This is a genomic window from Actinoallomurus sp. CA-142502 (assembly GCF_050936355.1).
Classification (GTDB): Bacteria; Actinomycetota; Actinomycetes; order Streptosporangiales; family Streptosporangiaceae; genus Actinoallomurus; species Actinoallomurus iriomotensis.
Genome location: NZ_JBNJMY010000001.1, coordinates 8184313 through 8638543, shown reverse-complemented (window position 1 = coordinate 8638543; position 454231 = coordinate 8184313). Strand labels below are relative to the sequence as shown.

The 454231-nt window shown below is 71.3% G+C and carries 419 protein-coding genes, 2 tRNA genes, 1 other RNA gene and 4 pseudogenes (2 of these 426 running past the window's edge); 230 read left to right on the top strand and 196 right to left on the bottom strand.

Annotated elements, in window-relative coordinates:
* Positions 1 to 795: the 5' portion of an ROK family transcriptional regulator gene (locus ACQEV1_RS40335; RefSeq protein WP_433401750.1), read on the bottom strand. 354 nt of this gene lie to the left of the window's left edge; only the first 795 of its 1149 coding nucleotides appear in the window; it begins with the start codon at positions 793 to 795; the stop codon falls past the left edge of the window.
* Between the two features lie 268 nt (positions 796 to 1063).
* On the opposite strand from ACQEV1_RS40335, the gene ACQEV1_RS40330 reads away from it, so the two are divergent.
* Genes ACQEV1_RS40330 through ACQEV1_RS40320 form a run of 3 tightly spaced genes read left to right on the top strand, consistent with a single transcriptional unit; the run spans position 1064 to position 2740 of the window.
* On the top strand, positions 1064 to 1840 hold the full coding sequence (locus ACQEV1_RS40330; RefSeq protein ID WP_433401748.1) for a hypothetical protein: 777 nt from the start codon (positions 1064 to 1066) through the stop codon (positions 1838 to 1840).
* Positions 1841 to 1850: 10 nt separating this feature from the next.
* A complete protein-coding gene (locus tag ACQEV1_RS40325) occupies positions 1851 to 2180 on the top strand; it encodes a hypothetical protein (protein WP_285627684.1) in 330 nt (109 codons plus the stop codon).
* Between the two features lie 47 nt (positions 2181 to 2227).
* Positions 2228 to 2740, top strand: a complete 513-nt coding sequence (locus ACQEV1_RS40320) for a hypothetical protein (RefSeq protein ID WP_433401746.1) — start codon at positions 2228 to 2230, stop codon at positions 2738 to 2740.
* Positions 2741 to 2841: 101 nt separating this feature from the next.
* On the opposite strand, the gene ACQEV1_RS40315 is transcribed toward ACQEV1_RS40320, so the two are convergent.
* Positions 2842 to 3879 carry a M48 family metallopeptidase gene (locus ACQEV1_RS40315; protein WP_433401744.1) on the bottom strand — a complete coding sequence of 346 codons (1038 nt, stop codon included), beginning with the start codon at positions 3877 to 3879 and terminating at the stop codon, positions 2842 to 2844.
* A gap of 77 nt (positions 3880 to 3956) precedes the next feature.
* Between ACQEV1_RS40315 and ACQEV1_RS40310 the strand changes: the two genes are divergently transcribed.
* The 3 genes from ACQEV1_RS40310 to ACQEV1_RS40300 all read left to right on the top strand — a co-directional run bounded on the left by ACQEV1_RS40310 (position 3957) and on the right by ACQEV1_RS40300 (position 7024).
* Complete coding sequence (locus ACQEV1_RS40310; protein WP_433401742.1) at positions 3957 to 5225, top strand: phenylacetate--CoA ligase family protein; 1269 nt, start codon at positions 3957 to 3959, stop codon at positions 5223 to 5225.
* A 115-nt stretch (positions 5226 to 5340) separates the two neighbouring features.
* Entirely contained in the window at positions 5341 to 6207 is an 867-nt protein-coding gene (locus tag ACQEV1_RS40305; RefSeq protein WP_433401740.1) for a hypothetical protein, read from the top strand.
* A 10-nt stretch (positions 6208 to 6217) separates the two neighbouring features.
* On the top strand, positions 6218 to 7024 hold the full coding sequence (locus tag ACQEV1_RS40300; protein WP_433401738.1) for a hypothetical protein: 807 nt from the start codon (positions 6218 to 6220) through the stop codon (positions 7022 to 7024).
* Positions 7025 to 7089: 65 nt separating this feature from the next.
* On the opposite strand, the gene ACQEV1_RS40295 is transcribed toward ACQEV1_RS40300, so the two are convergent.
* Positions 7090 to 8325, bottom strand: a complete 1236-nt coding sequence (locus ACQEV1_RS40295) for an RNA-guided endonuclease InsQ/TnpB family protein (RefSeq protein WP_433401736.1) — start codon at positions 8323 to 8325, stop codon at positions 7090 to 7092.
* Positions 8326 to 8486: 161 nt separating this feature from the next.
* Here ACQEV1_RS40295 and nadD point away from each other — a divergent pair, with 161 nt between their 5' ends.
* The 4 genes from nadD (at position 8487) to ACQEV1_RS40275 (ending at position 10333) form a co-directional block, all read left to right on the top strand.
* Positions 8487 to 9077 carry a nicotinate-nucleotide adenylyltransferase gene (gene nadD / locus ACQEV1_RS40290; protein ID WP_285627701.1) on the top strand — a complete coding sequence of 197 codons (591 nt, stop codon included), beginning with the start codon at positions 8487 to 8489 and terminating at the stop codon, positions 9075 to 9077.
* Positions 9078 to 9113: 36 nt separating this feature from the next.
* The gene (gene rsfS, locus ACQEV1_RS40285; protein ID WP_285580510.1) at positions 9114 to 9521 is read left to right on the top strand and encodes a ribosome silencing factor; all 408 of its coding nucleotides are present in this window, start codon (positions 9114 to 9116) and stop codon (positions 9519 to 9521) included.
* 34 nt (positions 9522 to 9555) lie between these two features.
* Positions 9556 to 10191 (top strand): histidine phosphatase family protein, encoded by a 636-nt coding sequence (locus ACQEV1_RS40280; protein ID WP_433401733.1) that lies wholly within the window; start codon positions 9556 to 9558, stop codon positions 10189 to 10191.
* A gap of 69 nt (positions 10192 to 10260) precedes the next feature.
* Positions 10261 to 10333, top strand: a tRNA-Ala gene (locus ACQEV1_RS40275).
* A 230-nt stretch (positions 10334 to 10563) separates the two neighbouring features.
* On the opposite strand, the gene ACQEV1_RS40270 is transcribed toward ACQEV1_RS40275, so the two are convergent.
* Both ACQEV1_RS40270 and ACQEV1_RS40265 read right to left on the bottom strand, forming a co-directional pair.
* The gene (locus ACQEV1_RS40270) at positions 10564 to 11097 is read right to left on the bottom strand and encodes a hypothetical protein (protein WP_433401731.1); all 534 of its coding nucleotides are present in this window, start codon (positions 11095 to 11097) and stop codon (positions 10564 to 10566) included.
* A 170-nt stretch (positions 11098 to 11267) separates the two neighbouring features.
* Complete coding sequence (locus tag ACQEV1_RS40265) at positions 11268 to 12089, bottom strand: patatin-like phospholipase family protein (protein WP_433401729.1); 822 nt, start codon at positions 12087 to 12089, stop codon at positions 11268 to 11270.
* A gap of 127 nt (positions 12090 to 12216) precedes the next feature.
* On the opposite strand from ACQEV1_RS40265, the gene ACQEV1_RS40260 reads away from it, so the two are divergent.
* Entirely contained in the window at positions 12217 to 12747 is a 531-nt protein-coding gene (locus ACQEV1_RS40260) for an rRNA adenine N-6-methyltransferase family protein (protein WP_433401727.1), read from the top strand.
* On the opposite strand, the gene ACQEV1_RS40255 is transcribed toward ACQEV1_RS40260, so the two are convergent.
* Positions 12744 to 13793, bottom strand: coding sequence for a LacI family DNA-binding transcriptional regulator (locus ACQEV1_RS40255; protein ID WP_285627714.1), 1050 nt, complete (start codon positions 13791 to 13793; stop codon positions 12744 to 12746). The genes ACQEV1_RS40260 and ACQEV1_RS40255 overlap by 4 nt on opposite strands.
* A gap of 192 nt (positions 13794 to 13985) precedes the next feature.
* Here ACQEV1_RS40255 and ACQEV1_RS40250 point away from each other — a divergent pair, with 192 nt between their 5' ends.
* Genes ACQEV1_RS40250 through galT form a run of 6 tightly spaced genes read left to right on the top strand, consistent with a single transcriptional unit; the run spans position 13986 to position 22147 of the window.
* Positions 13986 to 15257, top strand: coding sequence for an ABC transporter substrate-binding protein (locus ACQEV1_RS40250; RefSeq protein ID WP_285627717.1), 1272 nt, complete (start codon positions 13986 to 13988; stop codon positions 15255 to 15257).
* Between the two features lie 7 nt (positions 15258 to 15264).
* Positions 15265 to 16173, top strand: a complete 909-nt coding sequence (locus tag ACQEV1_RS40245) for a carbohydrate ABC transporter permease (RefSeq protein ID WP_285627720.1) — start codon at positions 15265 to 15267, stop codon at positions 16171 to 16173.
* Positions 16173 to 16982, top strand: a complete 810-nt coding sequence (locus ACQEV1_RS40240; protein WP_285580495.1) for a carbohydrate ABC transporter permease — start codon at positions 16173 to 16175, stop codon at positions 16980 to 16982. The genes ACQEV1_RS40245 and ACQEV1_RS40240 overlap by 1 nt, the downstream gene beginning before the upstream one ends.
* Entirely contained in the window at positions 16979 to 18463 is a 1485-nt protein-coding gene (locus tag ACQEV1_RS40235; protein ID WP_433401723.1) for an alpha-N-arabinofuranosidase, read from the top strand. Before ACQEV1_RS40240 ends, ACQEV1_RS40235 begins: the two co-directional genes overlap by 4 nt.
* Before the next feature lie 19 nt (positions 18464 to 18482).
* Positions 18483 to 21149, top strand: a complete 2667-nt coding sequence (locus ACQEV1_RS40230; RefSeq protein WP_433401721.1) for a glycoside hydrolase family 2 TIM barrel-domain containing protein — start codon at positions 18483 to 18485, stop codon at positions 21147 to 21149.
* Entirely contained in the window at positions 21146 to 22147 is a 1002-nt protein-coding gene (gene galT, locus ACQEV1_RS40225) for a galactose-1-phosphate uridylyltransferase (RefSeq protein ID WP_285627727.1), read from the top strand. Before ACQEV1_RS40230 ends, galT begins: the two co-directional genes overlap by 4 nt.
* On the opposite strand, the gene ACQEV1_RS40220 is transcribed toward galT, so the two are convergent.
* Both ACQEV1_RS40220 and ACQEV1_RS40215 read right to left on the bottom strand, forming a co-directional pair.
* Complete coding sequence (locus ACQEV1_RS40220) at positions 22144 to 22509, bottom strand: hypothetical protein (protein WP_285627730.1); 366 nt, start codon at positions 22507 to 22509, stop codon at positions 22144 to 22146. The genes galT and ACQEV1_RS40220 overlap by 4 nt on opposite strands.
* Before the next feature lie 205 nt (positions 22510 to 22714).
* Positions 22715 to 23599, bottom strand: a complete 885-nt coding sequence (locus tag ACQEV1_RS40215; protein WP_433401718.1) for an oxidoreductase — start codon at positions 23597 to 23599, stop codon at positions 22715 to 22717.
* 93 nt (positions 23600 to 23692) lie between these two features.
* Between ACQEV1_RS40215 and ACQEV1_RS40210 the strand changes: the two genes are divergently transcribed.
* Positions 23693 to 24355: a DNA-binding response regulator gene (locus ACQEV1_RS40210; protein WP_285627735.1), complete on the top strand. Its 663-nt coding sequence runs from the start codon at positions 23693 to 23695 to the stop codon at positions 24353 to 24355.
* A gap of 26 nt (positions 24356 to 24381) precedes the next feature.
* On the opposite strand, the gene ACQEV1_RS40205 is transcribed toward ACQEV1_RS40210, so the two are convergent.
* Positions 24382 to 25425 (bottom strand): glycosyl hydrolase, encoded by a 1044-nt coding sequence (locus ACQEV1_RS40205; RefSeq protein WP_433401716.1) that lies wholly within the window; start codon positions 25423 to 25425, stop codon positions 24382 to 24384.
* 508 nt (positions 25426 to 25933) lie between these two features.
* Positions 25934 to 27766, bottom strand: coding sequence for a DNA helicase RecQ (gene recQ / locus ACQEV1_RS40200; RefSeq protein ID WP_433401714.1), 1833 nt, complete (start codon positions 27764 to 27766; stop codon positions 25934 to 25936).
* A gap of 92 nt (positions 27767 to 27858) precedes the next feature.
* Here recQ and ACQEV1_RS40195 point away from each other — a divergent pair, with 92 nt between their 5' ends.
* From ACQEV1_RS40195 to ACQEV1_RS40185, 3 genes are all read left to right on the top strand, one after another.
* The gene (locus ACQEV1_RS40195; RefSeq protein ID WP_433401712.1) at positions 27859 to 29049 is read left to right on the top strand and encodes an RNA-guided endonuclease InsQ/TnpB family protein; all 1191 of its coding nucleotides are present in this window, start codon (positions 27859 to 27861) and stop codon (positions 29047 to 29049) included.
* A gap of 261 nt (positions 29050 to 29310) precedes the next feature.
* Complete coding sequence (locus ACQEV1_RS40190) at positions 29311 to 30114, top strand: mechanosensitive ion channel domain-containing protein (RefSeq protein WP_285627742.1); 804 nt, start codon at positions 29311 to 29313, stop codon at positions 30112 to 30114.
* Positions 30115 to 30396: 282 nt separating this feature from the next.
* Positions 30397 to 31374, top strand: a complete 978-nt coding sequence (locus ACQEV1_RS40185) for a helix-turn-helix transcriptional regulator (protein WP_433401710.1) — start codon at positions 30397 to 30399, stop codon at positions 31372 to 31374.
* On the opposite strand, the gene ACQEV1_RS40180 is transcribed toward ACQEV1_RS40185, so the two are convergent.
* Positions 31375 to 32643, bottom strand: coding sequence for an amidohydrolase family protein (locus ACQEV1_RS40180; RefSeq protein ID WP_433401708.1), 1269 nt, complete (start codon positions 32641 to 32643; stop codon positions 31375 to 31377). It lies immediately after the preceding gene.
* A gap of 62 nt (positions 32644 to 32705) precedes the next feature.
* Here ACQEV1_RS40180 and ACQEV1_RS40175 point away from each other — a divergent pair, with 62 nt between their 5' ends.
* The 3 genes from ACQEV1_RS40175 to ACQEV1_RS40165 are packed head-to-tail and all read left to right on the top strand — an operon-like array spanning position 32706 to position 34190.
* Positions 32706 to 33221, top strand: coding sequence for a MarR family winged helix-turn-helix transcriptional regulator (locus ACQEV1_RS40175; protein ID WP_285627748.1), 516 nt, complete (start codon positions 32706 to 32708; stop codon positions 33219 to 33221).
* A 46-nt stretch (positions 33222 to 33267) separates the two neighbouring features.
* Positions 33268 to 33501: a sigma factor-like helix-turn-helix DNA-binding protein gene (locus tag ACQEV1_RS40170; protein WP_285627750.1), complete on the top strand. Its 234-nt coding sequence runs from the start codon at positions 33268 to 33270 to the stop codon at positions 33499 to 33501.
* The gene (locus tag ACQEV1_RS40165; protein WP_285627753.1) at positions 33498 to 34190 is read left to right on the top strand and encodes an anti-sigma factor family protein; all 693 of its coding nucleotides are present in this window, start codon (positions 33498 to 33500) and stop codon (positions 34188 to 34190) included. Before ACQEV1_RS40170 ends, ACQEV1_RS40165 begins: the two co-directional genes overlap by 4 nt.
* 198 nt (positions 34191 to 34388) lie before the next feature.
* On the opposite strand, the gene ACQEV1_RS40160 is transcribed toward ACQEV1_RS40165, so the two are convergent.
* Positions 34389 to 34796 (bottom strand): Dabb family protein, encoded by a 408-nt coding sequence (locus ACQEV1_RS40160; protein ID WP_433401705.1) that lies wholly within the window; start codon positions 34794 to 34796, stop codon positions 34389 to 34391.
* Between the two features lie 134 nt (positions 34797 to 34930).
* Here ACQEV1_RS40160 and ACQEV1_RS40155 point away from each other — a divergent pair, with 134 nt between their 5' ends.
* Entirely contained in the window at positions 34931 to 35590 is a 660-nt protein-coding gene (locus tag ACQEV1_RS40155; protein WP_433401703.1) for a TetR/AcrR family transcriptional regulator, read from the top strand.
* Positions 35591 to 35613: 23 nt separating this feature from the next.
* On the opposite strand, the gene ACQEV1_RS40150 is transcribed toward ACQEV1_RS40155, so the two are convergent.
* The 16 genes from ACQEV1_RS40150 to ACQEV1_RS40075 all read right to left on the bottom strand — a co-directional run bounded on the left by ACQEV1_RS40150 (position 35614) and on the right by ACQEV1_RS40075 (position 50454).
* Positions 35614 to 36252, bottom strand: a complete 639-nt coding sequence (locus ACQEV1_RS40150; RefSeq protein WP_433401701.1) for an HAD family hydrolase — start codon at positions 36250 to 36252, stop codon at positions 35614 to 35616.
* Positions 36253 to 36327: 75 nt separating this feature from the next.
* Positions 36328 to 37695: an MFS transporter gene (locus tag ACQEV1_RS40145; RefSeq protein WP_433401699.1), complete on the bottom strand. Its 1368-nt coding sequence runs from the start codon at positions 37693 to 37695 to the stop codon at positions 36328 to 36330.
* A gap of 76 nt (positions 37696 to 37771) precedes the next feature.
* Positions 37772 to 38488, bottom strand: a complete 717-nt coding sequence (locus ACQEV1_RS40140) for a dienelactone hydrolase family protein (protein WP_285627767.1) — start codon at positions 38486 to 38488, stop codon at positions 37772 to 37774.
* Positions 38485 to 40098 carry a thiamine pyrophosphate-binding protein gene (locus ACQEV1_RS40135; RefSeq protein WP_433401697.1) on the bottom strand — a complete coding sequence of 538 codons (1614 nt, stop codon included), beginning with the start codon at positions 40096 to 40098 and terminating at the stop codon, positions 38485 to 38487. The genes ACQEV1_RS40140 and ACQEV1_RS40135 overlap by 4 nt, the downstream gene beginning before the upstream one ends.
* A complete protein-coding gene (locus ACQEV1_RS40130; protein WP_285627773.1) occupies positions 40091 to 40873 on the bottom strand; it encodes an SDR family oxidoreductase in 783 nt (260 codons plus the stop codon). Before ACQEV1_RS40130 ends, ACQEV1_RS40135 begins: the two co-directional genes overlap by 8 nt.
* Before the next feature lie 14 nt (positions 40874 to 40887).
* Positions 40888 to 41625, bottom strand: a complete 738-nt coding sequence (locus ACQEV1_RS40125) for an SDR family oxidoreductase (RefSeq protein WP_285627776.1) — start codon at positions 41623 to 41625, stop codon at positions 40888 to 40890.
* Entirely contained in the window at positions 41622 to 42380 is a 759-nt protein-coding gene (locus ACQEV1_RS40120; protein ID WP_433401694.1) for an alpha/beta fold hydrolase, read from the bottom strand. Before ACQEV1_RS40120 ends, ACQEV1_RS40125 begins: the two co-directional genes overlap by 4 nt.
* Positions 42377 to 43081 (bottom strand): aspartate dehydrogenase domain-containing protein, encoded by a 705-nt coding sequence (locus ACQEV1_RS40115; protein ID WP_285627779.1) that lies wholly within the window; start codon positions 43079 to 43081, stop codon positions 42377 to 42379. Before ACQEV1_RS40115 ends, ACQEV1_RS40120 begins: the two co-directional genes overlap by 4 nt.
* Positions 43078 to 43998: a VOC family protein gene (locus ACQEV1_RS40110; RefSeq protein ID WP_433401692.1), complete on the bottom strand. Its 921-nt coding sequence runs from the start codon at positions 43996 to 43998 to the stop codon at positions 43078 to 43080. Before ACQEV1_RS40110 ends, ACQEV1_RS40115 begins: the two co-directional genes overlap by 4 nt.
* Positions 43995 to 45050, bottom strand: coding sequence for a Rieske 2Fe-2S domain-containing protein (locus ACQEV1_RS40105; protein WP_285627786.1), 1056 nt, complete (start codon positions 45048 to 45050; stop codon positions 43995 to 43997). The genes ACQEV1_RS40110 and ACQEV1_RS40105 overlap by 4 nt, the downstream gene beginning before the upstream one ends.
* Positions 45047 to 45268: a recombinase-like helix-turn-helix domain-containing protein gene (locus tag ACQEV1_RS40100; protein WP_285580440.1), complete on the bottom strand. Its 222-nt coding sequence runs from the start codon at positions 45266 to 45268 to the stop codon at positions 45047 to 45049. The genes ACQEV1_RS40105 and ACQEV1_RS40100 overlap by 4 nt, the downstream gene beginning before the upstream one ends.
* Positions 45269 to 45279: 11 nt before the next feature.
* Positions 45280 to 46209, bottom strand: coding sequence for a PDR/VanB family oxidoreductase (locus tag ACQEV1_RS40095; RefSeq protein WP_285580437.1), 930 nt, complete (start codon positions 46207 to 46209; stop codon positions 45280 to 45282).
* 1 nt (position 46210) lies between these two features.
* Positions 46211 to 46732 carry a cupin domain-containing protein gene (locus ACQEV1_RS40090; RefSeq protein WP_285627791.1) on the bottom strand — a complete coding sequence of 174 codons (522 nt, stop codon included), beginning with the start codon at positions 46730 to 46732 and terminating at the stop codon, positions 46211 to 46213.
* A 139-nt stretch (positions 46733 to 46871) separates the two neighbouring features.
* The gene (locus tag ACQEV1_RS40085; protein ID WP_433401689.1) at positions 46872 to 49154 is read right to left on the bottom strand and encodes a xanthine dehydrogenase family protein molybdopterin-binding subunit; all 2283 of its coding nucleotides are present in this window, start codon (positions 49152 to 49154) and stop codon (positions 46872 to 46874) included.
* On the bottom strand, positions 49151 to 49636 hold the full coding sequence (locus ACQEV1_RS40080; RefSeq protein ID WP_433401687.1) for a (2Fe-2S)-binding protein: 486 nt from the start codon (positions 49634 to 49636) through the stop codon (positions 49151 to 49153). Before ACQEV1_RS40080 ends, ACQEV1_RS40085 begins: the two co-directional genes overlap by 4 nt.
* Positions 49633 to 50454, bottom strand: a complete 822-nt coding sequence (locus ACQEV1_RS40075; protein WP_285627799.1) for an FAD binding domain-containing protein — start codon at positions 50452 to 50454, stop codon at positions 49633 to 49635. Before ACQEV1_RS40075 ends, ACQEV1_RS40080 begins: the two co-directional genes overlap by 4 nt.
* A gap of 236 nt (positions 50455 to 50690) precedes the next feature.
* Here ACQEV1_RS40075 and ACQEV1_RS40070 point away from each other — a divergent pair, with 236 nt between their 5' ends.
* Positions 50691 to 51242, top strand: coding sequence for a MarR family winged helix-turn-helix transcriptional regulator (locus ACQEV1_RS40070; RefSeq protein ID WP_285627805.1), 552 nt, complete (start codon positions 50691 to 50693; stop codon positions 51240 to 51242).
* Between the two features lie 13 nt (positions 51243 to 51255).
* Here ACQEV1_RS40070 and ACQEV1_RS40065 read toward each other — a convergent pair whose 3' ends face one another.
* Both ACQEV1_RS40065 and ACQEV1_RS40060 read right to left on the bottom strand, forming a co-directional pair.
* On the bottom strand, positions 51256 to 52731 hold the full coding sequence (locus ACQEV1_RS40065) for an aldehyde dehydrogenase (RefSeq protein WP_433401684.1): 1476 nt from the start codon (positions 52729 to 52731) through the stop codon (positions 51256 to 51258).
* Positions 52732 to 52840: 109 nt separating this feature from the next.
* A complete protein-coding gene (locus tag ACQEV1_RS40060; RefSeq protein WP_285627811.1) occupies positions 52841 to 53401 on the bottom strand; it encodes a MarR family winged helix-turn-helix transcriptional regulator in 561 nt (186 codons plus the stop codon).
* 175 nt (positions 53402 to 53576) lie between these two features.
* Between ACQEV1_RS40060 and ACQEV1_RS40055 the strand changes: the two genes are divergently transcribed.
* The 14 genes from ACQEV1_RS40055 to ACQEV1_RS39990 all read left to right on the top strand — a co-directional run bounded on the left by ACQEV1_RS40055 (position 53577) and on the right by ACQEV1_RS39990 (position 67249).
* Complete coding sequence (locus ACQEV1_RS40055; RefSeq protein ID WP_433401682.1) at positions 53577 to 54644, top strand: ABC transporter substrate-binding protein; 1068 nt, start codon at positions 53577 to 53579, stop codon at positions 54642 to 54644.
* Between the two features lie 2 nt (positions 54645 to 54646).
* Complete coding sequence (locus ACQEV1_RS40050) at positions 54647 to 55429, top strand: ABC transporter ATP-binding protein (protein ID WP_285580421.1); 783 nt, start codon at positions 54647 to 54649, stop codon at positions 55427 to 55429.
* The gene (locus ACQEV1_RS40045; protein ID WP_285627818.1) at positions 55426 to 56280 is read left to right on the top strand and encodes an ABC transporter permease; all 855 of its coding nucleotides are present in this window, start codon (positions 55426 to 55428) and stop codon (positions 56278 to 56280) included. Before ACQEV1_RS40050 ends, ACQEV1_RS40045 begins: the two co-directional genes overlap by 4 nt.
* A gap of 38 nt (positions 56281 to 56318) precedes the next feature.
* Positions 56319 to 57467 carry an alcohol dehydrogenase catalytic domain-containing protein gene (locus ACQEV1_RS40040; RefSeq protein ID WP_285627820.1) on the top strand — a complete coding sequence of 383 codons (1149 nt, stop codon included), beginning with the start codon at positions 56319 to 56321 and terminating at the stop codon, positions 57465 to 57467.
* Positions 57468 to 57542: 75 nt separating this feature from the next.
* Positions 57543 to 58112, top strand: a complete 570-nt coding sequence (locus ACQEV1_RS40035; protein WP_285627822.1) for an ArsR/SmtB family transcription factor — start codon at positions 57543 to 57545, stop codon at positions 58110 to 58112.
* Positions 58113 to 58162: 50 nt separating this feature from the next.
* Positions 58163 to 58924 carry an ABC transporter ATP-binding protein gene (locus ACQEV1_RS40030; RefSeq protein ID WP_285580413.1) on the top strand — a complete coding sequence of 254 codons (762 nt, stop codon included), beginning with the start codon at positions 58163 to 58165 and terminating at the stop codon, positions 58922 to 58924.
* Positions 58924 to 61359: an FtsX-like permease family protein gene (locus ACQEV1_RS40025; RefSeq protein WP_433401678.1), complete on the top strand. Its 2436-nt coding sequence runs from the start codon at positions 58924 to 58926 to the stop codon at positions 61357 to 61359. Before ACQEV1_RS40030 ends, ACQEV1_RS40025 begins: the two co-directional genes overlap by 1 nt.
* 150 nt (positions 61360 to 61509) lie before the next feature.
* A complete protein-coding gene (locus ACQEV1_RS40020; RefSeq protein WP_433401676.1) occupies positions 61510 to 61773 on the top strand; it encodes a UBP-type zinc finger domain-containing protein in 264 nt (87 codons plus the stop codon).
* Between the two features lie 198 nt (positions 61774 to 61971).
* Complete coding sequence (locus ACQEV1_RS40015) at positions 61972 to 62487, top strand: VanZ family protein (RefSeq protein ID WP_433401674.1); 516 nt, start codon at positions 61972 to 61974, stop codon at positions 62485 to 62487.
* Between the two features lie 182 nt (positions 62488 to 62669).
* On the top strand, positions 62670 to 63524 hold the full coding sequence (locus tag ACQEV1_RS40010; protein WP_433401672.1) for an STAS domain-containing protein: 855 nt from the start codon (positions 62670 to 62672) through the stop codon (positions 63522 to 63524).
* On the top strand, positions 63521 to 63895 hold the full coding sequence (locus ACQEV1_RS40005; RefSeq protein WP_433401670.1) for an STAS domain-containing protein: 375 nt from the start codon (positions 63521 to 63523) through the stop codon (positions 63893 to 63895). The genes ACQEV1_RS40010 and ACQEV1_RS40005 overlap by 4 nt, the downstream gene beginning before the upstream one ends.
* Entirely contained in the window at positions 63892 to 64320 is a 429-nt protein-coding gene (locus tag ACQEV1_RS40000; protein WP_285627841.1) for an ATP-binding protein, read from the top strand. The genes ACQEV1_RS40005 and ACQEV1_RS40000 overlap by 4 nt, the downstream gene beginning before the upstream one ends.
* Before the next feature lie 191 nt (positions 64321 to 64511).
* A complete protein-coding gene (locus ACQEV1_RS39995; protein ID WP_433401668.1) occupies positions 64512 to 65558 on the top strand; it encodes a SpoIIE family protein phosphatase in 1047 nt (348 codons plus the stop codon).
* Complete coding sequence (locus tag ACQEV1_RS39990) at positions 65555 to 67249, top strand: PP2C family protein-serine/threonine phosphatase (RefSeq protein ID WP_433401666.1); 1695 nt, start codon at positions 65555 to 65557, stop codon at positions 67247 to 67249. The genes ACQEV1_RS39995 and ACQEV1_RS39990 overlap by 4 nt, the downstream gene beginning before the upstream one ends.
* An 11-nt stretch (positions 67250 to 67260) precedes the next feature.
* Here ACQEV1_RS39990 and ACQEV1_RS39985 read toward each other — a convergent pair whose 3' ends face one another.
* Positions 67261 to 67749, bottom strand: a complete 489-nt coding sequence (locus ACQEV1_RS39985) for a MarR family winged helix-turn-helix transcriptional regulator (RefSeq protein ID WP_285627848.1) — start codon at positions 67747 to 67749, stop codon at positions 67261 to 67263.
* A gap of 89 nt (positions 67750 to 67838) precedes the next feature.
* Here ACQEV1_RS39985 and ACQEV1_RS39980 point away from each other — a divergent pair, with 89 nt between their 5' ends.
* On the top strand, positions 67839 to 69026 hold the full coding sequence (locus ACQEV1_RS39980) for a PP2C family protein-serine/threonine phosphatase (RefSeq protein ID WP_433401663.1): 1188 nt from the start codon (positions 67839 to 67841) through the stop codon (positions 69024 to 69026).
* A gap of 3 nt (positions 69027 to 69029) precedes the next feature.
* On the opposite strand, the gene glpK (ACQEV1_RS39975) is transcribed toward ACQEV1_RS39980, so the two are convergent.
* Together glpK (ACQEV1_RS39975) and ACQEV1_RS39970 are read right to left on the bottom strand one after the other, a co-directional pair.
* Complete coding sequence (gene glpK, locus ACQEV1_RS39975) at positions 69030 to 70538, bottom strand: glycerol kinase GlpK (protein ID WP_285580402.1); 1509 nt, start codon at positions 70536 to 70538, stop codon at positions 69030 to 69032.
* Positions 70539 to 70560: 22 nt separating this feature from the next.
* Positions 70561 to 71325: an IclR family transcriptional regulator gene (locus ACQEV1_RS39970; RefSeq protein ID WP_285580401.1), complete on the bottom strand. Its 765-nt coding sequence runs from the start codon at positions 71323 to 71325 to the stop codon at positions 70561 to 70563.
* A gap of 298 nt (positions 71326 to 71623) precedes the next feature.
* On the opposite strand from ACQEV1_RS39970, the gene ACQEV1_RS39965 reads away from it, so the two are divergent.
* The 3 genes from ACQEV1_RS39965 (at position 71624) to ACQEV1_RS39955 (ending at position 75786) form a co-directional block, all read left to right on the top strand.
* Positions 71624 to 72448 carry an MIP/aquaporin family protein gene (locus ACQEV1_RS39965; protein ID WP_285580400.1) on the top strand — a complete coding sequence of 275 codons (825 nt, stop codon included), beginning with the start codon at positions 71624 to 71626 and terminating at the stop codon, positions 72446 to 72448.
* A 29-nt stretch (positions 72449 to 72477) separates the two neighbouring features.
* Positions 72478 to 73995: a glycerol kinase GlpK gene (glpK, locus tag ACQEV1_RS39960; protein ID WP_285627853.1), complete on the top strand. Its 1518-nt coding sequence runs from the start codon at positions 72478 to 72480 to the stop codon at positions 73993 to 73995.
* An 84-nt stretch (positions 73996 to 74079) separates the two neighbouring features.
* Positions 74080 to 75786, top strand: a complete 1707-nt coding sequence (locus ACQEV1_RS39955; RefSeq protein WP_285627856.1) for a glycerol-3-phosphate dehydrogenase/oxidase — start codon at positions 74080 to 74082, stop codon at positions 75784 to 75786.
* A 185-nt stretch (positions 75787 to 75971) separates the two neighbouring features.
* Here the strand turns inward: ACQEV1_RS39955 and ACQEV1_RS39950 are convergent, their stop codons facing one another.
* Positions 75972 to 76181, bottom strand: coding sequence for a hypothetical protein (locus ACQEV1_RS39950; RefSeq protein WP_285580397.1), 210 nt, complete (start codon positions 76179 to 76181; stop codon positions 75972 to 75974).
* 451 nt (positions 76182 to 76632) lie between these two features.
* Between ACQEV1_RS39950 and ACQEV1_RS39945 the strand changes: the two genes are divergently transcribed.
* Positions 76633 to 77499 (top strand): universal stress protein, encoded by an 867-nt coding sequence (locus ACQEV1_RS39945; RefSeq protein ID WP_433401659.1) that lies wholly within the window; start codon positions 76633 to 76635, stop codon positions 77497 to 77499.
* A 114-nt stretch (positions 77500 to 77613) separates the two neighbouring features.
* Positions 77614 to 78585 carry an Acg family FMN-binding oxidoreductase gene (locus ACQEV1_RS39940; RefSeq protein ID WP_285627862.1) on the top strand — a complete coding sequence of 324 codons (972 nt, stop codon included), beginning with the start codon at positions 77614 to 77616 and terminating at the stop codon, positions 78583 to 78585.
* Here ACQEV1_RS39940 and ACQEV1_RS39935 read toward each other — a convergent pair whose 3' ends face one another.
* Positions 78586 to 79242: a response regulator gene (locus ACQEV1_RS39935; protein WP_285580394.1), complete on the bottom strand. Its 657-nt coding sequence runs from the start codon at positions 79240 to 79242 to the stop codon at positions 78586 to 78588.
* A 161-nt stretch (positions 79243 to 79403) separates the two neighbouring features.
* The gene (locus ACQEV1_RS39930; protein WP_433401656.1) at positions 79404 to 79991 is read right to left on the bottom strand and encodes an Rv1733c family protein; all 588 of its coding nucleotides are present in this window, start codon (positions 79989 to 79991) and stop codon (positions 79404 to 79406) included.
* 157 nt (positions 79992 to 80148) lie between these two features.
* Between ACQEV1_RS39930 and ACQEV1_RS39925 the strand changes: the two genes are divergently transcribed.
* Positions 80149 to 81111: a universal stress protein gene (locus ACQEV1_RS39925; RefSeq protein ID WP_433401654.1), complete on the top strand. Its 963-nt coding sequence runs from the start codon at positions 80149 to 80151 to the stop codon at positions 81109 to 81111.
* 129 nt (positions 81112 to 81240) lie between these two features.
* Positions 81241 to 81951: a PIG-L family deacetylase gene (locus ACQEV1_RS39920; protein ID WP_285627871.1), complete on the top strand. Its 711-nt coding sequence runs from the start codon at positions 81241 to 81243 to the stop codon at positions 81949 to 81951.
* Between the two features lie 19 nt (positions 81952 to 81970).
* Here the strand turns inward: ACQEV1_RS39920 and ACQEV1_RS39915 are convergent, their stop codons facing one another.
* The 4 genes from ACQEV1_RS39915 to ACQEV1_RS39900 all read right to left on the bottom strand — a co-directional run bounded on the left by ACQEV1_RS39915 (position 81971) and on the right by ACQEV1_RS39900 (position 85576).
* Positions 81971 to 82717 (bottom strand): HAD family hydrolase, encoded by a 747-nt coding sequence (locus tag ACQEV1_RS39915; protein ID WP_285627874.1) that lies wholly within the window; start codon positions 82715 to 82717, stop codon positions 81971 to 81973.
* A gap of 95 nt (positions 82718 to 82812) precedes the next feature.
* On the bottom strand, positions 82813 to 83028 hold the full coding sequence (locus ACQEV1_RS39910) for a V-type ATP synthase subunit F (protein ID WP_285627877.1): 216 nt from the start codon (positions 83026 to 83028) through the stop codon (positions 82813 to 82815).
* Positions 83029 to 83678: 650 nt separating this feature from the next.
* Complete coding sequence (locus ACQEV1_RS39905) at positions 83679 to 83825, bottom strand: hypothetical protein (protein WP_433401651.1); 147 nt, start codon at positions 83823 to 83825, stop codon at positions 83679 to 83681.
* Between the two features lie 155 nt (positions 83826 to 83980).
* Positions 83981 to 85576, bottom strand: a complete 1596-nt coding sequence (locus ACQEV1_RS39900) for an MFS transporter (RefSeq protein ID WP_433401649.1) — start codon at positions 85574 to 85576, stop codon at positions 83981 to 83983.
* A gap of 96 nt (positions 85577 to 85672) precedes the next feature.
* Here ACQEV1_RS39900 and ACQEV1_RS39895 point away from each other — a divergent pair, with 96 nt between their 5' ends.
* From ACQEV1_RS39895 to ACQEV1_RS39880, 4 genes are all read left to right on the top strand, one after another.
* Positions 85673 to 86296: a TetR/AcrR family transcriptional regulator gene (locus ACQEV1_RS39895; RefSeq protein WP_433401647.1), complete on the top strand. Its 624-nt coding sequence runs from the start codon at positions 85673 to 85675 to the stop codon at positions 86294 to 86296.
* 74 nt (positions 86297 to 86370) lie between these two features.
* Complete coding sequence (locus ACQEV1_RS39890) at positions 86371 to 87165, top strand: GAF domain-containing protein (RefSeq protein WP_285580377.1); 795 nt, start codon at positions 86371 to 86373, stop codon at positions 87163 to 87165.
* Between the two features lie 59 nt (positions 87166 to 87224).
* Positions 87225 to 87389: a hypothetical protein gene (locus ACQEV1_RS39885; RefSeq protein ID WP_285627884.1), complete on the top strand. Its 165-nt coding sequence runs from the start codon at positions 87225 to 87227 to the stop codon at positions 87387 to 87389.
* A gap of 88 nt (positions 87390 to 87477) precedes the next feature.
* The gene (locus ACQEV1_RS39880; RefSeq protein ID WP_433401644.1) at positions 87478 to 88944 is read left to right on the top strand and encodes an FAD-dependent monooxygenase; all 1467 of its coding nucleotides are present in this window, start codon (positions 87478 to 87480) and stop codon (positions 88942 to 88944) included.
* A gap of 4 nt (positions 88945 to 88948) precedes the next feature.
* On the opposite strand, the gene ACQEV1_RS39875 is transcribed toward ACQEV1_RS39880, so the two are convergent.
* On the bottom strand, positions 88949 to 89131 hold the full coding sequence (locus ACQEV1_RS39875) for a hypothetical protein (protein ID WP_285627888.1): 183 nt from the start codon (positions 89129 to 89131) through the stop codon (positions 88949 to 88951).
* Between the two features lie 100 nt (positions 89132 to 89231).
* On the opposite strand from ACQEV1_RS39875, the gene ACQEV1_RS39870 reads away from it, so the two are divergent.
* Both ACQEV1_RS39870 and ACQEV1_RS39865 read left to right on the top strand, forming a co-directional pair.
* Complete coding sequence (locus tag ACQEV1_RS39870) at positions 89232 to 90164, top strand: phosphotransferase (protein WP_433401642.1); 933 nt, start codon at positions 89232 to 89234, stop codon at positions 90162 to 90164.
* 58 nt (positions 90165 to 90222) lie between these two features.
* Entirely contained in the window at positions 90223 to 90924 is a 702-nt protein-coding gene (locus tag ACQEV1_RS39865; protein ID WP_433401640.1) for a TetR/AcrR family transcriptional regulator, read from the top strand.
* 75 nt (positions 90925 to 90999) lie between these two features.
* On the opposite strand, the gene ACQEV1_RS39860 is transcribed toward ACQEV1_RS39865, so the two are convergent.
* From ACQEV1_RS39860 to ACQEV1_RS39840, 5 genes are all read right to left on the bottom strand, one after another.
* Positions 91000 to 92970, bottom strand: a complete 1971-nt coding sequence (locus ACQEV1_RS39860; RefSeq protein ID WP_285627895.1) for a S53 family peptidase — start codon at positions 92968 to 92970, stop codon at positions 91000 to 91002.
* A 302-nt stretch (positions 92971 to 93272) separates the two neighbouring features.
* The gene (locus tag ACQEV1_RS39855; RefSeq protein ID WP_433401637.1) at positions 93273 to 94106 is read right to left on the bottom strand and encodes an SDR family NAD(P)-dependent oxidoreductase; all 834 of its coding nucleotides are present in this window, start codon (positions 94104 to 94106) and stop codon (positions 93273 to 93275) included.
* Positions 94103 to 95110: an AurF N-oxygenase family protein gene (locus tag ACQEV1_RS39850; protein WP_285627899.1), complete on the bottom strand. Its 1008-nt coding sequence runs from the start codon at positions 95108 to 95110 to the stop codon at positions 94103 to 94105. Before ACQEV1_RS39850 ends, ACQEV1_RS39855 begins: the two co-directional genes overlap by 4 nt.
* A gap of 2 nt (positions 95111 to 95112) precedes the next feature.
* Positions 95113 to 95763, bottom strand: coding sequence for a TetR/AcrR family transcriptional regulator (locus ACQEV1_RS39845; RefSeq protein WP_285627901.1), 651 nt, complete (start codon positions 95761 to 95763; stop codon positions 95113 to 95115).
* A 101-nt stretch (positions 95764 to 95864) separates the two neighbouring features.
* Positions 95865 to 96599, bottom strand: a complete 735-nt coding sequence (locus tag ACQEV1_RS39840; protein WP_433401634.1) for a dienelactone hydrolase family protein — start codon at positions 96597 to 96599, stop codon at positions 95865 to 95867.
* A 413-nt stretch (positions 96600 to 97012) separates the two neighbouring features.
* On the opposite strand from ACQEV1_RS39840, the gene ACQEV1_RS39835 reads away from it, so the two are divergent.
* The 4 genes from ACQEV1_RS39835 (at position 97013) to ACQEV1_RS39820 (ending at position 99963) form a co-directional block, all read left to right on the top strand.
* A complete protein-coding gene (locus tag ACQEV1_RS39835) occupies positions 97013 to 97828 on the top strand; it encodes a helix-turn-helix domain-containing protein (protein ID WP_285627905.1) in 816 nt (271 codons plus the stop codon).
* Complete coding sequence (locus ACQEV1_RS39830) at positions 97825 to 98001, top strand: DUF397 domain-containing protein (RefSeq protein ID WP_433401632.1); 177 nt, start codon at positions 97825 to 97827, stop codon at positions 97999 to 98001. The genes ACQEV1_RS39835 and ACQEV1_RS39830 overlap by 4 nt, the downstream gene beginning before the upstream one ends.
* A complete protein-coding gene (locus tag ACQEV1_RS39825) occupies positions 97994 to 98647 on the top strand; it encodes a 4a-hydroxytetrahydrobiopterin dehydratase (protein ID WP_433401630.1) in 654 nt (217 codons plus the stop codon). Before ACQEV1_RS39830 ends, ACQEV1_RS39825 begins: the two co-directional genes overlap by 8 nt.
* Before the next feature lie 104 nt (positions 98648 to 98751).
* Entirely contained in the window at positions 98752 to 99963 is a 1212-nt protein-coding gene (locus ACQEV1_RS39820) for a pyridoxal phosphate-dependent aminotransferase (RefSeq protein WP_285627911.1), read from the top strand.
* Between the two features lie 10 nt (positions 99964 to 99973).
* On the opposite strand, the gene ACQEV1_RS39815 is transcribed toward ACQEV1_RS39820, so the two are convergent.
* The 3 genes from ACQEV1_RS39815 to ACQEV1_RS39805 all read right to left on the bottom strand — a co-directional run bounded on the left by ACQEV1_RS39815 (position 99974) and on the right by ACQEV1_RS39805 (position 105299).
* On the bottom strand, positions 99974 to 103609 hold the full coding sequence (locus tag ACQEV1_RS39815; protein WP_433401627.1) for a DUF6531 domain-containing protein: 3636 nt from the start codon (positions 103607 to 103609) through the stop codon (positions 99974 to 99976).
* A 186-nt stretch (positions 103610 to 103795) separates the two neighbouring features.
* On the bottom strand, positions 103796 to 104839 hold the full coding sequence (locus ACQEV1_RS39810; protein ID WP_433401625.1) for a S66 family peptidase: 1044 nt from the start codon (positions 104837 to 104839) through the stop codon (positions 103796 to 103798).
* A gap of 73 nt (positions 104840 to 104912) precedes the next feature.
* Positions 104913 to 105299 carry a nuclear transport factor 2 family protein gene (locus ACQEV1_RS39805; RefSeq protein ID WP_433401623.1) on the bottom strand — a complete coding sequence of 129 codons (387 nt, stop codon included), beginning with the start codon at positions 105297 to 105299 and terminating at the stop codon, positions 104913 to 104915.
* 108 nt (positions 105300 to 105407) lie between these two features.
* Between ACQEV1_RS39805 and ACQEV1_RS39800 the strand changes: the two genes are divergently transcribed.
* Together ACQEV1_RS39800 and ACQEV1_RS39795 are read left to right on the top strand one after the other, a co-directional pair.
* Entirely contained in the window at positions 105408 to 105974 is a 567-nt protein-coding gene (locus tag ACQEV1_RS39800) for a TetR/AcrR family transcriptional regulator (RefSeq protein ID WP_433401621.1), read from the top strand.
* 296 nt (positions 105975 to 106270) lie between these two features.
* Complete coding sequence (locus ACQEV1_RS39795; protein WP_433401619.1) at positions 106271 to 106786, top strand: hypothetical protein; 516 nt, start codon at positions 106271 to 106273, stop codon at positions 106784 to 106786.
* A gap of 467 nt (positions 106787 to 107253) precedes the next feature.
* Here the strand turns inward: ACQEV1_RS39795 and ACQEV1_RS39790 are convergent, their stop codons facing one another.
* Positions 107254 to 108240, bottom strand: a complete 987-nt coding sequence (locus ACQEV1_RS39790; RefSeq protein WP_285627925.1) for a DUF4192 domain-containing protein — start codon at positions 108238 to 108240, stop codon at positions 107254 to 107256.
* A 223-nt stretch (positions 108241 to 108463) separates the two neighbouring features.
* Between ACQEV1_RS39790 and ACQEV1_RS39785 the strand changes: the two genes are divergently transcribed.
* Positions 108464 to 110161: an AMP-binding protein gene (locus ACQEV1_RS39785; protein ID WP_285627927.1), complete on the top strand. Its 1698-nt coding sequence runs from the start codon at positions 108464 to 108466 to the stop codon at positions 110159 to 110161.
* 31 nt (positions 110162 to 110192) lie between these two features.
* On the opposite strand, the gene ACQEV1_RS39780 is transcribed toward ACQEV1_RS39785, so the two are convergent.
* Positions 110193 to 110933: an SDR family NAD(P)-dependent oxidoreductase gene (locus ACQEV1_RS39780; RefSeq protein WP_433401616.1), complete on the bottom strand. Its 741-nt coding sequence runs from the start codon at positions 110931 to 110933 to the stop codon at positions 110193 to 110195.
* 70 nt (positions 110934 to 111003) lie between these two features.
* Between ACQEV1_RS39780 and ACQEV1_RS39775 the strand changes: the two genes are divergently transcribed.
* Positions 111004 to 111873 carry a LysR family transcriptional regulator gene (locus ACQEV1_RS39775; protein ID WP_433401614.1) on the top strand — a complete coding sequence of 290 codons (870 nt, stop codon included), beginning with the start codon at positions 111004 to 111006 and terminating at the stop codon, positions 111871 to 111873.
* Positions 111874 to 111909: 36 nt separating this feature from the next.
* On the opposite strand, the gene ACQEV1_RS39770 is transcribed toward ACQEV1_RS39775, so the two are convergent.
* Both ACQEV1_RS39770 and ACQEV1_RS39765 read right to left on the bottom strand, forming a co-directional pair.
* A complete protein-coding gene (locus ACQEV1_RS39770) occupies positions 111910 to 113979 on the bottom strand; it encodes an ATP-dependent DNA helicase (RefSeq protein ID WP_433401612.1) in 2070 nt (689 codons plus the stop codon).
* 69 nt (positions 113980 to 114048) lie between these two features.
* On the bottom strand, positions 114049 to 114396 hold the full coding sequence (locus ACQEV1_RS39765) for a hypothetical protein (protein ID WP_433401611.1): 348 nt from the start codon (positions 114394 to 114396) through the stop codon (positions 114049 to 114051).
* A gap of 190 nt (positions 114397 to 114586) precedes the next feature.
* On the opposite strand from ACQEV1_RS39765, the gene ACQEV1_RS39760 reads away from it, so the two are divergent.
* The gene (locus tag ACQEV1_RS39760) at positions 114587 to 115435 is read left to right on the top strand and encodes a polysaccharide deacetylase family protein (RefSeq protein WP_433401609.1); all 849 of its coding nucleotides are present in this window, start codon (positions 114587 to 114589) and stop codon (positions 115433 to 115435) included.
* Here ACQEV1_RS39760 and ACQEV1_RS39755 read toward each other — a convergent pair.
* Complete coding sequence (locus tag ACQEV1_RS39755) at positions 115410 to 119144, bottom strand: RHS repeat-associated core domain-containing protein (protein ID WP_433401607.1); 3735 nt, start codon at positions 119142 to 119144, stop codon at positions 115410 to 115412. The genes ACQEV1_RS39760 and ACQEV1_RS39755 overlap by 26 nt on opposite strands.
* Positions 119145 to 119356: 212 nt before the next feature.
* On the opposite strand from ACQEV1_RS39755, the gene ACQEV1_RS39750 reads away from it, so the two are divergent.
* Positions 119357 to 119812 (top strand): MarR family winged helix-turn-helix transcriptional regulator, encoded by a 456-nt coding sequence (locus tag ACQEV1_RS39750; RefSeq protein WP_433401605.1) that lies wholly within the window; start codon positions 119357 to 119359, stop codon positions 119810 to 119812.
* A gap of 68 nt (positions 119813 to 119880) precedes the next feature.
* Here the strand turns inward: ACQEV1_RS39750 and ACQEV1_RS39745 are convergent, their stop codons facing one another.
* Positions 119881 to 120390 (bottom strand): DinB family protein, encoded by a 510-nt coding sequence (locus tag ACQEV1_RS39745; RefSeq protein ID WP_285627940.1) that lies wholly within the window; start codon positions 120388 to 120390, stop codon positions 119881 to 119883.
* Positions 120391 to 120488: 98 nt separating this feature from the next.
* Here ACQEV1_RS39745 and ACQEV1_RS39740 point away from each other — a divergent pair, with 98 nt between their 5' ends.
* Positions 120489 to 121010 carry a DUF1707 domain-containing protein gene (locus ACQEV1_RS39740; protein ID WP_433401603.1) on the top strand — a complete coding sequence of 174 codons (522 nt, stop codon included), beginning with the start codon at positions 120489 to 120491 and terminating at the stop codon, positions 121008 to 121010.
* On the opposite strand, the gene ACQEV1_RS39735 is transcribed toward ACQEV1_RS39740, so the two are convergent.
* Positions 120980 to 121573: a pyridoxamine 5'-phosphate oxidase family protein gene (locus tag ACQEV1_RS39735; RefSeq protein WP_433401601.1), complete on the bottom strand. Its 594-nt coding sequence runs from the start codon at positions 121571 to 121573 to the stop codon at positions 120980 to 120982. The genes ACQEV1_RS39740 and ACQEV1_RS39735 overlap by 31 nt on opposite strands.
* A gap of 85 nt (positions 121574 to 121658) precedes the next feature.
* On the opposite strand from ACQEV1_RS39735, the gene ACQEV1_RS39730 reads away from it, so the two are divergent.
* The 4 genes from ACQEV1_RS39730 (at position 121659) to ACQEV1_RS39715 (ending at position 126598) form a co-directional block, all read left to right on the top strand.
* Positions 121659 to 123023, top strand: coding sequence for an FAD-binding oxidoreductase (locus ACQEV1_RS39730; protein WP_285627946.1), 1365 nt, complete (start codon positions 121659 to 121661; stop codon positions 123021 to 123023).
* Between the two features lie 2 nt (positions 123024 to 123025).
* Positions 123026 to 124309, top strand: coding sequence for a class I SAM-dependent methyltransferase (locus ACQEV1_RS39725; protein ID WP_285627949.1), 1284 nt, complete (start codon positions 123026 to 123028; stop codon positions 124307 to 124309).
* Positions 124310 to 124384: 75 nt separating this feature from the next.
* Positions 124385 to 125251 carry an alpha/beta fold hydrolase gene (locus tag ACQEV1_RS39720; RefSeq protein WP_433401598.1) on the top strand — a complete coding sequence of 289 codons (867 nt, stop codon included), beginning with the start codon at positions 124385 to 124387 and terminating at the stop codon, positions 125249 to 125251.
* 93 nt (positions 125252 to 125344) lie between these two features.
* Positions 125345 to 126598: a cytochrome P450 gene (locus tag ACQEV1_RS39715; protein ID WP_433401596.1), complete on the top strand. Its 1254-nt coding sequence runs from the start codon at positions 125345 to 125347 to the stop codon at positions 126596 to 126598.
* Between the two features lie 4 nt (positions 126599 to 126602).
* On the opposite strand, the gene ACQEV1_RS39710 is transcribed toward ACQEV1_RS39715, so the two are convergent.
* From ACQEV1_RS39710 to ACQEV1_RS39700, 3 genes are read right to left on the bottom strand one after another with little or no spacing between them, the layout of a single operon-like run.
* Positions 126603 to 127328 (bottom strand): hypothetical protein, encoded by a 726-nt coding sequence (locus ACQEV1_RS39710; protein WP_285627957.1) that lies wholly within the window; start codon positions 127326 to 127328, stop codon positions 126603 to 126605.
* 19 nt (positions 127329 to 127347) lie between these two features.
* On the bottom strand, positions 127348 to 128889 hold the full coding sequence (locus ACQEV1_RS39705; RefSeq protein ID WP_433401594.1) for a long-chain-fatty-acid--CoA ligase: 1542 nt from the start codon (positions 128887 to 128889) through the stop codon (positions 127348 to 127350).
* A gap of 58 nt (positions 128890 to 128947) precedes the next feature.
* Complete coding sequence (locus ACQEV1_RS39700; protein ID WP_285627962.1) at positions 128948 to 129538, bottom strand: lytic polysaccharide monooxygenase auxiliary activity family 9 protein; 591 nt, start codon at positions 129536 to 129538, stop codon at positions 128948 to 128950.
* Positions 129539 to 129847: 309 nt separating this feature from the next.
* Between ACQEV1_RS39700 and leuS the strand changes: the two genes are divergently transcribed.
* Positions 129848 to 132313, top strand: coding sequence for a leucine--tRNA ligase (leuS, locus tag ACQEV1_RS39695; RefSeq protein WP_433401591.1), 2466 nt, complete (start codon positions 129848 to 129850; stop codon positions 132311 to 132313).
* A gap of 104 nt (positions 132314 to 132417) precedes the next feature.
* Here the strand turns inward: leuS and lexA are convergent, their stop codons facing one another.
* Entirely contained in the window at positions 132418 to 133116 is a 699-nt protein-coding gene (gene lexA, locus ACQEV1_RS39690) for a transcriptional repressor LexA (RefSeq protein ID WP_285580305.1), read from the bottom strand.
* Positions 133117 to 133314: 198 nt separating this feature from the next.
* On the opposite strand from lexA, the gene ACQEV1_RS39685 reads away from it, so the two are divergent.
* From ACQEV1_RS39685 to ACQEV1_RS39660, 6 genes are all read left to right on the top strand, one after another.
* Complete coding sequence (locus ACQEV1_RS39685; protein WP_285627967.1) at positions 133315 to 133698, top strand: LysM peptidoglycan-binding domain-containing protein; 384 nt, start codon at positions 133315 to 133317, stop codon at positions 133696 to 133698.
* Between the two features lie 237 nt (positions 133699 to 133935).
* Entirely contained in the window at positions 133936 to 134391 is a 456-nt protein-coding gene (nrdR, locus tag ACQEV1_RS39680) for a transcriptional regulator NrdR (protein ID WP_285627969.1), read from the top strand.
* A 73-nt stretch (positions 134392 to 134464) separates the two neighbouring features.
* The gene (locus ACQEV1_RS39675) at positions 134465 to 137284 is read left to right on the top strand and encodes a vitamin B12-dependent ribonucleotide reductase (RefSeq protein WP_285627972.1); all 2820 of its coding nucleotides are present in this window, start codon (positions 134465 to 134467) and stop codon (positions 137282 to 137284) included.
* Positions 137285 to 137431: 147 nt separating this feature from the next.
* Positions 137432 to 138238, top strand: a complete 807-nt coding sequence (locus ACQEV1_RS39670; RefSeq protein ID WP_285627973.1) for an alpha/beta fold hydrolase — start codon at positions 137432 to 137434, stop codon at positions 138236 to 138238.
* A 24-nt stretch (positions 138239 to 138262) separates the two neighbouring features.
* Positions 138263 to 139078 (top strand): MerR family transcriptional regulator, encoded by an 816-nt coding sequence (locus tag ACQEV1_RS39665; RefSeq protein WP_285627975.1) that lies wholly within the window; start codon positions 138263 to 138265, stop codon positions 139076 to 139078.
* Between the two features lie 188 nt (positions 139079 to 139266).
* Entirely contained in the window at positions 139267 to 140253 is a 987-nt protein-coding gene (locus ACQEV1_RS39660) for a hypothetical protein (protein WP_433401587.1), read from the top strand.
* Between the two features lie 83 nt (positions 140254 to 140336).
* Here ACQEV1_RS39660 and ACQEV1_RS39655 read toward each other — a convergent pair whose 3' ends face one another.
* The 3 genes from ACQEV1_RS39655 to ACQEV1_RS39645 are packed head-to-tail and all read right to left on the bottom strand — an operon-like array spanning position 140337 to position 141808.
* Entirely contained in the window at positions 140337 to 140957 is a 621-nt protein-coding gene (locus ACQEV1_RS39655; RefSeq protein ID WP_285627979.1) for a dihydrofolate reductase family protein, read from the bottom strand.
* Positions 140957 to 141463 (bottom strand): SRPBCC family protein, encoded by a 507-nt coding sequence (locus tag ACQEV1_RS39650; protein ID WP_433401585.1) that lies wholly within the window; start codon positions 141461 to 141463, stop codon positions 140957 to 140959. The genes ACQEV1_RS39655 and ACQEV1_RS39650 overlap by 1 nt, the downstream gene beginning before the upstream one ends.
* A 3-nt stretch (positions 141464 to 141466) precedes the next feature.
* On the bottom strand, positions 141467 to 141808 hold the full coding sequence (locus tag ACQEV1_RS39645) for an ArsR/SmtB family transcription factor (protein WP_285580287.1): 342 nt from the start codon (positions 141806 to 141808) through the stop codon (positions 141467 to 141469).
* Positions 141809 to 142017: 209 nt separating this feature from the next.
* Between ACQEV1_RS39645 and ACQEV1_RS39640 the strand changes: the two genes are divergently transcribed.
* The 4 genes from ACQEV1_RS39640 to ACQEV1_RS39625 all read left to right on the top strand — a co-directional run bounded on the left by ACQEV1_RS39640 (position 142018) and on the right by ACQEV1_RS39625 (position 145871).
* Positions 142018 to 142737 (top strand): TetR/AcrR family transcriptional regulator, encoded by a 720-nt coding sequence (locus ACQEV1_RS39640; RefSeq protein ID WP_433401583.1) that lies wholly within the window; start codon positions 142018 to 142020, stop codon positions 142735 to 142737.
* A gap of 127 nt (positions 142738 to 142864) precedes the next feature.
* A complete protein-coding gene (locus ACQEV1_RS39635) occupies positions 142865 to 144307 on the top strand; it encodes a glycosyltransferase family 39 protein (protein ID WP_433401582.1) in 1443 nt (480 codons plus the stop codon).
* Between the two features lie 54 nt (positions 144308 to 144361).
* The gene (locus tag ACQEV1_RS39630; protein WP_433401580.1) at positions 144362 to 144883 is read left to right on the top strand and encodes a hypothetical protein; all 522 of its coding nucleotides are present in this window, start codon (positions 144362 to 144364) and stop codon (positions 144881 to 144883) included.
* A gap of 67 nt (positions 144884 to 144950) precedes the next feature.
* The gene (locus ACQEV1_RS39625; RefSeq protein WP_433401578.1) at positions 144951 to 145871 is read left to right on the top strand and encodes a MerR family transcriptional regulator; all 921 of its coding nucleotides are present in this window, start codon (positions 144951 to 144953) and stop codon (positions 145869 to 145871) included.
* A 2-nt stretch (positions 145872 to 145873) separates the two neighbouring features.
* Here the strand turns inward: ACQEV1_RS39625 and ACQEV1_RS39620 are convergent, their stop codons facing one another.
* Complete coding sequence (locus ACQEV1_RS39620) at positions 145874 to 146923, bottom strand: saccharopine dehydrogenase family protein (RefSeq protein WP_433401576.1); 1050 nt, start codon at positions 146921 to 146923, stop codon at positions 145874 to 145876.
* Between the two features lie 127 nt (positions 146924 to 147050).
* Between ACQEV1_RS39620 and ACQEV1_RS39615 the strand changes: the two genes are divergently transcribed.
* Positions 147051 to 147962 (top strand): AraC family transcriptional regulator, encoded by a 912-nt coding sequence (locus ACQEV1_RS39615; protein ID WP_285627994.1) that lies wholly within the window; start codon positions 147051 to 147053, stop codon positions 147960 to 147962.
* A 62-nt stretch (positions 147963 to 148024) separates the two neighbouring features.
* Positions 148025 to 148702 carry a VOC family protein gene (locus tag ACQEV1_RS39610; RefSeq protein WP_433401573.1) on the top strand — a complete coding sequence of 226 codons (678 nt, stop codon included), beginning with the start codon at positions 148025 to 148027 and terminating at the stop codon, positions 148700 to 148702.
* 239 nt (positions 148703 to 148941) lie between these two features.
* Here ACQEV1_RS39610 and ACQEV1_RS39605 read toward each other — a convergent pair whose 3' ends face one another.
* On the bottom strand, positions 148942 to 149277 hold the full coding sequence (locus tag ACQEV1_RS39605) for a cupin domain-containing protein (protein ID WP_433401571.1): 336 nt from the start codon (positions 149275 to 149277) through the stop codon (positions 148942 to 148944).
* 72 nt (positions 149278 to 149349) lie between these two features.
* Here ACQEV1_RS39605 and ACQEV1_RS39600 point away from each other — a divergent pair, with 72 nt between their 5' ends.
* Positions 149350 to 150285, top strand: coding sequence for a GlxA family transcriptional regulator (locus ACQEV1_RS39600; protein ID WP_433401569.1), 936 nt, complete (start codon positions 149350 to 149352; stop codon positions 150283 to 150285).
* Between the two features lie 66 nt (positions 150286 to 150351).
* On the opposite strand, the gene ACQEV1_RS39595 is transcribed toward ACQEV1_RS39600, so the two are convergent.
* The 3 genes from ACQEV1_RS39595 to ACQEV1_RS39585 are packed head-to-tail and all read right to left on the bottom strand — an operon-like array spanning position 150352 to position 155363.
* Complete coding sequence (locus ACQEV1_RS39595) at positions 150352 to 153108, bottom strand: alkaline phosphatase family protein (RefSeq protein WP_433401567.1); 2757 nt, start codon at positions 153106 to 153108, stop codon at positions 150352 to 150354.
* 3 nt (positions 153109 to 153111) lie between these two features.
* Positions 153112 to 154464 (bottom strand): hypothetical protein, encoded by a 1353-nt coding sequence (locus tag ACQEV1_RS39590; RefSeq protein WP_433401565.1) that lies wholly within the window; start codon positions 154462 to 154464, stop codon positions 153112 to 153114.
* Positions 154461 to 155363 carry an ABC transporter ATP-binding protein gene (locus tag ACQEV1_RS39585; protein ID WP_433401563.1) on the bottom strand — a complete coding sequence of 301 codons (903 nt, stop codon included), beginning with the start codon at positions 155361 to 155363 and terminating at the stop codon, positions 154461 to 154463. Before ACQEV1_RS39585 ends, ACQEV1_RS39590 begins: the two co-directional genes overlap by 4 nt.
* Before the next feature lie 289 nt (positions 155364 to 155652).
* Here ACQEV1_RS39585 and fusA point away from each other — a divergent pair, with 289 nt between their 5' ends.
* Complete coding sequence (gene fusA, locus ACQEV1_RS39580) at positions 155653 to 157746, top strand: elongation factor G (RefSeq protein ID WP_433401561.1); 2094 nt, start codon at positions 155653 to 155655, stop codon at positions 157744 to 157746.
* 136 nt (positions 157747 to 157882) lie between these two features.
* Here fusA and ACQEV1_RS39575 read toward each other — a convergent pair whose 3' ends face one another.
* Together ACQEV1_RS39575 and ACQEV1_RS39570 are read right to left on the bottom strand one after the other, a co-directional pair.
* Entirely contained in the window at positions 157883 to 159370 is a 1488-nt protein-coding gene (locus ACQEV1_RS39575) for an MFS transporter (protein ID WP_433401559.1), read from the bottom strand.
* 500 nt (positions 159371 to 159870) lie between these two features.
* Positions 159871 to 160473: a dihydrofolate reductase family protein gene (locus tag ACQEV1_RS39570; protein WP_433401557.1), complete on the bottom strand. Its 603-nt coding sequence runs from the start codon at positions 160471 to 160473 to the stop codon at positions 159871 to 159873.
* Between the two features lie 128 nt (positions 160474 to 160601).
* Between ACQEV1_RS39570 and ACQEV1_RS39565 the strand changes: the two genes are divergently transcribed.
* Positions 160602 to 163457: a helix-turn-helix transcriptional regulator gene (locus ACQEV1_RS39565; protein ID WP_433401556.1), complete on the top strand. Its 2856-nt coding sequence runs from the start codon at positions 160602 to 160604 to the stop codon at positions 163455 to 163457.
* A 62-nt stretch (positions 163458 to 163519) separates the two neighbouring features.
* Here ACQEV1_RS39565 and ACQEV1_RS39560 read toward each other — a convergent pair whose 3' ends face one another.
* Positions 163520 to 165016, bottom strand: coding sequence for a cryptochrome/photolyase family protein (locus tag ACQEV1_RS39560; protein ID WP_433401554.1), 1497 nt, complete (start codon positions 165014 to 165016; stop codon positions 163520 to 163522).
* A gap of 56 nt (positions 165017 to 165072) precedes the next feature.
* On the bottom strand, positions 165073 to 165462 hold the full coding sequence (locus ACQEV1_RS39555) for a winged helix-turn-helix transcriptional regulator (protein ID WP_285628025.1): 390 nt from the start codon (positions 165460 to 165462) through the stop codon (positions 165073 to 165075).
* A 137-nt stretch (positions 165463 to 165599) separates the two neighbouring features.
* On the opposite strand from ACQEV1_RS39555, the gene ACQEV1_RS39550 reads away from it, so the two are divergent.
* Entirely contained in the window at positions 165600 to 166169 is a 570-nt protein-coding gene (locus ACQEV1_RS39550; protein ID WP_285628028.1) for a YceI family protein, read from the top strand.
* Positions 166170 to 166243: 74 nt separating this feature from the next.
* The gene (locus tag ACQEV1_RS39545; RefSeq protein WP_433401551.1) at positions 166244 to 167059 is read left to right on the top strand and encodes an isocitrate lyase/PEP mutase family protein; all 816 of its coding nucleotides are present in this window, start codon (positions 166244 to 166246) and stop codon (positions 167057 to 167059) included.
* Between the two features lie 52 nt (positions 167060 to 167111).
* Here the strand turns inward: ACQEV1_RS39545 and ACQEV1_RS39540 are convergent, their stop codons facing one another.
* Positions 167112 to 168566 carry an MFS transporter gene (locus ACQEV1_RS39540; protein WP_433401548.1) on the bottom strand — a complete coding sequence of 485 codons (1455 nt, stop codon included), beginning with the start codon at positions 168564 to 168566 and terminating at the stop codon, positions 167112 to 167114.
* Positions 168567 to 168645: 79 nt separating this feature from the next.
* On the bottom strand, positions 168646 to 169134 hold the full coding sequence (locus ACQEV1_RS39535; protein WP_433401546.1) for a MarR family winged helix-turn-helix transcriptional regulator: 489 nt from the start codon (positions 169132 to 169134) through the stop codon (positions 168646 to 168648).
* A 131-nt stretch (positions 169135 to 169265) separates the two neighbouring features.
* Between ACQEV1_RS39535 and ACQEV1_RS39530 the strand changes: the two genes are divergently transcribed.
* On the top strand, positions 169266 to 170315 hold the full coding sequence (locus tag ACQEV1_RS39530; RefSeq protein ID WP_433401544.1) for a lipoate--protein ligase family protein: 1050 nt from the start codon (positions 169266 to 169268) through the stop codon (positions 170313 to 170315).
* An 82-nt stretch (positions 170316 to 170397) separates the two neighbouring features.
* Positions 170398 to 172035 (top strand): glucose-6-phosphate isomerase, encoded by a 1638-nt coding sequence (gene pgi / locus ACQEV1_RS39525; protein ID WP_285628040.1) that lies wholly within the window; start codon positions 170398 to 170400, stop codon positions 172033 to 172035.
* 150 nt (positions 172036 to 172185) lie between these two features.
* On the opposite strand, the gene ACQEV1_RS39520 is transcribed toward pgi, so the two are convergent.
* Positions 172186 to 173025, bottom strand: a complete 840-nt coding sequence (locus ACQEV1_RS39520; RefSeq protein ID WP_433401542.1) for a DoxX family membrane protein — start codon at positions 173023 to 173025, stop codon at positions 172186 to 172188.
* A 437-nt stretch (positions 173026 to 173462) separates the two neighbouring features.
* Between ACQEV1_RS39520 and ACQEV1_RS39515 the strand changes: the two genes are divergently transcribed.
* Entirely contained in the window at positions 173463 to 174170 is a 708-nt protein-coding gene (locus ACQEV1_RS39515) for a ribonuclease HII (protein ID WP_433406063.1), read from the top strand.
* Here the strand turns inward: ACQEV1_RS39515 and ACQEV1_RS39510 are convergent.
* From ACQEV1_RS39510 to ACQEV1_RS39495, 4 genes are read right to left on the bottom strand one after another with little or no spacing between them, the layout of a single operon-like run.
* Positions 174092 to 174526 (bottom strand): hypothetical protein, encoded by a 435-nt coding sequence (locus ACQEV1_RS39510; RefSeq protein ID WP_433401540.1) that lies wholly within the window; start codon positions 174524 to 174526, stop codon positions 174092 to 174094. The two genes, ACQEV1_RS39515 and ACQEV1_RS39510, sit on opposite strands and share 79 nt — an antisense overlap.
* Complete coding sequence (locus ACQEV1_RS39505; RefSeq protein ID WP_433401538.1) at positions 174523 to 174693, bottom strand: hypothetical protein; 171 nt, start codon at positions 174691 to 174693, stop codon at positions 174523 to 174525. The genes ACQEV1_RS39510 and ACQEV1_RS39505 overlap by 4 nt, the downstream gene beginning before the upstream one ends.
* 23 nt (positions 174694 to 174716) lie before the next feature.
* Positions 174717 to 175322 carry a response regulator gene (locus tag ACQEV1_RS39500; RefSeq protein ID WP_433401536.1) on the bottom strand — a complete coding sequence of 202 codons (606 nt, stop codon included), beginning with the start codon at positions 175320 to 175322 and terminating at the stop codon, positions 174717 to 174719.
* Complete coding sequence (locus ACQEV1_RS39495; protein WP_433401534.1) at positions 175319 to 176488, bottom strand: sensor histidine kinase; 1170 nt, start codon at positions 176486 to 176488, stop codon at positions 175319 to 175321. The genes ACQEV1_RS39500 and ACQEV1_RS39495 overlap by 4 nt, the downstream gene beginning before the upstream one ends.
* A 36-nt stretch (positions 176489 to 176524) precedes the next feature.
* Between ACQEV1_RS39495 and ACQEV1_RS39490 the strand changes: the two genes are divergently transcribed.
* The 3 genes from ACQEV1_RS39490 (at position 176525) to ACQEV1_RS39480 (ending at position 180549) form a co-directional block, all read left to right on the top strand.
* On the top strand, positions 176525 to 177313 hold the full coding sequence (locus ACQEV1_RS39490; protein WP_433401532.1) for a sugar isomerase domain-containing protein: 789 nt from the start codon (positions 176525 to 176527) through the stop codon (positions 177311 to 177313).
* A 38-nt stretch (positions 177314 to 177351) separates the two neighbouring features.
* The gene (locus ACQEV1_RS39485) at positions 177352 to 177984 is read left to right on the top strand and encodes an endonuclease (protein ID WP_433401530.1); all 633 of its coding nucleotides are present in this window, start codon (positions 177352 to 177354) and stop codon (positions 177982 to 177984) included.
* 231 nt (positions 177985 to 178215) lie between these two features.
* Complete coding sequence (locus tag ACQEV1_RS39480) at positions 178216 to 180549, top strand: AAA family ATPase (protein WP_433401528.1); 2334 nt, start codon at positions 178216 to 178218, stop codon at positions 180547 to 180549.
* Positions 180550 to 180554: 5 nt separating this feature from the next.
* On the opposite strand, the gene ACQEV1_RS39475 is transcribed toward ACQEV1_RS39480, so the two are convergent.
* Together ACQEV1_RS39475 and ACQEV1_RS39470 are read right to left on the bottom strand one after the other, a co-directional pair.
* Entirely contained in the window at positions 180555 to 181394 is an 840-nt protein-coding gene (locus ACQEV1_RS39475; protein WP_433401526.1) for an NAD(P)H-binding protein, read from the bottom strand.
* A gap of 9 nt (positions 181395 to 181403) precedes the next feature.
* The gene (locus ACQEV1_RS39470; RefSeq protein ID WP_433401524.1) at positions 181404 to 182030 is read right to left on the bottom strand and encodes a TetR/AcrR family transcriptional regulator; all 627 of its coding nucleotides are present in this window, start codon (positions 182028 to 182030) and stop codon (positions 181404 to 181406) included.
* 180 nt (positions 182031 to 182210) lie between these two features.
* On the opposite strand from ACQEV1_RS39470, the gene ACQEV1_RS39465 reads away from it, so the two are divergent.
* A complete protein-coding gene (locus ACQEV1_RS39465) occupies positions 182211 to 182822 on the top strand; it encodes a hypothetical protein (RefSeq protein WP_433401522.1) in 612 nt (203 codons plus the stop codon).
* Positions 182823 to 182909: 87 nt separating this feature from the next.
* On the opposite strand, the gene ACQEV1_RS39460 is transcribed toward ACQEV1_RS39465, so the two are convergent.
* From ACQEV1_RS39460 to ACQEV1_RS39450, 3 genes are all read right to left on the bottom strand, one after another.
* On the bottom strand, positions 182910 to 183869 hold the full coding sequence (locus tag ACQEV1_RS39460) for an ArsR/SmtB family transcription factor (protein WP_433401520.1): 960 nt from the start codon (positions 183867 to 183869) through the stop codon (positions 182910 to 182912).
* Entirely contained in the window at positions 183866 to 184735 is an 870-nt protein-coding gene (locus tag ACQEV1_RS39455; RefSeq protein WP_285628075.1) for an ADP-ribosylglycohydrolase family protein, read from the bottom strand. The genes ACQEV1_RS39460 and ACQEV1_RS39455 overlap by 4 nt, the downstream gene beginning before the upstream one ends.
* A 207-nt stretch (positions 184736 to 184942) precedes the next feature.
* Positions 184943 to 185356 (bottom strand): ester cyclase, encoded by a 414-nt coding sequence (locus ACQEV1_RS39450; RefSeq protein WP_285628078.1) that lies wholly within the window; start codon positions 185354 to 185356, stop codon positions 184943 to 184945.
* Between the two features lie 102 nt (positions 185357 to 185458).
* On the opposite strand from ACQEV1_RS39450, the gene ACQEV1_RS39445 reads away from it, so the two are divergent.
* On the top strand, positions 185459 to 186040 hold the full coding sequence (locus ACQEV1_RS39445; RefSeq protein WP_433401517.1) for a TetR/AcrR family transcriptional regulator: 582 nt from the start codon (positions 185459 to 185461) through the stop codon (positions 186038 to 186040).
* 12 nt (positions 186041 to 186052) lie between these two features.
* Here the strand turns inward: ACQEV1_RS39445 and ACQEV1_RS39440 are convergent, their stop codons facing one another.
* Both ACQEV1_RS39440 and ACQEV1_RS39435 read right to left on the bottom strand, forming a co-directional pair.
* Positions 186053 to 186553, bottom strand: coding sequence for an HAD domain-containing protein (locus tag ACQEV1_RS39440; RefSeq protein ID WP_433401515.1), 501 nt, complete (start codon positions 186551 to 186553; stop codon positions 186053 to 186055).
* A 14-nt stretch (positions 186554 to 186567) separates the two neighbouring features.
* Positions 186568 to 187530 (bottom strand): NAD(P)H-dependent flavin oxidoreductase, encoded by a 963-nt coding sequence (locus tag ACQEV1_RS39435; protein WP_433401513.1) that lies wholly within the window; start codon positions 187528 to 187530, stop codon positions 186568 to 186570.
* A 106-nt stretch (positions 187531 to 187636) separates the two neighbouring features.
* Here ACQEV1_RS39435 and ACQEV1_RS39430 point away from each other — a divergent pair, with 106 nt between their 5' ends.
* Positions 187637 to 188488 (top strand): DMT family transporter, encoded by an 852-nt coding sequence (locus tag ACQEV1_RS39430; RefSeq protein ID WP_285628089.1) that lies wholly within the window; start codon positions 187637 to 187639, stop codon positions 188486 to 188488.
* A gap of 45 nt (positions 188489 to 188533) precedes the next feature.
* The gene (locus ACQEV1_RS39425; RefSeq protein WP_285628092.1) at positions 188534 to 189151 is read left to right on the top strand and encodes an antibiotic biosynthesis monooxygenase; all 618 of its coding nucleotides are present in this window, start codon (positions 188534 to 188536) and stop codon (positions 189149 to 189151) included.
* Positions 189152 to 189302: 151 nt separating this feature from the next.
* On the opposite strand, the gene ACQEV1_RS39420 is transcribed toward ACQEV1_RS39425, so the two are convergent.
* Entirely contained in the window at positions 189303 to 190526 is a 1224-nt protein-coding gene (locus ACQEV1_RS39420; RefSeq protein ID WP_433401510.1) for a glycosyltransferase, read from the bottom strand.
* A 440-nt stretch (positions 190527 to 190966) separates the two neighbouring features.
* Between ACQEV1_RS39420 and ACQEV1_RS39415 the strand changes: the two genes are divergently transcribed.
* Positions 190967 to 191230, top strand: coding sequence for a BON domain-containing protein (locus ACQEV1_RS39415; protein ID WP_433401508.1), 264 nt, complete (start codon positions 190967 to 190969; stop codon positions 191228 to 191230).
* A 281-nt stretch (positions 191231 to 191511) separates the two neighbouring features.
* Here the strand turns inward: ACQEV1_RS39415 and ACQEV1_RS39410 are convergent, their stop codons facing one another.
* From ACQEV1_RS39410 to ACQEV1_RS39370, 9 genes are all read right to left on the bottom strand, one after another.
* Entirely contained in the window at positions 191512 to 192345 is an 834-nt protein-coding gene (locus tag ACQEV1_RS39410; protein WP_433401506.1) for a biotin-dependent carboxyltransferase family protein, read from the bottom strand.
* Positions 192342 to 192941 (bottom strand): 5-oxoprolinase subunit PxpB, encoded by a 600-nt coding sequence (pxpB, locus tag ACQEV1_RS39405; protein ID WP_433401505.1) that lies wholly within the window; start codon positions 192939 to 192941, stop codon positions 192342 to 192344. The genes ACQEV1_RS39410 and pxpB overlap by 4 nt, the downstream gene beginning before the upstream one ends.
* On the bottom strand, positions 192938 to 193681 hold the full coding sequence (locus tag ACQEV1_RS39400) for a LamB/YcsF family protein (RefSeq protein ID WP_433401503.1): 744 nt from the start codon (positions 193679 to 193681) through the stop codon (positions 192938 to 192940). The genes pxpB and ACQEV1_RS39400 overlap by 4 nt, the downstream gene beginning before the upstream one ends.
* Positions 193678 to 194472 carry a putative hydro-lyase gene (locus tag ACQEV1_RS39395; protein WP_433401501.1) on the bottom strand — a complete coding sequence of 265 codons (795 nt, stop codon included), beginning with the start codon at positions 194470 to 194472 and terminating at the stop codon, positions 193678 to 193680. The genes ACQEV1_RS39400 and ACQEV1_RS39395 overlap by 4 nt, the downstream gene beginning before the upstream one ends.
* A 65-nt stretch (positions 194473 to 194537) precedes the next feature.
* Complete coding sequence (locus tag ACQEV1_RS39390; protein ID WP_285628111.1) at positions 194538 to 195314, bottom strand: thioesterase family protein; 777 nt, start codon at positions 195312 to 195314, stop codon at positions 194538 to 194540.
* 99 nt (positions 195315 to 195413) lie between these two features.
* Entirely contained in the window at positions 195414 to 196904 is a 1491-nt protein-coding gene (locus ACQEV1_RS39385) for a hypothetical protein (protein WP_285628112.1), read from the bottom strand.
* A 182-nt stretch (positions 196905 to 197086) separates the two neighbouring features.
* Entirely contained in the window at positions 197087 to 197338 is a 252-nt protein-coding gene (locus ACQEV1_RS39380; RefSeq protein ID WP_285628115.1) for a hypothetical protein, read from the bottom strand.
* 75 nt (positions 197339 to 197413) lie between these two features.
* The gene (locus tag ACQEV1_RS39375; RefSeq protein WP_433401498.1) at positions 197414 to 198049 is read right to left on the bottom strand and encodes a cytochrome b/b6 domain-containing protein; all 636 of its coding nucleotides are present in this window, start codon (positions 198047 to 198049) and stop codon (positions 197414 to 197416) included.
* Between the two features lie 65 nt (positions 198050 to 198114).
* The gene (locus ACQEV1_RS39370; protein WP_433401496.1) at positions 198115 to 198813 is read right to left on the bottom strand and encodes a molybdopterin-dependent oxidoreductase; all 699 of its coding nucleotides are present in this window, start codon (positions 198811 to 198813) and stop codon (positions 198115 to 198117) included.
* A 191-nt stretch (positions 198814 to 199004) separates the two neighbouring features.
* Between ACQEV1_RS39370 and ACQEV1_RS39365 the strand changes: the two genes are divergently transcribed.
* From ACQEV1_RS39365 to ACQEV1_RS39350, 4 genes are all read left to right on the top strand, one after another.
* On the top strand, positions 199005 to 200093 hold the full coding sequence (locus ACQEV1_RS39365) for an MFS transporter (protein ID WP_433406061.1): 1089 nt from the start codon (positions 199005 to 199007) through the stop codon (positions 200091 to 200093).
* Positions 200094 to 200196: 103 nt separating this feature from the next.
* Positions 200197 to 200763, top strand: a complete 567-nt coding sequence (locus ACQEV1_RS39360) for an HhH-GPD-type base excision DNA repair protein (protein ID WP_285580176.1) — start codon at positions 200197 to 200199, stop codon at positions 200761 to 200763.
* Between the two features lie 758 nt (positions 200764 to 201521).
* Positions 201522 to 203579 (top strand): SpoIIE family protein phosphatase, encoded by a 2058-nt coding sequence (locus tag ACQEV1_RS39355; RefSeq protein ID WP_285580174.1) that lies wholly within the window; start codon positions 201522 to 201524, stop codon positions 203577 to 203579.
* A 189-nt stretch (positions 203580 to 203768) separates the two neighbouring features.
* Entirely contained in the window at positions 203769 to 205400 is a 1632-nt protein-coding gene (locus tag ACQEV1_RS39350; protein WP_433401493.1) for an RNA polymerase sigma factor, read from the top strand.
* 53 nt (positions 205401 to 205453) lie between these two features.
* Here the strand turns inward: ACQEV1_RS39350 and ACQEV1_RS39345 are convergent, their stop codons facing one another.
* The 4 genes from ACQEV1_RS39345 to ACQEV1_RS39330 all read right to left on the bottom strand — a co-directional run bounded on the left by ACQEV1_RS39345 (position 205454) and on the right by ACQEV1_RS39330 (position 208610).
* Entirely contained in the window at positions 205454 to 206176 is a 723-nt protein-coding gene (locus ACQEV1_RS39345; protein ID WP_433401491.1) for a YaaA family protein, read from the bottom strand.
* A gap of 103 nt (positions 206177 to 206279) precedes the next feature.
* Positions 206280 to 206513: a DUF7455 domain-containing protein gene (locus ACQEV1_RS39340; RefSeq protein WP_285580169.1), complete on the bottom strand. Its 234-nt coding sequence runs from the start codon at positions 206511 to 206513 to the stop codon at positions 206280 to 206282.
* A gap of 133 nt (positions 206514 to 206646) precedes the next feature.
* Positions 206647 to 207711 carry an ABC transporter permease gene (locus ACQEV1_RS39335; protein ID WP_285628131.1) on the bottom strand — a complete coding sequence of 355 codons (1065 nt, stop codon included), beginning with the start codon at positions 207709 to 207711 and terminating at the stop codon, positions 206647 to 206649.
* The gene (locus ACQEV1_RS39330) at positions 207708 to 208610 is read right to left on the bottom strand and encodes an ABC transporter ATP-binding protein (RefSeq protein ID WP_285628134.1); all 903 of its coding nucleotides are present in this window, start codon (positions 208608 to 208610) and stop codon (positions 207708 to 207710) included. The genes ACQEV1_RS39335 and ACQEV1_RS39330 overlap by 4 nt, the downstream gene beginning before the upstream one ends.
* A 168-nt stretch (positions 208611 to 208778) precedes the next feature.
* On the opposite strand from ACQEV1_RS39330, the gene ACQEV1_RS39325 reads away from it, so the two are divergent.
* The 5 genes from ACQEV1_RS39325 to ACQEV1_RS39305 all read left to right on the top strand — a co-directional run bounded on the left by ACQEV1_RS39325 (position 208779) and on the right by ACQEV1_RS39305 (position 214291).
* Positions 208779 to 210872, top strand: coding sequence for a DNA gyrase/topoisomerase IV subunit B (locus tag ACQEV1_RS39325; RefSeq protein ID WP_285628137.1), 2094 nt, complete (start codon positions 208779 to 208781; stop codon positions 210870 to 210872).
* A gap of 115 nt (positions 210873 to 210987) precedes the next feature.
* Positions 210988 to 211464, top strand: a complete 477-nt coding sequence (locus ACQEV1_RS39320; protein ID WP_433401488.1) for a hypothetical protein — start codon at positions 210988 to 210990, stop codon at positions 211462 to 211464.
* Positions 211464 to 212621 (top strand): histidine kinase, encoded by a 1158-nt coding sequence (locus ACQEV1_RS39315; protein ID WP_285628141.1) that lies wholly within the window; start codon positions 211464 to 211466, stop codon positions 212619 to 212621. The genes ACQEV1_RS39320 and ACQEV1_RS39315 overlap by 1 nt, the downstream gene beginning before the upstream one ends.
* Positions 212618 to 213274 (top strand): response regulator transcription factor, encoded by a 657-nt coding sequence (locus ACQEV1_RS39310; RefSeq protein WP_285580163.1) that lies wholly within the window; start codon positions 212618 to 212620, stop codon positions 213272 to 213274. Before ACQEV1_RS39315 ends, ACQEV1_RS39310 begins: the two co-directional genes overlap by 4 nt.
* Positions 213275 to 213934: 660 nt before the next feature.
* Positions 213935 to 214291 (top strand): hypothetical protein, encoded by a 357-nt coding sequence (locus ACQEV1_RS39305; RefSeq protein ID WP_285580161.1) that lies wholly within the window; start codon positions 213935 to 213937, stop codon positions 214289 to 214291.
* 73 nt (positions 214292 to 214364) lie between these two features.
* Here ACQEV1_RS39305 and ACQEV1_RS39300 read toward each other — a convergent pair whose 3' ends face one another.
* Positions 214365 to 216869 (bottom strand): DNA gyrase/topoisomerase IV subunit A, encoded by a 2505-nt coding sequence (locus tag ACQEV1_RS39300; protein WP_433401485.1) that lies wholly within the window; start codon positions 216867 to 216869, stop codon positions 214365 to 214367.
* Positions 216870 to 216981: 112 nt separating this feature from the next.
* Here ACQEV1_RS39300 and ACQEV1_RS39295 point away from each other — a divergent pair, with 112 nt between their 5' ends.
* Entirely contained in the window at positions 216982 to 218112 is a 1131-nt protein-coding gene (locus tag ACQEV1_RS39295) for a lactate 2-monooxygenase (RefSeq protein ID WP_285628147.1), read from the top strand.
* On the opposite strand, the gene ACQEV1_RS39290 is transcribed toward ACQEV1_RS39295, so the two are convergent.
* On the bottom strand, positions 218105 to 219529 hold the full coding sequence (locus ACQEV1_RS39290) for a DHA2 family efflux MFS transporter permease subunit (protein WP_433401483.1): 1425 nt from the start codon (positions 219527 to 219529) through the stop codon (positions 218105 to 218107). The genes ACQEV1_RS39295 and ACQEV1_RS39290 overlap by 8 nt on opposite strands.
* 112 nt (positions 219530 to 219641) lie before the next feature.
* On the opposite strand from ACQEV1_RS39290, the gene ACQEV1_RS39285 reads away from it, so the two are divergent.
* The 4 genes from ACQEV1_RS39285 to ACQEV1_RS39270 all read left to right on the top strand — a co-directional run bounded on the left by ACQEV1_RS39285 (position 219642) and on the right by ACQEV1_RS39270 (position 223866).
* Positions 219642 to 220217, top strand: coding sequence for a TetR/AcrR family transcriptional regulator (locus ACQEV1_RS39285; RefSeq protein WP_433401481.1), 576 nt, complete (start codon positions 219642 to 219644; stop codon positions 220215 to 220217).
* 36 nt (positions 220218 to 220253) lie between these two features.
* A complete protein-coding gene (locus tag ACQEV1_RS39280; protein ID WP_433401479.1) occupies positions 220254 to 220583 on the top strand; it encodes an ArsR/SmtB family transcription factor in 330 nt (109 codons plus the stop codon).
* A 42-nt stretch (positions 220584 to 220625) separates the two neighbouring features.
* Positions 220626 to 222713: a RecQ family ATP-dependent DNA helicase gene (locus ACQEV1_RS39275; protein ID WP_433401477.1), complete on the top strand. Its 2088-nt coding sequence runs from the start codon at positions 220626 to 220628 to the stop codon at positions 222711 to 222713.
* Positions 222714 to 222792: 79 nt separating this feature from the next.
* Complete coding sequence (locus ACQEV1_RS39270) at positions 222793 to 223866, top strand: GvpL/GvpF family gas vesicle protein (protein WP_433401475.1); 1074 nt, start codon at positions 222793 to 222795, stop codon at positions 223864 to 223866.
* 7 nt (positions 223867 to 223873) lie between these two features.
* Here ACQEV1_RS39270 and ACQEV1_RS39265 read toward each other — a convergent pair whose 3' ends face one another.
* Positions 223874 to 224767, bottom strand: a complete 894-nt coding sequence (locus ACQEV1_RS39265) for a carbohydrate kinase family protein (protein WP_285580153.1) — start codon at positions 224765 to 224767, stop codon at positions 223874 to 223876.
* A gap of 140 nt (positions 224768 to 224907) precedes the next feature.
* Between ACQEV1_RS39265 and ACQEV1_RS39260 the strand changes: the two genes are divergently transcribed.
* The 4 genes from ACQEV1_RS39260 to ACQEV1_RS39245 all read left to right on the top strand — a co-directional run bounded on the left by ACQEV1_RS39260 (position 224908) and on the right by ACQEV1_RS39245 (position 230134).
* Positions 224908 to 227292 carry a GNAT family N-acetyltransferase gene (locus ACQEV1_RS39260; protein WP_285628161.1) on the top strand — a complete coding sequence of 795 codons (2385 nt, stop codon included), beginning with the start codon at positions 224908 to 224910 and terminating at the stop codon, positions 227290 to 227292.
* 270 nt (positions 227293 to 227562) lie between these two features.
* Entirely contained in the window at positions 227563 to 228153 is a 591-nt protein-coding gene (locus tag ACQEV1_RS39255) for a DUF5998 family protein (protein ID WP_285580151.1), read from the top strand.
* Entirely contained in the window at positions 228150 to 229262 is a 1113-nt protein-coding gene (locus ACQEV1_RS39250; protein WP_433401472.1) for an alkaline phosphatase family protein, read from the top strand. The genes ACQEV1_RS39255 and ACQEV1_RS39250 overlap by 4 nt, the downstream gene beginning before the upstream one ends.
* Before the next feature lie 50 nt (positions 229263 to 229312).
* Complete coding sequence (locus tag ACQEV1_RS39245; protein WP_285628167.1) at positions 229313 to 230134, top strand: sulfurtransferase; 822 nt, start codon at positions 229313 to 229315, stop codon at positions 230132 to 230134.
* Between the two features lie 13 nt (positions 230135 to 230147).
* On the opposite strand, the gene ACQEV1_RS39240 is transcribed toward ACQEV1_RS39245, so the two are convergent.
* From ACQEV1_RS39240 to ACQEV1_RS39225, 4 genes are read right to left on the bottom strand one after another with little or no spacing between them, the layout of a single operon-like run.
* Entirely contained in the window at positions 230148 to 230519 is a 372-nt protein-coding gene (locus ACQEV1_RS39240) for a DUF2203 domain-containing protein (RefSeq protein ID WP_285580148.1), read from the bottom strand.
* Positions 230520 to 230566: 47 nt separating this feature from the next.
* On the bottom strand, positions 230567 to 233062 hold the full coding sequence (locus ACQEV1_RS39235) for a CHAT domain-containing protein (RefSeq protein WP_433401469.1): 2496 nt from the start codon (positions 233060 to 233062) through the stop codon (positions 230567 to 230569).
* Positions 233055 to 233480 carry a hypothetical protein gene (locus tag ACQEV1_RS39230; protein WP_285628173.1) on the bottom strand — a complete coding sequence of 142 codons (426 nt, stop codon included), beginning with the start codon at positions 233478 to 233480 and terminating at the stop codon, positions 233055 to 233057. The genes ACQEV1_RS39235 and ACQEV1_RS39230 overlap by 8 nt, the downstream gene beginning before the upstream one ends.
* Complete coding sequence (locus ACQEV1_RS39225) at positions 233477 to 234001, bottom strand: RNA polymerase sigma factor (protein WP_285580145.1); 525 nt, start codon at positions 233999 to 234001, stop codon at positions 233477 to 233479. Before ACQEV1_RS39225 ends, ACQEV1_RS39230 begins: the two co-directional genes overlap by 4 nt.
* A gap of 261 nt (positions 234002 to 234262) precedes the next feature.
* Between ACQEV1_RS39225 and ACQEV1_RS39220 the strand changes: the two genes are divergently transcribed.
* Positions 234263 to 234856: a hypothetical protein gene (locus ACQEV1_RS39220; RefSeq protein WP_433401466.1), complete on the top strand. Its 594-nt coding sequence runs from the start codon at positions 234263 to 234265 to the stop codon at positions 234854 to 234856.
* A 60-nt stretch (positions 234857 to 234916) separates the two neighbouring features.
* Here the strand turns inward: ACQEV1_RS39220 and ACQEV1_RS39215 are convergent, their stop codons facing one another.
* Positions 234917 to 236098: a S8/S53 family peptidase gene (locus ACQEV1_RS39215; protein WP_433401463.1), complete on the bottom strand. Its 1182-nt coding sequence runs from the start codon at positions 236096 to 236098 to the stop codon at positions 234917 to 234919.
* Between the two features lie 111 nt (positions 236099 to 236209).
* Here ACQEV1_RS39215 and lnt point away from each other — a divergent pair, with 111 nt between their 5' ends.
* From lnt to ACQEV1_RS39200, 3 genes are all read left to right on the top strand, one after another.
* A complete protein-coding gene (gene lnt / locus ACQEV1_RS39210) occupies positions 236210 to 237751 on the top strand; it encodes an apolipoprotein N-acyltransferase (RefSeq protein ID WP_433401460.1) in 1542 nt (513 codons plus the stop codon).
* Positions 237752 to 237894: 143 nt separating this feature from the next.
* A complete protein-coding gene (locus ACQEV1_RS39205) occupies positions 237895 to 238389 on the top strand; it encodes a DUF3145 domain-containing protein (RefSeq protein WP_285628184.1) in 495 nt (164 codons plus the stop codon).
* Between the two features lie 213 nt (positions 238390 to 238602).
* Entirely contained in the window at positions 238603 to 239385 is a 783-nt protein-coding gene (locus ACQEV1_RS39200; protein ID WP_433401456.1) for an SDR family NAD(P)-dependent oxidoreductase, read from the top strand.
* Positions 239386 to 239470: 85 nt separating this feature from the next.
* On the opposite strand, the gene ACQEV1_RS39195 is transcribed toward ACQEV1_RS39200, so the two are convergent.
* The 9 genes from ACQEV1_RS39195 to ACQEV1_RS39155 all read right to left on the bottom strand — a co-directional run bounded on the left by ACQEV1_RS39195 (position 239471) and on the right by ACQEV1_RS39155 (position 249516).
* A complete protein-coding gene (locus ACQEV1_RS39195; protein WP_285580137.1) occupies positions 239471 to 240919 on the bottom strand; it encodes an acyl-CoA carboxylase subunit beta in 1449 nt (482 codons plus the stop codon).
* Complete coding sequence (fabF, locus tag ACQEV1_RS39190; RefSeq protein ID WP_433401452.1) at positions 240916 to 242178, bottom strand: beta-ketoacyl-ACP synthase II; 1263 nt, start codon at positions 242176 to 242178, stop codon at positions 240916 to 240918. The genes ACQEV1_RS39195 and fabF overlap by 4 nt, the downstream gene beginning before the upstream one ends.
* A gap of 44 nt (positions 242179 to 242222) precedes the next feature.
* The gene (locus tag ACQEV1_RS39185; protein ID WP_285580133.1) at positions 242223 to 242477 is read right to left on the bottom strand and encodes an acyl carrier protein; all 255 of its coding nucleotides are present in this window, start codon (positions 242475 to 242477) and stop codon (positions 242223 to 242225) included.
* A 57-nt stretch (positions 242478 to 242534) separates the two neighbouring features.
* On the bottom strand, positions 242535 to 243500 hold the full coding sequence (locus tag ACQEV1_RS39180; RefSeq protein ID WP_285580131.1) for a beta-ketoacyl-ACP synthase III: 966 nt from the start codon (positions 243498 to 243500) through the stop codon (positions 242535 to 242537).
* On the bottom strand, positions 243497 to 244426 hold the full coding sequence (locus tag ACQEV1_RS39175) for an ACP S-malonyltransferase (RefSeq protein ID WP_285580129.1): 930 nt from the start codon (positions 244424 to 244426) through the stop codon (positions 243497 to 243499). The genes ACQEV1_RS39180 and ACQEV1_RS39175 overlap by 4 nt, the downstream gene beginning before the upstream one ends.
* Before the next feature lie 80 nt (positions 244427 to 244506).
* Positions 244507 to 245628: a PucR family transcriptional regulator gene (locus ACQEV1_RS39170; protein WP_285580529.1), complete on the bottom strand. Its 1122-nt coding sequence runs from the start codon at positions 245626 to 245628 to the stop codon at positions 244507 to 244509.
* 198 nt (positions 245629 to 245826) lie between these two features.
* Complete coding sequence (locus ACQEV1_RS39165) at positions 245827 to 246750, bottom strand: alpha/beta hydrolase (RefSeq protein ID WP_285628193.1); 924 nt, start codon at positions 246748 to 246750, stop codon at positions 245827 to 245829.
* A gap of 925 nt (positions 246751 to 247675) precedes the next feature.
* Positions 247676 to 248332: a response regulator gene (locus tag ACQEV1_RS39160; protein ID WP_285628195.1), complete on the bottom strand. Its 657-nt coding sequence runs from the start codon at positions 248330 to 248332 to the stop codon at positions 247676 to 247678.
* The gene (locus ACQEV1_RS39155; protein ID WP_433401443.1) at positions 248329 to 249516 is read right to left on the bottom strand and encodes a sensor histidine kinase; all 1188 of its coding nucleotides are present in this window, start codon (positions 249514 to 249516) and stop codon (positions 248329 to 248331) included. The genes ACQEV1_RS39160 and ACQEV1_RS39155 overlap by 4 nt, the downstream gene beginning before the upstream one ends.
* 97 nt (positions 249517 to 249613) lie before the next feature.
* On the opposite strand from ACQEV1_RS39155, the gene ACQEV1_RS39150 reads away from it, so the two are divergent.
* From ACQEV1_RS39150 to ACQEV1_RS39130, 5 genes are all read left to right on the top strand, one after another.
* Positions 249614 to 250636 (top strand): PHP domain-containing protein, encoded by a 1023-nt coding sequence (locus tag ACQEV1_RS39150; RefSeq protein ID WP_433401440.1) that lies wholly within the window; start codon positions 249614 to 249616, stop codon positions 250634 to 250636.
* 254 nt (positions 250637 to 250890) lie between these two features.
* The gene (locus ACQEV1_RS39145; RefSeq protein WP_433401437.1) at positions 250891 to 251505 is read left to right on the top strand and encodes an amino acid-binding protein; all 615 of its coding nucleotides are present in this window, start codon (positions 250891 to 250893) and stop codon (positions 251503 to 251505) included.
* A 13-nt stretch (positions 251506 to 251518) separates the two neighbouring features.
* Positions 251519 to 252508: a cation diffusion facilitator family transporter gene (locus tag ACQEV1_RS39140; protein ID WP_285628207.1), complete on the top strand. Its 990-nt coding sequence runs from the start codon at positions 251519 to 251521 to the stop codon at positions 252506 to 252508.
* 45 nt (positions 252509 to 252553) lie between these two features.
* On the top strand, positions 252554 to 253258 hold the full coding sequence (locus tag ACQEV1_RS39135) for a helix-turn-helix transcriptional regulator (protein ID WP_433401433.1): 705 nt from the start codon (positions 252554 to 252556) through the stop codon (positions 253256 to 253258).
* A 101-nt stretch (positions 253259 to 253359) separates the two neighbouring features.
* The gene (locus ACQEV1_RS39130; protein ID WP_285628212.1) at positions 253360 to 253725 is read left to right on the top strand and encodes a VOC family protein; all 366 of its coding nucleotides are present in this window, start codon (positions 253360 to 253362) and stop codon (positions 253723 to 253725) included.
* 39 nt (positions 253726 to 253764) lie between these two features.
* Here the strand turns inward: ACQEV1_RS39130 and ACQEV1_RS39125 are convergent, their stop codons facing one another.
* Positions 253765 to 254712, bottom strand: a complete 948-nt coding sequence (locus ACQEV1_RS39125; RefSeq protein WP_433401429.1) for a DUF1259 domain-containing protein — start codon at positions 254710 to 254712, stop codon at positions 253765 to 253767.
* A gap of 96 nt (positions 254713 to 254808) precedes the next feature.
* Positions 254809 to 255177 (bottom strand): ArsR/SmtB family transcription factor, encoded by a 369-nt coding sequence (locus ACQEV1_RS39120; RefSeq protein ID WP_285580527.1) that lies wholly within the window; start codon positions 255175 to 255177, stop codon positions 254809 to 254811.
* Between the two features lie 173 nt (positions 255178 to 255350).
* On the opposite strand from ACQEV1_RS39120, the gene ACQEV1_RS39115 reads away from it, so the two are divergent.
* Both ACQEV1_RS39115 and ACQEV1_RS39110 read left to right on the top strand, forming a co-directional pair.
* Positions 255351 to 256523 carry an MFS transporter gene (locus ACQEV1_RS39115; protein ID WP_433401426.1) on the top strand — a complete coding sequence of 391 codons (1173 nt, stop codon included), beginning with the start codon at positions 255351 to 255353 and terminating at the stop codon, positions 256521 to 256523.
* Between the two features lie 82 nt (positions 256524 to 256605).
* The gene (locus ACQEV1_RS39110; RefSeq protein WP_433401423.1) at positions 256606 to 258069 is read left to right on the top strand and encodes a serine/threonine-protein kinase; all 1464 of its coding nucleotides are present in this window, start codon (positions 256606 to 256608) and stop codon (positions 258067 to 258069) included.
* Here the strand turns inward: ACQEV1_RS39110 and ACQEV1_RS39105 are convergent.
* Together ACQEV1_RS39105 and ACQEV1_RS39100 are read right to left on the bottom strand one after the other, a co-directional pair.
* Entirely contained in the window at positions 257990 to 259006 is a 1017-nt protein-coding gene (locus tag ACQEV1_RS39105; RefSeq protein WP_433401420.1) for a DMT family transporter, read from the bottom strand. The genes ACQEV1_RS39110 and ACQEV1_RS39105 overlap by 80 nt on opposite strands.
* A 109-nt stretch (positions 259007 to 259115) precedes the next feature.
* Positions 259116 to 259607, bottom strand: a complete 492-nt coding sequence (locus tag ACQEV1_RS39100; protein ID WP_285580106.1) for an Lrp/AsnC family transcriptional regulator — start codon at positions 259605 to 259607, stop codon at positions 259116 to 259118.
* 186 nt (positions 259608 to 259793) lie between these two features.
* Here ACQEV1_RS39100 and ACQEV1_RS39095 point away from each other — a divergent pair, with 186 nt between their 5' ends.
* Positions 259794 to 260237 carry a TetR-like C-terminal domain-containing protein gene (locus ACQEV1_RS39095; RefSeq protein WP_433401417.1) on the top strand — a complete coding sequence of 148 codons (444 nt, stop codon included), beginning with the start codon at positions 259794 to 259796 and terminating at the stop codon, positions 260235 to 260237.
* Positions 260238 to 260347: 110 nt separating this feature from the next.
* Entirely contained in the window at positions 260348 to 260959 is a 612-nt protein-coding gene (locus ACQEV1_RS39090; RefSeq protein WP_433401414.1) for a hypothetical protein, read from the top strand.
* Positions 260960 to 261036: 77 nt separating this feature from the next.
* Here ACQEV1_RS39090 and ACQEV1_RS39085 read toward each other — a convergent pair whose 3' ends face one another.
* The 3 genes from ACQEV1_RS39085 to ACQEV1_RS39075 form a co-directional block, all read right to left on the bottom strand.
* Entirely contained in the window at positions 261037 to 261627 is a 591-nt protein-coding gene (locus tag ACQEV1_RS39085; RefSeq protein WP_433401411.1) for a hypothetical protein, read from the bottom strand.
* 923 nt (positions 261628 to 262550) lie between these two features.
* Positions 262551 to 264026 (bottom strand): hypothetical protein, encoded by a 1476-nt coding sequence (locus ACQEV1_RS39080; RefSeq protein WP_433401408.1) that lies wholly within the window; start codon positions 264024 to 264026, stop codon positions 262551 to 262553.
* 64 nt (positions 264027 to 264090) lie between these two features.
* A complete protein-coding gene (locus ACQEV1_RS39075; protein ID WP_433401406.1) occupies positions 264091 to 265140 on the bottom strand; it encodes an aldo/keto reductase in 1050 nt (349 codons plus the stop codon).
* Between the two features lie 117 nt (positions 265141 to 265257).
* Between ACQEV1_RS39075 and ACQEV1_RS39070 the strand changes: the two genes are divergently transcribed.
* Positions 265258 to 265809 carry a TetR/AcrR family transcriptional regulator gene (locus ACQEV1_RS39070; protein ID WP_433401404.1) on the top strand — a complete coding sequence of 184 codons (552 nt, stop codon included), beginning with the start codon at positions 265258 to 265260 and terminating at the stop codon, positions 265807 to 265809.
* A 252-nt stretch (positions 265810 to 266061) separates the two neighbouring features.
* Here ACQEV1_RS39070 and ACQEV1_RS39065 read toward each other — a convergent pair whose 3' ends face one another.
* Positions 266062 to 266805 (bottom strand): SCO6745 family protein, encoded by a 744-nt coding sequence (locus ACQEV1_RS39065; RefSeq protein ID WP_433401401.1) that lies wholly within the window; start codon positions 266803 to 266805, stop codon positions 266062 to 266064.
* A gap of 146 nt (positions 266806 to 266951) precedes the next feature.
* Positions 266952 to 267194, bottom strand: coding sequence for a hypothetical protein (locus ACQEV1_RS39060; RefSeq protein ID WP_285580030.1), 243 nt, complete (start codon positions 267192 to 267194; stop codon positions 266952 to 266954).
* Positions 267195 to 268176: 982 nt separating this feature from the next.
* Here ACQEV1_RS39060 and ACQEV1_RS39055 point away from each other — a divergent pair.
* Positions 268177 to 268620, top strand: a complete 444-nt coding sequence (locus ACQEV1_RS39055; RefSeq protein WP_433406058.1) for an RNA polymerase sigma factor — start codon at positions 268177 to 268179, stop codon at positions 268618 to 268620.
* A 349-nt stretch (positions 268621 to 268969) separates the two neighbouring features.
* Here the strand turns inward: ACQEV1_RS39055 and ACQEV1_RS39050 are convergent, their stop codons facing one another.
* Together ACQEV1_RS39050 and ACQEV1_RS39045 are read right to left on the bottom strand one after the other, a co-directional pair.
* Positions 268970 to 269944 (bottom strand): L-threonylcarbamoyladenylate synthase, encoded by a 975-nt coding sequence (locus tag ACQEV1_RS39050; protein WP_433401397.1) that lies wholly within the window; start codon positions 269942 to 269944, stop codon positions 268970 to 268972.
* Positions 269945 to 270084: 140 nt separating this feature from the next.
* The gene (locus tag ACQEV1_RS39045) at positions 270085 to 271683 is read right to left on the bottom strand and encodes an FAD-binding oxidoreductase (RefSeq protein ID WP_433401394.1); all 1599 of its coding nucleotides are present in this window, start codon (positions 271681 to 271683) and stop codon (positions 270085 to 270087) included.
* Between the two features lie 482 nt (positions 271684 to 272165).
* On the opposite strand from ACQEV1_RS39045, the gene ACQEV1_RS39040 reads away from it, so the two are divergent.
* On the top strand, positions 272166 to 272588 hold the full coding sequence (locus tag ACQEV1_RS39040) for a hypothetical protein (protein ID WP_285628269.1): 423 nt from the start codon (positions 272166 to 272168) through the stop codon (positions 272586 to 272588).
* Positions 272589 to 273231: 643 nt separating this feature from the next.
* Here the strand turns inward: ACQEV1_RS39040 and ACQEV1_RS39035 are convergent.
* The gene (locus ACQEV1_RS39035) at positions 273232 to 274179 is read right to left on the bottom strand and encodes an alpha/beta hydrolase (protein WP_433401391.1); all 948 of its coding nucleotides are present in this window, start codon (positions 274177 to 274179) and stop codon (positions 273232 to 273234) included.
* 96 nt (positions 274180 to 274275) lie between these two features.
* Between ACQEV1_RS39035 and ACQEV1_RS39030 the strand changes: the two genes are divergently transcribed.
* Positions 274276 to 274479, top strand: a complete 204-nt coding sequence (locus ACQEV1_RS39030) for an SDR family NAD(P)-dependent oxidoreductase (RefSeq protein ID WP_285628275.1) — start codon at positions 274276 to 274278, stop codon at positions 274477 to 274479.
* Between the two features lie 21 nt (positions 274480 to 274500).
* On the opposite strand, the gene ACQEV1_RS39025 is transcribed toward ACQEV1_RS39030, so the two are convergent.
* From ACQEV1_RS39025 to ACQEV1_RS38995, 7 genes are read right to left on the bottom strand one after another with little or no spacing between them, the layout of a single operon-like run.
* A complete protein-coding gene (locus ACQEV1_RS39025; protein WP_285628278.1) occupies positions 274501 to 274947 on the bottom strand; it encodes a PaaI family thioesterase in 447 nt (148 codons plus the stop codon).
* Positions 274944 to 275429 (bottom strand): MaoC/PaaZ C-terminal domain-containing protein, encoded by a 486-nt coding sequence (locus tag ACQEV1_RS39020; RefSeq protein WP_285628281.1) that lies wholly within the window; start codon positions 275427 to 275429, stop codon positions 274944 to 274946. Before ACQEV1_RS39020 ends, ACQEV1_RS39025 begins: the two co-directional genes overlap by 4 nt.
* Positions 275426 to 277147 carry an AMP-binding protein gene (locus ACQEV1_RS39015; protein WP_433401386.1) on the bottom strand — a complete coding sequence of 574 codons (1722 nt, stop codon included), beginning with the start codon at positions 277145 to 277147 and terminating at the stop codon, positions 275426 to 275428. Before ACQEV1_RS39015 ends, ACQEV1_RS39020 begins: the two co-directional genes overlap by 4 nt.
* The gene (locus tag ACQEV1_RS39010; protein WP_433401383.1) at positions 277144 to 278103 is read right to left on the bottom strand and encodes a 3-hydroxyacyl-CoA dehydrogenase NAD-binding domain-containing protein; all 960 of its coding nucleotides are present in this window, start codon (positions 278101 to 278103) and stop codon (positions 277144 to 277146) included. The genes ACQEV1_RS39015 and ACQEV1_RS39010 overlap by 4 nt, the downstream gene beginning before the upstream one ends.
* Positions 278104 to 278138: 35 nt before the next feature.
* Entirely contained in the window at positions 278139 to 279623 is a 1485-nt protein-coding gene (locus tag ACQEV1_RS39005; protein WP_433401380.1) for an aldehyde dehydrogenase family protein, read from the bottom strand.
* Positions 279620 to 280519 carry an alpha/beta fold hydrolase gene (locus ACQEV1_RS39000; RefSeq protein ID WP_433401377.1) on the bottom strand — a complete coding sequence of 300 codons (900 nt, stop codon included), beginning with the start codon at positions 280517 to 280519 and terminating at the stop codon, positions 279620 to 279622. The genes ACQEV1_RS39005 and ACQEV1_RS39000 overlap by 4 nt, the downstream gene beginning before the upstream one ends.
* Complete coding sequence (locus ACQEV1_RS38995) at positions 280516 to 281460, bottom strand: 3-carboxyethylcatechol 2,3-dioxygenase (RefSeq protein ID WP_433401374.1); 945 nt, start codon at positions 281458 to 281460, stop codon at positions 280516 to 280518. Before ACQEV1_RS38995 ends, ACQEV1_RS39000 begins: the two co-directional genes overlap by 4 nt.
* 97 nt (positions 281461 to 281557) lie before the next feature.
* Here ACQEV1_RS38995 and ACQEV1_RS38990 point away from each other — a divergent pair, with 97 nt between their 5' ends.
* The 6 genes and pseudogenes from ACQEV1_RS38990 to ACQEV1_RS38965 form a co-directional block, all read left to right on the top strand.
* Complete coding sequence (locus ACQEV1_RS38990) at positions 281558 to 282499, top strand: LysR family transcriptional regulator (protein WP_285628298.1); 942 nt, start codon at positions 281558 to 281560, stop codon at positions 282497 to 282499.
* 70 nt (positions 282500 to 282569) lie between these two features.
* Positions 282570 to 283925 (top strand): MFS transporter, encoded by a 1356-nt coding sequence (locus ACQEV1_RS38985; RefSeq protein ID WP_433401370.1) that lies wholly within the window; start codon positions 282570 to 282572, stop codon positions 283923 to 283925.
* Positions 283922 to 284788, top strand: coding sequence for an amidohydrolase family protein (locus ACQEV1_RS38980; protein WP_433401367.1), 867 nt, complete (start codon positions 283922 to 283924; stop codon positions 284786 to 284788). Before ACQEV1_RS38985 ends, ACQEV1_RS38980 begins: the two co-directional genes overlap by 4 nt.
* Positions 284788 to 286437 (top strand): FAD-dependent monooxygenase, encoded by a 1650-nt coding sequence (locus tag ACQEV1_RS38975; RefSeq protein ID WP_433401364.1) that lies wholly within the window; start codon positions 284788 to 284790, stop codon positions 286435 to 286437. Before ACQEV1_RS38980 ends, ACQEV1_RS38975 begins: the two co-directional genes overlap by 1 nt.
* A gap of 44 nt (positions 286438 to 286481) precedes the next feature.
* Positions 286482 to 286754, top strand: coding sequence for a hypothetical protein (locus ACQEV1_RS38970; RefSeq protein WP_433401361.1), 273 nt, complete (start codon positions 286482 to 286484; stop codon positions 286752 to 286754).
* Between the two features lie 654 nt (positions 286755 to 287408).
* Positions 287409 to 287666, top strand: a pseudogene (locus tag ACQEV1_RS38965) (VOC family protein); the annotation flags it as partial.
* Between the two features lie 214 nt (positions 287667 to 287880).
* Here the strand turns inward: ACQEV1_RS38965 and ACQEV1_RS38960 are convergent.
* Complete coding sequence (locus tag ACQEV1_RS38960) at positions 287881 to 288282, bottom strand: VOC family protein (RefSeq protein ID WP_433401358.1); 402 nt, start codon at positions 288280 to 288282, stop codon at positions 287881 to 287883.
* A 118-nt stretch (positions 288283 to 288400) separates the two neighbouring features.
* Entirely contained in the window at positions 288401 to 290575 is a 2175-nt protein-coding gene (locus ACQEV1_RS38955) for an MMPL family transporter (protein WP_433401355.1), read from the bottom strand.
* A gap of 507 nt (positions 290576 to 291082) precedes the next feature.
* Here ACQEV1_RS38955 and ACQEV1_RS38950 point away from each other — a divergent pair.
* From ACQEV1_RS38950 to ACQEV1_RS38940, 3 genes are all read left to right on the top strand, one after another.
* Positions 291083 to 291223 (top strand): hypothetical protein, encoded by a 141-nt coding sequence (locus ACQEV1_RS38950; protein ID WP_433401352.1) that lies wholly within the window; start codon positions 291083 to 291085, stop codon positions 291221 to 291223.
* A 160-nt stretch (positions 291224 to 291383) separates the two neighbouring features.
* Positions 291384 to 292592, top strand: a complete 1209-nt coding sequence (locus ACQEV1_RS38945) for a sensor histidine kinase (protein ID WP_285628322.1) — start codon at positions 291384 to 291386, stop codon at positions 292590 to 292592.
* 99 nt (positions 292593 to 292691) lie between these two features.
* Positions 292692 to 293384 carry a response regulator gene (locus tag ACQEV1_RS38940; protein WP_433401348.1) on the top strand — a complete coding sequence of 231 codons (693 nt, stop codon included), beginning with the start codon at positions 292692 to 292694 and terminating at the stop codon, positions 293382 to 293384.
* Between the two features lie 140 nt (positions 293385 to 293524).
* Here ACQEV1_RS38940 and ACQEV1_RS38935 read toward each other — a convergent pair whose 3' ends face one another.
* Positions 293525 to 294532, bottom strand: a complete 1008-nt coding sequence (locus ACQEV1_RS38935) for a hypothetical protein (RefSeq protein WP_433401345.1) — start codon at positions 294530 to 294532, stop codon at positions 293525 to 293527.
* 407 nt (positions 294533 to 294939) lie between these two features.
* On the opposite strand from ACQEV1_RS38935, the gene ACQEV1_RS38930 reads away from it, so the two are divergent.
* Positions 294940 to 296556, top strand: coding sequence for a flavin monoamine oxidase family protein (locus tag ACQEV1_RS38930; RefSeq protein ID WP_433401342.1), 1617 nt, complete (start codon positions 294940 to 294942; stop codon positions 296554 to 296556).
* 170 nt (positions 296557 to 296726) lie between these two features.
* On the opposite strand, the gene ACQEV1_RS38925 is transcribed toward ACQEV1_RS38930, so the two are convergent.
* From ACQEV1_RS38925 to ACQEV1_RS38910, 4 genes and pseudogenes are all read right to left on the bottom strand, one after another.
* Entirely contained in the window at positions 296727 to 297395 is a 669-nt protein-coding gene (locus ACQEV1_RS38925; RefSeq protein ID WP_433401339.1) for a response regulator, read from the bottom strand.
* On the bottom strand, positions 297392 to 298633 hold the full coding sequence (locus tag ACQEV1_RS38920) for a sensor histidine kinase (protein WP_433401336.1): 1242 nt from the start codon (positions 298631 to 298633) through the stop codon (positions 297392 to 297394). The genes ACQEV1_RS38925 and ACQEV1_RS38920 overlap by 4 nt, the downstream gene beginning before the upstream one ends.
* On the bottom strand, positions 298623 to 299234 hold the full coding sequence (locus ACQEV1_RS38915) for a hypothetical protein (RefSeq protein WP_433401333.1): 612 nt from the start codon (positions 299232 to 299234) through the stop codon (positions 298623 to 298625). The genes ACQEV1_RS38920 and ACQEV1_RS38915 overlap by 11 nt, the downstream gene beginning before the upstream one ends.
* 157 nt (positions 299235 to 299391) lie before the next feature.
* Positions 299392 to 299931 (bottom strand): annotated as a pseudogene (locus ACQEV1_RS38910) (ABC transporter ATP-binding protein); the annotation flags it as partial.
* A gap of 279 nt (positions 299932 to 300210) precedes the next feature.
* Between ACQEV1_RS38910 and ACQEV1_RS38905 the strand changes: the two are divergent.
* From ACQEV1_RS38905 to ACQEV1_RS38865, 9 genes and pseudogenes are all read left to right on the top strand, one after another.
* Positions 300211 to 301464: an alpha/beta hydrolase family protein gene (locus ACQEV1_RS38905; protein ID WP_433401330.1), complete on the top strand. Its 1254-nt coding sequence runs from the start codon at positions 300211 to 300213 to the stop codon at positions 301462 to 301464.
* A gap of 154 nt (positions 301465 to 301618) precedes the next feature.
* Positions 301619 to 302380 carry a hypothetical protein gene (locus tag ACQEV1_RS38900; protein WP_433401327.1) on the top strand — a complete coding sequence of 254 codons (762 nt, stop codon included), beginning with the start codon at positions 301619 to 301621 and terminating at the stop codon, positions 302378 to 302380.
* 61 nt (positions 302381 to 302441) lie between these two features.
* Positions 302442 to 302666: a hypothetical protein gene (locus tag ACQEV1_RS38895; RefSeq protein WP_433401324.1), complete on the top strand. Its 225-nt coding sequence runs from the start codon at positions 302442 to 302444 to the stop codon at positions 302664 to 302666.
* Between the two features lie 47 nt (positions 302667 to 302713).
* Positions 302714 to 303229, top strand: coding sequence for a uridine kinase family protein (locus tag ACQEV1_RS38890; protein ID WP_433401321.1), 516 nt, complete (start codon positions 302714 to 302716; stop codon positions 303227 to 303229).
* A 362-nt stretch (positions 303230 to 303591) separates the two neighbouring features.
* Positions 303592 to 304755: a sensor histidine kinase gene (locus tag ACQEV1_RS38885; RefSeq protein ID WP_433401318.1), complete on the top strand. Its 1164-nt coding sequence runs from the start codon at positions 303592 to 303594 to the stop codon at positions 304753 to 304755.
* Between the two features lie 2 nt (positions 304756 to 304757).
* Positions 304758 to 305444, top strand: coding sequence for a response regulator (locus ACQEV1_RS38880; RefSeq protein WP_433406056.1), 687 nt, complete (start codon positions 304758 to 304760; stop codon positions 305442 to 305444).
* Positions 305445 to 305570: 126 nt separating this feature from the next.
* Entirely contained in the window at positions 305571 to 306494 is a 924-nt protein-coding gene (locus ACQEV1_RS38875; RefSeq protein WP_433401315.1) for a lysostaphin resistance A-like protein, read from the top strand.
* 528 nt (positions 306495 to 307022) lie between these two features.
* Positions 307023 to 307259 (top strand): annotated as a pseudogene (locus ACQEV1_RS38870) (alpha/beta fold hydrolase); the annotation flags it as partial.
* 283 nt (positions 307260 to 307542) lie between these two features.
* Positions 307543 to 307698: pseudogene (locus ACQEV1_RS38865) on the top strand (alpha/beta hydrolase); the annotation flags it as partial.
* A 101-nt stretch (positions 307699 to 307799) separates the two neighbouring features.
* Here ACQEV1_RS38865 and ACQEV1_RS38860 read toward each other — a convergent pair.
* The 5 genes from ACQEV1_RS38860 to ACQEV1_RS38840 all read right to left on the bottom strand — a co-directional run bounded on the left by ACQEV1_RS38860 (position 307800) and on the right by ACQEV1_RS38840 (position 313018).
* Positions 307800 to 308783: a PaaX family transcriptional regulator gene (locus tag ACQEV1_RS38860; RefSeq protein ID WP_433401312.1), complete on the bottom strand. Its 984-nt coding sequence runs from the start codon at positions 308781 to 308783 to the stop codon at positions 307800 to 307802.
* Positions 308780 to 310084, bottom strand: coding sequence for a CaiB/BaiF CoA transferase family protein (locus ACQEV1_RS38855; protein ID WP_433401309.1), 1305 nt, complete (start codon positions 310082 to 310084; stop codon positions 308780 to 308782). Before ACQEV1_RS38855 ends, ACQEV1_RS38860 begins: the two co-directional genes overlap by 4 nt.
* Positions 310085 to 311386: a 2-hydroxyacyl-CoA dehydratase gene (locus ACQEV1_RS38850; RefSeq protein WP_433401306.1), complete on the bottom strand. Its 1302-nt coding sequence runs from the start codon at positions 311384 to 311386 to the stop codon at positions 310085 to 310087.
* Positions 311383 to 312525: a 2-hydroxyacyl-CoA dehydratase gene (locus ACQEV1_RS38845; protein ID WP_433401303.1), complete on the bottom strand. Its 1143-nt coding sequence runs from the start codon at positions 312523 to 312525 to the stop codon at positions 311383 to 311385. Before ACQEV1_RS38845 ends, ACQEV1_RS38850 begins: the two co-directional genes overlap by 4 nt.
* A gap of 307 nt (positions 312526 to 312832) precedes the next feature.
* Complete coding sequence (locus ACQEV1_RS38840) at positions 312833 to 313018, bottom strand: hypothetical protein (RefSeq protein WP_285628396.1); 186 nt, start codon at positions 313016 to 313018, stop codon at positions 312833 to 312835.
* Between ACQEV1_RS38840 and ACQEV1_RS38835 the strand changes: the two genes are divergently transcribed.
* The 11 genes from ACQEV1_RS38835 to ACQEV1_RS38785 all read left to right on the top strand — a co-directional run bounded on the left by ACQEV1_RS38835 (position 313008) and on the right by ACQEV1_RS38785 (position 324524).
* Complete coding sequence (locus tag ACQEV1_RS38835) at positions 313008 to 314447, top strand: ABC transporter substrate-binding protein (RefSeq protein WP_433401300.1); 1440 nt, start codon at positions 313008 to 313010, stop codon at positions 314445 to 314447. The two genes, ACQEV1_RS38840 and ACQEV1_RS38835, sit on opposite strands and share 11 nt — an antisense overlap.
* A gap of 40 nt (positions 314448 to 314487) precedes the next feature.
* Complete coding sequence (locus ACQEV1_RS38830; RefSeq protein ID WP_285584373.1) at positions 314488 to 315429, top strand: ABC transporter permease; 942 nt, start codon at positions 314488 to 314490, stop codon at positions 315427 to 315429.
* Positions 315426 to 317354 (top strand): dipeptide/oligopeptide/nickel ABC transporter permease/ATP-binding protein, encoded by a 1929-nt coding sequence (locus ACQEV1_RS38825; protein WP_433401297.1) that lies wholly within the window; start codon positions 315426 to 315428, stop codon positions 317352 to 317354. The genes ACQEV1_RS38830 and ACQEV1_RS38825 overlap by 4 nt, the downstream gene beginning before the upstream one ends.
* Positions 317351 to 318391, top strand: coding sequence for an oligopeptide/dipeptide ABC transporter ATP-binding protein (locus ACQEV1_RS38820; protein ID WP_433401294.1), 1041 nt, complete (start codon positions 317351 to 317353; stop codon positions 318389 to 318391). Before ACQEV1_RS38825 ends, ACQEV1_RS38820 begins: the two co-directional genes overlap by 4 nt.
* Positions 318388 to 319830, top strand: a complete 1443-nt coding sequence (locus tag ACQEV1_RS38815) for an alpha/beta hydrolase domain-containing protein (RefSeq protein WP_433401292.1) — start codon at positions 318388 to 318390, stop codon at positions 319828 to 319830. Before ACQEV1_RS38820 ends, ACQEV1_RS38815 begins: the two co-directional genes overlap by 4 nt.
* A 24-nt stretch (positions 319831 to 319854) precedes the next feature.
* Entirely contained in the window at positions 319855 to 320676 is an 822-nt protein-coding gene (locus ACQEV1_RS38810) for an alpha/beta fold hydrolase (protein ID WP_433401289.1), read from the top strand.
* Between the two features lie 169 nt (positions 320677 to 320845).
* Positions 320846 to 321892 carry a Rieske 2Fe-2S domain-containing protein gene (locus ACQEV1_RS38805; protein ID WP_433401286.1) on the top strand — a complete coding sequence of 349 codons (1047 nt, stop codon included), beginning with the start codon at positions 320846 to 320848 and terminating at the stop codon, positions 321890 to 321892.
* Positions 321889 to 322095, top strand: a complete 207-nt coding sequence (locus ACQEV1_RS38800) for a hypothetical protein (protein ID WP_433401283.1) — start codon at positions 321889 to 321891, stop codon at positions 322093 to 322095. The genes ACQEV1_RS38805 and ACQEV1_RS38800 overlap by 4 nt, the downstream gene beginning before the upstream one ends.
* Complete coding sequence (locus ACQEV1_RS38795) at positions 322092 to 323027, top strand: PDR/VanB family oxidoreductase (protein ID WP_433401281.1); 936 nt, start codon at positions 322092 to 322094, stop codon at positions 323025 to 323027. Before ACQEV1_RS38800 ends, ACQEV1_RS38795 begins: the two co-directional genes overlap by 4 nt.
* A gap of 46 nt (positions 323028 to 323073) precedes the next feature.
* Entirely contained in the window at positions 323074 to 323859 is a 786-nt protein-coding gene (locus ACQEV1_RS38790) for an IclR family transcriptional regulator (RefSeq protein ID WP_433401278.1), read from the top strand.
* Positions 323860 to 324311: 452 nt separating this feature from the next.
* Positions 324312 to 324524 carry a hypothetical protein gene (locus ACQEV1_RS38785; protein ID WP_433401275.1) on the top strand — a complete coding sequence of 71 codons (213 nt, stop codon included), beginning with the start codon at positions 324312 to 324314 and terminating at the stop codon, positions 324522 to 324524.
* 754 nt (positions 324525 to 325278) lie between these two features.
* Here the strand turns inward: ACQEV1_RS38785 and ACQEV1_RS38780 are convergent.
* On the bottom strand, positions 325279 to 325941 hold the full coding sequence (locus tag ACQEV1_RS38780; protein WP_433401272.1) for a TetR/AcrR family transcriptional regulator: 663 nt from the start codon (positions 325939 to 325941) through the stop codon (positions 325279 to 325281).
* 11 nt (positions 325942 to 325952) lie between these two features.
* Here ACQEV1_RS38780 and ACQEV1_RS38775 point away from each other — a divergent pair, with 11 nt between their 5' ends.
* On the top strand, positions 325953 to 326504 hold the full coding sequence (locus ACQEV1_RS38775; protein WP_433401269.1) for a nitroreductase family protein: 552 nt from the start codon (positions 325953 to 325955) through the stop codon (positions 326502 to 326504).
* A gap of 327 nt (positions 326505 to 326831) precedes the next feature.
* Here ACQEV1_RS38775 and ACQEV1_RS38770 read toward each other — a convergent pair whose 3' ends face one another.
* Positions 326832 to 327338: a MarR family winged helix-turn-helix transcriptional regulator gene (locus ACQEV1_RS38770; RefSeq protein WP_285628434.1), complete on the bottom strand. Its 507-nt coding sequence runs from the start codon at positions 327336 to 327338 to the stop codon at positions 326832 to 326834.
* A 32-nt stretch (positions 327339 to 327370) separates the two neighbouring features.
* Here ACQEV1_RS38770 and ACQEV1_RS38765 point away from each other — a divergent pair, with 32 nt between their 5' ends.
* The 4 genes from ACQEV1_RS38765 to ACQEV1_RS38750 all read left to right on the top strand — a co-directional run bounded on the left by ACQEV1_RS38765 (position 327371) and on the right by ACQEV1_RS38750 (position 330578).
* Positions 327371 to 328225 carry an SDR family NAD(P)-dependent oxidoreductase gene (locus tag ACQEV1_RS38765; protein ID WP_433401265.1) on the top strand — a complete coding sequence of 285 codons (855 nt, stop codon included), beginning with the start codon at positions 327371 to 327373 and terminating at the stop codon, positions 328223 to 328225.
* An 11-nt stretch (positions 328226 to 328236) separates the two neighbouring features.
* Complete coding sequence (locus tag ACQEV1_RS38760) at positions 328237 to 329145, top strand: NAD-dependent epimerase/dehydratase family protein (RefSeq protein WP_433401262.1); 909 nt, start codon at positions 328237 to 328239, stop codon at positions 329143 to 329145.
* Positions 329146 to 329265: 120 nt separating this feature from the next.
* Positions 329266 to 330123: an alpha/beta fold hydrolase gene (locus ACQEV1_RS38755; RefSeq protein WP_285628439.1), complete on the top strand. Its 858-nt coding sequence runs from the start codon at positions 329266 to 329268 to the stop codon at positions 330121 to 330123.
* Positions 330124 to 330206: 83 nt separating this feature from the next.
* The gene (locus ACQEV1_RS38750) at positions 330207 to 330578 is read left to right on the top strand and encodes a DoxX family protein (RefSeq protein WP_285628441.1); all 372 of its coding nucleotides are present in this window, start codon (positions 330207 to 330209) and stop codon (positions 330576 to 330578) included.
* 134 nt (positions 330579 to 330712) lie between these two features.
* On the opposite strand, the gene ACQEV1_RS38745 is transcribed toward ACQEV1_RS38750, so the two are convergent.
* From ACQEV1_RS38745 to ACQEV1_RS38725, 5 genes are all read right to left on the bottom strand, one after another.
* Positions 330713 to 330785: transfer RNA gene (locus tag ACQEV1_RS38745), tRNA-Val, on the bottom strand.
* A gap of 76 nt (positions 330786 to 330861) precedes the next feature.
* Positions 330862 to 331191: a hypothetical protein gene (locus tag ACQEV1_RS38740; protein ID WP_285628444.1), complete on the bottom strand. Its 330-nt coding sequence runs from the start codon at positions 331189 to 331191 to the stop codon at positions 330862 to 330864.
* Positions 331192 to 331249: 58 nt separating this feature from the next.
* Positions 331250 to 331711 (bottom strand): peroxiredoxin, encoded by a 462-nt coding sequence (locus ACQEV1_RS38735; RefSeq protein WP_285628447.1) that lies wholly within the window; start codon positions 331709 to 331711, stop codon positions 331250 to 331252.
* A gap of 120 nt (positions 331712 to 331831) precedes the next feature.
* A complete protein-coding gene (locus ACQEV1_RS38730; RefSeq protein WP_285581524.1) occupies positions 331832 to 332254 on the bottom strand; it encodes a DUF3052 domain-containing protein in 423 nt (140 codons plus the stop codon).
* A gap of 149 nt (positions 332255 to 332403) precedes the next feature.
* Positions 332404 to 332817, bottom strand: coding sequence for a secondary thiamine-phosphate synthase enzyme YjbQ (locus tag ACQEV1_RS38725; protein WP_285628450.1), 414 nt, complete (start codon positions 332815 to 332817; stop codon positions 332404 to 332406).
* Between the two features lie 262 nt (positions 332818 to 333079).
* Between ACQEV1_RS38725 and aceE the strand changes: the two genes are divergently transcribed.
* Both aceE and ACQEV1_RS38715 read left to right on the top strand, forming a co-directional pair.
* The gene (aceE, locus tag ACQEV1_RS38720) at positions 333080 to 335869 is read left to right on the top strand and encodes a pyruvate dehydrogenase (acetyl-transferring), homodimeric type (RefSeq protein WP_349498003.1); all 2790 of its coding nucleotides are present in this window, start codon (positions 333080 to 333082) and stop codon (positions 335867 to 335869) included.
* A 198-nt stretch (positions 335870 to 336067) separates the two neighbouring features.
* Entirely contained in the window at positions 336068 to 336421 is a 354-nt protein-coding gene (locus ACQEV1_RS38715) for a hypothetical protein (protein WP_433401255.1), read from the top strand.
* A 43-nt stretch (positions 336422 to 336464) separates the two neighbouring features.
* Here the strand turns inward: ACQEV1_RS38715 and ACQEV1_RS38710 are convergent, their stop codons facing one another.
* Together ACQEV1_RS38710 and ACQEV1_RS38705 are read right to left on the bottom strand one after the other, a co-directional pair.
* A complete protein-coding gene (locus ACQEV1_RS38710) occupies positions 336465 to 336944 on the bottom strand; it encodes a MerR family transcriptional regulator (protein ID WP_433401252.1) in 480 nt (159 codons plus the stop codon).
* Between the two features lie 9 nt (positions 336945 to 336953).
* Positions 336954 to 337829 (bottom strand): SDR family NAD(P)-dependent oxidoreductase, encoded by an 876-nt coding sequence (locus ACQEV1_RS38705; RefSeq protein WP_433401249.1) that lies wholly within the window; start codon positions 337827 to 337829, stop codon positions 336954 to 336956.
* Positions 337830 to 337940: 111 nt separating this feature from the next.
* Here ACQEV1_RS38705 and ACQEV1_RS38700 point away from each other — a divergent pair, with 111 nt between their 5' ends.
* On the top strand, positions 337941 to 338366 hold the full coding sequence (locus tag ACQEV1_RS38700) for a PaaI family thioesterase (RefSeq protein WP_433401246.1): 426 nt from the start codon (positions 337941 to 337943) through the stop codon (positions 338364 to 338366).
* 1 nt (position 338367) lies between these two features.
* Here the strand turns inward: ACQEV1_RS38700 and ACQEV1_RS38695 are convergent, their stop codons facing one another.
* From ACQEV1_RS38695 to ACQEV1_RS38680, 4 genes are all read right to left on the bottom strand, one after another.
* Complete coding sequence (locus tag ACQEV1_RS38695; protein ID WP_433401243.1) at positions 338368 to 340155, bottom strand: ABC transporter ATP-binding protein; 1788 nt, start codon at positions 340153 to 340155, stop codon at positions 338368 to 338370.
* Positions 340152 to 341966 carry an ABC transporter ATP-binding protein gene (locus ACQEV1_RS38690; protein ID WP_285628466.1) on the bottom strand — a complete coding sequence of 605 codons (1815 nt, stop codon included), beginning with the start codon at positions 341964 to 341966 and terminating at the stop codon, positions 340152 to 340154. The genes ACQEV1_RS38695 and ACQEV1_RS38690 overlap by 4 nt, the downstream gene beginning before the upstream one ends.
* Positions 341963 to 342415 carry a MarR family winged helix-turn-helix transcriptional regulator gene (locus tag ACQEV1_RS38685; RefSeq protein ID WP_433401239.1) on the bottom strand — a complete coding sequence of 151 codons (453 nt, stop codon included), beginning with the start codon at positions 342413 to 342415 and terminating at the stop codon, positions 341963 to 341965. Before ACQEV1_RS38685 ends, ACQEV1_RS38690 begins: the two co-directional genes overlap by 4 nt.
* Before the next feature lie 177 nt (positions 342416 to 342592).
* A complete protein-coding gene (locus ACQEV1_RS38680) occupies positions 342593 to 342949 on the bottom strand; it encodes a four-helix bundle copper-binding protein (RefSeq protein ID WP_285581536.1) in 357 nt (118 codons plus the stop codon).
* A gap of 305 nt (positions 342950 to 343254) precedes the next feature.
* Between ACQEV1_RS38680 and ACQEV1_RS38675 the strand changes: the two genes are divergently transcribed.
* Entirely contained in the window at positions 343255 to 344715 is a 1461-nt protein-coding gene (locus ACQEV1_RS38675) for a hypothetical protein (protein ID WP_433401236.1), read from the top strand.
* Between the two features lie 3 nt (positions 344716 to 344718).
* On the opposite strand, the gene ACQEV1_RS38670 is transcribed toward ACQEV1_RS38675, so the two are convergent.
* A complete protein-coding gene (locus tag ACQEV1_RS38670) occupies positions 344719 to 346053 on the bottom strand; it encodes an FAD-dependent oxidoreductase (protein ID WP_433401233.1) in 1335 nt (444 codons plus the stop codon).
* A gap of 127 nt (positions 346054 to 346180) precedes the next feature.
* Here ACQEV1_RS38670 and ACQEV1_RS38665 point away from each other — a divergent pair, with 127 nt between their 5' ends.
* The 3 genes from ACQEV1_RS38665 to ACQEV1_RS38655 all read left to right on the top strand — a co-directional run bounded on the left by ACQEV1_RS38665 (position 346181) and on the right by ACQEV1_RS38655 (position 349817).
* Positions 346181 to 346942 (top strand): TenA family transcriptional regulator, encoded by a 762-nt coding sequence (locus tag ACQEV1_RS38665; protein ID WP_433401230.1) that lies wholly within the window; start codon positions 346181 to 346183, stop codon positions 346940 to 346942.
* 219 nt (positions 346943 to 347161) lie between these two features.
* Complete coding sequence (locus tag ACQEV1_RS38660) at positions 347162 to 348367, top strand: L,D-transpeptidase (RefSeq protein WP_285628478.1); 1206 nt, start codon at positions 347162 to 347164, stop codon at positions 348365 to 348367.
* 79 nt (positions 348368 to 348446) lie between these two features.
* On the top strand, positions 348447 to 349817 hold the full coding sequence (locus ACQEV1_RS38655; RefSeq protein WP_433401227.1) for an FG-GAP repeat protein: 1371 nt from the start codon (positions 348447 to 348449) through the stop codon (positions 349815 to 349817).
* A 60-nt stretch (positions 349818 to 349877) separates the two neighbouring features.
* Here the strand turns inward: ACQEV1_RS38655 and ACQEV1_RS38650 are convergent, their stop codons facing one another.
* Positions 349878 to 350759 carry an SDR family oxidoreductase gene (locus ACQEV1_RS38650; RefSeq protein ID WP_433401224.1) on the bottom strand — a complete coding sequence of 294 codons (882 nt, stop codon included), beginning with the start codon at positions 350757 to 350759 and terminating at the stop codon, positions 349878 to 349880.
* A 92-nt stretch (positions 350760 to 350851) separates the two neighbouring features.
* Between ACQEV1_RS38650 and ACQEV1_RS38645 the strand changes: the two genes are divergently transcribed.
* The 3 genes from ACQEV1_RS38645 (at position 350852) to ACQEV1_RS38635 (ending at position 353543) form a co-directional block, all read left to right on the top strand.
* Positions 350852 to 351430 (top strand): TetR/AcrR family transcriptional regulator, encoded by a 579-nt coding sequence (locus ACQEV1_RS38645; RefSeq protein WP_433401221.1) that lies wholly within the window; start codon positions 350852 to 350854, stop codon positions 351428 to 351430.
* A 197-nt stretch (positions 351431 to 351627) separates the two neighbouring features.
* On the top strand, positions 351628 to 352125 hold the full coding sequence (locus ACQEV1_RS38640) for a serine/threonine-protein kinase (protein ID WP_433401218.1): 498 nt from the start codon (positions 351628 to 351630) through the stop codon (positions 352123 to 352125).
* Between the two features lie 11 nt (positions 352126 to 352136).
* Positions 352137 to 353543: a protein kinase family protein gene (locus ACQEV1_RS38635; RefSeq protein WP_433401215.1), complete on the top strand. Its 1407-nt coding sequence runs from the start codon at positions 352137 to 352139 to the stop codon at positions 353541 to 353543.
* Between the two features lie 6 nt (positions 353544 to 353549).
* Here the strand turns inward: ACQEV1_RS38635 and ACQEV1_RS38630 are convergent, their stop codons facing one another.
* Complete coding sequence (locus tag ACQEV1_RS38630; protein WP_433401212.1) at positions 353550 to 355130, bottom strand: alkaline phosphatase D family protein; 1581 nt, start codon at positions 355128 to 355130, stop codon at positions 353550 to 353552.
* Positions 355131 to 355451: 321 nt separating this feature from the next.
* Between ACQEV1_RS38630 and ACQEV1_RS38625 the strand changes: the two genes are divergently transcribed.
* Complete coding sequence (locus ACQEV1_RS38625; RefSeq protein WP_433401209.1) at positions 355452 to 357752, top strand: discoidin domain-containing protein; 2301 nt, start codon at positions 355452 to 355454, stop codon at positions 357750 to 357752.
* Positions 357753 to 357868: 116 nt separating this feature from the next.
* Positions 357869 to 358909: a LacI family DNA-binding transcriptional regulator gene (locus tag ACQEV1_RS38620; RefSeq protein ID WP_433401206.1), complete on the top strand. Its 1041-nt coding sequence runs from the start codon at positions 357869 to 357871 to the stop codon at positions 358907 to 358909.
* Between the two features lie 18 nt (positions 358910 to 358927).
* Here ACQEV1_RS38620 and ACQEV1_RS38615 read toward each other — a convergent pair whose 3' ends face one another.
* Positions 358928 to 359794 (bottom strand): LLM class flavin-dependent oxidoreductase, encoded by an 867-nt coding sequence (locus ACQEV1_RS38615; RefSeq protein WP_433401203.1) that lies wholly within the window; start codon positions 359792 to 359794, stop codon positions 358928 to 358930.
* A 274-nt stretch (positions 359795 to 360068) separates the two neighbouring features.
* On the opposite strand from ACQEV1_RS38615, the gene ACQEV1_RS38610 reads away from it, so the two are divergent.
* From ACQEV1_RS38610 to ACQEV1_RS38595, 4 genes are all read left to right on the top strand, one after another.
* Positions 360069 to 361451, top strand: coding sequence for an ABC transporter substrate-binding protein (locus ACQEV1_RS38610; protein ID WP_285628498.1), 1383 nt, complete (start codon positions 360069 to 360071; stop codon positions 361449 to 361451).
* 167 nt (positions 361452 to 361618) lie between these two features.
* Positions 361619 to 362494, top strand: a complete 876-nt coding sequence (locus ACQEV1_RS38605; protein ID WP_285628501.1) for a carbohydrate ABC transporter permease — start codon at positions 361619 to 361621, stop codon at positions 362492 to 362494.
* Between the two features lie 14 nt (positions 362495 to 362508).
* On the top strand, positions 362509 to 363468 hold the full coding sequence (locus tag ACQEV1_RS38600) for a carbohydrate ABC transporter permease (RefSeq protein WP_433401199.1): 960 nt from the start codon (positions 362509 to 362511) through the stop codon (positions 363466 to 363468).
* 82 nt (positions 363469 to 363550) lie between these two features.
* Complete coding sequence (locus ACQEV1_RS38595) at positions 363551 to 365107, top strand: glycoside hydrolase family 13 protein (RefSeq protein ID WP_285628507.1); 1557 nt, start codon at positions 363551 to 363553, stop codon at positions 365105 to 365107.
* 37 nt (positions 365108 to 365144) lie between these two features.
* On the opposite strand, the gene ACQEV1_RS38590 is transcribed toward ACQEV1_RS38595, so the two are convergent.
* The 3 genes from ACQEV1_RS38590 to ACQEV1_RS38580 are packed head-to-tail and all read right to left on the bottom strand — an operon-like array spanning position 365145 to position 367532.
* The gene (locus tag ACQEV1_RS38590; RefSeq protein ID WP_433401196.1) at positions 365145 to 366494 is read right to left on the bottom strand and encodes a phosphotransferase family protein; all 1350 of its coding nucleotides are present in this window, start codon (positions 366492 to 366494) and stop codon (positions 365145 to 365147) included.
* Positions 366491 to 366904 carry a nuclear transport factor 2 family protein gene (locus tag ACQEV1_RS38585; RefSeq protein WP_285581568.1) on the bottom strand — a complete coding sequence of 138 codons (414 nt, stop codon included), beginning with the start codon at positions 366902 to 366904 and terminating at the stop codon, positions 366491 to 366493. Before ACQEV1_RS38585 ends, ACQEV1_RS38590 begins: the two co-directional genes overlap by 4 nt.
* 10 nt (positions 366905 to 366914) lie before the next feature.
* The gene (locus ACQEV1_RS38580) at positions 366915 to 367532 is read right to left on the bottom strand and encodes a TetR/AcrR family transcriptional regulator (RefSeq protein ID WP_285581570.1); all 618 of its coding nucleotides are present in this window, start codon (positions 367530 to 367532) and stop codon (positions 366915 to 366917) included.
* Positions 367533 to 367653: 121 nt separating this feature from the next.
* Here ACQEV1_RS38580 and ACQEV1_RS38575 point away from each other — a divergent pair, with 121 nt between their 5' ends.
* The 7 genes from ACQEV1_RS38575 to ACQEV1_RS38545 all read left to right on the top strand — a co-directional run bounded on the left by ACQEV1_RS38575 (position 367654) and on the right by ACQEV1_RS38545 (position 374606).
* Complete coding sequence (locus tag ACQEV1_RS38575; RefSeq protein WP_433401192.1) at positions 367654 to 368580, top strand: cyclase family protein; 927 nt, start codon at positions 367654 to 367656, stop codon at positions 368578 to 368580.
* A 10-nt stretch (positions 368581 to 368590) separates the two neighbouring features.
* Positions 368591 to 370120, top strand: coding sequence for a class I adenylate-forming enzyme family protein (locus ACQEV1_RS38570; RefSeq protein ID WP_433401189.1), 1530 nt, complete (start codon positions 368591 to 368593; stop codon positions 370118 to 370120).
* Between the two features lie 6 nt (positions 370121 to 370126).
* Positions 370127 to 370693 carry a VOC family protein gene (locus tag ACQEV1_RS38565; RefSeq protein WP_285581576.1) on the top strand — a complete coding sequence of 189 codons (567 nt, stop codon included), beginning with the start codon at positions 370127 to 370129 and terminating at the stop codon, positions 370691 to 370693.
* A gap of 12 nt (positions 370694 to 370705) precedes the next feature.
* On the top strand, positions 370706 to 371350 hold the full coding sequence (locus ACQEV1_RS38560) for a carboxymuconolactone decarboxylase family protein (protein WP_285628519.1): 645 nt from the start codon (positions 370706 to 370708) through the stop codon (positions 371348 to 371350).
* Positions 371347 to 372540: an acyl-CoA dehydrogenase family protein gene (locus tag ACQEV1_RS38555; RefSeq protein ID WP_433401184.1), complete on the top strand. Its 1194-nt coding sequence runs from the start codon at positions 371347 to 371349 to the stop codon at positions 372538 to 372540. Before ACQEV1_RS38560 ends, ACQEV1_RS38555 begins: the two co-directional genes overlap by 4 nt.
* Before the next feature lie 24 nt (positions 372541 to 372564).
* Positions 372565 to 373779, top strand: coding sequence for a CaiB/BaiF CoA transferase family protein (locus ACQEV1_RS38550; RefSeq protein ID WP_433401181.1), 1215 nt, complete (start codon positions 372565 to 372567; stop codon positions 373777 to 373779).
* A 77-nt stretch (positions 373780 to 373856) separates the two neighbouring features.
* Positions 373857 to 374606: a class I SAM-dependent methyltransferase gene (locus tag ACQEV1_RS38545; protein ID WP_433401178.1), complete on the top strand. Its 750-nt coding sequence runs from the start codon at positions 373857 to 373859 to the stop codon at positions 374604 to 374606.
* Here the strand turns inward: ACQEV1_RS38545 and ACQEV1_RS38540 are convergent.
* The 5 genes from ACQEV1_RS38540 to ACQEV1_RS38520 all read right to left on the bottom strand — a co-directional run bounded on the left by ACQEV1_RS38540 (position 374576) and on the right by ACQEV1_RS38520 (position 381022).
* Positions 374576 to 374872, bottom strand: a complete 297-nt coding sequence (locus ACQEV1_RS38540) for a hypothetical protein (RefSeq protein WP_433401175.1) — start codon at positions 374870 to 374872, stop codon at positions 374576 to 374578. The two genes, ACQEV1_RS38545 and ACQEV1_RS38540, sit on opposite strands and share 31 nt — an antisense overlap.
* Positions 374873 to 374986: 114 nt before the next feature.
* Positions 374987 to 375595, bottom strand: coding sequence for a DJ-1/PfpI family protein (locus ACQEV1_RS38535; RefSeq protein WP_285628533.1), 609 nt, complete (start codon positions 375593 to 375595; stop codon positions 374987 to 374989).
* 131 nt (positions 375596 to 375726) lie between these two features.
* Positions 375727 to 376923 (bottom strand): DUF222 domain-containing protein, encoded by a 1197-nt coding sequence (locus tag ACQEV1_RS38530; RefSeq protein WP_433401172.1) that lies wholly within the window; start codon positions 376921 to 376923, stop codon positions 375727 to 375729.
* Positions 376924 to 377173: 250 nt separating this feature from the next.
* Entirely contained in the window at positions 377174 to 380155 is a 2982-nt protein-coding gene (locus ACQEV1_RS38525) for a protein kinase domain-containing protein (RefSeq protein ID WP_433401169.1), read from the bottom strand.
* Between the two features lie 96 nt (positions 380156 to 380251).
* The gene (locus ACQEV1_RS38520) at positions 380252 to 381022 is read right to left on the bottom strand and encodes a class I SAM-dependent methyltransferase (RefSeq protein WP_285581590.1); all 771 of its coding nucleotides are present in this window, start codon (positions 381020 to 381022) and stop codon (positions 380252 to 380254) included.
* Between the two features lie 128 nt (positions 381023 to 381150).
* On the opposite strand from ACQEV1_RS38520, the gene ACQEV1_RS38515 reads away from it, so the two are divergent.
* The gene (locus ACQEV1_RS38515; RefSeq protein WP_433401165.1) at positions 381151 to 384000 is read left to right on the top strand and encodes a helix-turn-helix transcriptional regulator; all 2850 of its coding nucleotides are present in this window, start codon (positions 381151 to 381153) and stop codon (positions 383998 to 384000) included.
* Here the strand turns inward: ACQEV1_RS38515 and ACQEV1_RS38510 are convergent.
* Together ACQEV1_RS38510 and ACQEV1_RS38505 are read right to left on the bottom strand one after the other, a co-directional pair.
* Positions 383984 to 384352: a hypothetical protein gene (locus ACQEV1_RS38510; protein ID WP_285581595.1), complete on the bottom strand. Its 369-nt coding sequence runs from the start codon at positions 384350 to 384352 to the stop codon at positions 383984 to 383986. The two genes, ACQEV1_RS38515 and ACQEV1_RS38510, sit on opposite strands and share 17 nt — an antisense overlap.
* A 51-nt stretch (positions 384353 to 384403) precedes the next feature.
* Entirely contained in the window at positions 384404 to 384769 is a 366-nt protein-coding gene (locus tag ACQEV1_RS38505; protein ID WP_285628545.1) for a DUF6191 domain-containing protein, read from the bottom strand.
* A gap of 110 nt (positions 384770 to 384879) precedes the next feature.
* Between ACQEV1_RS38505 and ACQEV1_RS38500 the strand changes: the two genes are divergently transcribed.
* From ACQEV1_RS38500 to ACQEV1_RS38480, 5 genes are all read left to right on the top strand, one after another.
* On the top strand, positions 384880 to 385704 hold the full coding sequence (locus tag ACQEV1_RS38500; RefSeq protein ID WP_433406054.1) for a Nif3-like dinuclear metal center hexameric protein: 825 nt from the start codon (positions 384880 to 384882) through the stop codon (positions 385702 to 385704).
* A complete protein-coding gene (locus ACQEV1_RS38495) occupies positions 385701 to 386444 on the top strand; it encodes a zinc ribbon domain-containing protein (protein WP_433401161.1) in 744 nt (247 codons plus the stop codon). Before ACQEV1_RS38500 ends, ACQEV1_RS38495 begins: the two co-directional genes overlap by 4 nt.
* Positions 386441 to 387553 (top strand): bifunctional RNase H/acid phosphatase, encoded by a 1113-nt coding sequence (locus ACQEV1_RS38490; protein WP_433401158.1) that lies wholly within the window; start codon positions 386441 to 386443, stop codon positions 387551 to 387553. Before ACQEV1_RS38495 ends, ACQEV1_RS38490 begins: the two co-directional genes overlap by 4 nt.
* A 44-nt stretch (positions 387554 to 387597) precedes the next feature.
* Positions 387598 to 387990: RNase P RNA component class A (gene rnpB / locus ACQEV1_RS38485), an RNA gene on the top strand.
* 600 nt (positions 387991 to 388590) lie between these two features.
* Positions 388591 to 389118, top strand: coding sequence for an Imm21 family immunity protein (locus ACQEV1_RS38480; RefSeq protein ID WP_285628554.1), 528 nt, complete (start codon positions 388591 to 388593; stop codon positions 389116 to 389118).
* A 417-nt stretch (positions 389119 to 389535) separates the two neighbouring features.
* Here the strand turns inward: ACQEV1_RS38480 and ACQEV1_RS38475 are convergent, their stop codons facing one another.
* The 3 genes from ACQEV1_RS38475 to ACQEV1_RS38465 all read right to left on the bottom strand — a co-directional run bounded on the left by ACQEV1_RS38475 (position 389536) and on the right by ACQEV1_RS38465 (position 392716).
* A complete protein-coding gene (locus ACQEV1_RS38475; RefSeq protein WP_433401155.1) occupies positions 389536 to 391305 on the bottom strand; it encodes a hypothetical protein in 1770 nt (589 codons plus the stop codon).
* A 241-nt stretch (positions 391306 to 391546) separates the two neighbouring features.
* Entirely contained in the window at positions 391547 to 392113 is a 567-nt protein-coding gene (locus ACQEV1_RS38470) for a YbhB/YbcL family Raf kinase inhibitor-like protein (RefSeq protein ID WP_285581611.1), read from the bottom strand.
* Between the two features lie 186 nt (positions 392114 to 392299).
* Entirely contained in the window at positions 392300 to 392716 is a 417-nt protein-coding gene (locus ACQEV1_RS38465) for a MarR family winged helix-turn-helix transcriptional regulator (RefSeq protein WP_285581612.1), read from the bottom strand.
* A gap of 161 nt (positions 392717 to 392877) precedes the next feature.
* Between ACQEV1_RS38465 and ACQEV1_RS38460 the strand changes: the two genes are divergently transcribed.
* Positions 392878 to 396045 carry a BTAD domain-containing putative transcriptional regulator gene (locus ACQEV1_RS38460; RefSeq protein ID WP_433401151.1) on the top strand — a complete coding sequence of 1056 codons (3168 nt, stop codon included), beginning with the start codon at positions 392878 to 392880 and terminating at the stop codon, positions 396043 to 396045.
* Positions 396046 to 396055: 10 nt separating this feature from the next.
* Here the strand turns inward: ACQEV1_RS38460 and ACQEV1_RS38455 are convergent, their stop codons facing one another.
* The 4 genes from ACQEV1_RS38455 to ACQEV1_RS38440 form a co-directional block, all read right to left on the bottom strand.
* Positions 396056 to 396868, bottom strand: coding sequence for an ABC transporter permease (locus ACQEV1_RS38455; protein ID WP_433401148.1), 813 nt, complete (start codon positions 396866 to 396868; stop codon positions 396056 to 396058).
* Positions 396865 to 397836, bottom strand: coding sequence for an ATP-binding cassette domain-containing protein (locus ACQEV1_RS38450; RefSeq protein WP_285628567.1), 972 nt, complete (start codon positions 397834 to 397836; stop codon positions 396865 to 396867). Before ACQEV1_RS38450 ends, ACQEV1_RS38455 begins: the two co-directional genes overlap by 4 nt.
* A 123-nt stretch (positions 397837 to 397959) precedes the next feature.
* The gene (sepH, locus tag ACQEV1_RS38445) at positions 397960 to 399360 is read right to left on the bottom strand and encodes a septation protein SepH (RefSeq protein ID WP_433401144.1); all 1401 of its coding nucleotides are present in this window, start codon (positions 399358 to 399360) and stop codon (positions 397960 to 397962) included.
* A 272-nt stretch (positions 399361 to 399632) separates the two neighbouring features.
* Entirely contained in the window at positions 399633 to 400940 is a 1308-nt protein-coding gene (locus tag ACQEV1_RS38440; protein WP_433401141.1) for a D-arabinono-1,4-lactone oxidase, read from the bottom strand.
* Between the two features lie 564 nt (positions 400941 to 401504).
* On the opposite strand from ACQEV1_RS38440, the gene ACQEV1_RS38435 reads away from it, so the two are divergent.
* The 3 genes from ACQEV1_RS38435 to ACQEV1_RS38425 are packed head-to-tail and all read left to right on the top strand — an operon-like array spanning position 401505 to position 404542.
* Positions 401505 to 402662, top strand: a complete 1158-nt coding sequence (locus ACQEV1_RS38435; protein WP_433401138.1) for a lytic transglycosylase domain-containing protein — start codon at positions 401505 to 401507, stop codon at positions 402660 to 402662.
* 42 nt (positions 402663 to 402704) lie between these two features.
* Positions 402705 to 403700, top strand: a complete 996-nt coding sequence (locus ACQEV1_RS38430; RefSeq protein ID WP_433401135.1) for a ferrochelatase — start codon at positions 402705 to 402707, stop codon at positions 403698 to 403700.
* Positions 403697 to 404542: an inositol monophosphatase family protein gene (locus ACQEV1_RS38425; protein ID WP_285581629.1), complete on the top strand. Its 846-nt coding sequence runs from the start codon at positions 403697 to 403699 to the stop codon at positions 404540 to 404542. Before ACQEV1_RS38430 ends, ACQEV1_RS38425 begins: the two co-directional genes overlap by 4 nt.
* A gap of 151 nt (positions 404543 to 404693) precedes the next feature.
* Here the strand turns inward: ACQEV1_RS38425 and ACQEV1_RS38420 are convergent, their stop codons facing one another.
* A complete protein-coding gene (locus tag ACQEV1_RS38420; RefSeq protein WP_285581632.1) occupies positions 404694 to 404864 on the bottom strand; it encodes a hypothetical protein in 171 nt (56 codons plus the stop codon).
* A 161-nt stretch (positions 404865 to 405025) separates the two neighbouring features.
* On the opposite strand from ACQEV1_RS38420, the gene ACQEV1_RS38415 reads away from it, so the two are divergent.
* Both ACQEV1_RS38415 and ACQEV1_RS38410 read left to right on the top strand, forming a co-directional pair.
* Positions 405026 to 405679: a response regulator transcription factor gene (locus ACQEV1_RS38415; protein ID WP_285628594.1), complete on the top strand. Its 654-nt coding sequence runs from the start codon at positions 405026 to 405028 to the stop codon at positions 405677 to 405679.
* A gap of 29 nt (positions 405680 to 405708) precedes the next feature.
* Entirely contained in the window at positions 405709 to 406806 is a 1098-nt protein-coding gene (locus ACQEV1_RS38410) for a sensor histidine kinase (RefSeq protein ID WP_433401130.1), read from the top strand.
* A gap of 76 nt (positions 406807 to 406882) precedes the next feature.
* Here ACQEV1_RS38410 and ACQEV1_RS38405 read toward each other — a convergent pair whose 3' ends face one another.
* The 3 genes from ACQEV1_RS38405 to ACQEV1_RS38395 all read right to left on the bottom strand — a co-directional run bounded on the left by ACQEV1_RS38405 (position 406883) and on the right by ACQEV1_RS38395 (position 413071).
* On the bottom strand, positions 406883 to 407962 hold the full coding sequence (locus tag ACQEV1_RS38405) for a chitinase (RefSeq protein ID WP_433401127.1): 1080 nt from the start codon (positions 407960 to 407962) through the stop codon (positions 406883 to 406885).
* 741 nt (positions 407963 to 408703) lie between these two features.
* On the bottom strand, positions 408704 to 411490 hold the full coding sequence (locus tag ACQEV1_RS38400) for an ABC transporter substrate-binding protein (protein ID WP_433401124.1): 2787 nt from the start codon (positions 411488 to 411490) through the stop codon (positions 408704 to 408706).
* Between the two features lie 18 nt (positions 411491 to 411508).
* Complete coding sequence (locus ACQEV1_RS38395; RefSeq protein ID WP_285628605.1) at positions 411509 to 413071, bottom strand: serine/threonine protein kinase; 1563 nt, start codon at positions 413069 to 413071, stop codon at positions 411509 to 411511.
* 333 nt (positions 413072 to 413404) lie between these two features.
* On the opposite strand from ACQEV1_RS38395, the gene ACQEV1_RS38390 reads away from it, so the two are divergent.
* Positions 413405 to 413701 carry a DUF4193 domain-containing protein gene (locus ACQEV1_RS38390; RefSeq protein ID WP_252778476.1) on the top strand — a complete coding sequence of 99 codons (297 nt, stop codon included), beginning with the start codon at positions 413405 to 413407 and terminating at the stop codon, positions 413699 to 413701.
* Positions 413702 to 413715: 14 nt separating this feature from the next.
* Entirely contained in the window at positions 413716 to 414528 is an 813-nt protein-coding gene (locus ACQEV1_RS38385) for a hypothetical protein (RefSeq protein ID WP_432705618.1), read from the top strand.
* 62 nt (positions 414529 to 414590) lie between these two features.
* On the opposite strand, the gene ACQEV1_RS38380 is transcribed toward ACQEV1_RS38385, so the two are convergent.
* Positions 414591 to 414902 (bottom strand): DUF4235 domain-containing protein, encoded by a 312-nt coding sequence (locus ACQEV1_RS38380; protein WP_285581644.1) that lies wholly within the window; start codon positions 414900 to 414902, stop codon positions 414591 to 414593.
* Between the two features lie 107 nt (positions 414903 to 415009).
* Here ACQEV1_RS38380 and valS point away from each other — a divergent pair, with 107 nt between their 5' ends.
* Both valS and ACQEV1_RS38370 read left to right on the top strand, forming a co-directional pair.
* Positions 415010 to 417535, top strand: coding sequence for a valine--tRNA ligase (valS, locus tag ACQEV1_RS38375; RefSeq protein ID WP_433401119.1), 2526 nt, complete (start codon positions 415010 to 415012; stop codon positions 417533 to 417535).
* Positions 417536 to 417609: 74 nt separating this feature from the next.
* Complete coding sequence (locus ACQEV1_RS38370) at positions 417610 to 418815, top strand: serine hydrolase domain-containing protein (RefSeq protein ID WP_433401116.1); 1206 nt, start codon at positions 417610 to 417612, stop codon at positions 418813 to 418815.
* 21 nt (positions 418816 to 418836) lie between these two features.
* Here the strand turns inward: ACQEV1_RS38370 and ACQEV1_RS38365 are convergent, their stop codons facing one another.
* From ACQEV1_RS38365 to ACQEV1_RS38340, 6 genes are read right to left on the bottom strand one after another with little or no spacing between them, the layout of a single operon-like run.
* Positions 418837 to 419400, bottom strand: coding sequence for a hypothetical protein (locus tag ACQEV1_RS38365; protein ID WP_285628614.1), 564 nt, complete (start codon positions 419398 to 419400; stop codon positions 418837 to 418839).
* Positions 419401 to 419418: 18 nt separating this feature from the next.
* On the bottom strand, positions 419419 to 419595 hold the full coding sequence (locus ACQEV1_RS38360) for a hypothetical protein (protein WP_285581651.1): 177 nt from the start codon (positions 419593 to 419595) through the stop codon (positions 419419 to 419421).
* Positions 419582 to 420169 (bottom strand): hypothetical protein, encoded by a 588-nt coding sequence (locus ACQEV1_RS38355; RefSeq protein WP_285581653.1) that lies wholly within the window; start codon positions 420167 to 420169, stop codon positions 419582 to 419584. Before ACQEV1_RS38355 ends, ACQEV1_RS38360 begins: the two co-directional genes overlap by 14 nt.
* A gap of 54 nt (positions 420170 to 420223) precedes the next feature.
* A complete protein-coding gene (locus ACQEV1_RS38350) occupies positions 420224 to 420739 on the bottom strand; it encodes a hypothetical protein (RefSeq protein ID WP_285628617.1) in 516 nt (171 codons plus the stop codon).
* Complete coding sequence (locus ACQEV1_RS38345) at positions 420736 to 421272, bottom strand: MauE/DoxX family redox-associated membrane protein (RefSeq protein WP_433401111.1); 537 nt, start codon at positions 421270 to 421272, stop codon at positions 420736 to 420738. The genes ACQEV1_RS38350 and ACQEV1_RS38345 overlap by 4 nt, the downstream gene beginning before the upstream one ends.
* Positions 421272 to 421979 (bottom strand): hypothetical protein, encoded by a 708-nt coding sequence (locus tag ACQEV1_RS38340; protein ID WP_285628623.1) that lies wholly within the window; start codon positions 421977 to 421979, stop codon positions 421272 to 421274. Before ACQEV1_RS38340 ends, ACQEV1_RS38345 begins: the two co-directional genes overlap by 1 nt.
* A gap of 236 nt (positions 421980 to 422215) precedes the next feature.
* Here ACQEV1_RS38340 and ACQEV1_RS38335 point away from each other — a divergent pair, with 236 nt between their 5' ends.
* From ACQEV1_RS38335 to ACQEV1_RS38320, 4 genes are all read left to right on the top strand, one after another.
* A complete protein-coding gene (locus ACQEV1_RS38335; RefSeq protein ID WP_285628626.1) occupies positions 422216 to 423439 on the top strand; it encodes an AI-2E family transporter in 1224 nt (407 codons plus the stop codon).
* A 123-nt stretch (positions 423440 to 423562) separates the two neighbouring features.
* Entirely contained in the window at positions 423563 to 424063 is a 501-nt protein-coding gene (dut, locus tag ACQEV1_RS38330) for a dUTP diphosphatase (protein WP_432705619.1), read from the top strand.
* Positions 424064 to 424066: 3 nt separating this feature from the next.
* On the top strand, positions 424067 to 424870 hold the full coding sequence (locus ACQEV1_RS38325) for a DUF3710 domain-containing protein (protein WP_433401106.1): 804 nt from the start codon (positions 424067 to 424069) through the stop codon (positions 424868 to 424870).
* A 136-nt stretch (positions 424871 to 425006) separates the two neighbouring features.
* The gene (locus ACQEV1_RS38320; RefSeq protein ID WP_433401104.1) at positions 425007 to 425588 is read left to right on the top strand and encodes a Uma2 family endonuclease; all 582 of its coding nucleotides are present in this window, start codon (positions 425007 to 425009) and stop codon (positions 425586 to 425588) included.
* Here the strand turns inward: ACQEV1_RS38320 and ACQEV1_RS38315 are convergent.
* Positions 425577 to 426629, bottom strand: a complete 1053-nt coding sequence (locus ACQEV1_RS38315) for a YeiH family protein (RefSeq protein ID WP_433401101.1) — start codon at positions 426627 to 426629, stop codon at positions 425577 to 425579. The genes ACQEV1_RS38320 and ACQEV1_RS38315 overlap by 12 nt on opposite strands.
* A gap of 71 nt (positions 426630 to 426700) precedes the next feature.
* Between ACQEV1_RS38315 and ACQEV1_RS38310 the strand changes: the two genes are divergently transcribed.
* Complete coding sequence (locus ACQEV1_RS38310) at positions 426701 to 427597, top strand: LysR family transcriptional regulator (RefSeq protein ID WP_433401098.1); 897 nt, start codon at positions 426701 to 426703, stop codon at positions 427595 to 427597.
* Positions 427598 to 427895: 298 nt separating this feature from the next.
* On the opposite strand, the gene ACQEV1_RS38305 is transcribed toward ACQEV1_RS38310, so the two are convergent.
* Positions 427896 to 428993, bottom strand: coding sequence for a GTP-binding protein (locus ACQEV1_RS38305; protein ID WP_433401095.1), 1098 nt, complete (start codon positions 428991 to 428993; stop codon positions 427896 to 427898).
* A 175-nt stretch (positions 428994 to 429168) separates the two neighbouring features.
* Between ACQEV1_RS38305 and ACQEV1_RS38300 the strand changes: the two genes are divergently transcribed.
* The 11 genes from ACQEV1_RS38300 to ACQEV1_RS38250 all read left to right on the top strand — a co-directional run bounded on the left by ACQEV1_RS38300 (position 429169) and on the right by ACQEV1_RS38250 (position 446711).
* Entirely contained in the window at positions 429169 to 432294 is a 3126-nt protein-coding gene (locus tag ACQEV1_RS38300) for a GH116 family glycosyl hydrolase (RefSeq protein WP_433401092.1), read from the top strand.
* Positions 432295 to 432927: 633 nt separating this feature from the next.
* Positions 432928 to 433395: a hypothetical protein gene (locus ACQEV1_RS38295; RefSeq protein WP_433401089.1), complete on the top strand. Its 468-nt coding sequence runs from the start codon at positions 432928 to 432930 to the stop codon at positions 433393 to 433395.
* A 138-nt stretch (positions 433396 to 433533) separates the two neighbouring features.
* Positions 433534 to 433623, top strand: coding sequence for a K(+)-transporting ATPase subunit F (gene kdpF / locus ACQEV1_RS38290; protein ID WP_285581680.1), 90 nt, complete (start codon positions 433534 to 433536; stop codon positions 433621 to 433623).
* A complete protein-coding gene (gene kdpA, locus ACQEV1_RS38285; RefSeq protein ID WP_433401085.1) occupies positions 433624 to 435285 on the top strand; it encodes a potassium-transporting ATPase subunit KdpA in 1662 nt (553 codons plus the stop codon).
* Complete coding sequence (gene kdpB, locus ACQEV1_RS38280) at positions 435285 to 437459, top strand: potassium-transporting ATPase subunit KdpB (RefSeq protein WP_433401082.1); 2175 nt, start codon at positions 435285 to 435287, stop codon at positions 437457 to 437459. The genes kdpA and kdpB overlap by 1 nt, the downstream gene beginning before the upstream one ends.
* A 2-nt stretch (positions 437460 to 437461) precedes the next feature.
* A complete protein-coding gene (locus ACQEV1_RS38275; RefSeq protein ID WP_433401080.1) occupies positions 437462 to 438382 on the top strand; it encodes a potassium-transporting ATPase subunit C in 921 nt (306 codons plus the stop codon).
* Positions 438383 to 438443: 61 nt separating this feature from the next.
* Positions 438444 to 441032 carry an ATP-binding protein gene (locus tag ACQEV1_RS38270; RefSeq protein ID WP_433401077.1) on the top strand — a complete coding sequence of 863 codons (2589 nt, stop codon included), beginning with the start codon at positions 438444 to 438446 and terminating at the stop codon, positions 441030 to 441032.
* Complete coding sequence (locus ACQEV1_RS38265) at positions 441029 to 441694, top strand: response regulator (protein ID WP_285628673.1); 666 nt, start codon at positions 441029 to 441031, stop codon at positions 441692 to 441694. Before ACQEV1_RS38270 ends, ACQEV1_RS38265 begins: the two co-directional genes overlap by 4 nt.
* Positions 441691 to 443523: an APC family permease gene (locus tag ACQEV1_RS38260; protein ID WP_433401074.1), complete on the top strand. Its 1833-nt coding sequence runs from the start codon at positions 441691 to 441693 to the stop codon at positions 443521 to 443523. Before ACQEV1_RS38265 ends, ACQEV1_RS38260 begins: the two co-directional genes overlap by 4 nt.
* Positions 443524 to 443541: 18 nt before the next feature.
* Positions 443542 to 446040, top strand: a complete 2499-nt coding sequence (locus ACQEV1_RS38255; protein ID WP_433401071.1) for an ATP-binding protein — start codon at positions 443542 to 443544, stop codon at positions 446038 to 446040.
* Positions 446037 to 446711, top strand: coding sequence for a response regulator (locus ACQEV1_RS38250; RefSeq protein WP_285581695.1), 675 nt, complete (start codon positions 446037 to 446039; stop codon positions 446709 to 446711). The genes ACQEV1_RS38255 and ACQEV1_RS38250 overlap by 4 nt, the downstream gene beginning before the upstream one ends.
* Here the strand turns inward: ACQEV1_RS38250 and ACQEV1_RS38245 are convergent.
* Positions 446674 to 447360, bottom strand: coding sequence for a hypothetical protein (locus tag ACQEV1_RS38245; RefSeq protein ID WP_433401068.1), 687 nt, complete (start codon positions 447358 to 447360; stop codon positions 446674 to 446676). The two genes, ACQEV1_RS38250 and ACQEV1_RS38245, sit on opposite strands and share 38 nt — an antisense overlap.
* A 22-nt stretch (positions 447361 to 447382) precedes the next feature.
* Here ACQEV1_RS38245 and ACQEV1_RS38240 point away from each other — a divergent pair, with 22 nt between their 5' ends.
* From ACQEV1_RS38240 to ACQEV1_RS38210, 7 genes are all read left to right on the top strand, one after another.
* Complete coding sequence (locus ACQEV1_RS38240) at positions 447383 to 448531, top strand: sensor histidine kinase (protein ID WP_433401065.1); 1149 nt, start codon at positions 447383 to 447385, stop codon at positions 448529 to 448531.
* Positions 448528 to 449196, top strand: a complete 669-nt coding sequence (locus ACQEV1_RS38235) for a response regulator (RefSeq protein WP_285628688.1) — start codon at positions 448528 to 448530, stop codon at positions 449194 to 449196. The genes ACQEV1_RS38240 and ACQEV1_RS38235 overlap by 4 nt, the downstream gene beginning before the upstream one ends.
* A gap of 120 nt (positions 449197 to 449316) precedes the next feature.
* Complete coding sequence (locus ACQEV1_RS38230) at positions 449317 to 451305, top strand: APC family permease (protein ID WP_285628690.1); 1989 nt, start codon at positions 449317 to 449319, stop codon at positions 451303 to 451305.
* A 54-nt stretch (positions 451306 to 451359) separates the two neighbouring features.
* Positions 451360 to 451761 (top strand): OB-fold nucleic acid binding domain-containing protein, encoded by a 402-nt coding sequence (locus ACQEV1_RS38225; RefSeq protein WP_285628693.1) that lies wholly within the window; start codon positions 451360 to 451362, stop codon positions 451759 to 451761.
* A 32-nt stretch (positions 451762 to 451793) separates the two neighbouring features.
* Positions 451794 to 452504 (top strand): DUF3159 domain-containing protein, encoded by a 711-nt coding sequence (locus ACQEV1_RS38220; protein ID WP_433401060.1) that lies wholly within the window; start codon positions 451794 to 451796, stop codon positions 452502 to 452504.
* 66 nt (positions 452505 to 452570) lie between these two features.
* Positions 452571 to 453167, top strand: a complete 597-nt coding sequence (locus ACQEV1_RS38215; protein WP_285628695.1) for a superoxide dismutase family protein — start codon at positions 452571 to 452573, stop codon at positions 453165 to 453167.
* A 149-nt stretch (positions 453168 to 453316) separates the two neighbouring features.
* A protein-coding gene (locus ACQEV1_RS38210; protein ID WP_433401057.1) for an aldo/keto reductase crosses the window boundary here: on the top strand, positions 453317 to 454231 show its 5' portion. 18 nt of this gene lie beyond the right edge of the window; the window shows 915 of its 933 coding nt (coding positions 1-915); it begins with the start codon at positions 453317 to 453319; its stop codon lies beyond the right edge, outside the window.

Genomic DNA, 454231 nt, shown 5'->3' with positions numbered 1-454231 from the left:
ACGGCCGCCGGCGTAGGTCTCCAGGCAGCCGCGGTTGCCGCAGCGGCACATCGGCCCTCTCTCGTCGAGCGTGAGGTGCCCGAGCTCGCCCGCGGTGCCGCCGGGCCCGTGGTAGAGACGGCCGCCGATGACGATGCCGGCGCCGACGCCAGAGCTGATCTTGATGTACGCGGCGTCGGCGTGGCCGTGCGCCGCGCCCCACGTCATCTCGCCGAGCGCGCCGAGGTTGGCGTCGTTGTCGACGTGCACGGGGCGGCCGAGGCGCCGGGCGGCCTCGTCGGCGGCGTGGATGCCGGCCCAGCCGGGCAGGATCGTGCTCGACCCGATCGTGCCGGTCACCGCGTCGACCGGACCGGGCACGCCGAGCCCGATCCCGACCACGTCCTCGCGCGTCGCGCCGGCCGAGGCCAGCAGCCCGTCCATGAGACGTTCCGCCGCGGACAGGCCGTCGGCCGCCGACGCGCCGACGTCGAGCGGCATGACCCGCTCGGCGATCACCTCGCGGGCGAGGTTGCCGATCGCCACGCGCAGGTGCGAGTGGCCGAAGTCGACCCCGACGGCGAGCCCGGCGCCGGGAGCCAGCGACACCGCGCGGGCCCGGCGCCCGCCGGCCGACGTCGGCGTCACGACGAGCAGCCCGCCGGCGGTCAGCTCGCGCACGATGTTGGAGACGGTGGCGCGGGAGAGCCCGGTGGTGCGCGCGATGTCGGCCTGGGTCGGCGCCCCGGACTCGCGCACCGCCTCGATGACCCGCCGCTGGTTGGCCTCCCGCAGGGACGTCTGCGAGCCCGGCATCGCCACCATCGGTCCCCCAGCGGGTCTACGGTGTTCAAGAAGTGAACTCCAGGCTACGCGCAACCGTGCTCGGAGTAACCCGCCTCCGTACACTCGCCGGCGTGCACCGCGTGTGTCGCGGGTCCGGCGTCATGGGGGACTCGGCCCCGCACGGCGATCGTCATTCGCGGCATTCACCGCTATCGCACATCTTCGAAGTGTCATAGCGGCACTTCCGGCGTTTGCCGTCGATCCTTCAGGTAAGGCGCGATCGCTGTACGATCAGGCCATGGCGCAGTGGTCGGTAGAGCGGTCGGACACCGGCCCCGGAAGGACCCCCCGCGGTGTCGGCGAAGCCGACGAGGGCCGCGTACGGGCGACCGTGGTCGACGAGCGGTTGGAGACCGTACGTGTGGAACCGAGGCTGCTGCGATCCTCACGGGAGGAGCTGAGCCGGCTTCTCATCGAGGCGGTCAACGCCGCGCTCGAGGACTTCCGCGCGCGTCGCTTCGACGGCGAGGCCCCGGATTTCGATTTGCGCGAGATCATCGCCGACCTGCAGAAGGCGAACGAGCAATTCCGGCGCGACATGAGCCAGCGGATGGAGTTCGCCGCGGACGTCGTCACCGAACTGCGCCAGGCCGGGGTCAGGGTGGCCGATCTGCCGACCCTGAACGTCGACGACATGGTCGACGAGGTGACCGGCCTCCTGCGAACGGTGGACGAGGCGCGGCACCTCGGCGACGAGGAGCTCACCGGTACGGGCGAGGCCCCGCGGGCGTCGGTGCGCGCGGTGTGCGTCCCCGTCGGCCGGCTCAAGTCACTGGTTCTGGACGCCCGCGCGACACGCGGCACCGTCGAGCTCGAACGGGACGTCGTCACCGCGGTGAACGCCGCGCTGGACGACCTGGACGCCAGGACGCGGGACCGGCGGGCGGAGGCCGACGTCGATCCGGAAGCGGTGAAGAAACAACTCGGCCAGCTGAGGGAACGGAACATGGCCCGGCTGGAGTCCTACTTCCGGGCGTTGAGTGACGTGATCAACGGCATCGAGCCGGAGCGTTGAGGGAGCAAGGATGACCGAGCCGCAGATCGAGTACGACCGGCCGCAGCTGAAGCTGGCCGGCGACGGCATCGTGACCGCCCACGAGAACGCCCGAACCCACCTGGCCAACACCCAGACGCAGATCGAGGGGTTCGGCGAGTGGTGGAACCCCAACAACGACCCGAACGATCTGATCGGGGGCGTGCTCGGCGGGTGCTTCACGGCCGTCCACCAGATGATGATGTCCACCGGCCAGCAGAACCTCGACGTGCTGCACAGCCACGGGCAGGCGATGCAGGTGATGTCCGGGAACATGACCGGAGCGGAAGACGCGAACACCGGCCTGACCCAGTCGGTCTGACCCTGATCCGAGGAGGCCGGACGCGGCCGGAAAGGTGACACGATCCAATGGCGATAGAGCTCCCGGGCTGGTTTGCCAAGCTGCTCAACCTCATGGGCATAGCCGGAGCCGCGGGCTGGACGAACGCCAATGAGGACACGGCACACGCCGTCGGCACCGTGTACCAGCAGCACGCGACCAACGTTCAGCCCGCGGTGACCGACGCGAAGACCCACGGACAGCGCGCGACCTCCGCCGTCCAGAGCGCGGCCGGAACGTCGATGACGCAGACGATCGACCATCCGCAGGGCGCGATCAACAACCTCATCGACCACCACAAGGGCGCGCTGGTGACGGCGCTCATCGCCGGCGGCGTGGTGCCGATCGGGCTGGCCTCCTACAAGATCTTCAAGCTCCTCGACGGCGGCGTGACCGCGGCGCAGATAGCGGGCTCCCTCATGATCCCCGGCGGTCAGGTCGCCATTCCGGAGGAGCTGGCGATCGGCCGTCTGCTGCAGACCGGCATCACGAACACGCTGCTCGCGCTCCTCCTCGGGAACTCGGACACCAAGTCGGATTAGACCGTCTGAGCGGACCGGCGTACCGGAACGCGTCGACGCCCGGCAGACCGTCTCCGGCTGCCGGGCGTCCGTTCGGGGATGAGGGGGCGGCGTACCCCCCGTCAGGACTCGCGGTTGCGGTCGTCTCCCGGGCGGCCGCCGAAGCGGGAGAAGATCTTCTCGCCCACGTTGACGGCGCCCTCGGCCGCGCCCTTGACCACGCCGATGAACGGGTCCTCGCTACGGTTCCACGACTCGCGGTAGGCGCGGGCGGCGTTCTTGATCTCATCGGAGATCGAGGCGTTCGCGTCGTCGGCCCGGCGCGGGTAGTCGCCGGCGAGGATGCGCTGGTATTCGCCCTCGTTCGCCCAGTGCTCCAGCTCCGCGAAACGCACCACGGCGTACGGGTGCGAGCGGGTCAGCAGGTTGAGGAACTTCAGCAGCCCGTCGCGCACGTCGCCGGCCGCGTCGTACTCGCGAGCCTGCTCGCGGAACGCCTCGGAGTCCATCTCGGTCAGGCGGCCGCCGCCGGCGAGTTTCATCAGGGCGCGCTTGCCCGCGTCGACGTCCTGGCCGGCGAGCAGCCCGGCGCGGTCGGCGGACAGCTCGGCCTTGCGCTGCCATTCGTTCAGGCCCATGAGGATCGCGGAGATGGCGATGTTGCCGAACGGCAGCCAGGCGATCCGCGCGCCGAGGTTGGTCAGGATCAGTGCCATCGTCCGGTACACCGCGTGGCCGGAGAGCACGTGCCCGACCTCGTGGGCCACGACGAACCGCAGCTCCTCGTCGTCGAGCAGGTCGACAAGGCCGGTGTTGAGCACGATGAACGGGTGGTCGGTGCCGATCGTCATGGCGTTCGGCGTGGGGTCCTGCACGACGTACAGCTCCGGCACCTCGGGCAGGTCGAGGATGTAGGAGGCGTCGCGGACCATGTCGTTGATGTTGCGGAACTGCGTCTCACCGGCGCGTACGCTCCCGCCGAGGAACATCAACCGGATCGCGCGCTCACTGAACAGGCCCGCCAGGCGCTTGAGCACGGTGTCGAAGCCCGTCAGCGACCGCAGCGCCACCAGCGCCGACCGGTCGGCGGGGTGTTCGTAGGCCCGGGAGCTGATGCCCGGAAAGCGCGTGCGTGAACGGTCGGGCGTGTTGCTCGTCATGTCCGGCATGCTATGTCCGACGCTTGTGCCCCGCTCAGGGTTCCCCTCCCGCGTGTGCGCCATCTATGGTCCGGTTCATGGTGGAGGCGTACGGGCCAGGGCCCGCGGAGACGATGTCGCGCGACGAGCGGGCCGCACTGCAGCGGGCCCGCCTGCGCGAACTGATCGACCGGCTCGTACGGGCCGGCGGCGTCCAGGGCGAGCGGCTGCGCGCGGCCGGCGTCACGGGCGGCGAGGACGTCGCGCTCGCCGATCTGCCCAAGCTGCCGTTCACCACCAAGCAGGACCTGTGGGACTCCTACCCGCACGGCATGCTGGCGGTGCCGATGCGCGACGTCGTCGTGGTGCACGGCTCCAGCGGCTCGCGCGGCCGGCCGACGCTCGTCCCGTACACGCGGGGCGACCTGGAGCTGTGGGCGGCGATGTGCGCGCGGTCCCTGGTCTGCGCGGGCGCCGGCCCGGACAGCGTGGTGCACAACGCCTACGGCTACGGCCTGTTCACCGGCGGGCTCGGCATCCACCAGGGCGCGGTCGCCCTCGGCGCGACGGTCGTGCCGATGTCGGGCGGCATGACCGAGCGGCAGATCCGGCTGCTCGCCGACCTGCGGCCCGACATCCTGACCTGCACGCCGTCCTACGCGGTACGCCTGGGGGAGGCCGCGCGGGACGCCGGGGTCGAGCTGAACCTCAAGGCCGGCCTGTTCGGCTCCGAGCCCTGGTCGGAGGAGCTGCGCGGCACGATCGAGGACCTGCTCGGCCTGGCCGCGCTGGACATCTACGGCCTGTCGGAGGTCATCGGGCCGGGAGTGGCCACCGAGTGCCTCGAACGCGACGGCCTCCACGTCAACGAGGACCACTTCCTCGTGGAGGCGGTCGGCGAGGACGGCTCGCCGGTGCCGGAGGGCACGCCGGGCGAGCTGGTGTTCACCACGACGCGCGAGGCGATGCCGCTGCTGCGCTACCGCACCGGGGACATCGCGTCGCTGACGACCGCGCCGTGCCCGTGCGGGCGCACGCTCGTCCGGATGAGCAAGGTGCTGGGCCGCCGCGACGACATGCTGGTCGTCCGGGGCGTGAACGTCTATCCGCGCGAGATCGAGGCGGTGCTGCTGCGGCACGCCTCGCCGCACTACCAGGTGATCGTCGACCGGCGGGCGACCATGCCGCGGCTCATCGTGGCGTGCGAGGGGGCCGGTCCGGGGCTGGAGCAGGAGCTGTCGGCCGAGCTGGGCCTGTCGTGCGAGGTCCGGGTGCTGCCGGCCGGCACGGTGCCGCGAGTGGAGATCGGCAAGGCGGTGCGCGTGGTGACTTGGGAGTCCGGAGAGGCACCGCTACCCGGCCTGTAGCCCCCTCATTGATGCTCATTTGCGACATAACGCCGTTCGTTCACTGGCTAACCTTTACCGATCCTTTGATCGGTGACGGGGCTTGGAGCGGGGAGTGCTTGGAGCGGGGAGTGTCGTGAACGGTGGACAGGGTGGCTTCGCGCCGCCGGATGGCGGGCGGTGGCCGGACGAGCCGCAGGACGGGGCGCCGTACGGGGCCGGAGCGCAGCCGCGATACGAGGGACGACCGGGCGCGTACGGCACGCAGCCCGAGGCGTACGGCACGCAGCCCGGCTCGTACGGTGGAGGGTTCGGATCGTACGGACCCGAGCCGTGGGAGGAGCCGTCGAGCCGGCGCCGGACGGGGCTGATCGTCGGTCTGGCGATCGGCGCGGTCGTCGTGCTGGGCGGCGTCGCCGCACTGGCCGGCGTGGTCCTGTCATCCGGCGACCACCACACCCGGCCGGACGCGGCCGCCGCGCCGTCCGGTGACGCGACCTCGCCGGCGGCCGAGAGCGTGACGCACTCCATCGTGCCGCCGATGACCGTCGGAACGTACCGGCGGCTGACCGGCAACGTCGCGGACCGGCTGGTCCAGAGGATGCGCCAGTCGATGGTCAAGGAGGACCGTCAGCACGCCGACGTGTACGCGAAGTGGAAGATCGCGATCTATACCTACGGCGGCGACCCGGACCGTCGGCTGCTCTTCGTGGGCATGTCGGCCAAGGACAGCCCGAAGATCGCCGAAGCGATGCGAACGACGTCCCCGTCGGAGCTGGTCGACCAGATGTTCCTCGGCACGGGAGTGGCCCAGACCAAGGACTACGCGCCCGGGCATTTCGGCGGCGTACTCCGCTGTGGCAAGGGTGATCTGGGCGGTATGACGGCGATGACCTGCGCGTGGGCGGACTCCTCCACTTTCGGCATGGTCGCCCAGCCCCAGAAGTCGGCCGCGACGCTGGCGCGGGTCACCCTCCGGCTGCGCGACGCCGCCGAACGCTGACGGGGGACGAGTGAACGACGGACAGGACGACGGGCCGGGGTTCGTGCCGCCGGACGGCGACCCTCGGCCTGATGAGGGCCTGGCGGGCCGGAGCGACACGCCGCGCGGCGGCCCGGGAGGCCATGAGGCCCCCGGCGGCCCGGCGTCGTACGGCAACGGCTTGTTTCGGTCGTACGCCGACGGCGCGCCGTCCGTGCCGTACGGCGCGCCGCTGCCGCCGAAGAAGAACCGCCGGGGCCTGCTCATCGGGCTCGTCGTCGTGGCCGCCGTCGTGTCCGTCGCCGTGCCCGCCATGTCCATGCTGCTCGTGATGGCTGGGCCACTGGGCGCCCCACACGAGGTGCACGCGATCGTCGTCCCCGAGACCTTCGGCCCCTACCAGCGGAAGACCGGAAGCGACGCGCAGCAGGCCGAGAAGGCCATGCTTCAGGAGATGGCACCGCACGGTGGCGCGTTCACGCACGCGAAGACCGCCATCTACCAGAGGCGCGGAAGCACCGAGCCTCCCATCGTCTTCATCGGGCTCTCGGCGAAGGACGCTCCGGCGGCGGCGAGGCAGCTGCGGGCCGCCACGCCGTCGGAGCAGGTCGACTGGGTGTTCGAGCCGCTGGGGATAAAGGACAGCGCGAAGGACTACACGGCCGGGCGGTTCGGCGGTGTGCTCCGCTGCGGGAGGGGCAGGGACGAGGACGGGACGGTGGTGACCTGCGCCTGGGCGGACGGCTCGACCCTCGGCATGGTGTTCAGATCGGGATACCGCAGCGTCAAGTCCCTGGCCGGCGTCACGTTCGAACTGCGCAACGCGGCCGAGCACTGATGCCGGGCGGCGAATCGAGGGGGCGTACGAATCGGACGTCGGCGCCGCTGGTTAGGGTCGCGCCATCAACGGCCACGGGTTGACGTCTGTGGCTTGCTCTCCGGGGCCCGTCTGGCTGAAGGGAGGCCGGTAGCGTGTGGGCGGTTGATGGCGCCCCAGCCCTCGACACCGCGGTTGGCGATGTTGATGGCTGCGATGTGGTCTGCGTGTCCAGCGAGATCGCAGGATCGGCACCTGAATGTGCCGCGCTCAGGCCGGTTGAGCCGGGTGACGTGTCCGCATCGCGGGCAGGTCTGACTCGTGTATGCCGGGTCGACGGTGGTGAAGGCGATGCCGGCGCGTTCGGCCTTGTAGCGGGTGAAGGTGATCTGCTGGGCGAATGCCCAGCCGTGCAGAGTGCGTCGCTGGGACCGGGAAGCCCTTACCCGGCCGCGGATGCCATCAAGACGCTCCATGGCGATACCGCGGCCGGTGCCGGCTCCGTGCGCGGACAACACCGAGGCCTTACGCACCAGGTGTTTGCTGATCTGGTGGTTGACGTCTTTCATCATCCGCGACTCGCGCCCGGCCAGCGTGCGCAGCCGACGCCGGGCCGCGGAGGTGCCCTTGGCCTGCAGCCGTCGGCGTTGCCGGTGCCGACGGTCGCGGAGACCACGGATGTGACCGTTGTTCTCGATCGTGCCGGGCAGGACCTCTCCGTCGGAGGTGACGGTCAGGTTCGCCGTGCCCTGATCAACCCCGAGGAAGCCATTGACCGGCTCGGCGAAATCCGGCCGGGGAAGAGTGACGGCGACTTGAAGAAGCCAGAGTCCGTTGCGTTCGATCAAGTCGCATTCCCCGATCGGCAACGTGGCGATGGCCTTCAGGTCGCTGTCCCGGCCGGTATAAGCCACGTGGATCCGGCCGGCGGGGGTCCAAACGGAGGCGATGCGGGCGTCTCGGTTGAAGCTGATCATTCTGGCGTCGTAGGGCACGGCGGCGTGTGGCCGGAAGACGTGCGCCCGTTTCCTGGTCGATCGGCGGTTGGCGTAAACGTCGGCGACGCGTGCGATCGTGCGTACGGTGGCCTGGGCGCCAAGGTCGGCGAAGTGGTCGCGCAGGTGCCGGTAGATCAGCCGGTGCAACGCCAACTGCCCGAACACGCCCTGTTCCCAGGCGATGCGGGAGGCGTAGGTGGCGGCGGTGTTGCAGACCGCCACGGCCGCGGCCAGCCGGACCGCCTGTTCAGGCGTGGGCGTCAGGCGTACCTGTACCACCGAGGAACACCCTGCCTGCTTGACCGCCGACTTCCGCAACGTCACCGCCACCCTCCCTCCGCGCGATTCCGTTCCGTTCTCGTGGCGGAGACGTTACGGACTGCCACCGACAGTTCGTGACCCAAGTTGCTGTCCTGCGATCGACTTGTGAGGAGGAGGCGCATCGTCCCCGGTCGTGGCACCGGGGGTTTCCGCGCCACAAGAGGATGAAACGTCGACTCGGGGTCATGGGCGGCACCTTCGATCCCATCCACCACGGTCACCTCGTGGCCGCGAGCGAGGTGGCGCACCTGTTCGCGCTGGACGAGGTGATCTTCGTGCCGACCGGCCAGCCGTGGATGAAGGAGGGGCGGAAGACGTCCCCGGCCGAGGACCGCTACCTGATGACGGTGATCGCGACCGCGTCCAACCCCCGGTTCTCGGTCAGCCGCGTCGACATCGACCGGCCAGGGAAGACCTACACCATCGACACGTTGCGGGAGATGCGCGAAATACACGGGCCGGACGCCGAGTTGTTCTTCATAACCGGCGCTGACGCTCTGGGCGAGATCTTGTCCTGGCGTGACGCGGATGAGCTCTTCAACCTCGCACATTTCATAGGCTGTACGCGTCCCGGCCACAACCTCGCCGACCCCGGGCTGCCCGGCGGCGGGGTGAGCCTCGTCGAGGTGCCCGCTCTGGCGATCTCATCGACCGAGTGCCGCGAACGCGTGCGTGCCGGCGAGCCCGTGTGGTACCTGGTGCCAGACGGAATCGTGCAATACATCAATAAACGAGGGCTTTATCGTGGCGACTGACGACGAAGCCCCCGCAGGGAGGAACACGACAGCATCGTGACCGCATCCGACAGGGCCAACCAGCTGGTCCAACTCGCCGCCGAGGCCGCGGCGGAGAAGCTGGCCGAGAACATCATCGCCTATGACGTGAGCGAGCAGCTCGTCATCACGGACGCCTTCGTCCTCTGCTCGGCCGCCAACGACCGTCAGGTCCGCTCGATCGTCGACGAGGTCGAGAGGCGCCTGCGCGAGGACGCCGACGCCAAGCCGATTCGCCGTGAGGGCGAGCGCGAAGGCCGATGGGTGCTCCTCGACTACTCCGACATCATCGTGCACATCCAGCACGAAGAGGACCGCGTCTACTACGCGCTCGAGCGCCTGTGGAAGGACTGCCCGGAGATGGCTCTGCCCGAAGACGTCAACGCCCACGCGGCACAACGTGTACGCGCGGGTGACGGCCGGTGAGCCCGCAGATCCATCCGGACGAAGGCGAGCGCTCGTGACCGGGCCGCGCAAGATCGTGTTGTGGCGACACGGCCAGACGGCCTGGAACGTCGAACGTCGCTTTCAGGGCACGACCGACATCCCGCTGGACCAGACCGGCGTGCAGCAGGCGGCCCGCTCCGCCCGGCTCCTCGCCGCCCTTCTCCCGTCCGCGATCGTCTCGTCCCCGCTGCAGCGGGCCAGCGCCACCGCCGGCGCGCTCAGCGAGGTCACCGGCCTGCCGGTCAACCACGACCCGGACCTCATCGAACGCGGCGGCGGCGCCTGGGAAGGCCTGACGAACCACGAGATCCGCACCCGCTACCCCAGCGAGCACGCCATCTGGCAGCCGCCAGGCGGCGAGACCGCGGAACAGGTCGCCAAGCGCTTCGGCGCCGCCCTCGAACGCGCGCTGACCCGCATCCCGGACGACGGCCTGCTCGTCGTGGTCTCCCACGGCGCGGCCGTCCGCATCGGCATGCTGCACTGGCTCGGCTTCCCCGAGGAGCTGTGGGGCCGCTTCGGAGGCCTGTCGAACTGCTGCTGGTCGGTGCTGGAGGACGGTCGCCTCGGCTGGCGTCTGGTCGAGCACAACGCCGGTACGCTGCCGGAACCCGTCCTGAGTGACGACCGTGCCGCGGGTGACGGCTGATCGATTACAGGTATGGCCGTCAGGTCCTATACACTGACGGGGCGTCGCAGGGAGACCTGAAAGACGCGCGGGGCTATGGCGCAGTTGGTAGCGCGCCTCCATGGCATGGAGGAGGTCTGGGGTTCGAATCCCCATAGCTCCACGGGCTGGCTCAACTTACTCACCGCCCCCCTTCGGGGGGCGGTTTCGCGTTGGGCCGCTATTCCTTTTGGGGGGCGACCCCTCATTCCCCCCGATGTGGGGGCTTCGCCCCCACGCCCCCACGTGGCTGGGGTCTCACGAGGGTTTTTTGCTCGGGTTGTTCGGATGCCGGGGGTGCCGGGCCCGTTGTCTGGGCCCGGCGGTTCTCTGCCTCTGGTTTTGGCTTGTTGGTTATGGCTGGAGCACCGTTACGGTTTCCATTACCGGGCGGGGGGTGGTCGGGGTGCAGGCTGCGGTTAGTTGGCCTACTCGGGCTACTCGGGCGGTCAGGGCCACGTTGGCGCCGCGGAAGCGGGCCGTACCGGGTGTTCTCGGGGTCCAGGAGCCGAACAGGTCGCCGCTGATGGGTTCTCGTGGCGTTACCGGGCCGCCGGTTCCGGTCATGCGGAACGAACCCGTCCGTGCGCCGTTGACGTCGATCTCGGCTACCGCGGTCCAGCTGTCGATGGGTACCGGCGTGCGCAGGTTCAGGCGGGAGATGCGCAGGTGGAAGCGGAGCGGCCGGCCCACCGTCGCTTGGTCGGCCGAGGCGGTCAGGCGGCCGTTGATGGTGACCGGGCGGGAGCCCAGCACCGGCACGGTGCAGGTGTAGGTGGCCGAGAAGCTCGACGCCTCCGCTGGCCCGTACGGCGCGACGACCGCGGCGCCGCTGAGCGTGATCGTCGTTGCGGCGGTCAGGGCGTGTCGTCCGATGGATTTGATCATCTTCTGTTCCCCCGTCGAGTTCGGCCTTCCGGACGTCGTGGCCCGGCGTCCGGAAGAGGGTTTCCCCGCGAGATCATCACGACCGTGACCCCCGCCGGGGTCTTTTTACCGGCGGGGGCGAAGATCATCACCTGGCGGTGGCATGACGGTGACGGGAGCCTCCCGTCCCGTCACCTGATCGCGGAACACTCCCTGATGCGTTCGGCGGCGTCCTCGGCCTGCCTGACGCCGGCCTGATACGCGGGCGCCCATGCGGCGCGGTCGCCGACATCCGGGCCGATCGCCTCGGTCGCCTCGGCGTCCGGAACCAGCCGGACGACGATCCGCTCGCCCTCTCCGGCGTCGCTCGGGCCGAAGCCGTGCGCCATCGGCTCGGCGACGATCAGCGTTTCCGCGTCACCGGCCAGGTCGAGGTTGGTTCCGGCCCGGAGCGCGCCGTCGATGTAACGGCGCCCGCCGATGGTGATCGGCGGGGCGGTCGCGGGGAAGGCGGTGCTCGCGGCCACGGCCTCCGGCAGCGACGCGGCGCCTCGCCGGTCCCAGACCACCGCCTCGCCGGTTTCGGCGTCCACCGCCGGGATCAGCAGCGGCCGCGACGGCCACTCCGCTCCGCCGACCAGGGACCGCATCCGGGCGATGACCGCTTCCTCGGCGCCGGTCGTGGCGGCGACGGCGAGCCGGCCGACCCGGCGCGTGGCCTCGGCGCGGTCGATCCCGGTGTCGCCGAGCGTCGCGAACACCTCCGCGAGCTTCGCCGGATCGGGCCGTGCACCGTCCGGGGGACCGGTCGGCGCGGGCAGCGTGGCAAGCCGGTCGAGGTCTTCGCCGCGGGCCAGGATCGCCCCGACGATCGCGCCCGCCGACGTGCCCACGATCAGGTCGGCGGCGCCCAGGTCGACACCTTCGCGGCGTAGCCCCGCCGCCAGCCCGGCCAGCCACGCCGTGCCGACCACGCCGCCAGGCCCGAGAACGACCGCGCTCCGCACTGTCATCGGCTCGCCTCCCCGAGTTCGGGTTCGCGCCTGGGGCAGCGATCACGGCGCCCGTAATTCGATTGCCGGGCCATGTGGGGGCCTCCTACGGTGAACGGCATGACGTGCTTCATGAACATGGTGCGCCGTGGTCGCCTCCGGGCGGTCGCGGCGGGCGTGGGGCTGGCATCCGCTCGTTGACGAGTGGGCCCGCCGTGTCGTCGAGGACGCCCGCGTACGCCCGGGGCAGCTCGTGCTCGACATCGGCGCCGGCCGTGGCGCGCTGACCACCCATCTGCTGGCGGCCGGAGCCCGGGTCGTCGCGGTCGAGCCGCATCCCGGCCGGGCCGAGCGGCTGCGCGAGCGGTTCGCGGGCACGGATGTGACGGTCGTCGAGACCGACGCGCTGGCCCTGCCGTTGCCGCGCCGGCCGTTCCGCGTCGTCGCCAGCCCGCCGTACGCGATCTCCAGTGAGCTGCTGCGGCTCCTGCTCGCGCCGCGGTCGCGGCTGGTCGCCGCCGACCTGGTCCTCCAGCGCGCGGTGGTCCGCCGGTACACCGAGGGGCGTTCGCGACCGGGCCGCTGGGAGGTCCGGGCCGGCCGTGCGCTGCCCCGCCGCGCCTTCCGCCCGCCACCGCAGGTCGACTCGTCCGTCCTCGTCGTACGCCGACGGCGTTAGGGGCGCCGTCGGGGGCCCGCTCCCGAGCTCTCGCGGACGCGGAGTTCGTGGCTCACCGTCACCTCGCGGGGCGGGGAGTCGACGGCGGCGATGCGGTCGAGCAGCAGGCGCAGGGCCGAGCGGGCGATGCCGGCCTTGTCCGGGCTGATGGTCGTCAGGCTCGGCACGTTGTACCGGCCGTCGTCGATGTCGTCGAAGCCGACGACCGCGACGTCCTCGGGGATGCGGTAGCCGCGGTCGTGCAGCGTCCGCATCGCGCCCAGGGCCAGGGTGTCGTTGAAGCAGAACACCGCGTCCGGCGGATCCTCCAGCTCGGTCAGGTACGCCGCCGCCTCCGCGCCGTCGCGGCGGTGGTACTGCCGGGCGGCCACGATCAGAGATTCCTCCACCGGGAGCCCGGCGTCGTTCAGCGCCGCGCGGTAGCCGCTCTCGCGCATGGTGGCGGTGCCCTGCGCGTACGACGGCTGCGTGCCGATCGCGGCGATGCGGCGACGGCCCTGACCCGCCAGGTGCGCGGTGGCGGTGCGGGCGGCGGCGACATTGTCGATCGCGACGTGGTCGGCGGTGCCGGCCGAGACGCGTTCGCCGAGCAGGATCAGCGGTGTCGTGTCCGTGCGGCGGGCGATGTCGAGGTGGTCCATGGCGACCGGGCTGAACACGATGCCGTCGACCAGCCGGGCGCCCATGCCGTCGACGACGTACTGCTCGCGCTTCGGGTCGCCGCCGGTCTGGTCGATCAGGATCGTGTAGCCGTGCTCCTCGGCGGTGTCGACGATGAGCCGGGCGAGCTCGGCGAAGTACGGGACGTCCACCTCGGACACGGCGAGGGCCAGGATCCCCGTACGGCCGCGGCGCAGGTTGCGGGCGCTGATGTTGGGCCGGTAGCCGAGGTCGGCGATGGCGCGCTCGACGCGTTCGCGGGTCGCGGCGCCGACGTGCGCGCCGTTGATGACGTTCGAGACGGTCTTGACCGACACTCCGGCACGGGCGGCCACGTCCTTCATGCTCGCCGAGCGGCGTCCTGGTTGCGCGGACGTGCTGGTCATCCCCGACCCCCTCTTGTCGCCGGACGAGAGTATATCGATTACTACATCGATGGAAGCTGCACCATGGGCGACATGAGTTACTCCGAGGTGAGGGGTGTACATCGTTTACCTTCGCGAGTATGGTCCCGGTAACTCCGGCCCGGTGAGGAGACGTCGGGCCGGCTCATCGCTGCCGATGAGGGAGGAGACGCCGTGGACCTACGCAGAAAGCTCACCGCGTTCGCCGCGCTGGCGACGCTCGCCGCCGCCGCCGCGTGTGGCGGGTCCGGCACGTCGGACGACAAGAGCGGTGGCACCGTCACGTTGTCGTTCTGGAACGGTTTCACCGGAGGCGACCGGCCCGGCGTCGAGCATCTGGTCGACGAGTTCAACAAGTCGCACCCGAAGATCCACGTGAACATGCAGATCATGCCGTGGGACGTCTTCTACCAGAAGCTGCTGCCCGCCTACGGCGCCGGCAAGGGCCCCGACGTCACGGCGATGAGCGCCAACCAGGTGGCGCAGTACGCCGCCAAGCGCGTCTTCCAGCCGCTCGACGACGCCTTCTCGGCCGGCCTCGACAAGTCCAAGATCGTGCCCGGCGCGCTGCAGGCGGGCCAGTACGCCGGCAAGCAGTACGGCCTGCCGGCGAACTTCACCCCGCTGCTCCTCTACTACAACAAGAAGCTGTTCAAGCAGGCCGGCATCGCGGCGCCGCCGGCCGACTGGAACGAGTGGATCGCCGACCTGAAGAAGCTCACCAAGGGCAAGGGGCCCGGCGGCAAGCCGGCGCAGTACGGCATCACGATGGGCACGCACGAGACGGTCGAGGGCATCCCGATCCTGCTGGCCGGCCAGGGCGGCGGCGTCATCGGCGACGACGGCAGGACGGTCACGCTCGACAGCCCCCAGTCGATCCAGGCCATGACCACGTGGACGAACCTGGTCCGCACGAACCACGTCATGCCGGTGGGCACGTCGGGCGCGGACGCCGACAAGCTCATGCAGTCCGGTGACGCGGCGATGGAGATCAACGGCCCCTGGCTGACGTCCTCGCTGGAGCAGTCGAAGATCGACTACGGCCTCGCGATGGTGCCCGCCGGACCGGCCGCGCAGACGACGCTCAGCGACAGCGTGCAGTTCTCGCTCGGCAGCCGCGCGACCGGCGCGAAGAAGAAGGCGGCCGAGGAGTTCTTCTCCTACTGGAACTCCCGCGACTCCCAGATCTACTTCGCCAACACCACCGGTTTCCCGCCCACCCGTACCGACGTCGGCGCGTCGGACCTGAAGAACCCCAACGTCGCGGTGTTCGCCAAGTACGCGCCGAAGGCCGTGCCGTTCCTGCCCGGCCAGACCAAGTTCGCGCAGATGCAGAGCGAGGTCATCGACCCGGGGTTCGAGAAGATCCTGAACGGCCAGGGCGACCCGGCGGCGCTGCTGAAACAGAGCGCGGGGCAGCTCCGGACGTTGCTGGCGGGGAGCTGACCGGTTCATGCGTCGATCCGGTGTCCGGGCGCGCGGCGGCCTCACGCTGCGCGCCCGGCGCAGCCTCAGCGCGTACGGGTTCATCGCGCCGTCCGTGATCATCTTGGGCGTCTTCCTCGCCTGGCCGATGATCTGGTCGCTGCGCACCTCCTTCTATGAGGCGTCCCAGTTCGCCCCGCCGACGTTCGTGGGGCTGGGCAACTACCGGAAGCTGTTCGCGGACGCGACGTTCCGCGGCGACCTGGTCAACACGCTGGTGTACGCGGCCGTGGTCACGCCCCTCGCGGTCGGGCTGGCGCTGGTGTTCGCACTGATGCTGCACCGCCGCCTGCGCGGCCGGTCGTTCTTCCGCGCCGCGATCTTCCTGCCCGCCGTGCTTTCGTTCGGCGTCATGGGCATCGCGTGGGACTTCGTGCTCGACCCCAACATCGGGGTGCTCCCACGCTGGCTCCAGCACGTCGGCCTGTCGCTCGGCAACGGCGTGAACGACCCGAACTGGGCGATGGCGTACGTGATGTTCGTCGGGGTCTGGAAGAACGCCGGGTTCTACATGGTGATGTACCTGGCGGGCCTGAGCACGATCCCGAACGACTTCTACGAGGCCGCGGCGATCGACGGCGCCGGGCCGTGGGCGCGGTTCCGCCACATCACGTGGCCGCTGCTGTCCAACACGACGCTGTTCGTGTTCGTCATCGCGGCGATCGCCTCGCTGCAGGCGTTCGACCAGATCTTCGTGATGACGCACGGCGGCCCGTTCTTCAAGACCGAGACGCTGGTGTACCTCGTCTACCGCACGGGCTTCAAGGACTTCGAGTTCGGCTACGCCTCGGCGGTCGCGTGGGTGCTGGTGTTCCTGGTCTTCCTGATCAGCCTCGTGCAGAACTTCTACTTCGGCCGGCGGCAGGTGAAGTACTGATGGTTCGTCGTGTCGGCCTCTACGCCGGTCTCCTGGTGGCCGTTGCGGTGATCGTGCTGCCGGTCGTGTGGATGGTCTTCGCCTCCGTCAAGCCCGAGGCGGACATCACCGGCAACCCCGCACAACTGCTGCCCGAGCACGTCACCACGCAGAACTACCGCGAGGTGACCCGGCAGATCCCGTTCGCCCGCCAGTTCCTCAACTCGATCATCTTCGCGGGCGGCGTGACGGTGTTCTCCCTGGCGTTCAACTCGATGTGCGCGTTCGCGCTGGCCCGGCTGGACTTCCCCGGCCGCCGCGCGCTGTTCATCGCGATCATCCTGTTCCTGATGATCCCGTACCAGGTCACGCTCATCCCGATCTACCAGCTCGTGGCCAAGCTCGGGCTGATGAACACCTTCCCCGGCATGATCATCCCGCGGGCCACGAACGCCTTCGGGATCTTCTTCCTGCGCCAGTTCTTCCTCGGCATCCCGCGCTCGCTCGACGAGGCGGCCCGCATCGACGGGGCCGGCGACTGGCGGATCTACGCCCGGATCATCCTTCCCCTGTCCAAACCGGCCCTGCTGACGATCGCCCTGTTCGACTTCATGTTCAACTGGAACGACCTGCTGTGGCCGCTGATCTTCACCACGAGCACGCGGATGGAGACCTTGCCCGCGGGGCTGGCCCTGTTCATGGGACAGCACGTCTCGCAGTACGGCGTGGTGATGGCCGGGGCGACGCTCACGACCCTGCCGATCGTGATCGCGTTCCTCTTCGTGCAGCGCAAGTTCATCCAAGGCATCGCCACGACGGGACTCAAATGAAGACCGCGACTCTCATCCTCGACCCGGCCTTCCGCGTCGGGCCGGTGCGGCCCCGCCTGTTCGGCTCGTTCGTCGAGCACATGGGCCGCTGCGTGTACACCGGCATCTACGAGCCCGGCCATCCGCGGGCCGACGCGGACGGCCTGCGCGAGGACGTCCTGGCGCTCACCCGCGAGATGGGCGTCAGCGTCGTCCGCTACCCGGGCGGCAACTTCGTCTCCGGCTACCGCTGGGAGGACGGCGTCGGGCCGGTCGAGGAACGCCCGGCCCGCCTGGACCTCGCGTGGCAGTCGCTGGAGACCAACGCCTTCGGGCTGCACGAGTTCATGACCTGGGCCGACCGGGCGGGCGTGGAGCCGATGATGGCGGTCAACCTCGGCACCCGCGGCGTCCAGGAGGCCGTCGACCTGCTGGAGTACTGCAACCATCCGGGCGGCACCGCCCTGTCGGACCGCCGCGTGAAGAACGGCCGGGCCGAGCCGTACGGCATCGGCCTGTGGTGTCTCGGCAACGAGATGGACGGTCCGTGGCAGATCGGGCACAAGACCGCGACAGAGTACGGCCGGCTCGCCCAGGAGACCGGCAAGGCGATGAAGCTCGTCGACCCGTCGGTCGAACTGGTCGCCTGCGGCAGCTCGAACGGGCACATGCCGACGTTCGGGAGCTGGGAGGCGACGGTCCTCGAGCACTGCTACGACGAGGCCGACTACGTCTCCCTGCACGCCTACTACGGCCAGGACGGCGACCTGCCGAGCTTCCTCGCCTCGGCGGTCGACATGGACGCCTTCATCGACGGCGTCATCGCCACCGCCGACCACGTACGGGCCAAGCTGCGCAAGTCCAAGCGGATCCAGCTCTCCTTCGACGAGTGGAACGTCTGGTACACCGACTCCTTCGAGGGCGGCACCTGGGAGCAGGCGCCCCGGATGAGCGAGGACCTGTTCAACGTCGCCGACGCCGTCGTGGTCGGAAACCTGCTGATCTCGCTGCTCAAGCACGCCGACCGGGTCGGCGTCGCCTGCCAGGCGCAGCTCGCGAACCTCCTCGCGCCGATCCGCACCGAGCCGGGCGGCCCCGCCTGGCGGCAGACCATCTTCCATCCCTTCGCGCACGCGGCGGCGTACGCGAAGGGCGACGCGTTGCGGGTCGTGCTGGACGCGCCGCGGGTGGAGACCGCCAAGTACGGCGACGTGCCGCTGGTGGACGCGGTGGCGACCCACGACGACGACGGGGTCACCGTCTTCGCCGTCAACCGCGACGTGGAGGAGTCCGTCGGTCTCACCCTCGACCTGCGCGCCCTGCCAGGCGTGCGGAGCGCCGAGCGGATCGTCCTGTCCGACGCGGACACGGGCGCGGCCAACACCGAGGCCGAGCCCGGCCGGGTGACGCCCCAGCGGAGTGAGGTCCCGGTGCGGGCCGGTGAGCCGCTGCTCGTAGAGCTGCCGCCGGTGTCCTGGAACGTCATCCGGCTCACCGTCTGAGCCCGCCTCTCGAAGGGAAATGATGCATCTCACCCTGGACGGCACCTGGGACCTCATCGTCGGCGACCCGGGGATCGCCGGGCTGGCCGACGTCCCGTCGCGGCCCGTGACCGTGCCCGGGCTCTGGGAGGCGGAGATCGATCCGGCCCTCGACGGCGTGGTCTGGTACCGGCGCACCTTCGACTGCGCGGACCCGTCCGGCCGGTGGACCCTGAGGTTCGGCGCGGTCATGGACGTCGCCGAGGTGTACCTCAACGGCGTCGCGCTGGGCGGCCACGTCGGCGCGTTCACCCCGTTCGAGCTCGACCCCGGTGGCGCGCTGGTCGCGGGGCAGAACGTCCTCGCCGTGCGCGTCACCGACCACGCCCTGGACGACCCGGAGCACCCGCGCACCGCGCACGGCAAGCAGGGCTGGGCCAACCATGCCTTCCCCAGCCCGCCCAGCCTCTACCTGACCTACGGCGGCATCTGGCAGTCGGTCACCCTGCGCCGCCACGGGCCGGTCGCCGTCGACGACGTCTTCGTGGACGGCGACCCGGCGGACCTGACCGTCGCCGTCGAGCTGTCCAACCGCTCGCCGGACACCGCGACCGCGCGCGTACGCGTCGCCGTGCCCGGCGACGTGCGGGAGGCGGAGGTCGTGCTGCCGCCGGGCGGGCACGGCCGTGCGGTCCTCGCCTTCGGCGCGTCGGGCGCGGCGCGCTGGTCGCCCGAGTCGCCGGTGCTGCACGAGGCGGAGGTCACGGTCGCCGCCGGCGAGGAGATCAGCGACACGCGCACGACGCGGTTCGGGCTGCGGACGATCGCCGTCGCGGGCGACCGGCTGCTGCTGAACGGCGAGCCGTACCGGATGCGCAGCGCGCTGGTCCAGGGCTTCTACGCCGGCACCCTGTACGCCGAGCCCGGCCGCGACGCGATCGTCGCCGAGGTCGCCGCGGCCAAGCGGCTCGGGCTGAACACGCTGCGGCTGCACATCAAGGCGTTCGATCCGGTCTACCTCGACGTGTGCGACGAACTGGGCATGCTGGTGCACTGCGACATCCCGGTCGCCGAGCCGATCGCCCACGCCGAGCTCGGCGCGGACGGCGAGGTCGCCGACCGCTGCGCCACGGCCGCCACCGAGCAGGTCCGCCGCGACCGGAACCACCCGAGCGTCGTGCTGTGGTCGGCGATGAACGAGCTCGGCCTCGAATACGAGCCCTCGCGCGCGAGCGACGGGTACGAGGGGTTCGCGCGGCGCATGTACGCGGCGGTCACGGAGGCCGACCCCACCCGGCCGGTGATCGAGAACGACTGGGTCGACCCCGACCCCGGCCGGGTGTTCGCCAGCCCGATCCTGACCGCGCACTGGTACGGGCGGCTGTCGACCGCGTACCTGACCGAGCTGGCGGCCAAGGCCGCCCCGTGGGCGGCCTCGCCGCGCCCGTTCCTGATGAGCGAGTTCGGCGACTGGGGGCTGCCGTCACTGGAGCCGCGCGAGAACGCGCCGTTCTGGTGGTACGGCGACACGCTCAGGGCGGCGATCGAGCGGACGCCCTGGCCGCGTACTGCCGCGGCGTTCGTCGAGGGCACCCAGCGCTACCAGGGCCTCGCCGACCGGCTGCAGATCGAGCTGTTCCGCCGTCACGACGGCATCGCGGGCTGGTGCCTCACCGAGCTGACCGACGTGCCGCACGAGTTCAACGGCCTGTGGAGCCTGGAGCGGGAGGGCAAACCCGCCGCGCTCGCGGAGCTCGCTCTCGCCTGCGAGGACGTGCTGCCGATCGTCGCACGGACCTCCTGGACGGTGGCCGCGGGCGAGGCGGTGGAGCTGCCGGTGTCCGTGGCCAACGACGGCCCGGCGCTGACCGGGGTGACGATCGAGGCCGCCCTGCGCGGCCGTACGGTTCGGTACGGCCCGGTGGACCTGCCCGCGCACACCGCGTCGGAGGTGGCGACGGTCCGCGTGCCGGCGCCGGAGGTGACCGGGACGCACGAGCTGACGGTACGGCTGACCGGCGACGGCGTCACCGTGGTCAACCGGTATCCGCTGCACGTGGTGTCCGTAGAGCCCGCGCGGGTGGCGGTCCGGCTCGCCGGTTCCGCGAGCCTGGCCGGCGCGGAGATCGTCACGGACGACGCGGCGCCGCTCGTCGTCGCCGAGGGCGCCCTGGACGCCGACAGCGGCGCCCTGGTCGCGGAGTCCCTGGCCGCCGGCCGGCCGGTCCTCGTGCTGGCCCAGGACGCGGACCGGGCGCGGCACCTGCCGATCCCCGCCGAGCTGACCGAGGTGGCCACCGCCTGGGGGTCGACGCCGTTCCTGTTCACGACGGGCGAGCTGGCGGTACCGGCGCTGCCGCCGGCCACCGTCCTGACCACCGAGCCGATGACGATCGTGCCGGACGCGGTGTGGACCCGTCTCGGCGACGGTCCCTTCCCCGAACACCTGATCGCCGGGATGTGGAAACCGTTCCCGGACGAGATCGCCGGCACGGTCGTCGGGGAGACGCGCGTCGGGCCGGGCCGGCTGCTCGTCTGCCAGTTTCCGCTGCTCACGGCCGCCCGGGAGGGCGATCCGATGGCCACGGCGGTGCTCGCGGACCTGCTGCGTCACCTCGCCGGGCCCGTACCCGCGCTGCGGTCCGAGCAGGACCGGCTCGCCGACGGCCGTGCCATCACCTACTACGCGACGAAGGAAATTCCATGACGGAGCGGAGATACGACCCGACGCGTGGCGAGTGGGTCACCTTCGCCACCCATCGGCAGAACCGTACGTTCCTCCCGCCGGCCGACCAGTGCCCGCTGTGCCCGACCGCGCCCGGCGGACCGCCGACCGAGATCCCGGCCCCCTCGTACGACCTGGTCACCTTCGACAACCGGTTCCCGTCGTTCACCGCCGACCCGCCGGAGCCGTCGGTGACCGGTGACGCGCTGACCCCCGTCGCACCCGCCGTGGGCCGGGCGGAGGTCGTGGTGTTCACCGAAGACCACGACGCCACGCTGGCCGAGCTGCCGGTCGCCCGGCTGCGCGCCCTCGTGGACGTGTGGGCCGACCGGACGACCGTGCTCGGCCGCCGCGCCGAGATCGGATACGTCTTCCCGTTCGAGAACAAGGGCGAGGAGATCGGCGTCACCCTCAACCATCCGCACGGCCAGGTCTACGGCTACCCGGACATCCCGCCCATCCCGGCGCAGGAGATCGCCGCCGCGCGACGGTACCGAGCCGAGCACGGCTCATGCGTGTGGTGCGACGTGGTGGTACGCGAGGAGACGAGCGAACGGCTCGTCGTCCGTGGTGACGCGTTCGCGGCGTACGTGCCGTTCTGGGCGCGGTTCCCGTACCAGGTGTACATCAGCGCCCGCCGCCACGCGCCGGCCCTGCCGTCGCTCACCGCACCCGAGCGGGACGACCTGGCACGCGTCCTCAAGCGGGTCCTGGTCGCCTACGACGGCCTGTTCGGCTTCTCCATGCCGTACGTCATGGCGGTGCACCAGGAGCCCGCGACCGGCGGCCACGGCGACGTCACGCACCTGCACCTGGAGCTGTCCCCGCCGTACCGGACGGCGACGAAGCGCAAGTTCCTGGCCGGCAGCGAACTGGCCGCCGGCGCGTACGTCACCGACCTGGCCCCGGAGCGCACGGCGGCCGCACTACGCGACGTCCTTTCCCGCGAGACCGCCTCGCCGAACGAGGCCGCGGCCTAGCACCAAACAGTGACGAGGTTGAATTTGTTCGCCGACTCCGAACCGAGGTTCGTCGAGGTCCAGGTGTTGACGGCGCCGGTGTTCCAAAGGCTACCGGCGCTGTCCTTGTAGTAGAACGAAATGCTGTTGCCGTAAGTGCGAGCCGATTTCACGGCCATGGAGACCGAGGCCGGCAGCGCGTTGTCGCCACAGTGCGGCACCCGCCACATGGTGCCGTTCCCCCAGGTCTCGGTGAACAGGCACACCGTGCCGTAGGGGCAGCGGTTGTAGTCGGCGTGGGCCGGGCTCGCGGCGATCACCGAAGTCCCCGCGGCGGCCAGCGCCACCACACCGCTCGCGGCCAACCTCTTCATCGTGGGCATGCTCGACCTTCCGTTGTCGCGTGCTGTCGCGAAGAAATTAACGCGGCGTCTCAACGAACGGCGAACAATTCGAAAACTGCTAAAGCGTGACCATTGACGGAGACTCGGCGGCCCACGGTACGTGTCGTACTCCACGCGCCGCGCCGGGACGTGACGAGGGAACAGGTCAGTCCCGGCACGATCGTGCCGGGACTGACGCGGACGTTCAGCCGTTCTGCCCCGCGAGTTCGGCCAGGTCTTCTTCGGTCAGGGTGAGAGCCGCGGCGGCGACGTTCTCCTCCAGATGTTCGGGTGAGCCGGTCCCGGGAATCGCGAGCATCGCCGGGGACAGCGCCAGCAGCCAGGCCAGCGCGACCTGGGCGGCGGTGGCGTCGTGCCGCGCGGCGACCTTCGCCAGGCGTTCGGCGTCGAGGGGCCGGTCGCCTCCGCCCAGCGGGAAGTACGGCACGTACGCCACGCCCAGTTCCTCACACTGGCGGAGCAGTCCGAGGTCGTCGGCGTGGTGCACGTGGAAGTGGTTCTGCACCGCCGCGACCGGGGCGATCGACCGCGCCTCCGCGAGCTGCTCCGCGCCCACGTTGCTGATGCCCAGATGCCGGATCAGGCCCTCCTCACGCAGCCCGGCGAGCACGGCGAACCGCTCGCCGAGCGACTCCTCCGGATCCCGTGCCATGCCGCCGATGCGCAGGTAGACCAGGTCGAAACGGTCCAGGCCCAGCGCGCGCAGGTCGTCCTCGACCAGCTCGCGAAGCCGCTCCGGGCCGGCCTGGCTGGACGGCAGGCCGTCGGGACCGCGCAGCGGCCCGACCTTGGTGGCGATCACGAGGTCGTCGGCGTACGGGGACAGCGCCCGGCGGATCAGGTCGTTGGCCTCGACGCCGCCCCACGCGTAGAAACCGGCCGTGTCGATGTGGTTCACTCCCAGCTCGACCGCGCGGCGCAGCACCGCGATGCCGGTCTCCGGGTCGCGCGGCGTGCCGCCGAAGACGCCGACGGGAAGGCGCATGGCGCCGAAGCCCATCCGGCGTACCGGCCGGTCGCCGCCCAAGGTGAACTCGCCGCTCGCGGCGGCCATGATGTTCGTCGTCATGGGCTCAACCCTGCTGCGGAAACCGGGAGGCGGCCATTCGCTGACAGCAAACTGCCATTGCCCCGCGCTCTCGGCCGCCTCAGACTGGAGAACATGCCGAACGACCAGGTCATCACCGTCCGAGGCGAGGGCCAGCTCGCCGCGCGCGCCGGGCACCTGTTCACCGGGGTCAACAAAGAGTTCCTGTGCGCCGCGACCGACATGGACACCTGGTCCCAGCCCTCGACGCGGACCGTCATCGCCGCCCGGATGCAGCCGACGATCCAGCAGAGGGACCTCACCGTACGCAAGCTCTACACCTCGGCCGCGCTGGCCGACGCCGGGCAGCGCGAGCAACTGCTGCAGCTCCTGGGCATCGGCGCCCAGGTGCGCATCTGCGAGGCGGGCCTCCCGCACGAGACCATCATCATCGATCGACGGGTGATGATCCTCGCCGGTCCGTGGGTGCAGGGCGACCGGGAGTTCACCGTGACGACGTCACCGGGACTGATCGGCCCGGTGCACGCGCTGTTCGACGCCACCTGGGAGGCGGCCGCGTCCCTGGCCGACCGGCTGGAGCTGCCGCTCATCGGCCCGGACGGCCGGGCGATCCTGCGGACCCTCGGCGCGGGCATGACCGACGAGGTCGCCGCCCGGAGCATGGGCATCTCGCTGCGCACCTACCGCCGCCGGGTGGCCGAGCTGTTGCGCGCCCTCGACTCGGACTCCCGCTTCCAGGCGGGTCTCCGCGCGGGCGAGCTCGGCCTGAGCCCCTGACCCGCGCGGCGGCCCGTCTCATCCGGTCACAGGTGGATGTCGCCCCGGTGCAGGACCTGGTAGTCGTAGTAGGTGGCCTTGATGGCGTCGTCGCTGTTGTCGTTCGTCAGGTACTCCGCCCAGACCATGAAGTACGTCCACTTCGGCTGCGCGGCGAGCTGCGCCGGCGTGGGAAGCGTGCCCACCTCGGCGAGCGCGATCGGCTTGCCCGGCGCCACCGACTGCATCGCCTGGTAGTACTGGCTCGGCGGGAACGCGTTGTTCCAGCTGTCCAGCGTGGCCACGTCGACGTACGACGCGCCGGGGTAGTAGCCGGAGATGGCGCCGGCGTTCAGGTCCTTGACGTTCCAGACCCAGATCAGGTTGGTCAGGCCCTTGGTGCCCACGAGGTAGTCGTGGGTGAGCTGGTACAGCTTCGCGCTGCCGCCGGGGCCCGGGCGTCCGCCCCACCACGCCCAGCCGTCGTTCATCTCGTGCAGAACCCGCCACAGCACGGGCACGCCGGCGTCCTTGAGGCTCTGCAGGTACGGGACGATCGTGTCGAGGCGGGCTTTCCAGGCGTTGTTCAGGGCCGTGCCGTTGGTGACGAGCTCACTCCACTGGCCGTCGGTCAGGTGGCTCTCGACGCCGCTCTCCCAGCCGCACGGCTCGGCCATGGTGGGCGGGCACATGTGCCACATCAGGGCGACGAGCGAGCCGGCGTTCCACTCGTTGCGGGCCTCGGCCACCATGGTGGCGCGGTGTGCGATGTCATCCTGCGAGTACAGGAAGTCGCCGCCCCACAGCCCGGGATACACGCCGGTGATGTCGTGCACCTTGTCGGTCCAGATGGCGGGCGACGCGTTGGGCTCGCGGTTGTGCTGCCCGGAGACGGTGTGATCACCGGAGATCGTCTTCAGGTAGGCGACGACGCCGGCGGCCGTGGCGGCCGGTCGCACGGCATCGGGGCGGCGAGCGCCGGTGGCGATGGGCCGTGCGACGGCGACGGTCCCGGCGTTGCCGGCCGCGGTCAGGCCTAAGGCGGCGAGCAGCGCGACGGCCGCGTACGCCATTCGATGGGTGAGTCGCATTCCGATCCTCCTCATGCTGGCGGACTTGAGGTGGTGTTACAAACCGGTTTTTTCGGCTTTGACCAGCGAGATCTGGTCAACCTATCGACAGGGGGAGGCCGCTTGCTAAACCGGTTTTGTAAGAGTTGTTTACCGTAATACCACGCCTGGGTGCGGCCGACAACCCCTCGCCTGTGGGGTCATTCGCCGTGGTCGGTGGAGTGTGGCGGACCTCGCGGCCCGGGTGGGAACGACCGCCGCCTCCGAAGGGCGGTCGGCAGCGTTCGTGCGCTCGCGCCGCACGCCGTTCAGGCCGCGATCACCTCGGGGGGCTCCTCGCATTTCAACCTGTCCGCCGGGACTTCGATGACCGTCCCCGGACCAGCCGCCACCACCCGTCACCGGCGTGACCCCGCGGTTCCACAAGGAGACGCGTTCGCTACGGGCCCCAGGGGAGGAGAGCGCCTTCGCCGATCTCGCGTCCACTCGAGGTCCAGCGGCATGAGTGGAACGCTCGGACCGGGGGTGGCTACTCGGCGAGGGTGTCGAGGATCTGCTGGCCGTACTTTGCCAGCTTGTTCTCGCCGACGCCGTTGACCGTGCTCAGCTCCTCCAGTGAGGACGGGCGTACGGTGGCGATCTCGCGGAGGGTCTTGTCGTGGAACACGACGTACGGCGGGACGCCCTGCTCCTTCGCGCTGGCAGCGCGCCAGGCGCGGAGTTTCTCGAAGACGGGTGCCGCCTCCTCCGGCAGCTCGGCGGCGGCGGCCTTCGCGGCCTTGGCGAGTTTGGCCTTCGGGGTGCGTTCGGGCTCGCGGCGCATCAAGACCTCGCGTTCGCGGCGGAGCACCGAGGCGCTCCCGTCGGTGAGCGCCAGCGTGCCGTGGTCGGGCTCGACGGCCAGCAGGCCGCGGGCCAGCAGCTGCCGGACGACGCCCCGCCATTCGTTCGCGGACAGGTCGGCGCCGACGCCGAACACGGTCAGCTCGTCGTGGTCGAACTGGATGACCTTCGGCGTCTTCTTGCCCATGAGGATGTCGATGACGTGGCCGGCCCCGAACCGCTGCCGGCGCTCACGGTCGAGCCGGTACACCGCCGACAGCACCTTCTGGGCGGCGATCGTGCCGTCCCAGGACTCGGGCGGCGTCAGGCACGTGTCGCAGTTGCCGCACGGCTTGCCCTCCTGGCCGAAGTAGGCGAGCAGCTGCACCCGCCGGCACTCCACCGTCTCGCACAGGGCCAGCATGGAGTCCAGGTGCCGGCCCTGCCGGCGCCGGTGCGCGTCGTCCCCCTCGGAAGTTTCGACCAGTTTGCGGAGCTGGACGACGTCCTGCAGGCCGTACGCCAGCCAGGCCGTCGACGGCAGCCCGTCACGCCCGGCGCGGCCGGTCTCCTGGTAGTAGCCCTCGACCGACTTGGGCAGGTCGAGGTGGGCGACGAAACGCACGTCGGGCTTGTCGATGCCCATGCCGAACGCGATCGTCGCCACGATGACGACGCCGTCCTCGCGCAGGAACCGCGCCTGGTTGGCCGCGCGCGTGCCGGCGTCGAGGCCCGCGTGGTAGGGGAGCGCCGGGATGCCGTTGGCCACCAGGAACTCGGCGATCTTCTCCACGGAACTGCGCGACAGGCAGTAGACGATGCCCGCGTCGCCCGCGTGCTCGGTGCGCAGCAGCTCCAGGAGCTGGCGCCTCGGCTCGGTCTTCGGGGTGATGCGGTATTGGATGTTCGGCCGGTCGAAGCTCGCCACGAAGTGACGGGCGTCTTCGAGCCGCAGGCGGCCGGCGATCTCCTGGTGGGTGGCCGGGGTGGCGGTCGCGGTGAGCGCGATCCGCGGCACGTCGGGCCAGCGCTCGTGCAGGGCGGACAGCGCGAGGTAGTCGGGCCGGAAGTCGTGCCCCCACTGGGAGACGCAGTGCGCCTCGTCGATCGCGAACAGCGCGATGTCGCCGCCGTCGAGCAGCTTCTGCGTCGACTCCAGCCGCAGCCGCTCCGGCGCGAGGTAGAGCAGGTCGAGCTCCCCGGCGCGGAACGTCGCCTCCACCACGCGCTGCTGGTCGTAGTCGAGCGAGGAGTTGAGGAAGTCGGCCCGTACGCCGAGGGCGCGCAGGGCGTCGACCTGGTCCTGCATGAGCGCGATGAGCGGGGAGACGACCACGCCGGTGCCGCGCCGTACGAGAGCCGGGATCTGGTAGCACAGGGACTTGCCGCCGCCCGTCGGCATCAGCACGAGGGCGTCGCCCCCGGCCACGACGTGCTCGATGATCTCGCCCTGCCCCTCGCGGAACTCGTCGTAGCCGAAGACCCGTCGCAGCACCTGCGACGCGTCGCTGTCGTGGAGATCGAGAGCCGGGGCGGTCATGCGGCTGCGCGGCGTGGAGACCCGGTCTTCAGATCGGGGAAGAAACGCCGCTCCCTCCTTGGAATGTCGGTGGTGGTGGTTAGCGTCGTGGCATGCGATTTCGGCTCCAGCCCACGCCCGTTCAAGACGCGGCGTTGCTGGAGCACTGCGCACATGCCCGGTATGTCTGGAATCTCGCGTGTGAGCAGCATCTGCATTGGCGGCCGGGGCGGGTGAGTGCGCCGGGGTATGCCGAGCAGTCCCGTCAGTTGACTGAGGCCAGGAGAGAGTTCGCGTGGTTGGCGGCGGGGTCTCAGACGGTGCAGCAGCAGGCGTTGCGGGATTTCGCTCAGGCCGTTACGAATTTCTTCGCCGGGACGCATCGGCGTCCGAGGTGGCGTAAGGCGGGTGTGCATGAGGGGTTCCGGATTGTTGGGCAGCGCGGTCGTCAGTGGGATGTTCGGCGGCTGTCTCGCATGGTGGGTGAGGTGTGGGTTCCGAAGGTGGGTTGGGTGCGGTTCCGCTGGTCCCGTGACATCCCCGCCGAGGCCAAGTCGTTTCGGGTGAACCGGGATCGGGCGGGCCGCTGGCATGTCTGTTTCGCGGTGATCCCGCGACCGGTCGAGGGGCCGGGTACGGGTGTGGTCGTGGGTGTGGATCGTGGTGTGGCCGTCTCGGCCGCCCTGTCCACCGGTGAGCTGTCCTCGGCGTCGGGCCTGCGCGAGACGGAGGCCGAGCGGCTGGGGCGGCTGCAGCGCCGGTTGGCGCGCGCTGCGCCGGGGTCGAACCGGCGCAGGCGCATCAAGATCGCGATCGCCCGGTTGAAAGCCCGCGAAACCGACCGGCGTAAGGACTGGGTGGAGAAGACCTCCACCGATCTGGCCCGCCGCTTCGACCTGATCCGCGTCGAAGATTTGAAGATCAAGAACATGGTCCGTTCCGCACGCGGCACCATCGCCGCACCGGGGGTGAACGTGCGGGCCAAGGCCGGGCTCAACCGTTCCATCCACGCGGCCGGATGGGGCCAGCTGGCGACCCGCTTGGAGCAGAAGGCTGCGGGCCGGGTGGAGAAGATCGATCCCGCGTACTCGTCTCAAATCTGTCATGCCTGTGGGCATTGCGCAGCGGATAACCGTGAGAGCCAAGCGGTCTTTCGCTGTCGCGCCTGCGGGCATGTCGATCACGCGGATGTGAACGCGGCCAAGAACATCGCCGTCGGACGGACGGTGACAGCGCGGGGAGCCCTCCAGCCGTCGGGCGGGGCCTTGAACCGCGAACCTCAACCTGTTCCCTCCTCTGCGTAGGGGATCGGGTTGGAATCCCCTGCCTTCAGGCGGGGGAGGACGTCAAGCGGCCACTTTAGAAGGCGCCGGGGACGCTCGCGGGCCGAAGGGCGGGGTTGTGGACAACTCGGCGCCGGGACCGAGACAACCGCACGGATCCGTACGACAATGGCCCGGCACGGATTACGCGCGAGCACGGACCGCGCGGCAGAGGCTCGGGACACCGCCGATACGGTTGGGGCCGGAGTGCCCGATGCCTCGACCGCGTGGAGGAGTTCGCGGGTGAACCAGACCCAGATGGTCGACCAGTTGGTGGAACAGGTGGCCAAGGTACGGAACCGCGCACGGCCGTGGCGGTCCATCTTCGCGCTGCTCCTGGCCGTGCTCGCCATGATCGGATCGATCCTCGCCCGCCAGCATTCACGGGACGTGCACGGCAGTCTTCCGCTGGAGATGGCCGCGGCGGGCTGCGCCGCGGCGTTCTTCGTGTTCGGGTTCGGCGCCACGCTGGGGCTGTCCGGGCGGGCGCGCGACATCCTGCTGCCGCGCATCGGCAACGCGCACGCGACGATGGTGCGGTTGCTGATCGTGCTCATCGCCGGGCTCGCCACCCTGGTGCTCACGATGCAACTGCTCAGCCTGCCCGTCGGGCAGCTCGTGCTCGGCGGCGCCCTGACCGGTGTGCTCGTCGGCATCGCGGCCCAGCAGACGCTCGCGAACCTGTTCGCCGGCATCATCCTGCTGCTGTCCAAGCCGTTCGTGGTCGGCGACGACGTGCACCTGTGGTCCGGGCCGCTCGGCGGGGAGTTCGACGGCACGGTCCTGGAGATCGGCCTGACGTACGTGCGGATCGAGGCCTCGGACGGGGAGTACCGGCTGCCCAACGCCCAGGTGCTGTCCGCCGCCGTGGGGCCGCGCGTCTCCGCGCCGCCGGCCGCCACCGCGACGGCCACCGGCGTGATGGCCACGGCGCAGGCGCTCCCGGCCGAGGCCGACCCGGCCCAGCCCGCCTCCGCGCCCCAGACCGTGCACATCGCGGCCCAGACCCACGACGGCGATGCCCCCGAGGAGCCCGGGCCGCGTTAGCGCGAGCGGCCCAAGGAGAGAGCAGGCCGAAGACGCCGTTTCCCCTCGCGTCGTGTGTCGTTCGTCGAATGGACCGGGGCACAGTAAGGTCGGAGGGCGCGGGCCGGCGGCCCGCGACGGGTCAAGCAGCGGCCCGGGATTTCCTCGATCCCGGAGGCCGACGATGTCCGCCCGCGTTCCCGACCTGACGGTCGAACGCCTCACCCGCACCGAGCGCCGTCCTCACCTCGGCGTACGCACCGGGCGGCCGCTCAGCCACGCCCCTCGGATCGCGCCTCCCCAATGAGCGACCCGTCCACGACCCCGCTGGCGCGCGGGGAGTTCGTCACGACCGATCCGGAGTCGGCGCGGGAGTACCTGGCCGGCGCGTACGGGACGGGCCTGCGCATGGCTCCCACCGCCGTACGCCCCCGGTTCCGGTTCGTCCGGGTCGACGCCGGGCCGTTCACGGTCGACGAGCTGCAGATGCCCGCGGACCTCGACTTCGACGCGGACGCCGTGGGCAGGCTCATCGTGACCCGGATCGACGCCGGCGCGATCGAGCGTCGCTCCGCGGGCTCGCGGGAGCGGTTCGCGGCCGGGGAGATCTACGTCAGCGCCCGCCCCGACCTGCCGTACTCGGCCCGGACGCTCGGCCTCGAGGCGCAGACGGTGACGCTCGACCTGTCCCTTCTCCGGCACGTCGCCGGCGCGCCCGACGGCGAGGCGCCGGGTCCCCTCCGGTTCGACGACTTCCGGCCCGTCACGCCCGCGGCGGCCGAGAACTGGAAGCGCACCGCGGCGTACGTCACGGAACGGCTGCTCACCAACGCCGAGGCCGCCGCGCAGCCGCTCATCATCGGCAACGCCGCCCGGCTCCTGGCCGCCTCGGCCCTGACCGCCTTCCCGAACACGATCGTGCCCGCCCCGGCGCCGCGAGACCGGGCCGACAGCACGCCCGCGATGCTGCGCCGCGCCATCGCGTTCATCGACGCGAACGCCGACCGTGACATCAGCGTCGCCGACATGGCCGAGGCGGCCCGCGTGACGCCCCGGGCGCTGCAGTACGCCTTCCGGCGCCACCGCGGCACCACGCCGACCGCCTATCTGCGGCGGGTGCGCCTGGCCCGCGCGCACGAGGACCTACGGCGCGCGGACCCCACGCGCGGCGACACGGTGACCGCCATCGCCGCGCGCTGGGGATTCCTGCACTTCGGGCGCTTCGCCGCCGAGTACCGGCGGGCGTACGGGCAGACGCCCCGGACGACGCTGCACAGCTGATCAGGCGGCGACGTGAGCCGCCGACTCCCGCAGCGACGCCAGGACCGCGGGCACGTCGTGGTGGAGCAGCCGGCCGTCGCGCTTGACCACGCGGCCCGCCACCAGGACGGTGTCGACGCAGCTCGTGTCGGCGGACAGGACCAGGGCGCCGACCGGGTCGTGCGCCGGCGCCGTCGCGAGGGAATCGGCGCGGACGAGCACCAGGTCGGCCTGCTTGCCCACGCGCAGCGACCCGGTCACCTCGCCCAGGCCCACCACCTCGGCGCCCTCGATGGTGGCCATCCGCAGGACGTCGCGGGTGGTGACCTCCGAGCCGCGGGCGCGTTCGAGCGTGTACGCCGCGCGCATCAGGCCGAACATGTCACCCGGTCCGCTCGCCACCGTGTCCGCGCTCAGGCCGGTCGGCACGCCGGCGGCGCGGGCCCGGCCCGTCGCCGGGTAGCCGATGCCCAGCTCGACCTCGACCAGCGGTGACACCGACGCCGTGCCGCCGCTGTCGGCGATCCGTTTCAGGTCGTCGTCGGTGTAGTGGTTCGGGTGGACGTAGGTGATTCCCGGGCCGAAGAGGCCGTTCTCCCGCAGGAACGCCAGGCCGCGCTCGGCGCTGTCCCGGCCGTGGCCGCCCATGTGCACGGTCACCGGCAGCCCGAGGTCGCGGGCGAGCCGCCACTCGTGCGCGGCCAAACCCTCGCCGGCGATCTCCGGGCCGAGGGCCGCGACCGCCAGAGTCACCAACGGGTCGACGCCGGCGTACGCGCGGTGGACGCGGCGGCCCTCCTTCGCGATCCCCTCCGGGCCGTCCGGTCCGCCGTAGCAGTAGCCGAGGACGGCGCGGATGCCCGAGGCGCGGAGCGCCGCGACCGTCGCCTCCGTGTGCGCGGGGGAGAACTGGACGTGCGACCAGTCGAGCAGAGTCGTGATCCCGGCGTTCAGGCATTCGAGCGCGCCGGCCAGGTTGCCCGCGTACACGTCCTCGGGCCGGTGTCGCGGCGCGAGTCCGGCGAGGACGCGCTCCAGGTAGCCGGGGAAGGAGATGTCCGGCGCGATGGCGCGGATCGTCGCCTGCCAGGTGTGCCGGTGGGTGTCCACGAACCCCGGCAGCACGATGCGCCCGGTCGCGTCGATCACCTCCGCGCCCGGCGGGGACGGCAGGCCGGTGCCGACCGCGGAGATCAGGCCGTCCTCGACGAGCACGTCGGTGTGGCCGGTGACGGAGGGGAGCGGGTCGGTGTCGAGTACGGCGGCGGCGCCCCGCAGCAGGATGCTCATGGACACATAGCTTATGAAAAAGCTTTCGCGAAAGCTATATCCGTGGACAGTATCGTGGACCCGTGTCAGACGACGGGATCCGCGACGAGGTCGACGCCCTCGTGCCCGGCTGGGCGGCCGAGCTGCCGCCCCGGCTCGTCGCGGCCCTGGAGCTGAGCAAGCGCCTGTCCCGCGTGAGCGGCCTGTTCGAGCAGGCCATCCGCGCCGAACTGGGCGAGCTCGGGCTGACCTACGCCGAGTTCGACGTGCTCGCGGCGCTGAACCGCACCGGCCCGCCGTACCGGCTCAAACCGAGCGAGCTGTCCCGGTCGCTGTTCCTGACCTCGGGCGGGATCAGCAACGTCCTGCAGCGCCTGGAGGCGGGTGGCCACGTCGAACGCGGGGCGAACCCGGGCGACGGGCGCAGCCGCTGGGTCGGGCTCACCGGCGCTGGACGCGAGCTCGTCGCGACGGCGCTCGACGCCTCGGGCCGCGCCCACCTGGAGGTCCTCGCCGGTGTGCCGGACGAGGCCGTACGCCACGCGGCCGACGCCCTCCGTGACGTACTGGCGATCGCCGGCCGGCGGTCCGTCCGCTGAGGCGCCGCCGTCATGAACCCGCGGAGCACGGCGGCCGTTGTTTCCAGTGAAGGCCGCTGACGGATCGGAGGACGCCCTGCGCCAGGTGGTGATCGCGGAAGCGTTGAACGGACTCTCGCGGGATCACCGCGAGGTCCTGACCGAGACCGTCATGCGGAGGCGTACGGTCAACGAGGCCGCGGATATATTGGGCCTGCCGGTGAGCATCGTTAAGAGCCGGGTCTACTACGCGCTCCGGGCATTGCGCATCCTGCTCGAGGAGCGAGGGGTGACGACATGAGCGTCGAGCACACCGACGTCGGTGCCTACGCTCTCGGCCTGCTCGAAGACGACGACCGCCGGGCGTTCGAGCAGCACGTGACCGGCTGCGCCGAATGCACGGCCGAACTCCACGGCCTCGCCGGCATGCGGGCCCTGCTCACCGGCGTCGGCCCGGTCGAGGCCGACGACGGCGACCTCCCCGACGGGGTTCCGGACCTGCTGAGCCGCCGGAGGCGCGAGGACCGCCGCCGGCGACGCGGCACGCTGGTGATCGGACTGGCGGCCGGCGTCGCGCTCGTCGCCGGCGGAGTCACGGCCGGCGCCGCCCTCGTCTCGCCGGGCGGCGGCACCCACCAGCACGGCAGCCCCGCCGCCGACGTTCTCGCCAAGGGCACACGCCACACGGCCACCGACCCGACGACGCACGCCGTGGCCGTGGTGGCGACCCGGCCGGAGACCTTCGGCACGGAGGTCGGCCTGGATCTGGCCGGCGTCCGCGGACCGCTGACCTGCCGGCTGGTGGCCGTACTCCGGTCGGGACGACAGCAGGCGGTCACCGAGTGGGCCGTGCCGCCGAAGGGCTACGGCGTGCCCGGCTCACGAGCCCACCTCCAGGTCCACGGCGGCATCGCGGCGTCGCCGGGCGAGGTGAGCCGCTACGACGTCCTGATCGAGGGCGGCGGCCGACTGGTGAGCATCCCCGTCTGACGGGCACGGCGCGCGGCTCGGTGCGCCCACTGTTACGGAAGGCAGGCCAGACCGGGAGAGCAATTGGGGTCGGCGGGTCGGTGCGGCGTCTGGGCCGGTGCGTCTGGCTGTCGCCGCGCTGGGTGGTGCCCAGCGCGGCCGAACAGTGCCTGGGGTGGAGCGCGCTGGCGGGTACGGGCACGCTGCTGCGCGGGGCCGTCAGGCTTGGGTCGGGATGCGGCCGTTCGGGATCTCGTCGAGGAGGCGGCCGTACTCCGGGTGCGTGGCGACCTTCCGCAGGTGCATCGCGGTGATCTTCTCGTGCAGCTCGCCGTCCGGGTCGTCCGACAGGCGGACCGCCGACAGGCGCTCGAAGTGGGGGAGGATGCCGGGGTCGCCGGCCAGGTGGACCGGGTCGTACATGTATCGCTCCAGGGCCGCCAGGTCCTCGACGGCCGCGCAGAACGCGTGCGTGTAGCCCTCGGCGGGGTCGCCCAGGTCCTGGCCGACGGTCGCGAAGGACACCGACTCCACGCTCGCCGTCCGTCTCATCGCCGCGAGGACCTCGGCCTTCTTCTCCTCGCTGGTGCCGTCCTTGAAGCTGAAACGCAGGATGTTGACGATCATGCTACGACTCCTGTCCTTACCCATGAGGCTGTTGAATTGAACTTGCGCGTTCAATTTAACGCCACGACACGTTCGGATACAAGCGGGTTCAGCTGGTTGAACTCACGCGTCAGCTCCGGCGATAGACTGCGGGCGTGGTAGACGTGGTGGCCGGGCGTACGGGCTCGCGGGGGCGGATCGACAAGCGGCAGGCCATCCTGGACGCCGCCTTTCCCGTCTTCGCCCGTCGGGGGTACGCGGAGGCCGGGGTGCAGGAGATCGCCGAGGAGGCCGGTGTCGCCAAGCCGACCGTCTACAGCCACTTCGGCGACAAGGAGAACCTCTTCCGCGCCGCCATGGCGTCCGCGGCCGACGCGGTCCTGGCGGACAACCTCGCCGTCATCGAGCGGCTGCGCGATCCGGGGGAGGACCTCCACGCCGCCCTGGAGGAGGTGGCGTACCGGATGCTCCAGGTGTGCTGCGGCGAGCGTTCCCTGGCACTGCGGTGGCTGACCTACGCCCAGGTCGCCCGCTTCCCCGACCTGATCGACGTCGTGCAGGGCCGTACCGCGAAGGGGCTCGGCGAGGCGCTGGCGGACCGGCTGGCACGCCTGTCACTGTCCGGCCGCCTGTGCCCCTGCGACCCGGCGCGGGCCGCCGAACAGCTCCTGGCGCTGCTGACCGGCCCGATGGAGGCCCGGTCCGGGCTGGGCACCCGCAAGGTTCCGGCCGCGGAGGCGCGTGCGGTGGCCGAAGCGGCGGTCGACACCTTCCTGAAGGCCTACGGCACGCCGGCCGGGCGCGGCCGGCCCTGAGCCCTCACGGCGCCGGCCTCGGGTCAGGAAGCGAGGAGAGCACGGCCGAGCGCGTACGCCCCGGCCAGATCGTTGCCGCGGTAACTCACGGCGGCCAGGTCGGCGAGGTGATGATCGGCGTTCACCGCCACCGTCTTGGTCAGCCGGCGGAACAGCGGAGCGTCCGACATCGAGTCGCCGTAGGCCACGCACCGGGAGCGCGCGAGGTCGTACCGCTCGCACATCTCCTCCACGATCCGCGCCTTGTCGCCCGGCGTGAGGATCTTCGCCGGGTCGAGCGGTTCGAGGAAGGGCAGCGCCGGGAACCGCGAGGCCACCACCTCGTCGAACCCCAGGCCGAGAAGGTGCCGTGCGAAGAAGTCGGGTGACATGGTGATCACCACGCACCGCTCACCGCGCTCCCGGATGTCCGCGCAGACCTCGCGGATGCCGGTCAGCCAGGGGCTCGCGGCGAACACCTCGGCGACGGCCGACGGCGTCAGGTCCCGCCACAGCGCATGGATGGCGGTCGCGAACCCCCGGGTGTCGATCTCGCCGGCCGCGAAGCGCGCCTCCAGCTCGACCAGCTCCCTCGTGGATCCGAGGTGCCGGGCGATCTGCAGGCCGGCCGTCGTCCCTTCGAGCAGCGTGCCGTCCATGTCGAAGACGTGCAGAGTCACCACGGCAGGTAAGTCTGGCGATCGACCGCTCGCCGCACCAGCGAATAAACGGGCGTACGTCCCGGACGCCGCCCTCGGTCAGGAGTTGAGCTGTTCGAGGGTGCGGTCCCTGGTCTCCACGGCGAACAGCGCGGTCAGCGCCCCGGCGAGCGCGACGACGCCGAGTACGGTGAACACCGTGGCGATGCCCGCGCCCGAGCCGATGATCGTGCCCACCACGATCGGTCCGACGATGACGCCCAGGCGGTTGGACACGCCGCCGAGCGAGGCGCCGAGCGCCCGGCTCTGGGTCGGGTACAGCTCGGGTGTGTACAGGTAGAGGCTGACATTCGTCGCGTAGACGAACAGCGACGTGATCGACGCCCAGACGGCGACCTGTCCGCCCGAACCCGTACCGGAGACGGCGAGGGCCAGCAGCGCGACGGCGGCGCCGGCGAGTCCGACGACCAGGGCCGGCCGCCGGCCCACCCGGTCGATCACCAGGGCGACGACGAGGCAGCCGAGCAGACCGGCCAGATTGCTGACCACGTTGTAGTCGAGCGCCGTCTGCAGGTCGAGCTTGAACGTCTTGGTGTACAGCGTCGGCAGCCAGGCGGTGATGCCGTAGTTGACGAAGTAGCCGAAGAACCACAGGAAGGCGACCACGACGGTGCGTCGGAGGTACCGGCCGGCGAACAGGTCGCGCAGGCCGCCGCGCGCCGTCGGCTCGGCGGCGGCCGCGGGGCCCGGGTCGGGAAGGGGGCGGCCGGTGGCCCGCTCCACCTCCTCTTCGATCCGGGAGATGACCTGCTCGGCCTCGGAGAGGCGGCCGCGGGAGGCGAGCCAGCGGGGCGACTCGGGGACCCTGAGCTGGAGGAAGGCGAAGACGAGGGCGGGTGCGGCGCCGATGAGGAACATCGCCCGCCAGCCCCAGTGCGGCACCACCCAGGAGGCGACGAGGGTCGCGCTCGTCAGGCCGGCGGGGAAGATGAGTTCGTAGAGCAGCACGAACCGGCCCCGGTGACGGGACTTGGCGATCTCGCTGATGTACGTCGCCGCGACCGGGACGACTCCGCCGATGCCGATCCCCTGGACGAACCGGAGGCCCGCGAAGAACGCCAGGTCCGGTGAGAAGACGAGCGCCAGGCTGGCGAGCGCGGTCACGGCGACGCCGAGGGCGACCGTCCGTACCCGGCCGATCCGGTCGCCGAGCCAGCCGGCCGCGAACGCGCCGGCCAGCATGCCGACCGAGCCGCTGGTGACGGCGAACGTCGCCTGCCCGGAGGTGAGGTGCCACTGCTTCGTGAGGACGGGCAGGGCGGTGGAGACCAGCAACTGGTCGAACGCCTCGAAGAAGGTGACGACGCCGATGAGGCTTCGCACCCTGACGTGCCAGCGCGAGTTCGGCAGGCGTTCGAGCCGGTCGGCGATGGATCCGGCGGATGTTCCGGGGGTGACGGTCGTCATTCGGGGGTTCCTTCCGCGAAGGGTTGCGGAGACCCTATGGGGAGGTATCTTGGCGGTCAATAAGTGAGCACAAAGATTATTTCCGCAGAAAGCGGTGGATCCTGTGCCAGGCCTCGGCGGTGGCGACGGGATCGTGCCCCGGACGTCCGCTCCGGTAGAAGCCGTGGCCCGCGTCGGCCACCACCTCGACGGCGGCCGGCGGCCCCGGCGCCTGGGTCGCCATCGTCAGCAGGTCCGCGTCCACCGTGTGATCGGCCCCGCCGAGCACGCCCAGCCAGGGCGAACGCCGCTCGGCGACCAGGAGTTCGGCGGGCGGCACGCCGGGCCAGGGCGGTGCTCCGACGCCCGACGGGCTGACCGCGACCGCGGCCGCCACCTGATGGTGTGCCGCCGCCCAGGTGGCCAGGTAACCGCCCATGCTGAAGCCGACGACGAGGATCGGCCCCGGCGTACGGGCCCGGACGTACTCCAGCGCCGCGGCGACGTCGCAGGCCAGGTCGTCGGCGGTCAGCCCGTCCATGTGAGCGCGGGCCACGGCGAGCTCACCGGCGTCGAAGGCGGGACCGCCACGCTCGTAGTAGAGGTAGGGCGAGACCGCCAGCCGGCCGTCGCGGGCCAGCGCGCGGCAGACCTCCTCGGCGTACTCGGTCACCCCGAAGACGTCGTGCAGCACGACAGCGCCGCCCCGGGGCTCGCCGTCCGGCTCCCGTACGAAGAGCGGCGCGGCGGTCGCGAGCACCTTGCGCCCCCGGTTGGCGGGACCGTGCCCATGGCCCGAGTGCTCCTGGCTCACGGCACCTCCACCGGCGGGACGAACGGCACCGGCGTCGGCGTGACGGCGGTGACGTCGACCTCCACGAGGTAGGGCTCCTGCGTCTCGACCGCCTTGGCGAACACCTCGTCGAAGTCGTCCGCGTCGGTGACCAGGCTGTGCCGCAGCGCCAGTGAGGCCGCCAGCGCCCGGAAGTCGGGGGTGTACAGATCCACGCCGGAGCGGCGTCCGGAGCCCGCCTCCTGCATGTTGCGCAGCACGCCGTAGCCGCCGTCGTTGAACACCACGAGCACCAGCCACGGCGCCTCCTGGGCGAGGGTGGCGAGCTCACCGAGGTGGACGGCGAGTCCGCCGTCGCCGGCGATGACCAGGGTGGGGACGTCCGGACGGGCCAGCGCGGCCCCGATCCCCATTGCCAGTCCCTGTCCGATGCCCCCGCCGAGCGGGAAGACGTTGGTCGCCGGATCGTGGATCGGCAGGAGCCGGTTGCCCCACTGGCTCGACGGGATCGTGACGTCCCGCGCGATGGGCGAACGCGGATCGAGGTGCCGGCGCATGGCGTCGCAGATCCGGGCGTACTCGCCGATGTCGGCGCGCAGCCTCTCCCGCACCGCCGTACGGCCGGCGACCGCCCGCTCTCGCCAGCCGTCCGCCACCGCCGGGGAGCCGAGATCCGCCAGCAGCGCGGCCAGCGTGGGCGCGGCGTCACCGCACAGTCCCACGGTGACCGGATGGACGCGCCCGATCGCCGCCGGGTCGATGTCGATCTGGAGGTGCCGCTCGGGCAGCGCGAGCTTGTAGTGCCGGGTCTCGTTGGACCGGAAGTGCGTGCCCACGCTGATCAGCAGGTCGGCGTCGGCCAGCAGCGGCGCCGCCATCGGGTTGACGGCGAAATTGCCGATGACCAGTTCGTGGTCCTCCCCGATGACCCCGCGGCCCGCGTTGGAGGTGAACACCGGCGCGCCGAGGAGCTCGGCCAGCGCGCGCAGCTCGGCCCGGGCCTCCCGGGCCCCGCCGCCGGCCCAGATGACGGGTCTGCGGGCGCTCGCCACGAGCCGTACGGCCTCGGCGACGTCGGGCACCGGCCGTTCCCGTGCCGGGGCGACTCCCGGCTCCGCGACCGGTTGCCCGGCGTACTGCAGATCGATCGGCCACTCCACGCTGACCGGTCCGTACGGTTTGGCCAGCGCCTCCCGCACCGCCTCGCGCAGGACCCGCGGCGCGGCCTCGGCCGACGGCACGCCGACCGCGACCTTGGAGACCGCGGTCAGCATGCCGAGCTGATCCTTGGTCTCGTGGATGACGCCGCGGCCCTGGCCGAGGTACCGGCTGTCGATCTGGCCGGTGACGTGCAGCACCCGGCTGCCCGCGCTGAGGGCCTCGACCAACGACCCGGCGGCGTTGCCCGCACCGGTACCGGTGCTGGTCAGCGCGCAGCCGAGGCCGCCACTGACGCGAGCGTAGGCGTCGGCCGCGTTGACCGCCGCGGCCTCGTGCCGCACCGCCACGAACCGCAGTTCCCGGTCGACGGCCTCCACCAGGGGGAGGTTGTGCACGCTGACGATCCCGAAGACCGTGTCGACGCCGTGCTCACGGAGTATCTGGACCAGCAGGTCCCCACCGTTAGACATATCTGGAAACTCCTCCACCGACGTCGATGGTCGAGCCGGTGATGTAGGACGCGCGCGGGGACAGCAGCGCGACGATGGGATAGGCGACCTCGTCGGCCCGGCCCAGCCGGCCGAGCGCGATGCCCCGATCGGCGGCGATCCCCGCCGACCACTCCTCATAGCTCTGCCCGGTCGCCGCGGTGTCGTAGCGGCGCCGCCACTGGCCGGTGTCGACCAGGCCGAGGCAGACCGAGTTGACCCGGATGGGGACGAGATCGCCGGACAGGGTCCTGGTCAGGTTGAGCAGCGCGGCCCGGGCCGCCGAGGTCGCCCCCAGCCGTGGCTCGGGCTGACGGGCGAGGATCGCGTTGACGTTGACGACGGCGGGGGCGTCGGAGGCACGCAGGTACGGCTCGGCCGCGCGGATCGTGTTGAGCACGCTGAAGATCTTGAGATCGAACTCCTCGCGCCACTGTGTCTCGGAGGTCTCCGCCACCGAGGCCATCAGCGAGCGCCCGGCGTTGTTGACCACGCCGTCGATCCGGCCGAACCGCCGGGCCGCCTCCACGGTGAACGCCTCGACCGCCGAGCCGTCCACCACGTCGCACGCGGCGGCGAAAACCCGGGCGCCCGCCGCGCGGGGCAGCGGGTCGAGCGCCCGCCTCAGCCGCTCCTCGTCGCGGGCGCAGGCCGCCACGTGGGCGCCCTCCCGCAGCAGTGCGGCGGCGGTCGCCAGGCCGACACCGGAACTGGCGCCGGTGACGACGTAGGCGCGGCCGTCCAAGCCGAGATCCATACGAGCAAGCCCCTCTAGTTGAAGACGAACCCGCCGTCGACCACGAGCGTCTGCCCGGTGATGTACGAGGCGGCGTCGGACAGCAGGAAGACGACGGCGCCGGTGAGGTCGCCGGGCTGCTGCGGACGGGTGAGCGCCCGGTTGATCCGGTACAGCTCGTGCCGCTCGGCCGGGATCATGTCGGCGGCCTCGCCCTCGGTCAGGCCGGGCGCGACCGCGTTCACCGTGATGTCGTAGGGACCCGCGTCGCGTGCGAGCGCGCGGGTCATGGCCATCACCGCGCCCTTGGAGGTGACGTAGTGCGCCAGCCGCGGCGAGCCGTAGATGGCGGCGTCGGAGGCCAGGTTGACGATCCGGCCGGGCCGCGACAGGTGCGGGAACAGCTCGCGCGCCACCAGCCACGGACCGCGCACGTTCACCGTCATCAGCCGGTCCCATTCGGTGACGTCGATCTCGTGGAACGGCTTGCCGCCCACCCCGTCGGCGAGGGCTGCGTTGTTGACGAGCCCGTAGGCTCCGCCGAGGTCGCGGACGGCGGCGGCCAGGGCGGCGACCGAGGCGGGGTCGGCGACGTCGGTGTCCACCCGGTGGGTCTCGACGCCCGCGGAGGTGAGCTCCGCGTGGGCGGCGGCCGCCCGCCCGGCGTCCCGTTCGGCGATCACGACGCGAGCGCCGGCCTCGCCGACCGCCCGCGCGATCTCCAGGCCGAGCCCGCGACCCGCACCGGTCACCACGACCAGTCGGTCCTTCATGACAGGAACTCCAGAACCAGGCGGTTGAACTCTTCGGGGCACTCCACGTTGGACAGATGCCCGGCACCTTCGATCACTTCGAACCGGGCGCCGGGAACGGCCGCCGCGATGGCCTCGCTCTCCGTCACTCCCGTGACGACGTCCCGATCACCGGCGATCACCAGCGTCGGCACGGAGACGCGGCCGAGCACGTCGTCGTGGTCGGTCTCGGCCATCGAGGCGGCCGCGTAGGCGTATCCGGGCAGCCGGATCGACCGCGCCATCGCGGTCGCCACCCGTTCCGCCAGTTCCGGGGGTGCCTCGGCGGACAGCAGCCTGGGGGCGCGGGCCCGGGCGAAGGCGTCCGGGCCCACCTCGGCCAGTTCGTCCGCGCGCCGCCGCATCGCCGCCGCCTGCTCCGCCGTACGGCCCGAGCCGCGCGTGGAGTCCACCAGGACCAGCGAGCGGACCACCTCGGGATGCTCCAACGCGAGCCGGGTGGCGATGACGCCGCCCCAGGAGACGCCGACCACGTGCGCGGGTACGGCGTCGCGCTCGCGCAGCACCGCCGCCGCGGTCGCGGCGTAACCGGTCATGCGGGGCGCCTCCTGCGGGGCGGCGGACCGCGCGTAGCCCGGGGCGTCCCAGGCCAGCACCCGGTGGCGGGCCGACAGCGCGGCGAACTGGCCGGTGAAGGAGTCCGCGCTGCCGCCGATGCCGTGCAGCAGCAGAACCGGTTCTCCCGGCCCGTCGTACTCGTTCACATAAACGGTCATCGGACGATGTCCCGCAGCGTGGCCAGGACGGCGTGCGGCACGACCTGGCTGCTCGCCGGGTTCTGCTCGGACGGCCGGTTGCGGATCTCGAAGCGGTAGTCGCCCGCCGGCCCCGACGCCGTGATCACGTGCGAGGTCAGTGTGGCGGCCGGGTCGGCGACGACGACCGCCTCGACGACGTCGAACGACCCGGCCGCGAGCGCCACCGCCGCCGCCACGTTGGTGGACTTCGGGAAGGCCGCCGCGACCTCTCTGGCCGGGCCGCGCATCACCTCGACCGGCTCGGCGGCGTGGGGCACCCCCAGCGTGGCCGGTTTCTTGGTGGTGACGATCCGCACCTTCTCCAGCGGCGCCATCAGGGCGGCGGCCCGCAGGAGATCCAGGCCGCCGATCGCGCCGGAGGTGAGGAACAGCCGGCCGGGACCGCCGCGCAGCCGCTCGTGCAGCGCGTCGTCGGTCAGCGCGCCGATCGAGACGACGAGCAGATCCTTGCCGGCGGCCACGACGCGTGGGCCGAGCTCGGCCAGGGCCCGCTGGCCGGCGCACTCCACCACGAGGTCCGCCACGGCGAGGGCGTCGTCCAGGGAGTCGCCGAGGTCGACGACGGCGGTCAGCCGTGCGCCGGGCACCTCCCCGGACTCCAGGGCCCGGATCACGACGCCGCCGATGGAGCCGCGCCCCACCACGGCGACGCGGGTCACTTCTCCCACCACCTTCCGGTGTCGGGGACTCCCGCCATGTGCGAGCGGACGTCCGCCGAGGGCGGCCCGGCCGTACCCCACAGATCGGAGAGTTCGGGCACACGCCGCCAGACCCGGCACAGCCAGGCGTCCTCCTCGACCTGCTCGACCTCCGAGGTGTACTCGCAGACCAGCCCGGCCGGGTCGGTGAAGTAGGAGAAGGTGTTGTTGCCCGGCCCGTGCCGGCCCGGACCCCACTTCGGCGTGATGCCGTGGTGGCGCAGGCGGCCGATGCCGCGCATGAAGTGGTCGACCGACGGCATCTCGTAGGCCACATGGTTGAGCGAGGTCCATGAGGCCTGGTTGAACGCGATGACGTGATGGTCGCTGTTACAGCGCAGGAACACCATCTGGTGCTCCGACCAGTCCGACACCCGCATGCCCAGGACCGTGGTGTAGAACGCGCAGGCCGCGTCGATGTCGACGGTGTTGAGGACGACGTGGGCCAGCTTGCGCGGCACCGCCTCGATGCCGCTCGGGTCCCGCGGCGCGACGGCCTCGACCTGGGTGGACAGCTCGACCAGCCGCCCCTCCGGGTCGGCGAAGCGCAGGCCGTACCCGCCGCCGGCCTGGTCGAGCGGCCCGGGCTCGGCGACCAGGGCGATGTTCCGCGCGGCGAGCCGGGCGGCCGCCTCGTCGACCTCGCGCGGCGTGGCGACCGCGAACGCGATCTTGCCGAGGGCGTTCTGCTCGGCCTGGCGCACCTCCAGGATGTGGTGCTCCTGGCCGCTGCCGCGCAGCCAGGTGGTGCCGTCGTCGCCGTCGATCTGCGACAGTCCCCACACGTGCTGGTAGAACTCCGCGGTCTGCGACGCCTCCGGCGTGCGCAGGGCGACGCTGCGCAGGGTGCGCAGCCGTGCGATCGGTTCCCCGCTCATGTACGCACCTCCGCGGCGGTCCGCTCCTCGCGTGCCGCGAGCTGCCGCTGCGCCTCACCGCGGATGGCGCGGCGGAGCCGTACGAGAGCCAGGTCGTGCTGGTAGAGCGTCTCGCGCGACCAGGCGTCGAGCGGCATCGCCTCTTCCATGACGCGGTCCTGTTCCAGCACCGCCCAGTGCCGGGCCTCGAGCCGCGCCTTGTAGAGGAACCGCCAGGTGTCGCGCTGCCAGCCGGTCACCTGCCGGCAGCGCCAGAAGAACGCGGCGTGCTGGGTCTCGTTGATCGGCGTGGCGGTGCAGACGATGGTGAACGGGCCGCCCGGCCCGGCGGTGTCCGGGTACGGGATGGCGAGGCGCACCCAGGGGGTGCCGCCGGCGATCCACTCCGACCAGTCGAAGTTGACGCCGGCCTGGTCGGTCTTCTCGAACACGAAGCCGGTGTCGGTGTCGCGGATCTGGAACAGCGCCTCGCGCCGCCCGCTGCCCATCGTGTGGGACTTGCGGTGCAGGAACGTCCCGTGCATCGGGTCCATGAGGTTGTCGAGGGAGTAGATCCAGGGCGCGTCCCACTCGACGTAGGCCAGGAAGTGATCCCAGCCGTCGGAGGAGAGCTGCTCGGGCACCTCGAAGGGCAGCGGTTCGGCGTCATCGGGGTCGCCGAACCAGGCGAAGACCGCTCCGCCGTGCTCGCGCGCGGGGAACGTCCGCAGCGCACGCCTGCCCTCCAGCGCGCAGCCGGGGACTCCGGGGACCGACACGACCAGGCCCTCGCCGTCGACCTGCACCCCGTGGTAGTTGCAGGCCACCCGGTCGCCCATGTGCACGCCCTGGGTGAGCCGCGCGCCGCGGTGCGGGCAGCGGTCCTCCTGAACGTGCACGGTGCCGGCCGCGTCGCGCCAGAGCATCAGCTCCTCGCCCGCGCGGTCCAGCCGGATCAGGTCCCCGGCCGGAACCCGCTCGGACGGGCACAGGGCGTACCACTGGTTGCGGACGCCGAGCCGGATCAGGCCGTCGACGGTGTTCAGGGCGGCGTTGGCCGGATGTCCGGTCATTCTGGGTCTCCCAGTCGTGCCATCTCGGCGGTGAAGGATTCCTCGGTCCAGTCGGCGCCGCCGGCCGGGCGTACACCGGTCTCGTTGAGGGCGCTGACCAACCCGGGCAGGTCGTGCACGCCACGGCCGAAGATGGCCTCCAGCTCGTCGGCCAGCGCGTTCTCGTAGCTGGTGAGCTCGTGTCGGCGTGACTGGATCGGCTGCAGTCGCAGAGTCATGGGGCTTTCCCCTAAAGGTCAAGGACGAGTTCGGGGCTGCGGGAGCGGGAGACGCAGAGCATCATCGAGCCGCCCGCCGCCTTCTCCGCGTCGGTGAGCAGGAAGTCCCGGTGGTCGGGCTCGCCGGCGAGCACCCGCGTCTCGCACGTGCCGCAGATGCCCTCCTCACAGGAGGACGGCAGATCCATGCCGCCGGCGCGCAGCGTCTTGAGGATCGACACGCCCGGCTCCACCGTGAAGGTGCCGCCGGACCGTCCGCAGGTCACCGTGAAGGCCGTGTCGCCGCCGGCCTTCGGCGCCTCCGGCGCGCGGAAGCGCTCGACGCGCAGGCTCGACGAGTCGGGGAGCCCGGTCTCGACGGCCCGCAGCAGGGGTTCGGGCCCGCAGCAGTAGACCAGCGTGCCGGCGGGCAGGTCGCGGAGTACGCCGGCCAGGTCCGGAGGGCCGCCGGCCTCGTCGTCGGCGTGCAGGACGACGTCGCCGAGGCCGGCGAGCTCCTCGGTGAAGGCCATCCGGGCGCGCGTGGTGCCGCAGTAGAACAGGCGCCACGGCGCGCCGCGGGCCGCGAGCGACTCCGCCATCGCCTTGATCGGGGTGATCCCTATTCCGCCGGCGATGAGCAGATGAGCGGCCGCGTCTTCCAGCGCGAAGTTGTTCTTCGGCCCGTCGACCTCGATGAGGTCACCGACCCGCAGCCGCTCGTGCACGCACGCGCTGCCGCCACGGGAGTTCTTCTCCCGTTGCACGGCCACCGCGTAGCGGGTGCGGTCCGCGGGGTCCCCGCACAGGGAGTACTCCCGTGCCAGCCCGCCGGGCAGCCGCAGCGACAGGTGCGCACCCGGCTCCCAGGCGGGGAGCCCGGCCCCCCGCGGGTCGGTGAACTCCAACCGCACCACGCCCTCGGCGAGCCAGGTCAGCTGGTGAAGGCGGAGCGTGAGCATGTCAGTCCCGGGTGACGCCGTGCATCGCGGAGGTCGGCGGGTAGGTCGGGATCTGCGGCTTGGTCGTGCCGATGATCACGCAGAACAGCGCGTCGGTGTCACCGATGTTGCGAAGGCTGCGGGGGACTCCGGCGGGGACCCGGATCAGGTCGCGGTAGCCGAGCACGCGGCTCGCGGTCTTCGTGCCGTCCTCGACGTCGTGCACGGTCACCTCGAGGTTGCCCTCCAGAACGAAGAAGGCCTCCTCGGCGTCGTGGTGCGTGTGCTCGGGGCCCACCGCGCCGGCCGGCAGCCGCATGTTCGAGAAGGTGAAGCCGCCGGCGGGGATGATGCGGTTGTCGGTCTCGTGGTCGCCCGTGGCGCCGGAGCCGACGTAGCGGATCTGCGCGCGACGGAACTCGTCGCCGGCCTTGGCCTGGAAGCCGAGGGTGTCCCAGTCCTCGTACCGGCTGTCGCGGCTCGCGATGCACGAGTCGATGAGGGCGTCCAGGTCCACCGGCGCGGTGGTCGGGGTCTCGCTCATGGGTGTTGCCCTGCCTTCCAGGTTCGCGGGCTTATTAGCTTAGTGCCAAGATATTATCTGACAAGCTATCAACGAACAAGCTTCCTAGTGCTAAGTAATTTGGGTACGGTTCCGCGCGTGTCGTCGAGATCCGTTCAGTTCAGCGGCGGTGCAGGGCGTTGAACACGCGTTCCGGAGAGAGCGGCAGCGCGGTGACCCGCACACCCGTCGCGTCGTGCACGGCGTTGGCGATCGCGGCGGCCACGGGGACCATGGCGCCCTCGCCGGCGCCCTTGGCGCCGAACGGGCCCGGCCCGTGTCCCTGCTCCTGCGTGACGGAGACGAACCGCTCCGGCAGGTCCTCGGCCATCGGCACGCGGTAGTCCAGCGCCTCGCCGTTCAGCAGCGCGCTCCCGTCGTAACGCATCTCCTCGAACAGCGCCTGACCCAGCCCCATCACGGCCGCGCCCTCGTCCTGGCCCCGGCAGACCAGCGTGTTGATCGCCTTGCCGACGTCACCGCTGGCGACGAGCTGCAGCACGGTGACCTTGCCGGTGTCCGGGTCGACCTCCACCTCGGCGCCCGCCCAGCCGATCTCCCAGAACACACAGGGCGCGTCCAGCGGCGCCTCGGGGGAGTTGGGCGCCTTGAAGAACCCCTCGCCGGAGAACTCGTAACCGGTGCCGCCGAACACCTTCATGATCAAGCCCGGCAGCGGTGTGGGTGCCTCGTCGCCGCGCCGTACCGCCCAGTTCTCCAGCGTCAGGGCGGTCGCCTCGCAGCCGAGCTGCCGCGCGGCGAACTCCAGCACCTGGGCCCTGACGGCCTCCGCCGCGCGCAGCACGGCCCGTCCCATCACGGTCATGCCCGACGACGCGTTGGTTCCCTGGTCGAAGGGCGTGACGTCGGTGTTGATCGGGGCGTACGCCACCTGTTCGAGCGGGACGCCGAGCACCTCGGCGGCGACCTGGCACAGAGTGGTGGAGGCGCCCTGCCCGATCTCGACGGTGCCGGAGTTGACATAGACGGTGCCGTTGGCGGTGACCTTCACCCTCGCCTGCGCGGGCTTGTTCACGCCTCCGCCGTCCTTGAACCCGATGGCCAGGCCCAGGCCGCGATTCGGCATCCGCGCCCGCCGGTGGTAGCCCAGCTCGCCGGCGACCTTGTCCAGCCCCTCGGCCAGGTCGCTGTCGATGCCGCTCTCACCCGGCACGAACGGCTCGCCGAGCCGCTTGAGGTTCTTGATCCGCAGCTCGTACGGGTCCATGCCGAGCCGTCGCGCGATCATGTCCACCTGGCTCTCGCCGGCCCAGGTCGACTGGGTGGCGCCGAACCCCCGGAAGGGCCCGGCCGGCGTCGTCGTGGTCATCACGCACGCGCAGGAGGACTTGACGTGCGTCCAGCGGTACGGTCCGGGCATCCGGTAGGCGGCCTTCTCGGCGACCAGCGGGCTGCCGTCGGAGTAGGCCCCCGCGTCGAGCAGCACCTCGCTCTCCCGGGCGACGAACGTCCCGTCGGCCTTCACACCGGTCTTCACCTTCAGCACCGCCGCGTGCTGGCTGAGGGTGAGGAAGCCCTCTTCGGTGGTCAGGCAGTAGCGCACCGGCCGGCCGGCCATGCGCGACAGCAGGATGGCGATCGGCTCGGTCTTGCAGTTGTGCTTGGCGCCGAACCCGCCGCCCACGTACGGCACGTGGACCCGGATCCGGTTCTCGCCGACCCGCAGCACCCGGGCCAGCTCCTTGCGCAGCGGGAACGGGTTCTGGGTCGAGCTCCAGATCTCGATCTGCTCACCGCGCACGTCGGCGACGGTGACGAACGGCTCCAGGTGGAAGTGGTTCATGCGGGAGAACGCGAAGGTGTCCTCGAAGACGTGGTCGCACTCCTGCCACACGTCCGCGGGGCCGGTCGCGTAGCGGAACTCGTAGCAGACGTTCCGGCGCGGCCGCAGGTGCCCCGAGGCGCCCGTGCCGTACGGCGGGACGATCCCGGGCGGCGCCTCCTCGAACAGCTCCGGCGCGTCCTCGGCGAGCGCGGCGGTGACGTCCGGCACGTCGGGCAGCGGCTCGTAGACCACGTCGATGAGCTCCAGCGCCCGCAGCGCGACCGCCTCGTCCTCCGCCGCGACCGCCGCCACCACGTCGCCCACATAGCGCACCTTGTCCATCGCGACGACCGGCTGGTCCTTGATGAAGTATCCGTAGGTCGGGGAGAGACCGGCGAGCTCGTCGCGCGTGAGCACGGCGTGCACGCCCGCCAGCGCCCGCGCCCGGGTCGCGTCGACCGACCGCAGACGTGCGTGCGCGTGCGGGCTGCGCAGCACCTTGGCATGGAGCATCCCGGGCAGCCGGACGTCGGCGGTGTACAGCGCGCCGCCGGTCACCTTGGCGGCCGCGTCGTGCCGTCGCGCGCTGGTGCCGACCGCGGCGGGCTGGTTCGTCACGGCTGCTCCTCACGGCTGAGCTCGGCCGCGCGGCGCACCGAATCGACGATCATCTGGTAGCCGGTGCAGCGGCAGACGTTGGAGGAGATCCAGGAGCGGATCCGCTCGTCATCCGGCTCCGGGTGTGCCCGCAGCAGGGCGGTCGTCAGCATGACCATGCCCGGCGTGCAGTAGCCGCACTGGAAACCGCCGCACTCCGCGAACGCCCGCTGCACGGGGCCGAGCCCGCCCTCGCGTCCCTGGCCGTCGATCGTCTCCACGGCGGCGCCGTCCACGCTGAAGGCGAAGACGCCGCACGAGGCGGTCGGCGTCCCGTCGACCAGGATCGTGCAGGCGCCGCAGACACCGCGTTCGCAGGAGGCCTTCACCCCGGTCAGGGCGTGGCGATCGCGCAGCAGGTCGAGGAGCACCGTGTTCGGTGCGATCTCCTCGCTCCGCCGCACTCCGTCGACCTCGAAGTCGATCGAGACGCGCGAGCTCACCGCGGGTCCTCCTCTCCGGCCGTGAAACGGCCCAGCAGCCTGCCCAGCAGGACACCGGCCGCGTGCCGGCGATAGTCGGCGCTCCCGGCGGCGTCGCCGATCTCGTCCGGGAGCGCGGCGGCCAGCCGGGCGGGATCGATGCCCGGCTCGCCCTCGACGGTGAAGGGACGGGTGTACTCCGAACCCACGCTCAGCCGTACGGTCCCACCGCGGACGGCGGCGGCCACGGTCAGCAGCGGCCGCAGCGAGCGCTCGTAGCCGAACCACACGCCGGGCACGTCGGGGATCCGGATGGTGTGCAGCAGCGCCCCGTGCGGCTCCCGCCGTTGCCAGAGGTCCGCCGGGGACAGCACGACCGCGCCGTCCGGGGTGGCGAAGTCCAGGTTCGCGCCGAGCGCGTCGAGCATTATCGACATCTCATAGCGGGTGCGACGCGCCATGACGTTGCCGCCGATGGTGGCCCGCTGCCGGATCCTGTGGTTGGCGATCCGGGCCCAGGCCGCGGCGAACCCGGGCAGGGCCGCACGGACGGCGGCGTCGCCCGAGCCGGCGTGGTGGCCGACCGCCGCGCCGATCGCCAGGGTCGCGCCGTCCCGGTCGATCCGGCCGAGTTCGGGAATCCGGTCGAGTGAGACGAGGCGGGTGCAGTCGAGGCCCTCGCGGAACCGGGCGAACAGGTCGGTGCAGCCCTGCGCGTACACCGCGCCCCCGGTGGCCCCGGCGGCGACCGCCTCGGCGATCGTGCGCGGACGGTGCAGGTCGAAATCCGGGATGGTGCGCTGGGTGGGCGCGACCAGGCCGGCGGGGAGCAAGCGCATTCGTCCTTGCCTCCTGACTTTGCGTGAAAGCAGGACCGACATCGCGTCTGCCACGCGAAATAAACTTAGCTATAAGTAAGTTACCGGTGAGATTTCTAGCATCGGCCCGCGGTTCGCACAAGAGGCGGGCCCGCGCGGATGGAAGCGCTGTACCTTAGGTCTCAGACATCTTTCGACGGATCAGGGTGCCGGAAGGAGGAGGGCGAGTCGGCCGGGTGCCGTCTTCCCGACCAGCGATGACGCGCAGATCTTCTCCAGGTCGGCCCGACGCGGTGGACCTGATCCTGGAGCAGTGGGCACGGGAGCTGCCTGCCCTGGACGCCTCGCCGATGGAGGTCCTCGGCCGGCTGCACCGCAGCTTCCTTCGCTACCAGGGTCTGGTGGCCGAGCTCTTCGACCGCCACGGGCTCAACATGGCCGCCTTCGACGTGCTCGCCGCGCTGCGCCGCTCCGGCGCGCCGTACCGCAGGACGGCGGGTGAGCTCGCCCAGATCGCACTGGTCACGACGGGGGGCATCACGCTGCGCCTCGACCGGCTGGAGTCCGCGGGTCTGGTCACCCGGGAGCGCGACTCCGACGACCGGCGGGTCGTCTTCGCCCAGCTCACCGACAAGGGCCTCGACGTGGTCAACACCGTCGCCAAGGCGCACTTCGCCAATGAGGACCGCATGCTGGCGGGACTCAACGAGGCCGAGCGGCGTCAGCTCGGCCTGCTGCTCAGCAAGCTGGAGCGCTCGCTGGAGCACGCCGAGCAGCACCCGCCCGCCGCCGCGGCGGGCGAGGCCTGACCCGGTCCAGGTCTCAGACGCCCGCCCAGGGCAGGGGATCTTCGGTGAGCCCCCAGTAGAGGCTCTTCTGCCGGGTGTAGGAGCGGATGCCCTCGCGTCCCTTCTCCGTGCCGAGGCCGCTTCCCTTCAGGCCGCTGAACGGCGTGGAGATGCTGAACTGCTTGTAGGTGTTGATCCAGACCGTCCCCGCCTCGATCCGGCGGCCCACCCGCCACGCGGTCCGATAGTCCCCGGTCCAGATGCCGCAGGCCAGGCCGTACACGGTGTCGTTGGCCTGGGCGACGAGGTCCTCCTCGTCGGCGAACGGCAGGGCCACCAGCACCGGACCGAAGATCTCCTCCTGGCAGGTGGCCGAGTCGTTGGCCAGCCCGTCGAGGATGGTCGGCAGATAGTAGGCGCCGGCCGCGTACTCCGGTCCGTCCGGCACTCCGCCGCCGCAGAGCACCCGGGCGCCCTCCTCGCGGGCGCGGTCGACCATGGCGGCCACCTTGTCGCGATGGGCGTGCGTCACCATCGGGGCGACCTGCGTGGCCGGGTCGGTGCCCGGGCCGATCCGCAGCTTCTCGGTGTGCCGCACGAGCCGGTCGAGCACCTCGTCGTAGACGTCGGCGTGGATGAACACGCGCGATCCCGCGATGCAGCTCTGACCCGACGAGGAGAAGATCCCGAACAGCACCCCGGCGACCGTCTGGTCGAGGTCGGCGTCGGGGAAGACGATCGTCGGCGACTTGCCGCCGAGTTCGAGCGACACCGGCATGATCTTCTCGGCGGCCGCCGCGCCGATGGTCCGGCCCGTGGCCGTGCCGCCGGTGAACGTCACCTTCCCCACGCCGGGATGGCGCACGATGGCGTCGCCGATGGTCCGTCCGGGGCCGGGCAGCACCGACAGCAGCCCGGCGGGCAGTCCGGCGTCGGTGATCAGTCTGCCGAGGGCGAGGGAGACGAGCGGAGTCCACTCGGCCGGCTTGAGCACGACGGCGTTGCCGGCGGCCAGCGCGGGGGCGAGCTTCTGCGCGTCGCTGGCGATCGGCGAGTTCCACGGGGTGATGGCGCCGACGACGCCGATCGGTTCGTGCACGCTCATGGTGAGGTACGGCCCGCGGGGCGGGGTGAGCGCCTCCTCCGCGGTCTCCAGGGCGGCGGCGAAGTAGCGGAACGTGCCGGCCGCACTCGCCGCCAGCGCCCGTGTCTCATTGATCGACTTGCCGGTGTCCGCGGTCTGCAGCCGGGCCAGGTCCTCGGCCCGCTCGGTGATGAGGTCGGAGATCCTCGTCAGGAACCGGCTCCGCTCGTGCGGCAGCAGATCGCGCCAGGCCGGATCGGCGGCGGCCCGGCGGCCCGCCGCCACCGCCAGTTCCACGTCTTCGGCGTCCGCGCCGTGAACGGCGGCGATGAGCGCGCCGGTCGCGGGATCGCGGGTCTCGATGAGAGCGCCGGCGCCCCGGCGCCAGTCGCCGCCGACGAGGATCTCATCCCTGATCTGGTCCATGAAGTCCGCCTTCCACCGAATGACGTGGCGGATATACCTTAGCGCTAAGGTTTTAGGCGATGTGTGGGGCCGGTCGGTGGTCCTCCGGCGCCTCGCGGTCCGGGGTGGTTCACACGACGCGGCGCGCCGTGCGTGCCCTGCGGGGCCGGGGAGCCTGCGGACCGCCGGGAGTCCTTCTGGCCACCGCGGCCTGCAGGGCCTCCTCCAGTGTGGCGAGGGCCGCGGCGACGCGGTCGCGCTCCTCCTGGGACAGGTCGCCGAGCAGGGACTCCTCGTTGGCCAGGTGCAGGGCGAAGATCTCGTCGATGCGCTTCACGCCGTCCGGCGTCAGCTCGGCGTACATGACCCGACGATCGGTGGGGTGCGGGGTGCGCCGGATCCAGCCCTGCGCCTCCAGGCTGTCGAGGCGGCCGGTCATCGCTCCCGTGGACAGCAGTGAGGACTCCGCGAGCTCGGAGGGGGTCTTGCGGTACGGGTGCCCGCTGCGGCGAAGGTTGGCCAGCAGGTCGAAGGACTTGGGCGTCAGGCCGTGGGGCGCCAGGAACACCTCAAGCTCGTGGCGCGACAGCTGGTCCACCCGGCGTACGCGACCGAACACGCCGATCGGCGATGCGTCCAGGTCGGGTCGCTCACGTCGCCAGTCCTCGAGAACCCTCTCGACCGCTTCCATGACACCGTCCGTCCGGCTGGGGCGAAATCCGCCGGGGAAGACTATCGGAACCAAGATATCTTGACACAAGATATTTAGCTACAAGATACTCCGTGCCAAGCTAAATCCCCTCCGCCTCGGCGGATGCCCAGCTCGGACGGCGGCTCGGTCGTCTGCTCAGCCCTGTGAGGAACCGATGCACATCTCTTTCGCCGCACTCCGCGGCCGGCGCTGGACGCTGCCGGGCGCCGCCCTCGCGATCGCGGGCGCGTTGACGCTCTCGGCCTGTGGCGGATCCGGCGGGTCGAAGGACGCCTCGGGACTGACCAAGGTCAAGGTGCGGACCGACGTCTTCTACACGGGTGCCGTGCTGCCCCTGCTCGCAGGCATCGACAAGGGCATCTACAAGAAGCACGGCCTCGACGTCACCCTGAACCCGGGCAAGGGCTCGGCGACCACGCTCCAGACGGTGGCCAACGGCTCGGACGACCTCGGCTACGCCGACGGCGGCGCCCTGGTGCAGGCGGCGGGCAAGGGCATGCCGGTCGAGATGGTGGCGGGCATGGTGCAGCGCTCACCGCTCGCGATCTTCACCCGCACCGACTCCGGGATCCGCAGCGCGTCGGACCTGGCGGGCAAGACGGCCGGTTTCACGGCGGGGTCCGCCCCGGAGACGCTGTTTCCCGCCTTCGCCAAGGCCAGCGGGCTGAACCCGCAGTCGGTGCATCTCAACAAGGTCGACATCCCGACCCGGGACAGCCTCTTCGTGCAGGGCAAGACCCAGTTCAGCTTCGGCCTGCTGAACGTCAGCCGGGCGACCATCGAGGCGAAGTGTCACTGCACGCTCGCCGCGCTCAGCTACGCGGACGCCGGTCTGAACGTGCTCAGCTCCGGCATCGTCACCTCCAAGAGCTTCGCGGGCAAGCACCCGGACGCGGTGAAGAACTTCCTGGCCGCGACCGCCGAAGCCGTGGACTACACCGACAAGAACGTCGACGCGGCGGTGTCGTCCTTCTTCAACGTGGTCAAGACGAGCACGCTCTCCAAAGCCGTGGTCAAGCAGCAGTGGCTGGCCTCCGCCCAGCTGATGCACACGGACAAGACCAAGGACCAGGCATTCGGCTGCATGGCCGCGGCCGACTGGCAGAGCACCATCGCCCAGATGGAGCAGCACGGCGGCGTCGCCGCCGGCAAGGTCAAGCCGGCGGAGGTCGCCAGCAACGCCTATCTCGGCCAGTGCTCCGACCAGCTCGGGAAGCAGTAGCGATGGCGTCTTTCGTCGAGTTCGACCAGGTCACGAAGGCGTTCGACACCGGTGACGGTGTCATGACCGCCGTCGACGAGATGTCCTTCGACCTGGACCGCGGTGAGTTCCTCGCCATCGTCGGGCCCAGCGGGTGCGGGAAGAGCACGCTGCTGCTCGCCCTGGCCGGGCTGACCCAGCCGACCACCGGACAGGTCAGAGTCGCGGGCCGGCCGATCCTCGAGCCGTACACGGACCTGGGGATCGTCTTCCAGGGAGCCGAGCTGCTGCCCTGGCGAACCGCGCTGCAGAACGTCATGCTCCAGGCCGAGATCCGCCGTGGCTCCAAGCGGGAGTCGGAGGCGCGGGCGCGCGAACTGCTCGCCCAGGTCGGCCTCGGCGGGTTCGAGGACCGCTACCCGGACGAGCTGTCCGGCGGGATGCAGCAGCGCGTGTCGCTGTGCCGGGCGTTGCTGCACGATCCGGAGATCCTGGTCATGGACGAGCCGTTCGGCGCGCTCGACGCCCTGACCCGCGACCAGATCCAGATCGATCTGCAGCACCTGTGGATGGAGCGGCGCAAGACGGTCGTGTTCGTGACCCACAGCATCGACGAGGCGGTGTTCCTCGCCGACCGGGTGCTCGTGTTCTCGCCCCGTCCCGCCCGTATCGCGGCGGACTTCCGTGTGTCGCTTGACCGGCCGCGGCACCTGAGCGCGCGGGCCACGCCGGAGTTCGCCGGCCTCGTCGGGGAGATCCGCGAGGTCTTCGAGAACCTCGGAGTACTCACGGAGGAGCGGACGTGACCAGCACGGACCAGCGGAAGAAGCCGGCCACCGCCTCCACCGGAACGCGCGCCCGGAGACGCCGGCCGCTCCGGTCGCGGATCGCCGACGGGGTGCTGCCCCTCATCCTCGTCGTCGTCATCGTCGCGGTGTGGCAGGCGATGGTGTCGTTCGGCGGCGTCAAGGAGTACGTGCTGCCGGCTCCGGGCGCCGTCGTGAAGAAGATGTTCTCCGACTTCGGCACCTTCGCCGACCAGTCGGTGCCGACGATCATCGCGATCTTCGTCGGGTTCGCGCTCGCGATCGTCGTCGCCCTCCCGATCGCGGTGGCGATGGTCTACAGCAGCGTCGTGCGCCGGGCGGTCTACCCGCTGCTGATCGTCGCCCAGGTGGTGCCGAAGGTCGCGATCGCGCCGCTGTTCATCATCTGGTTCGGCTTCGGACAGCTGCCGAAGGTGCTGATGGTGGCGCTGATCTGCTTCTTCCCCGTCGTCATCGACTCCATGGTGGGCTTTCGCGCCGCTCGCCCGGAGAGCCTGATGCTCGTCCGGTCCATGGGCGCGAGCCGGTGGCAGGCGTTCTGGAAGGTCCGCTGGCCGTGGGCGGTGCCGAGCATCTTCGCCGGCGTGAAGGTCGGCATCACGCTCGCCGTCGTCGGCGCGGTGGTGGCGGAGTTCGTCGGCGCCGACACGGGGCTCGGCGTGCTGCTGATCACCGCGCGCGGTGACATGGACAGCCTCACGGTGTTCGCCTCGGTCGCCTGGCTGACGGTCATCGGGGCGGTGCTGTTCGGCGTCGTCGAACTCCTCGAGCGCGTCCTGGTGCCCCGGCGGGGCGGCCGGCGCAGCTTCGAGGCGTCGGGAAGCCTGTGAACGCGGCCGGCGCGGGGCCCCTCCCCGTCACGGGTGACGTGCAACGGGCCGTCGTCTATGCCGGGCCGGGCCGCGTGGAACTCCGCGAGGTGGCCCTGCCCGGGCTGGACGTACGGCCCGCCCCCGGCGTGCTGCCACGCCGCTGCGACCACGGCGTGATCCTGCGCACGCTCGCGACCTGCGTCTGCGGCTCGGACCAGCACACCCTGCACGGTCCGGGATCCGCTCCCGGCATGGTCCTCGGCCACGAGCTCACCGGAGTCGTGATCGAGGTCGGCCGGGACGTCCAGCGCGTGCGGGTCGGCGACGTGTGCTCCGTGCCGTTCAACGTCGCCTGCGGGCGCTGCGCGAACTGCCGCGCCGGACTCACCGGTCACTGCCTCGGCGTCAACCCGCACCGGCCGGGCGCGACGTACGGGATGGGGGAGGGCTTCGGCGGATGGGCCGGCCTGCAGGCCGAGTACGCCCTGGTCCCGTACGCCGACTTCAACCTCTACGTCTTTCCCGACGCCGACCAGGCTCGGGAGCGGCTGCTGGACGTGGCCCTGCTGGGCGACATCCTGCCGACCGGTTACCACGCGGCGAAGGGTGCGGCCGTGGGTCCTGGCGCGAAGGTCTACATCGCCGGCGCGGGTCCGGTCGGACTCGCGTGCGCCGCGGCCTGCCGGCTGCTCGGCGCGGCCGTCGTCATCCTGGGGGACTTCAACGGCGAGCGCCTGGAGCACGCCCGGTCCGTCGGGTTCGAGGCGGTGGATCTGGCCCGTGGCGACCTGCCCGAGATGGTGGCGGACCTGACCGGCCGGCCGCTCGTCGACGCCGGGATCGACTGCGTCGGCGCGTCCGCTCCGGGACTGGACGGCGACGGCGTGCCGCTCGCCTCCGCGCTCAACGACGTCGTCTCGGTGGTCCGGCCGGGAGGCGCGATCGCCGTCCCCGGCGTCTATTCCGCGGCCGGCCGGCCCGCCCTTGGGGTGAACCTCGGCGGCATCTGGTCCAAGGCGCTCACCGTCGGCTCCGGGGCGACGCCGGCCCGCCGCTACCAGGACGAGCTGGCCGAAGCCCTCCTGGCGGGCGGGCTGGCGATCGGCGACGTCGTCGGGGCGACCCCGGTGCCGCTGGACGGCGCCGTGGAGGCGTACGCGAGGTTCGGCGCCGGGGCGGGGCGCAAGTTCGTGCTGATTCCGTAGCGGAGGCCGGCGACCTCCCGCCGGCCTCCCGTGGCGTAGTTGCACAATTCTCTGTGCACAGAATATTGTGCACTCATGCCCGAACCGCAGGAGATCAACGACCTCGAGGTGCTGAAGGCGCTCGCGCATCCGCGGCGGCAGAAGATGCTCGAGCACCTGGCCCTGCACGGCCCGGCCACGTCGGCGTCCCTGGCCCGCGCGCTGGACCTCAACACCGGGGCCACGAGCTACCACCTGCGCGAGCTGGCCAGGCACGGGTTCGTCGAGGAGCTCGCGGACAGGGCGCACGGGCGGGAGCGATGGTGGCGCGCCGTGCCCGGCGACCGCCGGTTCCCGCCGCCCAGCCGGCAGAGCCCGCAGGTGCGCGCCGCGCTCGACCAGCTGAACCGCATGGCGTTCGACGCCGACGTCGAGGCGTTCGGGCGCTTCCTCGGCCGGCGCGGGTCCCTCGGCGAGTGGGGAGACGCCGTGCCGTACTCCCGCTCGCTCCTGCACCTCACGCTCGACGAGGTCCGCGAGTTCTTCGAGGAGTACATCCGGCTCGTCAACCGCTTCAAGCGGGACCCCGGAGACGTACCCGAAGACGCCCGGCCCGTCTACGCCCGCTTCCTGGCGTTTCCCGCCACCGACTCGGACTCAGAGTGAGACGGCCGTCCGCGCCCCTCACCGAACCCACTCTTGAAAGGAAGGCGCCCATGCCGCGCCGAGACAGACCCGCGACGCCGCACGCCGACGCGGTCCGGATGACGTCGGTCCGCAAGGTGTACGGGAAGGGGGCCGGCGCCGTCACCGCACTCGACGACGTGACGATCACCATCCCCCGCGGCACCTTCACCGCGGTCATGGGGCCGTCGGGATCCGGCAAGTCGACCTTCCTGCACTGCGCCGCGGGCCTGGACACCCCCACCTCCGGCACCGTGCTGCTGGGCGGCACCGACCTGTCCGGCATGAACGAGGTGCGGCTCACCGAGCTGCGCCGCAGCCGCGTCGGCTTCGTCTTCCAGGCCTTCAACCTCGTTCCCTCGCTGGACGTCCTGCGGAACATCGAGCTGCCGCTGCGGCTCTCCGGCACGCGGACCGACCGGGCGTGGCTGGAGGAGATCATCGATCGCGTCGGCCTGACGGGCCGTACGAGCCATCGCCCCGCGCAGCTGTCCGGCGGGCAGCAACAGCGGGTCGCGCTCGCCCGCGCGCTCGTCACCCGGCCCGAGGTGATCTTCGGTGACGAGCCGACCGGCGCGCTGGACACCGTCACCGGACGCGACGTCCTCACGCTGCTGCGCGAGGCCGTCGACGCTCTCGGGCAGACCGTCGTGATCGTCACCCACGACCCGGTCGCCGCCGGGTACGCGGACCGCGTCCTGTTCCTGGCCGACGGCCGGATCGCCGGCACGCTGGACGCCCCGTCGGCCGACCTCGTCGCCGAGCGGATGGCCGGGCTGGGAGGGCGGGTCTGATGCTGTCCCTCGCCTTGCACACGCTGCGCAGCCGCAAGGGCGCCTTCGCCGGGGCGTTCGCCGCCCTGCTGTGCGCGGCCGCGCTCATCACCGCCTGCGGTGTGCTGCTGGAGACGGGCCTGCGCGGTCACGTCGCCCCCGAGCGCTACGCCGGCGCGCCGATCGTGGTCGGCGCCGACCAGCAGCTCCACTGGACCAAACACAAGAAGCACAAGGTCAAGACCAAGTCCAAGCCGCTCACCGAACGCGCGTGGCTGGCCGCGGACGTCGCGGACCGGATCGCGCACGTGCCCGGCGTGACGAAGATCGTCCCGGAGGTGACCTTCCCGGCGCAGACCGCGCACGGCATGGCCCAGGGGCACGCGTGGGCGTCCGCGGCGCTGACGCCGTTCACGCTCGCGACCGGCCGCGAGCCGCGCGCCGACGGCGAGGTCGTGGCCGACGCGCGCGCCGGCGCGCGGCCGGGGGACACGATCACCGTCCTGGCCACCGCGGCCCCGCGGACCTACCGCGTGGTCGGGATCACCGCCCAGGCGACGCCCCGGCAGGCGAACCTGTTCTTCACCGAGCAGGAGGCACGGAGGCTGGCCGGGCGGCCCGGCCAGGTCGCGGCGATCGGCGTGTTCCCCGCCTCCGCGGCGCCCGCCGTACGCGCGGCGCTGCGCGGCACCCCGGCCGAGGTCTACACCGGCCGGGACCGCGGTTCGCTGGAGTTCGCCGACGCGTCGAAGGCGCGCGTGACCCTGGTCAGCATGGGCGGCGCTCTCGGCGGCACGTCGCTGCTGGTGGCGATCCTCGTCGTGGTCGGCACGTTCACGCTGACGATCGAGCAGCGGCGGCGTGAGCTGGCGCTGCTGCGCGCCGTGGCCGCCACGCCCCGGCAGGTGCGGAAGATGATCGGCCGCGAGGCCCTGCTCGTCGGGTCCGGCGCGGGCCTCGTAGGCGCGGCCGGCGGCCTGTTCGTGGCCCGGTGGCTGCGGTCCCTGTTCGTCGGGCACGGCGTGATGCCGCCGAACCTCGGCTTGGTGCTCAGCCCGTTCCCGATGGCCGCCGGGCTGGCCGCGACCATGCTCGCGGCCTGGGCCGCCGCGCGGCTGTCCGCCCGGAGCACCGTACGGATCCGGCCCGCCGAGGCGCTCGCCGAGGCTTCGGTCGAACGCCGCCGGCCGCCGGTGGCGCGCACCCTCGCCGGCCTGGTCGTCCTGGCCGGGCACGTCACCCTGCTGGCCGTCCTGCGCGCCCTCGACGTCGAGGCGGCCGCGACCCCGGTGACCTTCCTCGCGGTCGTGCTCGGGGCCTTCGCGGTCGCGCTGCTCGGTCCGCTCCTCGCCCGCGCCGCGACGGCCGTGCTGGCCGTGCCGCTGCGGCTGTCGCGGGTCAGCGGTCACCTGGCCGCCGCCAACGGCCGGGCCGGCACGCGCCGGCTCGCCTCGATCATCACCCCGCTCACCCTCGCGGTCGGCATGACCTGCACGATCCTGTTCGCCCCCGCCACGGTCGCCGGCGCGGCCACGCGGCAGGCGCGCGAGGGGGTCCGGGCCGAGCACGTCCTGGCCGGCCGGGTCCCCGGCGCCGCGGAACTGGGCCGCCTGCCCGGTGTCCGCGCGGTCACCGCGATGGTGCCCACCTCGATCCGCGTCGGAGAGGGCAAGTACGCCGCGCAGGGCATCACGCCCGCCGGGCTGACCCGGACGATAGACCCCGGCGTGCGCGCCGGCTCGCTCGACCGGCTCGGCGCGGGCGACGTGGCGGTCAGCGCGACCGCGGCCGGGCACCTGCACGCCCGTCTCGGCACCGAGCTGAACGTCACGCTCGGCGACGGCACACCGCTGCGTGCGCGGGTCGCCGCGATCTACGGCCGTGGGCTGGGCTTCGGCGACGTGCTCCTCCCGTACGGCGTCGTCGCGGCGCACGTCGACGACCCGCTCCCACGGCAGGTGCTCGTCGCGGGCGGCTCGGCGGACGCGCTGCGGCGGGCGGTCGCCCGCTACCCGGGAGTGCGGATGTCACCGGCCGCCCAGGCGGCGGGCCGGCGGAACAGCACCGAGGTCAACCTGGTGATCATGGGCCTGATCATCGCCTTCACGGCGATCGCGGTCGTCAACACGCTGGCGATGGCGACCGCCGAACGGTCCCGGGAGTTCGCGCTGCTCCGCCTGGTCGGCACGACCAAGCGCCAGATCCGCCGCATGCTCCGCCTGGAGACCCTGAGCGTCACGCTCACCGGAGTCGTGCTGGGCACCGCCATCGCGGTGGGCACACTGTCGGCGTACGGCGCGGGGATGACCGGCTCGGCACGGCCGGCGTTCCCGCCGCTCGCCTACCTGGGAGTCGTCGTGGGCGTGGCGGTGCTGGCGCTGCTGGCCACGGCGGTTCCCGGCCGGCTGGCGCTGACCGTCCACCCTCCGGAGGCGCTGGGCGCGCGGGAGGACTGACCGCGCGCGGGGGAGGGCCGGTGGTGGTGCGGCGGGCCGTGGTGAGACGCTGGAACCGAACGCGGTCGATGCCGCTGTCGATGGAACACCGCTGTCGATGAACACCGTCGGCCCGTCCGGGCCGGCCCGAGTGACGAGGATGGTCGCGCGATGTCCGAGACCTGCGCGCATGTGGTCACCCTGCCCTCCGACGTGACCCCGTCCACCACGGCCGGCTGTGAGGACTGCCTGCGGATCGGATCCCGCTGGGTGCACCTGCGCGAATGTCTGAGCTGCGGGCACGTCGGCTGCTGCGACTCCTCGCCCAACCGGCACGCGCGGGCGCACGCCGGTACGGCCGACCACCCGGTCGTCCGCTCCTTCGAGCCGGGGGAGGACTGGCGCTGGTGCTTCGTGGACGAGACCTTCGTCTGACCGGCCTCGCCCGTCAAAACGTCACCGGCGCCGACGGAACGCGCGAAACCGGGGGCGGACGGGACGGATAGGGCGTCCTGGATTGGGGATTGCTAGGTCGTGTCCACGACGAAGCCATCCCCCGCGTCCCGTAAGCCCGCGTCCAAGACCGGCTCGTCCCCGCGAGCCCGGCGCCGGCCCCGTATCGAGAAGACGTCCATGCCGTCCACGAGCAAGCACAAAGATGGCTCCTCCACGAGCACGAACACCAAGAAGAAGACCCGGTCGTTCTCGTCGTACCTGGTGCGCGGCCTGTGGATCCTCGCGGGGCTCGCCGGCGTCGCCGCCTTCGCCTGGGTGATCAGCCGGCTGACGCTCCAGCCCGAGCCGGGCGCCGGTAAGTACGTGCACGACAACACCCATCCCGGGCAGACGCTGCGGCTCTACCTGGACCAGCCGAGCGTCAAGGCCGCGCTGCTGGAGATCGGCGGCAATATCGTGCTGCTCGCGCCGCTCGGCGTACTGCTGCCGGTGCTGTCCAACCGGTTCCGCGGCCCGCTGCGGATCCTGCTCACGGTCGGGTTCGTCTCGCTCTGCATCGAGTCCGTCCAGGGCACGATGATCGCCGGACGCGCGTTCGACGCCGACGATGTCATCCTCAACACTCTGGGCGCCGTCCTGGCCTACCTTCTGATCGGACGCCGCGTCGCGCGCTGGGCCCACCGCGCGACCTGACGCGCGTTTTAGGTGCCGATTCGATACGATTGTCGCTTGGCAAGCTTTTCTGTGATCCTGGACGCGGACACTGTTCCGGCCCCGGGCCAGGTGGAGGGATCCGCTCGGTCCGGGGCTGCCGATTGGCTGGGCGCGGGGGCGCCGACTCCGTCGGTTCGATCATGTAACCAGGGAGAATACGGGTGACTTCGGTGGGTTCAGACGGCTCCGGTGCCGCGACGGTGGCGCAGGTTCTGGAGACGCGCGGCGAGCAGGTGGCACAGCAGTGGGCGGATCTCCCGCTCTTCCGCAACGTCTACACGACCGGCCGGGACGCGGCCGTGGCGGCCGCGCACCGGCTCGTACGGGTCCTGGCCGAGGTGGCCCGCCACGGGCGTCTCGACGACACCTCCGCACCCGACTTCGAGCGGGTCCGCCCCCACCTGGCGCAGACGGTGACGGCGCGGACCCGGTCCGGCGCCACCCACCAGCAGATCACCGCCGAGGTCGCGGAGCTCAAGCGTCCCCTGCTCGAGATCGTCGCCCGCGAGACGGGCGGTGCCGACGGTGCGGTGGCGGCGGTGGAGCTCATGGGCACCCTGCGGGTCGTGGTCGTGGAGATCGCGTTGAGCGAGGGCGCCGAGCTCATCGACCGGCAGCGCGCCCAGCTGCTCGAGATCTCCAACCCGGTCATCAAGCTGTGGGACGGGGTGGTCGCCGTACCGCTGATCGGCACCCTGGACAGCGCCCGCACGCAGGTCGTGATGGAGGCGCTGCTGCAGGCCATCGTCGACCAGAACGCCGGGATGGCGATCCTCGACATCACCGGTGTGCCGATGGTCGACACCGTCGTCGCGCAGTACCTGCTGAAGACCGCGATGGCGGTGCGGCTCATGGGCGCCGAGTGCGTCATCAGCGGCATCCGGCCGCAGATCGCGCAGACCATCGTGCAGCTGGGCATCGATCTGGGCGACATCACCACGCGTGCGACCCTGGCCGACGCGCTGAAGTGGGCGCTGGGGAAGGCCGGCGTCTCCGTCGTCGTGGGGGAGGGGTGACCGCGGAGATCGGGGCGGGGCGCGTCTCGGTCCTGCGGATGGGCGACATCCTCATCGCCGCCATCCAGCAGGAGCTGACCGACGAGTCCGCGCTCGCGCTCCAGCAGGACCTCACCGAGCTGGCCGCCGCCGGCGCCCGCGGTGTGGTCATCGAGATCTCCGGCGTGGAGATCGTCGATTCGTTCCTCGCGCGTGTCCTGTCCGAGATCGCGGCGGCGACGAACATGCTCGCGGGCCGTACGGTGGTCGCGGGGATGCGCCCGTCCGTGGCCATTACGCTGGTGGAGATGGGGCTCGGCCTGCGCGGGCTGGAGACGGCGCGCTCGCTGGAAGACGCCATGGCGGTGTTCCGGGGGCAGGCCGGTCGATGAGCCGGGACGAAGTGACACGGCTGGAGATCGGCAGCGACGTGCAGATCGCCGGAGCGCGTCAGGCCGTACGCCAGGCGGCGGTCGCCGCCGGCTTCAGCCTGGTCGAGCAGACGAAGATCGTCACAGCCGCGAGCGAGCTCGCCCGCAACACGCTGGTGCACGGCGGTGGCGGCCACATGGAGCTCGCCGTGGTGGAGAACTCCGGCGGCCACGGCATCCGGCTGACCTTCACCGACGACGGACCGGGCATCCCCGACGTGGACGTGGCGCTGTCGGACGGCTACAGCACCGGCAACGGCCTGGGCCTGGGCCTCGGCGGCGCGCGCCGCCTGGTGCAGGACTTCACGATCGAGAGCCGGCCCGGCGGAGGGACGACCGTGACGGCGGTCGCCTGGTCGCGTATGGCCCAGAGAGTGCCGCGATGAGCGAGCGAATCAAAGAACACGCGCGCCTGGTCTCTCCTCCGACGAAGGAGGGCTCATGAGCGAACGCAGTGAGCGAATCAAAGAACACGCGCGCCTGGTCTCTCCTCCGACGAAGGAGGGTTCATGAGTGAACGCAGTGAGCGAATCGGTGACACAGCGCGCCTGGTCTCTCCTCCGACGAAGGAGGGCTCGTGAGCGGCCGCGTCATGGTCACCGAGGCGTGGGACGTCGTCGTGGCCGACGACAGTCAGGTGCACGGCGCGGCCGCCGCCGCGTCGGCCGCCGCGCTGGCCGCCGGCCTGGACCCGAACGACCTCGCCACCTGCGAGCTGCTCGCCACCGAGCTGGCCACGAACCTCGTGCGCCACGCCGTGGGCGGGCGGCTGCTCGTCAACGTCTTCGGCCGGGGAGCGGTGCAGCTCGTCGCGGTCGACCACGGCCCCGGCATCGCCGACGTGGCGGCGTCGCTGACGGACGGCTTCACCACGAACTCCTCGCTGGGCGCGGGGCTCGGAGCCTGCCGGCGCGGTGCGTCGCAGTTCGACCTCTACAGCCGGGTCGGGCAGGGCACGGTCGCGCTGGCACGTGTCGGCCCGGCCGCGGCGGAACCCTCCGGGCCGGTCGAGGTCGGCGGCGTCATCTCCCCGCACCCGGACGAGTCGGCGGTCGGGGACGGCTTCGGGCTGGCCTGGGACGGCGACCGCATGACCGTCGGCGTCGTCGACGGCCTGGGCCACGGCGTCAAGGCGGCCGAGGCGCGCAGCGCGGCGCTGGACCTGCTCGAACGGCAGCCCGCCCTGGACTCCGCCGGGCTGCTCGGCGAGATCGACGTCGGCCTCCGGGTCACCCGGGGCGCCGCCGCGGCGATCGCCCAGATCGACGGCTGGTCGCGCCGGCTGAGCTTCGCCGGCATGGGAAACGTCACGGGCCGGCTGTTCCGGCCCGGCGCCGATCAGGCGCTCGTCTCACGACCGGGGATCCTCGGCGCCGGTCCCGGCCCCGAGATCGTCACCCGCCCTCGGTCGCACCGGGTCGTGACGGCCGACTGGCAGGCGCCTGCCGCCCTCATCCTGCACACCGACGGCATCACCAGCCGGTGGAACCTCGCCGACTATCCGCGTGCCGAGCACCATCATCCGGCGGTCCTCGCGGCCCTCATCTGGCGCGACGCCCTGCGCGGCAACGACGACGCCACGGTTGTCGTCGTCCGGACGGCACCGCGGAATGAGGCTCGATGAGCCGGCGGATCCACCACGGGCCGGTCACCGACCCGGCGGCCGCCCTGTCGGCCGTCGCGGAGGCGATGAGCCGGTTCGGTGTCGCCGCCGACGAGCGGCCCGGGTTCCTCGCGACGGTCGCCCAGGCGATGCGCGACCACCATCCCGGCGGCCGGCTGACGTTGACCGTCGGCGAGTCGCTCCTGCGGGCGACGGTGGACGGCGGCGGGGGAGCGGACCGTACGGCCACGGCCCCGATCGCCGACGGCGACGGGTCCGGACGGGACGACGACGGCACCGCGCTGCTCGACCTCATCGTCGAACAGCACGACGCCCTCGACTGGCACCGGCAGGAGCTGGAACAGACCAACCAGGGCGTGCTCGCGCTCCACGCCGAGCTGGCCGAGACCACCGAACGGCTCCGCCAGGCCGGCGACCAGCAGCACCGGCTGCTGGAGGCGGAGCGAGCGGCCCACGCCGCGGCCGAGGCCTCCCGCGCCCGGCTGGCCTTCCTGGCCCACACCAGCGCGATCCTGTCCGAGTCGCTCGACCACGAGCAGATCCTCGGCCGTCTCTACGGCATCGTCGTCCCGCGCCACGCGTCCGCGATGACCGCGTGGCTGGTCCGTGAGCCCGGCCTGCTGGAGCCACTCCCGGCCGCGCCCGGGTTCGAGCGTCCTCCGCCGATGGTGGAGAAGGCCTTCGCCAGCGGCCGGGCGCAGCACGCCACCCGCGCGCCGGGCGACGAGCCGGCGAACGCCGACGTCGACACCACCGTCGACCGGCAGCAGCTCCTCGCCATCCCGCTGATCTCGCGCGGCACGACGCTCGGAGTGCTGGCGGTCGAGCCGCCCGCGGACTCCTTCGGCGCCGAGGACGTCGTCGTCTTCGGCGAGCTGGCCCGGATCACCGCCGCCGCCACCGACAACGCCCTGCGCTACGAACGCGAGCGTGACGTCGCCGAGATCCTCCAGCGCGCCATGCTCACCGACCTGCCGGCGGCCGGGAGACTCCGGTTCACCTCCCGTTACCTGCCCGCGGAGGCGAGTCTCAACGTCGGCGGCGACTGGTACGACGCCTTCGAACGCCCGGACGGGCACATCATGGCCGCGGTCGGCGACGTCACCGGCCACGGCCTGCAGGCCGCCGCCCTGATGGGGCAGCTGCGCACCACGCTGCGCGCGTACGCCGTCGACGGCGGCGACGGGCCCGGCGAGGTGCTCACCCGCATGCACCGCATGCTCTCGCACCTGCAGCCGGACGACCTGGCCACCGCGGTGCTCGCCCAGGTGTCGCCCGACGGCCTGCTGAGCTGGTCCAACGCCGGGCACCCGCCGCCCCTGGTCCGCGCGCCCGACGGCACGGTCACCGTGCTGGAGGGCCACGACTTCCTGCTCGGCATGCCGTTGGAGGACGCCGACCTGCGGGAGTTCAGCCTCCGGCCCGAGCCCGGCTCGATCGTGCTGTTCTACACCGACGGTCTCATCGAGCGGCGCGGCGTCCCCCTCGGCGAGGGCATCGACCGGCTCACGCGCGCGTTCGGCCGGGCGGACGGCGACCTGGACGCCGTCGCCGACGGCGTCCTGGTGGAGATGCTCCGCGACAGCGCGCGCGAGGACGACACCTGCCTGCTGATGTTCCGGATCGGGCCGCGGCCGGAGGATCTTCGCCGCGAGACGGATGACGAGGACGCGGTGACCGACGACCCTTGAGAGACGCCGCCTCAGGCGGGCAGTGAGAACGACTGCGCCGAGCCGGGCGTGCCCGGCCGGGTGCGCGCGTCGGCCGCGTTCTGGAACTCCGTGAGGCCGGTGAGCAGCGCCTGGCGGGCACTCGGGGGCATCTGCGCGAGGACCTTGGTGATCTGCTCCTGCCGCTCGCGGCGTACGCGCTCCAGCAGCGCCTCGCCGTCGGGGCTCAGCCGGATCGCGATCTCGCGACGGGACTGCTGGCCGGACTCACGTACAATCAGCCCAGCGGCCTCGAGGCGGTCACACAGCCGGCTGGCCGACGACAGGAGCGCCCCGAGCTCATTCGCCAGGCGACTGAGGTTGATGGCACCGCTCTGCTCCACGACCAACAGAACACGCAGCTGGGTCGCCGGCACCGGCACCCCGGGTGCGCTCTGCGGACCTGTCCAGATCCGGACGAGCGCCTCGGCCGCAATATCGATCGCGGCAGCGCATTCCGGCAGCCGCGATGATTCACCCACATCCGACACCATACCCCGCCTGTCACCCATCGCGCGTGTGCAGTCACTCCTCATGCGTGACACCACGTGTGCCCGAACGAGACGAGATCATGTCTGAGAATCGGCTGACCACCGTCGAGCGTGTCGCCTGGAAGGCGGAGCCGCACGCTTTGGCGGGTGCCGTGGCGACCGCGATCGAACAGGCCTACGGAGCGATCTCCGCGGACCTGCTCCTCGCCGACTACCGGCTCGACTTTCTCGTCCCCGTGGTCTCCGGGCGGCCGGCGTTCGCCATGGACGGCACGTCCGCCGGCCGCGCGTTCGCCGCGCAGGAGACGGTGACGGTCAAGACCGGGGACGGTGACACTTGGGAGGTCCACGTGCCGCTCACGGTACGGGGCGACCGCAGCGGCGTGCTCACGGTCGCCCTGCCGGACGAGCCGGACGACGCCACCTGCGAGGAGCTGCACGCGGTCGCCGGCGTCATCGCCCGCGCACTGAAGATCGCCGACGTGGGCTCCGACGTCTTCCGGAACATCCGGCGGCGCAACCGGCTCACTCTCGCCGCGGAGATCCAGTGGGAGCTGCTGCCCGGACGTTCGTGCGTGACCGACGAATACCATCTCGCCGGACAGCTCGAACCCGCCTACGCGATCTGGGGCGACAACTTCGACTGGTCGACCTCGGCCGAGCACCTCACCGTGTCCGTCACCAACGGCATGGGTAGGGGCGCCGAGGCGGCGCTGCTCACGCAGCTGGCCGTCGGGGCCCTGCGCAACGCCCGCCGGTCCGGGGCCGACCTCATCGAGCAGGCGACGCTCGCCAACGAGACGATCTACAACCAGCACCACGGGCAGCGTCACATCTCCACGCTCCTGCTGCGCTTCGACGTGGCGACGGGCCGGGTCGGCGCGATCGACGCGGGGTCCCCGAAGATCTTCCGGATGCGGAACGGCACGGTCGAGCCGGTGTCGCTGGACGCTCAGCTTCCCCTCGGCATGTTCGAGGACACGAACTACACCGAGCAGGAGTTCACCGTCGAGAGCGGCGACCGCCTGGTCATCTTCAGCGACGGCTTCCACACCGCCCGGTCACCGCGCGGCGAGACGTACGGGGCCTCCGCGCTGGCCGCCGCGCTGCGCCAGACACAGCTGCAGAGCCCGTCGGAGATGGTGCGCACGCTCACGCGCGGCCTGCTGGACTACCACGACGGGATCGAACTCGCCGACGACGCCGTCGTGCTCTGCCTCGACTGGACGGGCCGGACGGCCGCGAACGCCGTCGCGGCCGATGGATGACCGTCAGCTCTCCGGCTTGATCCAGTCGAAGGTGCGTTCCACGGCCCGGCGCCAGTTGTCGTACTCCACCTCGCGGCGCGCGGGGTCCATCGCGGGGAGCCACTGGGCCGCGCGGTGCCAGTTGCGCCGCAGCCCTTCCAGGTCGGGCCAGTAGCCGACCGCGAGCCCGGCGGCGTACGCGGCGCCGAGCGAGACGGTCTCGGCGGCCATCGGCCGGATCACCGGGACGTTGAGGACGTCGGAGATGAACTGCATGAGCAGGTTGTCGGCGGTCATGCCGCCGTCCACCTTGAGCGCCTTGAGCGCCAGTCCGGAGTCGGCGTTCATCGCGTCGACCACCTCGCGGGTCTGCCAGCCGGTGGCCTCCAGCACCGCGCGGGCCAGGTGGCCCTTGGTGATGTAGGAGGTCAGGCCGACGATGATGCCGCGCGCCTCGCTGCGCCAGTACGGCGTGAACAGCCCGGAGAAGGCGGGCACGATGTAGCAGCCGCCGTTGTCGTCCACGGTGCGCGCCAGCGTCTCGATCTCCGGGGCGCTGCCGATGATGCCGAGCCCGTCGCGGAACCACTGCACGAGCGCGCCGGTGATCGCGATGGACCCTTCGAGCGCGTAGACGGCCGGCTCCGAGCCGATCTGGTACCCCACCGTCGTGAGCAGGCCGTGCGCGGAGCGGACCGGCTCGTTGCCGGTGTTGAGGAGCAGGAAGGCGCCGGTCCCGTACGTGCACTTGGCCTCGCCGGGCGCGAAGCAGGTCTGCCCGAACAGCGCCGCCTGCTGGTCGCCGAGCGCGGCGGCGATGCGTACGCCGGGCAGCACCCGCCGGGCCGGGCCGTACGTCTCGGTCGAGGGCCGGATCCGCGGCAGCATCGCCCGCGGCACGCCGAAGAAGGCGAGCAGCTCGTCGTCCCAGTCGAGGGTCGTGAGGTTCATCAGGAGCGTGCGGCTGGCGTTGGTGACGTCGGTGACGTGCAGACCGCCCTCGGGCCCGCCGGTGAGGTTCCAGATCAGCCAGCTCTCCATCGTCCCGAAGAGCACGTCGCCGCGTTCGGCGCGTTCGCGCAGGCCGGGACGGTTGTCGAGCATCCAGCGGATGCGCGGGGCGGAGAAGTAGGTCGCCAGGGGCAGCCCGCAGCGCTCGCGGACGAGGTCGGCCAGCGGGTGCGCGGCCAGCTCGTCGACGAGGCGGTCGGTGCGCGTGTCCTGCCACACGATCGCGTGGCCGATCGGCCGGCCGGTGTGCCGGTCCCACAGCACCGTGGTCTCGCGCTGGTTGGCGATGCCGAGCGCGGCGACCTGGTCGGGGGTGGCCCCGGCCTGGGCGACCGCCTCCGGGGCGATCCGTTCGAGGTTGCGCCAGATCTCCATGGCGTCGTGCTCGACCCAGCCGGGCCGGGGAAAGTGCTGCTTGTGCTCCCGCTGCGTCACCGACACCAGGCGTCCGCCGTGGTCGAACAGGATGCAGCGCGTGGACGTCGTGCCCTGGTCGACCGCCATCACGTAGCGCTCTACCATCGCGTCCCCACCTCCACGGGTCTCACCAGCGTGAGGCCCCGAGATCTCGGGAGACCGCGCGCGCGGCGTCGCGTACGCCGGTCACCAGCGTCGGTTTCGGCCGTCCGCCGGGGCCGCAGATCCGTTCGACCGCGCCGGTGATGCCCATGGCGCCGACGACCAGGCCGCCCTGACCGCGGATGGGAGCGGCGACGCCCGCCTCCCCGACCGTCATCTCCTCTACTTCGGCCGCCCATCCCATGTCGCGGACCTCGGCCAGCATGCGGGCGAGTTCGCGGGGAACGGTCGTCGTACGCCGTGTGAACGGTTCGAGCTCACCGTGCAGCGCGGCGGCCGCTCCCGCGTCGTAGGCCAGCAGCACCTTGCCCAGTGCCGTCGCGTGGGCCGGCAGGAGCGCGCCGACGTCGAGGGTCTGCAGGGTGTCGTCGGGCCGGAAGACGTGGTGGACGACGAGCACCTTGCCGTCGAGCGGCGTGCCGATGCGCACGGCCTCGCCGCTGCGTGCCGCCAGCGCGTCCGCCCAGTTGATCGCGCGGGACCGCAGCTCGTTGACGTCGAGGTAGCTCGTGCCCAGGTGCAGTAGCGCCGCGCCGAGCCGGTACTTGCCGGTCTCCTCGTCCTGCTCGACGAAGCCGACACCGTGCAGCGTGCGGAGGATGCCGTGAGCGGTGCCGCGGGCCAGGCCGAGCGAGCCCGCGATCTCGCTCACGCCGAGCCGGCCGGAGCCGCGCGCGAGCAGGCGCAGGATCGCCGCCGCGCGCTCAATCGACTGAACCGGACCGGGCACGAGGCGGATAATACGTCATGTCGACACATATTCGACAATGTCGGCATTGTGGGGCTCTGTAGTCGGCCGAACGCCCCCAGTAGTGATCCACGTCACCCCGAAACACCCTCCGATGATCGTCCGGAGCTGGCAACGCAGGGCGGCGTTCGACAATGTCGGCACATGTCCATTGACCCTCTGTCCGCGCCGACCTACCGTCCGGTCAGCCGTGAGAGGCGCTGTTCCGCCCCGGGACACCGCCCTTCACACGGCGGTGCCTCGTGATGTTCCCACCGGGCTTCGTCATCAAGGAGGAGACGTGGCAGAGCGATTGAAGATCCCAGGGCTGGCCGGCGAACTGGCCGCCGAGTTCGCCGGGACGCTGATCCTGATCCTGTTCGGCGTGGGCGTCGTGGCGCAGGTCGTGGGCGGCGCCATCGGCGACCACGACAGCATCGCCTGGGCGTGGGGCCTCGGCGTCACCCTGGGCGTCTATGTGGCGGGCCGGATCAGCGGCGCCCATCTCAATCCGGCGGTGACCGTCGCGCTCGCCGTCTTCAAGGGCTTCTCCTGGCGCAAGGTCCTGCCGTACTCGCTGGCGCAGTTCCTCGGCGCGTTCGTCGCGGCCCTGATCGTCCGGTGGAACTACACCGAGATCCTCGGCAAGGTCGACCCGGGTCACACCATCAAGACCCAGGGCGTCTTCTCCACCCTGCCCGGCAACGGCGCGCTCCCCGTGCACACCTGGGGCGCCTTCCGCGACCAGGTGATCGGCACCGCGATCCTGCTCTTCCTGATCCTCGCCGTGACCGACCTGAAGAACTCCGCGCCCGCCGCCAACCTCGCCCCGTTCATCGTCGGCCTCATCGTCGTCGCGATCGGCATGGCGTGGGGGACCGACGCCGGGTACGCGATCAACCCGGCGCGTGACTTCGGCCCGCGCCTCGCCTCGTTCATCACCGGGTACGGCACCGCCTTCCGCGACCAGTACGGCGGGCTGTACTTCTGGGTGCCCATCATCGGCCCGATCATCGGCGGTGTCCTCGGCGCCGGGCTGTACCAGGCGCTGGTCGCCCGCTTCCTGCCCGCCGAGACCGAGGAGCCGGGGCGCGTCGCGAACGACCCGGAGCTCGAGAAGGCCTGAATTCCCCCATCAGAGAAAGGCGACCTTCCATGGCCGACTTCGTCGGAGCCGTTGACCAGGGCACCACGAGCACCCGCTTCATGATCTTCGACCACTCGGGCAACGAGGTGGGCAAGCACCAGCTCGAACACGAGCAGATCATGCCCAAGCCGGGCTGGGTGGAGCACAACCCCACCGAGATCTGGGAGCGCACCCGCTCGGTGATCGAGACCGCGCTCCACCAGACCAACCTCACCGCCGCCGACCTGGCCGCGGTCGGCATCACCAACCAGCGCGAGACCGCCGTCGTGTGGAACCGCCGCACCGGTCGCCCCTACTACAACGCGATCGTCTGGCAGGACACCCGTACGGACCGCATCGCCTCCGCGCTCGACCGCGACGGGCGGGGCGACGTCATCCGCGCCAAGGCCGGGCTCCCACCGGCCACGTACTTCTCCGGCGGCAAGATCCAGTGGATCCTGGAGAACGTCGACGGTGTACGCGAGGCGGCCGAGGCCGGCGACGCGATCTTCGGCAACACCGACACGTGGCTGCTGTGGAACCTCACCGGCGGCACGAACGGCGGCGTGCACGTCACCGACCCGACCAACGCCAGCCGCACGATGCTGATGAACCTGGAGACGCTCGACTGGGACGACGAGCTGCTGTCGTTCTTCGGCGTCCCGCGCGCGATGCTGCCGGAGATCAAGCCGTCGTCCAACCCGGACTTCTACGGCAAGACGCTGGCGAACGGCCCGTTCGGCGGTGAGGTGCCGCTGTCCGGCGACCTCGGCGACCAGCAGGCGGCGACGGTCGGGCAGGTCTGCTTCGGCGTCGGCGAGGCCAAGAACACCTACGGCACCGGCAACTTCCTGCTGCTCAACACCGGCAACGAGCTGGTCCGCTCCAAGAGCGGGCTGCTGACCACGGTCTGCTACCAGTTCGGCGGCGAGGCGCCGGTCTACGCCCTGGAGGGCTCGATCGCGGTGACCGGGTCGGCGGTGCAGTGGCTGCGCGACCAGCTCGGCATCATCTCCGGCGCGTCGCAGAGCGAGACGCTCGCCCGGCAGGTCGAGGACAACGGCGGCGTCTACTTCGTGCCGGCGTTCTCCGGCCTGTTCGCCCCGTACTGGCGGTCCGACGCCCGCGGCGCCATCGTCGGCCTGTCCCGCTACAACACCAACGCGCACCTGGCGCGGGCCACGCTCGAATCGATCTGCTACCAGACCCGCGACGTCGTCGAGGCGATGCGGCAGGACTCCGGCGTCTCCCTCGACGTGCTGCGCGTCGACGGCGGCGTGACCGCCAACGAGCTGTGCATGGAGCTGCAGGCCGACATCCTCGGCGTGCCGGTGTCCAAGCCGGTGGTGGCCGAGACCACGGCGCTCGGCGCGGCGTACGCGGCGGGCCTGGCCACGGGGTTCTGGGGCAGCACCGAGGAGCTCAAGCAGAACTGGAACGAGGACCGGCGCTGGGAGCCGCGGTGGAGCGACGAGCAGCGCGCCACCGGCTACGCCGGCTGGAAGAAGGCGGTCGACCGCACCCTCGACTGGGTCGACGTCGACTAAGGCACGAACGCCGGGCGGGGTGTCGCGCGGTGCCCCGTCCGGCCTCTATCTCTCTCCCCTCCGAAGCTTTCGAGGAGCCCGACGATGAAACCCGCATCCCTGGGACCGGCCGATCGCGCGCGTGCGGTGCGCGAACTGGCGGACCAAGAGTTCGACGTGCTGGTCGTGGGCGGCGGCGTGGTGGGCGCGGGCGCAGCGCTCGACGCCGTGTCGCGCGGCCTGTCCGTGGCGCTGGTCGAGGCCGCGGACTGGGCCGCCGGCACGTCCAGCCGCTCCAGCAAACTGATCCACGGCGGCCTGCGCTACCTGGAGCAGCGCGACTTCCATCTCGTACGCGAGGCGCTTCGGGAGCGCGCCCTGCTGCTGACGAGGGTCGCGCCCCACCTCGTCCACCCCGTGCCGTTCCTGTACCCGCTCAAGCACCGGATGTGGGAGCGCTTCTACGTCGGCGCGGGCATCGGCCTGTACGACACGATGGGCGGCGCCGGGGCGGTGCCCCGCCACCGTCACCTGAGCCACCGGCACGCGCTGCGGGTGGCGCCGGCGCTGCGCGGGGACGCGTTCGTCGGCGCGATCCAGTACTTCGACGCCCAGGTCGACGACGCGCGCTTCACGATGACGCTCGCGCGGACCGCCGCGAGTTACGGCGCCACGGTCGTCAGCCGGGCGCGGGCGACCGGGTTCGTACGGGAGGGCGAGCGCGTGACCGGCGCGCGCGTCCACGACCTGGAGAACGACCGGGAGATCACGGTACGCGCCCGCGAGGTGATCAACGCGACCGGCGTGTGGACCGACGAGACGCACCGGCTGGCGGGGGCGCGCGGCGACGTCGAGGTGCGCGCGTCCAAGGGCGTCCACCTGCTGGTTCCCCGCGACCGCATCCGCCTGGACACCGGCCTGATCATGCGGACCGAGAAGAGCGTGCTGTTCGTCATTCCGTGGGGCCGTCACTGGATCATCGGCACCACCGACACCGCGTGGGAGCTGGCCAAGGACGAGCCCGCCGCCAGCGGCGCGGACGTCGACTACCTGCTCGACCACGTCAACTCGGTCCTGACGATCCCGCTGACCCACGACGACATCGAGGCGGTGTACGCGGGGCTGCGCCCGCTGCTGTCCGGCGGTTCGGACGAGACGACGAAGCTGTCCCGCGAGCACACGGTCTCCCAGCCGGTGCCCGGCCTGACCGTCATCGCGGGCGGCAAGTTCACGACGTACCGGGTCATGGCCGAGGACGTCGTGGACGCCGTCGCCGGCCGGCTGCCGCTGAACGTGCCCGATTCGGTGACCCACCGCCTGCCGCTCGCCGGAGCCGTGGGCTACGAGGTGCTGTGGAACGACCGCCGACGGCTGGCGGCGCGGGCGGGACTGCACGTCGCGCGCATCGAGCACCTGCTGAACCGGTACGGCTCGTGCGTCGACGAGGTCCTCGCGCTCATCGAGGGCGACCCGTCCCTGGGGGAGCCGATCCCGGCCGCGAGCGACTACCTGAAGGCCGAGGCGGTGTACGCGGTGACGCACGAGGGCGCCCTGCACCTGGAGGACGTGCTGCGCCGCCGGCTGCGCGCGTCGATGGAGGAGTGGGACCAGGGCGCGGCGGCCGCTCCCGAGGTCGCCGGCCTCATCGCGCCGATCCTCGGTTGGGACGACGAGACGGCCAAACGCGAGACGGAGAACTACGTGGCCCGGGTCCAGGCCGAACTCCAGGCCCGCCGCGAGCAGAGCGACACGGCCGCCGCGGCGGCGCTGCACGAGGTCCCGTCCCTGTTCCCCGACCGCGCCGCCTCCTGACACATGGCCGTCCCGGGGCCGGTGATCCGGCCCCGGGACGGCGGACCGGAGCGTGAGGGCCATGGTCCGAGGTGGGGCGTAGTCATCTGGCGGGTCATGGATTCGGTACCGGTGGGGGTTGGGGGCCTCGCGCTGGTGGGGGCGAGGCCCCTCCGGTGGATCACCGGGTGGGTGCGGTCACGCCGTCAGCACCAGTCCCAGCAGTCCCAGTCGCAGTCGTCGCAGCAGTCCCAGCCACAGCCCCACCACGAGGCGAGGCTGGCGATGTGCCGGCCGGTCGCCGGAGCGCTTGCCGTGGCCGCGCCGGCGGGGGTCGCAGCACCCATCGTCAGCGCGGCCGCGCCCGCGAAGGCCGCACCGGAGATGGCTACCGCGAGTCGCTTCGAAATCGCCATGGAAACTACCTCCCTGGTTGGTACCGACGGCATGACGGGTCATTGTCACGCCAGGCGATTTGTGCCTTTTATGGCCTCATCGCCTAGTTCAACCTCACATGTCCGGTTCGCCGGGAGCAATACTGACTGTCGGTTACATGCCACAACTTGACCACTAGTGGAGTGGCCGCGCGGAGCCGCTTTAAGCGCGGATCCGCCCTGGTGGCGGCGGGTTTCCGGACCGGCGGAGCGAACGAGGGCCGCCGGCTCCGAATCGGCCGGATGGCGCGGGTGATGACCGCGCATGGTCCTTTCATGGTCGGCGGCCACGGCGCTGGCGGACGGTGCCGGGAGACACCGTCCGAAGGGACCATCGGCGTGGGCGCGGGACCGTAGGGCCCTGAGTGCGAAGCCGGATTCCCGCCTGGGATGGAGGTGTCAGAGCTCCCGGGAGGACCGGAGGAGAACGGTCATGGACCCGATCATCGTCGGCGCCGACGGGTCGCGGCACAGCCTGCGGGCGGTCGACTGGGCCGCCGGCGAGGCGGCCCTGCGGGGAGCGCCGCTGCGGATCGTGCACGCCGTCGCGCCCTGGCTGTACGACCGGAACGTCGACCCGCGCCTGGTGGCCGTGCGGGAATGGCTCCTCGCCGGCGGCCAGGAGGTCATCGGGGCGGCGATCGAGGCCGCGCGCACGCGTGCGCCGGGCATCGACGTCGACGGCGACATGGTTCCCGCGGGCGCCTCCCGCGCCCTGGTCGAACGGGCGCGCGACGCCTCGCTCATCGTGGTCGGCAGCCACGGCATGGGCTCGGTCGCCGGCCTGCTGCTCGGGTCGAGCGCGCTGCAGGTGGTCACGCACACGCCGGTGCCGGCCGTCGTCGTACGCCACGTCGAGCCGGTCGACCGCGGGGAGGTCGCCGTCGGCGTCGACGGGCCGCCGCTGGGCGACCCTGCGCTGGCCTTCGCGTTCGAGGAGGCGGGCCTTCGCGGGGCGCGACTGCGGGCCGTCCACGTCTGGTCCGACCCCGGCGCGGTGGACCTCGGCGGCATGACGCCGCTGGTCTACGACGCCGACGTGATCGGCGTCGAGCACACGCGCCGGCTGAACGACGCGCTCGCGGTCTGGCGCGACAAGTATCCCGACGTCGAGGTGGTCACCGAGGTCGTCCACGGCCGCCCGGTACGGATCCTGTCCGGGGTGTCCGCGCGCTGCGACCTTCTCGTGGTGGGCTCGCGGGGCCGCGGCGGGTTCGCCGGCCTCATCCTCGGCTCGGTGAGCCACGGCCTGCTGCACCACGCGCACTGCCCGCTGGCCGTCGTACCGTCCGGTAGGTAGGCGCGGCCCCGGGCCGACCGTGCCGCAGGTCCCCGTTCGCGGGGACCTTCGTCTCTGCCCGGATCCGGTGCCCGGATGGTGCGCTGAAGACCGGAGAGACGACCAGGAGCGCACATGGATGCCGTCGAGACGCCGCGCGCCGACGAGATCGCGCACCATCTCGTCGACGCTGCGGTGTGGGCGCCTTCGGTGTACGACACGCGGCCGTGGCGGTTCGGCACGCGCGGCTCGACCGTCACGGTGCACGCCGACCCCGAGCGCCGGCTGGAGGTGGCCGATCCGGACGGCCGCGAGACGATGATCAGTTGTGGCGCGGCGCTCTACACCCTGCGCCTGGCCATGCGTGACCTCGGCCGGATACCCCTGGTGCGGATGCTGCCCGACCCGGACCGGCCCGACCTGATCGCCGAGGTCGGCGTCGGCGGCGAGCGGCCCGCCACCGCCGAGGAGCGCCAGATGTACGCCCAGATCCGGCACCGGCACACGCACACCGGCGGGTTCCGGCCGGGCGGGCTGCCCATCGGCCTGCTCCAGGCCCTGCGCACCCACGCCTACTGCGAGCAGGTGTCGCTGCGCATCGTCGCCGACCCGCGGGCGCGGATCGCGCTCGCCGCGCTGACCGAGGCCGCCGAGCAGGTCCAGCGGCAGAACCCGGCGTACGTCGCGGAGGTGGCCCGCTGGGCCCCGCCGCCCGGCGCCGCGTCCGAGGAGACCTGCCCGCGTGAGTCGGCCCGCCTGGAACCGGACTTCGCCGGCCGCGACTTCGCCACCGGCCAGGGATGGGGCGGGGCCGGCAGCGAGAACCGGGACGCGACGGGCGTCGTGGCGGTCCTGCTCACCGACGGCGACGGGTGCGGCGACCGGCTGTGCGCCGGGCAGGCGCTCCAGCGGATCCTGCTCTGCGCGGCCGAGTACGAGGTGTCGGCCGCGTTCCACGGTCAGGCGCTGGAGGTGCCGGAGTTGCGGGAGTTCATCCGCACCCGGTTCTGCGACGGGGCCTATCCGCAGATGATTCTGCGGCTGGGGATCGCCCACGCGAACGTGGTGCGCCGGTCCGTCACCGAGCTGACGCGTGGCGAGCTGTGATCATTCGTCGCGCGACCGGTCGCCCGCGGCCTTGAGCTGGGCGACGAACGCCGCCGCCTGCGTACGGCGGCGCATGTCGAGCTTGGTGAACAGGTTCGAGACGTAGTTCTTCACGGTCTTCTCGGCGAGGAAGAGCCGCTCGCCGATCTGGCGGTTGGTCAGGCCCTCGCCGATGAGCTCGAGGATCTGGCGTTCCTGGTCGGACAGCGTGGACAGCGGGTCCTTGCGGGTCTGGCGTTCGCGCAGGCGGTGCAGCATCTGCGCGGTGCTGTGCGGGTCGAGCAGCGACTGCCCGGAGGCGACCGTTCGGACCGCCGCGACCAGGTCCGACCCGTGGATCTGCTTCAGCACGTACCCGGCGGCCCCGGCCATGACCGCGTCGAACAGGGCCTCCTCGTCGGAGAACGACGTCAGCATCAGGCAGGCCAGGCCCGGCAGCCGGGAGCGGATCTCACGGCACACGCTCACCCCGTCGCCGTCCGGCAAACGCACGTCCAGGACGGCGACGTCGGGCCGTACGGCGGGGATCCGGGCGATGGCGTGCGCGGCGGTGGCGGCCTCCCCGACGATCTCGATGTCGGATTCGGACTCGAGCAGCGCCGCGACGCCGCGCCGGACCACTTCGTGGTCGTCGAGCAGGAAAACCCGGATCGTCATGGCCTGGCCTCGCAATCCGTGCGGGGCCGGCGGGCGCCGGCCTGTGTCCTCACGTTAGGAGGCGTTCCTCGGATCACCGTGGTACGAACGTCGGAGATCCCGTGGACCAAGGTCCCTGGCGGACCCGCCGCGCCCATGCTTCGGCCGGCCGGACCGGTGGCTCAGGGCAGGCCCGTCCAGCGGGGCGCCACGGCGGCCCACTCGCGCTCCCACAGCTCCAGGCGGCGGCGGTCCAGGCGATGCTCGATGAGCATGCGGGCGGCGGAGAACAGCAGCGCGAGCATCGTGAGAGCCGTCGTCGCCGCCATGACGCTGTCGGCGACCGTCTGGGAGTGCTTGCGCGGATGAGTCGTCAGCCGTCCGATGTGGTCGATCCAGATCGTGCGATGGGCGCCGATCGTCTCGTTGCCGGCCGCCGGGACGACGGCGGTGTGGTAGGCGCCCGCCCTGTCGTGCCAGCCGATGCGCACGGTCTCATCCAGGACTCCGCGCGACCCGGTCGGAGAGGTGTCGACGACCACCGCCTCCACCCGGTGCCGGGTCTGCGCCTGCACGCGTTCGGCCCTCGCGCCCGCGCCGCCGGCCAGCCGGGCGGTCACGACCACCGACAGCGGCGCCAGGACGAGGAAGAGGAGGCCGAGAACGATCATCATCCGGACGTGTGTGCGGTCGACCGGACGGCGCAGCGGATTGCCATCGGGGCGCACGTAACGGATCACGCCCAGAAGCTTGATCGTGAAGGTTCGCATAGACACCTCCGTTACGGCCTTTTATTCCGCAGACTAGGCGGTTCGACCCCTTCTCGGGAGAGGCGCTGGTCCCCGTGGACTCCGCCGAGGGTCCTACGGACCGCGGGCTTTGGCCCCTGACCTGCCCTTACCGGGTGCGATGGTAACCCTGCGGCGAGTGAGGACGGGACAGGGCCGGGCGGGCCGGTCGCGGGGGACTTTCGGCCTCTTCTGGCGTGTCGCGGCCGTCGTCACGCTGAAGGGGGAGGGGGACATGGACCGGTTCGACGGGTCGTACGTGCTGGTCGGCTTCGACGGGTCCGCGGCGAGCGAGCGGGCCCTGCGCTGGGCCGTCGACGAGGCGCGCCTGCGCCGCATGCCGCTGACCGTCTGCCACGCGTGGCACTGGCCCTATCCCGTGCCGCCGTCCGGTCCCGAGGCGGTGGAGACGGTGCGCAAGATGGCCCAGCACACGTTGGACCGGGGCGTCATCATCGCCCAGGAAGCGTCCCCGCGCACCCCGGTACGCGGCCGGCTCGCCGCCGGGCCGGCGCCGGCGATGCTGGTCAACCAGTCCAAGAACGCCTCGCTCGCGGTGATCGGCACCCACGGTGCGGGCGCCTTCGCCGGGCTGGAGGCGGGTTCGTCGGCGGTCCAGCTGCCCTCGTACGCGCACTGCCCCGTCCTGGTCGTGCGGGGCGCGCCCGACCGCAGCCGCCCGGTCGTCGTGGGGGTGGACGGCTCGGCCGCCTCGGACGCCGCCCTCGCGTTCGGCTTCGAGGAGGCGGCGCTGCGCGGCCTGGCGCTGCGGGCGGTGTTCGGCTGCTGGGAGCCCGAGGCGATCGTGTCGGCCGAGATGGGGATGATCACCGACCCGGAGGAGCTGCGGGTGATGGCCGCGGGTCGCCTGGAACGGACCGTGTCGCCCTGGCGGGAGAAGTACCCGTACGTCGACGCGGACACGGTGCTGTCGATGCGGACCCCGCGGCACGCGCTCCTGGAGGCGGCGGGCACCGCCGCGCTGCTCGTCGTGGGCGGGCGCGGGCTCGGCGGCGTCGCCGGACTGCGCCTCGGCGCGGTGGCCGCGGCCGTGCTGCAGCACGCCCCGTGCCCGGTGGCGATCGTACGGCCGCGGAACTGACCTTCGGCGACCCCGCACGGGCCCGGGGTCCCGCCGGGCGGGGACCTTCGCCGGTCACATCACCGGCCGCCTCCGGCGATGCTCGAAACAGGGAGCCTCGGAAAAGGCGAGGTAGGGGGCGCATGACAGATGACCGCGGATACCGGAATGTGGCCGTCGGGGACGCTGGGGCGGCTGCCGGACGCCAAGTGCGTCCTGGCCGTCGTGGCACGGCCAGGCGATGAGGCCTGTTATCTCGGCGCGGTGCTCGACGCCTTCCGCCGCGCCGGCAGCCAGGTGAGCGTGCTCGCGATCAGCCGCGGGGACGCGTCGCCGTACAACGACTCCATGGAGCGGCTCACCTCCGTCCGGCCGTTCGAGTTCGACGCCGCCGCGAGCGCGCTGCGGGCGTCGCACTGCATGCTCGCCGACTACCCGGAGGCCGAGCTGCGGCGGCTGCCGGTCGCCCGGCTCGCCGAACGGGTGATCCGGATGGTGCGCGAGTGGAACGTCGACCTCCTTCTCACCGTCGACGGGCGCCTCGGCGACCGCATCGCCGCCTGCGTGGCCTGCCACGCGGGCCGCGAACTCGCCGTTCCGGTGCTCGGCTGGACACTGCCGCACGACGTGGCCAAGGCCGTACGGGAGGCGACGGGGCTGTCGGTGACCGGGGACGCGGACCTGCGGATCGACTTCGAGCTGCGAGTCCGCCGGAACGCCCAGCAGTACGCGATGCGCGCCCACGGCAGCCAGGCGCGCGGCGACCGCACCCAGCTCGCCCGGCTGGCCGTCCAGGGCGACCGCGAATGGCTGCGCTGGCTGGTGCCCTGCGGGGACGTGCCGGAGCGAGGGCGCGCCTGATCGGCCTGGTGCGTCTTCCTCAGGCGGCGTGGCGGTGGCCGCCGACGTGGAGTTCGGACAGGTCCGTCACGACGACGTCCGCGCCGTGTTCGCGCAGCGCTCCGCCGCCCAGGCGATCGACGCCGACGACCAGGCCGAACCCGCCGCGCTTGGCGGCCATCAGGGCCGCCGGCGACTCCTCGATGACCGCGGTGTGACGCGGTTCGACGCCCAGTTGCAGCGCGGCCCGTACGAACAGCGCGGTGTCGGGGCAGAACGGAAGCCGCGTGCCGGGCGCGCGCAGGCCGTCCAGGACGATGTCGAACATGTCCACGACACCGGCGTTCCTCAGCACCTCGGTACCGTGCCGCTGCGTGCACACCGCCGCCGTGCGAAGACCGCGCCGGTGGGACTCCCGGATCAGCGTGACCGCGGAGGCGAACGGGCTCACCCCGTGCCGGTGAACCTCGCCGAGGAAGAACTCCTCGTGCCGGATCATCAGTCCCCGCAGATCGTCGTAGGGCAGGCAGATGTCACGGGAGGCGAGGAAGTCCCGTGCCCCCGCCAGCCGCGGCTTGCCGTGCGTGTAACGCAGAAAGTCGGCCCGGACGTCGAACGGCACGAAGACGGTCTCGTGGGTCGCCGCGTACGTGCGCAGGAAGGGGTCGAACACCGTCTTCCAGGCCCCCGCCGACGTACGCGCGCTGTCGATGACCACGCCGTCCACTCCGAAGATCACCGCTGTTATGTCGCCGCCGAGCTCACACTCCCCGGATCTCCTCTGCATGGCCCGCTCACCTCATTCCCCCCGCTGGGCCCGTTCCTTCAGTCTTCCCGTCACGCCGGGGCGGCGACCGTGCGGGGGCCGTGAATCTGGCCTGCTCACGGCGGCATCACCGCCGTGAGCGGCCACGACGCCGTCCGGCCGGCCAGGGTCCGTGCCGCGCGCGAGGTCAGCACTACGACGGCGACGTCATCGCCCAGCGACTGCCAGGCGGCGAGTACGGCCTCGGGCTCCTCGGCGGGGATGACGATCGCCCCCGCGAGACCGAACTCCAGGACCTTTCCGCTTTCCCCGATCACCGCGATCTTCGCCATTTTCCGCCTTCCCGAACGACGACTGCCGAACGACGACTGCCGGAGGAGGAGAGCGCCGGCGACGACGCGCCGATCGCGACGGACCGACAACACCGGCCGTCCCGGCCACCGGAGTCGGCCCGGAGCGGGAGGTCGTGTGATGTCGGCATGTGAACCATGGTCGGTCGTGATGACCGGTTCGGGGCAGGGCCGCACGGAAGTCGGTCAAGGGACCTTCGCCCCGGTTCGCCGTACGGACCCGCGCACCCCGCGCCGCCCCGCGGCCGACGGCCCGCCGAACCCCGGAGGACCTTGGCCCCGACTCCGGCATACCGCTCGCCGCCGCGTGCCCGAGGGCCTTCCGGGCGGAGGTGCGGGTAGCCGAGATGCCGCCCGCTCGCCGCCGCGCGTCCCGAGCGCCGGGGGGACCGGGCCGTTCCGCCGAGCGGCATTCGGATGCCGAGGCCGTAGCGGAGGATCAGGACGAGGTCGAGGACGGCGGCTTCGAGGTTGGCGAGGTCAGTGATCAGCCCGGCGCGGAACCCCGAGCCGTGTTGCTGCGCGGGGGCGGGGCCGGAAGGCAAGGCACCTTCGATCCCGGCGCGAAATCGACCTGCCCCCACCTCTGGGAGCCAGTCGGTCCGCCGGGGGTTCGGGCGGTCCGGCCGGACTTAGGTCCTGTCTGACAATTCGGTGTGGCGGAGCCACAGGATGAGGCTGGCCGGTAGCAGCCCTGCCCGGTAACGGCTGGCCGGCTTGTCGCAGCGGGCGGCGATGGCGCGGAACTGCTTGAGCTTGTTGAAGCGGCGTTCGATCATGTTCCGGCATTTGTACGCCTCGGCGTCGAAGGCGGTTGGCGATCTGGTCCTCGCGTTCGGGGATCACGCGAACGATCCGGCGGCGCGGGTAGTCGCGGATGCGGCGCTGGATCGTGCCTCGGCCCGGCTGTAAGAACCCCGCCGGACCACCCGGATCAACGTCGTGTCGCGTTGGACATCGACGGCTCGCGGTCCTTCGACGCGGGGCGTTCGCCGGGAGACACGGCGGGGTCGGGGCGGCGGGTGTTCGGCAGCAGCAGGGCGACCAGGACGGTCCCGGCGCCGAGGATGAGGCCGCCCACCAGGCTCGTGTGCGCGACCGCGTGGGCGAAGGCGTGGTCCGCCGCGTGTACCAGTGACGCCGCGCGTCCGGGGCCCGCGGTGGCGGTCACCTTCTCCGCCACGGTCAGCGTCCCGCCGATCGACTCCTCGGCCGCCTTCGCCGCGGCTGCGGGCAGCCGGCCGCCGATCGCCGTCGTCACGTCCGCTCGGTACGCGTCGGCCAGGACCGAGCCGAGGATGGCGATGCCGAGCGAGCCGCCGAGTTCGAGCGACGTGTCGTTCACCGCGCCGCCCACGCCGAGGCGTTCCTCGGGGAACGCGCCCATGATGGCGTCGGTGCAGGGGGAGACGCTGAGTCCGATCGCCACGCCGAGCAGCAGCAGCGAGGGCAGGAACGTGCCGTACCCGGATCCGTCGCCGACGCGGGTGAGCAGCAGGATGCCGGCCGTGCCCAGGGCCATGCCGAGCACCACCGTGACCTTCGTGCCGAGCCGCGGGGTGAGCACGCCCGTGACGGCGGCGCCCGCGAACACCGCGCCGGCCAGCGGCAGCAGCCGTACGCCGGTGGACAGCGGGCCGTAGCCCAGGACGAACTGCAGGTGCTGCGTCAGGTAGTAGATCGACCCGAACGCCGCGAGGAAGAACAGCGCGACCGCGAGGTTCGCCCCGCCGAACGTACGGTCGTGGAACCGGCGGACGTCCAGGATCGGGCGCGGGTGCCGCAGCTCCCACCAGACGAACGCGGCCAGACCGGCGCCGGCCACGACGGCGGCCGTGATCGCACCGGTGCCCCACCCGAACCGGGGCCCCTCGATGATCATGTAGACGAGCGCGGCCAGGAAGATCACCGACAGCAGGCCGCCGATGAGGTCGAGCCGTTCCCGGCCGCCCGCGCGGGACGGCGGTACGAGCACGAGCGCGGCGACCACGGCGACGGCCGCGACCGGGACGTTGATCAGGAACGTGAACCCCCACGAGTGGCTCTCGAGCAGCCACCCGGCCAGCAGCGGCCCGGCCGCGATGGCCAGGCCCGAGGTGGCGGTCCAGATGGTGATCGCCCGCGCCCGCTCCCGCCGGGGGAACGTCGCGCTCAGCAGCGACAGCGTCGCGGGCATGATCATCGCCGCGCCGACGCCCATCACCGCCCGGGCCGTGATCACTCCCGCCGTCTCATGGACCAGGCTGCCGGTCACCGAGCCGGCGGCGAACACCACGAGACCGGCCAGGAGCGCGCCACGGCGGCTGTACTTGTCGCCGATCGCGCCCATCACCAGCATCAACGCCGCGTACGGCACCGTGTAGGCGTCGATGACCCACTGCAGGTCGCTGCTGCTGAGGCCGAGGTCGCGCGTCATCGCCGGCGCCGCGACGAGCAGCGAGGTGTTGGCCATGACGATGATCAGCAGGCTCAGGCACAGCACGGCCAGCGCGGCCCACCGGCGGGAGTACGGCCGGTCCGTCCGATTCATGATCGCCCCTCCGATATGAGATCAATTTGCACACCACTGTGCAAGCTAGTCATCTGCACACCGGTGTGCAAGAATGTGGCTTGTGAAAGGAGTCACATGAGCGAGGCGAGGCGGACCGGCCGTGCCGAGGCCAACCGGCGGCACATCCTGGCCGTCGCCACGCGGGAGCTGATCCGCGACCCGGACGCGAGCATGGACGACATCGCCCGCGCCGCCGGCGTCGTGCGCCGCACCGTCTACGGCCACTTCCCGAGCCGTGAGGCGCTGATCGAGGGCATCGCCGACGAGGTCGCCCGGGAGGTCACCGACGCGCTGAGCCGGGCCACCACCGGCGTCACCTCGCCGGTCGATGCGCTCGTGGCCGCGACCACCGCGACCTGGGCGATCGGCGACCGCTACCGGCTGCTCATCTCCCTGGCCCAGCGCAACCTGACCGGCGGCGGCATCCGCGACCACCTGCGGCCCGCGCGCGAGGGGGTCGCCGGCCTGCTGGAGGAGGGCGCACGGCGCGGCGACTTCACCCGGCACCTGCCGCCGAGCGTGCTCGCCCACGCCCTCGAGTCGCTCATCCTCGGGCTCCTGCAGGCGGTCAACGACGGGCTGTGGCAGAGCGCGGACCCGGCCCGGGAGGTCGCCCGCACGTGCCTCATCGCCGCGGGCGTGCCCGCCGCCGACGCGGACGCGGCGGTGAACGGCCAGGCGAGGGCGGTAACGGCTTGACCGAAATGGTCATGGCCTGCCGTGGATGAACCGTCGACACGCGGAGTTCGTCGATGATCCTTTAATGTGCGTGCGTGCGCATTCCCCCCAGAAGACGGCTTTACCTCACCACGACCGTCGGCATCGCCTCCGTCGCCCTGGTGGCGATCTCCGGGGCCGAGGCGGGCGAGGCCGGTCCGTGGAAGCCCTGGTGGATCGTGCTCGGCGTGGTGATGAGCGTCGTCGGGGCGGCGGTCCCCGGCTATGAGCAGATCCGCAAGGAACGCCAGCGCAAGACCGCCGAGCAGGAGGCGATCGAGGCCGCCGTCGAGATGCGCGTCACGATCAACGACGCGCTCGACCCCATCGTGCGTCAGCTGGGGCGCATCGCGACCGCCGCGAACCGCCAGGAGCGGGGAAACCTGCGGGAGGCGACCATCCCCATGGTCCTCGACTCCGCGGCGCATCTGATCAAGGGCCGCCGCGTGCGGGCCTGCCTGTTCCGGCTCGAGGACGGCAGCCCGAAGAAGCTCGTGCCCGTCCAGTACGCCGGGCGCGCGGACGCGCCCCTGACGGTCTTCACCGAGGGCACGCCCGAGGGCGACTCCGTCTTCGCGATGATCCGCGACAACGAGCACGCGCACTCCGCCGACGTCGACCGTGACCCGCCGCCGGGCTGGGCCGGGTCGGCCGACCACGGCTACCGGTCCTTCGTCGCCGTGCCCGTCGTGGCCGGGCACACGCCGTACGGGATCCTCACCGTGGACGCCATGAACGTCGGGGGAGTGAGCCGGTCCGACATCCCGTTCGCACGGCTGCTGGCGGGCCTGCTCGCCGGCGCCCTCGCGTACGGGACGAACGAGGAGGGGATCCGGCGCCTCGTGCGTTGATTCGTTTGACCTTTCGTCCGGCGTTCCGGACACTGACGGAAGAAGGGGAGTGGGGGCCTATGCCAGGCGACATCGTGGTGCGGGACTCCGACGACAGGTCGGAGCGGATGATCAAGGATCCGGGCCGCTACTTCGCCGAGGCGCGCGAGCGTGCCGAACGCGAGGTCCGGCGCGAGGCCGAGGTGCGCAAGGACGCCGCCGGGCAGGACGAGCCGGGCGACTGACCCGCCCGAGGTGCGAAGGGCCCGTTTCGCGGGAAGGTCGTCAGTCACGAGCGGTTGACCGCCGGTGGCGACGACCCAGGGGGATCGCATGCGGGCCGATACGGACGTGCTCATCGTGGGCGGCGGGCCGACGGGCCTGATGCTGGCCGGCGACCTCGCCGCCGCCGGTGTCGCCTGCGCCGTCCTCGAACGCCGCGACCAGGAGTCCAACCTCACGCGCGCCTTCGGCGTGCACGCGCGCACCCTCGAACTGCTCGACGCGCGGGGACTCGCCGACGACCTCGTGGCGACCGGCGTGCCGGCGTCCGGCCTCGGCCCATTCGGCCTGCGCTTCTTCACGCTGCCGACCCGCTTCCCGTACGTCCTGATCACACCGCAGTACGAGACCGAGCGCGTGCTCGCCGACCGGGCGCGCGCGGCCGGCGCGGTGATCGTGCCGGGCGCCGATGTGGTGGCGCTGCGCCAGGACGCCGAGGGCGTCGACGTGACGGTGCGCGAGGCCGGCGGTGCGACGCGCACGCTGCGAGCCCACTACGCCGTGGGCGCCGACGGCGTGCACAGCACCGTACGCCGCGAGCTCGGCCTGCCGTTCCCCGGCCGCTCGGTGGTGCGCTCGGTGATGATCTGCGACGTCCGGCTCGCCGAGTCCCCGCCGGACACGGTGACGGCACGGGCCACCGGGGCGGGGTTCGTCTTCATCGCGCCGTTCGGCGACGGCTGGCACCGCGTCATCGCCTGGAACCGCCGCAACCAGCTCCCCGACACCGCCCCGGTCGACTTCGAGGAGGTCCGCCGGGTCACCCACGCGGTCCTCGGCACCGACCTGGGCATGCACGACCCGCGCTGGATCTCGCGGTTCCACAGCGACGAACGCCAGGTGCCGCGCTACCGCGACCGCCGGATCTTCCTCGCCGGGGACGCCGCCCACGTGCACTCGCCGGCCGGCGGCATGGGCATGAACACCGGCCTGCAGGACGCGGTCAACCTCGCCTGGAAGCTCAGCGCCGCGATCCAGGGCTGGGCGCCGGACGGGCTGCTGGACACCTATCACGACGAGCGGTATCCGGTCGGCCGGCGTGTCCTGCGCACGAGCGGCACCATCCTGCGCGCCGGGCTCCTGCGCCCGCGCGTCCTGCGCGCGCTCCGGGACACCGCCCTGCGGGTCGCGGCGGGCCTGCGCCCGGTCGCACGGCGCATGGCGGGCGCCGTCTCGATGATCGACCTGTCCTATCCGGCACCGCGCGGCGCGCATCCTCTCGTCGGCCGCCGCGCGCCGGACATCCCGCTGGCCGGCGACGCGCCGCGCCGGCTCTACCGCGCGCTGCGGCCGGGCCGCTTCCTGCTGGTCGTACCGCCCGGCACCGACGGCTCGGGGATCGCCGCCTGGCGCGACCGGGTCGACCTGGTCACCGCGGGCGGGCCGACGCGCACGACCGTCCTCGTACGGCCCGACGGGTACATCGCCTGGGCCGCGGAGGGGCCCGACGCACGGTCGGGCGTACGCGCGGCGCTACGTCAGTGGTGCGGTCCGGCCACGGGCCGGGTCGCGCACTGACGCCTCATCCCTCGTCCGAGCGTTCGTCGCCGGGCAGCGGCTCGTGGTGCGTCTCCTTGGTGGCGTCGTAACGCCGACCGACCGACTCGGCGGCGCGGTCGGACAGTTCCGACGCGTCGGGAGTGGTGTCGTTCCGGTCCTCCTGCTCCTTGGGCGCCTGGTCGTCGCGCCCGGCCTCGGTCTCCATCGGATCGCCTCCTCGTGGGTCGTCGTTCGTCACGTTCCGGCCCTACCCAAACGGGAACGGTTCGATCATCCGCGGCCTCCCGGCCCGATAGGTTCGACCCGTGAGCGGGGGAGGGGCGACGGCGTGGGAGGCGGAGCGGACCGTCTCGGCGGAACGCGCGGCCGACCTCATCGGCGCGCGGTTCCCCCGCCTGCGCGGCGCGACCGTCGAGGCGCTGGCCACCGGCTGGGACAACACCGTGTTCCTCGTCGGCGGAGAGTGGATCTTCCGGTTCCCGCGCCGTTCGGTCGCGCTTCCCGGCGTGCGGCGGGAGCTCGCCGTGCTGCCCCGGCTGGCCCCGCGGCTGCCGCTGCCCGTACCCGTGCCGGAGTTCGCCGGGCCGCCGTCGCCGGAGTTCCCGTGGCCGTTCTGGGGGGCCCGGCGCGTACCCGGCCGTGAGCTGGCGGAGGCGGGCCTGCCCGACGGCGCGCGGACCGCCGCGGCGGCCGGTCTCGGCGCGTTCCTGCGCGCCCTGCACGACCCCGGGCTGGTCTCCGGCCTGGAGGGCGAACTGCCGCGCGACCCGCTGAGCCGCGCCGAGCCGTCCGTACGCGCCCCGATGGCGCGCGAGCGGCTGGCCCGGCTCGCCGCCGCGGGCGTCTGGGCGCCCGACCCGGCGGTCGAACGCCTCCTGCGCGACGGCGAGCGGCTCGGGACGCCCACCGCCCCGGTCGTGGTCTCCCACGGCGACCTGCACATTCGTCACCTGCTCGTGGATCCGGAGAGTGGGGAGGCGGCCGGCGTCATCGACTGGGGCGACCTGTGCGCCGCCGACCCCGCCGTCGACCTGTCGCTGGCCTACGGCGGCTTCGCCGGCCCGGCCCGTACGGCCCTGCTGTCGGCGTACGGGCCGGTCGGTGCGGAGCGGGAACTGCGGGCGCGGGTGCTCGCGGTGTTCCTGTGCGCGGCCCTGGCCGAGTACGCCGCCGACACCGGACGCGAGCGGCTGCTGGCCGAGGCGCTCGCGGGCCTCGGCCGTGCGGTCGCGGACTGATCCCTAGAACTCGGAGCGCTGCTCTCGTTTCGTTGCGATGCTCTGTTACTGTCGAGGGATGAACGCGAGCCGTACGGCACGGGAACGGGTGCGCGCCGAGCTCATGGCGGAGATCACCGACATCGCCCGCAAGCACCTGGCCAAGGACGGCGCGGCGGGGCTGTCCCTGCGGGCCGTCGCCCGCGAGATGGGGATGGTCTCCTCGGCGATCTACCGCTACTACCCGAGCCGCGACGATCTGCTGACCGCCCTGATCATCGACGGCTACAACGCCGTGGGCGGGGCGGTGAGGGAGGCCGAGGCCGCCCGCGACCGGGCGGACTTCATGGGGCGCTGGCTCGCGCTCTGCCACGGCCTGCGCGACTGGGCCCTCGCGCATCCCCACGAGTACGCGCTGCTGTACGGCTCGCCCGTGCCCGGCTACCGCGCGCCGGAGGACACCATCGCCCCGGCGTCGACGTCCGCGGAGGTCTTCGGCCGGCTGGTCGGCGACGCCTTCCGCGCGGGCGTGCTGGACCCGCCGGGCGGCTACCCGCCGGTGCCGGAGTCGATGGCCGCCGACGCCGCCAGGATCAGGGACGCGATCATGCCCGGCGTTCCCGGCGACGTCATCGCCCGCGCGGCCACCGTCTGGCCGGGGCTGTTCGGCGCGGTCAGCTTCGAGCTGTTCGGGCAGTACGCGAACGTCGTCTCCGACCTGACCGCGGTCTTCGACTACGCGATGCGGGGCCTGGGCCGGTCCATCGGCCTGCCGGAGTAGGACCGGAACAGAAAAGGCGCGGGGCCGGGTGCGATGAGTCGCACCCGGCCCCGCGTCCTTCGTACGGGTCGTGCCCTACCTGAAGGACCGCAGGTACGCGGCGGTCGGGCTGCCCACACCGGTGCCTCGGTCATAGCCGGGGACGGCGCTCAGGGCGTCCTGCGCCGGGATGCCCTTGTTCCCGGAGGTGACGAGGATGTACTTCAGCGGACCGGTCGCCGCGTACGGGTCGGTGTAGTTCGTCCGGACGTACGCGACCGGGTTGTTCTTGCCGAGCGGCGTGTCGGTCACGTCGTGGTACGCCTTCGTGCCCGCCCGCAGGTAGATCGCCGGGTTGGCGAAGCCGATCGGCAGCCGGCCCTGGGCCTGCTGAGCCAGCGCCTGCAGACCGGCGATGACCGGGCAGGAGAGGCTCGTGCCGCCGACGCGGCTCTCGGTGTAACCGAACGAGCCGTCCGGACGCTGGTTCCACTCCGGGTACCGGACGCCGGTGCCGGAGTCGCCCACCGCGGAGATGTCCGGGATGGTACGCATCGGCTGCTTGGCGGTCGTACCGTCCGGCAGCGCGGTGCTCTGCGACCTGGGCACGGCGCCGCGCTGGTAGCCCGGCTGGGTGAACAGGTCGCTCGTACCGCCACCGCCACCGGCGGAGTAGGTCGTCGGGTAGCTGCCGGGCGGCGGGTAGCTCCAGCTCTTGCCGTCCGCCGCGAGGTTGTCGTACTGGACGTTCCAGTGCGTCTCGAACTCGTAGTTGTCGCTCTTGCCGACCGCGAGGGTCGTACCGCCGACCGCGGTCACCCACGGGTCGGAGACGGGCAGGTCGGCCTGGCGCCTCGTCGAGCCGGCGTCGCCGTACCGGGCCTGGCACGGGGTGCCGGGCACCTCGTAGCCGCAGTCACCGGTGGAGAAGTAGAAGCCGATGCCCTCGATCGCACCCTGCTTGAAGATGGACTCTTCGGCCTGGATCATCGCCTGGGTGTAGTGCTCCGCCAGGTCGCCCCACGAGTTGCTGACGATGTCGGCGAGGTGGTTGTCGACGATGTTCGCGAGCGCGTCGTCGAGGCCGTCGGCGCAGTTCTGGGCGCCGACGTACACGACGTTGGCCTTGGGCGCCAGGTCGTGCACGGCGGTGACGTCCAGCGCCTCCTCGCCGTACCAGCCGGCCGCGCCGCACTCGTCGACGAGGTCGAAGGTCGGCGGCAGCACCTCACGGTACTGGCCCTTGGCGAACGCCGGGCTGCCGTACTTCTTGGCGAACTGGTTGGAGACCTCTTCCATCTTCGGCGCGGCGTAGGCGTCGACGATCGCGACCGTCGCGCCCTTGCCGGTCAGCCCGCTCGCGGTCGAGCCGTACGCGCCGCGCAGCTGCTGGGGGAGGAGACCGCACATCGCCCGCGACTGGTGCTTGCCGTACGCGGTCGGCTTGTCCGTCGCGACCTTCTCGTTCCAGTACTTGGCGCAGGGCTCGGCGACGTTGTAGTTCGGCTCCGGCGGCGGCAGCGTGTCGTCGTGCGTGCGCAGGTGCTTGCCGGTGTCCAGCCCGGTCACCGTGAGAACCGAGGACGCCAGCGCATCGGGCACCGTGGCGTTGCTCTCCGGCGCGCGGGCGACCGTGCCCTGAGCCGCGTAGTCGCGGAACTCGGTGCCGAACGCCTTCGTCGCCTTGTCCACGTGACCGGTCACGTGGAGGTAGTGGCTGTTCGAGCCGGCGAGGTCGACGTACAGGCCCGAGCTGCGGATCCACGAGGTGACAGCGTCGATCTGCTGCCGGCTCGCCCCGAAGCGCTGGTTGAACTGCTGCGGGGTGAGGTACTTGCCGTACAGCGCGTTACCCGGAGTGGAGACGGCCAGGGCGTACGCGTCGAGTCCCTTGGGGTCGCGGCCGGTAAGCCAGACCTTGACGTCGACTCGCTGATTGCTGTCGGTCTTGCCGCGGTCGACAGAGGAGGAAGCCCAGGTCGGCTTGGTCCCCGCCACCGTGTGCCGGTCGCTCGCCTGCGCTGTGCCGGTAGCCGCGAAGGTCGCCGCGACGAGCGGCAGAGCCACGGCTGCGGCTGTCAGAGCGCGACGGCGTCGTCCGTCTCGTGACATCCACCAGTCCTTTCGTCAGCGGCGCGTAAGGCCGCGACGAGAGGATTTCGGTGCTCCTATGGTGAAGCAATAGTCGTTATGAAAAAGATGCAAAAATCGGGAACTTAGGGCCAGAAGTGGACATCTCGGTGTGAGCTTCCGCACGGAACGGCCGGGTCATTTTTCCGTCATATCGATTGACGGCAGAGGAGAAACGGTTCACGCCGCCACGGCCCCGGGGGCGCGGCGGCGTGAACCGGGTACGAAAAGACCTTCCTTCAGCCGTTCGGCTTGTCGGTGACCGTCGAACCGAGGCGACCGAGGCTGCGGCCCGCGATCCGTACGGCGCCCTCCGGGGACAGGCGTACGCCGCGCCAGGCCGCGCGGGCCGAGGCCGGGGCGACGATCATGGCCTGGTTCTTCTCCACGCCGCGCAGCACGTCGCGGGCCAGCGCCTCGGGGGTGTAGAGGCGTCGTTGCACCTTCAGTGCCGCCTCTCGGGCATGGGTTCCCGCCTCAGTGGCCGGCAGGTCAGGGTTGGCGTTGTCGAGCAGGGGGGTGTCCACGAAGCCGGGGCACACCACGCTCACCCGTACGCCCCTCGGCGCCGCCTCGGCGCGGAGGGCGAGGCTCAGGCCGACCACCGCGTGCTTGGTCGTGGTGTACGGCAGCATCAGCGGCGCCGGCACCAGGCCCGCGAGCGAGGCGGTGTTCACGATGTGCCCGTGTCCTTGCTTCAGCAGGATCGGGTACGCCGCGTGCACCCCGTGGATGACGCCGCGCAGGTTCACATCGAGGGTCTTGTTCCAGTGGTCGAGGGTGAGCTCGTCGGTACGGCCGCCGACCGCGATGCCGGCGTTGTTGAAGACCAGGTCGAGCCGGCCGTGCCGTTCGGCGACGTCCCGGTACAGCGCGGCGACCTGCTCGGCGTCGGTGACGTCGAGCGCGGCGGCCTCGGCCGTGCCCCGCTCGGACAGGCGGGCGGCGACGCTCTCCGCGCGTTCCTTGTCGAGGTCGGCGACGACGACGCTGTCGCCGCGCAGGACGAGACCGGTCGCGATGGCACGGCCGATGCCGGAGGCGCCACCGGTGATGACGGCGATGCGGGTCACTTGGCCGCCTTCCCGGTCTTCTGCGCCTTCTTCTGCGGCTCGTCCCAGAGGCCGACGGCCTGCCAGAGCCGGCGGCTGAAGCCGTCGACCATGCCGATCTCGGCGGCGAGATCGCGGACCTTGGCGACGCAGTTCTTCATCTCGCCGTTCCAGGCGTCGTTCTTGCTGTACGCCTCGCGGATGACGTCCTTGGGGATGTTGAAGTGGCGGACCATCGTGCCGGGCGGCGCGAGCATGATGCGCGCCATCAGGCCGAGGATCAGCGGGGACAGCACGCTGAGCGCCTTCCGCCGTACCGGGTTGATGCGCGGCACCCGGTGCTTGAGGTAGTGCCGGGCGAAGGAGATGTGCCGCGCCTCCTCCGCGATGTGGATGCGCAGGATCTTCTCCTGGAGCGGGTGCTTGACCTGGCCGCCCTTGATCGTCTGCCGCTGGAAGTAGTCGATCGGATCCTCGCCGCCGAGCACGAACACGAAGAACAGCTCGGTGGAGATCCGGGGGATGTGCGGCGCGACCTGCGCGATGATGTCGAGGCTCCGGGGCATGCCCTTGATCGGCATCTCCGTACGGTTGACGAACTCCTGGAACATCATCGCGTGATGGCATTCCTCGGTCGTCTCGTGCAGGACGTACCGGAACTCGGGGGAGCCGTTCGGCAGCTTGTACGCGTAGGCGAGCAGGCCGCGCTTCAGCAGGTTCTCGAACTGCAGGCCGATCTTCATCATCGTCGCGACGCGCCACAGCCCGATCTGCGCCTGGACGTGCTCCGGCTGGCTGCGGTACCACTCCGTGGCGCCGAGCCGGTCGATCGGCGGGAGGATCCAGCGGGGGTCGTTCGGGTCGACCTTGAAGTCGGGGTCGTCCCAGGGGATGTCGGCGTACGCCTCCCAGTGCTTGTCCACGGAGGCCTTCGACAGCCGCTGGATGACGCCGACGTAGGCCTTGCGGTCCGCGACCTTCTCGCGGACTTCCTCGTCCAGCGTCGTGCTCGTCGGGTTGGGCATGATCACTCCCCTGTTTCGGCCGGAATGAGCAGACGGGCGAAGCTCTTGAGCTGTGTCAGTACGGCCGCCTGGTGTCCGTGGGCGTCGTCGTCCAGGGAGTTCTGCAGCGTCAGGCCGATCAGCGTGGCGAACAGGGTGCGGATCACCGTGCTCGCCGCCTCGGGGTCCAGCGACGTGGGGAACAGCCGGTGGAACGTCTCCAGGATCACCTGCACCACGCGCTCGTTGATGTCGAGGCTGAGCCCCCGCAGGGTCTCGTCGGTCCGCGCGGCCATGGCGAGTTCCATGAGCGCGAGCGAGGGCGCCTGCCGGAAGGTGTCCCAGAGCAGGTCGAGCGCCCCTTCGACGTTGCGGCGGTCGTCGGGCAGGTCGGCGAACGCACGCTCGTACGCGAGGCGCTGCCGTTCGAGGAGATGTTCGAGGGCGGCGGCGACGAGCAGCATCTTGGTGGGGTAGTGGTGCTGCTGCGCTCCGCGCGACACACCCGCGCGCCGGGCGACCTCGGTGGTCGACGTACCGGACCAGCCGAGCTCGGCGAGACACTCCATGGTGGCGTCGAGCAGGCGTCCCTGGGTCTCGGCTCGCCGCTCCTCCTGCGTACGGGAGGCCGCGTGCCGGTGGTGGCCGTGGCGACGGCGACTGCTGACTGACACGCCTTCGACGGTAGGCGCGACAAAACATGCAATCAAGCCTGCTTGTATGTTGCCCGGGTCACAATTGGACGCGGAGTCCAAGATCCACAGGCCCCCGAGCCTCAGCCGTTGGCCAGGGCGCGGTCGAGGAGGGGGAGCAGGCGGTCCCAGTGGCGCTGGAGCCCGGAAGGGTTGAAGGCGTCGGTGTCGGCCATGGTGAAGCCGTGGACCGTGCCGGGATAGATCTCGGAGGTGTAGTCGATGCTTGCGGCATCCAGGGCCTGGTTCAGCTCGCCGAGGGCCTCGGGCGTGATGTCGGTTTCGGCGTGGCCGAAGTGGACCTGGGCGGTGAGCGTGGAGAGGCCGTCGGGCCCGACGGCGCCCACGGGGCCGTGGAATCCGGCGACGGCGGCCACCTGGCCGGGGTGGGCTGCGGCGGTGCGTACCGCCAGGAGGCCGCCTATGCAGTAGCCGGTCACCGCGACCGGTCCGGCGCCGACCTCGGGCTGGGTGGTGAGGAACCTGAGGTAGGCGTCGGCGTCGCTCAGGATCCGTTCGGTGGTGTGCGCCTCGATCAAGGGCATCAGCTGGGCGAAGATCGCGGGCCGGGCCTCTTCTCCGATGTGTTCGGGAAGTTCGATCACCGGTGCCGGGCCGTGCCGGTAGAAGAAGTTGGGGACGAGTACGTAGTACCCGTGCCCGGCCAGTTCGCGGGCCATCTCCCGCAGTACGGGCCGGATGCCGAAGCCGTCCGCGTACATCAACACCCCTGGGCGCCGGCCGCCACCGTCGGGGAAGGCGGCGAAGGCGTCGGCCTGGCCGTCGTTGGTGGGAATCCGCACAGTCTTGGTGGGCATGACCTCTCCTGTCGTGGTTGATGTGTCGAGCCTGTGATCAACACGACGGAGGCGGGGCCCGCGCGACTGCGCGAGATCCTCGATCGAACGGCGGGCCCGCACCGGCCCGTGCGGCGCTCAGGAGGGCACCGGGTCGCCAATCCGTGTGTGGCGCGATGCCGTCCCGGTAATCATCGCCGTACAGCGTAGCCCACCGGAGTCCTCATCGACCTGACCTGGCGCCGACACTCATCGATACCGGTTCAACGCCGCCCGGCGGGGCGCGAAGCCCTGGGGACAAATCGCGTTATTCGTAATGGCCGGATCGCGCGCAATAAGGAAGACGTTCGAAGCTGTTGATTTCTCCGTCGAGAACGAATCTTTCGGGCTAGATTCGGTCGCGCTGGAAGCGATTGATAACGATGGGGGCTGCCATGGTGGTCGGCAAAGATCTTGTGAACCCGAAGTTCTCTCTTTGGCACTTCCTGGCCTGGCAGCTACGGTACGAGCGCCAGCGACGCGGTCTCTCGCTCAACCAGATGGGGAAAATCATCAGCGCCGCCCCATCGACCGTCTCCAACATCGAGGCCGGCCGCCGGAAAATCGACGACCGGCAGGCCCGGACCCTCGACCAAACGTGGGAATCCGGTTTTCTCTTCCAGCTCCTGCTCTGGTACGCGCGCACCGCCCACGACCCGGACTGGTTCCGCCAGTACAGCCACTACGAAGCCAAGGCCCTGGCAATCAAGATCTACCACGGCCAGGCGATTCCCGGCCCGCTGCAGACCGACGACTACATCCGCGCGCTGCTGGAGAAGAATGATCCGAGAAACTTCGACACGGCGGTGGCCGAACGGATCGCTCGTAAGGGGGGCATCTTCGGCCGGGAGGATCCGCCATACCTCTGGGCGCTGATGGACGAGAGCGTCCTGGCACTTCCCGTGGGCGGCGCGAAGGTCATGAAGGAGCAGCTGGAGCACCTGCTCCACCTTTCCCGCCTGCCTTACGTGAGCGTGCGGATCGTTCCCACCTCATCTGGGCCTCACCTCGGCATCGACGGTCCGTTCCAGGTCATCAGCTTGGAGGGGCGGGACGTGGCCTATTCCGGAGCCCAGAACGGTGGCCGCCTGATCGAGGGGACCGGCGAGGTCAAGGAGTTCGCAGTAAAATTCGATCGTATCGGCGCGAAAGCCGCATCCGAGGATGGCTCACGCGCCATCATCGAGCAGTATCTGGAGAGATACACGTGATCCCCCAATGGCGTAAGAGTTCCCGCAGCGGCGGCATCAGTGACCAGGCCTGCGTCGAGGTGGCGCGGGTTTCCGGCGCGACCCGGCTCCGCCGCGACGAGGGCGTGTCCTCCCCGACCTCCGGGGCGTCCGGCGCGCGGGTCGACGACCTGCGGCAGGCTTCGGATGGCTAGGCTCACCGAGGGCCAGATCGCCGACGAGGAGCTGCGCGGATGGGCCTACCTGCTCGGTGGCCTGCAGACCCGCATCCACACCGGTGACTTCGCGGCCGGGCTCGCGGTCGTCAACGCCATCGGCGCGGCGGCCGAGGAGATGAACCACCACCCCGACCTCGACCTGCGCTATCCCCACGTCGACGTCCGTCTGACCAGTCACGACGAGCACGGGGTCACCGACCGCGACGTCCGGCTCGCCCGCACGATCTCCTCGATCGCGGCCGGCGCGGGCGCGCGGCTGGACTCCGCGAACGTCTCGCGGCTCGAACTCGCCCTCGACACCCCGGCACGCGAGAAGGTCCTCCCATTCTGGGCGGCGGTGCTGGCGATGGAGCATCGGTCCGAGCCCGAGTTCGGCGACGAGCTGCACGACCCGGCCGACGCCCTGCCGACCGTCTGGTTCCAGGCGTCCGGTGGCGAGGAACCCCGCCAGCGCTGGCACCCGGACATCTGGGTCGATCTCGCCCAGGTTCAGCCGCGCATCGACGCCGCGCTCGCCGCCGGCGGCACGCTGGTCAGCGATGAGGAGGCGCCGCGCTTCTGGGTCCTCGCCGACTCCGAGGGCAACCGGGTCTGCCTGTGCACCTCGCAGGACCGCGACTGACCCGGACGTACCGGAAGCCGGGCCGTACGGCTCCGGAACGGCGGGGCGGCGCGGTGTCGATAACCTGATGCCCGTCGCCCGACGGGCCCGTTAGGGTTGTCGCCATGCAGGTCAGCCAGTCGGACAAGCTCGCCAACGTCCTCTACGACATCCGTGGGCCGGTGCTCAAGCGCGCCATGCAGATGGAGGCCGAGGGGCACCAGATCCTCAAGCTGCACATCGGGAACCCGGCTCCGTTCGGGTTCGAGGCTCCGGACGAGATCCTCCAGGACGTCATCCGCAACCTGCCGGTGGCCCACGGCTACAGCGACTCGAAGGGCATCCTGCCCGCCCGGCGCGCCGTGGTGCAGCACTACGAGCAGCAGGGGTTCGCGGGCCTCGACGTCGAGGACGTCTACCTCGGCAACGGCGTGTCCGAGCTGATCGTGATGGCGATGCAGGCGCTGCTCAACAACGGCGACCAGGTGCTCATCCCGGCACCGGACTACCCGCTCTGGACGGCCGCGGTGTCGCTCGGCGGCGGTACGCCCGTCCATTACCTCTGCGACGAGAACAACGGCTGGATGCCCGACCTCGCCGACATCGAGGCGAAGATCACCCCGGCCACCAAGGCCATCGTGATCATCAACCCGAACAACCCGACCGGCGCCGTCTACTCCAAAGAGCTGCTCGAAGGCATCGCCGAACTCGCGCGCCGCGAAGGGCTGCTGATCCTCGCCGACGAGATCTACGACCGCATCCTGTTCGACGACGCGAAGCACTTCTCGATCGCGCCGCTCGCGCCCGACCTGCCGTCGCTGACCTTCTCCGGGCTGTCCAAGGCGTACCGGGTCTGCGGCTTCCGCTCCGGCTGGATGGTGGTCTCCGGCCCCAAGGAGCACGCCGAGTCCTACATCGAGGGCCTGAACATGCTGGCCAACATGCGCCTGTGCCCGAACGTCCCGGGCCAGCACGCGATCCAGGCGGCCCTCGGCGGCTACCAGAGCATCAACGACCTGGTCCTGCCCGGCGGGCGCCTGCGCGAACAACGCGACCGCGCCGTCCGCCTGCTCAACGAGATCCCCGGCGTGAGCTGCGTGAAGCCGGCCGGCGCCCTCTACGTCTTCCCTCGGCTCGACTCGACCATCTATCCGATCGAGGACGACGAACGCTTCGTCCTCGACCTGCTGGAGAGCCAGCAGATCCTCGTCGTCCAGGGCACCGGCTTCAACTGGCCCACCCCCGACCACCTGCGCATCGTCACTCTGCAGCACGCCGACGACCTGGAGGAGGCGATCGGCCGGCTGGGGGAGTTCCTGGCCACCCGCCGCGCGTGAGGCGGGCACGTCAGCCGAAGGGGTGCGTGAGCTCCCCGCCCTTCCATTCGAAGGGATTCCCGACGACCTTGCCCTCGTTGTAAAAAGTGATCTTGGACCAGGTCTCCGGATGCTTGCTGATCTGGTAGAGCTCCCAGTCCGTGAACCCCGCGCCGTTGCCGATGTTCCCCCGGTTCTTCTCCACCCGTAGGAACGCCTCATAAGGGTCGTCCACGCCGGTCATATTGAACGACACCTTCGTCTTGGGGTCCTTCAAGAGGTGGAGAACGGTCTCTTCATTGCTGCCGTGCCACCAGTCGGCCGGCTTGTTGAAGAAGTTGTGAGCGCCGACTTTCTCGGAGAACGGTTCCAGCAGTGGTCTTCCCGTGAACATCTGGTGCTTGAGCCCGAGGGCGAAGTGACGTTCGGGCTCGCAGGGCGCCAGTCCGAGGGGGTCGATCCGCAGCGTGGGGTTGACGGCGTAGGCGTACGGATCGGGCGCGGGGGCGAGGCCGAGCGGGTCCGGACTCTGGTAGCGGCCTCCGGCCGGGTCGTAATAGCGCTGGAAGTTGTAGTGGAGACCGGTCTCCGCGTCGTGGTACTGCCCGGGAAAGCGGAGCGGGCAGTCGACGGTGCCCCCGGCGACGGGAGCGCCCCACAGCGTGGTCCGGAGCCGCCCGGCGACGGCGCCGTCGCCGGTGACGAACTCGGTGGGCGTGCCGATCAGGTCGGTGACGATCGCATGGAACCGCTGGTCGATCCGCTCCACGCCGTCGGTCAGGACGCCTTCGGTCTGGGTCAGCGGGCGGAAGGTCTCCGGCTCGTAGTCCCAGGTGGTGACGTGCCCGCTCTGGACCTGTTCGGCGAGGACGGCGCCGTCCCACACGAAGTCGGTCTGTTCCTCGACGGCGCGGCCGTCGCGGGTGAGGAGCTGTTTGGCGACACGCCGGCCGAGCGCGTCGTAGCGGTACCGCCACCGCCTCCCGCCCGGGGTGGTGACGGCGGTCAGGCGGTCGTCGGCGTCCCAGACGTACTCCCAGGTCAGCGACTTACCCGACGGCGTGACCTGCCGCCGGACCACCACACGTCCCTGCTCGTCGTAGGAGTAGTGAGTCCGCCCGGCACGCCGGACGCGGACGCCGACGTGCTCCCGCGGACCCGCCGCGTCATGGTCGGTGCCGGTGTCGGCCCCGGTGATGTTCCCGGCCGGGTCGTAGGCATAGCGCTCGCGCCGGCCGTCCCCGTGAACGGCCGTCACCCGGCCAGCGACGTCCAGATCGAAACTCGCCGGCCCGGCGAGCCGGTCGGCGACGCCGACGAGCGCGCCGTCCGCCCGGTAACGGTAGACGCGATGCTGCGACGGCCGGTCGCCGCCGGTCCTCCAGAGAGTCTGGGAACCCAACCGGCCGTCGGCGTTCCACCACTGGGCGAACACGGCGTTGCCGCCGATCCGGCGTTCGACCTCCCGGCCCGCCGCGTCGTGGGCGAAACCGATCGTCTGGCCCGCCGTCCGCAGGACGGTGGGCCGGCCGCCGCCGTCGTATCGCCAGACCGCCTCGGCGCCGTACGGGGTGCGGCGGCGGACCCGGCGTCCCATCAGGTCATAGACGCTGGTCAGCGTGCGTCCGTTGCAGGTCTCGCCGATGACCCGGCCGAGGCGGTCGCGGTCGAACCGCACGTCCGCGTCGGGGTTGACGGCCCGGATGAGCCGGCCGGCGGGATCGTAGGTGAAGGTGGCGACGGTGTCCCCGCTGCGCTGCTCGACCACGTTGTCGAACACATCGTGCGTGTAGTGGGTGGCCTGCCCGGCGCCGTTGACCCGGGTGGTGACCCGGCCGGCGCCATCGTGGGCGTACGAGACGGTGCGTCCGTTGAAGTCGGTCTCGCGCACCAGGTCACCGGAGCCGTTGTACTCATAGCGCCAGACCAGGCCGATGGGGTTCGTGACCGCGACGAGCCGGAGTTCGGTGTCGTAGGCGAACTCCAGGCGGGCGCCGTCCGGCCCGATGCGGGCGACCGGCTGGTCGAACGGGCCGTACGCGGTGCGGGTGAGGTGGCCTTCGGCGTCGCGGTACTCGACGCAGTTGCCCTCGGCGTCGTACTGCCAGCGTTCCGTCGCGCCGCCGGGCAGTGTGCGCCATGCCGGTCTGCCCTCGAGGGTCCAGCCGAACCGCGTCACGCCGCCGGTCGCGTCCTCGATCGCGGTCACGCGGCCGAAGGCGTCCCGGCGTATCCGCGTCGTCGCGCCGCCGGGATCGGTGGCCGCCACGGCGAGTCCGGCGGCATCGAGGGTCACTCGCGTGGTGCGGCCGAGAGCGTCCGTGATCGCCGTCACATGACCGCGATCGTCGTACGAACAGCGGGTGACGGCGTCCTGGGGGTCGATGATGGCGCTCACGTTGCCCCGGTCGTCGAATTCCTGCCGCCAGACCGCCCCGTTCGCCTCGACGCACTCGACGGGACGGCCGAACTCGTCATACCGGGCGGAAAGCCGTCGTTCGCCCGGTCCGATGATCGAGGTCAGGTTGCCCCGGTCGTCGTAGGCGTACCTCGTGGTGCGTCCCAGCGGGTCCGTACGGGCCACCAGGCGGTCCTGATCGTCCCATTCGGACACCGTACGGCGGCCGAGCGGATCGACCTCCGCGACGACCTGACGTGACTCGTTGAAATGGAACGTCGTCGGGTGGCCGAGCGAGTCCGTCACGGTCGTGGCCGAGCCGTCCTCGGCGTAGCCGAGGGTGACGTTCAGCAGTCCGTCCGAGCCCTCGGCCCGGACGGCTCGCCCTCGCTCGTCGTAGGCGTAGCGGTACCAGAAGCCGTTGCGGTCCACCCAGCCGGCGAGGCGTCCCGCGTCGTCGTAGGCGAAGCGCAGGGGAGCGCCCGAGGAGTTGATCACCTCGCTGAGACGGCCGGCGTCGTCATAGCGATAGCGGACCAGCAGGGGCCCGTCCGCGTGCCCCGTGACCAGCCGTAGCGCGGCGACCCGACCGCCGTCCATGGCGACCGCGATCCGGTATCCGCCTGAATGCCGTACCTCGGACAGCAGACCGTCGTCGTCGTGGACGAGTTCGATGCGGTGCCCGTTCCGATCGGCGATCGAGGTCAGGGGAAGTACCGTCCCCGTCCGGCCGCTGAAATGCCATTCCCGGCCGGTCGGCGGATCGGTGATCGTGTAGGCACCGTCACCCGTCTTGCGCAACGGCCATCGTGGACCCGAGTCGGGCAGGACCCGCGTTCCCTCCGCCGGCGGAGGGTAGGTCAGCACCATCCCGTCGGCGGACGCGAAGCACACGCCGTCGGCGTCGATCTCCAGCCGCTGGTCGAGCGTTGACGCCCATGCCACTCCGAACAGGCCGTCAATGCGCGAGGAGGACAGGTACGTCCGCTCGAGTACCAGAGGCAGCGCGCCGGCCAGTTCCACATCGATCTGCCGCAGGATCACCTCTCCGCTGGCGACGTCGATGGGATCCTTGGTGAGGACGCGGGACGCGTAGGTCCGTGCCTTTCCCGCACCGCCCCGGCCGGCGCGGAGCGCCCGAGTCAGCCGTGTCCCGCCCTTTGTGTCATCGGCTGCCAGCCGTGAGACCGGGCCTTTGAAAAGGCGCGCCAGTCCTCCGAACAGGCCCAGCCGTGCACCGGCCGCGACGACACCGGATCCAGCACTCAAGTCTCGGTCACCGACCCGATCTGAGAATGACAACGAGCATTGGCCAGAATCCCGTCACCGTGGACGATTGCGGACGAAACACCGCCCGACTCATCGGCTTTCTGCCGAAATGGAATGTGACGGGAGCCGGATTTTATCCTGCTCATCGCTCCTTCGACAATGGCGGCCTCGACGCAGAGGGTCCGTTCAGTAGCGCACGGTGATCCGGTGGGCGTGGCCGTCCACCCGCACCCAGCCGCCGACCGGGATGACGACCTGGGGATCGGTGTGCCCGAAGTCGACGTCGAAGACGACGAGCGCCTCGGGGTTGTACGCGGCCAGCGCGCGCAGGATCGCCTCGCGCTGCTCCTTGGCGTACGCGGCCTTCTCGTCGGGGGTGTTCGGACGTTCGAACGACCATGCCTTGGCGCGCCCGACGAGGACACCGGCGAACCGGCCGAGCATGCCGCGCTCGCCCATGTTGCGCAGGATCCGGTACACCTCGGTCGCGGACGGGAGTTCCTCGCTCGTCTCGATCAGCAGAACCCGGCCGTCGTACGCCTCGGGCGGCCCGATCAGGCGGTCGGCCATCAGCAGCCAGGACAGGATCTCCAGGCTGCCGCCCCAGGCCGGCCCCTCGACGACCTGGTCGGCGTTGTGCCAGCGCCAGCCGTCGCAGGCCTGCATCATCGGCGGGGACGCGAACGTCGTGGGATCCGCCCAGTCGCGCTGGACGTCGCCGTACACCGTGCTCTCGCGCAGCTCGTACTCGCCGGACGTGAACAGCGCCGCCTGGAGCGAGACCGTCGTCAGCGAGTGCATCGCGCCGGGCCGTCCGAACTCCGCCATGACGGAACCGCCGTGGTACGCGACGATGCCGAGATCGGCGATGTAGGTCAGCAGGTTCGTGTTGTCGCTGTAGCCGAAGAACGGCTTGGGGTTCGCCCTGATCAGGCCGGCGTCGAGGTGCGGCAGGACGGTGATCTGGTCGTCGCCGCCGATGCTGGCGATGACGGCCTTGATGTCCGGGTCGCCGAAGGCCGCGTGCAGGTCGGCCGCCCGCTCTGCCGGCGAGGCCCCCATCCGCCGGGTGGCCGGATACTCGACCGGCGCGAGCCGGAAGTCCTCCCGCAGCCGCCGCAGCCCCAGCTCGTACGGCAGCGGAAAGAGCTCCGGCAGACCGGCCGACGGCGACACGATCGCCACCCTGTCGCCGGGCCGCGGCTTGGGCGGGTAGATCGGTTCGGTCATGAGGCCAGTGTCGGCATCGGCCGTGGCTCGAATCAAAGCCTTTTCCCGAGTCTTCAGGGGGAAGCGCGTCGGGTCATACGAAGAAGGCGTTCATGCCGGGAACATCGGACAGGTAGGTCTCGATGTCGGCGATCCTTCCGTCGCGCAGGCGGCAGACCGTGGACAGGTGCTCATCCAGCACCGCGTCGTCGCGGCGGGCGGTGTTGTGCAGGGACAGCGCCACGTTCTCGCGGCTGACCAGGACGTGCAGGAGCTGGAAGTCGAGACCGTAGCCGGCGATCTTTTTCGCGTGCCGTACGACCGCGTCGGCGCCGACGACGGTGCCGGACACGGTGTTGTCACCCGGCAGGGTCCACGTGGCGTCGGGGTGCAGCAACGACCGGATCGCCTCCCAGTCACCCGCGGTGAGGGCGGCGTGGAACTGCTTGCCGAGGGCGTAGGCGGTGTCGTGGCTGGTCACAGGTGTCTCCTCGTGAGTCTGAGAGCTTAAAGCAAAGTTGTGTGCTTTAACGGCAGGCTACAAGGCGGGGACCGCTAAAGCAAAGGTGTGTGCGTTAGCATGGCCGACGTGAGTGCCGATCCCCGAGCGAGGCGGCCGGGCGGCCGCAGCGCGCGCGTGCGTGCGGTCGTGCACCGGGCCGCGGCCGACCTGGTCGCCGAGCGCGGCGCCGACCAGGTGACCGTCCCCGCGGTGGCCGAGCGCGCCGGGGTCAACCCGAGCACGATCTACCGGCGCTGGGGCACGCTGCCCGCGCTCCTGGCCGACATCGCCGCCCAGCGGGCCGACACCGCCCCCGAACCCACCGGAGACCTGCACGACGATCTGGCGAACCACGCGGCGTGGACGCTGGCGGACCTGTCCCGCCCGGGCGGAGTCGCGTTCTTCCGCGCCGAGGTGGCGCCCGACGTCGACGAACGCCGAGCCGGCCTGCGCGAATGCCTGCAGCGCGTCAGCACCCGCTTCGAGACGATCCTCGACGCGGCCCGCGAGCGGGGCGAGACGCCACCGTCGCTGGAACGGGTACTCGACCGGATCGTCGCCCCCATTTACTTCCGCGTGGTCTTCTCCCTCCCCGAAACCGACGAGACCTACGCGCGGGGCCTGGCCGCCGCCCTCCTCGACGCCGACACGTGAGAGGCCAACCGGTCCGTTGGGGTCTGGGCGTGGGGTTTGGTGGTGGGCTTGCTGGGCGTGGGCTTTCGTGGGTGGCGCGGTCCGTTGGGGTCTGGGCGTGGGGTTCGGTGGTGGGCTTGCTGGGCGTGGGCTTTCGTGGGTGGCGCGGGTCCGTCGGGGGCTGGGTGCGGGATTGGCGGCCGGCCTGCTCGGCGCCGACTTCTGAGAGGTCGCCCGGTCGGCTGTTGGAGTGTTCGCGGGGCGCGATGGCCGGATTGGCGTGTCACAAATAGGCGGCGCGTGTAAGATCGCCCGCGATGTCCGGGAAATCAGGAGTCTTCGAAGCCGTCGAGCGGCTCTTTCGCTTTCCCGGACTGGATGAAGAAGCGTTGATGCGTGATGCGGATCATGTGTTCTCCGGTCCTCGCGGACGCAAGATCGCCTTCATGAGGGAAGGCTTCAAGGGCAAGGACGAGGGCGTGGCCGGGATGACCTCCATGGCCACCGGGAACGTGTTCATCTCCGGGGATATGAAGGTTGATCCGAGAGAGCTGCATGAGACCGTGCGGCATGAGCTGTTCCACTCGGTGTTGACTCCTCGTTCGCCGGTGCTGGGTTACGCTCATTTCGTATTGAATAATAAATCCGGACTGTATGTTTATCTTCACGAGGCGGGGGCGCAGGCGTATGGCGCGCGTAACCTGTGGAAAGGCATGAAGTATCCGATTAAGTATGGATACGTCAAGCCGAGTTGGCTCGCAGCCGAAATCGGCGCGCTGGGCTTGGTCGGCTACATGGCCGTGGGCGCGGTGCACAACGCGACCGCCGACTGACCGCCGTTCGGCGATGATTTTTCCGCCCGGTGCGGACATCGTGATCCAGGCCGCGCCGGAATGGCCTCACCCGTACGATTCGTGTCGCTGTGTCGCCCTCCTCTGCTCCCCGGCGCGGTGCTCCCGGTGAAGCCGTTCACCGCGACGGCGGACGACGCGCAGGACCCCGTCGCCGGATTGAGCGCGCGAGGAACGCGTGCCCGCCGGTGCGGACCTCCCGACCTGCGCCGAGCCGGGAAGACCGCACCCACCACGCGCTCATCTCGCCGTGCCCCGGCATCGACCTCCCATCGAGTGGGCCCGGACGAGGGCACCCTCGCGTTCGGCGCCCTCGTCGGCCCGGTCTCCGCTCGTCTCGCCCCTCGCGTGGACTCCTGATCGGCGTTGCCCGGCTCTTCCCCGCGGGCCGGCGTCCGGTGGGACGTCAGGTGAGCCGGTCGTCTCATCGGCATCGCTGACCGGCCATGTCAGGCGGGCTCGTCGAGGTCGTCCGGGGTCAGGTCCAGGGGGACGGACGACGGGGGCAGGCCGCTGACGAACAGCTCGCGCAGCAGCAGCGCCATCGAGTACGCCGGGTCGGCCGACAGGGCGCGGTCGAGGGCGATGTTGGCCAGGGCTCCCTCGCCGGCCCGCCAGGCGGCGAAGGACAGCAGGCTCGCCGGGGCGGGGGCGTAGGGCTCGGCGACCCTCGTCAGGACGTGGCGCCAGAGCCTCAGGTGCGCCTGCAGGTGCGGCTCCGTCATCCGGACCCACGCCTCGTCGCGGACGCGCAGGCTGGACAGGAGCACCCCCAGCCAGGCCGTCTCCTCGTCTCCCGGCGGCCTCTCACCCGCGCACGCGCGGTCGATGACGTCGCGGACCAGGGACACGCCCTCGCGGGCCATCAGCTCCGTGACACGCGAGGCGTCGCTCTCGGCCCACCTCGCCAGCCGCCGCTCGGCGTGGACCGTGGCCGCGCGCATGCCGGGGCCGCCGGCCGGGGCCACCATGCGCTCCAGCTCGGCCCGGTCGGGCAGGGCGACCAGGCCGCCCGCGATGGCGGTCGCGGCGACCGGGCTCGCCGTCACGTCCACGAACGTGCCCTCCGGCGGGCAGCATCCGGTGTCGGCGCACAGGTAGGACCAGAACCTGCCGCCCTCCACGCGCAGCGCCTCGCGTACCCGGACACCGTGGTCGTGCAGGCGGTCGCGGACGCGCTCGATCATCGGCGTCACCCGGCCGGCCGGCCCGTAGCCCGCCAGGATCACTCCGTCCGGCCCCCGGCGGGCGAGGAGGCCGGCGACGTGCTCGAGTAACCCCTCGGCCGCGGTCAGGTCGAGCCGCACGGCGTACGCGCCGGTCGTGGCGTCGCACGCCAGCACCACCACGCTGTCGGACGGATGGAAGCCGATGAGGTAGGGGATCGCGCAGACGACGTCGGCGGGGGAGCGGAGGCGGAGCGTGTTCGGGTTCATGGGAACGAGCGTGCCGTGGCGGGAAGTGGACGGACAGCCCTCGGAGCGGTTCTGTGGATAACCCCACGAAACCCCAGCTCAGCACACTGAAGTCCACTCCGCGGACGGCTCACGAGTACGGAATGACCCGTATGCGTAGTCGGTCAACGACTGTGCATGAGAGTGTGCTTAGTGCCAAGGTAACGGGAATGTTTCGCTTGTCCTCGGGAGTAATGGTCGACGAATGAGCACTCCCTACGATGAACGGCCGTGGCTTCGGTTCTACGCCGACGGCGTGCCGGCGAACGTCCAGGTCCCGGACGTGCCGCTGACGCACCTGCTCGACGCGTCGGCCGAGCGGTTCCCGAACCGCAAGGCCCTGATGTTCTTCGGGCGCGCCATGACGTACGCCAAGCTGCTGAACGCGGTCAACCGTCTCGCCGGGGCGCTGCGCCGGATCGGGCTCCGTAAGGGCGAACGCGTCGCGGTGATCCTCCCGAACTGCCCCCAGGAGGTCATCGCGTTCTACGCGATCCTGCGGATCGGCGCCATCGTCGTCCCGACCAACCCGCTGTACACGGCCTCCGAACTGCGCCACCAGCTCGCCGACTCCGGGGCGCGGGTCGTGGTCGTCTTCGACAAGGCGTACGAGACGCTGATCGAGGCCATGCCCGGCACCGACGTCCGGCAGGTCGTCGTCACCTCACTCGCCGACTACCTGCCGTTCGTCAAGCGTGAGCTGCTGAAGCTGCCCGTCGCCAAGGCGAGGAGGCTCCTCGCCGAGCTGAGCACCGAGCTTCCGGAGAACGCCGACATCCTCTGGTTCGACGACCTGCTGAAGGAAGGGCCGGACAACCCGCAGCAGACCCCGGTCGACCCGATCCGCGACCTGGCCGTCCTGCAGTACACCGGCGGCACCACCGGTCGTCCCAAGGGCGCGATGCTCACCCATCGCAACCTCGTCGCCAACGCCCACCAGACCGTCGCGTGGGATCCGGCGATCCGCCCCGGCCACGACGTGAACCTCGCCGTCGTGCCCCTGTTCCACGTCTTCGGCCTGACGTTCTGCCTGACCTGCACGATGCTCATCGGCGGCATGGTCGTGCTGGTCCCCAGGTTCGACCTGGACCTGGTGCTGGACGCCGTACGCAAGCACAAGCCCACGCTCTTCCCGGGCGTTCCGCCGATCTACCAGCAGCTCGCCGCCGCGCCCGAGGCGAAGAAGGCCGGCGTCGGCGACATCCGGACCTGCGTGTCCGGGGCCATGAAGCTCGCCCGTACGACCGTCGACGCGTTCCGGACCGGGACGGGCGGCCGGGTCGTGCAGGGGTACGGGATGACCGAGACGTCCCCGGTCGTCATGGCCAATCCGCTCGACGGGAACGCCCGCCACGTCTCCGTCGGCGCGCCGCTGCCCGGCACCGAGGCGCGCATCGTGGACGAGCGCGACCCGACCCGCGTGCTGCCCGTCGGCTACCCGGGGGAGCTGATCGTACGCGGGCCGCAGATCTTCGCCGGCTACTGGAACCAGCCCGCCGAGACCGCCGAGAGCCTCTCCCGCGACGGCTGGTTCCGTACGGGAGACATCGCCGTGATGAGCCCGGACGGCTACTTCACTCTCATCGACCGCAAGCGCGACGTCGTCATCGTCGACGGCTTCAACGTCTACCCGTCCGAGATCGAGAACGTCCTGGCCGCGCACCCGGGCGTCGCCGAGGCCGCGGTCGTCGGCGTACCGGACTCCGCGCACGGCGAGGTGGTCACCGCGTACATCATCCCGCGCGAGCCCGCGCCGAGCCCGGACGAGATCCGGGCGTACGCCGCCCAGCACCTCGCCGGCTACAAGGTGCCGGCGTTCGTCGAACTGCGCCCGACGCTGCCGCGCAACATGCTCGGCAAGGTCCTGCGCCGCGTCCTCCGCGAGGAGAACGCGATGTCCTGACGGCGCGAGAGGACGCCTCGCCCGCCAGGGCTCACCAGGGAATCGGCCCGTTCTCGTCGACGAAGGCGCCCGTCGGACCGTCGGGGCCGAGCGTCGCCATGCGTACCGCGATCGCGGCGGCCTGCCGGGTGGTGCGGTCGCCGGTGAACCCGTTCCCTTCGGTCGCCGTGTGACCTGGGCAGACGGCGTTGACCAGGATTCCGTTCCGGCGCAGATGCTTGGCGTACTGCGTCGTTACCGCGTTGACCGCGGCTTTGCTCGCCGGGTAACCCAGCAGCGGTGGCAGGTCGGCGAACGCTCCGTCCGGCGTGGCCATCGCGGTCAGCGAGCCGCCGCGCCCGGACACGTTCACCACACGTCCGCCCGGTGAGCGCAGGAGCAGCGGCAGCACCGCCTCGGTCACCGCGACCAGGCCGAAGACGTTGGTCTCGAACACCCTGCGGACCTCGGCCGGCACGTCCGCGCCGGCGCCGGGGATCTGCCGTTCGTCGCCGGTGATTCCGGCGTTGTTGACCAGGACGTCCAGCCGGCCGTACCGGGTCGCGATCTCTTCGGCGGCCATGGCGATGATGTCGGCGGCGGTCACGTCGAGGGTGATCCCGTGCACGTCGCCGCCGGCGGCGCGCAGCATTCGCACCGCCGCGTTCCGTCGCTCGATGTCGCGGGCTCCGACGAGTACGGTCATCCTTCGCTCGGCGAGTGCGGCCGCGATGGCGTGGCCGATGCCCTTGTTCGCCCCGGTGACCAGAGCGATCGTGGTCGTGTGCGTCATGACGCCAGTTCACCGGCCACCGGCGAACGGAACCAAGACCGATGGGGACGCGCACCTATACCCTGCCGGTATGGAGTCCCGGGAGCTGGTCTACTTCGTCGCGGTCGCGCAGGAGCGGAACTTCAGCCGGGCGGCCGACCGGCTCGGCATCGCCCAGCCGCCACTGTCCCGGGCGATCCAGCGTTTGGAGCGGCGGCTCGGCGTACGGCTTCTGGAGCGCACCAGCCGCCAGGTGTCGCTGACCCGCGCCGGCGAGGTTCTGTTGAACGAGGGACGCAAGGCGCTCACCAACCTGGCGGCGGCCGAGCGGCTGACCCGGCGCGCCGGCCGCGAGCCGCGGCTGGTGGTGGTGACGAAACCGGCCGGCGACGCCGGCCTCCTCGAACCCATCCTGGCCCGTTTCGCCGCACACCCCGACACGGTCGAGGCCGAGGTGCTGATCTGCGGCATCGGCGAACAGAAGAGCCTGCTGCGCGACGGAACCGCGGACGTCGCGCTGCTGCGCACGCCGCAGAATGATCTGTCCGGGCTGGCCACCGAGGAGCTGCTGACCGAGCGCGAGCTGGTGGTGCTGCCGCGCACCCATCGGCTGGCCGGCCGCGCGTCGGTGCGAACGGTCGATCTGGCCGACGAGGTCTTTCCCCGGTGGTCCGACGAGTCACCGGGCAGCGGGCCGGTCATCACCGACACCGGTCAGGTGGCCGAGTTGATCATGCTCGGACAGATCACCGCCGTGCTGCCCGAGTCGGTCGCCTGCCGGCTCGGCCCCGACCTGATCGCCGTCCCTGTCGACGATCGCCGGACGACACTGCTGGCCGCCTGGTCCGAGGAACGTCGCGACCGCGCGCTCGCCGCGTTCGTTCGAACCGCCGCCGAGGTCGCGGCGACGCGCTCCACCGCCGACGCCCTGAAGAGTTCCGGTTCGCTCACGGGAGCCTGATCACGCGGTCTCGTCCGGCTCCCGCGGAAGCCGGCGCTACGACGCGTCGAGGCGGCGCAGAGCGGCCTTCACCGTCGCCGAGTCGTACGTCGTCCAGAACGGGGGCAGCGAGGCGCGCAGGAAGGATCCGTAACGGGCCGTCGCCAGACGCGGGTCGAGGATCGCGACCACGCCGCGGTCGTCCATGCTGCGCAGCAGGCGTCCGGCGCCCTGGGCGAGGAGCAGGGCGGCGTTCGTCGCGGCGACCGCCATGAAGCCGTTTCCGCCGCGTGCCGCGATGGCCCGCTGCCGCGCCGAGGACAGCGGATCGTCCGGGCGCGGGAACGGGATCCGGTCGATCACCACCAGGCGCAGCGACGGGCCCGGCACGTCCACGCCCTGCCACAGCGACAGCGTGCCGAACAGGCACGTCGCGTCGTCCTCCGCGAAGCGTTTGACCAGCTGCGACGTCGAGTCCTCGCCCTGGCACAGCAGGGGCTGCGCGATGCGGCCCTTCAACTCCTCGGCGGCCTGCTTGGCGGCGCGCATCGAGGAGAACAGGCCGAGGGTGCGGCCGCCGGCCGCCTCGATCAGCTCGCTGAGCTCCGTGAGGTACGCCTCCGGCAGGCCGTCGCGGCCCGGCGAGGGCAGTCCGCGGGCGATGTAGAGGATGCCGCTGCGCGCGTGGTCGAACGGTGAGCCGACGTCCAGGCCGGACCACGTGATCGGCGCTCCCTCGCCGCCGGACTCGCGGGACTCGCCGGACTTTTCGGGCTCATCGGACTCGTTGGACGCGGCCGGCAGCCCCCACTGGCGGGCGAGCGGCTCGAACGACCCGCCGAGCGACAGCGTCGCCGACGTCAGCACCGTCGTACGCCGCCGGAAGAGCCGCTCGCGCAGCAGCGCGCCCACGCCGAGCGGTGCGACGCGCAGGGCGACCGGCCGCCGCGAGTCGTCCGAGAACGGCTTGTCGAGCCAGACCACGTCGTGCCGCGACGCCAGGTCGCCCGCGAACGACTCCAGGAAGCGCACGGCCGTGTCGTGGATCTCCTCCAGCGAGGTCAGGGCCGCGCGGCCCGCGCCGAGCCGCTCGGCGTCGTCGCCGGCGCCCTGCAGTGTCGTACGGAGTGCCGTGGCACAGGCATGGGCGGCGTCGCGGATCGCGGCGAGCGACACGCCGGCCTCCTGCGGCAGCACGTCCAGGCGGCCGGGGCGCAGGTCGGCCAGCACCGGCGCCAGTGCCTCGCCGGTCTCCTTGAGCCGGTCGGCGAGGTCCTCCTCGATGAGCCGCCCGCAGCGGCGCGCGGTGATCTCCACGGCCTGCGCGGACAGTTCCGCCGTCGCCACGGACGTGACCCGGTCGACCAGCTCGTGCGCCTCGTCGACGATGACGACGTCGTGCTCGGGCAGGACCTGGTAGTCCTCCAGGGCGTCGATCGCGAGCAGCGCGTGGTTGGTCACGACGATGTCGGCGTCGCCGGCCCGGTCGCGGGCCTGTTCGGCGTAGCACTCGGTGCCGAACGGGCACCGCTGCGCGCCGAGGCACTCGCGGGCGCTGACCGAGACCTGCCGCCACGCGTGCTCGTTCACGCCCGGTACGAGTTCGTCGCGGTCGCCGGTGTCGGTGGTCTCGGCCCACTCGTGGATGCGCTGCACCTGACGTCCGGCCGCCGACACCGTCTGCGGGTCGAACAGGATCTCCTCCGGGTCCTCCGGCGCGTCCACCTGCAACCGGTGGCGGCACAGGTAGTTGCGGCGGCCCTTGAGGATGGCGAAGACCGGCTCGCGGCCGAGCAGCGGTTTCAGCGACTCGGCGAGCCGGGGCAGGTCACGGTCGATGAGCTGGCGCTGAAGGGCGATCGTCGCGGTGGACACGACCACGCACGTGTTGCGGGCGACCGCGTGGCGCACGGCCGGCACGAGGTAGGCGAGGGACTTGCCCGTGCCGGTACCCGCCTGGACGGCGAGGTGCTCGCCGGAGTCGATCGCGTGCGCCACCGCCTCGGCCATCTTGACCTGGCCGGGCCGTTCGGCGCCGCCGACGCCGGAGACCGCGGCGGCCAGAAGGGCGGAGACGTCGGGCAGGTCGGTCTCGTCGGAGGCGGAGTCGAGGAGGTCGTCGGGCACGACAGCAGACGCTACCGGTGACGCGGACCTCGGACGCCCATTACACGTGCCTCGACCGTACGGGCCGCGTCAGAGCGATGCGCCGCCCTGGCGACGGCGGCGCTCGTTGAAGTCGCGCATCCGCTGCGGATAGCCGGTGATCTGCACGTCGTAGACCGGCAGGCGCAGGTCGCGCGCGACCTTCTGGATCACGCTCGGCGACCCCACGCGCCGGCGGGTCCATTCGCCGTCGGCCGCGATCGCCATCGCCGTCGTGTCGGTCGCGAACGTCTCCGGCTCGACGTAGAACTCCACCCCCGTACGGCCGCGGGCGAAGGCGATCAGCGACTCGATGTCGGCGTCGTTCGCCTCACGGTCGAGGGTGGTCACCTTTTCACCACGCCGGCGGTGAATCCCGAAGCGATCGCCCCACTTCATCGAGGTCCTCCTCAAGAACCCGTTGCCCCCGTCCCGTCATCGGTCACGTCTTCAACGTCGCTGTCGCGGCTGCGGTTCCCAGTTGCATAGATGTGGCATAAATCATGAGATCCTCACAACTCGACACTTATCAACGTTCTGCGCCACTAATCTGTGCGTTGTCGTGACAAAGGCAATTACGGGGGCCTTGATGCGGTTCGCCATTCCCGCAGGCCGTGCGCGGATCATCGCCGGCGCGGTCGCCGGGGTGCTCTTCCTCGGCTGGCTCAGTGGCCTCGGCCCCGCCCGCGCGAACGAGACGCGGGTCCCCGCCGCGGCGAGCGGTCCTCCGCCGGCCGCGCGCCGTCCCGCCGTACGGCGCCAGCGGCCCGCGCCGAGCCGGCCGCCCGTCGACTGCCGCAAGGTGAAGTGCGTCGCCCTCACCTTCGACGACGGGCCCGGCCCGTACACCGCCCGGCTGCTGCGCATGCTCGCCGCCCGTCACGCCAAGGCCACGTTCTTCCTCATCGGCGGGAACATCCACGGCCGGGAGGCGGTCGTACGCCAGGAACTGGCCGAGGGCCACGCCATCGGCGACCACACGTGGAGCCACCCCGACCTCGACAACCTCTCGGAGAAGCAGGTCCGTACGCAGCTCACCCGGACGCTCACCGCGATCACACGGGTGACCGGCCGGCCGGTCACCCTGATGCGCCCGCCGTACGGGGCGACCGACCGGCACGTCGCCAAGGTCGCCCGGCGCCTCGGGCTGGCCCAGGTCATCTGGAACGTCGACACCGACGACTGGCTCGACCGGAACTCGGCGATCGTCGCCCACCGCGCCATCACGCGGGCGCACCGGGGGGACATCATCCTCATGCACGACATCCACCCGACGACCGTGCGGGCCGTACCGAAGATCCTCCGCGGCCTCGCCAAGCGCGGCTTCACGTTCGTCACCGTGCCCGAACTCCTCGCGGCGCACCCGATCAAGCCGGGCCGGGCCTACTTCCACGGGGAGGACGAAGCTCGAGTCAGATCCCGGGATAAATCGTCTTGACCGCCACCTGGATGCCGTTGCGTTCGAACGCGTCGGTTCCGACGTCGATGAACTGCTGCGCGAGACCTCGCGGTGGCAAGAAATGTCCGGTCTCATTCGTGAGTTCGTGAACGGTGAGGATCGGTTCTCCGGTCATAAGATTGTAACCCGGCCCGATCTCAGCCATTCCAGCGCCTCGTACCGGCCCTCCGCCGGTCATCGCCGCGTGGCTTGTGCCCGGTCCGGGAAACGTGAGTTTCAGCACTCCGTGTTCGTCGACCGCCCACCGGTAGCGCCGGGTCTGCCCGCGAGGGATACTTTCCAATATATAGCGAAACGCGAAGGTGCCTTCCGTTAGCACGGGTGCATTACCCGTCAGCTCCTCGGCGAGCCTTTCGGGCATTCGATTTCTTTGCGTTTTTATCAGGTAGGGGCTGAGGCCCAGAGGGTCGGCCCATCGGGTGGGATTGTGGACATAAGCGTATGGGTTGGCGTGGGAGATGAGGCCGAGCGGATCAGGACTCTGGTAGCGGGCGGTCACAGGGTCGTAGTAGCGATGAACGTTGTAGTTCAGTCCGGTTTCCGGGTCGTGATACTGGCCTGGAAAACGCAACGGGCAATAGGCCTGGTTCTTTTCGGCCGAAACGCGGTTTCCCCACAGCGTGGCGCGAAAACGCCAGACGACCTCGCCGTCCGCGTCCACCATCTCCACGGGAGCGCCTGCCGAGTCGGTGGCGATCGCGTAGACCCGTTGGTCGATCCACCGGTGTGGCGCGTCCAGCGTGGACGTCCGTACGGTCTGGACGATGGCCTCGATTCCGCCCGGCCGGTAGTCCCAGGTGGTGGAGACGAGGCCGGCCTCGCCCCGACTGATCTGCTCGGAGAGGGAGAACCCGTCCCAGGTGAAGTCGGTACGCCCGGCGACCGTGCCATCCGGGCGAAGGCATTCCTTCGCGATACGCCGTCCGAACGGGTCGTAGGAGTAGCGCCACCGCCGGCCGTCCGGTGTCACCACGGAGGTCAGGCGGTCATCCGCGTTCCAGGTGAACCGCCACTCGCGTGACTCTCCGGAGAGGGTCCGGTACCGCCGCGCCACCACGCGGCCTCGGGAATCGTGTTCGTAGCGCATGCCACCGGCCCGGCGGACCAGCATCCGCGCGTATTCGCGTCCGCCGTCGGCTCGCACGTCCTGAGGCCGGGTGGGCCACGTGGCCTCGGTGAGATTGCCGGCCGGGTCATAGCGGTACCGCTCGATCCAGTCGTGTCCGTTGACCTCGGTGACGCGGCCGATCGCGTCCAGCGTGAAATTCCTGGGGCCGGACCGACGATCCGCGACGGCGATGAGTTCTCCGTTGGGGCGGTAGTCATAGGTCCGGTGCTGGATCGGCTCCTCTGGGCCGGCGATCGGCGTCGGTGACACTTTCCGGAGTGTCTGCGCCGTGACCCGATGGTCGGCGTCCCAGCGCTGGAGGAAGGCGACGCCGGAGTAGGCGCCGGTGCTCATGCTGCGTTCGATCTCCCGGCCGGCGGGGTCATGGGCGAAGCGGATGTTCCGATCCGCGGTCACCAGCCCGACCGGACGCCCGCCCGAGTCGTACTCCCAGGCGGTTTCGGCGCTCACCGGGGTGCGCCGGCCGACGCGCCGCCCCGCCGCGTCGTACGTGGAGGCGAGCGTGCGGCCGTTCACGGTCTCCGCGATCACTCGGCCGAGGGCATCACGGGTGAGGCGCACGTCTGCGACGTCGTTCGCCGCGCGGATCAGGCGTCCGGCCGAGTCGTAGGCGAACACGGTGACGCCGTCGCCGGTGTGCTTCTCGACCACGCCGCCGAGCGTGTTCCGTATGAGGCGTGTCGTGTTCCCCGCGTCGTCGGTGCGCGAGGACACCTGCCCCGCGGCGTCATAGTCGTAGGTCACCTGCCGACCGTCGAAATCGACCTCGTTGACCAGACGGCCGGCCGCGTCGTACGAGTAGCGCCACGCCAGGCCCTGGGGGTTCCGTACGCTCACCAGCCGTAGCCGTGTGTCGTACGCGAACTCCAGCCTGGTGCCGTCGGCGGCGATGCGGGCGGCGGGCAGGTCGAAGTGGGTGTATTCGGTACGGGTGATCCGCCCGACCGCGTCGACGTGCTCGATCGGATTGCCCTCGGCGTCGTATCGCCACCGTTCCGTGGCTCCGCTGGGCAGAGTCCGCCAGGCCGGATCGCCTTCGATCGTCCAACCGAACCGGGTGATGCCGCCGACCGCGTCGGTGACCGCCGTGACCCGTCCCAGCGCGTCGCGCTCGCAGTGAATGACGTTGCCGAGCGGGTCGGTCACCTCGACCGGCAGGCCGACGGAGTTCGTGCGGACACGTGTCGTGTTGCCGAGCGGGTCGGTGACGGTGGCGAGATGCCCGTGCCCGTCGTAGGAGAACCGTGTCGTGCCCTCCAGGGGATCCGTCACCGTGAGCAGGTTGCCCCGCTCGTCGAAGCGCTGCCGCCAGACCGCCCCGTCGGGCGTCGTGACCTGGATCGGCAGGCCGAGTTCATCGCGGGCGATCGTGGTCGCCGAGCCGCCGGGCAACGCGACCGTGGTCAGGCCGCCCGCGTCGTCATAGCCGTAGCGAGTGATACGGCCGAGCTGGTCGGTTCTGCTCAGCAGCCGGTCGAAGCGGTCCCACTCCGATCGCGTCAGATGGCCCATCGAGTCGACCTCGGCGATCACCTGGCCCAGCTCGTTGAAATGGTACGTGGTGGAATTGCCCAGCGAGTCAGTGGCGACGGTGGTCTGATCCGCATAGGAAAGGCTCACGCCGAGAGCGCCACCCGACCCGGTACCGCTGACGCAACGGCCCGAGTCGTCGTATGTGTAGCGATACCACTCATCGTTCCGGTCGATCCACTCGGTGAGCCGGCCTTCTTCGTCGTACCGGAACCGCAGCGCCTTTCCTGAGGAATTGATGACTTCGGTCAGATTTCCGGTGCCGTCGTAACCGTAGCGAATCAGAATCTGGTCATCCGCATCGCCATCGACCGGACCAGCGAGCAGTCGCAGCGCGACGACTCGGTCTCCTTCGACGTCGACACCGATCCGATAACCGCCTCGGTGGTATACCTCGCTGAGTGTTCCGTCTTCGGTGCGGAGGAAATCGATCCGGTTCGCGTTGCGATCCGAAATCGTCGTCAGGGGCCACAGCCACCCATCGCGTTCGGCCGGCATCGGACTGCGGAAATGCAGGGTACGGCCGAGTGCCGGATCCGTTATCGCATACCCTTCACCGGTACGGGTCAGCGGCCGGCGCGGTCCCTCGTACGGCAGGACCGCCATCCCCGTGGAGGCCGGTGGCGGATACACCAGGACCATGCCATCGTCAGAGGCGAAACACACTCCGCGCTCATCGATCTCCAGGCGCTGATCCAGCGTCGACGCCCAGGTTCCGAAAAGGCCTTCCTGCCGATATGACGAGACGTGCGTGCGCTCCAGTACCAGTGGCAGTACCCCGGCCAGCGCGACGTCGGTCTGGTGCATCAGCACCTCACCGCTGGCCACGTCGACCGGATCGCCCGTCACGTGGCGAAGCGCGCGCGGCACCGATCGGGCACGGATCTTTCCGGGCCAGCGGCGGAGCGGCACTTTGAGCCTCCTGGCCGCCTTCACCGTCGCGTCCGCGGCCGAGCGCATGCCCGAAGCCACGGCAGGGCGGCGGAGCAACGATCCCACGACCTTGAAAAGTCCTGCTGCGTCAGCCACAGAACCTCACATTCATCAGAGGGCACAATTGCCCCGCGCGAGGGCCGGGGCGTTACCGGTCATCGCTGCTCGTCGTGACCTGGCTGACCTGGGGAAGTCGGTTGTCGGTGACCGAGGTCGGCACCAGCCGCGCGACGGCGTCGGGCATGGGGAGTATTGGTCGGGCCAACATATCGGGTGTTGGTGTGACCCACAACTGTTACGCTTGACACGTGCCCACGCCTCGCCACGACACCGGCGCCGATCTCACCCGGCTCCAAGGACGCGCGACCTGGCTGGTCAGTCGAGCGCACACACGCTCCTCACGGCTGCTCAGCGCCGGTTTCGAGGCCCATGGCGGCGGACTGCGCAGTTACCACTACCGGCTCCTCGCCGCGCTGGAGGAGTGGGGACCCGCGAGTCAGGCCGAGCTCGGCCGGAAGACCGCGATCGATCGCAGCGATGTGACCGCTGCCCTGGCCGAACTCGAGTCACGCGACCTGGTCGAGCGCTCCGTCGATCCCGAGCACAAGCGCCGGAACATCGTCACGATCACAGCGAAGGGCGCCGAACGGCTTCTCGAGCTCGACGAAGTCATCGACGGCGTTCAGGACGAGTTCCTGGCGCCTCTGACGGCCGCCCAGCGGCGTCAGCTCATCAGCCTGGTGTCGCGACTCGCCGACGCATGACGCTGATCCGACCAAGGGCGTAGCTCGTTGTCAGTGATCGTGGGCGTGGTGTCAATGCCGGGGCGGCGTCACGCGCCCACGGTGCCGTCGACCGCCTCCCGGATGAGGTCGGCGTGGCCGTTGTGCCGCGCGTACTCGTGGATCAGGTGCAGCATGACGAAGCGGAGCGAGACGTCCTCGTCCCAGCGGGGCTGGCGGACGACCAGATCGAGCGACGGGGCCGCGCGTTCGACGCGGCGGGCGTGCTCCACCTCGGCCCGCCAGGCGGCGAAGGCCTCCTCGCGGGTGCAGCCGGACGGGTCGTAGGCGGTCTGGTAGTCGTCGGCGTGGGACCAGACGTTGGGCAGGTCGTGCTCGCCGTTCACGGTCTTGCGGAACCAGGTGCGCTCCACCTCGGCCATGTGGCGGACCAGCCCGAGCAGGGAGAGCGCCGAGGGTTCCGACGCCCGCTCGCGCAGGTCGTCGTCGTCCAGGCCGTCGCACTTCCAGGCGAGGGTGGCGCGGTGGAAGTCGAGGTGGGCGCGGAGCATCGTGCGCTCGTCGGCGAGCAGCGGCACGTCGGGGCGTTCGGTGGTCACCGGCCCCAGCTTAGAGAGACCGTATGGGGGATGGCCTCAGGGGTGAGTCGGGGGAATCCCCGATGGTCTCCACCCCCGCGTGCGCGCAGGATCGGGACATGACCACTCCCGTGCACCCCGGAACGCTGCGCGTCTCCCACGACGAACGCGAGCCGGTCGTCGAACGGCTCCAGCAGGCGTACGCCGAGGGGCGGCTCGACAAGGCCGAGCTCGACCTGCGGCTGCATCTCGCCATGACCGCCAAGACCCGCGACGACCTCGCCTCGGTGCTGTCGGACCTGGCGCCGCCGCCCGCGCCCGTACCCGCGCCGGTCGCGCTGCCGGATCCCACCGCAGAGCAGCGCCTGCTCGCCGCGCTCGCCCACGTGCTCGGCATCGTGACGCTGTTCGTCGGCCCGATGGTGATGATGTGCACGCGCGCCCGGCGCTCGCCGTACGTGCGTCACCACATCGCCGCGTCGCTGAACTTCCAGCTCACGCTGCTGGCGGTCACGGTGGTGACGCTCGGCGTCGGCGCGGTCGCCTACGCCGTCGCCTGGGCGGTCGCGCTGGTCGCCGCGTTCCTGGCGCTGGCCGGCACGCCGTTCCGCTACCCGTTCACGCTCCGCATCGCGCGCTGACCGGGCGGCGCCGGATGGTCGGGTTCGAGCGCGGGCAGCCCGTCGATGCTCTCGGCGTTGCGCAGCACGCGGGCCGGCCACTGCTCGGCCGGGCGGCGCCGGTGCTGGTCGTCGAGGAGGGAACGCTCGCCGACGACCTCCATGAACGGCACGGAGTACCCGCAGGAGTCGGCCACGCGCTCGACGTCGACCACCACGATCGCCCGGGTGCCCGCGTGACCGTCGCCGAAGCGGCCGGCGAGCGCGTCCCACTCGTCGTCGTCCGGCCGGACGACGCGCCCCGTGCCGTACAGCCGCAGGATCTTCGGCTGCCGCGCGAACGAGCAGAACATCACGGTGATGCGCCCGTTGTCGCGCAGGTGGGCGATGGTCTCCGCGCCGCTGCCGTACAGGTCGAGGTAGGCCACCGTCCGCTCGTCGAGCACCGAGAAGGTGTCCTGGTAGCCCTTTGGGGAGACGTTGACGTGGCCGCCCTCGTGCGGCGCGGTCGCCACGAAGAACATCGGCTGGGCCTCGATGAACTCTCGTAGTCGTTGGTCGATGGCCTCGAAGAGCTTTGCCACTGCCACACCCCCATGCGCGACGACAACTCGGACATTACACGCGGCCGGTCTTCGACGGGAGCGCGCGGGATGAGACGATCTCTGGGTGACTGGTCACCGTGCGGCAACCGAAAAACTCCTGGAGTCCTACCGCTCGATCCCTGAGGGAACGCCGGTACGCCTGGCGAAGCGGACCTCCAACCTGTTCCGCTTCCGCGACGAGACGGGCGCGCCCGGCCTCGACGTCGGCGGGTTCAACCGGGTACTCAGCGTCGACCCGGAGCGCCGCACCGCCGACGTCCAGGGCATGACGACGTACGAGGACCTGGTCGACGCGACGCTGCCACACGGGCTGATGCCGCTCGTCGTTCCGCAGCTGAAGACCATCACGCTGGGCGGCGCGGTCACCGGCCTCGGCATCGAGTCCTCCTCCTACCACCACGGCCTGCCGCACGAGTCGGTCCTGGAGATGGAGGTCATCACCGGCGCGGGCGAGATCGTCACCGCGACGCGCGAGAACGAGCACCGCGACCTGTTCTACGGCTTCCCCAACTCCTACGGCACGCTCGGCTACACGCTGCGCCTCACGATCCGGCTCCAGCCGGTGAAGCCGTTCGTCGAGCTGTGGCACGTGCGCTTCGACTCGGCGCGGGAGCTGACGGACGCCATCGACAAGCTGGCGCCGGACTACGACTTCGTCGACGGCGTCGTCTTCGGCGGCGACGAGCTCTACCTGACGCTCGGCCGGTTCGCCGACACCGCACGCCACGTGTCCGACTACACCGGGCAGAAGATCTACTACCGGTCGATCCAGGACCGGAGCATCAGGCCCCACTGGCTGAACGCCTCCACCGCGCCCACCGACGTGCTCACCACCCACGGCTACCTGTGGCGCTGGGACACCGACTGGTTCTGGTGCTCGCGGGCGCTGGGCGTGCAGAACCCGCTGGTGCGCCGCGTCTGGCCCGACGCCAAGAAGCGCTCGGACGTCTACCGCCGCCTCGTCGCCCTCGACAAGCGCACGCAGACGTCGGCCCGCGTGGACCGCTGGCTCGGCCGGCCTCCGCGCGAGGACGTCATCCAGGACGTCGAGGTCCCGGCGGAGCGCCTCCCGGAGTTCCTGGACTTCTTCGGCCGCGAGGTCCGCATGAGCCCGGTGTGGCTCTGCCCGCTGCGCGCACAGGAGAGCTGGCCGCTGTATCCGCTCGAACCTGGACGGACGTACGTCAACGCCGGCTTCTGGGGCACGGTGCCGATCCCGCCCGGACGCCTGCCCGAGCACCACAACCGCCTGATCGAGCGCGAGGTCGCCCGCCTCGAGGGGCACAAGTCGCTGTACTCCACCGCGTACTACACGCGCGATGACTTCTGGCGCCACTACGACGGGGATACCTACAAGCGGCTGAAGGAGACGTACGACCCTGGCGGGCGGTTGCTGGATCTCTACGACAAAACGGTACGAGGTAGGTGAACATGAGGCTCGCGGAGGTATTCGAGCGCGTCGTGGGCCGCGACGCGCAGGTGAGGTTCCTGGCCTATGACGACAGCGCGGCCGGACCGGCCGACGCTGACGTGACGGTGACCGTCAAGTCGCCGTACGCGATCTCATATCTGACCCACGCCCCCGGCGCGATCGGGCTGGCCCGCGCGTACGTCTCCGGTCATCTGGACGTCACCGGCGACATGTACACGGCGCTGTTCCGGATGCAGTCGGCGATGGGCGAACTGTCCTGGGCGGACAAGCGCACACTGCTGCGCAACATCATCGGCGACCCGCTGCTGCGCGCGGCCGCCCTGAAGCGCCTGGAACCGCCGCCGCAGGAGGTGCGCGTCGAGCGGCTGCCGTTCCTCACGGGGCTGCGCCACTCCAAGCGCCGCGACGCGAAGGCCATCTCCCACCACTACGACGTGTCCAACACCTTCTACGAATGGGTGCTCGGACCGTCGATGGCCTACACCTGCGCGTGCTTCCCTGCCGAGGACGCGACGCTGGAGCAGGCGCAGTTCCACAAGTTCGACCTGGTCGCGCGCAAGCTGGACCTCAAGAAGGGCATGCGGCTGCTCGACGTCGGCTGCGGCTGGGGCGGCATGGTCATGCACGCCGCGCGTGAGTACGGCGTCAAGGGGCTCGGCGTCACGCTGTCCAAGCAGCAGGCCGAGTGGGCGCAGAAGGCGATCGCCGAGGCCGGGCTGTCCGAGCTGGCCGAGGTCCGCCACCTGGACTACCGCGACGTGACCGAGACCGGCTTCGACGCGGTCAGCTCGATCGGCCTCACCGAGCACATCGGCAAGGACAACCTGGAGTCCTACTTCTCCTTCCTGTACGGCAAGCTCGAGCCCGGCGGCCGGCTGCTGAACCACTGCATCACCCGGCCCGACGACACCGGCCCGGCGATGAAGAAGGACGGCTTCATCAACCGGTACGTCTTCCCCGACGGCGAGCTGGAGGGACCGGGCCACCTGGTCTCGCGGATGCACGACGCCGGGTTCGAGGTACGCCATGAGGAGAACCTCCGCGAGCACTACGCCAAGACCCTCACCGGCTGGTGCCGCAACCTCGACGACCACTGGGACGAGGCGGTCGCCGAGGTGGGCGAGGGCACGGCACGCGTCTGGCGGCTCTACATGGCCGGCTCGCGGCTCGGGTTCGAGCTGAACTGGATCCAGCTGCACCAGGTGCTGGGCGTGAAGCTGCACGAGGACGGGCGTTCGGGCATGCCGCTGCGCCCGTCGTTCGAGCCGCCCTTCCCGCGCTGACCCCGTCACCGGCCGCCGGTGCCAGCGCACCGGCGGCCGTGGACAGCGCTGTACGGCGCGCCTAACGTCGCGGCCATGACGGTGATCCAGACGGTCGAGGCGAACGGCCTGACGTTCGGGTACCTCGAGGCCGGCCGCGGCCCGCTCGCCCTGTGCCTGCACGGCTTCCCCGACTCCGCCCACACGTGGCGCCATCTGCTGCCCGCGCTGGCGGACGCCGGCTACCACGCGGTGGCGCCGTTCCAGCGCGGCTACGCTCCGACGGGCGTTCCGGCGGACGGCGCGTACCAGACGGGCGCGCTCGCCGCCGACGCGAACGCCCTGCACGAGGCGTTCGGCGGCGGTGCGGACGCCGTGCTCATCGGCCACGACTGGGGCGCGGCGGCGACGTACGCCGCGACCGCGCACGCGCCCTCGCGCTGGCGCCGCGCCGTCGCCATGGCCGTGCCGCCGATCTCCGCCCTCGCCTCGGGTTTCTTCGACTACGACCAGCTCCGGCGCTCGTTCTACATGTTCCTGGTGCAGACACCGCTCGGCGCGCCCGCCGTCGCGGCGAACGACATGGCCTTCCTCGACCGGCTCTGGGCGGACTGGTCGCCCGGCTACGACGCCGCCGAGGACCTGACGCACGTCAAGGCGTGCCTGCGCGAACCCGCCAACCTCGACGCGGCGATGGGCTACTACGCGGCGATGTTCGACCCGTCCCGGCACGTGGCCGCCTACGCCGCCGAGCAGGAGTACGCCGGCGCCCGCGGCGACCGGCCGATTCTGTACCTGCACGGCCGCGACGACGGCTGCCTCGCCGCCTCCCTGGCCGGTAACGTCGCGGCGCACCTGCCACCGGGCTCGCGTGCGGAGATCCTGCCCGGGGCAGGACACTTCGTGCACCTGGAGCGGCCCGACGCCGTCAACACGCTCGTCGTTGAGTGGCTGGCCGCATGATCCACGGATGTTCGTGAGGCTCTTGTCCTGACTCGTTCCGGCTTGGCAGGATGAGACCCGAACGTGATTCTAGTTGGGGGAGTTGACCAGGCCGTGACCACAGGCACGCTCGAACCGTCGGAGATCGACCTCACCGACTGGGCCTTCTGGGCCCGCCCGCTGAGCGAGCGGCACGAGGCCTTCCGCGCGCTGCGGCAGCTGCCGCGCCCGGCGTTCTTCCGCGAGCCGGAGCAGTCGATCATGCCGACGGGCCCGGGCTACTACGCGCTGGTGAGGCACGCCGACATCGTGGAGGCCTCCCGCCGCCCGCAGGACTTCTGCTCGGGCAACGGCGCCATCAACATCACGGACATGCCGCCGGATCTCAACGAGTACTTCGGCTCCATGATCAACATGGACGACCCGCGGCACGCCAAGATCCGCCGCATCGTCTCCCGCGCCTTCTCGCCCCGCATGATCCAGCGCTTCGAGGACCAGGTGCAGGCGGTCGCGGACCAGATCATCGAGGAGATCACCGCGAAGGGCTCCGGCGACTTCGTCGCCGACGTGGCCGCGCGGCTCCCGCTCAAGATCATCTGCGACATGATGGGGATCCCCGAGAGCGGTTACAAGACCGTCTTCGACAACTCCAACATCATCCTCGGCGGCGGCGACGCGGAGTTCCTCCCCGAGAACGACGAGGAGTACGCCCTCAAGCTGCTCCAGGCCGGCCAGACGCTGAAGGACCTGGTCGAGGAGCTCGGCCGGCACCGGCGCGAGAACCCCTCCGACGACCTCGTGTCCGCGCTCGTCACCGCCAACATCGACGGCGAGTCACTGACCGACCAGGAGCTCGGCTCCTTCTTCATCCTGCTCGTCGTGGCGGGCAACGAGACGACCCGCAACGCGATCGCGCACGGGCTCAAGCTGTTCACCGTCCACCCCGACCAGCGGGAGCTGCTGCTGGCCGACTTCGAGGCCCGCCTGCCCGGCGCGGTCGAGGAGATCGTCCGCTACGCCTCGCCGGTGATCTGGATGCGCCGTACGGCGACGCGTGACACCGAGCTGAACGGGCAGGAGTTCAAGGCGGGCGACAAGCTCCTGCTCTACTACTGGTCCGGCAACCGCGACGAGTCGGTGTTCGCCGATCCGGACAAGTTCGACATCACCCGCGACCCGAACCCGCACATCGGCTTCGGCGGCCCCGGCCCGCACTTCTGCCTGGGCGCCCACCTGGCCCGGCGCGAGATCGGCGTGATGTTCCGCGAGCTGTTCCGCCACGTGCCGGGCATCCGCTCGACCGCGCCGCCGGACCGCCTGCTGTCGAGCTTCATCAACGGCATCAAGCGCCTGCCGTACGAGCTGTAGAGCCTCAGCGCACCACGTGGAGCGAACGGACCACATGGTTGATGTCGGGCAGGAGGTTCGGCTGGTTGCTCGGGATCGTGATCTCCACGATCGCGGGCATCCGGCGGCCGGTGTCGACGGCGACGATGACCTCCGTCTGGCCCTTCTGCACCCGGTCGCTCGCCGTGTGGGTCATCCGGAACGCGGTGACCCAGGCGTTGCGGTGGTCGACCGTCATCGCGGCGCCGGCCAGGTCCTTCCGCTGACCGTTGTCGCTGTACAGCTCGTCGACGAACTCCTTGCCGGTGAGCTCGGCGGCGGCGCGCAGCCGCTGCGAACCGGCGACGGCGAGCTTCGGGTCGAGCGGGCCGACGTAGACGGCGGCGTACCAGAAGTGCTTGTAGTCCTTGCGCCTGCTGTTCACCTCCTCGCCGGAGGTGTGGTTCACGCTCAGCCGGGAGGTGAGCCGCGCCCAGGGCGGCCCCAGCAGGGCGTAGGAGATCCCGCTCTGCCGGTCGGTGATCGTCCCGGCCGTGCGTGATCCGGCGCCGGGGAAGGTCGGCAGCGGGCCGGCCGGCGTGCCGGTGGGCCGCCACGTCAACGCGGGCACGCCCGTGGGGTTGGCGGTGACCAGCGGATAGGCCCCGGGGAAGGCGTCCGGGCCGCTGTCGGTGTGGCGATTGAGCAGAAACACGATCGCCGCCGCCACCACTAGGACGAAAGCGGCAGCGGCGGCAATCAGCGTCTTCACGGGTCGTAAGCGTACGGAATTAACGAAGCTCTCGCTTGAGGATCTTCCCGGTCGCGGTCATCGGCAGCTCGTCGCGGAACTCCACGACGCGGGGGTACTTGTAGTTCGCGAGGTTCTCCTTCGCCCACGCGACCAGCGCGTCCTCGCTGACCGTGGCGCCGTGCACCGGGATGACGTACGCCTTGACCTCCTCGCCGTGGGTGTCGTGCGGAACGCCGACGACGGCGGCGAGCGAGACGTCGGGATGCGTCATCAGCACCTCCTCGACCTCCCGCGGATACACGTTGAACCCGCCCCGGATGATCATGTCCTTGGAGCGGTCGATGATGTAGTAGAAGCCGTCCTCGTCGCGCCGGGCGATGTCGCCGGTGCGGAACCAGCCGTCGCGCAGCACCTCGGCGGTGGCCTCCGGACGCCGGAGGTATCCCTTCATGACGCAGTGCCCGCGGACCGCGATCTCACCCGGCCCGTCGCCCACGTCCTTCCACTCGTCGTCGACGAGCTTCATCTCCACGCCCCAGATCGGCCGCCCGATCGAGCCCGCGCGGGCCGGGCGGTCAGGTCGGTTGAAGCAGGCGACGGGTGAGGTCTCCGACAGGCCGTACCCCTCCAGGACGTTCACCCCGAAGCGCTCGGCGAATCCCTTCAGGACCTCCAGCGGCAGCGCGGCCCCGCCGCTCGACGCCGTCGAGAGGGACGCGGCGATCCGCTCGATCTCCTCCCGCGTGTGCCCGCCCTCGTGCGTGAGCAGGCCCCAGTACATCGTGGGCACCCCGGCGAAGAACGTGACCTTCTCCGCCAGCATGAGGTCGAGCGCGGCGCCCGCCTCGAAGCGCGCCATCAGCACGACCGTGGCGTGCCGCAGGAAGCCGGTGTTGAGCACCACCGACTGGCCGAACGCGTGGAACAGCGGGAGCGCGGCCAGGAAGACGTCGTCGCCGGCCGTCTCGAACATGCTGTCGCAGACCATGGCGTTGAGCAGCATGTTCTGGTGGGTGAGCTCGGCGCCCTTGGGCCGGCCGGTCGTGCCGCTCGTGTAGAGGATCACCGCCGTGTCGGTGGCGTCGGTCCGCGCGGTCTCGAACTCCTGCGGCTGCCCGGCGAGCGCCGTCCAGATCGACTCGCCGTACGGCACCTCGGTCGCCAGGGGAGTGGCGGGCAGCAGGAAGAAGTGCTCACAGTCCGGCACGTCGCCGAACGCGCCCCAGCCGGCCTCGCCCAGCGGCAGCTCCGGCGTGCCCGCGAAGCAGAACAGCGCCTTCGCCCCGGAGTCCTCCAGGTGGTAGGCGATCTCCCGCCGCTTCAGCAGGACGTTGAGCGGCACGACCACGGCGCCCGCCTTGAGGATCCCGAAGTAGACCATCGGGAAGTACGGCAGGTTGGGGCAGGCGAGCGCCACCTTGTCGCCCGGCCGGACGCCGCGGTCGCGCAGGAGGTTCGCGACCTGGTTCGCCACCTGGTTCACGAACGCGTACGACAGGCGCATGTCGCCGAAGACCAGTGCCTCGTGGTCGGGGTTGTCGCGTGCGGCGTCGTCCAGAACGACCGAGAGGTTGAGCATCGGCGTCTCCTGCTGCGATATCGATGGGAAGGTTCCCATTGATATCGCAGCGGAGCTGTCAGCTGAAGATGACGTCGGCGCAGGAGTAGAAGGCGTTTCCGGTGTCGGCGATGTCCCAGACGGCGAGGATCAGCTGCCGGCCGTGCCGGGCCGGCGGCGTGCCGGTGTGGGTGACCGGGTTCGGCGGCCGCTGACCGCCGTAGTTCACCTGCAGGAACGGCGTGGACTCCAGGGCGGCCCGGGTCAGCGGCTGGGTGGGGTCGTAGGTGGTCTTGGTGATGAAGTAGCGGAACGACGTGGTCGCGTGGATGGCGGTGAAGGTCCACGAGAAGTTGTACGAGGCGCCGCTCGTCATCGACGCGGCCGGCCAGGCGCCGCCGCGCGGGTCGTCGAGCTGGGCGAACTCCGTGTGATTCGCGCTGCAGATGTGACCGTCCGCCGGGCCGGCCTGCGGGAAGCCCTTGGGGCCCTCGACGCTCTGCGGCTCGTACTGGATCGCGCCGCAGTCGGTGACCTGGTGCTGGGCGCAGCGGTAGCTGCGGCTGGGCGGTGAGGTGGTGTAGCCGTGGGCGAACGCGGGGGTGGCGGTGAGCAGGGGGACCGCGACGGCCGCGGCGCCGGCGACGGCCAGGGCGAGCTTTCCGTGCATGTGACCTCCTCGGACGGGAGTCCTGGCGGGGACCCTGTCCGAGAATTTACTGGAAACCTTCCTAAAAGTAAGGTGGCCCGTGAGGGAGGGCGGCGTCACCTCCACGGCGTAAAGCCCGACGGTTCTTGCTTGCGTCTGCGCTAGTCTTGGGATATGTGCTCTCGGCTGCTCCTTAGCCGGCCGCGTTGACGTAACCGATCGGTCGACGCGGCAGCCCCTCCTTGCGCGAGGGGCCTTTCCATGCGGAGAGGCTTTCCAAGGGGCACATTTTCGATGAGCCGAAGCCGTGCGAATCTCAGACGAGGAACGATGACTGGCGCCGACGAGACCTTTGACCCACGGGCGATTCAGGAGAAATGGCAGGCCCGGTGGGAGGAGCTGAAGCCCTTCACCGCGAGCGAGGACCCGGGCGATGAGCGGCCTCGCAAGTACGCGCTGGACATGTTCCCCTACCCCTCCGGCGACCTCCACATGGGTCACGCCGAGGCGTACGCCATCGGCGACGTGAGCGCCCGCTACTGGAACCAGCACGGCTTCAACGTCCTGCACCCCATCGGCTGGGACTCCTTCGGCCTGCCCGCCGAGAACGCCGCGATCAAGCGCGACTCCCACCCGGCGGAATGGACCTACGCCAACATCGACACGCAGGCCGAGTCGTTCCACCGCTACGCGATCTCCTTCGACTGGTCGCGCCGGCTGCACACCTCCGACCCGGAGTACTACCGCTGGAACCAGTGGCTGTTCCTGCGCTTCTACGAGCGCGGCCTGGCCTATCGCCGGGGCGGCCGGGTCAACTGGTGTCCCAACGACCAGACCGTGCTGGCCAACGAGCAGGTCATCGCCGGCCACTGCGAGCGCTGCGGCGCCCTGGTGGAGAAGCGCCTGCTGACCCAGTGGTACTTCAAGATCACTGAGTACGCCGACCGGCTGCTGGCCGACATGGACGGCCTCGACTGGCCCGAGCGCGTGCTGACGATGCAGCGCAACTGGATCGGCCGGTCCGAGGGCGCCGACGTCGCGTTCCAGATCGAGGGCCGCGACGAGCCGGTCACCGTCTACACGACCCGGCCCGACACGCTGTTCGGCGCGACGTTCTTCGTGGTGGCCGCCGACGCGCCGCTGGCCGACGAGATCTGCTCGGCCGGGCAGCGGGCCGAGTTCGAGGCGTACCGCCAGGCGGTGGCGCGCGAGTCGGAGGTCGAGCGGCTGTCCGCCGACCGCGAGAAGACCGGCGTCTTCCTGGGGCGCTACGCGATCAACCCGGTCAACGGCGAGCGCATGCCCGTGTGGGCCTCGGACTACGTCCTGGCGGAGTACGGCCACGGCGCGATCATGGCGGTGCCCGCGCACGACCAGCGCGACCTGGACTTCGCGCTCAAGTTCGACCTGCCGGTGCGGGTCGTCGTGCACACCGGCGAGGCCGACCCGGCCGAGTCCGGCGTCGCGACCCCCGGCGAGGGCGAGCTGGTCAACTCCGGTCCGCTGGACGGCCTGACCAAGGGCGCCGCGATCCCGCGGATCACCGAGATCCTGGAGGAGCGCGGGCTGGGCAAGGCGGCCGTCAACTACCGCCTGCGCGACTGGCTGATCTCCCGGCAGCGCTTCTGGGGCACGCCGATCCCGATCATCCACTGCGAGGCCTGCGGCGAGGTCCCGGTCCCCGACGACCAGCTGCCGGTGCGCCTGCCGGACGACCTGCGCGGCGCCGACCTGGCGCCCCGGGGCGTGTCGCCGCTGGCGGCCGCCGCCGACTGGGTCAACGTCGCGTGCCCCAAGTGCGGCGGCGCGGCCAAGCGCGACACCGACACGATGGACACCTTCGTCGACTCCTCGTGGTACTTCGTGCGCTACTGCTCGCCGGGCTACACCGACGGCCCGTTCGACGTGGAGAAGGCGCGCCGGTGGATGCCGGTCGACCAGTACACCGGCGGTGTCGAGCACGCGATCCTGCACCTGCTGTACAGCCGGTTCTTCACCAAGGTGCTGTACGACATGGGCATGCTGGACTGCGTCGAGCCGTTCACCCGGCTGGTCAACCAGGGCCAGGTGATCCTCAACGGCTCCGCGATGTCCAAGACGACCGGCAACCTGGTCGACCTGGGCGAGCAGATCTCCGAGTACGGCGTCGACGCGGTACGCCTGACGATGATCTTCTCCGGGCCGCCGGAGGACGACATCGACTGGGCCGACGTGTCGCCGTCCGGCGCGGTGAAGTTCCTGGCTCGCGCGCACCGGGTCGCCGCCGACGTGACGTCGGCGCCGGGCACCGGGCCGGCCTCGGGCGACGTCGAGCTGCGCAAGGTGACCCACCGGACGATCGACGAGGTCACCCGGCTGGTCGAGGCGCACCGCTACAACGTCGCGGTGGCTCGCATGATGGAGCTGACCTCCGCCTCCCGGCGGGTGATCGACTCCGGGGCGGGCCCGGCCGATCCCGCCGTGCGCGAGGCGGCCGAGACGCTGGCGGTGATGCTGTCGCTGGTGGCGCCCTACACCGCGGAGGAGATGTGGGAGCGCCTGGGCCGGGACGGGTCCGTGGCCAAGGCCGGCTGGCCGGCCGCCGAGCCGGCGCTGCTGGTCCAGGAGTCGGTGACCTGCGTGGTCCAGGTGGCGGGCAAGGTCCGCGACCGGCTGGAGGTCTCCCCGGAGATCGGCGAGACGGAGCTGGAGCGGCTGGCGCTGGCCTCGGAGAAGATCCAGGCCGCCCTCGGCGACCGCGGCATCCGCAAGGTCGTCGTCCGCGCCCCCAAGATCGTCAACATCGTCCCGGCGTAACCCCGCCTCCCGGGCGGGACGAACACCCGCAAAGGCGACACGAAAAGCGGTGAGGGCACCCCACGAGGGGCGCCCTCACCGCGCACAGTCCAGAGACGCGTCGGTCACATCTTGCGCAGCACCGCGACGACCCGACCGAGGATCGTCGCGTCGTCGCCCGGGATCGGGTCGTACGCCGGGTTGTGCGGCATCAGCCAGACCTTGCCGTCGCGGCGCTTCAGCGTCTTGACGGTGGCCTCGCCGTCGATCATGGCGGCGACGATGTCGCCGTTCTCGGCCACCGGCTGCTGGCGGACGACCACCCAGTCGCCGTCGGCGATCGCGGCCTCGATCATCGAGTCACCGGTGACGTTGAGCAGGAAGTGCGTGCCCTCGCCCACGAGCTGCTTGGGCAGCGCGAAGACGTCCTCCACGGCCTCCTCGGCCAGGATCGGGCCACCGGCCGCGATACGGCCCACGAGAGGCACGTAGGCGGGCGCCGGGCGGGTCGCCGTCTCCTGCCCCGAGGTCGTCTCGTACGACTCCGGCTCGGTGGCCACGGCCGCCGAGCCGGGCATGCGGACCACGACGGCGCGCGGGCGGTTGGGGTCGCGCAGGAGGAAGCCCTTGCGCTGGAGCGCGCGCAGTTGGTGCGACACGCTGGAGGTGCTCGTCAGCCCGACCGACTCGCCGATCTCGCGCATCGACGGAGGGTAACCGCGGCGCTGGACGGAGTCGCGAATCACCTCCAGGACCTTGCGCTGGCGTGCCGTGAGCCCCGACTCGTCGCGGGGGCCGTCGGGCATTTCCCGAACCTTGCTCATATATGTCTCCGCTGGATGACTGCGCTCCGGTGACGCGCTGTCGCCGGTATTTCGTTCCTGTACACGGACGTTAGCGCCTTCCCGCTAAATGATCAAACACCTGTTCGAAGATGTCCTGGAAATTCGTCGGCTCTCGCGGTACAACTCGTACAGATGTTCGATCGAAATCTCTTTCGACTCGGCAGAGGGGAGATCGACATGAGCGAGCGAATCGATGGGCGCGTGAGCCTGGTCACTCCCGAGGGAGGGCTCATGGGCGAGCGTCGGGCTCATCCCGGCACACCTCTCCGGCTCACCCGGCGCGGCCGGGTCGTCGTGGTCTGCGCCGTGGCGCTGGCGCTCCTCGCCGGCTACTGGACGGGGGCGCGACACGGCGCCCGCGCCACGTCCGGCGGCGAGAGGGGGCCGGCGGTCGCGCGCGAGTCGGTGATCGTGGGGCCGCGCGACACGTTGTGGGGCATCGCCGTACGCGCCCGGCCGGAGGTCGACCCCCGCGTCACGGTCCAGCGCATGATCGACCTCAACGCCCTGTCCACCGCGGTCGTCAATCCGGGCCAGAAGATCTACATCCCCGCGCGCTGACGGGCTCGCCGCTCGCCGCGCCCTCGCGGGGCGGCGGCGCGACACGCCGACGCCGCCGTGACGGCGTCGGCGTCTTCGTGCTCATGTGGCGGACGAGGTTGCGGAGGCCCTCGTAGAGCCGTACGGTAGACCACTACATCTAGTACTTACATGGATGTAGTTCACCACAGGTTGTGGTCACGCAGTGAAGTCGCTGTAATCGAGGACGTAACGCCCGCCGGGGGGAGGGGATGGATCGTGCACTGCCCGTTCTGCCGTAACCCCGACAGCAGGGTGATCGACAGCCGCTCCACCGAAGACGGCGCGGCGATCCGGCGGCGCCGGTCGTGCCCCGAGTGCGGTCGCCGCTTCACGACCCAGGAGACCGTACTCCTGATGGTCGCCAAGCGCAGCGGCGTCACCGAGCCGTTCTCCCGCGACAAGATCATCGCTGGGGTGCGCCGGGCCTGTCAGGGGCGCCCGGTGACGGAGGACGCGCTGGCCAAGCTCGGGCAACGCGTCGAAGAGGCCATCCGGGCGACCGGAAACGCCGAGATGCGTTCGCATGACGTGGGGCTGGCCATCCTCGGGCCGCTGCGTGAGCTGGACGAGGTCGCGTACCTGCGATTCGCCTCCGTCTACCGGGGGTTCGAGTCGATCGACGACTTCGAGAAGGAAATCGAGACTCTTCGCGCGGCGGAACGCGGCCGGTAACACCGGCGCCCCATCGCGTGTTGTACGAGGTAATCCTTGAAATGGGCCGGTTCGGCCTGAGAAGGGGGAGGTCATGACGGAGACCGTGAGCGGCCAGACACGGCGCGGGAGGGGCGGCCGTAAGGGGTTGAAGATGCGCCGCATCTTCACCAAGCCCGGCATTCACCCGTACGACGAGGTCCGGTGGGAGCGCCGCGACGTCGTCATGACCAACTGGCGCGACGGCTCGGTCAACTTCGAGCAGCGCGGCGTGGAGTTCCCCGAGTCCTGGTCGGTCAACGCGGCCAACATCGTCACGTCGAAGTACTTCCGCGGCGCCGTCGGCACGCCGCAGCGTGAGTGGAGCCTGAAGCAGCTGGTCGACCGGGTCGTCGGGGTCTACACCGAGACCGGCCGCAAGCACGGCTACTTCGCGAGCGACGAAGACGCCGAGATCTTCGAGCACGAGCTGACGCACGCGCTGGTCCACCAGGTGTTCAGCTTCAACTCGCCGGTGTGGTTCAACGTGGGCACGCCGTCGCCGCAGCAGGTCAGCGCCTGTTTCATCCTGTCGGTGGACGACACGATGGAGTCGATCCTCGACTGGTACAAGGAAGAGGGTGTGATCTTCAAGGGCGGTTCGGGCTCGGGTGTCAACCTCTCCCGCATCCGGTCCAGCAAAGAACTGCTCTCCTCCGGCGGCACGGCCAGCGGCCCGGTCTCGTTCATGCGCGGCGCCGACGCGTCGGCGGGCACGATCAAGTCCGGTGGCGCCACCCGGCGGGCCGCCAAGATGGTCGTGCTCGACGTCGACCACCCCGACGTCGAGGAGTTCATCGAGACGAAGGCGCGGGAAGAGGACAAGATCCGCGCGCTCCGCGACGCCGGCTATGACATGGACCTCGGCGGCAAGGACATCGTCAGCGTTCAGTACCAGAACGCCAACAACTCCGTGCGCGTGAGCGACGAGTTCATGCGCGCCGTCGAGTCCCAGTCCTCCTTCGGGCTGCGCGGCCGCCTGACCGGCGAGGTGATCGACACCGTCGACGCGAAGGGCCTCTTCCGCAAGATCGCCAAGGCGGCCTGGGAGTGCGCCGACCCCGGCATCCAGTACGACGACACGATCAACGACTGGCACACGAACCCCGAGTCGGGCCGGATCACGGCGAGCAACCCGTGCTCGGAGTACATGAGCCTGGACAACTCCTCCTGCAACCTCGCCAGCCTCAACCTGCTCAAGTTCCTGCGCGACGACAACACCTTCGACGTCGACGCCTTCGTCAAGGTCGCCGAGCTGGTCATCACGGCGATGGACATCTCCATCACCTTCGCCGACTTCCCGACCGAGAAGATCGGTGAGACCACGCGGGCGTACCGCCAGCTCGGCATCGGCTACGCCAACCTCGGCGCGCTGCTGATGGCGACCGGCCACGCGTACGACTCCGAGGGCGGCCGCTCGCTCGCCGCGGCGATCACCTCGCTGATGACCGGCGTCGCCTACCGCCGCTCCGCCGAGATGGCCGGTGTCGTCGACCCGTACGACGGCTACGCGCGCAACGCCGAGGCCCACAAGCGGGTCATGCGCAAGCACGCCGCGGCCAACGACCAGATCCGCACCCTCGACGCGATCGACAAGGCCATCCACGCCGAGGCGACCCGGCAGTGGCAGGAGTGCCTCAAGGTCGGCGAGAGGAACGGCTACCGCAACGCTCAGGCCTCGCTGCTGGCGCCGACCGGCACGATCGGCCTGATGATGGACTGCGACACGACGGGCATCGAGCCCGACCTCGCGCTGGTGAAGTTCAAGAAGCTCGTCGGCGGCGGGTCGATGCAGATCGTGAACAACACCGTGCCGCGGGCGCTGAAGAAGCTCGGCTACCAGCCGGAGCAGATCGAGGCGATCGTGGAGTACATCGCCGAGCACGGTCACGTCGTCGACGCCCCGGGCCTGCGGCCGGAGCACTACGAGGTGTTCGACTGCGCGATGGGCGAGCGCGCGATCAGCCCGATGGGCCACGTCCGGATGATGGCCGCCACCCAGCCGTTCCTGTCCGGCGCCATCAGCAAGACGGTCAACGTCCCCGAGAGCGCGACGATCGAGGACATCGAGGAGGTCTACCTCCAGGGCTGGAAGCTCGGCCTCAAGGCGCTCGCGATCTACCGCGACAACTGCAAGGTCGGCCAGCCGCTGTCCGTGGCGAAGAAGAAGACCGAGGACAAGGCGGAGCCCGCCGCGGCCCCGGTCGAGGTCGGTCCGGTGCGCACGCGGCTGCCCAAGCGGCGCCCGGCCACGGTGACCCGCTTCTCCGTCGGCGGCGCCGAGGGCTACATGACCGCCTCGACGTACCCGGACAACGGCCTCGGCGAGGTGTTCCTCAAGCTCGGCAAGCAGGGCTCGACCCTGGCCGGCGTCATGGACGCCTTCTCCATGGCGATCTCCATCAGCCTCCAGTACGGCGTGCCGCTGGAGACCTGGGTGGACAAGTTCACCAACATGCGGTTCGAGCCGGCGGGCATGACCGACGACCCGGACATCCGCATGGCGAACTCCATGATGGACTACATCTTCCGCCGTCTCGCCCTCGACCACCTGCCGTACGAGACGCGGGCCGAGCTGGGCATCTTCTCGGCCGAGGAGCGCGCCGCCCAGGCGGCCGGCCAGGACCCGGCGAGCCTGCACACCGAGGATGACGTCGACCAGGAGACGCTGGCCCAGTCGGTCCCGGTCGAGCGCCCGAAGCAGGAGAACTCCGCCCCGGCCGTCGCCGAGGCCCACTCCTCGACGGAGCTGATCGAGAGCCACCAGGGCCGCACCGCCGACGCGCCGCTGTGCCTCACGTGCGGCACGAAGATGCGCCCTGCGGGCAGCTGCTACGTCTGCGAGGGCTGCGGCTCCACCAGCGGCTGCAGCTGACAACGGGCGCTGCTCAGCGCGAATGGCAGGTCAGGAGGGGGAGTCGATGTCCATCGGCTCCCCCTCCTGCGTGAGTGGTGGGTGTGCGGAGGTCGTGTCGCTGTGGCGGTTGACCCTGACGCAAGGTCAATCTCTCAGCATGGCGGCATGACCACGAACAACTTCACGATCCACCACGACGGCGTCACGATCCCGGTGTCTCGCGGCGGCAGGGGGCGACCGTTGGTCCTGTGCCCTGGGCTGAACTCGACACAGGCCGACCTGCACGAGCTGGCCGAGCTGCTGCGGCGCGACCACGACGTGGTGACCTTCGACCTGCGGGGCCATGGCCTCGCCTCGGCCGCCGACCGCTACTCCTTCGAGGCGTTCCTCAGCGATCTCGTCGCCGTGATGGCGGAGCTGGGGCGGCTCGACCTGGACACGGCGCCCGTGCTGGTGGGCTACTCGCTGGGCGCGGACCTGGCCGTGCACTATGCCGCCGAGCATCCTGACAGCGTCGCGGGGCTTGTTCTCATCGACGGGGCGAACCCGGTGCCCGAACCGTTCATCACCGAGGCCGTCCTGCCGGAGTTCCGCGCCATGTGGGAGGACATGGCGACGCAGCAGGAGGCCGAGCGGGGCACCGCGCGTCAGGTGTTGCTCACCGCCCAGGAGATTCTCGACCTGAATGTCGAGATCGATGCGGTTCGGTCAGGGATCCTCGACCGGTACCGGAAGATCGACCGGCCTATCAGCATGATCATGTCGATCTCGATGGCCGGCGACAGCGCCGAAGGGCATGCGCCACGGTTCAATCAGAACTGGCGTGCCGGCGTCGAGCGGCTTGTCCGCGAGCAGCCGCACATCGCCACGTTCTGGCTCGAGGCCGACCACGGGCTGGTCTTCACCCATGGCCCGGAAATCGCCCAGATCATCCGGAGTGCACAAGGCGCAGTCGGCCAGGCGGCTCCTTGAACGCACTCGTAGGAGACTGGTGCGATGCTGACCATCGGCGAGCTGGCGTCGTACGCCGGGGTGACGGTGCGCACGGTGCGGCACTACCACGCCAAGGGACTGCTGCCGGAGCCGGAGCGGGACCACTCCGGCTACCGCAGGTACGGTGCCGGCGCCGTGATCGAGCTGATCAAGATCCGGACCCTCGCCGAGGCCGGGATCCCGCTGGCGCGGGTGCGAGAACTGCTGCAGGCCGACGAGGAGGAGTTCGCCGCGGCGGTCGCGGACATCGACGAGCGGCTGCGGGCGGAGATCCGGCAACGGCAGCGTCACCGGAAACGGATCGCCCGGCTCGCCGCCGGGGACAGCCTGGCGCTGCCATCGGAGGTGGTCGGGTATCTCGACCGGCTGCGGGCGCTCGGGGTCGACGAGCGGATCGTCGAGGTCGAGCGCGACGGCTGGATCCTGCTGGCCGCGCACTCATCCGAGCGAGTCCCGGAGTGGATGGCGCGCAAGCGGGAGCAGATCGCCGACCCGCGGCTCATCGACTTCTTTCTCACCCTGAGCCAGGCTCTCGATCGGAACTCCGACGACCCACGGCTGGTGGAACTTGCCGATGAGCTGGCCGCTTATATCACGCGGATGGCCGACGAGATGGGCGAGGACTATGTCGACGACGTCGATATCGACCCACCGTTGGCCAACCTGATGGACGCACTGGTGTTCGACACCGTGCCACCGGCCCGTCGGCTGATCGGGCTGCTGAAGAGGCGAGGCTGGACCGGCTGGACCAAGCTCGAGCGCGTGGACCCACGGGGTGCGGCAGGAAGACACCGGTCCGAACAGCGCACGCTCGAATAAGTGATCTCCACCAGTGCGACGGGCGCTGTTCAGCGCGAATGGTGAGTCCTCCCTCTGGCGGGTGATCGTGCGACCGCGCGTTGTGGGGAGACGCCTGAGAGATGTTTCGTCCCTCGGCGGGATCCGCGTGCGGGTGGCCGGCGGAAGGATCGCCTACGTCGCGCATCGGTTGCGAAAGGTGGGGCCGAATGACGCAGGTGAAATCCGGCCTGGAGGGGCGGCCGTCCGCCGGCATCGTCGGCGCGCGGTGGAGCGCCGCACGCAGGCTGGCGGGCCGTTCGGCCGCGCTGACCATGTCGCTCTATCTGTTGGTCAAGGTCATCTGGATCGCGGCCGCGTTGGTCGGGCATGGACCGCCGGACGCCGGTACCGCCGGCTGGGTGGGGCTCAACGCCGTCACCGTGGGGATGTCCGCGGTCGGGGTCATGCTGGGACTGGCGTTGGCCCAGCGATGGGGGCGGCGGCTGCCCGCGCTTCCCGTGGTCCTCATTTCCTGGGTGGGCGCCGGCTTCCTGGTTCCGATGCTTCCCTACATGGTGATCAGTACGGTCCTGGACGCGGCCGGCGTCGACCGAGGCGGCGACCAGTCCGGTGGTTCCGGCTCGGTGCCAGGGTGGGAGATGGTCTTCATCGCCATCGGCTTCGCCGGGATGGCGGTAGGGCTGGCCGTGGCTCTTCCGATCTATCTGAGGCAGAGATGGCCGAATCATTTCCTGGGGCGCGTCGGACAACTCCGGTTGAGCGCATCACGATGGGCCTGGGCGGGGATGCTCGCGGCCGTGATGCTGGGCTTGCTCTGGTCGTATTGGGGGTTCGGCGGAACGATCGGCCTGGACCCCTCTCATCGCGACCAGTGGGACCTCAACGGGCGGCTGTTGAACGTGAACGCGGGACTATGGGCCCTGATCGGCGGCTCGAACATGCTGGTGTTCGCTCGTCGACGTCCGGCCGGCCTGCCGCTGTGGATTCCGATGACGTCGGTATTCGCGGCCTCAGGGTCGCTGTTCGCCTGGAGCTGCTGGAAGCTTCCGCTGGCCGTCATCCGACCCGGCGGCTACGTGACGGCCGAGTACCCCGTTGTCGCGGTGATCGAGCATGCGCTGAGCATCGGTGCCGGCTTGGCCCTTCTCATCGCCGCCATCAAGCTCCGGGGGCATACCGCATCCTCGGCATGAGCGCCCGCCTCAGGAGGGGAGCCGATATCCATCGGCTCCCCTCCTGCGTGATTTTCCGGGTTCTGCCGCCGAGGTCGGGACGGTTACCGCTCCCGGACCGCGTAGGTCAGGTGGGTCACCCGCCGCGTCGGCTCCGCGCCGACCGGCTCCAGGGCCACGCGGCCCGCGTCCACGCCTTCGAACAGGCGGATTCCGGAGCCGAACAGCACGGGCGACAGCGCGATCGTGAACTCGTCGATCAGGCCGGCGTTCACGTACTCCAGGATCGTCGCGCCGCCGCCCGCGATGCGGACGTCACGGTCGCCGGCGGCCTCGCGGGCCTGGTCGAGCGCCGTCTCGATGCCGTCGTTGACGAAGTGGAATGTGGTTCCACCCGGCCGCTCCCAGGGGTCGCGCTTCTCGTGCGTCACGACGAAGACCGGTGTGTGGAACGGCGCCTCCTCCGGCCACATCCGCTCGCCGGCGTCGAACATGCGCTTGCCCATCACGCTCGCGCCGGTGCGCTCGAACGTCTCCCGCACGATGTCGTTGTCGCGCCCCTCCTCGCCGCCCTCGCCAAGCCCCAGGTTCTCCCGGAAGAACCGCTGCGGGAAGATCCACCGCTGCAGTTCCATCCACTGCCGCCCCATCAGTTCCCCGAGGGACCCGGGCGCGATGAACCCGTCCAGCGACATCGACACGCTGAAGAACACCTTCCCGGCCATCAGCCCTCAACTCCCTTCCGCGCGAGGTCGGTGACGTAGGCCGCCAGGCTGCTCAGGGTCTGCCGGCCGGCCTCGATCGCGTGGTACTTCTCGGCAGCCTCGTCGCGCAGCTCCTTGGTGGGGAACACCGTGCGCATCTCGATCCGGGTCGCCGCGCCTTCGGAGGCGAACGTCAGGACCGACTCGAAGGCGTTCGGGTCGGTGCGGGACTCACCGTGCAGCAGCGCGATCCGCTCCGGCGGGGTGATCTCGGTCCAGGAGATCCATTCCTGGTAGTCCGTCCCGTCCGGTCCGTGCATCACGAAGTCCCACACCCCGCCGACGCGGAACTCGAACGCCCGCGTGGTGGTGCTGAACCCCTCCGGCCCCCACCACCGCGACAGGTGCCGCACCTCGGTGAACGCCTCGAACACCAGCTCCCGCGGTGCGTCGATGGCCCGGGAGATCACGATCTCGCGGTCGGCCGTCGCGGACTGCGCCGGCGTTCCTCGTCCTGTCTCGCTCATCGGCTACCCCTCCTGCCTTTCCTGCTTCAGGTCCTGCACGTACGCGTCCAGCCGGTCGAAGCTCTCGTCCCAGAACCGCTCGAACCCGCCGGTCCACTCGTGAACCGGCCGCAGCCCGCGGGCGTCAAGGCCGTACAGGCGCTGCTTGCCCGCCTTGCGGTCCCGCACCAGCCCCACCTCCCGGAGCACCCGCAGATGCTTGGACGCCCCCGGCTGGGTCATCCCCAGCTCCCGGGCCAACTCGGTCACCGGCCGTTCACCCGCCCGCAGCAGCACCAGGATCTCCCGGCGCTGCGGCTCGGCGATCGCGTTGAAGACGTCCGACGTCGTCGCTGCTCGTGCCATGGCAGAAATCATATACCCATATCGGAATGCGTTAGCCCCGAGCTCGGTCACGGTGGAACGGTGGCGGGGCGACGTAGACGACGACCCGGCCGGTGACCCGCTTGGCCGCGGCCAGGCCGGCGTCGATCCACCTAGCCGGGACCCCGGACGTCTCACCCGGCGTATCAGGGCATTTGACTGACTGACTTGGTCAGTCAATAATTGGGCGGGTGCGAGGTAGGGTGCCGGCGCGGCCGGTCGAGGAGATAGCCGAAGCGGCGGCGCGGGTGTTCATGGCCAAGGGGTACCGAGGGGCCGGGATCTCCGACGTGTCCGCGGCCCTCAACATGAGCCACGGTGCGGTGTACACCTACGCCAGGAGCAAGGCGGCTCTGCTGTACCTGGCTCTGTTGCGCCTGGCCCGCCCGGAGTCGCTGGCCGGCCTGGAGATTCCGGTGGCCACGCCGGCGCCGGAGGAGATCGTGGCCGTGGTCGACACCGGGACCGCCGACCACGGCGGTTTCTCCCGGTTGACCGCGGCGGACGGCGGACGGCGGCGACACGAGTCGGTCGCCGAAGAGTTCGGCGCCATCATCGACGAGCTGTACGAGTTCGTCGAACGCAACCGGCGACTGCTGGCCCTGATCGAGCGGTGCGCCCCCGACCTGCCGGAACTCGCACAGCACTACTTCATACAGCGTCGTAGAACGCTGCTGGCCACTCTTGGCGACTACCTGCGCCGGCACATCCAGTCCGGTGCACTGCGCCCGGTTCCCGACGTGCCGGCGGCGGCGCGTTTCATCACCGAGACCGTCGCCTGGTTCGCCTGGCATCGGATCGACGATCCGGACTCGGCGATGCTCGACGGCGACGCCTGCCGTCGAACCGTCCGCCACCTCCTGCTCGCCGCGTTCCTCCCCGCCCCGGACGTGGACACCGAACCGACCTGATCCGGAAAGACGAGAAGCCGTGTCTGAGAGTGCAGCATCCGCGCCGGCCGGCGCGCGAACGGCGTCCGGCTCGAGCGAGCCCGTCGCGAGGCGGGCAGCGCCACTGGCGTGGCGACCGGTGCTGGCCGTGGTGGCCGTGGCTGGCGCCGTACACCTGACGGTGGCGACCAGGTTCGGCTGGCACCGTGACGAGTTCTACTACGTGATCTCCGGCCGGCACCTGGCCTGGGGGTACCCGGACCAGCCGCCGCTGACGCCGCTGCTGGCGCGGCTGGCCGCCGACCTGCCCGGCGGGGTCCTGCCGCTGCGACTGCTCGCGGTCGCCGCTCAACTGGGCTGCATCCTGCTGGTCGCCGCCCTGGCCGCCGAGTTCGGAGGCCGGGCACGGGCCCAGACCATCGCCGCCGCGGCGGTCGCGGCCTGCCCCGCGTTCGTCGCCGCCGCGCTGCTGTTCGGCACGACCGTCACCGACCAGGTGGCCTGGGCCGCCGTGTTCGTCATGACGGCAAGAGCCGTACGGCTGGGCACGGTGCGCGCCTGGCTGCCGGCCGGGGCGATGGCCGGAATCGGGTTGGAGAACAAGGACACCATCGGGGTGCTGGTGCTGGGCATCACCGTCGGGGTGCTGCTGTCTCACCGTGCCGTGCTGCGTACTTCCGGGCCGTGGCTGGCCGGTGCCCTGGCGGTGCTGATGGTCGCGCCGAATGTGGTGTGGAACGCGCGGCACGGTTGGGCGCAGTTCCGCATGGGCGCCACGCTCTCGGCCTCGGAGGGCGGCCCCCTCGGCTCCCTGGCGCATCTTCCCGAGCTGGCGCTGGCCCTGGCCGGCCCGCCGCTGGTCCTGTTGTGGATCTTCGGTATCCGCTGGCTGGGTTCGGCCGCCGGCCGCGACCACCGATGGGTGCTCGTCGTCGCGGCGACCGCGGTGGTCGTGTTCACCGCCAGCGGTGGCAAGGTCTACTACCCGGCGCCTGCCCTGATCGGACTGTTCGCGGCCGGTGGGATGTGGGTCGAAGCCCGAACCACCGGGGCCGCGACCCCGACCGCCCGGCCGCGCTGGCGGTGGCCGGTCGCGATCACCGTGTCCGGGGTGTTCGCGCTGCTGATCGGCCTGCCCGTGCTGCCGCTGCGCGCGGAGAACGCGCTCCGCTCGGTCAACGCCCAGCCGGTGGAGACGTACGGCTGGCCCGCCTTCGTCCGCCAGGTCACGGAGGTGGCCAAGACCCTTCCGCCCGGCGCCGGCATCTTCACCAGCAACTACGGCGAAGCCGGGGCGCTGACCGTCCTCGGCCCGGATGCGGGCCTGCGGTTGCCCGTATCCAGCGGACACAACGGCTACCTGCTGTGGGGACCGCCCTCGGGCACGACGCCGGACACCGTGCTGTGCGTGGGCGAGTTCCGCGCCGCCTACCTGCGCCGGTCCTGGTCCGACGTGCAGGAGATCGAGCCCATCACCATGCCCGGCGGCATCGTGAACGAGGAAACCGCCCAGCACGCGGCGATCTACCTGTGCCGGCGACCACACGGCGACTGGGCACAGATCTGGCCGGGACTACGCCACCTCGATTAGGACACACGGCCGCTCTGTGGGGGACGGGGTCGGTATGCGTTAACATCCACCGCCATGTCAGAGCCTCGTACGCTTCGTTGTCGCCGTACGGTCGGATTACTGGTCTTCGGTGTCGCGGCGTTCGCCGCGATGTGCGGCCAGGTCGCGTGGCTTCTCATCACCGACGATCTGCCGGACCATTCGATCGGCCGGCGTCTTGGCGTGCTTCTCCTCGTGCTGCTGCTTCTCGGCGTGACCGTGTTCATCGCCGCCGCACTCCGCGGCCGCGTGGTCATGGACGATTCCGGCGTCGAACTGGTGTCATCGTTCAAGCGGCACCGGATTCCCTGGACGAAGATCGAGCGTGTGACCGTCCATCCCGGGTTCCGGGTCTGGCGGGTGCGGGTCTGGTCCGATGGGGTGGGCCGCTCGGCGCTCGTGTGCCCGACCAACGCCGTCGACCCCGGTCTGGGCGCCAACCCCCTCCTGTCTCGTTTGTCCGGCTACGACATGGCGCCGCCCAATACGCCCGGGTCTCTGCGCAAGCCGTTCGAGGAGCTCCGCGCCGAATGGTTCCGGCACCGCAAGCGCGTCTGACGCCCCCATCCGCGGCCGGGGGGCCGGGCTTGAGGTTCCAGCGGGTGGAAGGTGCACAGTCGTCCTCATGAGCACGAACGCGGGGCTGTTCACGATCGGGCAGCTGGCCGAGAGGTGTGGGCTGCCGGCGCGGACGATCCGGTTCTGGTCCGATGCGGGGCTGGTTCCGCCGGCCGGCCGGTCCGCGGGCGGTTATCGCCTCTACGACGCCGGGTCGGTGGCCCGGCTGGAGCTGGTCCGTACCCTCCGCGAACTGGGGCTCGGGCTGGACGTGGTGGAGGCGGTCCTGTCCAGGAGCGTCACCGTGAGCGAGGTGGCGTCGGCGCACGTCGCCGCCCTGGACGCGGAGATCAGGACGCTGCGGTTGCGCCGGGCGGTGCTCAGCACCGTCGCCGAGCGCGCGAACACGATTGAGGAGACGTTGCTGATGCACAAGCTGGCCCAGATGTCCGCCCGGGAGCGGCAGCAGATCATCGATGACTTCGTCCAGTACGTCGTGGCGGGCGTCGATCCCGACGCCCCCGCGATGGGGATCGCCGACAGCATGCGGCGGCTGCCCGCGGACCTGCCGGACGACCCGGCGCCCGAACAGGTGGACGCGTGGATCGAGCTCGGCGAACTCGTCGCGGACGAGGACTTCCGACGCCGGGTGCGCGCCATGGCGGTGGCCGGCCGGGGCGCCGACGAACTGGAGTACGGCCCGGACCACCACGCGGTCGTGGAACACGCGGGCGGGGCGTTGGCGGAGGGAGTCGCACCCGGCTCCGCTCAGGCCCGGACCGTACTCGACCGCATCGTCGCCCCGGACACCACGGCCGCGCAGCGCGCCCGGATACTCGAGCAGCTCGAGACATTCGTCGACGCCCGGGTGGAGCGGTACTGGCAGCTCCTGGCGATCGTCAACGGCCACCCGCCGCGGCCGGCGGCCGTACCGAGCTTCGAGTGGCTGATCGCAGCCCTCCGCGCCCACGGCGACGCTCGGGCCTGACGTCAGGGGCCCGTACGAGGCGCCGGTCCGACCTCGACGGTCCAGGTGGCGCCGTGCTCGGTGAGGAAGTCGAGGAAGCCGATCGGGTCATAGGCCTGGGCGGGGGCGAGCACGCCGGGCTCGGCTCCGTCGGCGACGAGGCGGCGCGCGCTCTCGACCGCGATGACCGCGGTGGAGCCGTACGTGTCCGGGCCCGACACCACGCCACGGGCCGAGCGCCCGTCCTGGCCGGTGGCTTCGGCCAGGACGGTCCACCGCCCGGCGCGGCGGTCGTCCTCGGACGGCCCGTCGGGCACGCTGTCCACCACCTCGGGGGTGACCGCGGAGAAGGCGGCCACCAGCTCCGTCCGGACCACCCCCTCGACGTGCCGAGCGGACACGTGCCGGGGAACGGTGACGACGCCGGGCAGGGGGAACCGGGCGACCGGAGCCGGTCCCGTACCACCGGGGAAGACGATCGACGTACGGAGGGCGGGGACGTCCGGGCGCCAGTCGCCGTCGCGGTAGGTGAGGCCGCCGTCGGTGAACGTGTCGATGTTCGCGAGCGCGGAGCGCAGCGTGCCGCGAGACGGTGAGGCGCCGCTGCGCGCCAGGTCCAGGGCGATGACCAGCTCGGCGACCGGCGAGACCCGCCGGGCCGCGAGGTGCGCGATCAGGTCGCTGGGCAGGCCGTCGTCGTTCACGCCGGGTACCACCGTCACGCCGGCCTCCGTGGCCTCCTGCGCGAACGTGTCGTGGATCCGCTTCAGGTAGAGCTGTTCGCCGGAGATGTCCACGTAGTGACGGCCGGCCCTGATCGCGGCCCGTACGACCGCCTCACCGGACACGCTGAACGGGCCCGCGCAGTTGATCACCGCGTCGCAGCCGTGAAAGGCGCCGGCGAGCGCGGCGGTGTCGTCGACTCCGGCGGCGCGTGTCTCAGTTCCGGCCGCGGTCTTGCGGAGGCGTTCGATGTCGCGCCCCACCAGCACGAGGTCGATGCCTCGCCGGGCCAGCTCGGCGACGACGAGTCTTCCGGTATAGCCGTTCGCCCCATAGACGGCGATCTTCATGGATCTGCTCCTCGCGGTTCGGGTGAGATCGACGCTATGAGTCCTGTGTCAAGACGCTCAATGCTCGATAGTGCTTTGTTCATAAGCGTTCGTCTCACTGCGATCGTCTGGCGATACGCTGGCGTTCATGGACGTGCTGAGTGACGCGATCACCGCGATGCGGTTGGGCAGGCCGCATTCGGCGCGCACCGGGAGGCGCGGCCGGTGGGCCGTACGCCACTCGTCGTTCGCGGGAGCGGGCTTCCACGTGGTCCTGCAGGGAGCGTGCCGGCTGACCTCCGAGGGCGGCTCGCCGATCGCGCTCGGTACGGGCGACGCGGTGTTCCTGCCGCACGGCAGCGCGCACCAACTCGCCGACGGCCTCTCCGATCCGCCGGCCGACCCTCCGGTCACCGCGCTGACCGAGATGGAGGATCGGCTTCCGCCGGACGGCCCCGACTCCGTCGTGCTGCTCTGCGGCGCCTACCTGATCGACCGGACCCGGCGGCATCCCCTGCTGGACGAGCTTCCGGAGATCGTCCACCTGCCGTCGCGCGTCGGACGCCATCCGTCGTTGCGCGCCGCGATCGACCTGCTCGGAACCGAACTCGAACGACGCCGCCCCGGGGCGGACGCCGTCCTGCCGTCACTCCTCGACGCGCTGCTGGTCTACATGGTGCGCGGCTGGCTGGACGAACAGCCGGAGGGCCACGCGGCGACCGGCTGGACCGCGGCACTCCGCGACCCGCGCATCATGGCGGCACTGGACGGCATCCACGACGACCCGGCCCGGCCGTGGACGGTCGAGGAACTGGGGGCACGGGCGGGAATGTCCCGCGCGGCGTTCTCCCGGCGGTTCACCGCGCTGGTCGGCCGGCCGCCCCTGGCCTACCTGACCTGGTGGCGGATGACCACGGCGGCCGGACTCCTGCGCGACTCCGACCTCCCCCTGAGCGCGGTGGCGACCCGAGTCGGCTACGGATCGGAGTTCGCGTTCGCCAACGCGTTCAAACGAGCCTTCGGCGTGGCCCCCGGCCGATACCGGAAGCAGGGGCCCTGAGGCCTCCCACCTCCGGTGGCCTTTTTGACTCTCAGGTGGCGCGAGACTCGCAGAATGGTCGCGTGCTGAGCATCGGAAGCTTCTCGCTCGTCACCGGCCTGTCGATCACCGCGTTGCGACACTACGACGAGGTCGGGCTGCTGACGCCCGCCTATGTCGACCCCGACACCAAATACCGCCGGTACCGGCCCGACCAGGTCGGCGAGGCGCGTCTGTACGCGGCGTTGCGACGTCTCCAGGTACCCGTCGACGCGATGCGAACGGTTCGGGAACGCGGCGTCGAGGCCGTACTCAGCGAGCACCATGAACGGCTGCGCGCCAGAGCCGACTCGCTGGCGCAGCTCATCGAAAACGTCGAGCGCTACCTTGAGAAGGGGCTGCCGGTGAAGACCCGTCGCATCGTCCAAGTCACCATAGTGACCGACGACCTGCCCACCTTGATCGCGTTCTACCGCGACGCCTTCGACGCCGCCTACCACGAAGAGATCAGCTCTTTTCAGTTCGGCGGCTACCCTGACGACGACTTCTTCCTCGTGACGGTGGCCGACCAGAAACAGCACCCCTGGCCCGGCGGGCCGGCCAAGTTCGGACTGCTCGTCGACGACGTCGACACCGCGCACGCACGGGCACTCATCGCCGGAGCCGTCGAAATCGAAGCGCCGGCCGACAAACCGTGGAAGCCACGGTCATCAACGGTGACGGACCCGGGCGGCAACCACATCGATCTGTACCAGGGATGAGGCGCCCGTCGACTTGTGCGATTCGATTAACCCCCTAGAGCTCCATTTCGATCACCATTGCCCCTTGACCCATCGCCAGCTGGATGAGTTCCGAGCACCCAGATCAGATCCGGCTACGAAGATTCCTGGTTCATGCGCAACAGCTGATCCAACCTCGGCACTGCCGCGTCGAACCTTCTCTGGGCAATGAGGTCGTGATCACCATCGATGTGGATCAACGGCCGGCGTAAAGTGCGGCACTAGCCCTCCGGGTAGAAGAGGAACAGCGTGCAGCCCGTTGTGCTGGACGGCACGTGCCAGGTTCCGGCCGGGGCGTGCAAAAACGTTCCCGGCGGGTGGTCGCGGGCGCCGTCGTTGAACGTTCCCGTCAGCACGTAGACCTCCTCCGGGCCGGGTTCGTGGACGTCGCGGTGCGGCCATGACGTGCCCGGGTCCATCTCCAGCACGTTGGCGTGCGCGCCGGTCGGGCCCTTCCACAGTGGGCGCAGCCGGATGCCCGGGAAGAGTTCGCGGACCGGGGACTCGCTGACGGAAACGGAGGTGTAGCCCGACTGGGCGAGGATCTCGGATCGCATGCCATCCACCGTGCCGCGCGCGGGTCAGGAAGCGACACCGTCCGCAATGACACCATGGGGTATTTTCCTGCCATGCATCGCGTGGTGGCCCTGGTGCGGCCGGTGCAGTCGACGTTCGAGCTCGGCTGTGCCGCCGAGGTCTTCGGCACGGTACGGGACGGGGTGCCGCAGCACTACGAGTTCCAGGTGTGCACGGAGACGCCCGGCACGGTGCCGACGTCGGCCGGGTACGGGATGTCCGTGCCGCTGGGGCTCTCGGCGCTCGCGGCCGCGGACACCGTGCTCATCCCCGGCTGGGCGCCGGTGGAGGCGCCGCTCTCCGCCGGCGTGCGCCGTGCGCTGCTGCGGGCGCACGGCCGTGGGGCGCGGCTCGTCACGATCTGCTCCGGGGTGTTCGCGCTGGCCCGTACGGGACTGCTCGACGGCCGCTCGGCCACCACGCACTGGGCGCGTGCCGAGCGACTGCGGCGCGAGTTCCCCGCGGTGCGGGTGGAACCGGACGTGCTGTACGTGGACCACGGCGACGTCGCGACCAGCGCCGGTGCGGGCGCGGGCATGGACCTGTGCCTGCACCTCGTCCGCAAGGACCACGGGGCCGCGCACGCCGCCCTCGTCGCGCGGCACATGGTGATGCCGCCGCACCGTGAGGGAGGTCAGGCGCAGTACGCGCCGCCTCCGCCGCCCGGGGACGCGCTCGGCGGTCTCCTCGAGTGGGCGGGCGCGCGCCTCGGGACGCCGTTGTCCGTGGACGACCTGGCCGCGCACCTCGGCGTCTCGCCTCGTACGCTGGCGCGGCGCTTCGACGACCGGCTCGGTACGAGCCCGGGCGCGTGGCTGCTGTCCCGCCGGGTGGCCGAGGCGCGCACCCTGCTGGAGGAGACGGACCTGCCGGTGGAGGCGATCGCCGGCCGCGTCGGTCTCGGCTCGGCGGTCAACCTGCGCCGCCGTTTCCGCGCCCAGGTGGGCACGACCCCGGGCGCCTACCGGCGGGCGTTCCGGGTCTCCTGACACGAAAAGAGACCCCTGGCCGGCGGTGACGCCGGCCAGGGGCCTCCTTAGGTGATCAGTCCCGCGTCAGTCGGTGTCCGACGACGGGATGTAGGCGCCGGGCACCTTGTCCGGCGCGTAGATCTTGCTCTCACCCGGGTACGGCTTCTTCCACCCGTGAGCCTCGTACCACGAGAAGTGGTTCATCTGCTCGGGGTTGGCGGAGTCGGCCTTGGCGTTGGGCGCGGAGAAGGGCTGCTTGGCCTTCCATGCCTGCCACTGCGCCGCCACCTGCTGCTCGGCCTTCGGCACGGCCGCCGTCGTCGGCGCGGCCGCGGCCTTCGGGTCCTGCGCCGCGGGGGTATCCGCGCCACAGGTCGGCAGGGTGGAAAGGCCCAGGGTCAGCGATGTCCGGTTGGGCAGCGCGGTGAACGGTTTGTAGTCGGGCTTGTTGGTGAAGGCGGCGCTCATCGGCGTGGCGGCGCTGTCCTTCTGGTTCATCGGGTGGACCCCGAGGATCTGCTCGATCGTGCGGATCATCGTGATCTGCGAGTAGTAGTGATCGTCGACGGTGCCGTGCTGGGCCCAGGGGCTGATGATCTGGATCGGGGCGCGGTGGCCGTCGACGTGGTCGGTGCCGGCCTGGGAGTCGTCCTCGACCACGAAGATCGCGGAGTCCTTCCAGTACTTGCTGTGCGAGATCTCGTCGACGATCTTGCCGACGGCCAGGTCGTTGTCCGCGACCTGAGCGGCCCCGTTCGGCGGACCACCGGTGTGGTCGCTGGAGAGCCAGAACATGTTGAGGTTCGCCGGGCCGTTCTTCTCGAAGTCACGCTTCCAGATCTCGTACCGGTAGATGTCCGGGACGCTGGTGTCGAACTTCGGGAAGCCGTGCACCGACACGTTGTTCAGCGACGGGATCGGCGAGTAGGAGTTCATCGGGTAGGCGGTGTCCTGCGCGGGGTTCGCCGCCATGGTCTTGGTGTCGCAGTACAGGTTCTGCCAGGTCGCGCCGGCCGGCTTGGTCAGGAACTGCTGGAACTCACCGAAGTCCCGTACGGTCTTGCCCGCCGCCTGCGCACCGGACCAGATGAAGCCGGTCCGCTGGTGGCCGAGAGCGTCGTCCTCGGTGTCGTAGCTGCGCAGGTACTCACCGGCCGAGGACTCGGTGTACTCCGGGTCGTCGGCCTGCATCAGCCAGTTGTGACCCTCGGCGGAGTTCGTGCCGATGTCGTACGTGTTGTCGTACAGCCCGAACTGCTCGGTCAGCGCGTGCTGGTTCGGCGTCACGTTCTCGCCGTACTGGGCCAGCGTCGGGTCGCCGTTGCCCTTCGCGATGTCGCCGAAGAGCTGGTCGTAGGTCCGGTTCTCCTTGACGAGCATGAAGACGTGCTTGATCGTCGAGGGGTCGCCGAGCCGCTGCGGGACCGCCACCGCGTGCGCGGAGCGGCCGTTGGCCAGCTTGACGTCGTTCTTGCCCCAGCCGTTCTGCGCGAAGACCTTGGCCGTGTAGGACCGGATGACCTTGTCGCTCGGCAGTTTGAACCGCTGCAGGCTGGACGTGGTGTCGTGGGTGCCGTGTCCGGCGCTGTTGGCGGGCGGCGTACGGCGGGCGTCGATGCCACGGGTGTTGGAGACCAGTACGTCGTCGCCGACAGTGGTGATCTCCGCGGGGAAGTAGTCGGTCGGGAGCAGGCCGACGTAGCTGACCGGCTCCAGCGGCTTCGTGTACCGGTAGACAGCGACCGCGTTGGCGCGGCCGAGCGTCACCAGCAGGTGACCGTCCTTGGTGAGCGTGACCGCGTCGGGCTCGTAGCCCACCGACGCCTCCGGCCACGGCTGGGTGGCGATGGTCTGGACGACCTTGTTCTTGGCGGTGTCGATGACGGACACGTTGTTGGTGGCCGTGTTGGTGACGAACAGCGCCCCGTTCTTGGCGTACAGGGCCGTCGGGTGCAGGCCGACGTCGATGCTCGCGGCGGCGGCAGCGGGGTTCGCCGGGTCGATGACGCTGACCGTGCCGGTGGTGGTGGCACCGGTCTTCGGGTCGGCCGGCACCTGGGTGCCGTAGGAGTTGATCGTGGTGTCGCCGGGCTTGGCCGGGCGGCCGCCCTCGTTGCTGACGTACAGCTTGCCGCCGACGAGCGCCACGCCGCGCGGGGCGTTGCCCACGGCCCAGCTCTGCTGGACGGCCCCGGTCGCCGCGTCGATGGCGACCACGCGGTTCTGGCCGTTGACGGCGGAGTACACGGTCTTGCCGTCGGGCGAGAACACCGCCTGAGCCACCAGCGCGTGCTTGGCCCCGTCCGCCGGGATCTTGACGGCGACGGGGTTGGCGAGCGTGCCGTCCGCGTTCACGGTGAACTTGGTGTAGCCGTCGGTCTGGCCCAGCCACAGCTGCGAACCGTCGGGCGAGTACGTGGGGCCTTCCTGGCCCACGTCGTTGCCGCTGATCTTGAGGTTCGCCGCAGCGTTGTTGCCGACGAGCTGCTGCACCTTCCAGTTCTTCACGTCCACGATGGCGAGCGCCATGCCGCCGTCGGTGACCGAGGCCGCGACGTGGGTGCCGTCCGGGCTGAGCGTGGACGACATGATCTTGCCGTTGTTGATGACGAGGCGCTCGCCGATGGGGTCGATGTACTGGTTGCCGGAGACGACCTGGCCCTTTTTGGTGGTCTGGCCGACCTGGTCGGTGCCGAACCCCGTGGTGGAGGCGTAGGCGATGCTCCCGCTGGCGACGGCGAGAGCAGCGGTGCCGGCCGCCACCGTGTGGATCCGCCGGCCGGTGCGTCTTTCGAAGAATCTACGACGGGACTTCGCGACGCGCTGGCGCGTAACGTGCATGAGTTAATCCTTCGTGCTTGCGAGCAGATCGACGTTTCCGTCGAACTGCCACAGGGGATTGGGTGCGTCACCGGTCTCGGTGCGCACCGGGAAGTAGCCGTTCACCTCCTTCGGTCCGTCTCCGTCCGCGACGTACCGCCCGTCCGCGGTGACGTCGAGCTGATAGATGGCCTGGCCGACGGCGGCCGTGCCGGGAAGGTGCCAGGACACGACACAGCGCCAGTCGTTGCCCGGCCCCTGGTCGAGGACCCGGTCGCCGCCCTTGTCGCAGGACGCGGTGGCCGCGAGCTGCGCCTCGGTGACGTCGGGACGATGGAGCTCCCGCGTCTGCACGCGGTACAGGTGGGCGTACACCGTGGCGAGCGAGCGCTGCAGCTTGGCCTGCTCGATCCCGGAGCCCTTGGCCGGGGTCACGACGGCGAGCAGTACGGCGGTGAGGCCGACCAGAGCGGCCAGCGGAAGCGCCCCCGCGACGAGGACGCGCCGGCCCGACCCGTCGTACGCCAGGTCGGTGAAGTCGCGGCGTAGGAACAGGTGGTAGGCCAGCACGGTCGCGACGATCGCCCACGCCAGGCTCACCACGATGCCGATGAGAAGGGGCCCCGTCTGCGCCGGGCTGGTGAACAGCCCGCGCCAGGCGAGGAAGGCGTGGCTCGGCAGGGCCAGCCGTATCGGCACCGGCAGCGGAAGCAGCTGCGTGAGCTGGAGCGCGAAGGCGAGGAGCGCGGGCATCAACAGGCCCATCGTCGAGCGGCCCAGGGCGACCGAGCCGAGGAGGCCGACCCCGGCGAACGCCAGCGTCGGCGCCAGCACGCAGGCCCACGAGAGCAGGACCGTGCCGGCCGCGCCCCCCGGACTGAGGAGATGCCCGTCCAGGCCGACGAGCGGGTGGTCGCCGACCGCGGCCAGACCGCCGGCGATGCCCGACACCGCCAGCCCGGCCACCAGCACCAGGAGCACGGTGAGGGTGGCGAGGCCCTTCGCCACGAAGATCCGGCGCGGCGAGCGGACCGCCACGAGGAGGTGGCGCCAGGTGCCCAGCCGGTCCTCGGTCGCGAAGACGTCGCCGGCGACCAGGGCGGTCAGCAGCGGGAGCGCCCAGCTGCGGGAGAAGTCCAGTACGACCAGGGCCCCCGCCCAGCCGGTGGCGTGCATCCAGCGGCCGAACACCGTGTCGCTGGGCAGCGTGCTCTGCAGGCTCACCGCGGCCACGAACACCGCGGGGGCGATCCAGCAGGCGAGCAGCAGCACCCGGATCCGCCACTGCGACAGCAGCTTGACCAGCTCGAACCGGTACCCGCGCAGCACCGGCGCCGGCTGGGCCTCGACCCTGGGCGGCGCGGCCGTCATCGTCATGCCTCGTTCTCCTCATCGGTCTGCCCGGTCATGGCCAGGAACGCGGCCTCGAGCGGCGACACGACGGGCGCCAGTTCCCGTACCGCCACGTCGGCCCGTACGAGCCGCACCACCAGGTCGTCGAGAACGGGCACCGGCCCGCGGACCACGAGCACGTCGGTGTCCGGCCGCTCGGCGGGGTCGCGGTCGGACTTGACCTGGAGTCCGGGCGTCTCCAGCGCCACCCGATGAGCCTCGGCCGGGTCAGAGGTGCGCACCCGGTAGTCGAGCTCGCCGCTCTCGGCGGCGAGCTTGCCCACCGGCCCGGAGAACACGACCCGCCCAGTGGCGAGGAGGGTGACCTCCGAGCACAGCGCGGCGAGGTCGTCCATCCGGTGGCTGGACAGGACCACCGCGGTCCCGGCCGCGGCGAGTCCGGTGATGACGCGGTGCACGTGGTGCTTGCCGGCGGGGTCCAGGCCGTTGGCAGGCTCGTCGAGCACGAGCAGCCGCGGTTCGGTCAGCAGCGCGGCGGCGAGCCCGAGCCGCTGGCGCATGCCGAGAGAGAAGCCCCGGAGGCGGTCGTCGGCGACGTCGGTGAGCCCGACCTGCTCCAGCGCCTCGCCGACGCGTGCGGCCTGACCGGTCTCGTGCCCGCGCAGTGCGGCCAGGGCCGAGAGGTTCTGCCGCGCGGTGAGCGACGGGTAGAGGCCCGGCCCGTCCACGAAGCCGGAGACGCCGTCGGGGACGGCGAGCGTCCGCCCGACCGTCGTACCCAGGATCTCCAGCCGGCCGCTGTCCGCGACCGCCAGGCCCAGCAGGAGACCGAGGAGCGTCGTCTTGCCCGCGCCGTTCGGGCCGACCAGGCCGTGGACCTGCCCGCTTGCCACATCGAGGTCGACGCCGTCGAGTGCAACCACATCGCCGAAGGACTTCCTGATCCCGCGACCCCGGACTGCGGGGCTCCTGCGCATGTCGGTCTCCTCTGATCGATCTTCAGCAGGAGGACCCTAGGGAGCGCGGTTTGCCGTGGAGGGGCGCGCAGTCAAATTTTGGGCGAACGACGCCAAAGCCGCCAATAAGACGATCAACGGGCGATTGCACACGGCCCGGAAAATGACGTGCGGTGGCGGGAGCCGCGACTTGATACTTGGGCCGCAGTACGACCGGTCGTCGTCCACCCATCGAGCGCAGAAGGGATCAAAGCCCATGGCCACCACGACTCGTCTGGATCTGGCCGCGGTCCGCAACATCGGGATCATGGCCCACATCGATGCGGGCAAGACGACGACCACCGAGCGGATCCTCTACTACACCGGCGTCGCGTACCGGATCGGCGAGGTCCACGACGGCGACACGCTGATGGACCACACCGAGCAGGAGCGCGAACACGGCATCACGATCACGTCCGCCGCGACCACCTGTCACTGGACGGTCGACGGTGCCGACCACGCCGTCACCATCATCGACACCCCCGGGCACGTCGACTTCACCGTCGAGGTGGAGCGCTGCCTGCGGGTGCTCGACGGCGCCGTGGCGGTGTTCGACGGGGTCGCGGGCGTGGAGCCGCAGTCCGAGACCGTCTGGCGCCAGGCCGACCGGTACGGCGTGCCGCGGATCTGCTTCGTCAACAAGCTCGACCGCGCGGGCGCCGACTTCCACGCCTGCGTCGACACGATCGTCGACCGGCTCGGGGCGGTGCCGCTGGTCCTGCAGTTGCCGATCGGAGCCGAGGCGGCCTTCACGGGCGTCGTCGACCTGGTCGGGATGAAGGCCTGCGTCTGGCACGCCGAGGCGCGCCTCGGTGAGGCGTACGAGGTCACCGGCATCCCGGCCGCGTACGCCGAGGCCGCCCGGCAGTGGCGTGACCGGCTGCTGGAGACGGTCGCCGAGCACGACGAGGAGATGATGCGGCTGTACGCCGAAGGGCGCGAGCCGTCCGAGGAGCGCCTGCACGCGGCGATCCGGCGGATCACCATCGCCTCCGGCACGTCGGCGGACGTCACGGTCACGCCGGTGCTCTGCGGCACCGCGTTCAAGAACAAGGGCGTCCAGCCCCTGCTCGACGCGGTCGTGCGCTACCTGCCGTCACCGCTCGACGTCGAGGTCCTCGACGTCGAACGGAGCGGCCGGATCGCGCCGTCCGACGACGAGCCACCGGCCGTCCTGGCGTTCAAGATCGTGACCGACCGGCACCTGGGCGCGCTGGCGTTCGCCCGGATCTACTCCGGCCGGCTGAAACCGGGCATGACGGTGCTCAACTCCGTCAGCGGACAGAAGGAGCGGATCGGCCGCATCTTCCGGATGTACGGGGCCAGGCGCCAGGAGCTGGACTCGGCGGGCGCGGGCGACATCGTCGTCCTCATGGGGCTGAAGGGCACCACGACCGGCGACACGCTGTGCGACGAGCGGCGACCGGTGGTCCTGGAGTCCATGGACCTGCCGGAGCCGGTCATCGAGGCGGCCGTACGCCCCCGGTCGAGGGCGGACGAAGAGCGGCTCCCGTCGGCGCTCCAACGGCTCGCCGCGGAGGACCCGTCCTTCGTCGTACGGACCGATCCGCAGACCGGCCAGACCGTCATCGGCGGGATGGGCGAGCTGCACCTGTCGATCCTCGTCGACCGGATGGCACGGGAGCTCGGGGTACGGGCCGACCTCGGCCGGCCGCGGGTCGCCTACCGGGAGACCGTCCGCAGGCCGGTGGAGCTGGTCGGCTACACGCATCGGAAACAGACCGGAGGAAGGGGACAGTTCGCCAAGGTACAGATCTCGATCGAACCGATCGCGGACGGCTACGAGTTCGTGAACAAGGTCACCGGGGGCCGCGTCCCGAAGGAGTTCATCCCGTCGGTGGACGCCGGCTGCCAGGACGCGATGCAGGCCGGCATCGTGGCCGGGCACGAGATGACGGGCGTACGCGTCACGCTCGTCGACGGCGCCTTCCACGAGCAGGACTCCTCCGAACTGGCGTTCCGGCAGGCCGGGTACCACGCGTTCCGCGCGGCCGCCCGTCAGGCGGCACCCGTGCTCCTGGAGCCCGTGATGGCGGTCGAGGTCGTCACCCCCGACGCCGCGATGGGAGAGGTCATCGGCGACCTGAACGCACGCCGCGGCCAGGTGCAGGCCGTGGACGAGCGGTCCGGCGCCCGCCTCATCCGGGCACTGGTGCCGCTGTCGGAGATGTTCGGCTACGTCAGTGACCTGCGCAGCCGGACCTCGGGGCGGGGGAGCCACTCGATGCTGTTCGCCTCCTACGCCGAGGTCCCGCGCGGCCTGACCGAGGCCATCGTCGCCAAGGCGTGACGCACCCGGGGCGGGCGCCGGCACCACGCCGGCACCCGCCCCGGCACGAACGGCCGGTGTCCTGAGTCGTTGATTCGGTTCAGCCATCCGGCGAGGCGCGTGGGACCGGGCGGGTGGCGGGTGTCGGTCTGCGGCGTCATCGACGACCCCTGCCCTCCAGGGCATCGTCCACAGACGAGCGGCGCGGGCGGAGCAGGACGAAGACGGCGATGGTGCACAGCGCGGTGACCAGGGCGACACCGCTGAGGGCCGAGTGCCAGGCGTCCGTGAACGCGGCGCGCTCCGTGCGGGCGACCTCGCCCGCCGCGATCCGCGCCGCCGCGGCCGGCGATCCGGTCTCCACCCGGATGAGGCTGACCAGCGCCGCGCCGAACACCGCGATGACCAGGGCCTCGGCCGCGCCGCGCACGGTGTTGAGGAAGCCCGCAGCCGTCCCGGCGCGTGTGGGCTCGACGATGTTCATGGCCTGGCCGTCGGTGATCCCGAACGACAGGCCCATCCCGACGCCGATCAGGAGCAGCGGGCCGAGCAGCCCGGCCACGCCGATGCCGGGACGCAGCACGGTCAGCCAGGCGTTGCCCGCCGCGATCAGGCCCAGTGCCGCCGTCATCAGCGTGCGGCCGGGCACGCCGCGGGTCACCAGCCGGCCGCCCAGCGGCGGAACGACCAGCACCGGCGCGGTCAACATGAGCATCAGCACGCCCGACTCGCTCGCCGGAACCCCGTTCACGCCCTGCAGATAGGTGGGCAGGAACACCAGCACACCGACGAACCCGATCGAGGTCGCCAGGGTGCCCAGGCACCAGCCCATGAACGGCCGGTTCCGGATCAGCGTCAGGTCCAGCACCGGGTGGGCGCCACGGCGTTCGACCACGCCGAAGGTCACCAGCAGGAGAGCTCCCGCGGCCAGTGCGACGAGCACCGGCGCGGCGCTCCAGCCCTGCTCCGGGCCCTGCATGATGCCGAACATGAGCGCGGCCAGCCCGCCGACGAAGGTGGTGATCCCCCCATGGTCCACACGGGGACGCTCGCCGGCCCGCGACTCCGGAGCGAACCGGCTGCCCGCCAGGACCAGCAGGCCGGCGACCACGTACGCGCCGAACGTGCCGCGCCAGCCGAACCCGCCGATCATCCAGCCGGACAGGCTCGGGCCGATCGCGATGCCGACGCCGGCCATGGTCCCCATCCCGGCGAACGCACGGGTGCGCGCGGCACCGTCGAACGTCGACGCCAGGATCGCCCCGCCCGCGGCCATCATCCCGGCGGCTCCCACGCCGGCCAGCAGCCGCGCCGCGTCCAGCAGCCAGATGCCGTTCGCGACCGTGCCGGCCAGCGCCGCCACCGTGAACAGCGCCGCCCCGAGCGTGAAGACGCGTCGGCGGCCGAACAGATCGGCCAATGAGCCGCACACGAGCGTGCACGCGGCGAACGTCAGGTTGTATCCGGCGACCACCCACTGCAGGGCCGCGCCGGACACGCCCAGGTCGTCCCCGATGCGCGGGACCGCCACCGCGGTGCCCGCGATCGACATGGCCAGCGCCAGGACGCCGAGCAGCACGGTGGCCGCCGTAACCGGCGGGCTCACCCGCCCCGCGGGCCGCGCGCCGACACTGATGGTGCTCACACATTCCTCCCGTCGTCGGTAGCGGCCCCCATCCTGAAACCTCAACCAATATTGAGGTCAAGCCGTCAGGTGCGGCACGGCTGTGGACGCCCGGCTCCCGGTCGACTTGGCGAAGACGTCCCCGGCGCCGTCCGTTGCTTCCCCGGTGACGGCATCTCAGCATGCTGGACATCCAGAACCGCGTCCCGGGCCGCTCGTCCCCCGCGGGGTTGAACACCGGCGCGTCGAGCGCGTCATCGGAGCACGCGCTCGCGATCCGCTGCGCGGCCTCCGACAATCACGCGTGCCACTCGCGGGGGTCGGCGGGGAGTACGGCCCTCTGAGTGGGCGACTGTGCGGGGTCGGTGATGGGTAGCGCAGCGGAGGATCGGGTGCGTCTTCCCCGCCGACGTTGGCGCGTCGGCCATGCTTGAGATCTCACGTGATCACCGGGAAGGTGGCCCCCTTCCCGGTGATCCACAGGTTTCAAGCGTTGCCCGTCGTGTGCGCCCGGCGTGCCGTCAGGCCTGGCGGACCCGGTCGTACAGGAGGCAGAGCGCGCCGCTCTCGGTGGTGCTCGTGGCGGTCAGCGACCAGGAGGAGGCGGCCGGGCCGTCGGGGAACAGGCGGGCGCCGCCGCCGACGAGTTCCGGGCACAGGGTGATGCTCAGCCGGTCCAGCTCGTCGGCGTCGATGAGCTGCCGGATGACGCTGGTGCTGGCGAGGACGATGATGTCGCCGCCCTCCTGCTCCCGCAGCTCCTTGACGGTGGCGGCCGGGTCGGCGGTGGCCAGGCGCGCGTTCTGCCAGTCCACCTTCTCCAGCGTGCTGGAGAAGACGACCTTCTCGACGTCGTTCAGCCAGCGCGCGAAGGTCCGGTCACTGACGTCGGCGGCCTCGTCGTCGGCCACGGCGGGCCAGAAGCCGGCGAAGCCCTGGTAGTTCTTGCGGCCGAGCAGCGCCGTGGTGGCCGCGCCGGTAACCTCCACCATGTGTGAGCGGGCACCCGCGCTCAGGGCGTGCGGAGCGATCCAGCCCATGTCGTACTCTCCACCGGGGCCGGTGACGCGTCCGTCGAGGGACAGAGAGATGTTGGCGACGACGCGACGGGTCGGTGCGGTCATCGGAAACTCCTCGTTCGGGGACCGGGCGGGCCGGTCGCGGTGATGGGATGAGCCTGCCGGGGCAGGGCACGGGCCGTCGTCGTCAGACCTGATGAGATGCTGTCCGGATTTGAAGGGGTGACCAGGTGATGATCGGGTCGATCGTCAGCCCGGTGCTGGTCGGCCGGGCGTCCGAGTCCGCCGCTGTGCGGGCGGCCTACGAGCGGGCGCTGGCACGGCGGCCGGTGACGGTGCTGGTCAGCGGAGAGGCGGGCATCGGCAAGTCCCGGCTGGTGGCCACCGTCGCGGGGACGCTGCCGGGCGAGCCTCTCGTGCTGTCCGGCGGTTGCCTGGAGCTCGGCGCGGAGGGCGCTCCGTACGTGCCGTTCGTCGCGATCCTGCGCGACCTCGTACGCCGGCTCGGGCGCGACCGGGTGGCGGCGCTGCTGCCGCCGTCGGGCTCCGCGCTCGGCGACTGGCTGCCCGACCTCGGGCCGTCACCGGCGACGTACGGGCGGGTCCGGCTGCTGGAGGAGATGCTGGGGCTGATCACGCGAGTCTCGGAGGCGCGGCCGGTCGTCCTGGTCGTGGAGGACCTGCACTGGGCCGACGCGTCCAGCCGCGAGCTGTTCGCCTACCTGGCCCGGAACCTGAACGACGGCGCCGTCCTGCTGATCGGCACGATCCGCACCGGCGAGCTGGCGGCGGGGCACCCGAACCGGAAGCTGCTCGCCGAACTGGGCCGCGGCGGCGACGTCGTCCGCCTGGCCCTCGGCCCGCTGGAGCACCGGCACGTGGTCGAGCTGCTCGCGGCCATCGACGGCCGCCGGCCGGATCGCTCCCGCAGCGAGCGGATCCACCGGCGCAGCGGCGGCAACCCGCTCTTCGTCGAGACGCTGAGCGACGCGGACGAGGCGTCGGCCGGCGACCTGCGGTCCCTGCTGATCGACCGGATCACCGACCTGCCGGATCCGGCGCGCGAGGTGCTGTCGGCCCTGGCGGTCGCCGGTGCCGAGCTGCCGGACCGGATCCTGCTGGAGGTCGGCGGCCTGGACGAGCCGCGGCAACGGCGCGCGGTGGCCGACCTGGTCGGGCGCGACCTCGTGGTGGTCCACGAGGACGCGTACGCGATCCGGCACGAGCTGATCCGGGAGGCCATGTACGCCTCGCTGCTCCCGGCGGAGCGGCGGCGCCGGCACGCCCGGTACGCCGCCGTGCTCGCCACCCGCGACGTCGACGACCTGGCCCTGGCCGAGCACTGGATCGCCGCGGGGGAGCCGGAACGGGCGCTGCCCGCCGCCTGGCGCGCGGCCGACCGCGCCGCCCGGCAGAACGCCTATGACGAGCAGCTCTACCTGCTCGAACTGATCCTGCGGAGCTGGGCCGAGGTCGCCGACCCGCCTCGGCTCATCGGCGCCGACCGCACGACCGTGCTGGAGCGGGCCGCGGCGGCGGCCCACGCGGCGGGCAGGTCGGCGGTCGGCGTCGGGCACGCCACCGCCGCGCTGGCCGGGCTCGCTCCGGAGAGCGAGCCGCAGCGGGTGGCCCGGCTGCTCGGCCTGCGCGGCCAGTCACAGAACCGCGTCGACGGCACCGGGATCGACGACCTCGAACGGGCGATCGCCCTGGTGCCCGCGGGTTCGTCGGACGCGCTGCGCGGCGGTCTGCTGTCCGCCCTGGCGTTCGTCGGCATCGGCGCGCACCGCCACGGCGACAGCCGGCGGCACGCGGCCGAGGCGCTGGACATCGCCGAACGGCTCGACGACGACGGTCTGCGAGCGCCCGCCCTGCTCGTACTGGCCGCGCTCGACGGCATGGCCGGCGAGACCGAGCCCGCCGAGCGCATGTTCGCCGAGGCTCGCCGTGCCGCCGAGGCGGCCCTGGACGTACAGACCTTCCTGACCACGTTCCAGTGGGAGGCCGCGCTCCTGGAGTCCACCGGCCGGTACGGGCCGGCCGCGGAACTGGCCGGTGCCGGGCGGCGAGAGGCCGACCGGCTCGGCCGGGCCCGGTCCCGCGGTAGCGCGCTCGCCTCGGCCCGCGCGGTCCCCCTCCGGCTGCTGGGCCGGTGGGACGAGGCCCTGCGGCTCGTCGAGGACACTCTCGCCGAGGGCCCGCCGCCCCTGTACGGCGCGTTCGTGCGCCTGGTGGCCGCCGACATCGCACGCTGCCGCGGTGAGACGGACCGGTTCGAGATCCTGCTCCGCCAGCTCACCGAGTTCGCCCTGCACGCGCGCGGAGCGGCCGAGGTCAAGGTGGAGATCGCCCTCCAGCGCATCGCCTGGGCCCTCGACCAGGGCGACCCGGAACTGGCCGACCACGTCCTCGGCGAGCAGTTGCCCCCGGCGTCACCGCAGGCAGATGTCGTCATGCGGCTCGCGGCGCTCGGCGCGCGCGCCCAGCGCGCCCGCCGCGCCGCGGCGCCGCGAAACCGGGGGGTCGCCGAGCAGTGCGCCGACCGGCTCGCGCAGCTGGCCGGCGTCGCCGACTCCGTACACGCCGTCACCCCGGCGGTCACCGCCTACCGCCGCACGTTCGAGGCCGAGGTCGCCGACACGCTCGCCGCCTGGGACCGCGCCGCCGAGGCCTGGCGCGGCCTCGTCAACCCCTACGAGACGGCCACCGCGCTGACCGACGCCGCGGCCGCCGCGCTCACCTCGAACAACCGGCCCGGCGCCCGCTCCCGGCTGCGCGAGGCGCGCGCCATCGCCGCCGAACTGGGCGCCGCTCCGCTGCTGACCCGCATCGGCGACCTGACCGCCCGCGGCCGCCTCGGCGAGGACACCGACGCCCCGGCGCCGAACGGCTTCGGCCTGACCCGCCGTGAACTCGACGTCCTGCGCGTCCTCGCCCGCGGCCGGTCGAACCCGCAGATCGCCGAGGAGCTGTTCATCACCCCGAACACGGTCGCGTCCCACGTCGCCAGGATCCTCACCAAGCTCGGCGCCACCACCCGTACGGAGGCCGCCGCGCGAGCCCACGAGGCGGATCTCCTGAGCTCCTGACCCGTCCGGCAGCGAAGGACACCAGACTTGGTGACATCGGGTACGGGCTTGACCGGAGGTCATCAGTAGCGCTCCCGGTGCCTTTCCTGCTCGACGACGGCCTCGCGGTCGGCGAGGCGGCGCAGCCCGCTCAGCGGCCGTGACATGCGGCGGTTGCCCGCCAGCCGGGTCGCGTTGCGGTCCAGCCAGGCCCAGTAGCCCGCGGTGAAGGGGCAGGCGTCCGGGCCGAGCCGGACCCGCGGGTCGTACCGGCAGTCCCGGCAGTAGTCGCTCATCGCGTTGATGTACGCGCCCCCGGCGGCGTACGGCTTGGTCGCCGCGATGCCGCCGTCCGCGTACTGGCTCATGCCGATGACGTTCGCCGGCATGACCCACGGGTGGCCGTCGACGAAGGCGGTGGCGAACCACTCGGTGAGCGCGCCCGGCGCGAAGCCGCGCTGTAGGGCGAAGTTGCCCAGCACCATCAGCCGCTGGATGTGATGGGCGTACGCGCGGTCGCGGACCCCGGCCAGCGCCGTGCGCAGGCATCGGGCGCTCACCTGAGACGGGTCCAGCCGCCGCCACCAGTCCGGCAGCGGGGTGCGCGCGTCCAGCGCGTTGCGGTCGAGGTAGGACGGCCCCAGGTACCAGTACAGGTGCCAGATCCACTCCCGCCAGCCCAGGATCTGCCGGACGAATCCCTCCACGCTGTTCAGAGGCGCCTCGCCGCCCCGCAGGCGGGCCTCGGCCGCGCGGACGACCGCGAGCGGGTCGAGCAGGCCGAGGTTCAGCGAGGCTGAGAGCAGGGCGTGTGACATCGCCCAGTCTCCGGCGAGCATCGCGTCCTGGTGCGGTCCGAACGAGGCCAGCCGCGTCGTGAGGAACCTCCTCAGTGCCCGTCCGGCCTCGTCGTGGGTGGCGGCGAACAGCCGTGGCCCGTCCACGCCGACCGGGCCGATCCGCCGGGCGCGCAGCAGCCGGTCCAGGTCGTCCCGTACGCCCCGGTCGACGTCGTCCTCGCGCGGCCGGTAGGCCCGCGGCACGCCGAGGGCGGCGCGGCGCGGCGGCGGCTCACGGTTGGCGCGGTCGAGGTTCCACGTGCCGCCGACCGGGTCGCCGTCGGGCTCCATCAGGACCGCGAACCGGCGTCGCTGGTCGCGGTAGAAGTCCTCCATCACCAGGCGGCCCCGCCCGTCCGCCCAGGCGGCGAAGTCCCTCCTGGACCGGATGAACCCCGGCGTGGGCAGTTCGGCCTCGACCAGCCCCTCCTCGATCAGGTCGGCGACCAGCCGTTCCGCGGCGTGGGAACCGGGTTCGTGCACGACCACCGGGCGCCCGAACCGGGCCAGGCCCTCGCGGTAGGTGCGCGCCCGGACCAGCGTGACCCGGTCGCCGAGTTCGACGGCGAGGTGCCGCATCGCCGACAGGACCAGGTGCAGCTTCTGCCGGTGGAAGGGCCGCCGGGCCAGCGCGGCCTCCGACTCGATCAGCAGCACGTCCCGGCCCCGGTTCTCCGGCGTCGCGTGGAAGTGCCGGCCGAGCTGGTCCCCGAACAGCCACAGCGGCGTTCCGTCTCCCATGACCTGGAGTGTTACCGCCAGGGCACGACCGGATGCCTGCTGATACGGCCGGGCCGCTACGCCTCGCGCGCGTCGTACGCCGTGCGGGCGTGCTGGATCCGCTCGACGTGGTCATCGGCCCAGCGCACGAGCGTGCCCACCGTGTCGAGCAGGGTGCGGCCCATCGGGGTCAGGGAGTACTCCACGCGGGGCGGCACGACCGGGTAGACGGTCCGGGACACGATGCCGTCGCGTTCGAGGCCGCGCAGGGTGACGGTCAGCATGCGCTGGCTGATGCCCTCGACGCCGCGCTTGAGCTCGGTGAACCGGAGCGTCTGCTCGCCGAGCACGAAGATGACGTACAGCGACCACTTGTCGCCGATCCGGCCGAGGATGTCGCGGGCCCGGCAGCTCACCGAGTGCGGCGACTCCTGCGCGCGGGCCTCCGAGGGGGCAGGTCGGGCCATGGTTATCTCCAGGTGCCTGAGGCAGAAAAACATGCCTTCTTGTGCCGGTCGGCGGATCGTCCCACGATAGATCCGGTTCCCATCAGGAACCACCCCATGAACGGTAACCAACACACTTTTCGTAATCGGGAGAGACGATGACGGCCGAGCTGGTGGAGATTCCCGGATATGTCGCGGGCACGTGGACGGTCGACCCGGTCCACTCCGACGTGGGCTTCGTCGTCCGGCACGTGATGGTGAGCAAGGTGCGCGGACACTTCACGAAGTTCGAGGGCCGGATCGTCACCGCGGAGGACCCCCTGAAGTCCACCGTGACCGCGACGATCGACCTGGCCTCCGTCGACACGAGCAACGAGCAGCGGGACGCCCACATCCGCTCCGCCGACTTCTTCGACGTGGAGAAGCACCCGACGATGACGTACCGCTCGACCGGCGTCCGCCACGACGGCGACGATCTCGTCCTGGACGGCGAGCTCACCCTCAGGGGCGTGACGCGTCCGGTGCCGCTCATGCTGGAGGTGAACGGCTTCGCCCCCGACCCGATGAACGAGGGCGGCACCCGCGCCGGCTTCACCGCCACCGGGGAGATCGACCGGGGAGACTTCGGGGTCAGCTTCAACAGCCCCGTCCCCGGCGGCGGTGTCTTCATCTCGGAGAAGGTCCAGATCGTCCTGGAGATCGAGGCGGCGCTCGAAACCGGTGGCTGAGCCCGGGTAACGACCCGACGTCGATGTCGGATTTCTGCCAGAGGTCATCGGTGTTCGACTGGTGGACTGCGCTCATGACATCTGACATCAAGGCCAAGGCCGAGCTGTTCCATACGCTGCACGACGGCATCCTGGTCCTGCCCAACGCCTGGGACGCCATCAGCGCCCGCCTGGTGGCGGACGCCGGCGCCCGGGCGGTCGCCACCACGAGCGCCGGGGTCGCCTGGAGCCTGGGGGCCGCCGACGGCGGCACCCTGGGGCAGGACCGCGCCGTCGACCTCATCGCCCGGGTCGTCGCGGCGGTCGACGTCCCGGTGACCGCCGACATCGAGGGCGGCTACTCCGACACGCCCGACGGGGTCGCGAAGACGGTCGAAGGGGTGCTCGCGGCCGGGGCCGTGGGGGTCAACCTCGAAGACGCCGGCGCGGCGGGGTTGCGTGAGATCGCCGACCAGGCCGAACGCATCGCGGCCGCCCGCCGGGCCGCCGACGCCGCGGACGTTCCGCTCTTCCTCAACGCCCGCATCGACACCTATCTCTGGCGCGTCGGCGACCCGGACACGCGCCTGCGCGAGACCCTGACCCGCGCGGCGGCCTACGCCGACGCGGGCGCGAGCGGGATCTTCGTGCCGGGCGTGACCGACGTCGAGACGGTGGCCGCGCTCGTCGAGGGGACGACGCTGCCCCTGAACGTGATGGCCGGCCCGGGCGCACCCGACGTCGCGACGCTGGCGGGGCTCGGCGTCTCGCGGATCAGCCTGGGTTCCGGGATCGCCCAGGCGGCCTACGCCGTCGTACGGCGCGCCGCCCGCCAGGTGCTGTCGGACGGCACGTACGACGAACTCGCCGACGCCCTGGACTACGGGGAGTTGAACGGCCTGTCCGGATGAGCCGACGGGCGGCCCGTCCGAGGACGGACCGCCCATCGGCGGGCACCGGAGGTCAGGGGGCGGAGGGGACCGGCGTCTCCTCCACCGCCTGACTTCCGGACGCCCGTGCCATCCGGACCCGGGGCTGCCGCAGCACCGCGGCCGCGAGGACGAGCGCGGCGACCAGCAGACCGGCGCCGATGCCGAACGCCAGGTGGTACCCGCCGGTCAGCGCCGTGGCGCGGTCGTGCCCGGCGGCGGTCAGGCCCCGCGTGCGTGACGCCGCGAAGGTGGACAGCACCGCCACGCCGAGCGCCCCGCCGACCTGCTGTGAGGTGTTGAACAGGCCCGAGACGAGCCCCGCGTCGGCCGCGCCCGCGCCGGACATGCCGAGCGTCGTGAGCGCGGAGGTCGCCAGGCCGAAACCGCTCGCCAGCAGCATCGTCGGTAGCAGGTCCACGGCGTATCCGGCGTGCACGGGCAGGCGGGTGAGCAGCCCGATGCCGACGACCAGCAGCGCGAGCCCGGCGAGCAGTACGCGGCGTTCGCCGAAGCGCGCGTTGAGCCGCGCGGACAGGAGCAGTGAGACCGTCGCGATGGCCAAGGCGGCCGGCAGCATCGCCAGCCCGGTCCCCGCCGCCCCGTAGCCGCGCACCTCCTGCAGGTACAGCGCGATGAGGATCTGGAATCCGAACAGCGCCGAGACCATCAGGACCTGGACGGCGTTGGCGCCCGCGACGATCCGCGACCGGAAGATCCCGAGCGGCAGGAGAGGGGCCGCCGCCGTGGCCTGGCGCAGGAGGAACCCGGCGAGCAGCACCAGCGCGAGCGCGCCGTAGCCGAGCGTGTGCGCGGAGCCCCAGCCGTACCGGCTCGTCTCCACGATCGTGTAGACGCCGAGCATCAGACCGGCGGTCACCAGGATGGCGCCGGGCAGGTCGGCCCCCGCGCGGAGGCCGAGCCCCCGGTCGGAATCCAGCACCCGCAGGGCCAGGAGCGCGGCGGCCACGCCGATCGGCAGGTTGATGAAGAAGATCCAGTGCCAGCTCACGGCCTGGGTGAGGACTCCGCCGAGGACCTGGCCGATCGACGCGCCCGCGGCGCCGACGAAGGCGTAGGCGCCGATCGCCCGGCCGCGCTCACGCGGCTCGGGGAAGTGCGTCACGATCATCCCGAGGCTCACCGCCGAGGTCATCGCCCCGCCCACGCCCTGGACGAACCGGGCGGCGATGAGCATGTCCTGGCCGGTGGACACCCCGCAGAGCAGGGACGCGACGGTGAAGACCGCCAGGCCCGCCACGAACATCCGCTTGCGCCCGACGAGGTCGCCGAGGCGTCCCGCCAGCAGCAGCAGACCGCCAAAGGCGATCATGTACGAGTTGACGGTCCAGGTGAGGTTCGAGGGGGAGAACCGCAGGTCACGCTGGATCGCGGGGAGGGCGACGGTGACGATGCTGCCGTCGAGAACGATCATCAGCATGGCCGCGCAGAGCGCGATGAGCGCGGCCGTACGGGAAGTGCGAGGCATCGCGGAAAGCTCCTGTTCGCAGGGAAGGAACAGGAGAGACCGTAGCAGATAGTTTTGAAGTAGACGATCTACCTTGGATCTAGATTTTCCTCTGCCGCGTCCGCCGTACCGGCTGCTCGCTCTCCGCCGGCGTGGACAGATGGCCCGCGACCAGGCCGGTGAGCGCGCTGAGGAACACCTCGCGCCACTCCTCCGGGATCGCGTCGATGACCTCGCGGTGCACCCGGTCGGCGATCTTCATCCCGGCGGCGACGGCGCGTTCGCCCGCCTCGGTCACCGCGATGATCCGCGCCCGCCGGTCGGTGCTGGACGGCCGGCGTTCGGCCAGGCCGGCCTTTTCCAGCTCGTCGACGGTCACCACCATCGTGGTCTTGTCCAGGTCGGAGATCTTGGCGAGCTGGATCTGGGTGCGTTCGTCCTCCAGGGCGTGGAACAGCACGCAGTACTCGCGCGGGGTGATGCCGATCTCGGTGAACGCCGCCGTCATCTGCGTCTCGAGAACGTGACTGGCCTGGGAGAACAGGGCGGACAGGTCGAGGACGGTTCGGCTGGGAGCGCTCGCGGTCATGCTCGGAGTCTATGCGTTCGGATCGGAGGTGGATTATCCGCGACGGACCGATTCGCGGAATCGCGGACGCGCCGGAACGGTTGAGGTGATCGCGTCACGGGGACGCCAGCACACGAAGCGGGGATGCCGACATGCACGGTGAGTACAAGGTGCCCGGGGGAAAGCTCGTGGTCGTCGACTTCGACCTCGAGGACGGCCGGCTGCGCCACGCCCTGGTCAGCGGCGACTTCTTCCTCGAACCCGACCACGCGCTGGACCGGATCACCGCGGCGCTGAACGGCCTGCCCGCGCACCTGGAGGCCCGCGACATCGCCGCCCGCATCGACGCGCAGCTGCCGCCGGGCACGATGATGCTCGGGTTCTCCGCCGAGGCCGTGGGCGTCGCCGTACGCCGGGCGCTGACCGACGCGAGCGACTGGCGCGCCTACGACTGGCGTCTCGTCCACGAGCCGCCGCAGGACCCCGCGCTGCACATGGCGATCGACGAGGTCCTCACCGAGGAGGTCGGCGCCGGGCGGCGGCCCCCGACACTGCGCGTGTGGGAGTGGGCGGCGCCCGCGGTGGTGATCGGCAGCTTCCAGTCGCTGCGCAACGAGGTGGACGCCGAGGCGGCGCGGCGGCACGGCGTCACGGTGGTCCGGCGCATCAGCGGCGGCGGCGCGATGTTCATCGAGCCGGGCAACACGATCACCTACTCGCTGTATGCCCCGGCCACCCTCGTCCAGGGCATGAGCTTCGCCGACAGCTACGCCTTCCTCGACGACTGGGTGCTGGGCGCCCTCGGCGAGCTCGGCATCCGGGCCTGGTACCAGCCGCTCAACGACATCACCTCCGACCAGGGCAAGATCGCCGGAGCCGCGCAGAAGCGGCTCAGCTCGGGCGCCGTCCTGCACCACGTGACCATGTCGTACGACATCGACGCGGACAAGATGCTGGACGTGCTGCGGATCGGCCGCGAGAAGCTGTCGGACAAGGGCATCACGAGCGCGCGCAAGCGCGTGGACCCCCTGCGGCGCCAGACCGGCCTGCCGCGGTCGGAGATCATCGACCGGATGATCGGCCATTTCCGCGGCCGGTACGGGCTGACCGGCGACCGGCTCACCGCCGCCGAGCTGAGCGCCGTCGAGAAGAGAGTGGCCGCCAAGTTCGGCACGGACGCGTGGACCGCGCGGGTTCCCTGAGCCGCTCGCGGGGGTTCGGTGCGCGCCGCCCCCGCGCGTTCGATTGGATGGCCGGGTAGGCAGACGAGACGGAGGCAAAGGGATGTCCGACAGCGGGCGGCTGGACCAGACCGACGAGTGGCGGGCGCTGCGGCGGCACTACGAGGAGACGCGCGAGCTGCACCTGCGCGAGTTGTTCGCCGCCGACCCCGAACGGGGGAGCCGGTACGCGCTGGAGGCCGGCGACCTGTACGTCGACTACTCGCGCAACCGGGTCACCGACGAGACGCTGCGGCTGCTGCGCGAGCTCCTCGCCGCCCGCAGGGTGACCGAGCTGCGCGACGCGATGTTCTCCGGCGAAAAGATCAACTTCACGGAGAAGCGCGCGGTGCTGCATATCGCCCTGCGCGCCCCGCGTGACGCCGTCATCGAGGTGGACGGGGAGAACGTCGTGCCCGCCGTGCACGAGGTCCTCGACCGGATGGCCGCCTTCTCCGGCCAGGTGCGCTCGGGGGAGTGGACCGGGGCGACCGGAAAGCCGATCCGCAACGTCGTCAACATCGGCATCGGCGGCTCCGACCTCGGCCCGAAGATGGCGTACGAGGCGCTGCGTCCCTACACCGACCGGTCGCGGGTGTTCCGCTTCGTGTCCAACGTCGACGGCGCCGACCTGCACGAGGCCGTCCACGACCTCGACCCGGCGGAGACGCTGTTCATCATCTCCTCCAAGACCTTCACCACGGTCGAGACGATCACCAACGCGACCGCGGCGCGGCAGTGGCTGGTGTCGGCCCTCGGCGAGGAGGCGGTCGCGAAACACTTCGTCGCGGTCTCCACCAACGCCGACCAGGTGGCCAAGTTCGGCATCGACACCGCCAACATGTTCGGCTTCTGGGACTGGGTCGGCGGCCGGTACTCCTTCGACTCGGCCATCGGACTGTCGCTGATGGTCGCCATCGGGCCGGAGCGCTTCCGCGAGATGCTCGACGGCTTCCACCTGATGGACGAGCACTTCCGTACGGCGTCCCCGGAGCGGAACCTGCCGATGCTGCTCGGCCTGCTCGGCGTGTGGTACGACGACTTCTACGACGCCCAGACGTACGCCGTGCTGCCCTACAGCCACTACCTGTCGCGGTTCACCGACTACCTCCAGCAGCTCGACATGGAGTCCAACGGAAAGTCCGTCGACCGCGAGGGCCGGCCGGTGACCTGGCAGACCGGCCCGATCGTGTGGGGCACGCCGGGCACCAACGGCCAGCACGCCTACTACCAGCTGCTCCACCAGGGCACCAAGCTCGTGCCGGCCGACCTCATCGGCTTCGCCCGGCCCGTCGAGGAGCTCGGCGAGCTGAAGGGGCAGCACGACCTGCTGATGGCCAACCTCTTCGCGCAGGGCCAGGCGCTGGCGTTCGGCAAGACCGCCGAGGAGGTCGCCGCCGAGGGCGTGCCGGCCGAGCAGGTGCCGCACCGCACGTTCCCCGGCAACCGGCCGACCAACACGATCCTGGCCACGGAGCTGACCCCGTCGGTGCTCGGCCAGCTGATCGCCCTGTACGAGCACAAGGTGTTCGTCCAGGGGGCGATCTGGGGGATCAACTCCTTCGACCAGTGGGGCGTCGAACTGGGCAAGGTGCTCGCCAAGAACCTCGAGCCCCGGCTGACCGGCGCCGCCGACACCGGCGACCTGGACGGTTCGACCGCGACGCTGGTGGAGCGCTACCGGCGGCTGCGCGGCCGCTGACCGCCCCGGCGGATGCCCGGCCCGCCGGCCGGGCATCCGCACAGGTCACGAGCCGGCGGGCGCCGGCTGGTCGGCGCGGCCGAGACTCGGTGACCTGGGCGGTTCGACCGCGACGCCGGTGGGATGCTCACCGGCGGGCGCCCGCCTACGTCACGAGTCGGTCGACCGGGGCTGGCGCTTGCGGGTCCGTACGGGAGTGGTGTCGTCTCCGGACGGCTCGGCCGCCTTCTTGCGGGTCCGGGCGGGCGCCGTGTCGTCCGAGGGCGCTTCGGGACGCTTCTTGCGGGTCCGCAGCGGAGCCGTGTCGCCCGCGGGCGGCTCGGGCTTCTTGCGGCCGGCGACGATCACGTCGCGGGAGGTGTCGGTCACGATCTCGGCAGCCAGCCGGGGCCGGGCCGCGGGCTTGTCCTCGTCTTTCCGCGAGTCCTCCTGCGGGCTCTCCGGGGGCACGGGGTACGCGCCCGCCGCGATGGCGGGCTTCGCGGATGACGCGACGGGCGTCTCCTCCGTCGTGCCGGGCACCGGACGCCAGGGCGGCGGCGTCTCGTCGTCCTCGTCCGCCCCGCGGCTCCGCCCGCCGAACAGCCGCTGGTCCAGCGCGATGCGCCCGCCACCGCCGGCCGCGAACACCAGCGCCGCCAGGCCGAGGACGATGACCAGCTCGAAGCCGTTCTGGACCTTCCCGTTGTCGACGAGGAAGATGCCGTGCTTGGCGTGCACGAAGATCAACGCACCCGCCATGTCGAGGAAGAGCAGCGTCCCGGCGACCGGCAGCGCGAGGCCGAGGATCAGCGCCGCCCCGCCCAGCAGTTCGACGAACGTCGAGTAGACCGCCGCGGCGGTCGGCAACGGGGTGCCCATCGCGTCGAGGTTGCGCCCGGTGGCGGTCACCCCTACTTGGATCTTCTGCCACCCATGGGCCAGGAACACCGTGCCGACACCACATCGGGCGAGCAGCGCGACGACGTCGTATATCGGCCGATTACGCATGACAATCCTTCCTGCGGACGTATCCGTCAGATCATCCGCTCCGCAGCGATTCGGCGTCCACTCGGTCCGGTCCGCCGTTGCTCGATCGTGAAACGGCGGGAGGGGCGGCACGCCGTCGTAACACGGCGAACGCGACCCGTGAACCTGCCATCATGACCCAGCGAAGCGAGGGAATCGGAGGCACGGCGCCGGTGGTCACTCCCTCCGACGAAGGAGGACTCATGAGCGAGCGGAGCGAGGGAATCGGAGGCACGGCGCCGGTGGTCACTCCCTCCGACGAAGGAGGACTCATGAGCGAGCGGAGCGAGGGAATCGAAGGCACGGCGCCGGTGGTCACTCCCTCCGACGAAGGAGGACTCATGAGCGAGCGGAGCGAGGGAATCGAAGGCACGGCGCCGGTGGTCACTCCCTCCGACGAAGGAGGACTCATGAGCGCCATGGGAACCGAGGACACGCCTGCCCCGAGCGGCCCCGGCTACGCCGTCGAGGAGCAGCTGACCGCCGCCGGAGCCGTCCGCGTCGCGGGCGTCGACGAGGTCGGCCGGGGCGCCTGGGCCGGGCCGGTCGTCGTCTGCGCGGCCGTGACCCGCATGGACACCCCGCCGGAGGGCCTCACCGACTCCAAGATGCTCACGCCGCGCCGCCGCACCGCGATCGCCGAGGTTCTCGAGGACTGGCTCGCCGCGTACGCGTTCGGCGCCGCGGGCCCGGAGGAGATCGACGATGTGGGCATGACCGAGGCGCTGCGCCGGGCGGCCGTACGCGCGCTGGAGGCGCTGCCCGAACGCCCGGACGCGGTGATCCTCGACGGCGCGCACAACTTCCTCGGCGACCGCGCGGCCGCGGACGGGCGGCCGTGGCCGGTCCGCACCGAGATCAAGGCCGACCTGCGGTCGGTGTCGGTGGCGGCGGCGTCCGTACTGGCCAAGGTGCACCGCGACACGCTGATGGCCGGGCTGGGCCACGAGGAGTACGGCTTCGCGGCCAACGCCGGGTACCCCTCGCCCGTGCACCAGGACGCGCTCCGGCGGCTCGGCCCCACGCCGCACCACAGGCTGTCCTGGTCCTACCTCGACGACCTGCCCGAGTGGCGGCACCTGCGCAAGCACCGGCCCGAGATCGAGGGCCAGCTCTCCCTGATCTGACGGCCGGTCATCGCCGGTGGTCCCAGGTGGCCGCCTCCCAGTCCTGTGGCCCGATGCACGAGGCGGCGCCGGCAGTGGTGCTCGATCGCCACGACGGCCGACTCCTCGCCGGTGAGCCAGGGCGGATCGACGGCCGTCGGTGCCTCGTCGCCGATGGTCGGGGTGGTCGGCGTGGGCAGCGGCAGGACGTCCGGGTCCGGGACCGGCGGATCCGTCGTGGGCGTGGCACAGGGCCCGACACCGGCGAACCGGTCGTTGCCGGTGCGGTAACCGCTGGTGACCTCGATCCGCCACGAACCGTCGGCATGCCGCCGCCGCGGTGCGTCCGTCGGCGGCCGTCCGTCGGCGGTGGTCACGCGGGGCTCTTTCCCGAGCCGTACGGGATCTCGGCGTAGCGCCCCTCGGGTCCGCGCCGGACGTGGACCGGCACCCGGTACGAGCCGCCGGGGCCGAGCAGCGTCCAGGCGATCCACTGCGCCTCGACCTCATCGATGCGACGACCGGGCCGCGCGTGGACCCGCACGAGGTCCGTGAAGATTTTCGACGTCAGAGCCAGCCGTTGTGGCGCGCGGTGCGTACGGCCTCGATCCGGTTGCGCGCTCCGGTCTTGCCGATCGCCGCGGACAGGTAGTTGCGGACCGTGCTCTCCGACAGGTGCAGGCGTCCGGCGATGTCGGCGATGGTGGAGCCGTCGACCGCGGCGGTCAGCACGTCGCGCTCGCGGCCGGTGAGAGGGTTCGGGCCCGCACTCAACGCGGCCGTGGCCAGCTCGGGGTCGACCACGCGCTCGCCCGCGAGCACCCGGCGGATGGCGCGGGCGAGGTCCTCCACCGGGCCGTCCTTGACGAGGAAGCCGCTCGCGCCCGCCTCCATCGCGCGCCGCAGGTAGCCGGGGCGGCCGAACGTCGTGACGATGAGGATCTTGCAGTCGGGCAGCTCGGCGTGCAGGTCGGCGGCGGCGTCCAGGCCGCTGCGGCCGGGCATCTCGATGTCGAGGATGGCGACGTCGGGGCGGACCTCACGCGCGGTGGGCACGATCCGGTCGCCCGCGGCGACCTGACCGACGACCTCGAAGTCCTCCTCCAGGCCGAGCAGCAGCGCCAGCGCGCCGCGCATCATGCCCTGGTCCTCGGCCAGCAACACCCTGATCAAGAGACGTCTCCCTTCACCGGGAGCGTATTCAACGGGACCGTCACCGTGAGCCGATACCCGCCCCGCTCGTCCGGGCCGGCCTGGAGCCGCCCGCCGGCGCCGCTGACGCGTTCGGTGAGCCCGAGCAGGCCGTTGCCCATGACCGGGGGCCCGCCGCGGCCGTCGTCGCGGATCGACAGTACGGCGGTGTCCACACGGCCGTGTACCGAGATCTCGCAGGTGCCGGCGCCGCTGTGGCGGATGACGTTGGTGACGCCCTCGCGCACCACCCAGCCGAGCAGCGAGCCGGCCTCATCCGGGAGCGGCGTGCCCTCCTGACGGACGGTCGGCTCGATGCCGGCGTCGCGCAGCGCCGTACGCGCCCCGTCGATCTCGGCGGCGAGTCCCCGGCCGCGGTAGCCGCTCACGGCGAGGCGCACCTGCCGGAGAGCGTCCCGGCCGATCGTCTCGATGTCGGCCGCCTGGCCCGCCGCCAGGCCGGTGTCGCGCGGGATCAGCTTGCGCACCGCCTGGGCCTTGATCACCATCACCGACAGCGTGTGGCCGAGCAGGTCGTGCAGGTCGCGGGCGAACCGCAGCCGTTCTTCGGACACGGCCGTCCGGGCGAGTTCCTCGCGGGTCTCGCGGAGCTCGCGGATCGCGCCGAACAGCAGCAGGATGATGGAGACGATGAAGCCGGAGATCAGCGTGCTGTACCCGACGGTGAAGCCGTCACCGGCCGACGCGCCGCGAAGCCACGTGGCCACGCCGCCCAGCACGGCCAGCATCCCGACCACGACCACCGGCCACGGCCGGCGGGTCCACGGCACCACGACGCCGGCGGCCATCGCGGCCAGGGGGAACAGCATGGCCATGCCGTGCCCGAACCAGGCGTTCAGCACGAACGCGTCCGCGGTCAGCGCCACGAGCAGGCCGGACGCCAGCCGGTCGCCCCGCCCACGGCGGAAGCCGAACCAGATCGCCGCCAGGACCAGCGCGACGAACAACCCCAGCAGCGGCGCGGACGCCCAGAGCGGCCGCGCCCTCCCGTGCGCGACATCCGAGACGGCGCCGGCCCCGACCAGCAGCCACGGGTAGATCCCGAACGGGCCGGGCCCGTCGTCGATCCGCCCGGCGAAATCCGGCGCCGACCCCGGCGCGTCCGGCGCCTCGTCCCTGTGGGTCACAGAGAGACACCCTAGGACGTGGCGGAGAAGCCGGGAATGGTGGTCCATCCGCTTCTAAGCAGGACAAATGTCCTGGGTGCGTGGAACGCGGCGCCATACCTGGTAAACCGATCTTTCGTGAACTGGATGCAGGAACATCTCGACCTCGTCGAGCGGCACAACGCCGACGCGCTCGACCAGGCGGCCGGACTCCTCCTCCCGGCCGTGACCGGCGGCGGCCTCGTCCACGTCGGCGGATCCGGCCACTCGCTCGCGATGGTGCTCGAAGGCTTCTTCCGCGCCGGCGGCCTGGCCTGCGTGCACCCGCTGTACGCGCCGGAGATCTCACCGCTGCACGGCGCGTGGCCCGCGACCGAGGCGGAACGCCGGTCCGGCCTGGCCGGGCCGATCATGGAGGCGGCCGAGCCCCGGCCCGGCGACGTCGTGGTGATCTTCTCCAACAGCGGCGCGAACCCCTACCCGGTCGAACTGGCCGGCGCGGCCCGCTCGTACGGCCTGCCGGTGATCGCGTTCGTGTCCGGCCCGTCGATGGCGGCGGCGCCCGCGCGCGCCGGCGTGAAGCTCGGCGAGGTCGCCGACCTGGTCATCGACACGCTCGTCCCGCCCGGCGACGTGTCCTACCCGGCCGAGGCGCCGCGTACGGCGGCCCTGTCGTCGCTGGCGTGCGTGTACCTGTGGAACCTGCTGCTGGCGCGGATGGCCGACCGCGCGGACCTGCCGCTGTGGGTCAGCGCCAACGTTCCGGGCGGCGACGAGCGCAACGCCGAGCTGCTCGAACGCTACTCGGTCCGTGTCCCCGCACTAAGACGGTCCTTCACGGGGTAAGGAAATGCGTACCTGCCCGCCATAAGTGGAGGTGGCCCATGGACAAGACGACCAAGACGTTGCTCTCCGAGGCGGGCCATACCTATGCGGAGGACGCCGGAATCATCCTCAAGGACCAGCCGGCGGCCCTTTTCAAGCTCCTGGTACTCACGAATCTCCTCAGCACCCGCATCAACGCGGAGATCGCGGTGGCGGCGGCGCGCGAGTTGTTCGAGGCCGGCGGCGGCACGCCGCGCGGCCTGGCGAAGCTCGGCTGGCAGGGACGCGTCGACGCACTGGGCCGCGCGCACTATGTGCGTTATGACGAGAGCACCTCCACCCGGCTCGGCGACATGGCCGACAAGGTGATGGAGGACTATGCCGGTGACCTGCGCAGACTGCCGCAGAACGTCGGGCGTGACGCCGACCGGGCCCGGGAGGCGCTCCAGGAGTTCCCCGGCATCGGCCCGGTCGGCGCCGAGATCTTCTGCCGCGAGGCCCAGGCGGTGTGGCCGTGGCTGCGTCCGTCGTTCGACGCGCTCGCGCTCAAGGGCGCCGACCGTCTCGGCCTGCCCACCGACCCGAAACGCCTCGCCGAACTCGTCGGCGACCGCGAACTCGCCCGTCTCGCCTCCGCGCTGGTGCGGGTCGCCAAGGACAAGAAGCTGGCCGATCGGCTGGTCGGAGCCTAGCCAGGCCCCACCACCCCGGCTCAAAGTCCCGCCGTTCCACGGATGGGAACTTTGAGACCGGCCCCGAATCCCGCGTATTGTCGCCGGGCGGTAACCGTCTTGATGGGGGCACGCCAGACAATAGGTTCTGCCATTACATGGTGAACCTGCGCTATACACGTCTGCAGGCGTGAGGGGAGGGCGATGCGACCGTTCGGCAGATCCCGATCGCACCCGCAGATCGCGCGCGATGTGTTCGAACGCGCACGCTGGCGTTATTTCCAGATTCAGGCGGGTGTGCGGCGGCTGACGTTTCTCGTGCTCGTGGTCGGCGCGGCGGCGGTCGCCGTCGTCACCGGCTGGCCGCTGCTCACGACGGTCGTCTTCGCGGCCACGATCCTGCTCGTCATCGACTTCACCCTACGCTCGCCCAGCGGCATGGCGACGGCGTTCGTCGTCATGTGCTGGCTGGCCGTGATCCTCCCGCTCAGCCACCTCTACCCGCCCGGTGGCCACGAGGCCGTCTTCCTGGCCGCCCTCGCCCTCCCGACGGCCTTCCTCGCCCACCGCATCCGCGCGTACGCCCCGTGGCGTACGGCCCTGGCCGCCTTCGCCCTCGCCGGCATCGTGGCCGCCGCCCTCGCACACCCCTTCCCCCAGCTGAACGCCGCGCCCGCCTGGGCGACCGCGCTGGTCGTGCTGTGCTATCGCTGGTGGCAGGCGCGGCGCATCGTGCCGGCCGAGGCCTACGACACCGGCTGGGCGCAGGAGGACTACCAGGAGCCGGAGGAGTACGCCCCTCCGGCGCACGGGCGCGCCGTCGAGGAGGTCCCGCAGATCTCGGTGAACGAGGCGCTCGCCGAGCTGGAGGCCATGATCGGCCTGGAGCCGGTGAAGCGGCAGGTCCGCGCCATCGCGGCGTCGATCGAGGCGGCGCGGATGCGCGCGGAGGCCGGCTTCGCCGCCGAGAAGCCGATGCGGCACTTCGTGTTCGTCGGCCCGTCGGGCACCGGCAAGACCACCGTGGCCCGCGTCGTCGCCAAGATCTTCTACGCCTTCGCACTGCTGCCGTCACCCGAGGTCGTCGAGGCACAACGCGCCGACCTCGTCGGCGAGTACCTGGGCGCCACTGCCATCAAGACCAACGAGCTGGTCGACCGGGCGCTCGGCGGCGTCCTGTTCATCGACGAGGCGTACGGCCTGGTGGGCGGCACGGACGGGCAACCCGACCGGTTCGGCAACGAGGCCGTGCAGACGCTGCTGAAACGGGCCGAGGACGACCGTGAGAACGTCGTGATCATCCTGGCCGGCTACGAGGAGGAGATGGACACGTTCCTGTCCTCCAACCCCGGCCTGGCCTCCCGGTTCGGCACGCGGGTGAGCTTCCCCCGGTACGACCCGCCCGAGCTGCTCCAGATCGCCGAATACCACGCCACGCTGCGCGGCGACCGCCTCGGCCCGGACGCGGCGCCCACCCTCTGGGCGCGGTTCGAGGAGGTCAGCCGGCGTGGCATCGTCGACGAGCTGGGCAACGGCCGCTTCGTCCGCTCCCTGATCGAGGGCGCGGCGCGGGCCCGCGACGTGCGGATCGTCGGCGGCGGCTGGCGGCACGGGGCGCGGAGCGCCGAGAAGGCGCCCGAGCCGACGCCTGACGAGCTCGTCACGATCGGCGCCGCCGACATCGAGCTGGCGTTCGCCGAGGTGACCGAGCGCTATCGCGGTTACGCCGAGACGCCGACGCTGGAGGAGGCGCTCGCCGGCCTCGACGCGATGATCGGCCTCGAACCGGTGAAACGGCAGGTGCACGCCATCACGGCCCAGCTGCGCGTGGCGCAGCTCCGGCAAGAACAGGGTCTGGCCACCCATCCGCCGATGCGCCACTTCGTCTTCGCCGGGCCGCCCGGCACCGGCAAGACCACGGTCGCCCGCGTCCTCGGCCGCATCTTCGCCGCGCTGGGCCTGCTCGCCCGGCCCGAGGTGGTCGAGGCGCAGCGTGCCGACCTGGTGGGGGAGCACCTGGGCTCGACGGCGCTGAAGACCAACAAGGTGATCGACTCGGCGCTGGGCGGCGTGCTGTTCATCGACGAGGCGTACTCCCTGGTCAACCCCGGGTACGCCGGAGGCGACGCGTTCGGCGTCGAGGCCGTGCAGACGCTGCTGAAGCGGGCCGAGGACGACCGTGACCGGCTGGTCGTCATCCTGGCCGGTTACGACGCCGACATGGACCGGTTCCTGCGCTCCAACCCCGGCCTCGCCTCGCGGTTCTCCGAGCGCGTCGCGTTCCCCTCCTACACGCCCGACGAGCTGCTGGAGATCGCGGTGAGCCTGGCGGCCTCGGCCGGCGACTCGTGGGAGGAGGACGCGCTCGACGACCTCGCCGGCGTCTTCCAGCACGTACGCGGGCAGGGCCGCATCGACGAGCTGGGCAACGGCCGCTTCGTGCGCTCGCTGTACGAGAAGGCGTGCGGTTTCCGCGACCTGCGGATCGCCTCGCTCGGCTCGGACGCCACGACCGCCGACCTCACCACGCTGACCGCCGAGGACGTCCGCTCGGCGTACGCCGAGTTCGCCCAGCGCCGCGCCTGACGGTCTCAGCGAAAGTCGCCGGCGTGGTCCTGCGCCCACTCGGCGAAGGTGCGTGCGGGACGGCCGGTGACCTCCTCGACGGTCGCCGAGGTCTCGGCCGGCTTGCCGTCGCGGGCCGCCCACAGGCGGAGGAAGGTCTCGACGCCGATCGGGGGGATGGTCCGGCTCAGCTCGGCCCGCGCCTCCTCGGCGGAGACGACGTCGAGGCGGACGTCCCGGCCGATGGCGTCGCCGATGTGCTGGACCTGCCGCCGCAGGGTGAGCGACTCCGGCCCGTACACGGTGTAGGCCTGCCCCCGGTGGCCGGGTTCGGTCAGCGCGGCCACCGCGAGCGCGGCGAGGTCCTTCTCATGGACGGGTGCGGTCTGCGCCTCCGGGTACGGGGTGCGGACGACGCCCTCGGCGCGGATCGACGTGCGCCACCACCACAGGGTGTTCGTGGCGAACATCCCCGGGCGGATGAACGTCCAGTCGATGCCGGACCGTTCGATCGCCAGCTCCACGGTGCGGTGTGCCTGGGCGATCGGGTTCCGCTCGGCGTCGTCGGCCACGATCGCCGCCGACGACAGCAGCACCAGGTGCCGGACGCCCGCCGACCCGGCGGCCTCGACGAAGCCCTGAACGCCGTCCGGCTTGGCGTAGAGGAACACCTTCTCGGCGCCCTCCAGGGCGGCGGGCAGCGTCTCCGGACGCTCCAGGTCGGCGGCCACGACCTCCACGTGTGGAGAGAGGCCCGCCGCCTCGGGGGTGCGGCTCGTCGCCCGTACCCGCTCGCCCGCGGCGAGCAGGCCGTCGGCGACGTGGCGGCCCACATTCCCTCGGGCACCGAAGACGACCGTGACCACTGAATCCTCCTAACCCTCGGCGGTGCCGAGGAGCTTGACCAGTTGCTCGTGGAGCCGGCGACGGACGGATGGCGCCAGCGGGTCTTCGCCGAAGATGTCCCGTACGAACTGCGGCATCGTGATCGGTGAGAGGACCACGGCGTACGCGACCAGGAGCGCGAAGGCGGGATCGATCTCACCGGTGACCTCACCGGCCCGCTGCCGGCGGCGGATGCGCTCCAGCGCCTTCGCCGTCGTGGATCGCCGGGCCTCGGCGAACCGCTCGTCCTCCTCGGCGTCGGTGAACGGGCGGTCGCCCAGCGCCTGCCAGATCACCAGCCGGGCCCAGTCGGGATGGTCGAGAATCGCGTCCAGGTACGCGGCGACCGATTCCTCGAACGAGGCGTCCGGGGGCACCATCGAGGACTCGGCCTGCTGCCGGCGGCGGCACAACTCAGTGAGCAGGCCCTGCTTGCCGCCGAAGTAGTACGAGATCAGCTGCTGGTTCACGCCCGCACGGGCGGCGATCCCGGCGGTGCGGGCGCCCGCGTACCCCTTGGCCCCGAACTCGGCCACGGCGGCGTCGAGGATCCGCTCCCGCGTCCGTTCGGCCGTCTTCCCGCGATCCTCCGGCGATGGCGCTCTTCGTGCCGACATGCGGGCGATGCTAATCAATCAATCAGTTGGATGACAACTGTCAAGGAGATGGATGAGAGAGTGGTTTGTCCGACTAATGAGTCCTCTGGGAGGGTAGAGAACGCTCTGCCGGTTCTTCGTGATCCGGTGCCCGGGGCGGGTCGCCGCGGGGTGTCCGGATGGTGATCAAGGGGTGGTCAGGTGCTGCACGCCTTCGTCTACAACGACACAGCGATCCTGGTCCGGCACTGGTTCGAGGTGAGTCCCAAGGACAGTCATCTCGAGCACGGCGTACGGCTGGAGCTGCGGCTGCGTGAGCCGCAGCCGCTCCGCGGCAGCGAGTCCGCGGCGCAGCGGATCGTGGCCGACCGGCCGGTGTGGCGTGCCGACCTGTTCGACCGCGTCGACGGCACGCCGGGGGCGTTCGAGGCCGCGCACTTCCATCCCCGCTTCGACGGCGTCGAGCCGTGCGAGCGCAACTGGGCCGACGCCGTCAAGGCCACGCCGTGGGAGTGGCTGCACGGCGAGTTGTCCGACATCGGTGCCGTCGCCGAGCGGGCGGGCGTGCCGCTGGCGGACCCGGCCGCCGACGTCGAGCAGATCCGCGCCGACGCGCCGGAGATCGTCGCGGTGGCGCAGAGCCGCGCGGCGGCCCAGTGCGGCTCGGCGCACCAGTGCTACGCCTGGACGCGGGACGCCGCGCCGCTCGTCCACCTCATGCTCGGCCAGCTGCGTCGGCCCGAACTGCTCGACCGTGAGCGTGCCGCCCCGTGGCTGGAGTCGCGACCGCAGGAGACCACGACCGCGCCCTGAGGCCGGTCATCGGCGCGCCGCTCGTTCACCTCAGGTAGGGGGGCTGCTCGCTGGCCGGAGTCGCGGCCGTGGGAGCCCTGAAGGCGGTCACCTGGCGAGGAGGCGGGAGCCCAGCTCGCTGCGCGCGTACAGCACGACCCGGCCGACGCGTGCGCGGGTGACGAGTCCGGCGCCGTGCAGGACGCTCAGGTGCTGGGAGACCGCTCCGGGCGTGACCCCGAGCCGCTCGGCCAGGTCCAGCGTCGAGGCCGGCCGGTCCAGGCAGCCGAGCAGCGTCGCCTTGCGGCGGCCGATGAGCGCGACGATCGCCTCGCCGCCGGTCGGCGGCTCGGTCTCCCAGAGCGTCGCGATGCCGCGTGCCGGGTAGGCGAGCGAGGGCGGCTCGTCCGCGCTGATCGGCGGCGCCGTGCTCCGGACGAACAGGCACGGCATCAGGCACAGCCCGCGGCCGGTGACGTCGACCCGGTAGTCGATCGCGGGCACGTCCAGGCGCAGCACGCCGGCCTCCCAGCGCACGGCCGGGTGCAGGTCGGCGAACAGCAGCCGGGCGCCGCCGCGGGTGAACTGCCGGGCCCGGTAGAGCATGTCGGCCTCCAGCACTCCGCGCATGCGCGTCCAGTACGGGGCCAGCGCCGTCTCCCAGTACTCCCGGAGCAGGTCGGCGAGCCGGTCGCGGAGCCGCGCCGGCTCGTCCAGCCGGAGGATCGAGGGCACCGGACGGCCCGCGTGGGCGCGCCGGATGTCGGCGGCCACCTTCTCCGGCGGCGTCCGGCGGACGATCTCGAGCTCGTCCTCGAAGTCCGGGACCGGGACCTCGGGCCGGGGCGTGAGGAAGTCCGGCACCCAGCGCCGTACGCCGACGAGCGAGGCCAGCGGTCGCATGTCGAGGTGGGCCACGTCCTTCTCGACCCGTCGCCACCAGGGCATCTGCAGCACGAAGTAGGTCGGCAGCAGCGGGGTGCGCAGGCTCATCACCGTCTCCATCAGGGGAGACACGGCGAACCGCATGCCGACGAGGTCCTCGACGTCCAGGTCCAGCTCGATCATCCCGGCTCGCCGGTGGGGAGCCACCCGGGCAGCGGCTCACGGGCGTCGCGCCAGGCGCGCGGCACCCCCTCCGCTCCGGTGCCGGCGGCCACGATGCCGCCCGTGATGGCGGCGGTCGTGTCGATGTCACCGCCGACGGCGACGCAGTCGCGTACGGCCCGTTCGTAGTCGCCGAGATGGCGCACGGCGGCCCAGACGCAGAACGGCACGGTGTCCTGCGCCAGGACGCGGGCGCCGTTGCCGAGCTCGTACGCGGCCTCCTCCCGCGTGCGGTCCAGCAGACCGGCGGCCCGCCGTACGCCGTCGTGGACCAGGCCCGGCGGTGTGTGGGCGAGGACCGTCTCGATCAGTCCGGCGGCGTCGCCGCTCGCGGCACAGGAGGCGGCGACGGCCACCGCGACGGCGCCGGCCACACCCTCGGGGTGAGCGTGCGTGACGACGGCCGAGGCGGTGGCCTCCAGGGCAGCGCGCGCCGGGTCGCCGGGGTAGTACGCGCCGAGCGGCGCGACGCGCATCGCCGCGCCGTTGCCCATCGACCCGCGCCCGCCGAACTGCGCGGTAGTGGCGGACCGCCAGTGCTCGCCGTCGCGCAGCGCGCGGAGCAGGACGACGGTGCCGGGCCCGTAACCGCGGTAGGGGTCGTAGCGTTCGGCGAACGCCGCCGCGAGCGCGTCGCGCTCGACCTGCCCGTGGCGCCACAGGACGTCGAGGAGGTTGCAGGCCATCTCGGTGTCGTCGGTCCAGGGCCAGGGCGGTGCCGGCAGCGCGGTCTCGTCGAGCAGCAGCGGCCGGTTCTCCGTGGCGAAGAACTGGGCCCCGAACGCGTCACCGACGGACAGCCCCACAAGCGAGTCGAACGCACTCATGAGTCCTCCTTCGTCGGAGGCGTGACCAGGCGCGCTGTGTTTTCGATTCGTTCGCTCCGCTCGCTCATGGGCCCTCCTTCGTCGGAGGAGTGATCAGGCGCGCTGTGTTTCTGATTCGCTCGCTCATGGGCCCTCCTTCGTCGGAGGAGCGGCGAGGCGCGCCGTGCTCTCGCTCCGCTCGCTCATGTCAGGAACGGTATCCGGGGGTCAGGTGTCCTGGCCGAGCTGGTGGCGGATGGCGTCGGAGTCGCGCAGGGCCCAGTGCTCGACGATGCGGCCGTTCCGTACGCGGACCATGTCCATGCCGAGGACCTCGTAGCGTCGCCCGGAGGCGGTGTGCGTGCCGCGGGTGGTGTAGCGGTTGACCGAGGTGTCGCCGGCCACGACGTTCTGCTCGATCGTCACCGAGACGTCGTGGAAGGCGCCGCCCCGGCCGAACCCCTCCCACTTGCGCCGCCAGGCCTCGATGCCGTGGTGGTCGCCGGAGGACCCGCCGCGGTGGTCGACCACGTCCGGGTCGATCAGCGCGAGCGCCTCGTCGAGCCGCCCGGCGAGGACCTCGTCGTACATCCCGACCACGCGCCGGTGGACCTCGCCCGGTCCGGGGGTGACATCCGTCATCGTTCTCCTCCTCGCGACAACACTGCGGATAACCGGGGAACTCCCCGTTTCGCTGCTCACGGTAAATTAACCGGGGAGTACCCCGGTTAGCAAGGGAGGGCCATGCCGCCACGTCAGGCCGCCGAGCCGGGAGGCCGGCCGCGCCGGGCCGACGCCCGGCGCAATCACGACCTGCTGCTGGCCGCCGCCAAGGAGGTCTTCGCCGAACGGGGCGCGGGCGCGCCCCTGGACGAGGTCGCACGCCGGGCGGGGGTCGGCAACGCCACGATGTACCGGCACTTCCCGACGCGTGAGGAACTCCTCATCGCCGTCTACTCCGATGAGGTGACGGAGCTGTGCGCGCGCGGCGAGGCGCTGCTGGCGGCGGACCCGCCGGGCGACGCGCTGTTCACCTGGCTGGAGGCGTTCGTGGCGCACGTCGCGACCAAGCGGGACCTGGCGCTGGCCCTCACCGACGACCGCGCCGGCCGGCGCTCGGAGCTGTTCGACGGCTGGCACGAGTCGATGCGCACCACCGCCGAGGCCCTTCTGGACCGGGCGCGGCGGTCCGGGACGGTACGGCGCGGGGTGGACGCGGCCGACCTGCTGGCGCTCGCCAACGGCATCGCCCTGACCGGCACGGGAGACTCGCGGTCCCGCCGGCTGCTGGACCTGGTGCGCCGGGGCGCGACCCCGCCGTCGTAGCCCGGCGCAGGGTCACGCCCCGTGCGACCACTCCTCCAGCGCGCGGTAGTCGTCGTCGTCCAGGCCCACCCGGGCATCGACGCGACGCAGCAGGGACCGCCCTGGATGCCGGGCGGCCACCCAGGCGCGGTCGGCGTCGGTGATCTCATCGTCCACCCAGGCGAAGGCGCGCCCCGCCGCCCAGGCGACGAGCGTGCGGGTCTTCCAGTGCAGGCCGTCGCGCTCGTCCCGCTCGTCGAGGTCGGAGGGCTCGGGCCAGGCGACCACGGCCAGCCGCGGCAGGCCGAGCCGCGGGCCGACGCACTCGTTGGCGTCGTCCATCCACGTCGTCGCCCACACCAGCTCGCAGGGCAGCGCCGCCAGCCGGGGCCCGTGTGCGGGATCGATCCTGGTCAGCAGCGGATGGGGTTCGGGGCGATCCGCCGGATGGACCGGGTACGGCCCCGCGCCGAACGGAATGAGAGGCCCGTCGACGTCGAGGAACAGCAGCGGACGCCGTTCGAGATCTGCCACCCGAGCGGTCCGGATCAACGCCGGCCCGCCCGGGCCAGTGCCTGCTCGGCCTCGGTGGCCAGAGCGGTCACGAGATCGGCCGCCGAGGGCAGGTCGGTGATGAGGTCGACGGCCTCGCCGGCCCACACCGGCAGCGGGGGAACGGCGCCGCGTGCGACGTCGTCCCGGTAGTCCTGTCTCGCGGAGGGGTCGGCGGCGAGTTCGGCCTCCCGGCCGCGCCATCGGTCGAGGTGAGGATGGCCGAGGGTGCGGGCGGTGTACTTCGCGGGCCAGGGGGAGCCGCGGACGATGTCCAGCACGCTGCTGCGCTCGGTGTCCTCCGCGCCGCCCTCGACGATCGCCTTGCTGATGGAGGGGGCGACCACGGCCTCGGCGGTGGCCTGGAACCGGGTGCCGATGAGCGCCCCGGCCGCGCCCAGGGCCAGCGCCGCCGCCACGCCGCGGCCATCGGCGATCCCGCCGGCCGCCAGCACCGGCACCGGCGTCGCCAGATCCACCACGACCGGTACGAACGGCAGGGTGGACCGTCCGTGCCGGGCCCCGTGCCCGCCGCTCTCGGTGCCCTGGGCCACGATGACGTCGGCTCCCAGGTCCACGGCCCGCCTGGCCTCCTCCAGATCGGTGACCTGGACGACCAGCGCCGCCCCCGCCCGGCGGATGAGTTCCGCGAACGGGCCCGGGTCGCCGAAGGACAGCATCACCGCCCGCGGGCCGTACTCCAGCGCCCGCTCGACCGCCCCGGCGTCGGCCGACCAGGCCAGGAAACCGACGCCCCACGGTCCGTCCGTGCTCTCGGCGACGATCGGCAGCTCGCGGTCCAGCCAGGTCCGATCGCCTCGCCCACCGCCGAGCATCCCGAGCCCGCCGCCGCGAGAGACGGCCGCCGCGAGCTCCCCGCCGGCCGACCCGCCCATCGGTGCGAGCGCGATCGGATGCCGCACACCGAACAACTCCGTGAACGCCGTCGACAACGTCATCGCCCCATCATCCGCCCGCTGCCCGGAGGGCGGACCGGCGCTTTCGACGATTCAGACGAGAGCTAAATCTCTACCCGGCCGGGCGCGCGTCCGTTGAGCTGGAGCCGTGAGCCACGCCTTTCCCCTCGTCCCCGCCCTCGCCGTCATCTTCGCCGGTGTCCTGCACGCCACCTGGAACGCCCTGGCCAAGGCGGCGCCCGACCGGTACGCCGGGTTCGCCCTCATCGGCACCGCCCAGGGCGCGGCCGGGCTGCTCATGGTGCTCGCGGCCGGGACGCCGGCGCGCGCCTCGTGGCCCTGGATCGCCGCCTCCGTCGCGCTGCACGTCGTCTACACGGCCCTGCTCGCCCGCTCGTACGAGCTGGGCGACTTCAACCAGGTCTATCCGCTCGCCCGCGGCACCGGGCCGTTGATCGTGGCGTTCGTCGCCGCCACGACACTCGGGGAGAGCCTCTCCGTCTTCCAACTCGCGGGCGTCGCGGCGGTCTGCGGCGGTCTCGGTGCCCTGGCGTTCGCGGGCGGGGTGTCGCGGCGGCAGGCCGGCGCCATCGGCGCCGCGCTCCTCACCGGCGTATCGATCGCCGGGTACACCCTGATCGACGGCGTCGGCGTACGGCACGCGGGCACGGCCGTCGGCTACAGCGGATGGCTCTTCTTCTGCATGGGCCCGCCGGTCGTCGCCTGGGTGTACCTGGCGCGCGGGGCGGCCGTGTGGCGCGGCGTCGCCGCCCAGTGGCGGCTCGGCCTGCCCGGCGGCCTGATCTCCGTGCTCGGCTACGGCATCGTCGTGTGGGCGCAGACGCGCGGGGCGCTCGCCGCCGTCGCGGCCCTGCGGGAGACCGGCGTGATCAGTGGTGCCGTCATCGGAGCGGTCTTCTTCCGCGAGCGGATGGGCCTGCCGCGGTTCGCCGCCGCCGGCGTGGTCGTCGTCGGCGTCGCGCTCATCAACGTGCACTGACCTGCCCGCGGTTTCGACGCCGCGTGAGCGGTGAGAGTGACCCGAATGAACGGTTCCGAGCAGGATGCCCACCCTGCCACCGTCGTGTTCACCTGGGACGTCACCCCGGGCCGGGAGGCGGAGTTCGAGACGTGGGCGCACGGCGTCAACGACACCGCGACGGACTTCCCTGGTCACCGCGGGGCGACCTGGCTGCGCGCGGAGGGGTCGCGGCACCGCTACTACACGGTGCTCAACTTCGTCGACGAGGAGCGCCTGGACGCCTGGATGAACTCCGACGAGCGCGACGAGTGGCTGGAGCGGCTCGATGGCATCGCCAAGGAGCACCGCCACCACACCACGGGTCTGGAGACCTGGTTCAGCCTGCCGGGCGAGGCGGTGCCTCCGCCGGCGCGTACGAAGATGGTGCTGGTCACCCTCCTGGCGGTCTACCCGCTCAGCCTCTTCTTCCAGGGGCTCGTCGCGCCGTGGACGCAGAGCTGGCCGCTGCCGCTCCGCGCCGCGCTGTTCCCCCTCGTCGTCGTGCCCACGCTCACGTACGCGTTCATGCCGGGGCTGAGCCGCGCGTTCCGCGGCTGGCTGTACCCGCCGCACCGGACGCACCGCCCCGCACGGCGCACGGACCGGCACGAGACCGGGAACGTCTCACACCGGCCTTCGTGAGCGCCGCGGCCCGGGCCTGCCGCCGGGAGGCTCACGTTCGTGCGTCGCCGGTCGTGGCCATCGTGTCCGCCCGGTGGTCGATCGGCCGGTTGTCGATGGTATCGGCCGTGATCCGGCTCCAGGAGTTGGTCCGGGCCTGCCGCCGGGAGGCTCACGATCGTGCGTCGCCGGTCGTGGCCATCGCGTCCGCCCGGCCGTCGATCACGCGGTTGTAGACCGTCTCCGTCTCGGCCGCGATCCGGCTCCAGGAGTACCGTTCGCGCGCCCGCACCGCGGCCGCGGCCGCCAGGGACGGGCCCAGGCGGGGATCGGTCAGCAGCCGTCGCAGCCGCCCGGCCAGGGCGCTCGGCACCAGCGGCGGGACGTACAGGCCGGTCACCCCGTCGACGACCGTGTCCAGGTGGCCGCCGACCGAGGAGACGATCACCGGCACGCCGCACGCCATGGCCTCGATCGCCGTGATCCCGAACGGCTCGTACCAGGGCACGGACACGACGACGTCGGCGGAGCGGATCAGCGCCGGCATGTCGTCGTGCCGGACCGCGCCGGTGAACAGCACCCGGTCGGCGACGCCCCGCGCCAGCGCCAGGCGCCGCAGCCGCAGCGCCTCGGGATCGCGTCCAAGGTCCGCGTGGCCGGGGCCACCGGCCACGACCAGCTCCGCGTCCGGCACATGGCACAGCGCCTCGATGACGGTGTCCACGCCCTTGCGCGGCACGAGGCGGCCGGTCGTGAGCAGGCGCGGCCGGTCCCCGCGCGGGGCGACCGGCCCGTCGGGGCGGAAACGCTCGACGTCGACCCCGCACGGCACCACGTGGACCGCGCCGGGCGGGACGCCGTAGGACTCCAGCTCCCGTACCTCGTCCGCGCACGTGGCGATCACCGCGGCGGCGTCCCGGCCCACCTGGGCCTCGACGCGGAGCCGCTGGGGCGGGCTGGTGTCCGCGTCCCGCTGGTAGCGGCGCTTGACGCTGCCGAGCGCGTGGAACGTCTGCACCACCGGGACGTCGAGGTCCCGTGCTCCGCCCATCGCCGCCAGCCCGCTCATCCAGAAGTGCGCGTGCACGACGTCCGGCGGGTCCACGGCCCATCGCTGCGCCAGCCGCTCGGCGAACTCGGCCATGTGCGGCAGGAGCTCGTCCCGGGCGACCGGCCGCGCGGGCCCGGCCCGTACGTGCTCCACCGTGACGCCGGGCGCGTAGCCGACCGAGTCCGGCAGCGCGACGTCGTCGCGCCGGGTGTGCACCGTGACCTCGTGGCCGCGCCGCGCCAGCGCGGTGGCGAGGGCGCCGACGTGGACGTTCTGCCCGCCGGCGTCGACGCCGCCGGGCGTCGCGAGCGGGCTGGCGTGCTCGGAGACCATGTCGATTCTCAAAAGTGCTCCTTTACGCGGTGGCCTACGGAAGAGCCTTGCCACAGCGACAATGTCGCCAAACTCGCCACAGATTAGGCAAAATCAGCTATTCTGCGGTCGTTTCCGGCGGGCGCGGTTCGCGATGCGCCGCCTCAACCCCATGTCGCACCGCTCGGCGGTGCTCAAACATGATCCGCCTGCTGAGCTGTGGCGATGGCTGCCTGGATTGCCGTAATAATGGGGTAATTATTACTATTTGCGCGACGATGAATTAACGTGCGGGAAACGCCGCTGAGGGGTGTGGCGCAGGTGCGAGCGCGTTTGACGGGCGTACGTCGGGGCACAGACGGCGAGGCCGGAGTCGCGCGTGAAAGTTGCAGTGCCTTTCTCGGTCCGGAGCGCGGAACCGGCCCGGTTGTGCCATCGTGCGGAAGACGATGAGCCCGGGAAGGGAGCGGCGCATGGCCACCGACAACGCCTCGCATCCTCTCGCGGTTCACATCAGGGACCGGCTCGCCTCCGACGCCCGCACGGTGGAGTTCGGCATCGACGTCGTCGTCCGCGAGGACGTGGTCGTCCTGCGGGGACAGGTGGCCACCGCCCGGCGCAGGGCGCTGATCGAGGCGGTCGCCCGCGAGGCCGCCTCCGGCCTGCGCATCGCCAACGACGTCACCGTCGTCGAACTTCCACACCAGACACGGCGCGCCGACGGTGCCTCGTGGTGACTGTGCCGGTCACGGCCCGGTGAGGCGGGACCGTACGTGCTGGTCGGGCCGTAGCCGGGCCGCGCGCGGCGCGCGGACGGTGCCTCCTGGTGACCCTGCCGGTCACGTCCTGGTGAGGCGGAATCGTACGTGCTGGTCGGGCCGTAGCCGGGCCGCGCGCGGACGGTGCCTCCTGGTGATCCCGCTGGTTACGTCCTGGTGAGGCGGGACCGTACGTGCTGGTCGGGCCGTAGCCGGGCCGGGCGCGGCACATCGACGGTGCCTCCTGGTGACCCTGCCGGTCACGGCCCGATGAGGCGGAATCGTACGCGCTGGCCGGGCCGTAGCTGGGCCGCGCGCGGCACGTCGTCGGCGGCCAGCACCGCCGCGACGGGGTAACCCCCGGTCGTGGGATGGTCGGCGAGGAAGATGATCGGCAGCCCGTTCGGCGGCACCTGCAGGGAGCCGGTGACCATGCCCTCGCTCGGCAGTTCGCCCTCCCGGCGCCTGGTCAGCGCCGGGCCCTCCAGCCGCACGCCGACGCGGTTGCTCTGCGCCGTCACCTCGTACGCCGCGCGGGTCAGCGGCTCCAGGCTCTCGAACCAGTCGTCGCGCGGGCCGGGCGCGATCCGCAGCACCGGCTCGGTCTCCGGCTCCGGCACGGGCGCGACGTCCACGGTGATCGGGCCCGTCGCGTGACCGCGGCCCAGCCGGTCGCCGGCGGACAGCGGCGGCGGGCCGAGCCCCGAGAGCACGTCGGTGGAGCGGCTGCCGAGCACCGGTTCCACCTCGACGCCGCCGCGGACCGCGACATAGGTGCGCACCCCCGAGGACGGCGCGCCGAACTCCACCACCGTGCCGGCCGGGACGTGGAACGGCGCGTTCATCGTCCCCGGCCGTACGGGCAGCGGCGCGCCGGTGACCGCGATCCACGCCCCGGTGTCGAACCGCAGCGCGGCGCCTCCGAACGTCAGCTCGAGCCCGGCCGCCCTCTCGTCGTTGCCGACCAGGCGGTTCGCCAGGCACAGGCTGGGCCGGTCCGCCGCGCCCGAGTGCGGCACGCCCAGGTGCGCGTAGCCCGCGCGGCCCAGGTCCTGGACGGTGGCGAGCGGCCCGGAGCGCACGACCTCGATCATGCGCGCGCCTCGAAACGGACCCGGGTGCCGGGCTGGAGCAGCGACGGCGGCTCACGGTCGGGATCCCACAGCCGCAGCGTCGTACGGCCGAGGAGCCGCCATCCGCCGGGCGAGGACGACGGATAGATCGCCCCGTACGGCCCGGCGATCGCCACCGACCCGGCCGGGACCGCGGTGCGCGGGGAGTCGCGGCGCGGCACGTGCAGGCGCTCGTCGAGGCCGGTCAGGTAGCCGAACCCGGGGGAGAACCCCAGGTACGCCACGACGTACTCGGCCGCCGCGTGCCGCTCGACGACCTGCGCGCGGGTCAGCCCGGTGATCGCGGCGACCTCGTCCAGGTCCGCACCGTCGTAGACGACCGGCACGCGCAGCGGCTCGCCGCCCGCCGTACTCGTCTCCGGCAGCGGCAGGCCGCCCAGCAGCGCGCCGAGCGGGCCGAGGTCGGTGCCCGGCGCGGTCGTCACCAGCACGGTGCCGGCGCCCGGGACGACGTCGACGATCTCGGTCCGGCCGAGCGCCCGGACGGCGGCGTGCAGCCGGTGCGGCGTCTCGGTCTCGACCAGCAGGGCGGCGTCGCCTGCCCGGAGCACCTTCACGCGAACGGCCCCAGGCGGACGCCGGCGCGTTCGATGGTCGTGCGGACGGCCCTGGCCAGCCCGACCGCGCCGGGTGTGTCACCGTGCACGCACATGGACCGCGCGGCCACGCGTACCACCGAGCCGCCGATCGACTCGACCGTGCCGTCGACCGCCATCCGTACGGCGCGGGCCGCGACCTCCTGCTCGTCCTCGATCACCGCGCCGGGCCGGCGGCGGGACACCAGGGTGCCGTCGGGGTTGTAGGCGCGGTCGGCGAAGCACTCGTCGACCACGGTGACGCCCCCGACGTCGTGCAGCGCCGAACCGGGCAGCGTCAGCAGCGGCAGCGACGGGTCGTACGCGACGACCGCCGCGGCCACCGCCTCCGCCTGCGCGGGATCGCGAACGAGGCGGTTGTAGAGCGCGCCGTGCGGCTTGACGTAACGGACCCGGCCGCCCTCCGCGCGCGCGATGCCGTCGAGCGCGGCGATCTGGTAGAGGATCTCGGCGGTCAGTTCCTCCGGCGCGACGTCCATCTCCCGGCGGCCGAACCCCGCCAGGTCGCGGTAGGACACCTGCGCGCCGATCGCCACGCCCCGCTCCACCGCCGCCGCACAGGTGCGCCGCATGATCAGCGGATCGCCCGCGTGAAAGCCGCAGGCGACGTTCGCGCTGGTGACGATGGACAGCAGGGCGAGGTCGTCGCCGAGCCGCCACGGCCCGAACCCCTCACCCAGATCCGCGTTCAAGTCGATCATTGCGCCAGGTTCTCATCCGACCGGTCCGTGATGAGCATCCGGCCGGGCGAATGCGTGATCACGAAGGGTGCCTCCGAGGCCATCACGACGGCCTGCGGGGTCACGCCACAGGCCCAGAACACCGGGACGTCGCCGTCCGCGAACTCCACGGCGTCCCCGAAGTCGGGCCGGTCGAGCGACGCGATGCCCAGCTCGGCGGGGTCGCCCACGTGCACGGGCGCCCCGTGCGCCAGAGGATGGCCCGCCGTGATCTCGATGGCCGTGGTGACGAGGCCGGCGGGCACCGGCCGCATCGAGACGACGAGCGGCCCGGCCAGGCGCCCGGCCGGCCGGCACGGCCGGGAGGTGACGTACATCGGCACGTTGCGGCCCTGCTCGACGTGGCGCAGCGGCACCCCGGCCGTGGCCAGCGCCGTCTCGAACGTGAAGCTGCAGCCGAGCAGCAGCGCGACCAGGTCGTCGCGCCAGTACTCGGTGACGTCCGGGACCTCGGCGACGAGCCGCCCGTGCTCGTACACCCGGTACGCCGGCAGGTCGGTGCGCAGGTCGGCGGTGGCGATCTCGCGGGCGTGCGGGTCACCGGGATCGGTGACCTCCAGGAGCGGGCACGGCCCGGGGTTGCGGAGGGCGAACAGCAGCGCGTCGAAGGCCAGGTCGCGCGGCACGGCGAGCAGGTTCGCCTGGACGTGTCCCCGGCACCAGCCGCTCGTGGTCTCGGGCACCTCGCCGGTGCGGAAGACCTCGCGCGCCTGGGAGGGGGTGAGGATGCCGGGTTGCTCGAGAGCGGTCATGCCACAGTCATGCCCGATCCAAGCGCGGACAGGCCGCCCGCGAGCGCCGAATCGGCTGCGGGCGGTCAGTCGCGCCGGTCGACGAAGAGCGTCTGCGCCACGCTGCCGAAGTCACCGCGCTCGTCGTAGAGCCGCGTCCGGCACAGGCCGCTTCCGGCCGGGCCGATCGTCGTGGCGGCGTCGAGACAGGTCCACTCGCCGGCCTGGGGCCGCAGCAGGTGCAGGGTGAAGTCCACGTTCGAGAACGTGTACGCCGCGAAGCTCAGCTCGGAGCTGATGCCGCTGGCGGTGTCGGCGACTCCGGCGACCCGCTGCAGCGGCGTGGGCTCCTCGTCCGGCAGCACCGGAACGGCGAGCCGGGTCCACAGCACGGCCGGCCCGTTGAGCAGGACGCCGCCCTCGGCGAACCGCCACTCCAGCGCGTGGAAGTACCCGAAGTCGGGCAGCGGCGACTCGGTCAGGGCGGCATCCGGCAGCGGGAAGCGCGGCGCCGCGGTCTCGGAGGCGATCACCTCGGTGTCGGCGCGCCGCAGGCGCCAGGCGCGCGCGTACGCGACCGGGCGGCCGTCGGCGACCATCTCCGCGGCGACGGACTGCACCCGCCGCCCGGGCCGTACGACCTCGGTGTGCACGACGACCTCGCCGACCGGGATCGGCCCGAGGATGTCGATGGCGAGCTGCGAGACGGCCATGTCGGGCTGCGGGTCGGTGCGTTCGAGCTCACGCGTGAGCAGCGCCGCCGGCGGGCTGCCGTGCTGGTGCCGCGGATCCCACGGCCCCTGGGTCAGCTCGGTCGCCTGGAAGCGACCGTCACCGAGCGGACGGTAGAGGCTGTCGGCCATGGGAGTCCCTTCGGCATGTCCGGACGCCCGTGCGGGGGTGAACGGGCACGTCACGTCTCTACCATGATTCGGGCCGAATCGGGGATCCCCGCCGTGCGCTCAGACCTCGTCGCGCAGGCCTCGCAGGGCGGCCCGCAGCGCGCGCGGGTCGTCGCCGACCTCGTCGACGATCGCCATGAGCCGGTGGAGGATGTCGTGGCGGTCGTGGCCCTTGTCCAGGAGGTACTCGGCGATCCCCCACAGCTGGGGCGGGTCGCCGTCCCACAGGCGCCGGGCCAGGCGCAGGTGCGCCTCGATGTGCTCCCGGTCCGGGTCGGGGTGCTCGAACTCCAGCAGCCGGTGCCGGTCGTGGTCGTCGGCCGGGTCGAGCCGGGTGAGGTCGATCTCGGCGTTGCCCGCGGTCAGGAACGGGAAGGCGAACGCCCGGCGGGCGAGGGCCTCCAGGTCGCCGTCGGGCAGCAGCCGCTCGACCAGCTCCCGGTCGAGACCGAACGTCGTCGGGTCGCGATAGGCCTCGGCGAACTTGCCGGTGATGTCCCAGACCTTGTCGAGGGTCTGGCGGACGCCCTCCTCGTGGAGGCGGGTGCGCTGGCTCGCCCAGCGGACCCATGCGGCCAGCACGTGCGGCATGGCGTCCTGCTCGCCCGGGGACAGCATGACCTTGCGCGGCAGGTAGTGCAGCAAGAACGTCTCGCACTTGATGGGGCTGACGCGCAGCGGACGGCCGAAGTCGTGATCGCAGCCGTAGTCGATGATCCGGTCGACGCAGCGGCTCGCGGCCGAGCGGTCCGACAGCCCCTCGGCCTCGTCGGAGGCGAGGAACTGCGCCGCCATGGTCGCGCGCCGGTCGCGGCTGTGCACCGGCGGGGCGGGCCGCCGCCCGCCGGGCGGCAGCGCGCGGATCCGCGCGCGCACGAACGCGTGGTAGGAGCCGAAGGTGTCCTTGACCGGCGGTTCTTCGGTGTCGTCGGTGATCGCGAGGGCCTTCTCCAGCATCGCGCGGGCGCGGCTGGCCGGGAGCGGGTCGAAGAGCATCAGGGGGTTGTCCTCGGCCTCCTGGCGGCAGTAGCCGAGCAACTTCTCCACCTGCGAGGACACCCACGCGTCGACCACCATGCCGCGTTCGTTGTGGTCGATGACGACCACGAGCGCGTGCCGCTCCTCACCGCCATAGGTGTAGGTGCAGACGATGGAGTCCTGGTCGCCGTAGACGTCGCGGGAGACGTAGCAGTCGTCGGGCTCGACCATGCCGACGCGCCCGGCCCAGCCCGGCCGCGCGACCCCCGCCTCCATGAGCGGCAACGCGGCGCGTTCGGCCTTGGCCGCCTGCCGTGGCGTGCCGAGATAGGCGATGCCGGTGAGCAGCGCCAGCGCCGCCGGCGTACCGGCCTTCGCGGCGTAGTCGACCAGGGCCTCGCCGACGAGCTCCTCCACGTCGTCGTGCAGCAGCCGCTTGCCCCACCAGGCGCCGAGCATCTCGCTCACGATGAGCTCGGCGTCGAGGGGACTGCGTACGGCCAGCAGCTCGCGGGCGGCGCGGAGCATCTCCTGGAACACGGCTTCCGGAGGTTGTGCACGGCGCCGTGTCATGCAACCTCACCACGTGTGGACGGGCGCACGCCGGTCGGTTCGCTCATGCGCCCTCCCAGCGATGCTCGCGCATCCAGCGGCTCGCGCAGGTCGCTCACGTGGGTGCCTTTTCGCAATACGTCCCATGGCGCGGCCGGGAGCGGCGCCCGAGGGAGGAGTGGTCCGGTGTCCGGCCACTTACCCTACTCGCCCGAAGAAGGTTCGGCTCGTCGTGCGGAGGGTGGTTCGGACTTCACCATGCTCACCAGGTGTTCGCGTGCGAGGGACTCGACGACCTCCGGGGTCAGGTCCACGCCCAGATGCCGGCCGCGCAGACCGACGTCCGTGATACAGCGTTCGACGGTCTCGGGGGAGAGCTCGGTGAAGTCGCGGCAGAGCCGCCTCACGATCGCCGGTGAGACGTCCAGACGTGAGATGAGCTGCGTCGATTGCATGCGGACACCCTCCCGCCACAGAAGATCCGGGTACGTGCGCGTCGGCTCCGAATCTCGACTCTGACGTCAGGGGTGTCAAGACTTCCCGGCGACACGATCCCGTCCCTTCCGCTCGTCCAGCCACGCCGGGTGGTGACGCGCCGCCCAGTCCTCCGGAACGTGCCCGAGGAACATGCCGCCGAGCGCGCCGCGGTCGCGCAGCGCGTACCAGAGATGGCCGAGCACGACGATCCCCGTCGCGACGAACAGCCAGTCGTGCACGAACGTCGCGCCGCCGCGGAAGGAGTCGGGCCACGGGTGCGGGAACGTCATGATCAGACCGGTGCCGAGCATCACCAGGATCGCGCCGCCCGCGAACGCCGCGTTCAGCTTCTGGCCCGCGTTGTACTTGCCGACCGGGTGGATGCCGCGCCCGCCGGCGGTGGCGCGGCGGTCGCGTCCGCGCAGCCACGCCCAGTCGTCGGGGGAGAAGCGGTTCAGCCGGCGCAGGTCGTCGCGGAACGCCCGGGACGCCCAGCCCAGCAGCGCCGGCACCGGCAGCGCGAACCCCGCGTAGACGTGGACCGTACGGAGCAGGTGCCGGTGCCCGACCGTCTCGGCGAACGCCGGGACGTACAGCACCGCCCCGGTCACGAGGCAGGCGAGCATGAACAGGGCCGTCGTGTGGTGGACCCACCGCACCGACCGCGCGAACCGGCTCACCCGGATCACGGGCCCTCCTTCGTCGGAGGAGTGACCGGGGGAACTGTGCTCTCTGGTTCCCTCGCTGCGCTCGGTCACGAGGTGTACCCGTTCGAGCGTCCAACCCAGGCGTCCACGTCGTAGCCCCGTTCCTCCCAGTAGCCCGGCCGCACGTCGCCGACCACCTCGATGCCGCTCAGCCACTTGGTCGACTTGTAGCCGTACATCGGCGCGACGTACATCCGCACCGGACCGCCGTGGTCGTGGCTGACCGGGCCGCCCAGCATGCCGGTCGCCACGATCACGTCGCGGCGGCGCGCCTGCTCCATCGTGAGGCTCTCGGTGTACGTGCCGTCGAAGGAGGTGAACCGCACGCCCCTCGCGCCGGGTCGTACGCCGACGGCGTCGAGCAGGTCCGGCAGCGCGACGCCCTCCCACGCGACGTTCGGCACGTTCCAGCCCGTGACGCAGTGGAACGTGTCGGTCATCCGCGTCTGCGGAAGCGCGTGCTGAAGATCGGCGAAACTGTACGAGCGCGGACGCTCGACCAGGCCGCGCACCCTGAGGTTGTAGTCGGCCGGCGCGATCCGCTTCACCGGCCCGGTCACGGTGTAGAACCGGAACCCGCCGGCGGCCGGCACGATGCCGGAGATCCCCGAGCCGACCGGCCCGAGCGCGCGGTTCACGCCCCGCTGCACCCACGCGCCCGTCGCGACGCCGAGGGCACCGAGACCGACCATGCCGAGGACGACACGACGCCCGACCGGTGATCCTTCGCTGCTCACGCTGCTCACGTCTCCTATTCGAGCACTCGCCGGGCCGTACGCCCATGGATCGCGCGATGCCGTCAGGAAACCGTCATAAATCGCGTGCGTTCTCCAAGCCGCCGTCGTAGCCTGCGGGCATGACGTGGCGATATTGATCTTCACCTGAGTCCCGGCTCGCGCGCAGGCTCTACGCCTACGCGTTCTTCGAGGACTTCGTCCTGTTCTACCCGGTGTACGCGGTGCTGTTCGCCGATGCCGGGCTGTCCGCGGCGGAGATCTCGTCCCTGTTCATCCTGTGGTCGGTCAGCTCGTTCGTGATCGACGTGCCGTCGGGGATCTGGGCGGACGCCTTCTCCCGGCGCCTGCTGCTGACCCTGGCGCCCGGTCTCACCGCCGCCGGCTACGCCCTGTGGACGTTCCTGCCGTCCTATCCCTTCTTCGCGCTCGGCTTCGTGCTGTGGGGCGCCGGCGGAGCCGTGCGCTCCGGGGCCCTGCAGGCCCTGGTCTACGACGAACTCACCCGTCTCGGCTCCTCCGACGCGTACGGGCGGCTCATCGGCCGGTCGAGGGCCGTCGGCACGACCGCCGTCATGGCGGCGACGGCCCTGGCGTCCCCGGTCCTGCACCTGGGCGGATACCGCGCCGTGGGCCTGGCGAGCGTGGCCGTCGCCCTGCTGGGCGTGCCCGTGGGCCGTTCCTTCCCCGAGTCCCGCGGTGACGGCGCCCGGGAAGAGGACCAGGAGGAAAAGCGGTACGGCGCGGTGCTCCGCTCGGGCCTCGCCGAACTGCGCGGCGCCCCGGAGGTCCGGCGCCGCCTGCTCGTCGTCGCACTGGTGTCCGGAGTGGACGCGCTGGACGAGTACGTGCCGCTGCTGGCGAAGGCGACCGGCGCCGGGGCGGCGACCGTGCCGCTGCTGGTGCTCGTGGTCACGGCCGGCGTCGCGGCCGGAGGCTGGCTGGGCGGCCGGGGCACCACGTGGGTGGGGCCGGTCCTGGCCGCGGCCTCGTCGCTCCTGGCGGTGGGCGCCTGGTCGGGCCGGCCGGCCGGGCTGGTGGCGGTCGCGGTGGCGTTCGGCGCCTTCCAGTGGGCGATCGTCGCCGCCGACCTGAGGTTGCAGGAACAGATCTCCGACGGCGCGCGGGCGACGATCACGTCCGTGGCGGGCTTCGGGACCGAGGTCGTGGCGGTGCTGACCTTCGCCGGCTACGGGCTGGGTTCCTCCAGGCTCGCCGCCGGCCCGCTGTTCGCCCTGGCCGCCGTGCCGTACGCGATCGTCGCGCTGATCCTGTGGCGGAGCCGGGAGTGAGCCGGAACCGGATCCCGCGGTGAGCCGCCGCCGCGGGCTCCGAGCGCCCTCTGCCAGGATGATGAGGGAGAACGCGAGGTGCCGGGGGACTCTGGAGGACGCCGTGACGGTATCGCTGCCCATCGCGCCGGAGGCCAACGCGCTGCTCAACCGCAGCCCGCTGGCCCTGCTGATCGCGATGCTGCTGGACCAGCAGGTGCCGCTCGAACGCGCGTTCGCGGCCCCGGCCGACCTGGCCCGCCGGCTGGGCCACGACCCGACGGCCGAGGAACTGGCCGACCACGACCCGGACAAGCTCGTGGCCGTCTTCGGCGAACGCCCGGCCCTGCACCGCTTCCCCAAGGCGATGGCCGCGCGGGTACAGGCGCTGTGCCAGGTCCTGGTCGACCGCTACGACGGCGACGCGTCCCGGGTCTGGACGGAAGCGACGACAGGCCCGGACCTGCTGAAGCGCGTGGGAGACCTGCCGGGCTTCGGCGAGCAGAAGGCCAAGATCTTCGTCGCCCTGCTCGGCAAACGACTGAACGTACGCCCGGAGGGCTGGCGCGAGGCGGCCGGCCCGTACGGCGAGGAGTCCTCGCACCGCTCGGTCGCCGACATCGTCGACGAGGAGTCGCTCGGCCTGGTCCGCAGCTACAAACAGCAGCTGAAGGCCGCCGCGAAGAAGTAACCGCCCCAAGCGAGCCGAACCGCGGGTGCGGCGGGACGCCCAGCAGGACCGGGCACGAACCCCGCCGAGCGGCTGCGCGTGTCGTCCCCGTACCAAGAAGAGGTGTGTCTCCCCGTCGCTCCGGTCCCGGGCGCCCGGCTTCAGGGGCGATACCCGGCACGAGCCCTGTCGAGCCCCGCGACACGCCCACCATCTTCACCGATCGCACCGTTCGGGCACCGCACCCACGCGACCCCGCCAAAGCACGTGCGTTTGCACGTGCGACAGCACATGTACAAACATCGTCGTCGATGGTCATGCCCGGCATTCCGCCTCTGGGCAGGGCCATCGCCGAAAAGATGAGGTAATTAAGAATTGCCGATATTCGCCATTACGGCGTCCGTATTCCATGCCGGTCCACATCCGGCCCACATCGGACCCGCATCCGCACTGCTGAAGCCGTCTCCCCACGAGGAGGCGTGACTCGCCGAGATCGGGGATCTCGCCCGCCGGGCCCCTGCTGGCGCTTATCATCTCTTCCGCCGGATGCGCGGTCTCCTGCCGTGCCGCCGGCCGGGCGGGTATGGGCCGTGTTCGTCAGCGGCCGACGATAACGATGCCGAACGGGACTTCCGTCGGCGGCGAACCATCGAGATGATGAAAACCTGACTCCGAGCGGTGTTGTGATGGAGGACGGGAGCGCTAGCCTGCTCCCATTCACCCATAGTGATGCGGAAATGCCTAGCAGTAGGGCCGGGCGCGCGACGGAGGTGTCTAGCATGAGCGCCGATACGTCCGTGCCGCATCCCCGGCTCTCCGGTCTCGACGCGTCGGACTCGGCGCTGTTCGCCACGTTGCTACGGGAGGCTCCGATCGGGTTCGCGCTCTTCGATACCGACCTGCGTTTCAAGCGGGTCAACCACTCGCTGGCCCGCCTGCACGGAGTCGCCGTCGCCGACCTCGAGGGCAAGAAGCCGTCCGAGGTCCTCTCCGAGAAGTTCGGCGAGATCGTCGAGACCGCCGTGCGCAAGGTCGTCGACGAAGACCGTCCGGTGCTCGACGTCGATCTGGAGATCGGCGGGCGGCACTGGGCGTACTCCTGGTTGCCGGCGCACGCCGCCGACGGTGAGATCACCGGTGTCGTCCTCGTCGTCGTGGACGTCACCGACCGCGTGCTCGCCGAGACCGCGATCCGCCGCAAGGAGGAGCGCTACCGCTCCCTGGTGGAGGCCAGCTCCCAGGTCGTCTGGGTGACCATGCCGACCGGGAAGGTCGTCGACGACGCGCCCGAGTGGCGCGCGATCACCGGCCAGACGCACGAGGAGTACGCCGCCGACGGCTGGCTGGGCGCGGTGCACAGCGAGGACCGCGCCCGCATCGAGGAGGCATGGCAGGCCTGCGTGGCCGGTGATCGGATCTTCGAGGCGACCTACCGCATCCGTACACGGGCCGGCGGCTACCGCAACTACGACGTACGCGCGGTGCCGATCCGGCGCGAGGGCGAGATCGTCGAGTGGGTCGGAGCGAACACCGACGTCACCGGCAAGCGCGAGGCCGAGGAGATGCGCGGGCGGCTCACCGAGCAGCTCTCCGCCGCGGCGCTCCGTACGGCCCGGCTCCAGCAGGCCACGTCCATGCTGGCCGAGGCGCTGACGGTCAACCAGGTCGTCGCCGTGATCACCGAGGTCGGCCGGTCCGCGATCGGCGCCGACCGTTCCGCGGTGGCGCTGCTCGACGACGACAAGGTGCGGCTCCGTACGATCACGCCGGGCGGCATCCCCGAGCTTCCGGGCCCGGCCCGCGAGGAGATCGGCGTCGAGGACCCGAGCGTCATGTCGGTCGCCGTACGCGAACGGCGCCCGTTCCTCGCCGAGAACCCCACCAGCCTGCGCCTCCAGATCCAGGCCGAGGAGATCGACGCGTTCGTCCAGGTCACCGACGAGCGCGCCTGGGTGGGCCTGCCGCTGCTGGCCGCCGGCCGCGCGCTCGGCGCCCTCCGGTTCTCCTTCACCCGGCCGCGTGAGATCACCGAGGAGGAGCGGGTCTTCCTCGAGGCGCTCGCCGGCCAGTGCGCGCTGGCAGTCGAGCGCGCCACGCTGTTCGAGCGCGAGCACAAGACCGCCGAGGCGCTCCAGCGCAGCCTGCTGCCCGACCAGCTTCCCCAGCTCCCGCCCATGCGGCTCGCCGCCCGCTACCAGCCCGCGACACGTCACGTACAGGTCGGCGGCGACTGGTACGACGCGTTCCCGCTCCAGGACGACCGGGTGGCGATCGTGATCGGCGACGTCATGGGCAAGGGCGTGAAGGCCGCGGCCGGAATGGGCCGCGTGCGCAACGCCCTGCGGGCGCTCGCGCTCAACGATCCGCGGCCCGCCGCGGTCCTCTCGGGCCTCGACCGGCTCTTCTCGGCCACCGAGGGCATGGAGCAGATCACCACGCTGGCGTACGCCGTGATCGACCCGGCCACCGGCGAGGGCGTGATCAGCAACGCGGGGCACCTGCCGCCCCTGTTCATCTACCCCGACCGGCGTCCCGAGGTCAGTACGGCCGAGGCCGGCACCCCGCTCGGCTGGCCCTCACAGCGACATCAGACAAAGTTTTCCGTTCCACCCGGCAACACTGTGGTGTTCTACTCCGATGGACTTGTGGAGAACCGAAGACGGGGACTCGACGCCGGCCTCGACGAGATCGTGGCCATCGCCGCCGATGCTCCGCCCGAGGTGCTCGCGGATCCTGAGATACTTGTCGACTTCCTGGTGGATCGGATGCTGGCCGGGTATGACCATGATGATGACGTGACCGTACTTGCCCTACATGTTCCACCGAAGACGGCGTAGCACGTACGAAGGACCACCCCGAGCCCTCTAAGGTGGTGGTCACCGGGCCGGACTCCACCGTGCGGAATAGGCGGGCGTGCCAGAATGCTAGATCGAGAGAGGTACGCTGCCCAACGCAAAGCTCCGAAGGGGCCGGCGCCCGATACAGCACTGGGTCAACATAGCCACACGTTCGTTCGAGAGGTGTTTGTGTCGCCTGCGAGTTCGACCTCCAAGCCGTCCGAGCTGCACGAGAGCGTTGTCAGGCAATTGATCGAGCGTGGGCGAAACCAGGGCTACCTCGAGGCTGACGATGTGCGCCGTGCGTTCGAGGAGGCCGACATTCCCGTGTCGAAGGCCTCGAGCATCTTGCGGAGTCTTAGCAAGGAGGGTGTGACCGTCATGGTGAGCGCTGCCGACTCCGCGGCGCCGAAGCGCGCGCGCAACAGCAGTAAGCGCGCGACGCCCGCGACCAAGAAGACCAAGACGACCGCCGCCACCAAAGAGCAGGACTCGGTGACCGCGGTCGTCGACGAGGACGCCTCCGAGGTGCCGGTGAAGCCTGCCCGAGCCAAGAAGAGCGCCGCCAAGCCCAAGAAGGCCACCCCGACGAAGAAGGCCGCTCCCCAGCCGTCCGCCAAGGCCGAGAAGGAGCCTGAGGACGGAGAGGACGTCGGCGACGTCGACCTCGAGGTCACCGACATCGACGAGGCGGACCTGAACGACCTCGGCGACGACGTCGAGGCCGCCGACCTGGAGAGCGACGACTCCGACGAGAGTGAGGACGGCGACGACTCCGCTTCGGAGCCCGAGCCCGAGGAGGCCCCCGCTCCCGCCGCGGAGAAGAAGGGCCCGACGTCCGAGGACGAGTCGTTCGTCATCGGCGACGACGACGAGGACGCCCCGGCGCAGCAGATCGCGGCCGCCGGCGCGACCGCCGACCCCGTCAAGGACTACCTCAAGCAGATCGGTAAGGTCCCGCTCCTCAACGCCGAGCAGGAGGTCGAGCTCGCCAAGCGCATCGAGGCCGGCCTGTTCGCCGAGGAGAAGCTCGCCCTCGAGCGCGAGACCCTCGAGTTCCAGGTGCTGGACGACCTCGAGTGGATCGCCGAGGACGGCCGCCGGGCCAAGAACCACCTGCTCGAGGCCAACCTCCGTCTCGTCGTCTCCCTCGCCAAGCGCTACACGGGCCGCGGCATGCTGTTCCTGGACCTCATCCAGGAGGGCAACCTCGGTCTGATCCGCGCCGTCGAGAAGTTCGACTACACCAAGGGTTACAAGTTCTCCACCTACGCCACCTGGTGGATCCGGCAGGCGATCACCCGTGCGATGGCCGACCAGGCCCGTACGATCCGCATCCCGGTCCACATGGTGGAGGTCATCAACAAGCTGGCCCGCGTCCAGCGTCAGATGCTCCAGGACCTCGGCCGCGAGCCGACCCCGGAGGAGCTGGCCAAGGAGCTCGACATGACGCCTGAGAAGGTGGTCGAGGTCCAGAAGTACGGCCGTGAGCCCATTTCGCTGCACACGCCTCTCGGTGAGGACGGTGACAGTGAGTTCGGTGACCTCATCGAGGACTCCGAGGCGATCGTGCCGGCCGACGCGGTGAGCTTCACGCTGCTGCAGGAGCAGCTGCACTCGGTGCTCGACACCCTCAGCGAGCGCGAGGCGGGCGTGGTCTCCATGCGGTTCGGCCTCACGGACGGCCAGCCGAAGACCCTCGACGAGATCGGCAAGGTCTACGGCGTGACCCGCGAGCGGATTCGCCAGATCGAGTCCAAGACCATGTCCAAGCTCCGCCACCCGTCGCGCTCCCAGGTGCTGCGGGACTACCTCGACTAGATCGCATACGACGAAGGGCCCGCTTCCGGCGGGCCCTTCGCCGTATCGGTGGTTCAGCCGGCGATGACGTCCACGTCGGCGCCGTTCAGCTCGGCGGTGTACCCCAGGTCCAGCAGGGTCTTCACCAGTTCCTCGGGCGTCGCCGGATCGGCGGCGCCCCGGAGCAGGTCGCGAGCGACCGCGCCGCGGGTGGCCTTGGCCATGTGGCTCACCACGGTCCGGCGGCCGTCCTGCTCGCGGAACACTCGCACTCTCACCGCCTCCGGGCGCCACGCCGCGGCGTACGGGGCCGAGCGCATGTCCACGATCAGGCCCTCCGTCGGCAGGGCGGCGGTCAGGACCGGCCGCCAGACGGCCGCCAGAGCGCCCAGGCGGGGCAGCCGCGCCCCCACGGCAAGCCGGTAAGGGGGCACGTGGTCGGTGGTCCTCAGCGCGCCCCAGAGGCCCGAGAAGATCAGGACGGACCGCGCCGTACGCTCCGGGTCGAGGTCGGCGAGGCCGAGGTTGTCGTACAGCACGCCCGTGTAGAGCCGGGCGGCGGGCAGCGTCGGCGCGTCCCGCAGCCGGGTGTTGCGCTCGATCTCGCCGGTCTGCCCCGGCGACAGGCCCAGCCACTCGCGCGCTCGGGCCTCGCGGCCCGCGCAGACCCGTTCGAGGGCGGTGAGCACGCGTTCGCGGGTCCGGGTGAGCTCGGGGAAGGCGAGGCCGGCCAGGTCGAGCGGCGGCCCGTCTCCCTCGGCGGCCTTGCCCTCGGACGGCGGCAGCAGGATCAGCATCGTCCCCCCAGGAGCCCGGGAGGGCTCACCAACAGAAGCTGAGACGGCGGCCGCCCGGATGGGCAACCGCCGTCTCCTCGGTTATGAATACGGCTCGCCTGGCCTACCGCTCTTCTTCGGCAGCTGCGGTGGCAGGGGTCTCAAGCAGCCGGTCGGTTTCGTCGTGAATCTCGGCGCCCGCGGCACGGAGGGACTCACCGTACTTGCGGCCGTGGTGGGCGCAGAACAGCAACTCGCCGCCGCCCGCGAGGATCGCGCGGACATAGGCCTGGGCACCGCAGCGGTCGCAGCGGTCCGCGGCCGTCAGCGGCTTGGTCGGGGCAAGAGCTCCAGTCACGTCGCCTTCCTCGTCTCGGGGTCGGTCGCTTAGGACAACATCTAACCGGACGTGAGCGTTCCCATGCGGGTTCTGTGTACGCCGAGAGCGGAATAGCCCCGGAGGTGACAAAGGTCACCCTCGCGATCAATGTTCAGATTTGTTCCCATCGGAAGACCCGGACCGCCACGATCGTCGCGACCAGCGCGAAGGCCAGCAGGATCCCCAGTTGCGGGAGGACGGAGGCCGGTCCGGCGCCCCGGGCCATGACCTTCAGCATGCCATCGTTCAGGTGGCGCAGAGGGAAGATCTCCGAGACGACACGCAGCCATTTTGGCGCCTCGTCGACGGGGAAGAACGACCCGCCGAGGAACGCCATCGGCAGTACGACCATCTGGCTGACCGCCTGCGCGGACTCCTGCGTCTTCGCCCACGCTCCGATCAGCATGCCGATCGCCAGGAACGCCAGCACCCCGCACAGCACCATCGGGATCGCCATCCACCAGTAGTGCGACAGCTTCAACCCGAAGAACGGCAGGGTGGCCACCCCGATGAACAGCACGGTCTGCACCAGCGCCATGCCCAGGCTGACCGCGACCCGCGCGGCGAAGACCGTGCGGATCGGCACGGGGGACAGGCGGAGACGGCGCAGGATGCCTTTCGTGCGCCATGTGACGAGTGTGGTGGACGCGCCGAACATGCCCGCCGAGGCGAGCGCCCAGCCGAGCACCCCCGGAGTGATGTACTGGATCGCCTTCAGCGACTTGTCCTCGACCTGCTCGGCCCGCAGCCGATACTTCGGCGCCTGCCCGGAGGCGGCCTGGTTCGCGGCCTGTACGAGGCCGTTGACCTGACCCTGGACGGTGCCCGACTTCACCTGGTCGGCCGCGGAGAAGTGGACGACGACCTGGTCGCCGACCTGTTCGAGCGCGGCGTCGTAGTCGCCCTTCTTGACCTTCTCCAGCGCCGCGTTCCGGTCCGAGATCCTGGTGACCTTGAACGACTTCCCGAAGTCGGCCCGCATGGCGGCCGGCATCTGGTCGACCACGCCGACCGAGCCGATTTCCAGCACCTTCGACTTCGGCGTCGACTGCTGGGCGAACAACCCCCCGATGGCCACCAGGAACAGCAGCGGCAGCGCGATCGTGAAGAACAGCGCCCCCCGGTCCCGCCGGAGCCCGAGGAACATCGCCGAGGCCAGACTCTTGAAACTACTCACGCCCGGTATTCCCTTCCGGTCAGGTCGAGGAAGACGTCCTCGAGCGTGGCGCCCTTGATCTGCACGCCCTCCAGGGCCCCGCGCTCGGCGAGCGCGGCGACCACCTTCGGCGCGTCCCGCGTGGAGATGGTCAGCGAGACCTCGTCGTCGGTCACCTCGTCGGCGCCCGGGAGCGTACGGGCCTCGTCGGCGTTCATGACCCCGCTGGCCACGCTGACGCGCGCGGCCGAGTCCAGGCCCCGTACGAGGGTGGCCGGCGCGCCGCTGCGCAGGATCCGGCCGTGGTCCATGATCGCGACCCGGTCGCAGAGCACCTCGGCCTCGTCCATGTAGTGGGTGGTGAGAACGACGGTGCGGCCGTCGGTGTTGATCGCGCGCAGCACGTCCCAGAGGTTGCGGCGCGCCTGCGGGTCGAGGGCGGCGGTGGGCTCGTCCAGGAACACCAGCTCCGGCTCGTGCACCAGTGCGCAGGCGATCGACAGGCGCTGCGCCTGGCCGCCCGACAGCTTCTCCACCTGCGTGTCGGCCTTGTCGCTCAGGCCGACGACCTCCAGCATCTCGTCCGCCTTGCGGCCCGGGACGCCGTACAGGGAGCCGAACGTGCGCAGCTGTTCCCGCGCGGTGAGCCGCTCGAAGAAGGCCGACGCCTGCAACTGCACGCCCATCCGCGGCAGCAGCGCGGGGTTGCGCGGCCACGGGGACTGCCCGAACACCGAGATCTCCCCGGCGTCGGCCTGCCGCAGGCCCTCGATGATCTCGAGCGTCGTGGTCTTGCCGGCCCCGTTCGGCCCCAGGATGCCGAAGAACTCGCCGGCCTCGACGGTCAGGGAGACACCGTCGACGGCGTTCACGTCGCCATAGCGCTTACGCAGGTCATTGGCGACAATCGTGTTGGACATGGTCAAGGACCCTAGAGGCGCATATCCGGGCGTAACCACCTACGAAAGGTGGAGCTTCGCGATCTGCAACCACCGGTGGAGGGCGGACGGAACGGCGCGCCGGTCGGCTACTGTCGGCGCTGACGGGTAGCCTGCTGCCGCACGTCCTACCCCCGAGGAGCAAAGCCGTTGACCGCCGCCACAATCACCGCTGAGGATCCGCACGGATACACCGCGCGGCACCTTTCGGTGCTCGAAGGACTGGAGGCCGTACGCAAGCGGCCCGGAATGTACATCGGGTCGACCGACAGCCGCGGTCTCATGCACTGCCTCTGGGAGATCATCGACAACTCCGTCGACGAGGCTCTCGGTGGCCACTGCTCGCGCATCGAGGTCACGCTGCACGCCGACGGCTCGATGGAGGTCGGCGACGACGGGCGCGGCATCCCGGTCGACGCCGAGCCCAAGACCGGCCTGACCGGCGTCGAGCTGGTCATGACGCGGCTGCACGCCGGCGGCAAGTTCGGCGGCATCTCCTACACGGCCTCCGGTGGTCTGCACGGCGTCGGCGCCTCGGTGGTCAACGCCCTGTCCGCGCGCCTCGACGTCGAGGTCGACCGCGACGGGCACACGCACGCGATGAGCTTCAAGCGCGGGCTGCCCGGCGACTTCGCCGGCGAGGGCCCCGACGCCAAGTTCACCAAGAAGCCCGCCAAGCGGCACGGGCTCCACCAGGTCAAGCGGGTCGCCAAGCGCATCACCGGCACGCGCACGCGCTTCTGGCCCGACCGCCAGATCTTCCTCAAAGACGCGTCGATCAGCAGCGACACCGTCGTCGACCGGATGCGCCAGACCGCCTTCCTCGTGCCGGGCCTCACCATCGCCGTACGGGACGAGCGCGGCGATGAGGTCGCCGAGCACGAGTTCCGATTCGACGGCGGCATCAGCGAGTTCTGCGACCACCTGGCCACCGACGAGCCGGTCTCCGACGTGCTGCGCCTGCAGGGCCGCGGCCACTTCACCGAGACCGTCCCGGTCCTCGACGACCAGGGCCACCTCACGCCGACCGACGTCGAGCGCGACATCGACGTCGACGTCGCGCTGCGCTGGGGCACCGGCTACGAAACGATCACCAGGTCGTTCGTCAACGTGATCGCCACGCCCAAGGGCGGCACCCACGTGGCCGGCTTCGACCGGGCCATGGTCAAGGTGCTGAACGACCAGCTCCGCGCCACCAAGCTGATGAAGAACGGCGACGACCCGGTCATCAAGGACGACGTCCTCGAAGGCCTGACCGCCGTGGTGACCGTGCGCCTGCCCGAGCCGCAGTTCGAGGGCCAGACCAAGGAGGTCCTGGGCACCTCCGCGGCGACGCGCATCGTCTCCCAGGTCGTCGGCCGCGAGCTGAAGGACGCGTTCGACAACCCCAAGCGCGGCCAGAAGCAGCAGATGCGCGCCGTGCTGGAGAAGGTCGTCGCGGCCTCCAAGGCGCGCATCGCCGCCCGCCAGCAGCGCGAGACCCAGCGCCGCAAGAGCGCGTTGGAGAACTCCGCGCTTCCGGCCAAGCTGGTCGACTGCCGCACCGCCGACGACCGCAGCGAGCTGTTCATCGTCGAGGGCGACTCGGCGCTCGGCACCGCCAAGCTGGCACGCAACTCCGAGTTCCAGGCGCTGCTGCCGATCCGAGGCAAGATCCTCAACGTGCAGAAGGCCTCCGTGACCGACGTGCTGAAAAACGTCGAGTGCGCCTCGATCATCCAGGTCGTCGGCGCCGGCTCGGGCCGCACCTTCGACCTCGACTCGGCCCGCTACGGCCGCATCATCCTGATGGCCGACGCCGACGTCGACGGCGCGCACATCCGCACCCTGCTGCTGACGCTGCTCTACCGCTACATGCGCCCGATGCTGGAGGCGGGCCGCGTCTTCGCCGCCGTGCCGCCGCTGCACCGCATCGAGCTGACCAACCCCAAAAAGGGGCAGGACAAGCACGTCTACACCTACTCCGACGCGGAGCTCCGCAAGAAGCTCGTGGAGTTCGAGCGCCGCTCGGTCCGGTGGAAGGAACCCATCCAGCGCTACAAGGGCCTCGGCGAGATGGACGCCGACCAGCTGGCCGAGACCACGATGGACCCCCGCCACCGCATGCTCCGACGCATCCGCATCGAGGATGCCGAGGAGGCCGCGAGCATCTTCAAACTGCTGATGGGTTCGGAGGTGGGCCCGAGGCGCGAGTTCATCTCGGGCGGCGCCGCCGAGCTGGATGAGGCCCGCATCGACATCTGACCCGACGGGTCGCCCGTAGGCCGGATCGCGGCCCGGCTCCACCCGGGGGTGGAGCCGGGCAAGCTCCATCCGCGCGCCGATCCGCACCGGCCCGGCGCTTCCTACCGTCGAGACCATGCATGAGGTTCTCAACGCACTGATCGTCGTCGCCGTCGTCGTACTCGTGATCGTGCGCCGGTTCACCCGGCGGCGGGTCGACGAACGGCGGTTGCTGGTGCTTCCGCTCATCATCGGCGTCGTCGGCATCGCGCAGGGCCATCTGATCGACGCGCATCACGCCGAGCTCAGCACCGGCCTGCTCGCCGCCGAGATCGCCGCGGCCCTGCTGCTCGGACTCGGCCTCGGGGCGACCACGCACGTATGGCGGGAGGCGGACGGTTCCCTGTGGAGCCGGGGGACCTGGGCGACCTTCGGAGTGTTCATGGCGTCGATCGCCGTACGCGGTGGTCTGTACGCCCTCGGGCACGCGGCCGGAGCCCGGCCGGGGAGCGGAACGGTGCTCATCTCGGTCGCGGCGTGGCTGCTCGCCCAGAACGCGGTCATCAGCTGGCGGTCCCGCGAGCTCCCGGGCAGGGTTAGCGTGCAACCGTGATGGCAGAGTTTCGAAGCCGGCTCGGCGCCCGGCTGTGGCCGGCGTGCCGGCCGGGTCCTCACTCCCGGGACAGCCCGTACCTGCGCGTCGCCATCGTCGCCGCCGCGACCACGTGGTTCTTGTACGCGATGCTGCGCGAGCACGGACATTCCGGCCGCCCGCACGCCGGGCTGCACGGCGCCGACCTGGCACTCACCGCCGTGAGCGTCGCCGGGGCCGGCTGTCTCCTCCTCGCGCTGATGACATCCCGCCGCGTCCCGGCATGCAGCTGGATCTTCTACCTGGCCGGGGCCGGCGCGGGAGTCGCGCTGTACGCCATCGCGCCCGAGCGCCCGGGGAATGCCTTGATCTTCGCCTGTGTCGGGTTCGCCGGTTCGAGCGCGTCGATGCTGCGCTCCCTCCCGACGGCGGCGGTCGGATCGGTCGGGATGATGGTCGGCGTTCTGGCCGAGGGCCGTCCACTCGGCGAGCTGTGGACGATCGTCGGCATGCTGGGGATGTTCACCGGAATCCGGGCCGGCCGTACGCGCGAGGCGGCGCGGCTGACCGAGCAGCAGAACCTCATCCTGGCCGAGCGCTCCCGTATCGCCCGGGAGATCCACGACATCCTCGCGCACTCGCTGTCCGCCCAGCTCGTCCACCTGGAGGGGGCGCGGCTGCTCATGGTCAGCGGCCGTACGGACGAGGCGCTCGACCGGGTCGAACGCGCCCGCGGCCTGGCCCGCAGCGGTCTGGAGGAGACACGGCGCGCCCTGGCCACCCTGCGCGGCGACATCCCGCCGATGGACGTGGTGCTGCGCGAGCTCACCGACGAACACCGGCTCCTCGCCGACGCCGTCTGCGACCTGAAGGTCGAGGGCGAACCCCGGGACCTGGAGGCGAAGGCGAGCCTCGCCGTGATCCGCACCGCGCAGGAGGCGTTGACGAACGTCCGCAAGCACGCGCCGGGCGCGGCGGTCATGGTCGCGCTGCGCTACATCGACGGGTGGTGCGAACTGGAGGTCACCGACTCGGGCGGCGAACCCGGCCCGCTCGCGGGGAGCGGCGGAGGATACGGTCTGGTCGGAATGCGTGAGCGCGCCGAGTTGATCGGCGGCACACTGGAGGCGGGTCCGGTGGAGAAGGGGTTCAGGGTGCTGCTGCGGGTGCCGCTGTGACGCGTGTCCTGGTGGTCGATGACCAGACCGTCGTACGCGACGGGCTGGTGCTGCTGCTCGGCCTGCTGCCGGGCCTGGAGGTCGTCGGGTCCGCCCGAGACGGCGAGGAGGCCCTGCGCCTGGTCGCCGAACACCGCCCCGACGTGGTCCTGATGGATCTCCGCATGCCGCGCGTGGACGGCGTGGAGGCCACCCGGCGCATCAAGACGGAGTACCCGGCGGTGCAGATCGTCGTCCTGACGACGTACAGCGACGACGAGTCGGTCTTCGCCGCCCTCCAGGCGGGCGCGCGGGGCTACCTCACCAAGGACGCGGGCGCGGACGAGATCGCCCGAGCGATCGACGCGGTACGCGGCGGCGACGCCCAGCTCGACCCGTCGGTCCAGCGCCGCCTGGTCGACGCCCTCGCCACCGGCGGCCAGCCGTCCCGCCGCCGCAGAGGCGATCTCCCGGACGGCCTGACCCAGCGCGAGGCCGAGGTCCTGACCCTGATCGCCGCGGGCCGCTCGAACGCCGAGATCGCCCGCGAACTGTTCATCAGCGAGGCGACGGTCAAGACCCACATCAACAACCTCTTCGCCAAGGCCGGCCTACGCGACCGCGCCCAGGCCGTGACGTACGCGTACCGCAAGGGCCTGGCCGACCTGGGCTGACCGGTGCTCCTGCGGACGGTCGCCGGGGCCCGTGACGTGCCGCCGGGCGGCGAGGACTGTCAAGCTGGGCGCGTGCCCGTGGTCGTGACGGACGCGTATCGCGGGGGTTTGGCCGGCGTGGGCTGACGGGTGTTTCTGCGGACGGTCGCCGCGGCCCGCGACGTGCTGCCGGGCGCCCAGGACCGTCAAGCTGGGCGCGTACCCGTGGCCGTGACGGACGCGTATCGCGGGGGTTTGGCCGGCCTGGGCTGACCGGTGTTTCCGCGGATCGCTGCCGTGGTCCGCGACGTGTCGCCGGGCGGCGAGGACCGCCAACCTGGACGCGCACCCTGGCCGCGTAGAAGCGTTCTTATGTGAGCAGAGAATTTCGCTCACATAAGAACCCGTACAGAGGTGCCCCGTGCCCATGTCCGTGGCCTCGCCGAGTCCCGGCGGAGACGCCCGCCCTGCCATCGGCTCGACCGCCCACCGTTCCGGATCCCTGCGCCGGGTCCTCCGAACAGGGCGGCGGCCGTCGGAGGGATGAATCGCTGATCCGTACGGTCATGGGCAAGAGCGCGTAGATCCTTGCGACGCCGGGCGACGCGGGAGGACAAGAAGTGATCAGTCGACTACTGTGCGTTATGAAGCTATGTGAATGCTTTCTCAAGGAGAACCGGCGTGCGAAAGACCTTCATGATCGCTGAATGCCTCCGCCGTTACGCCTGGTGGCGTCTCAACCGTTCCGACGACCATGACGAGGGTCGCAACGCGCGGAGTGCGGTGGCGCTGCTCAACGCCGCCGCGTACGCCGCCGAGCTGCCCGACGACGCGCCGGTCCTCGATCGCCTCAGCGAGGCCGGCACCTTCACCGACGGCGAGTTCCGGCTCCCGCTGCCCGCCGAACGCATCGTTCGCTTCTGGCACTACGAGGAGCCGGGCGGCGGCCCGGACGACCTCCTCGAGGCGATCGCGGCCATGGCCGAGCCGCCGAAGATCCCCGCTCAGCGCGACGGCGAGCAGCCCCTGCACCGCTGATGCCGGCGCCCCCTCCCCGGCGCGCGCCGGGGAGGGGGCGCCGGGAGCATGCCCCGGCCCGCGACCGGGTGAGTTACTCCGGCTCCTCCGCCGACTCCGCCGGCTCCGTCAGCTGAGCCGGCGCGTCGGACGTGCCGACCGGGCCGGCGATGGCGGTGATCGGGGACGGGAGTTTCACGCCCGAGCCGTCACGGCGACCCAGCTCGGTCGGGAGGTCGAGCGGTTTGCCCGTCATGCCGGAGGCCCTGGCCGGGACCGGCCCGGCCCAGGCGAGGATCAGGATGTCTTCGCCCTTGAGGAAACGGTGGGCGCGGACGCCGCCGGTGGCGCGGCCCTTGGCGGGGTACTCGGCGTAGTCGGCGACCTTGATGGCGCCCGTCTGGGTGCCGGGCAGGGCGGTGGAGCTGCCCGCGATCGTGACCACGCGGGACTCCAGCTCGCCGTCGAGAGCGCCGAACCAGACGACCCGGGCGCCCGAGCTCAGCCTGATGCCGGCCATACCGCCCGCCGCGCGGCCCTGCGGGCGGACGCTGGACGCGGGGAAGCGCAGCAGCTGCGCGTCACTGGTGATGAACACCAGCTCGTGGTCCTCGGACTCCAACTGCAGCGCGCGGACGACCCGGTCGCCGTCCTTGAGGCCGATCACCTCGAACTCGTCGGCGTTCTTGGGGTAGTCGGGGGCGACCCGCTTCACCACGCCCTGTTCGGTGCCGATGGTCAGGCCGGGTGCGTCGAGCGACGCCAGGCCGACCACCGTCTCGTCCTTCTCCAGCGTGACGAACTCGCTCATCGGCGCACCGCCCGCCAGTGACGGTGGGGCGGCCGACGGCGGCAGCGCGGGGAGGTCGAGGACGTCCACCCGGATCATCCGGCCCGCGCTCGTCACGGCGCCGACCTGGCCGCGCGCGGTCGCTCCCACGATCGACACGATCACGTCGTGGGGTGCGCGCGCTCCCTCCGCGGGCAGCGGCTCGATCGACGTCGTACGGGCCAGCAGGCCGGTCGAGGACAGCAGCACCCGGCACGGGTCGTCGGCGACCTCCAGCGGCACGGCGGCCGTCTTCGTCTGGCCCGAGGACTCCAGGAGGACGGTGCGGCGCGGCGTGCCGTACGTCTTGGCGATCTCCGCCAGCTCGCTGGAGACGAGCGCGCGCAGCTTGGCCTCCGACTCCAGGATCGCGGTGAGCTCGGCGATCTCGCGGGTGAGCCGCTCCTTCTCGCTCTCCAGCTCCAGCCGGTCGTACTTGGTCAGGCGGCGCAGCGGCGTGTCGAGGATGTACTGCGCCTGGATCTCCGACAGCTCGAACGCGCCCATCAGGCGGGTCTTCGCCTCGGCGGAGTCCTCGCTCTCGCGGATGACCCGGATGACCTCGTCGATGTTGAGCAGCGCGATGACGAGGCCGTCGACGAGGTGCAGGCGGTCCTCGCGCTTCTTGCGGCGGAACAGGCTGCGGCGGCGTACGACGTCGATGCGGTGGTCGACGTACACCTGGAGCAGGTCGCGCAGGCCGAGCGTGCGCGGCTGGCCGTCGACGAGGGCGACGTTGTTGATGCCGAACGTCTCCTCCATCGGCGTCAGCCGGTAGAGCTCCTCCAGCACCGCCTCGGGGTGGAAGCCGTTCTTGATCTCGATGACCAGGCGGAGGCCCTGCTGCCGGTCGGTGAGGTCCTTCAGGTCGGCGATGCCCGAGATCTTCTTGGCGTTGACGAGGTCCTTGATCTTGGCGACGACGCGCTCGGGGCCCACGGCGTACGGGAGCTCGGTGACGACGATGCCCTTGCGGCGCGGTGTGACGCTCTCGATGTGGGCGGTGGCGCGGGTGCGGAAGATCCCGCGGCCCGTCTCGTACGCGTCGCGGACGCCCTCCAGGCCCACGATCTTGCCGCCGGTCGGCAGGTCGGGGCCGGGCACGAAGCGCATCAGGTCATCGAGTGACGCCTCGGGGTTTTTGATCAGGTGGCGCGCGGCGGCGATCACCTCGCCGAGGTTGTGCGGCGCCATGTTGGTCGCCATGCCGACCGCGATGCCCGAACTGCCGTTGACCAGGAGGTTGGGGAACGCCGAGGGTAGCACCTCCGGCTCCTGCTCCTGGCCGTCGTAGTTGGGCCGGAAGTCGACGGTCTCCTCGTCGATGCTCGCCACCATGAGGGCGGCCTCGCGCGACATGCGGGCCTCGGTGTACCGCATCGCGGCGGGCGAGTCGTCGCCGCCGAGCGAGCCGAAGTTGCCGTGCCCGTCGACGAGCCGCATCCGCATCGCCCAGGGCTGCGCCAGGCGTACGAGCGCGTCGTAGATCGCCGAGTCGCCGTGGGGGTGCAGCTTACCCATCACCTCGCCGACGACGCGGGCGCACTTGACGTGTCCCCGGTCGGGCCGCAGGCCCATCTCGTTCATCGAGTAGAGGATGCGGCGCTGTACGGGCTTGAGCCCGTCGCGCGCGTCTGGGAGCGCCCGCTGGTAGATGACCGAGTAGGCGTACTCGAGATAGCTGCCCCGCATCTCCTCCGAGACATCGACGTCGACGATGTTCTCTTCGAAATCCGGCGGGGGAGGGGTTTGCGTGCCGCGTCGTGCCATAACTGTCATTGTGACGGGTCGGCCCGACAGGTTGCGCCGTGGACGTCGGCGTGCCGCGGACCCATGGTGGAAGATGTCGCACCGGACCCGTCCACGAACTGGGGAGTGCCGCATGTACGCCGACTTCCAGAACGAGATCTATCTCAACGGCCTCACCGACATCGTCCCCTCACTGCCGACCGACCTGACCCGGCTCGAACCCCTGGCCGAGAAGAAGCTCTCCCGCGAGGCGTACGACTATGTCGCGGGCGCGGCCGGCACGGGTGACACGGCACGGGAGAACCGCGAGGCGTTCCGGCGCCATCGGCTGGTGCCGCGGATGCTGGCGGGCCACACGACCTGCGACCTGACCACCAGCGTGCTCGGCGAGACGCTGCCCGCTCCGGTGCTCCTCGGCCCCGTCGGCGTCCTGCGCCAGCTGCACCCGGACGGCGAACTGGCGGTCGCGCGGGCGGCCGAGAAGATGGGCGTCACCATGGTGCTGAGCACGGCCGCCTCGTACACGCTGGAGGAGGTCGCGGAGGCGGCCGGGCCGCGGTGGTACCAGCTGTACTGGCCGAACGACCGGGACCTGGCGATCAGCTTCCTCGAACGGGCGAAGGCGGCCGGCTACACCGCGCTCGTCGTCACGCTGGACACCTTCATGCTCGCCTGGCGGCCGCACGACCTCGACAACGCCTACCTGCCGTTCCTGCGCGGCCTGGGCAACCAGAACTACTTCGCCGACCCGGTCTTCTCCGCCGCGGCGGGCGACGACCCGATCCTGCACTGGGCCTCGCTGTTCGGAAACCCGTCACTGACCTGGGACGACCTGGTGTTCCTGCGTGAGCACTGGGACGGGCCGATCGCGCTCAAGGGCATCCAGGACACCGAGGACGCCCGCCGCGCGGTCGACGCGGGCATGGACGGCATCGTCGTCTCCAACCACGGCGGGCGCCAGGTCGACGGCGCGATCGCCGCCCTGGACGCCCTGCCGCCGATCACCCACGCCGTCGGCGACCAGATCGACGTGCTGTTCGACAGCGGAATCCGCTCGGGCGCGGACGTGGTCAAGGCCCTCGCGCTGGGCGCCAAGGCGGTGCTGGTGGCCCGCCCGTACGCGTACGGGCTGGCGCTGGCGGGCGAGGCGGGCGTACGGCACGTGCTGCGCTGCCTGCTCGCCGAGACCGAGCTGACACTGCGTCTGTCCGGCCACGGCGACGTGACCTCACCGTCCCTGGAGATCCTGCAGAACGTCACCTAGCCGTGTCGACCCGCTCCTTCAGGAAGAACGAGATGAGGGCGGTGACGACGCCGGCCGCTGAGACGACGAGCAGGGCGATGCGGTAGCCGTCGACGACGGGCGCGGAGCCGTGGCGGGTGACGGTGGCCGCGACGGTGACCAGAGCGGCCAGTCCGAGTGCGGCGCCGAGCTGGCGGCACATGTTGATCAGTCCGGAGGCGACCCCGGCGTTGCGCGGGGCGACGCCGGCCGTCGCCGCGACGACGGCCGGCATCATCATCACGCTCATTCCCGCGCCGACGACCAGGGTGGGAAGAAGCACGTGGGCGACGTAGTCCGAGTGGGCCGGCAGCCGGGCGAGCCACACCAGTCCGGCGGCGGTGACCAGGCCGCCGCCCAGCACGAGACGTCGCGGGCCGACCTTGGCGATCAGCCTCTGGGAGGCGAGGACGCCGAGGCTGATCACGGACACCATCGGTAGCAGGGACACCCCGGTGCGCAGCGCGCTCTCACCCAGCACCTGCTGGAGGTAGAGCGAGAGGAAGAACAGCGGAGTGGTGATCACGATGCCCCCGAACAGGCTCAGGACGTTGCCCACCCGGACGTTGTGCACCGCGAACACCTCCGGCGGGATCAGCGGCTCGTCGGTGCGGAGCTCGATGCCCACGAACGCGGCGAGCAGCACGGTGCCGGCGATGAGCGCGGCGAGCACCCGGCCCGAGGTCCAGCCGTGGTCGGGAGCGGCCGAGACGCCGTACACGATCGCGGCGACGGCGAGCGTGACCGTGACGGCGCCGGGGACGTCGACGCGGGGGCGGCTCCCGGACGCGGGGGAGGGCCTGAGGCAGGTGAAGGTGGCGATGAGCAGGCCGATGCCGATGGGCACGTTGACCAGCATCACCCAACGCCAGCTGAGGGTGGCGGTGAGGAGCCCGCCGAGTACGATGCCGGCGGCTCCCGCGCTGGAGGCGGCGACCCCCCACCAGGTCATCGCGCGCGTGCGCCGGCCGGGATCGGTGTGGCTGGCCGTGATCAGGCTGAGGCTCGACGGGGCGAGCGCGGCGGAACCGGCGCCCTGCAGGAAGCGCGCCGCCAGCAGCATCCAGCCCTCCTGGGCGAGACCGCCGAACAGGGAGGCGGCGGTGAACGCGACCAGGCCGAGCTGGAAGACGCGCCGGCGGCCGAACAGGTCGCCGGCGCGGGAGGCGAGCAGCAGCAGACCGCCGAAGGCGATCAGGTAGCCGTTGACGACCCACTGCTGCGCGTCGACCGACAGGCCGAGCCCGGTCTTCATCGACGGCAGCGCGACGTTCACGATGCTCGAGTCGAGCACCACCATGAACTGCGCCACGCACGCGATCACGGCGATGATCGCCAGGCTCACTCCCGGCTTGGCGACATCCTGCGCCTCATGCCCTGGGGAGGGAGCTTTCGCCACTTCCTCACGTTGACGATGGTGCGGCATGAGACGCTCCTCCACGAGTTGCCGGATAGGCTATCCGCCAACGATAGGCCGATGCCGGATAGGCTGTCCACTTGAGAGGAGATCGATGGCATCGGACCAGACCTCGTTTCCCGCCAGGCGGGCGGCCGCCGCGCGCAACCGCGACAGGATCCTGACCGCCGCCCGTGCGGCCTTCGCCGACCCCGCCGCGGACATCTCGATGGCCGAGATCGCCCGGCGCGCCGGAGTCGGCATGGCCACGCTCTATCGCAACTTCCCCGGGCGCCAGGAGCTTCTCGAGGCCCTCTACGTCGACGAGGTCGACGCGCTCTGCGCGGCTGCCGGCTCCGCGGACGGACAGGCCCCCGGCGCGGCGTTCGCCACCTGGCTGCGCCGGGTCTTCGCCTTCATCCCCGGCAAGCGCCTCATCGTCGCCGAACTGCTCGAACACTCCGACGACGACCGCCCCGCCATCCAGGGCCAGCGCGCACGGGCACTCGCCGCCGGCCGGCCGCTGCTGGCCGCGGCGCAGCAGGCCCACGAGGTCCGCGACGATCTCACGCTCGAGCAGATCTTCGACATGATCGTCGCCATCGCCAAGATCCACGGCGACTCGGACTACCTCGAGCCGATGATCCAGACCATGCTCGACGGCCTCCGCCTGCCCACTGGTTCGACGTGAGTCGAACGTAAGGTCGATCCGACTTATGCTTGACCGGTGAGCGAAGAGGCGATCCACCCCCCGGCGGAGGCGCTGAGCCTGCCCAGGGTGCTGGCGGCGCTGGCCGACCCCGCGCGCCTGGCCACCGTGCGCACGCTGGCCCGCGTCGGCGAGTCCTCCTGCGGGCAGATCCAGCACGACGCCGGCCTGGTGGTGAGCAAGTCCACGATGTCCCACCACCTGCGCATCCTGCGCGAGGCCGGCATCACGCAGTCCCGCGTCCAGGGCGCCCGCCGCCTCCTCACGCTCCGCCGCGACGACCTCGACGCCCGCTTCCCGGGTCTGCTCGACGCCGTCATCCAGCCCGAGCTCGCCCGGCTTCACTGAACGGCGTCCCCAACCGACGGTGGGTGCTGATACCAAGGACCCATGGCCGACGACATCGAGTTGAGGCAGCGCGCCGAGACGCGCCTGCGCGAGCTCGCCGGGGAGCACGCCCGGCTCCGTGAGGACCAGTGGACCGCGATCCGCGCCCTGGTCGTCGAGCGGCGGCGCGCCCTCGTCGTCCAGCGCACCGGGTGGGGCAAGTCGGCGGTCTACTTCGTCGCCACCTCCCTGCTGCGCGAGCGCGGCGCCGGCCCGACGGTGATCGTCAGCCCGCTGCTCGCCCTCATGCGCAACCAGATCGCCGCCGCCGAGCGGGCCGGCATCCACGCCGCCACGATCAACTCCTCCAACACCGACGACTGGGAGCGGATCTTCACCGACGTCCAGGACGGCGCGGTCGACCTGCTGCTCGTCAGCCCCGAACGCCTCAACAACCCCGACTTCCGCGACCAGGTCCTGCCCAAGCTCGCGGCCGGTGCGGGCCTGGTCGTCGTCGACGAGGCGCACTGCATCTCCGACTGGGGCCATGACTTCCGGCCCGACTACCGCCGGCTCCGCACGCTCTTCGCCGACCTGCCGCCCGGCGTCCCGGTGCTCGCCACCACCGCCACCGCCAACGCGCGCGTGACCCGTGACGTCGCCGACCAGCTCAGCACCGGAGACGAGACGCTCGTCCTGCGCGGGCCGCTCGACCGCGAAAGCCTGCGCCTGTCCGTCGTGGGCCTGCCGGGCGCCGAGCACCGGCTGGCCTGGCTCGCCGAGCGGCTCGCCGAACTCCCCGGCTCCGGCATCATCTACACGCTCACCGTCGCGGCGGCGCAGGAGATCGCCGCGTTCCTGCGCGACCGTGGGTACGCCGTCGCCGCCTACACCGGCCAGACCGAGCAGGCCGAGCGCCTGCAGGCCGAGCAGGACCTCCTCGACAACAAGGTCAAGGCGCTCGTCGCGACCAGCGCCCTGGGCATGGGCTTCGACAAGCCCGACCTCGGCTTCATCGTGCACGTGGGCGCGCCGCAGTCGCCGGTCGCCTACTACCAGCAGATCGGCCGGGCCGGCCGCGGCGTCGAGCGGGCCGAGGTGATCCTCCTGCCGGGCGCCGAGGACCGCGAGATCTGGGCGTACTTCGCCGGCCTGGCCTTCCCCGCCGAGCAGGTCGTGCGCCTGGCGCTGCGCGTGCTGGAGGAGGAGGGCACGCTGTCCACGGCAGCCCTGGAGACCCGCGTCGACCTCGGGCGCAGCCGCCTGGAGATGATGCTGAAGGTCCTCGACGTCGACGGCGCCGTGCGGCGGGTGCGCGGCGGCTGGACCGCCACCGGCGAGCCGTGGGCCTACGACCGCGAGCGGTACGAGCGCGTCGCGGCGGAGCGCTCCCGCGAGCAGCGCGCCATGCTCGACTACGAGGCGACCGGCGCCTGCCGCATGGAGTTCCTCCGCCGCGAGCTGGACGACCTTGAGGCCGCCCCCTGCGGACGCTGCGACAACTGCACCGGCAGCCACCGTTCCGCCGAGGTCTCCGACGCGGGCGCCGCGTCCGCCCGCGACCGGCTGAGCCGCCCGGGAGTGGAGGTGACGCCGCGCCGCATGTGGCCCACGGGAATGAAGGACGAGGGCATCGCGGGCCGGATCCCGCCGGGCCTGCAGGCGGCGCCCGGCCGTGCGCTGGGGCGGCTCACCGACCTCGGCTGGGGCACCCGGCTGCGCCGTCTCCTGGCCGACGGCGCGCCGGACGCCCCGGTGGCCGACGACGTCTTCGCCGCCGTCGTCTCGGTGCTGTCCGCCTGGGACTGGGAGCAGCGCCCGGCCGGGGTGATCGCCATGGCGTCCGCGACCCGGCCCGGCATGATCGCCGACCTCGCGCGGCGCGTCGCGACGATCGGCCGGTTGCCCTACCTCGGCGAGATCGCCTACACCGCCGGCGGCCCGGGGCCGCGCCGCCACAACAGCGCCCAGCGGGTCCGTACGCTCTGGACCGCCATGGCCGTACCGGAGGGGCTCGGCGAGCTCACCGGTCCGGTGCTGCTCGTGGACGACCAGGTCGACACCGGCTGGACGATGACCGTCGCGGCGAAGCTGCTGCGGGAGGCCGGAGCATCCGCGGTGCTGCCGCTCGCCCTCGCGGTGACGTCCTGACCCCGGACCCGCACGATTCGCGAATCCGAAACGACCGTTCTCGCCGCTTTCCTCGCAGGTAAAGTGAGGTTTGCGGCGAGTGACCAACGGTGTCCGGTTCTGCCGGGCGCTGATCGTTGGACGCGGGGGACAGGGGATGCACACCACGGGAGCGGCTCTCGGGGCCCGTCTGCTGGGGTTGACCCGGTGGATGCGGCCCGCCGTCGCGCCGGTCGGCCCGGCGCCTGAGCTCTCGCATGCCTCAGCGGTCACCTGCACGGGTGTTCCCGCGCGCACCGGTCCGCCCGCCCGTACGGAGGACGCCGGCGACGGGCGCCACGAGTTCGACGGCCCGCACGTCGCCGCCCTGAGGGGACGCCGGGTCGTGGCCGGACCGCGGGAGGCCGAGGCGGAGTGCCCGGACGCGCGGGTCTGCTACGTGTACGGCGTCGTCCCGGCGTCCACGCGTCTGCCCGACGGCCTGCGCGGCACCGGCGGCGGCCGGGTCCGCCTGGTCCGGTGCGGCGACCTCGCCGCCGTGATCAGCGAGATCCCGCCCACCGGGGCGCTGGGCACCCGCGAGGAACTCCTCGCGCACGAGAACGTCGTCGCGTCGCTGGCCGCGCACACCACCATGCTGCCGCTGCGGTTCAGCGCCGTGGTGACCACGGCCGCCGGCGCGGTGGAGGAGATGCTCGAGCCGTACTACGACTGGTTCACCGGCGTCCTCGCCGAGCTGGAGGGCCGGGCGGAGTACAGCGTGTCGGGAATCTACGTCCAGGACACGGTGCTGCGCGAGGTCCTCGCCGAGGAGCCGGAGGTGATGCGGCTGAGGGACAGCCTGCGCGGGCTCCCGGACGACGCCGCGTACCACGACCGCGTCCGCCTCGGCGAGCTGATCGTCCACGCGCTCGACGCCAAGCGCGAGGCCGACACCGACGAACTCGTGCGGACGCTGTCGCCCCACGCCGTGTCCGTCGCGCCGCGCCCGCCGGTCGACGAGGACACCGCCGCGGACGCGGCCTTCCTCGTCGCCGACGGCGATCGGGCGAGCTTCCGCAAGGCCGTGGACGAGCTCGGGTATCGCTGGGCGGGCCGGATCAGGCTTCGCGTGCAGGGCCCCCTGGCCCCGTACGACTTCGTGCCCTCACCGCCGGACGGCCGTACCGGCTGAGCGGTCGTCAGAGGATCGGCCGGGCGCCCAGGTGGCCGATCGCGCGGGCCGCGAGGCGGCATCCCGCCGCCAGTGCCTCCGCCGGCGGCTTGCCGTCGAGCCACGCGGGCAGGAAGCCCGCCACGAACGCGTCGCCGCCGCCCGTGCCGTCGATGACCTCCTCGACCGGCTCCGCCGGAGCGCGTACGGGCTCGGCGCGGCCGTTGGTGTACCAGAGCGCGCCTTCGTCGGCGAGCTTCACCACGACCTGGGAGTACCACGCGGTCAGGACCTTGGCGGCCTGTTCGGGGTTCTCCCGCCCGGTCAGGGCCTCGGCCTGCGCGGAGTTGACGATGAGCAGCCGCGCGCCCTGGGTCCAGTCGAGGAAGGGCTCGGCGCCGGCCCGCTTGAGCAGGGAGTTGGCGCCGCCGTCGACCGTGATCGACATCTGGGCGTTCTGCGCGAGCTTCATGGCGTGCAGAGCCGCCTTACGGGATCCCTCGTTGAGCAGGGAGTACCCGGACACGTGCAGGTGCGCGCCGGGGGCGAACAGATCCTGCGGGATGTCCTCGGGCAGCAGCGCGGCGTTGGCGCCCGGATCGGACAGCATGGTGCGGTCGCCCTTGTGGGTGACCATGACCACACAGGTGCCGGTGGCGCGTTCGGGGTCCATGACGAGCCGGGCGTCCACGCCGTAGCCCATGAGTTCCATGTCACGGTTGCGACCCGTGATGTCGGCGCCACGGCGCCCGACGAAGGCGGACTCGACGCCCTCGACGGCGAGCCAGGACGCGACGTTGGCGCCGGAACCACCGCCGTGCATCGTCACCTTGGCGGGCGTGTCGCCGCCTTTCGCCAGCGGGTATGCTGCCCGCGCGACGGCATCGGTCATAAGATCACCGACCACGACCACGCGCGTCATGACGTCACCACCCTGTTCTGCGGTCGCCGCCCTTGTGGGCGAGCGGGAGCTGCGACCCGGAGCAAAAACCTAACAGCTCCGAGTACCCCGATGGGTATCGAACGAGACGCGATTTTGGTATCTCGCATTACTCTCGACCTGTGCCGTATCCCGACCAATGGGAGGCCGACGTCGTCCTCGCCGATGGGGGAACGGCGCATCTTCGCCCCATCCGGGCCGATGACGCCGGGCTGCTACGCGAGTTCTATGCCAGGCTCTCCCCGGAGTCTATCTACTACCGGTTCTTCTCCCCGCGTCCCCGGCTTACCGACCGGGAGGTCGAGCACTTCACCACGGTCGACTACGACGACCGGGTGGCGCTCATCGCGACCATCGGGGGCGCGATGGTGGCCGTCGTGCGCTACGACCGCCTGCGCCCTGGGGCGGACACCGCCGAGGTGGCGTTCCTCGTCGAGGACGCCCACCAGGGCCGTGGGGTGGCCAGCGTGCTCCTGGAGCACATCGCCGCCGCGGCCCGCGAACGCGGCATCACCCGGTTCGTCGCCGACGTGCTGCCCGAGAACCGCCGCATGAGCAAGGTCTTCCGCGAGGCGGGCTACAAGGCCGAGCAGCGGTACGAGGAAGGCGTCCTGACCCTCAACCTCGACCTGGAACCCACCGAGACCTCGCGTGAGGTCATGGCGGCGCGTGAGCACCGGGCCGAGTCCCGCTCGATCGGCCGGCTGCTGTCGCCGCGCTCGGTCGCGGTGATCGGCGCCAGCCGCGAGGAGCACAGCGTGGGCCAGAGCGCGCTGCGGAACCTGCTCGCGGGCGGTTTCGCCGGGCCCGTCTACCCCGTGCACCCGAGCGCCACCGCCGTCTGCAGCGTCCGGGCCTACAAGACCGTCGCCGACGTGCCCGGCGACGTGGACCTCGCCGTCGTGGCGGTCCCCGCCGAGGCGGTGGCCGACGTGGTCGCGCAGTGCGCCGCCAAGGACGTGCACGGTCTCGTCGTCCTGTCCTCCGGGTTCGGCGAGACGGGTCCGGAGGGCCGGGCGCGGCAGAACGAGCTCGTACGCCTCGCGCGTGCGGGCGGCATGCGCGTGGTCGGGCCGAACTGCCTGGGCATCGCCAACAACGCCGACGGCCTGAACGCCACCCTCGCGCCGACGCTGCCGCGCCACGGGCCCATCGGATTCTTCTCCCAGTCCGGCGCCCTCGGCATCACGATCCTGCAGTGGGCCGCCGAGCGCGATCTCGGGCTGTCGACGTTCGTGTCCGCGGGCAACCGCGCCGACGTCTCGGGCAACGACCTGATGCAGTACTGGGAGGAGGACCCGGACACCGCCGTCGTCCTGCTCTACCTCGAGTCGATCGGCAACCCGCGCAAGTTCACGCGGCTGGCCCGCCGGATCAGTCGCAGCAAGCCGATCGTCGCGGTCAAGAGCGGCCGGACGACCCAGGGCGTGCCGCTCGGCCACGCGGCCCAGGCCCTCAGCCTGCCCGACCACGCCGTCAGCGCCCTGTTCGCGCAGGCCGGCCTGGTCCGCGTGGACTCGCTCGGCGAGCTGTTCGACGTCGCGCAGCTGCTCGCGTACCAGCCCCTGCCGCGCGGCGACCGGGTCGCGATCGTCGGCAACTCCGACTCGATCGGGCTCCTCGTCCAGGACGCGGCCACCGTCGCGGGCCTGCGCCCGCGGCGGCCGGTCGACCTCGGGCCCGAGGCGGGCCCCGCCGACTTCACCGCGGCGCTCGAGGAGGCCTTCGCCGACGAGGGGACCGACGCCGTCGTCACGGTGTTCGCCCCGGCCGTCCACGGCGGCACGACCTCCGACGTCGCCGCCGCGATCGTGGCCGCCGCCGACCGCGCGGACACGCCGGTCATCGCGGCCTACCTGGGCGAACGCGGCCTGCTGCACGGGTCCGTGCCGTCGTACCCGGCGCCGGAGAGCGCGGTGCGCGCCCTGGCGTACGCCGTGCGGTACGCGGGCTGGCGCCGCCGCCCGCACGGGCGGATCCCCGACCTGCCGGGGGTGGACCGCGATCGGGCCCGCGCGCTCGTCGAGGAACTCGCCGGGCAGGAGACGCCCTCACCGGAGCGGACCGCCGCGTTGCTCGCCTGCTACGGCATCGCGGTCGGCGGCGCCGGGCACGGCATCGCGACCAGGATCAGCACGTCCGAGGACCCCTCGTTCGGCGCGATCGTGTCGTTCGGGCTGGACGACGTGACCGCCGAACTCCTGGAGGACCGGGCGTACCGGCTGGCGCCGCTGACCGACGTGGAGGCGGCCGAGATGGTACGCGCCGTGCGCACCGCACCGCTGCTGCTGGGCCACCGGGGCGCCGAGCCGGTCGACACCGGGGCGCTGGAGGACCTGCTGCTACGGGCGTCGCGGCTCGCCGACGACCTGCCCGAGGTCGCCCGCCTGGACCTCGAACCGGTGCTGGTCGGCCCGGCGGGTGCGGTCGTACGCGGCGCGCGCCTGCGCCTGGCCGGCCCGCACGCACGACCCGCCGAGGACGCCCGCCGGCTCCGGCCTAGTTAGGAAGCTGGTTAGGAAACTCCTCGGGCTGCGGCGGGGGCAGGGGCTCGGGGACCGGCGGGATCGGGCTCGGGGTCGGTTCGGGTACCGGCTGGGGCGGTCCGGGCGCCGGTGGCACCGGACCCGGGGGCGGCTCCGGCGGCGGGGTCGGGGGCTCCGGCGGGGGCATCGGAGGCTCGGGCATCGGCGGAGTGGGGGAGGCCGTTGTACCAGTCATGCCGCTTCTGTACCCGCACGTGTGCGTGTGACGCCCGGGCAGTGCAGGATGGGGTCATGAGGGAAACCCGAGCGATGGCTCACGGGCTGCGCACGGCGATCGAGCGGAGCGGCTACTACCCCGCGCTCGTCGCGGACGCCGTCGAGTCGGTTCTGGGCACCGAGTCCGTGATCGCGTATGTCGTCCACCACGAGGCGACGTTCGATCCGGCGATGGAGGTACGGCGGCATGTCACCGTGCTCGTCCTGTCGCCCACCCGCCTGCTCGTCTGTCACACCGACGAGCACCCGCCCACCGAGGCGATGCCGCATCCGCACGCCTCGACCACGACGGAGGCGGTCCGCCTCGGCCGGGTCCAGTCCGTGGCGGTGACGCGCGTCGTCCCCGAACCGGCCTCCTACGTCCCTGGTGTTCCGCCGACCGAGGTCATGGTCACGATCGGCTGGGGCGTGATCTCTCACGTCGATCTGGAGCCCGCCTCCTGCGGCGACGAGTCCTGCGAGGCCGACCACGGCTACACCGGCACTCTGACCGCCGATGACCTTTCGCTGCGGGTCAGCGAGGCGGCCGACGGCGCCGACGCGGTCGAGCAGGCACTGGCCTTCGCCCAGGCGCTCTCGGAGGTCATCGCGCAGCGCGAACGATGAGCCTTCCCGTTCCGGCGTACGGGCGCCGGTCTCTCGCCGACCTCACGCCGTCCGTGCTCGCCGCGCTGGGCGTCCCGGGGCACACGAACGTCCTCGGCCTGCCCGCGCTGCCGCGCGCCTGCGTGCTCCTCGTCGACGGCCTGGGGTGGGAACTCCTGCGCGCACACGCCGGCGAGGCGCCGTTCCTGTCCTCCCTGGCCGGGCACGAGCTGACCGCGGGCTTCCCGTCGACCACCGCGACCAGCCTCGGCTCCTTCGGCACGGGCCGGGCGCCGGGCGGCCACGGCCTGTTCGGCTACCAGGTGGCGATCCCGGGGGAGGGCCGCCTGCTCAACTGCCTGCGCTGGGACGACGGCGTCGACCCGCTCGCCTGGCAGCCGTCGGCCACCGTGTACGAACGGGCCGCCGCCGCGGGCGTCGCGGCGGCGCACGTGTCGACCCGGGCGTTCGAGCACAGCGGGCTGACCCGGGCGGTGTACCGGGGCGCGCGCTACGTCCCGGCGGACGCGCTCGGCCCGCTCGTGGCCGGCGCCGAGCGGGCCGTACGCCAGGGTGAGCGGTCGTTCGTCACCGTCTACCACAGCGAACTCGACGCCACCGGGCACATTCACGGCTCGCGCTCGTCCGCCTGGGGGCACCACCTGTCCTTCGTCGATCTGCTCGTCCGGCGCCTGGCCGAGGTGATGCCGCCGGACGCCGCCCTCTACGTCACCGCCGACCACGGCATGACCGACCCGGCCACGCGCGTCGACGTGGACGCCGAACCCGCGCTGCGCGAGGGCGTCGCGTTGCTCGGCGGCGAGCCACGGGCGCGGCACCTGTACGCGCGGGACGGCGCCGCCCCCGACGTGCTCGCCGTGTGGCGTGAGCGCCTGGAGGGGGCCGCATGGGTCATGACACGTGACGAGGCGATAACGGCAGGTCTTTTCGGGCCGGTTTCGGCCACCATGGCGGCCCGGGTCGGCGACGTGGTCGCCGTGCCGTACGCCGACCTGGCGATCGTCGCCACCCAGGCCGAGCCGCTGGAGTCCTCCCTGGTCGGGATGCACGGCTCCCTCGTACCGGCCGAACAGCTCGTGCCCCTGCTCACCTTCACGGCGGAGTCATGAACGACGAGACACCTCTCGCGGACGGTGCGGTTAACGGTCAGACTGGCGGTGTGCACCCTCTCATCGACGTCCCGTCACTCGTCCGGGCGGCCCGGGGAGGCGTGACCCTCCTCGATGTCCGCTGGCGCCTCGGCGGTCCGCCCGGCATCGAGGCGTACCGGCGCGGCCACCTGCCCGGCGCGGTCTTCATCGACCTCGACCGCGATCTCGCGGCGCCGCCGGGCGCGGGAGGCCGGCACCCGCTGCCCGACGCGAAGGAGTTCCAGGCGGCGATGCGACGTGCCGGGGTCCGCCAGGACGACCTCGTCGTGGTCTACGACGACGCCGACGCCACCGCCGCGGCCCGCGCCTGGTGGACGCTGCGTTACTTCGGGCACGAGCGGGTGCGCGTCCTCGACGGCGGCTACCAGGCCTGGGCGGACGCCGGGCAGCCCGTCACCACCGAGGTCCCCTCGGTGAAAGAGGGCGACTTCACCGCGGCGCCGGGCCACCTGCCGCTGCTCGACGCGGACGGCGCGCTGGCCGTGGCCAAGGACGGCGTGCTGCTCGACGCCCGCGCGCCGGAGCGCTACCGCGGCGAGGTCGAGCCCGTCGACCCGATCGCGGGCCACATCCCGGGCGCGGTGAACGCGCCGACCCACGGCAACGTGGGCGTCGACGGCCGCTTCCTGCCGGCGGGCCTGCTCCGCGAACGCTTCGCCGGCCTCGGCGCGACCGACGCCGCCGAGGTGGGCGCGTACTGCGGCTCCGGCGTCACCGCCGCCCACGAGATCCTCGCCCTGACCCTCGCCGGGGTGCCGGCCGCCCTGTACGCCGGCTCGTGGTCCGACTGGATCACCGACCCCGCCCGCCCGGTGGAGAAGAGCGACTGAGTTCGGCGGCCGCTCAGGCGCCCGGCAGGCGGCGGCGGCCGGCGAAGCCGAGTTCGGTCCGGTGGTACCAGGTCAGCTCCCGCTCTCCCTCCAGCAGGCAGAGCCGTACGGACTGCCCGCCGTGGTACGCGGGGAAGTCGATGAGCACGGGGGTCAGGCTCTTCACCTCGATGCCCTGGATGGTGAACCACCCCACGGCCTCGTCGATGCGCGCCTCGTACCCCTTCAGCTCCGGCTTGCCGCCGAGACGCGTCGGCTGACCCGACCGCAGCGCGTACGACAGCTCGGCGAGGTCGGCGCGTGCCGCAACGATCGCGTCGATCCGCGCGCGCACCTCCGGGAGCAGCGCACGTGCCTCACTGAGGGTGAAGGTCCGCTCGGTCACGCTCGTACGCTACCTGGCGGTCCCGCCGCGCCCCAGCAGCTCCTACCTCACCAGCCCGCGCCGAAGCAGACGAACCCGAGGGCGGCCGGCGGCCGGGGCGCGGCGGCGAGGGCCTCCGCCGGCGGCATGCCCGCCGCCAGGCGAGCGTGCAGGCCGACCATGAGTTCGCCGGCGGCGGCGTCGCCGACCGGGGTCACGCCGGCGATCACGGTCGCGGCGCCGTACGCCAGGGCGCAGCCGACCATGCCGGTGACCGCCTCGCCCGCCCGTACGTCGGCGCGCCCCGCGTCGCACGCGGACAGGACCATCAGCCGGGGCGGCCGGCGCAGGTGTTCGAGGTCGTAGGCGACCAGCGGGCCGGCCACGAGGCGGAGGCCGGAGAACAGGGCGTTCCCGGCCCGGAATTCGCCGTGCACCGCGAGGTGGGCGATCGCCGCGCCGTCCAGGGCCGTACGGACGGCGTCGGCGGTCGCGGCGGCGCCGTCCAGCACCACCGCGCCGGGGTACCGCTCGCGCAGGGCGGCCACCTCACCGGCGGCATGGCCGAGGTCCGGCCCGGCCACGAGCGTTACTTGCCCGGAAGAGGCGGGCGCCCGCCGGGCCCGCAGCCAGCCCGCCACCGACGGCGTGACGGCCACCGCCCGTCCGGCCAGCGACGGCAGCGCGGCCCACGGCAGGCCGTGCAGCGCCCCGGTCGGAGCCAGCACCAGCGGCCGGTCGCCGAGCCGCAGCGGACCGAGCAGCCGCGCGTCCAGCCGCCCCGCCGCGGACGCCAGGCCGCGCTCCGCCGCCTCGCCGGTCCCTTGCCGCGCGAGGCGCGACACGGCGAAGCGCAGCAGCCGTACGTCGTGCTCGGCGTCGGCGTACGGGCCGAGCGGCACACGGCGGCAGCGGCCGTCCGCGACGGTCACCGCGAGCAGGTCGTCGCCGTCGCGGATCAGCTCGGCGAACACCCGGTCACCGAGGGCGTCGCACAGCGCCGGCACGAGCCACGCCCAGCCGCGGACCGCGTGCCGGGTGGAGGTCAGCCGCCGGGTACGGGCGCGGACGGCGTCCTCCAGCCGTGCCTGCGCGGCGAGCAGCGCGGGCCGGTGCGGCACCTCGGCGCTGACCCGGCGCAGCTCGGCCAGGAGCCCGGCCAGCCGCCGGTCGCGCGGCGGCCGTACGGCGGGTGGCCGGTCGGCGATGGCCCGGCCGCGTTCGGCGGCGAGCAGCAGCTCCCGTGGCCCGCGGGCGAGGCGTACGCCCAGCGCGGCCAGCTCGGCGGACCAGCCGGCGGCGCGCCCGCGCAGTTCGGCCGCGCCGAGGGCGGCGGCGTGCTCGTCCACCGCCCGCAGGCCCGCGCGGACCGCGGCGGCCGCGCCGCGCCGGTCGCCGTCGGCGACCCGCAGCAGGGCGGTGGCGTGCCGGACGGCGACCCTCGTGCTCACCGTGCCGCCGTCGCATGCCCCGGCGAGCAGGCGACGCGCGTGCTCCCGGCGGCCCCGCGCGAGCGCGACCAGCGCGGCCAGGGCGCGGGTCTCGGCCGCCGCGGATGCCCAGCCGGCGTGCTCGAGTCGCTGCACGGCGCGCTCGGCCTCGGCGGCCAGCGCGGCCGACCGGTCGCCGTCGGCCCAGCGGGCCCGCAACTCGACCTGCTCGGCCAGCAGCGCGAACCCCGGCCGTCCGGCGCCGAACGCGGCCCGCGCCCGCCCCGCCGTCGCGGCCGCGGCACGCGGGTCGCCGTCGGCCAGTTCGGCGTGGGCGAGCAGCAGCAGGGCGTCGGCGGTGTCGCAGCGGTAACCGGCGCCGTCGAGGCGTTCGAGCGTCCGCGCCAGCAGCACGCGTGCCTCGCCCGGCAGCCGGGCCGCGATCAGTGCCTCGGAGCGGTCGAGGTGGAGCTGGCACAGCCGCTCGCCGACCCCGGTGAGCCGCGCCTCGACGTCGTCGTAGATCGCGAGTGCCCGCGGCAGGTCGCCCCGGCGCGACGCGACCACCGCCAGGTTGTGCCGCGCCATCGCCGCCTGGTGCCGCAGACCGGCGCGCTCGGCCAGCGTCAGCGCGCCGCGCAGGTCGGCCTCGCCGCGCCCGAGCCGCCCGGCGAACACCCGCGCCAGCCCGACGTTGACCCGCAGGCCGATCGCCACCTCCGGGTCGCGGCACGTACGGGCGATCCGCGCCACCTCCTCGATGCGCCCGGCGCGGGCCAGGGCGCAGGCGCGGTTCGCCAGGAGCCGGTCGGCGTCGGCCCCGGTGAGCACGGGCGCCGCCTCGTCGGCCGCCGCGAGCGCGCCCGCTACGTCGCCGCCCGCGACGAGCAGCCCGACGAGGTTCATCTTGACCAGCGCCGACGCGTACGCCAGCCCCTCGGCCTCGGCGACCCGCAGCGCCTCGCCGAGGTGCGCACGACCCTCGCCGAGCCGGCCGAGCTCCTTGCAGGCGAGGCCCAGCGCGCGCCGGGCCGTCACGCGGAGCGCCGGATCACCGTGGTCCGCCAGCGCGAGGGCCGCGTCGTAGGCCCGCCGCGGGTCGGCGGCCGCCGCCGTTATCAGGGACTCAGACACGGATCCAGCTCGTGACCACCGAGCTCGCGTCGGCCAGCCGGAACAGCAGGCTGACCACGCCCGCCGGAACCCCGGCCAGCGCGAAGGACCCCGCGTCGTCGGTCCGCGTGCCCCGCTCCCCGCCGGGCGAACGCAGGATCACCTCCGCGGCCGACGGCGGCGCGAGCTGTCCGACGATCTCCCGGCCGCAGACCTCGATCTCGACGCTGACACGCGCCCCGGAGAACGTGAGCAGCCGCGAGCCGCCCCCGCGGACACCCGCCGGAGCCGCGATCGTCTCGGAGGTGAGCGTCGCGAGCGCGGCGGCCGGCTCGAACCAGCCGAACGCGGCATGCCCGAGCGCCACCAGCCGCTCCGGCACCGGCGGAAACGCGCGACGCAGCGCAACGGTCAGCTCCTGATCACTGGGCCCGTTCACGCGCGACCGCCGAGGCGACGGCGCAGGTGGGTGAGGCAGCGCGCCCGTGTCGGACCGACGCTGCCGACGGGCATCTCGAGCGCCGCCGAGATCTCCGCGTAGCTGAGCCGGGGAGAACCGGCGAACAGCTCCAGCAGCTCACGGCAGCGCGGAGGGATCGTCTCCAGCGCGGCCCCGACGGCGGCGGCCAGATCCCGGCCGAACACGACATGGTGCGGCCCGGTCACCGCCGGCCCGGCCCCCTTCAGCGGCCGCTCCCGCCCGGCCCGCCGCAGCGTGGCCATGCTCTCGTGCCGGGCGGTCACCGCCAGCCAGGCCCCGGCGCGCGCCGGGTCGCGCAACAACGTGAGCCGCTCGACCAGCCGGAGCCAGGTCGTCTGCACCACGTCGTCGACGTCGGCACCGCTCAACCCGTACGAACGAGCGATCGCGCAGAGAAGGCGCGAGTAGCGGCCGACGAGCACCCGCCACGCCTCCGCGTCCCCCTGCCCCGCCCGCCGCACGAGATCACCTGTGCTCATGTCCTCCACGAACGGGGATATTAGCGCACTGTTATCAACTGATTACCCTAAGTCGCGAAGATGGCGTCAAGGGATCCAGCGGCACCCGCCACCGCGGGCGCGGCGACGGAGGTCCCGCTCCATGTCGTGCAGGCGCACCGACGGGCGGGGGCCGCCCAAGCGGCCGGAGACCGCGGTCGGCCACTTTCGGACCAGTGTGGAGAGGCGAACCCGCCATATCCTGACGGTTCCGCATTCCTGCGTGACGGAAAAGGCGCCTGCATGACCGCGATCGTCGGCATCACTGACGGCAGGACCGTTGTCATCGCCGGAGACTCCGCCGGTGTCGGCGGGGGTGTCACCCAGCCTCGCCTGGACGCCAAGGTCTTCACCAACGGGCCTTACGTGATCGGCTACACCAGCTCGTTCCGCATGGGCCAGATCCTCCGATACGCCTTCAAGGCTCCGGTGCCGCCCGAGGATGATGAGGGCCTTCACGCCTTCATGTGCACCGGCTTCATCAACAGCGTCCGCGAAGGACTCAAAGACGGCGGATGGGCCAGCAAGAACAACGAGCAGGAAGAGGGCGGATCCTTCCTCGTCGGCGTCCGTGGGCGCCTCTTCGAAATCGGCGAGGACTACCAGGTGGGTGAGCTGGCGGACGGATACTCCGCCGTCGGATGCGGTGCGGAGATCGCCCTCGGGGCTCTCCACGCCACCGGTGATACCGGCATGTCTCTCCAAGCCCGCGCCACCGCCGCGCTTGAAGCCGCAGCCCATTTCTCCACCGGTGTTCGGCCACCGTTCACGATCGTCGGCACGACGAGGAGCGAGACGGATGGGCACCCGGGATCCGAGGACGTCCCATCGCCTTGATCGGGCCGACCGTCTGGCCGTGCGCGTGCTGCTGCTCCCGTTCAGGGGCGGCGTCCGGACCTAGGCCGTGAACATGACGCCGAGGTCCGGTGACACCCGCCGGCCCGCCGGGTCGAGGAGCCGGGCGGCCGCGAGAGAGGCGGAGATCCGGTCGGCGGCCGCCAGGTCGGCGATCCGCCCGGCCACCGCCGGGGCGGCGAACGACGTGCCGCTCCAGGTCGCGTACCCGGCGAACGCGTCCGGGTCGATGCCGTGCACCGGCGGGCGCGGGCCGTCGAAGCTCACGAAGCAGCTCGCGACCTCGACTCCCGGTGCGCAGGCGTCCACCCACCAGCCGTGATCGGAGAACCAGGCCCGCTGCTCACCGTCCAGCGCCGCGACGGCGATCACGTGCTTCAGGGCGGCGGGCCAGAACGGGCGGTCGCTCGCGTGGTTGCCGGCGCACGCCACGACGACCGTGCGCCGGGCCAGGGCGGCGACGGCGCGGGCGACGACCGGGGACGGGCGGTCGTCGTACGTGTGACAGCCGAACGAGAGGTTGGCCACGTCCGCCCGCTCCCGGTGCGACAGGCGGGCCAGCGCGCGCAGGACGCCGAGCTCGTCGCCGACGCCGTCGCCGCCGATCACGCGGAGCGCGCGGACCCGGATCCCGGGTGCGTGCCGCAGGAGCACGCCCGCGATGAACGTCCCGTGTCCCGCCTGGGCGTCGAGCTCGTAGTCCAGGTCGGCGTCGAGGACCTCGGTGACCTCCGCGCGCTGTGCGGCGTACCAGTCCGTCGCCTCGTACCACGGGTGCGGCGACATGCCGGTGTCGAGCACCGCGACCGTGACCGGACGCCGTCCCGCGCCCGGGGCGCCGGGCGGGGCGGGCGGCGCGGCGGGCCGTGGCCGCCCGGCCGGGCCCGTCCACCACATCGGCTGGCCGTGGACGAGGTGGTTGGGTGCGACCGCGAGCCCGTGGTGCCCGTGCAGCTCGGCGGCCAGCTCGCAGACGTCGACGCGCGCTCGCAGGCGTACGCGGGCCACTCCCGGGCCGTCCTCCGTGACGTCGTGCCAGCGGCGTACCAGGTCCTCCGTCGCCGGCAGGTCCTGGCCGGCGACGAGGAGCTGGTCGCGGCGCAGAAGGGCCGGACGCCCGCGGACCGGCTCGGCGACCACGGCGTCGCGATGGCGGGCGAGCAGGCGTTCGAGCCGCGCCGCCTGAACGGTCTCGTCGAACACCGCCCACCTCCGGCCGCTCACGTAGAGCGATTGACTGTTACGCAGTGTGCCCCGAGATGTCGCCTGCGGTCAGCGGAACGGGCGAACCGAGCCCCCTTGCCTTCCGTCCCCGCGGACGATCAATCTTGTTGAGTGAGCACGACGGCGGAGTTGATCGGATCGGGCGGAGGTCCGTCGGCGGGCGGCGGGCGTCCCGTCACCCGGCGCGCCGCCGCCCTGACCCTCCTGCGCCGCCGGGCGCCGGCCCTCGTCGCGGGCGCGGTGCCGGTGCTGGCGTTCCCGCGCCCGGGACTCGATCTGCTCGCCTGGGTGGCGCTCGTGCCCGGCCTGCTGCTCGCCCGCTCCGCGCCGACCGGCCGTGAGGCGGCCAAACGCGGCTGGTGGTTCGGCGCCGGGTTCATTCTCACCGCGCTCTACTGGCTGATCCCCACGATCGGGCCCGGCCTGCTCCTGCTCGCCGTGGCCGCCGGCGCGCTCTGGGCGCCGTGGGGCTACGCGGCCTGGGCGCTCCTGCGGCCCGGCCGCCTCGTCGCCGCGGTCGTCGTGGTGCCGAGTGTGTGGCTCGCGGCGGAGTGGGCGCGCTCCTGGCAGTCCCTCGGCGGCCCGTGGGCGCTGTACGGCGCGACGCAGTGGCGGCACCCGACGGTGCTGAGCCTGGCCTCGATCGGCGGCGTGTGGCTCGTCACCTTCGCCGTCGTGGCGGTCAACACGGCGCTGGCGAGCGCGGCCGGCGCCTGGTTCCGATCGGCGGGGCCGTCGCCTCGCCGCGTCGTCACCGCCGTGCTGCTCGCCGCCCTGATCGCGGCGGCCGGACCGCTCACGTACCGGCCGTGGTCCGCGCCCGCCGGCCGTCCGCTGAAGGTCGCGCTCGTGCAGCCGGGCGTCGTGGTCGGCGCGGGCACGCGCTTCGAGGCGGGGGAGCGGCTCACCGCCGCGCTGCCAAAGGTCGACCTGGTGGTCTGGGGCGAGAGCAGCGTGGGCTTCGACCTGCGCCGGCGGCCCGACCTGGTGGCCCGGCTGGCGGCCCTCGCCCGCGCGCACGGCCCGCTGCTCGTCAACGAGGACGCGCGGGACGCCGGCGGGCGCATCTCCAAGAGCGCGGTGCTCATCGGGCCGGACGGCGAGCAGGCCCGGTACGTCAAGAACCGTCTCGTGCCCTTCGGCGAGTACATCCCCCTGCGGACCACGCTCGGCTGGCTCACCCGCGTCAGCAAGGCGGCCAAGCAGGACCGCGTACCCGGTACCGGCGTCGTGATGATGCGCGCGGACGTCACCTTCGGACCGCTGATCTGCTTCGAGTCGACCTTCCCCGACCTGGCCCGTACGGTCGTGAACCGCGGGGCCCGGGTCCTCGTGTACGAGTCGGCGACCTCGTCGTTCCAGGGCAGCTGGGCGCCGCCGCAGCACGCCTCGCTCGGCGCCGTACGGGCGGCGGAGACGGGACGGCCCGCGGTGCAGGCCGCGCTGACCGGGGTGTCGGCCGCGTTCGACGCGCGAGGACGGCGGATCGCCTGGCTGGACACACCGCGGCGGGGCTCCGTCGTCGTGGAGGTTACGCCGTCACAGGGGCGCACGCCGTACGACCGCCACGGCGACTACGTGCCCTGGCTCGCCGTCGTGATCGTGGCCGGAGCCGGGCTCTGCGCGTGGCGCGGACGACACCCACGGGACTGATCTGGTAGGGCCGACCCATACCTACGGGGTATGCGGTCTGGTGCGAGTGATGACCATGAGGCACAATGACCATGCGGTCATACGGTCGGTCTGGTGCGAGGACGTTGGGGAAGACGAACCTCGCAACGCTCCCAGGAGGTCCGGTGTCCGCACGTGGCGTTTTCTACGTCCACTCAGCGCCGCCTGCGCTGTGCCCGCACATCGAGTGGGCCGCCGCAGGCGTCCTCGGTGTGCCCGTTTCCCTACCGTGGAGCGATCAGCCCGCGGCTCCGGGGACGATGCGCACCGAGCTGTGCTGGGAAGGACGTCCCGGCACAGCGGCCGGCATCGTGTCGGCGCTGCGCGACTGGCGCCTGCTGCGCTTTGAGGTGACCGAGGACGCCACGCCGGGCTGCGACGGCGTCCGCTACAGCGTGACGCCCTCCCTGGGAGTCTTCACCGCCGTGATCGGCGCGAACGGCGACGTCCACGTGCCCGAAGACCGCCTGCGTTCGGCGATGGCCAACGCCATGGCGGGCAAGGCGACCTTCGAGTACGAGGTCGACCGGCTCCTCGGCAAGCCGTGGGACGACGAGTTGGAGCCCTTCCGCCGCGCTGGCGACGGAGCCCCGGTCCGCTGGCTGCACGCCGCCGGCTGACCCGTTCCCGCGGGTGAGGAGAGGGCTCGGCCGGTCCGGCGTGCCCTGGATCCGACCCGCGACGCGTACGCGCGTGGCGGCGGGGAGCGCCGCCACCACGGGCCGCCACCACGGGCCGCCACCACGGGCCGGTGCGCCGATGGTGCGTGGACGGTCAGCGGCTCCGGCGAATCTTTGGTCATCACCACAGGCGACACGACCAAGGAGTGGAAGATGACCGTTCTGACCGGAAAGACGGCGTTGGTGACCGGGGCCTCGCGGGGAATCGGCCGGGCGATCGCCGAGCGGCTCGCGGCAGACGGCGCCCTGGTCGCCGTGCACTACAACAGCGGCGACGCGGCGGCCAAGGACACGGTGGCGGCGATCACGGCGGCCGGCGGCCGGGCGTTCACGGTGCAGGCCGAACTCGGCGTCGACGGCGACGCGGAGACCCTGGTCGCGCGGCTCGCGGCCGGCCTGCGCGAGCACACCGGCGAGGCCGCCCTGGACATCCTGGTCAACAACGCCGCCCTGAGCGGCACGGGCCCGATCGAGTCGGACACCCCGGCGGCCTTCGACCGGCTGTTCGCGGTGAACGTGCGGGCGCCGTACTTCCTCATCCAGCGGGCTCTGCCGATGCTTCGCGACGGCGGTCGCATCATCAACATCGGTTCCGGCGTGACCCGGATCGCGCTGGCGGCGGAGACGTCGTACGCGATGACCAAGGCCGCCGTCGACACGCTCGGCCGGACGCTGGCCAACACGGTGGGCAGGCGCGGCATCACGGTCAACACGGTCGCGCCCGGCACCACGAGGACCGACCGGACCGCCGCGATGTACGACATCCCGGGCTTCGCCGAGCAGATGAACGCCGCACAGGCGATCGAACGCACCGGCATGCCCGCCGACATCGCCGCCGTCGTCGCGTTCCTCGCCTCGCCCGACGGTGGGTGGGTGACCGGGCAGTGGCTCGACGCCAGCGGAGGCTGCTACCTCGGCCCCAAGCTGCCCGCCTGACGCGGCGGGCGCCGGGCCGGACCCGGAAGAGCGACGCCCCGTCCAGGAGTGTCTCCTGGACGGGGCGTACCGGGTCCGACGACCGTCAGAGAGGGATGTTGCCGTGCGCGCCGCGGGCCGGGGTGGCCTCGGCGATCGCCTGGGCGATCGCGCGGCGGGTCTTGGCGGGCTCGATGACCTCGTCGATGACGCCGATGTTCTGCGCCCGCTGGAGGCCGCCGACGACCTTCTCGTGCTCGGCCGCGAGCTGCTCCTCCAGCGCGTGGCGCTCCTCCTCCGGCACGGCGGCCAGCTTGCGCCGGTGCAGGATGCGGACCGCGGCGACGGCGCCCATGACCGCGACCTCCGCGGTCGGCCAGGCGAAGACGCGCGTCGCGCCCAGGGACCGGGAGTTCATCGCGATGTACGCGCCGCCGATCGCCTTGCGGGTGACCAGCGTCACCCGGGGCACGACCGCCTCGGCGAACGCGTGCAGGAGCTTCGCCCCGCGCCGTACGACGCCGTCGTGCTCCTGGCCCATGCCCGGCAGGTAGCCGGGGACGTCGACCACGACGACCAGGGGCACCCCGAACGCGTCGCACATCCGCACGAACCGCGCCGCCTTCTCCGCCGACGCCGAGTCCAGGCAGCCGCCCAGCCGCATCGGGTTGTTGGCGATGACCCCGACCGTGCGGCCGCCGAGGCGGCCCAGCGTGGTCGTGATGTTCGGCGCCCACTTGGGGTGCAGCTCGACCGACTCCGAACCCTCGTCGAGCAGGCCGGCCACGATCGGCTTGACGTTGTAGGCGCGCCGCGGGTTCTCCGGCAGGATGCCGCCGAGGTCGGTCTCGGCCACCTCTTCCGGCCGCAGCCGGCCCTGGTGACCGAGCAGCGCCGCGACCCGGCGTGCCTTGAGCAGGGCCTCGGTGTCGGTCTTGGTCACGATGTGCACGACGCCGCTGCGCTTGCTGTGCGGCTCGGGGCCGCCCAGCGTCGCCATGTCCACGTCCTCACCGGTGACCGAGCGGACGACGTCCGGGCCGGTCACGAAGATGCGGCCGCCCTCGGACAGGATGACGATGTCGGTCAGCGCCGGGCCGTACGCGGCTCCGCCGGCGGCGGGGCCGAGCACGACCGAGATCTGCGGCACCACGCCGGAGGCGTGGGTCATCGCGGCGAAGATCCGGCCGACGCCGTGCAGCGACTCCACACCCTCGGCGATGCGGGCACCGCCGGAGTGCAGCAGGCCGATGATGGGCAGCCGCTCGCGCACCGCGTGGTCGTACGCGTGCACGATGTGCTCACAGCCCGCCGCGCCCATGGCGCCGCCCTGGACGCGCGGGTCGCTGGCGTACGCCACGACGGGCATGCCCTCGACCCGGCCGACGCCCGCGACGGCGCCGCTGTCGTCCTGTTCGGCGAGGAGCCGCAGCGACCCCTCGTCGAAGAGCGCCCCCAGGCGGACGAGCGGGTCACGGGGGTCCGGTGCGGCCTCGGCCTGCTGGGGGATCTCCTCGGCCGCCGGAGCGGGGGTACGACTGTCGACAACGGTCACGACTCATGCCTCCTAAAGGCGACGCACACGTTGTGGCCACCGAAGCCGAACGAGTTGTTCAGTGCTGCGGCGGGGCCACCGGGCAGCTTTCTCGGCTCCCCTTGGGCGATGTCGAGGTCGACTTCGTCGTCGAGATCGTCGATGTTGATCGTCGGCGGGACCAGGCCCTCGCGCAGCGCGAGCAGCGTGGCGATGGACTCGACCGCGCCGGTGCCACCGAGCAGGTGCCCGGTCATCGACTTGGTGCTCGTCACGACGATCTGCCCGGCCGCCTCGCCGAGCGCCTTCTTGATCGCCTTGATCTCGCCGACATCGCCGATCGGGGTGGACGTGCCGTGCGCGTTGATGTGGACGATGTCCCCGGGTTCGAGGCCCGCGTCCGTCAGCGCGCGCTTCATGGCCTTGGACATGCCGTCCGCGTCGTTCTGCACGATGTCGTTGGCGTCGGCGGAGTATCCGACGCCGGCGGCGATGCCGTGGATGCGCGCGCCGCGGGCCCGCGCGTGCTCCTCGGACTCGAGGATCACGATGCCCGAGCCCTCACCGAGCACGAAGCCGTCGCGGTTCTTGTCGTACGGCCGCGACGCGGCCTCCGGGTCGTCGTTGCGCGTCGACATGGCGCGCATCGACGCGAACGCGGCGAGGTTGAGCTGGTGGATCGCCGCCTCGGTGCCACCGGCGATGACGATGTCGGCACGACCCGAGCGGATCATGTCGATGCCGTAGCCGATGGCCTCGGCACTGGAGGCGCACGCGCTCGCGAGCGCGTGCGCACCCGCACGGGCACCGAACTCGATGCTCACCTGACCGGCGGCGCCGTTGGGCATCAGCATCGGCACGGCGAACGGGGAGACGCGCTTCCAGCCCTTCTCCCGCAGCGTGTCGTAGTTGTCGAGGGTGGTGATGATGCCCCCGATGCCGCTGGAGACGACGGCGCCGAGGCGGTCGCCGTCGACCCGGAAGCCCTCCGCCGACTCCTCGTCGCCGAACGCGAGGCCGGCGTCGCGCCAGGCCTCGTGCGCGGCGATGAGGGCGAACTGTTGGCACCGGTCGAGACGGCGCAGCCGGTGCCTGGGCAGGACCTCGGAGGGCTCCACCGCGATCTTCGCGGCGATCCGCACCGGCAGGTCCTTGGCCCAGTCCGCCTCGATCGGCTTGACGCCGGAACGGCCCGCGAGCAGAGCGGACCAGGTCGACGCCACGTCGCCGCCGAGTGGCGTGGTCGCGCCCAGTCCGGTCACGACGACGGAGGTACTCATTCGGTCACGCTCTCCCTTGGTGGTCTCGTCGCTGGATGTGCCCTTCAGGCGGAAACGTCCTTGCCCTGCACGTAGGAAACGACGTCCTTGACGGTCTTGAGGTTCTTCAGCTCGTCGTCGGGGATCTCGACGCCGAACTCGTCCTGCGCGGCGACGGCGATCTCCACCATCGACAGCGAGTCGATGTCGAGGTCGTCCACGAACGACTTCTCGGGGGTGACGTCGGCCGCCGGCACACCGGCGATCTCCTCGATGATCTTGCCGAGGCCCTTGAGGATCTGCTGCTCGGACAATGCCATGGTGTTATTACTCCTCTGAATCGGGTTGTACTGAAGGTGAGTGAGGAACAGGGGGAGTTACGGGATCTCGACGACCTGAGCCGCGTACGTCATCCCGGCGCCGAAGCCGATGAGCAGCGCGGGAGCGCCGGAGGGCACGTCGCCGCGCTCGATGAGCCGGGAGAGGGCGAGCGGGATCGAGGCGGCCGAGGTGTTGCCGGCCTCCACGATGTCGTCGGCGACGACCGCGTTCTCAGCGTTGAGCTTACGCGCGATCGCCTCGATGATGCGCAGGTTCGCCTGGTGGGGCACGAACGCCGCCAGCTCCGACGGGTCGACGCCGGCGCGGTCACACGCCTCTCGTGCCACCTTGTGGAGGTTCGTGGTGGTCCACCGGAACACGCTCTGCCCCTCCTGGTAGAGGAAGCTGTTCCGGTCCTTGATGAAGATCCGCTCGGCCATGTCGCCGGCGCTGCCCCACACGACCGGCCCGACCGCCGTCTCCTCGGACGGCCCGACGACGACCGCGCCCGCGCCGTCCGCGAAGATGATGCACGTGGAACGGTCCGTCCAGTCCACCCACTGCGAGAGCTTCTCGGCGCCGACCACGAGCACGTTGCGCGCGGAGCCGGCGCGGATCGCGTCGGAGGCGTTGGACAGGGCGTAGCAGAAGCCCGCGCACGCCGCGTTGACGTCGTACGCGCCCGGCGCGACGATGCCCAGACGGGTGGCGACCTGCGCCGACGCGTTCGGGATCTGCGCCTCCTGCGTGCAGGTGGCGACGACGACCAGGTCGATGTCGGCCGGGGACAGACCGCTGTTGGCGAGGGCCTTGCCGCCCGCCTGCACGGCCATGTCGACCACCGACTCGTCGGGTCCGGCGATGCGGCGCTGCTTGATGCCGACCCGGCTCTGGATCCACTCGTCGTTGGTGTCGACGGTCTTGGCGATGTCGTCGTTGGTGACGACGTTGGACGGCTGGTAGTGGCCGAACGCGAGGATGCGCGCCCCGGGGGCGCCGGTACGGAGCTGGAAGGACGTCACGCGTTCTCCAATGTGTCGTCACTGGGGCTGGCCTCGGCCAGGGCGCGGGCCTGGTCGAGTTTGTCCGGCGTCTTGAGCGCCACGACCTCGACCCCCGGCAGCGCACGTCGAGCGATACCGGCGAGAGTGCCGGCCGGCGGAAGCTCGATGATGGCGGTGACGCCGAGGTCCGTCATCGTCTCCATGCAGGAGTCCCAGCGCACCGGGTTGCTGACCTGCTCGGCGAGACGGGCGACGAGGTCTCCTCCACGCCCCACGACGGTGCCGTCGCGGTTGGACAGCACCTGTATACCCGGGTCCGCCACGGGCATGCCCGGCGTGATGCGCCGGAGCGTGTCGACCGCGGGGGCCATGTGCGTGGTGTGGAAGGCACCCGCCACCTGGAGCCCGCGCAGCCGCGCCCCGGACGGAGGCCGCTCCTTCAGCGCGGCGAGCTGCTCCATCGTGCCGGCGGCGACGACCTGCCCCGCGCCGTTCATGTTCGCCGGCGTGAGGCCGTGTTCCTTCAGGACCGCCTGCACCTCGTCCGGGTCGCCGCCGAGCACCGCGGTCATGCCGGTCTCGGTGACGGCCGCCGCCTCGGCCATGGCCCGGCCGCGCTCACGCGCCAGCACGAGCGCCGCCTCGGGGGAGATGACACCGGCCATCGCGGCCGCGGCGAGCTCGCCCACACTGTGCCCCGCCACGAGACCGGGCTTGACGCCGAGCACCTCGTACGCGACGAGAGCGGCGCTGACCAGCAGCGGCTGCGCGACGGCGGTGTCGCGGATCTCGTCGGCGTCGGCGGTCGTCCCGTAACGGATCAGGTCGAGCCCGGTGACGGCCGACCACCAGGTGAGGCGTTCGGTCACCCCCGGGAGCTCGAGCCAGGCCTCGAGGAATCCGGGTGTCTGGGCGCCCTGGCCGGGCGCGGTGATGGCGAGCACGCATCCCACAGTGCCGCGTGGGGGTGCGCCATGTTCATGCGGTGAGGTACGAAGTTGGGGCAGCCCGCCTTGTGAGGGTCCTACAAGTGGGCCTCACGCGACACGAAGCGTCCGAGGACGAGCGCGATGCGCAGCGTGAAGGCGGCCCGGCCGTCCGCGGGCACGTATCCGGTCAGCTCAGTGACGCGTCTGAGCCGGTAGCGGACGGTGTTGGGGTGGACGAACAGGAGCCGCGCGGTGGCCTCCAGCGACGAGCCCTGCTCCAGGTAGGTCGTGAGCGTGTCCAGCAGCGGAGCGCCGGCGTCGCGCAGCGGTTCGTAGACCTCCTCCACAAGAAACGCCCGCGCGTCCTGGTCGCCGTCCAGCGCCCGCTCGGCCAGCAGCGCGCCGGCGAGCACCGGGCGGGGCGCGTCCGGCCAGCCGGCCACGGCCTGCAGCCCGGCGAGCGCGGCGCGCGCCGAGCCGGTGGCCGCGTACAGGTCCTCCACCCGCGGGCCGATGACGACCGGACCCGCGCCGAACTTGGAGGTGAACGGCTTCGCCGCGGCGAGCGGGTCGTCCTCCACACCGCCGACGATGACGATGAGGCGGCTGCCCTGGACCCCGGCGAGCACGTCGACGCGCGCGCGGCGCGACGCGATGCGGATGTCGTCGATGATGGCCTCGGGCTCGTCGTCGGGCGTGTGCCCCGCCATGACGGCCACCGAGGTCGAGGCCCAGCCGAGCGCGGCCGCCCAGGAGTGCAGCGACTCGTCGACCTCGCCGCGCAGCAGGGCGTCGACGATGAGCGCCTCGAGCCGCGCGTCCCACGCGCCGCGCGTCTCGGCCGCCCGCGCGTACACCTGCGCGGCGCCGAAGGCGACCTCACGGGTGTAGCGGAGGATGGCCTCGCGCAGCTGGGTCTCGCCGCCCGGCGCGGCGAGCTTGTTCACCTGAGCCTCGACCACGTCGATGACGACGCGCACGATCTCGACGGTCTGCTGGAGCCGTACGGCGCGCATCAGCTCGCGGGGCGCCGTACCGAAGACCTCGCCCGCGATGGCCGGCCGGATCTTCTCCTCGTTCTTGAACCACTCGACGAACCCGGCGATGCCCGCCTGGGCCACCAGGCCGACCCATGAGCGGTACTCCGCCGACATCGCGCGGAACCACGGCAGGCGTTCTTCCATGCTGGCCGTCGCGGCGGTGCCGAGCGATCCCATGGCCTGCTCGAGCCGCTCGGTCGTCTCTTCGCGGATGTCGCCGTCGTTCTTCACATTCTCCACCCTCCCACCCCCGGCCGGCGGATGAGCGCATCGGCCGGGACCGCGCACGCGCCACCGACGGCGGTTCGTCACCTGTGACGGTAACCGCCTTTCCGTGTGGACGTGTCGGGAAGGGGCTGGTCAGCGCGTCACATGTCAACGCGACACGTCGCCGGCGCGGCCGAGCGCGATGAGCGCCAGGTCGCGCAGCGCGACGCCGCCCGGCCGAAGGTAGTCGCTGTGCCCGCCGTCCCCCGCGGCGAACCGCCGGGCGCCGAATCCCGCTCCGGCCGGGTCCGCGCCGAAACCGACGCCGAGCACCCGGACATTCGGTACGTACCGCATCCAGTCGCCGGAGGCGCGCCCCGCCCACAGCCGCGCGGAGGTGCGCAGCCCGGCCGCGGAGGCGACGGTCATCCCCGGGCTGCCGAACACGGCGATGTCGGTCACGTCGAGGTCCTTCGCGGCGCGTCCGCAGACCACCGTGCCGTAGCTGTGGCACAACAGCGCGACACCGGCGCCGCGCGCGTCCAGCCACGTCACCAGCGGGCGGAGGGCGCGGGCACCCTGGTCGGCGCGGCCGGTGGTGACCACGGCGGGGCTGACCGTGGCCGGGGCGGGGTACCCGAGCCAGGCGACGACGGCCAGCCGCGCGCCGGGGGACAGCCGCTCGGCCTCGGCGTACAGGGCGCGGGCGCCCCCGCCGGGCGACGCGGTTCCGCGTGAGTCGAAGGTGGCCGGCGTCGTGTCCGCGCCGGGCACCAGCACGGCGACGCGCCGCGCGGTCGCCAGGTCGCCGACCACCTCGACCGCCCGGCCGCGCGGATCGAAGTCGAGGAACGTACGGCCGGGCGCGGCGAGCGCGCGCAGACGCTGCGACGTGCGCGGGTCCTCGGTGCCGCGCGCGGCGCTCTCGATCGCCGCGCGCTCGGCCGCGTACCGCGCGCTCAGCGCCGGTCCGGTCAGGGCGGGCAGGGGCCGCAGGGGCAGCGGCCCGGACGAGGCGTCGCCCGCCGCGGCGGTACTGAGCACGAGCGCGGCGCCCGTGAACGCGAGCAGGGTCACCCGGCGGGCCGTCATCCCGATCTCCTTCCGGTCCACACCGCCCGGCCGGGTCGGCCGGGCGGCGGAACAGGAAGCTACGGACGGCCGCCCGTGCCGCGCGTCCCTCCGGAGAGCACATCCGCGCGTACCTCTCAGGTACGTCGTGGGCATACGAGCGACCGAGGTTCGGCACACCCACCTGCGCAGCCGGACGCGGGCCCGGCCGCCCGAGTGGCTGGGGCGGTGCCGCTCATCCGAGCGGTCGGGGCTCGGCGTGCCCGCCTGCGCGGTCGGGGTTCGGCCTACGTGCCTGCGCGGTCGGTTGGGCCTGCGTCCCCGGGCGGCTGGGGTCGGTGCGGCGCGCCTGCGGGGCCGGGGTTGAGGCTGGTCACCGGAGCGGTCGGGGCTCGGTGTGCCCACCTGCGCGGTCGGTTGGGCCTGCGCCCCGGACGGCTGAGGTTGAGGCCGCGCCCTGCGCGGCCGGGGCTGGGCCTGCCCGCCCGGGCGGTCGGGGTTCGGGCCGCGCGTCTGCGCGCCCAAGCGGCTGGAGGGTCGGGCCTGCGCGGTCGAGGTTCGGCCTGCGCGGCTGGCGTTGAGGCTGCTCGCCCGAGCGGTCGGGGCTCGGCGTGCTCGCCTGCGCGGCTGGGGCTGGGCCTGCCCACCTGCGTGGCTGGGGTTGGGGCTGCGCGCCCGAGTGGACGAAATCGGGCCTGCCCGCCAGAGTGGCCGAAACTGGGTCTGCGCGCCCGGGCCGGCGGGGTTCGGGCCGCGCGTCTGCGCGCCCAGCGCCTGGGAGGCTGGGCCTGCGCGGTCGAGGTTCGGCCTGCGCGGCTGGGGCTGGGCTTGCCCGCCTGCGCGGTCGAGGTTAGGCCTGCGCCCAGGCGGCTGGGGTTGGGGCCGCGCGCCTGCCCGTCTGAGCGGCCGGGGTTCGGGCCGCCTGTCCGAGCCGCCTGGGCTTGGGTTACCCGCCGGGGCGGACGAGGCCGGTCTCGTACGCGTAGACCACGGCCTGGGTGCGGTCGCGCAGCTCCAGTTTCATCAGGATGCGTCCGACGTGCGTCTTCACGGTCTGTTCGGCCAGGACGAGCTCGGCGGCGATCTCCGCGTTGGACATGCCGCGCGCCACCAGGCCGAGCACCTCGCTCTCGCGTTCGGTGAGTCCCTCCGCGAGCCGGCCGTCGGGGCCCCGCGGCGCGCCCATGCGGGCGAATTCGGCGATGAGCCGCCGGGTCACCACCGGGGCGAGCAGCGCGTCGCCCCGCGCGACGACGCGCACCGCGTCGGACAGCTCACTCGCCGAGGCGTCCTTCAGCAGGAACCCGCTGGCGCCCGAACGCAGCGCCTCGTACACGTAGTCGTCCAGGTCGAAGGTGGTCAGGACCAGCACCTTCGGCGCGGCCTCGCCCGCGGTGATGATGCGGGTGGCGGCCAGGCCGTCCATCACCGGCATGCGGACGTCCATCAGGACCACGTCGGGGCGCAGTTCCGCCGCGCGCGCCACCGCCTCCTTACCGTCGACCGCCTCGCCCACGACGTGGATGTCGGGCTGGGCGTTCAGCAGGATGGAGAAACCGGACCGGACCATGCCCTGGTCGTCGGCGATGAGCACACGGATCATGTGTGGGCCTTCTGGTACGGGAGGACGGCGGTGACGGCGAACCCGCCGTCGGGCCGGGGGCCGACGGCGAGCGTGCCGCCGAGCATGCTCGCACGTTCGCGCATGCCGACGAGACCGTGGCCGCCGCCGCTCTCGGCGACCGGCCGGGGCGCGGTGCCGGGACCGTTGACGACGTGCAGGCGCAGTTCGTCGGAGCGGTAGTCGATGTCCACGGTCACCGATGCGCCCGGCGCGTGCTTCATGGCGTTGCTGAGCGCCTCCTGCAGGATGCGGTGCGCCGACAGTGCCACCCCCTGCGGCAGCGGCGGCGGTTCGCCGGTCGAGGAGACCTCGACGGTCAGCCCGCCGCTCCGGGCGGAGGCGACGACCTCCTCCAGGCGGTCGAGGCCGGGCTGCGGCGTGGTGTCCGGCGTGTGGCCGGTGCGCAGCACACCGAGGACGCGGCGTAGCTCGGTCAGCCCTTCGAGGGCGCTGGCGCGGATGTCGGCGAAGCTCTCGGCCAGTTCGGGCGGGGGATCGGTGACCTTGTACGGCGCGGCCTCGGCCTGGATCGCGATGACCGACATGTGGTGGGCGACGACGTCGTGCAACTCGCGTGCGATCCGCTGGCGCTCCTCCAGCACGGCCGTCTCGGCCGCGTGCCGCGCCTCCTGCTCGGCGAGCACCTGCCGGGTGGTGCGCCGCATCCGTACGAGATGGCCGGCGACGAGGGGGACCAACATGGGAACCGCGACCGCGGCGGTGGACGAGTCGACCACCGCCGCGCCGACGACCGTGACGACGGCGGCGCCGGCCGTGACGCGGTTGCCGCCACGGACCCCCACCGCGTACAGGCACAGCAGGTAGACCACGACGGCGCCCGGAAGGTAGGGCAGGCTGAGGCCCTGAGCGAGGAGCAGGGCGCGGGCGGCCAGGACCCCGCCGGCCGAGCACAGCCACGCGGCGAGCGGCCGCCGGTCGCGGAGCGTGAGCGGCGCCGCGGTGATGAACGAGATGAGGATGAGCAGGACGTCGGAGGGATGACCGGGGGACGGGTGCGGCGGGCGCGGAACGGCGTTGTCGAGGGCGAAGAACAGCAGGGCGATGACGAAGTCCAACGCCACGACGATGTCGACGCGGCCCACCCGCAGGCGGGAGCGGATGCGCCCACGCCGCGGCGCCGCGGCGCTCCGCTCACCGGTCATGCGCCGAGCTTAGGGGGCCGCGCACGCGGGACGCGTCCGACGTCAGAGGGATCCCGCGGGTGCTACTCCGGTATGGGGCACGGGTAGAAAGAAGGCCATGGATCCCCTCGAGGCACTCAAACGCATCGCGTTCCTGCTGGAGCGCGCCGGCGAGGCGACCTACCGCGTGCGCGCGTTCCGCCGCGCGGCCGCGACGGTCGAGCGCACCCCGGCCGGCGACCTGGCCGCCCGCGCGCGAGCCGGCACGCTGGAGGAGCTGTCCGGCGTCGGCAAGGTCACCGCACTGGTGATCAAGGAGGCGCTCGACGGGGAGACGCCCGTGTACCTGCGGCGGCTCGAGGCGACCGAGGGGCAGCCGCTCGACGAGGCCGCGGAGGCGCTGCGTGCGGCGTTGCGCGGCGACCTGCACACGCACTCGGACTGGTCGGACGGGGGTTCGCCGATCGAGGAGATGGCGGCGGCCGCGATCGGCATCGGCCACGACTATGTCGCGCTGACCGACCACTCGCCGCGGCTGAAGGTGGCGAACGGCCTGTCGCCGGAGCGGCTCCGTTCACAGCTCGACGTCGTCGCGGCGCTGAACAAGGAGCTCGCGCCGTTCCGCATCCTGACCGGCATCGAGGTCGACATCCTCGACGACGGCTCGCTCGACCAGGACCCCGAGCTGCTGGCCGAGCTCGACGTCGTCGTCGCCAGTGTGCACTCCAAGCTGCGCATGCCGTCGGCCGAGATGACCCCGCGCATGCTGGCCGCCATCGAGAACCCGCGCGTCAACGTCCTCGGCCACTGCACCGGCCGCATCGTCGCGGCCGGTGGCCGCCGCGGCGGCAAGCGGCCCGAGTCGGAGTTCGACGCCGAGCGGGTCTTCGCCGCCTGCGTACGGCACGACGTCGCGGTGGAGATCAACTCCCGGCCGGACCGGCTCGACCCGCCCAAACGCCTGCTGCGCCCCGCGCTGGAGGCGGGCTGCCGGTTCTCCATCGACTCCGACGCCCACGCGCCGGGTCAGCTCGACTGGCAGCCGTTCGGGTGTGAGCGCGCGGCCCGGTGCGGCGTGCCCCCGGAGCGCGTCGTCAACACGATGTGCCTGGACGACCTGCTCGCCTGGGCCGCCGCCTGACGCCGGTCAGGGCGTGATGTCGGTGCGCCGCCCGCCGTCGAGGTCCCGCCGAGCTGATGGACGGCCTGGTGCGGGCCTCACCCTGCGGGACCGTGAGCCGATGATGGCCGAGCTCCTGGCCAAGGTGATCTGACCGTTCCGACCTGCGGAGACGCCCTCTGGTCGGCTGGTAGCGGCATGGATACACGTGGGCAACATGCCGGAAATGTCGATAGGGCACCTTGTTCGGCAGGGAGGTGAGCGTTTTGTCGCTCTTGCGCATCCGAATCAAGCTGCCGGACCGGCCGGGATCACTCGGTACGGTCGCCCGCACGCTGGGCGCCGCCGGCGCCGACATCGTCCAGGTGGTGGTGCTGGAGCGTGCCGCGGGCCGCGCCGTCGACGACGTCACGGTCACCTGGCCGGACGGCGTCTCGCTCGACGTCCTGTGCGACGCGCTGTACTCGGTCCGCGGTGTCGTGGTCGACGGGGTCTGGCGTACGACCGAGGCGCCGGGCGTCTTCTCCGACGTCGAGGTCGTGGGCCAGATGGCCTCGAACCCGCCGAACGGCGTCGTCGCGCTGGTCGAGGCGGTGCCCAAGATCTTCGGCGCCGACTGGGCCGCCATGCTGACCCCGGACGGCACGGTGGTGCACGCGAGCTGGCAGGCGCCCGACCCGGTGGTACCGCCGCCGCTGCCCGCCTCCTCCGGCCGCGCCTTCACCGGCGAGGACGGGGTCCGGTACGCCTGCGTGCCGGTCGGCGGTGCCACGCAGACGTTGCTCCTGGCCCGGGTGGCGGCCCCGCCGTTCCACCGGACGGAGATCGAGCGGCTGATCCAGCTCGCGACCGCGGCCGAGGCCGTATTGGGCGTTTCAGCTGCGGCATGACACGCTATGGCGCGTGGCGAAGGTAAAGAAACAGAAAGGCCTGCTGACCGTCCTGTTGGCGCTCGCGGCCAATCTGGGCATCGCGCTGGCCAAGACGGCCGCCGCGCTGATAACCGGTTCGGCGTCCATGGCGGCGGAGGCGGGACACTCGTTCGTCGACTCGATCAACGAGGTCTTCCTCCTCACCGCGCTGCGGCGCAGTAAGCGGCCCGCGGACTCGCGGCATCCCTTCGGCCACGGCACCGAGCGCTACTTCTGGTCACTGCTCGTCGCCGTGTGCATCTTCGGGATGGGTGCGCTGTTCGCGTTCATCCAGGGCATCGGGGCGCTTCTCGGCAAGGGCGCCGAGGAGGCCAGCCCGCTCATCGGCTACGTCGTGCTGGCGATCTCGGCCGTGCTGGAGTTCATCTCGTGGCGGCAGGCGTTCCGCGAGACCCGGCAGCACGCGCGCGAGCGCGACCAGGGCTTCCTGGAGTTCCTCCGCACGACCGACGACCCGACCGCCAAGTCCGTCCTGTTCGAGGACTCGGCGGCGCTGCTCGGCATCGCCTTCGCCGCTCTCGGCCTGCTGACGCACCAGCTGACCGGCTCGGCCGTCGGTGACGGCATCGCCTCGCTGCTCATCGGCCTGATGCTGTCGCTGGTCGCGTTCCTGCTCGGCCGGACGAACCGGGAGCTGCTCGTCGGCCGCCAGGCGCGGCCGGAGGTGCTGGAGGGCATGCGCCGGATGCTGACGAACGCGCCCGAGGTCGAGGAGCTCGTCGACCTGCTGACGATGAACGTCGGCACCGACCAGGTGCTCGTCTGCGCCCGGCTGGACTTCGACGACTCCCTCGGCGCCGCCGACGTCGAACGCGCGTGCGCGCGGCTCGACGGCGAGCTGCACGAGGCTTACCACGAGGTCTATGAGGTGTTCCTCGAACCCGTACCCCGCGACGACTCCGGCCTGCGCGAACGCGTTCTGGCCCGGTACGGCAGGCAAATCGCCGACGAGACCGCCTGACGGCGTTCGCCGGTAAATGTCGGTGTCGCGACCTACGTTCGGGGCGTGAACCGTACCGACCGCCTCTACGCGATCGTCGAAGAACTCCGGGCGAGCGCGCCCGGCCGGCGCAGCGCCCGTTCGCTCGCCGACCGTTTCGACGTCAGCGTCCGCACCATCGAACGCGACGTGAGCGCGCTTCAGCAGGCGGGCGTGCCGATCTACGCCGACACCGGGCGCAGCGGCGGCTACACCCTCGACCGCACCCGCACCCTGCCCCCTATGAACTTCACTCCGGCCGAGGCGGTCGCCGTGGGCATCGCGCTGGGCCGGGCCACGGAAGCGCCGTTCGCCCGGTCCGCGCGCACCGCCCTGCTCAAGATCATCGCTGCGATGTCGGCCGCCGACGGCGCCGAGGCGCGCGAGCTGGCCGAGCGGATCCGGTTCCTGGTGCCGGGCGGGGAGGACGACCGTGCCGTCGTGCCCGCCGTCGTCGAGGAGGCCGTGGCCCTGCGGCAGGTGGTGCGGCTGGCCTACGTCGACCGCAACGGCACCGAGACCGAACGCGACGTCGAGCCGGTCGCGTTCGTGTCGGGCGCGCGCGACTGGTACCTCGTCGGCTGGTGCCGCCTGCGCGAGGGCCCGCGCCTGTTCCGCATGGACCGCATCCGCCGGGCGTCGCTGCTGGAGGAGACCGCGCCCGTACGCGACTTCGGCGAGATGGCCCCGCGCGTTCCGGACCTGGTGGCACACGCACTCCAACTCGGCTGAACTCCCCGGGAAACACCGACATAGGGCTGTCGCCGGCGGGCGGGATCGTACGTGTCGTCCGCGCGGATCCGCGCGGAGTCCCGGATCGGAAGGCGACGATGATGAGTGCTCAGTACAACGCGGTGGGATGGTTCGAGGTCGCGACCGACCGGCCGGAGGAGGCCCAGAAGTTCTACGGCGAGCTGTTCGGCTGGACGTTCGCCGGCGACGGGCCGTACCGGGAGATCACGGCGCCGGGCGCCGACCACGTCAGTGGAGGGCTCTTCGACTCGGAGGGCGGGTTCCCCGGCTACGCCATCTTCTACGTGACGGTCGAGGACGTGGCGGCGGCCCTGGCGAAGGCGGAGTCGCTCGGCGCGAAGGCGATCGTGCCGCCGACCACCACGCCGGACGGCCTGGTCTTCGCCCAGCTGCGCGACACCACCGGCAACCACTTCGGCATCTTCACCCCGCCGCCGAGCGCCTGAGCTCGGGCGGGTGGGCGCTCGCGGGCGCGTCCACCCGCCTCAACGGCGGGGCGCGTGGACCTGATCGAGGCCCGCGCGCAGGGTACGGGCGAGCGCGGTGGCGTTTCCGGTCTTCCAGAAGTGCAGGTAGAACAGGCGCGGCTGCTCGTACAGCATGTGGTTGTGCAGCTCGACGATGGTCATGCCGTGCGAGCGCAGGGCGTTGATCACCGGGTTGACCTGGTCGGCGATCATCGTGAAGTCGCCGTTGACCGCGGCGCGTCCGGCTCCGAGCGGCTGGAACATCAGCAGCGTCGAGGCCTCCATCAGGTACGGCAGCGTGACGTGGGCGCGGGTGTCGGTGATCTTCTGGGCGACGGGGATGTGATACTGCAGCACGCCGTGCTCGTCCTCGCCCCTGGCGCCGATGACGCGGTCCAGGGCCGCGGTGTCCAGGGCGACCGGGGGTTCGGTGCCCTCCGGCTGGTGGAGGGGGATGCCGGTCTGCGCGAGAGCGGTGTGCACCGTACGGGCGATGCGGACGGGATCGCCCTGGGCCCAGTAGTGCATCCACCACAGGCGCGGGGTCTCGTCCTGGAGGTGCTTGTGCAGGGCGGTGATCTCCACGCCGCCCTGCCGCAGGCGGTCGGCGACCCGGTTCACCTCGGGGCCGGTCAGCGTGACCTCACCGATCATCAGGGCTCGGCCGGGAGCGGTCTGGTGGAAGGAGGCCTCGGCGTTCAGCTCCATGCCGGGGTTCTCCCGTACGCCGGCGTTGACGACGTGCAGGTCGGTGCGCAGCCACTCGGCGGTGTGCACGCCGCCGGCCTCGCTCTGCAGCGGCCGGCCGATGGCGCGGCCCACGGCGTTCCAGTCGATGCCGCCCGCCTTCGCCGGGGCCGTGCCGCCGGTGAGGGCGAGCGCGGCGGCCGTCGCCAGGCCGAGGACACGGTGTCGCCGCCAGTGCGCCGGTGAGGCGCGTACCTGCCACGGGAACGGACCGGACATCGTCTTCCTCCCCCCGTCGGCCGAGGTGTCGGATGCCGCTATATGAGCCGTTCCCCGGTTGTCGGGGTGCGTACCGTGTTTCCGGCCTCGGGGCGGTCAGCGGGCGTCCGGGGTCCAGGCCGTCACCAGGGCCAGCAGGCCGGGGAAGCGGGCGTCGAGGTCGGCGACGCGTACGTGGCTGCGGCGCTCCAGGCCGTACTGGCGCTGCCGGATGATCCCGGCCTCGCGCAGGGCCTTGAAGTGGTGGGTGAGCGACGACTTCGGACGGTCGAGGCCGAACCAGCCGCACGGGTGGTCGAAGCTCTCCCGCTCCAGCAGCAGCTTGCGCACGATGCGCAGGCGCAGCGGCTCGCTGAGTGCGCTCAGCACCGTCTCCAGGCGCAGGTCGTCCACTGCCGGCTCGGGCAGCGGCTCGGGCAGGCCGGGGGGTTCGGGCAGCTCCCTGATGGCGGGCGCGGCGGCCATGGTCGGCGGCACGGGCGGCTCCTCCTGACGACGTTTCCTTGTTCGACTCTGATCGTACTGGATGCTACAGTCCGACCCTATTCGTACTAGTTCGACTTTTGTCGTACTGTCGGGAGGGTGCAGTGGCAGAGAGTCAGACCGTTCCACGCGGACCCGGGATCGGGGAGCGTCCGGTGCCGACGTGGTGGGTGTGGCTGGCCGCCTGGCCGGTCGCCGCCGTGTTCGTGCTGTCCAACGCGGCCACCCCGCTGTACGTGCTGTGGCAGCGCGACATCGGCTTCTCCAAGGGCACGCTCACCGTGATCTTCGCCTGCTACATCGTGGGGCTGCTCGGCTCCCTGCTCGTGTCCGGCGTGGTCTCCGACCGGCTCGGACGCAGGCGCGTGCTGCTGCCCGCTCTCGGCCTCGCCCTCGCCGCCTGTGTGATCTTCGCGACCGCGTCGACCGTGGTCGCGCTGATCGTGGCCCGGCTCTTCGCCGGCATCGCCGTCGGCGCCGTCGTCTCGGCCGGCATGGCGGCGGTCACCGACGTGGCGGGTCCGCACCGCAGGCGGCTCGCCGCGCTGCTCGCCTCCTGCTCCATGGTCTTCGGCGCGGGGCTGGGGCCGCTGCTGGCCGGGGTGCTCTCCGAGGTCGTGCCGGGCCCGACCGTCACCGTCTTCGTCGTCGAGGCCGCGCTGCTGGTCACCGCCGTCCTCGTCGTCGTGCGCATGCCCGCGCCGCGTCCGGCCGTACCGGTCACGGGCGCCTGGGTGCGCCTCCCGCGCGTCCCCCACGGCAACGGCCGGCAGCTCACCCTCGGCGTCGCCGTGTTCGCGCCGGGCATCACCGCGACGTCCTTCGTGCTGTCGCTGGGCCCCTCGCTGCTGTCCGGTCTGCTCGGCACCACCAGCCGCGTCGTCGCGGGCGCCATGGCGTTCGTGATGTTCCTCGCCGCCACCGCGGTGCAGTTCGCCGTCCAGCGGCTGCGCCGGCGCACCGTTCTCACGGCCGGCGCGGTCAGCACCACGGCCGGCATGGCCGCCCTGATCACGGCCGTGCACACCGCGTCCGTCCCGGCGCTCGTCGCCGCCGCCCTGCTGGCCGGCGCCGGCCAGGGCATGGGGCAGCTCGGCGGGCTGTCCCTGCTGAACTCCAGCGTCCCGGCCCGGCGCCTGGCCGAGGCCAACGCGGCTCTCAACGTGGGCGGCTATCTGCCCGCCGGTCTCCTGCCCGTCTCCGCCGGCTACCTCAGCGACGCCGTGGGCCTCACGTCGGGCGCGACCGCCTTCGGCGCCGTACTGCTGAGCCTGGCGGCCGTCGGCGGCGTCGTGGTCCTCGCCGACCGGCGCCGTACGGCGGCGTGACCGGCCAGGCCGATTCGCCTCTGGGGCCGTGTGCGATCAGTAGTCTGATCGCGACGCCGCCTCCCCCTTGGACGGACCGCGCATGCCAGAGGATCTTCAGCCCGGCGACCCCCGACGCCTGGGCGGCTACCGCCTGCTGAGCCGGCTCGGGCGTGGTGGCATGGGAACCGTGTACCTGGGTGAGGACGATGACGGCCAGAAGGCCGCGATCAAGGTCATCAACCAGGAACTCGCCACTGACACCGCCTTCGCCGAGCGTTTCCGGCAGGAGGTCCGGGCGGCTCGCCGCGTCCGCAGGTTCTGTACGGCGCCCGTACTCGACGCCGAACTCGACCGCCCTCCCTACTACGTCGTCACCGAGTTCATCACCGGCCCCACTCTGCAGGACGCGGTCGAGTCCGAGGGGCCGCTGCGCGGATCGGACCTGGAGGGCCTGGCGGTGGGAATGGCGACCGCACTGTCGGCCATCCACGACGCCGGACTGGTGCACCGGGACCTCAAGCCCACCAACGTCCTGCTCTCATCCTTCGGACCCCGCGTCATCGACTTCGGGATCGCCCGGGCTCTCGACAGCCTCACCACGGTCACCCGGACCGGACAGCTGGTGGGCACGCCCGCGTTCCTGGCGCCCGAGCTGATCAACGGCGCCGACGTCACCCCCGCCGCCGACGTGTTCTCCTGGGGGTGCGTCCTGGCGTTCGCGGGCACCGGCCGCGGCCCCTTCACCGGCCGTACGCTCCCGGAGATCCTGCACCGCGTGGTCTACGAGCCGCCGGACCTGGAAGGCCTTGACCGCTCGCTGCGCGACATCGTCGAAGCGTCGCTGGCCAAGGACCCCAAGGCCCGGCCCGGCGTCCCCGAGCTCCTGACGCGACTGACCGGCCACCGCCCGGACGCACCGGGTCCCGCCACGGAAGTACCGGTCGGCGCCTCCACGGGCGGACGACAGCAGCCGCCCACCATCACGATGCACGCGCCGGTCCCGGTCGCGCGCCCTCACCGTGTGGCGCGTGTGCGGTATCCGCCTCCTCCGCCGCCGCGCCCGCGGAAACGCTCGCCCGGCCTGGGCTTCGGTCTCTTCGCGATCGTGACCGTGCTGATCGTGCTGGCCGTGCTGGCCGTGTCGGCCTTCGTGTGGATGATGAGGACCCTGGTGTCGGGTTCGGGGACGTCGGCCGATCCTCCGAGGTCGGGTGTGACCGCCCCGCCGGGGCAGGGCGGCGATGACGTCCCGGCCAAGTTCCTCGGAACGTGGCACGGTTCGATCGACCAGAAAGGATTGTCCAAAAGCCCGTATCCCGTGGTGCTCACCCTCACCCGGGGCCGGATCGGCGCCGTCGTCGGCCGTTCCTCGTACACGACGCTGCGATGCGTCGGAGAACTCAAGCTCACCAAGGCCTCCGCCGACCGCCTGGTGGTGGAAGAGCACATCAAGACGGGACGGCTCAACTGCACCGACACGGTGATCACACTGAGGTACCGGACCGGAAAGAGAATCGACTATTCCTTCGAGAACCCCACCGGACACGGGGTGCTGACCCATTAGGTCTCGGCCGCGTTCCCGGCGGCGGTGAGCAGAGTGTCCTCTGTCCGGCACCTCGCGGCGTACGCCTCGACGGTACGGAGACGATGGCGAGCCCGCCGAGCAGCAGGACCGAACCCGCGGTCACCGGCGCGGACGGGCGCTCGCCGAGGACGGAGACGGCCAGGGCGGCGGCGACCAGCGGCTCGGCCAGTGACAGCGTGCCCGCCGTCGCCGCGGTGACGCGGCGCAGGCCGGTGACGAAGAACCAGTACGCCAGCGCCGCGGTGATCGGACCGAGCCACGTGACCAGGGCGAGCCCGCGTACGGTGCCGAGCGCGGGCAGACCGGCCAGGGTCCACGGAGCGAGGACCGCCCCACCGGCCAGCAGCGTGATCGATACGGCGGCCGGCATGCCGGCGCCCTTCTGGATGAGCCGCTTGGCCGACACCGTGTAGACGCCGAAACACCCGCCGGCCAACACCCCGAACGCCGCGCCGTACGCGTCGACCCGTACGGCGCCGGCCGGTGTCATCACCAGGGCGCAGCCGGCGATCGCCCCTGCCGTACCGGCGATCCAGCGCCGCGTCAGCCGGGTGCCGAGCACCAGCCGTTCGCAGACTCCGGTGCTGACCGGCGCGATCCCGAACGCGATGGCGGTCGCGACGGCAGCGCCGGTCCGCGCGACCGAGGTCATGAACGCGGCCTGGAACGTGGCGGTGGCGGCGGTGGCGGCCAGCAACGGCGGCCAGGTCGTACGGGACAGCGTGCGGTACGCGCGGGGAGCCGTCACCAGAACGGCGACCGCCAGCACGACGCCGCCGAGGAGGATCCGGGCGCCGCCCAGGGCGACCGGCCCCGCCGGGACGTCGGCCAGCACCTGGGCCGGTCCGACGGTGCCCCACAGGATTCCGGCCATGAGCACCAGCAGCACTCCGGAAACGTCGTTTCGTTGCTCCATGGCCGCGACGTTAGGGAGAAATGCGCGAAAAGACGCCGGGAGGCGAACTTCGTTCGAGCGGGTGCGGCCCGGCCGTCAATCGTTCGCCAGGGCTTCGCTTTCCCCGCGGTCAGCCGTACGAGCTTCGGTGATCCCGCTCTCCGACGTCCGAAAGTTCGGACTGCTCGGCCGGTTGCACGTAGTCGAACACCACGGTGGTGCGCACGTCCACGAACTCCTTGCGCCGCGCGAGGCGGTCGAGGACGAAGTCCCGCAGGTACGTCGTGCTGGGCACGGCCACGTGGACGAGGAGGTCCTCGTTGCCCGTCACGACGAACACCCCGAGCGTCTCGGGAAGCTTGGCCATGCTGTCCCGCACCGACTCGATGGCCTCCCGCGACTGCGGCCTGATCCGGATCGAGATCAGCGCCTGCACGCTGCGGCCGAGCGCCGTCATGTCCACCCTGGCGTGGAAACCGGTGATCACTCCGCGCTCGCGCAGGGCGCGCGTCCGCTCCAGGGCGGTCGAGGGGGCGATCCCCACCGCCTGCGCGAGTTCCCGGTTGGTCTGCCTGCCGTCCCGCTGCAGCCGCCGCAGGATCTCCCGGTCCACCGCGTCCACGAAAATCCCTCCATCACGCCGAACTCCGTACGCGCGGCGTCGGCTCGCCGCCGCATTCGCCGAACTTTATTCGGACCTCGGCCGCGGCCATGACCGAGAACCTCGCCGTCGACGGCGGCACGATCCCGTATGAGGTGACGGGCGCCGGCCTGGAGCCGTACCGCCATCGCCGGTGATCTGCTCGCCGTGGTCCGTCACCTGGGCGGTCCGGTGCGAGCACGTGAGCGGCCAGGAAGACCTCAACCGGCGCATCGCGGCGTTGGCGTTGAGCGAGGCCGCCGATGCCGTGGGCGGCGCGGTCCAGGGGTACGCGGGCCGCGACGCGCGCCTTCCGCGGCTTCGTCCTGGAGCACCCCCGGCCGCTACGCCGCGACGATCGGCGTGGAACCGACCGGCCCGGACGAGCCAATGGCCACCGCGAGTCAGCGGCCGCTCGACGCGTTCACGGCGGTGCTGCGCGGCTACGAGATCAAAAAGGGCGACGTGGACCACGCCCCGCGCATGCTCCGCGGTCTCTGCCACGGCTTCGCCACCTTGCAGGCGGCCAACGGCTTCCAGCGGAGCGTCGACGTCGACGACGGCTTCGAGTGGTTGATCGCCTTCGCCGACCGGGGCCTGGGCGCGGGTTGAGCGACGGTCCGCCGGTCCTCGTGGAACGGAACGCGGGCGGGCGCCGTCCAAGCGGTGACGCCGGGTGCCGGCGGGTGCCCGACCAGGCCTCGTGAAGCCGAGGTGGCGAGATGCCGATCAACCGCCTGGTCCTGTCCGCGACCGCGTTATCGTGTGCGGCCCTGGTGGCCTGTGACCGCCAGCCGACCTCCTGTTCCTGCCCGGCGGCGCCGTCCTGGACGAGGGTCTGCGGGATCCGCCTGGAGGGGGGCCCCGGTTCCCTGCGGCTGGACCAGAGCCCGCCCGCCAAGAGGACCGGACGGGTCTCGTCGGTGCGCCACTCGGTCATCCCGGCCTCGATGACCTTCGCGGCGGCCGTGGACCGGCACCTCAGGGTGATCCTGATCCTGACCGGCACGGGCTGCAAGAACGATCCGATGGTCGTCGTCGATCCGGTGACCGCGTTCCGTACCGTGGCCGTCGCCCGGGGCCGCAACGGGGGAGTGGCCGCGATCAGCCTGGCCGAGCTTTCCGACAAGGTGCCCACAACGGTCCGTGCCTACCGGAACGGACGCCTCGTCGGCCAGATCGCCCTCAACCGGCCGGTGCCGACCGCTCCGCCGCCGTCACCGCCACCGCCCACCCCGGTCGTGCGCACCGTGTGCGCCAAGCCGATACCCGGAGTGCCACAGCCCATGATCTGCACCCTCAGAACGTTCCCGCCCGACGCGACCGACTGGTAGCGGTCCAGAGCGTGGGTCCGCCGCCTCACGGCTGGTCGGCGGGAAGTGCCGAGCGCGGCACACCTTTACCGGCGGTATTACATACTGAGTGGTACGGGCAGATCGGACGCGATTAGCTCATTCCGGCTGGCGATCTCGCAGTCTTCCGTTATGGTGAGGGTCCGTAGGTCAAGGTCGGATCCGCACAGCACATAGGCGGTTATGACATATCTGGATCCGATCTTCCGTGCGCTCGGAGGGTCGACGATGCCGCGCAGCCTGGCGGTCGCGTCAAGGCAAAGCCTTTCTTCTTCCGCGTCTCGGCACGGAATCATTCGTATGTCGTCGACGCTGTCGATGACGCCGCTGAACTGCCGCATCGAGCGCGTCGTCTCGATGTAGGCGCGAGCGACAGAAACGGCGACCTCGGGTCTGTCGATACGAAGCCCGCAGGCACGCATCATCGAAGTGAATTCTTCTGGCGCTTCGGTAAGATAGAAGACGATGTCATCGACCAATCCCACGTAAAAGCTTGCTCGTGAATGTGGAAATGCGTCGAATAGTATGACATGCGCTCCACCAGGTACGGGCTTCAGCGGGTGCATCAAGGACGCGGCAGGGTTCTTCGCGAGCGCGGCTTGGACTGCACGGCCCTTGGCGGCCAGGCCGGCACTCACCATCTCACGCATATTTCCTCCGTTAACGCATTCGTCGACCTGACGGAGCAGAGGGTGCATCGCGCACAGTCGTCAATTGGCATTCGCATCGATTTGTTATTCCCCGTGATGGACGCGCCATATTCTTTCAAAATATTGCGGGTACGGGATGCCGTCTGTGCACCTCACTATCCGGCCGCTGTGGATGCTGTCCAAAATCGCCTGCTCGCCGCCGCGCGCGTATTCGCGCTGCAGAATCACGTCTGGCAGGTCCGGCGCGTATCGCTGATACCCGATATTGCTGAGAATCTGTTTGACCTGCGCGTTGCTCTCATCTTTGCGTATGCCCTCGATGTAGGGCGTTCGCCCTCTCTTCCACACAACGGGAGTCCTTCCTTTATATCAGACGCACTCAGATAGGGGAGAAGTGTTACGAACTCCTCTTCGTCTGCGGGGCTGGCCGCTATTGCGGCGTCACGTTCGGGAAGTTTCGAGCTACCGCGGCAGAATTTCTCTGCCGCGCTTTCGAACAGACCTAGCTTCGCGGATCGCCGAGTGCGGTCATTCGACGCCGCAATCGTCGTCGGCCTGTGCCTGCCGTCTCATGGCCATGTTGTGTACTCCAGGGGGACGTTCGACGCCGGTTCGTCCGAGGCCGGCTTCGACCATGTCCGACCGCTGCCTGAAGTTCACAGTCTGGCGGATGGGCAAGCGACGGCGCCACCGTTGGAGATAATAGGTACATCGCGGCCCGATTGACCTGAATGACGTTCGGTCCGTGCCGCTCGGAGAGCATGGACATCATCACCCTCGGCCATTCTTCGTCCGTTCTTCCAGTGCTCCCGGCCGGGGTCAAGAAGACGCGAAAGGCAGTTCCCAACCGGACGGGGTCGTGCAGCGGCGTTGCCGCATTTCCGTATGCCGGCGTTCAGCGGGCGCGTTGAGCGGCGGAGCGGTCACTGGCGGCTGACGGCGCGGGTGATGCCGGCGACGACGGTGGTGGCGAGGATCCAGCCTGCGGCGATGAGGAGGTAGGCGAGCCACTGGTAGGCGCCGTGGGGGTTGAAGGCCTTCTCCTGGCCGAAGTCGATGATCGGCAGGAGGAGGTCGAGTGTGTAGATGAGGGCGTTGAAGTCGGGGGCTTTGCCTGGCTCTACGGGTTGTGGGTGGTGGAGGCCGTAGACGACGGTGCCGAGGAGCAGGAGGCCGAGGAGCCAGGCCATGGCTCGGGTGGGGCGGTAGCCGTAGCCGACGGTGGCGTCCTGGGCGTGTCCCCAGAGTTTGGCGTACCAGGCCAGTGTGGTGCGGTGGCGGCGTTGTCTGGCGAGTTGCACGGCGCGGGCTTGGGCGTCGTCGCCGACGCGCCGGTACGCGGCGGCGAGTTGTTCGTAGGCGTGCGGGACATAGCCGTCGTCGTCGCGTTCGAGTACGGCCAGCCGTGGGCCGGCGGGGAGGCGGGGTTGGAGTGAGGTGTAGGTGAGCCCGTCGAGTTTGACATGGGCCGGCCAGACCTCGGGGGCGGCGTGGATGAGGCCGATCTGGGAGCCGCGCAGGTTGACCGATCCGCTGATGGGCGCGGCGTCACCCAGCCAGAGTTCGCCGATCGTGCAGCTGGTGGCGCGCAACGCGACGCCGCGGGGGTTGGACAGACGGGCCTCGCCGAGGTTGACCTGGGCGGGGATCTTGGCTCCGCGTAGGTTGATCCTGCCCTCGGCGTGGAGTCGCCAGGCGGTCAGGTTGGATCCGACGGTGAGGTTCTCGGCGTCGATGACCGTGTGGTCCGGCTCGCTCAGGTCGGCGTTATCGAGGTTCACGGCGCCGGTGACGGTCGCTCCGGCGAGCCGGATCTGTCCGCGGGTCCTCAGCCGGGGCGCCCAGATGTCGTCGTCGATGGTGGCGTGGTTGAGCTGCAGGATCGGGTCGCGTTCGGCGTCATCGACTCGTTCTTCGCCCAGGTCGGCCTTGTCGAGGAAGAAGGCCCCGGAGATCCTCGCGCCGCCGAGCCGTACCGCGCCGGGGATGCGGCTGCCGGTGATCCGCAGGACGCCGTCGACGCGGATGGTGGCGGCGTCCAGCCCGGGCAGGTGACACTGGCTGAAGTTGAGCTGGCGGATCCGCATCGCGTACAGGTTCGGGGCGTGGTCGAAGTGGCAGTTCCAGAACCGGACGGCATAGGGGATCGTCGCGTGCCTGAGATCCAGCCGGCCGGTGACGCGTACGCCGGCCAGGCGCAGTGACGCGATCTCGCCATCGGCGGGCCGGCCACTGACCAGAAGCCTCCGGATGACCTCGGCGCGTACGGAGCGCTCCGGGCCCCACGCATGGCCTTCCTCGGCCGTTTCGCCGTTGGCGTCAGAGAACTGGACGTCTCGGCCGTACGGGAACGCGTCCCATACTTTGCGCTCAAAGGGTGTCAGGCCGGGATTCTTCATCGGCGGGACTTTCTCGCGGCCACGGTCGCCGTGTCAACGAGCGTCGCGACCCACCGGCGCGGCGTCAGAGGTCGGCGTAGCCGGGGATGCCGGCCTTGATGCGCTCGAGTACCGCTTCGTCGGAGATGCCCTGGAAGTCGTGGCGGGGGCTGTAGGGGGCTTCCAGGCGGCGGGCCTCTTCGTCGGTGATGTCGAGATCGAGGGAGGCGACGGCGTCGTCGATCTGCTGGATCGTGCGGGCGCCGACGATAGGGGCCGCGACGACGGGGTTGCGGCGTAGCCAGGCGAGGGCGACCTGGGCGCGGGTGACGCCGCGGGCGTCGGCGACGGCGCCGACCTCGTCGAGGATCTGCCGGTCGTTGTCGGCGTTGGCCTTGGTGTAGAGCATGTCGGCGTAGGCGCCGTCGGTGGCGGCGCGCTCCGTGGTGTTCGCCTGGCCGGCGGGGCGGGCGAGGCGGCCGCGGGCGAGGGGGCTCCACACCATGGTGGCGACGCCCTCGTCGGCGCAGAGTGGGAGCATTCCGCGTTCCTCCTCGCGGGCGAGCAGGTTGTAGTGGTCCTGCATGGTGACGAACCGGGCCCAGCCGTGGCGCTCCTGGAGGTGGAGAAGTTTGGCGAACTGCCAGGCGTGCATGGAGGACGCGCCGAGGTAGCGGGCCTTGCCGGACTTCACGACGTCGTGCAGGGCCTCCAGGGTCTCCTCCAGCGGCGTCTCGTCGTCGAGGCGGTGGATCATGTAGACGTCGACGTGGTCGGTGCCGAGGCGGCGCAGGCTGTCCTCGATCTCGGTCATGATCGCCTTGCGGGAGAGGCCCTTGCCGTTGGGGCCGGGGCGCATGGTGTGGCGCACCTTGGTGGTGATCACGACCTCGTCGCGGCGTGCGTAGTCCTTGAGGGCGCGGCCGAGGATCTCCTCGCTGGAGCCGTAGGAGTACATGTTGGCGGTGTCGAAGAAGTTGATGCCGGCCTCCAGGGCGTGCCGGATCAGCGGGCGGCTGGTCTCCTCGTCGAGCGACCAGACGGGGTGGCCGCGGCCGGGCTCGCCGTAGGTCATGGCGCCGATGGCGACCGGGGAGACGTCGAGGCCGGTGCGGCCGAGTTTGATGTAGCGCACGGGGGCTCCTACAGTGGGTACGAGAGTAAGCGGAGAACTCTCCGTCTGGCTCCGGAGACGCTAGCGGAGAACTCTCCGCTTCGCAATCGGGCGATCGCCCGCACACCAGGAGGACCCGTGCCCGACGCCGCGCCGCAGCGCTCCGACGCGCTGAAGAACCGGGAGGCGATCCTCCAGGTGGCCCACGACACGCTCGCCGAGTCCCCGGACGCCTCGCTCAACTCGATCGCCAAGCGCGCGGGCGTCGGCGCCGGCACGCTCTACCGGCACTTCCCGACCCGCGAAGCGCTGATCCTGGAGGTCTACCGGCACGACATCGGCCGCCTCGTCGACTCCGTGCCGGACGTCCTGGCCGCCCATACGCCGCTGGACGCGCTGCGGCACTGGTTCACCACCCTCGCGGCCTACGTGCGCCTCAAGCACGGCCTCGGTGACGCGCTGCACACCGCCGCCGCCCAGGAGATCGTCGACGCGACGTACGCCCCCGTCACCGCCGCCATCGGCCGGCTCCTCGACGCCTGCGAACGCGCCGGCGAGGTACGCCCCGGCCTCGACTCCGCCGACGTCCTCTTGCTGATGAGCTGCCTGTGGCGCACCCCCGGCGACCCGGCCGGCACCGCCCAGGCCGACCGCCTGCTGGAACTGGCGATCGACGGCTTCCGGCCGTAGGGCCGGTCACACTGGGGGACGGCCGGACATCACACGAACGGCGCCTGACCTCGATGCCGCAGGTCAGGCGCTGCGATGAAGGGCGGCCCAAAACCGGTCCGAGCCCGGTCCATCACCTGATCGGTGAGGGCGGCGGCATTCCCTTGGCCATCTCGCTGACGGGCGGGAACCGCCTTGCCGCACTGGTTCCGCCGGCTACGCATCCGTTGGGAGATCTGGCGCCGCCTCAAACGATCACTCTGTCGGGAGTTCTCAGCCGAAGACGGCTCGCTCCGCCTTCGCGAGGAGGGCGACCAGTTCGTCGGCTTCTGTCTTGTCGAGGGCCGCGAAGGTGGGGGCCATCAGCTCGTCAGTGAGTCGTTCCGCGGCAATATGTCGGCGCCGTACCTCCTCCGTGACCTCCGGATACGGCCGCGGCCAGCCGAAGTATTCGGCGTTCGCCTCACCGTCGGGCAGGATCGCCGAGGTGCCGCTCACAATCGCCTCCAACGGGCTGAGCCCGCTCGCCAGGACCGCGACGATATGCAGGCCGCCACGGAGCTCACGTACGACATGGGCGAGCTGAATCACCCGTGCTCGGTCATCCTCAGGCAACCGCATCGCCCGCCAACCGGCGAACAGCGGCGCACCCACCACGTTCCCACCGTCCACGACGAGCTGGAGCAGATCGGCCAGGCGCGCCGACTCGGCAAAATCGGCCAGCTTGCGGCGGCCGAAGTCATGAGCCACGACGGCATACCGATCAGCCGCGGTCGCCGCGGAGAGACCGGCGCCGGCTTCCCACGCCTCCCGTACGGTCTCGGCCGGGAAGAAGCCGGCCGCGGACACGACCACATCGGCGTCGACGTCTCCCAGAACCCCGAAGCGACCCCGGAAATACGGCGCCCAGCCGGTCAACGTCACCTCTCTCGAGTAGGCCTTCGCCTCTCGAGAGATCATGAAGGCTCCACCCAGCCGCCCGATCGGCTCGGCCACCGCCGCCGCGATTTCGCGCATCCCAACCGCCCCTCCTCGAACCGAACCGCATTCTATAGTTCTAGGCCCGGCCAATTCGGTTCGCCAGAGGGCGGGGCGGCGCACGACGCGCCGTCGATCGCCCTGAGCCCGTTCAGGAGAACGCGTCTGAACCATCGTGTTGACGGTCATGGCAGCCAGCGCTCGCCCATCCGTGCTACGCGACGCCGGCTGGCGTCGTTAGCGGCGATCCGCCGGTCGATGGAGGTGTCCTCTCCGGATTCTTCGCCTAGCTGCCCCAGCCACATAACGTCCGCGTCATCACTGTCCGTGCGGTTTCGCGTACGAACGATGCCGCGCCACAGCACGGCGGCGGCGAGGAGGATGCCGGCGAGGGCGCCCCAGATCATGAAGGTGCCGATGGCGCTCACACGCTCACCCCCGACAGGGCGAGGGTTGCGCGGAGCCGGGAGCGCGCGGCCCGGCGGGCCGGCGCATCGGCGCGGCGTCGCCGTCCTTCCATGCCGGCGGCTGGAGCGTAGTAAAGCGGGATGTCGATCACAGACGGACCTCCGAGTGGTCGGCCTGCCACATTCGTCCGCGGATGCGTCCATCTGCATGGCCGACTCGATGGCGTACAGCTCATCGAGTATAGGGATGTTTGCCGCAAAACGCCCATAGGCCCATAATTCGGGCACAGTGTGAGAGTATCGGCAGGTCAGCAAGCCCTGAAGCTGATGTAGGCGAGAGGAGGCTTCCGCGAGGACGTCGAGGAAGAGCACCTCTCGCTGAGGTGATCTCCCAGGATCTGGCCGACCCCGACGGACGGTCCGTTCAACCGGGCGCCGGGCAACAGGCTGGGCGACGCGGCGGCCCTGGAACAACCGGCAGGTCGCGGTCACAAGGTAAGTCCTGGAATTCATGGACCAGGAGAAAGCCCGGCTCTCTTGAGCCAGGATTCTCGCCGACCGGGCATTGCGTAATCGCCCAGCTACGAGGTCCCGTTCACACCTCAAGTGTTCCGGATAGCCCCCCACCACCGGAGCATTCGCGGCACAGTCCTACGGAACGCCTCGACCTGCGGGTCCGCTCCGGCTGCTCGCTGTTCCGGTGGACGATCCCCTAACGGAACAGCCGTGAGCGATCAGCGTCACCCGGCTACCCCTGATCATTTTGGCGACAACTGCCGCGTTCCTGAATTCCTCGAATGACCAGGCTCCGGTGGCTCGACCCGCTCCGTTCCGGAGTGACGGTGCGGCGTCCGGTAGGGGCCAAGCGCCTCGACTCCCGCTACGGAACGGGCGTGCGGTGACCGGCCCTGCCCGGCGGCGCATCGGCGTGTAACGCTTCCCTGCGGTTTTCCCAAGGTGGGCAAAGCGACTTCGCAGGGAGGACGGCGATGCATGTCCCGACATCGGCACTGACCCAGAGGCCTTCGATGCCTTCTACCGGCGGCACGTCCGGATGGTGACCGGCTTCGTGGCCCGCCGGGTGCTCGATCCGCATCTTGTGGACGAACTCACCACAGAGGTCTTCCTGGCCGCCATCGAGACGGCGGACCGGTACCGGGCCAGGCTCGGCGGCGAGACGGCCTGGCTGGTGGGCATCGCCCGCAATGTCCTGGCCGCCGAACGCCGCCGCAGTGCCCGGCAGCTCGACAAGGACCGCCGCGCCGGAGGCCGCAGGCCCCTGGCCCCCTACGACATCGAACGTCTAGAGGAGCGGATCGATGTACTGACCGTAGAGGTTGAGTACGGGCGACACGGGGCAGTACAACCAGCCGGCGGGGGACGGGCAGAGCGTGGGCACAGTCGCGCGCAGGCGAATGCCCACACACCGACCCACCCGGGTCGGTGAGGATCGCAACGCGACGACGAGTGCGGGGGCTTGAGGATGAGTTGGCGGCCGCCGGACGCGTGAACACCGAGGAGATCCTCACCGAGCACATCCAACACACCGTCGACCTCCTGCTGGACCGCTCCCACCTTCGTGCCGAGCGCGTAAGCCGCCGTCGCGGGCCTGTGCTACGCCCTGGCCGACGGCACCGTACGCCCCGTCGCGGCCCACGGCCTGGACCTGCCCGTCACCTCGGCACCGTAACGGGGCAGGCAGGGCCCTTCAGATCGGCCACGACCTCGCGCACCTGGGGCGGCTTATCCGGTGGGCGCTCCAGCAGGAACGTCGAACAGTGCCGATGCCGGCGGGCTTAAGAGGGCCGGGGCCCCGCGGCGCGGCGGAGCCGGTTGGCGATCGCCAGTCCCAACCCCTCCTCCACCGGCAAGGACGCGACGATGAGGTCACACCCGGCCTGGTCGAGCTCGCGCAGGAACCCGTACAGCCCGCGCGCGTAGGCGGCCATCGAACCAGGGACCGCCACCACGGCGTGCACCTTGACCGGGGCCTCAGCGAAGGAGGAGGGCACGAGCACGCCCACCCGGTGCCCCAGCTCCTGCGCGAGTTCGGCTTCGGCGACGACCTTCTCGGGTTCGACCAGGACGACTCGCGCCCGCGGCGCGTAGTGGGATGGATGCTGGCCCGGTACCCGGACGCGGCTCGTCGAGTGGACGGCAAGAGAGCGGCCCAGGACCGTTTCGAGGTCCTCGCGTGTCACTCCGCCGGGTCGCAGGATGCTCGGCGTCTCACCCGTGGCGTCGACGATGGTGGACTCGATGCCGACCTCGCAGGCGCCGCCGTCCAGCACGAAGTCGACCTCATCACCGAGCTCGGCGCGGACGTGGTTCGCCGTTGTGGGGCTGACCGAGCCGAAGCGGTTGGCGGACGGGGCTGTGAGGCCCCCGCCGAAGGCCGACAGCAGCCCGAGCGCGAGGGGATGATCGGGCACGCGCACGGCCACCGTCTCCAGGCCACCCGTCGCCTCGAGCGGCACCCGGCGATCACGCCGTAGGACCAGCGTGAGTGGCCCCGGCCAGCAGTGTTCGGCCAACAGGCGTGCGGTCGCGGGAACATCGGCGACCCATTCGTCCAAATGCTTCGCGTCGCCGATGTGGACGATCAGCGGGTGGGAGGGCGGACGCCTCTTGACCTGGAAGGTACGCGCGACCGCGACAGGGTCCTCGGCGTTGGCACCCAGACCATAGACAGTCTCGGTCGGGAAGGCCACCAGGCCTCCGGCGCGCAGCACACCGGCCGCCTTTTCGATGTCACTGATGTTCGCCCTCACCCTCAGAATCCTCCCACCATTCCCTTCCCGCGTTGTCCTACCAGGCCTGGGATGGGCGCGGAGGCGATCGATCCCGAACCGCCGGCCGGCGACGCGGTCGCCAAGCTCAAGCCCGCCGCTGCCGATCGGCAGTCGCGGTACTAGCCGGGTTCGATCGCCAGGGCGTGGCTGAAGACACCGAGTGGATCCCAGCGGGCCTTGATCCGCTGAAGGCGGGGATAGTTGTCTTTGTAGTACAGGGTGTGCCACGGCACGCCGGAGGTGTTCCAGGCCGGGTCGGCCAGGTCGGCGTCGGGATAGTTGATGTAGGAGCCGTCGCTGACCTCGCCGGGCACGGGCACACCCCCGGTGTCGGCGTACACGTCACGGTAGAGGCCGCGTACCCAAGCGAGGTTGGCCGCGTCCTCGCTCTCGTCCGTCCAGACCGTCTCGTAGACCGCCTTCATCACCACGTCCCGCTGGGCGACCGCGGTGGCGCCCGGCGGCACCGCGCGGACCTGTCCGCCGTAGCCGACGAGCAGCATCCCCGCGTTCGGCCCGCCGGCGGAGTCCGTCAGGTGGTGATGGACGGCGGCGAGCTGGGTGTCGGTGAACGACCGGCGTAGGTAGCCGGCCTTGATCTTGTATCGGCGGCTGATCACGTCGCCGGGCTCGCCGGTGCCCGGCCACGTCGTCGCGTGCAGCCACGGCATGATCCGCCGGGCGTTCAGCGTCGGCCTCGTGCCGGCGGTGATCTCGGAGACGAAGTCGGTCACCAGGCGGTCCGCGTGCGGGATGCCCGCGTCGATCTGCGTGACCATCGAGAAGCTTCCGGCGCTGCGGTGCGCTGGCATGAGGATGGCGTACAGGCCGGCGTATGGAGAGCCGGGTGCGCTGTTGCGCTCGTGCCAGGCGCCGAAGGCGCGCAGCAGCCCGGTGAACGCTCGCTCGGTCATCCCGTCCCACGACCAGGTGACAAGACACTCCAGCATCTCCCGCGGCGCGGCAGGCAGCAGCCGGGACGGCTCGTCGCCGGCAGCCTTGGGTGAGCGCAGCCAGTAGCGGGTGACCACGCCGAAGTTGCCGCCACCGCCGCCGGTGTGCGCCCACCAGAGGTCACGGTTCGGGTCATCGGCCTCGCGGGTGGCGACCACGGCGCGGGCGGTGCCGTCCCGATCGACCACCACGACCTCCACCCCGTACAGGTGGTCCACGACCGAGCCGTACCGGCGGGACAGCGGCCCGTACCCGCCGCCGGCGAAATGGCCGCCCGCGCCCACCTCCGGACAACCGCCGGCGGGGATCGTCACGCCCCACCCCGTGAACAGCGTCCGGTACACGTGCCCGAGAGTGGCCCCAGGCTGTACGGCGAACGCCCGGCGCCGGGCGTCGTAGCCGACCGCGTTCATCGGTGACAGGTCCAGCAGCGACCGTACGGCCCGGTCGGCGGTGAAGTTCTCGAAGCAGTGCCCGCCGCTGCGCGCCGCGACCCGCCGCCCGGCTCGTACCGCCTCAGACACCGCGCGCACGACCTGATCGGTGGAGCCGGCCACGCGGATCTCGTCGGGCCGGCCCACGAACCGGAAGTTATTGCCCCGCAGCAGGCCGTCGTACCGCGCGTCACCCGGCCGGATCGTCACCGGCCCGAACATCGGCTCTTCCGGCACCGCCGCACCGGAGGAGCGCGTGCCCACGACTCCGGCGGCCACGACGGCGCCCGCGCCGGTCAGCAGGCCACGACGCCGCACCCCTTCGTTCATCGTCGAAACACCCCTTCCATCCGTCCGGACATCAGCGTGTCGACCCGGGACCCGGGCGCGCACCAACCGTTCTTCCGAGCCTGCGGATGAACCGCCCGATCAACCAGATGGCCGATTCGGGTCCACCAGCCGGCGGGCACGAATCGGGACCGATCCGACATGGGCGGCGATCACGGCTCGCCGCGGGTCTGTCCGGCTGACGGCGGCCGGTGGTGGTGAACGTGCGGGTGCGCCGGCTCGCCTGCAGGGGCTGGCGGTGCCCCCGGCAGACGTTCCGGGGACAGGCGTCCGAACCACCCGCCTGGCCGCCCAGGTCGGGGCGGTGGCACGAAAGTTCGCGGGCCGGGCCAGTGCCCGCGTGCTGCCCGCACAGGCGACTTTGATATTCCCTGACGCCTCGCCGTGGATTTCGAGCCCCTCTAGAAGGACGGAGCGGCGTTTCGGCTCCCTCTCCTCTGATGGTGAGCTGGCATCCTACGATCATGAGTCTCGCCACCGATGAAGACCAGGTCCGCCGGCTGGTCGCGGAGATGTACGCCACGGTTTCCGGTCCAGCGGGGCCCCGGGACTGGTCGCGAGACCGCGAGGTGCTCCATCCCGACTGCCGCCTTATGCGGACCGTGCGTGACGACCAGGGGCGGCCGACTTTGAACGTCCTGACGCTCGATGAGTTCATTGAGGACGTCACGCCGCTGCTCGCCGCGACCGACCTCTATGAGATCGAGGTCGAAAGCGAGATCCGGTTGTTCGGCAATATCGGCCACGTGTGGAGCGCCTACGTGGGCAAGCACTCGCTGGACGAGCCGGAACCGGCATTCCGCGGGGTCAACACGATCCAGGTCCACCGCGATGCGGGCGGCCGGTGGTGGATTTCCAGCATGCTATGGGATAACGAGCGTCCCTGAGCCGGCACCCGGGGGAGAGCGACGCTTCTTGGCCGGGTGTCCCGGTCGGGCGAAATTCGGCTGTCCGCGCAGCCACGGTGTCGGCGGAATTCCGCTATCCATCCCTTCGAAGCGCATCCGCAGGTAGCCGTATCTCCCGCCCGAGGCGTTGAAGGGGTCGGAATGGCCTCATCGAGCTCGGCCCTCCGCCGGTCGCGCCGCCGCCACGCTCGGGCATGGGTTGATCCGTCCGCAACACGATGACGAGCCCGCTCCAAAAGGTGAAGGCGTTCCCCTCCCGGCTGCGTCAACGGATTCAAGGCAATTCGTCGGAGGGCCGCGGATCTTAGTGTGGATGCTCGCCGACGACCTCGAGCCGCGTGACGCGCTCGGCATCCCAGCCTCTCAGTTTTCTGATCACCGAAGAGAACATTGCCCTACCTGGCAGTCCTCGTCAGGGCGCCTCACGCTGACCGTGTCAAAGTTCGTCGGGCGGCGGTGGGCGACCAGCGGCCGGATCGGGATCGGGCGGCGATGGTGGGCGACAGGTTCGCGACCGTCTCGTCGCACAGCACCCCGTCCCTCATCGGGCCGTGAAGAGTCGAAGACCCGGTCCACGCCGTGTGGCTCGTGCTCGGACGCCCCGTCGGACAGCGCGACTCCTTCACACCATGCCCGGTTCCGCCGCCGTGGCCTCGGCCTGTGCGTCTTCGCCGAGGAGGTGGCGCCGCAGGAACTCCAGCTCAGCCGACACGACCTTCTCGTGCTCGTCCAGGAACGGCGCATAGTGCCCGCCCTTGAGACGGACCAGTTCCCCGCGCGGTGCCCGCTCGGCCGTACGTATCGCGGCCTTCGGCGGGGCCGACCTGTCGCTGTCGCCCGCCACGACGAGCAGTGGGCATCGGACACGAGAGGCCTGCCGGACCGGCCGGTAGCCGCCGAGAATCAGGGTCGAGCGAGCGGCGACCGCCATCTGCCACTCCGGGTACCGGCCGTCCGGGTCGAGGGCCCGAGGCCCCTGCTTGCCATCTGGTGTGGTCAGGGCCGAGACGGTGCCCGGCTCGCCGGCCAGCGGCACCAGCACGGGCGGGCGGCCGACCCGGCCACCCACGGCGTCGCGGACGGCCCGGCCGAGCAAACGCAGCGCCGCCGTGGGCCGCTGGTATCGCCCGGCGCTGAGCGTGGTGGCCACGCCGTCGACCGTCGGAGTCTGGGCGACCGCGGCCGCCAGACTCGGATGGTCCGCCGCCACGCGGATGATGTGGCCGCCGGCCAGGGAGAAACCCCACGCGGCGATCCGATCCGGGTTGACGCCGGGCAACGTCGCGGCGTGCGCGATCGCGGCGTTCCAGTCGGCCAGCTGCTCCCGCATGCGGACGACCTGCCGCGGTCCCCCGCCGCTGTCGCCGAACCCCCGATGATCGAAGGCCAGGACACTGAACCCGGCCTCCTGGAACCGGGCGGCGAACCGATCGGTACCCGGCTCCTTGGTCACGCCGAAGCCCGCAGCCATGACCACGCAGGCGCCGTTGTCGCCCGCATAGTGCCACGCCGCGCACTCGGCGTCATCGCTGACGAAACGAACCTGCTGTCGCTTTGTGAACCCCCGCATGACCAGCCTCCGATTTCGTTTATGAGGTAAGTGAACCACGTGGTTCACAACATGCCGCCTTTGGGGGGCACTCAGCGGCCTCTGGGTTCCTTCGGCATGACCCAGGACCCGGCGCGGATCGAGTCGCGGTATGCCCTGCCCCTCTACTGCGCCTCGAAGGCCGCGGTCACGATGCTCACGACGCAGTACGCCAAGGAACTGAAGGAGGTGAAGGTCAACGCCGCAGACCCCGGGCAGACCGCGACGACTTCACCGGCGGCCTCGGGCACAGCGTCGCCGAGGGCGCCGAGTCCATCGTGACCCTCACGACGACCGGCCCGTCTAGGTCGCCCTGGGCATCAACTGCGCCGGCGAACGCGACGGTGGGTTGCGGAAAACCGCGCTTGCCGTCAGGACCGTCCGCCCCTCACTGTGGAGCCGCGCGGACACGAACGTCACCGTCCGCGTCGACTGATCGACCGTCGCCTCCCCGAACAGCAGCTCACCACCACGCGCGGGTGCCAGCATCGAGCATGACAACTGGAGCGTCACGGGATGGCGGTCGGGGTCCGCACCGAGGAAGGACTCGACCGTGGCGCCCAGGGTGATGTCGAGGACGGTCATGAGGAAACCGCCGTGCGCGGTGCCGTTGGGATTGAGATGGTGCGGTGCCGGCGACACGCACAGGTCGGTCCGGTCGGTGCCGCGCCGCCACAGCAGGCCGCCGACATGGCCGAGGAAGGTGCCATCCTGGTCGAGCGGAACGAAGCCCTCGGGAACGCCGTTCATGCTTCCTCCACCAGGACGATCCATGTCGCCGCCATCGCGGGCCGTTCGCTCGCCCGCCGTTCGAGCCGACACCCAAGGCTGAGCCGGGTGGTGGGGCCGGGGCCCGGCGCCACGGCGTCCAGGGACAACCGCAGGCGGAACTCATCGCCTGGGGAGACCGGTGCGGTGAACCGGATCCGCTCCAGCCCATAGTTGGTCCACCTGGTGGCCTTGGCGATGGTGTAGCACTGGTTCGCCAGCGCGGTGACCGTGGAGAGCACCAGGAATCCGTGGGCGAGGAGACCGTTCAGGCCGGCCTCGTCGCGGGCCCGTACCGGGTCCGTGTGGATCCAGTGCCGGTCGTGCGTGAGTTCGGCGAAGCCGAGCACGTCGTCCTGCTCGAGCGATGCCCAGCCGCTGATCCCGATCTCGCTTCCGACGTGGGCTTGGAGGTCGGCAGCGCGGTCGACGGCCAGGGTTCTGGTTGGGTTCCCGATCTTCACGATCCCGCTCTCTGCCGGTCGTATATCTGCTCGACGAGCCGACCCCGCCGTTCCAGGATGACATTGCGCACGAGCTGTCCCTTGCTGCCCACCTCGTCGCCCTCGGGTTCGAGCAGGGCGCCGTCGAGGACCCGGGTGCTCGGCTTGGTGTTCTCACGGTTGTAGGCGTCCAGCAGCAGCCGCAGGTCGTCCTCGCCGAACGGTGCGGCGGCACGGCTGTCCGCCCAGACGAGCACGCACGGTGCGGACCGGTTGGCGCCGAACACGACGATGTCGCGCAACCGTCCCGCGCTGCGGGCCAGCAGGCTCGCGCGGATGCCGCTGGTGTCGACCCAGGTGCCGTTGGCCAGCTTGAAGTCGTCGGCGATCCGGCCGGTGAAGCGCAATCCGCGCTCCGGGCGGGCGGGATCGATGAGTTCGCCCGCGTCGCCCGAGCAGTACCAGCCGTCGGCGGTGAACGCCGCTCGGCTCTGCTCGGGCAGTCGCCAGTATCCGCCGGCGACGCATGGCCCGCGGACCAGGAGTTCGTGCTTTCCCGCGACGGGACGCAGTCCGATCTCGACACCGGGCAGCGGCGTCCCGATGCAGTCCGGGGCGACTCCGGGCGCGTGCACCATGGTCGCGCCGGGGCCCACCTCGGTCGAGCCCCATCCGGTCACTATGGGGACCGGGCGTCCGCGCACCGCCGCCGAGAGTTCCGACAGCCGGCGGAACACGCTCGGGTGCATGGCCGCGCCGGCACTGAACATGACGTCGAGGCGGCCGAAGAACGCCGCGCGGAAGTCCGGATCGGCCTCCAGCACGGGCAGGAGTGCCGCGAACCCGGACGGAACCGCGCCGTGGAAGGTGGGCCGGTGACGGCGGAGGTTCCGGATCGTGACGTCGAGGCGGTCCGGCCGGCCCGCGGCCTCGTCGATGTGCAGTGTTCCGCCCTGGGACAGCACGAGGTTGACGTTGGCGTTGCCGCCGAAGGCGTGGTTCCACGGCAGCCAGTCGACCAGTACCGGGCGGTGGCCGGTCAGGAAGGGCCAGACGTCGAGCGTCATCTGGATGTTCGTCGTCATCATCGACTGGGTGTAGGCCACCGGCTTCGGCCGACCGGTCGAACCGGAGGTGAGGAGGATCTTCGTCGGGGCCGTGGGGTCGATGTTCTCGGGCGCCGGCCGTGCAGCGTCGTCGGGAGTCGCGCACCGCAGTTCCCGGACGGCCGGGCGGCCGACGAGCACGCGGGCCGGTGCGCCGGCGGGCAGGGCCTCCGCCAGGACCGCCGCGTGGGCCGAGTCGGCCGCCCAGACCAGTGTCGGTTCGAGCAGGGCGAGGAGATCGGCCAGCTTGCCTCGGTCGGCCGAGGCCCCGGCGTACTGCGGTGCGACGGGCACGGCTACGGCGCCGGCCAGCATCGTGGCCAGCCCCATGGTCATGTGCTCGACGGAGTTCGGACCCAGCACCACCACGCGGTCCCCGCGCCGCAGACCGCGCTGGACCAGCGCCGCGGCGACCCGGCTCACGTCCTCCCACGCCTGAGCGTAGGACCAGGCCGTCCGGTCCGCGCCCGTGGCTACCGTGAGCAAGGCGGCGTCCGGTGTCTCGGCGCCGAATCGGCGCAACCAGTGCAGGACGGTCGGCGTCGCCGTACCCGCCGGAATCCGGGACCGCAGCACGAGCACGCCATCCGGATCGCGACGGCAGTCGACCGCGGGCGTTGCGAACATGCTCATGTGCGGGGCTCCGCGCCGTGGTCCACGGAGTGCAGCAGCGCGAGCACATCAACGGCGGCCGCGTCCCTGGCGGCGAGGACGTCGCCGATCGACCGGCCGTCGAGGACCTCGTCCCCGGCCGCGACCAGCCGGGCCCGGGCGTCCTCGTCGAGATGCGGTGTGCCCAGGTCGGACCACCACCCCTCGATGGTGTCCGCGAACGAGCGCATCGCGCCACGCATCCCGTCGGGACCGCCGGCCAGCGCAAGCGACATGAGCGGGCCGCCGATCAGGAACCGCGGGGTTATGCCGTGCACCACGGCGTCCTCGATGCCGCTTGCGTCCACGACGCCCTCGGCGAGCAGGTGCGTCACTTCCCTCAGCATCGCGAAGGTCAGCCGGTTGGTGAGGTAGCCGGGGATCTCGCGGTGCAGCAGCACCGGGCGCTTGCCCAGGTCGGTGAGGTGGGCAAGCACCGCGGTGACGACGGTGGGCGAGGTCGCCTTGCCCGCCAGGACCTCCACGAGTGGGAGCGCGTAGACCGGACTCTGCGGATGGGCGACGACCAGACGCTCTGGGTGGTCCATGCGGGTCTGCAGGTCCGACGGCATGAGGCCACCGCTGCTCGACAGGATCGGGACCTCGGGCGCGACCGCGGCCTCGATGCTCCGATACGCGCCCTGCTTGGCCTCGACGGACTCGGGGACGTTCTCGTGCACCAGGGTCGCGGCACCGAGACCGGCGGTCGGGACCAGCCGGAGCAGGTCCAGGGGCGCCGACATGGGCGCGTCGGGCACGGTGCGACGGACCGAGGGCCACACGCCCTCAAGGTACGACGTCAGCCTCCCCAGCGCGGCGGGTGCCGGATCCACCACCAGCACCGGGCGGCGGCGGGCGAGATAAGTGGCGGCCCATCCGCCGCCGATCGTCCCAGCGCCCACCAGGCCGATCGGTTCGTCGTTCCAGTCGTTGGGCATGCCTGACCTCCCTGTCAGTGTCGTCGCGTGCCGGGTCAGGAGGCGTCTTCGCGCAGCGAGTCCATATCCGGAACCGGACCGGAGCGGGTGAGCAGCGCCTTGCGGCGGAGGAAGCGCAACATGCCGTTGGGCCCCATGCGCGAGCCGCCCAACCCGGAGAGGTTGTAGGAGGTCTTTTCGACGTCGCGCATGATGGTGATGGTCAGCGAGGTGTCCATCAGGCTGACGGCGCCGGCGTCGAGGCGCCGCCCTATCGCCCTGGCCTCGTTCTCGTCACCGGCGAACACCGCGGCGGACAGGCCGTAGTCGCTGTCGTTGGCGAGCCGGACCGCCTCATCGATGTCGTCGTAGGCCTGCACCGGGACGACGGGTCCGAACGTCTCCTCGCGCATGATCTTCATGTCGTGATCGACGCCCGTGAGTACCGTCGCGTGCATGTAGCGACCGCCGCCGAGCGTCTCGCTGCGGCCGCCGCAGTGCAGGATGGCGCCACGGGCCAGCGCGTCGGCCAGGTGGGCGTCGACGATGTCGGCCTGCCTGCCGAGGATGAAGGGGCCGATATGGCCCCGGTCGACGTCCGGGTAGTTCAGCTCGAGCCGCCGGGCCTGGCTGGTCAGCTCCTCGACGAAGGCGTCGTGCACGGACCGGTCGACGTATACGCGCTCGGTCGCGAAGCACACCTGCCCCGTGTTGTGCACAGCGCCCTTGAGGACCGCGGCCGCGGCCTGCCGCAGGTCCGCCGAGGCGGTGACGATCGCCGCGTCCTTGCCGCCGAGTTCGAGGAACGCCGGAATGAAGCGGCGGGCACAAGTCTGCGCCAGTGCGCGACCGGTGGAGACGCTGCCGGTGAAACACAGCGCGTCCACCTCCTCGACGATGGACCGGCCCGTATCGGGTCCACCCGTCACGAAGTGCAGCACGGCGGCCAGGTCGGGTACCTCGGCGATGCTGGCGGCAACCGGCTCGACGAAGCGGGGTGCCACCTCGCTCGGCTTGACGATCACCGCACAGCCCGCGAGCAACGCGGGCACGGCGTCCAGCGTCGAGAGCAGGAACGGATGGTTCCACGGGCTGATCACACCGAGCAGGCCGTACGGGTCGAACTCGGTGTCGTAGCGCACCGTGGCGGACGTGCTCGAAACGCCGTGCAGCCGAGCGCGCTCGAGGATCGTGGGTGCGGCGTCACACCATCCGCGGATCGAGGCCGCGACCATGTACGGCACCTCGTGAGACACCCGGCTGCGGCCGGTGTCGACCGTCTCGGCGTCCCCGATCGCCTTGGCGTTCGCCTCGATGGCGTCCGCCCAGCGGCGCAACACGGCCGTCCGGTGGCCGATCCCGGCCGCGGTCCACGCGGGCTGGGCCTTGCGGAGGCCGGCACAGCGTTCGGCGATCTCGGTCCGGTCGGGTGGATGGATCAGGTAGTCGACGCGCCCCGTTCGGGGATTGCGGACGGGCAGTGCGCCATCGGCCGTCATGGCCTCGACGTCATGGCTGCCCGGAAGCTGGGTTGATGTCACAGAAACGCGTCCTCTCGCTGCCCGAGGAAGTCCAGGACGAGCTCGTTGAACCGACGATGCCGCTCCCACTGTGGCCAGTGCCCCGCGCCATCGACCAGCTCGAAGCGCCCGTTCGGGAGCTTGTCCGCCATGCGCAGCCCGACGGCGGCCGGCCCCGAGGGGTCGTCACTGGTCCAGACCACGAGCGTGGGCACGGTGATGGCGGCCAGTTCGTCGTCGGTGATCATGTTGCGCGCCCGGACGTCTCCGTCCTGCAGGCACATGATGTTCCGCATCGACTCGGCGAACGGCGGCTGGGCGTAGATGGTCCGCCGGACGTCGACCAGCTCCTGAGTGACACTCGCCGGGTCGGCCATCAGCCAGCTCACGCGGGCGCGGATGCGCTCGTCACTCGGGTCGTCGGCGGCGCCCTGGGACAGCGTGCGGATCCGCTCCCGGACAGCCGGGTCGGACAGCGCACCACCAGGGGTGTTCAACACCATCCGGCCCACTCGCTCCGGGTGCGCGTACGCGGCCTTCACCGCGACCCAGCCACCGAGCGACTCTCCGTTCAGATGTGCCCGTTCCACACCGAGCGCGTCGAGAAGGCTCATGAGGTGGGCGACGTAGTCCGGCAGTTCGAGCGGCCGAGTCGCCGGGGTGGTCAGCCCGTGCCCCGGGTAGTCGTAGGCGATCACGCGGTACCGCGCGGCGAGGGCGGGGATGTTGCGGGCGTAGGCCTCCAGATGCCCGCCGACGCCGTGCAGCAGGACCACGGTCTCCGGTCCCGTGCCGGCCTCCAGCACACGGGTGTTCCACTCGCCGACCTGCACGTGTCGGATCGTCAGGTCCTGCCCGATCAGCGCGGTCCAGATGCTCGGCTCGTCGGTGACGGGGGCGGGAATGGGGACGGTCACGCGTTCCTCCGGGTCTCTGCGGTGGTGATGCCGAAGCCGGCGATCCATTCCGGGATCGGGCGGTAGAAGCTGCCGCGCATGGCGTAGGGACCGGCGGTGGCCAGGGCCGCGTAGCAGGCCAGCCAGGTGCGAACTTCGTGGGCGGAGTTGCCCGCCTCGGCGGTGATCCAGGTGTTGGTCCAGGTGTCGGTGGTGGTGAGGCGCCCCTCGGCCAGCAGGTCCAAGAACGCGCGGTCCCAGTCCGGGTTCAGTCGTGGCCCCGGCTCCCCAGCCGCGACGGCCAGCCCGGCGTCACGGACCCGGGCCTCGCGCCCGGCCCGCTCTTCGGGTGTTGGATGCCGGCCGGCGATCAGCCGGGCGGCGACCTCGGGCGGCGCGCCCTCCAGCGTGGGCAGCGGCGGATCGTGGGAGAGGCCGCCGGAGCCGAGCAGCAACACCCGGCGGTCGAGCGCGAGCAGGGCTCGGCCCAGTGCCTCGCCGAGCCGGCGGGTGCGCCGTACGGGGCCGAACGGCACCGCCACGGAGTTGATGAAGACCGGCACCGTCGCGACGGCGTCGATCGCTCCGAACAACAACTCCAGGGGCTGGGCGAAGCCGTGGTCGACGACCATCCGCTCGGACATGGCCAGGTCGATGCCCGCCGCCAGGACCTCCCGGACGACGTGCCGTGCGGCTTCCCGGTCGACCGCGAGTGGTCCCCGCGCCGTCCCGTAGTCGCCGACGGACTCGGCCGCGGTGCCCACGCAGAACGGCGGCATCAGGTCGTAGAACATGCCGTTGTAGTGGTCCGGTGCGACCACGACGACCAGATCGGGCCGGAAGTCCGCGGCGAAGGCCCGGGCCTGCGCGAACGCCGCGTCGACCGCGGCCCGGGCGTCGCCGCGTGGCTCAACGGTACGCATGAGCGGCGAGTGCGACGCGGTGACGACGGCCAGCGGCATCGGGACCTCCTCGATGGCGGGGATGCGCCGAACGCTACGACTACCCGGCCATATAGGTCTATGTGAAAGTTCGGCATCAGGAATTAGCATTTCGGCTATGAGTTCGCCGACGGCGCCGGACAACCGGATCTCCCTGCACAAACTCGAGGTGTTCTGCAGCGTGGTGGAGCGAGGTGGTGTCCGCCTCGCCGCGGAGGATCTGTTCGTCTCCCAGCCGGTGGTCAGTGCCCACCTGCGCTCGCTGGAGGAACGCCTGAAGGTCAAGCTCTTCCAACGCGACGGCCGGGGCATGAAGCTGACCGAGGCCGGTGCCGAGGTGCACCAGTGGGCCACCGAGGTGTTGCGGGGGCGCACCGAACTCGACCGGAGTCTGCGCGACATCTCCCGCGGGGTGGTCGGGCGGGCTTCGATCGCGTCGAGCATGTCCGTGGGCAACTACGTGCTGCCGCAAATCCTGGTGGACTTCCGTCGCGCACATCCACAGGCGTCGATCTCGCTGAACCAGTCGACCGTGGAGATCGCCCTGGAGCGCACGCTCGACGGCCGCTCCGACTTCGCGGTCGTCGCCACGGACGCCGTGCTCGACGCCAACTCCTTTGAGTCCGAACTGATCGCTCGGCCGCCGTTCTGCCTGGTCGCGGCGCCCGATGATGAGCAGGTCGGCGACTCGGCGACGGTCGCCGAGTTGACCGCGCTTCCGTTCGTCTGCCCGCCGTCCGGCGCGGCGATTCGCCGCAGCCAAGACTCGGCGTTGGCCTCTCTCGGGGTCGTGGACCGGCGGGTGGAGATCGAACTCGGCAGCGCCGAGTCCATGAAGGTGGCCGTACAGGGCGGACTCGGCGTGGCGCTGCTCTGGCGAGAATCCGTGCGTCGCGAACTGGAAGCGGGCCTCCTGCGCGAGGTGCGAATCACCGGGCACACGCTGTACGACAAGCTCTACCTGGTGCGGCGTCGCGGCAAGAGGCTCACCGCTCTCCAGTCGACGCTGACCACCGTGCTTCTGGATGGCATCCGGGAGCTGCTGGACCAGGAGAGATAGCTTTTTGACTCAGTGAAGTCGCCGAAAATCGTCATAGTGCTATCGCTGGGTCCGGCTTAGCTTCCTCTGCATGACCGACCTCACCCCCTCCACGCCGGCTACCGCCGACCGGCCGGGTGCCCCAGCGGCCGCGCAGCCCCCCAGATGGGAGCGGCTGATCTCCGTTGCCGTGCTGGCCCAGGCCGTCGAGTACTTCGACTTCTTCGTCTACGCCACGGCGTCCGCCATCTTTCTCGGCCCATTGTTCTTCTCCGGGCTTGGTGACACCGCCGCCACGCTCGCGTCGTTCTCCACCCTCGCCGTCGGGTTCGTCGCCCGCCCGGTCGGCGGCGCGGTCGCGGGGCACATCGGTGATCGGTACGGCCGCAAACCGGTGCTCGTCGCATCAACAGTGGTGATGGGCGTGGCCACCTTCCTGATGGGCCTGCTGCCCACGGCGGCGGCGATCGGCTGGGCCGGCGCAGTGCTGCTCGTGCTACTGCGCCTGCTGCAGGGCTTCGCGCTCGGCGGGCAGTGGGGCGGTGCGTCGCTGTTGCTCACCGAGAGCGCGCCGGCCGGTCGGCGCGGGTTCTTCGGCAGCTTCGTGCAGGTCGGCGCGCAACTGGGACTGATGGGCGGGATCAGCGCGTTCCTCGTGCTCTCGTTCGTCCTCTCGGACGAGCAGATGCTGGCGTGGGGGTGGCGGATTCCGTTCCTGTCCGGCCTCGTCATGATCGCCATCGGGCTCTACATCCACCGCGCGGTGGAGGACACGCCCAAGTTCAAGGAGCTGCAGGCGGCTCGCCCGGAGCCGAACGTGGCGGAGCGGCCTCCGCTGGCGAAGGTGCTGCGCGAGCACTGGCGGACCATCCTGCTCGCGGGCGGCGCGTTCGTGCTGCCGAACGCCGTCGCCTTCATCATCGTGTCGGGCATCCTCGACTACGGCGTCAAGTCGTTGCACCTGGCGCGGGCTCCGCTGCTCGGGGTGATCCTGGCCGCCTGCATCGCGCCGTTGATCTTTCTGCCGTACTTCGCGCACCTGTCCGACCGGTTGGGGCGGCCGAGGCTGTTCATCATCGGGGCCGCGGGTGTCGCGGTCTGGGGCTGGCCGATGTTCGCGATGATCGACACCGGCAATCTGTGGCTGATCTTCGTCGCGTTGTTCGTCTGCTTCACCGTCCACTCGCTGATGTTCGGCCCTCAGGTGGCGCTCTACTCCGAGCTGTTCAGCACGGACGTCCGCTTCTCTGGAGCGTCGCTGGGTTACCAGGTCGGGTCGGTCTTCGGCGGCGGGCTCGCGCCGCTGATCACCGCCGCCCTGCTCGACGCGACAAAGGCCGGCTGGTCCGTCGCCGCGTACATGACGGTGCTCGGGGTGATCAGTCTGTTGTCCATTACGGTCCTGCGCAGGCGCGCGAACTCGGCGAGCCGCCGGGAGCTCACATGACGAGGCGGACGGTCCGGCACGTCGTCGACACCCACCACCACGTTGGCGCCCTCTCGATCGGCGCGGCCGAGGAGCGGCCCACGGCCTCGGTGTCGCGGGACCACGTCGACACCCATCACGCGATGCTCGACCGCTTCGGCATGACCGCGTGCGCGGTGATGCCCGGCCTGCAGTACGAGCGTCCATACGGCATCGTCAACACCCGAGAGGTCAACGATGCGATCGCGGCCTACCGGAAGCGCTCGCCGCGTTTCCTCGCCGCGCTCGGCACCGTCGAGCCGCTGCACGGTCTCGCGCTCTGCCGCGAGGAACTCGACCGGATGGTCGACGAGCTGGGGCTCGACGGGGTCGTCTGGCACACCCGCTACCAGGGCGTCGCCGTCTCGGACCAGCGGATGCACGCCCTGATCGACGAGGCCACCGCCCGCGGCCTCCCCTGCTACGTGCACATGTTCGCCGAGTCCAACCTCGAAGCGCCGTGGATGGTCGCGGACCTCGCCCGCGACCATCCCGATGCGACGATCGTCGCCCTCGACGCGTTCTCGGCGTCGACCCAGATCCAGTACGTCATGGATCTGGCGGACCGCTTCGACAACATCCTGTTCGACACCGCGATCTGTTTCCCGCTGCTGCGCCCGCTCGACACCTTCGTGACCCGGTTCGGCTCCGAACGGCTGATGTTCGGCACCGACTCCTATGCCGACCCCGTCAGCTACAACGTGCCGGCCGTGATGGAGGAGTTGCTCGCGTCCGAAATGGACGCCGAGCATCTCGAGAACGTCTTCTGGCGCACGTTCTGCCGGGTCTTTCCCGCCGCGGACAAGGCGCTGCGAGCACTCGACACCCCCGAGGAGAATCTCTGATGCCCACCCCCTCCGGACACCGCTCCGTAATCGTCGTCGGTGCGGGACCGGTCGGCCTGACACTCGCCGCCGAGCTCGGCACTCGCGGCGTCGACACGCTCGTGCTCGAAAAGCAGGACACCACCACGGACAACCCGCGCTGCAACACGACCAACGCCCGGTCGATGGAGTACTTTCGCCGGCTCGGCGTCGCGGACCGGATCCGCCGCGCCGGGCTGCCGCTCGACCACGCCACGGACGTCGTGTACTGCACGAGCCTGACGGGCTGGGAGCTCACCCGCTTCCGGTTCTCGTCCGCCCAGGAGATCCTGGACCGGACCGCGCCCGAGCTCGACGAGTGGCCCACCCCCGAGCCCCAGCACCGGATCTCACAGATCTTCCTTGAGCCGATCCTGGAACAGCACGTCCGCGGTTACGACTCGGTCGAGATCGCTCGTGAGCACGAAGTCGTCGGAGTCCGGCAGCGTGGCGAGATCGTCGAGGTGCGCGTCATCGCCGGAGGCATCGAGAAGGTGCTGACCGCCGACTACGTCGTGGGCTGCGACGGCGGGGCCAGCACCACCCGGCGGGCGATTGGCGCCAGGCTGCAGGGTGACTCCCGTGCCGCGGAGAACCGGCTCTCGGTCTACTTCCGCTCGGCGGAGCTGGGGCGCGAGTTCGCCGCGTCAGAGAGGCCCGGCTGGATGTACTGGTGGTACGGACCACGCCTGAAAGGCTCGTTCGTACAACTCGATGGTGAGGGCCTGTTCCTGTGCCATGCCCGCGTCCCGGAGGGCACCGCACCGGATGACCTCGACGAGGACGAGGTCCTGTCCGCCGCCCTCGGCCGGGAAATGGAATTGGAGAAGATCCAGGTCGTGCGGTGGACGCCGCGCCGGCTCGTGGCCGACCGGTTCGTCGACGGCCGGATCGTGCTCGCCGGCGACGCCGCACACCTTTGGCTCCCGCTGGGTGGCTTCGGCATGAATACCGGCATCGCCGACGCGGTCGGGCTGGGCTGGCGCCTCACGGCGCTGCTCGGCGGTTGGGGCGGACCCGAACTTCTCGAGGCGTACGAGGTCGAGCGCCGCTCCGTGGGGGAGGCCACCTCGCGTGCGGCGCTCAAGATCGACCGGGACATGGCGTCCATCGCCCGCGACCCCGCGCTGCACGTCGACGACGCCGAGGGCGCCCGGCTGCGGGCCGAGGTCGGGGAACTCATCGCGAAGCTCGATCGGCAGCAGTGGCACAGCCAGGGTGTGCAGTTCGGGTCCCGTTACGTGGACTCGCCGGGGATCGCAGCGGACGGCCGGTCGGCGGAGGACACGATCACACGTATCGACGAGTACCGCCCGAGCCTCGCCCCAGGCGCCCGCTTTCCGCACGTCTGGCTGCCCGACGGACGTTCGGTGTTCGACCTTCTCGGCAGGGAATTCACGCTGGTCTGCGCCGGTGGCGATGCCAGCCGCTTCGTCCAGGCCGCAGCCAGGCTCGGAATCCCACTCTCGGTAGTGCACGCCGACGAGAGTTACGCACAGCCGCTCCTTCTCGTTCGCCCCGACCTGTTCATCGCCTGGAGTGGGGCAGTGCCCCCGGCCGATGTCGACGGCCTGCTCCGGCGGCTTGCCGGTTTCGGCGCGGTCACCGCCGACGCGAGCGCGAATGCGTAATGCGGTGTCTCGGTGACGTACGGTCGTCAACGTGGGCTCGCCGTATGTGCATCGGTGTGTCGTTCGGCATGTGGGTCGTGGTGCTCGTCGAATTCGCTGAGTATGCCGTGGAACCTTCGGTCGCTGTCCCGCCAGCTGGTGACGAAGGCGGTGCCGAGGATCCACAGCACGGCGCCGATCGCGACGATGGCGGTGAGATGGTCAGCCTGGAGCGGTCCGGTGTGGTGGTGCGTGGCGGCCGGTACGTGGTGTCGCCCGACGGTCGCCGCGATGCTTGTCCGGGTGTCCGCCGGTATGGAGTCTCCGGGATGAGATAGCACAAGATCTACAGCGCCGTAGAAGCTTGGGCCGTTACTCCGGGCGAGTGACTTCGGGGTCTCAGCCGGTCGGCGCTTTGTGGGGGTTGCCCTTTGCCTTGCCCTTCGGTGTGTTGTCGGGGTGCGGTTTGTTCTTCTGAGCCTGTGTCGGCTGGCGTCAGGCCGCGCAACGCCGGCTGATCGTTGGTCACCCCGTCGCCTGGCTTCTCGCGTTGATCAAGCTCGCGCTCGCCGTGGTCACCATCTCTGATCCCGCGACGTCGTTGGGCTCAGAGCTTCAATGTCAGCCCTGGACACGTTCGCGCGATGGCAGTGCCGGCTGGTTGCCTGGAGGTGGCCACCGGTTGCGCCCCATCTACCACTGATCGAACTTTCGAACCCTTCATCGGGAGTTCTTTCGCTGAAGCGCTGTGGGGCTCTCCGACCATGACGAACATGGCCTTACATCCCAGATCGCCGACGCTGACGAGACTGCTATGCCCAGCTGCCTTGGTTACTGTCCGTCAGTCTGGCAACCCAGCCTTTCCGCTGACTCACTGTCTAGCGATTCGGGAACCCGGCGCGGGGCGAGTATCCGGCGTTCGAACGAACCGCCGCCGAACTCGACATTCGTATCCGCTTCCTCATCCATCACCTAGCGAGTGAGGACTGACGATGTCCGAAGATCTGGTCAGCGTACGGTACATCGTCGACGACGTGCAGAAGGCCGTCGACTTCTACACCACTCACCTGGGGTTCGTGCTCCGCTCGTCCGCGGTACCCGCCTTCGCCGATGTCACCCGCGGCGGGTTGCGGCTGCTGCTGAGCGGGCCGAAGTCCTCGGCAGGGCGGCCGATGCCCGACGGCGTCACGCCCGGTCCCGGGGGCTGGAACCGCATCCACCTGATCGTCGACGACCTGGCCGCCGAGGTGGACAAGCTCCGCTCGGCCGGGCTGCACTTCCGCAACGACATCATCACCGGGCCGGGCGGAAAACAGATCCTGTCCAGGACCCTTCCGGCAACGTCGTCGAGCTCTTCCAGCCCGCGGCCCGCTGACGAAGCGAGAGGCCAGACGATGCCGCGGCTGGGGGTGAATGACGCCGTGGTCATCGCACGGACGGGACGTTGGTGGGAGTGCTCATGGGTCAGCGTGTGGGTGCCTCGGGCCGGTCGGCCGGTTGGAACAGTTCGATCAGGTTGCCGGCGGGGTCGGCGAGCAGGATCTGGCGTCCACCGGGGCCGACGATCATGTCGCTGCGGAACGGCAGGCCCGCGGTGCGCAGCCGGGCGATCTCGGCGTCCAGATCGTCGACGATGAGGTGGATGCGGTTGCGGCCTGCGACGGTGTTCTCGGCGGGGGCGGCGCGGGCACCGGAGCTCGCGGGGCCGGACAGCAGCAGTCGCAGCGGCCCGCGTACGACGTCGGCGAAAGCGGGTGCGGCACTGGTGTTGAGGGTGAAGCCGAGGTGAGTGGTGTAGAAGTCGATGGCTGCCTGGACGTCGTCGACGAGGTAGCGGACGCTGGCGTAGTGGCTGGGTGCGGGCATGGGTGAGTCTCCGGTGTCTGGGTGAGGACGGGCAACAGGTGGCGGATGCGGGTGTCAATGCCTGTCGCCGCGCGGCCGAATGTGGCATGGCCGGACTGCTCGACGGCCGGGTTATGGGTCAGACTTCGACCCTTTCCCCGACCCCGGCCTGTGCAGCCGAGGTCGTCTTCGGCGCCCGGCCTCCGGGCATCCACCAGTTGGCCTTGCCGCACAGTTCCATCACCGCGGGGACGAGGATCATCCGGACGATGGTGGCGTCGATGAACACGGCGACGGCCATGCCCAGGCCCACCTGCTTGATCGAGACGTCGGGGCCGAGCACGGAGGTCGTGAAGACGGCGATCATGATGGCGGCCGCGGCCGTGATGACCTTGGCGGTCCGCGCCAGCCCGTGGGTGACGGCGGTCCGGGTGTCGCCGGTGCGCTCGTACTCCTCACGGACCCGCGAGATCAAGAAGACCTCGTAGTCCATCGACAGGCCGAACAGGACCGGGAACATCACCAGCGGTACCCAGGTCGTGACCGGCATGTCGGTGGCGAAACCGAGGGCCGAGCCGAACCATCCCCACTGCACGATCGCGACCAGCACGCCGTAGGCGGCGCCGATCGACAACAGGTTCATCACGGCGGCCTGCAGCGCGATCGTGACCGACCGGACCAGCGCGATCAGCAGCACCAGCGACAGCACGATGACGACCGCGATCATCAGGGGCAGGCGCGAGCCGGTCTCCTGGGAATAGTCGATCGCGGCGGCGTTAGGGCCGCCGATGTAGACCTTGTCCCCGGCGGGTGCCTTGGGCAGCACGTCGTCGCGAAGCTTGTGCACCAGGTGCGTGGTCGCCTCGTCCTGGAATCCGGTCTTGGGAAAGGCGGTGAAGGTGGCGGCCTCTCCATCCTTGCTGATCTGGGGTGGCGTGACGTAGGCGATGCCCTCGGTCGCGCTGACCATTTCGACGGCGGGGCCCAGCTCGTCCTTGGAGCCGGCCTCGGCGGCGAAGATCAGGGGTGCGCTGTAGCCGGGGCCAAAACCCTCGGAGAGGATTTTGTACGAGGTGTAGCTGCTCCTGTCGTGGGGCTGCACGCTGGCGTCGGGCAGGCTGAGGCGCATCGACAGCGCGGGAGCGGCCAGCACCAGCAGAGCCGCGCCGGCCAGTACCGCAGCGACCAATGGTCTGCGCTGTACTGTGCGGGCCCAGCGCTCGGCGGGGGTACGGCGCGTGGGGGCCGGGCCACCGGTAGACGCGGGCCGGCGGGACGTACGGCGAGGCAGCCGCAGCGAGTTGATCTTGTGGCCGATGAAGCCCAGGAACGCCGGCAGCAGGGTCACCGCGGCGATCATGGTCACCAGTACGGTCGCCGACGCGCCGATGGCCACCCCGGTCATCAGCCTCTGCCCCATGACGACCAGACCCAGCATCGCGATCACCACGGTCGTACCGGCGAACAGCACTGCGTGACCCGCGGTGGTGATGGCGTTGACGGTGGCGCTCTCGGGATCGTCGCCCTCCTGCAGGCCGTCCTTGTAGCGGGTCACGATGAACAGTGCGTAGTCGATGCCGACACCGAGCCCGATGAGCGCGGCGAAGAGCACGGTGAAGTCCGGCGCGGGAACGAGGTACCCCGATAGCTTGGTCAGGGCAAGGCCGCCGAGGATCGCCATCAGCGCGGTCACGATCGGCAAGCCCATCGCCACCAGCGACCCGAAGGCGATGAACAAGATCACCGCCGCCGCAAGGACGCCCACGCTATCGCCCGGACCCTGCTTGGGTGTCTCGGCCTTCTCTGCCCGCTCCCCGCCGAGCCCCAATGACACGCCGTCTCCGGAAGCCTGCTTGACCGTGTCCACCAGAGGCTTGACCTCGGTCTTCTTCGCATCCTTTTCGGTCAGCGGGATGATCGTACGGGCGATACGACGATCCTTGGTCACCAAGTTCTTGTCCTGGTACGGCGAGGTCACCGGTCCAGTAATGGGTGAGGCGTCAAGATCGGCGATGACCTTCTCGATCTTCCGCCGGGCGGCGGGGTCGTCGATCCCCTTGTCCGCCTTGATCGCGAGCGTGAGCGTGTCCCCCTGCCGCTCAGGGAAGTGCTTTTCGATCAGCGCCTGCGCCTTGGCGGACCCGGAGCCCCCGCCGGACATGTCGTTGTCGGGGGCGGCGCCGTAACCGAAGCCGATGAACGCAACGGCGAGCACGCCGACGATCCAGGCCAGAAAGACCAGACGGCGCCGTCGGTAACAGAAACGGGCCAGTCCCGCCAAAGCCCCATCCGTACGGGAAGCCTCGGTTGTCATCATCTTCTCCTCAAGTCGTTCGAGCGTCGTACTCGACCCCCTTGGATCCCTGGAGCCCAATGCACGGGCGGAGCCGTGAGCGGGCGTCGCTTTCGTCGACGCCCGCTACGACGCCTGCGGCGGAGTCCTGCAGTCCCGTGCTGCCGGAAGCGGCGCAGGCGGAATGACGCCCGGTCGGCGGCGGTGGTGACGACGACCGAGCGGAACCGCCCCGGCACCTCGGCCGCCCAGAAGGCCCCCGCGATCGTGATCGCGGGGACGCGGCGCATCGAATTCCCGGAGCGGAACTCCACGAGCACGTCGCCACCGCGAGGTAGGTGCCCCCAGGCCACCGACCACCGCCGTCCCCGTACGGCTCCGCGGATGAGGGCCGCGACGAGACCGTCGGCGACGGCTACGTCGATCAGCCCGTCGCCGGTGTGCACTTCCAGGGCCGCGCGGTTCCGGCTGCCCCGGCCGACACGCAGTTCCCAGCCGCTCTCCGGCAGTAGCGTCGCCTTGGGCGCGGTGAACCTCGTCGAATCGCCCGATGCATCCGGGATGCTTCTACCGGTTCGCCTGGCCGCCGGCCCGCCTTCGGTCTGGCGTCGTGTCCTTGCCCGCTTCGCCACCATCAGTTCTTCCTCGCTGGTGCTCGTCACGAAATGATCGTGGCGGCAGGCGCAGGCGGTTCGCGTCGGCTGGTGGGAGTGTTTCGTGGCTCACTCCGCCGGAGTAGGTCATCCCCACGCGGTAGACCAGTACGCCGAGTGTGGTAGTCCAGGCAGCGGATGCGCTTGACCAGCGGATACCGGCAGAATGACTCGCGATGCAGACGCCAAAGACGCTCAGCACCGTGCGCCAGGCCGCACCGAACCTCACCGATGCCGTTGTCGGGCTCGGCGTGGCGTTGTCGGTGCTGGTGCTGGCCGGCAGCCGAACCGGCGCGAGACTCCCGTGGATCGACAACCCTCGCCCACTCGACGCCGGGGCGGTCGGGCTCGTCGGGGTTGTGGCCGGCGCACTGGCGCTCCGCCGCCGCTACCCGAGATCGGTGCTGGTCGTCCTCAGCACGGTCGCCCTGGTCTGGTCAGCCGCCCACTATCCCAGCCCCCTGATCCCGCTGACCCCGCTGATCGCCTGTTACACCCTGGCGGCCCGACGCGGGTGGCGGTGGGGGCTGGCGGGCGCGGTGGTGACCGCGCTCACCGCGGTGGTGGCGATCCACCTGGCCTTCGGCGCCGCCGTGCCGGCCGGGATCACGGGCAACGCCATGTGGATGGCCATCACCGCCGGCGCCGCCGGCACGGCGGTCGGGTACAACCGTGCGCTGCTGGTGGCCACCCGCGCTCAGCTTGCCCGCGAAGCCCAGACCCGCGAGGAGCAGTCCCGCCACCGCGTGGTCGAAGAACGGCTGCGCATCGCCCGCGAACTGCACGACGTCCTCGGCCACACCATGGCCAGCATCAGCGTGCAGGCCGGGGTCGGCATCCACCTCATCGCCACGCGACCCGCCCAGGCGGCGGAGGCACTGAGCACGATCAAACACATCAGCGACCAGGGGCTGACCGACGTCAAGACCATCCTGGGCATTCTGCGCGCCGACAGCGACGAGCCTGACCAGCCCCGGGCACCCCGCGGCGGCCTCGACCAGCTCGACGCATTGCTGGACCCGGTTCGGGCAGCCGGCGTCCAGCCCAAGCTGAACATCCACCACAGCGCCCGGCCGTTGCCCGCAGCCGTCGATCTTGCCGCCTACCGGATCATCCAAGAGGCACTGACCAACGTCGTGCGCCACGCCCACGCCCGCACCGTCCAGCTTGACCTGCGCTACGAACCCGCGCAGCTGGTCATCCAGATCCGCGACGACGGGCCGGCCCCCGGCCCCGGTCACCGCGGCACCAACGGTAAGGATGGGCACGGCATGAGCGGCATGCGAGAACGGGCCGTGGCGCTGTCCGGGCAGTTCACCGCCGGCCCGCACCCCGACGGCGGCTTCGAGGTGCGGTGTGTGATACCCACACCAGACCCGGCATGATGACGACATGCGCCCGCCAATGACCGGCCAACCGGAACCACGCGTGACCCGGACGAGCGGACACCGACGACCACCGACAGCACCTGGTGTTGGTCAGGCATGACCGAGCCGATCCGGGTCCTTATCGCCGACGACGAGATGTTGGTCCGTGCCGGGTTCCGGGTCCTCATCGACGCCGAGCCGCAGATGATCGTGGTGGGCGAGGCAGCCGACGGCGCCGCAGCGGTTGAACTGGCCCGACAAACCAACCCCGACGTCGTCCTCATGGACATCCGCATGCCAGGTGTCGACGGGCTGGACGCCACCCGCCAGATCGCCGAGGCTCCCGACCTCGCGGGCGTGCATGTGCTGATCCTCACGACGTTCGATCACGACGAATACGTCATCGAGGGGTTGGACGCCGGCGCCAGCGGTTTTCTGATCAAAAACACCGATCCCGGCCAACTGCTTCAGGGCATCCGGGTGGTTGCAGGTGGCGAAGCACTCCTGTCGCCCGGCCTGACCCGCCGGCTGATCGCACGGCTTGTCGACCACACGCCCACCCGCCAGATCAACCCTGGAGCGCTGGCCAAGCTCACCGGGCGGGAGCGAGAGGTCACCGGGCTGGCGGCGCACGGCATGAGCAACGACGAGATCGCCGCGGCCCTATCCATCAGCCAGGCCACCGCCAAAACCCATATCAGCCGGGCAATGGCCAAACTCGGCGCCCGAGACCGCGCACAGTTGGTCGCGCTGGCCTACCAGTACCGCCTGGTCAACCTGCCTGACCCGACGTCACCCAATGCTCCGTAATCGTTGGCCGGCCGCCTCGAGTGCTCGAGCGCCGCGACCCCTGCGGGTGCTGAAAACCCATCCACAGCCTGCGGAAAGACCGGTGGATCGGACCGTGCCCTGAGAAGGGGCCCGGCCCGATCCGGGGAGGGACGTCAGGGTCACGGACTGACGTAGGCCGGTTCGTTCGCCTTGACGATGTGCTGGTGGAAGGTGAAGACCTGCGGGTCGCTCGGGTCGATCAGCGCGCTCACCCAGTGGTTCTGATCGCTGCCGAACGTCTGCACCCGGGTGAAGTTCTCGATCGTCGCGTCTTTCGCGTCCTTGAGGGGCTTGTCGATCTGGAGGAAGTGGCTGTCGCCGTTCACCAGCAGGACCTGGCCGGGGAAACCGATCGTCAGCTGCGCGAGTTTGCGCTTGGTGTCGGCGAAGTGCGCGGTCGGGTCGGAGGCCGCCCACATGTCGGCCTGGATGTCGATGACGATCGCCTTCGACTTGACGGCCTTGGCCGCGGCGAAACCGCGGTCGAGCCAGTCCAGGTTCGCGGCGTTGCGTGCGGTGTACTCGGCGAGGTCCCCGTCGGTCTGCTTACCGCTCGAGTCGAACTGCGGTGCGTTGTTGTCGCTGCCGGTGATGTTGAGGCCGAGGTACGTCACCGCGCCGTACTGCCAGCGCACGTTCTCGGGGAAGTCGGCGGACTGCCGCGTGAGCCGCAGCTTCCTCTGACCGAGAGAGTCCGGGGTGGAGGCGAACATACGGCGGACCAGCGCGAGCCGCTCGCTCGGGTTGTAGCCGCCGTTGCTGGCCCGGTCACAGTCGGTCCACTCGTTGTCGCCGGGCACGTAGATGACAGGCCGCTGGAACGAGTCGAAGTTCTTGGCCGCCAGGTCGTACTGCCCCTGGTCGCAGCGCTCGCTGCCGTTCTTGATGTCCCCGTCGAACACCGTGAACGAGATGCTCCGGTCGGCGTTGATCTCGTTGATGACGCGTGGAAACCGGGTGCGTCCGGAGTCTCCGTAGGGCATGTCGCCGATCAGCGCGATCTCGTAATCGTCGCCACGGCCGACGTGCGAGGCGCTGCCGGCGGAAGGCGAGCCGGCGCCGGCGGCGGACGCCCCGCCGAGCACCAACACCGCGCCGGCCGCCACGGTCACCAGGGATCTACGCATCGAGTTCTCCAGATCTTCGTGAAATACGGACGGATGCATAGCAACGGGACGTCCTGGTGCGTCGATGACGTGGCCTGGTCGTCCCGGTTAACGGTGGATGAATTCGCAGGTCGGGACTGGTGGGGTGCCCGGGGCTCGAATCCGGAACCTATGGATTAAAGGCTGGATGACGGGCGGTATCGCGATGTAGATACACGTCGTCTCACCGGTCGACAGCACGTTTTCGCACATCAGCACCCAGATTCATGGCCTATCGCACTACATCAGCTGCGAAAGCCAGGTAACGCGCACGAAACGCCTGAATGAGGTGGCTCGTAACACGCCGATGTGAGGATCTCTTCGTCTTTCAAGATCACCACCGGTGCCCAGACACCGGTGGTGCGTCCTATTGAAAGGGGATCCGCCAGATGGCAGAGCCTCAGCCGGGAACGGGCACCAGCCGACGTAGTTTCCTGCGGGCCGTCGGCATCACCGGTGGTGCCGGGGCCATGTTCGCCACCATGGGGGCCCTCGATCTCGCCCCCACCGCCGCCTACGCCGCCGAGAAGGAGGCGCCCTTCATCGCTCCTCGACGCGGTGACTTCACCCTCCAGGGCCGGGGCGGCAAGCCCGCCAAGGTCGTCGTCATCGGCGGCGGCATAGCCGGCCTCACCTCGGCGTACGAGCTCGGCAAGGCTGGATACAAGTGCACCGTCCTCGAGGCCCGCGAGCGCGTCGGCGGTCGCAACTTCACCGTGCGCGGCGGTGACACCGTCACCGACCTGAACGGTGTCACCCAGAAGGTGACCTTCAGCCAGGGCCAGTACATGAACTGCGGCCCGGCCCGTCTCGCCCAGTGGATGGTCACCCTGGACTACTGTCGAGAGCTCAAGGTGCCGGTCGAGGTGTTCACCAACACCAACGCCAGCGCACTCATCTACAACGAGTCCACCGGCATGGAGACCCCGGCCGCCTACCGTGCCGCCAAGGCGGACGTGTACGGCTACGTCTCCGAACTGCTCGCCAAGGCCACCAACACCGGCGCCCTCGACGCCGAGCTGACCGCCGACGACAAGGAGCGGCTGCTCACCTTCCTGAGGAGCTACGGCTCCCTCGGCTCCGACTACAAGTACACCGGCACCGAACACCGCGGCTTCAGCGTCGATCCCGGCGCCGCGGGCACCCCCGGCGTCGAACTCGGCGACGTACCGTCCCTGACCGAGGTCTTCGCCTCCAACGTCGGCCGTTACTTCTCCTTCGAGTTCGGCTACGACCAGGCCATGCTGATGTTCCAGCCGGTCGGCGGCATGGACGCGATACCAAGGGCGTTCGCAAAGGCCATCGGACCCGACAAGATCCTCACCGGCGCCGCGGTCACCGACGTCAGGAACACCTCCGACGGCGTCGAGGTCACCTACACCCGTAACGGCAGGACCAAGGTCGTCGACGCGGACTACTGCATCGCCACGCTGGCGCCCTGGATCCTCGCCCGGACCTCCCACAACCTCGGCTCCGCGGTGCAGACCGCCCTGCAGGCCGTGCGGCCCTCCCAGGCCTCCAAGATCGGCCTGGAGTACAAGAGCCGCTGGTGGGAGACCGACTTCAAGATCATGGGCGGTATCACCGAGACCGACCTGGACCTGGACCACATCTGGTACCCGTCCTACGGTCACCTCGGCGAGCGAGGCACCATCATCGGCTACTACAACACCGGCTCCCATTCCGACACCTACTCGGCGCTCGTTCCGGCCCAGAGACTGGAGCGCGCGGTTGCCCAGGGCGTGAAGATCCACGGTGAGAAGTACCGCTCGGAACTCGCGGCCTCGTACTCGCACCAATGGAAGCTCGCCCCCCACATCGAGGCCGCCTGGCACTCCATGTCCGGCGGCCCCGACGCCCCAGCGTTCGCCCCGCTCAACCAGGCTCAAGGCAACGTCTACTTCGCTGGCGACTACCTGAGCTACCTGGACGCCTGGCAGGCCGGCGCGATCTCCTCCGCCCGCAAGGTCGTCACCGAACTCCATCAGCGGGTCCTGGCAGCCTGACCTGCCGTTCCTCTCCCGGCGTTCTCCCGGTAGCCGTCGGTCCGTCCAATGATCTGGCTCAAGCTCTTCGTACGACACTGAAGGGGGCCGCCCTGTTGGGGCGGCCCCATCTGAGTCCCCAGGTCGCTGTTTAAGTCAGGCGCAACGCGGCTGTCCGGAAGCCGTACGGGTCAGCGGGTTTCCGGGGTGACCAGGCCGGTGTCGTAGGCGAAGATCACGGCCTGCACTCGATCCCGTGCACCGATCTTGGCCAGCACGCGTCCGACGTGCGTCTTGACCGTCGACTCCGCCAGGACCAGGCGCTCTGCGATCTCACTGTTGCTGTAGCCCTGGCCGATGCAGAGGAGAACGCCGCGTTCGCGTTCGGTCAGCGACCGCAGCCGGGGATCAGGTTCTCTGTCCGGTCCGGTGACCGGGAACCGGTGCGCGTACAGGTCGAGAAGCCTTCGTGTCAGGGACGGGGCCACGACGGCGTTACCGTCGGCGACCGTGCGGATGCCCGACAGCAGGTCGCCCGGCTGTGCGTCCTTCACCAGGAAGCCGCTGGCTCCGGCGCGCAGCCCGGCGAAGGCGTATTCGTCCAGATCGAAGGTGGTCAGGATGAGCACGCGGCCAGGGCCGCCGGACGCGACGATGCGACGGGTCGCCTCGACGCCGTCGAGGCCGGGCATGCGGACGTCCATCAGCACGACGTCGGGCCCCAGTTCCGCGGTCATCCGGACGGCCTCCGAGCCGCCGGTGGCCTCGCCGACCACGGTCATGTCGTCTTGGCTTTCGAGCAGCATCCGGAAGCCGAGCCGTTGCAGCGGCAGATCGTCGGCGATCAATACGGCGATCATCGATCCTGCTCTCGGGGGAGCCAGAGGTCGACGTGCCATCCTCCCGAGGGCAGCGGTCCCGTCCGCAGCGTGCCGTCGTACAAGGCCGCTCGCTCACGTATCCCGGTGAGTCCCTGCCCGGCGCCGTCGGCGCCGGCGGCGACCGTGGCAGGGCCGCCGGTGTTCGTCACCGTCACCGACACCCCTTCCGGACCATGTCGTACTCGCACCTGCGCCTCACAGTCCGGACCGGCGTGCTTGAGGACGTTCGTCAACGATTCCTGCACCATGCGATAGATCATCAGCTGGTATCCGGCGGACAGGTCATGCGGACTTCCGGTGGTGGTGTACCGGACGGTCAACCCGGTGTCCCGCAGCCGAGTCAACAGTTCGCCGAGGCCGGCCAGAGTGGGCTGCGGCGCCAGAGTCGCCGGCCGTCGCGCCGGATCGCCGTCTCGCAGGATACCGAGCACACGCCGCAGTTCGCCCAGGGCCTGCCGGCTGGTGTCGCTGATCGCCTCCAGCGCCTGTACGGCCTGGTTCGGAGCCTTCGCCGCGGCGAATCTGCCTCCGTCCGCCAGGCCGGCGATGACCGACAGATTGTGACCGATGATGTCGTGCATCTCGCGGGCGATCGCGTTTCGCTCGGCGGCCGCCGCGAGCAGGGCCTGCTGATCGCGTTCTCGTTCCAGCAGGGCGGCCTTGTCCTCGAGAGCGGCGATCTCCTCCCGGCGGATGCGGACGAACAATCCGAGCAGAACGCTCGCGGCGCAGGGCATGAGACCGGTGAGGATCCGAAGTCCCAGGCCGTCGCCCGGCCACCACGTGACGTCCGCGGCGATGGCCGCACCGGTCAGCAGCCCGCTCCAGGTCACACGTGAGATCGCCGAGCGCAGGGCCACTCCGTACAGGGCGACGCAGAGTCCCAGAGCGTTGGGTGGCACCGCCCCGTTCCACAGGGAGACCACGGCCGGAACCGCCATGGCGAGCAGAACGCGGAAGGGATGTCTGCGGCGCCACGGCAGGGGGACGACGAAGCCCAGCCACACCGCCCAGGTCACGGACCCGGCACCGAGGTAGGAAGGCAGCGTGACCAGTGCCAGCGCGATCGGCGGCCCGACGTCCCACCACAGTGGATGACGTGCGTCGACCCCGCGTACGAAGCCGGAGACCAGGCGGACCCACCGGGCCGGCGCGGACGCATCGGTCCTGGGGTCGTGCCGTGGCGAGCCCTTCGCCACGGCGTCGTCACACGTCACGCCGGCTCAGCAGCGCACTCGCCGCGAGCAGGCCGAACAGGACCCAGCCGACCATCACCGCGTAGGAGAGGAGTGGCGGCGCTCCGGCGGCCGGATGCAACTCGGTCAGCGGTTCGACAGACGCCACCAGGCCCACGAGCGTGCGCACCATCCCCGGATCGGACAGTGACGCCCGTATGTCGGTGCCGGAGAGCATTGACTGCGAGAGGGCGAAGATCGCCGGGACCGTGACCGCGAAAGCACCGAGCGCCACGGCGCCGAACACGGCGGCCTTGCACCACAGCACGGGCCACCGCCTGGGCACGGCCGTCATGCTGGAACGGATGGTGCCGGTCGAGTACTCGCCGGTCACCGGCATGATCCCGAGCCCCGCGATCACCGCGGTCGCCAGGCTCATACCGAACAGGCCGATCGAGACCGGATCGACCTGCCCTTCGGCTCCTGGGCGGTACGCGCCCGAGATGAGAGCGCCCAGCGCCGCGGTACCTCCGATCGTGCACAGCAGGGGAATCCGGAAGGACCGCAGGGACCACAGCTTGGTCCACTCCGCGCGGGCGACACCTCTCATGGTCAGCCGGCATCCGGCCGTCGTCGCGCTCACGCCGCCCACCCCGTGGCCGCGTCCCGGGTGGACGCGTGGTACTCGACCGAACCGCGGGTCAACGTCATGAAAGCGTCCTCCAGCGAGACCGGTCGTGGCGCGAGCTCGAACACGGGTACGCCGAGCGTGGCGGCCGTCGAGCCGATGTCGCGTGCAGAACCGTCCGTCCTTCGGCCGCCAGCGACCGGAGCAGGTCACGGATCGACCGCACGCCCTCCGGGTCGAGGCCGTTGACCGGTTCATCCAGGATGATCGTCCGCGGATCGCCGAGCAGCGCGGTGGCGATGCCGAGACGCCGGCCCATGCCCAGCGAGAAGCCTCCGACCCGTTTGCGCGCGACGGCGCCGAGACCGACCATCTCGATCACCTCCTCGACACGGCGGCGTGGAATGCGGTGCGTGTGGGCGAGCGCCATCAGGTGCTGAAACGCCGACCGGCCCGGATGCGCGGACCTCGCCTCGAGCAGAGCGCCGACCTCTCTCATCGGCGCCCGGAAGTCGGCGTAGCGCCTGCCGTCGACGGTGACGTGCCCGCGGGTCGGCGCGTCCAGGCCGACGATGAGGCGCATCGTGGTCGACTTGCCGGCGCCGTTCGGGCGAAGAAACCCCGTCACGGTGCCGGGCCGGACCGTGAAGGAGAGATCGTCGACGGCGACCTTGGGGCCGTACCGCTTGGTAAGACCGTGAACTTCGATCATGACGCCGACACTAGAAAGCGACCATCTCCCCGGCATCCGACCGTGGGCGCGAATCACCAGGCCGGACCGGTACCAGGGTACGACGCACCGGGCACCGCTCCCTTTCCTGACCGGGCCGCGCGCGGCCCGGCGAGCCCGCCCCCCATGGCACCCGCGTACCGCGCGGCGGCGAAGAGTCGGGCCCGCGGTCTGACGCCCCGCGCCGAACGCCGATCTAGCGTCGCCGTCAGCAGCCCGCCGAGACCGGGCTCGTACTCACCACGATCACCCGAGGTGCCGATGCTCATCGACAACGCACGGAAGACTCTCGCCGCGCTCGCGGCGGTCACGCTGACGACCGCCACGCTGGCGACGGCCACGCCGTCAACGGCCGACCACGCGCACGGGACAGCGGTCTCCGGCCAGAAGGCGACCGCCCCGTTGTACCTCCCGCCGCCCACCGGACCGCACCAGGTCGGCACGGCCTCGCTCCACCTCGTCGACGCCTCACGCACCGACCTGCTGGGCGACGGGAAACGACCACGGGAGCTGATCGTGCAGCTGTGGTACCCCGCACAGGACACCACGGGCCATCCGGTCGCCCCGTACATGCCGCCCGGGGAGGCCGCCCAGCTCGAGGCCGATCACCATCTACCGCCGGGTGCGATCACCGCCGCGACCACGAACAGCCACATCGACGCCCCGGTCGCGGGAGCCCGGCACCCGGTGGTCCTGTTCTATCCCGGCTGGTGCTCCGACCGCACCGACACGACCTTCATCGACGAAGAGCTGGCCAGCCGCGGCTTCGTCGTCGTCGCGACGGCCAGTACGCACGAAGCGGCCGAGGTGGAGTTCCCCCGCGGGCGGCTCGTCAAGGACGATGCCGCGCTGTGCGCCCGAGGCTCCGACCAGGACAACGACCGCCTCTGGAACCGTCTGCAGGCCATACGGGTCCGCGACACCACCTTCGTACTCGACCAACTCTCCCGGATCTCCCACGGAGCGAATCCGGACGCCGAACACCGCCCGCTGCCCGCCGGCCTGGCACGGTCCCTCGACCTGCACCGGATCGGAATGTTCGGCCACTCGCTGGGCGGTTCGACCACCGCCGAGGCGATGCACGAGGACAAGCGCGTCCGGGCCGGCATCGACCTGGACGGATTGGTGATCGGCCCGGTCCAGCGGGCCGGCCTGCGCCGCCCGTTCCTGGTGTTCGGCAGCGGCTGGCACGCACCCGGCGACGGCGGGGATCAGGACCCCACCTGGAGCGTGTTCCTGCCACGGCTGCGAGGCTGGCGCCACTGGCTCCGCCTGGACGGCTCGGGCCACTACCGATTCACCGACCTCGCCGTGAACGCCCGCGCGTGGGGCCTGGACGAGCAACTGCCCGCCGAGGCATGGCGCCTGGACTTCGGCGACATCGACGACCACCGTGCCCCGACCGTGGTACGCGCGTACACCGCCGCCTTCTTCGAACGCTTCCTCACCCACCAGAGCGCCCCCATCCTCGATCATCCCTCGCCGGCCTACCCCGAGATCGAGTTCATGCTCTGAGCCCATGTGCTCCGCCGGAGGGAACACGGAAGCGATGTCGGGGCGTCCCGCCGCGCGGATGGAGAAGCCGTGGCGTGCCTGCCGAGTGACGTCGTTACATCGGTGTCACCCTGTGTGTCCACCGTCGCAACGAAGGCTCCGCATCGTGGTTGTCATGCGACTCAAGATCCGCCGTGGCCATGCGCCCGGCCACCGGGGGACATGGCGGCGCGAGGCCGTCGAGTTCGGCGCGCTGTTCATCGCGGCCGGCATCGCGCACGTCTTCTCCACGGCGCTGGGGCACCGCGAGTCCGGCTCGGTGATACTGATCAGCCTCGGCGTCGCCCTGTGTGCGCTCGTCGCTGCGCACCTATGGTGGGCGCACCGCCGCTCGGGCCCTCGGGACGTGATCGCGTCGCCGCCGGCCCGCTTGTGGCGGGTACGCGCCCAGGTACGCGACACACCGGGTCAGCTCGCCGCGCTGGCCGCCGCGATCGCGGCCGCCGGTGGGAACATCATGTCGCTGAACAGCCAGTCCGACCTCGGCGGCACCGTCGACGAGCTCTATGTACGGATGCCGGCACCGATACCGGCCGAGACTCTGGTGAGGGCGCTCACCTCGGCGGGTGGCCGGGAGGTGAGCGTCCTGCCGGCCACCATGCATCAGCTCGTCGACCCGATCACCCGCGCGCTGCTGCTGGCCTCCTCCGTGGGGGCCGACCCCCGCCGGCTGCCGGCCGCGCTGGCCGCGATGCTCGACGCGCACCCCCTGCCCGTCGGCCGGGCCCGCGGCCGCGAGACGTTGTTGCTGGCGCCCGCGACGGGCCGCCCGATCCGCCTGCACCGGCCGGGCTTGCCCTTCACCGCGACCGAGACGGCGCGGGCGCTCGTGATGCTCGAGTTGGCCCGCCGCCTCGACGATCCGTGCCCGACATGACACTCATGGGGGACTGGTGAGTTCACATCTCCGACTGCCGTCTGGTCATTACGGTGTCGGGATGCGACGCCGACGCCTGGTGCGGCGCCACCGCCTGCAGTATCCCGGCGAGCAGGTCATCGATCCTGTCCAAGCCACGCCCGAAGCCAAAGCCGTCGCCGGACAGCGTCCGCGCATCGGCGTATGCGCCTACCTCACCGAGGTCAGCCCCGAGACACTCGACGTCAATGCCAAGCTGTGCGGGGTACGGCATAGCGTCGGCGGAATCGGTCCCTATCTCGAATGATTCGTCCTGGGCCTGTACGTCACTCACACTCACTCCTCGGAGCGGCAATGTCTTCCGCGCAGCGTCTCGTGGCGATCTCCGGTCTTCCCGGATCCGGGAAATCGGTACTGGCCGAGGCGCTGGGCCGCACGCTGGCGGTGCCGGTCGTGGGCATGGACGCTTACTACCGTCCGGCACCGCCCGGCGGATGGGTGGACTTCAGCGATCCGGCCAATCTCGATGTCGACGTCGTCCTCGAACAGATCGACCGGCATCGCGCCGCCGGTACTGAGCTGGTCATCGCCGAAGGCATCTTCGCCCTCACCCTCGACGCCGTGCGCTCAAAGGCGGACCTGAAGGTGTGGCTGGAGATCCCCATGGACATCGGGCTGGCCCGCAAGATGTTGCGCAAGCTGGAGGCCGGAGCCGACATCGCACCCAGCATCCGCGGCTACCTGGAGCGAGGCCGCGCCGGCTACCTCGACCACGTCCTGCCCGGACGTGACCATGCCGACCTGTGCCTGGAGGGCACCCGTCCCGTTGACGATCTCGTGACCGAGATGGCGGGAAGGGTCCTGCGATGAACGACCACGAGGCCAGGCCGCGCGGGCGCCGTGGGCGAGGGCTTGGTCCAGCTCCGGCTCGTCCGAACGTCACGCAAACCGCGTGCGCGAACACATGCCGATTCAGTCGCCCGACGGAATTTGGGCACGTATTCGGCACGGTGGTCAGGAAGGGTGGACGACCGCCTCGAGGCGCCGGTCAGCGAGCGGTCGTTGATGTAAGGCCGGGCGGGCGTGTCGGCCCTGAGGTGTCGGCCTGGAGAGGTTCGGCGCGGCCGCGGGGCGCGGTGCGATCGTCATCGCCAGCGGACGATGCGCCATGACCTGAGTCGGGACGCTGCCCGCGCCGTTAGGCTCTCTGCGTGTTCGGGAACATGCCGGCGATGCCGGATCGGATCCTGCTGATCCCGAGGTGGTGGCGGGCGCGCGGTCTGGCCGTGCGTGACGGTGCGCTGGCAGCGCTCGTCGCGGTCCTGGCGTTCACCCCCGGCGTGGCGCACGAGGGCATGATCATGGCGGAGCACGCCCGCCGTCCCGTCGACGCATTCGCTCTCGTGCTCCTGTTCGCCCAATGCCTTCCCCTGGTCGTGCGCCGTATCCGGCCGGGCCTGTGTCTGACGGTCATCGCCGTCGCTTTCGCCGTCCACGAGATGTTCGGCTATCCGCCCACGTTCGCCAGCGAGGGTCTGATCGTCGCGCTGTACAGCGTCGGGGCGTACCAGGACCGCTTTCGCCGGGTGCCGGCCGTCGCCGGGATCGCCGGGTACATCGTCCTCGCGGTCGTGGTGGAGGCCCAGGGCTCACCCGAACGCCCGGTCGACTTCCTCGCGTTCTTTCTGATCGCCTATGCCGGCAGCTGGTCGGTGGGCGCCTGGATGCGGGCGCGCGCCCGGCAGGAGGCCGAACGCCGGCGGCAGGCCGCCGACGCGGCGATCGCGGAAGAACGTGCGCGCATCGCCCGGGAGCTGCACGACGTGGTGACCCACCACGTGACGAACATGGTGATCCGGGCGGACGCCACCACGTTTCTCGCCACCGACTTGCCCGAGCAGGTGGCGAGCGGCCTGGCCGAGATCGGCGAGACCGGCCGCCGTGCGCTGGCCGAGCTGCGCTACTTCCTTGGCGTGCTCGACCCGGTGGACGACGAGCCGGAGCACGCACCGGCGGTCGGGAGCCTGCGGGACCTGGTGGAGGAGACCCGCTCGACGGGACAGCCGATCGAGCTGAGCGAGGTAGGTGAGCAGGGGCCGATGACCCGCGGCGCAGAGCTCGCGGCGTACCGGGTCGTGCAGGAGTCGCTGACCAACGCCCTCAAGCACGCGCCCGGCCGCCGTACGGTCGTCAGGGTCCGCCACGACGCGGCCGAGGTCGACATCGAGGTGAGCACGGATGGCTCCGGTAGTGCCACGCCGCGCTCGGCCGACGGACGCGGGCTGACCGGGCTGCGTGAGCGGGTCAGCGTGGTCGGAGGCGAGCTGCGGGCCGGCGGTCGCGCGGACGGCGGCTTCACCGTGCACGCCCGCATCCCGGCGGAAGGCGGGCGGTGACCATGCCCGACCCGCAGGCGGAGGGGAGCCCGACTCGCGTGCTGGTCTGCGACGACCAGAGCATCACCCGGGCCGGCTACGTCGCGATCATCGATGCCCAGCCCGACCTGGAGGTGGTCGGTCAGGCGGAGGACGGCCGGGCCGGGGTCGAACTCGCCCGGCGGCTGCGCCCGGACGTGATGGTGATGGACATCCGGATGCCGCTGCTGGACGGCATCGCGGCGACCCGGCTGCTGGCCGGCCCGGACGTGGACGACCCGGTGAAGGTGCTGGTCGTGACGACGTTCAACCTCGACGAGTACGTCTACGACGCGCTACGCGCCGGGGCCAGCGGCTTTCTGCTCAAGGACTCGCGGCCGCACGAACTGGTGGCGGCCGTGCGTACCGTCGCGGCCGGTGAGGCGTTGCTGGCGCCCGCCGTGACCCGCCGGCTGATCGGCCGGTTCGGCTCGCGGGTCCGTGTCGCGGAACGCGAATGGGACCCGGCCGAGCCACTGACCGACCGGGAGCGTGAGGTCCTGACGCTGATCGCGCACGGGCTGTCCAACGCCGAGATCGCCGAGGCCCTCACGATCAGCCACGAGACCGTCAAGACGTATGTCTCGCGCGTCCTGAGCAAACTCGGGTTGCGTGACCGCGTACAGGTGGTGGTCTTCGCCTACCAGAACGGCCTGGTCAGCGGGTACTGACCGGCGTTATCCCCCGAGCGAGCTACCCAGGTTGCCCACGTCGGCGTGATGATTCCCGGCCCTGCCGTCCGTAGCGTTTCCGGCGGTTCGGCCCGCATCCGAGGCCGCGACCTGATGGAGGCCATTGTGGGGAAACACACCGATTCGACGGCGGAGCAGGAACGGGTGGAGCAACAGCGCGGGGAGGAGCCCCAGCGGGGGCCGCGACCGGCGTGGGTGCGCCTGATCGTGCTCCTGGTGCTGAGCGTGGTGGCCGACGGCGTCATCGGCTCGATCTACTCGGGCGTACAGAGCAACGCCGTCGCGCTCCTGATCGTCGGGGTTCTGGTCGGGCCGCTTCTCGCCTGGCTCGTGCTGCTGGGGTACGCCAAGATGGTGCGCGTCCTTGAACGCCGCCAGGCGGGCGAGGTGGGCCGGCCCGGTGCGGTCGCCGAGGTATGCCGCGGGACACTGCTCGGCATCGGGCTGTTCGCGGTCACCATCGCGATCATCGCCGTCTTCGGCGGGTACGGCATCCACGGGTGGGGCAACCTCGCCGCCGCCATCGGCGCGTTCGGCATGACGTGCGCGGTGGCCGTCGTCGAGGAGGTGATGTTCCGCGGCGTGCTGTTCCGCATCGTCGAGGAGAAGACCGGCACCTGGGGCGCGATGGCGGTCTCCGCGATCGTGTTCGGCGCGCTGCATCTGGTCAACTCCGGCGCCACGCTTTACGGTGCGGTCTCCATCGCCATCGAGGGCGGGCTGATGCTCGCCGCGGCCTACACCCTCACGCGTACGCTGTGGCTGCCGATCGGGCTGCACCTGGGCTGGAACTTCGCCGAGGGCGGCATCTTCGGGACCAACGTCTCCGGCTCGTCCGACCACACGCTGGGTCTGTTCAAGAGCTCGGTGTCCGGCTCGTCGCTGTTGAGCGGCGGAAGCTTCGGCCCCGAGGCGAGCATCATCGCGCTCCTGGTCTGCGGGGCCACGACGATCCTGCTCCTGCGCCGGGCCCAGCGCCGCGGCCAGATCCGCCGGCGCAAGGCGTCCGCCGCACTGACCCCGGCCTGAGCGATCTCTGAGATTCCGTTGTGGGTGTTGATTCATCGGCCGACGCGCCGGCCGTCCCGTACATCCCATTCGCGGCAGATACCTGCCTGAAAGACATGACTTGACGATGAAAAACGTTTTCCCGACCGGCAATTCCCGCGTCGCGGTGGCGATGCTGGTCGGGATCGGGGTGCTGGCGAACATGATCACGTCGTGTTCGTCCGACTCGGATTCGGACTCGGGTAAGCCGGCGGCCCAAGCGACGCTTTCGGCCTCGACCACCGCTACTCAATCCGGGTGGACCGGCGTTGGAGGGCCTGGACATGTCCGGGCAGATGGCACCGACCCTGCCGGCGTCGGTCCTCGACCGGTACGACCTGATCGGATTCGACCCGCGCGGAGTCGGGCACAGCACGCCGATCAGCTGCCGCCTGAACGACCCCGACCTGGCGGTCCTGTTCCCCTACCCCGCCGCCGACGGCTCGATCACGGCCAACGTCGCCCAGGCGCGTACGACCGCGCGGCAGTGCGCCTCGTCCGTCGGGCTACATACGGTTCTTCAATACGCCGAACACCGCGCCGGACCTGGACCGGGTCCGCCAGGCGCTGGGGGAGAAGAAGATCTCCTACTGGGGCCAGTCCTACGGCACGTACCTCGGCGCGGTGTACCGCGCGCTGTTCCCCGGCAACACCGACCGGATGATCCTCGAAGGCAACGTCGGCCCGAACCTGGTCTGGCAGCAGCAGGCCGCCACCTGGAACAAGGGCATGGCCGACCGGTTCCCCGACGCCGCCCGCATCGCGGCCGCGCACAACGACACCCTCGGGCTCGGCGCTGACATCCCCACGGTGACCAGGAACTACCTGACCCTGGCCGACCGCCTCGACCGTACGCCCGCCCCGCTGCCGGGCACGACCTTGTCCCTGAACGGACTGACCCTCCGGCAGGTCACCTATTCGCTGTTGCTGCACAACGAGACGCTTCCGCTGCTGACCCAGATCTGGAAGGCCGCGGCCGACCTGGCCGACGGGAAGCTATCGGACCAGGACAAAGCCGTGCTGGCGCAGGTGTCGACTGGCTCCGAACGAGGCACCCGTGAAGGTCACGGCGCATGGTCCCCGCGACGTCCTGATCCTGCAGAACCGCCGCGACAACGCCACCCCGTGGGAAACCGGCCTCGGCCTGCGCCGGACGCTGGGCTCCCGTGCGGGTTTCTGCAGTTGAGATCATCGGCCAGGATCTCCACCGCGTCGTGCGACCAAACCCTCAAAACCCCAGCTCAACCAGTCCCTGAAAAGGAACCGTACCCATATACGATCAACCATCTAGGTTGTGGCGTTCAGGCTGGGCGCTTTGCCGGCGGTCTCCACCTGATGCGGCACGCGGCGCCGTTCGAGAGCTTGGCGGCCGAGTTCGAGAAGATCGTCGGTCGTGTTGTACTTGATCAGTTCGGCGAGGTCGGGGGAGTACCGTTCGACGATCTGCCGCACCCGGATCGCGGCGAGAGAACCAAGCTGGTCGTAGACCTCGACGAACAGTTCGTACGCTTCGCGGCGCGGCCACCTGTTGGGCAGGAGGTTCGACGGCAGGTCCGGGTCGATACCCGGGAAGCTCCGCCAACTGTCCATGATGTGCGTGCGGGACAGCAGGGCCTGGCTCGCGCCGACGTCACCGTTGCGGACCTGTGTGCGGAGAGGTTCGTAGGCGGAGACGAACTCGGTGTAGCGTGCCGCGATCTCGTCCAGGTCCCAGGCATCGATCGGCCGCCGTGCCGACGGCGTGTGCTCGACCGCGCGGAAGATGGTGACCTCTCCCAGGCCCAGCTCGTCGAGCTCCTGGCGGGCTTGCTCCGCGACCGGCCTGGCCGAGACCCAGGTGCCGTCGTAGAGCGGCGCGAACCCCAGCCAGCGCAACCGCGAGTAGACCGAGTAGCGCAGCTCGCGCTCGCGCTCGGACAGGGTGAACATCGCGATGGTCCACTGCCCGTCCCAGGACTCGTTCTCCTGACCGAACGAAACGAAACGGTAGCCGCCGGCCAGGAGCATGTCCGAGGTCCCGGGCGCCAAGCCGTAGTAGGAGTTGCGGCCCACTTTCGAGGGGACCACGACTCCTCGCCGGGCCAGGCGGTTGAGCGCGGCGCGGGCCGCTGTGGGGCCGATGTCGAATTCACCGAGCAGGGCGACGAGCGCGGCGGAAGGCAGGTGCTCGGTGCGCCCTATCCAGTAGTCACCGAGCAACGTGGTCAGCAGGTGCTGCGACGACGAGCCCGCTTGTGACCTCGGCAGGTCCAGGGACGGCGCCGGACTCATCCGATTACTCCCCGGCCGGCGAGCTCGTCGATCCGGTCACCGGAATATCCGAGGAGATCGCGGTACACCCGCTCGTTGTCCTCGCCGAGGGCCGGCACCGACGAAAGGTAACCGGTCCGGGAACGCGACAAGTGCACGGGCAGGCCGCTGCCGATCAGTCCCTCGGCGCTCCCGTAGGCCGGGTGCCGTAGTGGCATCGTGTCGCCCCGGGACAGCAACAGCTCGTCGCCCACCGCTTCAGCCGGCCTGCGCACCGGCGCACACGGTACGCCGCGTGCCTCTAGAGTCGCGACGACGTCTTCTGTGGTGCGCGTTCTCGTCCACTCCTCGATGAGCTCGTGCAGTTCGTCGGCGTGCTCCACCCGGCCGTCTCGGCTGGCGAACCGCTCGTCGTGGCACAACTCGGGCTGCCCGAGTGCGGCAAGGACGCCTTCGGCGAACTTCGTTTCCGGGGCGCAGATCGCGACCCATCCGTCTTCGGTACGAAACACTCCGAACGGCGCAAGGCGCGGCATGAAGCGACCGGTGCGACCGGACCGGCCGAGCGGCTCGAGCAGATGGGACTGTTCGCCGGCCACCAACGCCGTGAGGGAACCGAGCATGGACACATCCACATGTTGCCCGATTCCAGTGGCCTCCGCTTGGCGCAGCGCACCGAGAATGCCGATCACGGCGAACAGCGGCGCGGACAGGTCCCCTACCGGGATGCCCACACGCACCGGCGGATCGCCGTCCTCGCCGGAGGTCATCATCGTGCCGGAGAGCGCCTGGATGATCGCGTCCATGGCCTTGCCCGCGCCTGGGACGCCTCCCGCCCCGAATCCGGAGATCGAGCAGTAGACGATGCGTGGATTGGCGGCCTGTGCCGCCGCATAACCGACACCGAGCCGATCGGCCGTGCCACGGCTGTAGTTCTCCACCACGATGTCCGCATGGCGGACGAGGTCGGCGAAGACCTCGGCGGCCGCCGGGTCTTTGAGGTTGAGCGTCACGCTTTCCTTGCCGCGGGTCCGTTCGAGCACGCCGAGCGACATGTCGTCGTCGTGCTGCCGCCGTATCGACAGCCCCTCGCGGCCGAAGTAGGGCGCGTTGTTACGCACCCGGTCGCCCCCGTCCGGGTTCTCCACCTTGATGACGCGGGCGCCGAGACCACTGAGCAGGAGAGTCGCGTACGGGCCGGCCAGCGCGATGGTCAGGTCGACGACGGTGACGCCCTCCAGCGGGCGGGGGATCTCGGCAGTGGACTCAGTCATGGAAGGTTCCTTGGTGGTTCGAAGGTGGGGTCGCGTCCTGCCGGGCACTCATCGGCGGCGCTCCTCGCGGGCTCGCCGCCGCGCGGCCACTGGTGCGACCCGCTTCTCGATGAACTCGGCGACCTGTGCTTGCACGGCCTCCTGGTTCCAACTGCGCGCATCGCCGCTGTCGCCGACGATCTGCAGGACCGGAACACCGGCCGCCTCGATGGCGCGGTTGACGAAGTAGTTGCCCCTCCGGTCCGTGGTCGCCATGTGTACGGCGCCGTCGATGCGGTTGTGCACGGATTCCTTGGCGTACCACTCGCTGGCCCAGGGCGGTGCGTTGATCATGTCGGGGAACGCGGCGAAGCGGCCGGCGAGAGTGCGCAGGGGGTCCTCGCCGTGTCGGATGTATCCGTCGGCCGCCAGGCCCAGATACATCGACCAGACGAACATCGCTCCATACGTTTCCTGGAACCAGCTGTAGAAGCCCATGTCGAACCACAGGCCCGTACCGACCCACATCAGGCGGATCTGCTCGTCGGGGCACGGTGACTCGCCGTTGTCGGCGCGTTCGCGCACTTCTTCGTAGAAGGTGCGCGCCGCATCGCGGGCCCATTCCGTTCCCCGATGCCATTGGGGAATCATGACGCTGGGAATGCTGTCGGCGATGGTGATCGGGGCGGGACTCGTGCGGGCGATCAGGTCACGAGTCGCCCGGTTGTACCGCTGTTGCTCGTTGACCAGGTCCATCACCGTACGGAAGCGTTCCTCGTCGAAGGTCCGGCCGGTGGTGACTTCAAGATGGCGGATGACGCCGGTCAGTTCCGCGGTCATCAGGTCAATCCGCTGCTTGCCGACCAGTGCTTCCCAATCGTCCTCGATGCGGTTCCACCAGTACGGGTCCACCTCGCGCGGAACAGTCCGTTCAAAGCCGAGGAAGGTGGCGCCCCGTTCGCGTTGCCAGGCCTCGAACACCTTTCGCAGCGCGTCCCCCGTCATTTCGGCGAGGACGAAGCTGATCGGAGGAAGCCCGCCCCACGGGGGATCGTCGTCGAACGTGGACGCCAGTGCCAGGCTGTTGTACTGCTCCTGGTCCGCCGGATAGCCGCGCTCGGCGAGGAGCCGGAGGTAAGGGCCGGACCGTTGTTTCGCCGCGCACACCGATGCCCACCACTGGTTGACCACATAGGGGATGTCCAGTGCCCGCAGGATCTCCTGCGGCGCGTCGGCGTTGACGAGTGCGACCGGATCACCGGCGGCGGCGCGCTCCTTCAGACGGGCGAACCACTGCCGCTGGTAGGTGGTGGCCGCCTTCGCGGAGGGCAGGCTGGCGTCGTTGCGACGGCCTCGGGTGAATTCGCTCATCGGGACATCTCCGCGGTCCGTTCGTGCAGTGCGCTCATCAGCAGGTCGGCGGCGTCGTCGTGGCTTGCCGCGCCATACGGCTGTGCTGGAACGGTCGCGAGCGGAATGCCCACGCGCTCGAGGGACTCGCGTTGTACCGGCACATCCCACGCCGGCGCGTCGTCGTACTGCCGAGCCCAGGCGACGACCAGGTCCGCGCCGCAGGCGGCGGCCATCCGTGCCGTCTGCTCGGCGCGTACTGCCGCGGCATGCCCGGCGGATGCGGGCGCGGCCAGCGCGCGGGATCGCCCGAGCGTGCTGCGGATGTGCTGCGAGGGTCCGATGTCCCGTTCGCCGGCAAGGGCGCCCCAGTCGTGGTCCTCACCGACGATGACCGCTCCGAGCGATTCGATCAACTGGTAGGCCGACGGGTTGTCGTGGCCGCAGCCGGTGAGGAACACCCGGATCCCCTGCCGGCGCGGCAGATCGCCGGCGTCGGCCAGCAGCTGCTCGGCCAGTGCGCACCATACCCGCGGTGAGCTGACGAAGGCCGCGCCGATCACCGCGAGCGCCTGGACCCCGGTCAGCCGTGGTCCGTCCGGCGCGCTGCGGAGTTCGGTTCCCACCGCACGGATCAGCGCGCGGACCCGGTCGTGCTCGGCAGCGGCATCCCGCAGGTCCGCGTCCGTGATCGGCCGGTGCGCCCACTCGCTCATCTCGGCGATGAAGGCGTCCAGCCGAGTCCGGTTGTAGACGGCCGACGTACGTTGCGGCAGGTGCAGCAGGTCGAAGAAGGTGAGCCGTGGTATGCCCGGACGTCGTTCCAGGCGCTGGATCTCGCGCAGGTACAAGAACAATCGCACCGTGCCCTCGCAGTCGGCGGACAGCGTCAGGCCGGCCGAGGCGGCCGCGTCCCCATCCAGCAACCGCGCGAGCTGGGAGACGGCGGCCCCGTCGATGCCCGGGCCGCAGTAGCGCGCGGCCGACTCGTACGCGCCGGACCGGCCGGAAAAGCGGAACGGGGCGAATCCGGCGGCGGAGAGCACCTCCACGGGAACGTCCGCGCCCACATACGCCACCGTCGGCCGACCGTCCAGGGCGGCGGGCACCGGACCGGTACGTGTCTCGTACAGCGCCGCGAGTTGGCCGAGCGCATCCATGATCACTCACCCCATTCCGTTATCGCGAGCCCACCAGCGGACCGGATAACACGACATAAGCTCGCAACTGGTGGCAACAAGCTACATCCCTTTGTTCGCAGGAAGCCTTCTAGCCGCACCGTTTATCCACATGCCCAGTCGCCCGCAAACAGTACGCCGAGGAGAATGTGCGACACAACCGTTGACGCCTGGCAGATCAGGAACATACGATCCACCGCACACTCGACGGCGATCCGGCGGCGGTGCCTCCGCGCCACGGCCGTCGTTGCCCGATCACGGTCGGCACTGCCGCGCTGGCGTGAGGCGGTCAGCCGCTCCCCGGAGATGAGGAGGAAACAATGCGCAGACCTTCACGTAGCGGACGGCGCTCGCCGATGATGGTGGGGGCGATCAGCGCTGTCGCGATCACCCTGCTCGGCGCGGCGGCGTGTTCGTCGTCCAGCGGTGGGTCTTCGGGCGGTGCCTCGTCATCGAAACTCACGTTGCAGTTCACGGGGCCGCCGATCAGCCTCAACCCGGCGCTGGGCGGCAACGGGCTCTCGGCGGTCTTCACCGCGCTGGCCTACGACTCGCTGATCCATCTCAGTGGCGATGGCAAGCTCGTACCGGACCTGGCCACCTCCTGGAACTACGTCGGCCAGGACAACAAGGTCTTCGAGATGACCCTGCGCCAAGGGGTCAAGTTCAGTGACGGCAGCCCGCTGACGGCCGACGCGGTGGTGGCGTCGATGAACTACTTCCGCAAGGCCGGTGGTGGCCTGGTCGGCGACGCCGGGCCGGTCGACTCGATCTCCGCCGTGGGGCCGGACAAGGTCCGCGTCACTTACAAGTCCCCGAACCCCGACGCCGCCATGACCATGACGCAGTACCACGGGATCGGGACGATCATCGGACCGAAGGGCCTCGCGAATCCCCAGTCTCTGCTGACGGCCAGCGACGGAACCGGGCAGTACGTCTACAACGGTAAGACGTCGGTCACCAACAGTCGCTACACCTACGACAAGAACCCCGGCTATTTCAACCCCTCCGCCCAGATGTTCAGCGGGGTCACCATCCGCGTCATCGGCGATGCGCAGGCCGTGCTGTCCGCGGCACAGACCGGGCAGGTGCAGTTCGCCGGCGGCGCCGCCTCGACGGCCGAGGCGGCGAAACAAGCCAAACTGAACGTGTTGTCCGCACCGTTCTTCAACTGGACGCTGATCCTGGCCGACTCCGCAGGGAAGACCAGTAAGCCACTGGGCGACGCTCGGGTCCGGCAGGCGATCGCCTACGCGCTCGATCGCAAAGGCCTGGCGAACGCCCTCGGCGGACAGTACGCCGCTCCCAGCACACAGGTGCTGCTACCCGGAACCGACGGGTACCTGCCGCAGGCCGGATACGACTACGACCTGGCCAAGGCGAAGAGCCTGATGGCCGAGGCGGGTTACGCGAACGGTTTCTCGATGACCGTCCTCACCGAATCCCTCCTCGACCGGAACACCACCTACTCGCAGGCCATCGTGCACGCGCTCGGGGACATCGGGATCAAGGCCACGCTGCACGTGGAATCGACCGGTATCGGGCAGTTCAGCGGTGACGCGCTGAGCAGGAAGTACCCCGCGATCATCTTTCCCAGCGCGGGGACCGACATGTTCCAGGCGCACAACCAGATCTCCAATGGGTTGTTCAACCCGTTCGGCAACAAGGACCGGCAACTGGAGTCAACGCTGGCGAAGGCATTCGCGTCCGACGGCGCCGACCGCACGCGTCTCTACCAGCAGGCCTCCCAGCGCTATCACGACCTCGCCTGGTACGTCCCGGTGTTCTCCACCCAGAACCTGCTGTACGTCGGCCCGAAGCTGACCAATGTCAAGACCTCGGTGCTGAACCCCAACCCGATGCCGGTGGCTCCCACGGCCGATCTCGCCTGGAAGAGCAAGTAGGCGCCGGGAAATCGTCCACGCCGGAAGGAGGACGACGGACATGCTGAAGCTGCTGGCCCACCGGGTCGCCCTGTCGATTCCGTTGGTGTTGCTGGTATCGGTGGTGGTGTTCGCCCTCGAATCGCTCGTGCCGGGCGACCCGGCGCGCACCATCCTGGGGGAGAACGCGACGCCGGAAGGCATCGCCGCCCTGCACCAGCAGATGGGTCTGGACCAGCCGTGGCTCGAGCGCTATTGGCACTGGCTCTCCGGGCTGTTCCACGGTGATCTCGGGGCCTCCCTGTTCACCGGTGACGCCGTCACCTCGGAGTTGAACGCCCGGCTCGGGGTCACGGTGTCACTGGTGCTGTGCTGCGTGCTGGTCAGCGCCGTGGCCGGCACCGCCCTCGGGATGTTCAGCGCGATCCGCGGCGGGCCGGCGGCGCGCGTGGTCGACGTGCTGTCGCTGACCGGGCTCGCGCTGCCGAACTTCTGGGTGGCGATCGTCCTGGTGGCGTTGTTCGCCGTGAAGATCCGCCTGTTCCCGGCGACCGGCTACGTTCCGCTCGCCGAGTCGCCGGGTCACTGGGTACGTTCACTGGTCCTGCCGGTGATCGCGCTCAGCCTGTTCGGAGTCACGGCGGTGGCCAAGCAGGCCCGCGACGCGACGCTGGAGGTGCAGGACACCGACTACATCCGGGTCCTGCGCGGCAACGGTGTCGCCGAGTCGCGGATCGTGCTCAAGCACATGCTGCGCAATGCCGCCATCCCCGTGGTCACGGTGCTGGGCGTGGTCGCCGTGTCCATGCTCAGCGGCACGGTGTTCGTCGAGGGCGTGTTCGTGCTCCCCGGTCTCGGCAGCCTGGCCACGCAGGCGACCACGGACCACGATCTGCCGGTGATCCTCGGCATCGGCGTCTACTTCACCGTCGTGGTCATCATCCTCAACCTGCTCGTCGACCTCGCATACGGAATGCTGAACCCGAAAGTGAGGGCATCTTGACAACGCTGCCCGAACCGGCGCCCCGCCCGGCGGCGAACGCGGCGAACACGGGCCTGGTGCGGTCGGTGCTGAGGTCGCCCAGGGGCGCGATCGTCGTCGCGTTCCTCGTCGTACTCATCCTCGCCTGCGCGCTGGCGTCGCTCATCGCGCCGTACGACCCGCTGGCCCAGCACTTGTCCGCGGTCCGGTCCGGGCCGTCGGGCGGCTACTGGCTGGGCACCGACAGCCTGGGACGCGATCTGCTCAGCCGGTTGCTGCACGGTGGTCGCAGCTCACTGCTCGGCGTACTGGAGGCGGTGGTCACGCTGTTGATCGTCGCGCTGCCGACGGGTCTGCTCGCCGGGTACCTCGGCGGCACCTTCGACCGGATCGCCATGCGCGTCGCCGAGGTGGTCATGTCGGTGCCGGTCGTCATCATCCTGCTCGCGGTGCTGTCGATCTTCAACCACAGCATGACCTCGGCCATGATCGCGTTCGGCGTGCTGGGCTCGTCCGGCCTGATGCGGGTGATCCGCGGGGCGGCGCTCACCGCCCGCGAGGAGCTCTACGTGACCGCGGCGGAACTGATGGGCCTGTCCCGGCTGCAGGTCGTCGTGCGGCACGTGCTTCCCCGATGCCGCGGCGCGATCATCATCCAGGCGTCCTTGTTCGCGGCCGTCACTCTCGGGGTGCAGACCGGTCTGACGTTCCTGTCTCTGGGACCTCCCCCGCCCGCGGCGACCTGGGGAGGGATGGTCGCCGACGCCGCATCCGTGTTCAACCAGGACGCGTGGATGCTCGTGCCGCCCGGGGCGACCATCGCGCTCACGGTGCTCGCCTTCGGCCTGCTGGGCGACGTCGTCCGCGACGTCAGCGCGGAGAAGTACGCCGCCGCACCCGCCTCACGCCGCAAACGGCGAACCGGCACGCCCGAGACGGCGGGCCGGCCCGAACCCGCCACCGACATGCTGCTCTCGGTGCGCGACCTGTCGGTGGCGACCGATGGTGAGCGTCCACTCACCCTGCTCGACGCCGTCGGCTTCGACATCGCGGCGGGAGAGACCGTCGGCCTGGTCGGCGAGTCGGGCAGCGGCAAGACGATGACGGCGCGCGCGGTGATCGGGCTGCTCCCCGGCAACTGCCAGATCACCTCGGGACGGGTCGTCTTCGACGGCAGCCCGGTGCAGGATCTGGACCAGCGCGCGTTCCGTAAGCTGCGCGGCCGCCGGATCGCCATGATCTCGCAGGAACCGATGGCCGCGCTCGACCCCTCCTTCCGCATCGGGTCCCTGGTCGCGGAGGTCGTCCGGGCAGTCGACGGGATCAAGGGCAAGGCGGCGCACGCCCGCGCGATCGAGCTGCTGCGCATGGTCGAAATCCCCGACCCCGAGGCCGTCGCCCGCCGATTCCCTCACCAGATCTCGGGCGGGATGGCCCAGCGGGTCGCGATCGCGATGGCGATCGCCGGCCGTCCCGAACTGCTCATCGCCGACGAGCCCACCACGGCTCTCGACGTGACCGTGCAGGCGGAGATCCTCGACCTGCTGCGCTCGCTGCAGCAGCAGAACAACATGGCGATCCTGCTGGTCACACACGACTGGGGCGTCGTCGCCGACGTCTGCACGAAAGTCGTGGTCATGTACGCCGGCCAGGTGGTCGAGACCGCGCCGGCCGGCGAGGTCTTCGACCGGCCGGCACATCCCTACACGCGGGCCCTGCTGCTGTCCAGCCCGGAGAACACCCACGTCGGAGAGCGGATCCAGGCCATTCCCGGCTCCGTTCCCACGCCACAGCGCTGGCCGGCCGGCTGCCGCTTCGCAAGCCGGTGCGACCTCGCGCAGCCGGGATGCACGGAAGGAGCGATACCCGTCAAGGACATATCCGAAGGGCGGCTCTCCCGCTGCCTCAGGGTGGACACCCTGCTGGGCGGGGAGGCGCGCCGATGAAGACCGACCCGCTGCTTCAGGTCGAGCGGCTGTGCGTCGACTATCCGGGCAGGCGGCGCCAGCGCTTCCGTGCCGTCGACTCCGTCGATTTGACCGTCGCCCCCGGCGAAACGCTGGGCGTGGTCGGTGAGTCGGGCTCCGGAAAGTCCACGATCGCCAAGGCGATCCTCGGGATCGCCCCCGTCACGGCCGGCACCGTACGCTTCGAGGGCAGCGAACTGGATCCGCGTCGCGTACGGCGACGCAAGCCGATCACCGACATACAGGTCGTCTTCCAGGACCCGGTCAGCTCACTGGACCCGACCAAGACGGTGGGTTACACCGTCGCCGAGCCGCTCGTGGCCAGGCTACGGCGGGAGCGCGGCGGGACGGGAGACGTACGCCGGCAGGTGGCGGAAATGCTCGACCGGGTCGGACTGCCGGAGAATGCCGCTTCCCGCTATCCCGCACAGTTCTCCGGCGGCCAACGGCAACGGATCGCGATCGCGCGGGCGTTCATCGTTCGTCCCCGGCTCGTCGTCTGCGACGAGGCCGTCAGCGCTCTGGATCTGTCCGTCCAGGCACAGATACTCAACCTCCTCACCGATGTCCAGCGCGAACTGGGGGTGAGCTATCTGTTCATCTCCCACGACCTGAGCGTCATCGAGCACGTCTCCGACCGCGTCCTGGTCCTCTACCGGGGACGCGTCATGGAGACCGGGAGCGCCGCATCTGTGGTCCAGTCGCCCCAGCACCCCTACACGCGGGTTCTGCTCGCCGCCGCCCCCGTACACGACCCGCTGCGGCAACGACAACGGCGTGAACTGCGTGCGAGCTACCGGATCGAGCCCAGGCGCGCGGCGCCCCTCGGGGACTCGTGCCCGTTCGCGCACCGCTGCCGGTTCGCCGTGGACCGGTGCTTCCAGGAACGACCGGTGCTACAACCCACCGGTGTCGACGGCGCCGTCGCGTGCCACCGCTATGGCGAACTTCCGCCGGACGCCGAGGACGATATCCCCCGCGAGTCGCGATCGACGACGACCGAAGGATCGAAATGACAGTCCTCCGCGCCCGTCCGCTCGAGACATCCGCCGGCTCGTTGCCGCTCGGAGCCGCCCGGATCCCCGGAACCGGCTTCGGCGTCGACCTCGCCTCCGCCGGGTACCGCGAAGACGAGTACCTGGTCACAGGCACCGCGACCGCGTGGACCTATGACGCCGACCTGCGCGCGGTGCCGGCCGATACCGACGTCCCCTACACGACCCGGGTTCTCGTCCGCCGACCCGCGGACCCGGTGCGGTTCAACGGCGTGGTGCAGGCCGAACCGCTGCATCCCGAGTACGACACGGCCAACACATGGCGCGTGCTGCACCCGTGGATCATGCGCACCGGCGCGGCCTGGGTGGGCATCACTCAGGAGCCGCGCATCGCCGAATCCATGCGGACGGAGTTCGACCCGGTCCGGTACGGCGAGCTCTCGATCCCCACGCCCAGTCTGCGCTACGACATCGTCGCGGACATCGTCACCGCGCTGCGCACACGCGCCGCCGGGTTGTGGGACGAAGGACCGGACATCGCCCGCGCCTACCTCTCGGGCTGGTCGATGACCGGCAGCTTCTGCCGGGTATTCCTCGGCGAGGGCTTTTACGAACGCCGGCGGCTGCCCGGCGGTGCGGCCGTCTTCGACGGTTACGTCGTCGGCATCTCCTCGGGAGGAGCGGCGGGTGCGGGCTACCCCGGTCTGTCGGACGACACCGGCCTGCCCGGTATGGGGGACGGCCGGCGCACCATCGGCGGGCAAGACGCGCCCGTGATCGAACTACTCAGTGAGGTCGAGTCCGAAACCCATGGCCCGGTCCTGCGCCCGGACGGCGACGATCCGGCCGACCGGTACCGGCTGTATCAGGTGGCGGGTACCTCGCACGACAGCACCGGCCCGGATCAGGTCAACACCAACCAGGAGCAGTACCGCCGCCGCGGGTTGCCGGTCCCGAGCCGGCGGATCGTGGAGATGAGGAGTGACGCCCGGCTGGATTTCGTCGCCCGCGCCGTCTTCTCCCTTCTGGACCGGTGGGTCGCCGAAGGCCAGGCGCCGCCGCACGCGGACCGCTTCGTATTCGACGGGGAACGCCACGGGGACGCGGTGTCCCTCGCACGGGACGAACACGGCAACGTCCTGGGAGGTATCCGCACCCCGTGGATCTCCACACCGGTCGCGCGATACCACCCGCACAGCACACCAGTGCCTGGGGCATGCCGGCCCTCACCGTGGATGCCGACGATCGAGCCGGCGGCGATGACCTGGCTGGCCGGGAACATGACGCCGTTCTCCGCCGAGTCGCTGAATGCCAGGTACCCGACCGCCGAGGACTACCTCAACCGCTACCGGGAAAGCTGCCTGGCCTTGCTCGCTCAGGGCTTCCTGCTCTGGCCGGAGGTGGAGCCGCTGCTGGTCGCGGCCGAGCAGCGCGCGCTGACGCTGTTCCCCGCATGCTGAATTCGGGCTACTACGGAGGTTCTCATGCCCATTTTCGAAACGAACGACGTGCAGCTCTGGTACGACGAATACGGGAGCGGTGACGAAGTCGTCCTGTCCAGTGCCTCCGGGTTCGACGGGTACCCGGCCGTGCTCGCGAACGCGCCGACGAATTGCCACGTGTTCACCATCCAGGCGCGAGGGTTCGGCCGTTCCACCCATCTGCGGGCGGCGCCGGAGCAGGGATGGCTCGACCAATGGGCCGATGACGTGATCGCCTTCGCCGACCATCTGGGCGTGTCCCGGTTCGTCTACACCGGTGTCTCGCACGGCGGCGGCATCGGCTGGCATCTGGCCCGGCGCCATCCGCGGCGGCTGAAAGCGCTCATCTCGGTGGTGGGCACCCCGCACGACCGCGATGGTGATACGTCCTCCTCGGCGGGCCGCCGCGCCATCGTCGAGAACCGGAGGAACAGGGACGTCATCGAGAAGCAGTTCCGCATCCTCGGGGGCTCCACGGACACGCCGGAACGGGCCGCGCTCCGGGAGGAGACCATCGCCTCGCTCGTGCGGCGCCACCTGGAGTACAGCGCCGAGGAGGCCCAGATCAACCAGGGCATGCCGTTCCCCGAGGCCAAGACCAACGAAGAGCTCAGCGCGATCCTGCGGACCATCGACGTTCCCGTGCTCATCCTCGCCGGGATGCGCGATGGCGTCATCTCGCCCGAGTCGGCGCTACGGGCCGCCCGCAGCGTTCCGCGCGCGAAGGCTGTGCTGTTCGAGGACGAGGGGCACTTCGTCGCGCGTGAGCGTCCAGAACGGCTGGTCGCCGAGGTCGCCGTGTACCTCGACGAGCTGACTTCCTGACTGGACCAGTGGCCGCGTAAGAACGCGGCCGGCACCAAGGGCGAACCCGACCGGGCCGTGGGTCGCCCAGCAGGCCCGTAATTTTTCAGCCACTGAAAACCTCTATTTCGCGAGGTGGGCGCATAGGTCACTGTATTGGCACCTTTCCGGCATCTTCGAGGAGCGGGACGTGATTTCGAGTTTCGTGCGCGACCAGTGGTATGTCGCGGCCTACGCCGACGAGATCGGCACCGACCTGTTCGCTCGTACGGTCTGCGGTGAACCGCTGGTGTTCTTCCGCGCCGAGGACGGTACGGCGGTGGCGCTCGCGGACCGGTGCGTGCACCGGCGCTTCCCTCTGTCGCAGAGCCGTCGCGACGGCGACACGATCGTCTGCGGCTACCACGGCTTCACCTACGACACGTCCGGATCATGCGTGTTCGTGCCCGGCCAGAAACGCATCCCGCGTACGGCGCGGGTGGCGTCGTACCCGCTGGTGGAGCAGGACTCGTTCGTCTGGGTTTGGATCGGCTCGCGTGACCTCGCCGATCCCGACCTGATCCCGCGGGCGCCGTGGCTGGCCGACCCCGCGTACACGGCCGTGCGGGGGATGGAGCCGCTGGCCGCGCGGTACGGGTTGCTGGTCGACAACCTGCTCGACCTGTCGCACGAGACGTACCTGCACGGCGGGTACATCGGCACGCCCGAGGTCGCCGAGACGCCCATCACCACCGAGGTCGACGACGAGAAGGGCGTCATCTACGTCAGCCGCCGCATGGCCGACGCCGCCTGCCCGCCCTTCTACGCCGAGTCGACCGGGATCAAGGGCCGGATCACGCGCTGGCAGGACATCGAGTACCGCCCGCCGTGCCTGTACCTGCTGCACAGCCGCATCGCCCCGGCCGGCGTGCTGCCGAACGCCGACGGCACCGACCCGGACGCCTTTCACGTGGAGGTCGTGTACGCGATCACGCCGGAGACCGAGCACAGCACGCACGACTTCTGGGCGGTCGCCCGCGACTTCGCCCTGGAGGACGCGAAGGTCTCGGGCTTCCTGCACGACAGCAACCGCACGGTCGTCCTGCAGGACGTCGCGGCGCTGAACACCCTGGAGAAGGTCATCGCGGCCGAGGCCGACGGGTACCAGGAGCTCAGCATCAACATCGACACCGGTGGCCTGGCCGCGCGCCGCATCCTGGCCCGGATGGCCGCCTCTCCGGTGAAGGAGCCGGCATGAGCCGCGCCGCCGTGCTGAGCGGGGACCGGGTCTACCGCGTGCACTGGCGGCTGGGCACCGACCGGCTGGTCGGGGTCTGCCACTGCGGCGCCGAGCACGAGGCCGAGGACCCGGTCGAGCTGTGGGAATGGCTGCTCGCCCATCCCGAGGGGCATCACGCCACCGCCCCGGCACCGGTACGGGACCTGGCCGGGACGCGATGACCACCGACCTGCCGATGGTGCTGACGCGCAAGGAGACCGTGGCCGACGGGGTGGTGATGCTGACACTGCGCCGTACGGACGGCGGCCCCGTACCCGCGTGGGAGCCGGGCGCGCACGTCGACGTCGAGCTGGGATCGGACCTCATCCGGCAGTACTCCCTGTGCGGCGACCCGGCCGACCGATCGTCCCTGCAGGTCGCGGTGCTGCGCGAGCCCGGCGGCCGGGGCGGGTCGCGTGCCGTCCACGACGACCTCGCCGAGGGCGACGTCGTCACGGTCGGCGAACCACGGAACAACTTCCCGCTCGTGCCCGCCGCTCGGTACCTGTTCATCGCGGGCGGCATCGGCATCACCCCGCTCCTGCCGATGATCGCCGCTGTACGGTCACGCGGCGCCGCCTGGCGGCTCGTGTACGGCGGCCGTACGCGGGCCTCGATGGCCTTCCTCTCTGAGCTGGGTGCACTAAGCCAGGTGGCGGTGTGCCCGCAGGATGAGACCGGTCTGCTGGACCTGGACTCCCTACTCGGCGAGCCGTGCCCCGGCACGGCGGTCTACTGCTGCGGCCCCGAGCCTCTGCTGGCCGCCGTCGAGGACCGGTGCGCGACCTGGCCCTCCGGATCCCTGCACGTCGAGCGGTTCAAGGCGATCGAGGACACCGGCCCGCGTACCAGCTTCGAGGTCCGGCTCGCGCTGTCCGGCACGACGTTCGTCGTCCCTCCCGACCGGTCGATCCTGGAGACCCTGGAGCAGGCCGGTCTCCAGATCCTGTCGTCCTGCCGCGAGGGCACCTGCGGCACCTGCGAGACCACCGTGCTCGACGGCGAGCCCGACCACCACGACTCGCTGCTGACGGAGGAGGAGCGCGCGGCGTGCGACACGATGATGATCTGCGTGTCGCGCGCCCGGTCCCCCCGCCTCGTGCTGGAACTCTGACGCGCACCAGGGGGTAGCTGCCACGGACTCGGATAGGAGGAGTGGCATGGGGAGTGAGCCCGGCCGATCCGTCACCAGCAAGGTTCTGTGCCTGCTGGGGGCGTTCACCCCGTCCACTCCCGCCCTCACCCTGACCGAGCTGGCCCAGCGGTCCGGCGTCTCGCTGGCCACCGCGCACCGGCGGGCGGCCGAGCTGCTCGACTGGGGCGCCCTGGAACGCCGACCCGACGGGCGCTACCAGATCGGGCTGCGGCTGTGGGAGGTCGGATCCCTGGCGCCGCGCGGGCTGGGCCTTCGCGAGCACGCGATGCCGTTCCTCGAAGATCTCTACGAGGTCACCCACGAGAACGTGCAGCTGGCAGTGCGCGAGGGCACCGAGGTGCTCTACGTCGAGCGCATCGCGGGCCGCGCGGCCGTACGCGTGCTGACCCGCGTCGGCGGCCGTTTCGCCCTCCACGCGACGGGCGTGGGCCTCGTGCTGCTGGCCTACGCTCCCGCGGACGTACAGGAGGAGGTCCTCGGCGCGCCGCTGCGGCGCTTCACCGACGAAACGATCGTCGATCCGGGCCGCCTGCGCCGCGTCCTCGCCGACGTGCGCAGGGACGGCTACGCGGTCAGCTCCCGGCAGGTCACCAAGGACGCTGTGTCGGTCGCCGCGCCGGTCTTCGGCCCGGACGAGACCGTCGTCGCGTCCGTCTCTCTTGTCGTCCAGACCGACAACGCCCGTCCGCACGCCCTGGCCCCCACGGTGCGGGCGGCCGCTCGCGGAATCTCGCGTGCACTCGGCGCTCCTCGCGCGACCGTTCGCGCCTACCAGAACCCGACCTGCTGAAACGCGGAGCGGGTGCCGAGGTGCTGGTGGTGGTTCACGAACGGTGTCCAGTTGCTATGTTGACCTGCGGCTTCGCGGCCGAGCGCGCCCTTGGTCAGCCTGCTCTCTCATATTCGTTAATCAGTCCTCCAAGGACTTGGCGATGTTCGATCCGGCCGACCGGCAGGCGGATCAGGTCTGCGCCATCGGCCGGAGCTCGAAGGTCGAGATATCGGTGTGGCCTGCGCCGTGGGCGGCCTGGCTGAACGAACGCGACGCCGAACCGCTCACGGCGAGGCGGGCCCACCTCGACGCATGGGCTGCGTCCCTGGAACGTTCGGGAAAGGCGCCGTCGACTCGCGCACGCATGTTGTCCAGCCTGGGCTCGTCCTCCACGTACGCGATCGACGAGGGTCGGCGGTTCGGCCTCACGGTGACCCGCGAACCGACCGCCCGCGCCCGCCGCCCGTACGTTGACCGCACCGGCGTGCGCGACGCACCACCTGACCGCCGACCAGGCGCGTGCGGTCATCAACGCCGCCGACGAGACCGGCCTGCGCGCCGCCGTCGTCGTCCGCCTGATCCTCCTCCTCGGCTGCGGAGCCCGCGACGTCACGACCGCCCGCATCGAGGACCTGGACGACCTTCGCACACCAGCCGGGGCCCGCCACGCCCCGCCCGCGTAAGGCAGAGCCGGTCGCGATCCACGCGGCCATGCCGCGGCCGCCCCAGACTCACCGGGCAGGGACGCGGAAGCCCCGGGGCCGGAGCACGCACGCTCGCCGGACGCTGACCGTGACGCGCCGCGGTGGAACCCGGCGGCTGGTCCTGCCTCCTGGCGTCGCACGGGCCATCGGCCGGGCGGCCGGCGGGCGCGCCGAAGGCCCGATCGTGGCGACGCGGAACGGCCGGCGCGTCGCCGACTCGCAGGTGTTCCGCACCGTCCGCCTCGCCGGACGCGCCGCCGGCCCGGACCTCACCCCGCGCGCCCTGCGCGACGCCTGCGCGGACCTGGCCATCGAGGCCGGCGTGCCCCTGCGCGGGTCCGATGCCTGCTCGGCCACACCGATCCCCGCAGGCCACCGTGCTCCGGCCCGGACTCGCGACACTCCTGCGAGACCGCGCCCGTCGAGATCGCGACCTACCTCGGCCGGTAGCCCGCCGGGCGGCGACCGCAGGTCGAAGACCCGGTCTGGCAGAGAGGGCTTCATCGCGGCTTCCGATCGGCAGCGGTCGGCCTGGCCCTCATGACAACGTGACGTCGGCGGATGGAAGGGACTGAAGTCGTCCCGCAGATAGCAGGACCGCGAGCAGAGGCAGCCGACTACGTGGGTCTGGTCAGTGAACTTGACGTATTCCGATGCGACGGATGCGCTTTCCGACAGCAGCAGCGGTCCTTGAACAGAAGATGGCTTCGCCGAAGGCCGCTCTGGCCATTGGTCAGCGCTGCTTGCCGCGGCCCGCTTGTTTCCGGCGTGTCCGCGCCACCGATCGCACCCCGGCGATGAAGAATTCGATCTCCTGCTCCACGTCCGGGGCGCAGTTCTGGTCCAGCAGCGCCGGCAGGACGCGGTGCAGGCTGGGCAGCGCGTCGGCGGTGGCAATGCGGCCGAACCAGTCCGCGATCGGTGCGTCACGCTCGGGCCGATCGCCTGCCGCGGTCATCGAATCGGACAGTACGAGGCCGAACAGCAGGCCGAGCAGCGACCGATACCGCTGCGCCGCGGCGCGCTCATCGAGGCCGGCGTCCAGCAGCGCGCCGAGCAGCGCGTCGATGAGCCGCAGCGCGCCGATCGAGCGCGGGTTGGCCTGGTCCGATGCCAGCGCGCCGACCACGACGGGATGGGCGCTGAACGTGTTGTGCGCGCCGACGCCGAGCGCCCGGATCCGGTCCGGCCACGGCAGCGCCGGATCGGGTAGCTCGATCAGTTCGAATACGCGGGATGCCATGCCGTCCAGCAGATCGCTCTTGCTGGCCACATGGTTGTACAGCGACATTGCCTCGACACCGAGTTCCGCGGCGAGCTTGCGCATCGATAGCCAGGCAAGGCCGTGTGTGTCCGCCAGCCGCAGCGCGGCGGCGAGCACCTTGTCCCTGGTCAACGTCTCGCGCGGTGGAACCCGAAGTGCTGACCGAATGCCTGAGCATCGCGCAGCAGGCGCCCATCGCCGGCGCGTTCGCCGACGGCTTCCGCTGGCTGGTGATTCGCGACCAGCACCTGAAGAACCAGCTGGCCGGGATGATCCGGGCGGCCGGCGAGAAGTCACAGGCGAAGTACGGCCACCTGGCGCCGCCGCGCACCCTCGCATCCGGCCGGTACCCGCTTGACATGCTGGAGCGGATCCCGGTGTATGTGCTGCTGCCCTGCCTTTCCGGTCGACCGGCCGGGGGAAACGCCGTGCTTTCCGCGTTCTACGGCTCGGTGTACCCGGCGCTGTGGAGCCTGCAGCTGGCACTGCGTTCGCGGGGGCTCGGCAGCAGCATCGTGGGCTACCACCTTGCCGAGCACGAGTCCGATGTGGCCAAGCTGCTGGGAATTCCCGACGGCGTCACCCAGGTGTCGCTCCTCGCGGTCGGCTACACCACAACAACCACGTTCTCACCCGGCGCGCGGCCACCGGTACAGGAGATCACCTACTACGACCACTGGGGCCAGACCGGCTGACGCCGCCACATGCCGACGACCTGGCCCGGGAACCTCCGGCTCCGTGCTGGTCAGCCTCGCCGCAAGAGCCGGCCGGGAGAAAACCACCTCGGTCGCGCCGGCCTATGCCGCTCCGGCCTGTGCCGCTCCGCCAGGCCCGACACTTGGAGGCATCCGGCGACGAAAACGGAGAGCTCCGCCATCATCAAGGGCACCCTGATGGATGTCGATGGGCGCTCGCAGGCGTACCTGCGAGCGATCGGCGTCTTGGTTAAGCGCTCCGCGGGAAGTTCCGCGATGTGCCGCGCTGTATGCGGCGCTTACCGACGACGCCGCGGCGGAAACGATTTAGCACTCTGTTTCGTCGGGAGCGGCGACTTCGCGTTGAGCGGTCTGCGCGACGCGGGCCAGCAGTGTTCGCAGTTGTGCGGTGTCCTTGGGGTCGAGGTCGGCAAGGAGGCGCGCTTCGGCTGCGCCGAGGCTCTGGCGCACCTGCGCGAGGCGGGCGCGTCCGGCGTCGGTGATGAGGACCTGGCGTGCGCGCCGGTCGCGGGGGTCGGGTTTGCGGGCTACCAGGTTGTCGGCTTCGAGGGCTTCGAGCAGGTAGGTCGTGACGGTGCGGTCGAGGCTCAGCTCTTTTGCCAGGGCGAGCTGTGAAGGCGGCTCGCTGCCGCCGGCCAGCGCGACCAGGACCAGGTAACCGCGGGCTCCGCCGGGCAATTCCGTGACGGACTCGGTGGCGACGCGACGGAAGGCCGCAGAGACCAAGCGAATCGCCCAGCCCAGGTCGGTCTCCAGTGTCAGGCTTTCCGACTCGTCACGCGGCTGCTGGTTCCCGGACGTGGATGCGCTCACCCACACATCCTATCGCATATGCTGCTCAGCAGATGTTCTTGTCAACAGAACATCTGCCGCATAGATTGATTTCGAAAGCGCGCAGGGCATCGCCCGTCCCGCGCGCCGAGAACACGACAGCAAGGAAGATCACCATGAGCGTCAGCACCGCCTTGCAGGGCCGTACCGCACTCGTGACCGGAGCGACGTCAGGCATTGGCAAGGCCGTCGCGCAGAGCCTGGCCCGTCAAGGCGCGGACGTTGTCCTGCATGGCCGCGATCAGACTCGTGGCGAAGCCCTTGTCAAGGAGATCGCGGCGGAAGACGGTAACGCCCGTTTCGTCGCTGCCGACCTCGCCGATGCGGATGACGTGCTCCGCCTGGCCGCCGAGGCCGGAGCCGTGGACATCCTGGTCAACAGTGCGGGCTTGTATGAGTTCGTCCCGACCGCGGCGAGTGACGCCGCGAGCTTCGACCGGCACGTCGCGGTCAACACGCGGGCCCCGTTCCTGCTCGTTGGCGCGCTGGCACCGGGCATGGCAGAGCGTGGGCAGGGCTCGATCGTGATCGTCGGCTCCAGCGCGGCCCGCATGCCCGCCCCCGTCGGCGCCGCCTACGGCGCCTCCAAGGCGGGAGCAGAGATCCTCACCCGCTACTGGGCGACCGAGTTCGGCCCGTCCGGTGTGCGGGTCAACACCGTCTCGCCCGGTCCCGTGCACACCGAGGGCACCAAGGCGATGCTCGGCGAACACACCGCGATGCTGGACAAGACCAACGCCCGCGGCCGCGCCGGAGACCCCAGCGAGATCGCCGAGATCGTCTCGTTCCTGATCAGCCCGGCCAGCTCCTACATCAACGGCGCCATCCTGTACGCCGACGGCGGCGAGCTGAGCGCCCTGCCCTCCTGAGGAAGCCCGTCATGAACATCTTCATCATCGGTGCCACCGGCTTCGTCGGCGGTGCCCTGGCCCGGCACCTTACCGCCGAAGGCCACACCGTCATCGGCCTGGCCCGCGCCGAAACCGCAGCCGCCAGCCTCACCGCACAGGGCATCATCCCTGCGTCGGGAGACCTTGACGGGCGCCGACCCGCCGTCGTCGAGGCGGCACAGGTCGCCGACGCGGTCATTTATGCCGCCCAGGCCGGTCCGGAACAGGAATCCGCCACCGTCCAGGACCTCACCCGGGCCCTGGCCGGCACAGACAAGACGCTGATCTTCCTGTCCGGCAGCGGAGTGCTACTGCAGCGCACCGCAGGAGCCTGGAGCCCAGACGTCTTCGCCGAGGACGACCAGTTCACGCCCGAACCCCTGGCCGACTTCCGCAAGGCCGCCGAGGACACCGTCCTGGCCGCCGCTCAAGACGGGCTGCGCGCGATGGTCATCCGGCCCGGTCTGATCTGGGGGCCAGGAGACCATGGCCACCTGTCGATGGTCTATCAGTCGGTCGCCGGGACAGGCGCGGCCTGCTACGTCGGTCAGGGCCTGAACACCTACAGTCACGTCCACATCGACGACGTGACCCGCCTGTTCACCCTCGCCCTCGAAAAGGGCCGGCCCGGTGGGCTGTACCACGCGGTGGCCGGAGAGACCCCCAACCGCTGGATCGCCGAACGCGTCGCCGCCGACCTCGGAGTGACAGCACGCAGCCTCACCCTCGAGGAGGCCGGCAGCGTGTGGGGCGAATTCGGTGCCCTCGTCATGGCCGCCTCCAGCCGCATCCGCGCCATCCGCGCACAGCACGACCTGGGCTGGCAGCCCCAGCACGCCGACATGCTGACCATGATCGGCGAGGAACGCCTGCGTCGGCTCGCCATCCCCGGGGCGTGACCACGGCTGCGCCACCGCTACATCCTCACCTGCGCTGGCGCAGCCCTCTACCCGAAGCCGCCTCAACGCGGCCCTCCCACCACACCTCTTGACCACTTGTCTTCGATGAAAGGGCTTCTCATGAGCACTGCCGACTGGCTTCCCGACGGCTTCTCCCGTCAGCGGATCGAGACCAACGGCACCCGCCTGTCGGTCGCCGTCGGAGGCAGCGGACCGGCCCTGGTGCTACTGCACGGCTGGCCCCAGACCTCCCGCGCCTGGGCCCGCGTCATGCCCGCCCTGGCCCACCGGCACACCGTCGTCGTACCCGACCTGCGCGGTACCGGCGGCAGCGACCGACCCGAGGGCGGCTACGCCAAGACCAACCAGGCCGACGACCTACGCGGCATCCTCGCAGCCCTGAACCTCACCGGCCCGGTAGCCGTGACCGGCCACGACATCGGCTCCATGGTCGCCCTTGCCTGGGCCGCCGCCCATCCCGAGGACGTCTCCCATCTGATCCTGGTCGACTCCATCCTGCCCGGCCTCGGCCTGGAAGAGGCGATGAACGTCGCCGAGGGCGGCATGTGGCACTTCGGCTTCTTCATGACCCCGCACATTCCCGAAATGCTCTTCGACGGCCACGAACTGGAGTTCTTCACCGCCACGTTCACCGCCATGTCCAACCCCGGCACCTTCAGCGACCACGACCTCGCCGCCTACGCCCAGGCATACAGCGGCCGCGAACGGCTGCGCGGCGGCTTCGAGCACTACCGCACCCTCCTGGACGACGGCCGGGACAACCGCGCTCTGCTCGCCCAGCGCAATCTCCCCATGCCCGTCCTGGCCATCGGCTCCACCCACTCCGGCACCGCCACCGTCCAGGCCCTGGCCCCCCACGCCGACAACCTCCAGAGCGCGGTCGCCCCGACAGGACACTTCGTCGCCGAAGAAGACCCCGACTGGTTCACAAAGACACTGACCACATTCCTCCCCTGACGTCACCCCCTGGCCGACGTCCTCCCCCCATCCGGCCACCTGTCCAACTCCCGTACGCACGCTCCTTCTGCCGAGGGGAAATCATGAACATCGTTCTCTGGGTCATCGCCGCACTACTCGCCGCGGCCTTCCTCTTCTCCGGGATCTTCAAGCTGGCCCTGTCACGCGAGAAATACATCGCCGCTCAGGACTGGGCCCAGGACGCACCGCGCTGGGCTCCCAACGCGATCGGTGCGCTGGAGGTACTGGGCGCGATCGGCGTGATCCTGCCCGCCGCGGTCAACGTCACGCCGATTCTGGTCCCGCTCGCCGCAACCGGGCTGGCGCTGATCATGACCGGCGCTGCGGTGATGCACCTGCGGCGCGGAGAGCTCCAGGCGCTGGCGCCCAGCGGAGTACTGCTGATCCTGGCCGCCATTGTGGCATGGGGCAGGTTCGGGCCATACGCGTTCTGAACCGAGGCCGGGGCGGCACGGTCCAGCCAGCGCCGCCGAGAGCCGGTCACAGCCGGAGACGGCCGGACCTCACACCAACGGCGCCTGACCGCGTAGCCGCAGGTCAGGCACCGTTTCGCATGTCGATCAAGGGGTGGGCACAGCTGGATTCGAACCAGCGACTCCTGGTTTGTAAGACCAGTGCTCTAACCACTGAGCTATGCGCCCGCTACCGGAGTTCCGGTGACCGGGAAAGCCTACCGAAATCAACGGGCTGCCTGGCAAACCGAACGGGTTCTTCGGGTCAGGTCGGGGCGGCTCGTCGGCGGAGGACGCGGCTCAGGGCCGCTTCGACCTCCTCTGACAGGCCTGGGGCTCCGGAGGTGACCAGAGTGTCTCCGGTGCGTTCTGCGGTGCGTACGTGGCCGCAGTCGCGGCATTCGATCTCGCCGAGGCGGCATACCAGGACCGATGAGTGGCAGGCCGTGCAGTGGTCCAGGTCGCCGGCCCAGCCGTCGATGGTCTGGCATCCGGGGCAGACCAGGACCTGACGTTCGTCGCGGACCCCGCGTTTCCAGGGGCTCGCGCCGCGGATCGGGTCGGTCTGCCGGGCCCCGCAGCGATAGCAGGGCATGGCCCCTCCAGAGTGTCCGGGGCCGGACCCGCCGTGGGACGGGTCCGGCCGCAGGAGACTACGAGATTTCGGCGAGCGCCTTGCGGTACTCGTCGATGTCACGGGCGTCCGGAATGGCGTTCTCCACCTTCCACCGGACCACGCCGTCCTTGTCGATGATGTACGTGCCGCGCTGGGCGAGGCCCGCGTCCTCATTGAAGATCCCGTACGCCTTGGCCACGTCGCCGTGCGGCCAGAAGTCGGAGAGCAGCGGGAACTCGTAGCCCTCCTTCTCGGCCCAGGCGCGGTGGGCGAAGACCGAGTCGACGGAGACCGCCAGGACCTGGACGTCGTCACCGCCCAGCGTGGGGAGCTCGTCGCGGATCGTGCAGAGCTCCCCCGTGCAGATGCCGCTGAACGCCAGCGGATAGAAGACCAGGACGACGGTCTTCTTCCCCTTGAAGTCCGAAAGTTTCACCGGCGTGCCGTGCTGGTCCTTCAGCTCGAAGTCCGGTGCGGCGTCGCCAACCTCAATCGCCATGTTCTGTAACCTCTCAACGGATTTTCGGACGCAAGCGCCAGTCTGCCACCCGGTACCGAAGAGGCGGTCAGGAGACTCGCGGATGCCGCGAGTGATGACGATCCCCCAGTGCGAGGTGGGTCAACGCCGTGCCTTGGGCGTCACCAGGCGGGTGCCGGACCACTCGCGGGCCGCGCTGATGCTGCTCGTCTGCGACAGACCGGCCGTCTGGGCGGCCTCGCCGATGTCGCTGGGCTCCACGTGGCCGTCGCGCCCTGCCTTCGGCGTCAACAGCCAGATGTGGCCGCCGTCCGCCAACGTGGTGAGCGCGTCGGACAGAGCGTCGAACAGATCACCGTCGTCGTCGCGCCACCACAGCAGCACGACGTCGACCACGTCGTCGTAGTCCTCGTCGACCAGCTCGTTCTCCGAGACCTCCTCGATGGAGCTGCGCAGCTCCTCGTCGCAGTCGTCGTCGTAGCCGATCTCCTGCACCACCTGGCTCGGCTTGATACCGAGCCGTTCGGCCAGGCTGCTCTGCGCCTGACCCGCGGTCGCGCTCACGAACGTCCTCCCTGTGTCGGGGCCGCATGCCGGGCCACGATGATCATTGTCTGCCGCTCGTGAGGTGCGGCATTGCCGGACAGTTCACACGCCGGACCACCCCGCGCGCAAGTGTCTTGCCCGCATGTGAGCAAACCCGTCCACCTGTGTCAACCGCCGTCAATGAAGCTGAGCCGTACGTTGCGCACGACATTGTCCACGTTGAGGTCGACGACGGCCACGGATTGCCAGGTCCCAAGGGCCATCTTCCCCTCCACGACGGGGATCGTGGCGTACGGCGGGACGAGCGCCGGCATCACGTGTGACCTGCCGTGTCCGAGTGACCCATGGGAATGGGTCCACCGGTCGTCTTTGGGCAGGAGCGCGCGCATCGCGTCGAGCAGGTCCACATCGCTCCCCGAACCCAGCTCGATCAGGGCGATCCCCGCCGTCGCGTGCGGCACGAAGACGTGCAGCAGCCCGTCGCGCGCGCCGGTCCGGCCGAGGAAGTCCGCGCACTCGCCGGTGATGTCCTGAACGGTGTCGCGGCTGCCGGTGGCCACCCGGATCACTTCGGTTCTCATGTGCCTCTGTCTACCTGTCCCGCACGGCTGTCCGGGTGTGGTCTGGGAAAGATCGATCCGGGTCCGGGCGCGACGGTCGTTTCACCTCCTGACGGCGGGTATCCCCTGAGTACGGGCTCTCCACACGGCGCTACGCCCCGGCCGGGAGCGAGGGCACTACGGTTACCCGGGGGTAGAGATGCGTTAACGGGCACGACGTACGACGATGGTCTGGACAACCGACGATCCAGACCTGCACCTGGGTGAGTAAGAAGGGGACCCCGTGGCTTCCGGACGCCAGCGCTTTTCGATCATCAGCGACGGCCTCCCCAGTCAGCTTCCGGACATCGACCCCGATGAGACCCGGGAGTGGCTGGAGTCGCTCGACACCGTCATCAAGACGGAGGGCCGCAGTCGCGCCCGCTACCTGATGCTGCGCCTCCTGGAGCGCGCACGTGAGCAGCAGGTGGGCGTGCCCGGCCTGCGCAGCACCGACTACATCAACACGATCTCGCCCGAGCGCGAGCCGTGGTTCCCCGGCGACGAGTACGTCGAGCGCCGCATCCGCGCGTACATCCGGTGGAACGCCGCGATCATGGTGTCGCGGGCGAACCGCCCCGAGCTCTCCGTCGGCGGCCACATCGCGACGTACGCCTCGGCGGCCTCCCTGTACGAGGTGGGCTTCAACCACTTCTTCCGCGGCAAGGACCACGGCGAGTCCGGCGACCAGGTCTTCATCCAGGGCCACGCGGCGCCGGGCATCTACGCGCGCGCGTTCCTGGAGGGACGCCTTCCGCAGGAGAGCCTCGACGGGTTCCGGCAGGAGATCTCCCACCCGGGCGGCGGCCTGTCCTCCTACCCGCACCCGCGGCTGATGCCGGACTTCTGGGAGTTTCCCACGGTGTCCATGGGCCTCACCGCGATCAACTCGATCTACCAGGCGCGGTTCAACCGCTACCTGTACAACCGCAAGATCAAGGACACCTCGCGCTCCCACGTGTGGGCCTTCCTCGGCGACGGCGAGATGGCCGAGCCTGAGTCGCTCGGCGCGATCGGCCTGGCCGCCCGCGAGGAGCTCGACAACCTGACCTTCGTCATCAACTGCAACCTGCAGCAGCTCGACGGTCCCGTACGTGGCAACGGCAAGATCATTCAGGAGCTGGAGTCGTACTTCCGCGGCGCCGGCTGGAACGTCATCAAGGTGATCTGGGGCCGCGACTGGGACCCGCTGCTCGCCCAGGACGTCGACGGCGTGCTCGTCAACAAGATGAACACCACGCCGGACGGCCAGTTCCAGACGTACTCCGTCGAGACCGGCGACTACATCCGCGAGCACTTCTTCGGTGACGACCCGCGGCTGCGCAAGATGGTCGAGCACATGACCGACGACGACATCCGCAAGCTGTCGCGCGGCGGTCACGACTACCGCAAGCTGTACGCCGCGTTCAAGTCCGCGCGCGAGCACGTCGGCCAGCCGACCGTGATCCTCACTCACACGATCAAGGGCTGGACGCTCGGGCCCGACTTCGAGGCGCGCAACGCGACGCACCAGATGAAGAAGCTCACCAAGGCCGAGCTGAAGGAGTTCCGCGACCGGCTCTACCTGGAGATCCCCGACTCGGCGCTCGAGGCGGACCTGCCGCCGTACTACCACCCGGGCGAGGACTCCGACGAGATCCAGTACATGCGTGAGCGGCGCATGGCCCTCGGCGGCTATCTGCCCAAGCGGCACAACCGCGCCAAGGCCCTCAAGCTGCCCGGCGACCCGGTGTACGCGGAGCTGAAGAAGGGCTCGGGCAAGCAGAACGTCGCCACGACGATGGCGTTCGTCCGGCTGCTCAAGGACCTGATCAAGAACGAGGACATCGGCGCCCGGTTCGTACCGATCGCGCCGGACGAGTACCGCACCTTCGGTATGGACTCGCTGTTCCCGTCCGCGAAGATCTACTCCCCGCACGGCCAGACGTACGAGGCGGTCGACCGCAAGCTGCTGCTGTCGTACAAGGAGTCCGAGCAGGGCCAGATGCTGCACGAGGGCATCAGCGAGGCCGGCGCGATGGGTTCGGCGATCGCCGCGGGCACCTCGTACGCCACGCACGGCGAGCACATGATCCCGGTCTACATCTTCTACTCGATGTTCGGGTTCCAGCGCACCGGTGACAGCATCTGGGCGCTGGGCGACCAGATGGGCCGCGGCTTCCTGCTGGGCGCCACGGCGGGCCGTACGACGCTGACCGGCGAGGGCCTCCAGCACAACGACGGTCACTCGCCGCTGCTGGCCTCGACCAACCCGGCGTGCGTCTACTACGACCCGGCGTGGGCGTTCGAGCTGGCCCACATCATCAAGGACGCGCTGCGGCGCATGTACGGCTCCAGCGAGGAGCACCCGCAGGGCGAGGACATCTTCTACTACCTGACGGTCTACAACGAGCCGTACCAGCAGCCCGCCGAGCCGGCCGGCCTCGACGTGGACGGCGTGCTCAAGGGCCTGTACCGGTACGCCGAGGCGCCGGAGGTCGAGGGCGAGGCGCCGGGCGCGCAGATCCTCGCGTCGGGCGTCGGCGTCCGCTGGGCCCTGGAGGCGCAGCGCATGCTGGCCGAGGAGTGGGGCGTGGCCGCCGACGTGTGGTCCGCCACGTCGTGGACGGAGCTGCGCCGCGAGGCCATCGCCGCCGACGAGTGGAACCTCCTGCACCCCGAGGCCGACCAGCGCGTGCCGTACGTCACCCGCGTCCTCGACGGCCAGCCGGGCCCGATCGTGGCGGTGAGCGACTTCATGCGCGCGGTCCCCGACCAGATCGCGCAGTGGGTGCCGGGCGACTACGCGTCACTCGGCACGGACGGGTTCGGCTTCTCCGACACCCGCGCCGCCGCCCGCCGCTTCTTCCACGTGGACGCGGCGTCCATCACCCTCGCGGTGCTGACCCGCCTGGCCCGCCTCGGCGAGGTCAAGCAGGAGGTCCTGCAGCGCGCGATCGAGCGCTACCAGCTCGGCGAGGGCGCGGACGTCGTGGTCGGCGCGGACAAGACCCCGGCGGAGACCACCACCGACTCGATGACCACCCCCGGCTGATCCCCGGACCGTTGAGAGCGGGGGCGTCCGGCGCGGACGCCCCCGCTCTCGTGTCCGTGGGACGGTGGTGGATCGTTGCCTTTTTTCGGGATCGACGTGATGGCACACTGATCGGCTATGTCGGACCTTCCTCACGGCCGAGTCGTCGTCCGTCCGTTGTGCGCTGCTTGTGGTCGGCCCGCGACTTTCGTTGAAGTAGTGCCGCCAGGGCTGCGGCCGCACGATTTTCATGAGTGGCCGGCATCGCGCCGCGTCACCTACGACGAATACAGGCGTGCGGAAGAATGGCATCTTCTTTTCGAAGGCGTCGTGGCCGGCAACGGGCTCGGCAGCCACATACAGGCAGAGCGGGCCGCCGCGATCGCCGAGGCCTTCGCCGTGCCCTGGACCTTCGCGAGGGTGCACACCGCCGAGTTCTACGACGACGCCGGGTTCTGCCCGGCGTGCGACGTGCCGTACTGTTTCGATCACTGGAATGTCTCAGTTAGCGGTTATGGCCGTTGTCCGCATGGCCACGGTAAGAGCCTCGATCCGCACTGGTCGCCGGACTGACCGGCGAATGCGTCGAGGATGTTGAAGAACAGGCGGCTTACCCTCAGTCGGTCTGCCGCGTGCCGGTGTGGCCGCCGTAGGTGGCGATCTTGTATTCGGTGGCCGCCAGCGACAGCGTCAGTTCCTTCAGCTGGCGGCGGATCGTGTCGCGGTGTTCGAGGAGCATGTCCAGGCGTTCGGGGACGGTGTCATCGCCCTCGTCGACCAGCCGTACGTAGTGCTGCAGGTCGCGCATGGCCATTCCGGACAGGCGCATGCGGGTCAGGAACACCAGTCTCCGTACCGCCTCCGTGCCGTAGCTGCGGTGGCCGTCGGCGTCGCGGTCGACCGTGACCAGGCCGACCCGCTCGTAGTAGCGCAGCGTGTGCGGCGACATGCCGAGCAGGTCGGCGACCTCGGTGATCGTCATGGGTGCGGTCGCGTCGCCCGCGTCGACGAGGCGGTGGATCACCTCGACGGACATGGGGCCGTCGACCTCGTCGAGCGCGGACAGTGCTCGGGACATCAGATCATCGGTGGCCACGTCATCACCCTAGATCGGCCGGGCCGACGTGGCGGCATCGGGGAAGTCGGCGGCGTGGGCGGTCGGGGCCCAGCGTTCGAGTTCGTCCAGGCCCCGCCGGTAGGACCGTCCGATGCGCTCGACCGCCTCGCGGCCGAGCGGCAGGCGCAGCGGCAGTTCCTCGCCAGCGACCAGGTCCACGATGATCTCCGCGGCCCGCACCGGGTCGCCCTCCTGGACACCGTCGGCGCCGGCCATGTCGTCGCGGACGGCCCCCAGCACCCCGGCGTACACGGGGCTGGAACCGGCGAACCGGAGCACGTCGGGAGCGTTGAACGACGTGCGGAACCGGCTCGGCTCCACGAGCATCACCCGGACCCCGAACGGCGCGACCTCGTCGGCCAGCGCCTCCGACCAGCCTTCGAGTGCGAACTTGCCCGCGGAGTACGCCCCGACGCCCGGGAAGGAGATCCGACCGCCCTGGCTGCTCATCTGCACGATCGTGCCCGACTTCTGCTCGCGGAAGAACGGCAGCACGGCCCGTACGAGCGCCGCCGGACCCAGCAGGTGGAGTTCCAGCGAGGCGCGCAGCTCCTCCTCGCCGACCTCTTCGGCCGCGCCGACCACTCCGCGTCCGGCGTTGTTGACCAGCACGTCCACCCGGCCGAACCGGTCGATCGCCGAACGCACGACGTCACCGGCCCGCCCGGTGTCACATACGTCGAACTCGATGACCAGTACCCGGTCGCGGTGGGCGGCCGCGAGGTCGGCCACCGAGGCGGGCCGCCGTACGGCCAGCACGACGTTGTCCCCCTGCCCGGCCGCACGCTCGGCGATGGCGCGCCCGAAGCCCGCCGACGCGCCGGTGATGATCCATGTCCGCTGATTCCCTGCTCGTGATGTCATGCCGGAGACGCTAGGAGTTCGAGCGCGCTCGAACGCAAGCGCGGCGTCCTGGTCATCCGCCGGTCCAGCGGGCTACACCGCGGGTTTCCCCGGCGGCGGCAGGATCGGGGGATGGCCGAACTCCTGACGGGCGCGGCTCTGGCGGCCCGTGCCGCGGCGGCCCTGGACGTCCCGCTGCAGCGATCCCTCGGTGCCCGGCTCATCGACCCGGACGCGCCCGCCGCCGGCGCGTGGTTCGTCGTGGACGGCCTGGCGAGCAACGGGAGGGGCGCCCTCCACGCCGCGGCGCTGGGCACGGTGCTCGAGCTGGCCGCCTACCTGGCGCTGCTCCCCGAACTGTCCGGGGCGGAGGACGCGGTGACCCACGCGATCGCCACGCAGCTCGTCACGGCGGCCAGGGACGGTGACCGGGTCGAGGTGCGCGGACAGGTGGACCGCCGTACCCGGCGGCTCGCGTTCCTGTCCGTGACCGCGACGACGAGCGGCCGTACGGTCGCCCGCGCCCAGCTCACCAAGTCGATCCTGGAACCGCGATAGTTCACGGCGGGTCGAGGTACGCGCGGGCCTGGAGGGTGAACAGCTGGGCGTACGTGCCGCCGGCGCGGAGGAGCGTCTCGTGGTCGCCCACCTCCGCGACGCGGCCCTGGTCCAGGACGACGATCAGGTCGGCCATCCGTACGGTGGAGAAGCGGTGTGAGACCAGCACCGTCACACCGCCCGCCTCGCGTCCGGCGCGGGACACCTCCGCGAACCGGGCGAACAGCCGTGCCTCGGCGACGGCGTCCAGGCTCGCCGTCGGTTCGTCGAGGACGGTCAGCAGCGGCGCCGGGCGCATCAGGCCGCGGGCGAGCGCCAGCCGCTGCCACTGCCCGCCGGACAGCTCGTGGCCGCCGGTGAACCACCGGCCCAGCGGCGTCGCCAGGCCGTCCGGCAGGCGCTCCACGACCCGGCGCGCCCCACCGCGGGCCACCGCGCCGCCGACCGCCGCGTCGTCGCCGGCGCGCGGCAGGTCACCGACGCCCACGACCTCGCGAGCGGTCAGGCTCGGGCGCAGAAAGTCCTGGAAGACCGCGGTCGTCCGCTCGCGCCACCGGTCGGCCGGCATCGCGGCCAGGTCCTCGCCGTCGGCCAGGATCCGGCCCTCGGACGGGACGTACATGCGGGTCAGCAGCTTGACCAGCGTCGTCTTGCCCGCGCCGTTCTCACCGACGACCGCGACGGTCGCGCCGGCGGGCAGGGTGAGGTCGACGTCGCGCAGCACCGGTTCGTCCCGGCCCGGGTAGGCGAAGGTCACCGACTCCAGCCGGATGCCGGTGCGCAACGCCGACGGCACCGCCCCGTCCGCCGCCGAGCGCGCCGCCGCCGCGTACCGTTCCAGCCACAGCAGCCGCCGGGCGGTACGGACCGCGGCGGCGAGCGAGCCCGCCGTGTCGGTGGCGCTCGAGACCTGCACCTGGGCGCGGCGCATCAGGCTCACCGCCATGACCACCTGCCCGGGTGAGGTGTGCCCGTGGACCGCCCGCAGCACCAGCACGATGATCACGACGACGAACCCGGCGGCGTAGCAGACCCACCCCAGCCCCTCCCAGGCCGCGCCGAGCAGCGCCGCGCGGACCGAGCCGGCGCGCACCCGTTCGGCGATCGCCGAGTGCCGGGCGGCCAGAGCGCCGGTGACGCCGTACGTGCGCAGCTCCTTGGCGGTGTCGGCGGTCGTCGCCAGGCCGAACAGCTGGTCCGCGAGACGCCGGTCGGCGGCGAGCGCGTCGCCGGACGCCTGCTGGACACGGCTCGCCCGCCGGTCGGCGAGCATCGGCGCCAGGCCGACGAGCGGCACGGCCATCACGGGCGGGTACACGGTCGCGAGCAGCACGATGATCGCGATGCTGCGGATGGCCACCTGCCATCCGGCGAGGAGCTGCCGCGCGGCGCCCGCGAGTGTACGGCGGCCCTCGCGGAGCTGGTCGATCTCGCTGAGCAGGTCGGGGCGTTCGAGGTGTTCGACGCCGGGCACGGCGTTGATCAGGATGGCGATGCGCGCCATGAGGTACGAGCTGACCCGGTCGGTGAGCGTGGAGTTGCGCGCCGCCGCCATCGTCGACAGCGTCCACGCGAGGGTGAACAGCACCGCGACCACGCACACGCCGGTGACGACGCGTGCCCCGTCGTGGGCGAGGGCCCCGTCGACCATGAGGTGGAACCCGAGCGGGAACGTCGCCGACGCGACCGCGGCCACGGTCGTGGCGGCGACCGCCCACGCGAGCACGCCCGGCGCCGCCCGCCACGCGGGACCCACGAGGACGCGCAGCACATTGCCGGAGGCGCTCATCGGCTCTCCCCGAAGCGGGCGACCTGGAGCCGGAACATCTCCGCGTACGTCCCGTCCGCCCGCAGCAGCTCGTCGTGGGTGCCGGTCTCGGTGACGTGTCCTCCGTCGAGCACGGCGATCCGGTCGGCCCGCCGTACGGTCGAGAAGCGGTGTGAGATCACCACGCTCGTCACCCCCTTGGTGATGTCGAGGAACCGGTCGTAGAACCGCGCCTCGGCCCGGACGTCGAGCTGCGCGGTGGGTTCGTCCAGGACGAGGATCCGCGCTCCGCGCTCGACGGCGTACAGCGCGCGGGCGAGCGCGACGCGCTGCCACTGACCGCCGGACAGGTCCTGGCCGCCGTCGTACTGCGCGGACAGCACCGTGTCCCACCCGCCGGCCAGCCCGTCGACGAGGTCGGCGGCGCCCGCGCGGCGCGCGACGCGTGCCAGCGCCTCGGGGTCGACCGGCTCACCGAGCAGGTCGAGGGCGACGTTCTCCCGCGCCGTCAGCGGGAAGCGGGTGAAGTCCTGGTAGACCACGGCGACCTGCCGCTGCCACGCGCGGGCCGGCAGGCCGGTCAGCGGTACGCCGTCGATGAGGATCCGGCCCGCGGTCGGGTCGCGCAGCCGGGCCAGCAGCGTGACCAGGGTGGTCTTGCCCGCGCCGTTCACCCCGACGATCGCGGTGGACGTGCCCGCCGCCAGAGTCAGGCCGAGGCCGGACAGCACGTCCTGATCGCTCCCGGGATAGCGGAATCCCACGGACTCGAACACCACGCTCTCGCGCGGCAGGTCCGTGACCGGGACGGCGGCGTCATCGTCCCCCTCGGGCTCGGCGGCGGTCAGGTCGCTCGTGAGCGCGTCGAGGTCCGGCACCGAGGCGAGCATGCCCTCCAGGGCGAAGTCGGCCGCGTTGACGCTGCCGGCCTGCATGCTCGCGGGGAGCATCGTCAGCATCACGACGAGCGCGCCCAGCGTGATCGTGTGGTGGTACGCCGCCCGGCCCAGCGTCGCGGCGCTCGCGGCGTACACGCCGAGGACGAGCGCGCTGAGCAGCGCGATCCGCCGGTTGATCCGCCGGGCCTCCGCCCACGAGGGCCGCATGGCCTCGCCGTACAGGGCGCGGTGGCGGCCGACCAGCCAGTCGGCGAGGCCGAACACCCGGATCTCCCTGGCCGCCTGCGGACCCCGGGCCAGCCCGGCGAAGTACCAGCTGCGCCGCAACGTCTCCGTCGCCCGGCGGTACGTGCCGACCCGCGACCGTACGAGGGCCCGCAGCGGCCGGTTGAGCACCAGCCACATCGCCAGGACGCCGAGCCCCAGCCACCAGCGGAACGCGGCGAGGACCGCGCACGCCAGCACGCCCGACAGCCGGTCACCGGTACGGCCGATCAGCGCCATCGCGGCGCCCGCGGGTTCCTGGTTCATCAGCTCGCCCTGGGCCGAGGACAGCCGGTCCAGTACGGCCGGGTCCTCCAGATGGTCGATCCCGGCCGGGGCGGACACGGCCTCGATCAGCCGCCGCCGTGTCACGACGGTCATCCGCGCCTGGACCACCGAGCTCAGCGCGTCCTCCACCGGGCCGCGCAGCAGGGAGACGGCGTACAGGCCGCCCGCGACCCCGAGCCGCACGAGCATCCGGTGCCCGGCCGGCGAGCCGAGCCCGTCCTCGACCGCGGCCGGGATGCCGCCGACCGTACGGCCCATCGCAATGAGGACGACGTTGGGCAGCAGCGCCTCGACGACCATGAACACCAGGGCGGCGGCGAACAGGCCGGGCGCGGCGGAGGCGAAGTCGCGCAGGACCCGCACGCGGGGCGCGGACCTCACCGAGCGTCCTCGATGTCGTCCCAGGTCGCCAGGTCCGCCATGAGCGTCCCGGCGATCCGCAGCACCTCCCGCTCCGTGGGCGACAGGCGCTCCATCGCCTGTGCCAGCCAGGCGGTGCGGGATCGTACGTCCCCCCGGAGCCGCGCGGCGCCCTGCTCGGTGAGGTGGAGGAGGACCTGCCGCCGGTCCGTGTCAGAGGGCCCGCGAGCGATCCAGCCGCGTTCTTCCAGCCGGGCGAGCGTCCGCGTCAGCGTCTGCGGCTTGGCCCGCTGGAGGGCGGCGAGACGGCCGGCCGTCAGCGGCCCCTCACGACCCAGGTGAGTGAGCGCGCTGATCATCGACAGGGTCGTGCCGTCACGCGGCCGCTCGGCGCGCATCCGCTGCGCGAGGTTCGTCGCGCCGATGGACGCCGCGACGGCCGCCTCGGGCAGTTCCGGGAAGTCCTCCACGGCCGAGGAGATTAGTAAGCCATGGCGAAGGGTTTCAATCGATTTTTACCGCGAGTGGCCGTTGATCAGTACGCGACTGCGTACGAGAGGGGGAGTGGGTCACCTGTTCCGGGCATCCGCCGGACGTTTCGGCCCCCGCCCGGCGAGTCGGACGGCCGGACGGGGGCCTGGCCGTGCTCAGGCCCGCACGCCGGCCAGGCTGCGGCACGCCTCGGCGCAGGTCCGGCAGATCCCGGCGCAGCGCTTCATCACCGGGTCACTGTTCATCGTCATGCACGCCTCGGCGCACATGTCCGCCACGCGGCCGCACGTGGCGGCCATCTCCACGGCCTGGGGCGACTGGCGCGTGATCATGTCGGCGCATGCGCGGGCGGCGTCGACGCAGTCCATCAGTGGGCCCATCATCATCATGTCGACGTACTGGCCGCCCTGCTGCAGGCAGTGCGCGATCGTCTGTTCGCAACAGCTGTAGCTTTCGATGCAGGCGTCGATGCACTTCTGCATATCGCCGCTGATCTTTCCCCCGTAGTTCACGGTTCCTCCTCGGACGTGGCCCCGCCTACTTCGCGGGCCGCAACTTATGACCCTCATGTGGCCATATTCCCCAGGCTGCGCGTCCGAGTTGCCGACAGTCGCCGCTTTTATAAGGGTCGCCCATTATTTTGCTCCGCTCGCCACGCCGCGAGATCCGGACCTCTGGGGGGAGCGAGTTACGGTTGTGCACTCCGCGCGTGACAGGAACCGGATACGGTCTTTGGGCTGACAGTCCAGATCATCCCGATACTCGAGGGGGGATGAGCGTGTCCGGCCCGACGGACGAGAACGTTCCCGCATCCGCCGTGTCCTCTGACGAGGACGAGAGCCGGACACCGGATCAGGACGCGGTGCTCCCGCCGCCGGAGGAGCCCGCCGAGCCGATCGCCGGGACCGATGAGGATCCGGCCGGGGAGGCGGCCCCGAACGAGGTGGGCCGGGCGGGGACGCGCCCGTGCGCCTACTGCGGGCGGCCGCTCCCGCAGCAAGGTGACTCGTCGCCGGTGGTGCGGTACTGCCCGGACAACGGCGGCGCGTGCGCGAACGCCGCGGCCGAACGGCGGCGGCGCGACCAGGACACTCCAGGACTCGCCGGCCAGGTGGCGCGTACGTGGGACATGGTGGAGCGGCTGGAGGACGTCGCGGAGCTGCTGGCGATGTCGCTCACGGGAGGCCTGAGCGTGGCGGGCGTGGAGCGCCGGCTGGCCGAGGCGCGGGCCGAGGCCGCGACCGCCCTGGCCGAGGCCCACCGCGAGCGTGAGGCGGCGCGCCTGGAGGCCCAGCAGGGGCTCGCCCAGCTCGGCGCCGCGCACGACGAGGTACGGCGGGCCGAGGCGCGGGTGGCCGAGCTGGCCGCCCAGCTCGAGGCCGCACGCGCCGAACGCGACACCGCCCGCGAGATGGGCAACGAGGCGACCCGTACCGCCGAGGCCGCCAACACCGCGATCGCCGCCGTGCGGGAGGAGCGTGATCGGCTCGTGCGGCGGGTCGCCGAGCTCACGTCCGCCCTGGACGTGGCGCGGGAGGAGCTCGCCGGCGCCAAGGAGGCGCAGAAACGGTCGGCGGAGCTGGAGGAGGCGCGTACCCGGCTCCGCACGGCCGAGTCCGAGCTGGACGAGGCCCGCGCCGACGCCGACGCCGCGCAGAAGGCCCGCGCCGCCGCGGAACAGGCGTGCGCCGAGGCCGACCGTCAGGCGCTGGAGGCCCGCTCCCACGCGGAGGAGATGAGCCTCGAACGCGACGAGATCGTCGCCGAGCGCGACTCGCTGGCCGCCGACCTCGTGGCGTGCCGCGAGGAGCTGGACGCCGCGAAGCCGCGCCTGGCCGAGGCCGAGCGGATCGCCGCCGAGCTGGCGGAGTGCCGCGGCGAACTCGAACAGCACCAGTCCCGGCTCGTCGAGCAGCAGCTCAAGTCCCGCGAGCACTCCCAGATGGTCGACCAGCTCCGCGGCGCCCTGGCCACGATGATCGCCGAACGCGACGCGGCCCGCGCCGAGGCGGACGAGGCCCGCGGCGAGTTGGAGCGGCTCGTGAACAGCAGCCCGTCCCGCTCACGCCATGCGCGTCCCACGGAGTTCGGTGCCCCCCCGGCCTCGACCTCCGGTCCGTACTCGACGCCGCCGGGCCCGTTCGCCGCGCCGCCGCCTCCGCCTCCGCCGCCTCCCAGCCAGGACCTACCCCCGGGGCACGACCTGGGCGGGGTGACCGGCCCGCCGGAATCCTTCCGCCGCGACCGGTTCCTCCCTCCGGAGGAACCGGCCTCCTGACCCTCACCTCCCGGGCGGTGACGCGGGCCGTACCGTGTGGGCCGCCATGTTGGCCGCCACTCGGGCCAGGACGCCCGGAGAGAACAGCGACGCCGGGGCGGACGTGAGGGCCAGCACGTCCAGCAGGCCCGCGCACACGCGGCGGTCGACGTTCGCCGCCGCCACCACCCGGTCCACGTACGCGTTGATCAGCCGCGTGCTCAGCCGGGTCGGGGCGGCCACGGTCTCCCGGTACCGCAGGTCCTCGCCGGTGGCCACCAGCCAGGCACCCGCGGCGCTGCGGCTCGCTCTCTTCTGGAAGCGGCGTTCGAGGTCGTCGCGGTCCTCGCGCAGGCAGCGGTCCAGGGCGACGGCGGAGATGGCCGCCACGCTCATGCCCTGCCCGTAGATCGGGTTGAACGCGCACGCCGCGTCGCCCATCACCACGAAGCCGCGCGGCCAGGCGGGCAGCCGTTCGTAGTGGCGCCGGTGGTTCGCGGTGCGGCGGAAGCCGCGGATCGGGCCGAGCGGCTCCGCGGCGCGGATCGCCTCGTACAGCACCGGGTCGCGCAGGCCCTTGGCGAACGCCAGGAACTCCTCCTCATCCGTCGGGCCGTAGTCGCCGCCCGCGCCGGACAGGCTGCAGATCCACCGGCCGCCCTCCTGCGGGAACAGCCCGCCCGTACGGCGCCTCTCCGGCGGGTCCGCCTGCAGGTAGAGCGCCTTCCAGCCCGGGTCGAAGCCGTCCGGGATGGCATAGAAGCGGCTCGCGTACCCCAGCAGCGGGTCCACCAGCGTCTCGGGCGGTGCGGGGTAGCCGAGGGCCGTCAGCCACTCGGGTGCCCGCGATCCCCGTCCGGTGGCGTCGACGACGAGGTCGGCCGCGATCGTCTCGCCCGACCGCAGCGCCACCCCGGCGACGTCGCGGCCCCGGGGCACCAGATCCACCACCTCGTGCCCCTCCAGCACGTCCAGACAGGGCGCGTCGCCCGGGAGCCGCGACCGTAAGGCCCAGTCCAGCAGCGGGCGGCTGAACGTCAGCATCCGCGTCACCTCGAACCGCGTGCGCCAGCCGGCCGCGGTCAGCCATAAGACGTCTGACGGGACCCCGATCTCCACGGCGCCCGCGGTCAGGAGCGTCTTCTCCAGCCCGGGGAACAGCTCCTCCAGCAGGCGGAGCCCCCGGGTCCAGAGGACGTGCAGGTGCCGTGACTGGGGGATGCCGGGCCGGAACGCCGCCCCGGCCGGGTACCGGTCGCGCTCGACGAGGGTGACGCGGGCGAAGTGGCCGGAGAGGATCCGGGCGGCGAGAAGCCCGGTGAGGCTGCCGCCGATGACGACGGCGTGGTCGCGGTTCATGTACGGCCTCCCGGGACGGACGGGGGCGGACAAAAGCTCCACGGGGCGAGTCGGTTCTATGAAAGCGGCATGTTGACCCTCTGTATAGGGCGCGGATACTGGGAGGCCGAGAGCGAGGAGTCGCGCCATGACGACGAACAGCCACGCCACCCGGCCGCCTTCCCGTACCCAGCACCATCGGATGGTGAAGCGGGAGCTGACCGAGACGCCCCATCCGGAATGGGCCCTGACCATGATCGACGCGCTCCGGCCGGAATGGTCGGCGGTCTTAGAGTCGCCGCTGTTCACCGCGACGGCGGACGGGGAGTTCCCCGAGGGGGCCTGGCGCCGGGTCCTGCTCGACTTCTTCTGCGTCGTCGAGGCCTTCCCGAAGTACATGGGCGTGTACCTGGCCAAGACCACATTCGGCCAGACGCCCGGCGACCACCTCGCGCGCGACTGGCTGATCGGCAACATCCGGACCGAGGCCCTGCACGCCCAGTGGTACGCCGACTGGGCCGCCGCCCACGGCATCGGCCTGGAAGAACTCGTCTCCCACCGTCCCGGCCCCGAGGTCGGCGCGCTCTACGAGTACCTCTGGTCGATGTGCTACCGCGGCTCGCTCGCCGAGGCGTTCGGCGCGGTGAACTACGCGATCGAGGGTGCGACGGGGGAGTGGACGCGGCTCGTCCTGCCCGCCTTCCGCAAGCGGTACGCCGACGACCCGCACGCGTTGCGGTGGCTCACCGAGCACGCCGAGTACGACGACGCGCACCCGCGGGAGGCGTTCGAGCTGATCAAGATCACCGTGCGGGACGAGGCCGACCGGACGAAGGTGGAGGCGGCCGCACGGCGTTCACTCGAACTCTTCCGGCGTGGTTTCGACGCGGGTTTCCACGCGGTTGGGTAATGTGAGGGTGAATTCTCGATCAAATCCGACGGACTTTGGTCGAATTCTCGCCTGATATCGGAATAGTCCGGCACTAGTTCGTGGCGATATGTCGCGAGCACTCCTTCCTGCGGCCTTTCTCGCTGCTGCGATACGGTGGCATCTCTGCTGCTCAGCGTGGGTATCTCATGGTCGATCACGCTTTGCGTCGAACGGTCCGAGCCGCAGGAAGGGTTGCGAATGCACGTAACTGCCAGTGGTCTGAAATGGTTCGTCTCCACGACCACCGGCGCCGCGATCATCGCCAGTGCGGGGTGTGGCGGCGGCGGTGGCAGTTCCGCGGGCAAGAACGCCGTGAAAGAGAAGGCCGAGGCGGCGCGCGTGGTGATCACTCCCGCCGGCGGCAGCTCCGGCGTGCACCCCGACGCCCCGGTCGTCGTCCGCGCGACGGGCGGGCGCCTCGCCGACGTCGTCCTGGACAGCGGTGGTCAGCGGATCTCCGGTGAGTACAACGCGGACCGCACCCAGTGGAAGTCCCGGTGGAGTCTCCAGCCGGGCAGCAGGATCAACGTACGGGCCAGCGCGGAGAACGCCGACGGCCGGGTGTCCACCGCACAGAGCAGCTTCAACACCGAGAAGGCCACCGGAGAGACGTTCACCGCGGCCCAGGACGAGGTCCTCGAGAGCCGTAGGGGCGAGACGTACGGGGTGGGCCTGCCGATCATCCTCAACTTCGACAAGGCCGTGCACGACCGCGCCGCAGTGGAGAGGTCGCTCCAGGTGATCGCGGAGAAGCCGGTCCTCGGCGCGTGGCACTGGTTCGACGACAAGCAGGTCGTCTACCGGGCGAAGACCTACTGGCCGGCGCACCAGACGGTCAAACTGATCGCCCACCTCAGCGGGGTCAAGGGCGGCAAGGACCTGTACGGCGGCAAGGACCTGGTCCGCACCTACCGGATCGGCGCGTCGCACATCTCCTACCTCGACATCGCCAAGCACCAGATGCGTGTCGAGCACGACGGCAAGGTCGTCCGGCACGTCCCGATCAGCGCGGGAATGGGCGGCTCCGCGGAGTACACCACGACGAGCGGCATCCACCTCAACATGGAGAAGGACGAGGACGTCACCATGACCTCGCCCGGCCGCGGCCCCGGTGACGCCGGCTACTACAGCGAACTGATCCACTACGCGGTCCGGGTCTCCAGCGCCGGCGAGTACCTCCACCAGACGCCCGGCGACGAGGGCTGTCTCGGCGTCAGCAACTGCAGCCACGGGTGCATCCGCCAGCCCGCCACCGACGCCATCTGGTACTACAAGCAGTCCCAGCCCGGCGACCCGGTCGACATCACCGGCACCGACCGCCAGGTGGAGCCGGACAACGGCTGGTCCTACTACCAGGAGTCCTGGGCCAGGTGGCTGAAGGGCAGCGCCCTACACCGGCACTGACAGCATCGTCGACCGAGAAGTCAACTGCTGGACACTGTCCGTGAATCCGGGCTTCTCCCGGCGCGTGCAGCCTGAGGCTGTGAAGACCGCTGTGCGCGCCGGCGCCACCGTGATCCTGCTGACCTGTGTCTCCGCCGCCGGACCGCTCGGCCGTCCCGCCGACGGGCTGCGGCGCGGCCCCGTGCGAGGCGCGGCGTTCATCCCGGCGGGGCCGTGTCACGGCCACGCCGCCGCGGACTTCGACGGCGACGGCCGGAGCGACCATGCGATCGGCGCGCCGTACGCCACCGTCGCCGGGCGCGTCCGCGCCGGGACCGTCGCCGTGAGCTACGGCGGTCACGTGAGTTGGCTGTTCATGCGGGTCCCGGGGCGCGGTGCCGGGTTCGGCGCCACCCTCGTCACCGGCGACTTCAACGGAGACCGCTGCGACGACCTCGCCGTCGCCGTCCCCGACCAGGACCCGCCGCGGCCCGGCGCCGACGGCACCGGCGTGGTCGCCGTGTACTACGGCTCGCCGCGAGGGCTGCGCCCCGGCCGCGTCCTCGGCGTCCGCGACCTCCACCGCACACCGGGCAGCGACCGGTTCGGCACCGCCCTGGAGGCCGGTGACCTGGACGGCGACGGGCGCGACGACCTGGTCGTGGGCGCGCCCGGCCTCTCCGGCGGCGGTGGCGTCGCCGTGTACACGCACGGCCTCCGCGACGCGCGCCTCATCACCCAACGCACCTCCTGGGTCGGCCAGCGGACGAGCCAGACCGACGGCTTCGGTTCCGCCCTGGCGATCGGTGACTTCGACGGCGGCCACGACCGGGAGCTGGCCGTGGGCGCGCCCGGCGACGGCGACGAGTCCTCGGGCGCGGTGACCGTCCTCGACCCGGCCGCGCACCGGTCCCGGCGGATCACCCAGGACAGCGCCGGCGTACGCGGGGTCTCGGAGCGGTACGACAAGTTCGGCGCGGCCGTCGCCGCCGCCGACGTCGACCACGACGGAGTCGACGAACTCGCCGTCGGCGCGCCCGGCGAGGACCGGACCCGGATCCCGGAGAACTACGCCGCCGGCGCGGTCCACGTGCTGTACGCCTCTGGCCGGGACGACGTGTGGACCCTGAAGCAGGCGGGCGGCTACGGCCGTTTCGGCACCACGCTCGCCACCGCCGACCTGAACGGCGACGGCACGGACGACCTGGTCGCGAGCGCGACCGGCCGGAGCGCCGTCCAGGTGCTGACGGGCCACCGCGGCCGCGGCCTGACCCGCGGCGCCCTGATCATGTCGCCGGCCGGCCGTACGTCCCAGTTCGGCTGGACGCTGACGGCGCACGGCCGCGACCTGTACGTCGGCGCCCCGGGCGCCGGCGGCTTCGGCGGCACGGTGTACCGCGTCCACGGCCGGACCCGTACGCCGGTCCAGAGCGGCTCCAACGGGGAGCTCCTCGGCTACGCCGTGGTGTGACGGTTCGGCGGAGTGCCCTGGCCCGCGGTCTGGCCCGGCCGGGGGACAGGAATGGCGGTCTCAGGGCCGAATGTTCTCCAGGTCCTCGAGGAGGCTGGAGTGTGTCGGCTGCCAGCCGAGGGCGTCGCGGGTGTGGGCACTGGACGCCGGCTGGTCCATCGCGAAGATCGGGCCGAACGGGCCGAAGGTCTCCTCCGGCACCGCCTCGACCGGCAGGCCCAGCCGCCGGCCGACGACTGTCGCGATGTCGCGCACCGCGTCGCCCTCGTCGGCCACGGCGTGCCAGGCCGTTCCGGCCGGTGCCGATTCGAGGGCCAGCCGGAACAGGACCGCCGCGTCGAGGGCGTGCACGGCCGGCCAGCGCTGGGTGCCGTCGCCCGGGTAGCCGGCCACTCCGGTGCGGCGCGCTTGGTCGGTCAACAGACCGGCGAATCCACCCCTGCCCTCGTTGTGGACCGTTCGCGGCATCCGGACGGCCGTGGCGCGCACACCGCGCGAGGCCAGTTCCAGCAGCGCGTTGACGGAACGGCCGCGGCCGCCGACGGGCCCGTCGGTCGGCAGCGGATCGGCCTCGGTGGAGGGACGGCCCGGTACCCAGGGCGTGCCCGAGACGGTGACGATCGGACGGCCGCTGCCGATGAGCTCGTTGCCCAGAGCGGCGACGGCGGCGCTCTCCTGGGTGACGGCCCGTGCGAGCCCGTCCGGGTCGCCGTAGTCGCGGCTGAACGCCAGGCTGATCACGCCATCGGACCGCGCGGCACCGGCACGCAGGACGTCGAGGTCGGCGATGTCTCCTCGCAGCGGCTCGGCCCCGGCGTTTTCGAGGGCCTGCGCGGAGGCGTCCGAGCGGGCCAGCGCGAGGACGGTGTGGTCGCTCGCGAGTAGTTCGGCGACGACGGCGGAGCCGATGGTGCCGGTACCGCCGGTGACGAAGACATGCATGAGGGCTCTCCTGACAGAGTGATGGGACTACTGTCCCATCACCGTAACAGGGTGACGGGACACCTGTCGCATCACTCTGTTACAGTGACGGCATGGCTCGATGGGAACCGGGGGCGCGGGAGCGAATGGTCGTCGCGGCCGTGGACCTCTTCACCGAGCAGGGGTTCGACGCCACCACCGTGGCGCAGATCGCCGAGCGCGCCGGAGTCACCAGGAGCACCTTCTTCCGGCACTTCTCCGACAAGCGTGAGGTCCTGGTGGCCGGGCAGGCGACACTGAGCCGGCTCCTCGCCGAGGGCATCGCGCAGGCCCCGGCGAGCGCCAGCCCGCTCGAGGCGGTGGCCGCCGGTCTCGAGCGTGCGTCGAGCGAGATGGGACCGTTGAATCGCGACCTCGGTCCCCGCCTGAAAGCCGCCGTGGCGGCCAGCGCGGAGCTTCGGGAGCGGGACGCGTTGAAGAGCATCGGTCTCGCGGCGGCCATGACAGGCGCGCTCGTCGCCCGCGGCGTTCCCGATCCGACCGCGCACCTCGCGGCCGAGATGGGCGTCCTCGCCTTCAAGCGGGGCTACGCCCGGTGGTCCGAAGCCGATCGGGATGACGCGACAGGGCTCGCCCACCATGCGCTGGCCGCCCTGGAGGACCTTCGCGCGGCCACCGCGACGCTGGGCTGATCTCTCCCTCCGCCACCAGCACCGACCGAGGCCGGTTCTCCCAGCGAGGAGCCGTGACGGCGGTGGCCTGCCGCTCGGGTGCCGGAGCGGCGGAACGGACTCTGAGGCCGAGAGCGTTCATGTGGCCCGGAGGTCCGCTTCCTGAGATGATCCGAGAGGCATACACAAGTGTTCTTTTGAGATGAGGGCATGCCTCGATGGATCCGCTGCGGCCGGGTGATCCGCGCCAGGTCGGGCCGTACCGGCTGACCGGGCGGCTGGGCGCGGGCGGGATGGGCGAGGTGTTCCTGGGGGTCTCGCCCGGCGGCCGGAAGGTCGCGGTGAAGCTGATCCGGCCCGAGCACGCCTCCAGCCCGCAGTTCCGGGCGCGGTTCGCCCGCGAGGTGCAGGCGGCTCAACGGGTGGGCGGGTTCCACACCGCGCCGGTCGTCGACGCCGACCCCGACGCCGAGTCGCCGTGGCTGGTGACCGCCTTCATTCCCGGTCCGTCCCTGCACCGGCTGGTCACCGAGCAGGGCCCGCTGGAGCCGGCCACGGTGCGCGAGATGGGGGCGGGGCTGGCCGAGGGACTGGCCGCGATCCACGCCTGTGGGGTGGTGCACCGGGACCTGAAACCGGGCAATGTGATCATGGCCGAGGACGGGCCGCGCGTCATCGACTTCGGCATCGCCCGGCCGGACGACGCCGGTCCCTGACCTCGACCGGCGTGGTCATCGGCACGTTCGCCTACATGGCGCCCGAGCAGGTGCGCGGCGAGCGGGCCGAGCCGGCCGGTGACGTGTTCTCGCTGGGCTGCGTGCTGACCTTCGCCGCCACCGGGCAGGGGCCGTTCGACGCCGCGACCATCCCCGCGATCGTGCACCGCATCGTCAACAAGGAGCCCCGCCTCGACGGTGTCACCGGCGACCTCCGCGAACTGATCGGCGCGTGCCTGAGCAAGGACCCCACCGGCCGTCCGGCGGTCGAGGAGATCGTCACCCGGCTCGCCACCCCTGCCGCCCCCGTCACCATGGTGCCGACCGTCACCGCGGGGAGACACGTCACGACCCGGCCGGTCCAGCCGCCGCGGCCGCCGGCACCGACCGCCACCCCGACCCGGCGGCTGACCGATGACGGCGGCGTCCGGCGGGTCGGACCGGCGCGCCGACCCGTCCCGTTGCCGCGACGCGCCCTCCTTCTCGGCGCGCTCGGCACGGCCGGCCTCGCCGCCATCTCGTACACGATCATCCGCGAGTTCGACACCCGTCCTCCGACCGCCACCCTCACCGCCCAGGGCGACGTCTACGCGGTGGCGTTCAGTCCGGACGGCCGCACCCTGGCCAGCGGCGGTGATGACAAGACCGTGGTGTTGTGGGACGTGGCGGCCCGAAGCGGCACCGCCGCCCTCACCGGCCACACCGACGCCGTCGACTCGGTGGTCTTCAGTCCGGACGGCCGCGTCCTGGCCAGCGGCAGTGCCGACAAGACCGTGCGGCTGTGGGACGTGGCGAGCGGACGCGGCATCGCCACTCTCGTCGCCGGGGACGAGGTCAACACGGTCGCGTTCAGTCCGGACGGCCGCGTCCTGGCCAGCAGCGGGTACGAGAAGATCGTGCGGCTGTGGGACGTGGCGAGCGGGCGCGGCATCGCCACTCTCCCCCACGGAGACGACGTGTCCTCATTGGCGTTCAGTCCGGACGGCCGCATCCTGGCCAGCGGCGGTGACGACGACATCGTGCGGCTGTGGGACGTGGCGACCCGAAGCGGCACCGCCACCCTCACCGGCCACACCGACGACCTCCGGTCGGTGGCGTTCAGCCCCGACGGCAAGCTTCTGGCCAGCGGCGGCTACGACAAGACCGTGCGGCTGTGGGAGGTGGCGACCGGACGCAGGATCGCCACTCTCGGGCACGAAGACGTCGTCCTCTCCGTGAGGTTCAGCCCGGACGGCCGGACCCTGGCCACCGGCGGCTTCCACGAGACCGTGCGGCTGTGGGACGTGGCGACTCGGCACTGCACCGACACCCTCGCCGGTCCCAAGCGTGGCATCTCGGAGGTGGCGTTCAGCCCCGACGGCCACACCGTGGTCTGCGGCAGCTTCGACAAGACCGTACGGCTGTGGAAGCTCCGCTGAGTCTTCTCAGCGAGGGGCCGCGACGGCGGCGGCGGCCTGCCGCCCGGGCGCCGTGGTGGCGGACCGGGTGAGGCGGTGGGCGCCGTCCTCCACCGTGAAGCTCGCCGTGACCGTGCTCGGCGCGTTCCGTCTCGACACGTACGGCAGTGTGTGGAAGTCGGCCCGCAGCCGCTGGGCCGACAGCCGGCACACGACGTAGCCGCGCCGCTGGTCGGCGTAGGCGATGTGCGGGTTCTCCGCCAGTTCCACCGCGCGTCCCGCCGGGTCGTCGTACCCGTCGCCGTCGCTGGTGATCGAGGTGGTGACCAGCTCGACGCCGGCGCGCCGCGAGTCCGGGTCGTCGAAGTTCGTCAGCAGGTCGCCGGCGTAGTGGGCGTGGATGTCGCCGGTGAGCACGACCGGGTTGCGGGCGCCCGAGGCGACGACGTCGCCGAGCACGCGGTCGCGTTCGGCGGCGTACCCGTCCCACGTGTCGACCAGCACCTCCTTGCCGGGGCCGAGGTGGTAGTCGTGCTGCGCCATGAAGATCTGCTGGGCCAGCAGGTTCCAGCGCGCGGTCGAGGAGCGCAGACCGGCGGCGAGCCAGCGCCGCTGGTCCGGCCCGGCCAGGACGCGTCCGGTCGCCAGGCGTTCGTCGCAGTCGAGCCGGATGCCGTCGTCGCACGGCTGGTCGGCGCGGAACTGCCGGGTGTCCAGCACGTGGAAGGTCGCCAGTGATCCCCAGCCCAGCCGCCGGTACAGCTGGATGCGCGACCCGCGCGGCGTCGAGGCGCGGCGCAGCGGCATGTGCTCGTAGTACGCCCGGTACCCGGCACGCTTGCGCTCGGCGAACCCGGGCCGGTCCGAGGTGCCCGCATGGGAGCCCGCCCAGTTGTTCTCGACCTCGTGGTCGTCGTTGACCGCGATCCACGGCGCGAGCGCGTGCAGGGCCCGCAGGTCGGCGTCGGTCTTGTACTGCGCGTGCCGCCGCCGGTAGTCGGTCAGGGTCTGGCAGTGGCCCTCGGTGTGCGGCCGGACGATCGCGCCGGAGGCGGCCTTGTACCCGCCCGGCGCGTACTCGTAGATGTAGTCGCCCAGGTGCACCACCAGGTCGGGCTGCTGCTCGCCCAGTCTGCGGTAGCCGGTGAAGTAGCCCTGTTCGTAGTTGGAGCACGACACGGTGGCGAACATCAGGCCGGGGGCGGTCCCCGGCGCCGGCGCCGTACGGGTCCGTCCGGTGGGGGAGAGGTACCCGCCGGTGCGGAAGCGGTAGAAGTACTCGTGTCCCGGCTGGAGACCGGCCGGTTCCACGTGGACGCTGTGCGCCCACGAGGGCCGGGCGGTGACCGTGCCCGACCGTACGACGCTGGTGAACCGCTCGTCCTCGGCGAGCTGCCACTCCACCTCGGTGTCGCGGGACGGCATGCCGCCGTGCCCGTCCTCGGCGAGGGGCCGCGGGGCGAGGCGCGTCCACAGGACCACGCCGTCCGGGGTCGGGTCGCCCGAGGCGACGCCCAGCGTGAACGGATCGCCATGACGGCGGGGGATCCGGGGGGCCACGGCCAGTCCGGCGGCCCCGATCAGCAGGTTCCGTCGCGATAGCTGCACGTCATCCAGTTCAGGTGGCGTTTCTGCCGGTCATGGAACGGGCCTCTGACGAGGCGGACAACATCGTGTGGACGCCTCATGACACCGACTTCACTGGAGGAGTTAGAGAGATTTTTGCAATGTTACGTCTGTTTATTGCGCGAAAAGATTTGCCGTCCTACTGTGTGCTCAGCCCAACGCCGCCCCGTGCGGCGGCCGACCCCATCCCCCCGCCGGGGTTCGTCGTCAGCGCGTCCCTGGATGACTCCGGCTCTTCGCCAGAAGGGTTAAGCGATGGTGACGTCAGGTCATCCCCCCACCCCACGCCGGAAGCTCACGGCGATGGCGCTCGCCGTGACGGCCGCCCTCGGCCTCGCCGGCGGCGTGCTCGCCGCGGTCCCCGCCCTGTCCGCGCCGAGTGCCTCCGCCGCGACCACGGCCGAGACGCCGTGGTCCTTCCCCGGGCGCGGCGCGACCGTGCCGTTCACCGAGGTGGAGGCCGAGAACGCGGCCACCAACGGCACGGTCGTCGGCTCCGACCGCGTCTACACCCACCTGCCCTCGGAGGCGTCCGGCCGCCGCGCGGTCACCCTCAGCGGGTCCGGCAAGTACGTGGAGTTCACCCTCCCGAAGGCGGCCAACGCCATGTCGGTGCGCTACAGCGTGCCCGACGGCGCGAACGGCGCCGGGATCACCACCCCGGTCGACCTCATCGTGAACGGCACCAAGCTCAAGGACCTGTCCCTCACCTCGAAGTACTCCTGGTACTACGGCGGCTACCCGTTCAGCAACAACCCGGGTGACGGGAACCCGCACCACTTCTACGACGAGACCCGGACGATGTTCGGCTCGACGCTCGCCGCCGGCGCCAAGGTGCGGATCCAGACCTCCGGCAGTACGACCGCCGCGGTGACGGTGGACCTGGCCGACTTCGAGGCGGTGCCCGCGCCGATCGGGCAGCCCGCCGGGTCCCTCTCGGTGGACTCCTTCGGCGCCGCCAAGAACAGCTCCACCGACTCCACCGCCGCCTTCCAGGCCGCCGTGGACGCGGGCAAGGCGCAGAACAAGGTCGTCTACATCCCGCAGGGCACCTACACGCTCTACGGCCACGTGATCGTCGACGGGGTCACGCTCGCCGGCGCCGGACCGTGGTACAGCGTGCTCACCGGCCGCGACCCGAACAACCGCAGCCGCGCGGCCGGCATCTACGGCAAGTACGTCGCCGACGGCGGCCCCAGCCAGAACGTCACCCTGAAGGACTTCGCCATCATCGGCGAGATCACCGAGCGGGTCGACGCCGACCAGGTCAACGGCCTCGGCGGCGCGATGAGCAACTCCACCGTCGACGACCTGTGGATCCAGCACACCAAGGTCGGGGCCTGGATGGACGGCCCGATGGACCACTTCACGATCAAGAACAGCCGGATCCTGGACCAGACCGCCGACGGGGTCAACTTCCACACCGGCGTGACCAACTCGACCGTCACCAACACCTTCGTACGGAACACCGGCGACGACGGCCTGGCGAGCTGGCCCGAGAACAAGCCGAACGTGAACGACTCGTTCACGCACGACACGGTGGTCGCGCCCGTGCTGGCCAACAACATCGTGACGTACGGCGGCCGGGACTTCACCATCTCCGACAACGTCGTCTCCGACACCGTCACCAACGGCGGCGGCATCCACGTCGCCAACCGCTATCCGGGCGTCAACTCCGGCAGCGGCACCGCCGTCGCGGGCACCATCACGGTGGCGCGCAACGCCCTGCTGCGGGCCGGCAACTCCGACTACAACTGGCACTTCGGCGTCGGCGCCCTCTGGTTCGACGGGCTGAACGAGGCGATCAACGCCACGGTGAACGTCACCGACTCCGACATCATCGACAGCTCGTACGAGGCCATCCAGTTCATCGAGGGCGGTGCCACGCACACCGTCAACTTCACCAACGTCAACGTCGCCGGCACCGGGACGTACATGATCCAGGCGCAGGCGGGGGCGACCGCGACGTTCACGGGCGTCACGGCGTCCTACATCGGCGCGGGCGTCGACATCCACAACTGCGTCGGCGGCTCGTTCGCCCCGACGTACGGCAGCGGCAACTCCGGCTGGAGCCTGAGCTCCACCGTCTGCACCGGCCAGTGGCCCGACCCGAACTACATCTACCCGGGCGGTGACGGCACCACCCCGCCGCCGACCGACCCGCCGCCCACCTGCCAGCCGGGCAGCGGAAACGTGGCGCGCGGCAAGGCGGTCACCGCGAGCAGCCACACGCAGAACTACGTCGAGACGAACGCCGTCGACGGCGACGCGAACAGCTACTGGGAGAGCGCGAACAACACCTTCCCGCAGCGGATCACCGTCGACCTGTGCGCCTCGACCAGCGTCGGCCGGGTCGTGTTGAAGCTGCCGCCCTCCTCGGCCTGGGCGACGCGCACGCAGACGCTGTCGATCCTCGGCTCGGCCGACGGCTCCTCGTACACGACGCTCGCCAGCTCGCGCGGCGTAACGTTCGACCCGTCCAGCGGCAACACGGCCACGGTCTCCTTCACCGCCGCCAAGACGCGGTACGTGCGCGTGGAGATCACCGCCAACACCGGCTGGCCGGCCGGGCAGCTGTCCGAGTTCGAGGTGTACGCCTCCTAGAGACGCGTCCGGGAGGAGGACTGGACGCATCCTCCTCCCGGACGTCCAACACTCGTGAGCGCAAGCGACGTTCATTCGTGCAAGCCGTTTGCGTGCATTGGCCGTATGCTTGCGGCGTGACACGTGCACCCGGGGAAGCGAAGACGCGCCGGCTCGCCGAAGTGGCCAAGAAGGTCGGCGTCAGCGAGGCGACGGTCAGCCGGGTCCTCAACGGCAAACCCGGCGTCTCCGACGCGACGCGCGCGGCGGTCCTCACCGCCCTCGACGTCCTCGGCTACGAACGGCCGACCCAGCTCCGCGGCGAACGCGCCCGGCTCGTCGGCCTCGTCCTGCCCGAGCTCGGCAACCCCATCTTCCCGGCGCTGGCCGAAGTGATCGGGGGAGCGCTCGCCCAGCAGGGCTTCACCCCCGTCCTGTGCACCCGCACCGCCGGCGGCCTGTCCGAGGCCGACTACATCGAGATGCTGATCGAGCAGCAGGTGTCGGGCGTGGTCTTCGCGGGCGGCCACTACGCCGAGGCGAACTCCCCGCACGAGCACTACCACCGGCTGTACGAGCTGCGGCTGCCGGTCGTGCTCGTCAACGCGGCCGTCGAGGAGTTGACCTTCCCGCGCGTGTCGACCGACGACATGGTCGCGGTGGACCAGGCGTTCGGGCACCTGCTCTCGCTCGGCCACGAGCGCATCGGCCTGGTGCTCGGCCCGGAGGACCACATGCCGTCGAGGCGCAAGCTGGCCGCGTTCACCGCCGCCGCCAAGGCGGCCGGCCTCGACCTGCCCGACACGGCCGTGGAGCACGCGCTGTTCTCCCTGGAGGGCGGCCAGGCGGTCACCCGCCGGCTGATCGCGAACGGCTTCACCGCGATCATCTGCGCGAGCGACCCCCAGGCCCTGGGCGCCATCCGTGCCGTCCGCCGCGCCGGCCTGTCGGTGCCGGACGACGTGTCGGTGGTGGGCTTCGACGACTCGGCGTTCATCAACTGCACCCACCCGCCGCTGACCACGGTCCGTCAGCCGATCGAGTCCATGGGCCGCGCCGCGGTGCAGATGCTCGTGAACCAGATCGACCGCACCGCGTTCACCGCGGAGGAGCTCCTGTACGAGCCGGAACTCGTCGTCCGCGGCTCCACCGCCCCGGCCCGCGTCACCACCGCCTGACCGAGCACCCCGGGTGTACTAGACGGCCGGCGGGCCCTGCTCGACGCGGGCGAGCGTCGGAGCGAGGCGGTCGAGGTCGTCGCGGTCCATGCGCTGCCGTTCGTCCCACCAGGTGACGCCCGCCTCGATCAGCGGTCCGAGCACCTCGGACGCCTCGCCCGGACGGGTGGGGCTGACACCGCCGACCACGATCTCGAAGGGCTCCGTCGCCGGCCCGCCCTGCCGTGCCTCGCGCTCCTCGCGAACGTAGGCGACCAGGTCGCGCACCTCGTCGACCGGCGGGGCATGGCCGTGCGTGGCGGAGATGAACAAGGGCGCCGCCCCGTCGTACCGCGCCGCGCGTCGCATCGGACGACGGCGTGGCCAGAACCCGGCGATCCAGATCGGCGGACGGGGGCGCTGCACCGGAGCGGGCAGCAGGGCGACGTCCTCCGCCCGATAGTGGCGCCCCTGGTGGGTGACGGGTTCGCCCGTCCAGTAACGCTCCAGCAGATCCAGGCCCTCATCCAGGCGCTCGGCGAGGACGCGCGGGTCGGTGGGCTCGCCGAAGCCGGCGAAGTCGTCCCGATCGCCCAGCCCGGCGCCGAAGATGACCCGCCCGCCGCTCAGGTTGTCCAGAGTGGCCACCTGCCGGGCGAGCTGCTGCGGCCGGCGCCGGGCGACCGGAGTGACCATCGTGCCGAGCCTGATCCGCGTGGTGGCCAGCGCCGCCGCGGTCAGCAGCATCCACGGGTCGCCGAACGGACGCCGGCGGCGGTCGTGGGTGAGGTGGTCCCAGACGAACAGGGCGTCCCAGCCCGCCTGCTCCGCCGCCACGGCCACCGACGCCACCGTCCGCGGGTCGGCGAAGTCCCCGAAGTTCGGAATGTTGATCGAAGTGCGCACCCCGGAATGCTGCGCCTCCAGCATCACGATCCTGTCACGACGCTCCGACCGGCCGGGCATCCCCGTTCGGCGGCCAGTGATCCACGTCACTGGATCCCCGCAGGTAGGTGGTCGTGACGCGAGTTCCGTGCCCCGCGAACAGCGCCACGAGGCGAGCGTTGTTCAGTTTTTTCATCTATATGACTGTGTCTTGCTCTCTCCTGCCCGTCTCTGTATCTTCCTGGCAACACGTCAGGTTGCCGGCCTTCGGGGTGCCGCTCAGGAGGGAAGTCCATTGAAGAGAGCACGTCGTCTCGCGGCCGTGGTGGCCGGAGTGACCGCGCTGGCCAGCGTCGCCGCGTGTGGCAGCGGCAGTGGCAACGGCGACAAGGGCGGCTCCGCCGCCGACGTCGGACCGCTCGACCCGAACACCAAGGTGTCGATCACCGTCGGCTGTCAGCCGCCGAAGAGCTCCAAGGCGCTGCGCAAGGAGTGGGACAACGACGTCGCCGCGTTCGAGAAGCTGCATCCGAACATCACGATCGTGAGCAAGGACGCGTTCCCCTGCGAGGATCCCAAGACGTTCACCGCCAAGCTGGCCGGCGGCCAGATGGAGAACGTCTACTACGTCTACCTCACCGACGCGAAGAACATCATCGAGAACGGCCAGGCGGCCGACATCACCAAGTACGTCTCCGGCGTCAAGAACTACCAGTACCTGCAGCCGCAACTGCTCAACGTCTTCAAGGGCGGCGGCCGGCTCTGGGGCCTGCCCAAGACGAACTACTCGATGGGCCTGCTCTACAACCGCAAGCTCTTCCAGCAGGCCGGGCTCAACCCGGACCAGCCGCCTGCCACCTGGGACGAGGTGCGCGCGGACGCCAAGAAGATCGCGGCCCTCGGCAACGGCATCGTCGGGTACGCCGACTACAGCGCGAACAACCAGGGCGGCTGGCACTTCACCGCGGAGATGTACTCCCAGGGCGGTGACATCGTGACGCCGGACGGCAAGAAGGCGGCGTTCAACAGCCCGCAGGGCCACGCCGTGCTGCAGAACCTCCAGCAGATGCGCTGGACCGACAACAGCATGGGCAGCAAGCAGCTCCTGCAGATCGCCGACGTCCAGCCGATGATGGCCTCCGGCAAGCTCGGCATGTACCTGTCCGCGCCGGACAACATCCCCACCATCAAGGACCAGTTCCAGGGCAAGTTCGAGGACTACGGCCTGGCCCCGATGCCGGGCGCCCAGGGCACCCTGATCGGCGGCGACGGCTACATGTTCAACCGCAAGGACACCCCGGACCAGATCAAGGCCGGCATCCTCTGGCTGGAGTTCGAGAACCTCACGCCGGGCAAGGGCCAGTTCGACTGGGCGCAGAAGAACGCCGACAAGCAGCCGGTCGGCCTGCCGCAGCCCAACATCTTCACCGGTCCGCCCGCGGCCGAGGAGCTCCAGGTCCGCACCCAGAACGCCAACCTGCCGGTGCAGAACTACAAGGCCTTCGCCGACGGCGACCCGAAGGTGAAGTACCGCCTCGAGCCGCCGCAGGCCCAGCAGATCTACGCGGTCCTGGACGGCGTCGTCTCCTCGGTGCTGACGAACCGGAACGCCGACATCAACAGCCTGCTCTCCAAGGCGGAGACCAAGGTCAACGGCATCCTCGCCAACGCCGACTGACCGGAGGCGAGCAGAGCCGCGGGGGCCGGTCACCGTGCGGACCGGCCCCCGCACCAAGGCTTTGCGCACGACGGACCGGCCCGTACGAGCGGGAGAAACGGAGACACATGGACATCTCGCTGTCGAGAGGTACGCGGTGGAGCGCGAGAGCACGCCGCGGACGTGGCGTGCGGCGCAACCTGACCGCGTACGGGTTCCTGTGCGCCGCTCTCGTGTGCTTCGCGCTGTTCTCCTGGTATCCGATCGTGCGCGAGGTCATCCTCAGCTTCCAGAAGACCAACTTCATCGGCGAGACCAAGTGGGTCGGCCTGAAGAACTTCCACCGGATCTTCCAGGACCCGTCGTTCAGCGCCGCGTGGAAGAACACCGCGATCTTCACGCTGCTCGCGCTCATCTGCGGGTACGCCGTGCCGTTCGTGACCGCCCTGCTGCTGAACGAGCTGCGGCACGCGCGCGGCTACCTGCGGTTCGTGGTGTACCTGCCGGTCATGCTGCCGCCGGCCGTGTCGGTGCTGCTGTTCAAGTGGTTCTACAACCCCGGTCCCGGCCTGTTCAACGAGATCCTGCGGTTCGTCCACCTGCCCACGCTCGCCTGGCTCGACTCGAGCAAGACCGCGCTGATCTCGCTGGTCATCGTCGCGACGTGGACGAACATGGGCAGCGGCACGCTGATCTACCTCGCCGCGCTGCAGACCGTGCCGGCCGAGCTGTACGAGGCGGCGGAGCTCGACGGCGCCGGGCTGCTGCGCCGGATCCGGCACATCACCATCCCGCAGACCAAACTGATCCTCCTGGTGATGCTCCTGCTACAGATCATCGCGACGATGCAGGTGTTCATCGAACCGTTCCTGCTCACCGGGGGCGGCCCGGACAACGCGACCGTGAGCGTCGTCTACCTCATGTACCAGTACGCCTTCAACTTCAACAACTACGGCGGCGGCGGGGCCCTCGGCCTCATGCTGATGCTCGTCCTCGTCGTCTTCTCCGCCGTCTACCTGCGGCTCTCCCGTGATGACCGGGACAGCCGGCCCGCCCGGGTCTGAGGTTGGGAGCCTCGATGTCGAACGTCCTGGACCGTCCGGTCCGTACGACGCACGCCCGCTCCGCCGTACGGCGGGCCCGCTCACCGCGGCGGGCGGAGACGGGCCCGCGAACGCTCGTCTCGCCGCACAGCCTGCGGACCCGTCGCGGGCGGGTGATCTACTGGACCGTGCTCACCCTCACCGTCGTGGTGTTCACGCTGGTCTTCGTCTTCCCGCTGTACTGGATGGTCACCGGGGCGATGAAGTCGTCCGGTGAGCTGGTCCGGATGCCGCCGAGCGTCTTCCCCGAGCATCCGCACCCGGGGGTGTACGAGAAGGCCTGGCAACAGATGGACCTGGGCCGCTACCTGCTCAACACCTTCATCTACGCCCTGGGCGCCTGGCTGATCCAGGTCGCCGTGGACGTCTGCGCGGCGTTCGCGCTGTCCAAGCTGCGGCCGATCTTCGGGAACGTCGTGCTCGGCGGGATGCTGCTGACGCTGATGATCCCGCCGACCGTGCTGCTGCTGCCCGCCTACCTGACCGTACGCGACCTGCCGATCCTGCACCTGAACCTGCTCAACACGCCGTGGGCGATCTGGCTGCCGGCCGCCGCCAACGGGTTCAACATCTTCCTGCTCAAACGGTTCTTCGACTCCATCCCGTCGGAGCTGCTCGAGGCCGCCGCGATCGACGGGGCCTCCGCGCCACGCATGCTGTGGTCGATCATTCTCCCGGTCTCCCGGCCGATCCTCGGCGTCGTGTCCATCTTCGCCGTGGTGAACGTCTGGAAGGATTTCGTCTGGCCGCTGCTGGTGATGCCCGACACGAACCGGATGCCGGTCAGTGTCGCCATCTCTCAGCTGTCCCAGGAGATGCCGGAGAACGTACTCATCGCCGCGCTGGTGATCGCGAGCATTCCCGCGGTCGTCGTCTTCTTCGTCTTCCAGCGCAACATCATGGCCGGCCTCACCGCCGGCGGCCTCAAGGGCTGATCCGCCCTGGCGGGTCCGAGTGCGTCCCTCGGCCGAACCACGGATCGAACCACGACACGTCGTCTCGAAGGAGTAGCGCAGCATGCAAGAAGCGTGGTGGCGGGGAGCCGCGATCTACCAGGTCTACCTGCGGAGCTTCGCCGACGGCAACGGCGACGGCCTTGGTGACCTCGCCGGGCTGCGCGGCCGCCTGGACTACCTGTCCAAGCTGGGCATCGACGCCATCTGGCTCAACCCGTGGTACCCCTCACCGATGTCCGACGGCGGGTACGACGTCGCGGACTACCGCAGCATCGAGCCCATCTTCGGCACCCTCGCCGAGGCCGAGAAGCTGATCCAGGAGGCGCACGAGCGCGACATCAAGATCATCATCGACGTCGTGCCGAACCACTCCTCGGACCAGAGCGCGTGGTTCCAGGAGGCGCTCGCGGCCGGGCCCGGCTCGGCGGCGCGGGAGCGGTTCTGGTTCCGGCCCGGCCGCGAGGTGGACGGCGGTCCGCCCAACGACTGGCAGTCCATCTTCGGCGGTCCCGCGTGGACGCGCGTGCCGGACGGCGAGTGGTACCTCCACCTGTTCGCCCCGGAGCAGCCCGACTTCAACTGGAACAGCCCGGCCGTACAGGAGGAGTTCCTCGACGTGCTGCGGTTCTGGCTCGACCGGGGCGTGGACGGCGTGCGCATCGACTCGGCGGCCGTCCTCATCAAGGACCCCGACGCCGAGCCGGACGGCCTGGACCCCTACACCGACCGCGACGGCGTGCACGAGATCTACCGCGAGTGGCGGCGCGTCTCCGACACCTACCCCGGCCGGTTCCTGATCGGCGAGGTCTGGCTGCCGGACCAGGAGCGGTTCGCCCGCTACCTGCGCCCGGACGAACTGCACACGGCCTTCAACTTCGACTTCCTGTCCTGCCCGTGGGACCCGGCCGCGCTGCGCCGGGTGATCGACGACACGCTCGCCACGCACACGCCGATCGGCGCGCCGCCCACCTGGGTGCTGTCCAACCACGACGTGACCCGGCCCGTCACCCGGTACGGCCGCCCGGACACCTCCTTCGACCACGGCGACCGCAAGCACGGCATGACCTCCGACCGTGACCTCGGCGTACGGCGGGCGCGCGCGGCGGCCCTGCTGGCCATGGCGCTGCCCGGCGGCGTCTACGTCTACCAGGGCGAGGAGCTGGGCCTGCCCGAGGTCGAGGACATCCCCGACGCCCTGTTGCAGGACCCCATCTGGGCGCGGTCGGGCCACACCGACCGGGGGCGCGACGGCTGCCGCGTGCCGCTGCCCTGGGCCGGCGACGCACCGCCGTACGGCTATGGCGGCGAGCCGTGGCTGCCGCAGCCCGCGGACTGGGGACCGCTGACGGTCGAGGCGCAGGAGCCGGACCCGTCCTCGATGCTCAACCTCTACCGGACGGCACTGCGGATCCGCCGGGACAAGCTCGGCGACGGCACGCTGACGTGGCTTCCGCTGGGCGAGGACGTGCTCGCCTTCACCCGCGACTCGGGCCTGACCTGCGTGGTCAACCTGGGCCGCGAACCGGTGCGCCTGCCGGAGCACCAGCAGATCTGCCTGGCCAGCGGCGCGGTCGACGGCGGCCTGCTGCCCTCCGACACGGCGGTCTGGCTGCTCTGACACCGATCCGTACGCGCCTGCCGCCCGGTGGCGGCGGTCAGGCGTCCGGTACGGCCAGGTGGCGAGGGTTGGCGACCGTGAGCTTGTCGGTCACCGTGGCGCGTACGGCGGCGACCACCTCGTCCATCCGGTCGTCCAGGTCGCCCGCGCGGATGGCGCGTGCCAGGTCGGCGTCGTCGCGGCGACCGAGCGCCGCCAGGCGGTCGTGGTGCGCGGCGCGGTGAGCATCGCCCAGCAGGAGCTCCCGCTGGGCGATGCCCAGCGCGGACCTGGCCACCAGGGCGTGGAAGCGCAGCCGCTCGTCGCCGTCGGCGATCACCTCGTCGGTGAGGAACCCCCGTACCGCCTCGATCAGGTCCAGGGCGCCGGGCCGGTCGTGCGGTGGCGTGGCCGGGCCGGGCGGGCGCTCGGTGAGCGGGTCGGGGACCTCGCTCGGCTCGGTCAGGCCGAGGGCGAGCAGCAGGTCGTGTTCCTGTTCGCAGACCCGGCGGCCCAGGGCGGCCAGCTCGACCGAGCGCTCCGCGCCGGACAGGTGGCGCTCGGCCTGCTGCCGGCACAGCACCGCCCAGCGCAGGGTTCCGTACGTCTCCCACCAGCGCAGTGTCTCCGCGGACGGGACCGTGCCGCCGCCCTCGGCGTACCCGGCCAGGAGTTCGGCGCGGGACCCGAAGCCGCCCGCCGGGTGCGTTGAGCCGAACCGCCACGCCTTCACGCACAGCCAGCCGAGGTCCTCCGCCGGGTCGCCGCGGTGCGTCAGCTCCCAGTCCAGGACGCCGCGGACGCCCTCGGGCGTGACCATGAGGTTGCCGGTGCGGAAGTCGCCGTGCACCACGGCGTCCCCGCCGGGCGGCGGACGGTCGCGGGCGAGCCGGCGCAACGCGAGTTCGATCGCCGGGCGCGGCTCGGCGAAGGCCTCGTACATGGCGACGATCTGCGCCAGCGGGTCGCCGCCGGGCAGGTCGGCGATCTCGCCGGGCGGCAGCGCGTGGATGCGGGCGAGGATCCGGCCGAGCTCGCGCGCCAGGCCAGGCCGTACGCCGGCGAACCGCGAGTCGCGCAGGAGACGGCGCGGGATCGTCTCCCCGTCGAGGCGTTCCATGATCAGATACGGCGAGCCGACGGTGCCCGCGCCGTCGCCGTGGTCGACCAGCCGGGCCACCGGGACGCCGCCGCGCGCCGCGACGGTCAGGGCGGCGGCCTCCCGTGCCATCTCCCGCGGCTGCGGGGCGGCCGGCGGGTCGCGGCGCAGCACCAGCGGCTCGCCGTCCGCCTCGAACGCCCAGGTCTCCCGGCTGGCCCCGCCCGAAAGCCGCTGCAACCCGGTCACGTCCACCGGCCGGCCGCGGACCTGCGTGAGGCGGGCGGCGAGCCGTCCGGCGAGGCTCACCCCTTCGCCTCTCGCGCCGCGCGGCGGGCGGCGGCGTGGGCGCGCAGCGCGTCGGTGGCGCGCGAGTCGGCGTACTCCTCGATCCGGGTGATGCGCCCGCCGTCGACCGTGACGAACAGGCACGCGGGCACCTGGATCGCCGTGCCGTCGGGGAGCCGGCCGCGCAGCACGTGCCGCTGGACGTAGCCGTGCGCGGCCGGGTCGCGCCGGATCTCCTCGTAGCGGAAGTCGTGCAGGTTGCGGGCCAGCCAGCGCAGGGTCCGGAGGTTCTCCTCGACGGTCTGCTCGGTCGCGTCGCCGTTGTGCCAGATCCGCGCGTCCGGGGCGTACAGCCGGCGCAGTGCCTCGGTGTCGCCGGTCGTGATCGCGGTGACGAATCCGGCGGCGAGCTTCTCGTGGTCCGGGTGCACGGCGGCTCCTTCAGGTGAGGCGATCCAGTCCCAGCGCGCGGACGGTGAGCGCGTCGAGGGTGTCCAGGAAACGTTCGGTGTCGTCACCCTCGCCCTGGACGAGCCGCAGGTAGAGGGAGTGGTCGACCATCGCGGCGAGCGCGCGTGCGGCCAGGTCGGCGTCCAGGCCCGCGTCGACCAGGCCCTCGCTCTGCCAGCGGCGGATCGCGCGGGCCGAGCGGCCGGTCGCGCTGGCGCGGTGCCGCCGCCGCATCTCGCGGAACTCCTCGTTGAACGTGGCGACCTGCTCGATGATCGCCATCATCCGGGCGTTGCGCAGGTAGGCCGTGTAGTAGGAGCGGTTGGCGCGGCTCACGCGGTCCCGCGGGGAGGCGTCCGGGCCGAGCGGCAGGCGGTCGCGCCCGGTCATGTCGGCGAAGATCCGGTCGGCGACCTCCCGGAGGACGGCCTCCTTGGAGTCGAAGTAGGTGTAGAAGGTGCCGTACGCGGCGCCGGCGCGCTCGGTGATGTGGCGGACCCGCGTGTCGAGGAAGCCCATCTCCTCGAATACCTCGCGGGCGGCCTGGATCAGCCGTTCCCGCGTGCGCACGCCGCGCTCGGTCAGCGCCGTCGTGCTCTCTTCCGCCATCGTCTTCCGCCTTCCGCCCGGGTCCGCAGCCTCAAGGTCTTGACAGTACGGCGTCGGCGGACCAATGATGCGGAGAAGTTGACCTGACTGTCAAGTCAACTTTTGGCGGTGGAGGGTCCTCATGAGCGATGCCGTGCCGGACATGCGAGAACTCGGGAGCAAGGTCAGCAACTGGGGCCGCTGGGGCGCGGACGACCAGCGCGGCGCGACGAACCTCATCACGCCCGAGCGGGTACGCGCCGCCGCGGGACTGGTCCGGCGAGGCGACATCTTCGACCTCGGCATCCCCCTGGACTCGGACGGACCCCAGCCCGGCGGGGCGCGGATCAATCCGATCCGGCTGATGTCGGAGAACGGCCAGGAACAGGTGCTGCCCGGCGGCTACCGGTGGGCCGACGACTACGTCTTCATGCCGCTCCAGGCCGCCTCGCAGTACGACGGGCTCGCCCACGTCCACTACGACGACCGGCTCTACAACGGTCACCCGGGCGACAGCGTCACCGTCAAGGGCGCGGCGTTCAACGGCATCGAGCACCAGGCGCGGGGCATCGCCGGCCGCGCGGTGCTGCTGGACATCGCGCGCCTGAAGGGCGTCGACTGGCTCCCGGCGGGCACCGCGATCACTCCGGAGGACCTCGACGCGGCCTGCGAGGCGCACGGCGTGACCGTCGGGCCGGGCGACATCCTGCTGTTCCGCACCGGCTACCGGCGCAAGTTCCTCACCGAGCGGGACCCGGCCTCGTTCATGGCGGGAGAGCCGGGCCTGGGCCTGGCCACCGCGCGGTGGCTGCGCGACCGCGACGTCGCCGTGGTCGGCTCGGACAACTGGGGGATCGAGGTGCTGCCCGGCGAACGCGAGGGCGCGCTGTTCGAGCTGCACATGGTGCTCATCCGCGACATGGGCCTGACCCTGGCCGAGCTGCTCGACCTGGAGGAACTCGCCGAGGACTGCGCCGCGGACGGCGTCCACGAGTTCTTCTACGCCGGGCCGCCGCTGAAGTTCACCCGCGGCATCGGCACCCCGATCAACCCCCTCGCGATCAAGTAGGGCGACACCGATGCTCATCAGCGACGTCATCGAGTTCCCCGCGCGCCGGCACCCGGCGCGGGTCGCGCTGCGGTTCGAGGAGCAGAGCATCACCTACGCCGAACTGCGCGACCGCGTACGGCGGCTGGCGAACGCCCTGCGCACCGTCGCCGTGCCGGGGGACCGGGTGGCCGTGCTGTCCGGCACGCGGCCGGAGTACGTCGAGGCCTACTACGGCGTGCCCATGGCCGGCATGGCGCTGACCTTCCTCAACCACCGCCTGCACCCGGCCGAGATCGCCGCGATCGTGGACCATGCGCAGGCCGCCGTGCTCATCGTGAGCGGCGAGTACCTGGACACCATGCGCGACCTGCGCGAGTCCATGCCCACCGTCAAGACCCTCGTCGGCCTCGACGGTGGTGGCGACGTCGCGTACGCCGACCTGGTGGCCGGCGCCGACGCGTCCGAGCCGCCGCGGGCGGACGAGGACTCCCTCGCCTGGCTGGTGTACACGAGCGGCACCACCGGCCGGCCCAAGGGCGCGATGCTCAGCCACCGGGCGCTGACCACCGGCGTCACCGGCTCTGCGCTGCACTGGGAGCTGCCCGACGAGACCGTCTTCCTGTTCTGCTTCCCGCTGTGCCACGTCGGCGGCTACGCCCTCGTGGTCCACCACCTGCGCGGCGCCACGGTCGGGCTGATGCGGTCCTATGACAACGAGACGTTCCTGCGGCTGGTCCAGGAGTGGCGGGTGACCCAGACCGGGCTCGCCCCCGCGATGATCGCCTTCCTGCTGCGCCACCCCGGCATCGAGCGGTACGACCTGGGCACTCTGGAGGCCATCGGCTACGGAGCGTCGGCCATCCCGGCCGAGGTGCTGCGGGAGGGCCTCGCCCGCCTGCGCTGCGACTTCTACCAGGGCATGGGCATGACCGAGCTGGGCGGCAACGTCCTGCACTTCGGCCGCGCCGACCACCGCCGCGCCGCCGCCGGGGAGACGCACCTGCTGGCCGCCGCCGGCCGCCCGATGCACCTCGCCGAGCTGCGCGTCGTGGACGAGGACGGCGCCGACGTCCCGGCCGGTGAGCCCGGCGAGATGGTGATCCGCGGCGACCAGGTGATGTCCGGGTACTGGCGCGAGCCCGAGCTGACCGAGGAGAGCTTCCGCGACGGCTGGTTCCGTACCGGCGACATCGTGCGCCGGGACGAGGAGGGCTTCGTCTACATCGTCGACCGGATGAAGGACATGATCATTACGGGCGGGGAGAACGTCGCCTCCCGCGAGGTCGAGGAGGTCATCCACCGCCATCCCGCCGTGGCCGAGGTCGCGGTCGTCGGCGTGCCCGATCCGGCGTGGGGCGAACGCGTCTGCGCGGTGGTCGCGCTGCGGCCGGACGCGCACGCCACCGCCGAGGACATCACGGCCGTGTGCCGCGAGCACCTCGGCGGCTACAAGGTGCCCCGGCGGGTCGAGTTCGTGCCCGCGCTGCCGCGCAACGTCGCCGGGAAGATTCTCAAACGCGAGGTGCGCACGCGCCTCGCCTCCACCCCAGAGGAGTGAGTGAGCATGGCCGGAAGGAACCCCGAGTTCGAGCTGGGCGGAATCAACCACCTCGCCCTGGTGTGCTCGGACATGCGGCAGACGATCGACTTCTACTCCGGCGTCCTCGGCATGCCGCTGATCAAGACGATCGAGCTGCCGGGCGGCATGGGCCAGCACTTCTTCTTCGACTGCGGCGGCGGCGACTGCGTGGCGTTCTTCTGGTTCCCCGACGCGCCCGACGGCGTGCCGGGGATCTCGGCGCCGCCCGGCCGGCCCGAGCAGGGCGACCTGCTGAGCGCGGTCGGCTCGATGAACCACGTGGCCTTCACCGTGCCGCCCGAGCGCTTCGAGGAGTACCGCCGCCGGCTCAAGGCCAAGGGTGTCACGGTCAGCCCGATCCTCAACCACGACGACAGCCCGGCCGGGATCGCCCGCGAGATGTACGACGGCGTGTTCGTCCGGTCCTTCTACTTCCAGGACCCCGACGGCATCCTCCTGGAGTTCGCCTGCTGGACCCGGGAGTTCACCGACGCCGACGTCTCCCACACGCCCAGGACGGCGGCCGACCGCCGTACGCCCACGCACGCCTGACCCGGAGGACTCATGCCCCGCCTGCGAGAGGTACCCCGCGCCGAGGTCACCGACGAGCGGATCCTGTTCTTCTACGACCGCCTGTTCGGCCCCGACCGCGACCCTGCCGTCGACCACGGCACCGCGACCGGCTCACCCGGTGACTGGTGGACCGTCTTCGCCCAGTCCCCGGAGGTGTTCCGGCACGCCGTACGCGGCTTCGCGCTCTACCGCGACGCGAAGCTCGACCCGCTGCTGCGCGAGCTCGGCCAGTCGCGGGCCGGCTGGGCGCGCGGCAGCCGGTTCGTCTTCTCCCAGCACTGCAAGCAGCTGCGCGCGCTGGGCGTGCCGGAGGAGAAGGTCCAGGCCGTCGCGTACTGGCAGACCGCCGGCTGCTTCTCCGAGCTGGAACGCGCGGTGCTCGCCTACACCGACGGTCTCGTGCTCGACGGCGGCCGGGTGCACGACGAGATCTTCGCGGTGCTGAGGAGACATCTCAGCGACGAGGAGATCCTCCTGCTCACCTACATCACCTGCCTGTACGACATGCACGCGACGATGGCCAAGGTGCTGCGGCTGGAGTTCGACGACGTGGAGGAGCCCGTCGTCGAGGTGGCCGCGCCCGAGGGGTACGGCTCGCGCGACATCGCCGACGACATCGCCGGAGACGGCCGATGACGTTCGAGGTGCCCGAGCGCGTCCGGCCGGTGCGCGACGCCGTGTACGCCTTCATGACCGAGCGGGTCGAGCCCGCCGAGCCGGTCCTTGTCGGCGGCGGCGCGGCCGCCGCCGACAAGCTCCGCGAGCTGCGAGGCGAGGCCAAGGACGCCGGGCTGTGGGCACTCGGGCACCCGGCCGAACTGGGCGGAGGCGGCCTGCCGTTCCTGGACTACGTGTTCGTCAACGAGGTGCAGGGCCGCAGCGAGTGGGGCCAGCTCGCCCTCGGCACGTTCACCCTCCAGGACTCCCTCATGCTGCACGAGTACGCCGACGCGCGCTGGCGCGAGCGGTACCTGGCGCCGATGGTGGCGGGGGAGGTGTCGCCGAGCTTCGCGATGACCGAGCCGGACGTCGCCGGCTCCGACCCGACCGGCCTGTGCACCACGGCCGAGCTGGATGGCGACGAGTGGGTCATCCGGGGCCGCAAGTGGTTCACCACCGGTGCCGCGGCCGCCGCGTACACGACGGTCATGTGCCGTACGGAGCCGGAGGGCACGCCGCCGCACCGGGCGTTCAGCATGATCATCGTGCCGACCGACACACCCGGGTACCGGATCGTGCGCGACCTTCCCGTGCTCGGCCTCGCCGGCGGTCACTACGAGGTCGCCTACGAGGACGTGCGCGTGCCGGCGAGCAACCTGCTCGGCCCGCGCGGGGAAGGATTCCGCATCGCGCAGCGGCGGCTCGGCCCCGGCCGCATCTTCCACTGCATGCGCTGGCTCGGCCAGGCGCAGCGCGCCTTCGACCTGCTCTGCGAACGACTGAACTCCCGCAGCGCCTTCGGCGGACCGCTCGCGGACAAGCAGCTCATGCAGCGGCACGTGTTCGAGTCCTACGCCGAGATCCAGTCCGCGCGGCTGCTCACGCTCCAGGCCGCGCACCGAATCGACGCCGGCGACGAGGCACGCGTCGAGATCTCCGTGATCAAGGTCGTTGGCGCGCGGATGCTGCACAACGTCATCGACCGGGCCATCCAGGCGTACGGCGCGGCGGGCCTCACCGACGACCTGCCGCTGTCCCGGATGTACCGGCACGCACGCGAGGCACGCCTGTACGACGGCCCGGACGAGGTGCACACGCAGAGCGCGGCACGCCGCGTCCTGCGCGAGTACCGGAACGGCGGCAACTGGGAGTTCGGCCTCCGCTGAGTTCTACCGGAAGGACAAGAAGGCATGCCGACCGATTCGTCCGCCTCCGCTGGGCCGCTCGCCGACCTTCGCGTCGTGGAGATGGCCCAGCTCATCGCGGGCCCGTTCTGCGGGCAGCTCCTCGGCGACTTCGGCGCCGAGGTGATCAAGCTGGAGCCGCCGGGCACGGGCGACCCGATGCGGCAGTGGGGCCGGGAGAAGCCGCACGGCCGCTCCCTGTGGTGGCCGATCATCGCGCGCAACAAGAAGTCGGTGACCTGCGACCTGCGGACCCCCGCGGGACAGGACCTGGCCCGGCGTCTCATCGAGCGGGCCGACATCGTCGTGGAGAACCTCCGGCCCGGCACGCTCGAACGCTGGGGCCTCGGCTTCGACCGGCTGCGCGAGACCAACCCCGGCCTGGTCATGGTGCGGGTGACCGGATTCGGGCAGACCGGCCCGTACGCGCCCCGTGCCGGGTACGGCTCGATCGGCGAGGCGATGGGCGGACTGCGGCACGTCACCGGCGATCCCGGCAGCCCGCCCTCGCGGACGGGGATCTCCCTCGGCGACTCACTCGCCGGCCTGTTCGCCGCGCTCGGCGCGCTCGCCGCCGTGAACGGCCGCCGGCGGACCGGCCGGGGCCAGGTCGTCGACTCGGCCATCTACGAGGCGGTACTCGCGATGATGGAGTCACTCCTGCCCGAGTGGGAGGTCGCCGGCTACCAGCGCGAGCGCACCGGACCGGTGTTGCCGAACGTCGCGCCCAGCAACGTCTACCCCGCCAAGGACGGTGAGATGGTGCTGATCGCGGCCAACCAGGACACGGTCTTCAAACGGCTGGCCGCCGTGATGGACCACCCGGAACTGTCCACCGACGACCGCTACGCCACGCACGCCGCACGTGGCCACAACATGGCGGAACTGGACGAACTGATCTCCGGGTGGACCGCGAACTTCGGCGTGGAGGAACTACTCGCACGACTGCACGACGGAGGAGTACCGGCGGGCCGCATCTACACCGCCCGCGACATGTTCGCCGACCCCCACTTCGCAGCCCGCGAGGCCATCATCCGTCTCGTCCACCCGGAGCTGGGAGAACTCCCGATGCACAACGTCTTCCCCCGCCTCGGCGAGACGCCCGGTACCGTACGCGCGCTCGGCCCGCTGCTCGGCGAGCACAACACCGAGATCTACGGCGACCTGCTGGGCCTGAGCGAGAAGGAGCGCGCCGCCCTGGCCGAACGCGGCGTCATCTGAGCCGTACCTGCTGGGTGTCGATGTCCGCGTCGCGCTGGGCGAACGCGGTGTGATCCGAAGCGTGTTGGATGTCCGGCATGAGCATGCTGGACTACGACCGCGAAGCCGATCATTACGACGCGACCCGCGGCGGGGACGCCAGAGCCGCGTCGGCGGCCGCCGCGGTGCTGGCCTTGTTGCCGTACGACACCGCGCGGCTGGCCGACCTCGCATGCGGGACCGGGATCGTCACCGCCCGCCTCGGGGGACCGGGTCGGCGGGTCATCGGAGTCGATCTCTCCGCGGGGATGGCCCGTGTCGCCGCGGCGCGACTGCCCCACCGGATCACGATCGGCGATGTGACCAGGCTTCCACTGGCCGACGCGTCGCTGGACGCCGTGGTGATGATCTGGCTCCTCCACCTGATGAACGGACCGGCCGGCGCCGCGGCCCTGACGGAGGCCGCACGCGTGCTGCGGCCTGGCGGGTCACTGCTCACGACGGTGGACAAGAACGCCGCGGTCTTCGCCGTCGGCGGCGACACCACCGCACTGGTCAAGCCCGTGCGCGCGGCCTACGCGGCACCGGAGACGGACGCCACCGGCCGCGTGACCGACCTGGCCGGCCGGCTCGGCCTGACGGTGACCGCTCAGACCGAGTTCATCGGGACCGGGCAGGGGCGAACCCCACGCCAGTGGCGCGAACGGCTCCTGGGCGGTGCGTTCGCCTGGGCCGAGGCCGCCGGTGACGACCTGACCGCCCTGTGCGAGCGGCTCGAGGCACTTCCGGACCAGGACCGGCCGCGCGCGGATCCCGTCTATCGCCTCGTCCGGCTCACGAAGAGCTGATAACCGGCCCACCGCGGACTCCTCTCACCAGGCCCCGCGTCCTTGGCGGGTTTCCTCGGTGGGGCGCTGACTTGGTGGGGGAGGTCGCGGGCCGACCCGGTGTAGCCGGTGTCGACTTCGACTTTCACCGTGGGGTGCAGTCGGAGTTGCTCTTCGATGCCCTCGGTCCGGACCTGGGTGACGTCGTGCATCCGTCCAGGGCGCACCGCACCGAGCCACAGGTCGAGGCGCAGCGTGACCCCTTCGGCCTCGGCGTAGGCGAACACGTCCTCCAACGTACGCAGCCGCAGACCGGGCCGGTCCGGGACGGCAAACCCTCAATGCGCTCGGGAGTCGTCGCCATAACTGCAGGCGGCCCCAAGAGGGCTGCTCGCGGGGCCTCAGCGCAGTGCAACCTCGCCCGAGTGGACGGCACGCATGGCACGCTCAACAGTCTCTTGGCTTTCGCCGACCGGAGCCACGTAGCCGATGACGTCGCGCGCGGCATCCTCCCCGAGCATTCGGGTGATCACCCACGTGGCGAGATACTGGGACGCCAGGCAACCGCCCGCCGTAGCGATGTTCCCCTCGGCGTAGAACGGCGCGTCCAGCACAGTGACGCCACAGGCTTCGACAAAGGGCCGGCTCTTGATGTCCGTGCAAGCAGGCATGCCACCCAGCAGCCCGAGGCGAGCCAGCACCAGCGCGCCAGAGCACTGTGAACCGATCAGCTGTCGCGAAGGGTCGAGCGACAACATGGAAAGCAGCCGGTCGTCGGCGACCACGTCGCGTGTCTTCACTCCGCTACCGATCAACACGACGCTGGCCTCGGTCACGAACTCCATCGGGCGCTGCCCAGTCACCTCGACGCCGTTCATCGACGTGACCACCGGCGTTGGCGTTGTGATGAAGGACTCCAAGCCATCCTTACGACACCGGTTGATCAGCGCGGAAGCAATGAAGCTGTCGAGCTCGTTGAACCCGTCGAAGGTGACCACGGCTACCTGCATCACAACTCCTTCATGTACGGGATCAGATGCCCAGTCTCCCTGGCGCGCCGTTCCAGGTCGAGAGCCAATCAGCGGCTGACGACATGCTTACCGGCGCTCTTCGCTTCGAGCTCCGAGCCTGAGCGCCGTACTTACCGTCCCAACCGACCTGCTGACGTCCCGAGGCTCGCCATGCTCAGCTCAGCGTGAGCACAATCGTGCTCGCCCTCGTAAGAGGACATCTCGGTGGTGGTGGCGGTAGAGCATGGCAAGGGTGCAGGGGCAGATGGCGCCGCCACGGTGGTAGGGGGTGGTGTGGTCGGCTCTTCGGCAGCCGGGGAAGCGACATCGGCGGTCCCGGTGTCCGACCAGCCGACGCATCGCCGTGGACGGCCGGTAACGGGCGACGCCGTGCGCGGGGTGCTTCTCGCTGACAAAGCCGTCCCTGGACGCACGGCCGGACACAGTGCCGGGAGCAGCTCTACGACATCGCGGTGGATGTCGCGAGGCGGTGCGGCGAGCGTGTTGGTGAGGGTGGTCAGTTCGGTGCGGGCGGTTTCGGCGATGGCGTCGTCTGCCGCGGTCCAGCCGGGGTCGCCTGTCCTGAGGGTGGGGAGGTCGGTCGTGTCGGCGGGGGGCTCGCCGGTGACGAACGTGCCGTGTAGGAGTCCGAGGAACACATCCGCGCGGAGTCGGTCGGTGGCGCGGTCGTCGCCGTCGTGTTCGAGGCCGGTGGCGATCGCGGTGACGCGGCCGTACGCGGCGCCGGCGGCGTCGGCGTGCAGGTCCACACCGCTTAACCGCGCCGTGCCTTCTGCGGTCTCGACCAACTCCACGGCGCGGTGTGTTTCAGCTTCTTCGCGTCGCCGGTCTGCCGCTTGGGGGTCCAGCCGTTTGATCAGCCGCCGGATCTTCGCGCGGATCTGCCCGGTGGTCTGCTCCGGCGCCTTGGGCAGCACCATCTTCTCAACGGTGGAGGCGAGCCTGTCATCGACCTGGTCGATGCCATGCCACATCGTCCGAGCCTTGAGGTAGTCGATCCGCCCGGAGGCCAGCGCCGCGAACGTACCCGGCAGCCGCTCGGTCAACTCCGTCGCGAACCGGACCAACCCATCGGCCGAGGCAGAGGTGAGCGTCAACGCCTCCGCCACCTCGTCGTGCACGTGATCGGCCGCAGAAAGCACCTCCACCACGGCATCACGATCCTCCGCCTCGGCGAACCGCCGCCGGGCCAGCTCCGCGATCGCCGCCAACTCCACCGCCTGCACCCGCGACGCCAGCTGACGCGCCTCCACCATCACCTCGACCAACTCGCGGTCGGACAACTCACCGGGCAAGGACGTCACCATGCGCATTCACCCCCCGCACGTCTCCGGCCCTGGACTCGAACACAATATCGAGCCGTTCCAATCCACTCCAGTGACATTTCGGGCATTCCAAAAAAGGTTTCGTTGATCTGGGTGCCGGAAATGGAAAACGAGTGAATTGTCTTTTCTCGGCATTGATAGGTCTCAGATGGCGGATGTGCGGGGATGAATCCGCGTTCACTCCCGCCCTCGGCCGCCACCGTGGTCCGAAGGTCGATGAGCGCCAGTTCCGCTAGCCGGCGGCGAGCTTGTCCTGGGTCTGCCAGGAGGTCTGGAGGGCGGCGCCGGATCCGCGGCACCGTCCGACGTTCACGGTCACCGAATCCTCCGTGTGTTTCGTCTTCGGGCCGAAGCGCGCCTTGGGGCCGTTGTCGAAGGCGCGTACGCGGCCGTCGCGGGAGGACAGGACCGTGCTGATGTAGGTGTTCGCGGCCCCGACGACGTGCCCGCGGAGCTGGAGGCAGAGGTCCCAGCCGTCCTTGGCGGCGGTGTCGGCCAGGACCGCGGTGCCGGTGTACGCGCCGCGGCAGACCGACACCTTGAGCAGTGCGGAACCGGCTCGGGTCACGGTGTACGCCCGCTGGTAGTCGCGGCAGCCCTTGGCCGGCTTCTTCGTCGGCTTGGCGATGGGAGCGCCGGACCGGACGCCGTTGAGCTGGGGCCGGTGCGTGACCGGCGTCGGTGTGGGCGTGGGAGTGCTCGGCACGGTGACCGCCGTACGGACCGGGGGAGCGGTGGCGGCGTCGCCGCCGTCCGGCCACAGCGGCACCGCCACGGCGGCACCGGCGACGACCACGGCCGCTCCGGCGAGGAGCGCCCACCCGACCGTCCGCCGCCGCCCGGAGGCGGACGCGGGTGCGGTGGTGGGCGTGGAGGCGGGAGTCAGCGCCGACCGCGCCGGCGAGGGTACGGACCGCGGCGGGGAGCTCGATGCCGGTGACGTACGGGCCGGGCCGGAGCCCGAGGGCGAGGCCACGGCCACCGGCACCGTCGGCGGCGCGGCGGAGCCTGGCGGCGCGGACCCGGCGGGAGACGACGGCGCGGCGGAACGTGACGGCACCAGTTCGGAGGACGGCGACTCAGCCGCGGTGGGAGACGACGGCGTCGCGGAGTGCGGGAGCGCGGGTGCGGTGAAAGAGGACGGCGCGCCGGAAGATGATGTCGCCGGTTTGTTCGGAGACGGCGGCGCGGTGGACGTCGGTGGCGCGGACGCGGGGGGAGACGAGGGCGTACCGGAGTGCGCGAGCGGGGGTGCGGTGGGAGACGACGGTGCGGCGGCGTGCGGAAGAGCGGGCGTGTTGGGAGCCGACGGCCCCGTCGGCGACGGCGGTGCGGGAGGAGATGACGGCACGCCGGTAGGTGACGGCCCTGGTCTGTTGGGGGACGGCGGCGCGGGCGCGGCGGGCGACGACGACGGGGCGGAATGCGAAGGCGCGGACGTGGCGGGAGACGACGGCGCTTCGGAAGGTGACGGCGCGAATTCGTCGGGGGACGACGGCGCGGCGGGCGTGGCAGTCGCTGGCAGACGTACGGACGCCGCCCATGGGCTCGGTGCCTCCCCGGCCGGTGGCGCCGCACTGGATGTCCCGGTGACCGGTCGGGGCATGCCGGGGGTTTCGGCGGCCGTCTCGTCGGCGGCGGCCGGTGGTGGGAATGCGGGGAACGCCGGAGGCGGTGATGCCGCCGCGACGACGGGCTGGGGAACGGTGTCCGCGGGGATGGCCGCCTGCGTGGCGGTCGCGGGTGCGGCTGGTCGAGCAGCCGGGGACGGGACCGGTTGGCCGGGCGGCGGCGCCGTTGGTCGGGCGGTCGCGGGTGCGCCCGGTTCGGCGGACCGGGAGGTGACTGGCCGGCTGGCCGGGGACGTGGCCGGTCCGCCGGCTGAGGACGCGACTGCCTGACCGGTCGGCGGCGCGACCGGTTGTCCGGTCGGCGGCGCGGCCGGTTGTCCGGTCGGCGGCGCGGCCGGTTCGGTGGCCCGGGGGGCGACTGGCTGGCCGGCCGGGGACGCGGCCGGTCGGCCGGCTGAGGACGCGACTGCCTGGCTGGTCGGCGGCGCGACCGGTTGTCCGGTCGAGGACGCGGCGGGCTCGGCGGCCGGAGGCGCGATCGATTGGTCGGCTGGGGAGGCGGGCGGTTGGGCGGCCGCGCGTGAGGCCGGTTCGGTGACCGGGAGTGCGGCTGGCTGGCCGGTCGGGGACGCGACTGGCTGGTCGACCAGAGACGCGGGCGGTTGGGTGCCCGCGTGTGAAGCCGGTTCGGTGGCCGGGGGCGCGGCTGGTTCGGCGGCCGGGGATCCGGCCGGCTGGCCGGGCAGGGAGGCGGCCGGGGTAGGGGTGGCCGGCTTCTGCTCCGGTGGGGCCGCGCCGAAGGCCGGGGGTGGCATCAGGGGCTCGTCGACGGTGGCCTCGTGGCCGAGTAGGCCGGCCTGGGCCTGTTGGGCGGTCGGACGGCGGGCCGGGTCCTTCGCGAGGCAGGCGGACACGACCGATCGCAGCGGCTCCGGCAGGGCGGAGACGTCCGGCTCGTCGTGCAGGATGCGTTCCATCACCGCGTGCACGGACTCGTTGCCGAACGGCGGGTGGCCCGTCGCGGCGAACAGGATCGTCGAGCCCCACGCGAACATGTCCGCGGGCGGGCCGATCTCGTCGCCCTTGACCTGTTCGGGCGCCATGTACGACGGTGTGCCGGCACGGGCGGACTCGTTGTTGCCCGCCGCGCCGAGCGCGCGGGCGATGCCGAAGTCGATGACGCGCGGTCCGTCGGGGCCCAGCAGGACATTGTGCGGCGTGAAGTCGCGGTGGACTATGCCGGCCCGGTGGATCGCGGCGAGGGCGGTCAGCGTGCCGATGGCCAGGCGTTCGAGCGCGCCGCCGGTGCGGGGGCCGTCGGTGAGGATGTGGGAGCGCAGCGAGCGTCCCTCGACGTACTCGCTGACGATGTACGGGTGGTCGCCCGCGAGATCTGCGTCGAGCACTTGCGCGGTGCAGAAGCGTGCGACCTTCTTCGCCGCGGACAGTTCACGTACGAACCGGTCGCGGGCGTTGGGGTCCGCCGCCATCCGTGCGTGCAGTAGTTTGATCGCCACCTGCTCGCCGGAGGGACTCTCCCCGAGGAAGACGACACCCTGGTTGCCCTCGCCGAGCCGGCGCAGGAGCCGGTGGCCGCCGAGCTCGGGCGGATCGCCCGGGCGCAGCGGAAGGCCGTTGGCCATGGGTGTGTCCTCCCGGTCAAGCCATCGTCCACAGCGCGTCAAACGATAGCGCCGGATCCGAGCGCCGATACCGGCATCGTCCGGTCTCGCCGGAGTTCAGCTGGTGGCGCGGCCGACGGCGTACTGGAACAGGTTGTCCTGCTGGATGGTCCCGTCGGCGCGCCGCTGGTTGCCGAAGTTGGTCAGGAACACCTGGTACGCGGCGTCCATGCCGACGACCTCGATCGCGCGGGCCACGTTGGGGGAGGACTGCATCGACTCCCAGGCGGCGTCGAGCGAGGGGAAGTCGTACCTGCGGGTCACCTCGGCGTAGGCGTACACGTCGAGGCCGGCCTCCACCATCACCTCGCGCAGGTGATAAAGGTCGCGGACCGGCTGGGAGCCGGGGGAGCCGGCCGGTACGAGGCCGCGTACGGCGTTGATGAACGCGCTCGCCTCGCGGCCGGACCAGTTGTGCCACAGCCCGATCACGACCGAGCCGCCGGGCCGGGTGACGCGCGCAAGTTCGGCCACGGCGACGGCCGGGGGTTCGGTGTACTGGATCGCGTCGAAGGCCATGACCTGGTCGAAGCAGCCCCGGTCGTAGGGCAGTTCGGCGGCGTCGGCGACGCGGAGGTCGGCGTCGGGCAGCCGCTCGCGCGCGACCTTCAGGAGGTCCACCGAGGCGTCCAGGCCGGCCACCTCGGCGCCGCTGCGCGCAGCGAGTTCGAGGGCCGTGCCGTTACCGCAGCCGACGTGCAGCAGGCGCGTCCCCGGTCCGGGGTCGAGCGCGCCGAGCGAGGCGATGTAGAGAGGGCGGAGCTGCTCCTCGCACACGTCGGTGAAGGCGACGCCGTTCTGCGGATGAACCTGGATGGGACCCACCATCGCGTCCTCCGGGTAGACGTTCGTTCAACTACATGATCACTTCGCGCCGGACAGCGGTGCATCCGCATATTTACCTATTTGCTGACTTTGTTCACCGCATTCGCCGTACGTGATCCATACTCCTTGGTGTGGCCCGGCGAGTCTCGTGCCCTACCCTCATCGGCCGTACCGCGGAGCTGGCCCGGCTCGACGCCGCGCTGGCTCAGGCGCGGGACGGCTCTTCCGTGCTGCTCTTCGTCTCCGGCGACGCCGGCATCGGCAAGTCCCGGCTGGTGGAGACGTTCACCGCGCGGGCCAGGGAGAACGACGCGATCGTCTTCTCCGGCGCCTGCCTGGACCTGGCCGAGGGCGCCGCGCCGTACGCGCCCTTCGTCGCCGCCCTGCGGCCGCTGGCCGACGAGCTGAGCGGCGACGAGCTCGCCCACGTCCTCGGCGAGGCGCGGCAGGAGCTCGGCGCGCTGCTGCCCGAGCTGTGCGGAAGCCCGACGAGCCGGCGCGACCGGACCGAGCGCGGACGCCTGTACGAGCTGGCGCTCGGGCTGTTCCGGCGCATGGCCGCGCTGCGCCCGGCCGTCCTCGTCCTGGAGGACCTGCACTGGACCGACCCGGCCTCGGCCGACCTGCTGGCGATGCTCGGCGCCAACCTCCGCCACGCGGGCCTGGTGATCATCGGTACGTACCGGAGCGACGAGGTTCCCCGCGACCACCCGCTGCACAACATCGTGCTGGAGCTGGAACGCTCCGGCCGCGCCGAGCGCGTCGAGCTGACCGGCCTGTCCGTCGATGAGGTGACCGCCCAGGTCACCGGCATCCTCGGCACCGAGCCCGCGACGCGTCAGACCCGGTCCCTGTTCGACCGGTCGGACGGCAACCCCTTCTTCGTCGAGGAACTGCTCGCCGCCGGGCCGACGAGCACGGGGCTGACCGCCAGCCTGCGCGACGTGCTGCTGACCCGCGTCGAACGGCTCGCGCCCGCGACGAAGCAGGTCCTGCGCGCGGTCGCGATCATCGGTCGCGGCGGAGACGAGGAACTGATCGGCACCGTCACCGAGCTGCCCGCGGGCGAACTGGAGGCCGCACTGCAGGAGGCCGTCTCGCACCGGCTCCTGGTCGTCACGGGTGACGGATACGACGTCCGGCACGCCCTGCTGCGCGAGGCGCTCCAGGCCGACCTGCTGCCCGGCCGGCGCAACCGGCTGCACCTGGCGGTCGCCGAGGCCCTCGCGGACAAGAACGTGCCGGCCGAGTCGGCACGCCACTGGCACGCGGCGGGGCACCGGCCACAGGCCCTCGCCGGCTTCGTCGCCGCGGCGATCGACGCGCAGACGTCGAACGCCTGGGCCGTCGCGCTCGCGCACTACGAGCGCGCGCTGCGGCTGTGGCCGGATGTGGCCGACGCGGAGAGCCGCTGCGGCCTCGATCACGCGGAGTTGCAGCGGTGCGCCGCCGAGGTCGCGATGGCCGAGGGGGAGATCGACCGCGCCCTCCACCTCACCGAGGCGTCGATGGCCGAACTGGACGCGGGCGCCGAACCGCTGCGCGCGGCCGCCCTGCGCATCCTCGCCGGCCGGATCCACTGGGTGGCCGGGGACGTCGCCGCCGCCTGCCGCTCCTACGACGAGGCGGTCGCGCTGCTGCCCGCCGAGGCCTCCACGCGCGAGCGCGCCCAGGTCCGCGCCCTCCAGGGGCACGCCTTCATGCTCCAGAACCGGTACACGGACGCCGCCGCCTGCTGCCGGGAGGCCATCGCCGTGGCCGTCGCCGTGGGCGCGCCCGACCTGGAGGTCCACGCCCGCAACACCCTGGGTGTGGCGCTCGCCATGCTCGGCGAGGCGCCGCAGGGTCTGGAGGAGCTCGCCGCCGCGCTGCGGCTCGCCAAGTCGCGCGGCGACACCTGGGAGCTGGGCCGCACCTACGTCAACTTCTCAGACGCGCTGCTGTGGGCGGGCCGCTGGGCGGAGGCCGCCGAGGTCGGCATGGAGGGCGTGCACGTCTGCCGCGGCCTCGGCTACGGCCGTACGACCTGCATGTGCGCGGCGGGCAACACGCTGGGCGCCCTGGTGCGGCTCGGCCGCTGGCCGGACGCGGACCGGCTGGTCGACGAGGTCAGCGACATCGACGCGCCGCCCGGACAGCGGTGGGGCGTCACCCTGGCGATGACCGAGCTCGCGCTGCGCCGCGGCGACGTCCAGGGCGCCCGCGCGCGGTTGTCTTCGGTGGAGGAGATCGCCGCCCGGTCGCAGAACAGGGAGCTGGTCACCTCGTTCCACGTCTGCGCCGCCTGGCTGGCGACCGCCGAGGGCGACAACGAGGCGTGCCGCGAACGCGTACGGGTCGGCCTGGACCTGATCCGCGGCTCGGAGTACCTGCGGCTCGGTCCCGAGCTCTGCGCGATCGGCCTGGCCGCCGAGGCGTCGCTCGGCGGCGACCCCGGCCCGCTCCTCAAGGAGTGCCGGGAGTTCCTCGCCGGCATGATCGCGTGCCCGGAGCCGGAGGCGTACGGCCGCACCGCCGAGGCGGAGTCGACGCGACTCACGACGCCCGACCCGCTCGCGTGGGCGGACGCGCGGGCCGCGTGGGAGGACCTCGGCGAGCCGTACCACGCGGCGTACTGCCGGTTCCGCGGAGCCGAGGCGCTCCTCGCGACGAAGGGCTCACGCGAGGAGGCCGCGACACTGCTCCGCGCGGCCCACGAGACGGTCGTGGCGCTGGGCGCGGACAGCCTGCGGAGGAAGATCGAGGACCTGTCCCGCCGGGGACGCCTGGAGCTGGTACGGGCGGGCGAGACGGTGCCCGGGCTGACCGCGCGCGAGGGGGAGATCCTCGCCCTGCTCAGCGACGGCCGGACCAACCGGCAGATCGCCGAGGCGCTGTTCATCAGCGAACGCACGGTCGGCGTGCACGTCTCGCGGATCCTGCACAAGCTCGGCGTGCCCAACCGCGGCGCCGCCGCGCACCTGTTCAGAGTCTCGGAGTGAACGAGTCGCCGCGCAGGGCGCGATCGACCAGCTCGACGCCCTCGGCGATCGCCACGAGCCGGGTGCCCTCGCGCCGGTAGATGTCGAGCACTGCCTCCACGCCGTGCGGCGGGATGACGCCGGACAGCTCCGTACGGGCCGTGCGGAACCCCAGCCGGGCCGCCTCGACGCTCGCGGACACGTGCTGCCGGGCCATCCGCGCGAGAACCACGGGGTAGCGGCGCAGCACGCCGTAACGGCGGTATTCGGCCGGCACGAACTCCAGGAGCCAGGCCACCGCGGTCTCCTCGAACCTCTCGGTGCCCGGGGGATGCACACCGGCAGGCCAGCCGGGCGGAACGTAGGCGTTCACAGGGATCAGACTACGACGTGTTCGAACATCTGTTCTAGCGTCGGGATGAGCTCAGTCCTCGTCCTCATCCGGCCGGTCGGGTTCGTCCGGCTCGCGCCGCTTGGTGATCCGGATCGTGCCCGAGTCGAGATCGTCCCGTCCCCGGCCGCCGGCCTCGGTGTGCAGCTCGTGGCGGCGGGTCTTCTCCTTCTCCTGCTCCTCGAGCTGGATCTGCTTTCCGGAGCCACCGAACGCGGCCTGCAGATCGGCGAACATGCCCGGTCCGAAACCAGCACCCGACTCGGAGTCACCGCGGATCGCCGACATCAGCCCGCCCCCGCCCGTGCCCTCCTTCGGCCAGTCGATGACCTCGGGTGGGGGAGGCGAGGCCGTACGCTTGCGCGGGCGCCTGCGACGCCGCCGGAACGGTGATCTCACGCATCCTCCAACGTTCTGCCGATCCCCAGGATTCCTCGAGACTGCGAGCGAGTCTCTTACGAGGACCCGCCCGAATGGTATGCGCCCTCGCGGTGATCTCGGACGGTAACCTGCGGAGCGTGTCCCTCACTCTGGCCGACATCGTCGGGATCTTCGAAGACCGATACGACCCGGCCTGGGCGGAGTCCTGGGACGCCGTCGGCCTGGTCTGCGGCGATCCGGACGCGCGGGTCCGTCGGGTGCTGTTCGCGGTCGACCCGGTCGCCGAGGTCGCGGACGAGGCGCTCGCCTGGGACGCCGACCTGATCGTCACCCACCATCCGCTGCTGCTGCGCCCCGTGCACGGCGTCCCGGCCACCACGCACAAGGGACGCCTCGTCCACCGGCTGATCCGGAGCGGCACGGCGCTGTTCACCGCGCACACCAACGCCGACGTCGCCGATCCGGGGGTCTCCGACGCCCTCGCGCGCGCCGTCGGCCTGTCCGGCGACCTGCGGCCGCTCAGCCCCTCCCCGGACGATCCCCGGCGCGGGCTCGGCCGGGTCGGCGAACTGCCCGGCCCGCTGACCCTACGGGAGTTCACGGCGGGCGCCGCCAAGGGGTTGCCGGCCACCGCGGGCGGCCTGCGCGTCGCCGGCGACCCGGACACCCTCGTCCGTACGGTGGCGGTCTGCGGAGGGGCCGGTGACTCGCTGCTGGGCGCCGCCCGCGCGGCAGGCGCGGACGTCTACCTCACCGCCGACCTGCGCCACCATCCGGCCTCGGAGTTCCGCGAGGCGGGCGCGACCGCGCTGGTCGACGCCGCGCACTGGGCCACCGAATGGCCATGGCTTCGCGACGCGGCCGGGCTGTTGGGGGAGACTAACGTTGAGACCCGGATCTCCGCGGCCGTCACCGACGCTTGGACCTTTCGATCCCACGAAGGAAGTACGTGAAAGCAGCACCTGAAGCCCAGTTGCGGCTCCTCGACCTGCAGGAGCTCGACACCGCGCTCGACCGGCTCGACCACCGCAGGCGCGCGCTACCCGAGCTGGCGGAGATCGCACACGCCGAAAACCGGCTGCGCGAGCTCGGCGACGCGCTCGTCGCCGCGCAGACCGAGATCAGCGACATCGACCGGGAGCAGAAGAAGGCCGAGCAGGACGTCGACCAGGTCCGCGCCCGCGCCGAACGCGACCAGAAGCGCCTCGACTCCGGCCAGGTCTCCTCGGCCCGCGACCTGGAGAACCTCCAGTCCGAGATCACCTCGCTGCAGCGCCGGCAGTCCGACCTCGAGGAGATCGTCCTGGAGGTCATGGAGCGGCGCGAGGAGGCCGAGACCCGGCTCCGCGCGGTGGAGGCCGACCGGGAGACCGGTGACAAGGCCCTGGCCGAGCTGACCGCCCGGCGCGACGCCGCGTACCGCGAGATCGACGGCGAGGCCGAGCTGACCAAGCAGGCGCGCGCCGGCGTGGTCACCGACATCCCCGGCGACCTGCTGAAGCTGTACGACAAGCTGCGCGACCAGCAGCGGGGCGTCGCCGCCGCGGCCCTCCTGCGCGGCCAGTGCCAGGGCTGCCACCTGCAGCTCAACACCGTCGAGCTGAACGAGATCCGCGCCGCCGCCCCGGACGACGTCATCCGCTGCGAGGAGTGCCGCCGGATCCTCGTCCGTACCAAGGAATCCGGCCTGTGAGACTGATCGTCGAGGCGGACGGCGGGTCGCGGGGCAACCCCGGACCGGCCGGCTACGGCGCGGTCGTACGCGACGCCGTCTCCGGTGAGGTGCTCGCCGAGGCCGCCGAGTCGCTCGGTGTGACCACCAACAACGTCGCCGAGTACCGCGGCCTGATCGCCGCCCTGACGAAGGCCGCCGAGCTCGCCCCCGACGCCGACGTCGAGGCCCGCATGGACTCCAAGCTCGTCGTCGAGCAGATGTCCGGCCGCTGGCGCATCAAGCACCCCGACATGAAGCCGCTGGCCATGGAGGCGCGCAAGCTCGCCTCCGGCTTCTCCTCGGTCCGCTTCACCTGGATACCGCGCGAGCGCAACAAGCACGCCGACCGGCTCGCCAACGAGGCGATGGACGCCGCAGCGCAGGGGCGCGAGTGGTCCGCGTCGTCCTCTGCTGCGGCCTCGGCCGACGACGAGGAGCCTCACCGGGAGACCCCGGCGGGCTGGACCGCCCCGACGGGCGCGCCGACCCGTACGCTGCTGCTCCGGCACGGCGAGACGCCCCTGTCGGCGGAGAAGCGTTTCGCCGGCGTCGGCGAGATCCCGCTGACCGAGACGGGCGTGCTGCAGGCACAGGCCGCGGCGAAGGCCCTGGCCGGCCGCTCGATCGACGCGATCGTCTCCTCGCCGCTGGGCCGGGCCCGCCAGACCGCGCAGGAAACCGCCGACGTCCTCGGCCTGCCGGTCCGCACCGACGACGGCTTCCGCGAGACCGACTTCGGCGACTGGGAGGGCTACACCTTCGCCGAGGTCCGCGAACGCTGGCCGGCCGAACTCGACGCCTGGCTCGCCGACCCGTCCGTGGCCCCGCCACACGGCGAGAGCTTCACCGCCGTGGCCCGCCGCGTGAACACCGCACGCGACAAGCTCCTCGTACGCTTCCGGCAGCAGACGGTCCTGATCGTGTCGCACGTGACCCCGATCAAGCTCCTCGTACGCTCCGCGCTGGACGCGCCGCCGTCGTCCCTGTACCGCATGTTCCTGGACGTGTCGTCGATCTCGGAGATCGACTGGTACGCCGACGGCCCCGCCGTGCTCAAGGGCTTCAACGACACCCACCATCTCGGGTAGCCGCGGGCGGGGGTCGTCACACGGTAAAATGTCGGGCTGGTGGACGAGTCGGCCGGGCGGCCGCGGCGGGGACCCGAACGGTCCCCGGCGAGGAAGGTCCGGGCTCCACAAGGCAGGGTGGTCGGTAACACCGACCCGGAGTGATCCGCGGGACAGTGCCACAGAAAACAGACCGCCTCCGCGTCCGCGGAGGTAAGGGTGAAACGGTGGTGTAAGAGACCACCAGCGCCCCAGGCGACTGGGGCGGCTCGGTAAACCCCACCCGGAGCAAGGTCAAGAAGGGCCCGCCACGGCGGACCCGCGCAGGCGATCGAGGGCAGCCTGCCCGAGCCTGCGGGTAGACCGCTCGAGGCCGCCGGCAACGACGGCCCTAGATGGATGGCCGCCCCTCCGCCGAGGCGGAGCGACAGAACCCGGCCTACAGGCCGACTCGTCCACTGCGCCGGCCCGGGGGGCGACCCCCGGAACCCCCGATGTGAGGGGCTCCGCCCCCCACGCCCCCCGCGGGCTGAGGTCGCGGGAGGGCCTCGAAGATCATTGGGCGGCGGCGGTTCGCCGGGGTTGGAAACGCATCAGCGGAACGATGTGCGTCCTGGGACGGCCGTCCGACCCTGTGCAGACTTCCTGTCCGTCTTCAAGGCGGCCCGAAGACGGGCCGCACGCGCCGCCGACTCGGCGCCCGCCCTTCGCTCCCGCTCCAGGCGGGCAGGCAGCCGGTTGGCTGGCACGGATTCCCTCGGTTCTTCCGGGCCGCGCTTGCCCGTAGTTCCGCATCGAGCCGTTGGACGAGCTGGGCGACCGGTGCCGGCTGTCACGTCGCTCACCGTGGGCTGCTCCCGCTGCGAGATTGTCCGGATCGGACGGAACCCATCAAGGGCGCCTTCGGCGTCGGCTTCGCCGATCTTCGACCCTTGACGGAACCCGCCCGAGAGTCCCGGAGTCGGCAGCTATCGGGAGCAGGGAGAGGAATGGTACGGCCCTGCGGCCACTGCAGGAAACTGTCGACAGCGACGACAAACGATGGAGGCGAAACGCTTATGTCTCTCACCTGGGTCGAGTCCGCGGGTGGCCCTCTCCTGGTCGCCCCAAAATCACAGCTTTCACATTGGGGCGGATCAACCGACGACGACGGGCCCGTTGAGACCTGGGGAGACTACGGCCGCGCCTGCTCGGTCCAGGGATACATCGGCCTCGTCGCCATCGGCGATCAGCACGCGCTGGTCCTCGGAGACGAACCTGCCTCCACAACGTATTTGCCGGCTGAACGGCTATTTTTGCGATGGGCGGCCGCCTACTCCGAGAGCGAACTCGTAGCCGCAGCCAAGCGCGCTCTGCGGAGCCACGTTCAGTGGGACGAGGACGAAGACCTCGTCTGGGACGTCCATGAGCCGATCGTGATCTTCGACTCCGCCTGGCCAGGCTCAGAGATCGAGCCCGGCAACCATCTACTCATCGACCTTGAACCGGGCCGTTACAGAGTCCGCGCCACGTATCTGAAGGATCAGGACAACTGGATGATCCTCGTGCAGCTCCAGCCGACGACAAACTCAGCCAGCACCTCCTGAATACCCTCTTGACCTGGGCGTATGAAGGTCACACGGTCGCGGCCCGAAATCTTCCAAACTGGGGATCAACCCAGGAGGTAGGCCTGACAGATCGCTGATGCGATGATCGGCCGGTGGCTACTGAGAGGGACACAGCTTCTTACGATCACACCTGCGGCGAGTGCGGTAGGCCGTACAGGATCGGCTTCCGCAACCAAGGCGGCACCAAGGCGGCCCATTCCACTTCATGATCGTCACGATGAACTCGCAGCCCGATGACCGTATGCAGATCGTTGGCCACTGGCGTAGCGGCGACCCGCACGGATGCATCTGGGCTGTCGAGGCGAGGTCGGTCCAGGCTGACCAGTCGTTCGGTTCTGAAGAACGCGAAAGGCCCCGCTCGCCCGGAATTGGGGGAGCGGGGCCTTCCGTTGGAGGTCAGCGGCGGTAGTCGCCGTAGGAGTTCCAGTCCTCCGGACGCTTGTCCTTGTCCTCGTTGCTTCCGTACGAGTTGCCGTACGGGCTGCTCGGGTACGCCTGCGTGGCGTTGGGGTCGTCCGTCGGCTGGCTCGGGGTCGAGGACGAGCCCGAGTCGTAGCCGGAGGAGCCCGGTCCGTAGTAGCTCGAGTCGTTCCCGTACGAGGACGACGAGGAGGAGCCGCCGTAGGACGAGTAGCCGCCCGTGGACGAGGACCCGTACGAGTCCGACGACGAGCCCGAGTAGCCGGTGCCCAGCGGGTCGTCCGACGAGCTGTACGGGGACGAGTCGCCGCTCGAGGAGTAGCCCGACGACGAGCCGTAGCCGCTGTCGTAGGAGGACGACGACGAGCCGTACCCGCCCGTGCCGCTCGACGAGGACGAACCGGAGTAGCCCGTGCCGAGCGGGTCCGAGCCGTAGTCCGACGACGACCAGCCGCTGCCCGCCGAGGGTACGCCCCCGGCCGACGGCGACGAGCCGTACGACGACGACCCGTACGAGGACGAGGACGACGACGACGAGCCGGACCCGTACGACGTCGGGCGCTCGCCGGTGCCCAGCGGGTCGTTCAGGGGGTCGTTCAGGGGGTCGTAGCCCGCGGCCGGCGCCTCGTTCTCGGAGGGGGACGCCGAGCCGCGCTTGCGGTCCGACTGGATCTTGGCGAGCAGTTCGTCGACGCTCGGCAGCCGGGTTTCGTCCTCGCCGCCGGATGACGGGGCGGGGCCGGAGGCGGACGCCGCCGGCTGTACGGCCGTGGCCGGCGCCTGCGACGGGGCGGGCGGGGCCGGCGGCGCGGGCGGCGGCTGGTGCGCCGGGGGACGGTTGCCGCGGGCGCCGTAGCTCGGCCGCTCGCCGGTGTTCAGAGGGTCGGCGTAGCTCGGCCGCTCGCCGGTGTTCAGCGGGTCGTCGCCGTAGCCGTTGTTCTGCGGGGGCTCGGACCCGTACGGGGCGAAGCCGCCGCTCTGCTCGGCGGAGCCGTACGACGGGAGGGGGGCGTTCGGGTCGGTCTCGCTCGCGCGGCCCACCGGTGCGTCGAGAGGGTCCGCCGGGATGGCCGGCTGCGGGGCGGTCGGCGGCGCCGGGGTGTCGATCGGGCCGACCGGGTGCGACTCCATCGGCGGCTGGCCGGGGCCCTGCGGCAGCGGTCCGGGGCCGTGCTGCGGCGGTCCGGCGGGGCCGCCATGGCCACCCGGCGGCGGACCGAGCGGGTCGTTGCCGCGCGGCTCGACCGGCTGGTCGCCGTTCTGCCGCCAGGGGAACTTGGGCTTGTCGAAGGTGATGGTCGACCAGTACTCGTCGTCGTCCATCTCCTCGTTCGACCGGCCGGACGGCGCGGGCGCCGGGCCGGGGGCCGCGGGCAGCGAGGCGTGCGGAGGGGGAGGACCGGGGGGCGCGCCCGCGACCGGGCCGCCGGGACCGCCGGGACCGCCGGGGCCGGAGGGCCCTCCCATGGGAGCGGGTGGGAGCTGCTGAGGGCCACCGAGGGGCGTACCGGCGACACGCATGTCGCCGTACGGCTCACCGTACGGCTCCTCCTCGTAGTCGTACTCCTCTACGGGCTCACCGCGACGGCCGCGGGATCGTCCTCCACGGCGGCCGCGGGGCTGCTCGTCTTCGGACATCCAGTCGTCGTCGTCACCCGCCCGGCTCGCCCTCATGCCGAGTGCGACCAGCACCCCGACGAGAACGACAACCGCGACGAGTCCGAGGACAACGATCAGACCCCACATAGCACCACCCAACGCCATGGTCTAGCGGTCGACGCCGACGCGGAGACCGATTCTGTGATCACCGGCGTCCGGGCCCCCAGGGACCTAGACCGATTGTTGCCGACCGCTATGACCCTTGTCACACGGTTCGCGGACATCTACTCTCACACTACTTGCCGCAAATGGCCACTCGGGTCAGTGGCCATCAACTCATGCCCTCGGCCACGAAGATCTACCGTCTTCACGTCGGTGGACATCAGGCTCATGGTCCACCGAACCGCACGGTCATCCGGCCGCGGGCGACCGTACGCTGGGCGATCTCCGAGAGCACCTGGTTGAGCTTCGCGCCGTTCGGCAGCGGCACCTTGCCGCTCAGGGCGTACACCGTGAACCGGTAGCGGTGCAGCTCGCCCTTTGGCGGGCACGGCGGGGAGTACCCCGTCTGGCCCGCGGTGTTCACCGCCTGCTCGGCCCGGCGCGGCACGACGCCTTCGAGCAGTTCGTTCGCTGTCGCGTCGATGTTGAACAGGACCCAGTGGACGTACGCCCCGCTGGGCGCATCCGGGTCGTCGAGCACCAGCGCCTGCGCGCCCACGCCGGTCGAGGCGACCGACCACCGCAGCGGAGGCGTCTTGCCCTGCCCGCCCTCGGTCTTGCAGGCGAACCGGACGGGAATCGGCGCGCCCTCGCGGAACGCCGGGCTGGACACGGTGATCGAGTCCGGCACGCTGCCGCGTACGATCTTGGTCTGCCCGACCAGGCCGCATCCACTGAGCGACAGCAGTCCGACGGCGGCCAGGCAGACCGGCCGCCAAAACGTGGTCATCATCGATCAATAGCTCCCGGGGGACGATCGTACGCCGCGCCCGGCCGGTGGCCTCGCATTCCGCGGTATCCGCGGGAGCGGTGCCGGATGCGGTCTCGCTCACACGAGGCGGCGGCGGGCGTCCGGCCCACCTTAGGGCCTCTCGCGCGAGCCCGCCGTACCTGCCCCACAAGCGGGCGGGCGCCGCGTTCAGCCGAGCAGGTCGCCGACGATCGCGCGGATCCGCGCGCGCTCGTCCTCGTCGAGGCCGCTCCAGAACTCCCGCTCGGAGTCGTACCAGATCCGGGTCACCGGCTCGCGCAGGGCGCGTCCGGCATCGGTCAGCCAGACGCGGACGAGGCGGGCGTCGGAGGGGTCGCGTTCGCGGCGTACGAGACCGGACCGTTCCAGGCCGCTCACGACCTTGGTGACCGCGGGCGCCGAGACGCCCGTGCGCGCGGCGAGGTCGGCGGACGTGACGCCGTCCTCACGCCAGAGCTGGGCCAGGTAGAACTCCTGCCCCAGGTGCAGCCCGTGCCGCTCCAGCCCTCCGGCGAGGACGGCCTTGTACCGTCCGAGCACCCGGATCAGCCGGTAGGACGGGCTGTCGAGCAGCGAACGTTCCACCTGATCAGCGTAACCATCGTCCCCGGTCGTGGCCGGGGAGGCGGCCCGAGGAACCTCGCGGCCGCCTGCAAGATGGAAACGATTATGGCGAGACACGGGAACTTATCGAGATATATCGTGGCTGCGGCCGCATGTGACAACCGTGGGAGGGAGGACGGCTCGTGCGGATCGGGCTGCTGGGCCCCCTCGAGGTGGCCGACACCGCCGGCCGGCCGGTCGAGGTCGGCGGCTCCCGCCTGCGCACCCTGCTCATCCTGCTGGCCCTCGACGCCGGCCGGGTGGTGACCGCGGAGCGGCTCGCCGACGGGGTCTGGGGCGACACCCCTCCCTCCGGCACGGCCAACGCGCTGCAGTCCCTGATCTCCCGCCTGCGGCGCGCGGTGCCCAGTCTGGTGATCGAGTCGCACCCCGCGGGCTACCGGCTGGTCCTCGACGGCGACGGCACCCTCGACGTCATCGAGTTCGACCGGCTCGCCGCACGCGGGCAGGTCCTGCTGGCCGACGACCCGGCCGGGGCCGCCGACGCGTTCGCCGAGGCGCTGCGGCTCTGGCGCGGCCCGGCCCTCGCCGACGTCGCCGACGCCGACTTCGCCCGCGGGCACGTCTCCCGCCTCACCGAACGCCACCTGGGCGTGGTCGAGGACCACGTCGAGGCACGGCTGCGGCTCGGCCGCGCGGACGTCGCCGAGCTGGAGGCCCTCGTCACCGCTCACCCGCTCCGCGAGCGGCTGCGCGCGCAGTACATGCGCGCCCTGGGCGCCGCGGGACGGCAGGCCGACGCGCTGGCCACGTTCGAGGACGCGCGCCGCACGCTCGCCGAGGAGCTCGGCGTCGACCCGTCGGAGGAACTGCGGGAGGCGCACCTGGACGTGCTGCGCGGCGCGCCCACCGGGCCACGCCCGACGGCCCGCACCAACCTGCGCGCCCGGCTCACGAGCTTCATCGGCCGCGAGAAGGAGCTCGACCGGGTCGGGCGGCTCCTGGAGGAGAACCGCCTCGTCACCCTGACCGGACCGGGCGGAGCCGGCAAGACCCGGCTCGCGGTCGAGTCCGCCGACCGGCTCGCCGACCGCATGCCGGGCGGTGTCTGGCTGGCCGAACTGGCCCCCGTCGGCGACGCGGGCGAGGTGCCGCAGGCCCTGCTCGCCGCGCTGGGCCTGCGCGAGCGCGCGCTGATCGGGAGCATGCGGGGTACGGCCCCGGCCTCGGCCGACCCGGTCGAGCGGCTCGTCGCCGCGCTGGCCGGCGAGCGGTTGCTGATCGTCCTGGACAACTGCGAGCACCTCATCGACGCGTGCGCCCGGCTCGCCGACCGCGTCCTGGCCGACTGCCCCGGGGTACGCGTCCTCGCCACCAGCCGCGAGGCGCTCGGCATCACCGGCGAGACCCTCTGGCCGGTGCCGCCGCTGGCCTTTCCGGACCCCACCACCCGCGCCGCCGGCGACGTGCTCGACTACCCGGCCGTACGCCTCCTGGCCGAGCGGGGCGCGGCGGTGCGCCCCGGTTTCACCATCGACGCCGACCTCGACGCGGCCCTCGCCGTCTGCCGCCGCCTCGACGGCATGCCGCTGGCGATCGAGCTGGCGGCCGCGCGCCTGCGCACGATGACGATCGGGCAGATCGCCGGCCGCCTCGACGACCGGTTCCGGCTGCTCACCGGCGGCAGCCGTACGGCGCTGCCGCGCCACCAGACCCTGCGCGCGGTGGTCGACTGGAGCTGGGACCTGCTGGACGAGCCCGAACAGGTGCTCCTGCGCCGGATGTCGGTCTTCGCCGGGGGCGCCACTCTGGAGAGCGTCGAGGAGGTCTGCGGCAACGACGTGTTCGACGCCCTCATCGGGCTGGTGGAGAAGTCGCTCGTCATCGTGGACGGCGCCGGCCGCTACCGGATGCTGGAGACCATCCGCGCCTACAGCGCCGGCCACCTGTCCCAGACCGGTGAGGCGCGGCGCGTACGGCGGGCGCACGCGCACCACTTCCTCGCACTCGCCGAGACCGCCGAGCCTCTCCTCCGCACGCGCGATCAGGTGGAGTGGCTGCGGCGGCTCGACGCGGAGTACGACAACCTGCAGTCGGCGCTGCACTGGGCCATCGACGTCAGCGACACGGCGCTCGCGGTGCGTTACGTCGCCGCGCTCGGCTGGTACTGGCTCATGCGCGGCCGGCGGGCCGAGGGAGAACAGCTCGCCGCCGAGGCGGTCGCGCTGCCGGGCGAGGGACCGGCCCAGGCGCGGGCGCTCGCCTGCATGTACTGGACGCTCGGCGCCTTCGGCAGCCCCGGCCTCGACACCCCCGGCCGGGCCGCCCTGCGCGCACACCTCGAGGCGGCCCTGGAGGCGTCCCGCCACCTCGACCCCGACGGCCTGCACCCTGTACTCCGCGCCGCGCCGGTGGTCCTGCGGTTCTTCGACGGCCAAAGCGATGAAGCACTGGCCGGAATGGAGCCGTTGCTGACCGCGCCCGACCCGTGGCTGCGGGCGACCGGCCGCACGATGCGCGCGCACGGGCTGATCAATCTGGGGAAGGTGGGGGAGGTCGAGGCCGACTTCGGGGCCGCGCTGGAGGAGTTCCGCGTCATCGGCGAGCGCTGGGGGCAGTCGCTGGCGCTGGCCGGGCTCGCCGAGGTCGCGCTCTGGAGGGGCGAGACGGTGCGCGCCAAGGGCTACACCGAGGAGGCGCTCGGCCTCTCTCTCGAACTCGGGAGCCACGACGACGCGAGCTTCCTCCGCATCCGCCTCGCCCAGGCCTACAGCGCGGTCGGGGACGAAGAGGGAGCGCGGGCCGAGCTGGACACCGCCCTGCGCAGCGCCCGGCGCCGCAGCGCGCCCGAGGACCTCGCCGTCGTCCGCTTCACGCTCGGGGAGTTCGCGCTCCGCGCGGGCGACCTGCCGGCCGCGCGCGAACACCTCGAAACCGCCGTCGACCACCACCGGGAGGGCGGACCGCCGCAGTTCGGCGCCATGATCAACTCGCTGCTCGGGCTCCTGCACACACTGGAGGGTGACACGGACGCCGGGTTCGCCCGGCACGCCGAGGCGCTCCGGCTGGCCATGGCGGGGTTCGACGCGCCGGTCACCGGGCTGGCCCTCGTCGGCTTCGCGGACCTGGCCGTCCGTACGGGCGAGCCGGAGCGCGCGGCGACCCTGCTCGGCGCCGCCGTCGCCGTACGGGGCACCGAGGACCGGTCGCTCGCCGACCCGCCGCGCATCGAGCGGGCCGCGCGGGAGGCGATCGGCGACGCGCGGTTCGACGCGGCGTACGCCCGGGGCCGGGCGATGAATCGCGAGTCCGCGTGCGCGTACGCGCACGCGGCCGGCTCCCGGGCGTGACGCCTCGTCCTCAGATGCGGCGGCGCAGGGCGCGCACCGCGAGCGGGGCGAAGACGACGGCGACGATGACGGCCGAGATGAGGCTCTGGGCGACCGGAGTCGCGACCGCGCCGCCGTTGATCAGCCCGCGGGTGGCGTTCGCCAGGAAGGACACCGGGTTGACCTTGGCCCAGGCCTGCATCCAGCCCGGCATGGTGTGCACGTCCACGAACGCGCTGCTGGAGAAGCTCATCGGGAAGATCGTGGCGAAGCCGAAGATCTGCACCTTCTCCGGCGCGCTCACCAGGACGCCGATCAGCACCGAGACCCACGAGACCGCGAACGACATCACCACCAGGAGCAGCAGGGCGCCGGCCACCCCGGCGACGTCGGTCTTGACCCGGAAGCCGATGATGATGCCCACCGCCAGCAGCATGCCCATCGACCAGACCTGCTTGACCGTGTCCGCGGCGATCCGGCCCGCCAGCGGCGACATGCGCGAGATCGGCAGGGCGCGCAGCCGGTCGAAGACGCCCTTGGTGATGTCGGTGTTCAGGCCGACACCGGTGTTCAGGGTGGCGAACAGGGCGTTCTGGGCGATGATGCCGGGCAGCGCGTACTGCAGGTAGGCGGTCGGATGACCGCCGGCCATCTGGCCGCCGAAGACGTACGTGAACAGCAGCACGAACATGATCGGCTGGACGCTGAGGTCGATCAGTTCCATCGGGTTGTGCTTGATCTGCACGAGCGTGCGCCAGGCGAGGGTCAGCGTGTGCCGGACGGTCGCGAGCGGGCTGACGCGCGAGGACAGCGTGCGTGGGGCGGTGACGGTGGCGGCGCTCATGCCGGGCTCCCTTCGAGCTCGGGCTCGGGTTTCGGCTCCTCGGCGCGGTGGCCGGTCAGGGCGAGGAAGACCTCGTCGAGGCTGGACCGGCGCAGTGCCAGCTCGTCCACGAGCACGCCCGCGTCGTCGAGGTGACGGACGACCTTCGGCAGCACGCCGGGGTCGGAGACCGGCGCGGTGACAAGGTCGCCCTCGATCTGGATGTCCTGGCCGACGACCATGCTGACCAGCCCGGCGACCGTCTCGCGGTCGCGCGTGTCGACCGGCCGTACCTGGAGCACCTGGCCGCCGACCTGGCTCTTCAGCTCGTCCGGTGTGCCGTGCGCGATGACCTTGCCACGGTCGATGACGGCGATCTCGTCGGCGAGCTGGTCGGCCTCTTCCAGGTACTGCGTGGTGAGCAGCACGGTCACGCCGTCGTCCACCAGCCCCCGCACGGTGTCCCACAGCCCGCCGCGCGCGTGCGGGTCGAGGCCGGTGGTCGGCTCGTCCAGGAACAGCACCGACGGCCGCCCGACGAGGCTGGCGGCCAGGTCGAGCCGGCGGCGCATGCCACCGGAGTAGGTCTTGGCCGCACGGTCGCGCGCGTCCCACAGCTCGAACCGTTCGAGCAGCTCGGCGGCGCGCGCCTTGGCCTCCCGGCGCGGCATCTCCAGCAGCCGTCCGATCATGACGAGGTTCTCGGTGCCGGTGAGCATCTCGTCGACGGACGCATACTGGCCGGTCAGCCCGATGAGCTGCCGGACCTGGTGCGCGTCGCGCACGACGTCGTACCCGTCGACCGTCGCCCGGCCCGCGTCGGGCCGGAGCAGGGTCGCCAGAATCCGCACCGCGGTCGTCTTGCCGGCCCCGTTCGGGCCGAGCACCCCCAGAACGCTGCCGGCCCGGGCGGCGAGGTCCACCCCGTCGAGGGCGACCGTGTCGCCGAAGTGCTTCACCAGGCCCTCGGCCTGGATCGCGTAAGTCATGGGCTCTCCCCGTGGAATGTGATGTCTCCTGCCATCACTGTCCACGGGGGGCCTGGCATCTCACGCACATTCGCCTGACATCCGCTGATACGTGCCTGACACGGCGCGTACGAGGACGTCCGGTTACTCGGGGCGGCGGGCGCCGAACATGATCTCGTCCCAGGACGGAACCGACGCCCGCTTGCCGCGGGCCTTCTTGCGTGCCGGACGCTTCTCCTGGGCGGGCGGAGGCGTGGCCTTGCCACCGGCGGCGGCCGCCGCGGCCGGCTGTTCGGTCTCCGCCGCCGGGGCCTCGGCGGGCTTCGGCTGTTTCGGCGGCGCCGGCTTCGGCGTGGGCTTCGGCTGGACGGGTCCCCGCGCAGCGGGCTTCTGCGGCGCGGCCTTCGGCTCGGCCGGCTTGGGCGCCGGCTTGCGTACGGCCGGCTCGCGCTTGGCAGCCGGGCGTGCGGGTTCGGCCGGCGCCGGTGCGGGCTCCTCGGCGGGCGGTGCCTGCGGCGCGGCGGCGGCGCTCTCACGCGGCTCGGCGGGGCCCGTCTCACGCGGACGCGGCGGTGCCGCCTCCTGCGCCGGGGCTTCCTCCTGCGGCTTCGCGGGTGCTGTTTCGCGAGCGGTCTCGCGCTGGGTCTCCTGCGGCGACGGCGGCACCGCCTCACGCGGTGCCGTGTCCTCGCGCGCCGGGGCGGCCTCGCGCTGCGACGGCGCGCGGGACAGGCCGGTCTCGCGCGGCTCCTCCGGCTCCGGGCGCGGCACCTCCGGCCGCGGCGCCTCCGGTCGCGGGATCGCCTGGCGCGGCACCTCGCGTACGAACGCGGGCTCCTCCACCGGCGGTGGTTCCTCCCGCGGCGCGGGGGCCGGGGCGGGGGGCGCCTCCTCGCGTACGGGTTCGGTGACGACCTTCATCGCGCGCCGGGGGACGAACGGGGTGACGATGTCGTCCACCGGGTCGTCCAGCTCGAGCGAGGACAGCCGCGCGGCCTCCTCGTTGACCGCGGAGATGTGCCGGCGACGCGGGTCGTAGGCCCACTCCGCGGCGTACGGGCGGCCGTCGTAGGAGAACGACAGCCGGACACGCCAGGTGGAGTCCTCGCACTTGCGGGAGTCCCACTCGACCTCTTCCAGGTCGATGCCCCGCTTACCGAGGCGCTCCTCGACGATCTCACCGAGCGCCGGCGCGGGCGCGGACTCGCCTTGGCGGCGGATCGTCACGCGCTGGGCCTGCTGCGCCATGTACTCGCGTTCTTGCAGGACCGGTCCCTCGAACCAGCGGACACGCTCCACCGGGATACCGGCCGTCTCGGCGATCTCCTCCGCGGTCTCTCCAGCGCGGATGCGAGCCTGGATCTCCTTGGGACGCAAGGGACTCTCCACTTCGATCTCGTACTGGCCGAGGCGGGAGAAGTGCCCACGGACCGCGGCGCGAAGCCGGTCGTCGACGGGCAGCGTGAACCGGGTGCCTCGGCCCGCGGTGGCCAGGACGAGGTACGAACCGTCCTCGCTGACCGCGACGAGGCGCAGCTCCTGCATGCGTGTCCTTTCGTGCCCTGTCCAACGTGGCTCGGGGCGCATGCGTGCCCTTCCCCCGGTTCCTTGAGTCTCTCGTCAGGACGCACCTGCCCGCCAGCACCGTACCCGGCATGTCCGAACATCGCCGTCCTAGCGACGTGATCCTGTCAAGTTCCCGCAGCGTCGTCCCAGCTTGCCTGTTCACCCGGGTGCGAGGTGGAGGGGTTGACGATTCTTGTGCATCCTTTTCCAGGCGATGTCGTTCGATGCCGTCGCGGGGGTGCCCCTGCCGCTCACTTACCGAAGATACGAGTCGTATATGCGTTAGCAAACCGCCTCTCGGGGTCGAACCTGTCGCGGAGCGCCAGAAAGTCCCCGAAACGCGGGTAGACGCCCTCAAGATACGCCGCGTCGCGAGTGTGCAGCTTCCCCCAGTGCGGACGGCCGCCGAGAGCGGCCAGCACATCCTCCACGTCGCGGAAGTACTCCTCGTGCTCGGACGAGTGGAACACGTGGAAGGCCAGGAACGCGCTGTCGCGCCCGTACGCCATCGACAGCCAGGGGTTCTCCGGCGGTAGCAGGCGTACCTCGATGGGGAACCCGATGCGCCGGCCGCTGCGCTCGATCACCGACCGTACCTCGCGCAACGCGTCGGCGAGCTCCTCGCGCGGGATCGCGTACTCCTGCTCCTTGAAGCGCACGCGCCGCGGGCTCGTGAAGACCCGGTCGGAGCGGTCGCGGTACGTGCGGGCGCCCAGGGCGCGAGCCGAGACTCGGTTGATCGCCGGGATCGTGCCGGGGAACCGCGACCCGATCCGGTTGGCGAGCCCGAACACGGAGTTCGACAGGAATTCATCGTCCAGCCAGTGCCGGAACGCCGACAGGGGCTTCGCCGGCCCGGCCACCCGGTTGTTGCGCTTGGTGAGACACCCGTCGGTGTGCGGGAACCAGTAGAACTCGAAGTGATCGTTGGCGGCGGCCAGGTCGTCGAGGCCCTTCAGCACCGCGTCCCAGCGCATGGGCTCCTCGCGCGCCTCCAGGACGAACGCGGGAACGGTGTGCCAGGTGATCGCCGTCACGACGCCGAGCGCCCCGAGCCCGGCGCGAGCGGCGTCGAACAGCTCCGCCCGCTCGTCCCGCGAGCAGGTCACGGTCGTGCCGTCGGCCAGCACGAGTTCGAGCCCGGCGACCTGCGAGACCAGCCCGGCCGCCTCCCGGCCGGTGCCGTGCGTCGCGGTCTGGATCGCCCCCGCCAGGGTCTGCTCCTGAATGTCACCCATGTTCGCCAGCGCGAGCCCGTGAGCGGCGAGATGCTCGTTGAACGCGTGGAGCGTCATGCCGGCCTCCGCGGTCACCAGACCGGCGTCGGCGTCCACGGAACGCAGCGCGGTCAGCCCCTCCGGGCGCAGCAGCACACCCTCGGTGACGGCGGCGCCGGTGAAGGAGTGACCGGTGCCCACCATGCGAACGGTCAGACCGTCGTCGGCCGCGGCCGTGACCGCGGCGGCGACCTCCTCGGCGGACCGCGGCGCGACAACGCGTCGGGGAGTGGCGCGCTGGTTACCGGCCCAGTTCCGCCACACAGGGCTGGGGGAGGACATAATCCGAGATTTACTCACGTTATCCGGGTCGTCGGCAAGCCGGTCGAGTGCGGTTTCCGCGCGGAGCGGTTCTGCGCGGAGCGGTCCCCGCGCGGGTAGTCGGCGTGCCAAGCGGTCCCCGCCCGAGACGGTCCCCGCCCGAGATGGTCCCCGCCCGAGATGGTCCCCGCCCGAGATGGTCCCCGCCCGAGATGGTCCCCGCCCGAGATGGTCCCCGCCCGAGATGGTCCCCGCCCGAGATGGTCCCCGCCCGAGATGGTCCCCGCCCGAGATGGTCCCCGCCCGAGATGGTCCCCGCCCGAGATGGTCCCCGCCCGAGATGGTCCCCGCCCGAGATGGTCCCCGCCCGAGATGGTCCCCGCCCGAGATGGTCCCCGCCCGAGATGGTCCCCGCCCGAGATGGTCCCCGCCCGCCACGGGGGCTCCAGCCCACTTCCATTGTCAAGTGTCGCGGCCCTCTGGCGGAAGGCCCGCAGGGCCCGCTGTGGATAACACCCGGGGGTCTGGCCGGGACCGGCCGAATTGTGGGTAACTAGCGTCCGGGCAGATTCGTTGGGATGGTCGATGAGACGTTTCGCACGCAGACACTTGGCGCTTCGGGGGCTCCCGGCCGCGGTCGCGGCCATCGCCGTGGCGGCGACCGGCACCGTCGCCGGCGGCGCGGCGTACGTCGTGACCTCTCAGCCCAGAACCGGCCAGTCCGAAACCGGCCGGGCCACGCCGGGACGCACGCCCGCGGCGGCGGCGCGTCCCACCACCGTCGTGCCCGCGTCCGAGCAGCCGTCCGCGCTCAAGCACGTCGTCCCGCCGGACTTCCTCATCATCTCCGGGCAGCCCGTGAGCAAGCGGCAGTTGGCCAAAGTGTCCAAGCTCGCGCACGTACGCGACGTCATCACCGTCGACGCCGGCGCGATACGTCTGCAGGGCGGCCAGGCCAACATGTTCGCCGTCGACCCGGCTCGTTTCCGTGCCTGGACACCGCTCGACACCGCCATCGACGACGCGCTGTGGACCGCGCTGGGCCGTGACCAGTTCGTCGTCTCCGACGACGTGCAGCGGCAGCTCGGGCTCCGCTCCGGCATGCAGTACGCGATCCAGGGCCGCACCCAGCTCATGGCGACGATGGGCGGGGCCGGGTCGCTCGGCCTGCCCGGCATCAACGTGCTCGTCGGGCGGACGGCCGGGCGCAGGATCGGCCTGGTTCCCGACATCGGGTTGCTCGTCAACGCGCCCGGTGCCGACCTCGACACGCTGCAGTCCGGGTTGCGGCGTGCGGTCGGCGCGCAGAGTCAGATCATCAACCTGCACGAGAAGCAGTACCAGCCGAAGGCGAGCAAGAAGAGCGGCCGCCCGACCAGCTACCTGCAGCTGTACCAGCAGGCCGCGGGCACCTGCCCGGGCCTGTCGTGGACCGTGCTCGCGGCCATCGGCCAGATCGAGAGCGACCACGGGCGCAACGTCGGGCCCTCCAGCGCCGGAGCGCTCGGGCCCATGCAGTTCATGCCGGCCACCTGGCGCTCGTACGGCGTGGACGGCGACGGTGACGGCAAGGCCGACATCATGGACCCCTTCGACGCCGTGCCCGCGGCCGCCAAGTACCTGTGCGCGAGCGGCGCCGGGCGCGGCTCGCTGTCCAAGGCGATCTGGGCCTACAACCACTCGCAGGCGTACGTGAACGCGGTCCTGTCCCTCGCCCACTCCTACGCGCGTCGTTTCTCGTGAGCCCCGGAGCGGGTACGCGCGCGCGGCTGGTTTGATGGAGACATGGCCTACGACGCGTTGCTCCTGCTGTCCTTCGGCGGTCCCGAGGGGCCGGACGAGGTGATGCCGTTCCTGGAGAACGTCACGCGTGGCCGTGGCGTGCCGCGCGCGCGGCTGGAGGCCGTGGCCGAGCACTACCACCACTTCGGCGGCGTCAGCCCGATCAACCAGCAGTGCCGCGACCTGAAGGCCGCGATCGAGGCCGACCTCACCGGCCATGGGCTCGACGTGCCGGTCTACTGGGGCAACCGCAACTGGCGGCCGTTCCTCGCCGACACGCTGCGCGAGATGAAGGCCGACGGCGTACGGCGGGCGGCCGCGTTCGTCACCTCCGCCTACAGCGGTTACTCCTGCTGCCGGCAGTACCTGGAGGACATCGAGCGGGCCCGGGCCGAGGTCGAGGGCGCGCCCGAGATCGACAAGCTGCGGATCTACTTCAACCACCCCGGCTTCGTCGAGCCGGTGATCGAGAACGCCCGCGCCGCGTACGAGCGGATCCCCGAGGACCTGCGCGACGAGGTGTCCCTGGTCTTCACCGCCCACAGCGTCCCGATGGCCCAGCCCGGCCGGGAGGCCTACGTCGAGGAGCTGAACGACGTGTCCGCCCTCGTCGCGGCCTCGGTCGCGGCCGACCGGCCGTGGGCGTTGGTGTACCAGAGCCGCAGCGGGCCGCCCACCGTGCCCTGGCTCGAACCCGACGTCGGCGACCACCTGGAGAAGCTCCGCGCCGGCGGCACGCGCGCCGCGGTGATCGTGCCCATCGGCTTCGTCTCCGACCACATGGAGGTCAAGTTCGACCTCGACGTCGAGGCCGCCGAGCTGGCCGAGCGCATCGGGCTGCGGATCGAGCGGGCCGCCACCGCCGGCACCCATCCGCGGTTCGTCGCGATGGTCCGCGAGCTCCTCCTCGAACGCGACGGCGCCGAACGCCCGGCGCTTGGGACGCTGGGACCCCGTCCGGACACCTGCGCCGAGACCTGCTGCCGCAGGCCGGCGTGACCACGCGGACGAACACGTACGACGGGCCATCAGGGGGAGACGTGCACGACCTGCTCGAACTCGCGATCACCACGGCCGGCGCCGCGGGCACCATGCTCATCGACAAGCGCCCGGCCGACCTCCGCGTCGCGCACACCAAGTCGAGTCCGACCGACGTGGTCACCGAGATGGACCAGGCGGCCGAGCGGCTCATCATCGACCGGATCCGCGCCTCGCGTCCCGCCGACGCCTTCCTCGGCGAGGAGGGCGGCGCCAAGGACGGCGCCAGCGGCGTGCGCTGGATCATCGATCCGATCGACGGCACCGTCAACTACCTGTACGGCCTGCCCGACTGGGCGGTGAGCATCGCGGCCGAGGTCGACGGCGAGGTCGTGGCCGGGGTCGTCGCCGTACCGACGCGCGGCGAGCTCTACACCGCGGCGCGTGGTGAGGGCGCCTACCTCGTCCGCCGCGACGGCTCGACCGAGAAGCTCCAGTGCAACGCGGGGGTGCCGCTGGAACGCGCGCTCATCGCGACCGGCTTCGGCTACTCCGCGCAGCGTCGCGCCCACCAGGCCGAGGTGATGCTCGGCGTGCTGCCACGCGTACGCGACATCCGGCGGGCCGGCTCGGCCGCCGTCGACCTGTGCTCGGTGGCCGCCGGGCGCGTCGACGGCTACTTCGAACGCGGCCCGCACGAGTGGGACATCGCCGCCGGCGGGCTGATCGTACGGGAGGCGGGCGGCGCCATCGGCGGCCTGAACGGCCGGCCCGCGAGCGTGGAGCTGACCCTCTCGGCCGGGCCCGGCCTGTACGAGGCACTGCACGACCTGCTCGTCCCGCTGGCGCCCGAGCGCGACTGAGCCGGGCGCGGATCACGACGAGAGCGGCCCCGCGATCACGCGGGGCCGCTCCTGTTCGTCGATCAGTACGCCCGACGGCGTCCCTTCACTGCGGGACCGTCGTTGGATGACCGTTCGCCGTGACTGTCTCCGTCTCGCCCTTCGCGGTGCCTCAGGCGCAGCGCGGAACGTCGATGCCGTGGCTGGCGGCGGTGCGGTGAAGATCGTCGATCTCGGCGCGCTGGGCCTCGACCAGAAGATCGTCGCCGGTGTCGTGGGCCGCTCGTAGCGACTCGTACGCGTCGTTCAGACGCTGGTGGATCGTCGTCGACAACTCGCCCACACGGTCTCCCTTCAAAAAAGAGGTGAAGAGCGGTCTACCCACGTCGCGGTCGCCGCTAAACCTGCGAATACCCTGGGCATGCTTATCGGACACTTACGCCGGGTGTGACATAACAGATACCGCCGCCTCCAGCGCGCGGCTGTCCAAGGGGGTGGATACAGGTGAGAGTCCTGGTCGTCGAGGACGAACGCGTGCTCGCGGACACCATCGCCACCGGGCTGAGGCGTGAGGCGATGGCCGTGGACGTCGCGTACGACGGCGCCGCCGCGCTGGAGCGGACCAGTGTCAACGACTACGACGTGGTCGTGCTCGACCGCGACCTGCCGCGGGTGCACGGCGACGAGGTGTGCCGGCGCCTCGTGGCCGACGGCGCCAGCGCGCGCGTGCTCATGCTCACCGCCGCCGGGGAGCTCGACGACAAGGTCGAGGGGCTCACCATCGGCGCCGACGACTACCTGGCGAAGCCGTTCGCGTTCGCGGAGCTGATCGCCCGCATCCGCGCCCTCGGCCGCCGCTCCGCGCCGCCGCTGCCGCCCGTGCTCGAACGCGCGGACGTACGCCTCGATCCGGCGCGTCGCGTGGTCACCCGCGGGGGGCGGCCGATCGACCTGACGCCCAAGGAGTTCGCCGTCCTGGAGGTGCTGATGCGCGGGCAGGGGAGCGTGGTCAGCGCCGAGCACCTGCTGGAGAAGGCCTGGGACGAGAACATCGATCCGTTCACCAATGTCGTACGGGTGACGATGATGACGCTTCGCAAGAAACTCGGTGATCCGCAGGTCATCGAGACCGTGCCCGGCGCGGGGTACCGCCTTTGAGCCCCTCGCCGAACGCCGTGACCCGCCGGATGACGGTGCGTCTCCGGCTGACGTTGCTCTACGGCGGCCTGTTCTTCGCCGCCGGGTTCCTGCTGCTGACGGTCGCGTACGTGCTGGTGACCAACATCCTGGAAGGGCTGCCGATCGAGGTCCGCACCAACGACCCGTTCGGCATCTCCCAGCAGGAGCAGCAGGCGATCCGGCAGAGCTTCATCGACAACGCCCAGCACCGGCTCATCACGCAGTCCGCGTTCGCGCTGATCGGCGTGGGGCTCATCGCGCTGGCACTCGGCTGGTTCGTGGCGGACCGGGCGCTCGCCCCGCTGCAGCAGGTCACCGCGACCGCGCGCAAGCTGTCCGAGAGCACCCTGCACGAGCGCATCGCCCTGGAGGGCCCCGAAGACGAGATCAAGGAGCTGGCCGACACCTTCGACGCGATGCTGGAGCGTCTCAACGAGGCGTTCGACGCGCAACGCCGTTTCGTCGGCAACGCCTCCCACGAGCTGCGCACCCCGCTGGCGATCAACCGCACCCTGCTCGAGGTGGCGCTCACCGACCCGGAGGCCTCCGACGACCTGCGCACCGTGGGCCGTACGCTGCTCGCCAACAACGCGCGGCACGAGCGGCTGATCGAGGGTCTGCTCCTGCTGGCCCGCAGCGAGCGGGAGCTGACCACGCGCACCGCCGTCGACCTGAGCGACGTCGCCACGATGGTGCTGAAGACGGCCGTGCGCGAGGACCGGCCGGACGTCGAGATCATCACCGAGCTCACCTCCGGGCCCACCGTGGGAGACCCGGTCCTGCTCGAGCACCTCGTCTCGAACCTGATCGACAACGCGGTCCGCTACAACGCCGACGACGGCACGGTCGTCGTCCGCACCGGCGTGCTCGACGGCTGGGCCACCTGCCAGGTGGAGAACACCGGCCCGGTGGTGCCCGCGTACGAGGTGCAGAACCTCTTCGAGCCGTTCCGCCGCCTCAACACCGACCGGATCGAGTCGTCCAAGGGCGCCGGCCTGGGCCTGTCGATCGTCCGCTCGGTGGCCACCGCGCACGGTGGCACGGTGGTGGCGACGCCGCGCGAGGGCGGCGGCCTGATCGTGACCGTACGCCTGCCCAAGGCCTGAGGGCGTTCTCGGGTTTCAGGGCCCGTGACCGCGTGACGCCCCCCGAGTGGCACCACGCGGTCACGGGAGTACGGGGTCAGCCGGTGTAGGCGGCGAAGATCTTCGAGAACTCGTACGGCTGCTGAGAGATGTTCGTGCACTGGTAGAGCGCGCCGTTGCAGGCGTTACGGTCCCGGGTCTCCTCCCAGAACCCCAGCGTGCCGACGTGGTGCTGCTTGGCGAAGGACACGAGCTGCCGCGCGTCGTTCTGGTCGAAGACGCTGCCGTCGTCGTTCTTGCCGAGCATCGGCGTGACCCCGACCATCGCCCAGATCTGCGCGTCGGACTTCCCGGTGAAGATCGCCTTGAGCTGGTCGTGCGTGGCCTGGGCGGCCTGCGTCGCCGCGTCGCCGTCGTCGGTGCCGCTGCGGTAGTAGTCCATCGCCATGACGTTCACGGCGTCGGGACCGGCTCCGGCGTTCTTGGCCGAGGTCACGAGGTTGAGGCCATCGGCGGTGAGCCCCTCGGGAAGCACCGGCAGGGTGAGGGAGATCTTCAGGTTCGGGTGGGTCTGCTTGAGCCGCGCCAGCGCCTGCGAGCGCCGGGAGATCGACGCGGGGTCGGCCGTGGCGGCGCCCTCGATGTCGAAGTCGGCGTACTTCGCGCCGTACGCGTCCACGACCGCGGCGTACTCGGTGTAGAGCGAGTCGACGCTGGAGCAGGCCTGGGCGAGCTCGATCCCGGACGCGCCGCCGAAGGAGATCCGCACGTCACCGCCGGCCGAGCGGAGCGCGGCGATCTCGTCCTTCTGCCAGGCCGTACGCGGGTCATAGGCGTTGAACCAGCTGGCCTTGCAGCCCGCCCCGGTCACGAAGCCGAGGGTGAACCCCTTGATCCCGGACGCCTGCGACATCTGGCTGAGGGAGGGCGTGGGCCAGGAGCCCATGTCGACGTAGGGGGAGACGTACGGCCAGTTGGCCGTGGCGGCGGAGGCGGACGGAGCGACGGCGAGACCGGCCAGCAGCCCGGCGGGAAGGGCGATCGCGGCGAGCCTGGCGACGACGCCCTTGCCGAAGGCCGCGCGGGGACGGGACCTGCGCGAGAGCGCGAACCGGGTGACGGCGGACGAGGTGGTGGTGGAGGGGGTGGCGGCGGACTTGGCGAACAGGCGTCTCACGTCACACTCCTGGCGGGGAGAGGGATGGACGGGCCCCCGGAAAAGCTATTAGGAAGCTTTCCTATTGATTCCTATCGCGCCTTGACCGAGTGAGTCAAGCCGAACGCCCAGTGGGGGGCGGCCCCGCGGCCTGGCCGCGCGCCGGGTTCCCTCCCGCGCCGGCGGCAGTGAGGCGGCACCGGGTCACAATGGCGGTCGGGGATCGTGGCGGCCGAAGCACCGCAGCGGAACCCGGCCCGGCCAGGGATCGGGATGAAGGGAATCAGCGTTCGGTGAGCGCGCCGCCGCACGCATGCGCCGGGCGGCGCCGCCCGCTCGGTCGCGGCGGTGCCCTGCCTGCCGGACGATCCGTCGCTGCGGGTGTCGGGCCATTGCGAGGCCTGCGGGGAAGTCCATCAGACGGCCGGTGCCGACCGCCGTCGACGGTGATGCGTTCGACCACACGATCAGCGCCTACACCCCACCATGGCCACCCCGACCACCAGAGCCCACGCCTGAAAACTTCGCCGAAGCCCTCCCCGGGGCGGGCGGGGCATGTCCGGGGCACCGGCGGCGACCAAAGGGCCCCGTCTTGTTTCAGAGGCTTGTTCGGGGGTGGTACGGGCCGTGTCCGGGGCAGATCTCGTTGGGGCGGGCGTCTGCACCGGAGGCCGGGGATCGGCGGACGAACGCGGCTACCGCAGCACGTACCCCGGCTCGCAGGGGACGCGGCAACCGCGGGTCGTGGGCCCCGGAGGCCGGCTACTTGCGGGCCGTGGTCGTCAGGTTCGGGTAGCCGATCGAGTCCATTGTCATGCCCACGAACGCCTTCGTGTTGGCCACTCGGTACTGCGTGTGGGAGTACAGCGGGATCAGGGCCATGTCGTCCAGGGCGATCTTCTCCGCTGCCTGGAGCTGCTTCGCCCGCTGGCCCGCGTCGGCCGTGGAGCGGGCGGCCTTCATCGCGTTGTCGAAGGCCGGGCTGGTGTAGCGCGCGTAATTGCTGCCGCCCACCGACCCGTCGTCGCGGCGCTGGATCGAGTCGCTCGACAGCAGCGAGTACAGGAAGTTCTCCGCCGACGGGTAGTCGGCGACCCACGAGAACGGGTACAGGTCCTCGGCCTTGGCGCTCGCCTCGTCCTGGTAGAACTTCTTGATCGCGAGTTTCCGCAGCTTGACCTTCCAGCCCAGTTCCGACTCCAGCTGCTGCCGCACCAGCTCGGCGAGCTGGGTGTAGGAGCTGCTGTCGCCGAGGGTCAGCGTCACCGACGAGCCGGGGCCCAGGCCCGCCTGCTCAGCCAGGGTCTTGGCCTTCCCCGGGTCGTGGACGCACGCCGTGCAGCCGTTGGTCAGCGCGCCCGGGATGGCCGGCGGCACCATCGAGGTCGCGACCGGATAGATCCCCTGGTAGGCGGTGGCGACGATCGCCTGGCGGTCCAGTGCGTACGACACCGCCTGGCGTGCCTCCTTGGACTTCATCGCGCCCTTGTCGCCGATCGGCAGCAGGAACGTCATGCCGCCGATCGCGCCCTTGACCAGTTCACCGTCGGAGGAGTGGCGGGCGACGGCGGCCGGGATGGACGCCGACTGCAGTTCCGCCCAGTCGTACTGGCCGGCGTCGAAGCCGCTCAGCGCCGCGCTGAGGTCGGAGACGAAGGTGGCGTCGACCCGGTCGAGCCTGGGCTTGGTGAACGCGTACGCGTCGTTCCGTACGAGGGTGAGACGCGCGCCGGGCGTGTAGCCGCTGATCTTGAAGGGACCGTTCCCGACCGGCATCCGGTTGTAGCCGTCGTTGGACGCGTCGCCGGCCGCCGACGGCATCGGGGCGAAGACCGGGGCCGCGACCCGCTTCTCGAAGTCGCAGTCCGGCTTGGTCAGCGTCACCTGGAGCGAGTTCCCGCTCGCCGTGACGCCCGACATCGTCTGTGCCTTGCCCGAGAGCACGTCGTCGTAGCCCTGGACGTCGTCCATCAGGTAGCCCTCGCCGCCGGTCTTGTTGCGGGCGGTGCGGTTCCAGCTCCGGGCGAAGGCGGCGGCGTCGACGGGCTCGCCGTTGCTGAACGTCGTGCCGGCGCGGACGGTGAACCGCCACTGCTCGCACGTCGGATCGGCGGTGACCTGGGTGGCGAGCGCTCGGGCGGTCGAGCCGTCCGGCCTGATCCGGCTCAGCCCGGTGTAGAGGTTCTCCACCACGAAGAAGTCGGCCGTGGTGATGGCGTTCGACGGGTCGATGTACTCCGGCGCCGCCAGCGCCATTCGGAACGTTCCGCCGGCCTTCCCGGCCGTCGTGGGCGTGGGGTTCGGCCGGTGACCGCCGTCGGCGAGCTGGACCGCCGCGAACGTGCCGGCCGCCGCGAGCAGGACCAGCGCGGCGGCCGCGCCGGCCAGCACTCCGGGCCGGGTCCGGCGGCGCGGGCCGCCCCCAGGGTCGGGATGACTCCCGGACGGACGATCAGCGGGCTGCGTGTCGGCGTTCTGCCCGTACGGCGGCGGCGTGTTGACCCCCGATCCGTACGGCGGCGGGGTGTTCGGACCCGGTCCGTACGGCGGCGGCGTGTTGGCGCCCGGTCCGTACGGCGGCGGCGTGTCCCGGCCAGGCGGGTACCCGCCGGGCTGGTACGCGGCGTACGGCCCGGCCGGCGGTGTCCACGGCGGCGGGTCGGTGTTCTGGGCCGCGACCTGCGCGCCCTGGTTGAGGACCTCGGTGGCGGGCGCCGGGTGGGCGCCCGGGAGCGAGACGCCGTCGTTGCTGAGCAGCCGGAGCAGCACCTGCTGGGCGGTCGGCCGCCGCCGCGGGTCCTTGGCCAGGCACGATGCCACGACCTCGCGCAGCGGGCCCATGAGCATGCCGAGCGCCGGCTCCTGGTGGACGATCCGGTTCATCACGGCCGGAATGGAGTCCTGGCCGAACGGGGGGCTGCCCGTCGCGGCGTACACGATCGTGCCGGCCCAGGCGAACACGTCGGTGGGCGGCCCGGCGACCTCGCCGGCGATCTGCTCGGGCGACATGTACGACGGCGTGCCCACGGTCGTGCTCGTCAGCGTGCCGCCGGCGTCCAGGGCGCGCGCGATGCCGAAGTCGATCACTCGCGGGCCGTCCTCCGCGAGCAGGACGTTCGTCGGCTTGAAGTCGCGGTGGACCACGCCGGCCTCGTGAATGGCCGCGAGCGCGGTCGCCGTGCCGATCGCCAGCCGCTGCAGCACGCCGCCCGTCCGCGGGCCGTGCTCGTCCACGACCTCGCGCAGCGACGGGCCCTCGATGTACTCGCTCACCAGGTACGGGGTGTCACCCTCGACGTCGGAGTCGATGATGCGCGCCGTGCAGAAAGGCGCGACCCGCTTGGCGTTGGCCAGTTCCGCGGCGAACCTGGCCCGCGCCTTCACATCGCCGCTGAACTGCGCGTGCAGGAGCTTGACGGCCACCTGCTCGCCGTCCGGGTCCTCCGCGAGGTAGACGGTCCCCTGACCGCCCTCTCCGATCCGCCCGGTCAGGCGGTAGGAGCCGAGCCGCTCAGGGTCGTTCACCCGGAGAGGAGCGATCTCCGGCATGGGCGTCCCTCCCGCGGGTCACTGCTTGGTGAGCGTCCCGTTCGCGAACGAGGTTCCGAGTTCGGTCTTGCTGATCTGCCAGTTCATGGAGGAGCCGTTCAGCGTCATCGTCACGTATGAGGACGTCGGGCAGGTGCCGCCGGACTGGTTGAACAGGGTCTGGCTGAAGACGACCTTGGTGTCGGTCGAGCTGTCGGGCTCCTCGAACATCGAACCGGAGCAGTTGCCGTAGTCGGCCTTGCCGATCCGCGAGTCGGAGTTCAGCGTGATCGTGATGTTGAACGGCCGCTTGTCCGCGCCGGAGTCGGTGTTGGTCCCGGTGCCCTTCCACGTGCCGACGTACGTGTCGGGCACGCCGTAGTGCGACGGGCTGTAGGTCGGCAGGGTGGACAGGTCGTGCTTGGTCTTGGACAGGAAGCCGGCGGCGAGCGCGATCGGCAGGCCCACGACGAGCAGCAGGAACACCACGCAGCCGATGCCGATGAAGATCGGGACGTTCTTGTTCTTGCGCTGTGGCGGCGGGGGTGTGAACTGCGGCGGCATCGGCCGCTGCTGCTGCTGCCACGGCGGCGGAGTCTGCGGCCCCGGCATCATCATCGGCGGGTTCGGCGTCGCCGGCCCCGGCATCATCGGGGGCGGCGTGTTCACCATCGGCGGCGGCGGTGGCGTGTGGATGATCGGCGGCGGAGGCGGCAGCTCGGCCGCGACCTGGGTGCCCTTGTCCAGCAGGTCCGCGCGGTCGGCCGAGGGACCGGGCGTCGCGCCGACCTGACCGAGGAGGCGCAGCAGGAGCTGGTGCGCGGCCGGCCTGCGCCGGGGGTTCTTGTCCAGCGCCGCGCCGACCAGCTCGCGCATGGTGCCGGTGAGGCGGGAGAGGTCCGGCTCCTCGTTGAGGATCCGGTTGATGATCACCGGCAGGGTCTCGGCCTCGAACGGCGAGTGGCCGGTCGCGGCGAACATCATGGTGGCGCCCCAGGCGAAGATGTCCACGGCGGCCGTCAGAGGCTCGCCCGTGAGCTGCTCGGGCGCGAGGTAACCGGGCGTCCCGACCACCATTCCGGTGGCGGTGACGGAGCTCTGCTGGGAGTTGACCGAGCGTGCGATGCCGAAGTCCACGACCCGGGGGCCGTCGGAGGCGAGGAGCACGTTGTTGGGCTTGAAGTCGCGGTGGACGATGCCGGCCTCGTGGATCGCGGCGAGCGCGGTCGCGGTGCCGATCGCGAGGCGTTCGAGGGCGGCGCCGCGGAAGGCACCCTCCTGCAGGACCACGTCGTACAGCGGAGGGCCGTCGATGAACTCGCTGATGATGTACGGCGGCCGGCCGTCGAGATTGGAGTCCAGGACCTGGGCGGTACAGAAGGGTGACACCTTCTGTGCCGATTCGACCTCGCGAGCGAACCTCGTACGGGCAGACGAGTCGGCGTTCATCTGCTCGTGCAGAAGCTTGATCGCGACATGGTCACCGGAGGGCGACCGGCCGAGATAGACGGCCCCCTGGCCACCCGCTCCGAGCCTTCCGACGACTTGGTACTGCCCCAGCGAGGTCGGATCGCCCGGCTCCAGGGGAGCGGCATCCGGCATGTGTGACCCCCTCCAACAACCCTTATTCTTTGCACCCGCCAGGTCTATCCCGGCGGGAACGATATCGCGTTACCTGTGACGCACGTCGTGCTTATCCGGTTCATGGTTGTGAGGAGGTGACTTGTCGCCCGCCTGCTGCTGTGATGTCGGACACATCGGACATCCCCGGCGCGGGTGCGGGAAGACGCCGTGTGACGCGACGTGGCTTGCGTGTAGCAGGGCAAATCCCGTGACAGAATTTCCCGCCCGGATCGGGCACAAGATGGGCTTCCCAAGCGTTAGACCCGCGCGACGGGGCGCATAACTATGGACCGAGGGGGATGGAGATAGAAGATGGCCACCGACTACGACAGTCCACGTAAGACCGACGACGACCTCAGCGAGGACAGCCTGCAGGAGCTGCAGGCCCGCCGGGCTGACAAGAGCACCGGTGTCATCGATGAGGATCTCGACGCCGGTGAGGTCACCGAACTGCCGGGCGCCGACCTTTCGAACGAGGAGCTCAGCCTTCGCGTTCTGCCTCGGCAGGCCGATGAGTTCACGTGCGCGCGCTGCTTCCTCGTGCACCACCGCAGCCAACTGGCCGAGGAGAAGAACGGCCAGTTGATCTGCCGTGAGTGCGCGGCCTGAGGCCGGGAGCGGTGGTGTCGGAAGAACCGGAGAGGGAGGTCGCCCGCTGGGGGGACGGAGACGACCGGCTCGGCCATGAGATGGCGGAGCTGGTCGGCCGGTTGTCCGCCGAGGACGACATGGACCGCGAGACCCGCGGCCGCCTGCTCGGACGTTTCGCGCGCCTGCTGGCCGCGAGCGCGCGCCGAGCCGGGGCCGCGGGCGTCGGACGGGGACGCTGGCTCACCGACACCTTCATGGAGATCGCTCCCCATGTCCCCGTGCGCGATCTCGAGACGCTGAGCCGCCACCACGACGGCCTGCGGGGCGAGGCCCTGGCCGACTCGCTCGTACGCGCGGCGCAGCGCGCCACGACCGGTGTGGGCGCCGCGGGCGGAGCGCTCGCCGCGATCCAGTTCACCGCGCCTCCGCTACTGCTGACCGCCCCGGCGCAGATCCTGGCCGAGACCGTGGTCGTCGGGACGATCGAGGTCAAGCTGATCGCGGAGCTGCACGAGGTCTACGGCGTACAGGTTCCCGGCAGCGGCACCGCGCGCGGCATGGTCTTCCTGCAGCTGTGGGCGGGGCAGCGAGGATTCGACCCCCTGCAGCCGGGCAGCGTGACGGCCGCCCTCGGCGTGGCGGCAAAGGCCGGGCTGCGCAAACGCCTGCTCCGGACCTTCGGCCGTCACTTCACGACTTTGGGTCCGTTTCTTACCGGGGCCGTCGCGGGTGGGGCGCTCAACAACGCGGCGACCAGGCGGCTGGCCGAGAAGGTCCGCGACGACCTGCGGGGCCAGCACGTCGAGGAGCTCCGCCGTCCGCCGTCCATCGAGGGCGGCGGCTGACCCGCCCTGCTCAGGCGGGCCCCGCCTTCCGTCGCACTCACGGTCCGGTGCGGCGTGCCGGATCAGGAACCGGCGTTCTTGACCTTGTCGGCGGCGCTTCGCAGAGCGGCGGGCAGCTCACCCGTGCTGCTGTGCCAGCGCTTGGCCGCGGCGCGCGTCGCCAGCAGCCGCGCGACCTCCATGCCGACGCCGGTGACGACGGCCCACCCGATCGCCTCCGCCAGCGCGACCTCCGGCGACTCGGGGTTGGTCGGCGGCTCCTTGCCGGTGATCTGCTTCCAGCCGATCGTGATCGTCTTCCGCGCCACGAAGCCCGCGCCGAAAGCCGCCGCGCCGGCCAGCAGCCGCCAGCCCAGATCGCCTTTGTCCGCCATACCCGTCCCTCTCAGTGTTCCACCGGCCGGTGCCGGCTTCGAGCCTCTCACAGACGATCAACATAATGACGTCGGACCTGCCGTGGTCGGCCAATACCATTGGCGGCATGACAGAAAAGCCGCGTCCACCGGAGAAACCCACCCTCGACGGACTCGAGGCCAAGTGGGCAACCCTCTGGGACGAGAGCGGCGTCTACCGCTTCGACCGCTCGAAGCGGCGTGCGGAGATCTACTCGATCGACACCCCGCCGCCGACGGTCAGCGGCTCACTGCACGTCGGTCACGTGTTCTCCTACACCCACACCGACGCGATCGCGCGCTTCCAGCGCATGCGCGGGCGTGCGGTCTTCTACCCGATCGGCTGGGACGACAACGGCCTGCCGACCGAGCGCCGGGTGCAGAACTACTTCGGCGTCCGCTGCGACCCCTCGCTGCCGTACGACCCGTCGTTCGAGCCGCCGGACAAGCCCGGAAAGCAGATCCCGGTCTCGCGGCGCAACTTCGTCGAGCTGTGCAACCGGCTCACCGAGATCGACGAGAAGGCGTTCGAGGACGTCTGGCGCCGTGTCGGGCTCTCGGTGGACTGGTCCCTGCTCTACACCACGATCGGTGACGAGGCCCGCGCGACGGCGCAGCGGGCCTTCCTGCGCAACCTCGCGCGGGGCGAGGCGTACGTCTCCGAGGCGCCGACCCTGTGGGACGTCACGTTCCGCACCGCGGTCGCCCAGGCCGAGCTGGAGGACCGCGAGCAGCCGGGCGCGTTCCACCGCATCCGCTTCCACGCCGGCGACCGCCCGGTCCACATCGAGACCACCCGGCCCGAGCTGCTGCCCGCCTGCGTCGCGCTGGTGGCCCACCCCGACGACGAGCGCTACCGCGAGCTGGTCGGCACCACCGTGCGCACCCCGCTCTTCGGCGTCGAGGTGCCCGTCGTCGCCCACCACCTCGCCGAGCCCGACAAGGGCTCGGGCATCGCCATGATCTGCACCTTCGGCGACCTGACCGACGTGACCTGGTGGCGCGAGCTCGACCTGCCGACCCGGGCGATCCTCGACTGGAACGGCCGGCTCCAGCCCGAGCCGCCCGAGGGCGTCGCCGCCGGCCCGTACGCCGAACTGGCGGGCAAGACGGTCCACTCGGCCCGTGAGCGGGTGGTCGAGCTGCTGCGCGAGTCCGGCGACCTGGACGGCGAGCCCCGGGCGATCAGCCGGCCGGTCAAGTTCTACGAGAAGGGCACCAAGCCGCTCGAGATCGTCACCACGCGTCAGTGGTACATCCGCAACGGCGGGCGCGACGCGTCGCTGCGCGAGCGGCTGCTGGCCCGCGGCGCCGAGCTGACCTGGTACCCGCAGTACATGAAGGCCCGCTACGACAACTGGGTCGAAGGCCTGGCGGGCGACTGGCTGATCTCGCGCCAGCGGTTCTTCGGGGTGCCGATCCCCGTCTGGTACCCGGTCGACGCCGACGGCGAGCCGGTCCACTCCGCGCCGATCATCCCCGCGGAGGACACCCTGCCCGTCGACCCGTCCTCCGACGTGCCGCCCGGCTACACCGAGGACCAGCGCGGCAAGCCGGAGGGCTTCGTCGGCGACCCGGACGTCATGGACACCTGGGCCACCTCCTCGCTGACCCCGCAGATCGCCGGCGGCTGGGAGCGCGACCCCGACCTGTTCGCCGCCGTCTTCCCGTACGACCTGCGGCCCCAGGCGCACGACATCATCCGCACCTGGCTCTTCTCCACCGTCGTGCGGGCCCACCTCGAACACGACTCGCTGCCGTGGGCCGGCGCGGCGCTGTCCGGCTGGATCCTCGACCCGGACCGCAAGAAGATGTCCAAGTCCAAGGGCAACGTCGTCACGCCGATGGACCTGCTGACCCAGAACGGCTCCGACGCGGTGCGCTACTGGGCGGCCAGCGGGCGGCTCGGCACCGACACCGCCTTCGACACCGGCCAGATCAAGGTCGGCCGGCGGCTGGCCATCAAGATCCTCAACGCCTCCAAGTTCGTGCTGGGGCTGGGGGACGTCCCGGCCGGCACGCCGGTCACCGAGCCGCTCGACCTGTCGATGCTCGCCACCCTCGCCGAGGTCGTCCGCGAGGCGACGGCCGCACTCGAGGCCAACGACTACACCCGCGCGCTGGAGCGCACCGAGCGGTTCTTCTGGAACCTCTGCGACGACTACCTGGAGCTCGTCAAGGCCCGCGCGTACGGCGAGGAGAGCGGCGACCCGGCCGCGGCGGCGTCGGCCCGCGCGGCGCTGCGCACCGCCCTGTCGGTCGTGCTCCGGCTGTTCGCCCCGATCCTGCCCTTCGTCACCGAGGAGGTCTGGTCGTGGTGGCGGGACGGCTCGGTGCACCGCGCCCTGTGGCCCGCCGTCGACGAGCTGCCCCAGGGCGGTGACCCCGCGGTGCTGGCCGCCACCTCCGACGTCCTCCGGCAGGTCCGGCGGGCCAAGTCCGCGGCGAAGGTCTCCATGCGGGCCGAGGTCGAACGCGCCGCGGTCCGGGGCGCCGGCGTGGGGGAGCTGGCCCAGGCCGACCTGCGCGCCGCCGGCCGCATCGCGGACCTGCGCCTGGAGGCGGCACCGGAGGAGGGCTTCTCCGTCGACGTCACCCTGGCCCCCGCCGGCTGATTCTCCGAATCCCGATGATTTCCGGCCCGCCGGGAGGTCTGTACGGGCCAAGGCCGGAATGAGGAGGAAGCGAGATGGGTATTTCGTCAGGGCTGTCCCGTACGGGGCTGGACCGCATGCGGGAGGTGCTCGGGCGCGCGGTCGAGCGCGGTGAGGTGCCCGGACTGGTCGCTCTGGTGCACCGGCGCGGCGAGACGCATCTGATCGCGCTCGGCACGACCGAGGTCGGCGGCGACACGCCGATGAGCCGCGACACGATCTTCCGCATCGCGTCACTGACCAAGGCGATCACCGCCGTGGCCGGGCTGATCCTGATCGAGGAGTGCCGGCTGCGCCTGGACGACCCGGTCGACGACCTGCTGCCGGAGCTGGCCGACCGCCGCGTCCTGCGGCGCTTCGACGGGCCGCTGGACGACACCGTTCCGGCCGAACGGCCGATCACCGTACGCGACCTGATGACGTTCCGGCTCGGGCTCGGGCAGTTCTTCGTGCCGCCGGGCACGTACCCGATCCAGCGCGCCCTCGCCGAGACCGGCGTGGACAACGGCCCGGAGGGCCCGTCGGTGGGCCCCGACGAGTGGATCAAGCGGCTCGGCACGCTGCCGCTCGTGTACCAGCCGGGCACGGCGTGGATGTACCACACGTCGGCCGACGTGCTCGGGGTGCTGATCGCGCGCGCCGCCGGCCGGCCGCTGGAGGAGTTCCTGCGGGAGCGCGTCTTCGCGCCGCTCGGCATGGACGACACCGGCTACCACCTCCCCGCCGAGCGGCTCGGCCGGCTGGCGACGAGCTACGCGGCCGACCCGGAGACGGGCGTGCTGGCCCCCCGGCCGGGCGTACGGGAGGGCGCGTGGGACCGTCCGCCCGCCTTCCCGTCCGGCGGCGGCGGGCCGGGCCTGCTGTCGACCGTGGACGACTACGCGACGTTCTGCCGGATGCTGCTGAACAAGGGCCGGTACGAGGGCGGCCGCATCCTGTCCCGGTCCGCGGTGGAGCTGATGACCACCGACCACCTCACGCCGGCGCAGAAGGCGGGCAACGAGATGTTCCTCGGCTCGGGCGGCTGGGGCTTCGGCCTCGCGGTCAACGGCGGCCGTGACGACCTGGCCACGAGGCCGGGCCGGTTCGGCTGGACCGGGGGACTGGGCACGACGGCCTGCACCGACCCGTCCGAGGAGCTCGTGGGCGTTCTGTTCACCCAGGCCGCGATGACCTCACCACGCCCGCCGAACGTCTTCCAGGACTTCTGGACCACGGCGTACGCGGCCATCGACGACTGAGCCCGAGAACGCGGGACGGGTTCACCTGCCGCGGACGACCAGCAGCACCAGGGCGACCAGCACCGTCAGCGCGATCGCGTTCTTCAGGAGCGGCATCCGGGTCACGCGGCGGTCGTCCCACTCGTCGTGGCGGCTGGCGTAGCGGGTCGCCGCCGTCGCGGCGCGGCCGATGCCGAAGCCGGTGCCGGTCAGGATCGTCGGCACCGGGCCCTGATGGGCGAGCAGCAGCCCGAGCGCCACGACGTACGGGGCGCTCGCGGAGACGTAGGTGCGCACGCCGGTGCCCAGCTCGAACCCGAAACGCAGCGCGCCCCGCCGGATCCGGGCGCGCAGCACCTCCTGCGGGATCTGCCGGGCGTTCTGCGGCATCGGGATCCGTACCCACCCCGCCTCACGCGCGACGCCCAGGACCGCAACGGCGATGATGAGCCCAGCGCGCGCCACACCCGGGAGGGGCGCCGTCAGGCCAGACAGCAGCCACAGCACGGTCGCGGTGAGCGTGCCGCCGAGCAGCAGCCCGGCGGAGAAGACGGCGAGGACCTGGCCCTGCCGTACGGGCGCCCGCCAACCTGGCGAGAACAGCACGAAATCGCTGTTGCGCGTTCAAACCGAGCCGGACAGCGAGTAGCCCGCGAGCGCCCCGACCGAGGCCCAGCACAGCACCGCGTGGTCGGCGGCGGCCGCCGCGACGGCCAAAAGCGCCAGCGCGGCGAACGGCAGCAGCGGCTCGGTCAGCCCGCGGCGCAGGCGTCCCGCGGGCACGGCCTCAGCTGCAGGCATACGCATACCGGCAGATCGACTTGTACCAGGTGCCGGCGGAGCTCTTCGTCCAGCCGTCGTGGCAGCGCCAGGTCACCGACGTCGGGCAGTTGCCGCAGGGGTTCGCGTAGTGCCAGATCCAGCCGTCGTACTTGGAGCCGTAGCACTCGTTCGGCCGCAGCTTGTACTGGCCTGGATCCGATACGCCGGACTTGTGATAGCCCTTGTACTTTCCGCTGGTCCGGCACGCGGTGGACACGACGGTGCTGGGCCCGCAGCCGGGCGAGCAGTTGTGCGAGGACGCGTACGACGGGCATTTGGCGTAGATGTCGTAGTAGCCCGGCGTCAGGCCATGCGTGTAGGTGCCCGGCACCCAGCCGTTGGTGCCGGGCCCCGAGGCCGCCAGGGCCTTGCGCGCCGGGGTGAACACCCCGACGGCGACCAGCCCGGCCGTGGTGCCGGCGGCGATCACTCCGCCGAGAAGCGACCGGCGGCCGACGCCTTCGGCGGTCGCCGCGGGCGCGTGGCGGCGTACGCGCTGGGCGCCCTCCGGACGGGGGCCGCGCAGCGGGGGGATGCTGTCGAGATCGAGCATGGCCATTCCTCTTTCCGGTCCTCTTCCCGGCGGCCGCTCACGGCCGCCCGGGTCTCACCGTGTGCTGGGGTCCAGTTCCGCGTCGTCGTGCAGTCCACCGGCGTCGGTGACCAGAGCGTGCAGGCCGCGGATCGACCCGACCGGCTCCGCCGTGCGCACCCGCCCGTCCGCGCCGATGATCACCCCGTACGGCGTGGCCGGGACGCGGTACGCCGTGAAGAGTTCGGCCTGACGCGGCAGGACCGTCATGTTCGCCGGCGGGTCCCCGCCGATCGCCTCCTCGGCGAAGATCGCCCTGATCGCCGGGGCGCCGCGGAGGCCGAGCGCCTCGTGGAAGACGTCGTGACAGACCGGGCAGTCGTCGCTCAGGAACAACAGGAGGGTCGCGCGTTCCGGCTCGGCCCGTACGCGGTCCAGGGCGGGCGCGGGCGTGCCGGTCCGCAGGCCGAGGTCGCGGGCGCGCGGTCCCTGCGTGAGATGGTGCACCTGGCGCACCAGCCCGGCGACGACCAGCGCGAGCAGTACCAGCGCCACCCACGTCAACAAGAGCGCGGTGGTCTCAAAACTCATGGGGCGGCCTGCCTTTCGGGATCGAACATGGCCTGCGGCAGCAGCGACAGCAGCACCGCGAACACGACGGAGGCCAGGACCGCGATCGCGGTGTGGGTGCCGTGCGCCGGCGTCGTCCCGGTGACCGCCACGAGGGACGCGAGCGCGAGCGCGGCGGCGCGTCCGGCCACCCAGCCGCTCATCGGCGTGTCCCCGCCCGGCCCGGTCGCACAGCCGCACGGCACGCTCGGCCGGGTGCGCAGGACGTACCAGCCGTAGCCCGCGTAGCCGGCGAACAGGACAGCGGCGCCGCCCGCCGCGAGCGTGAGGGCGTGCGTGCGGCCGGCCGCCACGGCGTATCCCGTGGCCGCCCCGAGCGCCCCTTCGAGCGCGATGACGGCGACCGCGACCGGCCACCGCAGCGGGCCGGGCAGGACGCGGTGGGCGGCCAGCGCGGCCGGCAGCGTACGCGGGGCGCGCAGGTGCCCGGCGAACGCCAGCAGCAGGACGAGCGCGACGGTTCCGGCGCAGACGCCCGTGAGCATCTCCGCCATCAGGCGACGGTCTCGACCTTGAGCGCGGCCATCCGCCCCGGGACCTTGGCGGTCTCGCCCTCGTGCGGCAGCACGGTGACCATCGCGGACGGGGTGGCGAGCAGGAAGTAGGTGCTGTCGTCGTCGAGCGTGTCGCGGAACAGCTCGCCGTGCGGCAGCCGCGCGCCACGCCACGAGGGGAGCCGCCGCGCGGTCGTCTTGTTGAGCGCGGTCACCTGCAGCAGGCCGAGGCCGGGCACCTCCTTGACCATCTCGCCCGGTTCGGCGATGCCGGCGCGCTTGGGATTGTGCGAGGCGACGGTGAGGCCGTCGGCGTGCTCGGTCACGCCGAGGAGCTGGAAGAGATGGACGGCGTCGGCGGGCTTGGCGTTGTACATCGGGACGAACAGCGAGAACCGGGTGCCCTGCCAGACCACGGCGAGCAGCTGGTCCTCCAGCCCGGAGCGCTTGTCGTAGTCGGTGACCCGTACGGTGCGCAGCCGTCCGTTCGGCAGGGAGAACTCATCGTCGAACCGCTGAACGCCCAGGTCACGGGTCCATCCCGTGGCCACGGAATGCTCTCCGGAGGTCAGCTCGTACAGTCCGCCGTCGACGGCGTACCGGCCCACGGAGGTGAACGGCTCGCCGAGGTCGAACTTCCCGGAGATGCGGTACCGGTATCCGTCGATGGAGCGGTGTACGACGCTCAAGGAACTGGTCGCGGCCATGGGTGACGCCTCCCGTGAAGGGTGCCGGAGACGAGGGGAAACCGGGCATACGCCCGTGTACGTCTGGTCCCCGGCCGCGTGAGAGCCGAATCACGGGTGCCCGTTTGTGGCCAATGCCGTCGCCGGGTGAACACCCGGGGCCGTCAAGACGTCGTCCCGGACGGGCGGGCGTGACACGATGGGGCCGCCTGAGTGGACATGGGGAGTTCGGGTAGGGCCAGCGTCGGAGGAGACACGTGACGCAACGGGATCCGCAGGTGCCGCCGGTCTTGGCCGCGGCCGCGGCATGGTGCTGGCGGCTCATCGTGATCGGCGTCGTGGTGTACGCGGTCGTCAATGTCATCGATCGGCTGCGGCTCGTTGTCCTGCCCTGCGCGATCGCCCTGCTGCTGTGCGCCCTGCTGCAGCCGTTGACCGACCGGCTGCGCCGCCGGATGCCCTCCCTGGCCGCCACCTGGCTGACCATGCTGCTGGCGCTCGCCGTGCTCGGCGGCGTCGGCACGTTCGTCGGCATCCAGGCCAACGACCAGTTCCCGCATCTCGTCGACCGCATCCAGCACACCGTCAAGCAGGGGCAGCACTGGCTGGTCACCGGGCCGCTCCACCTGAAGAACTCCCAGCTGCAGTCGGCCATCGACGAGCTGCTCAAACAGCTCCAGCAGCAGCGCGGCAGGGTCGTGAACACCGTCTTCACCGGCGCCACCGTCGCCGGTGAGGTGATCGCGTCCATCGTGTTCCTGTTCTTCGTCACGTTCTTCCTGCTCAAGGACGGACGCGGCATCTGGAACTGGCTCATCCGCGGCTTCGGCCAGTACCGCGACCGCTTCGACCGGGCCGGCCGCGCGGCGTGGGAGACGCTGTCGCAGTACGTCCACGGCACGGTGATCGTGGCGCTCATCCACTCGGTGGTCATCGCGGTCGTGCTGATCATCATGGGCGTGCCGCTCGTCGCACCGCTCGCGGTGATCATCTTCTTCGGCAGCTTCATCCCGATCGTCGGGATCCTGGTCGCCGGGGCGCTGGCGGTCCTCGTCGTCTTCAGCGTCAAGGGCGGCATCGCCGCGCTCGTCTTCCTCGGCATCCTGGTCCTCGAACAGCAGTTGGAAGGGCACGTCCTGCAGCCGCTCGTGGTCGGCCGGTGGGTGCGCTTCCACCCGCTCGCGATCATCCTCGCGATCACGATCGGCGGAGTGGTCGGCGGCATCCCGGGCGCCGCCGTCGCGGTGCCCACGGCCGCCGTCCTCTACCGCGCGGTGCCGGCGCTGCGCGACTCCTCCGAGCCCACACCCGCCGACGCCCCCGCCAAGCCGCCGTCTCTCGCCGGCGGACGGCTGCGTCCGATGGCCACGCGCCGGGGCGGGTCGAGCTCCGAGGATGCGCCGGCGGAGAAGCCCGAGGAGACGCGGACCGAAGAGTCACCGGCGGAGGAGCCGCGCCCGGACGGGCCGCGGTCCACCTGAGAGGTGCGCTCTCACGGGCCCGATGCCGTACGCAGCGCACGGTGGTCACCGGAAACAGGCCGTTCAGACGGTAGTGTCACGCCCTGTGACGTGCCGAGGGGCCCATGACGACGAGGTGAGACGTTGACCGTGGACGTACTGATCAAGCGACTCGACCCGGGCCTGCCCGCGCCCGCGTACGCGCACCCCGGCGACGCCGGGGCGGACCTGTGCGCGGCGGAGGACGTCGAGCTCGCGCCCGGCGAGCGCCAGGTGGTGCCGACGGGGATCGCGATCGCGTTGCCCGACGGCTACGCGGCCTTCGTGCACCCGCGGTCCGGACTGGGGGCTAGATTGGGAGTGACGATCGTCAACGCCCCGGGCACCGTCGACGCGGGTTACCGGGGAGAGATCAAGGTCACCCTGCTGAACACCGACATCCGGAACACCGTCCGCCTGAACCGCGGCGACCGCATCGCGCAGTTGGTCATCCAGCGCGTGGAGCGGGCGGTCTTCCATGAGGTCGAGACCCTGCCGGGGTCCGCCCGCGGAGACGGTGGGTTCGGATCCACCGGCGGGTACGCGGGGACAGTCCAAGGTCGCGTCGCCGGCGCGTCCGTTCAGCACAGCAGTGAAGGAGCGTGAGTCGTGTTTCGACGCCGTCGTCGGGACGATGAGCCCGAGAACGTCGAGCCGACCGACGAGGAGACCGTCGCGGACGAGCCGGCCGAGCCCGACGAAGAGCCCGCGGCCCTGCCGTACGGCGGCCCGTGGGACTCCGAGGCCGACAAGGTTCCGGAGATGGAACGCGTCGACTTCGGTGCGATCCAGGTGCCCATCGGAGAGGGCATCGAGATCCAGGTGAACGTCGAGGCCGTCGAGCAGGACGCCCAGGGCAACCCCGTCGGCGGCCGCATCGTCGCGATCACGATCGTGCACGGGGAGAGCGGCCTGCAGGTGCAGCCCTTCGCCGCGCCGAAGAAGAACGGGATCTGGGACGAGGTCCGCAAGGAGACCGCCGACGAGATCAAGCAGGCCGAGGGCGAGGCCCAGGAGGCCGAGGGCCCGTTCGGCAAGGAGCTGCACGGCATGGTGCCGGTGGCCATCCCGGAGGAGATGCGCGACCAGGTCCCGGCCGAGATCGCCGAACAGGGCTTCGGCTGGCAGCCGGTCCGCTTCATCGGCGTAGACGGCCCTCGCTGGTTCCTGCGCGGCGTACTGAGCGGCGCCGCCCTGGAGGACCCGGAGCAGGCGGCGATCATGGAGCAGGTGTTCCAGCACATCGTCGTCGTCCGGGGTGACGCCCCGATGCCACCGCGGGAGCTGCTCGAACTCAGCCTGCCGGCCGAGGCCCAGCAGGCGATGAACGCGGAGCAGGGCGGCGAGGGTGAGGGCGACCGCCCGCCGCTCAACCCGTTCGAGCGCGGCCCGGAGATCACCGAGGTCCGCTGAGCCCGCCCCGAACCCGTCACCGGCGAAACCGCCGGTGGCGGGTTTCTCGAACTACTTTTCCCGTAATCGTTCAAGCGCGTAGGGTAATCACCGTTCGGCATGTGACACTGGCGACGTGTACGGAGGTGACCCACCGATGACCGAGGTGCTCGCCATGCCGCAGGACCTTCACTCAGGACCTTGGACGATCGACGAAGTCGTCGCGATGCCGGAAAACGGCTCGCGGTATGAGCTCGTCGACGGAAGACTGGTGGTATCCCCCGTGCCCGCCAAACCGCATCAGATGGCCAGCAAGCGGTTGGAGAAGTTTCTGGACGCCGCCGCGCCTCCCGAACTGGAGGCGAATCGCGAGGTCAATCTCCAGGTCGGAGCGGATCTTCTGGTTCCCGACGTCATGGTGGCCACGGCAGAGGTTCTCGGTGGTCCGGGACAGTTCGTGGAGTCCGCTGACGTCGTCCTCGTGGCAGAGATACTCAGCCCGGGGAATTCCAAGTTCGAACGTGCCTGGAAACCGCAGCGTTACGCAGAGGCCGGGATCCTTTTCTACGTTGAGGTCGACCTGTCAGTTGAGCCACAGGTCACGTTTCTTCGGCGACAGGGCCGGGACTATGTCAAGGTCGCCGAGGCGAAGTCCGGTGAGCGGTTGGAGGTCAGCAGACCTTTCCCGTTGAGTTTCGATCCGGGGGAGCTGGTCGGGCCGCGGCGGTCAGCGGGTTAGCAGGACGCCGGCGTAGGAGACGCCGGCGATCAGTACCCAGGACGTCAGGCCCAGCAGCAGGGCGCGGTGGCCCGTCCGTACGAGGAGGCGGACGCGTACGGCGGTGCCCAGGCCGAACAGGGCCGCGGCGAACAGCAGGTCCTTCCCGGTGCTCACGTCGTCCAGGACGTGCGCGGGCACCGCGCCGACCGAGCGGATCACGACCATCGCCACGAAGGCGATCAGGAAGATCGGCACCACCGGAGGGCGGCGGACTCCGGACGCGTCGCCGCGGCGGGCGCGCAGGCCGATCGCGGTCGTCACCGGGGCGAGCGTGGCGACCCGGATCAGCTTGACCGCGATCGCCGGGACGACGGCCGCCGGGCCCAGGGCCGTGGCCGTCGCGACGACCTGCCCGACGTCGTGCACGCTCGCGCCCACCCAGCGGCCCTGGTCGTACGGGGACAGGCCGAGCAGCGGGCCCAGCAGCGGCAGCACCGCGATCGCCAGGGTGCCGCACAGCATGACCACCGCGACCGCCGTCGCGGCGTCGCCCTCCCGGTCGCCGTCCGCGCCGCCGCGCGAGCCGAGCACGCCGTCGACGGCGGCGACGGCGGACGCGCCGCAGATGGCACAACCGGCGGCGACCAGCAGCGACAACCGGTGCGGCAGGCCCATCAGCCGCCCCAGCCACGTGGTGCCGAGCAGGGTCGCGAGCAGTACGGCCAGGGTCATCGCGATCGTCCCCCAGCCCAGCCCCGCGATGTCGCTCACCGACACCTGGAGCCCGAGCAGCACCACGCCCGCCCGCATCAGCGTTCTCGCGGCGAACCGCGTTCCCGCCCGCGTCGCCTCGGGGAGGACCCCGGCGTTGACCGCGACGATGCCGAGCAGCAGGGCGGCCGTCAGCATCGGCACCGGCCCTGCTAGCCGGTGCACGCACCAGGCCACCACGACGCCGGCCGCGCACACCGCGAGACCCGGCGCGACGCTCCGTACGCGACGCGACCCGATCGCCGGTGAGGTGCGGGGGGCGTGGGGGCGCGTCAGCGAGGTGGTCATGATCCTCAGGATCGGGCCCGTACGGAGGACGCACTAGCAGGTGTTCCGCTGGCAGGTCATAGAGTTCCTCTATGGCTCAACGTCTGCCGGACCTGGAGGCGCTCGAACTGCTCGTCGCCGTCGCCGAGACGGGCAGCCTCGGGCAGGCGGCGGCGCGGCAGCGGATCAGCCAGCCGTCCGCCAGCGCTCGGATGCGCACGCTCGAACGCCGGCTGGGCGTCCGCCTGCTCGTACGCTCGCCCAGCGGTTCCCGGCTCACCTCCGCCGGGCTCGTGGTCACCGACTGGGCGAGGACCGTGCTCGAACCGGCGTACGCGCTGGTCGAGGGCGTCTCCGCCCTTCGCGCCCGCCAGCACGGCCGGTTGCGCGTGGCCGCGAGCCTGACCATCGCCGAGCACCTGATGCCGGGCTGGCTCGTCACGCTGCGCGACGTCGACCCGGGCGTGCACGTCGAGCTGAATGTCGCCAACAGCGCCCATGTGATCGAGCGCCTTCGCGGCGGCGAGGCCGACCTGGGGTTCATCGAGGGCCGCGGGGCGCCGCGCGACCTGCACAGCCGTGCGGTGGCCCGCGACCGGCTCGTCGTGGTGGTCGCCCCGGCCCACGCGTGGTCACGCAAACGCCGTCCGCTGCGCCCGGTGGAGCTCGCCACGACGCCGCTGCTGCTGCGGGAGGCGGGCTCGGGCACGCGCGAGACCCTGGAGGCGGCCCTGGCCGCTTACGGGGGAGTGACCGAGCCCGCGCTCGAACTGGGCGGTACCGCTCCGCTGCGCATCGCGGCGATCTCCGGTACGGCCCCGGCCGTGCTGAGCGCGCTGGCCGTCGCGGACGAGATCGCGGCGGGCCGCCTGGTCGAGGTCCCCAGCGAGCTGAACCTCGACCGCGTCCTGCGCGCCGTCTGGCCCCGCGGCCGCGAGCTGCCCGACACCGCGGTACGTCTTCTCCAGGTCACGCGCGGCCGGTCGTGATGCGGTGGGTAGGCGGGGGTGCCCGGTTCGTGGGCGGCCTGCGTTCCGCGGGTCAGGTCGGTGCCGCGTACGGCGGTCCTGTGTGTCGTCTGGTCGCGGGGCTGCGGACTGCCCGACGCCGGGGTGCGTCTTCTTCACGTCACGCGTGGCCGGTCGTGATGCGGTGGGTAGGCGGGGGTGCCCGGTTCGTGGGCGGCCTGTGTTCCGCGGGTCAGGTCGGTGCCGCGTACGGCGGTCCTGTGTGTCGTCTGGTCGCGGGGCCGCGGACTGCCCGGCGCCGGGGTGCGTCTTCTTCACGTCACCCGTGGCCGGCCGTGATGCGGTGGGTCGGGCGCGGGTAGGTGGGGCGGAAGGCGGGGGTGCCCGGTTCGTGGGCGGCCTGCGTTCCGCAGGTCAGGTCGGCGGCGCGTACGGCGTCGGCTGCCGCCCGGTCCAGGTCCTCCGGCGTCCACGCGATCCGCAGGTTGAACGCCGCACGGCCACTGGACGCCCGCGCCGGGCCGGTCACGTCCAGCCGGGGCTCCCCGCCGGCCTCCGTGAGGCTCGCCTTCACCAGGCCGCCGGGCGTGTCCAGGCTGAGCTTGGCGTGCCCGACCAGCGCACCGGCGGACGCGCAGGCCGACGACAGCGTCGCCAGCGCCGTGGTCGCCCACCGCGCCGGGTGGAAGCCCGACCTCGGCGCGGTCAGCGTCACCGCGTGGTTGAGCCAGGCCAGCGCCGCTTCCGCCGCGGCGTACCGGTCATAGTCCAGCTCCGGGTCCTCGGCGGTGTCGGCGACCGGATCCGCCAGGGCCGCCAGCAGCTCGGTGACCTCGCCGCGCGCGGCCGTGTACGGCACCACGCGTGCGGCCGGGTAGCGCCGGCCGACGTCGGCCAGGAGGGCGGGCAGCCGATCCTCCGGCACGGTGTCGATCTTGTTCACGGCGATGACGTCCGCCTCGGCGAGCTGGTGGGCGTACAGGTACGCCAGGTCGGACTCCGCGCCGACGTCCCAGGCGCGGGCGAAGAGCCGGTAGCGGTCCGGGTCGACGACCGCGGTCAGGGGTGCGACGCGGAGCCGGTCGCCGTGGTCGCGGCGGAGCGGGCGGACCACCGTGGCTCGCAGGTCGGTGCAGCTGCCGACGGCCTCGGCCAGGACGACGTCCACTTCGTCGTCCAGCAGGGAGGTCACGACCGCCGCCAGGTCTTCGAACCGGCAGCAGAAGCACCCGTCGGTCACCTCGGACACGCGCGCCACCTCGGCGCGGGCGAGCCGGGTGTCCACGAGGTCGCGTCCCTGGTCGTTGGTGACCACCGCGACCCGGCGGCCCTCGGCGGAGAACCGCCGGGCCGCCGCGAGCAACGTGGTCGTCTTGCCGGCACCGAGAAAGCCGCCGAAGGGGGCGAATGTCGCCATGTCACGCTCCAGGAGTCGTTGACAGCGCGCCGAGGCTAACTTATTTTTCCCGAGAAATCGATTTCAGAAATCGATTTCTTGGGAGGGGCGGAACATGAACGAGCACCACACGGACTGTTGCGGCGGCAGATGCGGCGGCCACGGCGGACCGGTCAGCCGCCGAGGATTTCTCGGCATGTCGGCCGCCGCGGCGAGCGCGGCCCTGCTCGCCGCGCACGCCCGCGACGCGCTCGCCGCGGGCACGCTGCCGGACCAGTCGCTCGTGCCCGCCGCCAAGCCCGTACCCTCCGGGCTGCGCGAACGCGGCGTGCCGACCCGTTACACCGGCTCCGACCTGCGCTACATCGGCATGCCGGTGGGCGGCGGCTGCTGCGGTCAGGTCTACCTCGGCGGCGACGGGCGGCTCTGGTACTGGGACGTCGACAACGGCCCGGTCGCGCCCGGCGCCGAGGGCGGCGGCAGCACCTACGCCGCGCCGCGCGACCCGTTCTTCCCGTTCGGCCAGGGCGTCGTGATCAAGACCACCGGCGACCGGGCCCGCCGCGTCGACGGCGACGGGTTCGACGACGTGGCCTTCACCGGCCAGTACCCGATCGGCCGCGTCGACTACCGCGCCCCGGAGTGCCCGGTCCGGGTCCGGCTGGAGGCCTACTCGCCGTTCGTCCCGGGGGAGGCCGACGACTCGACGCTGCCGGTCACCGTCCTCGCCTACACCGTCACCAACACGTCCTCGCGTCCCGTGCGCGCCGAGCTCACCGCCTGGGCCGAGAACCCCGTCTGCCTGCGTGCCCGCTCGCAGCAGCCGGTCCTGCTGTCCGGCGAGCGGGTCGGCGGCGCGGGGTTCGCGGGCGTGGAGTTCACCGCCGCCGCGGGCGAGGCCGGCCAGCCCCGGCCGGACATCGTGTTCGAGGACTGGGAGCGCACCACCTATGAGGGCTGGAGCGTGGCGGGCGACGCGTTCGGCGCCGGACCGGTTCTCGCCGACCAGGTGCCGGACTACATGAAGCGCTTCGGCGACCTGCGCGTCTCCGGGCAGCGGTTCGTCACCTCGCACAACTTCCAGGCCGCGAACGGCGACGCCGGGCGGGCCGACGCGTACACCGGCAAGCTGACCAGCCAGAACTTCACCATCGAGCGCCGCTACGTCACCGTGCGGGTCGGGGGCGGAGCCGACGCGGCGCACACCTGCGCCCGTGTCGTCGTGGACGGCGCCGTCGTCGCCTCGGTCACCGGTGACAACACCGAGCCGCTCACCGTACGCGGCATGGACCTGATCCGGCATCAGGGCAGGACGGCTCACATCGAGATCGTCGACGAGGCCACCGGCGGCTGGGGCCACGTGAACGTCGACCGGATCGTCTTCACCGACGTTCCGCCCTCCAAACAGCCGATCGACACGCTCACCGACGGTGGCACGGTCACGCTCGCGGCGCTCGAGCCGGACGCCCGCGTCCGCCCGTCGCTCGCGAAGTGGAGCACACCCGAGGAGATCGCCGAGGCGGGCGCCGGACCCGGTCAGATCGACGGCGGCCTGGGCACGATCGCCGGCGCGGTCACGGTGCCCGTCCGGCTCGGCCCGGGGCAGAGCCGCACCGTACGGTTCGCCTACGCGTGGTACTTCCCGGTGCCCGACCGTGCGGCCCTGTCGTTCCTGTCCGGGAGTGCCACGTTGCGCCGCCACTACGCCGAGCGGTTCGACTCGGCGTCCGATGTCATGCGCCATCTCGCCCGGGAGATCGAACGGCTGGAGACGGTCACCCGGACGTGGGTGGACACCTGGTACACCGACGCGACACTGCCGCACTGGTTCCTCGAGCGCACGCTCGCCACGGCGTCGACGCTGGCCACCTCCACCTGCCTGAAGTTCGCCGGCGGCCGGTTCTACGCGTGGGAGGGCGTCGGCTGCTGCGCGGGCACCTGCGAACACGTGTGGAACTACGCGCAGGCGATCGGCCGCCTGTTCCCCTCGATCGAGCGCGACACACGCGAACGCGTCGACCTGGGCATCGGCTTCCACACCGGCACCGGGGAGATCGGCAACCGGGCCGAGGCCGACATGGGCTGGGCGACGGACGGCCAGTGCGGCACGATCCTGCGGATCTACCGCGAACACCAGATGACGCGGGACACGGCGTTCCTGCGCCGGGTCTGGCCACGTGCCAAGCAGGCGCTGGGCTGGGTGATGAGCCGCGACGACCGGCAGGACGGCACGCTCGAAGGGCCGCAGCCCAACACGCTCGACGCCGTCTGGTACGGCGAGATCGCCTGGATGACCGGCATGTACGCCGCGGCACTGTACGCCGGGGCGGAGATGGCCGACGAGATGGGTGACACGGCGTTCGCCAAGCGGTGCCGTACGCTCGCCGACTCCGGTTGCCGCTCGATCGCCACCGACCTGTGGACGGGGGAGTACTTCATCCAGCTCGTCGACCAGCACCATCCCGAGGCGGCCAACACCAACATCGGCTGCCACATCGACCAGATGTTCGGCCAGAGCCTGGCGCTCCAGCTCGGCCTGCCCCGCGTGTTCCCCGAGGACAAGGCCAAGACCGCCCTGGCCAGCATCTACCGGTACAACTACGTGCCCGACCCGGCGGCGTACCGTACGGACCATCCGCAGATCCAGGGCGGCCGGTGGTTCGCGACGGCGCACGAGCCCGCCGTGGTGATGACGACCTTCCCGCACGGCGGCGCCGACCAGGCGAACGGCGACCCGCCGACCTGGTCGGCGACCTACTTCAACGAGTCGTGGACCGGCCAGGAGTACCAGGTCGCCACGCAGATGGTCTACGAAGGACTCGTCGACGAGGGGCTGACGATCACGCGTGCGGTCCACGACCGGTACGCCGCGGGGAAGCGGAACCCGTACAACGAGATCGAGTGCAGCGAGCACTACGCGCGGGCGATGGCGGGCTACGGCGTGTACCTGGCCGCGTGCGGCTACTCCCACCACGGCCCGGCGGGCCGCCTCGGCTTCGCGCCGAAGGTGCGGCCGGAGGACTTCGCCGCGGCCTTCACCGCCGCCGGAGGCTGGGGCCTCTACCGGCAGCGCCGCGACGCGCACCGGCAGACGTGCGAGGTCGAGGTACGGCACGGCGAGATCACCGTCCGGACCTTCACGCTCGAACTGGCCGCCCCACCGGACCCCGCGCACCTGAAGGTCACCGCCCACGGCCCGCACGGCGGCGTGCACGTCGCGTCGATCCACGCCGAGAGCACGACCGTGGAGGTCGCCTTCACGACTCCCACGACGATCGGCGCGGGGCACCGCCTCCGCGTCGAGGTCACCGCCGACCGGTAGCCGCGCAGTCTCTCGGGCTGATGCCCATCGGCCGCCGAACCGGATCGACGGCCGATGGGAGGCCTGCGCCGGTGGCGAGGACTCGCGCGTACGGTTCGCCGTCGCCGAGCGGCACACTTCGGCCCGGTCCGACGGCGTCGGCGAACAGCACGACGAGAGTGCCCGGCCCCGGCCGGGGATGGGGCACGGGCGTTTCGCCGCGCGCTGCTCGCGGGCGTGCCGGCCGGTTCCTGCCGGTCGCGGTGCCGAATTCGGACGCCCAGACGGCCGCGCCGGTCGCGACCGTCGCCCCCTCAACGAGGCAATGATCCTCATCGGGAATGACGGCGACGCCCTCCCCGACCACGACCCGCTGCGGTCCATCAGACCGATCACGAGCCGCCACGCGACGCCGGCACTCACCATACGGCCGTCGGTGCGGCTGTCGGGACTGCCACCGGCCTGCGCCGTGACCACAGCACCCACGTGGGGCCGAGGCCCGCGCCGTTAAAAAGGCGTTAAGGGCCCGAGAGGCGGCGCTAAGAGGGCGTCAACGACCGCCTTAACGCCTTATTTCGGGAGTTAACTCCTGGCGTAGCCCCTGGTGAGGGGGCCGATGGACGGCATGTCCATCGACACGTCTGGGAGGGTGCGATGACGCGCCTCGAAGCTTCCGCGTGGCCGCTCGCGGGTGGTAGTGCGAGCGTGTTCGCGATCGCCGTCGTGCTGGACCGGCTGCCGTGGCAGGCGGCGTTCGGCGTGGTGACCCTGGCCGTCGCGGCCTGGGCGTGGCCGAGCCCGCCGGTCGCGGGTGCCGGTGTCGGCGGGGTCGCCTGGCTGTGCGTCACCGGCTTCGACGTGCACCGCTTCGGCGTCATCGAGATCACCGGGCGGGACGACGCCGCGCGTGCCGCGGTCCTCGTGCTCGCCGGTGTTCTGGTGGCCGCGGTGCACACGCTCGCCGAGGCGCGCGGCCCCCGCCGGCGCGCGGATCCGGTCTGGGCGGCGTTCCACGCGACCACTCCTGGACCCACGCAGGTGGGCGTCCCGGCGCCCCGCCCCGGTGGCGGGGCAGGGCTCGAAGAGGCCGCCCCCCGTACATCCGACAGAGGAACCGAGTGATGGCTGACCTGGTCTATGTCCTGCTGACAGTGGCGATCTTCGCGCTGTTCGCCCTGGTCGTGAAGGCGGTGGAGCGGCTGTGAGCCGCGAGCGAACCCCGTGTGGCCGGCCGGCGAAGGACGACGCGGGGAGGGCGCGATGAACGCGGAGAACCTGATCGGGCTCATCCTCTCCGTCGTGCTGTTCGTCTTCATGATCGTCGCCCTACTGTTCCCGGAGCGCTTCTAGATGAGCACAACGACCGCGGGGATCTGCTTCGCCGGATCCCTCGTCCTGGCGCTGGCCGTCGTGTACCGGCCGCTGGGCGACTACATGTACCGGGTGTTCACCGGCACCAGGCACGCGCGCGCCGAAAAGGTGATCTACCGGCTGATCGGCGTGCGGCCGGACGCCGAGCAGACCTGGGGCGTGTACGCCCGCAGCGTGCTGGCCTTCTCGGTGGTCTCCGTCCTGTTCCTGTACGGCCTGCAGCGCCTGCAGAACCACCTGCTGCTGAGCCTCGGCTTCAAGCCGGTCATGACGCACCAGGCCTGGAACACCGCGATCAGCTTCACCACCAACACCAACTGGCAGTCCTACTCCGGCGAGTCGACCATGGGCCACCTGGTGCAGATGGCCGGGCTCGCGGTGCAGAACTTCGTCTCCGCCGCCGTCGGCATCGCCGTCGCGATCGCCCTCGTCCGCGGGTTCGCCCGCAGGCGGACCGAGCACCTCGGCAACTTCTGGGTGGACCTCGTACGGGCCAACCTGCGCATCCTGCTGCCGATCGCGGTCGTCGGCGCGATCGTGCTGATCGCGGGCGGCGCCGTGCAGAACTTCCACGACCCGCACACGATCCAGACCCTCACCGGCGCCAAGCAGACGATCACCGGTGGGCCGGTGGCGTCGCAGGAGGTCATCAAGGAACTCGGCACGAACGGCGGCGGCTTCTACAACGCCAACTCCGCCCATCCGTTCGAGAACCCGACGACCTGGACCAACTGGTTCGAGATCTTCCTGCTCCTGGTCATCAGCTTCAGCCTGCCCCGGACGTTCGGCCGGATGGTCGGCAGCGACAAGCAGGGCTACGCGATCGTCTCCGTGATGGCGACCCTCGCCGTCCTCAGCATGACGCTGATCATGTGGTTCCAGCTCGCCCACCACGGCACGGTGCCGACCGCGATCGGCTCGTCCATGGAGGGCGTCGAGACGAGGTTCGGCGTGGCGAACTCGGCGACGTTCGCCGACGCGACGACGCTGACCTCCACCGGAGCCGTCGACTCCTTCCACGACTCGTACACGAGCCTCGGCGGCATGATGACGATGTTCAACATGATGCTGGGCGAGGTCGCGCCCGGCGGTACGGGCTCGGGCCTGTACGGCATGCTCATCCTCGCCGTCATCACGGTGTTCGTCGCCGGCCTGATGGTCGGCCGCACGCCGGAGTACCTCGGCAAGAAGATCGGCAGCCGTGAGATCAAGTTCGCCGCCACGTACTTCCTCGTCACCCCGATCTGTGTGCTCGTCGGCACCGCCTTCGCGATGGCGCTACCGGGCCAGCGGGCCGGGATGCTGAACAGCGGCCCGCACGGCCTGTCCGAGGTGCTGTACGCCTTCACCTCCGCCTCGAACAACAACGGCTCGGCGTTCGCCGGCATCACCGTCAACACGCCCTGGTACGACACCGCGCTCGGCCTGGCGATGGTCTTCGGGCGGTTCCTGCCAATGATCTTCGTCCTGGCGCTGGCCGGATCGCTGGCGAAGCAGGGCCTGACTCCCGCGTCGGAGGGCACGCTGCCCACGCACCGGCCGCAGTTCGTGGTCATGGTCGCGGGCGTCACGGTCGTCCTCGTCGCTCTCACCTTCCTCCCGGCGCTCGCGCTCGGGCCGTTGGCCGAAGGAATCCACTGATGTCCACCCAAGTCATGGAACCGCAGACCTCAGCGCCCGAGCCCCCGAAGGCACAGCCGAGCCGGGTGCAGGGCGGGCTGCTGGACCCCAAGCAGCTCATCCGGTCGCTGCCGAACGCGGTGCGCAAGCTCGACCCGCGCACCATGTGGCGCAACCCCGTCATGTTCATCGTCGAGATCGGCGCGGTCTGGAGCACCGTCCTGGCGATCGCCGAACCCACCTGGTTCGGCTGGCTGATCGTCGTCTGGCTCTGGCTGACGGTGATCTTCGCGAACCTCGCCGAGGCCGTCGCGGAGGGGCGGGGAAAAGCCCAGGCCGACACGCTGCGCCGGGCCAAGACCGACACGATGGCGCGCCGTCTGACCGGCTGGGCCCCGGGCCGTACGGCCGCGGAGGAGCCGGTGCCCGCGCCCGACCTTCGGCAGGGCGACCACGTGGTGGTCGAGGCGGGCCAGATCATCCCCGGTGACGGCGACGTCGTCGAGGGCATCGCCAGCGTCGACGAGTCGGCCATCACCGGTGAGTCGGCGCCGGTCATCCGCGAGTCGGGCGGCGACCGCAGCGCGGTCACCGGCGGTACGAAGGTGCTGTCCGACCGGATCGTCGTGAAGATCACCCAGAAACCGGGGGAGAGCTTCATCGACAAGATGATCGCGCTGGTCGAGGGCGCGAACCGGCAGAAGACGCCGAACGAGATCGCCCTCAACATCCTGCTCGCCTCGCTGACGATCATCTTCGTGATGGCGGTGGCCACGCTGCAGCCGCTGGCGATCTTCAGCAAGGCGAACCAGCCGGGCGTGCCGGACTTCCTGGCCCTGAACGCCCACGGCGTGACCGGCATCGTCATGGTCTCGCTGCTGGTCTGCCTGATCCCGACGACCATCGGCGCGCTGCTGAGCGCGATCGGCATCGCCGGCATGGACCGGCTGGTCCAGCGGAACGTCCTCGCGATGAGCGGCCGGGCGGTCGAGGCGGCCGGCGACGTGAACACCCTGCTGCTGGACAAGACCGGCACCATCACGCTCGGCAACCGGCAGGCCGCGGAGTTCACCCCGGTCGACGGCGTGACCGAGGCGCGGATCGCCGACGCGGCCCAGCTGTCCAGCCTCGCGGACGAGACGCCCGAGGGCCGCTCGATCGTGGTGTTCGCCAAGACCGAGTACGGCCTGCGGGAGCGCACGCCGGGCGAGCTCGGTCACGCGAGCTGGATCGAGTTCACCGCCCAGACCCGGATGTCCGGCGTCGACCTGGCGACCGACGACGGCGGCCGCCGGTGCCTGCGCAAGGGCGCCGCCACCGCGGTGATGAAGTGGGTCCGCGACAACGGCGGGCACCCCACCGACGAGGTCGGCCACATCGTCGACGGCATCTCGGCCAGTGGCGGAACACCGCTGGTGGTCGGCGAGGTCGTCACGGAGAACGAGGGGACGACCGCGCACGTGCTCGGCGTCATCCACCTCAAGGACGTCGTCAAGGCCGGCATGCGCGAGCGCTTCGACGAGATGCGCAGCATGGGCATCCGCACCGTGATGATCACGGGCGACAACCCGCTGACCGCCAAGGCGATCGCGGACGAGGCCGGCGTCGACGACTTCCTCGCCGAGGCCAAGCCCGAGGACAAGATGGCGCTGATCAAGCGCGAGCAGGAGGGCGGAAAGCTCGTCGCCATGACCGGCGACGGCACCAACGACGCCCCCGCCCTCGCGCAGGCCGACGTCGGCGTCGCGATGAACACCGGCACGTCGGCCGCCAAGGAGGCCGGCAACATGGTCGACCTCGACTCCAACCCGACGAAGCTCATCGAGATCGTGGAGATCGGCAAGCAGCTGCTGATCACCCGGGGCGCGCTGACGACGTTCTCGATCGCCAACGACATCGCCAAGTACTTCGCGATCATCCCGGCGATGTTCGCGGCGGTCTACCCGGGCCTGGACAAGCTCAACATCATGCGGCTCTCCAGCCCGCAGTCGGCGATCCTGTCCGCGGTCATCTTCAACGCGATCATCATCGTCGCGCTGATCCCGCTCGCGCTCCGCGGCGTGAAGTACCGGCCGTCGAGCGCCTCCAAGCTGCTGTCCCGCAACCTCTACGTCTACGGCCTGGGCGGCATCGTCGCGCCGTTCATCGGCATCAAGCTCATCGACCTGCTCATCCAGTTCCTGCCGGGAATGTGACCATGCGACTCTCAAGCCAGACAAGACGGCACCTGGCGGCCCTCCGGGCCCTCCTCGTCCTCACGGTGATCCTCGGGATCGCCTACCCGGTCGCCATCTGGGCCGTGGCCTTCATCCCGGGCCTGCACCACCGGGCGCAGGGCTCGATGGTCAGGACCGCCGACGGCAGGATCGTCGGCAGCCGGATCATCGGCCAGTCGTTCACGGACAAGGACGGCGACCCGCTGAAGCAGTACGTCCAGAGCCGTCCCTCGAACGCGGGCGACGGCTACGACCCGACGTCGACCAGCGCGAGCAACCTGGGCCAGGAGAGCATCGTCGACACCCTCCCGGATCCGGCGCTCGTCAAGGCCGGCAAGGAGGACGCGAACGCCAAGACCAGCCTGCTCACCCAGGTCTGCACCCGCAGCAAGAAGGTGGGCGAGCTGGAGGGCGTCAGCGGCGCCCGGCCGTTCTGCACCCCCGGCGGCATCGGCGCGGTCCTCGCCGTCATGGGCCCGCGCGACGGTCAGGGGCACGTGACGCACCCGACCCGGGTCGTCAGCCTCAATGAGGAGTGCGGCGTGGTCGCCAGGCCGTTCGTCGCCACGTACGACGGGGTGCCCGTCGAGTGCGCGAAGTACGGTGAGGACTACGCGAAGGGTGAGGTCGTGCCGGTCCGCGGCGGCGCGCCGGCCCACCCGGTCGTGCCGGCCGACGCGGTGACCGCGAGCGGCAGCGGCCTCGACCCGCACATCTCACCGGCGTACGCGCGGCTCCAGGCCCCGCGGATCGCCCGGACGCGCGGCGTCTCCGAGCAGCGGGTGCTGGCCGCCATCAAGGACAACGAGGACGGCCGGGTGCTCGGCTTCGCCGGCGAGCCGCGCGTCAACGTCCTCACGCTCAACATCGAGCTCGACGAGAAGTACCCGTACCGCGGATGAGACCGGGACGCGGCGCGCCTTTCACCGGAGCGCGCCGCGTCCCACCGGAGGAGTGATGGTCATGGCACGCGGGCGGCTGCGCGTGTACCTGGGGGCCGCCCCCGGCGTGGGCAAGACCTACGCCATGCTCGGCGAGGGCCGGCGGCGGCACGAGCGCGGCACCGACGTGGTCATCGGATTCGTGGAGTGCCACGGCCGTCCCCGGACGATCGAGCTCCTGGAGGGGCTGGAGACGGTGCCCCGCAAGACCATGGAGTACCGCGGCACGAGCTTCACCGAGCTCGACGTCGACGCCGTCATCGCCCGCGCGCCGCAGGTGGCGCTGATCGACGAGCTGGCGCACACCAACATCCCCGGCTCGCGCAACACCAAGCGCTGGCAGGACATCGAGCAGATCCTGGAGGCCGGCATCACCGTGATCACCACGGTGAACATCCAGCACCTCGACTCGCTGAACGACGTCGTCGAGCAGATCACCGGCGTGGCGCAGCGCGAGACCGTGCCCGACGAGGTCGTGCGCCGGGCCGACCAGGTCGAGCTCGTCGACATGACGCCGGAGGCGCTGCGCCGCCGGATGGCGCACGGCAACGTCTACCAGGCCGAGAAGATCGACGCCGCGCTGTCGAACTACTTCCGTGTCGGCAACCTCACCGCGCTGCGCGAGCTGGCCCTGCTCTGGCTGGCCGACAAGGTCGACGACCAGCTCGACCGCTACCGCGCCGACCACCGCATCAGCCAGACCTGGGAGGCCCGCGAGCGCGTCGTCGTCGCGCTGACCGGCGGGCCGGAGGGCGACACGCTCATCCGCCGCGCGGCGCGGATCGCCGACCGCGCCAAGGGCTCGGACCTGTTCGCCGTGCACGTGACCGCCGCGGACGGGCTCACCGGTGCCCGCCCGGCCGAACTCGCCCGCCAGCGTGCCCTGGTGGAGAGCCTGGGCGGCACGTACCACCAGGTCGTCGGCGACGACATCCCGCAGGCGCTGCTCGACTTCGCGCGCGGCGTGAACGCGACCCAGCTCGTGCTCGGCGCCTCCCGGCGGGGCCGGTTCGCGCAGATCTTCTCGCGCGGCGTCGGGATGACCACGACCGCGATGTCCGGCGCGATCGACGTGCACATGGTCACGCACGAGGAGGCCAGCCGTGGGCGCCGGTCCGCGCGCGCCGGCGGCCTGACGTGGACCCGGCGGGGCGTCGGGTTCGGGCTGGCCGTGGCCGGGCTGCCGCTGCTCACCCTGCTGCTGGCGAACCTGCGCGGACAGCTCTCCCTCGCCAGCGACATCCTGCTGTTCCTCGTGGCGGTGGTCGCGGTCGCCCTGGCCGGCGGCCTGTACGCGGCGCTGTTCGCCGCCGTCGCCGGCTCCCTGCTGCTCAACTACTTCTTCACCCCGCCGATCCATGAGTTCACCATCAGCGAGTGGGAGAACGCGCTCGCGCTCGCCGCGTTCGTCGTAGTGGGGGCCGCGGTGAGCGTGGTGGTGGACTCCGCCGCCCGGCGCACCCGCGAGGCCGCCCGCGCCAGCGCGGACGCCGAGATGGTCTCCAACCTCGCGGGTAGCGTGCTGCGCGGCGAGAGTACCCCTGGTGACCTGCTCGAACGTCTACGCGTGGCGTTCGGGCTGGACTCGGCGACGCTGCTCGAACGCCGTCCCGACGCCCCGCTGACGCCGGGCCGCCAGGGCGATCCGGGCTGCTGGCGGATCGCGGCGACCGTCGGCGGCGAACCCTGCTGCAGCCCCGACGAGGGCGCCGCGGAGATCGCCGTGGACGACGACCTCACGCTCGTGCTGCGCGGCCGTACGCCGTCGGCCGCCGACCAGCGCGTGCTGGAGGCGTTCGCGGCGCAGGCCGGGCTCGCGCTGCGCCAGCACCGGCTCGCCGAGGAGGCCGAGCAGGCGCGCCCGCTCGCCGCCGCCGACCGGATGCGCACCGCCCTGCTGGCCGCCGTCAGCCACGACCTGCGCTCGCCGCTGTCGTCGGCCAAGGCCGCGGTGGAGAGCCTGCGCACCGGCGACGTGGCCTGGACCGCGGGGGAACGCGACGAACTGCTCGCCACCGCGGACGAGTCACTGGAACGCCTCGCCCGGCTCGTGGCCAACCTGCTCGACATGAGCCGCCTGCAGGCCGGCCTGCTCGACGTCACGGCCCAGCCGCTCGCCGCCGAGGAGGTCGTGCCGCGCGTCGTCGCCGACCTGGGCCCGGCCGGCGACGGCGTACGGGTGCGGATCCCCGCCGGGCTGCCCGACGTTCTCGCCGACCCCGCGCTGCTCGAACGGGTCCTGACGAACCTGGTCTCCAACGCGATCCGGTACGGATCGGCGGAAGAACCCGTCCTCGTCACGGCCAGCGCGCTCGCCGACCGCGTCGAGCTGCGGGTGATCGACCGCGGGCCGGGCATTCCCGAGGCCGACCGCGACCGGGTCTTCCTGCCCTTCCAGCGCCTCGGCGACCACGACAACGCCACCGGCGTCGGACTGGGCCTGGCCCTGTCGCGCGGCCTGGTGGAGGCCATGGGCGGCACGCTCGATCCCGACGACACGCCGGGCGGCGGCCTGACCATGATCGTCACCCTGCCCGTGTACACGCCGGACCTCGCCGACCCGGTCCTGACGTCCCACCTGGACGCCGTACGAGAGAGGCGAGGACGGTGACCCGGGTCCTGGTGGTCGACGACGAGCCCCTCACCGCGCGGACACTGGGCCTCAACCTGCGGGCCCGCCGGTACGAGGTCAGCGTCGCGCGCGACGGCAACGAGGCCCTCCGGCGGGCCGTGGACTGGCATCCGGACGTCGTCGTCCTGGACCTCGGCCTGCCCGACATCGACGGCGTCGAGGTGATCCACGGGCTGCGCGGCTGGAGCCAGGTGCCGATCATCGTGCTGTCCGGCCGTACCCGCGCCGAGGACAAGATCGCCGCGCTGGACGCCGGCGCCGACGACTACGTGACCAAGCCCTACGGCCTCGGCGAGCTGCTCGCCCGCATCCGCGCCGCCGGCCGCCGCGCCCCCGGGCCCGGCCCGGCGCCGGTGGTCAAGATCGGCGATCACGTCGTGGACCTGGAGGACAAACGGGTGACCCCGCCGGTGCACCTCACGCCGACCCAGTGGCGGATGCTGGAGATCCTGCTGGCCAACCCCGGCCGGCTCGTGAGCCAGCGGCGCCTGCTCACCGAGGTCTGGGGGCCCTCGTACGCGCGGCAGTCGCACTACCTGCGCCAGTACATGGCCCAGCTCCGCCGCAAGCTGGAGGCCGACCCCGGTCATCCACGCCACCTGCTGACCGAGCCCGGCATGGGCTACCGGTTCCAGCCATGACGCGGGTCCTGCCCGCGCGGTTCGCGAAGGCGGGCGAGGAGACCGGGGAACGGCACCGCCTGTCGGTCCCGGGCGGCCTCGCCGCGCTCTCCCTCGACGCCATGGCCTCCGTCGCGTACGGTCCGGAGGCCGTCGTCATCGTGCTGGCCGCCGGTGGGGGAGCGGCCCTCGGCTACACGGTCCCGGTCACACTCGCCATCGCGGCGCTGCTCGGCGTGCTCACGCTGTCGTACCGGCAGGTGATCGCCGCCTTCCCGCAGGGCGGCGGCGCGTACGGGGTGGCCAAGGCCTACCTCGGCCGGCGTGCCTCCCTGGTCGCCGCCGCGTCGCTGGTCGTCGACTACGTGCTCAACGTCGCGGTGTCGATCGCGGCGGGCGTGGCCGCGCTCACCTCGGCGGTGCCGGGCCTGCTGCCGTACACGGTCTGGCTGTGCCTCGCGGTGCTCGGCCTGGTCACCGCGGTGAACCTGCGCGGCATCGCGCACAGCGCCCGGATGTTCATCGTGCCGACCGCGATCTTCGTGCTGTCCGTCCTCGCCGTCATCGCCGTCGGCCTGCCGCGCGACCGGCCCGTCGTCATCGCCCATCCGGTCGCGCAGGCGCAGGATCTGCGGGCGGTCGGCGTGCTCCTGCTGCTGCGGGCCTTCGCGAACGGGTGCGCGGCGCTGACCGGCGTCGAGGCGATCGCCAACGCGGTGCCCTCCTTCCGGCGGCCCCGCGTACGGCGGGCGCAGCGGGCGGAGGTCGCGCTCGGCGCGCTGCTCGGCGTCATGCTGATCGGCATCTCGGTGCTGATCGTCCGCTTCCACATCCGGCCGGTGCGGGGTGTCACGGTGCTCTCGCAGGTCACCGAGGGCTCGCTCGGGCACGGGATCGGCTACTACGTCGTTCAGTTCGCCACTGTCGTGCTGCTGGCGCTGGCCGCCAACACCTCCTTCGGCGGCATGCCGGTCCTGACGCACCTGCTCGCCAAGGACCACAACCTGCCGCACCTGTTCGCGCTGCGGGGCGAACGCCAGGTGCACCGCTACGGCATCTTCTTCCTGACCGCCACCGCCGCCCTTCTGCTCGTCGGCACGCGTGGCGCCATGAACACCCTCGTGCCGTTGTTCGCCATCGGGGTGTTCGTCGGCTTCACCCTCTCCCAGGCGGGCATGGTGCGGCACTGGTGGACCGGGCGGCCGCCCGGCTGGCGCCCGCGTGCGGCCCTCAACGGTCTCGGCGCGCTGATGACCGGCGTCGCCGCGATCGTCATCTCCGTGACCAAGTTCCCCGAGGGCGGCTGGTTGATCGTGGTGGCCATGCCGCTCCTGGTGTGCCTGATGTCGGTGGTGAACCGGGCGTACGGGCGGATCGGGCGGCGGCTGGAGCTGGACCGGGTCCCCGCACACCCACGGCCCCGCAGGTCCCTGGCGATCGTCCCGGTCGGCGACGTGAACCGGCTGACCCAGGAGGCGATCTCGACCGCGCTGTCCCTCGGTGACCGGGTCGTCGCGCTGCGGGTGGTCCACCCGGACGATCCGGAGGAGACCACGGGCTTCATCCGTGCCTGGGAGCGCTGGGCCCCGGACGTCAGCCTCGCCCTGGTGAACGACCGGCACCGCCGGCTCGTGGACCCGATCGTGGAGTACGTGCGAGGCGTCGGCGAGCCGCACGTCTTCGTGCTGATCCCGGAGGTCGAGCCCGCTCACGTCTGGCAGCGGATCCTGCAGAACCAGCGCGGGGCCCTGCTCGCCCACGCCCTCCGCCGCGACACCGACGCCGTGGTCTGCCGCCTGCGCTTCCGCCTCGATGAGCGCCCGGTCCGCGCGCCGGGACACAATGCGTAGTGGGGGGGTGATGCGAGGATGCCGCGAGGCAGGCTGAAGATCTACTTCGGTTCGGCGCCGGGCGTCGGCAAGACGTACGCGATGCTCGGCGAGGCGGCACGGCGCCGTGAGCGCGGCACCGACCTGGTCGTCGGCTTCGCCGACCCCCACGGCCGCCCCCGCACCGCCGCGCTGCTGGACGGTCTGGAGACCGTGCCGCCACGGCACGGCGAGATGGACGTCGACGCGGTGATCGCGCGGGCTCCGCAGGTCGCCTTCGTCGACGAGATCGCGCACACCAACGCGCCCGGCGCCCGCAACGACAAGCGCTGGCAGGACGTCGAGGAGATCCTCGCCGCCGGCATCGATGTCGTCTCGACCGTCAACGTCGAGCACCTGGAGTCGCTGGCCGACGTGGTCGAGCGGATCACGGGCGTGCGCCGGCGCGAGACGGTGCCCGACGAGGTCGTCCGCCGGGCCGACCAGATCGAGCTGGTCGACATGTCGCCGGAGTCGCTGCGCCGCCGTCTCGCGCACGGCGACGTCTACCCGTCCGAGCGGGTCGACGCGGCGCTGGCGGACTACTTCCGCGTCGGCAACCTGACCGCGCTGCGCGAGCTGGCCCTGCTGTGGGTCGCCGACCGCGTCGACGACGCCCTCGCGCGCTACCGCGACGAGAAGGGCATCACCCGCACCTGGGAGGCGCGTGAGCGGATCGTCGTCGCGCTGACCGGCGGTCCGGAGGGCGACACGTTGATCCGGCGCGCCGCGCGGATCGCCGCCCGCGCCGGCCGCGGTGACCTGGTCGCGGTGCACGTCGCCCGGCTGACCGGCCGGCCGGCCCGGCTCGCCGACGGCTCGCCCGAGGCCCTGGCGCGCCAGCGCGCCCTGGTCGAGGGCATGGGCGGTTCGTACCACCAGGTGACCGGGGACGACGTGCCCGGGGCGCTGATCGAGTTCGCGCAGGCGGTGAACGCCACCCAGATCGTGCTCGGATCCAGCCGCCGCGGCCGATGGCACCAGTACCTCTCCGGTCCCGGCGTGGGCGCGACCGTCGCCGGCCGGTCCGGCGACGTCGACGTGCACATCGTCACGCACGACTACGCCGGCAAGGGCCGTGGCCTGGCGACGGTCGCCCGCACCTCGCTGGGGCACCGGCGGCTGACCGCCGGCTGGCTGCTCGCCGTGTGCGGCCCGCCGGCCCTCACCGGGGTCCTGTCGATCCCGGGGGCGCGGCTGGGCCTGCCCACCGAACTGCTGTTCTTCCTCGCCCTGACCGTCGGGGTGGCCCTGGTCGGCGGGCTGTGGCCGGCCGTCGTGGCGGCCGTGGCGGGCTTCCTGCTCCTCAACTGGTACTTCACCCCGCCGCTGCACACCCTGACGGTCGCCGAGCTGGAGAACGGCTTCGCGCTGTTCGTCTTCGTGGCGGTGGCCGTCGCGGTGGCCACCGTGGTCGACCTCGCCGCGCGCCGCAGCTCGCAGGCCGCGCGGGCGCGCTCGGAGGCGACCACGCTCAGCCTGCTCGCGACGAGCGTCCTGCGGGGCGAGGACGCCCTGCCCGAGCTGCTCGAACGCGTACGGGAGACGTTCGGGCTGGCCTCGGTGTCCCTCCTGGAGCGGACCGGCGACACCTGGGAGCGGATCGCCTCCGCCGGCGCCGACCCGTGCGGACGGCCGGACGACGCCGACGTCCGCGTGCAGGTCAGCGACACGCTGACGCTGGCGCTGCGCGGCCGGGTGCTGCCCGCCGCGGACCGCCGCGTCCTGGCCGCCTTCGCCTACCAGGCCGCCGCGGCGCTGGACCGGCAGCGGCTCGCCGAGCAGGCGCGCCAGGCCCGTAGCCTCGCCGAGGGCAACAAGATCCGTACGGCCCTGCTCGCCGCGGTCTCCCACGACCTGCGCACGCCGCTCGCCTCGATCAAGGCCAGTGTCGGCAGCCTGCGCTCGGATGAGGTCCAGTGGGACCCCGCCGACGAGGCCGAGCTGCTCGCCACGATCGAGGAGTCGGCCGACCGGCTCGACCGGCTGGTCGCCAACCTGCTCGACATGAGCCGCCTGCAGACCGGCGCGGTGAACCCGCTCACCCGCCCGATGTCGATCGACGAGGTCCTCGCGCCCTCACTGGCCAACGTGCCGGGCGACCAGGTGAAGATCGAGGTCCCCGAGGACCTCTCGCCGGTCCTGACCGACCCGGGCCTGCTGGAGCGGGCCCTGGCCAACGTCGTGGAGAACGCCGTACGGCACGGCGGCGACGAACCCGTGCGGATCTCGGCGAGTGAACACGGCGGCGTGGTGGAGCTGCGGGTCACCGACCGCGGGCCGGGCGTGCCCGACTCGGCCAAGATCCAGATGTTCGAGCCGTTCCAGCGGCTCGGCGACCGCCCGCGCGGCGACGGCGTCGGCCTGGGCCTCGCCGTGGCGCGTGGCTTCGCCGAGGCGATCGGCGGCGACCTGCACGCCGAGGACACCCCCGGCGGCGGGCTGACCATGATCTTCACCCTCCCGGTGGAGGCGCGTGACTCCGAGGAGGGCCCGTGACGAGGGTGCTGGTGGTCGACGACGAGCCGCAGATCGTGCGTGCGCTGCGCATCAACCTGCGCGCCCGCGGCTACGAGGTGGACGCCGCGCCGGACGGCCGCACCGCCCTGGACCTGGCCGCGCGCCGGCACCCCGACGTGATCGTGCTGGACCTCGGCCTGCCCGACATGGAGGGGGCCGAGGTGATCAAAGGCCTGCGCGGCTGGACCAGCGTGCCGATCATCGTGCTGACCGCGCGGCACGCCTCGGAGGAGAAGGTCGAGATCCTCGACGTCGGCGCGGACGACTACGTGACCAAGCCGTTCGGGATGGACGAGCTGCTGGCCCGGCTGCGCGCCGCCGTACGCCGATCGCAGCCGCCCGAGGAGGACGCCGTGGTCGTCACCGACGACTTCACCGTCGACCTGGCGGCCAAGAAGGCCACCCGCGACGGCTCGGACGTACGCCTGACGCCGACCGAGTGGCACGTCCTGGAGGTGCTGGTCCGCAACGCGGGCCGTCTGGTGAGCCAGCAGCAGCTTCTCCGCGAGGTGTGGGGTCCGTCGTACGCGAACGAGACCGGGTACCTGCGGGTGTACCTCGCCCAGCTGCGCCGCAAGCTGGAGGCCGACCCGTCCCGCCCCCGGCACCTGATCACCGAGCCGGGGATGGGCTACCGCTTCGAGCGCTGACCGGCGCGGCCAGCACGGCGCGCGCCCGTGCGTACAGGAGCCCCGACCGGGTGAGCGTCATCGCCATGGCCATGAAGATCAGCGCATCGGTGAGCGCGCCCTCCGACACCCGGTGGGCGGCCATCCACTCGCCCAGCCGGGCGCTCCAGAGGTGCGCGCTGCCGTAGGAGAAGAACATCCGCGCGGCGACCACGCCGATCCAGGCCAGCGCGTACGGCACACCCGCACGGGTCATCGCGCGGCGCCGCTCCTCGACGACCTCGGCGTACACCGGCATGAGAGCGCTGACCACCAGGCCGAACAGCAGGCCCGCGGCCGCCCCGCCGATCTCCAGCATCAGGCCGTAGCCGCCGCTCGCGGCATTTCCGAGGAAGAACGGCACCACCGCGGCAGCGGTGATCACCGGACGCAGCACCCGGAACCGGCGGACCCTCCGGCGTCCGAGGTCCGACTCCAGCACCACCGCGAGTACGGCGAGATTGACGATCCAGACACTGGCATCCATGGCCGTGGCCTTCCTGCAGACGCGTTCCGACGGCGAAGAACCTAGGAACGCGGCCGCCCGCCCGTCGTCGACCCCGAGGCCGAGCAGGGTGGAGACGCGGGTTCTCCACCCGATCTCCACCCGGCGTCGGCGGGTGGACGCCACGCGGTCCTCTTAGGATTGCCGCGTGTCTCCGCATGTGATGCCGACGCCACGCCGTGTGCTCGAGAGCGCGCAGCCGCTGGTCCTGACGGCCGCGCTGGTGTGGGCGCTGCTGGACGCGACCCTCAGCCGGCACGGCCGGCCGCCGGCGGCCGATGTCTGTGTGGCGCTGCTGGTGCTCGGCTGGTGCGTCTGGGTGTGGTCGTCCCGGCGGCCCGCCGGGCAGCTCGGCGCGCTGGTGCTCTTCGCCGTCTCCGGTGGGGTGCTCGCCATGGTCGCCACCAGCGGTCCGGGCACCGCGGCGGGTGCGACGGCGCTCGCGATCGCGGCCACCGGACGGCGGCCGGAGACCTCGCTCGCGGTGCTGGGGGTCGCGATCCTGGGCACCGTGATCGCCGCCGTCGTCGCCGGTACGCCCCCGGCGACCTGGCTGGGCTGCGCCGGGACGTTCCTGGGCTGCTGGGTCATCGGCGGCGTACGGCGTTCGTACGGGCTGCGGGCCGAAGAGGCCGAGCACGCCCTCGCCCAGGAGCGCCGTGCCGTCGCCGCCGAGAAGCACGCCGCGGCGCTGGAGGAGCGCACCCGCATCGCCCGGGAGATCCACGACATCCTGGCGCACTCGCTGTCCGCCCTCTCGGTGAACCTCAGTGCCGCCGAGGGGTTCCTGGCCGACGAACGGCTCCCCGCCGGACAGCGCGAACTGGTCAAGGCCCAGGAGTGCGTACGCCGTGCCGGTCGCCTCGCCCGGGAGGGAATGGCCGAGACCCGCCAGGCCGTACTGGCGCTGCGCGAGGACCTCCGTCCGCTGACCGAGGCGCTGGCCGAACTCGCCGAGACCCACGGCGCCGCCGTGGAGGTCACCGGCTCACCGGTGGAGCCGTCCCCGGCCGCCGGCCTGGTGGCGTTCCGTACCGCGCAGGAGGCGCTGACCAACGCGCGCAAGCACGCTCCGGGCGCCGCGGTGCGCATCCGGCTGGACCACCGCGCCGACGTCATCGAGCTGACCGTGCGCAACGCCCCGCCCGAGGCCGGCGTGGCCCGGCCGCTCGCCGACTCCGGCACCGGCCACGGCCTGACCGGGCTGGCCGAACGCGCAGCCGTGGCCGGCGGCGTCTTGGAGGCGGGTGTGGAGGATGACGGTGGCTGGCGCGTCTGCCTGAGGATCTCCCCGTGAGCGGCGTGGACGCGCCGGTCCGCGTCGTCCTGGCCGACGACCAGGCGGCCGTGCGTGAAGGGCTGGAGCTCCTGCTGGAGACGCTGCCCGGCATCGCCGTGGCGGCGGCAGCGGCGGACGGCGACGCCGCGGTGGAGGCGGTGGCCCGTACCGAGCCCGACGTCGCCCTCCTCGACCTGCACATGCCCGGCTGCGACGGCATCGAGGCCACTCGCCGCATCCGGGAGCGGCACCCGGCGACCCAGGTCGTGGTGCTGACCACCTACGCCGACGACGACAGCATCCTGGGCGCGCTGCGGGCCGGCGCGCTGGGCTACCTCACCAAGGACGCCGGCCGGGAGGAGATCCGCCACGCCCTGCACGCCGCCGCGCACGGCCAGGCGGTGCTGGATCCCGCGGTGCAGCGGCGGCTCGTCGCGGCCGCCTCCCGTGCGTCGCGGCCCGCGGACTCCGGCGAGCTCACCGCCCGCGAGATCGAGGTGCTGCGGCTGCTGGCCACGGGCGGCTCCAACCGCGCCATCGCCCGGAGGTTGTTCATCAGCGAGGCGACGGTGAAGACGCACATCAACCACATCTTCGCCAAGACCCGCTCGCCCGACCGCGCCGCCGCCGTCCGCTACGCGTACGACCACGGCTTCGTCCGGCCCGGCGAGACCGCCGGCTGAGCCACCAAGCCGGGCGTTAAAAAGGCGTGCGTTAGGAACGCGTTAAGAACGCCCGAGGCGGCGTTAAGGCACCGTTAGCGACGCCCGGACAGGGCCCCTTCGCCGTATTTGCTGGCGATTGTGAAGCAAGCCGTCCTCCACGCCCCCAAGCGTGTCCTCGTCGGCCGTCCGCTCCGGACCGGGCAGATGGGGGAGACACTTCTGCCCAAGAAGCTGGCCCTGCCGGTCTTCTGCAGCGACCCCCTGTCGTCCGTGGCGTACGCGACGGAGGAGATCCTGCTCGCGCTCAGCCTCGGCGGGCTCGCCATGCTCACCCTGTCCTGGTGGGTGGGCGCCGGCGTCGTCTTCCTGCTGCTCGTCGTCGTGGCGTCGTACCGGCAGACGTGCCACGCCTACCCGGGCGGCGGCGGGGCGTACGCGGTCAGCCGGGCCAACCTGGGCGAGAACGCCTCGCTGATCGCGGCGAGCGCGCTGCTCATCGACTACGTGATGACCGTCGCCGTCTCGGTCGCCGCGGGCGTCGCCAACGTCGTGTCGGCCATCCCGGCGCTGGGGCCGCACGCGGTGGGCATCGCGCTCAGCCTCATCGCGATCATCGCGGTGATGAACCTGCGCGGCGTCAAGGAGTCCGGCCGCGCCTTCGCGATCCCCACGTACGGCTTCGTGGCCAGCGTGTTCGTCATGGTGGCCGCCGGGTTCGTACGCGCGGCGTTCGGGCATGCGCCGTCCGCCGAGTCGGCGTCGCTGACCGTCCACGCCTCGCACGGGACGGCCGGGGCCGCCGCGGTGCTGCTGGCGCTGCGCGCCTTCGCCCAGGGCTGTACGGCGCTGACCGGCGTCGAGGCGGTCAGCAACGGCGTGCCGAACTTCAAGCCGCCCAAGAGCAGGAACGCCGCCACCACTCTGACGATCATGGGCCTGCTCGCCGTGACGATGTTCGGCGGCATCACCGCGCTCGCCTCCATCGCCCACGTGCACATCGCCGAGGACCCGGCGCAGCTCGTCGGCGCGCCGCGCGGCTACGAGCAGAAGACGGTGGTCGCCCAGCTCAGCGGCGCGGTGTTCGGCCACGGGTCGTTGCCGTTCTTCCTGATCCAGGCGTTCACCGCCGCGATCCTGGTGCTGGCGGCCAACACGGCTTTCAACGGCTTCCCGATCCTGGCCTCGATCCTCGGCGGCGACGGGTACCTGCCGCGCCAGTTCGCCCGGCGCGGCGACCGGCTGGTCTTCAGCAACGGCATCGTGATCCTCTCGCTGCTCGCCGGCGCGCTGATCTGGGCGTTCGACGCCAGCACCACGCGCCTCATCCAGCTCTACATCATCGGCGTGTTCGTGTCGTTCACGCTGAGCCAGAGCGGGATGGTCAAGCACTGGGGCGACGAGCTGCGCCGTACGACCGACCCGGCGGGGAGACGCGCGATCCACCGGTCCCGGGCGATCAACCTCGTCGGCGCGGTCCTCACCGGCCTGGTCCTGGTGATCGTGCTGCTCACCAAGTTCCTGCACGGCGCCTGGATCGTGGTCGTCACGCTGCCGCTGGTCTTCCTGATGATGAAGGCGATCAACCGGCACTACCGGCGGGTGGCCGCCGAACTCGAGCCGAAGGAGGAGGGCGTGCCGCTGCCCAGCCGCATCCACGCGATCGTGCTGGTCTCCAAGCTGCACACGCCGACGCTGCGGGCGCTGGCGTTCGCGCGCGCGACCCGGCCGAGCACGCTGACCGCCCTGTCGGTGGCGACGAGCGAGGAGGAGGCGGCGACGCTGGAGCGCGAGTGGAGCGAACGCGACCTTCCGGTGCCGCTGAAGATCCTCGACTCCCCGTACCGGGACATCACCGGGCCGGTGCTCGACTACGTCGGGCGGGTACGGACCAAGAGTCCGCGCGACGTGGTGTGCGTGTTCATCCCGGAGTACGTCGTCGGGCGCTGGTGGGAGCAACTGCTGCACAACCAGAGCGCGTTCCGGCTGAAGGCGCGGCTGCTGTTCCGGCCGGGCGTCATGGTCACGAGCGTGCCGTGGCAGCTCGGATCGGCCAAGGCGGCCCTGGCCCGGCGCCCGGAGGACACGGGTTTCGCGGCCCGGCGGAGGGTGCGCTCAGGTGCGGCGTGATGTCACCTTTTCCCCCGCTTTGAATCTCGGATGGATGGCTTAGTCTTGCCAAACATGGATGACGTGCCCGACACGGGCGACGAGGACTCAGGGTCACGGGGTCTGCGCGGGTTCCTGCGCCGGCTGACGTCGAGCAAGGCCGAACTCGAGGCCCAGGAACTCCAGAAGACCAGCGGATCCGAGGGCGCCACTCCCATCAAGGCGTGCGCCGCTCGTCGGCGTGCCTGCGTAGCGGGTACGCTACGGACTGTGACACTGCGGCCGCGGGGCGGAGCCCCCGCGCTGGAGGCCGAGCTCTACGACGGGTCCGACGTGATCGACCTCGTCTGGCTCGGCCGCCGGCGCATCGCCGGCATCGAGCCGGGCCGTCTCGTACGCGCCGAGGGTCTCGTCAGCGTCCAGGACGGCCGTAAGGTCATGTTCAACCCGCGATACGAGCTGCGGGGCAGCGCGTGATCGATGACGCGGGCGCCCCCCGAGGAGGTCAGGTGAACGACCCGGCCCGGCGCGACTCGGGGTCCGCGGACCCGGCGCCCGAGGAGACGGCACCCGAGGTGCCGGAGAAGGCCGCGTACGACACGGTCGAAGAGGCCGTCCGGGCCCAGCTCACCAAGGCCCTCGGCGGTGCGCGCGGTGTCGTCGAGGCGGCCATCCCGACGATCGGCTTCACCGTCTCCTGGATCGTGACCAAGGAGCTGAAGCTCTCCCTCGGCATCGGCGCGGCACTCGCCGTGGTCCTGCTGCTCGTACGCCTCGCGCAGCGCTCCACCGTGCAGTTCGTGCTCAACAGCATCTTCGGCATCGCGATCGCGGCCCTGTTCGCGCTGCGGTCCGGCAAGGCGCAGGACGCGTTCCTGCCGGGCATCATCTACAACGCCGGCTACGCCGCCGCGCTGCTCCTGTCGATCGTCGTGCGCTGGCCGCTCGTCGGCTTCATCATCGGCTCGGTCACGGGCGACCCGACCGCCTGGCACCGCGACCGCGAGATCGTCCGGCTCTGCTCCCGGCTCACCTGGCTGCTGCTGATCCCGTGCCTGGTGCGCGTCGCGGTGCAGTACCCGCTCTACCTGGCCGGTCACGTGGCGTGGCTGGGGGCGGCGAAGGTCGTCATGGGCTGGCCGCTGCAGGTCGCCGGACTGGCGGCGATGGTCTGGCTGCTGGCCCGCGGCCGTACGCCCCTGGACCGCCCGGCTTCGTGACTGTCCGTGGTCGTCACCGGGTATGAGGCGGACGGAAGCCTTGTCGTCTCATTCGGGGGACTTCGCATGCCCGGCAAGTACCACCTGTTCGCGGTCGTCGCCCTGGGCGCGGGTGCCACCGCGCTCGGCGCCGCGGTGGCCGAACGCATGACCGGCGCCGCCGAGTCGGGGAGCGCCGTCATCAAGGACGCCACCGGCAAACAGGTCGGCATGCTGCGCGTCGCGACCTCGGGCGGCAAGACCAAGATCACCATCACGGCGCAGGACCTGCCGCCGGGCTACCACGGCTTCCACATCCACGCGAAGGGCGTCTGCGACCCGAGGTCGAAGGACCCGGCGACGGGCAGCCCGTTCTTCAGCGCGGGCCCCCACTTCGACCTGGACGCCCACTCCCACCCGGCGCACTCGGGCGACCTGCCGCCCCTGCTGGTCAACGGGGACGGCACAGGCAGCGCGACGGTGAAGACCGACCGCTTCCAGTCCGCGCAGCTGTTCGACCGGGACGGCAGCGCGATCGTCATCCACGCGGCACCGGACAACCAGGCCAACATCCCCAAGCGCTACGCGGCGTCCGGCCCGGACGCCGAGACCCTCAAGACCGGCGACTCCGGCGCCCGCATCGCCTGCGGCGTCATCACGAAGCGCCAGTCCGGGCGCGGGTAGGGCCGGGTCGCCGGTCCGAGCTCAGGCCTCAGTGCCGCGGCCCGCTATGATCTCGTCATCGCTTAGGCCTTCCCGATCCGTCGGGAAGGCTTTTTTCATGCCCGGGACCGCACTTCGTTCGCCGTTCCGGCGAGAGAGGACTGCTGATCATGACCTTGCACACCGGCGGCGCGGCGGGCGCGGGTACCTGGAGGCTCGGTGACCTGACGGTCAACCGCATCGGCTTCGGCGCGATGCGCCTCACGGGCAGCGCCCCCTTCGACCTCGGCACGCCGAGCGACCGCGAACGGTCGATCAGGGTGCTCCGGCGCGCGGTCGAGCTGGGCGTCAACCACATCGACACGGCCGCCTTCTACTTCTCCTCGCTCCGCTCGGCCAACGAGCTGATCAACCAGGCGTTGGCGCCGTACCCCGACGACCTGCTGATCGCCACCAAGGTCTGGCCGGGCCGGGATCCCTCGGGCGAGTGGTGGTGGGCCACACCCGGGCAGCTGCGCGGCCAGGTCGAGGAGAACCTGCGGCAGCTCGGCCGTGACCACCTCGACCTGGTGAACCTGCGCATCCCTCCGAGCCGGCAGGCGAGCTCGATCGCCGAGCACTTCGGGGCGCTGGCCGAGCTGCGCGACGCCGGCCTCATCCGGCACCTGGGCGTCTCCAACGCCACCCTCGAACACCTCGCCGAGGCGCGGTCCATCGCGCCGGTGGCCTGCGTTCAGAACCCCTACGGCATCGGCGCGCCGCCCGAGGCGGGAGCCGTCCTGCGCGCCTGCGGCGAGCAGGACGTGGCGTTCGTGCCCTTCTTCACCATCACGGGTGAAGGACGCGAAGCCGGCGCTGGCGCCGGCGCCGGTGACGGCTCGCAAATCCTCTCGGTCGCGCGGGCGCACGGCGCGACGGCCGCTCAGGTGCGACTGGCGTGGACGCTGCGGCAGGGGGCGCACGTGCTGGTCATTCCGGGGACCCGCGATCCGGGCCACCTCGCCGAGAACGTGGCCGCGGGCGCACTGCGCCTCTCCGACGACGAAATGGCGCGCCTTTCGTCCCACCACCGGCGGTCCGGAGCT

Excerpts from the sequence above, each read along its gene's own strand:
- ACQEV1_RS40330 (WP_433401748.1), top strand. The coding sequence starts at position 1,064 with ATGGCGCAGTGGTCGGTAGAGCGGTCGGACACCGGCCCCGGAAGGACC.
- ACQEV1_RS40325 (WP_285627684.1), top strand. The coding sequence starts at position 1,851 with ATGACCGAGCCGCAGATCGAGTACGACCGGCCGCAGCTGAAGCTGGCC.
- ACQEV1_RS40320 (WP_433401746.1), top strand. The coding sequence starts at position 2,228 with ATGGCGATAGAGCTCCCGGGCTGGTTTGCCAAGCTGCTCAACCTCATG.
- ACQEV1_RS40315 (WP_433401744.1), bottom strand. The coding sequence starts at position 3,879 with ATGACGAGCAACACGCCCGACCGTTCACGCACGCGCTTTCCGGGCATC.
- ACQEV1_RS40310 (WP_433401742.1), top strand. The coding sequence starts at position 3,957 with ATGGTGGAGGCGTACGGGCCAGGGCCCGCGGAGACGATGTCGCGCGAC.
- nadD (WP_285627701.1), top strand. The coding sequence starts at position 8,487 with ATGAAACGTCGACTCGGGGTCATGGGCGGCACCTTCGATCCCATCCAC.
- ACQEV1_RS40270 (WP_433401731.1), bottom strand. The coding sequence starts at position 11,097 with ATGATCAAATCCATCGGACGACACGCCCTGACCGCCGCAACGACGATC.
- ACQEV1_RS40265 (WP_433401729.1), bottom strand. The coding sequence starts at position 12,089 with ATGACAGTGCGGAGCGCGGTCGTTCTCGGGCCTGGCGGCGTGGTCGGC.
- ACQEV1_RS40255 (WP_285627714.1), bottom strand. The coding sequence starts at position 13,793 with ATGACCAGCACGTCCGCGCAACCAGGACGCCGCTCGGCGAGCATGAAG.
- ACQEV1_RS40245 (WP_285627720.1), top strand. The coding sequence starts at position 15,265 with ATGCGTCGATCCGGTGTCCGGGCGCGCGGCGGCCTCACGCTGCGCGCC.
- ACQEV1_RS40240 (WP_285580495.1), top strand. The coding sequence starts at position 16,173 with ATGGTTCGTCGTGTCGGCCTCTACGCCGGTCTCCTGGTGGCCGTTGCG.
- ACQEV1_RS40235 (WP_433401723.1), top strand. The coding sequence starts at position 16,979 with ATGAAGACCGCGACTCTCATCCTCGACCCGGCCTTCCGCGTCGGGCCG.
- ACQEV1_RS40230 (WP_433401721.1), top strand. The coding sequence starts at position 18,483 with ATGATGCATCTCACCCTGGACGGCACCTGGGACCTCATCGTCGGCGAC.
- galT (WP_285627727.1), top strand. The coding sequence starts at position 21,146 with ATGACGGAGCGGAGATACGACCCGACGCGTGGCGAGTGGGTCACCTTC.
- ACQEV1_RS40220 (WP_285627730.1), bottom strand. The coding sequence starts at position 22,509 with ATGCCCACGATGAAGAGGTTGGCCGCGAGCGGTGTGGTGGCGCTGGCC.
- ACQEV1_RS40215 (WP_433401718.1), bottom strand. The coding sequence starts at position 23,599 with ATGACGACGAACATCATGGCCGCCGCGAGCGGCGAGTTCACCTTGGGC.
- ACQEV1_RS40210 (WP_285627735.1), top strand. The coding sequence starts at position 23,693 with ATGCCGAACGACCAGGTCATCACCGTCCGAGGCGAGGGCCAGCTCGCC.
- ACQEV1_RS40205 (WP_433401716.1), bottom strand. The coding sequence starts at position 25,425 with ATGCGACTCACCCATCGAATGGCGTACGCGGCCGTCGCGCTGCTCGCC.
- recQ (WP_433401714.1), bottom strand. The coding sequence starts at position 27,766 with ATGACCGCCCCGGCTCTCGATCTCCACGACAGCGACGCGTCGCAGGTG.
- ACQEV1_RS40195 (WP_433401712.1), top strand. The coding sequence starts at position 27,859 with ATGCGATTTCGGCTCCAGCCCACGCCCGTTCAAGACGCGGCGTTGCTG.
- ACQEV1_RS40185 (WP_433401710.1), top strand. The coding sequence starts at position 30,397 with ATGAGCGACCCGTCCACGACCCCGCTGGCGCGCGGGGAGTTCGTCACG.
- ACQEV1_RS40180 (WP_433401708.1), bottom strand. The coding sequence starts at position 32,643 with ATGAGCATCCTGCTGCGGGGCGCCGCCGCCGTACTCGACACCGACCCG.
- ACQEV1_RS40165 (WP_285627753.1), top strand. The coding sequence starts at position 33,498 with ATGAGCGTCGAGCACACCGACGTCGGTGCCTACGCTCTCGGCCTGCTC.
- ACQEV1_RS40160 (WP_433401705.1), bottom strand. The coding sequence starts at position 34,796 with ATGATCGTCAACATCCTGCGTTTCAGCTTCAAGGACGGCACCAGCGAG.
- ACQEV1_RS40145 (WP_433401699.1), bottom strand. The coding sequence starts at position 37,695 with ATGACGACCGTCACCCCCGGAACATCCGCCGGATCCATCGCCGACCGG.
- ACQEV1_RS40135 (WP_433401697.1), bottom strand. The coding sequence starts at position 40,098 with ATGTCTAACGGTGGGGACCTGCTGGTCCAGATACTCCGTGAGCACGGC.
- ACQEV1_RS40130 (WP_285627773.1), bottom strand. The coding sequence starts at position 40,873 with ATGGATCTCGGCTTGGACGGCCGCGCCTACGTCGTCACCGGCGCCAGT.
- ACQEV1_RS40125 (WP_285627776.1), bottom strand. The coding sequence starts at position 41,625 with ATGAAGGACCGACTGGTCGTGGTGACCGGTGCGGGTCGCGGGCTCGGC.
- ACQEV1_RS40120 (WP_433401694.1), bottom strand. The coding sequence starts at position 42,380 with ATGACCGTTTATGTGAACGAGTACGACGGGCCGGGAGAACCGGTTCTG.
- ACQEV1_RS40110 (WP_433401692.1), bottom strand. The coding sequence starts at position 43,998 with ATGAGCGGGGAACCGATCGCACGGCTGCGCACCCTGCGCAGCGTCGCC.
- ACQEV1_RS40105 (WP_285627786.1), bottom strand. The coding sequence starts at position 45,050 with ATGACCGGACATCCGGCCAACGCCGCCCTGAACACCGTCGACGGCCTG.
- ACQEV1_RS40100 (WP_285580440.1), bottom strand. The coding sequence starts at position 45,268 with ATGACTCTGCGACTGCAGCCGATCCAGTCACGCCGACACGAGCTCACC.
- ACQEV1_RS40095 (WP_285580437.1), bottom strand. The coding sequence starts at position 46,209 with ATGCTCACGCTCCGCCTTCACCAGCTGACCTGGCTCGCCGAGGGCGTG.
- ACQEV1_RS40090 (WP_285627791.1), bottom strand. The coding sequence starts at position 46,732 with ATGAGCGAGACCCCGACCACCGCGCCGGTGGACCTGGACGCCCTCATC.
- ACQEV1_RS40075 (WP_285627799.1), bottom strand. The coding sequence starts at position 50,454 with ATGCGCTTGCTCCCCGCCGGCCTGGTCGCGCCCACCCAGCGCACCATC.
- ACQEV1_RS40070 (WP_285627805.1), top strand. The coding sequence starts at position 50,691 with ATGACGCGCAGATCTTCTCCAGGTCGGCCCGACGCGGTGGACCTGATC.
- ACQEV1_RS40065 (WP_433401684.1), bottom strand. The coding sequence starts at position 52,731 with ATGGACCAGATCAGGGATGAGATCCTCGTCGGCGGCGACTGGCGCCGG.
- ACQEV1_RS40060 (WP_285627811.1), bottom strand. The coding sequence starts at position 53,401 with ATGGAAGCGGTCGAGAGGGTTCTCGAGGACTGGCGACGTGAGCGACCC.
- ACQEV1_RS40055 (WP_433401682.1), top strand. The coding sequence starts at position 53,577 with ATGCACATCTCTTTCGCCGCACTCCGCGGCCGGCGCTGGACGCTGCCG.
- ACQEV1_RS40050 (WP_285580421.1), top strand. The coding sequence starts at position 54,647 with ATGGCGTCTTTCGTCGAGTTCGACCAGGTCACGAAGGCGTTCGACACC.
- ACQEV1_RS40035 (WP_285627822.1), top strand. The coding sequence starts at position 57,543 with ATGCCCGAACCGCAGGAGATCAACGACCTCGAGGTGCTGAAGGCGCTC.
- ACQEV1_RS40030 (WP_285580413.1), top strand. The coding sequence starts at position 58,163 with ATGCCGCGCCGAGACAGACCCGCGACGCCGCACGCCGACGCGGTCCGG.
- ACQEV1_RS40025 (WP_433401678.1), top strand. The coding sequence starts at position 58,924 with ATGCTGTCCCTCGCCTTGCACACGCTGCGCAGCCGCAAGGGCGCCTTC.
- ACQEV1_RS40020 (WP_433401676.1), top strand. The coding sequence starts at position 61,510 with ATGTCCGAGACCTGCGCGCATGTGGTCACCCTGCCCTCCGACGTGACC.
- ACQEV1_RS40015 (WP_433401674.1), top strand. The coding sequence starts at position 61,972 with ATGCCGTCCACGAGCAAGCACAAAGATGGCTCCTCCACGAGCACGAAC.
- ACQEV1_RS40000 (WP_285627841.1), top strand. The coding sequence starts at position 63,892 with ATGAGCCGGGACGAAGTGACACGGCTGGAGATCGGCAGCGACGTGCAG.
- ACQEV1_RS39990 (WP_433401666.1), top strand. The coding sequence starts at position 65,555 with ATGAGCCGGCGGATCCACCACGGGCCGGTCACCGACCCGGCGGCCGCC.
- ACQEV1_RS39980 (WP_433401663.1), top strand. The coding sequence starts at position 67,839 with ATGTCTGAGAATCGGCTGACCACCGTCGAGCGTGTCGCCTGGAAGGCG.
- glpK (WP_285580402.1), bottom strand. The coding sequence starts at position 70,538 with ATGGTAGAGCGCTACGTGATGGCGGTCGACCAGGGCACGACGTCCACG.
- glpK (WP_285627853.1), top strand. The coding sequence starts at position 72,478 with ATGGCCGACTTCGTCGGAGCCGTTGACCAGGGCACCACGAGCACCCGC.
- ACQEV1_RS39955 (WP_285627856.1), top strand. The coding sequence starts at position 74,080 with ATGAAACCCGCATCCCTGGGACCGGCCGATCGCGCGCGTGCGGTGCGC.
- ACQEV1_RS39950 (WP_285580397.1), bottom strand. The coding sequence starts at position 76,181 with ATGGCGATTTCGAAGCGACTCGCGGTAGCCATCTCCGGTGCGGCCTTC.
- ACQEV1_RS39945 (WP_433401659.1), top strand. The coding sequence starts at position 76,633 with ATGGACCCGATCATCGTCGGCGCCGACGGGTCGCGGCACAGCCTGCGG.
- ACQEV1_RS39940 (WP_285627862.1), top strand. The coding sequence starts at position 77,614 with ATGGATGCCGTCGAGACGCCGCGCGCCGACGAGATCGCGCACCATCTC.
- ACQEV1_RS39935 (WP_285580394.1), bottom strand. The coding sequence starts at position 79,242 with ATGACGATCCGGGTTTTCCTGCTCGACGACCACGAAGTGGTCCGGCGC.
- ACQEV1_RS39930 (WP_433401656.1), bottom strand. The coding sequence starts at position 79,991 with ATGCGAACCTTCACGATCAAGCTTCTGGGCGTGATCCGTTACGTGCGC.
- ACQEV1_RS39920 (WP_285627871.1), top strand. The coding sequence starts at position 81,241 with ATGACCGCGGATACCGGAATGTGGCCGTCGGGGACGCTGGGGCGGCTG.
- ACQEV1_RS39915 (WP_285627874.1), bottom strand. The coding sequence starts at position 82,717 with ATGCAGAGGAGATCCGGGGAGTGTGAGCTCGGCGGCGACATAACAGCG.
- ACQEV1_RS39910 (WP_285627877.1), bottom strand. The coding sequence starts at position 83,028 with ATGGCGAAGATCGCGGTGATCGGGGAAAGCGGAAAGGTCCTGGAGTTC.
- ACQEV1_RS39905 (WP_433401651.1), bottom strand. The coding sequence starts at position 83,825 with ATGATCGAACGCCGCTTCAACAAGCTCAAGCAGTTCCGCGCCATCGCC.
- ACQEV1_RS39900 (WP_433401649.1), bottom strand. The coding sequence starts at position 85,576 with ATGAATCGGACGGACCGGCCGTACTCCCGCCGGTGGGCCGCGCTGGCC.
- ACQEV1_RS39895 (WP_433401647.1), top strand. The coding sequence starts at position 85,673 with ATGAGCGAGGCGAGGCGGACCGGCCGTGCCGAGGCCAACCGGCGGCAC.
- ACQEV1_RS39885 (WP_285627884.1), top strand. The coding sequence starts at position 87,225 with ATGCCAGGCGACATCGTGGTGCGGGACTCCGACGACAGGTCGGAGCGG.
- ACQEV1_RS39880 (WP_433401644.1), top strand. The coding sequence starts at position 87,478 with ATGCGGGCCGATACGGACGTGCTCATCGTGGGCGGCGGGCCGACGGGC.
- ACQEV1_RS39875 (WP_285627888.1), bottom strand. The coding sequence starts at position 89,131 with ATGGAGACCGAGGCCGGGCGCGACGACCAGGCGCCCAAGGAGCAGGAG.
- ACQEV1_RS39865 (WP_433401640.1), top strand. The coding sequence starts at position 90,223 with ATGAACGCGAGCCGTACGGCACGGGAACGGGTGCGCGCCGAGCTCATG.
- ACQEV1_RS39850 (WP_285627899.1), bottom strand. The coding sequence starts at position 95,110 with ATGCCCAACCCGACGAGCACGACGCTGGACGAGGAAGTCCGCGAGAAG.
- ACQEV1_RS39840 (WP_433401634.1), bottom strand. The coding sequence starts at position 96,599 with ATGCCCACCAAGACTGTGCGGATTCCCACCAACGACGGCCAGGCCGAC.
- ACQEV1_RS39835 (WP_285627905.1), top strand. The coding sequence starts at position 97,013 with ATGGTGGTCGGCAAAGATCTTGTGAACCCGAAGTTCTCTCTTTGGCAC.
- ACQEV1_RS39825 (WP_433401630.1), top strand. The coding sequence starts at position 97,994 with ATGGCTAGGCTCACCGAGGGCCAGATCGCCGACGAGGAGCTGCGCGGA.
- ACQEV1_RS39820 (WP_285627911.1), top strand. The coding sequence starts at position 98,752 with ATGCAGGTCAGCCAGTCGGACAAGCTCGCCAACGTCCTCTACGACATC.
- ACQEV1_RS39810 (WP_433401625.1), bottom strand. The coding sequence starts at position 104,839 with ATGACCGAACCGATCTACCCGCCCAAGCCGCGGCCCGGCGACAGGGTG.
- ACQEV1_RS39795 (WP_433401619.1), top strand. The coding sequence starts at position 106,271 with ATGTCCGGGAAATCAGGAGTCTTCGAAGCCGTCGAGCGGCTCTTTCGC.
- ACQEV1_RS39790 (WP_285627925.1), bottom strand. The coding sequence starts at position 108,240 with ATGAACCCGAACACGCTCCGCCTCCGCTCCCCCGCCGACGTCGTCTGC.
- ACQEV1_RS39785 (WP_285627927.1), top strand. The coding sequence starts at position 108,464 with ATGAGCACTCCCTACGATGAACGGCCGTGGCTTCGGTTCTACGCCGAC.
- ACQEV1_RS39780 (WP_433401616.1), bottom strand. The coding sequence starts at position 110,933 with ATGACGCACACGACCACGATCGCTCTGGTCACCGGGGCGAACAAGGGC.
- ACQEV1_RS39775 (WP_433401614.1), top strand. The coding sequence starts at position 111,004 with ATGGAGTCCCGGGAGCTGGTCTACTTCGTCGCGGTCGCGCAGGAGCGG.
- ACQEV1_RS39765 (WP_433401611.1), bottom strand. The coding sequence starts at position 114,396 with ATGAAGTGGGGCGATCGCTTCGGGATTCACCGCCGGCGTGGTGAAAAG.
- ACQEV1_RS39760 (WP_433401609.1), top strand. The coding sequence starts at position 114,587 with ATGCGGTTCGCCATTCCCGCAGGCCGTGCGCGGATCATCGCCGGCGCG.
- ACQEV1_RS39740 (WP_433401603.1), top strand. The coding sequence starts at position 120,489 with ATGACCACTCCCGTGCACCCCGGAACGCTGCGCGTCTCCCACGACGAA.
- ACQEV1_RS39725 (WP_285627949.1), top strand. The coding sequence starts at position 123,026 with ATGAGGCTCGCGGAGGTATTCGAGCGCGTCGTGGGCCGCGACGCGCAG.
- ACQEV1_RS39720 (WP_433401598.1), top strand. The coding sequence starts at position 124,385 with ATGACGGTGATCCAGACGGTCGAGGCGAACGGCCTGACGTTCGGGTAC.
- ACQEV1_RS39705 (WP_433401594.1), bottom strand. The coding sequence starts at position 128,889 with ATGCTCAACCTCTCGGTCGTTCTGGACGACGCCGCACGCGACAACCCC.
- ACQEV1_RS39700 (WP_285627962.1), bottom strand. The coding sequence starts at position 129,538 with ATGCACGGAAAGCTCGCCCTGGCCGTCGCCGGCGCCGCGGCCGTCGCG.
- leuS (WP_433401591.1), top strand. The coding sequence starts at position 129,848 with ATGACTGGCGCCGACGAGACCTTTGACCCACGGGCGATTCAGGAGAAA.
- lexA (WP_285580305.1), bottom strand. The coding sequence starts at position 133,116 with ATGAGCAAGGTTCGGGAAATGCCCGACGGCCCCCGCGACGAGTCGGGG.
- ACQEV1_RS39685 (WP_285627967.1), top strand. The coding sequence starts at position 133,315 with ATGAGCGAGCGAATCGATGGGCGCGTGAGCCTGGTCACTCCCGAGGGA.
- ACQEV1_RS39675 (WP_285627972.1), top strand. The coding sequence starts at position 134,465 with ATGACGGAGACCGTGAGCGGCCAGACACGGCGCGGGAGGGGCGGCCGT.
- ACQEV1_RS39670 (WP_285627973.1), top strand. The coding sequence starts at position 137,432 with ATGACCACGAACAACTTCACGATCCACCACGACGGCGTCACGATCCCG.
- ACQEV1_RS39665 (WP_285627975.1), top strand. The coding sequence starts at position 138,263 with ATGCTGACCATCGGCGAGCTGGCGTCGTACGCCGGGGTGACGGTGCGC.
- ACQEV1_RS39660 (WP_433401587.1), top strand. The coding sequence starts at position 139,267 with ATGACGCAGGTGAAATCCGGCCTGGAGGGGCGGCCGTCCGCCGGCATC.
- ACQEV1_RS39655 (WP_285627979.1), bottom strand. The coding sequence starts at position 140,957 with ATGGCCGGGAAGGTGTTCTTCAGCGTGTCGATGTCGCTGGACGGGTTC.
- ACQEV1_RS39650 (WP_433401585.1), bottom strand. The coding sequence starts at position 141,463 with ATGAGCGAGACAGGACGAGGAACGCCGGCGCAGTCCGCGACGGCCGAC.
- ACQEV1_RS39645 (WP_285580287.1), bottom strand. The coding sequence starts at position 141,808 with ATGGCACGAGCAGCGACGACGTCGGACGTCTTCAACGCGATCGCCGAG.
- ACQEV1_RS39630 (WP_433401580.1), top strand. The coding sequence starts at position 144,362 with ATGTCAGAGCCTCGTACGCTTCGTTGTCGCCGTACGGTCGGATTACTG.
- ACQEV1_RS39625 (WP_433401578.1), top strand. The coding sequence starts at position 144,951 with ATGAGCACGAACGCGGGGCTGTTCACGATCGGGCAGCTGGCCGAGAGG.
- ACQEV1_RS39620 (WP_433401576.1), bottom strand. The coding sequence starts at position 146,923 with ATGAAGATCGCCGTCTATGGGGCGAACGGCTATACCGGAAGACTCGTC.
- ACQEV1_RS39615 (WP_285627994.1), top strand. The coding sequence starts at position 147,051 with ATGGACGTGCTGAGTGACGCGATCACCGCGATGCGGTTGGGCAGGCCG.
- ACQEV1_RS39605 (WP_433401571.1), bottom strand. The coding sequence starts at position 149,277 with ATGCGATCCGAGATCCTCGCCCAGTCGGGCTACACCTCCGTTTCCGTC.
- ACQEV1_RS39600 (WP_433401569.1), top strand. The coding sequence starts at position 149,350 with ATGCATCGCGTGGTGGCCCTGGTGCGGCCGGTGCAGTCGACGTTCGAG.
- ACQEV1_RS39595 (WP_433401567.1), bottom strand. The coding sequence starts at position 153,108 with ATGCACGTTACGCGCCAGCGCGTCGCGAAGTCCCGTCGTAGATTCTTC.
- ACQEV1_RS39590 (WP_433401565.1), bottom strand. The coding sequence starts at position 154,464 with ATGACGATGACGGCCGCGCCGCCCAGGGTCGAGGCCCAGCCGGCGCCG.
- fusA (WP_433401561.1), top strand. The coding sequence starts at position 155,653 with ATGGCCACCACGACTCGTCTGGATCTGGCCGCGGTCCGCAACATCGGG.
- ACQEV1_RS39570 (WP_433401557.1), bottom strand. The coding sequence starts at position 160,473 with ATGACCGCACCGACCCGTCGCGTCGTCGCCAACATCTCTCTGTCCCTC.
- ACQEV1_RS39565 (WP_433401556.1), top strand. The coding sequence starts at position 160,602 with ATGATCGGGTCGATCGTCAGCCCGGTGCTGGTCGGCCGGGCGTCCGAG.
- ACQEV1_RS39560 (WP_433401554.1), bottom strand. The coding sequence starts at position 165,016 with ATGGGAGACGGAACGCCGCTGTGGCTGTTCGGGGACCAGCTCGGCCGG.
- ACQEV1_RS39555 (WP_285628025.1), bottom strand. The coding sequence starts at position 165,462 with ATGGCCCGACCTGCCCCCTCGGAGGCCCGCGCGCAGGAGTCGCCGCAC.
- ACQEV1_RS39550 (WP_285628028.1), top strand. The coding sequence starts at position 165,600 with ATGACGGCCGAGCTGGTGGAGATTCCCGGATATGTCGCGGGCACGTGG.
- ACQEV1_RS39545 (WP_433401551.1), top strand. The coding sequence starts at position 166,244 with ATGACATCTGACATCAAGGCCAAGGCCGAGCTGTTCCATACGCTGCAC.
- ACQEV1_RS39540 (WP_433401548.1), bottom strand. The coding sequence starts at position 168,566 with ATGCCTCGCACTTCCCGTACGGCCGCGCTCATCGCGCTCTGCGCGGCC.
- ACQEV1_RS39535 (WP_433401546.1), bottom strand. The coding sequence starts at position 169,134 with ATGACCGCGAGCGCTCCCAGCCGAACCGTCCTCGACCTGTCCGCCCTG.
- ACQEV1_RS39530 (WP_433401544.1), top strand. The coding sequence starts at position 169,266 with ATGCACGGTGAGTACAAGGTGCCCGGGGGAAAGCTCGTGGTCGTCGAC.
- pgi (WP_285628040.1), top strand. The coding sequence starts at position 170,398 with ATGTCCGACAGCGGGCGGCTGGACCAGACCGACGAGTGGCGGGCGCTG.
- ACQEV1_RS39520 (WP_433401542.1), bottom strand. The coding sequence starts at position 173,025 with ATGCGTAATCGGCCGATATACGACGTCGTCGCGCTGCTCGCCCGATGT.
- ACQEV1_RS39515 (WP_433406063.1), top strand. The coding sequence starts at position 173,463 with ATGGGAACCGAGGACACGCCTGCCCCGAGCGGCCCCGGCTACGCCGTC.
- ACQEV1_RS39490 (WP_433401532.1), top strand. The coding sequence starts at position 176,525 with ATGGTGGTCCATCCGCTTCTAAGCAGGACAAATGTCCTGGGTGCGTGG.
- ACQEV1_RS39485 (WP_433401530.1), top strand. The coding sequence starts at position 177,352 with ATGGACAAGACGACCAAGACGTTGCTCTCCGAGGCGGGCCATACCTAT.
- ACQEV1_RS39470 (WP_433401524.1), bottom strand. The coding sequence starts at position 182,030 with ATGTCGGCACGAAGAGCGCCATCGCCGGAGGATCGCGGGAAGACGGCC.
- ACQEV1_RS39460 (WP_433401520.1), bottom strand. The coding sequence starts at position 183,869 with ATGATCGAGCTGGACCTGGACGTCGAGGACCTCGTCGGCATGCGGTTC.
- ACQEV1_RS39455 (WP_285628075.1), bottom strand. The coding sequence starts at position 184,735 with ATGAGTGCGTTCGACTCGCTTGTGGGGCTGTCCGTCGGTGACGCGTTC.
- ACQEV1_RS39450 (WP_285628078.1), bottom strand. The coding sequence starts at position 185,356 with ATGACGGATGTCACCCCCGGACCGGGCGAGGTCCACCGGCGCGTGGTC.
- ACQEV1_RS39445 (WP_433401517.1), top strand. The coding sequence starts at position 185,459 with ATGCCGCCACGTCAGGCCGCCGAGCCGGGAGGCCGGCCGCGCCGGGCC.
- ACQEV1_RS39435 (WP_433401513.1), bottom strand. The coding sequence starts at position 187,530 with ATGACGTTGTCGACGGCGTTCACGGAGTTGTTCGGTGTGCGGCATCCG.
- ACQEV1_RS39425 (WP_285628092.1), top strand. The coding sequence starts at position 188,534 with ATGAACGGTTCCGAGCAGGATGCCCACCCTGCCACCGTCGTGTTCACC.
- ACQEV1_RS39415 (WP_433401508.1), top strand. The coding sequence starts at position 190,967 with ATGGCCACCGACAACGCCTCGCATCCTCTCGCGGTTCACATCAGGGAC.
- ACQEV1_RS39410 (WP_433401506.1), bottom strand. The coding sequence starts at position 192,345 with ATGATCGAGGTCGTGCGCTCCGGGCCGCTCGCCACCGTCCAGGACCTG.
- ACQEV1_RS39400 (WP_433401503.1), bottom strand. The coding sequence starts at position 193,681 with ATGATCGACTTGAACGCGGATCTGGGTGAGGGGTTCGGGCCGTGGCGG.
- ACQEV1_RS39395 (WP_433401501.1), bottom strand. The coding sequence starts at position 194,472 with ATGACCGCTCTCGAGCAACCCGGCATCCTCACCCCCTCCCAGGCGCGC.
- ACQEV1_RS39390 (WP_285628111.1), bottom strand. The coding sequence starts at position 195,314 with ATGGCCGACAGCCTCTACCGTCCGCTCGGTGACGGTCGCTTCCAGGCG.
- ACQEV1_RS39385 (WP_285628112.1), bottom strand. The coding sequence starts at position 196,904 with ATGACACGGCGCCGTGCACAACCTCCGGAAGCCGTGTTCCAGGAGATG.
- ACQEV1_RS39380 (WP_285628115.1), bottom strand. The coding sequence starts at position 197,338 with ATGCAATCGACGCAGCTCATCTCACGTCTGGACGTCTCACCGGCGATC.
- ACQEV1_RS39355 (WP_285580174.1), top strand. The coding sequence starts at position 201,522 with ATGAGCGCCGATACGTCCGTGCCGCATCCCCGGCTCTCCGGTCTCGAC.
- ACQEV1_RS39345 (WP_433401491.1), bottom strand. The coding sequence starts at position 206,176 with ATGCTGATCCTGCTGCCGCCGTCCGAGGGCAAGGCCGCCGAGGGAGAC.
- ACQEV1_RS39330 (WP_285628134.1), bottom strand. The coding sequence starts at position 208,610 with ATGTCCAACACGATTGTCGCCAATGACCTGCGTAAGCGCTATGGCGAC.
- ACQEV1_RS39320 (WP_433401488.1), top strand. The coding sequence starts at position 210,988 with ATGCATGAGGTTCTCAACGCACTGATCGTCGTCGCCGTCGTCGTACTC.
- ACQEV1_RS39315 (WP_285628141.1), top strand. The coding sequence starts at position 211,464 with ATGGCAGAGTTTCGAAGCCGGCTCGGCGCCCGGCTGTGGCCGGCGTGC.
- ACQEV1_RS39300 (WP_433401485.1), bottom strand. The coding sequence starts at position 216,869 with ATGGCACGACGCGGCACGCAAACCCCTCCCCCGCCGGATTTCGAAGAG.
- ACQEV1_RS39295 (WP_285628147.1), top strand. The coding sequence starts at position 216,982 with ATGTACGCCGACTTCCAGAACGAGATCTATCTCAACGGCCTCACCGAC.
- ACQEV1_RS39285 (WP_433401481.1), top strand. The coding sequence starts at position 219,642 with ATGGCATCGGACCAGACCTCGTTTCCCGCCAGGCGGGCGGCCGCCGCG.
- ACQEV1_RS39275 (WP_433401477.1), top strand. The coding sequence starts at position 220,626 with ATGGCCGACGACATCGAGTTGAGGCAGCGCGCCGAGACGCGCCTGCGC.
- ACQEV1_RS39265 (WP_285580153.1), bottom strand. The coding sequence starts at position 224,767 with ATGACGCGCGTGGTCGTGGTCGGTGATCTTATGACCGATGCCGTCGCG.
- ACQEV1_RS39255 (WP_285580151.1), top strand. The coding sequence starts at position 227,563 with ATGAGGGAAACCCGAGCGATGGCTCACGGGCTGCGCACGGCGATCGAG.
- ACQEV1_RS39250 (WP_433401472.1), top strand. The coding sequence starts at position 228,150 with ATGAGCCTTCCCGTTCCGGCGTACGGGCGCCGGTCTCTCGCCGACCTC.
- ACQEV1_RS39225 (WP_285580145.1), bottom strand. The coding sequence starts at position 234,001 with ATGAGCACAGGTGATCTCGTGCGGCGGGCGGGGCAGGGGGACGCGGAG.
- ACQEV1_RS39220 (WP_433401466.1), top strand. The coding sequence starts at position 234,263 with ATGACCGCGATCGTCGGCATCACTGACGGCAGGACCGTTGTCATCGCC.
- ACQEV1_RS39200 (WP_433401456.1), top strand. The coding sequence starts at position 238,603 with ATGACCGTTCTGACCGGAAAGACGGCGTTGGTGACCGGGGCCTCGCGG.
- fabF (WP_433401452.1), bottom strand. The coding sequence starts at position 242,178 with ATGAGTACCTCCGTCGTCGTGACCGGACTGGGCGCGACCACGCCACTC.
- ACQEV1_RS39185 (WP_285580133.1), bottom strand. The coding sequence starts at position 242,477 with ATGGCATTGTCCGAGCAGCAGATCCTCAAGGGCCTCGGCAAGATCATC.
- ACQEV1_RS39170 (WP_285580529.1), bottom strand. The coding sequence starts at position 245,628 with ATGGGATCGCTCGGCACCGCCGCGACGGCCAGCATGGAAGAACGCCTG.
- ACQEV1_RS39165 (WP_285628193.1), bottom strand. The coding sequence starts at position 246,750 with ATGACGGCCCGCCGGGTGACCCTGCTCGCGTTCACGGGCGCCGCGCTC.
- ACQEV1_RS39160 (WP_285628195.1), bottom strand. The coding sequence starts at position 248,332 with ATGATCCGTGTGCTCATCGCCGACGACCAGGGCATGGTCCGGTCCGGT.
- ACQEV1_RS39155 (WP_433401443.1), bottom strand. The coding sequence starts at position 249,516 with ATGACCGGTGAGCGGAGCGCCGCGGCGCCGCGGCGTGGGCGCATCCGC.
- ACQEV1_RS39150 (WP_433401440.1), top strand. The coding sequence starts at position 249,614 with ATGGATCCCCTCGAGGCACTCAAACGCATCGCGTTCCTGCTGGAGCGC.
- ACQEV1_RS39130 (WP_285628212.1), top strand. The coding sequence starts at position 253,360 with ATGAGTGCTCAGTACAACGCGGTGGGATGGTTCGAGGTCGCGACCGAC.
- ACQEV1_RS39125 (WP_433401429.1), bottom strand. The coding sequence starts at position 254,712 with ATGTCCGGTCCGTTCCCGTGGCAGGTACGCGCCTCACCGGCGCACTGG.
- ACQEV1_RS39120 (WP_285580527.1), bottom strand. The coding sequence starts at position 255,177 with ATGGCCGCCGCGCCCGCCATCAGGGAGCTGCCCGAACCCCCCGGCCTG.
- ACQEV1_RS39110 (WP_433401423.1), top strand. The coding sequence starts at position 256,606 with ATGCCAGAGGATCTTCAGCCCGGCGACCCCCGACGCCTGGGCGGCTAC.
- ACQEV1_RS39105 (WP_433401420.1), bottom strand. The coding sequence starts at position 259,006 with ATGGAGCAACGAAACGACGTTTCCGGAGTGCTGCTGGTGCTCATGGCC.
- ACQEV1_RS39090 (WP_433401414.1), top strand. The coding sequence starts at position 260,348 with ATGCCGATCAACCGCCTGGTCCTGTCCGCGACCGCGTTATCGTGTGCG.
- ACQEV1_RS39085 (WP_433401411.1), bottom strand. The coding sequence starts at position 261,627 with ATGCGTGAGATGGTGAGTGCCGGCCTGGCCGCCAAGGGCCGTGCAGTC.
- ACQEV1_RS39080 (WP_433401408.1), bottom strand. The coding sequence starts at position 264,026 with ATGAAGAATCCCGGCCTGACACCCTTTGAGCGCAAAGTATGGGACGCG.
- ACQEV1_RS39065 (WP_433401401.1), bottom strand. The coding sequence starts at position 266,805 with ATGCGCGAAATCGCGGCGGCGGTGGCCGAGCCGATCGGGCGGCTGGGT.
- ACQEV1_RS39045 (WP_433401394.1), bottom strand. The coding sequence starts at position 271,683 with ATGAACGAAGGGGTGCGGCGTCGTGGCCTGCTGACCGGCGCGGGCGCC.
- ACQEV1_RS39040 (WP_285628269.1), top strand. The coding sequence starts at position 272,166 with ATGAGTCTCGCCACCGATGAAGACCAGGTCCGCCGGCTGGTCGCGGAG.
- ACQEV1_RS39035 (WP_433401391.1), bottom strand. The coding sequence starts at position 274,179 with ATGCGGGGGTTCACAAAGCGACAGCAGGTTCGTTTCGTCAGCGATGAC.
- ACQEV1_RS39030 (WP_285628275.1), top strand. The coding sequence starts at position 274,276 with ATGACCCAGGACCCGGCGCGGATCGAGTCGCGGTATGCCCTGCCCCTC.
- ACQEV1_RS39025 (WP_285628278.1), bottom strand. The coding sequence starts at position 274,947 with ATGAACGGCGTTCCCGAGGGCTTCGTTCCGCTCGACCAGGATGGCACC.
- ACQEV1_RS39015 (WP_433401386.1), bottom strand. The coding sequence starts at position 277,147 with ATGAGCATGTTCGCAACGCCCGCGGTCGACTGCCGTCGCGATCCGGAT.
- ACQEV1_RS39010 (WP_433401383.1), bottom strand. The coding sequence starts at position 278,103 with ATGCCCAACGACTGGAACGACGAACCGATCGGCCTGGTGGGCGCTGGG.
- ACQEV1_RS38995 (WP_433401374.1), bottom strand. The coding sequence starts at position 281,460 with ATGCCGCTGGCCGTCGTCACCGCGTCGCACTCGCCGCTCATGCGTACC.
- ACQEV1_RS38990 (WP_285628298.1), top strand. The coding sequence starts at position 281,558 with ATGAGTTCGCCGACGGCGCCGGACAACCGGATCTCCCTGCACAAACTC.
- ACQEV1_RS38985 (WP_433401370.1), top strand. The coding sequence starts at position 282,570 with ATGACCGACCTCACCCCCTCCACGCCGGCTACCGCCGACCGGCCGGGT.
- ACQEV1_RS38980 (WP_433401367.1), top strand. The coding sequence starts at position 283,922 with ATGACGAGGCGGACGGTCCGGCACGTCGTCGACACCCACCACCACGTT.
- ACQEV1_RS38975 (WP_433401364.1), top strand. The coding sequence starts at position 284,788 with ATGCCCACCCCCTCCGGACACCGCTCCGTAATCGTCGTCGGTGCGGGA.
- ACQEV1_RS38970 (WP_433401361.1), top strand. The coding sequence starts at position 286,482 with ATGTGCATCGGTGTGTCGTTCGGCATGTGGGTCGTGGTGCTCGTCGAA.
- ACQEV1_RS38960 (WP_433401358.1), bottom strand. The coding sequence starts at position 288,282 with ATGCCCGCACCCAGCCACTACGCCAGCGTCCGCTACCTCGTCGACGAC.
- ACQEV1_RS38955 (WP_433401355.1), bottom strand. The coding sequence starts at position 290,575 with ATGACAACCGAGGCTTCCCGTACGGATGGGGCTTTGGCGGGACTGGCC.
- ACQEV1_RS38945 (WP_285628322.1), top strand. The coding sequence starts at position 291,384 with ATGCAGACGCCAAAGACGCTCAGCACCGTGCGCCAGGCCGCACCGAAC.
- ACQEV1_RS38940 (WP_433401348.1), top strand. The coding sequence starts at position 292,692 with ATGACCGAGCCGATCCGGGTCCTTATCGCCGACGACGAGATGTTGGTC.
- ACQEV1_RS38935 (WP_433401345.1), bottom strand. The coding sequence starts at position 294,532 with ATGCGTAGATCCCTGGTGACCGTGGCGGCCGGCGCGGTGTTGGTGCTC.
- ACQEV1_RS38930 (WP_433401342.1), top strand. The coding sequence starts at position 294,940 with ATGGCAGAGCCTCAGCCGGGAACGGGCACCAGCCGACGTAGTTTCCTG.
- ACQEV1_RS38925 (WP_433401339.1), bottom strand. The coding sequence starts at position 297,395 with ATGATCGCCGTATTGATCGCCGACGATCTGCCGCTGCAACGGCTCGGC.
- ACQEV1_RS38905 (WP_433401330.1), top strand. The coding sequence starts at position 300,211 with ATGCTCATCGACAACGCACGGAAGACTCTCGCCGCGCTCGCGGCGGTC.
- ACQEV1_RS38900 (WP_433401327.1), top strand. The coding sequence starts at position 301,619 with ATGCGACTCAAGATCCGCCGTGGCCATGCGCCCGGCCACCGGGGGACA.
- ACQEV1_RS38895 (WP_433401324.1), top strand. The coding sequence starts at position 302,442 with ATGCGACGCCGACGCCTGGTGCGGCGCCACCGCCTGCAGTATCCCGGC.
- ACQEV1_RS38890 (WP_433401321.1), top strand. The coding sequence starts at position 302,714 with ATGTCTTCCGCGCAGCGTCTCGTGGCGATCTCCGGTCTTCCCGGATCC.
- ACQEV1_RS38885 (WP_433401318.1), top strand. The coding sequence starts at position 303,592 with ATGCCGGATCGGATCCTGCTGATCCCGAGGTGGTGGCGGGCGCGCGGT.
- ACQEV1_RS38880 (WP_433406056.1), top strand. The coding sequence starts at position 304,758 with ATGCCCGACCCGCAGGCGGAGGGGAGCCCGACTCGCGTGCTGGTCTGC.
- ACQEV1_RS38860 (WP_433401312.1), bottom strand. The coding sequence starts at position 308,783 with ATGAGTCCGGCGCCGTCCCTGGACCTGCCGAGGTCACAAGCGGGCTCG.
- ACQEV1_RS38850 (WP_433401306.1), bottom strand. The coding sequence starts at position 311,386 with ATGAGCGAATTCACCCGAGGCCGTCGCAACGACGCCAGCCTGCCCTCC.
- ACQEV1_RS38845 (WP_433401303.1), bottom strand. The coding sequence starts at position 312,525 with ATGGATGCGCTCGGCCAACTCGCGGCGCTGTACGAGACACGTACCGGT.
- ACQEV1_RS38830 (WP_285584373.1), top strand. The coding sequence starts at position 314,488 with ATGCTGAAGCTGCTGGCCCACCGGGTCGCCCTGTCGATTCCGTTGGTG.
- ACQEV1_RS38820 (WP_433401294.1), top strand. The coding sequence starts at position 317,351 with ATGAAGACCGACCCGCTGCTTCAGGTCGAGCGGCTGTGCGTCGACTAT.
- ACQEV1_RS38815 (WP_433401292.1), top strand. The coding sequence starts at position 318,388 with ATGACAGTCCTCCGCGCCCGTCCGCTCGAGACATCCGCCGGCTCGTTG.
- ACQEV1_RS38810 (WP_433401289.1), top strand. The coding sequence starts at position 319,855 with ATGCCCATTTTCGAAACGAACGACGTGCAGCTCTGGTACGACGAATAC.
- ACQEV1_RS38800 (WP_433401283.1), top strand. The coding sequence starts at position 321,889 with ATGAGCCGCGCCGCCGTGCTGAGCGGGGACCGGGTCTACCGCGTGCAC.
- ACQEV1_RS38795 (WP_433401281.1), top strand. The coding sequence starts at position 322,092 with ATGACCACCGACCTGCCGATGGTGCTGACGCGCAAGGAGACCGTGGCC.
- ACQEV1_RS38790 (WP_433401278.1), top strand. The coding sequence starts at position 323,074 with ATGGGGAGTGAGCCCGGCCGATCCGTCACCAGCAAGGTTCTGTGCCTG.
- ACQEV1_RS38765 (WP_433401265.1), top strand. The coding sequence starts at position 327,371 with ATGTTCTTGTCAACAGAACATCTGCCGCATAGATTGATTTCGAAAGCG.
- ACQEV1_RS38760 (WP_433401262.1), top strand. The coding sequence starts at position 328,237 with ATGAACATCTTCATCATCGGTGCCACCGGCTTCGTCGGCGGTGCCCTG.
- ACQEV1_RS38755 (WP_285628439.1), top strand. The coding sequence starts at position 329,266 with ATGAGCACTGCCGACTGGCTTCCCGACGGCTTCTCCCGTCAGCGGATC.
- ACQEV1_RS38750 (WP_285628441.1), top strand. The coding sequence starts at position 330,207 with ATGAACATCGTTCTCTGGGTCATCGCCGCACTACTCGCCGCGGCCTTC.
- ACQEV1_RS38740 (WP_285628444.1), bottom strand. The coding sequence starts at position 331,191 with ATGCCCTGCTATCGCTGCGGGGCCCGGCAGACCGACCCGATCCGCGGC.
- ACQEV1_RS38735 (WP_285628447.1), bottom strand. The coding sequence starts at position 331,711 with ATGGCGATTGAGGTTGGCGACGCCGCACCGGACTTCGAGCTGAAGGAC.
- ACQEV1_RS38725 (WP_285628450.1), bottom strand. The coding sequence starts at position 332,817 with ATGAGAACCGAAGTGATCCGGGTGGCCACCGGCAGCCGCGACACCGTT.
- ACQEV1_RS38705 (WP_433401249.1), bottom strand. The coding sequence starts at position 337,829 with ATGACATCACGAGCAGGGAATCAGCGGACATGGATCATCACCGGCGCG.
- ACQEV1_RS38700 (WP_433401246.1), top strand. The coding sequence starts at position 337,941 with ATGGCCGAACTCCTGACGGGCGCGGCTCTGGCGGCCCGTGCCGCGGCG.
- ACQEV1_RS38695 (WP_433401243.1), bottom strand. The coding sequence starts at position 340,155 with ATGAGCGCCTCCGGCAATGTGCTGCGCGTCCTCGTGGGTCCCGCGTGG.
- ACQEV1_RS38670 (WP_433401233.1), bottom strand. The coding sequence starts at position 346,053 with ATGAACCGCGACCACGCCGTCGTCATCGGCGGCAGCCTCACCGGGCTT.
- ACQEV1_RS38665 (WP_433401230.1), top strand. The coding sequence starts at position 346,181 with ATGACGACGAACAGCCACGCCACCCGGCCGCCTTCCCGTACCCAGCAC.
- ACQEV1_RS38660 (WP_285628478.1), top strand. The coding sequence starts at position 347,162 with ATGCACGTAACTGCCAGTGGTCTGAAATGGTTCGTCTCCACGACCACC.
- ACQEV1_RS38650 (WP_433401224.1), bottom strand. The coding sequence starts at position 350,759 with ATGCATGTCTTCGTCACCGGCGGTACCGGCACCATCGGCTCCGCCGTC.
- ACQEV1_RS38645 (WP_433401221.1), top strand. The coding sequence starts at position 350,852 with ATGGCTCGATGGGAACCGGGGGCGCGGGAGCGAATGGTCGTCGCGGCC.
- ACQEV1_RS38640 (WP_433401218.1), top strand. The coding sequence starts at position 351,628 with ATGGATCCGCTGCGGCCGGGTGATCCGCGCCAGGTCGGGCCGTACCGG.
- ACQEV1_RS38625 (WP_433401209.1), top strand. The coding sequence starts at position 355,452 with ATGGCGCTCGCCGTGACGGCCGCCCTCGGCCTCGCCGGCGGCGTGCTC.
- ACQEV1_RS38600 (WP_433401199.1), top strand. The coding sequence starts at position 362,509 with ATGTCGAACGTCCTGGACCGTCCGGTCCGTACGACGCACGCCCGCTCC.
- ACQEV1_RS38595 (WP_285628507.1), top strand. The coding sequence starts at position 363,551 with ATGCAAGAAGCGTGGTGGCGGGGAGCCGCGATCTACCAGGTCTACCTG.
- ACQEV1_RS38580 (WP_285581570.1), bottom strand. The coding sequence starts at position 367,532 with ATGGCGGAAGAGAGCACGACGGCGCTGACCGAGCGCGGCGTGCGCACG.
- ACQEV1_RS38575 (WP_433401192.1), top strand. The coding sequence starts at position 367,654 with ATGAGCGATGCCGTGCCGGACATGCGAGAACTCGGGAGCAAGGTCAGC.
- ACQEV1_RS38570 (WP_433401189.1), top strand. The coding sequence starts at position 368,591 with ATGCTCATCAGCGACGTCATCGAGTTCCCCGCGCGCCGGCACCCGGCG.
- ACQEV1_RS38565 (WP_285581576.1), top strand. The coding sequence starts at position 370,127 with ATGGCCGGAAGGAACCCCGAGTTCGAGCTGGGCGGAATCAACCACCTC.
- ACQEV1_RS38560 (WP_285628519.1), top strand. The coding sequence starts at position 370,706 with ATGCCCCGCCTGCGAGAGGTACCCCGCGCCGAGGTCACCGACGAGCGG.
- ACQEV1_RS38555 (WP_433401184.1), top strand. The coding sequence starts at position 371,347 with ATGACGTTCGAGGTGCCCGAGCGCGTCCGGCCGGTGCGCGACGCCGTG.
- ACQEV1_RS38550 (WP_433401181.1), top strand. The coding sequence starts at position 372,565 with ATGCCGACCGATTCGTCCGCCTCCGCTGGGCCGCTCGCCGACCTTCGC.
- ACQEV1_RS38545 (WP_433401178.1), top strand. The coding sequence starts at position 373,857 with ATGAGCATGCTGGACTACGACCGCGAAGCCGATCATTACGACGCGACC.
- ACQEV1_RS38535 (WP_285628533.1), bottom strand. The coding sequence starts at position 375,595 with ATGCAGGTAGCCGTGGTCACCTTCGACGGGTTCAACGAGCTCGACAGC.
- ACQEV1_RS38530 (WP_433401172.1), bottom strand. The coding sequence starts at position 376,923 with ATGGTGACGTCCTTGCCCGGTGAGTTGTCCGACCGCGAGTTGGTCGAG.
- ACQEV1_RS38525 (WP_433401169.1), bottom strand. The coding sequence starts at position 380,155 with ATGGCCAACGGCCTTCCGCTGCGCCCGGGCGATCCGCCCGAGCTCGGC.
- ACQEV1_RS38520 (WP_285581590.1), bottom strand. The coding sequence starts at position 381,022 with ATGGTGGGTCCCATCCAGGTTCATCCGCAGAACGGCGTCGCCTTCACC.
- ACQEV1_RS38480 (WP_285628554.1), top strand. The coding sequence starts at position 388,591 with ATGTCTCTCACCTGGGTCGAGTCCGCGGGTGGCCCTCTCCTGGTCGCC.
- ACQEV1_RS38475 (WP_433401155.1), bottom strand. The coding sequence starts at position 391,305 with ATGTGGGGTCTGATCGTTGTCCTCGGACTCGTCGCGGTTGTCGTTCTC.
- ACQEV1_RS38470 (WP_285581611.1), bottom strand. The coding sequence starts at position 392,113 with ATGATGACCACGTTTTGGCGGCCGGTCTGCCTGGCCGCCGTCGGACTG.
- ACQEV1_RS38455 (WP_433401148.1), bottom strand. The coding sequence starts at position 396,868 with ATGAGCGCCGCCACCGTCACCGCCCCACGCACGCTGTCCTCGCGCGTC.
- ACQEV1_RS38450 (WP_285628567.1), bottom strand. The coding sequence starts at position 397,836 with ATGACTTACGCGATCCAGGCCGAGGGCCTGGTGAAGCACTTCGGCGAC.
- sepH (WP_433401144.1), bottom strand. The coding sequence starts at position 399,360 with ATGCAGGAGCTGCGCCTCGTCGCGGTCAGCGAGGACGGTTCGTACCTC.
- ACQEV1_RS38440 (WP_433401141.1), bottom strand. The coding sequence starts at position 400,940 with ATGTCCTCCCCCAGCCCTGTGTGGCGGAACTGGGCCGGTAACCAGCGC.
- ACQEV1_RS38435 (WP_433401138.1), top strand. The coding sequence starts at position 401,505 with ATGAGACGTTTCGCACGCAGACACTTGGCGCTTCGGGGGCTCCCGGCC.
- ACQEV1_RS38430 (WP_433401135.1), top strand. The coding sequence starts at position 402,705 with ATGGCCTACGACGCGTTGCTCCTGCTGTCCTTCGGCGGTCCCGAGGGG.
- ACQEV1_RS38410 (WP_433401130.1), top strand. The coding sequence starts at position 405,709 with ATGACGGTGCGTCTCCGGCTGACGTTGCTCTACGGCGGCCTGTTCTTC.
- ACQEV1_RS38400 (WP_433401124.1), bottom strand. The coding sequence starts at position 411,490 with ATGCCGGAGATCGCTCCTCTCCGGGTGAACGACCCTGAGCGGCTCGGC.
- ACQEV1_RS38395 (WP_285628605.1), bottom strand. The coding sequence starts at position 413,071 with ATGCCGGATGCCGCTCCCCTGGAGCCGGGCGATCCGACCTCGCTGGGG.
- ACQEV1_RS38390 (WP_252778476.1), top strand. The coding sequence starts at position 413,405 with ATGGCCACCGACTACGACAGTCCACGTAAGACCGACGACGACCTCAGC.
- ACQEV1_RS38380 (WP_285581644.1), bottom strand. The coding sequence starts at position 414,902 with ATGGCGGACAAAGGCGATCTGGGCTGGCGGCTGCTGGCCGGCGCGGCG.
- valS (WP_433401119.1), top strand. The coding sequence starts at position 415,010 with ATGACAGAAAAGCCGCGTCCACCGGAGAAACCCACCCTCGACGGACTC.
- ACQEV1_RS38370 (WP_433401116.1), top strand. The coding sequence starts at position 417,610 with ATGGGTATTTCGTCAGGGCTGTCCCGTACGGGGCTGGACCGCATGCGG.
- ACQEV1_RS38360 (WP_285581651.1), bottom strand. The coding sequence starts at position 419,595 with ATGCCTGCAGCTGAGGCCGTGCCCGCGGGACGCCTGCGCCGCGGGCTG.
- ACQEV1_RS38355 (WP_285581653.1), bottom strand. The coding sequence starts at position 420,169 with ATGCTCGATCTCGACAGCATCCCCCCGCTGCGCGGCCCCCGTCCGGAG.
- ACQEV1_RS38350 (WP_285628617.1), bottom strand. The coding sequence starts at position 420,739 with ATGAGTTTTGAGACCACCGCGCTCTTGTTGACGTGGGTGGCGCTGGTA.
- ACQEV1_RS38345 (WP_433401111.1), bottom strand. The coding sequence starts at position 421,272 with ATGGCGGAGATGCTCACGGGCGTCTGCGCCGGAACCGTCGCGCTCGTC.
- ACQEV1_RS38340 (WP_285628623.1), bottom strand. The coding sequence starts at position 421,979 with ATGGCCGCGACCAGTTCCTTGAGCGTCGTACACCGCTCCATCGACGGA.
- ACQEV1_RS38320 (WP_433401104.1), top strand. The coding sequence starts at position 425,007 with ATGACCGAGGTGCTCGCCATGCCGCAGGACCTTCACTCAGGACCTTGG.
- ACQEV1_RS38315 (WP_433401101.1), bottom strand. The coding sequence starts at position 426,629 with ATGACCACCTCGCTGACGCGCCCCCACGCCCCCCGCACCTCACCGGCG.
- ACQEV1_RS38310 (WP_433401098.1), top strand. The coding sequence starts at position 426,701 with ATGGCTCAACGTCTGCCGGACCTGGAGGCGCTCGAACTGCTCGTCGCC.
- ACQEV1_RS38305 (WP_433401095.1), bottom strand. The coding sequence starts at position 428,993 with ATGGCGACATTCGCCCCCTTCGGCGGCTTTCTCGGTGCCGGCAAGACG.
- ACQEV1_RS38300 (WP_433401092.1), top strand. The coding sequence starts at position 429,169 with ATGTCGGCCGCCGCGGCGAGCGCGGCCCTGCTCGCCGCGCACGCCCGC.
- ACQEV1_RS38295 (WP_433401089.1), top strand. The coding sequence starts at position 432,928 with ATGACGCGCCTCGAAGCTTCCGCGTGGCCGCTCGCGGGTGGTAGTGCG.
- kdpF (WP_285581680.1), top strand. The coding sequence starts at position 433,534 with ATGAACGCGGAGAACCTGATCGGGCTCATCCTCTCCGTCGTGCTGTTC.
- kdpA (WP_433401085.1), top strand. The coding sequence starts at position 433,624 with ATGAGCACAACGACCGCGGGGATCTGCTTCGCCGGATCCCTCGTCCTG.
- kdpB (WP_433401082.1), top strand. The coding sequence starts at position 435,285 with ATGTCCACCCAAGTCATGGAACCGCAGACCTCAGCGCCCGAGCCCCCG.
- ACQEV1_RS38275 (WP_433401080.1), top strand. The coding sequence starts at position 437,462 with ATGCGACTCTCAAGCCAGACAAGACGGCACCTGGCGGCCCTCCGGGCC.
- ACQEV1_RS38270 (WP_433401077.1), top strand. The coding sequence starts at position 438,444 with ATGGCACGCGGGCGGCTGCGCGTGTACCTGGGGGCCGCCCCCGGCGTG.
- ACQEV1_RS38260 (WP_433401074.1), top strand. The coding sequence starts at position 441,691 with ATGACGCGGGTCCTGCCCGCGCGGTTCGCGAAGGCGGGCGAGGAGACC.
- ACQEV1_RS38255 (WP_433401071.1), top strand. The coding sequence starts at position 443,542 with ATGCCGCGAGGCAGGCTGAAGATCTACTTCGGTTCGGCGCCGGGCGTC.
- ACQEV1_RS38225 (WP_285628693.1), top strand. The coding sequence starts at position 451,360 with ATGGATGACGTGCCCGACACGGGCGACGAGGACTCAGGGTCACGGGGT.
- ACQEV1_RS38215 (WP_285628695.1), top strand. The coding sequence starts at position 452,571 with ATGCCCGGCAAGTACCACCTGTTCGCGGTCGTCGCCCTGGGCGCGGGT.